The organism is Limisphaera sp. 4302-co (genome assembly GCF_049537155.1).
In the GTDB taxonomy this organism is placed as follows: Bacteria; Verrucomicrobiota; Verrucomicrobiia; order Limisphaerales; family Limisphaeraceae; genus Limisphaera.
The window spans coordinates 230,687-634,329 of sequence record NZ_JBMVQZ010000001.1 but is presented as its reverse complement, the minus strand read 5'-3'; the positions used below and the strand labels follow the sequence as shown (position 1 = coordinate 634,329).

Sequence of the window (403,643 nt, the reverse complement as noted above, 5' to 3'; positions counted from 1 at the left end):
GGGAGCTGCTGATCCACGACTTGGACGGGAACCTTGTGCGGGACGGGAGGTGGATGTACTATTGGGATGCAGAGAACCGGCTGACGAGGGTCATGAGCTACGGTGCGACAGACCGGGGCAGTTGGCGACGGGTGGACTGGAAGTACGATGCTTTGGGTGGGCGGGTGCGGCAGACTTCGTACGTCTTGAGCAACGGGGTGTGGCAGGTGGTGGAGGATGTGAAGTTCGTGAGCGATCCTGAGCTGTTCGGCCGGCATGTGGCGGAGTTGAATGCCACGAACAACGCCCCGGTGCGTGCGTACATCTGGGGCCTGGACCTGTCCGAGACCCTCGGCGGCGCCGGTGGTGTGGGTGGTCTTCTCTGGGTTCGGGCCGCCACCGGCCCTGCCGCCGGCACGCATTTCGTCTGCTACGACGGCAACGGGAACGTGTGGAACTTGGTGTCGGCCACCACCGGCACTGAAACCGCCCGGTACGAATACGGTCCCTTTGGCGAGCCCCTCCGCCTGAGCGGCCCTGCGGTCAAGGCAAATCCCTTCGGTTTCAGTACCAAACGCACCGAAGATTTCACGGGGCTGGTGCTTTACGAATACCGGGCGTATAGTCCCAGCTTGGGCCGGTGGTTGAGCAGGGATCCGTTGGAAGAGGAGGCCTTCACTGTGATGGAAAACATGGTGCTCAAAGAGTGTCGCCGCTGGTGTAGTGGATACGTATTGACGTTGAACAATCCCGCACATGCTGTCGACCTTCTCGGCCTTCGATCCGTCTTTGTAGTCGTCCAGACAGAAATCAGAGGTCCGGATCCGGAACCCGGAAAAAAGACGTGGCACGCGGTTGAGCTGACGGACGCATGCACCATCGACTACCAGACGTGGTTTACTGGCATCACGGAAGAACCGTTTCCGACACAAGGAATTGGCCTGCTCAGAGCTTTTCCCAGCGGCTCACCGCCCATCTGCAGGCTTGGCTTCATAGGTCATGCTGCTTCCTTCTACATCCTGGCGGCAGAGATTGCTCTGGGCCTGCGTGTGCCGCAAACGTGGCTGCACATTGATTACGCGCTTGTCGTGGGGTTGAACTGGTGTACGCGGACAGGCTGGGTAATGGGAGTCCATGACGGCTATCCCTCATACACGGTACAGGTGAACGGTAGGACGGTGTACGACCACCACCAGTCGACGATACCTTCAGTCGGGGGATTGAACCTGGGCATTTTGAAGCTGCTTCCTCCGATGGATGTGAGGGCACTGAGGCGCTTCACATGGTGACGTCTATAGCCAGCGCAACCACGAAAAGGATTGCCTTGATGTGGCGCATCGGTGTGTGGATTTGCTTTCTCGCCATGTGTGGGTGGATCTACTTTGTGGTGATGGCCCTCCTTGGTGGGCTTGGATGGTGGCCCCAAAAAGTGGTCTGCTCGGGTGCCCGCGAGGTTGCGACGGTTCCCATCAAAGGTCACCTGGTGAGACTTGACGGCTCCGTTGTCGGTGATCCGAACGAAAGGGGAAACGAGGGTGCTTTGCTCTACCTGTTGATTCTATGCCCTGACGCGGATGACTGCTCATTTACGGAATTCGCGTGGGGATGGAGATACACAACATGGGCTGTGTACGTCAAAGCAGCCACAAATTGGATGAAGGTGGCTATCGACCTCGACCGGTGGCGGGACGCCGTGCGTATCCGGGGTCGACATTATTCGCGTGCAGCAGGTGAAGCTTTTCTGGTTGTTGTGCGCCGCAGTGGCGGGACTGAGGTTGTGCAGATGCGTGGGCCGGGTCCTCATGCCAGTGCGGCCATGGTTTTGGAGCATATCAGAACAATTGCGAACACGAACGCCATCGTAGCCAACCTGCGTGTGAGCAGCATGTGGTGAGAGAGTAGCGGGACAGTGTCGGCATGCAACATACAAGCTCGTATGACACCGGCTCCAGTGTGCAATGGGCGAAAAGGTTGGCCAAGCGAGTACCCAACCTAGGGCCTGTAGTGCAAAAGGTCTGCATAGATAAGCGCTCTTAGGTAAGCCGGAATACAACCTATCGCGAAACATATTCACCAAGCTGCCTGAGTGTCTATGACGACATTGGAATTACCGCGGTCATGCGTGATCCGATAGGTTTTGTACCGGCCATCCCGAGTCTGCCAAGAGATGTGGGACTGGTTCGAAGGAGAACTGACCAAGGCGGAAACGCTGCGGCTTGTTCCGGCTTTTGGCCACCGGCGCCGATAGGAAGGTCGTGCCGCGAGCGTAGGGTTCGAAGAGGCGGCTCAGCAGTGGGCCCAGCGATCATTGCAGGTGGACATCTGGGGGAGCAGCGGCGGCTGCGGGTTTGGGATGGTTTCCTTGATGCGGCGATGTGGGCAGTGCGGAGCAGCGTGGTTGAGAAGGGAGGCGGAAGCGGACACGTTCACCTGGGCGGACGGGGGCCGTCATCACCAACCTAGGGATGGTGCGGAGCCAGCCGGACCGGGTGCAGTCGGAGACGCGGTCGGCCTTCGTCGCGCAGACACCCGAACTGCTGATCCACGACCTGGACGGGAACCTTGTGCGGGACGGGAGGTGGATGTACAGTTGGGACGCAGAGAACCGGCTGACGAGGGTGATGAGCTACGGAGCGACAGACCGGGGCAGTTGGCGACGGGTGGACTGGAAGTACGACACTTTGGGTCGGCGGGTGCGGCAGACTTCGTACGTCTTGAGCAACGGGGTGTGGCAGGTGGTGGAGGACTTGAAGTTCGTCAGTGATCCCGTCCTCTTCGGCCGTCACATCGCCGAACTGAATGCGACGAACAACGCCCCGGTGCGCGCGTACACCTGGGGCTTGGACCTGTCCGAAACCCTTGACGGCGCGGGTGGTGTGGGTGGGCTGTTGTGGGTTCGGATGGCCACCGGCCCTGCCGCAGGCACCCACTTCGTCACCTACGACGGCAACGGGAACGTATGGAACCTGGTGTCGGCCACCACCGGCACTGAAACCGCCCGGTACGAATACGGTCCCTTTGGGGAACCACTCCGCCTGAGCGGTCCTGCGGTCAAGGCAAATCCCTTCGGTTTCAGTACCAAACGCACTGAAGGCTTTACCGGGCTGGTGCTCTACGAATACCGGCCCTACAGCCCCACCTCCGGCCGCTGGTTGAGTAGAGATCCGATCGAGGAGGTGGGAGGGCTTGGTCTGTTTGTCTTTATCGTCAACGCTCCCGTGAGGAGCGCGGATAGTCTCGGCTTGCAAATGGCCCCGCCCGGTTGGCCGTGGCCTACCGATCCTAGCCGACCATTCCCTCGACCGATGCCTGAGCTTCCAAAGCCGCCCCAATATCCTAGGGGTTTTGCGATTTGCCAGCGGGATATTGCGGTAGATGGTATCTGTGATTATCCCGGAATACTTGGCAACATGGCTGGTGGAGAACACTGCTACGTGCAGTATGTGGACAGCGAAGGGAACAAGTGGGGCTGGGGGTTTGGGGGAAAGGGGACCATTGAAGAAATGCATTTTCGGCCAAACAGTTGCGTGACGTGTGAAAAAGCCAACACGCCTTTAAAACACGGAAAGGGAAAGGATAAGGTTGGCACCACCGCCACCGATGCTGAGGTGCAGGATTGCATAAAGAATTACCCCCCACGCAAGCCCTACAAAGCGTGGGGCAAGGGACGCTACAACTGCAAAGACTGGGCATGGGAGGCTGCCACTAGCTGCGGGCTGACATGTAACTGATACTTACCATCATGCGCGTCATCAGAGGTCTGTTCATTGTCATCCTAATCGCATCTGTGGCGGGCTGGTCGGTGATTGCGACCATGCTACGGCTCAGGCGACACCGGTTTTGCGCAAAGTGGTGGGTAGCTGCTGGCCTCCTGACCGTGTTGGGGGCTATAGGTGGAATCTGGACTACCATGTATTTGGAATATGAGGTGTGCACGCGCGCCAGAGCCGTTGGATGGCCTGTGCCGGTGGTAGTTTTTGTGCGTGAGGGCAATCAGTGGACCGATTTTGTACCGCCAACGATTGTACAGTATGGCGCGGTTGCCGCCGATACAGTGTTCGGGATCGCCGTTGCCTTGCTGCCGATTACGATATGGTCGTGGATTCTCACGCGACGAGCGGGAAGGTAGGGACCAAAGTTGCATGGAGGGGGCGCCTGTAGAGGTCGTGGCAAGCGAAGGAGCCGTCGAGGAAGCATGCACGGGCCGATGTGCGTATGATGAGCGATGGACCAGGTTGCGGAAAAGGAATCAACCGCAGGTGCCAATGGCGTGGCAGTTGCCAGCAGTGCTGAAATGATCCGTGAGCCTTTGCGCTTCGACCGGCACGTGGCGGAGTTGAATGCCACGAACCACAACCTCCTGCGTGGGTACATCTGGGGCTTGGACTTGTCGGAAACTCTCGACGGCGCCGGTGGTGTGGCTGGGCTGTTGTGTGTTCGGATGGCCACCGGCCCTGCGGCGGGCACGCATTTTGTGTGCTACGACGGCAACGGGAACGTGTGGAACTTGGTGTCTGGCTCCACCGGCACCGAAACCGCCCGGTACGAATACGGTCCTTTTGGCGAGGCCCTCCGCCTGAGCGGTCCTGCGGCCAAGGCAAATCCCTTCCGCTTCAGCACCAAACGCACCGAAGACTTCAGCGGTCTGGTCGTGTACGAATACCGCGCATACAGTCCAACCTTGGGCCGTTGGTTGAGCAGGGATCCTGTCGGGGACCTGGGCGGGGAAAACCTCTACGTGTATGTTGCAAACGATGGAGTAAGCGCATCCGATTCGGTTGGGCTTTGCGCTGCTTGGTTCAGAGCCGCATCGGCGGTGGCTTTGCCCGGCCTCAAGAATCCACTGCCGGACATTGACAAGGACCTTTGCGCCTGGCTTGAGGGGAAGATTCGAAGCTTCTTGAGTAGCAGCGAGGACATTCGAGCTTGGAATAGATTCGTCAGTGGCACAGGCATTGACATTGAACTGACCGAGTCTGAGATGGGGTCGGCGCTGGTAGCAGCGCCAGCTTTTCAAGCTGAACTTAAGAAGCAAGCTGAAGACTGCAAGGCGAACCCGTTTTATTGGTTTAACCGAACAACACAACTCGCAGATACCATTGGGCCTCATTGGTCTGCATCGCTTGGACGGGTGACCATCACATTGACGACATCCTGCGCATGTCGAACCCTGACGTGGGAAGCATGCATCTTTGACAAATACGACTTCGATCCAACTTGGTTTTTGGGCGGCAGGGAAGTCACAGCAGAGATAAAAACGATTTTGGTCTGGGTTGCAGACAAGGTTAGTCAATGTGGATGGAAGGCATGTCATCACAAAGGGTGCAAAAGTGGATTTGTTGCGAACTAATGTCGCGACGGCCGTGTATGCGCTTGGCCTCGCAGGGCCGGGTCTCCTTGTGGCTGGGCTGACTCTTCTTGAACGTGCGGGGCTCCATCTCGGCATGGGTGCTGGCCTCATTGTGGTACTGAGCGTCGGAGCATGTGTCACTGGTGCTGTCCTCCAGCCGACCACGACCTGGAAAAAGTGGGTGCTTGTTCTCATGGCCCTTGTAGCCATCCCTCTTGAGATACTTGCATTGGGGGCTGTCTTCCTTCTGCGCGATGGATTAGCGGGAACTCAATGACAGAGTCGTAGTGTCACGCATACTATGTGGAAACGATGTAAGCGCACTCAGGACGCGCGGAGGGAAGGACAGGTACCCACGTCTGCCTTGCATCCTCGGACGCTTTGTCTTCCCTACGAAGCGCTGTTAGTCTTGATTGAGCCAGCCCTTGGTGCGATGTGCGTCGACTGGTCGCCAATCACGCACGTTGCCACACTCGGCGCCTGCCGGACTCTTAGACGCAAGCCTTTCGCGCAGGGGTCGGAGAGAATGGTGTGGAATCAGCTGTAATGCCGACGACATGATGCAGGGTCCGCCGGTTGTTGGGGCGAGGACGAACTCGGCCAGAGCCTGCGCTGGAGCACCAACACGGTCAACCGGCTGAACCGGTACACGAGTCGGACGGTGCCGGGGTACGTGGGGGTGTCGGGCGAGGTGGCCGAGGTGGCGACGGTCGATTGTGAGACTCGGGTGGGGGAGGCGGTGGTGGTGGTCCATTGAGGAATATCAGTGGTAGCAGTGAGAGATGCAGGGGAAATGACTCAAAGAACACCACCGAGGCACGGAGAACACAGAGGTGTCACAGAGGTGGGGACAGGCTGGGAGCCTGTGAAGGCGCGGGTACGGCTTTTTCTGCCCTGTGCTTGCCGGAGGGGGTGGCAGAGCCTTGCGGGCCACTGACGGTGGCTGTATAGTTAGGATGCTGACAAGCGGCTGACCAAGGTGATGAGGTACGGTGCGACGGACCGGGGGAGCTGGCGACGGGTGGAATGGAAGTACGACGCTTTGGGTCGGCGGGTGCGGCAGACATCGTACGTCTTGACCAACGGAGTCTGGCAGGTGGTGGAGGACCTGAAATTGGCGAGCGATCCTGAGTTGTTCGGCCGTCACATCGCCGAACTGAATGCGACGAACAACGCACTGGTGCGCGCCTACGTGTGGGGCCTGGATCTGTCGGAGACCCTCGACGGCGCCGGTGGTGTGGGTGGGCTGTTGTGGGTTCGGATGAACACCGGCCCAGCCACGGGCACGCATTTTGTGTGCTACGACGGCAACGGGAATGTGTGGAACCTGGTCTCGGCGTCCACCGGCACTGAAACCGCCCGGTACGAGTACGGTCCCTTCGGTGAGCCCCTCCGCCTAAGCGGCGTTGCCGCCCGAACCAATCCCTTCCGCTTCAGCACCAAACGCGCCGAAGACTTCGCCGGGCTGGTGCCTTACGAATACCGTGCGTACAGGCCCACCTCCGGCCGCTGGTTCAGCCGGGATCCCATCGGGGAACTCGGTGCTGAGGCGCTGTTACAACGTAAAGCCAGTTCTGCGCGGATGGCTCGTCGTGGCTTTGCCGAACTTCTGCCAGAAGGGCCGAATCTTTTCGGCTTCGTCCACAACAACCCGGTCTCGCTGGTGGACGCTGACGGCCGCGCTATTCCTCCTGCTGTTGTAGCGGCGCTGGCCGTTCTGGCAGCAACGGAAGCCTCTGTTTGGCCGCAATACAAGGCAGCGTTCAACAGGTATCCAGACTCAGGAGACAAGTTCAAACACTGCTGGGTGTCGTGCCGAATCTCGAAAACTTGCGGCGGGTCGATTGCCGAACTTGCCGGCCTTGGGAAGGAGGTGCGTGACCGTGCGGTCGCGGTTTATTGTGACTACTTCCCGAACAGTGAAATCTGCCAAGGGGCTCACGGAGATTTTTGGGACTCCATCCAGGACTTGCAGGCAAATCAGCAGTGCATCGGTTGGGAATCTATAGTTGCCGGGCCAGTTGGCGGATGGATCGGTGCGCTGTGCCGGCGAAGCTGTGAAGACTGCTGCAAAGCGAAAGTTGGCTACCACACGGGTGAGCCATGACTAAGAAAATCGTCACGGTCGCGGCACTGCTTGTCTGCTTGCTTGCAGTGTGGATGTATGCGGAGAAGAAAAGCGCAACGGCCGTTTGCCCACCTGCTGGCGGAACAAACCTCGTCGCGTTCTTAGAGATTGGGCCACAGCCGAATCAAATCCGCAGCTTCGTTCACAACGGGAAAGTGCATGTTGCAGTAATTGGCAAGCCCAGCGGATCGCCATTGAGTCCGCCTTCCGGTTCGCCAGCTTACATTTTCGACGAGACCGGTGCTTTCTTGGATTGGTGTCGCGACATCGGCGACAATCCGTATTTCGTTAAGAAGTGGGGCGGCTTCAGCAATGCGACTCCGATCAGTGTTGAGCAGGCGAAGCAACTGGTCAAAACGAAAGGGCGCTGACGGAGGGAACCCAACCGCCTGCCCGAGCGCTCGCAGCCCCGCGCCGTCATGCCGGCTGCGAATTTGAAAGCCAGCCGTCCTGCCATCACGGGCGTGCTCGCTCCCGCAACGTCAGTCTGCCCGTAGCGTCGTTCGTCGCGCTATCCGGGAGAGGCGCGACAAGTAAAGGCTGAAGGCCTCTTCCGCAGTGTGCTGGCCTCCACCGCCTACGCCTACGAGGCCACCGGGAGGCTGGCCGGCTTCTCCGACGGCGCCCATGGCGGCCGCTACGAATATCTTGAAAACTCGGGGATGGTGGACAAGATTGTGTTCGAGCAAAACGGGGTGACGCGGATGACGACTGGCAAGCGCTATGACGCGCTCAACCGGCTGACGAGGATTAGGAACGAACCGGTCGGCTCATCGGGTGTCGGCTATCGCTACGTGGACAAACCGGGGAACCAAAGAAGCACCGTGACCAACGTGGACGGCTCACGCTTGGTTTATGCCTATGACGGCCTCGGGCAGGTGATCTCGGTCAAGAAATACTGGAGCGACGGGATGGCAGTGGCTGGGCAACAGTTCGAGTGTGCCTTTGACGACATTGGGAATCGGCGGACCAACGGGTTTGGGGGCAAAGGGGTAGGGCTTTCTATCCGGGAGTGCCTTCAGACGGTGAACAGCTTCAACCAATACGCCGGCGGGACGGTGCCTGGATATGTGGGGGTGTCCGGGGAGGCTGCCGAGGCGGCGACGGTGACGTTGTGGTGGGGGAGCAACGAATGGGCGCGGGCGATCGAGCAGGGGCGGTACTGGTACGGGGAAGCCCAGGTGAACAACGCGACGGGCTCGGTCTGGGTGGTGATCACGAACCTGGGCGTGGTGCGGGGCGAGCCGGACCGGGTGCAGTCGGAGACCCGTTCGGCCTTTGTGCCGCAGACACCGGAGCTGCTGATCCACGATCTGGACGGGAACCTTGTCCGGGACGGGAGGTGGATGTACTATTGGGACGGAGAGAACCGGCTGACGAGGGTCATGAGCTACGGAGCGACAGACCGGGGCAGTTGGCGACGGGTGGACTGGAAGTACGACGCTTTGGGTCGGCGCGTGCGGCAGACGTCGTACGTCTTGAGCAACGGGGTGTGGCAGGTGGTGGAGGATGTGAAGTTCGTGAGCGATCCTGAGCTGTTCGGCCGGCATGTGGCGGAGTTGAGCGCCACCAACAACAGCTTGGTGCGTGCGTACATCTGGGGCTTGGACCTGTCCGAAACCCTCGGCGGCGCCGGTGGTGTGGGTGGTTTGCTGTGGGTTCGGCTGGCCACCGGCCCTGCTGCGGGCAACCACTTCGTCCGCTACGACGGCAATGGCAACGTGTGGAACCTGGTCTCGGCGTCCACCGGCTCTGAAACCGCCCGGTACGAATACGGTCCCTTTGGGGAACCACTCCGCCTGAGCGGCCCTGCGGCGCGGTACAATCCCTTGCGCTTCGGCACCAAACGCACCGAAGACTTCAGCGGTCTGGTCCTGTACGAATACCGCGCATACAGTCCAACCTTGGGCCGTTGGTTGAGCCGGGATCCGATTGGGCAAGAGATGGACTGCTTGCATGCAGATCCTTGCGACGTAGTTGATGCGTTAGGAATGTATGTGCTCGGGTGCGCGGACTGGAACATGCATAAGGCCCGTCTCAAGCAATTGCTGCATGATCCAGATACGCGAATTCTGACAGGAGACAGCATTGGATGTGTCCTGCATTTGGAATCGTACTGGACAGGTGAAGTAGATAACTCAAGATCCATGGGGGATACGTTAGGACTCCTTGATGGCGTCGGAACAGCGTATCCATTTGTTGGAAATCAGCCTGCCAATGGAGTGGACCTGCTCGGACTGCGCGGAGTTCCACCGGGCCAAGGAATTAATATCCCACCTACCATCCCTCAGACGGACGAGTTTAAGAGGGCTGTTGAAAGGTATTATCGGGCGTGCAGATGTGGAGACAGTCCATCTACGTTCGACTGTCACACAATATGCGATGTGCTTTACGGCAACGTAAGCGTTCATCTCGTGACGAGCTGCATACTTAGTTGTGGGGACTGCGAGCTGGGAAAGTTTACCTGGAGGCATCCACCAGGTAAACGGAGCAGCAAATCCTCGGAAAAGAAGAAGGACAATCGGAACCACATCCCATGAATGTACGCGCATTTATTCTGTGTGCCTGTATGGTTGGGCTGTCGACCGGACACAGTGACGAAGCCGGTGGCCTAGAGGTGAGGGAGTCATACTACCCGGAAAGGAACCTGAAGATCAGAAGCACATATCGGGGAAAGCAGCGGATACTTTATGAGCTGGAGTACGAACGCGGAAAAAGCAGGGCGTACATGTTGAACGGACGGATCGTGGCTACGGAGATTGATGAAGACAAGGATGACTTTTATGAGGGATTTGCGATTTGGTCTGACGATGGCGAAAAGTTCGAAATGTTCTTGCGGAGCACTAATGGAACGGTGCGTCCCGTTTCCACGGAGAAGATAGAGGAAATCAAGGCGAAGAAGGAAGCGGCAGACAAAGTGCTGGTAGAAGCGCTGAGACAACTGGCTGCGAAGGAAGGCGATAGGGAGACAAATAGCGTGGAGCAACCGCAAAAAGAGGCTCGCCGGGTGGATCAAGGCTCGCGGCGTGGAGGCAAGCGTGACGGTAGGTAGGGTACAAACCACTGAGTACGGCCACTATGCTTCAACGCAGGCTGGCGTTGACCCTGTCGGCTAGGCACAGGTCTTTGTGGGAACCAGTAGAGCGATGTTGGGTGGGTGTTATACCATTCACCGGGCAGTGGTGCGGGTGCATGCGTTGAGGACCGCGAAAAAGCGCCTTCGACAGCGAAGGAGAACGTTGTAGCAGAGGGTCGCCGGATGTAAATCTGTGACGCAGAGAACCGGCTGACGAGGGTGATCACCGTGGCGGGCCCATCGTCCAGCTTTCGTCGGGTGGACTGGAAGTACGACGCCCGGGGTCGGCGGACAAGGCAGACGTCGTACGTGTACACGAGCGGAGTCTGGCAGGTGGTGGAGGACCTCAAGCTCGTCAGTGATCCTTTGCCTTTCGGCCGTCACATCGCCGAACTGAACGCGACGAACAACGCACCGGTGCGTGCGTACGTGTGGGGCTTGGATCTGTCGGAGACCCTCGAGGGCGCCGGTGGTGTGGGTGGGCTGTTGTGGGTTCGGATGAACACCGGCCCAGCCACGGGCACGCATTTTGTGTGCTACGACGGCAACGGGAACGTGTGGAACCTGGTTTCGGCGTCCACGGGCTCTGAAACCGCCCGGTACGAATACGGTCCCTTTGGGGAACCACTCCGCCTGAGCTGCCCTGCGGCGCGGTACAATCCCTTGCGCTTCGGCACCAAACGCACCGAAGACTTCAGCGGTCTGGTCCTGTACGAATACCGCGCATACAGTCCAACCTTGGGCCGCTGGCTGAGCAGGGATCCGTTGGACGAGGCGGGTGGAAGCAATCTCTCTGCCTTTGTGTTCAACGCCGCCACTTCGCGGGTCGATGTCAAGGGGCTTTGGATACCCGGGCCAGATGGTCGTTGGCACCCTCCATCACGGCCACGAGCGAACGAAAATCGCCTGACCTCCATCGAGCTGTGCAACCGGAAAATCGAGAATGCGTGCAACGATTTTATTATCGGCTGTGCGAACCTCAGAGGCCACGACTTGTATCGGTGGCCTGATGGGCGCGGCGGCTGGGAATCTGTAGGTTTTCTTGATGCAAACGCGAAAGATGGAGCGTTACCAGAGCCGGACAAGCCGGAACGGGCGAGGTATTGCTGTAAATGCTACGGGACAAGCGAACGCCTCCAGCACGGTCCGGGGAAGGGTAAAAAAGGCCTGGATGCAACGGAGGAGGAAATAACACAGTGCCTCAAGAACAGGCCCATCAAAGGGGATTATGACGGGCTTTTTAACAACTGCAACCGAAGGGCGGTGGGAGCCGGCAAAGAGTGCGGACCCGATTGCGGGTACGAGTGGCGGCGTGTAAAGGCAGACAGACTTATCCCGGGAGGGTACGAATGAAAGCGGGGATGCGCACGGCATGCAGGGTTCTCGCGTACGGCGCTGTGGTCGCCGCGCTTTTTGTGGCCGCGCTGCGCTACGTGGAGTACAGGCTTCGCAAGGCATTCATTGTCGGCAGCTATCGGATATACCTGCCTCAACACGACAGGAATGCACCGAATGTGGCTGATGTATTGAATGGCATGTGGATGGCACTGGACCATTACGGCATGAAGACCGGGGAATGGCGCATGGTAAATGAAGAGGTGATCCTCCCTCGCATAGACAAGCTACTGATGCAGGTGCGAGATGAAGGCGCATCGTCCTATAACACGAATACTGTTCCGCCTCAGATGCCCACACTGAATGTATGGCTTACAAACACAGCGACCGGATACAGGCTCATAGTAGAGATAAGTTACCACAGCGCGGAGGACGAGGTTGCCTTCACGCTGGTGCGTCCCAAGTGATGGGGCGGGGGCGGGCATTAGCTGCGTGTCAGTGCGATCGGATTGTTGACAAGGTGGCTCCGGCGCGTGCAGGCGATGTCAACAGATGAAGGCGTGAACGTACTGCTGGAGCCTATCTGTAAACCTGTGTTGGAGGGTGTTTCAGGGTGCGGTGGGAACGGGTTGGCTCCCGATGAGAAGGCGCGCACGAGACTCTGGAGACCGTTGCAGCGGAGAGAGAACAGCTCTTGGCGCCAGCAATTACTGCGGGAGCGAAAGGGGCCGCCGTGAGACGGTTGCAGGCAAGGGGAGGGCTCGATCGATGGAAGTGTGGAAAGGCGGCATTTCAGGCTCTGCCCGACCCCTGCCTGAAGGGCAGGAATGCGCAATTGATGCGCGGGTACGCCTCAAACGCCCGGCTCGACTTGTCTGACCGGATGCACTGCCGCCGGAGATGGGACAGGCAGGGCGCCGCGCGCTGCAGCACGGAGCGTCGATGATATGGCCGGAGTGTGCGACCGGCCTGCTGGCGATTGTGCCACGGGCGACTGCGTGGATGCGGGGAGATCGGCCTCACGTGCAGATCGGTGGTGAGCGGATGCGGCAATTGAGTGGCAGGGGCCTGGCCTTGGAGCATTGGCTGGGCATCTTGGTGTGGCGGTGAGGGATCGAACGGTCCCCTTATGGGGGCGGTGGCGGCGTGTGGTGGTGACGAGCACCGGTTAGGGTGGGCGGGCTTCGTGGGGTGGGGCTGGGAGGATGAGGAGAGAAGGGCGGGACGGTTGGCGGACGCGCTGGGTTGGGAGGAGGGAAACGGCTGATCATTCTTGTGCGTAATGTCGGGGTGGCGATGGGCCTGAGGACCTTCGGTTTGGCTTGCGGGGGGTGGGGGTTTGGCGACCATGCGTGGCATGGAAGCGAGTTGGTGGAACCGATGGAGTTCGGGGATGAGAGTGGGAGTGGCGGCTTGGGGCGGGTGCGGATCGGGGGTGTTGCCCATGGGAGGCGGGCGGTCCATTCAGCCGGGGATGCGCGTGTGTGGGCTGCGGAGCAGTTGGTGGGTCATTTGGGGCATTGTGGTCGCCTGGGTGTGTGGAACAGGCGCGGAGCCGGCGGTGAGTCAGTACAACGTGATGTGGGAGAGTCCGAGCACGAACCATCACGGGTCCATGCCGTTGGGAAACGGGGAGGTGGCGCTGAATGCGTGGATGACGGCGGACGGGCAGTTGCAGTGTTACGTGGCGCGGTCGGATGCATGGGATGAGTACGGCCGGCTGGTGAAGGTGGGCAAGATCCGGTGGGTGATCGAGCCGAATCCGGTGCGGGAGGGGGAGCCTTTTCGGCAGGAACTGCGGTTGGAAGCGGGCTCGATGGAGGTTCGGTCGGGCCGTGGATCGGGTTCTGTGCGGCTGGAGTTGTGGGTGGACGCGTATTTGCCGGTGGTGCATTTGACGGTGGAATCGGAGCGACCGGTCACGGTGACGGCCGTGGGGGAGTTGTGGCGGACGAACCGGCAGGTGAGGCGTGAGCTGGAGTTGAGTGACGTGCTTTGGGGGCATCCGGATGGGGAGGGCGGCGAGGGGGCGATGGTGTTGGAGCCGGACCGGTGGCTGACGGGGTTGGAGGGGAGGGTGGGGTGGTATCATTTCAACGAAAAGTCGGTGGGTCCGGCGATGATGGCGCGGATCCAGGGTTTGTCGGGTTTTCGGCAGGAGGATCCGCTGTTGCATCGGGTGTTCGGGGTGTTGATGGAGGCGGATGGCGGGGAGCGGTTGGATGACCGGCGGCTGCGGTCGGGTCCGGCGCGGCGGCATTATTTTCGTGTGGCGGTGACGTCCTTGCATCCGGGGACGCCTGAGGAGTGGCGGGCCCGGTCGGAATCGCTTCTGGCGCGGGTGCGGTCGGAAGGGGTGGAGCGACGGCGCTGGTTGCAGGAGTCATGGTGGCTGGCGTTTTGGGATCGGAGCTGGATTCGGGCGGTGCGGGGTGCGGGTGCGGTGCCCGTGACGCCGCCGCTGGTGCCGCCGAATCGGCATCCGGTGCGGGTGGGGATGGACCGTGACGGGGGCAACCGATGGGCGGGTGAGATTGGGCGTCTGACGATCTGGAACCGGCCGTTGGACGAGGAGACGGTGGGCCGTTTATTCCGGACACCGTCAGGCAAGTGGGTGGAGGGTGTGCCGGCGCCGTTGGTGTCGCTGCGGGATGTGAAGGTGCAGGTGTTGACCGGTTCGGAGGACTGGGGCTTCTCCAAGGGGCTGACGGTGGAGGCGTGGATTCGGCCGGAGAAGTTTGGAGTGGGGGGTGCGCGGATCGTGGACGAGGTGACGCCCGGTGTGGATGACGGGTTTTTGCTGGACACGTGGCCGGGGAACAGTCTGCGGTTCATTTGTGGGACGCACACGTTGCGGGTGCCGCGGGGGGCGCCTGCGGGGGAGTGGACGCACGTGGCGGCGGTGGCGGATCCGGAGTCGGGGCGGTGCCGTCTGTATGTGAACGGGCGTGTGGAGGCGGAGACCCAGGGGATACCGACGGCGGATTACGATGAGGCGGCGCGGGTGAGCCAGATGTACCATTTGCAACGGTTCGTGACGGCGGCGGCGGGCCGGGGTCGGTATCCGATCAAGTTCAACGGTTCGTTGTTCACGGTGCCGCCCGGGCCGACGGAGGCGGATCCGGATTATCGGCGGTGGGGGCCGGGCTACTGGTGGCAGAACACACGGCTGCCGTATTACGCGATGTGTGCGGCGGGGGATTATGATCTGATGGAGCCGCTGTTCCGGATGTACGTGGACGAATTGTTGCCGCTGTGTCGGCATCGGACCCGGGTTTACATGGGGCATGAGGGTGCGTTTTATCCGGAGTGCATGATGTTTTGGGGGGCGATCTTCAGCGAAACCTATGGTTGGACGCCGTTCGATCAGCGCGAGGACAAACTGCAGCAGAGTCGCTGGCACAAGTACGAATGGGTGAGCGGGTTGGAGCTGGCGTGGCTGGCGCTGGAGTATTATGAGCACACGGGCGACCGCGGATTTCTGGAGCGGCGGGTTCTGCCGGTGACGCGCGAGGTCCTGCGGTTTTTCGAGGTGCATTATCCGACGAATGCCGGGGGGCAACTGGTGTTTTACCCTTCGCAGGCGCTGGAGACGTGGTGGGTTTGTACGAACGCGACGCCGGAGGTGGCCGGTTGCCGTGCGGTGGCGCAGCGGTTGTTGTCATTGCCTGCGGAGGTCGTGCCGGCCCGGGATCGCGAGCTTGCGGCGCGGTTGTTGGGGAAACTGCCGCCGGTGCCGGTGCACACGGTGGAGGGGAAAACGGCGCTGGCGCCTGCGGCGGTCTTTGGGGAGAAGCGGAACAGTGAGAATCCGGAGTTGTATCCGGTGTTTCCGTTTCGGCTGTTTGCTTTCAACCGGCCGCATGCGGAGTGGGCGCTGGCGGCGTTGGAGCACCGGCTGGATCGCGGGCACTTCGGCTGGCGACAGGACGATCTGTTCATGGCGTATTTGGGCCTGACCCGGGATGTGCAGCGTGCTGTGGTGGAGCGGTCCTGGCGGCGGGATCCGAATGAACGGTTTCCGGCCTTTTGGGGGCCCAACTTTGACTGGACGCCGGACCAGTGTCACGGCGGGGTGTTCATGCGGACGTTGCAGGCGATGGTGATGCAGACCGACGGGCGGGCCATCTACCTGTTTCCGGCGTGGCCGCGCGACTGGGACGTGAGTTTCAGGCTGCATGCGCCCTTTCGAACGACGGTGGAGGGTGAACTGCGGGAGGGACGGTTGGTGCGTTTGAAGGTCGAGCCACCTGAACGGGCGCGTGACGTGGTGGTGTTGCCGCTGCGTTGAGGAGGTGATGATCGGGGCGGTCGGTATGCGGCCGTGCTGCAGCGGGCCACGAAGGTGGCGTGATTTCTCCAGCCCCGCGGGCTTTTCGGATGGTTGGTGATGGCGGGGATCGAGGGGCGATCCGGGGGTGGAGCGCTCCTGCTGCGCGGGTGGCGGGGTGGTCAGTCGGAGTCGAAGAAGGCGAGTTTCAGGCCGAGGATGTATTTGGAGCAGCGTGCGATGCGAAAGGGAAAGGCGTTGGTGATGCGGTCGGCGTCGGGTGCGGCGGCGGGAGGGAACTTGAGCTCGAGGATGACGGGGATGGGAGAGGGGATCAGGCCGGCATGGTTGGATCTGCGCGTCACGGTGTCGAATTTCAGGTCGGTATCCATGGTGAGTCGGAAGCGGCGATCGCTGCTGATGAAGTAGCGGCGGAGGTATCTGGTCAGCAGCACCGGCTGCCGCAACCGGACGGCCGGCCGGATGGGCTCCGGCAGATGGGCTTGCCCGATGTAGGTGCGGATGGAAGTAGCCCACCCGGGTCCGTTGATGGTGAGTGGCGGGACGGGGTGAGACTCTTTCCATGCGACGTGGCCGGCTTTTTGTTTGCGTTCGAGCGAGGGTGTGGGTATGGCCGCGAGCAGCGGGCCGTACCATCGGATGCGGGTCTTGCTGCGGCGGGGGAGGCCGGCGACGTGGTCGTGGAAATCGCCGAGGGCGGGGGTGTCGAGATAGACGCTGTTGACGTAGCGGGGCGGGTAGGCCTCGCGGAAGCCGGCTGGGTGCTGTTGGATGAGGACGAGGACCTGATCGGGAGGGATCCCGAGCGGCAGGAGCTTTCTTTCGTAGCGAACGGATTCCTGTGGCGGGGACATGGTTGGTTGGGTTGGCGGGTTCAGATGGCCAGGGCCCGGTCGTCCACGCAAGTGACGCGAGCGTCGGGTGCGAGGGTGCGGAGCTTTTGAGTGAATTGCTCGAGGGTTTGGGGCGTGGGGAAATCCACGTGGAATGCGGCTTCGAGACGGTCGGCGGCGAGGTCGTAGCGTTTGAGGGCGGCGACGGCGCCGGTTTCCGCGAAGAGTTGAAGGAGCTGTTGGAGGTTGAGTCCCGTGGATGCCGGGGCGTCCACGGTGAGGTAGAGGTTGCCCTGCGGAGGTGGCCGGCGGGTGAGGCCCCTGATGACAATGAGGCCGAGGATGATGATGAGGGCGACGAGGGTGACGAGGGCCTGACCGGCGCCGAGACCCAAGCCGATTCCGATGGCCAGGAAAAGATAAGCGAGCTCCTCGGGTTCCTTGATCGGTGTGCGGAAGCGCACGATGGAAAGTGCGCCGACGAGGCCGAGGGAAAGGGCGAGCGAGGATTTGACGATGCTGATGACGAGCGTGGTGGTGACGACGAGCAGGAGGAAGTTGCGAGCGAAGAGTCGGCGGTTGGACAGTGACTGGCCGAAGCGAATGTAGACCTGGCCGAGGATGACGCCGAGCATGGCGGCGAGGGCCAGACTGAGGACGACGTCCGGCAGGGCGGCCCGCATTTCGGGGTTCCAGAAGAGGTTACGGAGCGATTCTTCGATGTGCATGGTGTTCATGACAGGTCAATTTTGGGTTGAGTTGTGAGATGCACGGGTTTTGGAGAGTGCGATTCCTGGCGTGGAAGTTCTCGGGAAAGGGGCTGAGTGCAGTTCATGGAGGAGGTTCCGGCCGAGCATGGCGCGGTCGGGCGCGCGATCCGGTTGGCGAGGATCGGGGTCATGGGCGGGGTGGCGTGTCGGACTGTGGCGGGTCTGGGCGTGACGGGCTGTTTTGGGGCGGAGGTGGAGAATCGGGCGTGGGCGAGGCGCCCGGAGGGGACGCGGGCGGGTTGCGTCGTGAAGCCGGGGGCGGGCCGCCGAAGGGAGCAAAGCGGGGAGGTTCGGGTTGTAGGTCTGTTTGGATGCCGGCATAGAGTTCGAGGAAACGGAGGCGATCGTCGCGGTTGGTGTCCCAATGATGGAAGAGGTTTGCCATGCCGGAGACGAATTCCTGTGCAGTGAGTTGCTGGTTGGCATCCTGGTCGCAGCGGCTGAACAGGGGCTCCGCGAAGCTGCCGAGGCCGGAACCGCGGCGGCGGCCGGGTGGACCGAAGGAGAACCCCTCGCCGGGCTGGAGTCCCGGGGAGAGTCCGGCCAATTGTTTGCGGATGGATTCGGTTCGGTCGCGTACAAAAGGTTTGATGGGCTTGAGAGGTTCGCGGTTGAAGGGGCCGAAGGAGGGCCGCGGGATGAGTTCACCGGCGACGATGCGGTCGAAGGTGGCCAGTTTTTGCTCCGATTCCTCGCGGACGGCGGGTCGGATGGCAGCGGCGATTTCGTCCACCTGTGCCGCGATGCGGTCGGGGTTGCAGAGGGTTTGGGAGAGGCGGTCGAGTTCCCGGAGGTAGAGCTGTTTGAATTTCTGGACGCGGAACATGCGTTCGAGGAAGGGGTTTCGGCCCTGCCAGGGCTGATGGATGCTGAGTTCGTCGCGTTGTTGTTGGGAAGCGCGATCGAACTGGCCCCAGGAGCGGTCCTGGTCCCATGGGATGAACTGGAACAGTTGGGATTTGGGGTGGAGGTGGAGATAGAAGTTCTGGCCCGGGCCGAGGAGGCCGTCTATGTCGGAGAGATAGACCATGACGGCGAGGAAGCGGGCGAATTGGGGCAGGTCGATGTAGTGATGGATGCGGGCGGCGAGGGTGGGGTCGTCTGCGTGGGTGACGAGGTGACAGAGTTGGATGAGGCGCCTTTTTTGTTCGGGGAAGAGGGGGGGTTTGGGATCGTAGATCTGGCGGTAGGCGTCCCAGTCGGCGCCGAGGTCGGCGAAGAGTGAAGAGGTGACGGGTTTGAAGAGGGCGCCTCGTTTGGTGGCGAAGTGGCGGAGGAGGAAATGTTGGTCCACGGCTTCGGTGAGGGTGTAGAGGCCGAGGAAGGTGTGGTTGAAGCGGCCGGGGACGGTGAGGTGGACCCGGGCGTAGGTGGTGCGCGGGGCGGGCACGCCGGCGTCGCGGTAGAGGCGGTAAGCCAGCACTTCGTTCATGTAGCTGGCGTCGGTGATCTGGTTTTGGAGGTTGAGTGTTTCGACATCGCGCAGTCGCCGGGAGGGGACGAAGTGGTCGAGCTGGATCTTGAAGGACTTCTTGGGTGAATCGCGGGCCTCGAGGAAGGTGCCGTTACCCTTGTAGCGGAGGCCGACGTTGGGGAAGCGGTGGCCGTTGATTTCGAGGTCGGCGTGGACGTATGCGAATTCGAGGCCGAAGGTGGTGCCGATGCCGTTGGGTTTGCCTTCGGGTCCGATGAGCAGGGCGGTGATGCCTTCGGCGACGGGGTTCGGGATGGCGTCCAGTGCTTCGCGGATGCGGTCCGCGTCGAGCGTGGTGGCGGCGTGGGTGCGCCAGAGGTCGAAGGTGGCGCGTGCGTAGGTTGTCCATTCGGATAGGGTTAGGGATCCATCGCGGTTGGCATCGGCTTCGCGCATCCAGATGGAGGCGAGGGCGCGTTCGTTCACGCCATTGCCGGGTCGGCCGGGAGGGCGCGGGCCGGGTCCGAATGGATTGTCGCGTCCGGGTGGCTGCATGGCCTCCCATTGGTCGGGTGCGACGTGCAGGTGCAGGTTCCAGATCCGGGTGGTTTGATAGAGGTGATCGGCGTCGAGCGGCGCGGTGTCGGGCCCGGCCTGGGTGAGCCGGCTGAGTGCTGCTGTGGCGAGCCAGATGGCGAAGAGGAAGATCGCGCCCGTGAGGGCTGGCAGGAGAAAGCCGTCCGGGCGAGGGTGTGGTGATGTGGTTTCAAACGGTCGGGGCATGGGGGAGGGCGGCGTGGGTTGGGGTGCGGAAAGGCGCGAGGGGGGTGCCGGTCCGGAGGATGGCGGTGACCTTACCGAGGATCTGGTTGCGGTGGACGACGAGGTGAACCGGGAGCATGTCCGACACGGTGCGGTTGTCGCCGAGGAGCGCGTAGTGGTCGGGGCGGAGGTTGCCTTTGCCGAGTTGGAGCGGGCCGGGCTGGAGCGGGTGAGGTTCGGGTACGTGTCTGCCGTTGACGAAGAGTTGTCCGTCTCGAATCTCGACGGTTTCGCCGGGCAGGCCGACGATACGTTTGATGAGGCGTTCGGATCCGATTTGTGCGACGACGATGTCGCCCCGGCGTGGGGGTGTGTGGGTGTAGGCATGATGGTCGAGCAGGACAAGGTCGCCGGGTGCGAGGGTGGGTTCCATGCTGTGTCCTGCGACGAGGCAGGGGGTCCAGTGGAGGCGCAGGAGTGCCAGGATGAGGCAGGTGACGGCCGCCGGAAGGATCCAGAGGCTTCTGCGGCTGCTGCGGATGGTGAGGTTGTTTGGTTCAGGGATGGGGCTCATGGTCCGCGGTGTGGTTTGGGGTGGTATGTGCGCAGAGGGGCGGGGCCGCGTCCTCGGAGGTGAGCGCGGCGGACAGGAGTGGTGACAGGTTGGGCGGGAGTGTGAGAGCGGCGATCCATTCGGATTCTCTGCCGGTTTTACGGGCCAGGGTTTGGGCGTCGCGGAAAAAGTCGGTGACGATGGGATCGGTGGGGTAGCGTCGCAGAGCGTCGAGGTAGAGATCCAGCCAGCGGTCGTAATGGCCCTCGTGTTTGAGGGCGAAGAGGAGAGGTCTGAGGATTTCGGACTCGAGACCGGTTCCGCGGAACTCGTCGAGGGCGTCTTCGAGGAGGTGGATGACAGGTTGGAGGGAGTGCTGGCGGGGGCCGGTCTCGGGCGTGGTGCGGGATGGTTCCTGCCGGAGGGTTTGGGCGATTCTTTGCTGGGCTTCGCGCACGTACTCTTCGGCGTACATGCGGAGGGCTGCGCGGGCGAGTTGGACCTCGGAGAAGGAGCGCCATTGGAGGCGGGGATCGAGCATGAGGTGGCTGAGCGGGTCCGGGCGGTGTGCGCGGACGTCTCGCAGGCTGCCGAGGGCAAAGCCGAGGCAGGCTGCCAGCAGTGCTGCGGCCGGGCATCGGAGGTCGCGGCGGCTGGTGGCGGGCCCGCGATTTTTCCGGCCCGGAACGGAAAGCCTGTTTCTGGACATGGTTGGGTCCATTTTTTCTCTGCCCTGTCATGCGCAGGTTGCGGAAGAAAACCGCCACTTGTTACAGGGAGGGGCAGGTTTCTTGACGGCTTGTTCGGGTGGGAGCATGTTGCGGTCCGTGGGCCGGGTGACGGAGCTTCTGGAGGCGGTGCAGCGTGGGGATCCTCGTGCCGGGGAGGAGTTGCTGGCGGCGGTGTACGAGGAGCTGCGGCGGATGGCGGCGGGCATGATGATGCGGGAGGCCCCGGGGCACACGTTGCAACCGACCGCGCTGGTGCACGAGGCCTGGCTGCGCCTGACCTCGCGGGGTCAGGAAGGCTGGGCGGGCCGGGCGCATTTTTTTGCGGCTGCGGCGGAGGCGATGCGGCGGATCCTGGTGGAGTCGGCGCGGCGGCGGAGGGCACAAAAGCGCGGTGGCGGGGCGGAGCGTGTGGAGCTGCGGGAGGATCTGGTCGTGGAGGCGGGTCCATCGGATGAGGTGCTGGCGGTTCACGAGGCGTTGGAGGAGCTGGCACGGGAGGATGCGTCGGCGGCGGAGCTGGTCAAGTTGCGTTATTTTGGCGGGCTGACGATGGAAGAGGCGGCTGCGGTGTTGGGTTTGCCGTTGCGGACCGCGGAGCGGCGGTGGGCTTATGCGCGGGCGTGGCTGCGCCGTCGGATTCGGCCCGGTGCGTGAGGGAGGTGGGCGTGCGGGCGGGGGAGGGTTAGCGGGGTGTGGTTTCGATGCGGGCGATTTCCTCGAAAGATGGTGCGCGCCAGAGGTGGAGTTCGCCCCGGCTGCTGCAGGAGGCCAGGACGTTGCCGTCCGGCGAGAAGGCCGTGGCGTGGAACATGGACCCGCGTCCGGGGAGGGTGAGCAGTTCCTGGAGGCTTTCGGTGTCCCAGAGTTTGACCGCCTCGGTTCCGTTGCTACCGATGGCGATGCGGCGTCCGTCTGGTGAGAACGTCACGGAATGGGCGCCTTGGAGGAAGCCGTGGAAGGACGATCCGGGGGCGTGTTGGTGTCGGTCCCAGAGCAGGCCCGTGCCTTGGAGGGTGACGGCGGCGAGCCAGCGCGCGTCCGGGGAGAGGGCTGCGGCGGTGATCTGGCGGATGGGCAGCGGGATGGTTTCCGTCCGGCGGGAGGGGATGTGGAGGAGCCTGATTTCATCGCTTGGCGCGGGGGCGACGAGCCAGGAGCCGTCCGGAGCCAGGGCGGGCTTTGCTGGTGGCAGGAGGGGTGCGGCATCCCATTCCCAGACGGGTCGGCTGGTGGGGAGGTCCCAACAGCGGAGGGTGTCGGTGCGCGGGTCGTAGGTAAGGAGTCGCAGTGTGCCTGGGAGGAAACCGACCAATCGGAGGCGACCGGATGAGCCGGGCAGGTTGAAGTCGTTGCCGGGTTGTGTGAGGGAGCGGACGTACAGATCGCCGGTGCGGGTGACGAAGGCGATCCACTGTCCGTCCGGTGAGAAGCAGGCGTCCATCAGGTCGTTGGAGGGGAGCTGGAGGATGGGTGTGGCCAGTTCGAAGTCGGGGCCGGTCCAGCGTGTGACCTGTGCCTGGTGATCGAGTGTGAGGAGGTCGGAGTTGTTGGTGAGTAAGGTCCAGGAGCGGACGCGGACGGGGAGGATCTGGAGCGCCTGGTGGGGATGGGTGCGGGCGGTATCCCACGCGCAGACCTGACCGTCCTTGGCTCCGCTGAGGAGGGTGGTTTGGTCGGGGCAGAGTGCCAGGCTCCAGACTTCGAGGCGGTGTCCGCGGAGGGTGCGGATGGGATGGATTACGGTGGGCGCCTGCGGGATGGTTGGGTTTTCCGGGTCGTGTTCCGGTGCCGGCGTGGGGGCGTCGGTCTGGGAAGGGTGCTGTTGGTTGGTTCGGAGGGAGGCGAGGTTCCAGAGGTGGATGGTTTGGTCGCCGCTGGCGGAAGCCAGGGTGCGGCTGTCGGGCCAGAAGAGGAGGTCGCGGCAGTACGTGCGGTGTCCTTCGAGGCGAGCCACGGGCCGGCCGGAGCGGGCGTTCCAGATGCGCACGGTGGGTTCGACGAAGCCGCCTGCGGTGGCGAGGAAGTGGCCATCGGGGGAGAGGGCGAGTGCGATGACGTTTTCCTCGGCGACGCGGTCGGACCAGAGGAGACGTTGTTGTTCGAGGTCCAGGACGCGAACTCTGCCGTTGCCGAGGGCTTGGGCGGCGAGGCGGAGGTCCGGTGTGAAGGTGGTGCGGCTGCCGAGGATGGCGCGGCCGGCGTCTTCGGGCCAGGGGAAGGAAATGGAGCCCAGGGGCGTGGCGTTGGGGAGACTCCAGAGGGTGAAGAGGGTGTCACCCACGGTGACGAGGAGCCGTTGGCCGTCGCCGGAGAATGCCAGGGCGGAGATCCGGTCGGGGAAGGGGATCCGGGCTTGGAAAGACCGGGTTTCCCAGTTCCAGATGCAGACGCGTTCGGTTGGTGTTTGGGTGCCGGGTGGTGTGGCGGAGTCGGGAGGTTCGTGGTCGGGTTTGTCTGGCGCTTTTTCTCCGGCGAGGAAGGCCAGGAGCGGACCTGCCGGGGAGAATGCGAACGGCGGGCGGGCGAGGTCGGGTGGGAGTCGGAGGTGTTCGGAGCGGGAACGGAGGTCCCAGATGGTGAGACCGTGGTTGCCGGGTTGTGCGATGGCGACGAGTCGGCCGTCGTGGGAGACGGCGAGGTGTTGGATTTCGTGGGGGAGCTGGCAGAGGGTGAAGAGGGCATCGCTTTGGCAGAGGCGCCAGAGGTACCGCCATTCCCAGCCACGGAGGTCGGGTGTGGGGGAGGGTGCGGGGGAGTCGGGGCTGGTTGGTGTCGGGCCGGGAGAGGGCTGGCCGGGTCGGTGTCGGTCGAGCAATTCGCGTGCGCGGCCGAGGTTGTTGGCGGCCAGGGCCTGCTGGACGAGGTTCATGTCGGCCGCGTAGGCACGGAGTCTGGCGAGGTGGGCGCGTTGTTCGGCGAGGCGGCGTGCGGTTTCGGCCTCCTGGCGGAGGCGGGCTTGTTCGCGTTCGGCGCGGAGGGCGCGTTGGTAGGCGTGACTTTTCTCGGTGTATTGCCAGGTGGCGAGGGCGAGGCCGGAGAGGAGGGCGACCAGGGCGATGGCTGAGGTGAGGGAAGCGACGCGGTGACGGCGTACGAGTTTTCCGAGGCGGTACAGGGTGCCGGGCGGGCGTGCCAAGACAGGTTCGTTGTCGAGGTGGCGTTCGATGTCGCATGCGAGGTCGTGGGCGGTGGCGTAGCGGCGGGCGCGATCTTTTTCGAGGGCCTTGAGGGTGATCCAGTCGAGGTCGCCCTGGAGGAGATGGGCGAGGCGGGAGGGGTCGGTGCGGCGGCGTGCGGCGATCCCGGTCTGGGTTTCGGGAGGGAGGTTGCGAAAGCGGCGGGAAGGGGGGAGCGGATCTTGTTCACGAAGGATGCGGCGGAGGCTGTCCAGGCCTGCGCGTGTGAGTTCTTTTTCGTCGAAGGGTGTGTGGCCGATGAGAAGTTCGTAGAGGAGGACGCCGAGGCTGTAGATGTCTGTGCGGGTGTCGAGGTCGGCGGTGCCGAGGTCGGCCTGTTCCGGGCTCATGTAGGCCGGTGTGCCGAGGAAGGAGCGGAGTTCGGTGTGGAGGGTTTTGTCGGTGAGCGGGTGATCGAGGGCCTTGGCGATGCCGAAGTCGATGACCTTGGCGCGTGGGGCGCCCTCGTGAAGGGTGACGAGGACGTTGGAGGGTTTGATGTCGCGGTGGATGATGCCTTTTTGGTGGGCGTGTTGGACGGCGTGGCAGACTTGGAGGAAGAGTCGGAGACGTTCGGGCACGGTGAGACGGTTGCGGTCGCAGTATTCGGTGATGCGCAGGCCGGCGACCAGCTCCATGACGAAGAAGGGCCGGCCGGTGGGGGTGGTGCCGGCGTCGAGGACGCGGGCGATGTGCGGGTGGTCCATGAGGGCCAGCGCCTGGCGCTCGGACTCGAATCGAGCGATGACGGCCCGGCTGTCCATGCCGGGTTTGAGGATTTTGAGAGCGACGCGGCGGCGGATGGGGGTGAGTTGCTCGGCCAAGAAGACGATGCCGACGCCGCCCTCGCCGATTTTTTCGAGCAACTTGTAGGGGCCGATGCGGTCGCCGGGTTTTTCGACCGGGGGGAGCGGGGGCTCGGGCCCTGGTGTGGCGGGGGAGAAATCGGAGTTCAGGAGTTGGAGGGCCGGGGTTTCGAGGAAGGCATCGTCGCGGTGGTGTTGGAGGAGGGTTTCGACGGCGGCACGGAGGGCGGGATTGAGCGAGCCGATGCGTTCCAGGTAGGCGGCTCGGGCCTCCGGCGTGGGCTGATGCAGCGCTTCGAGAAAGGCGTCCCGTTCGGTCATAGGTACGGTTGGGCCGGTGGCAACACCGGTTCCCTCAAGCATTCGTGCGCATGTGGGGCAGGTTTCCCGCCATGGATGGAGGATACGTGACGGACCGGGCGGCGTCCATGTGGGGGCGGCTTTCCGGGTGGGTTCGGACAGGGCTGCGCTTGGCGGGGTGGCGGAAATGGGCTTTTGGGTGGGGTGGACCTGGATTAGGCTGCGGGTTCGATGAGAACGGTGCCGAGGGTGGACGCGACGGGTTCGGGCGCGAAGGTGCCCCGGGTTTGGCGGCAGGATGTGGAGCGGGTGCTGATTCCGGCGGACCGGTTGGCGCGTCGGGTTCGGGCGATGGCGCGGCAGATACAGGAGGACCATCGGGGGCGTGAACTTGTTCTGGTGGCGCTGTTGAACGGGACGCTGGTCTTTCTGGCGGATTTGATCCGGCATCTGACGCTGCCGCTGCGTTTGGATTTCATCGGGGTGTCGAGCTACGGTCAGGGGACGCGGCCGGGGCGGCTGGTATTTACGAAGGAGCTGGGGTTGGACGTGCGGGGCCGGGAGGTGTTGGTGGTGGACGACATCCTGGACACGGGCCGCACGTTGTCGCGGGTGTTGGAGCGGCTGCGCAGGCTGGGTCCGCGGAGTTTGCGTGTTTGCGTGCTGTTGGAGAAGAAGGCGAGGCGGGAGGAACCGGTGCGGGCGGATTACGTGGGTTTCGAGATTCCGGATGTTTTCGTGGTAGGGTACGGCCTGGACTACGCGGAGCGGTACCGGCACCTGCCGTTTGTGGGGGTGTTGCGGTCGGAGAGGATCGGTGCCGGTGGCGAGGCGGGGCGGGTTTCGCGAGCTGTGAAGAGCAGCCGGGGTGGCCCGGTCGGCGGGACCGGGACGCGGGGTTCGGAGCGGCGGTCATCCCCGGTGCGGGGCGGGTCCCGGGTTTGTCGGGCAACGGGCGCCGGAGGGTGACCGGATGTCCGGCTGGGAGGTGAGGGAAGGGTCGGGGATGGAGAGTCCGGAGAGGGTTTCGCATGGTCAGGGTCGAGCTCATACACACGGGTACGGAGTTGCTGACGGGCGCGCGTTTGAACGTCCACGCGCAGTGGCTGAGTGAGCGATTGAGCCTGCTGGGGTACGAGGTGTCGCGGCAGGTGGCGGTGGCGGACGAGGCGGGGGCGATCCGGGCGGCAGTGGCGGAGGCGTTGGGCCGGGTGCGTTTGGTGTTGGTGACGGGCGGGTTGGGCCCGACATCGGATGACCGGACGCGCGAGGAGATTGCCGGGTTGCTGGGGTTGGGGTTGAAGCTGGATGAGCGCGTTTTGAAGCGGTTGGAGTCGTTTTATGCTGCGCGGGGCCGGCCGATGCCGGAACGGGCGCGGGTACAGGCGCTGGTGCCGGCTGGCGCCGTGGTTTTGGAGAACCGGTGGGGGACGGCCCCTGGGTTGGCGATTGAGGTGAGTGAAGAGCTTCGGTCGGCATGGGGGCGGGGGAAGGCCGGTACGTTTTCGGAGGGGAGCGGCTGGTTGATCATGTTGCCGGGGCCGGCGCGGGAGCTTCATCCGATGTTTGAAGAAGAGGTGATGCCGCTGTTGGCCCGGCTGATGCCGGTGGAAGAGGAATGGGCGAGTGTGACGCTTCGCACGGTGGGGTTGCCGGAGTCGCAGGTGGAACGGGAGGTAGCGGGCGTGTTGGAAGGGGTGGCGCCCGCGGTCGAGCTGGGCACGTGTGTGCATTTCGGGCAGGTGGACGTGCGTTTGAGCGCGCGGGGGCCTGGTGCACATGCGCGGATTCGGAAGGCGGAGGCAGCAGTTTTGGCGTTGCTGGGCGGGGCGGTGTTCGGGCGGGGCGGGGAGCTGCTCGAGGCGGTGGTGTTGCGATTGTTGAGGGAGCGCGGTGCGACGCTGGCGGTGGCGGAGTCGTGCACGGGCGGCTGTTTGGCGCATCGGCTGACGAACGTGCCGGGTGCCTCGGAAGTGTTTTGGGGTGGCTGGATCACGTACAGCAACGAGGCGAAGGTGAAGAGCCTCGGTGTGGACGCGTCGGATTTGGCGGCGCACGGGGCGGTGAGCGAACCGGTGGCCCGGCAGATGGCCGAGGGCGCCCGGCGGGCGGCGGGCAGCACGTACGCGCTGGCGATCACGGGGATTGCGGGTCCCACCGGAGGTACGGCGGAGAAACCGGTGGGGACGGTATTTGTGGCGTGTGCGGGGCCGGAGGGGACGGATGTGGTTCGCCGGTTTCATCCGGGCGATCGCCTGACGTTCAAGGAGGTGACGGCGACGTTTGCGTTGGACCTCTTGCGGCGGGTGCTGATGGATCGGGGAAGGCGGTGAGCTGAGGGGGAAGCCGGTGACCTGAGCGGGCGGGGACACCCGGCGGGCATTCCGGTAAATAAAAACCCCGCGGTGAGGTCAGGGACAACCCGCCGCGGGGTGGGGGAAAGGCGAAGCGGTCAAGGTTGATCGCCGTCGTCGCCGATGGCTTCCACGGGGCAGCCTTCCTTGGCCTCTTTGCATTGGGCCTCTTCCTCCGGTGTGGATGGTTGTTTGTAGACGTAGGAATAGCCGCCCTCATCGTTGCGGCGGAAATTGTTGGGTGCGGTTTCGCGACAGAGGTCGCAGTCGATGCACTGATTGTCCACGTAGTATTTGCCCGGGACGTTGTCAGGATACTTGTTTGCTTTGTCTGCCATAGCGGTTCGCCTTTCTTTCCGGTTGGTCCATGTATAGAGGAAGCGGGGCCGGATGGCAAACCCCAAAGGGCGTCGGGCGCGGTGGCGTTGCGTGGCTGGCGTTGCTCGGTGGCGTTGGAGGCCCTAAGGTTGGGGGTGTTATGAGGACTGTTCGGTGGCTGCTCATGGCGGTGATGGCGGCGGGTGCGGGGTTGGCGCTGGAGGCGGCGCACAGGGGCTCCACGGACGTGCTGGAGCTGCGCGGTGGCGGCGAAATCCGGGGTCGTGTACTGGCGGAGAAGACGGATTCGCTGGTGGTGGATCTGGGGTACACGGTTTTGGTGGTGCCCCGCCGGGAGGTGCGGGCGTGGCAGCGGGGCGGTGGTGAAGGGGAGGAGAGGCCGGAGGTGGTGCCGTCCGAGGGTGAGTCGGGGGCGAGTGTGCGAGGGGGCGGGTCGGTGCCGGAGGTTCGGGAGGGTGGGAAGAGCGGGGGTGAAGGGTTTTATGTGGAGGGGCCGGATGGTTTGCCGGTTCGGAACGTGCGGGAGCTGGCGGAGGAGGTGGGTGAGTCGGTGGTGCAGGTTCGGACTCCTTCGGGGCTGGGGTCGGGGTTCGTGCTGAACGAGGAAGGTTATCTGCTGACGAACTTTCACGTGATCGAGGGGGAAAACGACATTCGGGTGGAGGTGTTTCGCAGGAGCGGGGGTCAGTTGGAACGGACGACTTATCGGTCGGTGCGGATTGTGGCATTGAACAAGTTTTTCGACCTGGCTTTGTTGAAGATCGAGGATGCTGGGGCGGGTCCGTTTCGGCATGTGCGGCTGGGCAGTTCGCGGCGGTTGGCTGTGGGGGAGCGGGTTTTTGCGGTGGGGAGTCCCTTGGGTTTGGAACGGACGGTGACGGAGGGGATTGTGAGCACGAAGACGCGGGAACTGCAGGGTGTACTGTATTTGCAGACGACGGCGCCGATCAACCCCGGGAACAGCGGGGGACCTTTGTTCGACATGCGCGGTTTGGTGGTGGGGGTGACCAACATGAAGATCACATTCGGTGAGGGGCTGGGATTTGCGATTCCGGTGGAGCGGGTGAAGGAGTTTTTGGAGAATCGGGAGGCGTTTGCCTACGACAACAGCAATCCCAACAGTCCCTACCGGTACCTGCCTCCACCGCGGCGCGGGGCCGGGTCTGTTGCGGAGACGGCCGAGTGAGGGGTGGACCTGGGTGGCGGGGATGAGGCCGGGAGAGAGGAGGCATGCGGGGCGGTACGCGGAGCCGGTCGGGGCCGGTTCAAGACGCTGTTGCCATGGGTGGCCGGGCCGGTTGACGGGCTGGCGGGCGTGTGTTTGGGCTTGTATTTTGCTGGGGTTCGGGGGGTTCGCGTTCGCCGGTTTGCCGCCAGCGCCTGTCTGGCTTCCGGAGGAGACGGTTGCGTGGGCAAGCGTGCCGGATTGCCGGAAGTTTCGGTCGGACTGGGAACGGCTCGGCGTGGTGCGGTTGTGGCGGGATCCTGTGATGGCTCCTTTGCGACGTCAGGCTGAGGCGGCGTGGGAGGAACGGGTCCAGCGACCGGCCCGGGAGCGATGGGCGGTGTCGTGGGGCGAGGTGGCGGGGTGGTTGCAGGGGCAGTGGACGTGGGCGGTGGTGGAGCAGTCCGGCCTGGATGGGAAGGGTCGGACCTTGGCGGCGCTCATGGTGATGGAGTTGGGCGACCGGGTGGAGCAGGTACGGACGCAGATGACGCGGTTGCAGGAGCGTTGGGTGACGGCGGGGCGGTCGGTCCGGTCGGAACAGGTCCGTGGGGTTCCGGTCCTGGTGTTGAGCGTACCCGGCGGGGGATGGTTCGAGACGATTGTGCAAGCGCTGCGGGCGCGTGGGGAGCCTGGTCCGGATGCGGGTTCGGCGGACGTTTCGGTGTTGGGTGGGGATGGGGCAGGTCAGGATTCCTTCCGGCTGGTGCTGTGCGTGCACCGGGGGGCGATGTGGTTGAGCGATTCGCCGGAGTTGCTGGAGCGGGTATTTGCCGGGTTGGATGGCGGGCCGGGGTTGGCTCTGGGGGAGAGTCAGCGGGTGGATCCGGGCGAGTGGGCGGGGTTGTCGGATTCGATGGTGTTTGCGTGGGCCGCGCCGGTGCGTTGGTTGGGGGCGGCCGGCCGGGCGAGTGCACCGGAGGGCGATGGGAGGGAGGATGTTTCGGCGCAGCTTTGGAGGCTGGCGTGGGCGGTCGGGCTTTCGGAGGTGCGATCGGTGACGTTCCGTTGGGATCTGGTGGAAGAGGGTTCGCGATGGGAGTGCGTAGTGAGGGTGCCGGAGGAGGGGCGCCGTCGGTTGATGGCGTTGCTGGACTTTGATGACTTGGATGCGATGCCGCCGGAGTGGGTCCCGGGGGGTGTAACGCGGTTTTATCGGTTCCGGTTTTCCGGTCGGCGGGCGTGGTCGGAGTTAGAACAGGCGCTGGCGGGCATGGGACCGGTTTGGCAACGGGTTTGGAGGTTTTTGGTGGAGACGGCGCAGCAGGCCGGGCGGCAGCGCCGGGACGATTTCGATCTGTACCGGGACGTGGTGAACCGGTTGGGGAACGACTGGTTGTACTGGCAGGGTGTGCCGCGGGGGTCTGGTTGGGAGGCGTGGGAGGGGGCGGCCGGCATTTGGTTGGTGGGGTCGGGGGAAGCGGCGCAGTTGGCACGGTCGGTTGCGGAGATGCTGGCCGGGGCGGCCCTGAGGCCGGACGCATGGGAGGAACGGGATTTCCTGGGGCGGACGGTGTACTCGGTGCCGATTCCTTTGGCGGGACCGCCGGGGGAGCCCGGTGGAGAGGTGGGGCGGCTGCACATGGCGGCTTCGGAGCGGCACGTGGGGTTTGCGTTGGATCCGGCGGTCTTGGAGAACTGGCTGCGGTCGTTGCAGGGGTTGGGGGCCGACTCATTGGGCAGTCGTCCCGGTTGGCGGGCGCAGGTGGCGGGGATGGGTGGTGGCAGGGGCTGGGTGGGGTATGAAGATTACGCGGCGATGTTGCGGGGCTTGTTGGCGGCTGTGAAGAGTGATCCGGAGCATCTTGGCCAGGCGCGGTTGCCGGGGCCTCTGGGTTTCCGGCTTCAGTTGCAGATGGCGCCGGAGCAGTGGCGGCCGTGGTTGGAGCCGGCGTTGTTGCCTTCCTGGGAGGCGTGGGCGCCGTACGTGGGGGGTGGTTGGTACGCTTTTGAGAGGGACACCGAGGCGCTTCGGTTTCGGTTTGTGGTGACGGGTGGGAAGGGCGGCGGGGGAAGGAGCGGGACCCTGTCGGGGCCTCAATCAGCCGAGGGGGGCCGCTGAATGCCGAGGCGGTTCATGAGTTCGTAGAGGGTGGGCCGGCTGACCCCGAGTTCTTCGGCTGCGGGTGCGATGCGCCACTGATGGCGGCGGAGGGCGCTGAGGATGGCGGAGCGCTCGGCGGCGTCGCGGATTTCCCGCAGGGTGCGCGGCATGGCGCCCTCGCCGGGGTCCACCAGTTCGAGGTCCGTGGGACTGATGGTTTTGCCCTCGGCCATGATGACGGCGCGCCGGATGCGGTTCTCGAGTTCCCGGACGTTGCCGGGCCAGTCGTGGCGTTGCAGGGCGCGGAGTGCGGCGGCGCTGAAGTGGGGCATGGGCGAGCGGCGCGCTTCGGTGGCGAATCGGCGGAGGAAGGTGCGTGCCAGGAGGACGACGTCGTCCCCGCGATCGCGCAGGGGCGGCAGTTGGATGACCACGACGGCGACGCGGTAATAGAGGTCCTCGCGGAAGCGACCGGTCTGGAGGGCCTGTTTGAGGTCGGTGTTGGTGGCGGCGATGATGCGGGTGTTGACGGGGATGAGCTCGCGGCCGCCGACGCGCTCGATGGTTTGTTCCTGCAGAAAGCGCAGGAGCTTCACTTGGAGGGGGAGCGGCAGCTCGCCGAGTTCGTCCAGGAACAGCGTGCCTCCCTCGGCCATTTCGAACCGCCCCTTGCGCTGGGTGACGGCGCCGGTGAAGGCGCCGCGTTCGTGGCCGAACAGCTCGCTTTCCAGGAGGTTTTCGGGTATGGCGCCGCAGTTGATGGCGACGAAGGGGCCGTCCCGGCGCGGGCTGCGCCGGTGGATGGCCCGGGCGACCATTTCCTTGCCGGTGCCGCTTTCGCCGAGGATGAGGACGGGCGCGTCCGACGGGGCCACGCGCCGGATGGTTTGGAAGACGGCCTGCATGGCGGGGCAGTCACCGACCATGCCTTCGAAACCGTCGCCGCCCCACAGTTCCTGGAGCTGGCGCAATTCGCGCTCCAGCTCGGCGAGGTAGAAGGCGCGGCGGAGGATGACGCGGAGTTCGTCCGGGTCCACCGGTTTGGTGAGGAAATCGTAGGCGCCTTCGGCCACGGCGCGGAGTGCGTTGGCCTTTTCGCCCTGACCGGAGACGATGATGACCTTGACGTGGCGGTCCTGTTCCAGGAGGGCGGTGAGTGTGGCGAGGCCTTCGTCGGGATCGGCGGGGCGGGGCGGCAGGCCCAGGTCCAGGATGACCACCGGGAAATGGTGTTGATGCCAGAGTTCGAGTGCCAGCAGACGGTCCCCGGCGGAGAAGACGTTGTAATGATCCGCCAGCGCCCAGCGGAGCTGGGAACGGATCTCCTCGTCATCGTCCACGATGAGCAGATTCGGCTTCATGCGCTACAGGATCGGCCACGGTCATCGGCAGCCAGACGGTGAATACAGTGCCCTGACCGGGTTGACTTTGCACTTCCAAACGTCCGCCGTGCAACTCCACGAGGGTGCGGACCTGAAACATACCGATGCCGAGCCCGTTTTTTTTGGTGGTCTGGAAGGGGCGAAAGAGTTTTTGGGCGATGAATTCCGGGGTCATGCCGCAGCCGGTGTCGGCCACGCGCAGGCAGAGCCAGCCTCCGTGGACGGAGACGTCCAGGGTGATGCGCCCCGGTGGCGTGATGGCGTCGCGGGCGTTCAGGAGGAGGTTGGTGAGCACGCTCCGGACGGCTGCGGGGTCCAGCAGCAGCGGTGGCAGTTCGGGGCAGTGCGTCTCGATTTCGATGCCTTCGGGCTTGCCCAGCGTCTCGAGGGCGGCGTGCAACACCTGGTCGAGCCGCACGGGTTTTTTCTGGATCTGAGGTTTGTGCCGGAGGGTGGTGAGGCGTTCGATCAGTTCGTTGATGTGGCGGGCGCAGCGGCCGAGGCCGCGGATGGCGTCTTCACGGAACTCGGGTTTGTCGAAGTGCAGCGGCAGGTTGCGGAGCATCAGGCCGAGGGTGGAGGCGGTGTTTTTGAGGTCGTGCACGAGGAAGGCCGACATGGTTTGGAAGGCCTCCCATTCTCGTGCCTGGACCAGCTGTTCGGACAGCAGCAGGGTGCGGAGTGCGCTGGCCAGTTGTTCGGCCAGGCAGGTGAGCAGTTCGAGGTCCTCCGGCAGATAGGCCATGCCGGCCACGCGGTCGCCCACGACGAGGAAGCCGACCAGTTCCTGGCCGGCCACGAGCGGGATGCCCCATCGCGAACCGCCCTCCTGGAAGAAGGCCGGGTTGACCTGTCGCAACAGTTCGCACCAGCCGGCGCGGGAACGTTCCAGCTCCACCGGCTGGGGTTTTTCGGTGGCCAGGCGGGAGAGTTCCGGCAGCAGATGATTGACGTCCACGGCGCGGGTTTCGCCGGCGGGCAGGGAGGTGGATGCAGCCAGGACGAGCCGGCTGCGGCTCAGTTCCAGGAGCCAGATGCTGACGGACAGCGCCTCGAAGGTTTCGGAGATCAGGCGGGCGACCTCGCGGCAGAGTTCGTGACGGTCCAGACGCGCTGATGTGCGTTCCGTGAAGCGGGACCAGACCAGCCGGTAATCGTGGAAGGGCCGGCGAAAGTGGCGGCTGACGAAGAGCCGCAGCCGTTGCCGGACGCGGTCGGACATCCACAGGACACTCAGGCCCACCGCACCCACGAGGAGGACGAAGGCCACCAGTGGGAATGCCGATTCCCCTCCGACACGGGTGACCCAGGTGGCCAGGAGACCCACCACTACGAGGTACAAGCCGGATAACAGAATGGTCAGGGACCGGTGGATGGCGATTGCGGAGGGATAGAGGTCCAGGACGATCAGGCGCGAACGGTACAGCGCCAGTCCGATCAGTCCGCAGGCCAGCAGGAGGGCGGCGGCATTGATGAGCGCCAGTTGGAAGTTGGGCCCGGCGTAGAGCAGCGCCTGGCTGGCGGTGTAGATCCGGGTGCCGAACAGCAGGGCCAGCCCCACCACGGCATATTTGATGCGCCAGCGGCCGGTGCCCACGGCGGCCCGGTAGGTGGATTCCAGTTGGGTGAGGACCAGAACGGCTCCGACCACGACGCCCGTGTACAACACGCGGACCACCGGGTGCCCGCGAAAGTACCAATTGCCCGGTGGGGGCAGCGGACCTGTATCCACGATCAGCACCGGATAGAAGGCCAGGACCAGTGCCGGGAGCCCGAGCCCCAGGCCCAGCAGGATCCACCGCCATCGGTACAGGAACCGGCCCGGATCGCCCCGCGCAAAGGTCAGGCTGAATGCCAGCCACACGGCCGGGTTGAGCGCATTCAAGAGAAACGCGGCCCGTTGCCACGCCAGCATGGCCTCGCGCGTGTCGGTTCGGAAGCTGGCCCACTCACAGAGGGTTTCCAGCGCCAGGAGCACGAGTCCGCCGGCCAGCCAGCCCTGGGCGGGGTGTCGGGGCCGCACCCACCACGCCCCGACCGCCAGGGCCAGCGCTGCGGCTGCAGCCGCAATGTGAATGGGAGCAAACCAGCTCATCCGGACTTGCAGCTCCGCTCGGACGTTTCGGGCGACCGCAGCCAGACTGCCCCAACCCGGGGAGTCTGGCAACCCCGCCCTCGAGGTGGGGCTACGGCCCCAGAGACCTCTTGCAGGGAAGGGATGACGGGTCGGGGCAAGGAGGGAGAGCAACAACCTGCTGGTAGAGATCCCACTTGCGACCACCCGGTTTCGGGGCCAGATTGGGCCCTGCAAACCAGAGAAACCTCGACCTCCAAATTCGACCTGCCGATGAAACGTCGTGATTTTCTGAGGACCTTGGGCGGTGCGGCCGGATGGCTTGCCCTGGCCGGACCACACCGCGCTTTGCAGGCTGCCGAGACCGTTGACGGACTGCCCCGCCGGCCTCTGGGCCGTGCCGGGGTGAACCTCTCGGTGGTGGGTTTTCCCGGACTGGCCCTGGTTCACCATGACCAGGAACGATGCACCGCCGGCGTGCGCAACGCTTGGGAACGGGGCGTGAACTACTTCGACGTGGCGCCCGCCTACGGAAACGGCGAGTGCGAGCGCAAATTGGGGATCGCACTCCAAGGGATCCCGCGCAACGGATACTTTCTGGCGTGCAAAACCAAGAAACGGGATGCAGCCGGCGCACGCGAGGAACTGGAGAATTCGCTGCGCGCTTTGAAGACGGACCATTTCGACCTGTACCAGCTCCATCACCTGGTGCGGACGGAGGAGGTGAAACAGGCCCTGGGGCCCGGTGGTGCCATGGAAACGATCCTGAAGGCACGGGAGGAGGGGAAGGTTCGGTGGATCGGCTTTTCGGCGCACACGACCCGTGCGGCGGTGGAGGCGCTGCGTGGTTTTGCTTTCGACACGGTGATGTTCCCGATCAATTTCGTGGAGTTCTACACGCGCGGGTTCGGGCGCGAGGTGCTGGCGCTGGCTGCCGAGCGCGGAGCGGCGGTGCTGGCCATCAAGGCGCTTTCTCACGGGGCCTGGCCGGCCGGGATGGAACGCTCGCGCCGGTGGTGGTATCGGTCCGTGGAAACGCCGGAAGACATCGAGCTGGCCCTGCGGTTTGCCTTGTCGCAACCCGGTGTGGTGGCCGCGTTTCCGCCCGCATTTCTCGATCTTCTGGACCGTTCCATCGAGGCTGCACGACGGTTCCGACCGTTGGACGAGCCGGGCGAAAAACGGCTCAAGGAGATGGCTGCCGGATGCGGGAGCATCTTTCTACGGGAGGAACAGCAGGCGGCACAGCAGGCCGCGCTGCGGCCGGCTGAGCCGCACTGGCCGGGCTGTCCGTACGGCGTGGCCTGAGGGCGGGCTCGCGGGCCGGTGGGCCGTCGGTTCACATGCCCTTGTGTGCGGGTACGAGGCGGACGGGATCGCCGGGTGCGAGGCCGAAACGGCGGGCGGCGGAGTCGCCATGCAGGGCCAGTTCCCAGAAGCCACTGGACCCCGGCACGGCGATGGGTTTGCCGCGCGGGACTTCGGCGTAGAACCGCCCGGCAGGAAACCGGACCGTCGTTTTTCCGCGGACGAGGAACAGGAACGGTCTGTTCCAGCCCGGCAAGGAGTGGGGCAGGTTGGTGAGGGCGTTGCCGAAGCGGTCCACATAGAGGATTTCGCCGCGCCAGGTATTGTCGTGCTGGATGGGTTCCGGCCATGGAATCTGCTGCCATTCGCGCACGACGGGGCCGAGTTTTTCGGCGTGGCCCCCTCCGGCCAGGTATGCGGCCACGGGTGCGAAGACATCGCGGCCGTGGAAGGTCTGGCTGACGGGGTGCAGGAAGAGGGCTTTGTTCTCGATCCGGCGGATGGTCCAGAGCTTTTGCCCGCGCAGGGCCCAACTCAGCACGCCGTTGTCCGGGCCCACGTACCACGCGCGCGCGGTGCGCACCGCCAGTGCGGGGCGGGGGCTGCCCACCCCGGGGTCCACCACCACCACGTGGACGGTTCCGGGCGGAAACCAGCGGTGGGCATTGAAGAGGACGAAGGCGGCCGACCGGATGTCGCCGGGTTCGATTTCGTGGGTCAGGTCCACCACCTGACAGTGCGGGGCTCGCGACCAGAGGATCCCTTTCATCACGCCGACGAACCCGTCCCGTGAGCCGAAATCGGTGAGCAACGTGACGATGCGCATGGCCGTAGCGTACGGGTGGGGACGCCAGCGTTCCAATCTCAAGGCGGGGGGCGCGAGGGCGTGTGCAGGCGGCGGAACGGGCCGGCAAAAGCGGCCGTCCGGGGAGAGCAGACGCCGGTGTGAACCGGGCACACCGTCTTCAGCGCAGCGGTTGGACACTTTCCGCGCGGGCGATGCGCCAGCGCCCGTCGTCTTTTTGAAAGAGGAGTTTGAACTCCTGAACGCCCAGGTCCGGTTCGCCCCCCACCTGCGCCTGCACGGTGACATAGACCACTGCCGATGTGCGGTCCGGCCCGACGAGCACCCTGATGTCGGGAAACTCCACCCGTGCGCCGTTGACGCGTTGTCGCCAGGCCAGAAGGCCCTGGCGGACTTCTTCGCGGCCGTGCACGGTTCGGCGTCCCAGGCCGGGCGCGTCGAGGTGGATCTCGACGTCCGGGGTGAGACGAAGGCAGATCTGGTTCACTTCGCTCCATGCGTTGAGCGGGGGTTCGTTGGGCGGGTAGGTGAAGGCATCCGCGAGGGCGGACAACTCCCTGCGGATGGCCTTTTCGGGTGAGGGCCACGCCCACCAGACCATCGCACCGGCCAAGGCCACCAGAACACCCCACACGGGCCACGAGATCCTCATTGGATCAACCTTCCCACGATGCGCCACCGCTCCGCGATGCCGTGAACGTGGTCCTCGCGCGGCATGGCGCGGTTGTCGCCCACCACGTAGTACTCGTCCGGGCCGAGGAGTCGCTCGGGCTCCTCCCAGTCACAGGGAGACCGGACATACGGCTCGTCCAACGGCCGGCCGTTGACATGGAGTCGGCCGCCATGGAACGAGACCGTCTCTCCCGGCAGTCCGACCACACGTTTCAGCAGCATGACATGTTCGCCGGCGGTGAACCGCACGGCCACGATGTCGCCGCGGCGGGGTTCGGAAAAGACGTACGCCAGGCGATAGACCCAAGCCCACTGGCCATCCCGGCAGGTGGGCCACATGCTGATCCCCTGCACCCGCACCGGCGTGACGACGTACCGCAACGTCAGGAAGGCCAGTGCGGCCAGCAACACCGCCCGGAACAGTGTCCGGCGCGGGTTCCTGCCCAGCAACAGCCGGTGCCACAGCGGCGGGGCCTGCCGCGGTGCGGGCGCGGCCCATGGACCTTGTTCGACCTGCACGGCGCCCTGCAGTGTCCCGCCTGTCCGGCGTTCTGACAAGTGTGGGTGGTTCGTTCGGAGAGGTGCAGGTTCGTTTGCGGGTGGGGATCCGAGTGCGGAACGACCTGCAGGACCGGGCTTGGCTGATCCGGGGCGCGGTGCGGGCCTGCCGAGAAGGGCGGAAGGCCGATTGCGCCAGTGTGAGGGTTGCCGGGGATCCCGGCCGCCGGGTTGGGTTCAACGACCGAGGGCGGCCTGGGGATCGCGGTATTTGTAGAAGGAGGCCACCACGCTGAAGAGGATGGCGACCAGGAAGGTGAGGCCTGCGTAGAACAGGAACATTTGCGGGGTGACGGCCACTTCATGATTGGCGCCGCCCTGGCCCAGGACCTTGCCGGCGAGGGCGGTGACGACAGTGACGAAGAGATTCCCGACGGCGACGGTAAGGGTCCAGAAGCCCATGATGATGCTCTTCATGGAGGGCGCGGCTTCGCGGAAGGCGAACTCGAGCCCCGTGGTGGAGAACAGCACCTCGGCGATGGTCAGGACGGTGTAGGGCAGCAGTTGCCAGAGGATGCTGAGTTCCTCGCCGCTGTCGATTCGCTTTTGGAGCCAGGCCACGATGACGAACGACCCGGCGGCCAGGAACATGCCCATGGACATGCGCCGCAGGGGTGTGGCCAGCCGCCCCAGCAACGGGTACACACCGAGGGTCATGATCGGGACCAGAATCATGACCAGGATCGGATTTGCGGAGAGCATTTCTTCGGGGCCGATTCGGTAGGCCTTGACGAGGGACTCCGGGAACGACTCTTCCAAGAGCAGGCGGTTGAGGTGCGGGATGTCCCCGGGTTCGTTCGCGTGCCGGAGTGCCAGGCGCAGTTCCGCACTGAACCGGTTGGAATCGAAGATCCCCGGATCGTATAGCGCCGGACCGGCCACCAGGAGGTTGAGGGCCTGGCTGAGGAGGGTCTTGATCTCCGGGGAAGAGGGGTTGGCCCGGGCGAGCTCGTCCCGGGTTTCATGCGGGAGCTTCTGCCAGAGCCATTGTCCCACCCGGTTGGTTGGGTTGCGGAGGTCCGAGAGGAGCCGGATCGGATCGGATACGCCTGCCGGATGAAAACCCGGCTTGGACAAGTGGACCGGCCGCATCTGTTCGCCTTGAAGGACCCAGGTGGAGAAGGTTTGATCGAACAACGCCCAGAAGATCGGCGCCAGTGCGAAGATCATGAGGATGGGCCCGACCGAGGCGGCGGCGTCCACCTCCTCCGGCTTGAACCGTTTCAGGGCCGGTGCCCAGAAGCCTTCCCCGGGACGCCGTTCGCGCCGGTGCATGAAGGCATGGAAAAAGACGCGGAAGAACCCGGCGGACTTCGTTTCACGGGCCGGGGGAACCATGACGTAGTATTTGGTGCCGAGCCAGAACACGAAGGTGGCCACGGCCATGGCGATGCCCGGGATGCCGAACGCCCAGCTGTAGCCCCATTCTTTGCGGACGTAGGGAATGGTAAGAAACGCCGCTGTCGAACCGAGATTGATGGACCAGTAGAAGGCGGCGTAGGCGCGGGGCAGGAGGTGGCGTTGTTCGGGTTTGAACTGGTCCCCCATGAAGGCCGACACGCACGGTTTGATTCCGCCGGAACCGAAGGCAATCAGCGCCAGCCCTGCATACAGGCAGAGTGTTTTGGCGTCCACGCTCTCGAACGCGTCGCTGAGGGCCAGGATGCCGTGGCCGAGGCAGTAAAAGAGCGAGATGTACAGGATGGTTTTGTACCGGCCCCACCAGCGGTCCGAGACGTAGGCGCCGAGCACGGGCATGAAGTAGTTGACGAAACTGAAGATGTGGATGATCTGGGTGGCCTCGTCCCTGGACATCAACAGCACGTTGGTGATGTACAGGGCGAGGATGCCCTTCATGCCGTAGTAGCTGTAGCGTTCCGCGGCCTCGTTGCCCAGGATGTACCGGGCCTGTCGCGGAAAACGGTTCGCCTCGGGGTTGAGGTTGGTGTGCGGTTCCGCCACGGCCCCACGGTTTAATGGAAGCGGCCCGGTCGCGCCAAGTGGATTCGACCGGGCGTGAAAGGGCCCGTCGCACTGCGCGGGGGCCGGGCATGGGAGTTGGCAATTGTCGGTGGGCGTTTGCAGCCGTCGGCCACCAGGTCGGGGATGCCATGAGGCCGGGCCCCACGAAGGCGTCCGATTATCCGACAGCGTCGGGTCAACGCGTCAGGCACCGGGGCGGCTACTGCGAGAAGCAGAAGAGAGGGGCATTCACCAGGGAGGTGGCGGATGAAGGACGACGCCCTGGGAGCCGTTTGTGGGGGCGTCATCCTGGGGCGCACGCGTGGGGTTTGGGCTGTGCAGTCTTGGGGTGTCTTTCCGACAGCGCTTGAGATCGGAGATTGTTCGATGTTTTCGACGTCCCCGGCGGAGGGTTCGTGAAGGTGCCAGAGGCGGCATTTCGAGCCTGCCCGGACCGGCCAACAGGGCCTTTGACGGAACCGGGCGGTCGGGGCGGTGGGCCGATTCCTGCGCAGTCTGCGCGGGCATGGAAGGTGCTTGGGCAGGGTGCGGACGTATGGGGTGCGGGAGTTTGCCTCGACCTTGGACAGGCCGATGCCCGGTTTTTGGATGGATGGGTGTCGGTCTGGCATCGGTGTGGTGGCTCTGCATGGGGGTGGTCCGTGGAGAAGCCGCCGTCCTGCGTGTGCCGGCGGATTATGCCACGGTTCGGTCGGCGATGAACGCGGCGCAGCCGGGGGACGTGGTGTTGTTGTCGGCGGGGGTGTATGACGAATCGGTGGCGACGGTGCGGGGTGGGGAGCCGGATCGGCGGATTGTGCTGGACGGGCAGGGTGTGGCCACGCTGCGGCAGTTCATCTTCCGGCATCCTTGGGTGACGGTGCAGAACCTGCGGTTTACCGGCGTGACACAGGCTTACTCGCGTTTGGTGTACTTTGGGCACGGGGGGCATTACGGGGTGTTGTCGAACTGTGTGCTGGACGTGGCGGGTGCGCCGAAGGTGTACGGGATCGAATGGCAGGCGCCGCGAGTCAAGCCGTTTGGAACGGGTGAGGTGGCGAGTGCCTGCGTGGTCATCAGCAACGAGATCCGCAACGTCATCGGCATTACCATGGCCTCGGTCATGGGAAATTCCAATCAGGTGGTGGGCAATTTTCTGCGGGATGGGGGTGCAGTGGACTTTTTCCGTCTGTTTGGGCGGGACAATTACATTGGATACAACGTGTGTTCGAACAACTACGTGGTGGAGGGGGTGGGGAATCATCCGGATTTCATTCAGACGTTTGGGAACAACGGGGACGGGAGTCTGGGTCAGGTGATCGAGGGCAACCGGGTGGTGGGGGTGTGGGGCGGGCAGCTGACGCAGTTGGAGGGGAATCTGGTGCCGGAGATTCGGGACTGGACGTTTCGGAACAATGTTTTTGTGGACATTGCGTTGCAGGCCAGTTGCACGATTCCGGAGGTGAAGTATTTCAACAACGTGTTTTACCGGTGCAACAAGACCAACGGGGGGCACGCGTTGTATTTTGGGTCGCGGTATTACAGCAGCACGTATGGTGGACGGTCGGGGACGAACCATGCGCACGGGTGTCAGGTCATCAACAACATCTTCCTCGATTGTGGAGACTCCAGGAACACGGTGGGGTGGTACGGGTTTGGGCAGGAGCTGACGAACGTGGTGGCGGACCACAACTACGTGGGCAAGGCGGGTTACGGGCCGGTGGAGGAGGATCCGCTGCGGCGGCCGGTGGGGAATCCGGGTGGTTGGGCGACGTGGGGCAAGTGGTGGGAGCCGCACGGGATCAACGGCGGGGATCCGGGTTTTGTGGATGTGGAGAAGTTGGATTTTCGGTTGCGGGAGGGTAGCCCGCTCATCGGGCGGGGGTTGAATCTGGGGACGCTGTTTGGGACGGACATCCTGGGAACCTCCAGGACGGGCGCATGGGACATCGGGGCTTACGCTTACCGGGTCGGGCGCGGGGGCCGGCTGGTGGTCCCGCCGCGGGTGCGGTACGTGGGGCCGGTGTCGGGTGCCGGCCTGTGAACGGGAGCGTGGATGTCGGGTGCGTGACGGGTGAGCACCGCTGGGTGGCGGTTGAAGGTTTCTCAGCCTGATTGCGAATGGGCGGTCGTTTGGCGTGGCGATGCGGGACGGCCGCGGTTGCGGCAGGGAAAGAGCGGCTGGAGGAGCCGGTCAGGCCGGGGCTCAGCCCGGTGCGCTGCCGGTGGGCTGTGGATCGGTCACCGGACCGATCCAGACCTGGGTGGAGCCGCCCGGGCCGGAGAGGGTGAGGGCCCCGGAGCGCAGGTGGAGATCGCGTTGGGGGAAGGGGATTTCGATGCCTTCCTCGCGAAGGGCGCGGGCGAGGGCGAAGTTCAGGTCGCTGCGAAACCGGCGCGGCGCCGTGACCATCTCCGCGCTCCAGACGGCCAGCTCGAAGTTTGGCGCGCTGTCGCCGAAACTGTCGAAGAAGACCTGGGGCGCGGGATCGCGCAGTACGGCCGGGTGCCCGGCGGCCACCCGCAGAAGAACGCGCCTGACATGATCCGGATCGCTGCCGTAGGCCACGCCGACCGGGATGCGGATGCGCACCTCGGGATCACCGTGGCTCCAGTTGATGACCTTGCCGCTGATGAAGGCCGAGTTGGGCACGATGATGGAGATGTTGTCGTTGCTGACCGCGGTGGTGCTGCGCAGGTTGATTTCGCTGACGCGTCCGGCCACGCCCTCCACTTCCATGCGGTCACCGATGGCGATGGGGCGCTCGGCGAGGCTGATCAGACCGCTCACGAAGTTGTGGATGATGTTTTGGAGGCCGAAGCCGATCCCCACGCTGACGGCCCCGGCCACCAAGGCGAGGGAGCTGAGGTCAATCCCGACCATTTTCAGGGAGATGTACAGGCCCAGGGCGACGATGTCGTAGCCGGTGAATCGTGCCACGGCGTACTGGAGCGACGGGGAGATGCGTGCGGGAGAGGATCCGCCGGATCAATTGCCGGCGCAGGAGGGCCTCGGCGGCAAAGACCAGCAGGATGAGGAGGATCAGAAACAGGACACGGCCCACGGTCAGCGATTGCTCACCGGTTTGGATCAGGGGAAACGGACAACCTTCTCGAGATGGATCCAGAATTGTTAGATGTAGGTGCGCATGGCGGCCATGGTAGCGGGTCGGTGGACGCGCTGCCATCCGGAGAAGTGTCATGTATGGGTGAGGTGGGTTCGGGCACCTTTCGGTCTGGAATCGCCCGGCGGAGGCGCCGGGCTTGACGCTGTCGGTGGGGGCGGGATGAATGGGGATGTGAAAAGCTTGCTGATGCGGACGGGGATCGTGGGATGGGTCGGTTGGCTGTGCGCCGGGTTGGTGACGGGCCTGTTCGGCGCGGGAGGAGCGCGTGCCGGCGAGGCGCTGCTTTTTACTTCGTTTCGGGGGAACGGCGAGGACGGTCTGCACCTTCTGTGGAGCACCAACGGTTATCATTGGGCGGCGTTGCGGGGCGACCGTTCGTTTCTGCGCCCGGAGGTGGGCGGATACCGATTGATGCGGGATCCGTGCATTGCGCAGGGGCCGGACGGGACGTTTCACATGGTCTGGACGACGGCATGGACGACGGATCGCGGGGCGGAAATCGGGTATGCTTGTTCGCGGGATTTGGTTCACTGGTCGCCGCAGCGGGCGTTGCCTCTGATGGCGCACGAGCCGGCGACGCGGAATTTGTGGGCGCCGGAACTGTTCTACGACCGGCGCCGGGGCCGGTGGCTGGTGTTTTGGTCGAGCACCATCCCCGGGCGTTTTCCGGAGACGGACGGCACGGGGGACGACGGGTACAATCATCGTATTTATTACGCGACAACGCGGGATTTTGTGCGGTTCAGTCCGACGCGGTTGTTTTTCGATCCCGGTTTCAATGTGATTGATGCGACGCTGCTGGAGGTGCCGGGCGGATACGTGTTGGTGTTCAAGGACGAGCGGTTGCGTCCGTTGCAGAAGCGGTTGCGCGTGGCGTTTTCGACCGATCCAGAAGGGCCCTTCGGCCCGGTGTCGGATCCCATTTCAGTTGATTGGGCGGAGGGTCCGTCGGCGATCCGGTTGGGTTCGGAGTATCTGATTTACTACGACCGGTATTCGCGCCGGCGGTATTACGGTGCATTACGGTCGCGTGATTTGCGCCGGTGGGAGGATGTTTCGGGGGAAATGCGGTTTCCTCCGGGGCACAAACACGGGACGGTGTTCCGTGTTCCGGAGCGGTTGTTGCGGGTGCTCTTTTCGCTTGAATAAAGGGCCGGCTGCGCGGTCGCGCGCGTCGCTGTCGGGCGGGCAGGTTTGCAGCGTGGCCGGTGCCGGACGGTTGCCGGCGCGGAGTCTGCGTGTGAAGGCAGGGCCAGGGGCCCGGCACGTCCGGCTCAGGCTGTGGCCGGGGCGGGGCTGCCGAGTCCGGGCAGGGTGGGGCTGGCCGGTTTGGGCGGGATTTCGGGCACCGGTGTGCCGGCGGGGGCCCCCATGGGTGGCTCGCCCTTGGGGGTGGGTGGCCGGACGGTGAGGCGGCCGGTCCGGACGATTTCCTCCACCTGACTGGCGTCCAGGGTCTCGTATTCGAGCAAGGCGTTGGCGAGGGCTTCGAGTTTGTCGCGGTTGGCTTCCAGGAGCTGCTTGGCCACCTGGTATTGTTCGTCGATGATGCGCTTGACTTCCGCGTCGATTTCCTCGGCGGTGCGCTCGCTGTAGGGGCGGTGACTGGCGATTTCGCGGCCGAGGAAGACGTATTCGTCGTCGCGGCCGTAGTGGATCATGCCGATGCGTTCGCTCATGCCCCACTGGGTGACCATGGCCCGGACGATGTTGGTGGCCTGCTGGATGTCTCCGGCGGCGCCGGTGGAGATGTCCCCGGAGACCATTTCCTCGGCGATCCGGCCTGCCATCATGACGGCCACAGTATCGAGCATTTCCTTGCGGCGGCGGTTGAGGACGTCGCCGCGCGGGAGCGACATGGTGGCACCGAGGGCCTGGCCGCGCGGGATGATGGTGACCTTGTGAAGGGGCTGGGCGTTGGGGAGGAGCACGTTGACCAATGCGTGGCCGGCCTCGTGCCAGGCGGTGCAGCGTTTTTCCTCCGGGGTCATGGCCAGGCTGCGACGTTCGCGGCCCCAGCGGACCTTGTCGCGTGCTTCTTCGAGTTCTTGCATGCCGACGGCCTTCTTGCCGGCGCGGGCGGCCAGGAGGGCGGCTTCGTTGAGCAGGTTGGCCAGTTCGGCGCCGGAGAAGCCCGGGGTGCTGCGGGCGATGACGGACAGGTCCACATCCGGCGCGAGTTTGATGTTGCGCGCGTGGACCTTGAGGATGGCCTCCCGGCCGCGGACATCGGGGAGGTTGACGACCACCTGGCGATCGAACCGGCCCGGGCGGAGCAGGGCGGGGTCGAGCACGTCGGGCCGGTTGGTGGCGGCGATGATGATGATGCCCTCGGTGGTGTCGAAACCGTCCATCTCGACGAGGAGCGCGTTGAGGGTTTGCTCGCGTTCGTCGTTGCCGCCGCCGAGGCCGTGGCCGCGGCTGCGGCCCACGGCGTCGATTTCGTCAATGAAGATCAGGCACGGGGTGTGTTTGCGTGCTTGTTCGAACATGTCGCGGACGCGGCTGGCGCCGACGCCGACGAACATTTCGACGAAGTCCGAACCGCTGATGCTGAAGAACGCGGCGTCGGCCTCGCCGGCGATGGCCTTGGCCAGCAGGGTCTTGCCCGTGCCTGGCGGGCCGACCATCAGCACGCCCTTGGGGATGCGACCGCCGAGGCGCTGGAATTTTTTCGGGTCGCGGAGGAATTCGACCAGCTCGGCCACCTCTTCGATGGCCTCGTCGATGCCGGCGACGTCTTTGAAGGTGGTTTTGTTGCGTTCCTTGGTGAGGAGGCGGGCCCGGCTTTTGCCGAAGGAGAGGGCGCCTTTGCCGGCCATTTTGATCTGGCGGATGAAGAAGAACCAGATGAGGGCGGCGATGAGCAGGATGGGCAGGATGCTGAGCAGGACGTTCATCAGCACCATGTTTTGTTCCTGGGGCTCGAAATTGGGCAGGCGCAGCAGCCGGTCTTCCATGGCCTCGGTGAGGCGGGCCCGGGCGCGGAACGGCACCTCCTTGTCGTGGCCGTTCTCCTGGATTCGGCGGCCGGAGGCGTCCGTGGCGTAATAGGTGCCGATGATCTCGGTCAGGAACGGGGATTGGGCACTGTAAATGATGCGCGCCTTGGCGATGAGATTGGATTCGACCAGTTGGAGGAAACGCGCCTGGGAGATCTGGACGGCTTCCTGTTGGGTGCGGTTGCGCAGGGACATCAGGACGATGACCCCGGCGACGATCATCACCCATACGACCCAGGTGCGGGGTTGCATGCGAAACTCCGGCGGCCGGTGAGATCCGCCGGGATTGCTGCGATTTGGATTGGATTCAGCCATGCTCGAAATCGTTAATTCCGTGCGAAGCTAACACGGCTGGTGCGGTGTCGCAACCTGGGTTTGCCCGCCGGCATTCCCAGCGGAGGCGTCGTCGGGTTTCCGGCGTGAGCTTGAAGAGTTCACCCGGCTGGAGGCCTTCGACCCAGAAGATGGTGCCGGAGGAGGTTTCTGCGACGAGGCGCAGCCGTCGCTCGGGCGCGGGGACGCCGGCGGCGGTGAAAAGGTCCTGGAGCTTGGCGGGGCGGGTGAAGCCGAGGGGCTGGAAACGGTCGCCGGGCTGCCAGAAGCGGAGTCGGACCGAGGGACCGACCTTGTCAGCGTCGAAGAACTCCACGCCGGGCCGGGGCGTGCCGATCCGGGGACCGCGGGTGGGGGTGATGCGCCAGGAGAGTTCCGCACCGCCGAAGGCGGTCCGGCCGGGCTGTTGGAGGTCGAGCGTGTGCTGTGCTGTGCGAAAGTTCAGGTCGGCAGGCGGGGCAACGTGGACTTGACCCGATTTGTCCCGGATGAACCAAAGGTTGGGTCCGGCGTGGATGCGGCGGCCGGGTCGGAGGCGGAGTTGTTCGACCAGGGTGAAGGAGGGTTCGCGACCGAGCCGGCGCAATTGGAGGCGGATGACGGCTCGTTGGACGGCCTCGGGCAATTGATGGAAGGGTGGGGAGGGCGATGCGCACCACTGTTGGGCCCAGAGTCGGACCGCGGCGGCTTCGGCGCCCACGATTTCCATGACTCGCGGGATGGTCTGGCGGAGCCCGGGCTGGTAGGCGGATTCGAGGAGGGGGAGCAGTTCGTTGCGGATACGGTTGCGGAGGATGTCGGGTGCGAGGTTGGAACGGTCCTCGCGGAAGGGCAGCTTTCGCCATGCGGCGTAAGCGCGGAGCGTGGCCTTGGGCAGGTTCAACAAGGGTCGGATCAACGCCGGGACTGTTTCGGTGGAGCGGCGAGGGTCTCGTCCGGCTGGGGCGGGGGATTTCCAGTGCATGCCTTCGAGGCCTTCCCCGCCGGCTCCGCGGAGGATGCGCAGGAAGAAGAGCTCCACCTGATCGTCTGCATGATGTCCGAGGGCGATGGTCGGGCTGCCCCATTCACTGGCGGTGCGGATCAGAAAGTCCAGGCGCAGGGTGCGTGCGGCCATTTCGAGCGACCATCCGTGCTGCCGGGCCAGGGCCCGGACGTCGCCGCGTCCGGCGAAGAAGGGGAGGCCCAACCGGGCGGCGTGATCACGGACGAAGGCTTCGTCGGCATCGGCTTCCGGGCCGCGGAGCTGGTGATTAAAGTGGGCGACGCCCAGGATCCAGTGGTGGCGCGGGGTCAGCCGGTGGAGGAGGTCGAGCAGGACCATGGAATCGCAGCCGCCGGAGACGGCCACGAGGACCTTCTGTTCCGGCTGCAAGAGGTTGTGGGACCGGACGTTGGCCGCCACCTGGCGGAGGAGGGCGCGTTCAGCGGCGTGGGTGAAATCAGCGTCGGCCGTCATACCAGACGAAACAGGCCTCGCGGCTGGTGACGGTTTGCCGGTGGCGCCAGGCTGCGCGGGCCCAGAAATGGATGAGTTCGGAAGGGCGGTAGAGGTATAACTTGCGTGCGGAGGTGAGGAGGGGGTGTCGGTGGAGGATGACGATTTTTTGCCTTCGGGCGCGCGCGAGGGCGCGGAGCCGGCAGGTGAGATCGATTTCCTCGGCGGCGTAGAGGGTCTCGTTGAATCCTCCGACAGTTCGAAAGGCTTCCGTGCGGACGAAGATGAAAGCGCCGGCCAGCCATTTGCCGCAGCGGCTGGCCAGGTTCCAGGCGGTGATGGCGAAACGTCCGAGCCAGTGGGGGGCGTCCATGCGCAGGGTGGAGCCGCCGGCCAGAACGCGGGGGTTGCTCATCTGCCGGGCCATGTCTTCGAACAACGCCGGGCAAGGGTGGCTGTCGGCGTCGAGGAAGAGGATCCAGTTGCCTGTGGCGAGCCGTGCACCGCAGTTTCGGGCGCGAGCGATCTGGCGGACGGGCTCGAAGACCACCGTGGCGCCTGCAGCAGCGGCGATGCGGGGGGTGGCGTCGGTGGAATGGTTGTCGCAGACGATGCATTCGACCTCCCAGGCGCGTCGGGTCAGGGCGCGGGAAGCTTGCCGGACGGCCTCCAAGGTGCTGCCCAGCCACTGTTCTTCGTTGTACGCGGGGATGACGATGGAGATCCGCACCGGTATTCAATGTGACCGGCGTGGAGCCCGGCGGCAACCGGAAAAGAGGATGGGCGGCTGCGGGATGGCGGGCCCGGCCGGGCGAAGAGGCCGAAAGGGTTTGTCGAAAAACCCTGTTACACTTGTGGGGAGCCGTTTATGATGCGCCGGGTCCGGTCGGGGCGTCCGCCGGCCGGGGTGGGGCAACTCCGGCTGGTGCGGGCTGACCGCACGCCAGGCCGGGTTGGCAAGAGGCATGGTGAAGGTGTCTGGAGAGGGTCGAGCATGAACGAGGCAGTTGGTGGCGTGTGGGGGACGTTGGTGCTGTATGCCGGGGTGGTGCTTTTGGCCTCGTTGGCCGGGGGTGCGGTACCGTGTTATTTGGCGCTGACGCACACGCGATTGCAGGTGGCGGTGAGTCTGGTGGCGGGTCTGATGTTTGGGCTGGCGCTGTTGCAGTTGTTTCCTCATTCGGTGGAGGCGGTGGGCTCGGCCCACGGTGCGGCCCTGTGGATGGTGGCTGGGTTTGTGGGGATGTTTGTGCTGCAGCGGTTTTTGCCGTTTCACGAGCACGACGTGGTGGAGGGGCAGCCGAAGTCGGCTTGCGGGCATGCGCATGCGCCGGCGTTGCTGCGGAGCGGTCCGTTGGGGTGGGTGGGTGTGGCGCTGGGCCTGTCTCTGCATTCGGTGCTGGACGGGCTGGCGCTGGCATCGGCCGTGGCGGCCGTGGATCACGGGCACGGGCACGGGCTGGGGCTGGGCACCTCACTGGCGGTGATCCTGCACAAGCCGTTTTGCGCCCTGTCGGTTACGACGTTGATGGTGGCTTCCGGGACGGCGCGGCGTTGGTATTTTCCGGTGAACCTGGCTTTTGCGCTGGTGACGCCGCTGGCGGCGGTGGCGTGTTTCTGGGCGGGACGTCCCCTGTGGGAGGCTCATCCGGTGTGGCTGGGGTATGCGCTGGCGTTTTGTGCAGGGACGTTTCTCTGCATTGCATGCGCGGATTTGCTGCCGGAGCTGCAGTTCCATGCGCATGATCGGGTGAAGCTTTCGCTGTCGCTGGTGGTGGGGGTGATGTTGGCGGTGTGGATCGGCGGGCATGCCCACGGGCCGGGTCACGTGCACCCGGATCGGCACGGGGACGGAGCGGGCGGGGCGACGGCGCCTGTTCCGGAGGCTCACCCTTCCCCGGAGGTGCCTGCGGACAAGGGGCCGTGAGGTCGGGAGAGGCGCCGGGGGTTGTCGGGGCGATGCAGCGGGGCGGCGGGGTTGGACTCAGACGATGCGGGTTTGACCGCGGCCGCGCACGACCTCGCCGATGATCCAGGCCGGATGCCGCCGGTGGCGGAGGAACCGGACCACGGCGTCGGCCTGTCCGGCCTCCACGATGGCGACCATGCCGATGCCCATGTTGAACACGTGGAACATCTCGGTTTCCTCGATCCGGCCGCGGGTTTGGAGATAGGTGAAGATGGGTGGGATTTCCCAGGACCCTTTTTGGATGACCACGTCGCACCGTGGGGGCAGGACGCGGGGGATGTTGTCGAGGAACCCGCCGCCGGTGATGTGGGCGAGGGCGTGGATGGGCCCGGAGGAACGGCGGGCCGGTCCGTTTGTGCGGCTGAGGGGCTGAAAGTGCTGCAACAGGGCGCGGAGGACGGGCCCGTAGCTGCGGTGCACCTTCAGGAGTTCCTCTCCGATGGTGGTGCCGAGCTCGGGCACGCGCGTGGAGGGTTTGAGTTTGAGCTGCTCGAACAGGATGCGCCGGGCCAGGGAATATCCGTTGGTGTGGAGTCCACTGGAGGCCAGTCCGATGACGGCATCGCCTGCGCGGACCTGCCGGGGGCCGTCCAGGATCGCTTCCCGTTCGACCACGCCGACGATGGAGCCGCAGAGGTCGTACTCGCCGGGGGCATAGAAGCCGGGCATCTGGGCGGTTTCACCTCCGATGAGGGCGCAGTGGTTTTCGGCGCAGGCTTGGGCGAGGCCGCGGACGAGTTGTTCAAACACGCGGGGTTCGAGCCGGCTGGTGCCGATGTAGTCGAGAAAGAAGAGCGGTTCGGCGCCGAGCACGGCGATGTCGTTCACACAATGGTTGACGAGGTCCTGGCCGACGGTGTCGTGGCGGTCCATGGCGAAGGCGACCTTGAGCTTGGTGCCCACGCCGTCAATGGAAGAGACCAGCACGGGCCGGCGGTATTTGCGGATGTCGAGTGCGAACAGGCCGCCGAAGCTGCCGATCTTTCCAAGGACCTCGGGTCGCTGCGCCCGGGCCAGCCAGCGGGGCAGGCGGGCCTTGAGTCGGTTGCCCAGGTCAATGTCCACGCCCGCACGTGCGTATGCGCTCCGTTTCATGGAGCGGCACATTAAAACGACACGAGGCGCGGGTGGCGAGAGCAAAAACCGGGGGTGGAAAGACCGGGCCGGTCGGTCGCCGTGTGCGGCTGTGTGCGGTCCAGGTGCCGGCCTTCTACGATTCGGCGGGGCGGACCGGGAGGGCCAGCTTGCCGGAGGGAATCAGGTCTTCGGCGTCGGGGCCTTTCTGGATCTTCTCGTTCAGCAGGTAGAGGAAAACTGCAAAGAGCAGGAGGTAAATGACCGTGAAAAGGATCAGGGAGGCCAGCACGGTTTCGGCTTTCAGGGTGGGGGAGACGCCCTCGGCGGTGCGCATCAGACCGTAAACGATCCAAGGCTGGCGGCCGGTTTCAGCGGCGAACCAGCCGGCCTGATTGGCGATCTGGGGGCCGAGGACCGAGAGCACGAGCAACCACAACAGCCACCGCCGCTGCGGGAGTGTGCCCCGCCAGGCGTGCCAGGCGCCGAGCACGGCCAGGGCAATCATGGCGAAGCCGACGGCGACCATGAGGTGGTAGAACTGGAACGAGCGATTGACTGGCGGCCAATCCTCCTGCGGAAACTGGTCCAGGCCGGTGACCGGCTGATCCACATCGCCGTGCACCAGCCAGCTCAGCAGCCCGGGAATGGCCAGTCCGTGCACCTTCCTTTCATTCTCGTTGACCCAGCCGAACAGGTAGAGGGGTGCGCGCGGCCGGGTTTCGAAAAGTCCTTCGAAGGCGGCGAGTTTGGCGGGTTGATTCCGGGCGACGCCTTCTGCGCTGATGTGGCCGGTCACCACCTGCAGGAGGGAGGCTGCCAGGCCGACGGCCAGCCCGGCCTTCACACAGGCGCGTGCGAAGTCGAGGTGGACCCGCTTCAGCAGGTACCAGGCACCGACACTGACGACCAGAAACGCGCCGGCCTGCCAGCAGCCGCAGATGACGTGTGACAAACGGTGAACCGAGGAGGGATTGAAGACCATGGCCCAAAAATCCGTGATTTCCGCCCTGGGCCCCATGGGCGTCTCCACGATGTGGAATCCCGCTGGTGTTTGCATCCAGGAATTGGCCACGACGATCCAGATGGCGCTGAAATGGGCGCCGAGGCAGACCATGCAGGTGGCGAAAAAGTGGGTGGTTCGTTTGACCTTGTCCCATCCGAACAACAGCACGGCCAGGAACCCGGACTCCAGGAAGAAGGCGAAGATCCCCTCGGCGGCCAGGGCACTGCCGAAGACATCACCGACGAATCGGGAGTAGTTGGCCCAGTTGGTGCCGAACTCGAACTCCATGACGATGCCGGTGGCGACGCCGAGGGCGAAGGTCAGGGCGAAGATGCGGGTCCAAAACCGGGCCAACTGGTGGTACAGGGGGTTGTTCGTGCGCAGCCAGAGCGACTCAAAAAGCACCAGCATGACGCCCAGCCCGATGCTCAGTGGCGGATAGAGGTAATGAAAGGCCACCGTGGCGGCGAACTGGATGCGCGAGAGTGTGACCACGTCCCATTCCATAAGCACTGTTCAGTGTTCTACCTTGGTTGCATGGTCGCAAGTGAATCCGGTCCGGGACGCGCACGCCCTGCCGGGATGGCGGGGGAGCAACCGGGTGAACGTGCCCGGGGCAACGGAATGGTGCCCAGATGCTGGACGAATGAGCTGCTTGAGCCGGGATGGATCAGGGGCAGGGGGTGGCGGACCGGCTGGTGAAGGGCGCACGGAATGCCTCGGGAGCGGGGTTCCGATTGTGCAAAGGTCGGGTTTCGTTTTGCAGCGGGGCGATGCCGCTTGCTTCGCGCGGGCCCATGGACAGCCGGTCGGCCATCGCGTTAGGATCGCGCATGCTTTTTGGGGCGCATTGTTCGACGGCAGGTGGCGTGGCCTCGGCACTGGAGCGGGCGGTGCGGATCGGGGCGGATTGTTGCCAGTTGTTTGTGAAGAACAACATGCAATGGTTCGCCCGGCCCTTTCGTGAAGAGGAGCTCCAAGCATTTCACGAGGTGCGGCAGAGGGCGGGGCTCGCGTGTGTGTTCGGGCATGCCGGATACCTGATCAACCTGGCGGCGCCGCCCTCGTCGAATCGCGACAAGTCCGTGCGTTCGCTGGTGGAGGAAATCGGGCGGGCGGCCCAGTTGGAACTGCCGTTTCTGGTGGTGCATCCCGGGGCCCATCTCGGGGCGGGAGTGGAGGCGGGTCTGCGCCGGGTAAGCGAGGCCATCGAGGAAGTGGTGACCGCCACGCGCGGGCTGGGTGTACGCATCGCGCTGGAGAACACGGCGGGTCAGGGGACGTGTCTGGGGGGCGAGCTGTGGCACCTGGCAGAGGTGTACCAACGGGTGGGCTGCGCGGACCGGCTGGCGATCTGCCTGGACACGGCGCATTTGTGGGGCGCCGGGTACGACATTCGCGTGCCGGCGGGGTGGGATCGCGTCTGGGAAGAGCTCGAGCGATGGGTGGGGCTGGACCAGGTGGTGGCGTTTCACTTGAACGACTCGAAAGCTGCGTTGGGGTCGCGCCGGGACCGACACGAGCACATTGGTCGGGGCCGGCTTGGCCGGGAGGCGTTTCGACTGCTGGTTTCGGATCCGCGGTTCGACCGGCTGCCGGGCTGTCTGGAAACGCCGAAATCGGAGGATTTGCACGAGGACCGCGAGAATCTGGCCGTGTTGCGGTCGCTGTGCGCAACCGGGGGCGGGCGCCGTCTCGCGAAGCAAGGTGCGTGGGCAGGCGGCCGACGCAGTCGGGCGAAAGTGAAATGGCGGAGAGAGGGGGATTCGAACCCCCGATACGGGTTTTAGCCCGTATAACGGTTTAGCAAACCGTCGCCTTCAGCCACTCGGCCATCTCTCCGCAAGCGACACTTTGCGTCGGCAACCGGCCGGCCCCGCGGATGGTGAAGACCGGGGTCGGATCGTCCGACCACCGCTCACCATACGGGCACTGGTCGTGCGCAGCAAGAGCAAAGCTGGAACCGATGGAGAGACTCGAGGCGGCGGCCGCTCGTCCAGGGCAGTGGGCTCAGGGCGTGGGCGGCGGAGCTTCCCCGGGGCCTTCGCGGGATTCGGCACGCGTTCGTCTGCCGGATTGGTCAGTGCGGGATGGGGTTTGGATGACCTACCGGTTCTCGGCGGAGGCATTCTTCGAGGCCCCCTGTTTCGGCGGTTTGCCGGCCGCGCCCGGTCTGGGTCCGATTCGTACCGAGAGGGCAACGTAGCGGCCGTCTTCGCTGGGCACGTAGCTGATGCCCACCTCTTCTCCGGGCCTGGCATCGGCCAGGACAGCGGGTTTGCCGTCCTTGGTGATGCGGGTTTCCGAAGTGATGTACACGACGGTTTTGCCGACCTTCAGGGTTTTGTGGACCTGATCCACCTCGGTGATGCGTCCGGCAAGGGGCCGGTGCCTTGCGCCGGGCTTGGGCTTGGGAACGGGCGCGGGGTCGGACGGGCTGCCTGCCACCGGCTTGTCCGGCTCGGCGGCTGGCGCGGTGGGCCGGGTGAGCAGACCGATGAGTGCTGCCAGGATGAGGGTTGCGATGGCGCGTTTCATGAGTTTCTCGGGCGGTGTAGCGGTTGCGGGTTCTATCCGCGAGCGGGGCCATCTGGGGGCCCTGCTCTTCAAGGCCCCTTCCTAGTCCGTGGCCCGGTCCAGTCAAGGCGGAAATCTGGATCGTGGTTCTTTCAGTGGAATCTGAAGACCGCTGATGCCGCGGGCAGGCTGGGGCAGGGCTGCCGACGCGGGTGCAGTCGGAATACATCATGCGCTGCCCGGGAGAGAGTTGTGGCGGTAAAAAGGGCGGGCGGGATTGACAGTACCGGCCAGTTGCACAAATGTTGGGTCCATCGAAGGAACCTGAAGGAATCCAATCACTTCATTTCGAGAGGAGAAACGAGATATGGCATTGCCCGTTGGAAGCAAGGCACCGGATTTCACGTTGAAGACCAAGACCCCGTCCGGGTTGCAGGACGTGACGCTGAGCAACAACTTCGGCAAACGCAACACGGTCCTGCTGTTCTTCCCGCTGGCCTTCACCGGCGTCTGCACAAAGGAGATGTGCGACGTGACGGCGGGGTTGAACGCTTACCGGGAGCTGAACGCGGATGTGATCGCCATCAGCGTGGACAGTCCGTTTGCGCAGGAGGCTTGGGCGCAGAAGGAGAAGATCGGCATCACGCTCGCCAGCGATCTGAACAAGACCGTGGCCAGGGCGTACGATGTGTTGCTGGATGACCTGCTGGGCTTGGGGTCGGTCAGTGCCCGGGCGGCGTTCGTGATCGACAAGGAGGGGATCATCCGGTACAGCGAGCAGACGCCCACTCCGAAAGAGTTGCCCAATTTCGAAGCCATCAAGCAGGTGCTGGCCCGGCTGAGCTGAAGCGGGCCGGGTTGCGAGTTGCGCGGCCGGGTCGCTCCGCGACCGGCCGCGCCCGGCGTGGCGGCGGGGTCGGCGGTCCCTGGTTTCATTCCCGGGTGCTTTCCGTGGGCAGTGGGATTCTGCTGGCAGGAACCCACCGAGGCGGCTTCTGCCTGGCCGGCTGACCGGGGACCCCCTGCAAGCCGGGCGGGTAAGGTCGTTTGTTCGAATTCGCATTTTGCATGCGCGCAGTTTGTGCCAGCATGGGGCCGACGGCTGAGCGGCTCGACACGGTGAAAAAGACCCATACAGCCAGGCGCCGGATCCTCGTCGTGGACGACGAACCTCTGGTGTGTGAAGCGATGGCCATGATGCTGTCGTTCGACGGACATCAGGTTCAGATGGCCCAAAACGGGGCGGAGGCCCTGGCTTTGTTGGAGAAGCAGCCGTTCGACCTGGTGATCACGGATTATGCCATGCCGGAGATGCGGGGCGACGAGCTGGTGCAGCACGTCTCCGCCCGGTGGCCGACCCTGCCCATTCTGATGGTCACCGCCCACGCCGAGGTTCTGGCGGCCAATCGGGTGCCGTTGCCCGGGGTGGCGATGGTGTTGAGCAAGCCTTTCATGCTGGACACGCTGCGCCGGGCCATCGAGAAAGTCTGTCCCATGCCGACGCCGTCCTCGCAGGCGTAGGCTTCCTGCCTCATCCGCTTCGTCCGGCCCGCGATTGGTCTTTCGACCCTTTGGTGCAAAGGCCGGTTTCGGGCCTTGCCGGTCCCTGCCCTGCGGTGCTGCGGCGCCATGTGGGGGCGGTTCTCCGTCCTTGAGCTTCCGATGGGATTGGTCCAGCGTGGCTGGCATGCGCGAGGGGATCGGTTTGTCACGGCGCCGGTTCCTGGTGGTGACGGCACTTGTGGCGTCATGGGCCGGGGTGGCAGTCCGGAGCCGGCTGTTCGGCGGGAGATCGGAAAAGGCCCCGGTGTACCTGTTCGACAAGGTCTGTGTACAGGCCGGGCTGAGCCTCGACGAAACCGCTGCCCTGGTGGAGGCCACGGGTCTGGACGGCGTGGATTGTGCGGTTCGACCCGGTGATCGGATCGAGCCGGCCCGCGTGCGTGAGGACCTGGTGCGGTATGACCGGTTGTTGCGCGATCGTGGCGCGCGGGTGGGCCTGGTGACCACGGCGATTCTGGACACGGACAGCCCGCATGCGCGGGCGATCCTGGAAACAGTACGCGAGCTTGGGGTGAGATTCTATCGGGTGGGCTTCTTGCGGGTGGGGCCGGATGCGGCGGTGGACGAGCAGCTCCGGCGCGTCCGTGAATCCCTGGCCCGGCTGGCCGAGTGGAATCGGGAGCTGGGGCTGTGTGCGCTGGTGCAGAATCATTCACCGACCGGGCGGACCCGGTACCTCGGAGGGGACCTGGGTGAGCTGGCGGCGTTGGTGGAGGGGTTCTCACCAACCGAGGTGGCGGTGGCGTTCGACCCCGGGCACGCGCTGCTGGTGCACGGGGAGGGCTGGTTGGAGGGGTTCGAGCGGGTTCGCGAGCATCTGGGCGTGGTGTACGTGAAGGACACGGACCGCCGGCGCCGCTTCGTTCCCTTCGGCGAGGGTGAGCTGGGTCGGATGGGGTTTTTCGATCGCCTGCGACGGCTGGGCTACGGCGGCCCGTTCTCGTTGCACATCGAATATGACTGGGGTCGCGAGGGCAGGCGGACGCGATCGGAATTGGAAACCGCCGTGCGACGGAGCCTGGACGTGCTGCGCGGGTGGTGGGAGGGGGCACGGACCTCCTGACCCTTGGCGGTGGCGAAGGTCCTTCGTTCTGGCCGGCAGGCCGGTTTGCCGCCGCCCGTCAGGGTTGTTGTCCGGGCGGGCGGTCCGGCGAGACCAGACCCCTGGCGACGGCGTACCGCGTGAGGCCGGCCACGGTGTGGATGCCGAGCTTCTGCATCAGATGTTCGCGATGCGTTTCGACGGTGCGGATGCTGACGCCGAGGCGGTCGGCGATTTCCTTGTTGGTCAGGCCTTCGGCGATCCCGATGAGGACCTGACGTTCGCGGGGGGTGAGTTCGGGTGTCTGGGGTGAGGGCGCCTGTTCGGCCAGGACGAGTTGGTTGAGGACCACGCGGGCCACGTCTGCGCTGAAGAAGGACTCGCCGCGGGAGACGGCTTCCACCGCTTGAACGAGCATGCCTGGATCGGCCTCTTTTGAGACGTAGCCTTGGGCGCCCGCCTGGAGGATGCGGAGGATGTAGTCGGTATTGGCGTGCATGGAGAGGATGAGGACCTTGACGTCAGGTAGCTCCCGCCGAATGGCCTCGGTCAGGGCCAGTCCATCCATGCGCGGCATGTCGAGGTCGGTCAGCACGACATCCGGGTGAAGGGTCCGGCAGAGGTCGAGAGCCTCAATGCCGTCGGCGGCTTCTCCGACCACCTCGATGGAGGGGTTCCTCTGCAACCAAGCCCGGATCCCCCGGCGGACCACGGGGTGGTCATCCACCAACAGCACGCGTATGGGGGCGGGCGTCATGAGCGGGGAAGTGGGTTGAGCCGATTCTGTGTGCGGGCGGTCTGCTGACAGCGTTCCGGTTGCCGGCGGGTGATCCCGCGGGTGTGGGCGTTCGCAGGTGGGGAAAGACGCGTCATGCTTGGTTGCCTTTGCAAGGAGATTGCTGGCGAGGCTCGTCATTGTGTGGTGGAGGGTGGGGTCCTGCCGGTTTTTGGACCGGGATGGGCGCGGCCAGTTCGCTTTCAACCGGCTTTTGCCGCCTTGGCCTGTTGGCTACTGGATTGGCGATGTACGGTTGCATGGTGCGGTCCCGCCCGGTTGGCTCGGAAGCTGGGAACCACGCTACCGGAATTGCGGGAACAGACAATCCGGGGGGCGCCTAGTTGTGATCCCGGAGAATATCTGGGGCACTTCCGTATTTCGCCCGACAAGCCGTCCCGGGTCCATCCCGGGTGGGGCGGGTGTCGCATGGGCAAGGGGGTGGTTGGTGGAGGATCGGACCTGAGGAAAACGGAGCGCCCACCCGGTCGAGGATGGGCGGGAACCGGGTGGGCGCTTTTGTGTGGGTGGTGTTGCGGTGTTGTGCGGGTCAAACGGTATAGGAGCCGCTGGCCACGCGGCCGCCGTGGCCGGTCCAGTTGGTGTGGAAGAACTGGCCGCGGGGCCGGTCCACCCGCTCGTAGGTGTGGGCGCCGAAGTAATCGCGCTGGGCCTGGATGAGGTTGGCCGGGAGTCGTTCACTGCGGATGCCGTCGAAGAAGGCCAGGGCGGTGGCGAAGGCGGGCACGGGGATGCCGTGCCGGGCGGCGTGGGCCACGACGCGCCGCCAGGAGGGTGTGGCCTCGCGGATGGCGTTGGCGAAGAACGGGTCCAGCAGGAGGTTTTCGAGATTGGGATTTTTGTCGAAGGCCTTTTTGATTTCGCCGAGGAAGACGCTGCGGATGATGCAGCCCCCGCGCCAGAGCAGGGCGATGCTGCCATAGTTCAGGTTCCAGCCGTATTGTTGGGCGGCGGCGCGCATGAGCATGAAGCCCTGGGCGTAGCTGACGATTTTGGAGGCATAGAGGGCGCGGCGGAGGTCCTGGAGCCACTGGTTACGGTCGCCTTCGAACCGGGGTTCGGGCACGGGGAAGACCTTCGCGGCCTCGACGCGCTGTTCCTTGAAGGCGGAGACGCAGCGGGCATAGACGGCCTCGGCGATGAGGGTGACGGGGATGCCGAGTTCGGCCGAGGAGATGACCGTCCATTTGCCGGTGCCCTTCTGGCCGGCGGTGTCGAGGATTTTGTCGACCAGGGGCTGGCCGTCTTCGTCCTTGAAGGCGAGGATGTCGCGGGTGATTTCGATGAGGTAGGATTTGAGTTCAGCCTCGTTCCATTCGCCGAAGACGCGGCTCATTTCGTCCGGGGTCATGCCCAGGGCGTCTTTCATGATGTGGTAGGTCTCGGCGATGAGCTGCATGTCGCCGTATTCGATGCCGTTGTGGACCATCTTGACGTAGTGGCCGGCGCCGTTTTCTCCCACCCACTCGCAGCAGGGCTCGGTGCGACCGGTGGTGGGGTCGGTGACCTTGGCGGCGATGGCTTGGAAGATGGGTTTGACGTGGGGCCAGGCGGCTGGGCTGCCGCCGGGCATGATGGAGGGGCCGTGGCGGGCGCCCTCCTCGCCGCCGCTGACGCCGGTGCCGATGTAGAGGAGGCCCTTGCTTTCCACGTATTTGGTGCGGCGGATGGTGTCTTCGAAGTTCGAGTTGCCCCCGTCAATGATGATGTCGCCGGGCTCGAGCACGGTCAGGAGCTGTTCGATGAACTCGTCCACGGGCGGGCCGGCCTTGACCATGAGCATGACGCGGCGCGGTTTCTTGAGGAGGGCGGCCATTTCCTGGAGGGAGTGGGCGCCGATGACGCGCGTGCCCCTGGCTTCGTTGGCGAGGAACTCGTCCACCTTGGAGGTGGTGCGGTTGTAGGCCACGACGGTGAAGCCGTGGTCGTTCATGTTGAGGATGAGGTTCTGGCCCATGACGGCCAGACCGATGACGGCGATGTCAGCTTTCGGTTCCATGGGAAGGCAACAGGGGTTTGCGTGGGTTGGGTTGTCCGGTCGAGGGTCTCAACGTTGGATGCGTGCGGAGCCTCCGCGTGCGAAGGCTTCGACCTGTTCGACGGTGACCATGGTGGTGTCGCCGGGCGTGGTGGTGAGCAGGGCGCCGTGGGCCCAACCGAGCCGGACACAGTCCTCGGGCGACCGGCCGGTCAACATGCCGTAGAACAGGCCGGCGGCGAATCCGTCGCCGCCTCCGACGCGATCGTAGACGTCCAGTTCGCATGTGGGCGCCTGGTGGACCTGGCCGTTGATCCAGGCGACGGCGCTCCAGCGATGGCGGTTGGTGGAGAGGACCTCGCGGAGGGTGGTGGCGACGACCCGGATTTGCGGGTAGGTCTTGACCACGGTGTCCATCATGCCGACGAAGGCGGCCGGGTCGAGTTTGGAGGTGGCGTGGACGTCGGGTCCTTTCAGGCCGAGACCTTTTTGGAGGTCTTCCTCGTTGCCGACGAGCACGTCCACGTGTTGGACGATCTGGCGCATGACGGTGACGGCGCGGTCCTGACCGCCCCAGACGTCCCAGAGTTTCTGGCGGAAGTTCAGGTCGAACGAGGTTACGGCGCCGGCGGCCTTGGCGGCCTGCATGGCCTCAATGATGAGGGGGCCGGTGGTTTCGGAGAGCGCGGCGAAGATGCCGCCGCTGTGGAACCAGCGGACGCCCTGGCTGAAGATGGCCTTCCAGTCGAAGTCGCCCGGTTTGAGCAGGGCGCCGGCTTCGTTGCTGCGGTTGTAGAAGACGACGGGTGGGCGTACGCCGAAGCCGCGGTCGCTGTAGACGATGGCGTGGTTGGGCCCGCGGACGCCGTCGTGTTTGAAACGTTTGTAGAATGGTTTGACGCCCATGGCGCGGACCCGCTCGGCGATCAGATCGCCGATGGGGTACTCGACCAGGGCGGTGGCGATACCGGTCTGGAGGCGGAAGCAGTCGGCGAGGTTGGCAGCGACGTTGTATTCCCCGCCGCTGACGTGGATGCGGCATTCCGTGGCCTTGCGGAAGGGGACCACGCCGGGGTCCAGTCGGTGGACCAGCGCGCCCAGGGCCAGGAAGTCCAGTGAACCTTGCGAGGGAATGTTCAGTCCGTAGTTGCTCATAAAGTCGGGTTCAGAGGTTGCCGTTGCCCAGGAAAACGGGCCGGAGATGGCGTTCGTACAGGTTGTTTGTCACGAGGCGGGCGATGATGTCGTGGGCCTGTTCGAGCAGGCCCAGGAATTCCGCTCCGCGTCGAGCGGCCAGTTTGTAGGCCACGTGGAAAAGCTGGCGGAGGTGGGGGTTGAAGTCGGGGCAGGCGGGATCGTGCCGGAGGGCGGCGGCGAATCGTTCGGGACTCCAGCGGTGGACCTCGTCGGGCGAGGGCAGTCGGCGACGGTCAATGTCGATGACCGTGGCGTAGGGGGCGCACAGTTCGTCCATGTGTTCGAGGGCCTCGGTGTAGAGGTTTTGGGCGAACTGGAGGCCGGCTCCGCCGGATTCGATCAGTCCGAGGAGTTCTTCCAGCCAGGTGGTCCCGGCGGTTTTGATGTGAAGTCCCTCGCCGGTCCGACGCAGGGTGCGGTGGAGGATGGGGTAAAGCGAGAACTTGTCGCTGCCCGAGTGGACGCTGAGTTTGAGGTTGGCGGGCAGACCGTATTGCTGCCGGGCAAAGCGAAGGACGGTCAGGAAGTCGAGCAGCTGTCGTTCGAAAGCCTCCGGGTCTCCGACGTAGTCCACGCCCTTGTTGAACCGGCCGACGAACCGGGGTGCGATGGTTTGGACGGGCACGCCCGCATCGGCCAGTGCGGCCAGGATGACCAGCAGTTCCAAGGGCGACTGGGGGTGGTCGGTCTCGTCCATGGAAACCTCGGTGATGAAGGTGCCGGGTTTCCTGGCGGCAGCGATGGTCTGGTAGGCTGCGGCGGCCTCGTCCACGGCTTTGAGGTAGTGACCGGCCGCGCGGCTGAGCGTGGCGTGGTCGGTTTGAATTGGCTCGGTGAGGTCGGGCAGGTCGAGACGGCCGAGGAGTTCCGGGTGTTTTTGGAGAAAGGCCTCCACCCGGGCGGGTGGTGCGGGTTGGCCGATGGCTTCGGCGACGTCGAGGGTGAAATAGTCGCAGCAGGAGAGGTAGGGTCCGAGGATGTCACGCCGGACGTGGTCGGCATCCACGTGCCAGGGGAGGGCCCAACCCGCGGCACGCACGGCGGCCTCGGCGGCGGTGCGGACGCTTTCGGGTGAGGACCCGATGATCTGATGTTCACGATGGGATTTGTTCCAGACAGGGATGACCTCCCGGCCTGCCCGGAGGAGTTTCTGGCAGGCAGCCAGTTGGGCACCGGCTTCGTGGGCGAAGCGATCGCCCACACCGACCGAGTACTTGGCAAGTTGCAGAGTGTTTTGCATTCGTTTGTGACGTCCGTACCTCCCGCCGTGCCTCTCCGACCCGGCACGGCACGAGACTACCGGATTCGACCCGTGCCCGGGCGTGCGAATTTGTGCATGGCAGTCTGAGAAAATTGCACGGCCCGAGGGTATCGGGTGCGATGCCAAAAATTCAAAGCGAATTGCAGAAGCGCGGAGGCGCGGTCCGGGGTGGGTCGTGCTAGGTTGGGGCGCAGATTGGCTCCGGCCCTCCCGGTTTTTGCGGCCGGCATGCTGCCGGCAGGGCGCCGGGGGATGGGGTGGCCGGTGAACGAGACCCAGGCAAGGAACAATCCGGAAGGCAACATGTCGAAACGATTGGTTGCAGCGGCGGTCCGACTGGTGGTCGGGCTGGGCTGGGTGTGTGTGTGGAGCGGCTGCCAGCGGCCGCTGGCGGTGCCGGCTGTCGGGGAGGCGGCGGGACCGTGGCGGGAGGCTGCGGCGATTGTGGAGCGGGTGCGGCCGCCGCGGTTTCCGGATCGGACGTTTGACATTACGGACTACGGGGCGGTGGCTGACGGGCGGTCGGATGCGACGGAGGCGATCCGCCGGGCGGTGGAAGCCTGTGCGGCGGCGGGCGGCGGTCGGGTGCTGGTTCCGGCGGGCGAGTACCTGACCGGGCCGATTCATCTGCGGAGCGGGGTGAACCTGCATGTGGCGGAGGGGGCGGTTTTGCGCTTCAAAACGGATCCGGATGCCTATCTGCCGCCGGTGCTGACGCGGTTTGAGGGCATGGAGTGCTACAACTATTCGCCCCTGATTTATGCGGTGGATCAGCAGAACGTCGCGGTGACGGGGCGGGGTGTGCTGGACGGGCAGGCCGGTGATGACAATTGGTGGGCTTGGAAGGGCGGGCGCAACCAGCCGGTGGGGGGGCCGAACCAGGTGGCGGCGCGCAATCGGTTGGTGGCGCAGGTGGCGGCCGGGGTGCCGGTGGGGGAGAGACGCTACGGATCCGGCGGTTACCTGCGGCCAAGCTTCATCCAGTTCTATCGCTGCCGGAACGTGTGGATCCAGGGGGTTCGGATCCGGCGATCTCCGATGTGGAACATTCATCCGGTGCTGTGCACCAACGTGCTGGTGCAGGGGGTGGAGGTGATCTCGCACGGTCCCAACAATGACGGGTGCAATCCGGAGTCGTGCACGGACGTGGTGATCGAGGACTGCGTCTTCGACACGGGGGATGATTGCATTGCGATCAAGTCGGGCCGGAACGATGACGGGCGCCGGATTGGCGTGCCGTCGGCCAACATCGTGGTGCGCCGTTGTGTGATGCGGGACGGGCACGGCGGCGTGGTGATGGGGAGCGAGATTTCCGGGGGATGCCGGAACGTGTTCGTGGAGGATTGTCAGATGGACAGTCCGAATCTGGACCGCGTGCTGCGGTTCAAGTCCAACGCCGTCCGGGGCGGTCACATCGAGAATGTCCGGATGCGGAACGTGAAGGTGGGGCGGGTGGCGGATGCGGTTTTGCAGATTGATTTTCTGTACGAGGAAGGTGCCAACGGGCCGCACCGGCCGGTGTTGCGGCACGTGCGCATGGAGAATGTGGAGGTGGCGCAGGCACGGCGGGTGCTCGATATCCGGACCTTTGAGGGGGCCGAGATTACGGACGTGCGGTTGATCCGGTGTCGGGTTCGCGGGGTGACGCAGCCGGATCGGGTGGACGGCGGGGATGTCCGCTTGGTGGACTGCGAGGTGGAACGTGCTCCGTAGGAGGACCGGCGGACGCCGGGGGGCCGGCAGTCGTCGTTGAACCTTTCGGGCCCGGCGAACGTTCGGGGCAACCGGTGCCGGTTGCCCCGCGGCTTTTGTGTCCCGTGCAGGCAGGGCGGGGCCGGGTGCGGGTACAACTGCGGGACCGGTGGCTGGGAGCGGCCCGACGGGGGGGAGACGCCCCGCCGGTCGGGATCGAAGCCCGGGACGCGTTCCTGCGGGGGGGGAAGGGGCGGGCGGCGGGGGTTGCGGCCGGTCAGATTTGTGTTTGAGCCGGCGGTTGGGATGGGGTATCGGATGGATCCTGCTGCGGAGCCCATGAACGAAGTCAAACAGCTCGGGATCCTGGAAGAGTTCCGGCTCGAGTTCCAGGCGATCTGGCCGCGGGTGCCGAACAAGGGGATGTTGTTCGCGCTGTGCGCGCTCTGGTTGATGTTGTTTCATTTCCTGGGGAATTCGACCTTCGGCTACGTCAAGACCGCCTCGCTGCTGGAATGGATGGTCAATGCCTACCGGGCCAACGACTGGGATGAGGGACACGGGCTGGTGGTGCCGCTGATCGTGGCGGGGCTGATGTGGTGGAAGCGGAAGGAGCTGTGGGGCGGGCCGCTGGAGCTTTGGCCGCCGGCTCTGGCGATTGTGGGGGTGGCGGCGGGATTGCACCTGCTGGGTTATCTGATTCAGCAGCCGCGGATCTCGATTGTGGCGATGTTTCTGGGCCTTTACGGCCTGATGGGGCTGGCGTGGGGGCCGCGGTTTTTGCGTGCCTGTTGGTTTCCGTATGTGCTGCTGGTGTTTTGCATCCCGCTGGGTTCGCTGGCGGAGATCGTGACGTTCCCCTTGCGGATGGTGGTGACGTACATCTCGGTGGGCATTGCGCAGGCGCTGGGGTTCGACGTGTTGCGGGAGGGCTCGCTCATTTACGATGCGCAACGGACCTACCGGTATGACGTGGCCCCGGCCTGCAGCGGGATCCGCAGCCTGATGAGCCTGCTGGCGCTGACGGTGATTTTCGGCATGACGGCTTTTCGGACGGCGTGGCGCCGGTGGGTGATGGTGCTGGCGGCGGTGCCGCTGGCGGTGTTGGGCAACGTGGCGCGGATCACCTTCACGATTCTGGTGACGGAGGTGTTCGGGCAGTCGTACGGCGTGAGCGTGGAACAGCGGTTCGGTTTCGTGACGTTCGCGGTGGCGATCGGTTGTCTGTTGTTGTTGGAACAGTGGTTGCGCGAGCCGGAGGCGGTTCGGTCGGCTCCGGCGCGGGCGGGGACGGAGGCATGAACCGGAGGGTTTGGATCTGGTCGGTCGTGACGGCCCTGCTGATGGCGGGCACGGCCTTTTTGTTGGCGGAGTTGAGGGGACGCCAGCGATTGGGTGAGTCCGGGGTTCGGACACGGCCGATTCCCGGGGAAACCCTTCGTGTGGAGGTGGAACTGCCGGAGGTGGTGCCGGGGTACCGATCCGAGCCGGTGGCGGTGCAGCAGGAGGTGGTGGAGGCGTTGCCAGCGGACACCAGTTTCGGTCAGCGGATCTACCGTGGGGAGGACGGTTTTGAACTTTTGTTGAACGTGGTTTTGATGGGCACGGACCGGACCAGCATTCACAAGCCGCAGTTTTGCCTGGTGGGGGCGGGCTGGCGCATTGACGAGACGGTGACGGATCGGATACGGATTCCGCGGCCGCATCCGTATGATCTGCCGGTGGTGAAGCTGTTGACGAGCCGGGAGATGACGGTTCAGGGCCGGGCGGTGCCGGTGCGCGGGGTGTATGTGTACTGGTTTGTGTGCGGGGACGGGCTGAGCGGGGAACCGACCGGCTGGGAGCGGATGTGGTGGATGGCGCGGGAATTGGTGACGCGCGGGGTGTTGCAGCGATGGGCTTATGTGACCTGTTTTGCGGTTTGTGCGCCGGGGCGCGAGGAAGCGACCTACGAACGGATGAAGGCCTTTCTGGCGGAGGCGGTGCCCGAGTTCCAGACGGTGCCGGGCCCGCCTGCGCCGGTTGCGGCGGGGAATCAGGAAGGGGCGCAATGAAGCGCCGGGGCATGGACAATCGGATCGGTTGCCGGGCCGGGGGCGGTCCGGTGAGGGTTTGAGCGCATGGCGACGCGCGAGCGACAGATCCGGTTGCTGTTGAACCAGTGGGTGGACGCGTGCCTCTTCGGCTTGGCTTTCTGGCTGGCCTACGCGCTCCGGACCCATCCGCGGGTGTGCGACTGGCTGGATCTGCCGCCTTTCCCGGTTCCGTTCGATGCCTATCTGTGGGTTTACCTGCTGTTGATTCCGGCGGGGCCGCTGACGCTGGAGGCGAGCGGGTTTTACCGGCGGCCGGTGCTGGGCCCGCGCTGGCAGAGCACCCTTTGTTTGCTGCGGGGCGTGGTGCTGCTGTGCATGGGGCTGACGCTGCTGCTGTTTTTCACGCAGTTGGTGACGCCCCGCTGGATGGTGGTGTGGTTCGGCGCGCTGGCCTTTGGTCTGGTGTATGCTCGGCAGGAGGTGCTGCGCTGGATGTACCGGCGGCGGCTGACCCAGCCGCAGTTCCGGCGCCGGGTGGTGCTGGTCGGGGTCCCCTCCGAGTTGGAACGGCTGCGCCGCCAGGTGGAGTCGCATCCGGACGAGGGGATGGACGTGGTGGCGGAGCTGGATCTGACGCGGGAAGACCCGGGCCGGATCACCGACCTGCTGCACGAGCACTCGGTCAACGGGGTGTTGATCAGTGCCGAGCACACGCACTTTGGTCACGTGCAACGGGTGATCCGGGCGTGTGAAACCGAGGGGGTGGAGGCCTGGCTGATGGCGGAGTTCTTCCGCACGGAGATTTCGCGCACGACGCTGGACGATTTTTACGGCCGGCCGGTGCTGGTGTTCCGAGCCACGCCGGACAAGCCGATTCAGTTGATGATCAAGCGCGCGGTGGACGTGGTGGGTTCGGTGGTGTTGCTGGTCGTGCTGGCGATTCCGATGCTGGTGGTGGCGCTGTTGATCCGGTTGACCTCGCCGGGCCCGGTGCTGTTCCGCCAGCAGCGGGCGGGTCTGAACGGCCGGCCGTTCACCATGTACAAATTCCGCACGATGGTGACCAACGCCGAGCAGCTCAAACACGAGCTGGAGCAGCTCAACGAGATGTCCGGTCCGGTTTTCAAGTTGAGCAATGACCCGCGGGTGACGCCGATCGGCCGGTTTCTGCGCCGCTACAGCATTGACGAGCTGCCGCAACTGATCAACGTGCTGCGCGGCGAGATGAGTCTGGTGGGGCCGCGGCCGCTGCCGGTGGACGAGGTGGCGCGGTTCGACGATGTGGCGCATCGGCGCCGGCTGAGTGTCAAACCGGGGCTGACCTGTCTGTGGCAGATCAGCGGGCGGAGCGAACTGCGCGATTTCAAGGAGTGGGTCCGGCTCGACCTGGAATACATCGACCACTGGTCGCTCTGGCTGGATTTCAAGATCCTCCTGCGCACGATTCCGGTGGTTCTTACGGCCAAGGGGGCCAAATGACGGATCCGTGGCGGGCACGAAGCGAAGGCGACCAGTGGAACTGCATTTTGGCAGACCGCGGACATGAAGAAGGGTGAAACGGAAACGATACGCGCCGGCCGGGGGGCCGCCTCCGCCCGTGGGAAGCGTCGGGCCGGCAGGGAACCTGTGTCGGTGGTGACCGGTGCGGCGGGTTTTCTGGGGTCGCATCTGACGGATTATCTGCTGGCCCGGGGTCACCGGGTGATCGGGATTGACAACCTCATCACCGGCAACGTGGCCAACATCGAGCATCTGGCGGGCGAGCCGCGTTTTCGGTTCATCCGGCAGGACGTCACGGAGTATCTCTTCCTGGACGGGCCGGTGGATTACGTCTGGCACTTCGCGTCGCCCGCCAGTCCGGCCGACTACTTGAACTATCCGATCCAGACGTTGAAGGTGGGCTCGCTGGGCACGCACAAGGCCCTGGGCCTGGCGCGACACAAAGGGGCGCGCTTCTTGCTGGCGTCCACCTCGGAGGTGTACGGCGATCCGGAGGTCCATCCGCAGTCGGAAGATTACTGGGGACACGTCAATCCGATCGGCCCCCGCGGTTGTTATGACGAGTCCAAGCGGTTTGCGGAGGCCCTGACGATGGCCTACCAGCGCGAACACGGTCTGGAGACACGCATCGTGCGGATCTTCAACACCTACGGGCCGCGCATGCGGCTCAACGACGGTCGGGTGGTGCCCAATTTCATCGCCCAGGCACTGAAAGGCCGGCCGTTGACGGTGTATGGGGACGGATCCCAGACCCGCAGTTTCTGCTATGTATCGGATCTCATCGAGGGTGTGTACCGCCTGATGATGAGCGATTACGGGTTGCCGGTGAACATTGGCAATCCCACCGAACTGACGGTTCTCGAGTTCGCGCGGGAGATTCTGCGTCTGACGGGCTCCAGGAGCCGCATCGTTTTCAAGCCCTTGCCGCAGGACGATCCGCGACAGCGCCGGCCCGACATCACCCGGGCGCGGGAGTTGCTGGGCTGGAGCCCGCAGGTTCCACTGGAGGAGGGGCTCAGGCGGACCATTGCGGACTTTCGCCGCCGGTTGTGAGGCGGGGCCCGTTTTGCCGGCGGGCGGGGTGCCGGGGAGGGGCTCGCGGGGCATGGGCGGCGGGCAGGTGGCGGTGAGGTTGCAGTTGCGAAACATCCGAGCATCGGGCATTGCGCGGTGGATGGAGGGGGCTTATGGTGCCGGCGGTGCCATGCAGAACGGGCCCGCCAGACCGGTAGAGCTGCGACCGCCGGACGATACCCCGGCCGGCCGGTTGCGCCACCAACTGGCCGAGGCACGGGCGGTGCGCATGCTGGCGGAGGCCACCGGGGATGAGCAGGCGTGGCTGGAGAAGTTGCGCACGGAATTTCCGCGCATCGTTGCGTACCTGCGGAAGCACCGGGGAGTGGAGTTTCGCGGCCGGGTCTTGGAGATCGGCGCGGGTGCGTGCGCGTTCAGCGCGGAACTGTCGAAGCTGCCGCAGGTGGTGGAAGTGGTGGCCACGGATGTGTCCCGCCGCTTGTTGGAGGAGTTGGCGCCGCGCGTCTTTGCCGGGCTGGGCGCCCGGGCGGACAAGATCGTGCGTGTGCCTGCCGACTATCACCGGCTCGGGTTCCCCGATGAATCGTTCGATTTCGTCGTATGCTCCGCCGCGCTGCACGAGGCGGTGGACGTGGTCGGCGTGTTGCGCGAGGTACGGCGGGTCCTCAAACCCGGCGGGCGGCTGGTGGCGGTGCGCGAGCCGCGTCCGGGCCGGTGGTCCCGTGAAAGGGTGGACCGGTCTTCATCCGGTGGTGTGGCACGCCGGTTGAGACCCTATACTCGTGCGGAGTACGAGGCGTTTTTCCGTGCCGCAGGGCTTCGTTTGCTGGGGACACCTTCCTGGAGCGGGGGTGCATGGCGGGCCTATGTCAACGGCCTGTGGGAGGGGATCACGCGGGATGCGTTTGTATTCGTGGCGGAGCGGCCGCCGGTGCGGATGGGCATCAGGCGCAGCCCCGCTCCAGGCCGGCGCGGATAGGCGGAGCGGTTGTGTAGAGCCGGCTGCCGGGACGGGGCGGATCCGCGGCTGCCCTGTGCGGAGCTCTGGGACAAGCCCTCCCGCGTGAAACGGGGAGGTTCGGGGAGGCGGAGTGGCTACGGTTTGGCGGGTCCGGGCTCGCCCATGACGGTCACGACGACACGGCGCTCGCGTGGTTTGATGTCGCATTCCAGGTGGAAGATTTGCTGCCAGGTGCCCAGGAGGGGCCGGCCGTTGCGGACCGGCACCGTGAGGGCCGGTCCGAGCAACGTGGCTTGCAGGTGTGAATGGGCGTTGCCGTCGTGCCAGGTCTGTTCGTGGTCGTAGTGGCGGCCGGGTGGCAGCAGGCGGTTGAGTTCACGTGGCAGGTCGGCCTGCAGGCCGGGTTCGAATTCGATGGTGCCGACGGCCGCGGTGCTGCCGACGTTGAAGATGTGGACGAGGCCGGTTTGGACTCCGGACCGGGCAACGATACCGGCCACCTGATCCGTCAAATCGTGCATTTGTCCGGCGCGGGTGGTGTGCAGGCGGATTTCCTCCTGATGAACCATGGCGACAGGATACGCATGCCTCACGCGCGTGGCCAGACGCCGAAAGCGGTGGCCCTGTTGCAGAGCGCCCGGACGGCCTGTTGGAGCGGAACCACTCAGTTGGCCGCGAGGAGGAGTTGGTAGGCTTCGAAGAACCTCCGTGCCATGGTGGCCGGTGCGAGATATTCCCGCATGCGGCGGAGCGTGTCCGGGTCAACCTCGCCCTTGGAGAAGAGGGGGTGGGCCAGTGCCTGATGCAACGCGCGCACCAGGTCCTCCAGGTCACCCGGCTCGAACAAGACCCCGTTTTGGCCGGGTAGGACGTAATCTGGTATGCCGCCGACCCGGGCGCCCACCACGGGCACACCGGCCACCACGGCTTCTTTGACCGAGTTGGGGCTGACGTCCACGCGTGTGGGGCAGATCAGCAGGGTGGCTTGCGCAAGTTCGGCCGCCACTTCCTGCAGGTCGAGGTGGGAAAGGAACCTGACCCGTTGCCAGAAGCGGTGCGGGAACCTTGCCCGGAGCTGGTCGGCCCAGGGACCGGCGGGGGCGCCAATATGGATGAGTTCCCATGGGAATTCCGCCGGGAGCCGGTTGAGCGCCTGAAACAGGAGGTCGGTGCCCTTGGCGTAGTGGAAGCGACCGTTGACCACGAACCGCACGGAGTGTGCGGGCGGGCGCCGGTCCAAGCGGTGGAAGAGCGGGTTGGGTGCGTGCTCGATCTGCACGACCCTGCGCGGGGCGAAGTGGCGCCGGACGAACTCGACGGCGAACCGGGACTCGGTGGTGACGAGCGGTGCGCGCGGGAGGCTGTGCCGTTCGAGCCGGGCGGCGACGCGATTGTAAAGTGGCGGCCGCGGCACCACCTGGCAGTACCATGTCATGAGGCCCTGGACGGTGACCAGATACGGGTACGGCAGGCGACCGGCCACCAGAGCAGCTCCGTTTTCGGTTCCCCAAGCGTGGACCAGATCGGGCCGGATCTGGCGGAGGCGTTTCCGGATCAGCCAAGTGTCGTACCAGAAGAGCGAGGGGGCACGGAGGCCGCCCCAGGTTCGGACGCAGTGGAGAGTGGTGGAACCGATCCGGAACGAGCAGGTGCGGGGAAACTGTTTGCGGAGGGCGACGATGTGGAGTTCGAGCCCCGGATTCTGTTCCTGCCAGGCACGGAACAGCACGCGTTGCCACGAGGCCGGGTGATGCCGGGGCATGCTTTGGAAGTCCGGCGGTGCTTCCGGCAACCATTCCACCGGGAAGTAGGTGATCCAGGCGACTTTCAGCGGGCGCGCGGGCATGGGGAGGACGAGAGGCGCAACCCGGGACGATCAGTCGTGCCGGTGGCCGGGTGGATGGGCAGCGTTTTCCTTGCCGGGGTTGGGTCTGTGGAATAGAAGGTCCACATGATACTGGCCGGCAAGAAAAACCCGGTGCGGCTGCTGGGTCAAGCGCTGCGATGCTGGTGGTCGCTGCGGGATACCGGCGCTTTTTCCCCGGGGGACGCCTGGATGAACTGGCGCCACTGGTTGTGGCCCGGCCGATGGATGATGCGGCACGCTGCCCGTGAACTGCCGGCGTGGGCCCGGGCGGAGGAGTTGGAGGAGGGCGTGCACCGCGTGCGGGTGGAACCGTTGGGTGTGACGGTTTACTGGCCGGGGCAATGGAACGCGAATGTGTACCATGCGCTGGCGCAGGAGTGTGATCCGGCTCATCCGCATCATTACACCACGCCGCCGATCGAGCTCGACGGCCGGAGTGTGGTGGTGGACGTGGGGGCGTGCGAGGGGCTGTTTGCGTGTCGGGTGTTGAAGCAGGGGCTGGCGGCGCGGGTGATTGCGTTTGAACCTTCGGCCCGTACGGCGGCCTGTTTGCGGCGGGCGGCGGAGGAGAACGGCCTGGCGGGGCGGCTGACGGTGGAAGTGAAGGCGGTGACCGCCCGTCCGGGCCCGGTTCCCTGGGTGGAGGGCGAGGCGCCGGAGGCGAACCGCATCGGCGCGGTTTCCGGGGACGTGGCGGCTTCCATGGTGGAGGGGGTGAGTCTGGACGCCTACTGTGAGGAGCGGGGGGTTCGGTTGGGTCCGTGGGATCTGATCAAGATTGATGCGGAGGGGGCGGATCTGGATGTGTTGAGGGGAGCGGAACGGCTTCTGCAGGAGGGCGCCCCGCAGGTGGCGGTGACGACCTATCACGTGGAGAGCCACGCGCGCGAGATTTGGGCGTACCTGCGCCGGGTGCAACCGGCTTACCGGTTTCGGATCAAGGGCCTGTGGTTGTTTGGTCCGGTTCGGTTCTGGGGCGGGGCGCGGTTGCGTCCGGTGCTGTTGCAGGCGGCGGTGCCGGTGGAGCAGCGCGCGCGGTGGGAGGCGAATGAGCCTCGTCCGTCCGGCCGCGGCGTTGGTGGCGGTTCAGGTGTGGCTGAACAGGTCCAGCTGGGCTGAGGGAGCGAGCTGGCGAAGTTTGTCCCGTTCGCGGTGCGGTCGGGTGCTGGTTTTTGGAGTGCCGTCGGGATTGAGTTCGGCTTCTTCCAAGTTGGCGAGGATGACGCGCGCGCGTTCGATGACCGGTCCGGGCACACCGGCCAGTCGGGCGACGTGGATGCCGTAGCTTTTGTCGGTGGCGCCCTCGACGATTTTGTGGAGGAAAACGATCTGGTCACGCCACTCGCGGACGGCGACGTTGTAGTTCTTCAGGCGTGGCAGCCGGGCGGCCAGTTCGGTCAGCTCATGATAGTGGGTGGCGAAGAGCGTCTTGGCGCCGATCTGGTTGTGGATGTACTCGACGATGCTCCAGGCCAGGCTGAGTCCGTCGAAGGTGCTGGTGCCGCGGCCGACCTCGTCCAGCACGATCAGGCTGCGGGCGGTGGCGTGGTGGAGGATGTGCGCCGTTTCGGTCATCTCGACCATGAAGGTGCTCTGGCCGCGGGCGAGGTCGTCGGAGGCGCCGATGCGGGTGAAGAGCCGGTCCACCAGATCGATGCGGGCAGCACGGGCCGGGACGAAGGACCCCACATGGGCCAGGAGGACCAGCAGGGCCACCTGCCGGATGTAGGTGCTTTTGCCGGCCATGTTGGGGCCGGTGATGAGGGCGATTTGCGGGGGGCGTGGATGCGGGTCGGCGGAGGTTTCGGGTCCGGCTTCGGACGTTGCTGCGCTGGGGCCGCTGGCCAGCCAGGCGTCGTTGGGGACGAACCGGTCCTCCAAGAGGGTTTGTTCGAGGACCGGGTGCCGGCCGTCGCGGATCTCCAGAAGGCCTTCGTCGCGGACGACGGGGCGGCAGTACTGGAAGAGCCGGGCGGTTTCGGCCAGTGCCGCCAGGGCATCGGCCTGGGCCAGCGCGGCGGCGGCCCGCTGCAGGGGAGCCAACCGGGCCAGGACCTGCTCGCGGATCTGTTGGAAGATTTCGTACTCGAGTTTGAGGCTTCGTTCCTCGGCGCCGAGGATCCTGGTTTCGATCTCCTTGAGTTCGGGCGTGATGAAGCGTTCGCCGTTGGCGATGGTTTGCTTGCGCTGGTAGTGGGCCGGGACGCGATCGAGGTTGGCGCGTGTGACCTCGATGTAGTAACCGAAGACGGAATTGTAGCGGACCTTCAGTGAGGCAATGCCGGTGCGCTGGATTTCGTCGGCCTGGTAGCGGGCGATCCAATCCTTGCCCTCGCGCATGGCCCGGCGGAGTTCGTCGAGGGTGGGATCGTATCCGTCGCGGATGAGACCGCCTTCTTTGACGGAGAGGGGCGGATCGTCCACGATGGCGCGTTGGATGAGCTCCGCCAGGTCGGGGAACGGTTCCAGGTGGGCCGCCAGGTCCTGAAGCAGGACGGCGCGGGGGGCGGACGTTTCCTCGAACGCGGGGAGGGTGGAGTTGCTGCGCGGGCCGGTGGCGATCTGCTCCAGGAGAGCGCGCAGCGCGGGCAGTTGTTCCAGGGCCAGTCGGAGGGCGAGCAGGTCGCGCGCGTTGGCGCTGCCGGAGCTGAGCCGGCCGAGGGTGCGTTCCAGGTCGCGTACCTCGGCGAGTTGTTGCCGGAACCGTTCCAGCAGGGATGGCTGGTCCACGAAGGCCTGGATGGCGTCCTGTCTGCGGTGGATGGGGTCCAGCGTGGCCAGCGGTTGGGAAAGCCAGTCGCGCAGGCGCCGTGCGCCCATGGGCGTGACGGTGCGGTTGAGGGCACCGTAGAGACAGGCGTTGCGGGGTGCGTCCCTGTGCAGCGGTTCGAGGACCTCCAGATGCCGCAGCGTGGTGGCGTCCAGGGCGAGGTAATCTCCCCGCTGGTAGAAGGAGAGGTGGGTGAGGTTCCGCAGGTCGCGTCGCAGATGGTGGGTGAGGTAGTGAATCACGGCGCCGGCGGCGCCCGTGGCCAGGGGGCGGCCTTTGAGGCCGAACCCGTCCAGGGTGGCCACCCGGAAGTGTTCGCGCAGGGTGTATTGGGCGGTGTCGGGGCTGAATGCCCAGTCTTCGAATGGATTGACCACCCAGCCGAAGCGGGCCGAACGGCGTGGGAGGATCTCCGCCGGTGTGGGGTGGGGCGGGGGGACAGGTCCGGCCGGGGCGGCTGCCGGTCCGTCAGCCAGCTGCGCGTGCAGGGTGACGGCCTCGGTCGGGTGGATGATCTCGGCGGGGCGAAGCCGTTCGAGTTCGCATTGCAGGGCCGGCAGGTCCTCCAGCTCGGTTGCGCGGAACTCGCCGGTGCTGAGGTCCACGACGGCCAGGCCGTAACCCTGGGTGCCCGGATGGACGGCGGCCAGGAAGTTGTTTTGTTCCTGGGGCAGCAGGCGTTCGTCCCAGTGGGTGCCGGGCGTGAGGATGGCGGTGACCTCGCGTTTGACGAGTTTGCCGGGTTTGGCCTCCTCGAGTTGATCGCAGAGGGCGACCTTGTATCCGGCGCGGAGGAGGCGTCCGACGTAGCTGGAAGCGGCGTGGTAGGGCAGGCCGCACATGGGAACGCCGTTGCGGCGGGTGAGCGCCAGGCCGAGGATCCGTGCGCCCACCTTGGCGTCCTCGAAGAACATTTCGTAGAAATCGCCCAGTCGGAACAGCAACAGGGCATCCCGTGGCAGCTCGCCTTTGATCCGGCGATACTGCGCCATCATGGGAGTCAGACCTTTGCTGTCCGCCATGGCAGGGGATTGTTGAGAAGGATCGGCCCGCGGGGCAAGCGTTTGGCCGGGGCCGGCGGGGGCGGCGGGGCACCCGGGGACTGGGCCCGTGGGACCGGCTTGTGAAATTGTGTGCGGGCACAGGGGCCGGAAAGTGCCCGGCGGGAGGACCGGGCGGAGGGTGTGCCGGGGCCCTGTGGTGTCAACGGTTTTCGGTCCGGGAGCCGGCGGATGTTTCCGGTTCCCACGGCACCACCCACTTGTAGATGGTGTGGGACCCGTAGACGAACCGGCTTTCGCGGTCGTTGATCTCCTTGCCGGTGGGCGGGTCAATGTTCATGCGATAGACCAGAACCGGCTTGGCGCCGCGCATGTCGAAGTCGTGCGAGACGATTCGCGAGCCCGGCTTCATCCTGGCCAGTTGGGGCATGAGGCGGACGTTGAGTTCGGGCAGCAGATAGAGGGTGACCACGGTGGCCTCGCTGAGGTCGAGTGTGAAAATGTCCGCCTGTTTGATGGTGACGAGATGCTCGACCTTGTTGGAGCGGACGTTTTCACGGGCCTCGCGGACCCGCTGGGGATCGATGTCGAATCCGACGGCCTTCACGCCGTACTTCTTGGCGGCGGTGACCACGATGCGGCCGTCGCCGCAGCCCAGATCGTACACGACGTCGCCGGGCTTGATCTCGGCCAGTTCGAGCATTTTTTCCACGACCGGCATGGGCGTGGGCACGTAGATGACGTCCGGCTCGCGCGGCGGATCGGTTAGATCGTTGGTCTGGGCCCGCAGGACCGGTGCGACGAGGGAGAGGCTCAGCACCACGAGTCCGAGCGGCAGCAGCCTCCGGGAAATCGTTCTCATACGGCTCCTGTCCTAGCCGGGTCCGGCGAGATTGGCAACTTCGAAAGAACTGTTTCGATGGTTTGCCCGCGGGGTTGCCCGCCCGGCAGGGTTCTCCGAGAATGAGGGCGCCGTTCCCGATCCCGGGACGCTCCGGAGCGCCGGCCGGCTGCAGCAAGGTTTTCGAATGTGGAGGAACGACGCCATGGGTGGCAGGTGGACGAGGTGGTTGTGGGTGCTGGGCTGGTGGGCAGCTGGTGCGTGGGGTCAGATCATCACGGGCTTCGCACCGACGCACGGGCAGCCGGGGACCTGGGTGACCATCCAAGGGAGCGGCTTTCATTACAGTGGCGCGGTGGTGGATCCGGTGGTGGCGGTGCAGTTCGGCAGCCGGCCGGCCAACTTCCAGGTGACGGCGGACAATCAGTTGGTGGCGGTGGTGCCCGAGGGGGCTTCGACGGATTTCATTCGCGTGGCCAAGGCGGGTCGGGACTGGGTCTACAGTCCGCAGGTCTTCACGGTGATCGGGCCCGGTCCCTACATCCTGGGCTTTTCACCCACGCACGGCAGTGCGGGAACTCCGGTCCGGATTGAGGGTCTGCAGTTTGTCGGTGTGACGGGTGTGTGGTTCGGCGGGGTGCCGGCTCCTGGGTTTTTCGTGGAAAGCGAAACGAGCATCCGGGTCAACGTGCCGACCGGTGCGGTGACCGGTCCGATCCGGGTCGAACGGGCCGGGGTGGGCGCCCATGAGAGTGCCGATTGGTTTTATCTGCCGCCGGTGGTCGAAAGTGTGGGGCCCACCAACGGCCGGCCGGGCACGTTGGTGACCCTGCGGGGGCGGAACTTTCTCGGGGCGACGGGCGTGGAATTCGGCGGGGTGCCGGCTGCGTTCGAGCCGCCGCAGAGCAACCAGGTCTTGCGGGCCCTGGTCCCCACGGGGGCGGTAACGGGGCCGCTTCGGGTGACCACCCCCGGTGGCACGTTTGTCACAGCCTGGCAGTTCGTCGTGCCACCCACGTTGACGGATTTCGAGCCGGCGAGTGGACCGCCGGGCACGGAGGTGGTGTTGCGCGGGGCCAACTTGAACGCCGCCCCGGTAGACGTGTGGTTGGGCGGGGTTCCGGTCGCGGTTCGATCGGTGGCATTCGACCGGCTGGTGGTGGAAGTGCCGTCCGGGGCGGTGACCGCTCCGTTTGTCGTGGTCACGCGGGACGGGACCGACGCCGGTGCCGCTCTGTTTCATCTGCCGCCCGAGGTGACCGGGATCTTTCCGCAGTCGGGTCCGCCGGGGACGATGGTGACGGTGGCAGGGCGGAATCTGCTTGGCGCCACTGCGGTGAGTTTCGGAGGGGTGCCGGCCATGTTCGTGCCGGCCGAATCGAACACCAACCTGGTGGCTTTCGTGCCGGAGGACGTGCTCACGGGGCCGTTGGAGGTGACCACGCCGGGCGGTTCGGCGAACAGCGGGGCGCTTTGGTTTTACGGGCCGCCGCGGATCGAATCGGTGACGCCTGGCCGAGGGGCGGCCGGGACGGAAGTGGTCCTCACGGGACGGAACTTTCTGGGCGTCACCGAAGTTCGGTTCCAGGGAGCGGCGGCCGCCTTTGAGAGTCCCTCCAACCACGCCTTGCTGCGGGTCACGGTGCGGGCCGGGGCCGGGACGGGACCGATTGAGGTCGTCACGCCAGGGGGCGTGGCCGTGTGGGAGGGACCCTTCGTGGTTGAACGGTCGAGTGATCTGAAGTTGGAGGGGCCATCCGGGGAACTGCTGACGTACGAGGGCCGGCTCATCACGGTGCCGTTGAGGTTGTCGAACCCGGGTCCGCATCCGGCGACGAACGTGGTGATGGCGGTGACCTGGTCGGAGGAGGTGTTGCAGCTCGAGAGCGCGGATGTGGGTGGGGGCACGGTCGAGAAGGAGGCGGGTCGGGCCACGGTACGGTGGCCGGTACTGGCGCCCGGGACGAGTGCGGAGTCTGCGTGGGTGTGGTCAGCCCGGGGGGCAGGGCGTTCCACCAACCGGGTGGAGGTGATCAGCCCACACGGCGATCCCACGCCCGGGGATGCCCGGTTGTCGTGGAGCGTGGCCGTGGAGGCGCTGCCGCGACTCGGGATCGAAATTCTGCCCGACGGGAGACTCCGGCTTTCGTGGGCGGGTGCGTTTGCAAACTATCGGCTGGAACATCGGCCGCTGGAACCCGGTCAGGCGCCCTGGGCGGAGCACCCGATCCAGCCGGAGTTGAAGCAGGGACGTTGGGAGGTGGTGACGCCCCTGGAGGCCGGAGGTGAATGGTTCCGGCTGGTTCGAAACGGGTCTTGACCGGCTTCCGAGCGGGGTGTGGGCCCGGCTCCGCGCGAGCCGGGCGCCGGCGAAACGGGTTGACGCTGTGCGTCCGGGCTTTCCAGCATGGGTCATGCAGTTGGTCCTGAGCATGAACGGTCGAGAGGTCCGCCGTTTCCGTCCTCGCTTCCGCGCGGGTCATGCCGCGTGGCTTTTGCTGGGTGGTTTCGGTCTGGCCTGGGGCCTGGCGGGTGGGGGGTTGTGCCCATCGGGCCGGGCTGCGCAGCGCGACTCCGGACGGATCGAAGCGCGTGTGGACGCGCTGCTCCGACAGATGACGCTGGAGGAGAAACTGGGTCAGATGACCCAGGTGGATCTGGGTGCGCTGAAGGATCGGGACGATTTGTGGCGGCTCGGGCTGGGCTCGGTGTTGTGCGGGGGGAACACGGATCCGGAGGACAACCGGCCGGCGACCTGGCGGCGCACGGTGCTGGACTGCCAGCGTCTGACGCTGCAGAACCGGTTGCAGATCCCCCTACTGTTCGGCGTGGATGCCGTGCACGGCCACAACAACGTGCTGGGCGCGGTGATTTTTCCACACAACATCGGATTGGGCGCCACGCGGAACGCGCATCTGGTGGAGTCGGCCGCGCGTGTGACGGCCGACGAGATGCTGGCCACGGGCATCCACTGGGCGTTTGCGCCGTGTCTGGCCGTGGCCCGGGATCCGCGCTGGGGTCGGACGTATGAGAGCTACAGCGACGATCCGGCGCTGGTGGCCGAGCTGGGCGCGGCGGCGGTGCGCGGACTCCAGGGGAACGCAGGTCGGGACCGGTACGGTGCGTTGGCGTGTGCCAAACACTATGCCGGTGATGGCGGCACCACATGGGGGGTGGACCAGGGCAACACCGAATGCGACGAAGCCACGTTCCGGGGGATCCATCTGGCCCCCTATCGCGCGGCCATTCGCGCGGGCGTGGGTTCGGTCATGGCCTCCTACAGTAGTTGGAACGGTGTGAAACTGCACGGACACCGGTACCTGCTGACGGAGGTTCTGAAGGGCGAGCTGGGTTTCGACGGGTTTGTGGTGTCTGATTGGGCGGCGATTGATCAGTTGCATCCGAACTACAAGGAGGCGATCGCCCGCGCGATCAACGCCGGGGTGGACATGGCCATGATCCCGAACGGGCCGGGCCAAGCCAACTCTTATCGGGATTACCTGCGGTACCTGGCTGAACTGGTGCGGGAAGGGCGGGTGCCCGGGTCGCGGATTGACGATGCGGTCCGGCGCATCCTGCGCGTGAAGATGAGGTTGGGCTTGTTCGACAAACCGTACACGGATGAAACCCTGCTGGCGCGTCTGGGCAGCGCCGAGCACCGGGCGGTGGCGCGCCGTTGTGTGCGCGAATCGCTGGTGCTGCTGAAGAACGAGGGACGCGTGTTGCCCCTGTCTTCCAAGGTTCGACGCCTGCATGTGGTGGGCCCGGCGGCCGACGACCTGGGGATGCAATGCGGCGGATGGACGATCTCCTGGCAGGGCGGCACCGGCACGGTCACGCCGGGCGGAACCACGCTCCTGGCGGCGTTGCGCAAGGCCGTGCCGGCCGGGACCGAGGTGACGTACAGTGCCGACGGTACCGATGAAGCGGCTGCCGCTGCCGCGGATGTGATCCTGGTGGTGGTGGCGGAAAAGCCGTACGCCGAGATGATGGGCGATCGAAAGGAGCTGAACGTGCCGGAAGAGGACCGGGCCCGCGTACGCCGGGCCCGCGCCTCGGGCAAACCGGTGGTCACGGTGTTGTACTCGGGCCGGCCCCTGATTCTCGGGTCGGTGCTGGAGGACAGCCACGCGCTGGTGGCGGCGTGGCTGCCCGGCACCGAGGGCGACGGCATGGCAGACGTGTTGCTGGGCAGGGCCGAACCGGTGGGTCGGCTGCCCCGGGTCTGGCCGCGTGACAACCAGCACTTGAGCACATCAGAGGCCGAGGCGGATCCCTTGTTCCCGCGGGGTTTTGGACTCGGATATGCACGTGCGTCGCGCTGAAGGACGGGCTTTTCGGGCCACGGCCTGCCTCCCGGGCTTGCCTTGCGACCGACGCAAGGGGCAGACTTCCGGTCCATGCGGAGGCTGAGTTCGAGGGTGTGGACGCTGGCTTGCGTGGTGGGGCTGGGCGTCGCGACGGCGCTCGCACGGGCGGCGGAATCGGCCGCACTGCCGCTGGGCGAAACCAACCAACCGGTCCGGCCGCCAAAGGTCCGGAGGCCGAACATCCTGCTGATCGTGGCCGATGATCTGGGCTACGGGGACCTCGGCTGCTACGGATCCACCAAGATCCGGACGCCGAACCTGGATCGTCTCGCATCGGAGGGCATCCGGTTCACGCAGTTCTATGCGGGCAGCACGGTTTGCGCGCCGGCGCGCGCGGCGTTGATGCTGGGAAAACACACCGGGCATCTCCGCATTCGGGGCAATCGCCGCGGCCTGACCCTGCGGGCGGAGGAGCTCACCGTGGCGGAGTGGCTGCGTGCAGCCGGGTATCACACCGGCCTGATCGGCAAATGGGGGCTGGCGGTCGAAAACTCCCCCGGAGTACCCTGGCGGAAGGGATTCGACGAGTTCGTGGGGTATTTGGACAACCGTCATGCCCACGATTATTATCCGACCTACCTGTGGCGCTACGATCCCAGGAGCGGTTACGAGGGGAAAGTGACGTTGATCGAGAACTTCGCAGGGGCGCGCCGGCTCTATGTTCCGGATCTTTGCACCCGCGCGGCCACGAATTTCATCCGCATCAACAAGCCGGAGTGGTACAACGGGCACCGGCCGTTTTTCCTGATGCTCTGCTACACCATCCCGCACGCCAACAACGAGGAGGGCGCCCGTACGGGCAACGGCATGCAGGTGCCCTCGGACGCGCCCTATTCCGATCGTGCCTGGCCCCAGCCGGAGAAAAACAAGGCGGCCATGATCACCCGCATGGACGCTGACATCGGCCGGATCCTGGACCTGCTGAAAGCCACCGGCCAGGAGGAAAACACGATCGTGATTTTCACCAGCGACAACGGCCCGCACCGCGAAGGCGGGGTGGATCCCGCCTTCCTGGGCAGCTCGGGTCCCTTCCGCGGGATCAAACGGGACCTTTACGAGGGCGGGATCCGCGTGCCGATGATCGTGCGCTGGCCGCTTCAGATCCGGCCGGGACAGGTCAGCGACTTCGTCTGGGCGCACTGGGATTTGTTCCCCACACTGGCCGAGGCGGCCGGCACGAATGCGCCGGCGGGTCTGGACGGCATCTCCGTTTTCCCGTTGTGGGTTGGCCGGGAGCAGACCAACCGGCATGAGTATCTCTATTGGGAGTTTCATGAGCGGGGATTCCAGCAGGCGCTGCGTTGCCAAGACTGGAAGGCGGTGCGACCCGGTTACGGCGAGCCGTTGGAGCTCTACAACCTGAGCACCGACCCCGCCGAAAGGCACAATGTGGCCGGGCAACATCCCGACGTGGTCAAAGAGATCGAAAAGCTTCTGGCCGAGGCGCGGGTGGACTCGCCGGAGTGGCCCGTACAGACGTCCGCACCTCCGGCGCGTGCGACGTCGCCCCAAGCGCAGCCATCCGTTCCGCAGCCCGCACCCGGTAACTAGGACGGCCACCTGGAGGGTGGCCCACGCAGACATGCAACCTCACGCTTTTGACCGCCGAGTTCGCCCCCGGATGCGCCCGGGTTGTCGCGTGAAGAGATGCTGCCGATGGGCGTGCAGTTTGCTCCTGGGCTTGGCGGCGGCCCTGCGGGCCCAGGTGCTCGTTCCATTGGAAGTGAACGGCCCGGTGACCAACCGCGTGAACATGGTTGTGCTGGCCGAAGGGTACACCGCGGCACAGCAGGGGCAGTTTCTGCGGGACGCCACCAATCTGATGGCCAACTTTTTCGCCGCGGAGCCGTACTCGGCCTATCGGGGACATTTCAACGCCTACGCGCTGTTCGTGGCCTCCGCCGAATCGGGGTCGGACCATCCCACCACCGGCGGCCCTTATCGGAACACCTACTTCAACAGCGCGTACGAGTTCTACGACTATGTGATCACCATTCCGCCCAACGGCCTGGATCCGGACCCTGCACACGGGGTGGGCAAGGTGGAGCAATTGGTGGAGCAGTGGTTGCCGGAAGCGGACATCGTGGTGCTGCTCGTCAACGACATTCAGCCGGGTGGATCTTCGGGTGTGGGCGGGCCGACCGGCCGGAGCAACCGCCTACCGATCATCACGGCCCTCAATCCATTCCCGCCATACTCCGACATCGTGGTCCACGAATCGGGTCATTTCTTCGCCGGTTTGGTTGACGAGTACACCAACGCCTATCCGGGGTACGTCCCCGTGGAGGCACCCAACGCCACCCGGCAAACCCAGCGGGACCGGATCCCGTGGAACGCCTGGATCGAACCGGACACGCCGGTGCCGACGCCGAATGATTGGCAGTGGGCGGACGTGGTGGGGTTGTTCGAGGGCGCACAATACCAGGCAACGGGCTGGTACAGGCCCAGGTTCGATTGCAAAATGCGCACGCTGGGCATGCCCTTTTGCGAGGTGTGCCGCGAACAGATCGTGCGGGCGATCTATGACAAGGTGAGGCCGTGGGACGACGTGCGTCCTGCCGGGGAGCTGTTGCACGCGAACGCGGGGCAGACCCTGAGGTTCGAGGTGGATCTGGTCGAGCCGGTGTCCGGTGCACTCGCGGTGACGTGGCTGACCAACGGGGTGCCGGTGGCGGGAAGCAGCGGCCCGGTGCTGGTGCTCGACCCGGCGTCCCTGGGGGCCGGTCGGCACCAGGTGGAGCTGCGCGTGGCCGATCCTACTCCCTGGGTGCGCACGGATCCGGAGCAGCGGCTCCGGGCGACGTGGACCTGGGAGGTGCTGGTTGGTGGACCGGTGCTGCGGTGGACTGCCGTGGGCGGGGCCGCCGGCGGCCGACCGTGGTTCACCCTGGAGGGGCCCGCCGGCGGAAGCGTGGTGCTGGAGCGATCGGCCGATTTGTCGGCCTGGCAGCCGTTCCTGACCAACACCGCGTGGTCGGGACGCTGGGACTACACGAACGATCTGCCCGAGCAGGGAGGGATGGAGTTCTTCCGGGCGGTGTGGCAGCCCTGATCGGTTCCCGGCCCCGGGTTGCTCAGAACTCGTAGGGCGGATTGAACCTGCCGCAATCCGGGCAACGCGAGAGGTCCACGTCCGGGTCGTCCGTGTACACGCGTTTGCAAGCGCTGCACCGGAAGATCCGGTCCTGGGCGGCGGGCGGTTCGAACCTGCGACGGCGCATTTCGGTGAACACCGTGAGCAGTGCCAGCGCGCCCAACAAAAGCAGGACATAGCCGAGGATCAGTTCCTGTGCGGGCATGGCGGACAAAAGCTCAGCCGGGTCCGGTTGCCTGTGGTTGGGGCGGCAGGGTTTGCCACTGGAAAATGAGCACGCCACGGACGAGCTCTCCGGCGTCTCCCGGAGTCGGGCCGGCGGAGCCGGGGAACTCGAATTCCAACTGGCGTGCCAAGGACAGGGCCTGGCGATCGGCCGGTTCCCACCCGCTGGACACCAGCACGACCGCCGACACCACCCGGCCGGTTGGTTCCACCAAGACCCGCACGACCGTGTTGGTGAGCAGGTCCGGAGCTGACCAGCCCGGAAGGGCAGGAGGCAGCGTGCGGAGTCGGACCGGCCGACTCCATTCGCCAAGCTCGAGACGGGAAGGCCGGTCGGTCAACGGCGATCGCGGCACGAGGCTCCGGGTGTACAGCAGGGGCTCGACGCGCAGGGCCAACGGCGAGGGGGCCCAGCCACGCGGGGTCCAGGCGTTCTGAAAGGACCGGACCATGCGCGCGGCCGTGGGGACGAGGAAACGCGGAGGTTCCAAGGGAATCGAAGGCTGGTACGCAACGACCGGCGGCTCCATCCAGGCGGGACCGGAAAAGCTGTTGGAATGTCCGTGCACGAACAGCGTGGGATCGAGGACCGGCCAAAGCCGGGCTGCAGCCGGGCCCGCCAAGATCCAATGCGGGACCCGTTCGGGCGCACGGGCCGGCGAGGGTTCGCGTGCGCCGAACCACCACAAGCCCGCGAAGTGCAGCACCAGCAGCGCCCCCACGAGCATGGCCCAACGCCGGGCCGGCCATTCGGTTCGAACCGGAGCGGATTGGTTCATGACCCGTCGGACGGGGGCTGTGCGGGGGTGGAGCCTGCACCTGGCAGGGGTTGGGTGACCAGGAGTGCGCGGGTTAACCCTGCCTGCCGTGCCAGGATGGACAGCCGGATGAGCGTTTCGTACGGGGTGCGCCGATCGGCATGGACCAGCAGAGCCGGCGGCGAACGGAAACGGCCGGCTTCCTCCTTCAGGCGCTGCAACAGAGCCGCCTCATCCACCACCTGATGGTGAAAGTAAAACCGGCTGTCCCGATCCACTGCGACCGCCAGTGCCGGCTCATCGAGTCCCGGCAGGTCGGCGGCTGCGGGCAGTTCAAGCCGTACACCCGGTGTGGGGACCAGCGGCAGAAGCAGAATGAACAGCATCACCACCATCAGCGTGCCGGTCCAGGCCGCCACGTCCCACTGTCCGGTGAAGGGTTTGACGGTGACCGGGAATCTCATGATGGCCGGGGCTCGCCGTTGCCGTCGGCGACGATGTGCACGATCTCCGCCGCGGCGCGTTCCATGTCCACCACCAGCGCATGCACGCGGCTGACCAGGTAGTTGTAGGCCGCATATGCGGGGATGGAGATCCCCACGCCGAGGGCCATGTTGACCAGCGCCCGCCAGACCCCGCCGGAGACCTGCGTCACATGGGCGTAGAGCCCCTGTCGTTCCAGCTCGGCAAACACATCCATCAAGCCCAGCACCGTTCCCAGCAAACCCAGCAACGGCGCCAGGTGACACAGTGTGGCCAGCAGGTTGAGCCGGCGTTCCAGCGGGGGAACCTCTGCCAGGCCGGCCTCCTCCACGGCCTCCCGCACACGGTCCCGGCCCTGGTCGCGGGTCAGGATGGCGGCCTTGACCACACGCGGCACGGGCCCGGGAGTGGCGTCACAGATGGCAATGGCCTCCATGACGCTGGCCTTTTTGAGGACGGTGCGGATCCCGTTCAGGAACTCGGCCACGTTGATCTGGGCCCGGTGCAGGTGCAGGGCCCGCTCGAGAAAGACGGCCAGGGCCACCACCGCCAGCACCGCCAGCAGGATCGCCACCGGCCCGCCTTGCTTCAGGATGATCGGTACCACGGCGTCCTTATACGGCGCACTTCCGCGGCTTCAAAGTCCAAACTCCGGATGCCCCGGGGACGTTTTGCCGCACGAATCGAGCCGGGCTGAGGGGACCGGCCCACTTGGCGGGAACGGCCTTTGCCTCGGGCCGGCCCGCGGCTACATTCGGGGTGTGACCGAGGTGATCCCGTTGGACGATGTCATGCAGAAGGTCTGGGACGGCGGCCGGATCACGCCCGGGGAGGCACGCCTGCTCTACGACCTGCCGCTGCACGAGCTGGGTGCGCTGGCGGACCGGCGCCGTCAACTGGCCAAGGCCGCCGCTTACGGCGGACGCGGCGCCCGGATCGTCACCTACATCGTGGACCGCAACATCAATTACACGAACGTCTGCAATGTGTACTGCAAGTTTTGCGCCTTCTACCGGACGGAGAGGGCCCCGGACGCCTATGTCCTTTCCTTCGAAGAGCTGGATCGGAAGATCGAGGAGACCGTGGCGTTGGGCGGGACACAGATCCTCCTGCAGGGCGGGCACCATCCCGGGCTGCCCAAGCAGTGGTATCTCGACATGCTCCACCACATCCACAGCCGGTTTCCCCAGGTGAACATTCACGGGTTCAGCCCGCCGGAATTCATTCATTTTCAGAAGGTCTTCGACGAGCCGGTGGAACAGATCCTCCGGGAGTTCCGCGCAGCCGGTCTGGGTTCGATTCCCGGTGGCGGTGCCGAGATCCTGGTGGACCGCGTTCGGAAACAGATCGCCCCTTTGAAGGCCACCACGGATGAGTGGTTGCACGTGATGGAGACGGCCCATCGCCTGGGGTTGTGTTCCACGGCCACGATGATGTTCGGCCACGTGGAAACGGTGAAGGACCGGATCGAACACTGGGAACGGCTCCGCCAGTTGCAGGATCGGTCCCTGGCCCGGGCGGGCGCACAGCGCGCGGATGGCCCCGGAGCCACAAGCGGCGGTTACTTCACAGCGTTCATCGGCTGGACCTTCCAGCCCGACAACACCCGGCTGCGCCTTCCGCGCGCCGGAGGGACCGAATACCTCCGCACGCAGGCGCTGGCCCGCATTTACCTGGACAACTTCGAGAACGTTCAGAGCTCGTGGGTGACCCAGGGGCCGGAGATCGGGCAGCTGGCGCTGCAGTTCGGTGCAAACGACCTGGGCAGCATCATGATCGAGGAAAACGTGGTCCGGCAGGCTGGTGCCGCCTTCCGCATGACGGTGGCGGAGATGCACCGGTTGATCCGCGACCTGGGGTACGAGCCGCACCAGCGGGACAACTGGTACCGCCTCCTGAACTGAGAACCGCGCCGGCAACCGGGTGCGCGCTCCGGCGCTGGCGGGCCCGGCCGGGTGCATGCCATCGCCATGGACACGCTGGACTATCCGGATCGTCACCGGCTGGTGGCCGCGTTGGGATGGATGGAACTGGGCCGGCCGGAGGAAGCAGAACAGGAACTGACGCCCCTGCTCCGGCGGCCGCGACCGCATCCCGACGTGCTGGAGCTGCAGTGGGCTGTGCTGGCGGCCCAGCAACGTTGGACGGAGGCGGTGGAAGTGGCCGAGGCATTGATCCAGGCCGTGCCCGACCGGCCCAGTGGCTGGTTGCACCGGGCCTACGCGCTGCGCCGGGCACCGCATGGCGGCCTGGAACGGGCCTGGGCGGCCCTGCTGCCCGCGGCGGCGCATTTCCCCCGGGAGTTGCTGGTGGCCTACAACCTTTCCTGTTACGCCTGCCAGATGGGACGACTGGACGAGGCCCGGCACTGGTTGCGGCAGGCCCTGGAGCTCGGCGATCGGGAGCAGGTCAGGCAGATGGCCCTTCAGGACCCGGATCTCGAGCCGCTTCATCCGGAGCTGAAGGACTGGTAGCGGCCGGCGTGCGGTGGGTGGCAAGCGCGTATCCCGCGTGAAAGGCGCACACGGTCGTGACGGCAAAAGGCGCCAGCAACAATGCCCAGGTGGCCTCGTCAGCCCGGCCGAAAGACCCCAGCAACAGCACACCGTTCCAAGCCACCCAGCCCAGAAAGGCCCGCAGGGGCGGCAGACGCGGGTGCGGGTGTTTGTCCAGCAACGCCGGGAGCGCCGCAGCGAGGGCGAGCCCGTGGCCGATCCACCATCCCGGCAACGGATCGAGCACCAGACCCTGCACCTGCCAGCGTGGATCCGCCCAGGTGTACCATCCGAACCGATGCCGCATGCACAGATCTGCGCCGAGCTGGGGGATCAGGGAAAGGGCCGCCGTGAGGAGCAGGCGGCGGATCCCCGGCGCCCGGCCCGGTCGCCCGGGTGCCAGCCACCACAGGGCCGCCGCTCGTGCACTCAACAGGCTCAGCGCCCACACGAGACCCGTGGAGGCGAGCCACACACCGCCGCCCGGGGCATGGTCCGGAAACATCTTGCGACCCAGGGGCCAGCCCAGTTGCCGGTTCCACTCTTCCAGCACCATGCCGACCACCGCCGTCGTGGCCCCCGCCAACAAAAGGTTCGGCCACGGCAGCCAGGGCCGCCGGTGCGACGTCTCAGGCGGAGGCGCAACCTTGGGTTCCGGCATGTGCGTCTCGATTGACCTGTGAGCGCGGGGATCACGGCCACCGGTCGGCCAGCGGGTCCACGCGCGCAGACCCACTGCGACCGAGGTTGTCTCGGTCGCGGGCCGAGGACTACACTGCCTGCTGTGATCCGCAACATCATTTTCGACTGGTCCGGAACGCTCGTGGACGACCTGCCCGCAGTCTGGCGCGCCACCAATCACGTTCTGGAACAGGCCGGTCGGCCGCCCCTGAGCCTGGACCGGTTCCGCGAAGAGTTCTGCCTCCCGTTTCTCCGGTTCTACGAACGGCACGTGCCGGACGTTCCGCTGCCGACTCTGGAGCGTTGGTTTCACGAGCACTTTGCGGCTGCCCAGGATTCGGTGGCGGCGCTGCCCCACGCACGGGCCTTTTTGGAATTCTGCCGGGAACACGGCCTGCGCACCTTCGTCCTGAGCACGGTCAGGCGCGATTACTACCAGCGGCAGGCGGACCGGACCGGGCTGGCGCCGCTGCTGGGGCCGGCCTATGTGGAGGCGTGGGACAAGCGCGAATGGATCGGCCGGCTGCTGCGGGAAAACGGGTTGGTGCCGGGGGAGACAATCTTCGTGGGCGACATGCAACACGACATCGAAACGGCGCGGCACGGCGGCGTGGGATCCTGCGCCGTGCTGACCGGCTACAACACACTCCCGCAACTTCGGCAGGCCGGGCCGGACCTGATCGTGGAACACCTGGGCGAGCTGCAGGCGCGCCTGGCAGCTGCGCGTTTCAAGTGGCCGCCGGAGCCGGACGCTGTTGCGGGGCCGGTGGTCACGGTGGGCGCGCTCATTCTGAACGAGCGCAACGAGGTCCTGCTGGTGCGGACACCCAAATGGTCGCATCGCTGGGGCATGCCCGGCGGCAAGGTGCGGCAGGGCGAGACCTGCGAGGCTGCGCTACGGCGGGAACTGCGGGAAGAAACCGGCCTCGAGGTGGTCGTGGTGCGGCAGGTCGGGATGCAGGAGTGGGTGAACCCGCCCGAATTCTATCGGCCGGCTCATTTTGTTTTGATGACGTATCTCTGCCGGGTGAAGGGCCGCGTGGAGGTCCGGCTCAACGAGGAGGGTTGCGGCTGGCGGTGGATACCGCTGGCGGCGGCGCTCGGCGAGGATCTCAACGTGCCCACCCGCCGGCTGATCGAGCAGGTGCTGCAGGATGGCGCCGCCGGGGCGGGGATGCTTTCTGCCGCCGGGGCTGTCACGGTTCAGGGTTGAAAGGGGGAGCCATGTTGACGATTTCGATCGTGGACCAGGAGGTGTTCTACCGCGTGGGGGTGACCGAGGCTGAACGGGCCCATCCGCAGCGGTTGCTGTTGAGTGTGGAGATGGAACCGGCCGATCTGCGGGCCACGGTCACCGACGATCTGGCCCACACCGTGGACTACCATGCCGTTTCCCGGGAGTTGGCCGGCTTCGGCGAGGGCCGGAGCTGGTCGTTGTTGGAAAAACTGGCTTCCGACCTGGCCGGGCAACTGTTGCAGCGGTACCGGCCGGCGGCGGTCACGGTGGAGATCAAAAAGTTCGTACTGCCGGACGCGCGCTATGTGGCGGTGCGGCTGCGGCGGACGCTCCCGCAGGCGGCGTCTCAGGAGGGATAACCGCCCGTGATGTAGCTCTCCAGCTGCTTGATGGTCTGGCTCTGCTGGTTGATGACCCAGTTGACCAGGTCACCGATGGAGACGATCCCCACCACCTTGTGATTCTCCACCACGGGCAGGTGCCGGATGCGGTGTTCGGTCATCAGCCGCAGGCCGTCCTCCACGGAATGCTGCGGGGTGGCGCAGATCACCCGTTCGGAGAGAATCTCCCGAACCTTGGTTTCCTTCGAAGACCGGCCGCGCAGGGCGACCTTGCGCGTGTAATCCCGCTCGGAAAAGATCCCCACCAACCGGTCACCGTCCATGACCAGGAGCGCGCCCACGTTCTTCTCGGCCAGTTTCTGGATCGCTTCGAAGACGGTGACATCCGGAGAGACGCTCCATACCTGGTGGCCCTTGTGCTTCAGGACATCGGCGATGGTGCCCGTGGACTGGATCATGGTCGTTACTCCCGAGTATGCACGATGCTTGATGTCTGACCGGGCCGACCCGGTTCGCCGGGGGGCCGCGTGAACAATGTAGGACCGGCGAAGCGTGGCGCCCAGAGAAAAATTTCCTCCGTCGGGGGGCACCCCACCGCCGACTGGTGCGGCGGCCCGGCCCCGCACGGGGCCGCCGCAGCCCGGATGGAACCGTCTGCTCAGGTGTTCTGGGGCGGCTTGATATGGGCCAGTTCCTCGTTGGTCAGCGCGTTGAAGACGCGGAACTCCTCGATGTGGAGGGAGGGATCGGCGCGGAAGGTCAGTTTGCCGAAGTAACGCTTTTCCAACTCGATGAGGAGTTTTTCATCCTCGGTGCGCAGGCGCTCGAGCACCTGCGGATGGACCAGGACCCGCAACTGAAAGTCGGACTCGTCGCGCGGGCGCCGCCGGAGGATTTCGGTGAGCTTGCGCTGGATTTCCACGCTCATGCTGAGGGCGCTCTTGACCTTGCCGCGGCCGCGGCAGTAGGGGCAGTCGTCGTAGATGGCCGCCTGGACGCTCTCGGTGTGGCGCTGGCGGGTCATTTCCATCAGACCGAGCTGGGAGATGGGCAGGACGTGGGTCTTGGCACGGTCGCGTTTCAACCCCTCCTTGATGCGCTGGTAGACGGCCTGTTGATCGCGCCGGGATTTCATGTCGATGAAATCCAGCACGATGATGCCGCCCATGTTACGCAGGCGGAGCTGGCGCACGATTTCGTCGGCGGCCTCCAGGTTGGTGCGGAGGATGGTGGATTCCTGGTCCTTGCCGCCCAGTTTGTGGCGGCCGGTGTTGACGTCGATGGCCACCAGCGCCTCCGTTTCGTCCACCACGATGTACCCGCCGCTCTTGAGGTGGACCACCCGGGCGAAGGCGCTCTCCAACTGTTTGGTGATGCCGAACCGGTCGAAGATGGGGACCGGATCGGTGTACAATTTGACCTTGCTGACCGAGCGCCGGGAGATGCGGCCGATCAATTCGCGGATGCGTTGTTCGGCCCTGGGATCGTCCACCACGATGCGCTCGACGTCGTCGGTGAGGAAATCGCGGACGGTGCGCTCGATCAGATCGGGTTCCTGAAAGACGCAAGCGGGGGTGGGCAGGGTGCGGCAGCGCTCCTCGATCTGCCGCCACTCCTCGAGCAACCAGGCCAGGTCGCGGACAAAGTAGCGTTTCTGCTGGCCCTCGCCGGCCGTCCGCATGATGACGCCCATGCCCTCCGGGATGTTGAGTTCGCGCAGGATCTTCTTCAGGCGCTGCCGTTCCTGCGGGTTTTCGATCTTGCGCGAGATGCCGCACTGGTCGGCGTAGGGCAGCAGCACCAGGAAACGCCCCGGCAGGACGAGGTTGGTGGTCACGCGCGGTCCCTTGTTGCCGATGGGGCCCTTGGTGACCTGCACGATGATCTCGCTGCCGGGCGGGTAGAGCCGGGGCACGTCCTTCTGCGTGATCCGGGGGCGTTCGCGTTTGCGACCGCCGCGTTCCACGATTTCCACCCCGCTGTCGAACGGATTGGGGATGATGTCCCAGTAATGCAGGAAGGCATTCTTTTCGAATCCGATGTCCACGAACGCGGCCTTCAGACCATCCTCGAGGTTGCGCACCCGGCCCTTGAAGATGCTGCCGACCAGCCGGTCCTGGGTGTTGCGTTCGATGTTGAATTCCTCGAGTTGACCGTTCTCGAGGAGGGCGACGCGTGTCTCCAGGGCCTCCACGTTGATGATGATTTCCTTGTGAACCTTGGGGGCGGGTTTGAGCAGGCGCTGGACCTTCTGCACGATCTTGCCGGCCATGGCCCGGAGGGATTCCACAAACCCCTGCGGCGGGGCTTCCACCGGGATGGGCTCGTACTCGGTTTCCTCCACCCGCTCGGGCACCTCGGGATGGGGTTCGCGGAAATCCCCCTTGGCGGGAACGGGCGGCTCCGCGGTTTCCCCCTCCGGCGGCAGCCCGTAGGCAACGTTTTGGGCCCGTTCGATCTCCTGTTCGTGGCGTTTGTCGAAGACGCGCTCCGGTTCCGCCGCAGGAGTGGTGGCGGCCTCCCGGGCCTCCCGGGCTTCCGCCTGTGCCTTGGGACTCACGGCTCCCAGACCTCCGGCCGGCCGGAATCGCAGGCTCCGGCGCCGACGCGAAAAGCTACGCTCGCTCATGGTGGATATCCTCTGCCGTGTGTGGAGACGTTTTGCATCAGGCCCGCCGCGATCAACGAAGCGACCACCGACGATCCGCCGTACGACAACAGCGGCAGTGGCACGCCCGTCACGGGCATGAGGCGAATGTTCATGCCGATATTGATGAAGACCTGGCTGAACAGGAGCGTGACCACGCCCACAACGATCAGCCGACCCAGGCGATCGCGTGCCTGGCGGGCGATCTGCAGACCGCGAAGCAGAATCGCCCCGTACAGCGTGAGAACCGTCACGCTGCCCACGAAACCCTTCTCCTCGGCAATGACGGAGAAGATGAAATCATTGTGTGCCGCCGTGCGCGGCAGAAAACCCAGCGCGATCTGGGTGCCCTGTCCCCAGCCCTTGCCCCACAGCCCGCCCGATCCCACGGCAATCAATGCCTGGCGCACCTGATAGGAGCGGGCCTCCTGCAGGGCACGCGCCCGTTGTCGTTCCTCCGGCGATGCGTCCGGCGGCGCGAAATCGCGGCCGAAGTACACCAGCAGCCGCTGGCGCTGATACTCTTCCAGGGGGATCTGCCACCGTGGCGGGGCAAACAGCAGATTGGCCACCAGCAAGGCGCCGCCAAGGGCGCAACCCACCACCAGCCGACGCAGGTAGGTTTCCGGCACTTCGGCGGCCCACAACATGGCCAGTGCCGCGGGCCACAAAAGCAGCGCCGTACCGAGGTCGGGCTCCTTCAGGATCAAGACGAAGGGCAGGGCGGTCAGGCCCAGTGCCTGCCAGAAGGTGAGCGGCCGCCGCAGTTCCTCGCGCGGCCGGCTGAGGAAATGCGCCAACATGAGGATCAGGGCCAGCTTGGCGAATTCAGAGGGCTGGATCTGGACCGGGCCCAGGTCAATCCACCGCCGGGCACCGAACCGGACCGCCCCGATACCCGGAATCAGGATCAGCGCCAGCACGATGGCCGTGCCGACGTATGCCACGGGCGCCCAACGGGCCAGGATTCGATAGTCCACCATGCACACCGCCGCCGCCGCCGCACCGCCGATCAGGTACCAGATTCCCTGGCGGACCCAGCTCTGCTGCCAGAACGGCACCCGGTTCATCTCCTCGGCTGACAGGGTGGAACTGGCCACGAACGCCAGGCCCAGGGCGACCAGACCCGCCACGGCAATCCACAGGGTCAGGTCCGCCCGGGGCGTTTTTGGTTGGAGACCGGTGTCGGTCATCGTGCCAGGTGCCATGCCAGTTCGTGGTCCGGACGCGTTCCGTACCGTTGGAGGGCGCGGAAGACCTCGCGGGCCACCGGCGCGCAGGTGGCCCCGCCGCTGCCCCCGTCTTCCACCATGACCGCAACAGCGTACCGCGGCTGCTCGTACGGGGCGAAGCCGACGAACCAGGTGGTGTAACCGCGGAGCCGACCGCGTGCGTCCATGACCTGGGCCGTGCCGGTCTTGCCGCATACACGGAAGCCGGGCACCGCGGCCGCGCGGCCGGTGCCTTCCGGGTCTTCGGTGTCGGCCAGCATGGCCTCGTGCAGTGCCCGGAGGTGTTCCTGCCGGAAGGGCACGGTTCGCCGCACGCGGCCGTCGGGGAATCGGCGTGCCAGTCGCGGCATTGGGCCGTCCTGCCTCTCCAGGCGATCCACGAGCCGCGGCTCCAACAACCGCCCCCCGTTGGCCAGGGCGGCGAACGCCAGGGCCATCTGCATGGGGGTGACGGCCACCGGCCCCTGTCCGATGCAGAGGTTGGCTGTGTCACCATCGCGCCAGGCGGGTGAGTGCACCTCTTCGAGTGTCGGGAAAACCCCCGGCGCCTCCTGTCGGGTGGGCAGGCCGACTCGTTCTCCCAACCCGAGCTGGTTGCCCAGCAGGACCAGTCGTTGCAGCACCCCCGGTTGCAGTCCCCAGTGCACGAAATAACTGTTGCTGGACCGCAGCAGGGCACGCCGCAGATCGTACGCCCCCGGCGGTGCGGTGTCCCGGATCTTTCGCCGTCCCACGTAGATGCAGCCGCGGTCGGGACGCGCCGGATCCGGTTGCACGGTGAAGGGTGCCCGGGGATCGAGCCCGCTCTGGAGCGCGGCCAGGGCGACGAACGGTTTGAGGATGGAGCCCGGCGCGTAGTGTTCCTGAGTGGCCCGGTTGATCTGCGGGCGCAGGTCCTGGTCCATCATGCGCTCGTATTCACCCGGCGGGAAGCCGAGGACGAAGTGGTTGGGATTGTAAGCGGGCAGGGAGACCAGTGCCAGGACATCGCCGGTAACGACGTCCAGCGCGACCACCGCCCCGCGGACGTTGGCGCCCACGCGCAGCAGGGCCTGCTCGGCCGCCAGTTGCACGCGGAGGTCCAGAGTCAGGACCACGTCCCAACCGGGCACGGCCGGGTTCCAGACCTGTTCGGCCTGTTTGTAGCCGAGGTGATTGACCAGGACCGACTTGGCACCGGCGCGGCCGCGGAGTTCGCGGTCGAAACCCGCCTCGATTCCCACGGCGCCGCGGTAATCGGGCAGCCGATAGGAGTAATAGGCTTCTTCGCCCTCGACCGAGCGGTCATCACGAACCAGGTAACCGAGCAGGTGACTGGCCGTTGCGTGTTGCGGATAGACGCGGAGCGGCAGCACTTCCAAATCTGCGCCCGGCGGCAGATCGGCTGCCTCGGCCAACCGGGCCACGTGCTCCGGCCGGAGGTTGACCGCCACGGGGAAGGGCAGGGCGAGCTGTTCCAGGTAATGCCGCCGGAACCGTTCGGGATCGAAGGGCAGGGGATGATCCAGCACCTCGCTGAGTTGACGGATCGCGTTGCTGACCACCCGCGTGCGCGCGGTCCACTGGAGCTGATCCAATTGGGCCCGGGTCAGGCGAACCGCCTGGGTGACGACGAGTGAACCGCGCAGAAAGCGGCCCAGACCGGAGCGCGGCACCACCCGGACCGGGCGGATCCGGCTGTATTCGGCCCGGAATTCGGGGCTTAGTTCCTCGAGGTAGAGTCCCAGGTTGAAGGACGGCCGGCTGTCGGCCAGCACGGCCCCCGTACGGTCCAGAATCCGGCCGCGCACTGCCGGGATCCGCACGGTTCGCACCGCCTGGATTTCCAGCTGGTTTTGGTAGGTGCGCCGGGAGGCCACCTGAATCCACCACAGCGCAGTCAGCAGCACCGCCAGTCCGGCCCACACCGCCCGGGTCAGGCCCCGCAGGGCCGGCGCGTCGTGTTGAGCAGGATCCAGCAATCGGATGGCCATCAGTAGCGTCCTCTGCGGATTTCACGGTCCGGCCGGAAAGCCAGCGGACCTCTGCGCCGGTAGGTGAACCATCCCTCCGCGCGGACAAACAGCCGGAACAACAGCGGGGTGAGCAAACCGCTGCTCAGTGCCAGCCACGCCCATGGGACCAGCGTTCCCCAGCCGAGCAACGGCTGGCGGCCCAGGGTCAAAAGCAGCACCGCTGTCATGGCCGGCACCGCCGCGCCTGCCAGCAAGCCCAGCATGAACTGGGCGAACGGTTGCTCCCGCAACAGCAAATCCCGCCGGAGATGCAACAGCAACCCCACCGTGAGCAGGGGCATGCAACTCACGCCCAAAGGGTTTGCCGACACGGTGTCCAGAGCCAGGCCGCCCCAGAGGGCCAACAGGAACACGTTCGGCAACGGCGTGCGCAACGCCGAGTGGACCATCAGGGCGGGCAAAACATCGGGTTGTGCCCCCAGCCACGCGCGTGTGCCCGGCAGGGCCGCTTCCAGGAAAACGGCCAGCCACGCCAGCGCCAAGGTGGCCAGTATTTGGAACGGACCTACCATGGTGTCTCCTCACGGCATCCCGGCGGTTGTGCGGGCCGTTCCGGCCGACGCCGGACCGCCGCGGCCCGACCGGCCGGGCTCTGCCAGATTGAGCCAAACGGGGTCAGGGCCATAGGATCCAAACCTCTTGAACGGCGTGGATGGGTGCGGCCAGCCGGACGCGGGCCTCCTGGTAAAGTCCGTTTTCGACGGGGCGTACGTCCACCACGGTTCCCACCGGGATGCCTGGAGGGAAGAGCCCGCCCAGTCCGCTGGTGACCACGGTGTGGCCGGGCAGGACACGCGCGGCACGGGGCAGGTAGCTGAGCAGGACCAGGTCCCGCTGGACGGGATCGGCAGGTTGGATGATGCCCACGTCGCCCGTTTCGTTGAGGACACGCGCGGAGACCTTGCAGTCGGGGTCGCCCAGCACCACCACACGGGCGTGGAGGGGGCCGACCTCGCGGGTGCAGCCGACCAATCCTTCAGGGATGAGCACCGGCAGACCGGCACGGAGACCCTGGCGACTGCCCAGGTCCACCTGAAGGGTTCGCCACCACGGTGTCGGATCCCGCAACGTCACCCGCGCCAAGCGGAGCCGATCCCGCCAGGGCGAACTCTCCTGCCAGCCGAGGTGGCGCCGGAGCCGGGCGTTTTCCCGGGCCCACTCGGCCGCCTGCATGGCCTCGATGCGCAGGCGCTGGTTTTCGCGGCGCAACTGCTCGATCTGACGGAGCAGCTCGCGGCGGGACAACAGGGTGTCGGAGGCATGATTCCACGCCTGCTGGGATGCCCCTGCGAGGCCCAGCAGCGGCAGATACATCGTGCTGAGTGCCAGTTTGACCCGGGTGGCCACCTCATCGGGCAGGCTCAGCAACAGCAGGCTGATGCCGGCCAACAGACCCAGGGCGACCGAATGCGATCGCTTCCACATGCCGTTCCTTCATCGCGCGGTTTGATTACCGAGCGCGAGGAACTAACCGGAGTGGGTCACGCGTTTGAGGAATTCCAAATGCTGCAGCACCCGGCCGGTACCTTCGGCCACGGCGCTGAGGGGATCCTCGGCGATGTGCACCGGCAGGCCGGTTTCCTCGGCCACCAGACGGTCAATCCCCCGGATCAACGATCCGCCCCCGGCCATCACGATGCCCCGGTCCACCAGGTCGCCCGCCAATTCCGGCGGACAGCGTTCCAGGGTCAACCGAATGGATTCGAGAATAGCCGACAACGGCTCGCGCAGGGCTTCGCGGATTTCCTCCGAACGGATCGTCAGTGTCTTGGGCAAACCGGTGCTCAGATCGCGCCCCTTTACTTCCATGGTCAGTTCCTGCTCCAGCGGATAGGCCGAGCCGATCCGGATCTTGATCTCTTCCGCTGTGCGCTCGCCGATCAACAGGTTGTAGGCGCGTTTCATGTGCGCAATGATGGCCTCGTCCATTTCGTCGCCGCCGACCCGGAGGCTCCGGCTGAAGACGATGCCGGCCAACGAGATGATGGCGATCTCGCAGGTGCCGCCGCCGATGTCCACGATCATGTTGCCGGCCGGCTCGTCCACCGGCAGGCCCACCCCGATGGCCGAGGCCATGGGTTGTTCGATCAGGTACACCTCGCGGGCCCCGGCGTGCATGGCCGAGTCCTTCACCGCCCGTTTCTCCACTTCGGTGATCCCCGAGGGCACTGCCACCACCACCCGCGGCGCAATCAGTTTCCGGTGATGCACCTGCTGGATGAAATGCCGCAACATGGCCTCGGTGATTTCAAAATCGGCAATCACCCCATCCTTCATGGGGCGAATGGCCACGATGTTGCCAGGGGTGCGACCCAGCATCCGCTTGGCCTTTTCACCCACGGCCAGCACGTTGGTCGTCCCGGCCTCGATGGCCACCACCGAAGGCTCGCGCAACACGATGCCACGATCCCGTACGTACACGAGGGAGTTGGCAGTGCCCAGGTCGATCCCGATGTCGTTGGAGAACAGACTTTTCAGTTGCGCAAACATGAAATGTTGCCTGTCGTCGCTCAACGTAGGGATCCCATTTGGCCCCGGTCAAGAGCATTAACGTTCAATTGACCGTGCTGGCCGGGCTCGGTCTCCACGGCTGGTCCGCCTCATGCTCTCCGGGCTCGCGACGGCCCGCCGTTTCCTCTTCGTTTCCGATCCTGCAAACGCCAGCCGGATGCCGCCGGGATCCGCGGGGGCCCCGCCCGTGGGTCCCGCCGTTGGGTGGCTGGGACAAGAGGGTCAGACGGCGCAGCCGGACCGGGTCTTTTGCACGGGCAGGCGGACGGCACCAGAAAACCGTCCCCGCACAGTTCACGCTTTTCCCGCGCGCTGCTTCGCTTACAGTGGCGGGTCGTATGTGGGGTGACATTCGATCGGTTCACTTCGTGGGTATTTGTGGCACAGCCATGGCCTCCACGGCCGTCGCGCTGAAAAAGCGCGGATTCATGGTGACCGGTTCGGATTTGAATCCCTATCCGCCCATGTCCACCTTCCTGGCCGAGCACGGGATCGAGGTGCTGCCCGGATACAGCGAGGATCACCTGGCTCATCGGCCCGATCTGGTGGTCATCGGCAACGCCATCTCCCGCGGGAATCCCGAGGCCGAATACTGCCTGGAACAAAAACTCCGGTACTGTTCCCTGCCCGAGCTGGTCCGGGAAACGTTTCTGCGTGGCAAACGCTGCATTGTGGTCACCGGCACGCACGGCAAGACCACCACGGCCGCGCTGCTGGCCTGGGTCTTCGAACACAACGGATTGCGCCCCGGATTCCTCATCGGCGGCCTGCCGCTGAACTTCGAGGGAGGCGCGCGGTTCACCGACAGTGAATGGTTCATCATCGAGGGTGACGAGTACGACACGGCCTTCTTCGACAAGCGCAGCAAGTTCGTGCACTACCTGCCCGAGTGCGTCATCCTCAACAACCTCGAGTTCGATCACGCCGACATTTTTCCCGACCTGGCGGCCATCCAGCGGTCTTTCGAACAGCTCATCCGGCTCATCCCGCGAAACGGTCTGCTCCTGGCCAACGGCGACGATCCGCATGTGCGGCCGCTGCTGGACGTCCGGTTCTGTCCGGTCCGCGAGTTCGGGTTCGGCGACCACAATGCCGTGCGGGCGTTCAATCTCCAGCTGGGAGCCGGCGCCAGCCAGTTCGAAATCCCCAGCTACAGGTTTCACATCAACCTGCCCGGCGAGTTCAACGTCCGGAACGCCCTGGCGGTGGTGGCCTGCGCCAAGCATTACGGGTTGTCCAACCGCCAGATCCAATGCGCCTTCGACACGTTCCTGGGTGTCCGGCGCCGTCTGGAGGTGCGCGGCGTGGTCGACGGGGTGACCGTGATTGATGATTTCGCGCATCACCCCACCGCCATCCGGGTTACACTGGAAGCGCTGCGCCTGAAATATCCGCGACAGCGGCTCTGGGCGGTGTTCGAACCCCGCAGCAACACCACCCGGCGGCGGGTCTTCCAAAACGATCTTCCGGCGGCCTTCGGCGCGGCCGATTGCGTGTTGATCGCCCAGGTGGCCCGGCTCGAACAGTTGCCGGCCGAGGAACGGCTGGACCCTGAAAAGCTGGTGACCGACCTGCGGGCGGCCGGCAAGCAGGCGCTCCATCTGCCCGAAGTCGAATCCATCGTTGCCCATCTGGCCCGAGAGACCGAGGGCGGCGACGTGGTCGTCATTCTCAGCAACGGCGGTTTCGGCGGCATTCATGAGAAACTGCTTGATCGCCTCCAGCGCCGGGCACGGGTGGGAGCCGCGAGTGCCGGCGCGCGTGTGTGACCGGCGGTGGTGCGACGTGTCCCCCGGTGGGTCACCCGGTGCCCCCAGCAACCGCACGGCTTCGGTGCGCGCCCCGCGCACGGCAGGTAGCGGTGCGGTTTGCGGTTCGAATGACACGGTTCCGGGGCGACAGCCGGATCCCGCCGGCTGACCGGATACACAGAACGGCTGCGGTGGACCGAAATCCGTCCCGGGATTTGTAAGTGCTGCCCTGGAAGAAAGCCGTTGCAATTGATGGGGGACCTTTCAAGCTGGGGATGTGACGAAGCCTCGTCTGCTTTTGTATTACGAGCGGCTTTTACCGGGTACGCAGCTGGTCAACCGGCTGCAGGACCTGGGTTACGAGGTGCGCACCGTCGGGGTGGTCCAGGACCTGCCGGCGGTGGCGGCCGCGTGGACGCCCCTGATCATCGTGGCGGATCTGGAGGGTACCAGGGGAGATGTGCTCGAGGCGGTGCGCCGGGTCCGGGCTGATCCGGCCACGGCGCATGTGCCGGTCCTGGGTTTTCACGGCACTTCGGCGGCTGACCTGGCCGAACGCGCGCAGCAGTCCGGGGTGACGTTGGTCGTGCAGGATGCCGCAATGACGCACCACCTGGCGCAGTGCCTGGCCCGGGCGCTGGAGGTGGACTGAGGCGCCTGTTGCCGGGCGGTCGGTTTTCACAGCTCGAGGCCCCGGGGTAGAACCGGCCTGTGCAAAGAGGCTTACTCCGCGCCGGAATGCTTCGTCCGACCCCTGGCGGCACATTGCTGACAGCTTTTTGGGGCGAAAAGAAGACCGGGCCCGTGGGATGGTGGGCCCGGTCTTGGGGTGGTTGGTGCGGTATTTTGGGCGGAGGAAGCCCGTCAGTCTTCCCAGATCATGTCGGCCACGGTGCGGCCGGCCGGGATGAACGGCAGCACGTGCTCGGTGTAGGGGACCACCACGTCGAGCACGTAGGGTTCATCGGCGTCCAGCATGCGCTGGAGCGCGGCGCGGAGGTCACGTTTGTACATGACCCGCTCGCACTTGACGTTGAAACTGGCGCACATGCGGACGTAATCGGGATAGATCTGGTGCCGGTTCTCGGGGTCACCAAGGTAGGTGTGCCCGCGGTTGCCACCGTAGAACTTGTCTTCCCACTGCACGACCATGCCGAGGTGCTGATTGTTCAGGATGATGGCCTTGGCGGCGATGTGATCAATGTGTGCCAGGGCCAGTTCCTGGACGTTCATGAGGAAGGAGCCGTCACCGTCAATGTCAATGACCTGGCGATCGGGCCGGGCCACCTTGATGCCGATGGCTGCCGGCCAGCCGAAGCCCATGGCACCCAGCCCGCCACTGGTGATGAACTGGCGCGGTTCCCTGTACTTGTAGAACTGCGCGGCCCACATCTGGTGCTGGCCGACGCCGGTGGTGATGATGGCCTCGCCGCGGGTCAGCTCGTAGAGCATCTCGATGACCATCTGCGGGAGGATGACCTCGCTTTCCATGCCGCGGAGATGCTCGCGCATGTGCTGGGATTTGAGCACCTCCTCGGTGATCCGGTAGCGGAACGGTGCCCGCTGTTTCCACTCGGCGATCTGGGCGTGCCAGGCGTCGAATCGTTTCTGGAGGGGCCGTTCCCGCAGCATGGCATTGAGCCGCCGCAGCGCGTAGCCGACGTCGCTGTGCACCGGCAGATGGGCGCGTTTGTTCTTGTTGTGCTCGGAGGCATCAATGTCGATGTGAACGATGGTTCCGTTTTTGCAGAACTCATCGAATTTGCCGGTCACGCGGTCGTCGAAACGCACGCCGAAGGCGAGCAACAGGTCCGCGCCATCCTTGACCTTGACCATGGGATCGTTGGGGTTCTTGCGTGGGAGGTATTCGCCGTTGACGGCCCAGTTGGCGTAGGCGGCGCCGTGCATGCCCAGCCAGCGGAGCGACAGCGGATGATCCTCCGGGAACGCGCCGATGCCCATCAACGTGGTGGTGACGGGGATGCCCGTGAGCTCCACAAACTCCCGCAGTTCGGCCGCGGCGTTGGCGCTGATGATACCGCCGCCGACGTACAACACCGGCCGGTTGGACTGCTCGATCAGGCCGATGATCTCGTTCAGTTCCAGATCCGACGCCCTGGGGCAGGGGTTGTAGCCGCGGAACCTGACCTCCGCCGGGAAGAACGGTTGGGTCCGGGCCTGTTGCACGTTCTTGGGCAGGTCAATGACCACCGGTCCGGGCCGGCCGGTCTGGGCCAGATAAAAGGCCTCCTTGACCACCCGGGCGATGTCGTTCACGTCGGTCACCAGGTAGCTGTGTTTCACGATCGGCAGGGTGATCCCGAAGATGTCAGTCTCTTGAAAGGCGCTGCGGCCGATCATGGTGGTGGGCACCTGCCCGGTGATGGCCACCAATGGCACGGAATCCATGTAGGCGTCCGCGATGGCGGTGACCAGGTTGGTGGCCCCCGGGCCACTGGTGGCCATGACCACGCCGGCGCGGCCGGTTGCCCGTGCGTAACCTTCGGCGGCGAAACCGCCTCCCTGTTCGTGCCGCGGCAGATAGACCCGGATCTTCTTGGATCGCGTCAGGGCCTGGTGCACCTCCATGCTGGCCCCGCCGGGGTAGGCGAAAATGGTGTCCACGCCCTCCCGTTCCAGGGCCGCCACGAGAATCTCACTGCCGGTCATCATGGGGCCGAGTTCGCCCCGTTTGGTCTGCACCGTTTGCGATTCGATCGACTGACTGCTCATACAGGTTGTTTTCAGGTTGCCGGCCGGCGTCGTGGGACAAACAAAAAACCCACGACCGTTGCCAGCCGTGGGTTCTTGTCCAAACTCGCGCTCACGTTCGACAAGAGCCTACGGCGGCGCCGTCGCCCAGGACGACGACCACCAGACCTACGACCACTTGTCGAACCAGCCGCACCATCTTGGTGCCGGACTTTACCTCCGGGCCCTGCCAACGTCAAGCCCGGCCGCGGAAACTTTTGAATCGTTTTCCTCACCGGCGGCTGCCGGCGGTTTGGCCTCTGCGCGCGGTTCAATGCCCCGCCACCGATTTGGCGCCCGTGCCGGGCCCGGACGGGGGAACTTCCGACTGCCCGGCCCGGGGGCCGGCAAAACCTCCGGGTTGCCGTTCGATTTCCCAACCCCCACCCAGAGCCTTGTACACGGCAATGTGGGCGGTCAGCAACCGGGTTTCAGCCTCGGCCAACTGGCGTTCCAGGTCCAGGACGCTCCGCTGGGCGTCCAGCACGGCCTGGTACTCGGTGACACCCGCCTGATAGCGTTGCTCGGCCAGAGCGGCCGCCGCACGTGCCGAGGCCGCGGCCGAACGGAGATGCGCCGCCTGGGTGCGGACCTTGCCGAGATTCAGCAGCGCGTTTTCCGTCTCTTCCAGCGCCTGCAACACGGTTTGTTCGTAACGGGCCAGCTCGGCCTCGGCCCTGGCGCGGGCGGCCGCGATTCGGTCACGGACGCGGACCAGATCCAGCGCGGCCCACTGAATACGCGGGCCCATGGACCACGTGTCGGAGCCGGCGGCCCCGAGCCCCGGGAGCGTCGTGGCCTGCCAACCCAGCGTGCCGAGGAAAGTGACCCGCGGGAACAGATCCGCAGTGGCGATCCCGATCCGTGCCGTGGCGGCCGCCAGGGCACGTTCCGAGACCTGGACGTCCGGGCGCCGGCGCAGCAGGTCGGCGGGGTTTCCCACCGGGATTCGGTCGGGCAGGCGCGGCAAAGGTGCCGGCTCCTGAAGCAGAGGAGTCAGACTGGTGGGCTGCTGGCCAGTCAGGACACTCAGGCGGTGGATTGTTTGCTGAACCGCGCCTTCCAGCGCGGGGATCAGTGCCAGGGTGCTCTCGTACTGGGCACGCGCGCGGGCCACGTCCAGCTCGGTGGCCCTGCCTCCGCGCAGTTTGGCCTCCACGATGTGGAGGGTTTCTTCCTGGACTCGTGCGTGGGTTCGGGCGATGGCCAGTTGTTCCTGCAAACCGCGGAGCTCGCAGTAGCTGCGTGCCACCTCGGCCAGGAGACTGACCCACACGCCCCGACGTTGGGCCTCCGCAATCTCTGCTTCCGCCCGCGCCGCTTCGACCGAGCGCCGCACCCGGCCGAACAGGTCCAGTTCCCAAACTGCGTCGAATCCCGTTTCGAACCACTGTCTCTCCCGCGCGTCCCGGGAGGCCCCGGGAAGAGTGCCGGCCGGGTAGGCCGTGCGCGTGAAGCCGCCTTGTGCCTGGATGCTCGGCGTGCCCTCGAGCGCCTGCAGGTGACGCAGGGCCCGGGCCTCCTGCAGGCGGGCCGTGGCGATTCGTAGATCATGATTTCCGGCCAGGGCTCGCCCGAGCAGATCCTCCAGCACGGGATCCTGCAACTGCCGCCACCAGCGCACATCCACGCCGTCCGGTGAAAACAGCCGCCGGTCCGCGTGGGCGAAGGCCGCGGGTACCGACAATTCGGGACGTGCATAGTCGGGTCCCACGGTGCATCCGGTCAGGCCCGCCGCGATGAGCAGTGCCCCGGCGAGGAGCAAGGGAGCAGCCCCCGCACCGCCGCCGGTTGGGGCGGGGCCGGGATTCGGTCGGTCCACGCGGGATTTTTCGCCCGCCCATCGGCGCAACACGACGTAGAACACGGGCGTCAGGAACACGCCGAAGGCGGTCACCCCGAGCATCCCCCAGAAGGTGGCCGTTCCGATGGCTTGGCGCAGTTCGCTCCCCGCGCCTGTGGCGACCATGAGCGGGAACACGCCGGCAGTGAAGGCCAGCGAGGTCATGAGGATGGGCCGCAGCCGGAGCCGCGCCGCTTCCAACACGGCCTCGAAGCGGTTCATGCCCCGCTCCTGCAGTTGGCGGGCAAACTCCACGACCAGCACGGCGTTTTTGCAGGCCAGGCCGATGAGCACCACGAAACCGATCTGGGTGAAGAGGTTGTTGTCCATTCCGCGGGCCCAGATGCCGAGCAGGGCAAACAGTAGGCTCATCGGGGTGATGAGGATGATGGCCAGCGGCAGCAACCAGCTCTCGTACTGCGCAGCCAACACCAGGAAGACCATCAGCACGCACAAAAGGAAGATCCAGACTCCCGATCGTCCCGCCTGCTGCTCCAACAGCGTGAGTTCCGTCCATTCGAAACCCATGCCCGGCGGCAGGAGCTGCCGGGCCAACTCTTCCACGATGCGCACCGCCTGTCCGGAACTGATACCGGGAGCGGGCACACCGCTCAGGTCGGCGCTGGGGTAGAGGTTGTAATGGTACACCGTGGTGGGCCCGGTGACGTCCCGGATGCGGACCAGCGTGCCCAAGGGTACCATCTCACCGGCGGCGTTGCGGGTCCGAAGGTTCAACGCGTCCCGGGGCCGCGCGCGGAACGGGGCATCGGCCTGGGCGACGACCTGGAAGGGGCGGCCGAACAGGTTGAAATCGTTCACGTAGAGTCCGCCCAGGTAAACCGCGAGGGTCTCCCAAACGCCGCTCAGAGGCACCCCCATCCGCTTGGCCTTTTCCCGGTCCACATCCAGCAGGACCTGCGGCACGTTGCCGCGGTAGGTGGTGATGACGTTCTGAAGGCGCGGGTCCCGGTTGGCTGCGGCCATGAGAGAGAAAGCCGTCGTCTGCAGGACCTGCGGTCCGAGGTTGCCCCGATCCTGCAGCTGCAGTTTGAATCCGCCAATCGAACCGAGCCCGTCCACGGCAGGGAGATTGAACCCGACGACCACTCCCTCCGTGACGGAGGCGAACTTGGGCTGGAGCATGCCCAGGACCCGCGTGCTGGTGAGTCCGGTCCTGCGGCGCTTTTCGAACGGTTCCAGCCGCACGATGAGGGTTGAAGCGTTGGGCTGACTGCCGAACGAAAGGATGGAGAACCCGTCCAGCTTCAGCACGGTTTCGACTCCCGGAGTCTCCCGGATCATCTCGTACACGCGGGTGCTCACTTCGGCGGTGCGACTCAGCGAGGCGCCGTCGGGCAACTGCAGATAACAGAAGAGCGTGCCCTTGTCCTGGACGGGGATGAATCCTCTCGGAACGGTCAGGAACCCCAGCGCGGTGAGGCCCAGAAGACCTCCATAGAGGATCATCACGATCACGCCGTGCCGGATCACCAGGCGCAGCGCTTTGAGATAGCCGGAGCGCCCCGCCTCGAACCCGCGGTTGAACCCTTGGAACAGGCGTCCGACGGTGCCATGGATCAGACGGCTGATGAGATCATGCTTTTCGCCGTGCGGGCGCAGGAGCAACGCGCACAGGGCGGGACTGAGCGTCAGGGCCACGAAAGCCGAGATGAGGGTCGAGACCGAGATGGTCAGGGCAAACTGTTGATAGAATTTTCCCTGGATCCCCGGCAGAAAGGCCGTGGGCAGAAAGACCGAACTGAGCACGAGGGCGATGGCCACGACGGCCCCGCCGATTTCGTCCATGGCCTGGCGGGTGGCTTCGACGGGCGTCTTCCCTTCGGCCAGGTGCCGTTCCACGTTTTCCACCACCACGATGGCGTCGTCCACCACGATACCGATGGCCAGGACCAGGCCGAACAGGGTGAGATTGTTGATCGAGAACCCGAAAGCGGCCATGGCGGCGAAGGTGCCGATGAGGGAGACCGGGACGGCGATCAGGGGGATGACGGACGCGCGCCAGGTCTGCAGGAACAGGATCACCACTCCCGTCACCAGCACCATGGCCTCCAACAGGGTCTTGACCACCTCCCGTATGGAGGCGCGGATGTAGAGCGAATCGTCCCGGACAATCCGGTAGTCCAGCCCGGCGGGGAATCGCCGACGCAACTCTTCCATGGCCCGGCGCACGGCGTCGGCCGTTTCGATCGTGTTGGAGCCGGGCTGCTGGAAGATGCCGATGGCGATGGCCGGCCTGCCGTCCAACCAGGCATTGACGCTGTAGTCGCGTGCGCCCAGCTCGACGCGTGCAACGTCGCGCAATCGCGTCAATTGCCCCTCCGGTCCGGTGCGGAGCACGATGTTGCCGAATTCCTCCTCGGTCGCGAGCCGGCCCCTGACGAGCGCGACCAACTGCAACTGTGTGTCGGAGGGGGCGGGTGGCTGCCCGAACACGCCCCCGGCCACCTCCACGTTCTGCTCGCGCACGGCCGCCACCACGTCGCCCACGGTCAGCCCCCGGGCGGAGAGTTTGTCAGGATCCAGCCAGAGCCGCATCGAGTAGTCGCGGGCGGCAAACACCAGCACGTCTCCCACACCCGGCAGCCGCGCCAACACGTCCTTGACCTGTAGATAGGCGTAGTTGCTGATGAAGAGGTCATCCAGGGAGCCGTCGGGCGAGAACAGGGTGACCACGGCGGTGAGACTGGGGGAACGCTTGCGCACCTCGATGCCCAGACGGCGGACCTCCTCCGGCAGGCGGGGCAGGGCCAGGGCGACCCGGTTCTGCACGTGTACCTGCGCCAGATCGATGTCGGTCCCGACCTTGAACGTCACCTGAATGACCAGGGAGCCGTCGGCGGCCGAGGCGGACGACATGTAGAGCATGTTCTCCACGCCGTTGATTTCCTGCTCGAGCGGCGTGGCCACCGTGGCGGCCACGGTTTCCGGACTGGCACCGGGAAAGCGCGCGCGCACAAAAACCGTCGGTGGCGCGATCTCGGGAAAGGAGGCCACCGGCAGCTCCAGCAGGGCCAGCAGGCCCACCAAAGTCAGGAACAGGGAAAGCACCGCCGCGAAGATGGGACGGCGAATGAAGAAGTGGGAAAACCTCATGGTTGCACTCTCCGAACGGGACGCGACCCCATGGTTCAGGACCGGCCCGGCGGGGCGCCGGAGCCGGGCTCGACCACCTGCACCTTCACCCCCGGCCGCAACATCAGCAGACCGTTGACCACCACGGCGTCGTCGGGGCGCAGGCCGGACCGGACGATTCGTTGCCTCCCGTGGGGGCGGCCAAGTTCCACCGGGCGGGGCTCGACCACACTGTCGGCGTTCACGACGTAGACAAACTTCCGCGTCTGTTCCGACAGAATGGCGGCTTCAGGGATGAGCAGCGCATTCTCCAGCCGTTCCACCGGAAGTCGGATCCGTGCAAACATGCCCGGCAACAGGGTGCGGTCGGGGTTGGGGAAAACGGCCCTGAGCCGGACGGTGCCCGTGCGAGGATCGGCCTGGTTGTCCACGAAATCGACCCGACCCCGGTGAGGGTATCGTTCCTCCGCGGCCAGCCCCAGTTCGCAGGGCACAGGTCCTGCCTCCCGGCCTGTCAGACCGGGCAGCACCGCCCGGTAGCGCTGGAAGGTTTCCTCGGGAACTTCGAAATAAGCATAAATGGGATCCTGGGTAACCAGCGTGGCCAGCAATGTGCCCGGCATCATGGTGCTGCCCTGGATCATGTTGCCGACGGCCACCAGGCGGCGACCGATCCGGCCATCCAAGGGCGCAGTGATCCGGGTGTAAGCGAGGTTCAGTTCGGCTGCAGTCTCGGCCGCGCGTGCGGCGGCTAGGGCGTCTTCGGCCGTGCGCACCGCCTTGGCACGTGCGTCGAACTCCTCGTCGGCAATCGCCCGTGACTCGCGCAGCCGTTGTGCACGTTCGAAATCGTTGCGGGCCAGTTCGAGCTGCGTTTCGGCCCTGCGGCGCTCCGCGCGGGCGCGCTCCAACTCGGCCTCGTAGGGCTTGGGATCGATCACGAAAAGCAGCTGCCCCGCCCGGACCTCCGAACCGTCCCGGAAATGGATGGATTCCAAATAACCGGCGACCCGGGACCGGATTTCCACCGTGTCCACGGCCTCCAGATGGGCCGGGTATTCGTCCCAGTTGGTGATCGTGGCCACGACCGGATGCGTGACGGTCACCTGGGGGACGCGCGGCGGAGGCGCCGGCGGCTGGCGGGTGCAGGAAACGCACACCCCCAAGCCCATCAGGACCGCCAGGAACCGTCCTCCGCCGCGGGACCGGTCCCGTCGGTTTGCAACCGCGGTCACACTCGGCGATCCCTCCCGGTGATCCGGGTGGTGCGATGGGCGGTGGCGTTTCTTTGGCGACAGCAGTGGTTCGTGGGCATGCATGGCTGGAATCATTGGCTTTTGCGGGTGCGGGCGGACGCCCGGGCGACGCCCGGAAGCGGCGCTTCCAACCCCGCGACACAGAAAGCCAGAAAATGCGGGAGCAACACCTCCGTTTCGAGCGGGTCGCAGAGACCGTCCGTCTTGCGGAGGATGCGCACGGGGTTGCACAACAGCAGGGCCAGGGCGCCCCAGATGAATTCGTGACGCCAGTGGAGTGTCGCGGGTGACAGATGCGGCAGGCACCGACTCAACAGATCCAGAAAACCCCGGCGAACCTCTCCGAAGACCTCCTGGAAGATGTCCTGCTGGGGTGCGGCCGAATCGGTGATGACCCGGCCGATGAGGCGCATGACCACGGAGCCTTTGCGTGCGTCGTTGCGGGCCAGTTCCAGGGCCGGCCGGATCATGGCCTCGAGGACGAGCGGCAGCGGGGGGGTGCGCGGCGGGGGGTACTCCGCGGCAAACCGTGCGAGCGTGGCCTCGTGAAGCTGGCGGAGCGGTTCGAGCCGGCGGAGCAGAACCGCCCGGATCAATCCGTTCTTCGAACCGAAGTGGTAGTAGAGCACCGGCAGGGTCACCCGGGCGCGTGCGGCGATGGTGCGGATGGAGGCGGGTTCGAACCCCTGGTCGGCGAAGGTTCGTTCCGCCGCATCGAGGATGCGTTGCCGGGTAACCTCTGCGGATGCTCGGGCCATGACGATGTTCGCACAAACCTAACGATCGTTAGATATATTAAGGAGCCGGTCGGCCGTGTCAAGCGGCCTCCCCGCCGCCGGCGCAGGGGCGACGGGCACCGGCGCCGGCGGGCGCTGCCGGTGGCCCGGCGGACGGGTGACAGGCGTGCCCGGGTGAAGCACCCGTGCTTCGCGGTGGTAGGGATCCGGGGTGTTGTGCTATGGATGGAGCATGGAACAGAAGGAAACGGGGAACGGGACCAAGGTCACGGCCCCCGACCGGCCGGAGTGCCTGGCACGGTCGCTGTTGCGGGTGTTCGGCGAGGAACCGACCCTCGAAGCGGTGTCGGTGGATCCCCGGCGGAACCTGGTGGAGGTGGCCACGTTGGGGCGGGCGGACGTGACCCGGCTCCGGGATCGCGTGGAGGCGACGCTGCGGAGGGTGTCGGGTTTGCAGGCCCGGGCGGAGTGCGGGTTGATCAGTGGCCGCCGGGACTGTCGAACCTGCGGCATCCCCCTGCCGGAGGAGGAGCTGCGCCGGTTCCGGTTCCGTCATGAGAACGGCGTCACGATGGTGAGCCGCCTGACCTGTCCCACCGCGCCCACGCTGTGGCGGTGGCGCCGCTGGCCGCTGCCGCGGTTCGTCCAGCGGGACGTGGATGTCGAGGAAATGGAGGCCCACGAGGGGGAATGGCGCTGGCAACTGGCGGCCTCGATGCTTTGCGGGTTGTTTACGTTGGCGGGGGTGATCGGCGGGCTGCAGGGTTGGGCGCCCCTCGGGGTGCGGTTGTTTCAGGCCCTGGCGTACGTGGCGGGCGCGTGGTTTGCGGTGGAGGAGGCCTGGGAGCGGTTGCGGCGTTATCGCGGACTGGACGTGCACTTCCTGATGCTGGCGGTGGCAGCGGGAAGCGCCGCGGTGGGGCAGTGGACGGAGGGCGCGGTGCTGCTGTTTCTCTTTTCGCTGGCGGGGGCGCTGGAGCATTACGCCCTGGAACGGACCCAGCGGGAGGTGCGGTCGCTTTTCCGCAGTGCGCCCAAGACGGCCACGTTGCTGGACGAGCAGGGCAATGAACGGGAGGTGCCGGTGGAACAGATCCGGGAGGGGATGCAGTTGTTGGTGCGGCCGGGCGCGCAGTTTCCGGTGGACGGCGAGGTGGTGCGCGGCCAGAGCGCGGCGGACGAGTCCAATCTGACGGGCGAAGCCGTGCCGGTGGACAAGCGGGAGGGCGACCTGGTGCTGGCGGGGACGCTGAACCTGTGGGGGGCGCTGGAGGTGCGGGCCCTGCGGCCGGCTTCCGAAAGTGCCCTGCAGAAGATCATCCGACTGATCCGGGAGGCCCAGCGGCAGAAGGCACCCTCCCAGCGGTTCACGGAGCGGTTCAGTGCGGTTTACACTTACGCGGTCCTGGGGTTGACGGCCGTGATGTATTTCGTCTGGTGGTGGGGCCTTGGGCTGGCGCCGTTCCGATCGCCCGATCCTACCGATCCGGGGTTGAGTGCTTTTTATCGGACCATGACGCTACTGGTGGTGTCGTCGCCTTGTGCCCTGGTGCTTTCGATCCCGTCGGCGGTTCTGGCTGCGATCGCATGGGGCGCGCGACATGGCATCCTGTTTCGCGGGGGCGCAGCTGTGGAGAAGTTGGCGGAGGTCACCCTGGTGGCGTTGGACAAGACCGGCACGCTGACGACCGGCGAGCTGCGGGTCGAGCGCGTGGAGAGTCATCCGCCCGGCCGGGAACGCGAGGTGGCGGCGCTGGCCTGTGCGGTGGAGCGCTGGTCGAACCATCCGCTGGCACGGGCACTGAACCGTTACGGGAAACAGCACGGACTGGAGCTGCCGGAGGTGAAGCGGTTCGAGTCGGTGACCGGCCAGGGCGTGAAGGCGTGGGTGAACGGGGCCCCTGTTTGGGTGGGACGGCGCGAATGGATCGAGGCCGAACCCGGTCTTCGGCCGGCCCCACCTGCGGAGTGGGATGCATCCGGTCAGCCGGGCGAGGTGTGGGTGTGGTTTTACCGGGAAGGTCTCTGGGGCCGGATGCTGTTGCGTGACGAGTTGCGGCCGGAGGCGGCCGAGCTGGTGAGCCGGCTGAAGCGGGCGGGGTTGCGCCCGGTGGTGTTGACGGGCGACCGCCGCAGTGCGGCCGAACATCTGCAGCGTCAGCTGGGCCTGGAGGAGATTCGTGCGGAATTGAAGCCGGAGGACAAGGTGACGGCGATTCGTTCCTGGAGCGAGGCGGGCGAACGGGTGGCCATGGTGGGCGACGGCGTGAATGATGCCCCCAGTCTGGCAGCAGCCCACGTGGGCGTGGCCATGGGGGCGCGCGGTGCGGACGCTGCGTTGGAACAGGCCGACGTGGTCCTGATGCACGATCGGATCGAAAATTTCCTGGCCGCTTACGAACTGAGTCGGCGGGCGCGCCGGATCATCCGTCAAAACCTCGCGGTCTCGCTCGGGACGGTGGTGGTCCTGGTGTGCTTTGCGCTGCTGGGCAAGATCCCGCTGCCGGTGGGTGTGGTGGGGCACGAGGGCAGCACCGTTGTGGTGGTGATGAACAGCTTGAGGTTGTTGGTGGGCGGGCGCGGGGAAACCTCGGGCCGGTCCTGAGCCTTGCGAAGGGCCGGCCGGCACCGTTGATCCGCGGCCGATCCGCGGCATTGGCCCTCGGCAAGGGGGTGAAGAAAAACTGGAATAGGAACCCGGGCAACGTCCCATGGGACGCCTCCTGCCTGCCGGTTTCTTCTGGCCGAACTTCTATAAGGGCGCTGGGGGTCGGAGGGCCGGCCGCGGGGAGGTCGGTCCGGAACCTTCAGGTTCTCCGGGCTTTGGAAACGGGGATGAGAATGGGAACGCCCCTCCGTGGGTGGACCCGCAGAGGGGCGTTACCGACCATGCCTCAACCAACCTCAACCCTGACGAATCCGGCGCACTTGCCAGAGCGCCAGAAACCCGAAGCCGATGAGGACCGCTGTGGTGGGCTCGGGCACAACCACCGAGGCCCACGTGGTGCCGATGCGCAGGTCGTCCAGTGCGTAGTCTCCTCCGCCGTTGTACTGAGTGCTGGACCGCACCGTGAAATGGAAGGCGAAAATCCCGGTGTCATCGGGGCCGGTGGTGGTGACCACGGTGGGGGTGGGTACGGCATCCTCCGAGGCGCCGAAGGAAGTGGCGGGCGGATTCACCCACAACGCCAGCTCGTCGTTGCCCGAGCCGTCCACGTACTTGTAGCGCCACACCAGCAGGTAGGTCTCGGCGGGGTTGAGCGGGTCGGAGGTCCACGCGATGTCGCTGTCGGCCTGTTTGGCGATGCCGAGCTTGAGGTCGGTGCCGACGAAGATCCCTCCGGAAGGAGTGAACCCGCCGCCGGTGCCGGTGCTGTCGCGATAGGCGCTCAGGAGGCGGGGCGTGCCGGAGGGGCCATTGTCCACGCGGAGGAGATACGAGACGTAGAGCGATCCGAGGTCGGTCCAGTTGGCCAGACTGGTGGTGTCCGGTGCAATCAGCACACCCCGGTCGCGATTCGACGAGGGAACACCGGAGGACAAGACGCCCAACCCTCCCAGCGAGGGCAGCCCCGGGTAGGTGAGGGCGGCGCTGCTGCTGATGGTGGCCGAACCGCTACCGGTGCTGTTTCCGACCGACCATGTGTCGCCGCTGCTGCCGGTCGTGCCGAGTCTTTCACCCTCGGGGTAATTGAAGCCGTCCGCAAAGGGCAGGGGAACGCCCCGGACGGTGGGGCTTGCCGCCGCCAACGCCAACCCAGCGGTGGCTAGGAGCAAAGAGGCTCGCGGATTCATGGTTGCCGGTTCTTTGGTTTGTGTTTCTTTCGAGCCCATTTTAGGGGACCGGCGCGGTTCGTCATTGTCGAAGATTTGCATCGAACCTTGAAAAAACGGCACCGCGGGGAAGTGGGTCCGGTTCAGGGCAGACCCGTGCCAGTGGCGTCGCGGACGACCAGCGGGTTGCCGCGTTTGGGCCGGATCACCACGTTCTCCAGATGCGCGTTGCGGACGTGGCGAAGTTCCAGCCCGGTTCGCTCGGCGGTGATTTCCAGGTTTTGAAGGTGGACGTTCTCGATGGGTGCCTCGGGCAGGCCGACGATCACTCCCGCGTTCTCGTAGCAGGTGGCGGTGAGGTTTCGGACCACAATGTTTCGGTACCGCGGCGTTTCAGGCGTGAGGGGCCGCGGTTCGTCCTCGGCCGGGATGCGCGGGTAGTAAGCCGTGAAGGTGATGGCGCGTTCCACGTTGTTCATGCGGATGTCTTCGTAGACCAGGTCCTGAACGATACCGCCGCGACCGCGATGGGACTTGATGCGGATGCCGTTTTCGGTGCCTTCGAAAACGCAGCCCCGCACGCGCAGGCCACGGACGCCGCCCACGGTCTCACTGCCGATGGACAGGCCGTGGCCGTGGAAGAACCGGCAATGGACCACCGTGAGGTCCTCGCAGGCGAAGGGGTGGTCGGGCACGAGGCTGCCGGACTTGATGGCGATGTTGTCGTCGCCCACGTCGAACACGCAGTTGGTGATGACCACGCGACGGCTGCGGCTGGGGTCAATGCCGTCGGTGTTGGCCGCGTGATCGGGTGCCAGCACCTTGACGTTCTCGATCCAGACGTCCTCGCAGTCGGTGGGCACGAAATGGAAGGTCGGCGAATTGCGGAGGGTGACGCCGGAGAGGCGCACGTTGCTGCAGCGGGAGAGGATGATCATGCGCGGGCGCGGCAGGGTGTAACCGGGCCTTTTCCGGCGGGCTTCCTCCGCGGCCGGCCACCAGACTTCGCCTGCGCCGTCAATGACGCCGGCGCCGGTGATGGTGACGTTGGTGAGGCGGTTGCCGGAGAGGAGGGGAAGGAAATCGCCGCTACTGCGGGCCTGGAGCCAGTCGCCCGGTTCTTTCATGAAGTCGCGGGGTTCGCGCGTGGCCTGAAGAACGGCGCCTTCTTCCAGCAGGAGGGTCAGGTTGCTGTGGAGCCGCAGCGGCTGGGTGAGGTAGGTGCCGGGCGGGATTCGAACGGTTCCTCCGCCGGCCCGGCCACAGGCGTCCAGGGCTTCCTGGATGGCCCGGGTATCCAATGTCCGGCCGTCTCCCTTGGCGCCGAAGTCGCGCACGTTCCATTCCCGCTGGTTGTCGCCGGCAAGGGCGGCACAAGCCAGTGTCAGGGCCACCAAGAGCACCGGCCACGGGGCGAGGGGCCGGAAGTGTGGTGCAGTGGTGCGGAGGGATGGGGGCAAGGGTCCGGGTTTCATGTTCAGGGACGGGGGATGGATGGAGACCATTACGTTGTGAGGATTACCTGGCCAGGCTTTCACGGAACTGCCTGGGTGACATGCCGACGGCATGCTTGAAGGCGACGCAGAAGCTGTTGGTGCTCTGATAGCCGCAGGCGCGGGCGATGACATCCAGCTTGTCATCGGTTTCGGCCAAGAGCTTCCGCGCCCGCTCGATGCGGACGCGGTGGAGTTCCTGTCCCGGTGTGCGTCCGAGCTGTTCGACGAATGCCTTGTGCAGGGCGCGGCGGGACATGGCGGCCACGCCGACGAGGTCTTTTACGGAAATGGGTTCGTGGCAGTGTTCCCAGATGAAGCGAAGGCTGCGGGCCACGCCGGGATGGGGCACGGCCAGCAAATCGCTGCTCTTGCGGACCACGACGCCGGCGGCCGGGATGCGGATGGGTCTGGCGGGCGGTTTCCGGCCGTTCATGAGCTGGTCGAGCAGCTCGGCCCCGCGATAACCGAGCAGTTCGAGGTTGGTGTCGACGCTGGAGATGGGCGTCTGCATGGCATCGGGGGCCAGCAGGTAGTTCTCGGCGCCGCAGATGGCGACTTCGTCAGGCACCTTCAGGCCGGCGAACTCGCAGGCTTCCAGGACATCCAGGGCGTGTTGATCGTTGGCGGCGAAGACGGCCACGGGCTTGGGGGCGCGCCGGAGTTTGGTGGCCAGCCAGAGGCGTTTGCGGGACCATTGTTCGCGATCCTGGCGGAACCAGGACGACTCGTACCATTTGAGCCAGAGGCAGGAGTGGCCGGCTTCGGCCAACGCGGCTTGGAAGCCCTGTCCGCGTTCCTCGTAGGACCAGTTGGGCGAGTCGCTGTAGAAGATGAAGTTCTTGAACCCGCGCGAGAGGAAATGTTCGGCGACCAGACGGGCGGCGTGGGCGTGATCTTCGAGGACGCGCGGGAACTGCAGGTGCGGCCGGCGGTAGCTGAAATCCACGGTGGGCTTGTTCTGGCGTTCGACGAACTCGGCCAGTTCGTCCCAGGCACCGAGCCAGGCCAGGATGCCGTCGCCTTCCCATCCCCAGGGCAGGACCTTTTCACGGGCGAGGTTGGCGGAAAGGGACCAACCGTGCTCCTCGGCATAGCGTTCGATGCCCCGGTGGAGTCGGTAGTCGTACCAGCCGAGAGCGACCAGGACGCGCCGCGATTTTTTCTCTCGTTTGCTCCCTCTGTTCATGGCTGCTGACGGGGCCGCAGGCGACACGCCCAACGGATCCCGGGAGCGGCCGGGCCCGGTTCGGGGAGCAGGAGGCCCCCGGCGCCCGCCCGGGGCCGATTCCGCTCGTGCGGTAATGTGCGCGTGCCGGGTGACCACGGCAAGGCCCGGCCTTGGCCGGCTCAGACCCCGCTGAAGGCGGCGAAACCGCCGTCCACGGGCACCACCACGCCGGTGACGAACCCGGCCGCCTCATCGCTGACCAGCCACAGGAGGGTGCCGACCAGATCGGAGGGTTCCCCGAACCGTCCCATGGGGGTGTGAGCCAGGATGGTCTGGGCGCGGGGCGTCCAGGAGCCGTCGGGCTTGAGCAGCAGCGACCGGTTCTGTTCGGTCACGAAGAAGCCCGGGGCGATGGCGTTGACGCGGATGCCGACCTTGGAGAAGTGAACCGCCAACCATTGAGTGAAGTTGCTCACGGCGGCCTTCGCGGCACTGTAGGCGGGTATCTTGGTCAATGGACGGAAGGCGTTCATGGAGGAGATGTTGATGACCACGCCCCGTCCCTTGGCGGCCATTTCCCGCGTGAAAGCCTGGGTGGGCAGCAGGGTGCCCAGAAAATTGAGGTTGAACACGAATTCGATGCCCTTCGGGTCCAGGTCGTAAAAGGTGACCACCTCCTTCTGGGCGGCCTGGAGGTCTTCCGGCCGGAGGTGTTCATGGGTCGTGGTGCCCTTGGGGTGGTTGCCACCTGCGCCATTGACCAGGATGTCCACCGGACCGAGCTCGCGTTTGACGGTTTCATTGGCCGCGGCGAGGCTGTCACGCTGCAGGACGTCGCAGGCCACGGCCAGGGCTGTGCCCCCTTCCTCGCGGATGACCTTGGCGACGGCGTCCGCGGCTTCCTGTTTGAGGTCGGCCACGGCCACACGCGCGCCGCAGGCGGCCAGTGCCCGCGCCATCACGCTGCACAGCACGCCGCCGCCGCCGGTGACCAGAGCCACCCGGCCTTCCAGATTGACCCGAAACGGGAGTTGCATCGTTGCCATAATCCGTTCAGACGAAGCGCCCGCGCCAGGCCCACAGGCCCAGGGCGGGATTCGAGATGAAGAAAACCTGTTCCCCATCCGGCAGTGTGTTCCAGCCGTCGCGGAGCCGGTCGGGTGGATACCGCCGGAGCATGGTCGCCAGATCGGCGTATTCGAATCCGACCCCTTCGATCTCCTCGCGCGTGAGGTGGCCGGGGCAGTAGATGATGCGGAAGCGACCTTCCGAACTGCCGTGGATGAGATGGGCGGCGGCGCTGAGGTTGGCCTGCAATTCGGGTTGTTCCCGCACGGCCTGCAGGGTGGCGGGTGTGCCGCGGTAGCCGTATTTGCGGATGAGCCGGTCAATCTCCGGGTCCTCACCGAACTCCCGCAGCCCCGGTGCCAGGACGATCAGTTCGCCTCCGTCGGCCATGGCCATGCGGGTGCGGTAGATGCTCTTGTTGCCGAGCCAGGTGCTCTTGAACTCGCCCGGGTCGAGGTACACGACCACCTTGCTCAGCGGCTCGTCGACCATCTCGAAGTTCACCTGCAACGAGAGGGCGGCGGCCTTTTCGAAGCCGGACCGGTCGTCGCTGATGAACAGGCCCCGGACATGCAGCCGCCCGTCCTCGCCACGGCTGACGACGGTGTGGATGTAGACCACGGGCAGGTTTTTGAGGAAGCGGTCGGATGCGTAGTCGAGGATGCGCCGCACCGGTGTGTCGGCGCGCCCCATCATCCGTTCCATGCCGTAGGCTGCGCCGATGAAGTGGCTCTTGTTGATTCCTTCGGCGCCGCCGGTGCCCACGAAGAGGTTCTTGTTGTAACTGGCCATGCCGATGACCTCGTGGGGCACCACCTGACCGATGGAGAGCACCAGGTCGTGGTTGCCTTCCCAGATCAGCCGTGCCAGTTGGGCGGGCCAGGGGAAGTCCACCGCGCCCTCGGACACTTCACGGACGAATTCGGCAGGGACCTCGCCCACCGTGACCACGCCGGTGCGCCAGTTGTGCACGCGGAACAGCCCGGGGGGCACGCCGGCGTACATCTCGGCTATCTGTCCGGGCGTCATGGGGCTGTGGGTCCCCAGTGCCGGGAGGACGTCAACCAGCCGGGAACCGTAGTACTCGTACACCAGCCGGGTCAGCAGACCGGCCTGGGAATGAAACCGCGTGAAATCCGGCGGCACCACCAGCACCCGTTGCCGCGGGCCGAGCCGGTCCAAAGCGGCAAACAATGCCCTGCGGAGATCGTTCTCCGTGAGTTGCGCCGTGGCGGAACCTGTTTCGCAGTACAGCATCTCGGTATTTCCCTGTGTCGAACGCCCGGCAGGATAGTCCGGGGGCGTGAATGAAAAAATCACGATTTTGTGCGCGGCACCCGCGGTTTTTTGCACGGGTGGCAGCCGGCGCGAACGTGGGATGATGGTGCCTTTTGCAATCGGATGGGGTTGGAGGCGGCGTTCAGGGTGTGCCCCCGGTCCAGGGCCGGCCGTTGACGATGATCTGGAGCCCTGCGTGGGACGGGTTCGGCTCGAAGCGGGCCTTTACGCCTGGCGGGACGCTGCAGGTAACGTGGAGCACCTGGCCCTCGCGGCGCCAGGAGACCTCCACGGGGCCGCGCACCGTGGCCGTGCGGCCCCGGGCCCAGCCCAGGTCGAACAGGCGCGGGCTGATGCGGACCTCCGCCGCTCCGGGTGCGGTCGGGACGATGCCGAGGACGATGCGGTTCAGGTAGTACACCGGGGCCGAAGACCATGCGTGGCAGTGGCTGCGGGTGGGGAACTGCCCTCCGCCGGTGGTGCCAGTGGGGAAACTCTCCCAGACGGTGGTGGCGCCGGCCTCGAGCATCGGCAGGTAGTGCCGGTAAATCTCGCCCACGATTCGTTCTTCCAGTCCGTATTTTTCCAGCGCTTCGTAGAGGTAGAGGGCCGCAAACGGGGAGCCCACCTGTACCATGTCGGGAGGTGGATTGGTGAGATTGCGCAGGGCTGCTGCCCGGTGTTCCCCGGGTACCACGTCGAACAGCAGTGCCAGAAAACTGGTGTGCTGGCTGATCACAGGGCTGAGCGAACCGTCTTCTCGGACGGCGTCGGCGTAGGCGCCCCGGTCCGGGAGCCAGAGCTGCTGCACGCCGCGTGTGAGGCGTTCGCGAAGACGGCGCAGGTCCGGTGTGTGCCGGTTGTCTCCGAGGACCTCGCCTGCGCGGAGGGCGGCGTCGATGGCCCCGATCAGGAGCAAGGAGTTGTGCAGGACGGTTTGCCGGCCCTGGTCGAGGTTGACCCAGTCGAAGAAGTTCCAGAACGGCGCGGAGAAGAGGTCGCGTTCGTTGATGTAGCGGGCGGCACCTTCCAGGTTGCGGATCATGGCCGGGTAAACCTCTCGCAGCCAGTCGCGGTCTCCCGTTTCCCAGTAATGGTCCCAGATGGAGATCCCCCAGAGGAAGCTCCAGGCCGGGATGAGCACGTCCCAGGAGGAGGGCGTCTGACAACCGGCGATGGGGAAGCGGTCCAGCGACTCTGCCGTGAGGCGGATGCAACGGCGGGCGAGGTCGTGAGCACCGAACAGGCCGTAGGCGAACAGGGCTTCGTTCCGGGCGTCGCCCACCCAGTGGGTTTGTTCGTAAAGCGGGCAGTCGGTGAAGGTGTCTTCCATGCACAGCTTCAGGGTGCGCGCGGAGATGTTCCAGATCTCGGTCAGGCGCTGGTCGCTGCAGCGGAAGGCCCCCTGGTACTCGACCGGGTAGGTGGCCTCGATGACGCCGACATGTCGGATTCGGACGGGTGTGCGGAAGTTGCGCAGGGTGAGAAAGACGTAGCGTCCGGAGCGTCGTTGGACGGAGACGTAGGTGTTGCGTCCGGCGCGGGTGATGTAGCGCATGGCGTTGCGGTTGACCCACGGCCACTGGATGCGGCCGTCGGGTGCGATGTATTCCACGGCGGCCATGTCCACGAGCGTGTCCGCGTCGGCTTCCAAGTCGAAGGTCCAGTAGCCGACGCGTTGTTCACCCAGGTCGAGCAACAGCTCGGCGTCGCCCCGGGGTGGCGGATGGACCACTGTGACTTCGGCATTGTCGTGGAGCATGCCGGCCGGGTTGTCCACTCGCACCGGCGTGTTCTCGAGCACCTGGCGGTGGGTGAAGCGCCAGAAGACGTCCTCGACGAACATCTTTTCCGCAGGCAGCGCCACGCAGCGGGGTCCGAGTGTCTCTTGCAGAAGCGTCAGGTTGGTGACGGAGCGCAGCCAGGCGTCGGTCTGTTCTTCATAAGCGCGGGCCAGTTGTCCCAGGCGCGGGTCCAGGTCCCGAAACTGCACCCAAACCAGGTCGTTGGTCGCGACGGCGAACTCGGGCAGCGAGATAAAGATCCAGGGATTCTCTGCATCCGGATGGAGAGGGTTGACCAGGCGGTATCCCTGCGGTTCGAGAAATCGGACGGCCTTTTCCTTGTCATGGCCGAACAAGCGGCTGGAGAAACCCAGCAGGAGATGCCGGCCGGGGGAAAGCTCCATCTCGCGTTGCACCGGTTGTCCGTTCAGGGCCAGCTTCATGCCGTCGTTGCGGATGTGCAGTCGGGTGCGCGCAGACACCTCCACGACGGTGGCCATGCCGAAGCCGCAACTGGCGTGATGGTTTGCCTCGATGAGACCGGGATTGACCAGCCGCGCCGCCGGCACGCAGAAGTTCCATCCTTCAGCCCGGACCGCCCTTGCGTGGAGCAGGGACTGGAACGAGGCCGGCGCACGGGTCAGGAGCGCCACATCGCGCGGGCGCAGATCCTGCCAGGGGCCCTTTTCGGCGGGGAAGAGGACCCGGGCCGGGCGGAAGCGGAGGGCGTCGGCCGCGCGTGCGTCGAACCATTCGCAGGGTCCCATCTGGATGCTGATCTTGGGCGTGCGCGAAAGGAGTGCCGGGTAGGCGGCCACCTCCCATGAACGGTCGGTGGCCACGGTGAGGAAGCGCCCCGATGGCGTCTCGATGTCCAACTGGGCCAGCAGGCCGGCTTGTTGGGGGATGTGATGGAAATCGCCCGCGCCAAAGTAGCGCGCCAGTACTCGCAGTTCGTTGCGCCCGGGCCGGAGGTAGGGCGTCACGTCGAGCGCGTCGTATTGAAAATGAGTCGGCCAGCTTCGGCACGGGCCGTCGTTGACCCAGGTCCCGTTGATCCAGAGTCGGTACCAGGTGTCGGCGGTGATGCGAAGGGTGGCCCGGCGACATTCGTCCATCCGGAACGACTTCCGCGCCAGGACTGCCTGGTTGTAACCGTGCACGTCGCTGTCCTGGCCCCAGATCCATTGGGCCTGCCAGGGCCGGAGGGAGGGCAGAGCATCGCGCGGGGTTGGGGAGGCGGCGAGGTCTGCGGCGGCCAGGCACCAGCAGGCTGCTGGAATCGGGCTGAGGAGTCGGAAGAATCGGGTCCCACCGTGTTGCATGGGCCCATGAAGGCCCGGGTTGACGGGTGCGGTCAAGCCTGGCCGGCCCTGCGGTGAGCGTGGTGTGACCGGGGCTCGGCCGGGCATGGGATCGGCCGGGCCGGGGCAGCCTGAGCCATCCGGAGCGCGGGGCCTCCGACGGTCGGGTGCAGCCGTGGCTTGTGTGGCAGGCTCATCCGGCATAGGCTGCGCGCGCGTGGGCCCGGGTCCCTCGGGCCCCGGGGAACACTCAACCGACAATGCCATGAAAGCGTCACGGTCGTTTCTTTTGCTGTGCACTCCGGGCCTCGTACTGCTGAGTGGTCTGGTAACGATTCATGCAGGGTTTCCCCCGTCTGAACCGGATCCGCGTTGGATTCCGCATGATCGGACGCGTCCGCGCCCGTCGGTGATCGTGCCGCCGGCGCCCAGTACCCAGGCCGAGCCCGGCCGGCCGCCGTCGGATGCCGTGGTTCTGTTCGATGGCAGGGATTTGTCCGCCTGGTGTGCCATGGACGGTTCACCCTCCAAATGGGTGGTGCGCGATGGCATCATGGAATGCACGCCCGGCAGCGGGTACATCCGGACCCGACGTTGTTTCGGAGATGTCCAGCTTCACCTTGAATGGGCGGCGCCGGCCAAACCCGAGGGATCCGGCCAGGGCCGGGGCAACAGCGGGCTCTTTTTCGGCCTGGACCGGTACGAGGTGCAGATCCTCGATTCGTACGAGAACGAGACCTATGCGGATGGCCAGGCCGCGGCGGTATATGGACAGTATCCCCCTTTGGTAAACGCGTCGCGGCCGCCGGGTCAGTGGCAAACCTATGACGTGGTGTACCTGGCCCCGCGATTCGATGCGGAAGGACGCCTGGTGGAACCGGCGCGGCTGACCGTGTTTCACAATGGCGTGTTGGTGCAGTATCACGTGCCCCTGACGGGCCCGACGCAGTGGATCAATCGCCCGCCGTACCGGGCACATCCGCAGAAGCTGCCCATCAGTCTGCAGGACCATGGCAATCCGGTACGATTCCGCAACATCTGGGTGCGCGAACTGGGGCCTCCCACGAAGCCGGAGTATCTGCTACCGCGAAGCCTCCTGGACCGGTACACGGGTCGCTACGACCAGATCACCATCACGCGGGACGGCGATTATTTGGTGGCCCGGATCGGGGGTGAAAGCGTGACCCTGTACGCGGAGTCCGAGACGAAGTTTTTCGGTAAATCCACCGACCTGCAGATCGAGTTCAAACCCGGGCCGGACGGCGAGGTGGACGAAATCATTTGGTCGGTGGGAGAGGGCGCCAACCGGGCCACGCGCCGGCGCTGAATCCCGGGCCGTACGGGGATCGAGAGCGGGTGCGGCCGCCGGCGTGCGCAACTTCGGCGGATCGCGTGGACAGCCGGTCGCGCGAACCCTTTGTGGCCCAGGGACTTGGGCGCGCGGCCGTGTATCCGGTTCGAATCCACCGTGCCCGGCAGGATGCCGGCCGGGTTGGGGAAAGGTCGGGTTCGGCCGGGTTGCGCGGCGAGTGCCATCCGGATGCGGACGGCTGGTGAGGCGGCACGGGCCCGGCGGGCTCAGACGGTGGCGGTTTCGGCTCGGGCTGTGGGAGCGTCCGGCGGGGGTGGTGCGTCCAGACAGGCTCGAACGGCGGTGGCCAGTTTGGTGGGCGTGTAAGGCTTCGGCAGGAAGGTGCCGGGCAGTTGGTTCAGATCCGCTCCAAACAATTCCTGGCTGTACCCGCTGGAGAGAATCACGCGCAGACGAGGACGGTCCGCGCGCAGCCGGTTGACCAGGTCGGTGCCGTTCATGCCGCCGGGCATGACCATGTCCGTGATGACCAGGTCAATCTGGTCGCGGTGTTTTTCCCATATTTGAAGCGCTTCCTGGCCGTTGGCGGCGGCGAACACCTGGTAGCCGAGACGGCGCAGCCCGTTGGCCAGCATCAGACGGAGGGCCGGCTCGTCCTCCACGGCCAGGATGGTTTCCTTGCCGCGTGGTGCGCGGCCGGCCGGGTCTCCCAATGTGGCGGCCATGCGGGCCGGGGCCTTCAGAGCGGGGAAATAAACGCGGAAGCTGCTGCCCTGGCCGGGCTGGCTTTCCACTTCGATCCAGCCGTTGTGTTGTTTAACGATGCCGTAGACGGTGCTCAGGCCCAGGCCCGAACCTTTCCCGAACGGTTTGGTGGTGAAAAACGGTTCGAAGATGTGTTGCAGCGTCTCGGCGTCCATACCGATGCCGGTGTCGGTGACGGTGAGCCGGACGTGCCGTCCGGGGATGGCGTCGGGCCAGCGTTCCATCTGCTCTCGGGTCACTTCGACGGTCTCGGTACGGACGGTCAGGGTGCCGCCGTCGGGCATGGCGTCGCGGGCGTTGACCGCCAGGTTGACGATCACCTGTTCGAGCATGGCCACATCGGCGTGGATGGGCGAGAGCGAGGGATCGAGCTGGAGGACCAGCTCGATGTGTTCGCTGACCAGACGGCGCAGCATTTTGGCCAGGTCACTGACCACCTCGTTGAGGTTGGTCGGCTGGGCTTTCATCACTTGTTTGCGACTGAAGGCCAGCAGTTGGCGGGTGAGATTTGCGGCACGCGCGGCGGCGTCCTGGATTTCCTTGATCGAGTCGCGGAACTGCGTCGGCAGGGTTTCCTCGTGCAACAACATGCCGGTATGGCCGAGGATCACGGTGAGGATGTTGTTGTAATCGTGCGCGACGCCGGCGGCCAGTTGTCCCACCGACTCCAGCCGCTGCATCTGGCGGAGCTGGACCTCGAGCTGGCGCCGTTCGGAGAGGTCGCGCCCGATGCATTCCAAGCCGATGAGCTGCCCGTCGCGTTTGACGGGTTGGAGGTGCAGCTCCAGCACGGGTTCCTTCCGGTTCCGCGGGAGCAGACGGGTTTCGAACGGCGCGCAGGAGCCACCCTCTCGAATCGTTTTGAGGGCCTCCAGCGCCTTCGGGCGGTCTTCGGGGTGCAGGAGGTCGGTCAACAGCCGGCCACGCAGTTGATCCCTGGCTGCTCCCAGCACATTCTCGGCGGCCCGGTTGACGGCACTGAGGCGGCCTTCCGGATCCAGGAAGAGGACCGCGTCTGCGGCGTTTTCGAAGAGGTCTTCGTAACGCTGTTTCAGGTCGAGTTCCCGCTTGAACTGTTCCTCCAGCAAACGCCTCTGGGCTTGAACTTTCCGCCGGAGGGTGAAGCTCCAAAGCAGGGCCAACAGGGCGGCCAGACCCGTGCCCGCGCCGATCCATGCCAGGTGCCGTCGCGTGATGACGGGTGGACCGGCCAGCAGACGCAGGTCGGCGGGCGAGGTGGTCAGGAGTCGCACGGCACGGAGTCGTCCCCACTCATCCGCTTGGAGCTGGCAGGTGCCGGTCACTGCCACCCGACTGCCCGGCTTCCAATGGCGCACGCGTCGGGCTGAGTCATCCGCAGGGAGATAGACGTGAAGCAGACTGCCGCTGTCATCCAGCAACAGGTAGGGCCGCGTCAGGTCGGCCTGGTTTTCCACCAGGGTTCCTTCCACCTGGACACGCCGGCCTTCCAGCTCCGGTGCAAAGAGGGCGGCAGCCGTGGCGCGAACAGGCGGGGGCAGCGGCATGCGGCCGACGACGCAAACGACCGCGTGTTCCAAGGTGGGGAAGGCGCCGCGGGTGGTGGCAAACCCCAGGATCTCAACCTCCTGCCCGGGCTCGAGACCCGAATCCGGCAGGTGCAGCCAGAGGCCGCCCGTGGCGTCTTCCACGGCGGTCCAGCCATTGGTTTGGACGTGGGTGACGACCGCCCGGATCTTTGTCCGGGGCAGATCCTGGGCGGTCGTGCGGGAGGTGAGCAGATCCCGGATGGGCGTCACCGGCCGGTCCCACGGATCGTCCGGGACCGGCTCGAGGAATTCGAGGAACGACTCCCCCGGGATGTGCAAGGTCACGCCCGTGAACTGGCGCAAGGCGTTGAACCGGGAACCCACGACGCCGCGGGCGCGGACCGGCAGTCCGATCCATCCTTCCGGCACCTGGCGGTCGCCCCAGCCCTGGAGCCACGCCTGAATGCCGCCCCGGAGCGTGTGGAGTTCCAGTTCCAGATTGGGCCCAACCTTCCGGGCGGCATGAACCCGGGCGCGCAACTCCGCCCAGACGGAATCCAACAACCCTGAGAACAGAACCGATTCCCGAGCGGTCACCGGATGCAGCGGTTCACCATGATGGAGCAGGGTGACCTTTGCCTGCTCGATGATCGGTGCGTAGCCACCGGGTCCGGTGACACCTTCGACACGAACCCGGTCTCCCGGGCGCAAGGGTGGAGGCGGCTGCACACACTGCACATAAATGCCACTGTCCCCTTGCTGAACGAACAGGACGCCCCAGTTGGGGTCGTGGTAGGTGACGACGGCCTGCAGGGAGACCGGACTGCGCGCGGCGGCTTGCTCGGGTGTCAGGGCGCGGATATTCGGGACGGAATCGAACAACCGATTGGTCACGGCTGCATCCGCGGCCCATCCGGGTACGGTGTAACGAAATACCGCCTCATCGAGCACCAGACGATTGGTCCCCACCCGGGTGGGGAATCCGGCAACCTCGACCGGACTGCCGTTGGTCAGCACCAGGGTCTGGGGACTGTATACCTCGATCCGGCCGGTACCATCGTCCAGCATGAAAGACCGCCCCACCACGTGATCGTGCGCCCGGCCGCGGATCCTGTGGAGGGAGAGGGGCGGCTGGACATTCGCACCCGCCTGCAGGTTGGCGACGGTGGTCAGCGGGGCTTGGAACGGGTCGTCCGGGGTTGCCCGGAGGAGCTGCACGTCCTCGAGGTCCTTTGCCAGCAACTCCACGGGTAACCGTTCCGGACTTGTCTGGCGAGCGGGCACGCGCAATCCGACCACGCGAACGACATCGTAGAGGAGCGGGCGGAGCTGTTCGGGTGCGGCGCGGCGCACGAAAACCTGCAGCCGCCCGGCGCCGATGTCGAGGATCAGACGGGCGCGGTTTCCCTCGAGAGGCTCGACCGCGCGAACCACGCCCAGGAGTGACACGCGTAGAGCTTGCGGACTGGCATTGGTGAACTCATGTAGGGGCAGGGTGGGGGCGGCACCCAGGCTGGCGGTTCCCAGCACCTCCACCTGCATACCGGTGATCCGGCGGTCTGTGCCCACCAGGGCCGTGGTGCCTCTGATCCGGACGCGGTCGCCTGCCTTGCATCCGCCCAAGTCGTCCGGAGGCGTGAAGTAGGAGACACCTGTGTCGTCCTGGAAGAAAAAGAGATGCCACTCCGGATCTTCGTACAACACCACGCCTTCCAATTGCACCGGCAGGCCCCGGGCAAAGTCGGTTGTCGGGGCCGACCAAAACTGCGCCACCGAGGTAATGGGCACGTCCGACGGTGCGCTCCAAAGGGAAAGGCAGAGGAAAGACCGGCCCAGCCAGGTGCTGAGGGCCAGCGCCAGAAGGCTCCACCAGCGTCTTTTCATCGGCGCATCCGTGCTTGCCCGTATTCCATGCGAGGTCCCGGTGCCTTGATTATCGGAGAGACCTCTCAGCCACTTAAGTTCTTTTCACGGAGTTGGCGGGACGGCCGGGGGACGGTGCGGCTCCGCAGGGATGGGATGGGCCGTGGGGTCAGCTTCCCCGGCCATCAATTGCCACGGTTTGGAAAAAGCTTGGCAGTGACCGGTGACGGCGGTTTACTCTGCCGGCGGCGTACGGGGTCGGACTTGGCACCGGCCCGTGACCGCCCGAACCCAAACCAATCACGAGCGCAAAGAACCAGCAGCCTATGTCCAAAAGACCTCTCAATGTCGGCCTGGTCGGCGGTGGACGCGGCGCGTTCATCGTCCATCCCCATCAACGAGCGATCAACATGGACGGCACCCGGCGGGTGACCGCGGGCGCGTTGTATCCGGACCCCAAAATCGCGCTGGAAGAGGCGGCCAACTGGGCGTATCCCATCCGGGGGTACGGTTCCTATGACGAGATGATCGCCGCCAACGCGACACTGCCCGAGGAGGAAAGGCTGGACTACATCCTCATTGTCACGCCCAATCATGTGCACTTCGATCCGGCGATGAAGGCCCTCAAGGCCGGGATTCCAGTCTTTTGCGAGAAGCCTCTCTGCCTGAACCTGAAGGAGGCCAACGCGCTGGTTCGGGAGGTGCGAAAGCAGAACATTCCGTTCGGCGTGGCGCACACGTACCTGGGTCATTGGACCAGTCGGCTGTCCCGGTACATTGTGCGCAGCGGGTTAATTGGTGAAGTCCGGTGGGTGGACAGCTACTATCTGCAGGGCTGGTTGGCGACCAAGCTGGAGGCCACCGGCCAGCAGCAGGCCGCGTGGCGGGTGGACCCGAAACGGGCGGGTCTCTCGGGTTGCGGGGGCGACATCGGCACCCACGCCCTGATGCAATTGCGTTATGTCACCGGTCTGGAGGTGACGCACGTGAGCGCGCATCTGGAGACCTTCGTGGAAGGCCGGCCGCTGGACGACCATTTCACCATCTACTGCCGACTCAACAACGGCGGCAAGGCCCTCGTCCGCGCCTCTCAGATCTGCATCGGCCACAAGAATGACCTGGGGATCGTCATTGCCGGCACCAAGGGTACCCTGGAATGGCGACAGGAAGAGCCGGAGAAGGTTGTGGTCTACCTGAACGGGCAGCCGGATCGGGTTTACTGGCGCGGCGCGGTGACGCCCGGCGACGGGTTCCTGCCGAAGGACATGCCGGCCGACCTGTTGGCCGAGGTCACCATCCCCAGCGGTCATCCGGAGGGGTTCCACGATGCCTTTGCCCGCCTGCACCGCTGCTTCGAGGCAGATGTGCGGGCCTGGAAAGAGGGCAAACCGTTCCAATGCGACGGCTCGAAGTACGCGAACGTCGAGGACGGTTGGATGGGCATCGCCTTCATCGAGACCTGCGTGAAGAGCAGCAAGAACAAGGGCGCTTGGACGGCCCTGCCCAAGAAGATCTGAGGGTTGGCGGGGCATCTACTGACCAGGCCCGCGGTCCGAATGGCTCGCGGGCCTGTTGCTTGCCGGGGGGCAGGGCCGACCCGGCATCCCCGAGCACAGCGGCTGTGGCGAGAAAAACCGTTTGACCGCAGAACCGCGTGCGGACTACGTTGGGTGCGTCATGAACGGTCGGCTAAACCTGCTGCTGTTGTCGGGAGCGCTGCGTGGGCGCGGCGCGGCGGCAGGGTTTTAAGTGTTCGTGATGTTGAATTTTGGTTGAAACCCCGCTGCCGCCCGGCAGCGGGGTTTCCGTTTCCCGTCGTGCCGGCCGGCAGCCGAACAACAGGCGAGGATTATGTTGAAAGAACCTTGGACGAAGTATCGGCCGTTTCCTCCGGTGCAGCTGCCGGATCGCCAGTGGCCCAACCGCGTGCTCACGCGCGCCCCGATCTGGTGCAGTGTGGACCTGCGCGACGGCAATCAGGCGCTGGCCATCCCCATGAACGTCAGTCAGAAACTGGAGATGTTCCAGACCCTGGTGAAGTGCGGGTTCAAGGAGATCGAGGTCGGCTTTCCTTCGGCTTCCAACACCGAGTTCACCTTCAACCGGCGCCTGATCGAGGAGGGCCGGATCCCACCGGACGTCTGGATCCAAGTGCTGGTCCAGGCACGCGAGGACCTCATCGAACGGACCATCGAGTCCCTGGTGGGGGCGCGCCGGGTGATCATCCACATGTACAACTCCACCTCTCCGGCCCAGCGGCGGGTGGTGTTCAACATGACCAGGGAGCAGATCATCCAGGTGGCGGTGCGTGGGGCACAAATGATCAAGGACCGCCTGCCGCGGCTCCGGGGCACGGAAGTGCGCCTGCAGTACTCGCCGGAGAGCTTTTCGGCGACCGAGGTGGAGTTTGCCAAGGAAGTGGCCGAGGCGGTGATGGAGGTCTGGCAGCCGACACCCGAGAACAAGATGATCCTGAACCTGCCGGACACGGTGGAGGTGGCGATGCCCAACGTGTACGCGGACCAGGTGGAATGGATCTGCCGCAACATCCGCAACCGCGATTCCCTGATCATCAGCGTGCACACGCACAATGACCGGGGGACGGGCACGGCCAAGACCGAACTGGCGCTCTTGGCCGGCGCGGAGCGGGTGGAGGGCACGCTCTTCGGCAACGGGGAACGGACCGGCAACCTCGACATCGTCACCGTGGCACTGAACCTGTACATGCACGGGATTGATCCGGGGCTGGACTTCAGCGACATCAACCGGTTGCGGGAGGTGTACGAACGTTGCACGGGCATGACGGTACCGCCGCGGCATCCATACGCGGGCGAGCTGGTTTTCACCGCATTCAGCGGGTCGCACCAGGACGCCATCCGGAAGGGACTGCGGGAGTGGAACGAGGGCAAACGGCAGTACTGGGATGTGCCCTACCTGCCCATTGATCCTCGCGACATCGGGCGGCAATACCGGGAGGTCATCCGGGTCAACAGCCAGTCCGGCAAGGGTGGTGTCGCCTACCTGCTCGAGAACGAATACGGCATCGAGCTGCCGAAGGAACTGCAGCGCGAGTTCGGTCCGATTGCCAATGACGAGGTGGATCGGTTGGGGCGCGAGGTCAGCGGCGCGGAACTGAAGGCCATGTTCTGGCGCGAATACGTGGAACGCACCCGACCGTGGGAGCTGGTGGGCTTCGAAACACGGAGTCGGGATGGACGGGTCGAGTGCGTGGCCCGTCTGAAACGCAACGGCGAGCCGGTGGAAGTGCGCGGCGAGGGCAACGGCCCGCTGGCCGCGCTGGTCCATGCCCTGGTGGGACACGGTGTACCAAAGTTCGAGATTGTCCATTACAGCGAACACGCCCTCAGCGCCGGCGAGGAAGCCAGCGCCATCGCCTACATCCAGGTTCGGTTCCATGACGGCCGGACCCGTTGGGGGGCGGGTGTGGACACCAACATCGAACTGGCCGGTGTGCGTGCGGTGCTCAGTGCGGTGAACCGTGCGATGGGCTGAGACCCGGTTCGCCGCGGCCCGGCGGCGCTCGGGGCGGCGGGATGGGCCGCCGAGGGGGTCCGTTCTGCGGGCCCCGGCGGCGGTCAGAAAAGCTCCGGTTGGGCGGATCCGCCGCCGTAACGTTGGCCGGTTGTCTGGGCGGAGTCCTTCAGAACGCCGGCCTCCACCAGCAGCTTCCGGAAGGCCGCTTCGTCCAGCACGGGCACGCCCAGGGCGCGGGCCTTGTCGAGTTTCGAACCCGGACTTTCCCCCGCCACGACGTAGTCGGTGTTTTTGCTGACGGATCCGGCCACGTGTCCGCCGGCTTGGCGGATCAGCTCCGATGCCTCCTCGCGCGTCCAGCTCGAGAGGGTCCCTGTGAGGACGAGCGTCTTTCCTGCGAGCGGCCCGCCGGAAACGGCCGTCCGGGCACCGCGCGGGTGAATCTTCAGTGTCTTGAGTCGCTGCAATACGCGTTTGCCCGCCGGCGAGGCGAAAAACTCCAGCACACTGCGGGCAGCGACCGGGCCGACCTTGGTCACACAGGCCGGGAATCCGCCCTCGCCGCTGCGGGCGGCAGGCCGGGCGAAACCGGCCTCGATCAGCTCCCGCCCGATGCGTTCGGCCTCCTGCCGGAGGGCTTCGTACTGTTCGGTGCGCCGCCGACGTTCGGCCTCCGTCCGGGGCGGGTTCTTGCGCGAGTGGGGATTGACGGCCTCGGCCTCCCGGGCGAGCTCCTCCAGGCGGACCACACCCTGCAGGAGGGGCGACCGGGCCACGCTTTCGAGATCCTCGTGAAAGGAGGCGATGTCGTGGGCGGTGACCTCGCCCACGTTGGGAATGCCGAGGGCAAACAGCCAGCGGCCCAGGGGGAGCGTGCGGGCCCGTTCCAAGGCCTCGCGCACCTTGCGGGCGTTTTTCTCGCCGAACACGCGCGGGGCTTCCTCGGTCCCCAGGTTCAGGCGCGCCAGATCCTCGGTTTTCAGCTCAAAAAGGTCGAGCGGCTCGTCCACCAGACCGCTTTCGATGAGCTTCTCTGCCACGATGCCTCCGATGCCCTCGATGTCCAGCGCCTTGCGCTGGGTGAAGAACTCAAGGCGCCGGACCTTCTGCGCGGGGCATCCGGCCACGTTCTGGCATCGCCAGGCGACCTCCTGGCCCTCGCCGGTGGAGACGGGTTCCCTGGCAATGGGCCCACCGCAGGCCGGGCAACGTCCGCCCACGTGTTCGAACAGGTCGAATGGTCGCGTGCCGGCAGGGCGTTTGCTTTTGACCACTTCCACCACCTCGGGGATCACCATGCCCGCCTTGCGGATGACCACCGTGTCGCCGATGCGGATGTCTTTGCGCCGGATTTCGTCCTCGTTGTGGAGCGTCGCGCGGGAGATGGTGGAGCCCTGGACGAACACCGGTTCGAGTTCGGCCACCGGGGTGAGCACGCCCGTCCGGCCCACTTGGACGGTGATGGCCTTCAGGACGGTTTCGGCCGGTTCGATCCAGTGGATCGGTTTGTGCACGATGGCGTACCCCGGGGCACGTGCCTTGGCCGGAATGCGGGGCCAGAGCGTCATGTCGTTGACCTTGATGACGACGCCGTCAATCTCGTAGGGCAGGCGGGCGCGCAGGTCTTTTTCTTCCCGATAATCGGCGACCACTTCGCGACGGTAGATCTCCAGCAGGTGGTCCATGTCCCGGCACAGCCACCATTCCGGCTGGGTCGGCAGACCGAAGCGCCGCAGAGACTGCAACACCTCGGCATGCGTACGAAACTCGATCCCCTCGCAGTGGCCGATTCCGTAGAAGACGGCGCGGAGCGGTCGTTGCGCCACCAGGCGCGGGTCCAGCAACTTCAGTGTGCCGGCCGTGGCGTTGCGGGCGTTGGGGAACGGTTCCTCACCGGCGCTTTCGAGCTGCCGGTTGAGGGCTTCGAAATCTTTCAGCGCCATATAGGCCTCGCCGCGGACCTCCAGATGGGCCGGTGGATCCTGGATTTGCAGGGCCAGAGGGATGGAGCGGATGGTGCGGAGGTTGGCGGTGATGTCGTCGCCGGTGGTGCCGTCGCCGCGGGTCACCCCCAGAACGAATCTCCCCTTTTCATAATGCACGCTGATGGAGACGCCGTCCACCTTGGGTTCCATCACGTACTCCAGTCGGTCGAGCCGCAGTTGCTTGCGCAGGTTCAGATCCCAGGAGCGGAGCTCGTTCAGCGTGTTTTGGTCCTGGCGCTGTTTGCGGAGGGCGTCGTCCGGTTCTTCGGCCCTGGTGGGATGATCGGCCGGCCGCACTTTTTCCAGCGAGAGCATGGGAACGCGGTGACGGATCCGGCGGAACCCCTCCAGCGGTTGACCGCCCACCCGCTGGGAGGGCGAGTCCGGTGTGACCAACTCCGGGAACTGCCGTTCCAGGTCGAGCAGCTCTTGGAAAAGCCGGTCATATTCCCGATCGCTGATCTTCGGACGCGCCTCCACGTAGTACGCGTGGTCATGCATCCGGATCTCGCGGACCAGCTCGGCGTGACGTTTGCGTGCTTGGTCGAGAGTCATGGCGGTTGGACAGGGACTGGTGGGATGACCGGGCCGGCGGGCGGTGTCTCACCGGGCCGGCGGCAGGGGAACGGTTGCGGTCTCAGGGTGGGGAGGGCTTGTTCGCATGGGGTTCCGTCCCGGTCTTTTCCGTTCGGGTCGGGACCTGTTGGGCCACCTTGAGCACGTCAGCCGCCGGCAGGATGACGGCCGCCTGGGTGTCCGCCTGCACGCTCATGATGGAGAGGGCACCCGGAGCACCGGCGGCGGTCCGCATCACGCACAGGCCCAGCACGCGGCCGTCCATGGCAAAGGCGGGCGAGCCGAGCGTCGTGGTCGTGATGGTGTCGTCCGGCACATAGAACAGTCGGGGCCGGCGCACGACGGCGGCGATCCGCTCGAAGGATGCTGCGTGTGCGCGCCCGGCCGCCTGGCCGAGCCGGGTGATGGTGACCACCGGATCCAGCACGTCTGCCGTGGCGGCCTTTTCGAGGTCCACGCAGGGCATGGGTTGCGACGGCGGATCCTTCGGGCGGAGAAAGAGCAGGTCCAGGTCGCGGTCCCGCAAGACGATCTCGGCCGGCAGGTCGGTTCCGTCCGGGAGCAGGATCTTCAGATCGGTGATCTCCGATTCCATGCGGAACCGTTCGCCTGCATCGCCCATCAACGAGGAGAACCGGTTGAACATGACCGAGGGATCCACCGAGGAGAGCGAGGTGACGGTCAGGCCGTCGGGCCGGATGACCGTGGCGGTGGCCTCGGAACGGTTCTCACTGCCCGATTCCCCCCGGCCGCCGAAGGAGAGCTGGGTTTTCATGGCGAGCTGCACGGTGACCACGGCGGCATGGTGTTGTTCAAAGACGGCCCGGCCCCGGCTGGCCAGATCGTCCGCCCGGGCGGAGCCGGGAGCGAGGCACAGCAAGCCCGTCAGGGCACAGGCCTGCATCTTCAGGGAGTTGAGTGCGGTTTTCATGGCGATCGAGTGGAATCGTTCCATCGCGGTTCGAGCTCGAGGTAACGGGTGTGGATGCCCCGGAGCACCTTGAAGATGACCGGGCTCTTTTGCTCGGCGGCCACGCGGTCCATCAGCCGGCGCAGGCTGTCCACGTCTGTCACGGGCTGGCCGTCCACCTCCAGGATCACGTCGCCTGCCAAAAGCATTCCCAGGTCCGCCCAACCGCCCTGGCGCACTTCGGTGACGCGTGCGCCCTGGAGGTCTTCCGGCCACTGTTCCTCGGCACGGTCAAAGAACGAGAGGTCGCGGGTAGTGAACTCGAACGCCTCGTTCCGATAGGTCTTCATCTCGCGCGGCAGGCGCGGCGAGGGGGCGAGTTCGACGGGGATCTGAAGGGTTTTACCGTTTCGGCGGACGGTCAGGGTGACGGTGGCGCCGATGTCGTACTGTCGGATGCGGGCGTTCAGCTCGTCGGCGTGCTCGGCGCTGGTGGCGGTCAATGGCTCGCCGTCCAGGGCCACGATCAGGTCGCCCACCTGCAGACCTGCGCGCTCGGCCGGCGTGCGCGGGTAAACACGGGTGATGTAGAAACCGCGCAGGTCGGGTTGACCGAGCCCGTGCGCGAGTGGTCGGGTGATGACTTGTAGTTCCACGGGCAGCCAGGCCTTGGTCACTTCCCGGCCCGGATCTTCGAATTCGCGGGTGCCGATGCGCACGAGCGTCATGAGCCGCTTGTCGGCCCGTTCGAACGTGGCGAGGACCGGCACCGGCTCGTTCTTACCGCTGGTGAGCTTGTGGGTGATCCGCTCCAGGTCGGCCAGGCATCGCACGGGTTGTTCGTTGACGGCCACGAGCACATCGCCGGCGCTCAGCGGGGGGCGCGCCTCTCCTGCGGGTCCGCCCGCCCGGACGGAAGTCACGACGACGCCGTTGGTATCCGGCCGTTTCATTTCCAAGGCGGACAGCGGGGTCAGATTTCGTGCGGTCATGCCCCAGGGCCGGACCTCCCTGGGCCGGGCCAGGAAATCGCCGCGTTCCACGGGCACAAGAGTCACGTGGATTTCGCGGCCTTCGCGCTCGACCGTGCAGGGGACGGGCTGGCCAATGGGGAGGGCGGTGGCCAGGCGCATGAATTCGGGCACTTGCTCGTCAAACCGCACGTCCACGGCCGTGCCATTGAGCGAGATGAGCAGATCGCCCGGTTGCAAACCCGCCCGGGCGGCCGGCGATCCCGGGAGAACGCCGGAGATGAGGATCCCGCGACCGCGGTCGCCGCCTTTGAACCGGGGCTGTACATCCAGCCCGAGCCAACTCCGGCGCACGCGGCCCTCGGCGATCAGGGCCTCGGCCACGCGACGGGCCAGGTTGATGGGAATGGCACCGCTGAGGCCGAATCGGATCTCGTTGATCCCCACCACTTCGCCGCGGAGGTTGACCAGCGGACCACCGGAGTTGCCTCCGAAGATGGGGGCATCGTGTCCGATCCATTTGACGAGGGAACCGACGTTTTCTCCGTCCAAACGCAACTGGGCCGAGGGGCCCATGAAACGGGGCATGATCATGTTGGTGTTGCTGACGATGCCCAGGGTGACGGACTGGGAGAGGGCCATGGGACTGCCCATGGCCAGGACCGGATCGCCCACGCTCAGCCGGGACGAATCGCCCAGACGGGCCGGGACGAACCGCATCGGCCGATCCGGTTTCAGCTTCACCACGGCAATGTCCGTCAGGGCGTCGGTGCCGACCAGTTCGCCTTCCACCTCCTCGAGGTTCCACAGCGTGCAAAAAATCCGGGTGGCCCACCCGGCGACGTGATGGTTGGTGATCAGGTAGCCGTCCTCGGTGATGATGACCCCGCTGCCCACGGACTGGCTCTTGACCTCGCGCCCGTCGTAGTAATCGGTGCTGACGACGCGGAGGCGCACCAGGGAGGGCCGGACCTGTTCGGCCACTCGGTTCAACTGGGTCTGGCTGAGGGTGATCTGGCTGCGCGGACCGACGCATCCGATGGGTGTGCAGGCAAGCAGGAAAAGCGCCATCACGAGTGTCCGGGTTCCGCGCACCCTTGCGGGCCAGAGCCGCGAGCTGTTCATACGCTCCTTTTACCGGTGGGGCGTTCCATTGCAAGGCGGAAGCGCGTGTGGGAGAAAAGCGGCCGGTGGACAGGGTGGGGGTGGTGCCGAACCCCGCCAAGGGTGGCCAGAGGGCCTTGACGGGACCGGCAACGCGCAGCATGGTAGAGGCAGTCAGTCTCCGTGGGGGCGATCCGGTTTCGACCTGGCCCGGACGCCAGAGGCGGCATGCCGAGGATGATGCGTGGGCCTCGTTAATCATCGCATCAAAAGAAAACTGCTAACGAAGAGTTGGCTCTCGCGGCCTGATGCGCCGCGACGTTCGCCGGCTGACGCCTGCTAGGCCGGACGAACGCCACAGCAGGCTGGGGTCGGGTCCGGGGACGGCGCGGGCCTGCCCGAGAAAATCCCATGCCGTCAGGGCGGTCGGATTCGCGTCCGCAGGTGATCCGGTCGCCGTCATCCTCTGCGGACTAAGCATGTAGGCGCCGCTGGCTACCGCGGTCAGGGACGGGGGTTCGACTCCCCCCGCCTCCACCATTTTTCATTTCCGACACTGCGTGCATGTCCGGGCCGGTCAAAAGACCGGTGCCGTTCCCGCTTGTGCCAGGGTCGTGACTTGGAGTGGGGGGTCATCGTGCCTTGAGACGGGTCCACGCCTCGTCGAACCAGCGCGACGCAGGGCCCACGTCTTTCAGGTATTCCAGCCGCGAAAGGGTTTCCTCGTCGGGATAGATGGCGGGGTGGCTTGCTTCCCGGGGGTCGAGTTGGGACCGGGCCTCGCGGTTGCAGGTGGCAAACCGGGTATAGCGGGCGATGCGGGCGGCGTTGGGGGGTGCCAGGACGAAGTTGATAAAACGTTCGGCAAGCTCGCGGTGCGGAGCCCGGGCGGGGATGGCCAGGTTGTCCACCCAGAGGATGGTCCCTTCTCGCGGCAGGAGATAGACGAGGTTGGTGTCGGCGCGAATGGCACGGGCGGCCTCGCCGCTGTACACAATCGCCGCGCGTGCCGCGCCGGAGAGGACCTTGTTCATTCCGCCCACGCTGCCGTCGAACCCGAGGGCCCTCTGCCGGGCTGCGGCCAGGAGGTCCAGTGCCCGGCGGAGGTCGGCCAGGTTGGTGGTGTTGACACTTCGGCCCAGGAAGCGAAAGGCGGCGGCGAAAAGGTCGCGAGGCGAGTCGATGAGCACAAACGGGCCCGGTTGCCGTGCCGGGTCGAACAGCAGGCCCCAGGTGGCCTCGGGAGAGGTGCCCCGCGGCGGCCGAAGCAGGATGCCCATGGTTCCCCACTGATAGGGGACGCTGTAACGGTGTCCGCGGTCATAATCGGGATTGCGGAACCGCTCGTCCAGGTGACGCAGATTGGTCAGGGTCTCGTGCCGCAAAGGCGCCAGCAAACCGCGCCGGATGAGAACCGGCACCATGTTGTCGCTGGGCACCACCACGTCGTAGAGGGCATCCCCGCCGTTGGCCAGGCGGGCCAGCATGCTTTCGCTGTCCTCATAGAGGTCCACGGTCACCCGGCAGTTGTGGGCCTTTTCGAAGTCGGCCACCACCTCCGGGTCGATGTACTCCGACCAAATGAAAAGGTTCAGTCGGGCTTCCGCGGCGGCGGCGAGCGATGCCGGTCCCAAGCACAGGGCAAGCACCCATGACAGAAGGCGGGCCTGGCTTCGGAGGCCGAGACAGGGGATCAACCGGGTGTCCATGGTTTCCTTTGTACGAGGTTGAGGGAAACAGTGAGGATGAGCGAGGCCAGGATCAGCAGCGTGGACAGGGCGTGAACCTCCGGGGAGAGCCCGCGTTTGGCCGAGGCGTAGATCCAGATCGGCAAGGTGGTGGCGCCCGGGCCGGTTGTGAAGAAGCTCACGATGAAATCGTCGAGACTGAGGGTGAAGGCCAGCAGCGCGCCTGCCAGGATGCCCGGCCGGAGCAGCGGCAGGGTGACATGATAAAAGAGCTGCCAGCCGGAGGCGCCCAGATCACGGGCAGCCTCTTCCAAGGCGGGGTCGAGCCGGGCCAGCCGGGCACGGACCACAAGAGCGACGAACGGGAGTTGGAACGTCACGTGCGCTGCGATCATCGCGGGCAGCCCGGGGCGCACCCATGAGCACCAGCTCTGTACCACCGCCATCGCCAGCAGCAGAGCGGCCGCCAAAAGGATGTCGGGCAGAAAGACCGAGAGCGATATTGCCCGTTGGAGAGCCTGGCTGCAGGGGAAGCGACCCCGGCTGAGTCCGCAGGCGAGCGTGGTGCCCAGCACCGTGGCCAGTGTGGTGCTCGTCAGGGCCAGCACCAGGGTGTTCCGGCTGGCTTCCCAGGCTGTCTGATTGTGTGGGAGGGCGCGGTACCATGCGGTGGTGAATCCCTCCCAACGGGTGCCGAACCGGCCGGCGTTGAAAGATTGCACCGTCACCAAGACCAACGGCGCGTAGAGGAACAGGTACACGAATGCTGCCAGGCCGTGCATCCAACGGCCGGATTGGCGGAGGGAAGCATGCGTTCCGGTGCTCATGTGAAAGGTCCGCGTGCGGATGCCCGCCTTTCCCACGCCCAGAGGCCCAGTGCGACCAACACCAGCGCCATGGTGGCCACCGCCGCACCGAAAGGCCAGTCACGGCTGACGCCGAATTGCTGCTGGAGGAGGTTGCCCAGGAACATGAGTCGGGCCCCACCCAGAAGATCGGGGACCACGAACTGTCCGAGCGCAGGCAGGAACACCAGGACCGCGCCGGCGCCTGCTCCGGGGCGGATCTGCGGCCAGATGGCGTGACGAAAGGTCTGCCATCGCCCCGCTCCAAGGTCTTGAGCGGCTTCGACCAGACGCCAATCCATTCGCTCGGCGCAGGCGTAAACGGGCAGCACCATGAACGGGAGGAAATCACAGACCGTGCCGATCCAGACCGCGCCCCAACCCGGGTACAATCCCTGATCCGGCGCCAGCAAACCTGTGGCTTGGAGGAGTCGCGACAGTGCGCTGTCCGGGTCCAGCAACATTTGCCAGGCGTATGTCCGGACCAACAGGTTTGTCCAGAAGGGGACCACCACCAGGGTCAGGGCGACGTTACGCCACCGTTCGGGCAGCCGGATCAGCCACAGCGCAAAGGGGAGGGCCAGCAACAGACAAAGCGCGGTGGTCCCCGCACCCAGCAGAAGGCTCCGGAGCAGCACCCGTGGATAGACCGGATCGAATCCGAATACGCCAAAGCCGAGGAGTCGGCGGTAGTTCTCCAGTGTGATGGGTCCGGTGATCTCGCCATCCGGTCCGCGGCTGAGGAACCCCACTGCCAGCAGGCCCAGCAAGGGCAGCAGGCAGAACAGCACCATCCAGAGTACGGCGGGGCCGCACAGCAACCACGCCGTCCATGAAGGGCAGCGGGGGTGGGTCTGCCGGGCGTGCGCCGCCGGACGGGAGGCGTGTCCCAGGTCGGCATGCAGCCAGGACTCATTCATGGAGGACGTTCAGGGCTTCGGGAGGGAAATGACAGAAGACGGCTTGGCCGGCCGCCGGCGCCGGATGGCCGACGTCGTTCGGGGATGGTATCGCCCAGAGACGTTCCGGGCCGCACTGGATGCGGCATTCGAGTGCCGCCCCGCGAAAGATCACCTCCTCGACCCGGCCGCGCCAGCCGTTGGCATCGGGCGGCGGCCGCGTCGCCGGATACAACCTCACCCGTTCCGGCCGAATGGCCAGAGTCACGTGCTGTCCGTTCGGAGGTGAGCCGAGATGGCGTGGCGAGGCCACGCGCAACGGGCCCACGGCAGTCGTCATGCGCATCCACGGGCCGTCGGCGCCTTCCGCACGGCCTTCGATGAGGTTGCAGAGTCCAAGGAACTGCGCCACGAAACGCGTGCGCGGGCGGTCGTAAACCTCCCGGGGCCGGCCCACCTGTTCGATTCGGCCGCGGTTCATCACGGCGATCCGGTCGCTGAGGGCCAGGGCTTCTTCCTGATCATGGGTAACGTGGAGAAAGGTCAGGCCGAGTCGGCGCTGCATCTGACGCAACTCGGTCTGGAGCTGGCGCCGGAGCTGAAGGTCCAGCGCTCCCAGGGGTTCGTCCAGGAGCAGGACCTCGGGCTCGTTCACCAAGGCGCGGGCCAGGGCCACGCGTTGTTGCTGGCCGCCGGAAAGCTGGGCGGGCCGACGGGGAGCGAGCTCTTCGATTTGCGTGAGCGTGAGGATCTCCGCCACCTTGCGCGCGATGACGGATTCCGGGACCCTTTTCATGCGCAGGCCGAAAGCCACGTTGTCGCGCACGTTCAGGTGGGGGAAAAGCGCGTAGGATTGAAAGACCATGTTCAGCGGCCGTTGCTGGGGCGGCAACCGCGTCATGTCCCGGCCCGAAAGACGAACCGTACCGGCGTCCGGTTGATCCAACCCGGCCAGGATTCGGAGCAAGGTGGTCTTGCCGCAGCCGGAAGGTCCGAGCAAGGAAAAGAACTCGCCCCGGGCCACCTCGAGCGAAACCCCGTCCAGTGCGGTGACGCCGTCGAAACGCCGGACGAGCCCGCGGCATTCGACCGCCCAGGGTCGCGGAGGTTCCGGGTCCGACTCCACACCCGGTTCTCCCCACCTGGCCAGGCTGCCTGTACTGTGCACGGCCTCATTTGTACCACAGCGTCTTTGCTTGCCAATCCCCGCTCGGCCTTGGGACGGGCGGTGCCACGTCCGGTGACTCGAACGCCCAGCTGAGCAAAAAAGCAAATCGAGGGCTGGAAAGCGGCCGCGTGGCGCGGTAATCTCGACCCCGACATTTGCCTGCAAACGGCTGACTCATGAGCGATCCGCGACAAGTCGTACGCTCGGCGCTGGTTTACACCATCTGCCTGCCACTGGCGGTGGTCCTGGGCTATTTCCTGGCCACGCCCCTGGACTACAGCTCGTTTCTTGTGCTGGGGGTGGTGTTCCTGGTGCTGATGATTCCCATCCTGCTGAACTGGCATCATCCGCTGCTGATCCTTTCGTGGCACACCCTGGCGGTGGTGCCGTTTTTGCCGGGCCGACCGCCGCTGCGACTGGTGCTGACCGGCGTCAGCATCGTCATCATCCTCTTGATGTATGCTTTGGACCGGCGCCAGAAACCGATCTTGGTCCCCTCGGTGACCTGGCCCTTGGTTTACCTCAGTGGTGTCCTGGCCGTGACCTTTGCCCTTACGGGTGGTGCGGGATTCGGTTTCACGGGGTCGGAGATTGGCGGGGGCAGCCGATACGTCTCGCTGGCGGGTGCCATTCTGGGTTACTTCGCCCTCAGCGCACGGCCCATCCCGCCGGAGAAGGCGGTTCGGTACACCGGTCTGTTCTTCCTGGGCGGGCTGACGCTGGCGCTGAGCAGCGTGGTTCAGTGGGTGCCCGAGTGGCTCCGATACATCTACTATTTCTTCCCGGTGGAACGGACCGCCTTGTACATGCCGTCACCCACGGGGCTCAGCGTGGGACGCATGTACGGCGTGGCGACCGCCTCGTTGTGCGGTCTCTGGTACATGACCGCCCGCTACGGGTTGCGCGGCATCTTCGACATGCGCCGGCCGTGGCGGCTGGCGATCGTCCTCCTGTTCAGCATCGGTATTGCCTACGGTGGGTACCGCAGCTTCGTCGTGCTGGCCGCGCTGATCCTGACCTTCCAGTTCTATCTCGAGGGCTATCTCAAGGTTCGATACCTGCCGTTGTGGGTGGCCATTTTTGGGTTGTTCGTTTCCCTGCTGCCCATTTCCCACCGGCTGCCCTACCAGGTGCAGCGCTCGCTTTCCTGGATTCCCTGGCTGGGGATCGAGCAGGTGCGGGAAGACGCACGACTCTCCACGCAGTGGCGGCTGGACTTGTGGCAGCGGGTGGTCGTGGACGTCCCGAAGTACTTCTGGCTGGGGAAGGGCTATGCCATCAACACGCGGGACCTGGAGATGGCCCAGTTCCGGCGTTATGACCGCCTGCGCGGACAGGGTGAATTGACTCCGGGCGAGTTGGCCGAGCTGGCCGGCGACTATCACAACGGCCCGCTGTCGGTCATCGTTCCCCTGGGAGTGTGGGGGGCGATCGGTGTGCTGTGGTTCTGGTACGCGGCCTGGCGCGTATTGGTGCGGAACTACCGGTACGGCCCGCCCGAGCTCAAGACACTCAATACCTTTCTGCTGGCGCTGTTCTGCGCGCGGGTGATCCACTTCTTGGTCGTGTTCGGGGCATTCTACGCGGAGTTTTACTACTTCACGGGGTTGGTCGGCTTCAGCATCGCGCTCAACCGGGGTGTGGCGGTGCCCGCCCCGGCCGCCGAGCCTGTGCAGGCGGAGGCCGTACCTGAAACTGCGCCTTCTCTGCCTCCGGTACCGGTCCCGCCGGTTCCGATCCGAACCTAGAGGGATCCGGAACGGGTCCGATCGTCCGGAAACACCGTCGCGGCCGATCGCGATGGGTTCGCCATTCCCGGGACTTACCTGCAGTGAGCGTTACAACCACGGGACGGCCCGTGGATTGCCCTGTGCTTTGGTCCCCTCGGGGCGGAACTTCCCGGCCCGTAACCATTCGTGAATTTGTGCCTGGCGAAGAACCTCCAAGGCCTGCCGCCTGGATTGCTCGGAGCCGGCGAATGGCGGTGGCGTCGGTTGGCGCTCCCGGGCACTGCTGGCGGAGCCCCGCAGCGCGGCAATCGGTCCCATCCAAGTGGTGTGGAAACGTCGGCCCGGGCAAGGTGCGCTCCCTTGTGCAGGGAACCTGTACGCAGCCGATGCGGCATGCGCGGATCGAATCTCCCCGGCTTTGCGGGGTTTACCCTGTCCGGGATCGGCCCGGGTTCAGTTCCCCGGCAACGGTGGGACGGTGGGCGTGGGTGGATTGGGCGTCGGGACCGGTGGCGTGGGAGTGAGCTCCGTCGGCGGCAGTGGCGGCAGCTCGCCCCGCATGACCTTGTCCTGCGTGGCCTGTCGCTGCAGTTCGATCAACACGATCTGTTCTTCCAGAGAGAGCGGCGGCTGCTGGGGTTGCGGGACCTGTGCGGTTGACGGGACGGTATTTGCCGGGAGCGTCCGAACCGGGCGCGAGGGGAAACCTGGGTTCGGTTGATTTGCAACCGGGGTGGGCGTCGCGGTCGTTCCAATCGTGGAACCGACGGGAGTACCGGGTTGAGGGAGATTGACAGTGGGCGGAGGTACGGGACGGGAGGTACCGGGCGCGGCAGGTTTGACGACCCCGGGGGCGGGTGTGGGAGTGGGCGCCACCGGCGTCTTCACGATGAAATCGGTCAGCTTCAAGGTCACCGGATTGCCCGAGTCACGAAACTCCACCTCGCGCGCCACCGGATCGATCCGGACCACTTCGATGGGGCCGTGGCGTTCGCCCTCGCCCAGGATCAGGGAGCGTTCCTGCGGGGGTTGCCCCGGCGCAGGCGATTCCGGGATCTTCAGGAGGACTTCCTTGCGTCCAAACAAGACCGTGATGCCCTGCAAGGTGATCTTGGTGGGAGGCGGGGGAGGGGGCGCGGGCACGGTCTCTTCGGGCCGAGGCATCGGTTTCAGGTCGAACATATTGCGTTCGACCACCACCAGGTAGGGATTCTCAGCCGGACCGGCGGGTGCAGCGGCAAGCCGCCCGGCGCCTGCCGCAAGCAGACCTGCGGCGATGCACCACCGAGCCGTTTGGGACCGGGCTTTCGTTTGCATGGCGGACTCAATCTAGCCGTCCACAAGCAAAACACCAGTTGCGGCGAGGAGTTGCGGTGAGGCCGGCTCGCGTCGGTCGTTCTCCCGTGCGCTCGCGAAGCGACGGGCTGTGCAATCGAGATTGCAGTTGCTTTTTGTTGGTCTCCGCCCGCTTGATGGTGCGGATGTCAATGGCAACGGGAGATGCGTTTGAACATGGACCTGCACCGGTGAGCCAGGGTGGTGGCGAGCGAGCCGACTGGCCGTCTCGCGGACGGCGCCGGGGCGGGCGCGGCCGGGGCGGCCGGCGCCGGCATGGCGGCGGGGGTGAGGCCCGACAGGACGATGCCGCCCCGGAATCCAGTCCGGACACCCGGTCCCGCTCCGACACGGGTTCGGAAGAGGTCCGGACAGCGTCCCGACCGGCAGAGGCCGTGGAGGACACCAGTTCGTCAGCAACGCCGGAACCGGCCGGCGCCCCTGAAGCGCCGCCCCTGCCGGGGAAGCCGCCCGGGACAAGCGCCACCGTGACGTCTGTGGCGGGATCGGCGAACACTTCTCCGCGTACGCGCCCCCGCGCCATCGAAGAAGCCCTGCAACGGATGCACGAGGTGCTCACCGGGCTGAAAGAGGTGTTGGAGGAGCTTGAAGAAGCGGCCGAGCTCCTGGACATGGCGGCCGAGCAAAAGGAGGAGATGAGCCGGGAACTGGACCGGCTGAATCAAATGCTCAACCAACTCCAGCGCCCCAGGGAGGGGCACCGGGTTGGGGGTCGGTGATGAGCCGGCCCGGGAACGGCCCCGCAGTCGGTCACGCCTGTGGGAGGGTGGCCGGGCTGTGCCTCGAGGCGTGTCCATGCCCGAGACGGGCATCGCTTTTCCAAAAGCCGACAGGGATGAACCCGGCAGCAACGGGCCTTGCGCGGTGCAAGGTTTCGGTCTAACGAGGCGTCATGTTCGTCAGGAGGCGTGCGAAGTCCGGTAATGAATCGGCCGGCAGACCGGGATGGGGAACCCTTCGCCCGGGAGGCGGCGTGTTCGCGGGTGGAGTCCCTCGCAGTGTGGCGGGTTCGTTGAGCACCGTGGGGGTGGGACTGGTTCTGCTGGGCCTCACATTGGCGGTTTTGCTGGCATTGGCGTTGGTGGCCGTGAGGAGGAATCCGGAACCGCCCCTGCCGGTGCTGGGCACTGTGCCCGATTTCGTCCTGACCAATCAGAGCGGCATCGCCGTCACCCGGGCGGATCTGCGGGGACATCCCTGGGTGGCCGACATCATCTTCACCCGCTGTGCCGGGCCGTGTCCGATCCTGACCCGGCGCATGAAGATGCTGCAGGATGCATTGCCTGCGGACCGTCCCGTGCGGTTGGTCACCCTCACCACCGATCCAGCCTACGACACGCCTGAAGTTCTGCGGCGTTACGGGGAAAAGTTCGGCGCCGACTTCCGGCGGTGGTGGTTTCTGACCGGTGCGCCGGAGCAGATCGCCCGGCTGGCCGTGGACGGCCTCAAACTCACCGCACTGGAGATTCCGGAGGAGCAACGTTCCCATCCGGCTGAGCTCTTCATCCACAGTACCACGTTCGTGCTGGTGGACGGGCAGGGACGGCTGCGGGCCAGTTTCGAGACCGTGGGCGAGGATGTGGACTTCCAGACGGTGCAGCGGCGGATTTTGCGGGCGATCCGTCGCCTGGAACGGGAGCCGGCGGGATCCCAATCGTGACGCCCGGAGGACCGAGGCGCATGGAGCTTCAGGATCTTCCCTGGATCAACGCCCTGTTGAACGGTGCCAGTGCCACGCTGGTGACCGTGGGCCTTGTTCAAATCCGCCGCGGCCGGCGGGAGGCGCACCGGTGGTGCATGTTGGGCGCCGTGGTGCTCTCGGCCCTGTTCCTGGTGAGCTACCTCTATTACCACGCCCACGCCGGGCGCACGGTTTTTCGCGAGCCGGAGTGGTTCCGGCCCATTTACCTCCTGATTCTCATGACGCACACCGTGCTGGCCGGCGTCATTGTCCCCATGGTGTTGACCACGGTGACTCTCGCCCTGCGGCAACGGTGGGAAGCCCACCGGCGTTGGGCGCGCTGGACCTGGCCGGTCTGGTTGTACGTTTCGGTGACCGGTGTCCTGATCTACCTGCTGCTTTACCAGATCTTCCCTCAGCTGCCGTCGGCCGGAGCGGCTGCCGGGGAGGTGTCCTCCGTGGTCGAACGCCAGATGTAGCGGGCCAACAGCACCCGAAGCACCGCCGCCATCGGGATGGCCAGAATCCCACCCAGCAGACCGCCCAGCAGTGTGGTGCCGGTCATGATGGCGACGATAATCACCATCGGATGCAGCCCCACGCGCGATCCCAGGATCCGTGGTTGCAGCACGTAACCTTCGATGGCCTGGACAGCCGCCACGACCACCAGCACCAGGAGCGGATGCTGCCAGTCTCCGAAAGTCACCACGGCGATGATCAACGCCGTCACACAGGTGACGATGGCCCCCAGAAAGGGAATGATCGTCAGGACCATCGCCAAGGCGCCGATCACCGCCGCGTAGGGCAGGCCGATCAGGGCGAAACCGATTCCGTACAGCACGCCGTCGCACATGGCCACGAGCACCTGACCGCGGAAGAACGCGATCAGATGGTCGTTCACCGAGCGGAGCACGAAGACCAGTTCCTCTTTCAGACGTGAATCCCGCAGCGGCAGGTAACGTGTCCAGGAGTCGGTGATGGCCCGCTTTTCCACCAAGAGATAGAAAAGGTAGATGGGGATAAGCGCCAGGCCGGCGACCACGCCGAAAAGTCCCGTGACCTTGGACAATTGATCGGCCAACCAGTTGCCGGCAGTGCGCAGGGCCCGGCCCGACCAGGCGGCCACCTTCTGCACCGTGTCCGGATCGAGCTGGTCCAGCCAACCCGGACCGTGGGGTGCTCCGGGTTGGGGGGCTGCGGCGGGGCCGGTCGTGGACCCGGGCTCCGGCGGCGTTGCGGGGGAGTTGGTCTCCGCAGGGGTGCGCAGCCAGGGCAGGCCGAGCCGTCGCAACGTCTGGTCGAGCAGGGCCGGCGGGTGAGTGGCCCAACGTTCCACCCGCGCTTCCAGCCGGGCCACGAACGTCGGGATGTTTTCAACCAACTGGCGCGTTTGCACGACCAGTTTTGGGACCACGCTGGCGACCAATCCGGTCACGATCAGGATCGCCAGCAGGAACACCAGCAACACGGCCCGCACGCGGGCCACTCCCCGCTGCTCGAGCCGGTCCACCAGCGGGTCCAGCAGGTACGCCAGCACACCCGCGACCGCCAGCGGCCAGAGCACCGGCGAGAGCACGTCCAGCACACGCCCCAGCGCCCAAACCAGGGCCCCCACCAAGAAAGCCAGCGTGGCCACGGCCAAGCCCGTCAGCGCTGCCCAGATCAGCCTGGCCTGTCCCTTTGTGGGCGGTGGAAAACTCATCGCCTTTCCTCGGATCAGCCTTGAGCTCGCTGCGTCAACCTTGACCCAGGCGGGCGGCCTTCTCAGCCGCTCGGCGCACGGCGCTCATCACGACGCCGTGGAAAGCCCCATCCGCCAGTGCGTGCAACCCTTCGATGGTGGTGCCGCCGGGGCTGGTCACCATTTCCCGGAGCATTGCCGGGTGAAGCTCCCGTTCCTTCAGCAACCTCGCGGTGCCCAGCAGGGTCTGCAGCGCCAGCTGATGCGCCGTGGACCGCGGCAGGCCGCATGCCACGCCGCCGTCCACCAGGGCTTCCAGGAACGCACAGACGTAGGCAGGGCCGCTGCCGCTCAGCCCCGTCACGGCGTCCAGCAGGGCTTCCTTGATCGGCAGGGCCAAACCCACTGCGGAGAAAAGCCTTTGCACCAGGGCGGTGTCCGCCCGGGTGGCGTGTTGGCCCGGGGCAAAGGCCGTGGCGGAGGCACCCACCAGCGCGGCCGTGTTGGGCATCACCCGGATCACCCGGGCACCTGCGGGCAGACCGGATTCCAGCCGGCGCAGCGGAACCCCGGCGGCGATGGAGATCAACAGATGGGCGGCGGTGAAGCCCGGATGCAGTTCTGCCAGGACCTCGTCCACCTGGGCAGGTTTGGTGGCCAATACGATCACGCCGGCCTGTCGGAGGAGCTCCAGGTTCCGTGTCACGGTTTTGGCGCCGGTCTCCCGGGTGAACCGTGCCCGTGCCGCCGGGTCGGGGTCGCTGCCGACCACCTGCCGGGCGGCCACGCGTTTGGCCTGGATGAAACCGCGTGCCAGTGCGGTGGCCATTTGTCCGGTGCCGATGAATCCCAAGGTCAATCCTGCCGGCATGCCGCTCTTGTAGCAACCGGGCCCGGCGCATGAAAGGGGAAAAGCGCCGTTCCGGAGGGGAAAAGGAACCGCTTCCGCGAGTGGTTTGTCTCGGGAGACGCATGCTTTCGGGGGTTGGCCTGCGGGGCGTGGGGAACAACCAGATGCCGGTTGTTCAGCGGCGAGCGATATCCGGCCTTGGGGCTTGACGGGCGCGTGAGGTCCTGACTGACTCAGGTCGTTCGTCGGGTTTCCGCGGCGGCCGGGGCTTCGAACGGCAAACCGTTCGCGGGTGCCAGCGGGGATCCGGTGGGATCGCAGAGAAGGGTGCGCTGCTGATGGGCAAGTTGCTGTTCGGATTCGACCCGGACCGTTCCTGGGAGTACGAGAACGGATACCACGTGACCAGCCATCCCAGTCGCCTGGGGAAGGTCCTGGCCCACTACGAGCTGTACAAAACGATCCTCCACCTGCCGGGGCACGTGGTGGAGTGCGGCGTGTACAAGGCGGCATCCCTGATCCGGTTTGCCACGTTCCGGCACCTGCTGGAGAGCCCATGGTCGCGAAAGATCGTCGCATTCGATGCGTTCGGTGCGTTTCCGCCACAGCCTGACGCCGACGACCAGCGTTTTATCGAACAATTCGAGCGGGAAGGCGGACCGGGCATGTCCGTGGCCGACGTGGAGGCGGTCCTGAATTACAAGTCCTTCCCGAACTGTGAACTGGTCGAGGGTGACATCTGCGAGACGGTCCCGCGGTACCTTGCGGAACATCCGGCCTTCAAGATCGCACTGCTGCACATCGACGTGGACGTGTACCGGCCCACGGCGGTCATCCTCGGTCTGGCCGGCGAAACGCGGGCCATTGACGAGTTCTTCCTTGGTCAGGATGTGGTGATCGAGAAGCTGCCGATCGCCCACACGCCCTCCTTCGTGCGGAAGAGATGAGCGGATGTGGCCGGGTGGCCGCGGGGGCGCGGCACCGCGATCGAATCCGATGGCAGTGCCGCCGCGGCTTCAAGCGGACTTTTCAAGGCCCGGGGGCCGGGTTGGAGGTGGCGGCTGCGGGATTGCCCGTGGGCGGAGGCGCGAGGTCTTCTGCTGCGGGCGGCCCGAGGACCTCTTCGAAGATCGGCCGGAGTGCACCCGCCCAGATCTCGTAGGCGGGCAGTTCGAGATGGAGGCCGTCGGCGGACATCCCGGGCCGCAAACCGCCGGACTCGTCGGCGAGCTGGTCGTTGATGTCAATCCAGCGGATGCGTTGCCCGTCGGCCAGCAGGGCGAGCTGCCGATTGATGGCCTCGATGGCCGGTTGGAGCTCGGGATTTTGCGAGCGGGGAAACATGGCTGTCAACACGATGACCGCGGCGGGGGCGCGTTGTTGGAACTCGGCAATGAGCGCGCGAATGCCGTTGACCACGTCCCGGATGTGTGTCTCGCCGGCGGGGCCGTGCCAGGGCAGATTGTTGGCGCCGGCCTGCAGCACGATGATCTTGGGTGACAGGCCCTCGAACTCGCCGTTGCGGATCCGCCACAGGATGTTGTGGGTGGTGTCGCCGCCCCAGCCGAAGTTGGCCGCGTGCCAGCCGTGAAAGCTTTTGCGCCAGTGCTCCAGCAGGTGGGGATAATCGGTCGCGCCCCAGCGACGGGTGATCGAGTCGCCCACGAAGTAGACGTCGATCCGGCCCTGGCGCGTCTTTGCGACGAGCTGCTGATGGGCCAGGCGGGAGTTGGGATCGGTGCGTTCCACGGCTTCATGAGCCGGGGCGGGGCCCTGGAGCAGCCGGTAGACGGCGTCGAAGGCCGGTTTGGGCCGGCGCTGGCGATCGAACAAGAGGGGGTGGTTGGTCCGCCGCCAGGGAAAGTAATTGAGCCAGCTCTGGCCGTCGTGAAGGTTCCAGAACGAGACCCGCAGAATCCTGTCGCGGTGGTCCTCGAAAAGTTGGAACACATCGAGCCACCGGCGCAGTGCCTTCTGTTCCACCTCCAGTGGCAGCCCGTGGCGGTAGGGGTCCCAACGGGAAAGTTCCTCGCGGTATTTGCCACCCTCGGCCCACCAGCGGCTCCGGTTGACGATGTCCAGGTCCAGTTCCGATACCACCACCTTGAGACCCAGTTTCCGCAGCTCTTCGAGCATTTCGCGCAGCTGGGGCAGGGCATGGTCCTCCAGTTCGAGGTGGCCCTGCATGCCGTAGGCATCCACCGGCGCACCGCGGGCCTTCAACTCGCGCAAGAGTGCCAGGATCCTGCGACGTTTGTCCGGCAGGTGACAGTTGTAGTCGTTGTAGATGAGGATGGCATCGGGGTCGGCTGCCCGCGCGGCTCGAAACGCGGTGACCAGGAAGTCCAGGCCGGTGGTGCGCGAATAGACCGAATCGCGCAGGATTTCCTCTCCGGTGTCGGCGACGGCCTCGTTCACCACGTCCCACATGGTGACCACGTCGGCATAGCGCTGCACCACGGTGCGGACGTGCGTTTCGATCCGGCGCAGGAGGGTCTCACGCGTCACGGGACGCCCGTCGGGTTCTTCCATCATCCAGCGGTCGGTGCGATCGTCCTTGGCCCACACCAGGCAGTGACCGACCAGCTCGAGGCCGTTGGACCGGGCGAAGTTGGCGTAGGCATCGGCCTGTTCGAACCGCCAGACGTTTTCGGCCGGATGCAGGGCCTGTGGCTTCATGCAGTTCTCGGGCGTGAGGATCTGGAAATGCCGGAGGATCAGGGCGGCATCCCGCGGGTCGTGAAGGACGTCGAGGTCCACCCCCACGCCGATCTTGTACCGGTTGTTGACCACGGCCTTGAGGGAGCGCAGATCGCGTCGCTCCCGCGCCGCCCACTGCGCCTTTCGCTGCCATTGCTCCTCGGCCCATCGGACGAAAGGTTCGACGTTGGGTTCGTCGGTATGACCGCCGTCGTGCTGGCGCCAGGCCAGCGCGCCGTGCAGCAGACCCTCGAGCACGGCGGGCGGACGTTCGCTGATGTAATCATCGCTGCAGCCGAGGTCCCGCTCGCCGAGCAGGCGCCAGACCTTCTGGGCGGCGACGGCCGCCATGAAACTGCCGCGGTGGTCCAGCCAGAGGGCGTCGCCTTTCTCGGGGACACCGTGGCTGATGAACACCAGTCGCGGCGCGCAGAGCGCCAGCGTCATGTGGGCGTCCACGGGCAGGTCGGCGGCGGTGAGCCGGCCGAAGCGCGACTCCTCGGCGGCGTATTTCATGAAATTGCCTGCCATCCAGTGGTAGGCGGCCGGCCCGGCCAGGTTTTCGAGACTCTCGCCGAAGTTGCGGCGAAAGAGTGCGGTGCCGCCCCTGCCCGAGGAGGCGATCAACCCCGCGGCGAATCGTTGGTCGAAAGCCATCGCCACAAGGGCCGCCTTGCCGAACCGGGAAACCCCGGCGATGGCCACGTGGCGCGCGTCCACCTCCGGCACGGTTTCCAGGTAATCCAGTGCCCGCGACGCCCCCCAGGCCCAGGCGCGCAGCGCCCCCCACTGATCCGGCTTTCGCGGTTGGCCGCGGTTGACCAAGCCGATGATGCCACGGGTCAGCCCGGCCCCGGTCGGTTCGGCGCGGGCGGACTCGGAACCGCCCGACCGGCGCGGGCGCCAGCCGCCGGCGTCGTCCTGAATCGTCATCGGATTGAGCATCGCGCATCCCCAACCGGCGGCGATGAGTTTTGCCCGTTTGTCAGGTTGACGCGGACCATCCGCCTCGCGGTCGGGGCGTTTGCGAAACTCTTCCAACTGTCGTGGGGTAAACCCGAAACTCAGCATGACCGGCACCGGCCGTTGCGCCTCCCGGGGCAGGGTCAGCGACAGGGAGATGCGGACCTCGATCTCCGGGCAGATGGAGTTGTCCACGATGCCGACCAGTTCCCGTTCAATGGCGGGTTTGCCGGCCAGTTCGATCTCGCGCGTGTCGGTCACCTCCCAGCGGACGGGAGGGACGCCGGCGGGGATCCGCCCGTAAACCTCGCGCTCGAGCAGCTCCAGGATCTCGGGCCGCCGCTTGAGCCACCAGAGCTCGGGCGTGCAGATGGCCGTGCCGTCGGGACTGCGTAGGAGCTGGGGCAGCTCCGGGTACGGATTTGCTCTTGCCTCGTCGTAGTTGGCGGCGTTCGGTGCATCCGCACCCGGGCTTCGCCCCGGTCGCAGCCGGGTGATGCCCAACTGTTCCATCATGTTCCGGTGATCCTGTTCGGTGCTGAAAACCACCGGAGGGGGCGCCCCCGGGCTTGCGGAAGCCGGGAGGAGCGGCGCTGCGCCGATCCACACGGCCAGCCCGATGAAGCGAATGCCAGGTGTTCTCATGGCAACCTCGCGCACGTCGGCCCACAGAATGCGGGTCCGGCCTGATGAGGTCGAGCTCCAACACCACGGCCCTTTGACGACCCCGGACCGTTGTTGCGCGAGGCAGGTGACCGTTCAAACGATGCAGGGCATACACGCTTGCTCCGGGCAGCGGCAGGTTGCCGGAAGGTCAATTCCGCAACGGGCCGGCAACAGTCCCGGGCGGATTGGCAAAAGACGAATCATCGGACTCGAAAAAGGACATGCGACTGCACGACGCTCGAACGACGGGCCCGCGCGCTCCAGGGCTTGACAACTTTTTTTTTATGCTTTTCTGTCGGCATGAAAACAAAGCCATGCAATCCGGTGCTCGCTTCGTGGATCTCCTCTCTTCGCTCGTCGCCGACTGCCATGGTTCTGGCGATTGTCACCTGGACCACTGCTGCCGTGGCGTGTTGGTTCCCGACAGAGCGAGAGTGCCTGAGAGTCGTTTACCCGGGCGGCGGTCCGTGCCGTCTGGTCGAGGACGGCCAACGGTATTCATGGGTGGCACCGCCTCCCCCAAACAGCCAGGGATGGACAACCGTTTGGACAGACGGCAACCCCAGATGCCTTTACGTGTGCGACCAGGAGCCGTTTGTGAGGAAATCCTTCGTGCAGGCTTTTGTGGGTGAAGATCGTTGTTGGTCGACTCCATGATGATGCCGGGACGATGGCGAGCAATGAGCGTGGCGGGCGCAGCGTCGGGTGGCATTCAAAGGGCACCCATCACCCGGGCGTGACGGCGTTCAGGACGGCCGGGAGAAAGGGCAGCTCTCGGCGGGGGAAGCTCCCCGCCGACTGGTAAAAACGGGTCGCCAGGGCCGCCAGGTTCTGATGGACAGGAGAAAAGATATGACCGCGTGCAATCGAGCAAGCCTGCCGGCTGGTCCGGCCGACAACGGATGTTTGGGTCCGCCGGCGGCCCGCCGGGCGTGCTGGAGAGCGTGGGTCTGCCTCGTGCTCGGGATTGCCGTCGTCGGCGCAAGCGGCCAACAGTTGCCCGAGAAACACGAGGAGTTTCCCCTCGACCGGGAACCGGCCGTGCTCTTCAGGGAGTACCTGGCCCGGACCCCGTGGATCCGGTACATGGCCTACCGGCGGGCGCTCTCGCGCCTCATAATGTCCGTGGCGGAATCTCCGGGTGCCTCGGAGAGGCTGGTCCCGCGTCGCCCGCTCATGTCGCTTCTTGAGCGATTCGAAGCGGGCTGGCAGCCCCAAGGGTGGTATCAACGTGCTTTGGGCACCGAGAAGGGCGAGGTGCTGTTCAAGACGGACGGCACCCCCACTTTTCACCCGATCCCCAGAGGCTTGGAGCGCGTCGCGGGGAGCAACCGGTACTATTATTGGACGCTGTATCCCGGCCACATGAGCCTGGGAGTGACCTTTCGAACCAACACGGCGGGTGGCAAAGGAGAATTCCATGCATCCCGAGCCATGCGCGATGCCATGTTGAAGTGTGATTTGCGGCTGGGACTCGATGAATTGGGCCCCGGAGAGCTGCGCTGGATCAGCGATGCCGTGTTCGAAGTGGCACCCATCACTGTGGTGCGGCCTTATCCCGGCGGACGGGGCGAGATTGTTCGGTACGACGCCCAGGGCCGGCCTGCAGAGATCGTTTATGAAACCCATGCACAGGACAAGCCGGGGCGTTCTTATCGCGTGATTTACACGTATCTGCCGGAGCGTCCCTTTCCGCCGTGGCAGTACATCGTGGAGGAGATGGATCCACGGGAAGGCCTGCTGCGACACACGAATTATCTGGACGATATCGAGTTCGGCGTGGATCCCGCTGCCGCCGATGGGTACTTCCCTGAAATGTTTCGGCGGGTGAACGAACCCCTGACCACGTTCACCGTCATTTCGAACGAGGTGTCCTATCAGGTGGGCATCGGGGGGCAATGGCGGCCTGTGGAGGAGCCGCCGCAGAACACATTCGCCGAACTTGTGAAGCTGACGGGACAGTCGCAGGTCTACCGCAGCGTGCTCGTGGCCGGGCTCCTCGCCGGGGTTTTGCTTTGGGGATGGGTCTGGTGGTACCGGCGCCGTGCTCGCATCCATTAGATTGTCGCGGTCAAAAGCCACCTGCGGGCCTCTTCGCACTCTTGCAATCCATGCTCAGAAGCAGTCGTTGGACCCAACGATGGACCGGCGTCGGTGCTCTTGTCCTGCTGGCCGGATGCCTGTTGACGGGGCTGGGCCTGGCCAAACTGGCAACGGTCGTGCATGGCGAGTCCGGAGCGCCGGGGGTGACCGGTGCGCAGGCGGGTCAATTGCAGAACCGGGTCCTGGTGCAGGGGATTGGTGAAACGATCGTGGGGCTGGCAATCGTCCTCCTGCCCGCGCCCTGGAACAGTGTGACCCTGACGATTGCAGGGGCGGGCTTTCTCGTCGGCCAGATCCTGTGGCCCTCATCGTTGGGACCATGCCCCTGTCTGGCAGGTGTCGAAACGTGGGCGGCGTGGATACGCGATTACAAGGCCGAATGGCGCATGACTCTGGCCACTTGGTTCTTTCTGGTGGGCGCACTGAGTTGGCGCTCGGCATGGAGAAAGGAGGGATGACCGGCGTGGGCAAGCGGAGTGAATGGTGGGGGTGGCTGGTGGTCGTCCTCTGCCTGGCGGCCGGGTACCTGACGACGCGGAATCTGCCGAGCGTGGGCCCTGATGACTGTTGGGAACTTCTCAAGATTCACTTTGCGGTTCGTCATGCCGACCAACTGCCACGGGTGTGGAACGACCAACCATGGCTGCACACGCTCTTGAACGCACGGCTTTGTCAGTGGTTCGGAGAAGGGCCGCACATGCCGCGACTGTTCACGGTTGTATCCATGGCGGCGATGTGGGCGGCCATTGCATGGATGGGCCGGGGAACCCTCGGTGCCGTGGGACTCGTCGGTGCGGCGTTGCTGATGGCGTCCGTGCCCAGGGATCTGCTGCTGATCTTCAGCATCATGTTGGAGCCGGCGGCCTGGGCGTGGGCCGTGGTGGCGGCAGGTCTGCTGAGCGGGGCCGGCCCACGGCTTCGCCCCTGGCAGCCGTTTCTTTCCGGCGCGGTGATGGGGGCGGCAATGCACCTAAAGCTCACGGCAGTCATCACGGCGCCGGGTTTGGTGCTGTACAGTTGGCGGAGGTGGGGATTTCGCGAATCGCTGCGGCTGTTGTTGCCATGGTTGGCCGGTTGGGTCGCAAGTTTCGGTCTCTGGGCAAGGCTGTCGCCGAACTTCCGGTGGGATTGGCTGCTCGGATCCCACTGGATGGCAAACCAACACGCTTCCGCGGATCCCGCGACGATGGAGTACGTCAGGGGCTTTTTGGGCCCGAACGTTTTGGTGGTTGTGGTTGCCGGCGGATTCGGGCTTCTGACGTTGCGGGCATTGCAGTGGCCGGCAGTGGGCATGTTTGCCGTGGGAACGCTGTTGGGGGCTCTGGCATTCAAAGCCATCGCCACCCTGTGGTGGTGGTATTATGAATACCAATTCGTTCTGCCTCTTTCCATCCTCGGGGGCCTGGCTTTGGTTCATGCCGTACGGGTGTTGCAGGCCCACTGGTCGGACGCGACAAAAGGGCCGGCGCCGGACCGAGCAGACCAGACACCACCATCGCCGAAGGCGGTGGCGTCTGCCGTGCTGACGTTGTCCACGGTGGCGGCGCTTTGGGCCGGCTTTGGTGCCGGCAGGCTGGTGGGCAACGTGAACATGCTCCTCACCCGGGGCGGACCGGACCCGATCGTGCTGGAGCACATGCGGGCCACGGCCCGCTCGAATCTATGGTGCTATGCCCCGGTGGATTACTATGTGGAGATGTGCCACGCAGGGGTTTTTCCGCCGCCAGAGTTGTTGGTCCTGCCCAGGAAGCGATTCCTGAGTGGACAGATTTCCTGGCAGGACGTCGTGGTTTGTTTAGAGAGCAATCAAGTTGACCTGCTGGTGATCCGCAGGGAGGCGGAGAAGGCGGATCCGACGTTTTCGAGCTGGCTGATGCAGCATTGCGTTCCATTGGAAGTCACGGAGCGTATGGAGATCTGGCGGCGGCGCGCTCCGGGTGAACCACCCTGGGATGGAAAAGATACCCGGCTGGGCAGATGAGCATCGAATCGGTGGCGGGAGGGCAGGTGGCGTTGAAAAGAGGAGACCTTTGGCCGGTGGCCGGTCAAGGTCGCGACGTTGGTTGCGAGGGAGAGCCTGGCACGGAGGGATTCACCCGGTCGCGGCGCGCCCGGTTGAAGCACCGGCGCAGCAGGCTTTTCCGAGGCTTTTTTTCGAGTAAACGAGATGCCGCTCTGGCGGTGTTTCCCGACACTCTGGCGTGTAACGTGCCAATTGGAGGTTGGAGGAGTCCGACCGAATTGCCCTGGCGACCTGGAGGGAAAAGGCGCGGAGCTTGGACGGGTCCCGCCGTGTCACGACGCCTTTCGCACGCTGCGGCTGCGGATCGAGGCAACCAGGTACCCCATGCCACTGCCCAGCTCGGCGAACCATGAACTGAAGGCGGCAACCAGAACGTCCACGATAAACTTGAGGCCGAGCAGGGCTGCCATTGCCGCGATGACCAGGCTCGCAACCATCATCCAGGTGGAGGACGGCAACAACTTGTTCATGGTCCAAGCCGGGAGACCAAGCGCGACAATGATCGAGACCTGGCGAGCCGCCCAGAGGCAGGGCCCGTGGTACGGTGACAAGGGGCTTTTCACGATTGCAAAGCGTGGGATTTGTAGATGACAGGAGCCATGATCCACGGCGCGCCATGCCTCGGGGCCACGTAGTGCGGAAACCAGCCCCGTGACAGGCACCGGTTCGCTCGAGAGACCATACACGAACCAAGCACGTTGCTGCTCAAGCGTGAATGGTGCGGTTTGTCAACCGGTGGCGCAGGGAGTTGTATTCAGGGATGTCGCCGGCCTGTCCAAGTGGGTCGGTCGAACGCCCGGCTTGGGCAGTCGGCGCGTGGTATGGTTTGCGGGTCTGGAGATCTCCATGGGGCTGGCGGGGATGTGGACCGGGACACGAGACCCGGAACGGCTTCGGGTGATTCCGTGGCGTGCGTTTCCGTCCCCGCCGGGTGTTGTGGTGTGCTTCCCGGGCTGCGGGCGCCGGTGCCGTGGGCGAGGTGGCAAGGAGGAACCGTTTCCGGGCAAGGTGTCCTTCCGGGCGGTCGAGCGGGTCTGATACACGCCCCAGGATGGGTCTGTTGCCGGTCCGGCGGGATGATGAGCCGGGAGAGGCTGGTCGGATCCGCCGCAGACCGGTGATCCCATGCGGGCAGCAGGAATGTGCCGGTGCCGGGGTGGGCGGGGGGTGGGACGGGCCGTTTCGGGCGTGCCGGATCCGGGTGGGCCGGTGGAGCGGGGGACGAATCGAATCGGGCCTGGCGGGCTGTGAGAGAGGGCCCATCTGTGGCAAATGAAGAAGCGAAAGGACGCCGCATGAGGAAACCACGGTGATTGACTGTGCCGCGACGGAGGCGTAGGTGTGTAGTGCGGGCTCGAGGGGCGCTGCAGCCGGCAGGCGGCGGCGACGGGACCTCGGGGCGCCCAACTCATGAAACGACCATGAAACCGGTTCGACGCGACGGGTCGGGTTCCGCCTTTACATTGATCGAGCTTCTGGTGGTCATTGCCATCATTGCCATTCTGGCGGCGATGTTGTTGCCGGCGCTTTCGGCGGCGAAAGAGAAGGGCAAGCGCGCCTCCTGCCTGAACAACCTGCGGCAGCTGGCGGTGGGGGTGAACATTTATGCGGTGGACAACAATGACCGGGTTTTGCAGGCGCGGTGGGCTGGCGGTTATTTCGTTCAGAACTGTCTGAACCCGCCGGAGGCGTCGGCCGCCGCCATGGTGGGGCTGGCCGTGGTTTCGAACACGGTGTCGGTTTGGACGTGTCCGAACCGGCCCGGTCTGCCCGTTTACGAGCCGCAGTATCCGCAGTGGGTGCTGGGGTACCAGTATTTCGGGGGGCTCACCAACTGGCTGAATCCGGCGGGCAACTTCCCCTCGCGCAGTCCGGTGAAGCTCAGTCTGGCCAAGGGCACGTGGACCCTGGCGGCGGACGCAGTGGGCAAGATCAACGGCCGTTGGGGCGGGCAGGAGCCGGGACGGGAGTTCGTGTACGCGAACATGCCCCAGCATCGCTCGGCCAAATCGGCCGTCCCGGTCGGTGGCAACCAGGTCTTTGCCGATGGATCGGCCCGTTGGATCAAGTTCGAGCAGATGTATTTCCTGACGACTTGGAACGTGTCGTCCCGGGTGTACTACTTCTGGCAGGATCCGAACGATTTCGATCCGGTATTGAAGGCGCGGCTGCCCACGCTGACCGCCCGCCCGTGAGGATGGGAGAGGTGCCCGCGGGCAGACAGCGGGCGCCCTGTCTCCAAAGCCGGGGCCGCGGCTGCCGGTCATGGACCTTGCGGGGCCGCCGCCCGGACGCGCGAAGTGAAAGGGGCCTTCAGCTATCGTGTCCGAGGCAGCGGCTCGTGAGCAGTCAAACCGGTCGCTTTACCACCCCAGGACGTAGGCGAAGATCAGCGGGGCCACGATGGTGGCGTCGCTTTCGATCATAAACTTCGGGGTTTCTTTCGCCAGTTTGCCCCAGGTGATCTTCTCGTTGGGGACCGCGCCGGAGTAACCGCCGTAGCTGGTGGTGGAGTCGCTGATCTGGCAGAAGTAACCCCAGAGGGGGACGTTTTCGCGGCGGAGATCCTGGTGCAGCATGGGCACGACGCAGATGGGGAAATCGCCTGCGATGCCGCCACCGATCTGGAAGAAGCCGATGCTTCCCAGCCCGTTGGCGAGGGTCCGGGCCTGTGCGGTGTACCATTCAGCCAGGCGGATCATGTACTCGATGCCGCTGCGGACGGTTCCCGGGTTGCGGACGTCGCCGCGGATGACGGCTGCCGCGTACATGTTGCCCAGGGTCGAGTCTTCCCATCCCGGGACGAACAGGGGCAGATCCTTTTCGGCGGCGGCGATCAGCCAGGAATCGCGGGGGTCGATCTCGTAGCTGTCTTTGAGCCGGCCGGAACGCAGCAGACGGTAGAAGAATTCGTGGGGGAAAAGACGTTCGCCGCGCTGGTCACAGTCCCGCCAAAGCTGGAGCATGGCCTCCTCGATCCGGCGCATGGCTTCCATCTCGGGGATGCAGGTGTCGGTGACCCGGTTGAGGTGGCGCTGGAGCAGGGCTTCCTCGTCTGCGGCGCTGAGCTCCCGGTAATGAGGGACGCGAACGTAGTGCTTGTGGGCCACGAGGTTGAAGACGTCCTCCTCGAGGTTGGCGCCGGTGCAGCAGATGGCGTGAACCTTGTCGGCCCGGATCATTTCGGCCAGGGAGATTCCGAGCTCGGCGGTGCTCATGGCGCCGGCCAGTGTGAGGAACATCTGGCCGCCGGCCTCGAGGTGGGCACGGTAGGCCCGCGCGGCGTCGCGCAGCGCCGCGGCGTTGAAGTGTCGGTAATGCCTTTCGATGAAGGCGGAAATGGGACCTTGTGTGTTGTTCATCGGAACAATCGTTTGCTGATTGCCATTGCCCCGGCCGCCATGGGTCCGCCGCCGGCCCCGGCAGGTTTGCCGTGGCTGTGCGGACCGGTTTTCGTTCCGGTTGAGCTTTCGGCCGCCGGGCGCGACGCCCCAAGGATTGGGAAGGCCTTTTGTGCGTCAAGCATGGGTTTCGGGTTCGAAGCGCGCGGGTTGCGCGGATTCGGTTGTGTTGAGTGGAGCCCGACTCGTGCGGGAGGGACCGGAGCAGCAGGCGCGCCGGGCGGGCCGTCCGGGTGGGTGCGAGGGCCGGTGCTCAACCGTAGCGGCCTTCGATGTAGTCGGCTGTGCGTGGATCGGCGGGTTTGAGGAACAGGTCTTCGGTGCGGGCGTGTTCGATGACGCGGCCCATGAGCATGAAGATGCATTCGTCGCTGATGCGCCGGGCCTGGGACATGTTGTGGGTGACGATGAGGAAGGTGTACCGGCCGCGCAGGCTGAGCATGAGTTCCTCGATGGCGCGTGTGCCGTCCACGTCGAGGGCCGAGCACGGCTCGTCCAGGAGGATCACCTCGGGTTTGAGCGGCAGGAGCCGGGCCAGACAAAGTTTCTGTTGCTGCTCGAGCTGGAGGTCGGTGGCGGGCCGGTGCAGGCGGTCCTTGAGCTGGTCCCAAAGACCGACCTCGCGGAGGGCGGATTCGACCGCCTCGTCGAGGATGGACCGGTTCAGTTCTGCTCGTGGCGTGTGGATGCGGAGGCCGAAGACGATGTTCTCGTAAACCGAGAGGGGCAGGGGATTGGGGCGTTGGAAGACCATGCCCACGTGGCGGCGCAGTTCGATGAGGGAGACGTCGGGGTCGTAGATGTTGCGGCCTTGGACGCGGATTTCGCCGCTGATGGTGACGTCGCCGTACCGTTCGTTGATGCGGTTGAAACAGCGCAAAAGGGTGGTTTTGCCGCAACCTGACGGCCCGATGAGGGCGGTGATGAGGCCGTGGCGGATCCGGACGCTGACCTCGGTGAGGGCCTGGAACCGGCCGTACCAGAGGTTCAGGTTGCGGGTTTCGAGACTGTACAGGATGTTGTTCATCCGAACAGGCCGCGAACGTATTCGTAGGTTCGCCGGTCGCGCGGGTGCTCGGAAAAGATCACCTCGTTCCGGTCCAGCTCGACCAGTTCACCTTTCCAGAGGAAAAGGGTGCGATCTGCCAGGCGCCGTGCCTGCTGGGTGAGGTTGGTGACCAGGATGATGGTCATGCGGGTGCGGAGCTGGCGGAGGACCTCCTCGATGCGCATGGTGGTGACGGGGTCGATGGCGATGGAGAACTCGTCCAGGCAGAGGATTTCGGGCCGGTGAGAGAGCGCGCGGGCGATGGTCAGGCGTTGTTGCTGGCCGCCGGAGAGTTTGGTGCCGAGCATGTGGAGGCGGTCCTTGACTTCGTCCCAGAGGGCGGCCTGCCGGAGGCACTCCTCCACGCGAGCGTCCAGTTCCCTGCGGTCGCGGATGCCGGCGCAGCGGGGTGCGAAGGCCACGTTGTCGTAGATGCTCATGGGCAGGCCGACGGGCAGGGGTGTGACCATGCCGATGCGTCGGCGCAGGGCGTGGACGTCGCGGATCTGGCGGATGTCCTGGCCGTCGATGCGGATGGCCCCTTCGACGCGGGCGCCCGGGACCAGCTCGATGGTCCGGTTGAGGCACTTCAGCAGCGAGCTCTTGCCGGATTGTGCCGGGCCGATGACGGCCAGGATTTCACCCGGATGGACATCGAAGGTCAGTCCGTGCAGGACGGGCTGGGTGCCGTACCACAACCGCAGGTTTTCCACCTCGATCTTGGGTCGTGTGGCCATGGCGCAACGGTCGTTCCGGTTCACCAGCGTTTGCGGTTGCGCATCCAGACGCGGATGGCGATGGCGGCGGCGTTGACCAGCAGGACCGTCAGCAACAGGACCACCGCCGTGGCGTAGGTCATGGATTCGGGGACGTTGGGCACCTGGGTGGCCAGGGTGTAGAGGTGCATGGCCAGGGCCATGCACTGTTCCTTGAGGTGGTAGGGAAACAGGTCGCCGCGCTGGACGGCCTTGTAGAAGACGGCTCCGGTGAACATGATGGGGGCCGTCTCACCCGCGGCGCGGCTGACCTGCAGGATCACCCCGGTGAGGATGCCGCTGAGCGCGTTGGGCAGGACGACGGCACGAATGGTCTGCCAGCGGGTGGCCCCCACGTTCCAGCAGGCTTCGCGGAAGGCCATGGGCACTGCTGCCAGGGCTTCTCGCGTGCTGGCGATGATCACGGGCAGGGTCATGATGGCCAGGGTCAACGAAGCCGCCAGGACGGAGTAGCCGAGTCGGGCACCGTAGACGAACGCCCCCAGGCCAAAGAGCGCGTGGACGATGCTGGGCACGCCGGCCAGGTTGATCACCGCCAGTTGAACCAGGCGGTTGAACCAGTTGTCCCGTGCGTACTCGTTGAGGTACACGGCCGCCAGCACACCGATGGGCGCGGCCACGGCCAGCGAGATCCCCACCAGATACAGAGTCCCCACGAACGCGGGCCAGATGCCGCCGGCCCGCATGTGGTCGCGGGGAACGTCCAGGAGGAACTCCAGGTTGAGAGAGGGCCAGGCATGGATGAACAGATGCAGCACGATGGCCAGCAGAGGCGTCACCATGCACAGGGCCATGAGCCCCAGCACGGTGCGTGCGAGCCGTTCGAACGCCTCCTTGCGCGCCCCGTAGGGCGTGCGGGCGAAACGTCCGGGAGCCGTGGCGGTCTGGGATGTGGGATTCATCGTTTCCGGATGCCGCGGACCACGAGGTCCGCCGCCAGGTTGACCACGAAGGTGATGAGGAACAGCAGGACACCCATCAGGAACAGCACCCGGTAATGATCGGAGCCGACGGGTGCCTCGCCCAGCTCGGCGGCAATGTTGGCCGTGAGCGTGCGGACGGAGTCGAGCAACCCGTGCGGGATCTGCACGGCATGCCCGGTGGCCATGAGTACCGCCATGGTTTCCCCGATGGCCCGTCCCACGCCGAGGAGCACCGCTGCGAGCAGGCCGTTTCGGGCGGCCGGCAGGAGGACCCGCCAGACGACCTGCCATCGGGTGGCGCCCAGTGCGAGGGCGGCTTCGCGATAGGAATCCGGCACGGCCTTCAGCGCGTCCTCGCCGATGGAGACGATGATCGGCACGCTCATCAGTGCCAGAATGAGGCCGCCATTGAGCAGGTTGACGCCGATCGGGGCACCGGCGTGGCGGACCAACAACGGGCTGATCACCGTCATCCCGACGAATCCCCAGACGACGCTCGGGATGGCCGCGAGCAACTCGATGACGATTTTCAGGGTTTCACGGATCCTGGGCCCGCAGAACTCGGAGACGAACACTGCCGCGCCCAGGCCGAACGGCACGGCCAGTGCCATGGCCACCAGTGTGACGCTGATGCTGCCCACGATCAAAGCCAGGGCGCCATATCGCACCTTGACCGCCGAGGTGGGGTACCACTCGATGCTGCCGAGGAACTCCGCCAGGTTCACCTTGCCGCTCCACACCACGGGGGCCGCCTCCCGGAACACGAAGAGGAAGATGGCCAGGACGAACACCACGGCGCTGACCCCGCACAAGCGGATGAGGAGCTCGATCAGCTTTTCGACCGCTCGAGCCCAGAGCGGCCGGCCTTCGGCCGGTTGACCCATGGAGGTTTGAGATCCGGAGCCCTGGGGATGCATGGTCTTAGGGCACAAGTGCGACTGTTTCGGGCCGGGTCCGTTCCGTGGGTGGGATGGGTACGAAACCGTTGTCCTCTACCAGTTGCTGCCCGGCGTCGCTTCGCACCCAGTCCAGATAGGCTTTGATCTCTCCTTCGGGTTCACCCAGGACACACATCAGCAGGCTGCGGGCGATGGGGTAGCGTCGTGTGACGGTGTTTTCCATGGTGGGCGCGTAGGCGGGTTCGCCCTTTTTCCGGGCCACGCGGAGCATTTTCACGCGCGGCGTGGCATAGCCCATGCCGCTGTAGCCGATGGCACCCGGCGTGGTGGCCACCAGTTCCACCACCTCCTTGGAGCCGTTCATGTCGTTGGAGCCCAGTTTGAAATCCCGGTTGCGCAGGGCGTGTTCGCGGAAGAACTCATAGGTGCCGGAGCTGGACTGCCGGCTGATGCGGATGATCCGGTCGAACCGCGGTTCGGGCATCTGGACGCCAAGATCGCTCCAGCGGGTGATCCGGCCGCCTTCGGCGTAGATCTCCTCCAGTTGTTCGAGGGTGATTTCCTCGAGGGGATTGGAGGGATGCACGTACACCGCAAGGGCATCGAACCCGACGATGTACCAGTGGACCTCCTTACCTGTGGCGGCGCGTGCTTCCTCGAGCTCGCGTGGCTTGAGGTCCCGGCTGCTGTTGGCGATGTCCACGGCCCCGCGCATCAGGGCGGCGATCCCCACGCCCGAGCCTCCGCCGGACACTTCCACGCTCACGTCCGGACGGACCTTTCGGTAGGCTTCCGCCCACGCCTGGGCAAGGTTGACCATCGTGTCCGAGCCCTTGTTTTGGATGACCTTCGCGGGTGTCCCGGCTGGTGTCTGCTGGCGGGGACCGCAGCCGGCGGTCAGCCCGCCCAGGACCAGCGCGGCCGCCATCGAAGGGAGCAGGGCCTTCAACCGTGGGCGCGGTCGCATGGTCGGTCCTCTTGCGATCAATCGCCGGCCAGGGCTTGGGCGAGGTCCTGCACCTGCAGCCGGAGGGTTTGGAAGAGCTGTTCGGCGGCGGCCTCGGGTGGAAGCCCCTGGCCGAGCAACCGTTCCGGCTCCGGCACGGTCCATTCCATGGCCACGGTGGGTGTGGGTGGGGCGGGGAAAACGGCCCTGGCGACCGGCTCCAGTGCCACCACGACAGCGATGGCTTCCTGCTGAAGAAGCTCGGTGGCCGATCGGGGCGGGCAACCGGCTTCTGCCATGCCGCGGGCGTCCATCCACGAGTGCCAGGGTTCGGCCAGCGGCCTGGGCTGCAGGCCGGCGCTGAGGAAGTGCAGGCCCTCGGCCTCCAGATTCCGGCCGATGGCCGCCGCCATGCGACTTCGAACGCCGTGGTCGGCGTCCACGAACAGGATGCGTACGACCCCCCCGGCGCCCTGATGTTTCCAGTACTCACCGGTGCACAGGTAGAGCGTTTCCTCGCAAATGTTCTTGGCCTGATCGGACACGCGCTCGTAGCGGCGGGCGATCGTGAGCATGGGGGTCAGGGCCGGCAGCGGGAGCCGGCCCTCGCGTTCGGCGCCGAGCAGGACGGCGTTCAACTCGCTGCGCAACCGATCCACATGGTCTTCGATGATCATGGTGCGCCGGGCCCGTTCCGCGTCCTGTTCCAGGAAGGCGTCCAGGGCCGTCCGGAGCATGGAGATGGCCACCTGCCCGATCTCGCGGAACTTTTCCGGGGCCGGAAGCTCCGCCTGATCGGCCACCTTCAGGACCTGCCGCGCGATGCTTTCGGCGTAGTCACCGATGCGTTCCAACTCCGCATTGATCTTGATGGTGGCATACGCGAAGCGGAGATGCCGGCCGGCCGGCTGCTGCCGCACCAGGAATTCCAAGCAAAGGTGGTCAATCTCCTTTTCCAACCGGTCAATGCGCTGATCTCGAACGATGACCGAGTAAGCCTTGGGACGACTGCGCTCCAGAACCGCTTCCAGGCTGGTTTTCAGGGCGCGTTCGACCTGATCGCCCATGGCCCGGACGCGGGACTGGATTTCCTCGATGTCCTGTTGCAGTCGCGCGTCCCAGAACCGGCGCGACGGCTGGTTCTCTGAACCTGTCGAGCTGTCGTGCATGGTTGCGACCCTCCCGTGGGGGACGGCTTTGGAAACCGTCATTTGGGCAATACCCGATTTGCAGGGCCCCTGTCCATTCCAAATCCGTCACCCAACCGTCACTTGCGCGTTGGCTGTTCGTCACGCCGGGGGGCCATGGTGGGTGTGGATGAAGACGACAACCCAGAAGGACCGGAGCATGTGCCCGACCGACGATACTCAGACAGGGAACCCGGTCGGGGAACGCACCCTCGGGGGATGGGTGGATTTGCGGGCACTTTACGGAGACCGCTGGTTGGAACGGCAGACGTGGCAGGCCGTGCGTCAGGTGGTCGCGGTGGTTCCGCGCCTTCGCGCGGTTGCGCCGGATGAACCGGCGCCGGCACGTGGACTGGCGCTGCTGACCTTTTGCTACGCCACCGGTGTGTACGCGAGCGAGGACGTCGAGTACGCCCTGCAGCGAGGTGGATTGCCGCGGAGCCTCGTGCCGCGCCAGCCCGTCTCCGTTGCCTGGCTGCAGGCCTTTCGACGGGCAAACCGTCCGTGGATCGAGCTTGCGCTGGCCGGCCTGCTGGCGCGTTTGCCGCTGTCCCTGGAGGTGTGCCGGGAGGAAGCGCACGCGGCCGGTGTGGACGCATCGCCGCACGAGCATCGGGAGCGCTGTCTGCGGCACGCGCGGCGGGCGGTGGAACTGGCCGTCCTGCTCGATACTGCGCTCTGCGATTGATCACTGTTCATTCCGGGGTGTGCCGGCTTACCGTCCGGTGAAAGGGGGCGGCTTCTCGCACGTCCCGCCTATCCCGCCCCGCCGCGGAGCCCCGCCAAATAGAACAGAAGCAGCCCTCCGAGCACGTACCCGGTGACGCTCACCTCCCGCGCGCGGCCGCTCAACAGCTTCAACACCGGATGGGTCACCAGACCCAGCGCCAGACCGTCGGCAATCGAAAAACAGAGCGGGATGCCCAGGACGATGAGGAAGGCCGGGATGGACTCGGTGGGATCGTCCCATGAGACGCGCGTGACCTGCCGGAGCATCAACGCTCCCACGTAAACCAGGGCCGGCGCGGTGATGGGTGGATAGCCGCCGATGGTGGCCACGACCGGTTCGAATACCAGAGCCGCCAGAAACAGGGCCGCCACCACGACCCCCACCAGACCGGTTCGACCGCCCTGGGCCACGCCGGCCGCGCTTTCGACGTAACTGGTCACGGTGCTGGTCCCCAGCAGCGCACCGGCCACGGTGCCGACGGCATCGGAGATCATGGCTTGGCGGGCGCGGGGGAGGCGATCTCCCTGCATCAGGCCAGCCTGTTCGCAGACGGCGATCAAGGTGCCGATGGCGTCGAAAACGAACATGAACAGCAGCACGGCGATCATGGGCACCATGGCCGGGGAAAGGGCTGCTTTCCAATCGAGCTGGAGAAAGGTGGGAGCCAACGAGGGAGGTGGTGCGACCCAGGCTGTTGGCGGGTGGAACCGCGTCACCAGCAGGGACTCGGCCACGGCCGGTGCCTCCTGCCATGAGGCGGGCAGCCAGGGAAGCAGAGCATGGATCCCCCAGGCCAGGGCAGTGGCACCACCCATGCCCCACAACACCGCGCCCGGCACACCCCGGGCAGTGAGAACAGCCGTCAGCCAGAACCCGGCCACGAACACCAGCACGTCCGGGGAAAGCAACCGGTGCGAGAGTTTCACCATCGTGCCGGGGTCCTTCACGATCAGGCCGGTGTTTTGCAGGCCGATGAAGGCAAGGAACAGGCCGATGCCCGCCGTCAGACCGTGTTTGAGACTCGGGCTGAGGGCGTTGAAGATCAGCTCGCGCAACCCCGCCAGCGACAACAGCAGGAACAACACGCCGGACCAGAAGACCGCCCCCAGCGCCACGCGCCACGGCTCGCCCAGCCCGGCTGCCGCGGCGACCGGCAGCACGCTGAAAACGAAGAACATGTTCTGTCCCATGCCCGGCGCCTGGGCGATCGGGTACCGCCCGTACAGGGCCATCAACAGGGTGGCAAGGGCCGAGGCCAGACAGGTCGCCGCCATGACCGCGCCGAAGTCCATGCCGGTTGACTGGCCGAACATGCGCCCCGACAACACCGCCGGTTGGACGACGATGATGTAGGCCATGGTCATGAAGGTGGTCAGGCCGGCCCAGACTTCGCGCCGGACGGTGGATCCGCGTGCACGGATTTCAAACCAGCGATCGAGTTGGTCTTTCATGGGGCCTGGGTTGCCGGTGCCGGCCGGTTTTCCTGCGCCCGGACCGGCGGCGGTCGTATCATGGGGAAAAGCCGGGCGGGAGGAAAAGCCGAACGGTGCCCGGCCGGGCGACGGAGGGCGCGACCGGGGCGGGATCCGGACCGGCGAAAAGAAGAAACCGGCGGCCGCGTCTCGCGGCGACCGCCGGTTGGCGTTCCGATCGGGAACTTACTTCTGCACCGAGAACCGGTAGATGATGGTGTTCCGGTATTCCTGGCCCGGTTTGAGCACCACCGAGGGGAATTGGGGCTTGTTCGGCGAGTCCGGGAAATGCTGCGGTTCCATGCAGAACCCGCTGCGGTGCTCGTACACCTGGCCGTACTTCCCTTTCAGGGTGCCGTCCAGGAAATTGCCCGAGTAGAACTGCAGGCCGGGCTCGGTGGAGAGGACCTCCAGGACGCGGCCGGTGGTGGGCTCCAGCACCCGGGCGTGCAGGGCCAGTTCACCCGGTTTCTTGTTGATGACCCAGTTGTGGTCATAGCCGCGGCCGTACCGGAGCTGTTCGTCGTCCTGCTGGATGCGTGCCCCGATGGCGGTGGGCCTGCGGAAGTCGAAGGGCGTTCCGTCCACGGGCCGGAGTTCACCGGTGGGGATGAGGGTGGCGTCCACGGGCGTGAACCGGTCGGCGTTCAAATAAACGATGTGCCCGAGAATGTCGCCGTGGCCGGCGAGGTTGAAGTAGGAGTGCTGGGTGAGATTGACGATGGTGTCCTTGTCGGTGGTGGCGCGGTAGTCCAGACGCAGCGCGTTGTCCCGGGTGAGGGTGTAGGTGGCGGTGACGTGGAGGTTTCCGGGGTACCCTTCCTCACCGTCCGGGCTGAGGTAGCTGAGTTCGAGCTGGGGGCCCCGGGGCGTGACCTCGGCCCGTTCGACCTTCCAGACGCGTTTGTCGAAGCCCTTGATCCCGCCGTGCAGGTGGTTGGGCCCGTCGTTGGTGGCGAGCTGGTAGGTGACCTCGTTGAGGGTGAACCGGCCCCCGGCAATCCGGTTGCCATAACGGCCGATGAGACATCCGAAGTAGGGGGATTTGGTCTCGTAGTCTGAGAGGGTGTCGAACCCGAGTACGACGTCGCCGAAGCGGCCGTCGCGATCCGGGACCTTCAACGAGAGGACCGTTCCGCCGTAATTGATGATGCGGGCCTCGACCCCGTTGGCGTTGCGCAGGGTGAAGACCTCCACCGGTTGACCGTCGCGGGTGACCCCGTAGGGCGCCCGGGTGATGGAAGCGCGTGTCGTGGGACCGGTCGCGCAACCGCTTCCGAGGTACAGGGCCAGGGCCAGGGCTGGGCCGACAATGATGACTTGCGTTTTCATGGTTTGCCAGGGTTTCGGATTTGATGGTTTCACGTTTTCCGGCGCCCGGGTTTCGCCGCCGCGCCGGGTGTTTGCTGACCGTAGTAAGCGTTTGGACCGTGTTTGCGCAGGAAATGTTTTTCCAGCAGGGGACGCGCCACCGGACGGACCCTGGGATTGATGCGCAAGGTTTCGGAGGCCAGCCGGGCGATGAATTCGAGCACAACCGCGTTGTGCACGGCCTCGTGCACGTCACGACCCCAGGTGAACGGGCCGTGACTGGCCACCAGCACGGCCGGGTGCTCCAGCGGATCCATGCCGCGGAAGGTTTCCACGATGACATGCCCGGTGTGAGCCTCGTAGTCCTGGCGGATTTCAGAGGGTTTCATCGCCCGGGTGCACGGGACCTCGCCGAACCAGTAATCGGCCTGGGTGGTGCCGTAGCAGGGGAGGGGACGGCATGCCTGGGCCCAGGCGGTGGCGTACAGACTGTGCGTGTGGACCACGCCGCCGATCTGCGGGAATGCTCGGTACAGGACCAGATGCGTGGGCGTGTCCGAGCTGGGCCGGAGCCGGCCTTCAACCGTCTCGCCCGTGTCCAGCCGGACCACCACCATGTGTTCGGGCTTCATGCGGTCGTAGGGGACGCCCGAGGGTTTGATCACGACCAGACCCTCTTGCCGGTCCACCGCACTGGCGTTGCCCCAGGTTTCGATCACCAGGCCTTCCCGGACCAGTCGCAGGTTGGCTTCCCAGACGGCTTGTTTGAGCGCTTTCAGACTCATGACAACCGGTGAACCTTGTCGGCTTAGTGAAGGGCCAGCACCACCACCGAGTGCGGCGGCAGGGTGACCTCGAATCCTTCCGCGGTGGGCTGGGCGCCGTTGAACGGCACCGGCCGGACGCAGTCGGGCCGGTCGAAGGTGTTGTGGGCTTGGACGCTGTCGGCGGTCAACAACCGGCCTTCGATACGTTGCACGCGGGCGCCTTGAAGTTCGGCCTGCAGGCGGGCCGGCTGGTCGGGATGCAGATTGCAGAGACTCACGTGAATCACCCCTTCACGATTGCGCGAGGCCGAGACACTGAGTCCCGGGATGCTGCGGTTGTCAAAGACGTAATCCGCGCATTCCAGGTCCGTGGGCAGCATCGTGGCGTCGTGGTGGACGGTGTACATCTCGAACACGTGATACGTGGGGGTGAGGATCATCTTTTCCTTGTCGGTCAGGATCATGGCCTGGAGGACATTGACGGTCTGGGCGATGTTGGCCATGCGGACGCGGTCACAGTGCCGGTTGAAGATGTTGAGGGTCAGACCGGCGATGAGGGCGTCGCGCATGGAGTTCTGCTGATAGAGGAAGCCTGGATTGGTGCCGGGTTCCACGTCGGTCCAGATCCCCCACTCATCCACGATGAGGCCCACGCGTTTGTCGGGGTCGTAACGGTCCATGATCTCGCTGTGGCGCCGGACCAGGGTTTCCATTTCGAGCGCGCGGTGGAGGGCACCGTGGTACTGGTCCTCACCAAACTGCGTGGCGGAACCTTTGCGGCCCCAGTTGCCGGTGGGGATGGTGTAGTGATGCAGGGAGATGCCATTCATGCGGCGGCCGACCCGCTGCATGACGACTTCGGTCCAGCGATAATCGCCGCCGTTGGCGCCGCAGGCGATGCGATAAATCCGGTTGCCGCTGAAGTTTTTCACAAACGTGCTGAATTGACGGTACAGGTCGCTGTAGTACTCGGGCGTCATGTTCCCGCCGCAGCCCCAGCTTTCGTTGCCGATGCCGACGTAGGGCAGCCGCCAGGGCGCCTGCCGGCCGTTCCTGCGCCGCCAGTTGGCCATGGCCGAATCGGAGTCGCTGGTGATGTACTCGATCCATTCCATCATCTCCTGCACCGTGCCGCTGCCGACGTTGACGGCGATGTAGGGTTCGGCGCCGAGCTGTTCGCAGAGATCGAAGAACTCGTGGGTGCCGAAGTGGTTGTTTTCAAGGACGCCGCCCCAGTGGGTGTTGATGCGGGCGGGGCGCTGGTCACGGGGGCCCACCCCGTCCTTCCAATGGTATTCGTCGGCGAAGCAACCACCCGGCCAGCGCAGCACCGGCACCTTGATCCGCCGCAGCGCCTCCACGACGTCCTTGCGGATGCCGCGGGTGTTGGGGATGGGACTGTCTTCGCCCACCCAGATGCCTTCATAGATGCAGCGTCCCAGGTGTTCGGCGAAGTGCCCGTAAATCATTCTGCTGATGGTGTGGCGGCCCTGGTCGGCATGGATGACCAGTCGGTTGGTGCTCTCCCGGGCAGGGGCCGGTGGGGGAATGAGCGCCGGCACGATCAGGGCCGTGGTCAGGAGGGCGAGAGTAGTCTTCATAAGTGTTTCCGTCGCTGGGTTTGATGGATTCTCCGGTTTTCCCGGCGCGTCTGAAGTCGCAACGTCAGTCGGTGACGCCGCGGGCGCGGTTGCGGATCTCCAGAAGGGTCTTCATCACGTCGTAGAGATTGCCGGTCCACTCCCTGGTGCCGAACGCATCGTGGAGGGTGCGATACAGTGGATAGAGCTGCCGGTAGACCTCGTGGGCTGCCGGGTTGGGCTTGAACACCCGGGGCTTGAGTCCCGTCATCGCCCTTTGAGCCGAGGCGTAGTCCTTGTGCACGCCGGCGACCACGGCACCGGCGATGGCGGCGCCCAGGGCGCAGGTCTGCGCCGAGCGGCTGATCTTCATGGGCCGGCCGGTGACGTCGGCGTAGATCTGCATCACCAACGGGTTCTTTTCGGCGATGCCCCCGCAGTTGACGATTTGCTCGACCTTGACGCCGTACTCTTCGAACCGGTTGATGATGGTCAGGGCGCCGAAGGCGGTGGCCTCGATCAGGGCGCGGTAAATCTCGCCCGGGGTGGTGTAGAGCGTCTGGCCCAGCAGGAGGCCCGTGAGCCGCTGGTCCACGAGGATGGTGCGGTTGCCGTTGTTCCAGTCCAGGGCCAGCAGCCCGGACTCACCCGGTTTCAACCGTGCGGCGGCCCGGGTCAGGGCCTCGTGCGAGCCGTTCTTCGGGCCGCCGGGTTGGATGTAGTTGACGAACCAGTTGAAGATGTCGCCCACGGCGGACTGACCGGCTTCCAGACCGTAGTAACCGGGGAGGATGGACTCGGGCACGATGCCGCAAAGCCCGGGGATGTCGGCCAGCGGTTGATCCAGCGGCCAGATCATCATGTCACAGGTGCTGGTGCCGATGATCTTGACCAGTGTGCCCGGGGTGATGCCGCTTCCGACGGCGCCCAGGTGCGCGTCGAATGCGCCCACGGCGACCGGGATGCCCGGGCGCAGACCCGTGCGTTTGGCCCATTGGGGGGTGAGTGTGCCCACGGGACGGTTGATCGTGTAGGCCCTGGGTCGGAGGCGCTTCCGGAGCTCGGCCAGGGCCGGGTCCAACCGCCCGAGAAACTCCTCATCCGGATAGCCGCCCCAGGCGTCGTTGTACATCGCCTTGTGTCCGGCGGCGCAAATGCCCACGGTCAGAAGGTCGGGATGTTCCGTTCCGGTGAGGGCGGCCGGGACGTAGTCGGCCAGCTCGACCCATGTGTGGGCGGCTTCAAACACATCCGGCGCCGTGCGGAGGCAGTGCAGGATTTTGCTGAAGAACCATTCGCTGGAGTAGGTCCCGCCGCATTTGGCCAGGTAATGGGGGCGGATTTCGCGTGCCAGCGCGGTGATCTCGGCCGCCTCGGCCACGCTGGTGTGGTCCTTCCACAACCAGGCCATGGCCGCCAGGTTGTTGGCGAACTTCTTCTTGAAGGCCAGGGGCTGGCCTTCGGCGTCCACGGGCAGGGGGGTGCTGCCGGTGGTGTCCACGCCGATGCCCACCACCTGATCGGGCTTGAACCCGCGCACGTTGCGTCTGGCCTGGGCCAGAGCCCGCCGGATGGTGACTTCGGCCCCCTTCAGGTAGTCGGCCGGATGTTGGCGGGCCAGGTTGGGGTCCTTGGAGAGGATGACGCCGTGGGTGCCGTGTTCATACTCCCAGACGGCGGTGCCGACTTCGCGGCCGTTGGCCGTGTTGACGATGAGGGCCCGGACGGAGTTGGTGCCGTAGTCGAGACCGATCGTGTAGGTCGCACTCATGGTCGCAACGGGGATCAGGGTTGCGGGTTCAGGCCAGGAAACCGTGTTTCAGGCCGTAAGCCACCTCGTTCCACTCGAGCTCGCGCCGGAACTCGCGCAAACGGGTGTGTTCGTCAATGACCACCAGTTCCACCCCGGCCATGGTGGCGAAGTCTTCCAGCATCTCGGTGGTGACTGCCTGGCTGAAGCCGGTGTGATGGGCGCCGCCGGCGTAGATCCAGGCCGCGGCGGCAACGGCCAGGCTGGGCTTGGGCTGCCAGAGGGCGCGGGCCACCGGGAGGCGGGGCAGGGGTTCAGGTGGTTCAATCACGTCCACCTCGTTGACCAGCAGGCGGAACCGGTTGCCGAGGTCGATCATCGAGGCGTTCAACCCGGGCCCGGCCGGCGTGTCGAAGACCAGCCGGACCGGATCGGCCTTGCCGCCGATGCTGAGTGGGTGGATCTCGCAGCGGGGCCGGCCCTTGGCGATGCTGGGGCAGATTTCCAGCATGTGCGCGCCGAGCACGGCCGGGCGGGCCGGGTCGAGGTGATAGGTGTAATCCTCCATGAACGAGGTGCCCCCCGGCAGGCCGGCGGACATGACCTTCATGGCGCGGACCAGGGCACAGGTCTTCCAGTCGCCCTCGGCCCCGAAACCGTAGCCTTCGGCCATGAGCCGTTGGACGGCGATACCCGGCAACTGCGCCAGGCCGTGGAGGTCTTCGAAGGTGTCGGTGAAACCCTTGAACTTCCCCTCGGTGAGAAAACGGCGGAGGCCGGCTTCGATCCGGGCCGCCTCGCGAAGGGAATCGTGTCGGGCTCCGCCCTTGCGCAGTTCGGGTGCGACGTCGTACTGGCGCTCGTAATCGGCCAGCAGTTCATCCACCTCTTTGTCGGAGGCGGCGCGCACGCGTGCGACCAGGTCGCCGACGCCGTAACCATTGACCGAGTAACCGAACTGCATCTGGGCGGCCACCTTGTCGCCCTCGGTGACGGCCACCTCGCGCATGTTGTCGCCGAAGCGGCAGAATCGGGCGCCCTGCCAGTCGTGCCAGGCGGCGGCGGCCCGGCACCAGGAGCCCAGGCGCTGTTGGACCTCCGGTTCCGACCAGTGGCCCACGACCACCTTCCGGTTCAGCCGCATCCGGCTCATGATGAAGCCGTGCTCGCGGTCGCCGTGGGCGGCCTGGTTGAGGTTCATGAAATCCATGTCAATGGTGGACCAGGGCAGGTCGCGGTTGAACTGCGTGTGCAGGTGGGCCACCGGCTTGCGCAACGCTTTCAGCCCGTTGATCCACATTTTGGAGGGCGAGAAGGTGTGGCACCAGGTGATCAGCCCGATGCAGCGGGCTTCCTGGTTGGCGGCCTGGCAGAGGGCCGTGGCTTCCTCGGGCGATTTGACCACGGGTTGGAAACGCACGCGCACCGGGATGGCCGGCGATTGATCCAGCGCCGCCACCACCTTTTGCGCGTTGGCCGCCACCTGTTCGAGGGCCGCCGGGCCGTACAGGTGCTGGCTGCCCGTCAGAAACCAGACTTCAAGTTCTTTCAAATCAATCATGGTGTCGTAGTGTTCAGGGGTCCTGGGTTGTTGAGTGAGCCGAGGCGGCCGGCCGGGTCATTCCCGGCACACCATCATGGAGTCGGTTGAGGACAAGCTTTTCGATGCCAGCTGCCACCAGGCCCGCGGCCCGGTGACGCGGCGCGGTCTGCACCTGCACCTCGCCAAAGCGCGCCCAGAGCGCGCCTTCGCGGATGCGGGCGGTCAAACGTTCGAGAACCACGGAGGGCAGTTGCGTCAGCAGGCCCGTGATCACCACGTGACGCAGCCCGATGACATTGAGCGCGCCGGCAATGGCCACCGCCGTGGCATCCAACGTAGCGGCCAGCCAGGGTTCGAGTCCCTGCCGGGCGACGTGTTGGCAGAGCGATTCCCATGAGGGTTGCGCCCGTGGCACGGCTTCGGCGAAACTTTCCAGCAGTCCGCGCAGGGAGACCAACGTTTCCAGGCAACCCACCGCCCCGCAGCCGCACTTCCGGCGGTTGCCCGGCACGGGAGTGTGCCCCAATTCCCCGGAAACAGGCAGGGGATTGGCCTGGAGACGCCCGTTGACCACCACCGCCCCGCCGACGCCCTCGCCAAAGTCCACCAATAGAAAACTCTCCGAACCGGGATGAACCTGGTAATGCCCCAACGCCAGGGCCTGTTCCTCCTGCATGAGCACCACGGGAGCCGGCCAGATCCGGCCCAGCAGTGCCTGAAGGTCCACCGTTTCGGTCCAATGCAGGTTGGGCGAGAAAAGGACCCGTCCCCGGGCCGAGTCCAGGAGCCCGGGCACGCTCACCAGCACGCCCCACAGCTCGCCGACCGGCAGGACGCGCGCGGCCTCGCCCACGTGACGCAACCACTGGGCGGCCGAACGTCCTGTGGGGACCTCCATTTCCCACGCGTCCGGCCCGGTGAAGCCCAGCGCCAGACGGGCCAGGCTGGTGCGACTGACATCGAGCTGGATCCCCAGAAAGCGCGGTCGGGAGCAGTCCAGACGGAGCAACACGCCGGGTCGGCCGAGCTTCCGTTTGGGCAGTTGTGGGAGCCAGGGCGTGGGGGCCGGCCGTGTGCGGCGCAGCTCTTCCAACACGCCGGAACGCAACAGTTCCTGCACGATCTTCCCGCAGGTGGGCTGGCTCAGTCCCAGAGACTTGGCCAACTCCGCGCGCGAGGCCGTGCCGAGCTGCCGCAGCCGGCGCAACAGGGCCAGCTTGTTCATGCGGCCCATATGGGACGGCACCACGATCATGGTCTGCTCAGCAGGATGGATCGCCGGGCTGGCGGCCCGTGCCGCCGTACAACTGACTGCGAACATTGCACGGCTGAACGGGTGCGCGGTCCGGGACTCCGGGGCCGTCGCTCCCCTGACATCCTTGCATCCGCCCACTTTCTTAACAAAGCCAAGTTTCTGCCGGCAAGCCCGAATGCCGGGTTTTCCAAGCTTTCGTTTCGGAAATGACAACCCGCGTCATTCCGAGCCAGAATGGTGCGCCCATGCAGTACTGGTTGGTGAAACAGGAGCCGGAAGAATATTCGTGGGACCGGTTGGTCGCCGAGGGCGGTACCGGGTGGACGGGCGTCCGCAATTACCAGGCGCGCAACCACCTGCGCGCCATGCGCCGCGGCGACGGCGTGCTCTTCTACCACAGTGGCCGGCAACGGGCGGTGGTGGGCATCGCGCGCGTCCGAAGAGAGGCATACCCCGATCCGACAGCGTCGGAGCCGGACTGGGTGGCGGTGGATCTCGAACCGGTCCGGGCCCTGGCCCGGCCCGTTCCGCTGGCAGAAATCAAGGGGGACCCGGACCTGCGACAAATGGCGCTGATCCGGCAGCCGCGGCTTTCGGTCATGCCGGTCAGCCCCTCCCAATGGAAACGCATCCTCGAACGGGGCCAGACCCGGCTCTGACGAACGAATGGACACCGGTGCGGTCATCTTCGACATGGACGGCGTCCTCGTGGACAGCGAGCCCCTGCACGAGCAGGCCTTCCGCGAGACGCTGGCCGAGCTCGGCTACGCCGGCGGGGCCGGACTGAATATCCGGGATTACGTGGGACGTTCGGACCATGAACTCTGGCAGGATTTTGTGCGACTGCATCGTCCCTCGATTTCGCTTGAGGAGCTGCTGGCACGCAAGCGGACGCGGGTGCTCCGGCTGCTGGAGCAGCGGCGTCCCTGGTTTCCGGGTGCCGTGCGGCTGGTCCGGGCCCTTTGCGGGCGGGTGCCACTGGGTCTGGCGTCGGGATCGGAACGACCGGTGATCGAAGCCGTGTTGGAGGGCACCGCCCTGCGCACATGCTTCCAGGCGGTCGTCAGCGGGGCGGAGGTGCCCCGCGGAAAGCCGGCGCCGGACATTTTCCTGAGAACGGCCGCGCTTCTACATGTACCGCCACAGGCGTGCTGGGTGATCGAAGATTCGCTGCCCGGCATCGCAGCCGCGCGGGCCGCGGGCATGCGGGTGGTGGCCGTGCCGCACACGCATCCGGCGGATGACCTGCGGGACGCCGACCACGTGATGGAGGATTTTGACGGCATTGCGCGGCTGCTGGGAGCGGCCGGGGCGATCTGAAAGCCGTTTGGTGGGCCCAGCAGGATTCGAACCTGCGACCAAGCGATTATGAGTCGCCTGCTCTAACCCCTGAGCTATGGGCCCCTTGTCGAGAGAATCTGTGTCCGGCCTGCGTCGCTCGACAAGCACGAAAGCAACCGGCGTCCACGCCTTCCCGGCCCGCCGCCTCAGTAGCTCATCCGATCCAGCCGCACCTTGCCCCGGAAGATCCAGTAGATGCTGACCGTGTAGGCCAGGACCACCGGAATGCCCAGGCCGGCAATCACCAGCATGATGCCCAGGGTCTTGGGCGACGAGGCCGAGTTGTAGATGGTGAGGCTGTTGGCCGGATCAGGCCGGCTCAGGACCAGGTGGGGATACATCTCCAGACCGAACAACGTCATCAGGGCCACCATCGCCGCACAGGAGGAGAGGAAAGCCCGAAAATCCCGGCCGTGATGGATCTCCCGGGGGATGTTCGCAATGGCCAGCATGTTCAAAAGCGCCACGCCGAACAACCACGGATGGGCCCGCACCCGGGCGGCCATGTGCGGCACGTACAGCAGGGTGGCCATGGTGGTGATGGCGTAGCACATGATGAAGAAGATGATGCAGCGCGGGACCCATTGGCGGAGCGTGTCATGAAACGGGCCGTCAATCTTCAGCAGGGCGTAAATGCACCCGTGCATCATGAAAAGCGCCACGGTGGTGACGCCGAGCAACAGCGCATAGGGATGGAACAGATTCCAAAAACCGCCGACGTAATGCCCCTGTTCGTCAAGCGGCAGCCCCCAGGCGATATTGCCCATGACCACCCCCAGCAGGAAGGCCGAACCGACACTTCCGGCGGCAAACCCCACGTCCCACATCTGGCGCCACCAGCGCATCGGCTGTTTGCTGCGGAACTCGATGGCCACGGCCCGAAAGATCAGCGCCACCAACAGCAGAATGAACGGCAGGTACAGCCCCGAAAACACACTGGCATAGACCTGGGGAAAGGCGGCAAAGAGGGCGCCACCGCCGGTGACCAGCCAGACCTCGTTGCCGTCCCAGACCGGCCCGATTGCATTCAACAGTAATCGTCGCTCCTCGTCCTTCCGGGCAAACAGGTGGATCCCACCGATGCCGAGATCGAATCCGTCCAACATGGCGTACCCGGTGAAGAGCACACCGATCAGCACGTACCAAACGGTCGGCAGATCCCAAGCAGGCTCGTTCATGGCCCCGGCAGCTTTTCCGTTCATCCGACCGGGCCCGCGCGGCCGGCCGTGTGGAGTCCGGCGAAGCAGACCCGGTCGGGCCTTCAAAGTCCTCCTCCGAGATGCCGGTGGCAAGCGAAACCGGAACGGGCGGCGCGGCAGGAGACGCGCCCGGGCGACTCCCGCAGGATGGACGTGGTTTCAGGGGTGCCCGATGCCGGAAAAGCGGCTGACCATCCCGGACGCCATGCGGCATCTTTTGTGCCGATAGAGACTGCATGAAACCCTTGGTTTTGATCCTTTGCACGGGCAATTCGTGTCGCAGTCAGATGGCCGAGGGCGTGTTGCGTGCGGCCGCGGGGGACCTTCTCGAGGTTGCCAGCGCCGGTTCCCAGCCCTCCAGGTAGGTCCATCCGATGGCCGCGGAGGTCATCCGAGAGATCCGCATCGACATCATCGCGCGCCGGTCCCAGTCGGTCAGGGAGTTTTTGAACCGGCCCGTCCAGACGGTGGTTACCCCGGGTGGCATGGCGGGCAGGCATGTCCGAGGAACGGAAACGTACCGAGCGGGACAACCTCGAGCTGCGACGGGGCCAGATCCGGCACCTGCCCGTGGCCGGGGCTGTGCCGCTCGAGGAAGTGGAGCAAATGGTCCGGGCTGCCGCGCTTGCCGACGTCCGGTTCATCCCCCGCACCGACTACGTGGGAGCGCTGGAGCAGTTCGAGGATCCGCTTTATCGCAAGGTGGCTGAGCATCAGCCGTCCGGGAACGGGATGACCGACTGCCTGGTCAGCCAGAGGATCACCGCCCGGAAATCCGCTCCCGCGGAGTGACGGTTCTTGTGGAAGCCCGCCTTTGGGCGGCGAATGGACGGTCATCAGCCGGCCTGATGTGGTCCGGTCAGCTCGGGGGGAACGGACCGGCCCACTCGGGGTGTTCGATGAACGCGTAACAGGCCAGGTGCAGAAACGTCATGTGGACGTCTTCAACCCTCCCGTAGTGGGTGTCCGGAACGGCCAGGACCAGTTCTGCCAGCTCGGCCATCCGGCAGGGCGCGCCTCCCACCAGGGCCACCGTTCGCAAGCCGTTGTTGCGTGCCCACTCCAGTGCACGCACGCAATTGGGTGAATTGCCGCTGACGCTGATGCCGATGGCCACGTCACCCGTGCGGGCCAGATTCTGCAAGGGACGCACGAACACCTCCTCGTAGCTGTAATCGTTCGCCAGCGCCGTCAGCCAGCTCAGGTTGTCCGTCAGGGCCCAAACACGGAAGCGCCGGGGAAGCCGATCCGACGCGCCCTTGCCCAGGTCCGTGGCGAAGTGGGCCGCGTTGGCGGCACTTCCGCCGTTGCCGAAGACGAAGATCTGCCGGTCCTCCCGGAGGGCGGCTTTCAAGAGCTCCACGAACCGGACGACCGTGTCGGCGGGCAGGGCGGCGTGAGCGGCAGCCTGCGCGGCCAGGTACTTCTCGATCCAGTCGGTCATGCGCGCGGCAGTGTAGCGCCGCGTCGGCGGGTCGGGAAGCGCGATGAAACCGTTCACGCGGCTCAAGGCCGGGTCCCGGGCCTTCCGGGTGGGCACTCGAAGGGCAGGGGATCCCGAGGCGATCGGTTCCCTGCCGTGCATGAAGGAAGCTCCGGTCCGGCTTTGCCCGGCGGATGGGATGGCCCGACCAAGGTCCCCCCGCCACGGCTGGATGCGCCGCATCCGCGGAGTCTGGCGGCCCGGTGCCGGCCAGGGTCGGAACCGTCCGTTTGCGTCAGCGCAGGAGCTGTTGCTCCAGGTAGTGGACCGTCTTCCGTACGTTCGGGTCCACGTCCATCCGGTCTTTGACCAGCCGACAGGCGTGCAGGACGGTGCCGTGATCGCGCCCGCCAAAGGCCTCGCCGATGGCACTGAGTGATTGATCGGTCAAACGGCGCGCCAGAAACATGGCGATCTGGCGCGGGAACGCGATGTTTTCCGGGCGACGCCGGCTGGTCATGTCGGAAAGCCGGATGTCGAAGTGCTCGGCCACTTTCTTCTGGATGGCCTCGATGGTCACCATGGAACGGCCCTCCTCGTGCAGGATTTCGCGCAGCAGGCCTTCCACGGTGGGGATGGTCAGCGGTTTCCCGGTCAGCGAGGCATAGGAGGCCACGCGGATGAGGGCGCCCTCCAGACGCCGGATGTTGCTGCGGATGTGCTTGGCCATGAACTCGAAGATCTCGTCGGGCAGCCGGGCGTTCATGAGCTCGGCCTTTTTGCGCAGGATGGCCAGGCGCATCTCGACGTCCGGGGGCTGCAAATCGGCCACCAAGCCCCATTCGAAACGGGAGACCAGGCGTTGTTCCAGTCCCTGAATCTCGTTGGCCGGCCGGTCACAACTGAGCACGATCTGCTTGCGTGCCTCGTGCAGCGTGTTGAAGGTGTGAAAGAATTCCTCCTGGATCCGTTCCTTGCCGGCCAGGAACTGGACGTCGTCAATCAGCAGGACGTCCGTCTGCCGGTAGCGCTTGCGAAACTGTACCAGGCTGCTGTTTTGCAGCGCGTCGATGAATTCGTTGGTGAACCGTTCGCACGAGAGGTACGCAACCCGCGCCCGTGGTTTGTGGGCCAACACGTACTGGCCAATGGCATGGAGCAGGTGCGTCTTGCCCAGTCCCACCCCGCCATAAAGGAAGAGCGGGTTGTAGGACTTTCCCGGCGCCTGGGCCACCGCCTGCGCGCTCGCGTAGGCGAAGTTGTTGTTGTTGCCCACGACGAAGGTCTCGAACGTGTATTTCGGGTTGAACTGCGGTTCCTGAGCAGGTTTGGCCGCGGCAGCCGTCGTTGCCGCTTTCTGGGGCATGGATGGCGCAGGGGGCTCGGTGTCCGGCGCTTCCCGGAGCTGCTCGGGCGCCTCGCCCGTCACCTCGAACAGGATTTCCATCCGGCGGCCCGAGGCCAGCGCCACCGCGTCCTCCAGGACCGACCGGTAGTTCTCCTGCAGCCAGAGTCCCGAAAAATCATTCGCCACGCCCAACACCAGCGTATTGTCGCTCTGCTGCAGGGGGCGCACCGGAGCAAACCAGAGACGGTAAATGTCGGGCGCCAACAGCGTCTGAAGATGCTTCCGCGCTGCCGACCAAATCCGTTGTGCTTCGGTTTCCCCGGGCCGCTGCCCCCGTTCGATCTGTTTTTGGGTGAGCATTTTATTCACGCCAGCCTTGCCTGCCGGGCCGGTCCGACTCCGCGTCGACCCGGCACTTATCACCAAATCCTCTCCGGGGCAACAGAAAGTTGCCGGGGCCCGTTTTTTGCAGGAAACCCCGGCCCCGACAAGCCAACCTGCTGCCTTTCAACAACTTGGGAAATCCCGCCCCGCGGCTTGCCCCTGGTGGAGTCCGCCCGTCCGGGCGACGCCACCCCAGCCACGCAAGCGACGCCCCTTCTAGCGCAGCGGGCGAACGGAGAAAAGCCGAAGATGTTAAGAGTTGTTCACGGGTTATTCACAGCATCCCTGCGGACGCAACCGGATCGTCGGAGAGGCTTGCCAAGCATGACGGGGGAAAGCACTTGGGAGCCGGTGGGACCATGATCGCCTGCCCGGACTTCGCGCCGTCGGGAGGCGGCACCGGAGCGCCTGGACCCGCCGGGCCGCACTTGGTGTGGGTGCCGGGTTCGGTGCCCTCCTGAAATCGGCAACCAACTGCGCGGTTCGGCAGTTCGCACTTTGAACCCGGCCGAGAGCTCTCCAGAATGCGCTCGTGGGTGTCAAACGCAGATTGTGGTGGCTGCCGGCGCTGTTCCTGGCCTTTTGCCCGGCGCTACCGGCCGCGCAGAACGAGGATGCAGACTACAATGCCGCGGCACGGGCCTTCGAAGACGAGCTGTGGGCACGGGCTGAGAAGGAGCTGGGTCGGTTCATTCAGAGCTACCCGGACTCGAACCGCCGCCCGCTGGCCGTGCTGCTGCGCGCCCAGGCGTTGCTGCAGTTGGGACGGGCAGGGGAGGCGGTGGAGCTGCTGGAAACCGAACAATCGCGCGCCGGCTCGATGGCCGACGCGTTCGTGTTCTGGCTGGGCGAGGCCGAACAACGGCGGGGCCGGCCCGAGGCAGCCGCCAAGCGGTTCCGGGAATTGTTGGAGCGCTTTCCCGATTCGTCCCTGCGTTTGGAGGCTTCGGTGAACGAGGCGGCGGCCCTGGCCGCACAGGGCCGCTGGGAGCGTGCGGCCGAACTTTTGGGCGACGAGAAGGGCGTGTTCCAAAAGCTCGCGCGGGAAAAACCGGACAGCGACGCCGCCGTGCGCGGTCATTTGCTCCGGGCCGAGGCCGTGTGGCGCACCGGTCAGGGTGAAGTGGCGCTGGCGATCCTGCAAGACGCCAGTCGCGTCCAATTGCCGGCGCCGCTGGCCTTTCGCCGGCTCTGGCTGGAGATCCAGGTCCTGCAGTCCTTGAACCGCGTGAGCGAAGCCCTGCCGCTGACGACCAACCTTGTCGGACTGGCCCGCTCCATGGGCGCGCCGATCTGGGAGGGACGGGCCCGGCTGACCCATGCCGCGGTCCTGGAGGCTGCGGGTGACGCGGCAGGGGCGCTTGCTTTGTACCGGCTCAACCTGGCCACCAACGTGCCACCGGAGGTGCAGTCGGAAAGCGCGGTCCGGCTCGGCCGGCTGGCGCTGGCGGCCGATCGGGCCGCCGAGGCGACCCCGGCCATGGAGACCTTTCTGCAGGTCCAGACCAACAGCCCGATCACCGATCTGGTGATGGTGCTGCTCGGCGAGCTGGAATTGGAGCAGTGCCTGCGCGCGGCCGAGGAAGGGCAGGGGGGCGTTGCCACCAATCTGCTGGCCCGGGCACGTGGGCGCTTCGAGAGCGTGCTCGACCGTTTCCCGGACAGTCCGTATCGCGCGAGGGTCGAACTGGACCGGGGCTGGTGCCTGTGGCTGGCCGGCGATTGGGCCGGTGCGGCCGCGGCCTTCGAAAAAGCCGCGGCGGGCCTGCCCGAAGGGCCCGCGCGTGCGGCCGCCCATTTCAAGTTGGGCGACGTGAAATTTCGACAGGGCCGGTACCAGGAGGCCATCCGGCATTATCGCGAGGTGACCGCGCTGGCGGAGAAAGATTCCCAGGTGCGGACCCAGTTGTGTGAACCGGCCCTTTACCAAATCGTCCGTTCAGCCGTGGAAGTGGGCGATCTGGCTGCTGCCGACCAGGCCGTCAGCCGCATCCTGAGCGAGTTTCCCGGCAGTTACCTCACCGAGACGGCCCTGACCCTGCAGGGCCAGGGCTTGGCCCGACACGGCAACCCGCGCGCCGCGCGCGAGATCTTCACCCGTGTGCTCGAGAAGTTTCCGGACACACCCAAAAAGGCGGATCTCCAGCTTGCCGTGGCCCGGACCTACGAGCTGGAAGGGAACTGGCAAGCGGCGGTGGAAGTCCATCGCCGTTGGCTGGAGCAGTTCCCCCGGCATGAACTCCGTCCTCAAGTCGAATTTGCGCTCGGATGGGCCCTGGCCCGATTGGGCGAGGATGCCGCGGCCCTTCAGGTTTTCACGAATTTTGTGGCCCTCTACACCAACCAGCCATTGGCCGCCCGCGCGCAGTGGTGGGTGGCCGATTACTACTACGCGCTCGGACCGGCGGCGTTTGTCGAGGCCGAGAGGCAATACCAGCTCCTGGCCACCGTCTGGAGCAATCACCCTCTGGCCTACGAAGCCCGCATGATGGCCGGTCGGGTGGCCATGGCCCGACAGGCCTGGTCGGACGCGATCGGCTATTTCACCAACCTCACCAGCGACCTGCGATGTCCGATCCCATTGAAGGTACAGGCCCTGTTTGCCTACGGCGACGCGGTGCGGCGCCTGCCTCCGGCAGACACCAACGCGCCCCTGGCCAACTTCGAGGAGGCGGCGCGGATCTTTGCCAAGGTGCTGGACTTCAACCCCACCAACACCGCCGCCGCACGCGCCTGGGGTGAAATCGGCGAGTGTTATCTTCAGCTGGCCACGCGCGATCCGGCCCACTACGCCACCGCCAGCAACGCGTTTCAACAGGCGCTCTCCCTGCCGGCATCCGATGTGCCGACGCGCTGTCAGGCCTGGGTGGGCCTGGGCCTGGTGAACGAGCGGCTGGCCGCGGTCACCTCCGATTCGGAGCGCGACACCCTCCTTCGTGCGGCGTTGGACCGGTACGTTGACGTGCTGTACGGGCGGCCCCTTCGCCCGGGCGAATCGCCCGACCCCTTCTGGACACGCCGGGCCGGACTCGAAGCCGCCCGGGTGGCCGAGCTCCTGGGAGAATGGCGCCAGGCCCTGCGGATCTACGAGCGCTTGCGCGACCTGCTGCCTCCCTTGCAGCCGGGCTTGGAAAAGCGCATGGAACGGGTGCGCGAACGCCTGGCTGCCGGCGATTCTTCAACCGGTTGAGCCGGTCCCACCCGGCGCCTGCACCGCTTTGCGGTTTGGGCTGCCCGCGGGCGCAGGTGGATTCCTCGCTTTTGTCCCCTTGACAAAGCCGCGTCTTGAGTCATCCTGATGCCTGCGTAATCACTGCAAGACCTCTTGCCGCAAACAGCAACCCGAACTCTTGCAGCAACACGCCGGCCCCGGTAACCGATGGCTCCCAAGATTGAACCCGGAGCATCAAACGTCGGTCCAATCGGGTAATCCGGAATGTCTGCGGGACTGGGGAGGAGGATTGCGCAGCGGCACTTGAAACACCTTTATGCCACGAGTCACGAGCAAACGATCCACCAGGCGTCAAACCGAAGAACACGAGTCCGGTCAGCTGCCTCTGGAAGGCCGGGAGGGGTCGGCCGGCGAATCACCCGGTTCCACGGGTTCGTCCGAGACGGAGCGCGGGGAGTGGACGCCCGGAGGTGCGGGCGACCACGAGCCGGAGGGTTCGTCCCGCCGCCGCGGGCGGCGCCGGCGTCAGAACCGCGAGGCTGCGCCCGCCCCTGCGGATGCGGCCCCGGCCGAGACGGTACCGGACGAGCCCGCCGGAGTCGCGCCCGAACCGGCCGAGACCGGCGTGGTCGAATGGTCGCCCTCCATGGAGACGCCCACGGCCGAGGCGGTGAAACAGGCTGCCGCTGAGGCGGCTGCGCGCGAACAGGCCGAAGAGGAGCGACAGCAGGCCCTGGCCGGCCGGCGCGCGGAATCCGAGTCTGCCACCGGCCGGCAGCGCGACCGCATCGCCGAGTCCATCAACATCGCCAAGCTCCAGGCCATGTCCATGAACGAACTCAATCAAATGGCCCGCGAGCTGGGGGTGGAGAACTACGGCACGATGCGGAAGCACGAGATCATCTTCCAGATCCTGCAGAAAAACGCCGAACGGGCCGGTGTGATGTTTTCGGAGGGCGTGCTCGAGATCCTGCCCGAAGGATTCGGTTTCCTCCGCTCCCAGAGCTTCAATTACCTGCCGTGTCCGGAGGACGTGTACGTCTCGCCTTCCCAGATCCGGCGTTTCAATCTCCAGACCGGCAATCGTGTGGCCGGCCAGATCCGGCCGCCCAAGGAAAAGGAACGGTTCTTTGCCCTGCTGAAGGTCGAGGCCATTGATGGCGAGGACCCGGAAAAGGCCAAGGAACGAACGCATTTCGACAATCTCACCCCGCTGTTCCCCACGCAGCGGTTCATTCTGGAAACCGAACCGGACGAGTTGAGCACGCGGGTGCTGGATCTCGTCTGCCCCATCGGCAAGGGGACACGCGGGCTGATTGTGGCCCCGCCGCGCACCGGGAAAACGGTGCTCATGCAGAAACTGGCCAACGCCATCCTCAAGAACAACCCGGAGGTCTATCTCTTCATCCTTCTGATTGACGAACGGCCCGAGGAGGTCACCGACATGGAACGAACCTGTCGGGGGGCCGAGGTCATCAGCTCCACCTTCGATGAGCCGCCGGAGCGGCACGTTCAGGTCGCTGAAATGGTGCTCGAGAAGGCCAAGCGCATGGTGGAGCGGAAAAAGGACGTGGTCATCCTGTTGGACTCGATCACGCGGCTGGCCCGCGCCTACAACACGATCCAGCCGCACTCCGGCAAGATCCTGTCCGGTGGTGTGGACGCCAACGCCCTCCACAAACCCAAGCGGTTTTTCGGTGCGGCGCGCAACATCGAGGAGGGCGGTTCGCTCACCATCATGGCCACCGCCCTGATTGACACCGGCAGCCGAATGGACGAGGTGATCTTCGAGGAGTTCAAGGGCACCGGCAACATGGAGGTTCATCTTGACCGCGCGTTGGTGGACCGGCGGATCTTCCCCTCCATCAACATCGAACGCTCCGGCACGCGGAAGGAAGAGCTCCTCTATCACCCGGACGAGTACGCGCGCATCGTCCTGCTGCGCCGGGCCCTCACCGGCGTGCCGCCCGTGGAGGCCATGGAGCTGTTGCTCAACAAGCTCAAGCAGTACAAGACCAACGTGGAGTTCCTGCTGAGCCTGGACGTGCGCTGATGCACCGGGTTGGTCATCCTGTCCGCGGCTCGTTTCGGCCGGGCGATCCGGGTTGGTTCGCCCGGCCTTTTTTGTCCTGGATCAAGAAAACTCAAAATGGGAACCGGCAGGTCTTGCCCGGTCCACAGTTCAGGTCTACTGATTCACGCGGTGCAATGAAGATGCATACCATGAACACGGTTGGAGCCGGCGGCCGGCGGCTCATCCCTTTCGCCTGGGTGGCTCTGGGATTGGGTGTGCTCCTGGGCGCCGGCTGCCGGCGCGAAGAGGTGAAGGTCTACGAGGTCGCCAAATCGCCCGAGAGTCCCGCTTCAGCGGTCACTTCACCACATGGAGGGACGGCTGCGGGCGCTGCCCCCGGCATGGCCGGACATCCGCACGGCGATCTGGCCGGTTCCAAGCCGCGGATTGAGTACACGGTGCCCGACGGTTGGACGGAGCAACCCGCCAGCGCCATGCGGGCGGCCAGCTTCATCGTCGGCGATCCTCATGCGGAACACGCCGATCTCGGCGTCATTCCGTTGCGCGGTCTGACCGGCCGGACGCTGGAGATGTGGAACCTCTGGCGCCAGCAGCTCGGTCTGCCCGAGGGGTCGGCCGAGGAAATGACCCGCGCCGCCACGCCCGTGACCGTGGACGGTCACGAGGGCCGTCTGTTCGAGCTGACGACGGCCGAGCCGCCCCCGGGGGAAAGCCGGAAGATCCGCATCCTGGGCGCCATGGTGGACGTCGGCGACGTGGCCTGGTTCTTCAAGATGACGGGACCGGACGAGTTCGTCGGCAGCCAGAAGAGGGCGTTCCTGAACTGGCTCGGATCGGTGAAGTTTGTGCCGGAAAGCGAGGCCGGAGCCGTTGCGGAAGGAGGGGCCGGCGGCGGGCTGCCCTCGTGGGAGGTCCCGTCGGGTTGGCAGCCTGCGCCGCCCGGCCAGTTCCTGGCGGCCAAATTCGTGGCCGGCGAGGGCGACCAACAGGTCGAGATCAACATCAGCCAGTCGGCCGGTGAAGGCGGCGGTTGGATCGCCAATGTCAACCGGTGGCGGCGGCAGCTCGGCCTTGGGGAGGCAGGCGCCGATGAGATTCGACAGCAGACGGTCTCCGTCCAACTGGCAGGCAGCCAGGGGATGCAGATCGAACTGGCAGGGACGGATGTTCGCAAGGGCGCACCCGCGCACGTCGTGGGTGTCATGGTCCCGCTGGGCGATCGAACGTGGTTTTACAAACTCACCGGGCCGCCGGAGGCTGTGAAGGCGCAGAGGGAGGCTTTCCTCGGGTTTGTCCGGTCGGCCCGTTACTGATCCCGGCCATGCCGCTTGAACGTCTTTTTCGGTTTTTCAGCTCGTTGCGGCTGACGGTGGCCCTGTTGATCCTGGCCATGGTGCTGGTGTTCATCGGCACCTTGGGCCAGGTTACGATGGGTCTGTACCGGGCGCAGCATGAGTTCTTCCGCAGTTTCTTCGTTTACTGGGGACCGCCGGGCGCGTCATGGCGCATTCCCGTGTTTCCGGGCGGCTACCTGCTGGGCAGTTTGATGTTGATCAACCTGGTGGCGGCCCACTGGCGCTATTTCCGTCCCGACTGGCGCAAAAGCGGGATCGTGCTCATCCACGCCGGACTGGTTCTGCTGTTGATCGGCCAGTTCGCCACCGACCTGCTGTCGGTCGAGAGCACGCTTCACCTCCGCGAGGGCGAGGCCAAGAACTATTCGGAAATGGACCGGCACGTGGAACTGGCCATCACCGAGGCCACCGATCCCGCCCGGGAACGCGTGGTGGCGATTCCCCACCGGGTGCTCCAGCGTCAGGGAGAGGTCGTCGTGCCCGACCTTCCGTTCCGGGTCCGCATCCTGCGTTTTCACCCGAACGCCATGATCGCGCAACGCACGGAGCGTTCGACCACCCCCCCGCCGGCCACCCGTGGCGTCGGTCCGCAAATCGAACTGAAGCCCCTGCCGCATGTCACGGAGATGAACAAACGCGACGTGCCGGCTGCGGTGATCGAGTTGCTCGGCGCGGAGGGGTCGCTCGGCACCTGGGTGGTCTCCGAGTACATCAGCCAGCCCCAGACGGTCAGCGTGGGCAATCGCACGTTCCACCTCACCATGCGGCTGCAACGGATCCACGTGCCGTGGACGATCCGGCTGCTGGACTTCCGGCACGATCGTTATCCGGGCACCGACATTCCGAAGAATTTTTCCAGTCGCATTCTCCTGACCGATCCACGCAACGGCACCGAACGGGAAATCCTCATCTATATGAACAACCCGTTGCGTTACGGCGGTTACACCTATTACCAGGCCAGTTACGACCCGGATGACCAGGGCACGGTCCTGCAGGTGGTCCGTAACCCGAGTTGGCTGACGCCCTACGTGGCCTGTACCCTGGTGAGCGTGGGGCTGCTGCTGCAGTTCAGCATCCACCTGTTCCGATTCTCGAAGCGTCTGTCCCGATGAAAGCCTGGCTGCTCAAGCTTCTGCCGTGGACGCTGTTGGCGGTCTTCGCCGCCGACATCGTGGCCATTCTGCTGCCCCGTCCCGAGGGCGAGTTCCACCTGCAGGCCTTCGGCCGATTGCCCGTGCTGGCCAACGGCCGGGTCCAGCCCTTCGATTCCCTGGGACGCAACTCCCTGATGCAGATCCGCGGCACAGCCGCCGTTCCCCTGGCCGAGAAAAAGAGTTACGAATTCTGGAAACACCCGCCCAAGCTGCGGGCCACCGAATGGCTCCTGGAGGTCATGACCCGGCCGGACGTGGCTGATTCCCGGCCCGTCTTTCTCATCCATCATCCGGAGTTGCTGGATGAGTACAACCTCCGCGGCAAAGGGGTTGAGAAGTCGGGCCTGCATTATTTTGCGTTCAACGATCTGGTGCCGGTCCTGGGCCGGATCGAAGCCGAGGGCCGGCAGGCCATGAACGTGGAGTCGCAGGCCCGCACGGCCTATCAGCGCCAGGTGGCCAAACTCTTCAACGCCGTGGCCCTGTATCAACGGCTCAAATTCACCCTCCAGCCGGTGGGCACGCAGGACTTTGCGGCCGAATTGCGGGCGTTTCAGGAAGCCGTGCGGCCCGGCCTGGCGGCGCTCCGGGCACGTCAGGCGGGCAAGGAATACGATCAGCAGGCGCTGGACCGGTACGTGGAATACCTGCGGCGGTTCGATCAGATGTCGCAACTGGCCTATCCGTGGGTGGTTCCACCGCCCGGGCCGGACGCCCCGCGCGACCAGTGGCGAAACCTCGGCCAGGTGCTCTTCGAAGCGGGTCTGACGGGCAGTGAACTGCCGCAACCGGTATGGTGGCTGGCAGAGATGGCTGCCGGCTACGCCCGGCAGGACGCCGCGCGGTTCAACCGTGCCGTCGCCGAGTATCGGGACTGGTTGGCCGCCAACGCCCCGGCCGAGGCCCGCAAGGGTCGGGCCGAGTTCTGGTACAACCAGCTCCAGGCCTTCCTGCATGCCATGATCATCTACCTGTGCGCCTTTCTGCTGGCCGCCGGGGCCATGCTGACGGTGCAGACCTGGCCGGCCGGGAGCGAGAGTCTGCGCAAGTCGGCGTTTTTGCTGGCGGTGCTTGCCGTGGCGGTTCACACGGCAGGATTGGCCTACCGCATCTGGCTGGAGCGGCGCCCGCCCGTGACCAATCTTTATTCCTCGGCGGTCTTCGTGGGTTGGGCGGTCACCCTGCTCGGGGTGGGCGTCGAACGCGCCTATCGGATGGGGCTCGGCGTGGCGGCCTCCTCCCTCGTGGGGTTCGTGACACTGTTGATCGCCCACAACCTGGCCCTGGGTGGCGACACCATGGAGATGATGCGGGCCGTGCTGGACAATAACTTCTGGCTCGCCACGCACGTCATCACCATCACGCTCGGTTACGCGGCCATGTTCTTCGCCGGATTCCTCGGCATCCTGTACGTGGTGCTGGGGGTGTTCACCCCCTTGCTGGCGCATCCGCTGCGGGTCGGCAGGGCGACGGAGGAACCCAATCAACGGCCGTTCGGTCCGGACGACAAGGCGGCGACCACCCTGGGTGCGGCCCTGGCGAAAATGATCTACGCCGTGATCTGCTTCGGCACCCTGTTCAGCTTCGCCGGCACGGTCCTGGGAGGAATCTGGGCCGACCAGTCCTGGGGCCGCTTTTGGGGATGGGATCCCAAGGAAAACGGCGCCCTGATGATCGTGTTGTGGTGTGCGGCCATGCTGCATGCGCGGTGGGGCGGACTGATTCGTGCACGGGGTCTGGCCAACATGGCCATCTTCGGCAATGTGGTAACGGCCTTCTCCTGGTTCGGCACCAACATGCTGGGCATCGGGCTTCATTCCTATGGATTCATGGACGCGGCGTTCCGCTGGTTGTTGCTGTTCTACGCCACCCAACTGGCGGTCATCGCCCTGGGCCTGTTGCCCCTGGAAAAGTGGCGGAGCTTCCGGATCCGGAGAGATGCGGTCGACCATCCCGTCGCAGCGCCCGAACCTGCGGCCGGTTCCTGAGTGGTCCGCGCCCTTCGGCGAACCTGGCGGGTCCCTGCGCGTGGCTGGGATCCATCTTTCGCTTGAAGCGGGGTCGTTCCTGGCGCAGAGTGAACGGCGCCAGGGCCCACGGAATGCGGACAAACGAACCCCGCCAGGGCCGGAAGGCAGCAACGGTAGTTTGCTCTGCATCTGCCGTGGTCACCCTGGCCTTTGGATTTCCAACGCCCGGCAGGTGCAAGACCCGTCGAGGCTGCGATTGGCATCCCGGTCATGTCCTATCAGGTCATTGCGCGCAAGTACCGCCCGCAGCGGTTCAGCGAGGTGGTGGGCCAGGAACATGTGACGCGCACCCTGGCCAACGCCATCGCTCAGAACCGGATTGCGCACGCCTACCTGTTCTGCGGACCGCGCGGCACCGGCAAGACCACCATCGCCCGCATCTTCGCCAAGTGTCTCAACGCCACCAACGGGCCCACGGTGGATTTCTTGGACGACGACCCCCGCTGCCGCGAGATCGCCGAGGGCCGTTCATTGGACGTGCTGGAGATCGATGCGGCCAGCAACCGGGGCATTGACGAGATCCGCAGCCTTCGCGAGACGGTCCACTACGCGCCGGCACAGTCCCGGTTCCGCATCTACATCATCGACGAGGTCCACATGCTGACCCGGGAGGCCTTCAACGCCCTGTTGAAGACCCTGGAAGAACCGCCGGACCACGTGAAGTTCATGTTCGCCACCACCGAACCGGAGAAGGTGCCGGCCACCATCCTGTCGCGGTGCCAGCGGTTCGATCTGCGTCGCATCCCCACGACCTTGATCGTGAAACACCTGGCCCACATCGCCCGGCTGGAAGGGGTGGAAATCGAGGAACCGGCACTTTATGCGATCGCCCGCGGGGCTGACGGCGGGCTCCGCGACGCGGAGTCCACGCTCGATCAGTTGATCAGTTTCTGCGGAAAGCGCATTCAGGAAAGCGACGTGCTTTCCATGTACGGTTTGACGGCCCGGGACCAGTTGCTGGCCATGAGCACGGCCATCTTGCGGGGCGACCGGGCCGAGGTCATCCGGATGCTGGACCGCCTCCTGGGGCAGGGGAAGGATCCTGGACGCCTGCTGGCCGACCTGGTTTCGCACTTCCGCAATCTGATGGTCTGGCACCTGGCCGGAGAAGATCCGGACCTGCTGGACCTCTCGGAGGCCGAGCGAACCGCTCTGAAAGAACAGGCGGCATGCGTCACCTGGGAGGGGGCCGCACGCATCGTGGAAGTGCTCGCCGATGCGGAAAACCGGCTCGCCGACGCCGTCTCGCGTCAGGTGGTCCTGGAAGTCGCCCTGCTCCGGGCCGTGGAAGCGCGGCAGGCGGTCAGCCTGGAGTACGTGCTGGAAGAGTTGCGATCCCTGCGCGATGCGTCGGAGACCGGCGAAAGCCCTTCCGGGTCCGCGGGCACCCGGCCGGCCGTGGAAGCCGCTTCGATCCAGGAAACCTCGCGCCCTGCTCCGGCGCACGCAGACTCCGTCGCATCAGGCCCTTCCAGTGCCTCCGGCACTGCGGCGGAATCGCCGGCCGGACCGCCTGCTGAAAAGGTTCCGGCGCCGCAGACGGGCGAGGCCCTCTGGCAACGCCTGCTGGAGAGTGTGGGGCGAGCCAATCCGTTCCTGCGCGGCATCCTGGACCACGCGCATCTCGTCCGGCGCGAGGATCACCGCGTGGTCATCGGGTTTCCGCGGGAGTGGGAGGGACAACGCGATCTGGCAGACGCGCCCCAGTTCCGTCAAATCCTCGAAACCAAATTGCGCGAACTGGGTGTGCCCGCCGCCCAGGTGGCGTTCGTCGTGGCGGATCCACCGGCGGGGAAATCGGCGTCGGCCCCGCCCGCTTCTCCTTCCCCAACGGCGGCCTCCTCCGGCGAATCGGCCCCGACCGAGACCGGGTCGGCCCAGCCCCGTCGGCGCGGCTCGGCTGCGCCGAAGGCCATCGAGCAGAGTCCGGCACCGCCCTTGAAACTGGACCCGGAAGCGTTCAAGGACGATCCTTTGATCCGGCAGGCTTTGGAAATGTTCAAGGCACGAATCGTCAAACAGGGTTGAACCAACCGGTCCCGGTGCAGCCCGCAAAAGCGCAGGCACCGGGCCGGGGTGAGCCATGGAGCAGCACGCATGTCGAGTCTCGGCAAAATGATCAAGCAGGCCGCCCGCCTGCAACAGCAGATCGAACAGATTCAGAGCCAACTGGCCCAGCGGACTGTGGAAGCCACCAGCGGCGGAGGGGCTGTCAAAGTGGTGGCCCGGTGCGACGGCAGCCTGGTCAGCCTCAAGATCGATCCCCAGGCCCTGGATCCCTCGGATGTGGGTCTGGTGGAGGACATGATCCTGAGCGCGGTCAACCAGGCGCTCAACCAGGCCAAGGAAATCGCCAATGCCGAAATGGCCAAGGTGACCTCGGGTTTCCAGCTGCCGGGGCTGATGTGACGGCCACGTTGCTGGTGTGGCTCCGGGGCGGGCTGATCCCGAAAGGTTTCATGAGCGGCTGGCCGGAGGCTCTCCATACCCTGATCACCGCACTGACGCGGTTGCCCGGAGTGGGCCGACGCTCGGCCGAGCGCATGGCCCTCTTCCTGGTGCAGAGCGATCCGCACCTGGCCGGGGAACTGGCCGAAGCCATCCGCCGTGCCCGCGCCACCGTTCATGGATGTAGCCGCTGCGGCGCGCTGACCGAGATTTCGCCCTGTCATTTCTGCACCGACCCCCGTCGGGACGATTCGCTGCTGTGCGTGGTGGAACGGCCCACAGACGTTTTGAGCATCGAACGTTCCGGCAGTTACCACGGACGGTACCACGTCCTCGGCGGGCGGATTTCGCCGCTCGAAGGAGTGGAACCCGAGGACCTCCGCATCGGGCCGCTGGAAGAGCGACTGCAAACGGAACCCGTCCGTGAACTGATCCTGGCGCTGGGCACCGACGTGGAGGGCGAAGCCACGAGCCATTACCTGGCCAAACGCCTGGCCCGGCCCGGACTACGCATCACGCGCATCGCACACGGATTGCCGGCCGGAACCGGCCTCGAGTATGCCGACGAACTCACCCTGGGCCACGCCTTGCAAGGCCGGCGGGAAATCACCTGAGGCCCGATCGTTCCCCTCTCGCATGCCATCCTCATGAACGCCATTCGTCCCGAAATCGTCGTCTTCGACCTCGGCAAAGTGTTGTTGGACTTCGACTACGGCATCGCCGCCCGGCGCATCGCCGAACGGAGCGAGGCCGACGAAGCCACGGTTCGAGCCGTCCTGGACTCCTCCGAATTGCTCATCCGCTACGAAACCGGTCTGCTTGCACGACACGAATTCTTCGAGGCTGTCCGCAGTCGGACCGGCTTCCGGGGCGACCTCGCCGAGTTCGGTCATTGTTTCGCCGACATTTTCTGGCCCATCGAACCGATGGTGGAGCTGCACCGGCAACTGCGCGCCCGGCGGATCCCCACGTGGCTGTTTTCCAACACCAACGACCTGGCCATGGAACACATCCGCCGTCATTTCCCCTTCGTCCATCACTTCGACGGCGCGGTGCTCTCCTACGAAGTGCGCTCCATGAAACCCGCGCCGGGCATGTATGAAACGCTGGAACGGCTGGCCGGGAAAACAGGCCCGCAGATTGCCTATCTGGATGATCGGCCTGAAAACGTCCAGGCCGGCCTGGACCGCGGCTGGCAGGCCTGGGTCCACACCGATCCGGAATCGAGCCGGCGGCGCTTGACCGGGCTGGGCTTGTTGTGACCTTGCCCGGAGGCTTGTTCCCTTGGCGGGCCGGCCCGCAGGACGGGGGGACGGGCCTCCCTGCCGCGGTGTGGCACACCGACGCTCCGCGCGCCGAACACCGGGAGCGCTTTTGCGGTTGCTGCCGCCACGGTTTTGACCTAGCTGTGGGGTAACCAAAACCGGAAGGAGAAGCATCGTGATGAACACGCTGACCGTCGTGGCGTTGGTCCTGGTTGTCCTGGTGGTGTTGGGCCTGTTCTGGCTCATCGGCGCCTACAACCGGTTGGTCACCCTGCGCAACCGGTTCAAGAACGCCTGGGCACAGATCGACGTCCAACTCAAACGCCGTTATGACCTGATCCCCAACCTGGTGGAGACGGCCAAGGGCTACCTGCAACACGAGCGGGGCACGTTGGAGGCCGTGATCGCGGCCCGCAATGCCGCGGTGCAGGCCAGCGGGCGGGTGGGCGCAAACCCGGCCGATCCCGAGGCCATGAAAGCCCTCATTGCCGCAGAGGGAACCCTGGCCGGCACGCTCGGACGGTTGTTCGCACTGGCGGAGGCGTATCCGGATCTGAAGGCCAACCAGACCATGGCGCAGCTGATGGAGGAGCTGACCTCCACGGAAAACAAGATCGCCTTCGCCCGACAGGCCTACAACGACGCTGTCATGGTCTACAACACGCAGCGCGAGAGTTTCCCCAGCAACCTTGTGGCAGGGATGTTCAACTTCGGCCCGGCGGAGTTGTTCCAGATCCAAAAACCCGAGGAACGCGAGGCTCCCAAGGTGTCGTTCGGTTGAGCCGGCAGGGGGTCCGGCAGGCCGGGAGGGAAACCCGCCAGCCGGCCGGCGGCCGGGACGGCGCCCGCCGCTGCCGGGTGGACGAGCCCTCCGGCCGGGGCAGTCCCTCTGGCGCCTGTCGGGCACGCCGATGCGGCTTTTGACGGATGGACTTCTTCACCGCACAGGAGCTGGCGCACAGACGCACCCGTTGGCTGGTGCTGTACTTCGCACTGGCCGTGCTCGGGATTGCACTGGCCGTGTACACGGCACTGGTGTGGTGGTGGCAGGGGAGCGCCGACCGCGCACGCGGCCGTCGGGAGGTGGCGCGCGCGTTCACGTGGTGGCATCCGCGGCTCTTTTTGTACACGGTCGGCGGCACGCTGGCCGTGGTGGGGTTGGGAAGCCTGTATCGGATTTCCACACTGCGCGCCGGCGGCCGGAGCGTTGCCGAAGGTCTCGGCGGGCGGTGGATCCGACCCGATACGCGGGATTTTCACGAACGCCGTCTGCTGAATGTGGTTGAGGAAATGGCGTTGGCCTCCGGTCTGCCGGTGCCTCCGGTTTACGTCCTGGACCACGAACCCGGCATCAACGCCTTCGCCGCCGGGTACACCCCTGCCGATGCGGTCATCGGCGTCACCCGCGGCTGCATGGAGCTCCTCAGCCGCGACGAGTTGCAGGGGGTCATCGCCCACGAATTCAGTCACATCCTCAACGGCGACATGCGACTCAACCTCCGGCTCATCGGCTGGGTGTTCGGCGTCTTTTGCCTGACCGAGGTGGGCCGGATCCTGGTCCGGACCCGTGGCCGGAACAATCCCCTGCCTCTGCTGGGTTTTTTGCTGATGGTGTTGGGCGCTCTGGGCGTTTTTTTCGGGCGCCTCATTCAGGCGGCGGTCAGCCGGCAACGTGAATACCTGGCGGATGCCTCGGCGGTGCAGTTTACCCGGAACCCCCACGGGCTGTCGGGCGCCCTCAAAAAGATAGGCGGCCTGATGCATGGCTCCAGGATTCGCCACCCGCGTGCCTCGGAGGCCGCGCATCTCTTTTTCAGTTCCGCCTTCGGCTCCCGGGCCATGCGGCTGTGGGCCACCCATCCACCATTGGAGGATCGGATCCGCCGCCTGGATCCCTCTTGGGACGGCAGATTCCCCGCGGTGGCACTGCCCGAAGCGCCCCGGGTGGATGAGGTTGGTGGAGGAGCCGGATTCGAGCCCGCAGCCGCCGCGGCCACCGGCGCGCTCTGGGGTGGTGGCAGGGTGCCGGCCGGGACGGTGGTCGCCCGGGTGGGCCGGCCCGGGCCCGCCCAGGTGCGCCTTGCCGAATCCCTGCGGGCGGCCCTGCCACGCGAAGTTTGGGACGCCGTGCACCATCCGGTGGACGCGCAGGCGGTGGTTTTGGGCGTGTTGCTGAGCCCGGACAGCGACCTGCGCCATCAACAGAAGATGGGCCTGCAAACGCGCGTGCCCGCCGCCGTCTTCAACCGCATGTGCGCGTTGGAGCCCGTGCTGGCGGGGATCCCGCCGGGGGCACGGCTGCCCCTGGTCCAGATGGCACTGCCCGCCCTGCGTTGGATGTCCGCCGATGATTTCCTGCAGTTCGACCGTGCCGTCCGCTGGCTGATGGAGAGCGACCGGCAGGTGGACCTGTTCGAATACACCCTGCAGCGCCTGATGCACCGGCACCTGGCCGCGCAGTTCCGGCCGGCCCGACCGCGACCGGCCCAGTACTACGCCCTGCGCCCGCTGGTGCCGGACATTCAGGTGGTGCTGTCGCTTCTGGCCCGCGCCGGGCATGCCGATCCGGACGGGGCCGCGCGAAGCTACCAGATCGGCTGGGCCACGTTGTTCGGTCGGGTTCAACCGCCTGCCCTGCTCGAGGGCGAGGCTTGCAACCTGGGCCGTCTGGACGCCGCCTTGGAACGCCTGGCGGAGGCCACCCCCGCGATCAAGCGACGGATCCTGGAGGCTTGCGCAGCCACGGTTTCCGCAGATGGCTGGCTGCGGGTGAAGGAAGCCGAGTTGCTGCGCGCAGTGGCTGATGCCCTGGACTGTCCCGTGCCACCGTTGGTCGGGGAAACCGAGCCGTCCGCTTCGTGACTCGCCGGGCAACCTCCACGCCGCGGCGCAAGCGCGCAGCGTCGGGCCCATCCTCACTTCGATCGGACGGAGCCGAACTCCACAGGAGACGGCTCAGCCGGGCCGATGTACCGCGTGGCCACCACCACATTGTCGAACTCGACGATGTTCGTCGGTTGCCGGGCCCATCGGTCGGTGACATACGATTCGAGCGTGAGCGCGTTGGCCTGCAGACCTTCCGTGCGGCGCCAGGCAATGCCGGTCCAGTGGCCCATGAGACGGCCGTCCACCCAAAAAGCCTGTTCGCCGTCGGATTCGCCCGGCGTGTTGTGCTGGAGCATGAATTCCACGCAGATCCACCGGTCGGGCGGGATGAGCGGGACCTCCGGCACCTCGAACGTGTTGCCCCAGTAACGGCCGTCGGGCGCGCGGCGCATCCGGTACCAGTAACTGTAAAAGTGCCATTTGCCCGGTGCAGGCCAGCGACGCCAGTCGGTCCACGGTTCCAGCGCGGTAGAAAAGCGCTCGTCGCCGGCCGGTTTTTCGCCGGCTCCGCCGAATCCGGACCATCGCTCGGCGCCCTTCAAGCCACGGTTGGCCCGCAAGGTCACGAAGTGATGGATGGTGTCACAGGGCGGGACGAACCGGGTGTAGAAACGGACGAAAATCCGGCGGGCCGACTCGAACCAGCGGGTCAGACCGCCGCCGGTGTCCCGGTCGAGGTGTGCCTCCACGCGCAGACAGCGCCGGCCCAGGAACGCCGGGCCATCGGGCCGGGCCCGGCCCAGGACCGCGCCGTTTGGATTGCGCACATCGTCCCACCGGGGTGCCAGCGGCCCGGACTCGAAATCGTCGGCGAATCGGACGGCCGGATGCGCAGCAATGCCCTGATCGCCCGGGAACGACGCAGCCAGACCCGGCCCCTGCGGCAACGGGCTGGATGCGACCCGGGTCGGCGTGTCCACCTCTTCTCCGACCGCCCCTGTTGCCAGGGTCATCATCAGCATCAGGGCCCCGACCGCGTTGCGAACCGCCGCAAAGCGCGACGGCGTATGAGACTCCGGTCGTGCCGTGCGGGGTGGCCGGTCCGCCAAGTTCGAACCGCGGGCAGACCCGCCGGCATGACCGGCATCACGCGGGGCGGGATTCCAGCGCGACCCTTCCATGCGGGCAGCATCTTCCGAACCGGCCACCGGCGCAAGAATGGCCGGCCGCTTCGGTGAGGGGCGGAATCGCACCCTCCGCGCGGGCAGGCGCCCCGGCTTGCATGGAGTGCGGCGAGCCCGGCCGATCAGTAGGGCAGGGGGAAACGCGAGGTCAGTTCGCGCACGCGTTGCCGGACCTTGGTGATGGCCTCGTGGTTGTTCAGGTCCATCAGGACCTCGCTGATCATGTCGGCTATCGCGGCCATCTCGGGCTCTTTCATGCCGCGCGTGGTGACCGCGGGCGTGCCGATGCGAATGCCGCTGGCTTGGAAGGGCGACCGGGTTTCGAACGGGATGGTGTTCTTGTTGACGGTGATCCCGGCCTCGTCGAGGGCCGCCTGGCAGTCCTTGCCCGTCAGGCCGCGGGCGCCCACGTCCACCAGCATGAGGTGATTGTCGGTGCCGCCGCTGACCAGCCGGAACCCGTTGCGCTTGAGCCCCTCGGCCAGCGCCCTGGCGTTCTTGAGGATCTGCTCCTGGTACGCCCGGAACGACGGTTGCATGGCCTCCTCGAAACAGACCGCCTTCGCAGCGATGACGTGTTCGAGCGGCCCGCCCTGGATGCCGGGAAACACCATCGCGTCGATTTCCTTGGCGTACTTTTCCTTGCACAGGATGAGACCGCCCCGGGGACCGCGCAGGGTTTTGTGCGTGGTGGTGGTGACGAAATCCGCGTAGGGCACCGGTGAGGGATGCAGACCTGCCGCCACCAGACCGGCGATGTGCGCGATGTCGGCCAGCAGGTAGGCGCCGACCTCCTGGGCGATCTGGGCCATGCGGGCGAAGTCAATGATCCTCGGATAGGCACTGGCGCCCACGGTGATCATGCGCGGCCGGTGCTCGCGGGCCAGACGCAGGAGCTCGTCGTAGTCAATCAGCTCGTCCTCCCGCCGCACGCCGTAATGCACGACCTCGAAGAACCTGCCCGAGAAGTTGGCGCGGTGTCCGTGGGTCAGGTGGCCGCCGTGGCTGAGATCCATGGTGAGGATCTTGTCGCCCGGCTTCAGGAAGGCGAAGTACACCGCCATGTTGGTGGCCGAGCCGCAGTGCGGCTGGACGTTGGCGTGCTCGGCGCCGAAGAGTTTTTTCGCCCGGTCAATGGCCAGTTGTTCAATCCGGTCCACGAACTCGCAACCCCCGTACCAGCGCCTGCGCGGATAACCCTCGGCATATTTGTTGGTGAGGACAGACCCCTGCGCCTCGAGCACCGCCGGGCTGGCGAAGTTCTCGCTCGCAATGAGCTCCAGGTTTTCCTGTTGCCGGAGGCGCTCCTGTTCGATGAGGCTGGCCACCGCAGGATCGACGTGCCGCAGGGTGGTGCGCCCGGTGCAGCAGCTTTCCAGCTTGTGGACCCGGCGTTCGTGACGGCCGCCTTCGAACCGGGCCTGCAGAAAGGCGTCAATCATGGCCAGTGCCTGTTCCGGCGAGGTGCGACGGCCGGAAAAACAGAGGACATTGGCGTCGTTGTGGCGTCGGGCCAGCGCGGCTTCCTCCACGTCGTGGACCAGGGCGGCCCGGACGCCCGGGACCTTGTTGGCGGCGATGCTCATGCCGATGCCGGTGCTGCAGCAGAGGATGCCCCAACGGGCGCGCCGATCGGCCACGGCCCGTGCGACGGCGTGGGCATAGTCCGGGTAGTCGGTGGAGTCCGGACTGTGCGTGCCGAGGTCCAGCACCTCCATGCCGCGTTCCTGCAAAGCCCGGACGATTGCCTGTTTGAGTTCGTAACCGGCGTGATCGGCCCCCACGGCCACGGGGCCCACCTGCCACGCAGAATGCTGGGCCTCCGCCAGATCACGTTCCAAAACCGGCACCAGCGTCTGGATGGCCTCCCGGATCTGGTCGCGACACCGAACGTAGACCTCGTAGGAACCTCCGATGGGATCGCTGATGTCCTTGTCGAAGCCCTCGACGGAGTCGTCGAATTCACGCAGAAGAAAGGTCTTTTCCGCGGCCTCGGGGTGGAGCAGCAGGAGGGCTTCCACGTGCCCGTGCGTCATGCCAAAGATGTAGTCGGCCTCGGCCACCAGCTCGGGCGTCAACATCCGGCTGCGATGGCCGGAGATGTCGATCCCCAGTTCCTTCAGGGCCTGGACCGCGTGGGTGCTGGCCGGCTGACCCTCCACGGCGCCCAGCCCGGCCGACAGCACGCGATAGTCGCCGCGGCCCTGCACGGCCTGGCGGAACAGACCTTCTGCCATGGGGCTGCGGCACACATTGCCGGTGCAAACAAACAAAATCGTCTTCATGCCACCCGTCGCAAACGGAGCGACCAGTTTGCCGCCCGTCGGTCGTTCGTCAACGGCGAACTATGACCTCGGCCGGCCGGAACGGCAAATCCGCATCCCGTCCCGCGCCGGCCGGCGGGTCGGTGCCTGGGCATTAAGAGGGTGGCCTGCCGGAGCAAAATTGGGTTGCAGTGGCACAAAAAAAGTGTTGGCCTGTTCCCCACCACGCGGGCAGTCTGCTAATAACTGATTTGTTTATGCGAAGGTTGAATCATATGCGGGCACTCACTACGGCGTTGATGCTTTTCGGGGGCGGTCTGGTCTCCGCGATGGCCAGTGAAGCGGAGCTGCGACTGCCCGGGTTGCGCGAGGTTCATTTCCCCGCCCTGGGCGGAGCCAGCGGGCACACCCTGATGCTCCTGGGCATCGTGGTGTGCGCGATCGGTGCGTTGTTCGGTTTGATACAGTATCTCCAGACCAAGGCCCTGCCCGTGCACGAGGTGATGCGGAACGTCTCCACGTTGATCTGGGAGACGTGCAAGAGCTACCTCATCCAGCAGGGCAAGTTCCTGGCGGTGCTGTGGGCACTGATCGGGATCTGCATCATCTACTACTTCGGTTCGCTGCGTCACATGCCGGCCGGCAGTGTGGTGGTGATCCTGCTTTCCTCGGTGCTGGGGATCCTGGGAAGCTACGGCGTGGCCTGGTTCGGCATGCGGATCAACACCCAGGCCAACAGCCGCTCGGCCTTCGCCGCGCTGAGAGGGCTGCCCTGGCCGCCGCTGGCCATCCCGATGCGCTCGGGCATGAGCGTGGGGTTGCTCCTGATCAGCGTGGAGCTGTTCTTCATGATCTGCATCCTGATTTTCCTCCCGCCGGAGCTGACCGGGCCCTGCTTCATCGGGTTTGCGATCGGGGAGTCTCTGGGTGCCTCGGCCCTGCGTATCTGCGGTGGCATCTTCACCAAGATCGCCGATATCGGGTCGGACCTGATGAAGATCGTCTTCAAGCTACCCGAGGACGATCCCAAGAACCCCGGCGTGATCGCCGACTGCACGGGTGACAACGCGGGCGACTCGGTGGGGCCGACGGCTGACGGGTTCGAGACCTACGGCGTCACGGGCGTGGCGTTGATCTCCTTCCTGGCGCTGACGCTCGGGGCCGAAGGCCTGACCGGCGCCATTTGCGCCAAACTCATCACCTGGATCTTCGTCATGCGGATCATGATGATCGTGACCTCGCTGGTGGCCTACGGGCTGAACCAGGCGGTCTTCAGCGCCAGGTACGGCACGGCCAAAGACTTCCATCCGGAAAAACCTTTGACCTGGCTGGTGTGGTTGACCTCCGCCATCTCGATTGCGCTGACCTTCCTGGTGAGCAGGTTGATGCTGGGCGATTTCACGGACGTCCACGGTCGGGCGCAGCCCGATCTGTGGTGGGTGTTGTCCGTGATCATTTCCTGCGGCACGGCCGCGGGTGCGTTGATTCCCGAGTTCACCAAGATCTTCACCAGCACCAACGCCAAGCACACCCAGGAGATTGTGACGGCCTCCCGGCAGGGCGGGGCCTCGTTGAACATCCTGTCCGGTTTCGTTGCGGGCAATTTCTCGGCCTTCTGGCAGGGGTTGCTGATGTTGTTCCTCATGTTGGTGGCGGCGCTGATGGCGGGACATCAGTCGCTGCAGTCCATCATGCCGGAGGGGATCGGCTTTGCCGCGCCGATCTTTGCCTTCGGCCTGGTGGCGTTTGGGTTCCTGGGAATGGGACCGGTCACCATTGCCGTGGACAGCTTCGGTCCGGTCTCCGACAACGCCCAGTCGGTGTATGAGCTGAGCCAGATCGAGTCCGTGCCCAACGTGGAGCAGGACATCCAGAGCAAGTTCGGGTTCAAACCCGACTTTCAGGCTGCGAAGCACAATCTGGAGAAGAACGACGGTGCGGGCAACACGTTCAAGGCCACGGCCAAGCCGGTTTTGATCGGCACGGCGGTGGTCGGGGCCACCACCATGATCTTCGGGATCATTCTGTTGCTGGACAAGGAGTTCGGCGACGTGATCAGCAAGCTGTCGCTGGTGCAGCCGGAGATCGTGCTGGGCTTCCTGATGGGTGGCGCGGTGATTTACTGGTTCACCGGCGCCTCCACCCAGGCGGTGGTGACCGGGGCCTACCGGGCCGTGGTATACATCAAGGAGAACCTGGACCTCAGCGCCAAGGCGGCGTCCATGGAGGACAGCAAGGAGGTTGTCCGGATCTGCACCGTGTACGCGCAGCGCGGCATGATCAACATTTTCGTGGCGATCTTCTGTCTGTCACTGGCGCTGGCGTTTTTCAACGCCTACTTCTTCATTGGCTACCTGATCTCGATCGCCTTCTTCGGATTGTTCCAAGCCGTGTTCATGGCCAACGCGGGCGGCGCGTGGGACAACGCCAAGAAGATCGTGGAGGTGGACCTGCGCCAGAAAGGCACCGACCTGCACGCCGCCACCGTGGTGGGCGACACCGTGGGCGATCCCTTCAAGGACACCAGCTCCGTGTCCATGAACCCCATCATCAAGTTCACCACGTTGTTCGGCCTGCTGGCGGTGGAAATCGCCGTGGCGATGCAGAAACAGGGTCAGACCGGGCTGAAAACCGGCATTGCCGTGGCGCTGCTCCTCATCGCCTTGATCTTCGTGTGGCGTTCGTTCTACGCGATGCGGATTCCCGAGGAGAAATAAACCTTCCCACCTGACCCACACACCCACACAGCAGCCGGGCGGGAGTTCAGCCGCCCGGCTGTTCTTTGCGCCGGCCTCGGGAAACGCCGGCGTGTTCGACCGCAGCGCGGGCCGGGCCGGCAGATCGGCCGTGGTTGCGGCATCGGACAAGGCGGACCTTCCGCTCTTGTGCGCTCGGCATTGCCCCGCCATCGGTGACCCGGTTGGGACCGGGTCAGGGTGCGTTCGACAATCGGCAGCCGGTCAGTTCGATGACCTGACCTTTCAATCCCCGGATCTTTCCCGTAAGGAGCACCTCCTGACCCAGGCGAAGGAAGGGGCGTCTCGAGCCGGAACGGTGAACCGCCATCAGTACCGTGCCGGCCTCGGCCGTGTAAACCCCCTTGAAATCCGCGGGCAGATCGGTGAGGCACCGGATCCGCACGTTGGACAGGCCGGTTTCCAGCAGCACATGGAACCGCTCGGTCAGCAACGGTTTCTCGAATCCCGCGATCCGGCCGCGAACCCGGATGCGGAGGCCTTCCACGGCCTGTGCAGCCCGGGCAGGCTCGGTGACGAAATGCCGGGCCAGGTCCGATGCGGCAACCAGCGCGTCCTCCCGGAGGCGGACGAGTGGTTGCGCCGGCCCATTCGACGTGGGGAGGGACGGGGAATTGGGTGACTCGGTTGCGCGGGAATCCGTTGGTGCCGGGCTGTTGGTTCGTTGCGCCGCCGGGACGGACAAACCGTCGGTGCCGGATCGGAGCCGTTCCCACTCGGCCTCCTTGCGGAGAAGCTCTTCGTAACGCCAGCGCGGCAGCGCGACCGTGTCACTGGGATCAGCAGCCCGTGCGGAAGGAACGGCTGCCGCCAGAATGACACCCAGTCTTACGGATGCAGCGTTTCGCATGGTCAACGCCCTCGCATAATCCCGCCGGACCCGGTTGTCAAACTCCCGTCTGAGTGAAGGGTCCGAAAGGCCTGTCAGAGGAACCCCGCGGCAGGCCGTCCGCGGCCGGCGCCCGGGTCGGCGCGGACGTGCTCAGGCGAAAAGGTCGTGCAAGGGATTCAGTTGAACCTCCTGCCGCGGATTGAGGACCTGGCGGAGATACTGGGCGGCGTCTGCGACGCTCCGCACGGAGCGGGGGAGGCTGGCGGCGGCGGCGTTGGGATGGCCGCCGCCCTGCAGGCGGTTGGCCACGGCCAGCGCCTGTCCGTTGCGGCTGCGCAGGCTGACGGCCAGGGCACCGTTGCCGCGGCGGACGACGGTCATCAGGACAGGGTAACGCACATCGGGATCGTCGAGCAGGGCGTGCACAATGAGATTGGGGTTGCCGACGACCGTCTCCACCAACCCCACCGAGGGAGTGATTTCGATGATGTTGTTGCGGCTCCAAGCCAGGCCGATCGGGTTTTCCACCTGCCTTTTGACGCGCATCACTTCGAGCAGGGGATGGTCCAACAATCGTTCCACCTGTTCCTCGACCAGGGTCATCAGGTTCCAGAACCCGTAGATCTTGACCAGGTTGGCGTAGTCGCTGGCCAGTTCGAAGTCGGGATCGTCGTCCAGGAAGAGGTCGGCCACATTGCTGAGATGCACGAGCCGGTCAAGTTGCGGCGAGCCCAACCCTGCCGCCCGGCAGAGCTCGTAGCAGAGCAGAGCGGCCGATTTGTTGGCATCGTGAATCAGGCGGGCATGCCGGGGTGGAGCATCGTAGGGGTGGTGATCAATGATCACCCAGTGGGGACGGTCCATGCGACTCTCCCAGCTCAGGTCGGCGACCCATGCGCAAGCCTCGTGCATCGGACGCTGACGCAGAGCCTGGTAGCTCCAGGCTTCCAATCGGGGGCGTTCGCCGAACTCGGCCTCGGCCAGCCGCCGCAGCAGCACGCCGGCCAGCAGACCGTCGAGATCGCTTTCGTGTGTGAGGATGACGTCCGGTTTGGGCAACGGCACCATGCACGCACCATAGGGGAGCAGCGGAAGATTGACCAGCAACGAATCACTTCCGGTTGGGAACAGGCGCTTTCGCCAAGCGCGACAGGGCCCGAATGCGGCCGACACCGGCTCAGTTGCGGTCATCCAGCCGGACGCTGAGACGATAGTAGCGGGGACTCCCGCCGTCCGCCGGGATGGTCCACGTCCGGATCGAATCATCCAGGTCCGTGGCTGCCGGAAGGTTTTTGTAAGGCCCTGCCGGCGTCGTGGCCTCCAGGATCGTGTAGAGGCGGGCCGGTTCCGGGTTCCAACGGAGGGTGAGCGTGTGCGTGAGCGGGTCATGCTCCACACGCAATTCGAGCCGGCTTTCCGGGTCGAGCGGATTCAGCCCCGCGATGTAGGACTGCCACAAGGCCAGTCCGTTGGCGCCCGGAGTCTCCACGACCGTTTCGAAATCGTTGGTGTAGCCGAGGGCAGCCAGCCACCACAACGGCGTGGGATGATTTGTGGTGGTCAGCTCGACGAATCGGGCCACCAGGGAGAGGTCCTGCGTCACGACCAGCGTCAGCGGATTGGTTGTCGCAATGACGTCACCCGTCCAGTTGGTGAACGCGAACCACATTCCCGGGACGGCGTGCAGGGTGAGGACGGATCCCCGCGGGTAGACTCCACCGGAAGGCTCAACGCGGCCCCATTCGGACGGCTCGGCGGCGACCTCCACTTTGTACCGGGGCACTTCCACCACTTCCAGAGTGACCGTCCGGATGATCGGACTCTGGTTGGCCGAAAGATTCTGGAAGGTCAGGAGGGCAGCGTACACGCCGGGGGAAAGGTTGGTCACGGCGTCGGTCCATTGCACCTGCAAGGGGAGGCCTTCCCCGACTGCGAGTTCGCCCTCGGCCGGCTCCGCGGCGGCCCATGGGACGTCCGCGCCCGCGACAAACCGCAGACTTCCGGGGCCGATGTTGGTGAGCAGGTAGGCAACTCCGGCGGGGACGAACGGGCCTCCCTCGGGTCCTGTCGCTTGCAAGGTCTCATCGGGGAGGACGACCAGCAGCCCCGGTTCGACCTCCTGGATGCGCACTTCGAAGGTGCCAAGCAAGGTCTCCGCATTCGCCTGGCCCCACACGTCCTCCACGGCACCCTCGACCAGAGTGACCGTGTAGAGGCCGTTGTGTTCGGGGCCCCAGGAACCGTCGGGAGGTGCGATGGAGTAGGTCGCGGTAATGACCGGCGCGTCCGTGGGTGCGTCGGCGTTGACGAACTCCGCCCAGGCGCCGAACCCGTTCGGACCGCTGATCCAGAGGTCGGCCGAATCGAGGCCGGCCAGGCGGACAGCCGTCTCGTCGGTGAAGCGAACCGTGCAGGCATGGGCGATGGTCCCGGCGAGGGTGACATCGGCGATGCTGAGGACGGCTTGGGGCGGCTGCCGGTCGAGCACGCCCTGGCCCAGCACCTGGACATCGTCAATGTACCAGCCCAGATCCGTGCGGGACGGATTGGAACCCAGGCCCCAGCGGAGTTGGAGCGTGGCGCTGCCCACCACCTGGGCGGGCAGGTCATGGCGAACCTCCCGCCAGCCGTCGTCGGACACCGATCCGGTGTTGCTCCAAACCACCAGCCAGTCGCTGCCGTTGGTGGAGACCTCGATTCGCGCGGTGTCGCCGCGCCGGACCCGCAACCAGCGTTGGAACCGTAGACTCAGGCTGCTGGCTCCCGCCGTCGAAAAGGGCGGGGTGGTCGCGTACCGCATCGGCAGGTTGTTCTCGTAGTCGCCGGAGAGATTGTAGGCGATGACGTGCGTGCCGGTGGCCCCGCCGACGGGTCCGCCGGTGCCGGGTACAGGGACACCGTATTCCCACAAGGGGTCCAGCGACCACCCGGGGTCTTCGTCCATGCGCGCCTCGTAGTAAATGACGGGTACCGCCACGGTGAAACGACCGAGCAACCCGGGGCTGGCCCAGCCACCCTCGGTGTCACCCACCTCGTTACCGGACAACCACACCTCGTACAGGCCGTTGTCGCGGGCGGACCAGGTCTGGCCATCGGGAGGCGCCACGCTGTAAACGGCGGTCACGGGCGTCGTGTTGGTGGCCGGGCTCACGTTCTCCAAGCGGGCCCATTGTTGATACCCATTGGGGCCGGTGACCCGGACGTCGCTGTCGCCGAGGGTCGACACTTGGATGGCCACATTGTCGGAGTACAGAACCGTGAACCGGTGGAGACCGACGCCGGGTTCGGTGACGTCGCCGGCGGTCAGTTCGGCCACGGGCGGAATCACCATCCCGGATGGATCCGTCACCCAACCCTCGATGAAGTACTGGCCCAGGCTTCCGTAGGCAGTGTAACCGGTGGGGGCAGGAGCAAAGGGATCGCCGGTGCCGCTGTTCCGAACCGCCAGGAAGTACATGCCGCCCGTCAGTTGGGCAGCGATCGTGGCGGACGTGGTCTCGGGCGGGTTGTTGGTGAGCAACAGGTTTCCGGCTGCGTCGTACAGTTCCACAACCACGTCCAGGTTCCCGCCGCGGGTTTCGGCGGACATTCGCCACGGTTGAACCGTCAATCGCACCGGCCCCGTCCCGGTGACAAAGGAAAACCAATCACTGTCCCCGGCTCGTTCGATCACCCCCTTGTTCGCCCGGTTGGTGCCTGCCGGGTCGGTTTCGGGAGTGGTGGCCACGATGTTGGTCCCGCCGGAGAGAACAAGGGCCGTGGCCGTGGCCGGTGTCTGACCATGATCGTCGGTCCGATAGGTGAGTTTGGAGGCAATGACCGCCAGGTCATCCTGGGTGTTGTTGGCCAGGTAGTAGTCCCCCTTGCTCCATTGGGTGACATTCCGATTGTAGCCGGCACCCATCAGCGGCGCCCAGGAGGTGTCTCCGCTCCCGTGCCCGGTGTAGTATTCCAGACCGTCCGTCCGGCCATCGTGGCTCAGCCCCAGATTGTGGCCGGCCTCGTGTGAAGCGGCCTCGGCTATGTAGGATCCGAAATACCCCAGGTTGTTGGCGTAGACCCAGCAGGGACGGTACCGCCCGTAGAACAGCGTGCCGAAAACGTTGACGTAGCTGACGCCTCCGGAGTCGCTGGACGGGTTGGGCAGCCCGTTGGCGTCGGTGTTCCGGGTGATGAGGACCACCGCGGTGCGGTTGTTGAGAGATGCCGGTCGTTCGGTGGTGACGTCCACGTCGAACGGCGCGTAGTCCTCGGCCACCCGCTGCCACACGGCGCGAATGACCGCCTGTTCACTTTCGCTGAACGTGCTGAAATCCGTGTCCATGCTGAAGGGCAGGGCGGGGATCTCGGCGCGGCCGAGGTCGGTGTTCCACTGGGTGTTGGTGACCGTTTCCCCACTGAAGTTCAGATAAATGACATTCGGAGCACCCGGCCGGCTGTGAAACTTCAAAGAGTCCGGGAACGGGGTCACCGGCAGGGGGGCGGCCCCGGTCGAGGACCCCGTTTCCGATCCCGCTGCAGCAATCTCGGGCACCGGCCAACGGCACCGGTAGAAAACCCCGCCCTCGGCGTCGATTTCCAACGACTCCAGGTCATCCCGGGTGAAATGGAAGCTCTTGAGCCAGGCAACCGCCCGTTCACGGGCCTGGGGGGCAAGACGCTCCAAGCTCCGCCGGAACCGACCGTCCGGGAGCTCCTCCCAGCTCTGCCAGCGGCCGGGGACGAATTCGCGCGAAGCCGCCGGTGGTGCTACTGCTGCTGCTTCTGCACGGACGTGTGCCCATACGCCGACCGACAGGCTCGCGAAAAGCCAGATTGCCCGGCTCACACGCGGCGCCCACGCGGGCAACTTTGCCCCCGCCCAAACAGTCCTTTTTCCGTACAACATCGTGTCCGCCAGAAACAGCTACCACATACCGGCTCACCTTACCATCGGCCCAGGACGTGCCGGGCTTGAGCACGCCCCTGTGCGGAGGCCGGTGATCTGCCGGTTTTGAAGAACCGGTTCCTGGTCGGCTCACCGGACGGTGGCAACTGCGGGCGGGAAAGGAAACCAAGCCAGGCACCTGACCGCCAGCTGTTGGATCGGGCCTGGTTGGCTTCATCATGCTGCCTGCTCCCCCGGGTTTGCTCGGGGCGCGTGCCTGGCGGGTCCGGGTGGCGCACTTTGGCGGGCGGACGTTGCAGCGGTGGGCCACGCAGGTCATCTCCTCAGCAGCACGTGCATGTTCCAAGCCGCAAGCGCCTCCTGAGGCATGGAGAACTCGAACCTCGGGCCAAGGGCACGGACCCGCCCCGGCGGCGGTGCTACAGGGACAAACGGTGCGCGCGTTACGGGGCAAGCCCTTGAGCGGCCTTTGATCTGCCGGAGGCACCCGGTCTGCGGGATGCCGCTCGTTCAGGTGACATTCCAAACGGCACTCTGCCGCCCGGACTCCGCGGCGGGAGATGGCAGGCCCCAGCGTTCCGGAATCCCCCAAGGGCTCACCCGGCGACCGGCGGTCCGGCCGGGGCTGATGGACCGGCACCGACGAACGGGGCTTCAGTTCACCGAACCGTAAACGGCCTCGATGACCCGGCGGAAGCGATTCTCTTCCGGCTTCACGATGCCGATCTCACGAGCGGCATTCTGGGGTGAATCGCTGGCGTGCGCCGCATTGACCATGACGTTGGAACCGAATTCCCGGCGAATCGAACCCGGCGGCGCCTTGGCCGGGTCGGTGGGACCGAGGACGTCCCGGATCTTGGCAATCGCGTTGACGCCCTCGTAGACCAAGGCGATGCACTTTTCGGTGCCCGGTTCGTTCCACTGTTCGCTGGGACACTCCGACGGAGCCCGACCCGACATGAACCGGACGATGTTTTCGAACTGATTCTCTCCGTACAGCGGCCCCAGCAGGTCGCCCAGGCCGGATTCCAGCTCCGGGGTCAGGGCGAATCCCAGTTCCTTTTCCAGCACCGCGCGAGCCCGGCCGCCCACCATGCCCTTCAGCTTGGTTCGCAACACCTCCCGTACCGGCCCGTAAAACTCCACCGCCTCCGCCACGCTCATGCGGTGGACCTTGATGGCCACGATGTAGAGCCCGGTGCGCGAGAAGAAATCAATGACATTGCCGGGGCGCCCGGCCGGGAACCGGAAGTTGTCGGGCTTCAGCAGCACCAGCGTCCGTTCAGGTACCTCGCCCGGGGCGTACTCGATCACATTTTCCAGCAGCCCGCCGTCCGTGTCCGAATAGCGCGCCCACAGTTTGAGATGCGCCTCGGCCTGTGCGGCATTGACAGGGATCAGGACCGCCGGTTCGAAATAACGGATCTCGCCCTGGTCATCGCAGACCAGATCGCCGTAGGTGTCCCGAATGGTCTGGCCGGCGTACCGGTTGCGCGCGAAGAACCCCACCACATCCCGGAGCTTGGCCACGGTGTTTTCACCCTGGAAAACCAGCATCATCGCCCGTTTGCGGCGGCCGGTTTTGGGGTCGGGCGCCATCCGCCGGCGAACGTAATCCTGCAGGAGTTGCTGGATGGCAGGCTCCTGGGGATCGTCCGGCGAGGGCAGTGCCGCCGCGTATTCCTCCAGCAGTTTTGACGAGGGCGCGAACATGCGCGCGGCGACGAAATCCAGACCCGTCCGGGCGATCAGCCGGCTCAGGATGCCACCGGTTCGGGATTTGAGCAGGGAATAGGGCGTGATCAGCGCGTAGGCCAGTTCTTGACTCATGGGCTTTGGTCGGATGACGAGCTGTCCAGAGGCGGAGGGGGAGGCGCATCCGGCTCAGCCGGCTTGCCCCGCAACATCTTGAACATCACCGTGCCGCAGGTCGGGCACTTGCCTTTGATGGCCTTGCGCCCGTTTTTGAGGGTCTCCTCCACGGCTTCGGCGATCTCCTTCTTGGTCTTGCACTTGACGCAATAACCCTCTGCCATGGGAAATGATGCGTTGATGCTGCGGCACCCCGTGGGTGCCGCCCAAGCCCCGCCAAGGTAGAAGCACTGGACGAAAATCGTCAACCTCAAAGGACGTCGCTGTCCGGCTGGCAATCCCCCAAGTTGTACCCCATCAACAGCTTGCGCGTGGCATCCGGAGGAATCAGGCAGACGGGACCCTTTTACCGCGCTCTCGTGAGCGCCCGCCTTTGGGACGCAGCCTCCGCTTCGGTGCCACAAGCCGGGCGTACGGACCAGGACCGGCCGCAAGCCGGCGCGGCACGCGGTCGGGCGCCAGGCGTGTGCAACAGTGGCCTGACACGGCAGCCGGAAGGGCGGCCCGCCGCCACCAGGCATCCCGTGCGCGTAAGAGGGCAGAATGTTTGACAGGCGCAAACCGGGGTGCTTAGTCTCTGTAGCCCTCGAAACGATCGGGCAGTCAAGGATGTCACGCCTGTGGCAGAGAAAGACGATTATCTGATTGATTTGCTGGTTGACCTGGGGTTCGTCACCAGCGAACAGGTGGAGCAAGCCCGCAAGGAGGCGCAGGCCGCCGGCGTCGGGGTGGTGGACTACATGGTGGCCAACGGCATGCTGCGCCCTGCGGATGTCACCCAGGCCAAGGCGGCCCATTTCGGCGCCGAGGTGGTCAACCTGGCGGGCATGCACATTGACGACGAGGTCATCGCCGCGGTGCCGCGTCACATCGCCAAGAAATACCGGGTCGTTCCGGTTTATCTTCACGACAACACCCTGACCGTGGCGATGTCGGATCCTTCCGACCTGGCCACCATTGACTCGCTCACCCATCTGCTGGGCAAGGAAATCGTGGTGATGGTGTCCTCGGAACCCGAGATCGAGGCCGCGCTGGCCAAGTACTACGGCGGCCAGCGGAGCGTCGTCGAGGACGAGAAATTCAAGGGCGTGATCGAGGAGCTGACCCGCGAACACGTGGAGGTCACCAGCGGGTTGGCGCAGGACGACGAAGCCGATGTGGACGCAGACGCGCCCATCATCCGGCTGGTCAACTCGATCATCACCGACGCCGTGAAGATGCGGGCCTCGGACATTCACCTGGAACCACTGGAGAAGCGGTTCCGGGTCCGCTACCGCATTGACGGCATCCTGCACGAGGTCAAGGGCCCGCCCAAGCGTCTCCAGGCGGCGATCATCAGCCGTCTGAAGATCATGTCCAACATGTCCATCTCGGAGCACCGGATCCCCCAGGACGGTCGCATCCAGACCAAGGTCGGCAACAAGGTCCTCGACCTCCGCGTCTCCTGCATCCCCACCACGCACGGCGAAAGCATCGTCATGCGTATTCTCGACAAGGAGGGGCTGCGGCTCGGTCTGCCCGAGCTCGGGTTCTTCACCGACGATCAGCAGACCTTCGAGCGACTGATCACCCTGCCGGACGGGATCCTGCTGGTGACCGGCCCCACCGGCTCCGGCAAGACCACCACCCTTTACGCGGTTCTTCACTTCATCAACCGGCCCGATCGGAAGATCATCACGGTGGAGGACCCTGTGGAGTACATCCTGGCCGGCATCAACCAGGTGCAGGTCAACGAGGCCGTGGGCCTGACCTTCGCCACGGCGCTGCGTTCCATTCTGCGCCAGGCTCCCAACATCATCATGGTGGGCGAGATCCGTGACCTGGAGACCGCCACCATCGCCATCAACGCCTCGCTCACCGGTCACCTGGTCTTCTCCACGTTGCACACCAACGACGCCCCCAGTGCCGTCACCCGTCTGATTGACATCGGGGTCAAACCCTTCCTGGTGGCCTCGTCCACCCGGGCCATCATGGCGCAGCGGCTGGTTCGGCGCATTTGCAAGAAATGCGCCGAGCCGCGGCAGCCCACCGAGGCCGAAATCCGGCAACTGAACCTCGACCCCGAACAACTGGCCACCGCCAAATTCATGGCCGGCCGGGGTTGTGCCGAGTGTTCCAACACGGGCTACCGGGGCCGGATGGGGATTTTCGAGATTTTCGTCGTGGACGACGAGGCGCGCAAACTCATCTACGAGAAGGTGCCCGCGTCCGTCCTGCGCAACCGGGCACGCGAAATGGGCATGCGCACGTTGCGCGAGGACGGCGTGCGCAAGGTGCTGGCCGGCCTGACCACACCGGAGGAGGTCATCCGGGCCACGGTGGGTGATGAAGCTTGAGGCAGGCAACAACCCGGCCCGGTCCATCGGCCGCCGCATGCGGGCCGGCCCGATCCTGCGCGCCCCGCTCACGACGGCAGGGAGGTGAGAATCAGCCATGTCATACTCGATGTCTGACCTGTTGCAGTTGGTCGTGTCGGAAGGCGCGTCCGACCTGCACATTCGCGTGGGCACACCACCCGTGATTCGCGTGCACGGCATCCTGCACCGTGTCGAGGGACCACCCTGCAAGCCCGAGGACACCGAGGAACTGATGCGCAGCATCACCTCCGAAGAACACATCCAGCACGTGCGCGAGCGCGGGGGGGCCGACTTCGGCTTTGCCTTCGGGGACCTGGCCCGCTTCCGCGTCAGCGTGTTCAAGGAGAAGGGGAATTTCGGCATGGTCCTGCGCCAGATCCCCAACAAGCTCCTCACCATGGAGCAGATCGGGATCCCGCCCTCGGTCAAGGAGCTGCTTTACAAACCGCGCGGCCTGATCCTGGTCACCGGCCCCACCGGATCCGGCAAGAGCACCACGCTGGCCTCGATGATCAATGTGATCAACGAGGAACGGGAAGAGGTCCACATCATCACCATTGAAGATCCGATCGAGTACTACCACACCCACAAAAAGGCCATCGTCACCCAGCGCGAGATCGGCGTGGACGTCCCGAACTTCGCCGAGGCCCTGCGGCGGGCCCTGCGCCAGGACCCCGACGTGATCCTCGTGGGCGAGATGCGCGACCTGGAGACCATTGACGCCGCCATCACCGCGGCAGAGACGGGGCACCTGGTCTTTGGCACCCTCCACACCACCGGCGCGGCCAAAACCATTGACCGCCTGGTCAACGCCTTCCCCACCAACCAGCAGGAACAGATCCGGATCCAGCTCTCCACCGTGCTTCAGGCGGTCATTTCCCAGCTGCTGATCCCGCGGATCGACAAGCCCGGCCGGGTGGCCGTCTTCGAGATCATGATCAACACGCCCTCCATCGCCGCCCTCATCCGCGACAACAAGACCTTCCGCATCCAGTCCGACATCCAGACCGGAGCGAAGTACGGAATGGTCACCCTCGACAGCTTCTTGCTGGAAAAGTACCAGCAGGGCATTATTGCACGGGAAGAAGTCATCACAAAGGCGATGGACCCCGTGACCGTGCAACAAAAACTGCAGGAACTCGACCTGGCCCGGGCCGTGGGCGAAAAGGGCCGGGTCAAGGGTGCCAAGACCTGAGCGCGCAGCCATGCCGGAGGAGTTTCACAGCCCGTTGTTGGCCCTGCTGAAGGAGCGCAATCTCATTGACGATCTCCAGTACGAGGAGGTCGTCAGCGAATGCAAGCGGACCGGCAACCCGGTCCTCCAGGTGCTGCAGGACTACGGCGTGATGGATTTGGAGACGATCCTCCAGGTCATCGCCGATCATCTGGGCACGGAGGTCGTCTCGCTGCGCGACCGGCAGATCCCCGCCGATCTGCTGGAACTCCTGCCGGCCGAGACCGCGCGCCTTTACCAGTGCATCCCCGTGGAGGACGACGGGACCACCCTCAAGGTGGCCTTTGCCGATCCGCTCAACCCGGCACAGATCGACGAGGTCAGCTTTGTCGTCAAACGGGACATCCAGCCCGTGGTGGCCGACCCGGCCGAGATCCAGAAACTCATCGAACGTTGCTACGGCGAGGAAGCGTCCAACGTTTCCGAGGTCCTCAAGGAACTGGGCGCCGATGCCGAGTTGGCGCGCGAGGCCGCCGAGGCCACCGAGGACATCTCTGTGGCCGAGGACCTGGCCAACCAGGCGCCCATCGTCAAGTTCGTCAACCTGGTGTTGCAGCAGGCCATCCAGGACCGCGCCAGCGACATCCACTTCGAGCCGTTCGAGGACGAATTCAAGATCCGCTATCGCGTGGACGGCGCCCTCTACGAGATGACCCCGCCGCCCAAGCACCTGGCGCTGCCGGTCATCTCCCGCATCAAGGTGATGGCCAACCTCAACATCTCCGAGCGCCGCCTGCCCCAGGACGGTCGCATCACCCACCGCATCGGCGGCCGGGTGGTGGACCTGCGCGTCTCCACCCTCCCCACCCAGTTCGGTGAATCGGTGGTGCTCCGCGTCCTGGACCGGTCGAGCGTCAACCTGGAACTCGAAAACCTCGGTTTTCCGAAGTTCGTCTACGACTACATGACCGAGGTCATCCAGCGGCCCAACGGGATCATCATCGTCACCGGCCCGACCGGCTGCGGAAAGACCACCACGCTTTATTCCTGCCTGCGCCGCATCAACACCATTGACTCCAAGCTCCTGACGGCCGAGGACCCGGTCGAATACGACATCGAGGGCATCATGCAGGTGCCCATCAACGAGTCGGTGGGCATGACCTTCGGGCGCGCCCTGCGCGCCTTCCTCCGCCAGGACCCCGACGTCATCATGATCGGGGAAATGCGCGACCTGGAGACCGCCCAGATCGCCATCCAATCCTCGCTCACCGGGCACCTGGTGCTCAGCACCCTCCACACCAACGATGCCCCGGGTGCCGTGACGCGGCTCATTGACATGGGGACCGAACCCTTCCTCATTTCCTCCACCCTGGTCTGCGTCCTGGCCCAACGACTGGTCCGAAAGATCTGTCGCGACTGCCGGACGCCATTCGAACCCACCGAAAGTCAGTTGGCCCTCCTGAACCTCTCCCCGCACGACCTGGGCGAAAAGGTGTTCTATTACGGACGCGGCTGCGCCAACTGCCACGACACCGGTTACAAGGGGCGCAAGGGCATCTTCGAGCTGCTGGTCATCACCGAACCCCTCCGGGCCCTCATCAACGAACGGGCCCCCACCGTGGTGCTCCGCCAAAAGGCAATCGAGCTCGGCATGACCACCTTGCGCGAAGACGGGTTGAGGAACATCTTTGAGGGGGAAACCACGATCGAGGAGGTCGTCAAGTACACGTAACGCTCCAGCCGCAAGCGCCAACCGGAGAAGGTCGCCATGCCCAAGTACAGTTACGTCGCCATGGACGCCCGGGGCAAGGAGGTCAAGGGCGTCATCGAGGTCGCCTCCCAAAACGAGGCCATTGGTCGGATCCGCGAGATGAACCTCTTCCCGACCAAGATCGTGGAGGTGGACGGCGCCAAGGAAGCCAGGAAGGCCGCCAAGGCGGCCCGGGCCGGACGCCCGGCCGGGGCACGTGGCAAGAAGCGGGGGGCGCTCGACCTCGAGATCAAGATCCCCGGCCTCAGCGGCCGGGTGAAACCGAAGATTTTGATGACCTTCACCCGGCAGCTGGCGACCCTGGTGGACGCAGGCTTGCCGTTGCTGCGCGGTCTGCGCGTGCTGGAGAAACAGGAGAAGAACGCCACCCTCCGCCGCATCATCGGCGAGCTGGCCCTCTCAGTTGAGGGAGGCAGCACCTTCTCCGAGGCCCTGGCCCAGCATCCCAAGGTCTTCAACCGGCTCTACGTCAACATGGTCCGCGCCGGCGAGATGGGCGGCGTGCTCGAGGTCGTGCTGAACCGCCTGGCGCAGTTCCAGGAAAAGGCCCAGAAGATCAAGGGCAAGGTGGTCGCGGCCATGTTCTACCCGATCGCCGTCCTGATCGTGGCCTGCGCCATCATCACCGTCCTCACCGTTTATGTCATTCCCAAGTTCGAGGAGGTGTTCCAAGGCCTGCTGGAGGGTGAAGCCCTGCCGGCATTTACCCGGCTGGTCCTGGACATCAGCCGTACCGTGCGGGAAAACCTGTTGACGACCTTCCTCTCCATCGTCGGATTCTTTATCCTGCTGAAACTCGCCACGAAAACCAAACTCGGCCGGTATGCATGGGACAAGTTCAAGCTCAAGATGCCGGCCATCGGCCAGTTGATCTCCAAGCTGGCCATCGCCCGGTTCACCCGGACGCTCGGTACCCTGGTCAGCAGCGGTGTGCCCATCCTCCAGGCCTTGAACATCGTCAAGGAGACCGCCGGCAACGTGGTCATCGCCAACGCCATCGCGGCCGTGCACGACAGTGTCAAGGAAGGGGAAACCATCACCGCGCCTCTCGAAGCCTCCGGCATCTTTCCGCCCATGGTCATCAGCATGGTGGACGTGGGCGAGCAAACGGGTGCCCTGCCCGAGATGCTCCTGAAGATCGCCGACAACTACGACGACGAGGTGGACAACGCCGTGGCGGCCATGACCTCGCTGCTCGAACCGATCATGATCGTCGGCCTGGCCCTCATCGTGGGCAGCATCGTCATCGCCATGTTCCTGCCTCTCATCAAGCTGATGGAGGGCGTGGGCGACGTGGGACGCAAGGGAGGCGAAGACTAAGCGGGCCGGAGGCGGCGCCCCAGCCGCTACAGGTCGCCCGCCCGTGCGCTGCAGGGGTTCGGACACCGGCTACGGGGTCCGGCACGTGCCACTCTCCAGGAGACCGGCTTCCGCACACAAACAGCGTCGAGCCGATCCCGAAGGGATGGCTCCGGCCGGCCGGACTCGAACTCGGATCGCAGGGGAGGGCGGCCGCGTCCGGCACGCCCTGCCAGTCTCGGGCGTGCCGCGGGGATGCCTCTTCGGTGGCACGCTTGCCGGACTTTTCAGGCCGGCCTTTCATAGAATGCAAGTGCACGGGCCGGGCTTGACGTGCCTTCCGTGAATGAATCTCATGGAGGGCGGGATCGTCCGATGGATGGGGCGTCGCCCTCGAAACGAAAGGCAAGCTTATGAAACATCGGTTTGGTTGGAACCAGTGGGTCCTGGCCTCGTGGATGGGCGTGTGTGGCCTGGGCTTTCTCGGCACGGTGACCGCCTCCGCCGAGCCCAAGAAGGTGCTGGTGGTGAGCGTGACGGAGGGTTTCCGCCACAGCAGCATCGAAATCGGCAACCAGGTGATCGCGCAACTGGCGCACGATTCCGGTGACTTCGTTGTGGAAGTGGCCAACATCAACCCCAATGCGCCCGAGTTTCGTGGCCCTGATGGCAAGCCGGACCGGGCCAAAGTGCACGAGGCGAACCGGCGCCTGTTGGCCGAGAAAATGAGCCCGGCTGCACTGGCCAGGTACGACCTGGTGATTTTCAACAGCACCACGGGTGACCTGCCCATACCCGACATGGACGCGTTCCTCGAGTGGATCCGCAGTGGCAAGGGGTTTGTGGGTGTTCACGCGGCCACGGACACCTTCCGCGGCCATCGGCCGTTTCACCCGTACGTTCGAATGATCGGTGGTGAATTCAAGACGCACGGTCCGCAGGTCCAGGTGGACGTGCTCAACCAGGACCCGAAACACCCGGCCTGTGCGCATCTGCCGGGTTCCTGGACCGTGTTCGACGAGATCTACATTCTGGACGGGTTCGAGCGCCCGGCCGTGCACGGCCTGCTGGGCTTGGACAAACATCCCAACGAAAAAACGCCCGGGGACTACCCCATTGCGTGGTGCAAGACCTATGGCAAAGGCAGGGTGTTCTACACCTCGCTCGGCCATCGCGAGGACGTGTGGGATCCCAACTGGACCGAGGGCAACGGCCAAAGGCGGAACCCGCCGTCGGTTGCGGTTGCCTTCCAGCGCCACTTGCTGGGTGGCATTCGCTGGGCGCTGGGACGGGAACAGTGACGGCAAACCGATGTCGCGCCAAACGGCCCGACGACGCCAACCGTCCGAACCGGTCCGCGGGCGGCGGTTTTCCCTGGGAGAACGGCAGGGAGGCCTTGAGAACCAGCGGGAGCAAAGGGTGCTGAGCGCGGCACCTCCGGAAGACAAAGGATTATGAGCGAGACCAAGCACGGGATGGAATGGAATCGGAGAGAATTCCTGAGGGGAAGTTCCCTGGCGGCGCTGGCCACGGTGCTGGGCGGGGTGCGGTTGGTCAAACCGGCGGCCCGGGCTGCTGAAACGCCCGCGCCCCCCTCGGGAGAGCGCGTCAAGGTGGGGCTGATCGGGCTCGGCCAGTGGGGTCGCGAATTGCTGGACCAGTTGCTGCGGCTGCCCGCCGCCGAGGTCGCCGCCATCTGCGACAATTACCCCCCCATGGTGCGCCGCAGCCAGAGGAAAGCGCCGGATGCGCTGGCCACCGAAAACTACCGCGAGGTGCTGGAGAACAAAGACATCACCGCGGTGGTGGTCGCCACCCCCACCCACCAGCACAAGGAGATCGTGCTGGCCGCACTGGAGGCGGGCAAACATGTGTATTGCGAGGTCCCGCTGGCGCATACGGTGGACGAGGCACGCGAAATCGCCCGCGCCGCGCTCAAGCACAACCGACAGGTGTTCCAGTCCGGGCTGCAACTCCGGTCGGATCCGCAGCGGCATTTCCTTCTGCCGTTCATCCGCTCGGGCGCGCTGGGGCGCATGGCCATGGCTCGTGCCCAATGGAACAAGAAAACCAGCTGGCGCCTTACCTCGCCGAATCCGGAACGGGAGGCCGAGATCAACTGGCGGTTGTCTCCGGAGATCTCCCCGGGTTTGATGGGCGAGGTCGGCATCCATCAGTTGGACCAGGTCAGTTGGTTCCTGAACCACTGGCCCACCGCGGTGCATGGATTCGGAACCGTCGCTTTCTGGCGGGACGGCCGAAAAGTGCCCGACACGGTCCAGGCCGTTGTGGAATATCCGGATGGCTTGCGCCTGCTGTACAGCGCCACGCTGGCCAACAGTTACGAGGCGGACGCGGAGATCTATTACGGGAGCGATGCCGCGGTGCTGATCCGCGGCAGCAGCGCTTGGATGTTCAAGGAGGCCGATGCCCCGCTGCTGGGATGGGAAGTGTATGCGCAGAAGGATGCCTTTTACCAGGCGACCGGCATTTCGCTCCGGGCCGACGCTTCCAAACTGAAGACCCGCGGCGCGCAGGCTGAAGCGCAAACGGAAGCCGCCGATCCGCCGGTCTACTTTGCCCTCGAAGCCTTCCTGCGCAACAGCCGGGAGGTGACCAGCGCCGTCCGCGACTTCACCTCGCTGTACGGCGACACCGATCCCCGGGCACTGGCCGATTATCTGGCCCAGGAGGTGCGGCGGCTACCGGCGGCCGACGCCCTCGACGGTTACCGGGCCACGGTGCTGGCCCTCAAGGCCAACGAAGCCGTGGTCCGCGGTCAACCTGTGGCCCTTGCACCGGAAATGTTTGAATTGAGCTGAACCCTCCGCGTCCAATCTTATGATGACACTGCTCGCTCCCATCAAAATGGCCGCCTCCCGTGCGCGAGGCGTGAGTGCTCGAACGACCGGCCGATCGTTGCGCATTGCGTCGGTTGGGCTGCTGGTGGCTGCCCTGAGCGCGGTGGCTGCCGAGGGCTGGACCCGCCTGGGGCCCAAGCCGGGCGGCCATTCCAAGGTCCGCATCGAGGGCACCTCCACCATCCATGACTGGCAGGTCGAAAGCCCTCTCATAGGAGGCTCTCTCGAACTGGGGCCCAACTTTCCCAAATCACCCGATGAGGCCAAACCGGGCAAACTCGACGTGCGGGCGCAGGTCTTCATCCCGGTCAGCTCCCTCAAGAGCATCAAGGATGACGGCACACCATACAGCACGGCGATGGACGACATCATGCACGGCAAGCTTCTCAAGACGGAGCACCCGCGCATCTTGTACACCCTGCAGGAGCTCACGCTCAAGGAGGGCGGCGCCAAAGAGTCGGGCCTGTACGAGGCCCAGGCCGTCGGTGATCTGGTCGTGGCCGGCGTGACCAACCGCGTGACCTTCCCCGTGAAGATCCAGCTTCACCCGGACAACCACGTCACGGTCAGCGGCGAGGTGGCGCTCAAAATGTCCGACTTCAAGATCGAGCCGCCCGCGCCGAAAATCGCCCTCGGCCTGATCAAGACGGGGGATGAGGTGAAAGTGAAATTCCAGTGGGAGGTCTTCCCGCGTTGATGTCGGTCGGGACCTTTCAGTGCCCGACAGACGATGTGTGCGCCGGCCCGGAGGATGCTCCGGGCCGGTCGTTTTTGCCTGGCCGGTCACCTGACAGGGGATTGGGCCGGGCCGGCAGAATCACACAGGGAACGGGGACGGGCCACCAGCGGCAATCCGTGCCGTGCGCGGAAAACCTTTCCCTTGGGCATGTCGCGTTTCCTGGGCGCACTGCTGAGCCGGATGCCGTCGGAACGGTCGTTCAGCCCATCTGCTTGACTTCTACTGAGATGGTTTTGACATAAGTCAAGTTACTCGCTGCGAGAACGTTGTCCGGCGGCGCGAGTCTGCTAAGGTAATGTCCGACATGCGCGTGCAGACATGGGCAGGGATCGCCGTGGGCGTGATGATCGGTGTGGCCCTGGGCACCGGGGCCTACACCTTCCTTTATGCCCGTGGGTACTCCTACCTCACGGACGATCCGGACGCCTGTGTGAATTGCCACATCATGCGGGAACAGCACGATGCGTGGCGTCACTCGAGCCATCACGCCGTGGCCACCTGCAACGATTGTCACACCCCCGAAGGGTTCGTTGCCAAGTGGTGGACGAAGGCCCAGAACGGCTTCTGGCACTCGTACTATTTCACCCTGGGCACGTATCCCGATCCCATCCGCATCACCGAACGCAACCTGCGGGTGACGGAGGAGGCGTGCCGGAAGTGTCATGGCGACATCGTGCACGCCATCGAGGCTCCCGCAGGACGCGCGTTTCCGGCCAGGGACAGGCTTTCATGTGTACACTGTCACCGGGACGTGGGTCACATGCACTGAACCAGCAAAGGAAGGAGAGGAGATTCTGACATGCGGCACCAGTGGATCAGCAGGATCGGCAGCCGGTTCGGCGGTCAGTTGTTGAAATACGGTGTGGTGACCGGGTTGGCGGCGCTGGTGACGGTGGGTGCGCTGGCGCTGTTGCTCAACATCCTGGAGCGGAAGAGGGAGGCCCAAAACCCGTTCTTCCGCGTGGTGGAACTGACCGACGAGACCACCGACCCGGCCGTGTGGGGAAAAAATTTCCCGATCCAGTACGACAGTTACAAACGCACGGTGGACCAGGTGCGGACGCGGTACGGAGGCAGTGAGGCCCTGCCGCGGACGCCGACGCAAGCCGATCCCCGTTCCGTCGTGGCGCAGTCCAAACTGGAGGAGGATCCGCGACTGAAGACCTTGTGGGCCGGATACGCCTTTGCCCTCGACACCCGGGAAGACCGCGGGCACGCCTACATGCTGGAGGACGCCACCTTCACGGGGCGACAGGCCAGGCCTCAACCCGGTGCCTGCCTGAACTGTCATTCGTCGGTTTACACCGCGTACAAGAAACTCGGCGACGGCGACATCATGAAGGGGTTCGAACGCTTCAATGCCCTGCCGTTTGCCGAGGCGCGCAAACTGGTGGAACACCCGGTGGCCTGCATTGATTGTCATGATCCGGAAACCATGCAGTTGCGCATCACGCGGCCGGCCTTCATCGAAGGGATCCGCCAGTTAAAGGCCCGCGAGGGCATCCCCGATTACGATGTCAATCGCATGGCCACGCGCCAGGAGATGCGGACCTACGTGTGCGCGCAGTGTCACGTGGAATACTACTTCAAGGGAGAGAGCAAACGTCTGACCTTCCCCTGGACGCACGGGATCAAGATCGAGGAGATCCTGGCCTACTACGACGAGCACGGCGTGAAGGATTGGAACCATGCCGAGACCGGCGCTCCGGTCCTCAAGGTGCAGCATCCGGAGTTCGAGTTGTGGAGCCAGGGTATCCATGCGCGTTCGGGGGTGTCCTGTGCGGATTGCCACATGCCGTACCAGAGGGTGGGGGCTTTCAAGGTGAGCGACCACCACGTCCGGAGCCCCATGCTGAACGTGCATCGGGCCTGCCAGACCTGCCATCCCTGGCCTGAAGACGAGCTCAAGGCCCGTGTCCATGCCATCCAGGACCGGACTCATCAACTGCGCGACCGGGCCCTGGACGCCCTCATGGACTTGATTGCCGACATCCGGGCCGCACGGGAAGCGGGCCTGGACGAACGCGGACTGCAGGAGGCCCTGGATTATCATCGCAAGGCGCAGTTCTACATAGACTTCATCGAGGCTGAGAACTCGACCGGTTTCCATGCCCCGGAGGAGGCGGCCCGGATATTGGCCGAGGCGATCGACTTCTGTCGCCGTGGACAGACGGCGTTGCGAAAACTGGCCACCAGCGGGGGACCGACCACCGCTGCGCTGGCACGGGACGAGGCAAACGACCTCTGAACATGGGCGTGGCGGGACGCATACCCGGCTCGCACCGCACCAGCCGTACCGCCAGGGGTCCTGTGCGTGCGGGACACGACTCTTCGTGCCGCAGACGGCCGGGCGCTGCATGCCGTCCGTGGACACTTCGAGCGTGAGCCAGGGGTGGCAGAGGGCGGGCCGGCCTTGTTCTTCAAGGCCAGGATCGGGTGAGCCGGCGGCCTCGGGCGCCATTTCCTTGACTGAACCGGGCGAAAACCCGCATTAAGCAGGGCCGTACAAAGGAGACCACCAGATGAGCTTGCTGCGCCGGAAACGAGTGGAAGATCTGCAGCGGGAGGCCCTGACCGACCAGAGCCTGCACCGTGCCCTCGGCCCATGGAATTTGGTGTTGCTGGGTATCGGGGCGATCATCGGGGCGGGCATCTTCGTTCTCACGGGCAAGGCCGCTGCCAATTACGCCGGACCCGCGATCGTCATCTCCTTCGTGCTGGCGGGACTGGCCTGTGCCTTTGCCGGATTGTGCTATGCCGAGTTCGCTTCCATGATCCCCATTTCCGGCTCTGCCTACACCTACAGCTACGCCACCATGGGGGAGCTCCTGGCCTGGATCATCGGGTGGGATCTGATTCTGGAATACCTCTTTGCGGCTTCCACGGTCGCGTCGGGTTGGTCGGAATACATGGTTTCGTTTCTGGCGGACTTCGGAATCGTGATTCCGCCGGAATGGGCCGCGGCACCCTGGGATCACAAGGTTCCGCCCGACGCGGGCTGGAATCTCTGGCGGGTGTTCACCGAGGGTTGGACCCGGACCGGGGCCATCCTGAACGTCCCTGCCATGTTGATTGTCGGGGTGATCACCGTGTTGCTGGTTCTGGGCATCCGCGAATCGGCCACGTTCAACAACATCATCGTGGCGGTGAAGGTGGGGGTCATCCTGATGTTCCTGGCCGTCGGGGTGGCGCATCTGAACCCGGAAAACTGGCAGCCGTTCATCCCGCCGTCGGAGGGTCCGGGCCGGTTCGGCTGGGAGGGCGTGCTGCGTGCAGCCGGTGTGATTTTCTTTGCCTACATCGGGTTTGACGCGGTTTCCACAGCCGCGCAGGAGGCCAGGAACCCGCAGCGAGACATGCCCATCGGCATTCTCGGTTCGCTGGCCATCTGCACCCTGTTGTACATCGCGGTGGCCGGCGTCCTCACCGGCATTGTGAAGTATGACCAACTCGACGTGGGCGCGCCCGTGGCGGTCGCGATCGACACGCTGGGGTCGGGCTTTTCCTGGTTGAAGACACTGATCAAGGTCGGTGCCCTTGCGGGACTTTCTTCCGTGATCCTGGTCATGATGATGGGTCAACCCCGGATCTTCTACGCCATGGCGCGCGACGGCCTTTTGCCGCCGCTGTTTGCCCGGGTGCATCCACGGTTTCGAACGCCCTACTGGGCGACCATCCTCACCGGGTGCTTTGCCATGTTGTTGGCGGGGTTGCTGCCCATCGGTCTGCTGGGTGAGCTGGTCTCCATTGGCACGCTGCTGGCCTTTGTGATCGTCTGCGGGGGGGTCTTTGCCCTCCGGTTCACCGATCCGCACATCCCGCGGCCTTTCCGGGTGCCGGTGTTTTGGCTCGTGTGTCCGCTGGGGGTGTTTTTCTGCGGCTGGTTGATGGTCGGGTTGCCGCCTGATACCTGGGCCCGGTTGCTGGTCTGGATGGCGCTGGGGTTGTGCGTGTATTTCTTGTATGGCCGGCGGCACAGCGTGTTGGCCCGGCAGGGCGCCGACCACCGTGAAGACACGCGATAGCGCGCCAGCTGCCCCAAGCGCCTGCAACGGGCGGACCGAACCCTGCGGCTCAACGGCGCCACGGAGGCTTCATGAGTTGCCAGCGGACCAGCCAGTCGTGCAGGATCGCACCGGCGAAAGTTCCCTCCGCCGCCAATTCCTCCGGAGGTTGCCCCCAGTAAAACGTCAGCCAACCCGCCACCTGGTCGGCGTGCTCCCGCATGAACCGGATGAGGTTTTCCGCCCGGATGTGAAGGGGGAAGATCTCTTCGACCACAAGCGGCCTGTCAGAGCGACAGGCATCCAGGACTTCCATCGCCTCGGACAACCGCCCTTCATCCGGGTAAAGGTGAACACTCAGGAAATCGAGTTCCCGGCTCATCATTTCGGGATCGAAACCGGAAAACGAGTCCGTGCGACGGCGCTCGGGGAGCAGACCCACCGTGACCAGGGCTTGTGGATCCTCGGCGCGGATGGATTGTTTGAGCAATCGAACCCAATCCCGCGCCACGATCGCCCGGGGCCGCCCCTGCGGATCCCGTGTCACGGCCTGGACGTAGCTGAACCCCCCGAACTCGCCGGCCAGCCAGTCCCCGGCCGGTCGGGGCTGTGCCGGCACGAAGGGCTCGTTCATAAGGTTGTAACAAAAGACCGCCGAACTGGAGCGGGCCGTGCGCGCCACAGCCCGCCAGAAGGTGGCCTGCGCGCGCCACCGATCGGACTCGGACAGCGCGTCGTACCATGCGGGCACGGTGGTCCTGCGGTAACACCCGAGCCCGGTCAGGTCCACGAAAAGTCCGTTGCGCTCCGCCAGCCGGAGCAACCGGCGAAGCCGGCGCAGTGCCGTTGCATCCGGTTCCCCGGGCCCTTTGAGGAACGCGGCCACCTGCAGATGGATGCGGACCGTGTTGGCTCCGAGCCGTTTCATCTCGGCAAAGTCGGCCGCCACTGTGTCCCATTCTCGTTCCCAATACTCCTCCAGGAGGCGGCCCCGATGGTCGCGATCGTAATTGAAACCCCAGGGATGAAAGGGTTGGCCCTCCGGACACAGAAAGATCGGGCCGGTTGGGCTGACCCGGATGCGCGGGGGAGTGCCCTCCGAGGGAAAGCCGGCGATTCCTGTCACGAGACAGACGGTCAACCCCAGCAGACCCGCGCGGGTCATGGACCGAACAGCTCGCGGATGGAGATTTCGAACGATGGCCACAGAGCCTCGGTGAGCAGCTCCGACCCGGCCAGGATGGTCTGCAGCGCCAGTCCGTAGGGCGTGGCGTGGTAAACCTCCACGTTGTCGTACCGGGGATCGATCATCCAGAGCCGGGCCGGCCGGATCTCCTCGTAGAGGGCCTTTTTGATCACGGTGTCGGTGTGGTGATCGGCCGGGTTGATCACCTCGGCAGCCAACCAGAGTTTTGCGTTTGCCGTGGTGAGGACCGCCAGGTCCGGGCGGATGGCCGTGTCCGGTGTGATTTGGATGCGTGCCCGGCACGCGAGCAATTGGGCGGCGGGAAAGGCCGCCAGAGATGCGGCCACGCGCGCGTGAAGGCGTTGGCAGATCCGCTCGTGACGTTCTCCGGGGGGAGCACGAAGGGTGGGCATCCCGTCGAGGATTTCTTCGTAACCTGCGCTCATGACCCTTGCTGCGCCACCTTACGGCGGGGACCCGCCGGACGCAAGCAGCCCTGCGAACGGCTCCGGCAGGCGCGGCTGTCCGGGAATCGCTTCAACGCAGGGCGGGCCGGAACGTTTCGCCGCGTTTCAGAGACCGTGCGAATTCGGCCAGCAGCTTCGGGATCGCCTCCAGGTCGCCCAAGTGAATGACCTCCACGGGCGAGTGCATGTAACGGTTGGGCAGGCTGACGAGGGCGCTGGGAATTCCTCCGCGGGTCCAGAAGATCGCGTCGGTGTCCGTACCGCTGGTGTTGGACATGGCCTCGTGCTGGATCGGGATTCGGGCCTTGCGGGCCAGGGCCTCGAGTCGCTCCACCAGCGCGGGATGGTTGCAACCGCCGTGGGTGAGGGTGGGACCTTTCCCCAGGCGGACATCGCCGTGTTTGGCCTTGTTGACTTGCGGATAGTCGGTGGCATGGGTGACGTCCACGACCAGCGCGAGATCCGGCTGCAGGCTGTAGGCGATCTGGCGTGCACCGAAGAGGCCGACCTCCTCCTGCACGTTGGCCACAGCGCAGACCTCTGCCTGGAGCCGGGCACCGGACTCCCGCAACAGCCGCAGGGTCTCGGCCACGGCGAAAGTGCCGATCCGATTGTCGAAGGCGCGGGCCACGGCGAAATCGCCGTGTAACAGTTCGAATTCATCGGCCAGGGTGACCGGGTCGCCAATGCGGACCCTGCGTTCGGCCTCACGCCGGCTGGTGGCCCCGATGTCGATGAACAGATCGTGGATCTTGGGAGGCTTGCGTTCCCCTTCGTCCTTCAGCAGGTGGGGGGGCAGGCTGCCGATCACTCCCCTGACCGGCCCGCGGCGGGTGTGGACGATCACCCGCTGCGCCACCGAAACCACCGGGTCTACTCCCCCCAGACGCCGCACATGGAGGTAGCCCTGGTCATCGATGTAATGCACGGCCAGTGCAATCTCGTCCGCATGCGCCGCCAACATCAGCCGGGGCGAGCCGCCTTTGTTCAAAACCGCCACACAGTTGCCGTAGGCATCCCAGAACGTCTCGTCCGCCCACCGCCGCACGTAGTCCAACCAAACCTGCAGCCCGCGAAGTTCATGCCCCACCGGACTGGGGGTGTTGACCAGTTGTTTGAGGAATTCCAGGGACGCCTCTCGCATACCGGCAGGGTAAGGAACGACAGAGGGGTTCGTCGAGGACCGGCTGAGTACCCACCCCCAGGCCGGGCTCGTCGAGCAGTCCCCCGGGATGGTGCCCGGCGCAACAAGGTAACCGCCTGGTCACAACCGGAACCGCGGGGCGAGCCGGACCGCCGCCGGCCGCTCAGGTTTTGCGGGGTTCAGACTCCCTGCCGGGACGGGAGGATGCGTTGTCAGGCGGCTGCGTATGTTCGACGCGGCTGAGGATTTTGCCCCGGTGCAGGCGCGTAAGGATGGGGCGGCCCGGTTGCACCTCGCCGGCACTCCGGATGAGCCGACCCGATTCGGCGTCGAAGGTCAGGGAGTAACCCCGGGCCAGGACCTGTTCCGGACCGAGGAGCGCCAGGCGGCTTCGCGCCGCCGACCAGCGCTGGTTGCGGTGCTGGAGCTGATGCCGGACCGCCTGACGGAGCCGGGCACAGGCAGTTTCGAGGAGCCGACGCTGGTGCTGAAGCCGTGCGAGCGGCCGCGCCTGGTGGAGACGATGCACCAGGTGCTGCCACCGCTGCAGCCGCAGGGTGTGCGTGGCGCATTGGGCGCGCTGCAATCGCGCAATCAATTCGTCCCAACGCTGCCACGCCTCTTCCAGACGCCGCCGGGGATGCACGCGCTGGAGCCGGGTCAACCAGGCGGACAACGTCTCCCGGGAGCGGTCCAGGTGCCGGAGCAGCCGGTCCTTCAACAGGCCGGGGACCTGGGCCAGGAAGTCGCGGCTGGCATGGACATTTTCGGTCAGGATTTCGGCGGCGGCACTTGGCGTGGCGGCGCGAACATCGGCCACGAAATCGCTAATGGTGAAGTCAATTTCATGCCCCACGGCGGAGACCACCGGAAGGGCCGAAGCCGCGATGGCCCGGGCGACCACCTCCTCGTTGAAGGCCCACAAATCCTCCAGGCTGCCGCCGCCCCGTGTGACCAGAATGACGTCGAGCCGCGGCGGGGGGACGCGAAGCAACCCCTGGGACGGAGGCGGCTCGGGCACGGGCGCAAACGCGAACTCGTTGAGCAGCCGGATGGCGGCGGCGATCTCGCCGGCTGCGCCATCGCCCTGAACGCGGCACGGGACCAGCACGAATTCCAGCATCGGATTCCGCCGCCGGGCCACGTGAAGGACATCCCGAATGGCGGCGCCCGTGGGTGAGGTGACCAGGCCGATGCGGCGGGGGTAGGGCGGCAGGGGACGCTTTCGTTCCCGGGCGAAGAGCCCCTCGGCGGCCAGCTTTTTTTTCAATTGCTCGAAGGCCAGTTGTAGGGCACCCAACCCTTGGAACTCAAGCGCCCGGATGACCAGCTGGTACTGGCCCCGCGGTTCGTAGACGGTCAGGTCACCGCAAACGACCACCTTTTGTCCATCGGCCAAGAGGTCCCGGCGCGTGATGTTTTCCCCCCGGAACAGCACGCAGGCGATCTGTGCGGCGGCGTCCTTGAGTGTGAAATAAATGTGGCCGGAGGATTGGATGCGGAGGTTGCTGATCTCCCCGCCGACCCAAACCTGCCCAATCTGCTGCTCGAGCAGTCGCCGGATTTGCAGGGTCAGTTCACTGACGGTCCAGACCCGGCGCATCTGCTCCGGCGCAAACAACTCGCCGAAGTCCCACTGATCTTTCACACCACGGCCCATGCGGCCTTCAGTCTGGGGGGTGAACGTGCCGAAGGCAACGCGCGCTGTCGCCCCCCCGGACGGTTCAGCTCCTTCCGTATGGGACCTGCGCCCGGACGCGCGCGACCAGGCCGTGGACGATCCCCTCCCACGCGGATCGGCCCTCCGTTGGCGGCCACTCCAGGTAGTGGAACAGCAGTCCGGCCGCCACCAACGGGAGGCGAACCGATTCGACATGCGCCGCGGCCAGGTGGTCGCGCAGCGGCGGTGCATCCACACTGGCTGCGAGGGCATCCAGGATTCGCGACGGCTTCCACCGATGCACGAGCACCCAGGTCTGGACCAACCCGTACACCCAATCCCACCCGGGCGGACCCAGCGGTTCGCCCCGCTCCCAGTCCAGGACCCACCAGCGGTTCGTGACGGAATCGTGGCGAAGGTTCCAGGGTGCGAAATCGCCGTGCAACACAGTCGGATGCACCTCCAGCCGGCCCAGCTCCTCCATCCAAGGACAGGAGAAGCCGGTCTGTGCCAGACGGGCCCGACACCGTTGCCATGGCGGCAGTTCGGCCAGACGCACCCGCCGTTGACGGTCCAGCCAGGTGCCGAGCAGGGTGCCGAGGCACTCGACCGGCAGTCCCCGCGGAGCCTGCCCGGGTACCCAGGGCTGGACCATGGCCAGGGCATGTTCCCCTTCCCAGACGGACTCCACGGGGGGCGCGTGGAGCCGATCGGCACCGATGGTCTGCAAAACGTTCACCTCGGCCTGGAGGCGCCTGACGGCGGCAGGACCGCTGCCGGCCTTGATGACCTGCTCAGGCCGCCCGTCCGGTGAAAAGCACAGAAACAGCAACCTGCGCCCGGCTGCATTCGGGTTCCCGCAAAAGAGGCCGAAGGGACGGACCCGGTGAGGGGCCGCAGGATCCCGCAACACCTGCAGGAACGGTGCATCGGCCCGGAACCGCAGTTCCCACCGCCTCAGGCCGGGTAACCGAAACCGGCCGACAGTCCGTGCCAGCAAGGCCCGAGCGCACCGTGCGGGAAAGGTCTGGGCTGGATAAAGGGACAGCACGGCCCGGGCCAGCTCGGTCCGGTTGGGCAACCACAACAGAGGTTCCCCTCTGCGCGTGACCAGCCAGCCGGACAATTCGATGGCCGCCTGCCCCGGAAGCGCCGGAAGCAACAGGTCGGACCATGGCATGGGAACGGGATCGCTCATGTCCATGGGGAGCGGGTTCGGCGACCGGCCAGGTGACCGAGGACAATACGGACGATTTGTTGCACCAGAAGAGGCGCCGGCTGGGTGGCATCCAGAACGTGCGCCTTGGGCAACCGGCAGGCCAGTTCTAAATAGGCCTGCCGCTGTCGTCGGGTCTCCTCTTCGGGCACCTCGGTTTTGCGTCGTCGCAGCACCTCCACCGGCGCATCCAGAACGAACACCAGATCAGGGTCCGAAACCATGCGGAACATGCGCAGGAACAGCAAAGGGGGCGGAGCCAGCCGATATCGCCTGGGGTCCACAAAGAAATCGTGGTGATACCGGTCCATGACCACCCAGCCGTTGCGAAAACGGACGGGCTGGATCACGCACCAGTGCGCCAGGCCGTACTCCAGAGCGTGCAGGAACAACACAATCAGCGAGAGCCACCGGCCACGTGAAGCGCGCCCGTGAGGTTGGGTCGTGGGCGGGCGTCCCCGCCGATGAGGCAGGGGCAGGACTTCCGGCTTCCAATGACCCAGGAGGCTTTTGTCAGGCTGGAAAGTGGGAGACAGAGCCGGGAAGAGCAGCCGGGCCACCGTGGACTTTCCGCAACCGTCAGGTCCCAGCAGAACCACGAGCAGGCCGGGCGGCCGCCGGGCCCGTGCCCACAACCGTTTCAGGTCGCTTGCCCACGCTCGCAGGACTCGCCCGGGTGCATGAAACAGGGCCCGGCAAACGACATTCCGGCGCCATCGGTGGGCGCGGGATTCGATGGCTTCCCAGTCTCCCCCGCGCGTCCATTCTGCAAGCGTCCTGGCTGCTTTGGTTCCGACGGCCTCGGCCAGGCGCGCGAAAAACGCTTCCGACCGTTCCCCGGCGACGGTGCGAATGGATTCCCGGTACTTCTCTCGCACGCGTCCCTGGTAAAGGAGCCGGATGAGGAGATTGAGCACGGCCTCGTCCACCGGATCCGGCACGGCAAACAGATCCCGTTGCACGGACCGGTCCAGCACGGACTCGGTATCCAGCAGCGGAACCCCCCGCCAGGCCAGGCGGTGGAACAGGTCGATCTGCACCTGGTGGAGTGTCTGCGGATGGTGGAAGAAGAGCGAGACGGGATCGAAACAGACGCGCTGATGCGGCCTGTACCCGGCCTGGGATGCGGCTGTGATCAACCGTCTTTCGGCTTCTGCGAGCGCACAAGGGGCAACCAGCACGTCCACGTCGTTGGAGGTGGAGTCGGGCAGTTGCTGGTAATTCCTCAGGACAACGAACCGGATGCCACTTTCCCGCCACGTGCGGAAAACCGCGGTGAGCAGCGGGCGCAAGGACGGTGCACCGGCGGGCGACCCGACAGGCGGAACGGCGGGGTTCATGCGAGTGAAATCCATCCACGCAAAAAGCCGGCCCTGGACCGTGCATGCCGATGCGGCACTCGCTCGACCGGCCATCCTTCTGCCTGATGAACGCGGGGGAAAGCCTGACACCGCCTCCGGCCCGGTGGAGGAAACGTGTGGTTTGGCGGGCCTGCGTGAATCGTCGGACCGGCAGGGTGACATCTGAGCCGGATTCGCATCGACACTGCGCGCGACATCCTCCGAAGGTTGGCGTGGTCCGCGGCTGCTGCCAATGGCAAAGCGTGGAGGGGCATCCAACGGCTGGTCGGAACCCGGGCTGTTGCCGGCGGAGCCGCTCGAACGGCGGCCGTCGCCGCGGCGCCTGTGGCGTTTGGCTCATGCAATGCGAGGTTTGATCCTTTACCGGCGCGACAAATGTGGTAGGATGAGAGTAATCTATGAGTGCGCGGAAAGCCGAGCGTCCCGACGGATCAACGCAGGTCACCGTGGAAGCTCGCGAGACGCAGCTGGCGTTGCCTCCGGAGGCTGTGGTGTTCCGCCGGAATGGCATCGAGTTTCTCAGTCCCACGGCCCTGCCTTGTTGGACAGAGATGACCCTGACGGTGAAGTCGCCGATGGACAAGGGCCGCGTGACCTGTACGGGCGTGGTTGTCAGTTGCACGGGCAACCGGCACACCGGCTACCACGTCTCGATGGTGTTCACAGGCATGTCGCGGCAGGCCCAGTCCAAGCTCTCAGCCTGGGCGACCTTCCCGCCTCAACCTCCTGCCTGATCTTCCGGAGCCGGCGGTTTCCGGGTCGCGACCCCGGGCAGGCTGCGCGAGGGTCCGTAATCGTCTTTTCCTGCTTCCGGTCAGGGGTTTTGCCGGACTGACGCGGAGTCCGGCAGGGACAGGGTTTGCAGGCTCGACGGGGCGGGGACTTCGTAGAGGGAGGGCGCCACATCTTGGAGGGCCCGTTCCACGCGGGCCGGGTCCTGCAGGATGCGCCGTCCCATCCAGAGCGCCAGCAGCCCGACCACGGCCGCCAACACGATCACCTGGGGCCAACTGACCCGGGCGACATGAAACAGGACGCGGTCGAGCAGGCCGGGTTCCTGCGGGCTGAGCGCTGGAGGGCCGGACAGGCGCTCGTCGCGCGCCAATTCCTGGTCCAGTTGGCGGAGCAGTGGCGCGGGGTCGAGTTTGAGGGCCAGTGCGTAGCTGCGAACCGAACCTTTCACGTAAACCGGGGCACTGAATCTTTCGTAACGACCCTCTTCCAAGGACTGTAGAAGGTCGGCACGAAGCTTGGTCACGGCCGCCATTTCCTGAAGGCTCAGTCCAGCGGCCTCGCGCCGTGCTCGGAGTTGTTCGCCCACTGTCGGCATCCCTGTGCCCATTTAGGGTCGTTACCGGCCATTTGGCAACGCCGGAAAGGCGCCCGGCCGGCATGGGTGCGGGCAGCGCCACCTGCGACCGACCCGCGGGCACAAAAACCGGCCAGGGAACCCTGTCCGGTTTGCTGTCCTGTGGCCGCTGATGCGCCCGATCCGGTTCTCTTCTGCCCGACTCCAAACGAACCGGCGGGCCGGGATTCAACCCGACCCGCCGGCGCGATTCAGTATTCAGCCGAACCCATCAGGGAACGCGCACCCGATAGAACTTCACCGGCACTTCAGTGGATGGGGTGATGGTGATGCTCCCCGAGATGGGGCCTTCGTCCACCCATTGGATCGGCGGAGTCAGGCTGGTGGTGGATTGCAGCGTGCCCGGTTGCGACGTCGTCAGCGTCAGGGTCCCGCCTGTGCCCACGGTCAGGGTCAGCGTGGGCGGTTCGGCACCCGGCACGATGCCCAACAGCTCGATCTCGGCGATCTGGACGCTGTTGGCCGCGCTGTTGTTTTTCACGTTGTAGAACTGGACACGGTAATAGGCGAACTCGGTCTCGTTGGCGAAGTACACCTCCTGATGGAAATGCACCAGTGGATCGATCATCTCCGTGGTCACCGTGTTCCGCCCGGAAGGCAGGGTCAGCGCATTGGAACTGATCAACGTCCAGCTGACACCGTCGTTGGAGCCCTCGATGACCACGTCCGCCGGGTCGCGTGCCTCGGCATCGTTGGCGGTATAGATGCGCACGCCGCGGACGATGGTGGGCCCGACCGAGGGCCGGACCACGAACCCTTGCGGGCCCACGTAAGGTGCGGCCGTGTCGAAGGCGTCAAAGTTCAGGTACTTTTGTACCAGGTTGTCGATCGCATGGTCCACCGTTTCCGCTCCGGGCGAACTGCCGTCCAGGATGTAGATGAAATCGCCCGGTTGGGTGACGTCCTGCATGGAGGATACCACCGTGAGCCGGGCGACGCCGCTGAGAGCGAATCCGACCGCGTTGGTGGCCGTCAGGCGGTACTCGCCGGTTTGCGCCAGTGCCGCCGAGTTCAGCACGAGCTGCGCCGTGTCGGCGCCGCTGATGCCACCGCTGTTGGCGAGGTCGGTCCACTCGCTCCCGCCCGGTGCCCGATACTGCCAACGGAGGCTGACCGGTTCGGTGCCGCCGACCAAGGGACAGGTGAACGTGACCGTGCCACCTTCGTACACACCCGCGCTGGCCGGCGTGATGTCTCCGAGGATGGGGGCGAAGTCGCCCAGCGTGCCGCTCACGGCCAGGATGACCATCCGGCCCGTCGTGGGATTCACTGCGCCGAGGAAGCGCACCACGATGTTGGTCACCGGGCTGGTGGTGTTTTGGAGGGCGAACTGGGCCTCGTAGAGCCGCGGGTTGGGCGTGGTGGTCCGGCCCGGATCGTTGTTGAGCGTGCGGGTGTTGAGGTTGACCCGGCCCCGGGTGCTGAAGGCGAACGGTTCGTTGTTGAACCAGTCACGCGAGACGAAGGTGTTCGTCTCGGAGGTGCCGTCGGCGTACTGGATCACCACCTCGTTGGTCACATTGTTGTTGGCCGTGGCACTCAGGAAGCTGAGGGCCGAGTACGGTTGCGGACGGGCCGGGATGAGATTGGCCTCGGGATGGGCATAATCCACGAAGACCGCGTTCGGTCCAGTGTAGCTGGCCGGCATCCGATAGTGATGATCCGGTTGGGCCTGACTGGTCACGAGCGACCCGGCAGCCGGCAACCCCGAGTCCGGGATCAGCGGGTAGTACCCCTGCTCATACCAGGTGTTACCGGTGTTGTTGGTGCCGCCGTCCATGGAGACAGTGGTGACGTTGGTCAGAGCAGCCGGGAATCGCGGGGCCGAGGCTTCGACCACGGCATCGCCGTTGTACCCGGTGACCTCCACGGGCAGGAACATGTCCGCTCCGGGGGCCAGCCCGGCCAGGGCAAACACGGCGGCGCGTCCCCCGCCGAGGTAGGTGAATTCCACTGCCGTGACGGGACTGGCAGTGTTGGCCAGCGCAATGTCATTCGTGTACAGCCGGGGATTGCCGCTGTTGACAGCGTCGATGCCCAGGGTGCTGGGGTTGAACCGGCCGTTCACAACATAGAAGGGATTCGGCTGGTTGAACCAGTCGGGCGAATCGATCTGGAAGGATTCGGTGGTGCTGTCGGCGTGATAGACCACGACGTTGAGCGTGACCGGCCCGTTGCCGGAGCAGTTCAACACCGAGAGAGCCTGGTAGGCCGCCGGATTCACGAGGTTGGCCCTGGCCGTCAGATAGCCCTCGTACGGTCCCACGAAGAAGACGTTGTTCTGACTGTAATCGGGCGCAAACGCGAACGCCCGGCCCGCGTTGGTGACCGTCGTCCCCGCGGCTGGCAAACCGGTGGAAGGCGCGTCGCGATTGAACCCGACTTCGTAAAATCCGTTGCCGGCGCTGTTGGTCGCGCCATTGCCACCGTCCAGGACGACCGTGGTGTAACCGCTGAGCACACCCGTCAACGGCGCGCCGGCCTCGATGATCACGTCATGGGTGAAGCCGGCCAGGGCGACGGGCGTCCACGTCACACCGTCTTGGGAACCGCTGATGGCGAAGATGGCCGTGCGCCCATTCCCGCTGGAGTAACGGAACTCCACCTCCTTGATCGGCTTGGTGTTGTTCACGATGGGGATGTCGGCGTAGAAGAGCTTGGGATTGCCACTGTAGAGGGCGCCCAACTGGCCGTTGTCGGTGTTCACCCGGCCGTTGGCGACCCAGGCAATCTCGAACGGGGTGTTGAACCAATCATAGATGTTGAGGGTTCCGGATTCGGTCGTATCGTCAGTGAACCGCACCGTGTAATCGAGCACGGCCGTCCCGCTTCCGGCCGCGCTGACGATGCTCAGAAGGGTGTAGGCTGTGGGCGTCTGGAACGTGAGCTTCCCCTGCGGAAGCGCGGAATAAACCAGCAGGGCATTGGGCTCGGCCGCGCTGGGTGCCAGCCGGTAGACCCGGTTCGGGTCGTTCGGCGTGCTGAAATCGGTGCCCGCAGGGGGCAGTCCGGTGTTGGGGCGGCTGGGATCGTATCCCTGCTCGTAAAAGGTCCAGGCGTTGTTGTTGGTCCCGCCGTCCATGGTGGCCGTGACGAACGCTGGCAAGGGCGGTGGGGCGGTCTTCTCCACAACCACGTCGGCGTTGAAACTTTGGGGGAGCAAGTCGATCGGTTGGAACTCGGCCCGGGAGGCCGCACTGGCGGCAACCAATCCGAGCAGCGTTACCGCACGGCTGCACGTTGTCAGAGCTGCGGGTTTGCGAGGTTTCATATTAGGACCAGGGTTTGGACTACCGGTGTTGGTTAAGCAAAAGGACGGGACCCGTGCCGAGCGTAGGAGCCGTTCTCAGCCGGGTGGGCGGGTGAGCCAACCTCCTCAGGTGATTCGCTTTGAAGAGGTTCGGTTTCCTCCGGACCAACCGGTCGGGCCGACCGCCCGGTGCACGCGCAGTCCCACCTTTCGCGCCCCCTTATGAACGGAGGCCGCACATGTGTCAAGCCATGGTTTTCCCACTCCAGCATGTTTTTTTCAACGATGCGCGGGGACGATAGGCCTGCGCTCCCGCGAAAGGACGGAAACCTGTTCGGGCTTGGCAAGCGCAACGGTCGCTCCTTAGGGTTGGGCCCGTGATCGGTTTGCTGCGATACGTCGGACTGGCCAACGCAGCCGTCTGGTTCGGCGCCACGGTCTTTTTCACCCTGGGCGCCGGGCCCGCAGCCTTTTCCGACGACATGCGCCGGCTGCTGGGCGAGGCCAATCACCCCTATTTCAGCGGGGCCATTGCCCAGGTGCTCATTTCCCGATTGATCCGGCTGCAGATCGTTTGCGCGGGTATCGCACTGGGGCACCTTTTCATCGAATGGGCCTGGCTCCGTAAACCCTTGCGCCGGATCGAAACCTACCTGGCAGTGGCGTTGACCGGGCTGACGTTGCTCGGCGCATTCGTCTGGCAACCGGAGATCCGGCGGCTGCACCGCATGAAGTATGCCGTGAACCTGCCGGCGCCCCAGAAAGAAGCGGCCGCCCAACAACTTCGGCACTGGCATGCGACGGCACAGGTGGCCAATCTGATAGGATTGATCGGTCTGGGATGCTATCTGGCGCGCATGGCACGATCATCCGACGGGCCCCGTTTCGTTCCCGCGTTCAAACTGCGGAGTTGACAAGCCGATGATGGCGGCTGAACTTGTGCGCAGCTAATAGCTGTGTGAAGGGAACCTTGGGGTTGGGGTTATGATTTCGAACGAACGGCCTTCGCCTTACCGGTCGCGTCCGGCCTATGACGGGCTTGCAAAGCCGGCGGCCTCCGCGGACGTGACGCTGCGGACCGAGCGACTGCAAGTGGAGCGTAAGACCTTCATTCTTTCGCTGAAGGAGAACCCGCGCGGTCGGTTTCTGCGGATTACGGAGGATGTGGGCGGACGGCGCGATGCCATTATCATTCCCGCACCCGGCCTGCGCGACCTGGCCCGTGTGCTGGAAGAGCTGGCCCGGGCGGCGGAGGAACCGCCCACGGGCTCCGGCAACGGCAGTCAACACTGATCGGATGACCCGGCCCGGCTGCCGCGGGCAGGCGGCCGGGGAAGACCCTTGCCTTTGGAGCGGCCGAAGGACGTTTCGTTTCAGGACCGGCCGGGGGCAGGCTCGTCAGGTCGCATCGTCCATAGGATGCATCCGCCTGCAACAAGGAGGCAGGTTATGGCAATTGTGTCGCTCCGGGGTGTCTGAGGGCCCCACTGCAACGCGAGGGCGCCAATCAGCGGGCCGCTCATGTTGCCGAGGCCGATGGCCGCCTCGTGGATGCCTCCGTGTTGGCCTCGGGTGGGGCCTGCATCCATGGAGTAGAAGAGCGAGGACGAGTAGATGAGTCCGAGGGCCAGGCCGAAGCCGATCTGGGCCAGGACGAGCACCAGCATGGAGGGGGCCAACAGGATCAGGGCGAAACAAGTGGTCAGCGTGGCGTAGCCGGCGGCGAGCCAGCCGAATCGGTAGTGCCAACCGGCCCACTGCCCCAACAGCGCAAACGCGCCCAACCGGGCAAAGCACCAGATCGAGGCACACATCCCGGCCCATGTCGTGGAGAGTCCCAGTCGCGTGGTCACTCCGGGCATGACGGCGATCAACGTCTGAATGGCCATGTAGGCGAGCGGATTGGCCAGCCAGGCCATGAGCAGGAAACGTCTGGCCTGTGGATGACCCGTTTCCCAGGAGGGAGGGGAGCCGGTCTGCGCCTCCGGTTGCGCCGGCCGGTGCGGAGGCTTTGCGAGCACGAGCAAAACCAGTCCGGAACAGACGATGGCCAGCGGCACCAGGTGGAGGGCCCGCATGCCGAGCCATTCGAGAACCGCCCCACCCGTGAAGTAGGCCAGGGCGCCCGTGCCGGCCCACACCAAATTGTAGACCCCCACGCTCCGATGCATGCCGGAGCGGTCCTGTCCCTCGGTCACCAATGCTGCCAAAGCGGGCCAGGTGCAGGACATGCCGAGGGTCGCCATAACCAGGAGCCCGATGTGCCAGACAGCGCCCTCGGCGCGGATGCCTGCGGTCCACGCGGCAGCCATGAGCGCCATACCGGCCATGAGGCCACGACGGTATCCCCAGCGCTCGGCTGCCCGGCCTCCCGTCCACGAACCGACGGCGTAAACCCCTCCTTGAAGCGCCGCCAGCCAAAGGTTGCGTGCATCGTCAAACCCGAATGCCTCGCGCGCGAAAAAGTAGAAGTAGTAGAAAAACAGGACCGTGGAGAAAGAGTTCAAGCCGGCCAACACAAAGTAGACCGCCGATCGGTGGGCAGCCATGGTGCGTTCCCTCCTCGGGATGACTACGAAGCCGTTGAGGCCGAAGTCCCGGCAACCGGGCCGGGGGAGATCCCTTCCACTTCCTCCAGTGCCTTTCGTGCATACCAGCGGATGGGCGGATCGAGCGGTGGTTGAAGGGTCTCCAGCTCTTCGGGCGTGCACCAGCGCAGCTCCTGGTGCTCTCCGGATGCCAGGGTGAGCCGGCCCCCGCGCGGCCGGGCCCAGTAGATGAGTCCGACGTGCTGGTGGGTTTCGTGGATGCGGTGGATGTCCATGAAACGCGGGGCAATGAGTGCGCGGGTGCCGGGGCCCGTTGTGGGAGGGCGCTCGCCCCACAGCTCGATTTCCAGGCCGCTTTCCTCGCGCACCTCACGAATGGCCGCCTGTTCGGGATCCTCGTCCAGCTCGACATGCCCGCCGAGGGGCAGCCACTTCCCCAGTTGCCGGTGCAGGCAAAGCAGCACCCGGCCGTGCTCGACCACGAACACGGCCACCGCAAAGTCAATCCGTTCATGAATGTGACCCACGCGGGAGTGTGCGGACAAACGCGGCCTCCGGTCAACGGCGCCCCGCCACCCCTGCGGATGCTGCCGCAGGACCTGGGCCCGGCACGAACCCGCTGCCCGGCCGGGGCCGCATCGGGTTGGGCTTGCATGGACGGCACGCCGTTTGGCGACCGCGAAAAACCGCTCAAGCTTTGCGCCGGCATGCCGATCCATGGGGCGTCGCAAGACAGGCGACCGGCGGGCCTGGAACCGCCGGTGGGGAAAACGGTGCGCGCCCCTGAGAATGTCGCACCCGCGGCACGGACGCCGCGCAAAATCCCACGCCCTCCCCGGGGCGACTCACGGACTGAGTTATGGTCATCAATACGAACATGTCGGCCCAGAGCAGCGCCCGGCTGCTCATGGAATCCTCCGCACTCCTGAACAAATCCCTCATGCGGTTGTCTTCCGGTTCGAAGATCGTTTCGCCGGAAGACGACGTGGCGGGTCAGGCCGTGGCGCTGCGGTTTGACGCCCAGATCAGCCGCATCAACGCAGCCAAGGGCAACATCGCCAACGCCATCTCGTTCAGCCAAACCCAGGACGGTTTTCTGAAGAAGGTGGCCAAGGCGTTGGACCGGATGAGCGAGCTCGCGATCCTGGCCCAGGACGTCACCAAGACGGATGACGATCGCGCGCTCTACAACCTCGAGTTCCAGACGCTGGTCGATTACATCAACGATGTTGCCACCAAGGACTACAACGGGGTCAGCCTCTTTGACGGGGCAACTCTCAACGTCACCATCGACAGTGACGGGAACACCTTCAACATGACGGGGGTGGACCTGGGCGCCACCGCCTACACCAACGTGCTGTCGGGCACGGACGTCACCACCACCACCAACGCGGTCACCGCCCTGACAAGGGTCAAGGCGGCCATCGTGCAGTTGTCCACCGACCGCGCCACCGTGGGCGCCAACATCGTCCGTCTGATGCACACGAGCGACCAGCTCGGCGTCCTGAAGGACAACCTCACCTCGGCCAACAGCCGGATCAAAGACGTGGATGTGGCCGAGGAAAGCACGCAATTTGCGCGTTACAACATCCTGGTACAGGCCGGCACGGCCATGCTGGCGCAGGCCAACGCGGTGCCGCAGATGGTCCTGCGGTTGCTGTCGTAAGCCACACCGCCCGGCCCGGTGGCGGCTCACCGGGCAGTGCGCGGTCCCAACCTCCGGGCCGGTTTGCCGGTCCCGGTCAACCAGGAAATCGAAATGAACCCGAATTTGACGCATCGCACGATCGGTGACGCGGAGGTTCCCGTCCGGGGGCGGGAGAGGACGTCAGGCGACCACGTCCGGTCCGCCCCACGCGGGAGAAATCATGCGGCGCCGACGACTCAGACCGCGATGCCGTCCCGGGGGAAGGAGTAAGCCGACAGGGGCGGGTCGGCCCGGCCGGCCCGCCCTCCTCCCCGCGTCGGGTTGCAGATTTCCGGCTCAAGTCTTCGGCGCGACCGCCGATACGAGAGCCGGACAGAGAAAGGGCGGCCGGCGGCCCCAGACAGCCGGTCGGGAAAACCGGGTGATCGCCCGAGCCCAGGATCACCCCACGGCAGGGATGCCGTGTGAACCAAATCCCCGCAAGGGGTGACTCAGGGAAGGAGTCAGCAACATGGTCATCAACACCAACGTATCCGCACAAAGCAGCGCACGGTTGCTCGCCGAATCGAGCGCCATGCTCAGCAAGTCGCTCGCTCGTCTGTCGTCCGGCTCGAAGATCGTTTCGCCGGAGGACGATGTGGCGGGATTGGCCGTTTCCATGCGGTTTGACGCCCAGATCAACCGGATCAATGCGGCGGCGACCAACGTGGCCAACGCCATCTCGTTCAGCCAGACCCAGGACGGATTCCTGCAGAAGGTCTCCAAGGCCCTGGACCGCATGAGCGAACTGGCCGTGCTGGCGCAGGACGTCACCAAGACCGACGACGATCGCGCGTTGTACCAGAAGGAGTTCGCCGCCCTGGGCGCCTACATTGACGACCTGGCGACGAAGGACTTCAACGGCGTGAGTCTGTTCAGCGGGAACACGCTGGCAGTGACCACCGACAGTGACGCGAACACGTTCAACATGAGCGGCGTGGATCTGACGGCCTCGGTCTACACCAATGCCACCAGCGCCGACATTTCCACGACCACCGGCGCCGTCTCCGCTCTGGCCAACGTCAAGGCGGCCATCGAGCAGTTGGCCACCGATCGCGCCACGATCGGCTCCAACATCGCCCGGCTCACGAAGTACAGCGAACAGCTGGGTGTCTTGCGTGACAACCTCACGGCCGCCAACAGCCGGATCAAGGACGTGGACGTGGCCGAAGAAAGCACCCGATTTGCCCGGTACAACATCCTCGTCCAGGCAGGCACGGCGATGTTGGCCCAGGCAAACGCCAATCCGCAGACCGCGCTTCGCTTGCTGGCCTGACGGCCGGCGGGAGCCGGAGTGGAACCGGTGAGCGGGTACGGGATCCGACCCGCTCACCCTGCGGACCGCGCGGGGTCACCGGGCCCCGCGCGGTCCCGTTGGATCCGGACCGAAAGGTGTCCGGGACGGTACAAGCAGAAAGGAACGACGACTTATGGACCTTGGTCTCTCCGGTTTGGCCAGCGGATTCGACTGGCGCAGCTTCATTGATCAGCTCATCGAAGTGGAGCGCGCACCGCAAAAGGCGCTTCGCAACGAACAAACGCGGATCCAGCAACGCAACAACGCCTACAGGAGCCTGGAAACCGAACTCAAGGTCCTCCAAAACCGCCTCGGCGACCTGCTCAAGCCGGATCTCTACACCTCGCGAAAAACCAGCGTGGCGGACACGAACGTGTTGACGGCCGAGGCGGCGAGTTCGGCCGCGCCGGGCACCTACACGATCGAAATCATCCAGCGCGCCACGGCCGCCCGCTGGCAGGGCACGGCCGACGTGGGAGCCGCCCTGAGTCCATCGGGCGACGTCAGCAGCCTCACCCTGGCCTCCGCACCCTTCGCCACCGCCGTCACCGCGGGTACCTTCACGGTCAACGGCAAACAGGTCAGCATCGAAACCACCGACACCCTGCAGGCGGTGTTTGACAAGATCGCCGCGGCCACCGGCGGACAGGTGACCGCCAGTTACGACGCCGCCACCGATCGCATCACGCTGTCCAGCGGCAGCGAGATCGTCCTGGGCAGCGCCAGTGACACCAGCAATTTCCTGCAGGTGGCCCGGCTCTACAACAACGGGACCGGCACCGTCACGAGCGCCGGTTCCCTGGGCGCCCTCCAAATTAACACCACACTGAGCAACGCCAACTTCGCCACTGCAGTGACCGACGGCGGCAGCGGCGCCGGCGAATTCCGCATCAACGGTGTCTCCATCACCTACAACGCCAGCACCGACACGCTGGCCGCGGTCCTGGACCGGATCAATCAATCGGCCGCGGGCGTGTATGCCACGTACGACGCCCTCAGCGACCGGATCGTCCTGACCAACAGGAGCACGGGCGACCTGGGGATCGCCCTGGAGGATGTCACGGGCAACTTCCTGGCCGCGGCCGGGCTGACCACCGGCACCCTCCAGCGGGGGCAGAATCTCCAGTTCAAGGTCAACGGTGGAGACACACTGGTGAGCACCTCCAACACCATCACCGAGGCCAGCTCCGGCATTGCCGGTCTGACCCTCACCGCGTTGACCGAGGGCACGACCACGGTCACGGTGGAGCAGGACACGGACAAGGTCAAACGCACCATCCAGTCTTTCTTGGAGGCATACAACAAAGTCCAATCCATGCTCGACGACTACACCTCGAGCACCACCGACTCGAAGGGCGTGGTCAGCGCCGGGGTGCTGGCCGGGGAAAGTGACGCAAACGAAATCGCCTCCCGACTCCGGGCCCTGGCCTACCAGCAGGTTTCAGGACTTTCGAGTGTGGCGGATCACCTCGCCGACCTGGGCATCACCACCAGCGGGGAGGACAACAAATTGACCCTGAGGGACGAGTCCGCCCTGGACGAGCTCCTGCGCACCAACCTGGCGGCTGTGCAACAGCTGTTCACCGGGGAGGGCGTCGGTCTGGCGGTCCGGCTCCATGACTACGTGGAACAACTGGTGGGCGAGGACGGAACGCTCATCCAGAAACAGGCCAACCTGGCGCGCCAGTCCAGTGACATAGACGAACAGATCGCCGAAATGGAACGGCTGCTGGAGCAGAACCGCCAGAGAATGATCGAGCAGTTCACGGCCATGGAGCAGGCCCAGGCACGGATCAACCAGCAGCTGCAATATCTCCTCCAGGCGTTCGGTCAGAGGGCGTGAGGTGGCGACATGAACGGCGCGACGGTCAGGACCGGAGTGGAACCAGGCGGCTTGCGGGGCTGGGCCGGGCTCCTGGCCGTGGCGTTGGTGCTTGCCGGGGCCGGGAGCGGTCGGGGTCAATGGCTGCCGGCGGGGCCGAAACCTGCCGTGCCAGCGAGGCTGAACGTGTATCGGGCCGCGCCCACTCTGCCGGCGGATCTGCGGCGGGTGGTGTTGTTGCCGTTGCACGTGGAACTCCCGGATTTGGGACCGGAAATGCAGCAGGGATTGTTGGACGCCCTGCAGACGGAGCTGTTGCGGAGTGGTTTTGCCGAGGTCGTGCTCCTTCCCGCCCGCCGACTGCAGAAGCTCACCGGGCGGCCCAGTTGGAGCCCCGAGCAGCCCCTGCCACCGGACTTCCTGCAAAAGGTGCGGGAGGCAAGCGACGCCGAGGCCGTCCTCTTTGCGGAGTTGACCACTTTTCGCCCCTACACGCCGGCCGTGGTGGGATGGCGATTGCGTTTGGTGGACCTGCGCTCCGGTTGCACCTGGTGGGCTGCGGACGAGGTGTTCGACACGGCCGACCCGGTTGTCATCCGGGCGGCACGCCGGTCGACCAGGACCGGCTGGTGGAATGCCGGGCAGGAGGACGCATGCTGGCGGAGCCTGCGGGCGCCGCGGGCCCTGGCCCGGCTGACGGTTTCCTGGTTGTTGGCCACCTTGCCGGGGCGCGAAAATTCCGGCTAAAGTTGCCGCGGACAACGCCGATAACCAAGCCGGATTGGCGTAGAGGAAACGAAAAAACGAGGCCTGCCACCATGTAGGCGCTTGCTTAGTATGGAAATCGAGTTCAATCCAGGCCGCTACGGTGAGCCGGGGGTGAGTCAGAACATCACCCGGAAAGTGGCGGCTGCGCCTGCGGCCGCCGACAAGCCCAGCTTCGAGCGGGCACGATCGGTCGGGCGCGCCCTGTCGGAAGCGCCCGAGGTCCGGCCCGAGAAGGTGGAGGAGGCCCGGGTCTACGCGGCGGATGTCAAGTATCCGCCCGACGAGGTCCTGGACCGCTTGTCGCACCTTTTGGCGCTGAAACTCAGGAACAGTGAGTAAGGCGCAACCCCGGCTCCCCAGCTTTCAGACCATGGTCCCTCGCAACCCTTGGGAATCGTACCGGCGCGTGGCCACCCAGACCGCCCCGCCCGGCCAACTGATCCTGATGCTCTACGATGGTGCCCTCCGGGCGTTGGACCAGGCCCTGCGGGGTTTTGCCAGTGACGATCCCGCCACGGCCAACGCCACCATTCACAACGGCACCCAAAAGGCCGTGGACATCATCCGGGAACTGAACTTTTCCCTCAACATGGAACGGGGCGGGCAATTCGCCGCCACGCTGCGCCGGCTCTACGATTATTTCGAGCGCCGGTTGTTCGAGAGCAACCTGCGCAAGGAAAGGTCGGGGATCGAGGAGGTTCAACGGCATTTGCAAACCTTGCGGGATGCGTGGGCGACCATGCTGGCGCAGCAGGGTGGTGCCCTCCCTGCCGAACCTCGTCCGGCCTTTGCTGCCGCACCTCCGGCTTAAGGCCATGGGCATCTTCGGGCAGGACCCCACGCTCGACTTCCTGCGGTCCTGGCTGGAAATGGCCGAGCGCGAAACCGAGGCCATCCAACGGGACGATTGGGAGTCCCTTCGATTCTGCCAAGATCGCATCCGCGATCTACAGGCGGAGTGGGAAGGAAGGGACCGGATGACGAGGGAGTTGCGACCCGGGAGCTCCGCCCGGGAAGAGATCCGCTCGCTGGTGAGTGCACTGATTGAGCGCGAGCGGTACAACCAGCGGCTCCTGGCGGAACGGCTGGGGAAACTCCGGCAGGAAATGGAGCATTGGAACGGCGTGGCCGCCCGGGTCCGGCGCTTTTCCCGCGGAATGAGCGCGCCCGCGCGCTCCGTTTGGTCGCGTTTTTCGTGAACCTCCCTGCTCCGCGCACCAACCGTTGCACGCGTCCGTGTGCCCTGTTCGAGGAGCGCGCATTTTTGACTTGAGCGGCGGGCGGTTCCGGCCGATAGGTAGGACGGTGAGCGGTGGTGAATCCACCGCGGCTCTTTGCCAGAGGCTGGAGACGGGCAGACTCGGATTTACCCTGCCTTGCGCGTGATCCGCAACAAAGTCCTTGAACCGTACTCACCATCGAGGGACCCAAGCCGCATCCAAGCTGTGGCCGGCAGGCCTTCCTGCGGGAAGGAAGCCGAAAGCAGCGCGGCCGTCCCAACATGTTGCAAAACATGTTCAGAGGAAGAGTTGCGGCACGGCAAAGGCGGGGTGTTTTTTTTTATCAGACCACCCTGGTGACGGTCTCTGTGTGGGGCAACCGCCGCTTCGAGGTGTGTGCTCCCTCGCCTTCGGAGGCGGGCGCGGAACCCGCGTGAAAAGCTCTTTGCGAATCTGTCCGCGGCCTCTGTTCCGGCGGTCCTACGGTGGTTCAAGGGCCTGCCAGTGGCCGAGCCTCGTGCCCTCTGTCCGGATTGTCCGAAGCGACCGCCGACCCGGCTCCCACGGTTGCCGGGTGTCCCGCTATCTGCTAACGGTTGGGTGAAGTCTGGCTCCTGGCTACGGATGAACCGGGCCGGTCCAGGTCTCCGCCTCAACCATGCGCACGAAAAACGAGCCACGCCGAAGGCGCGCCTCCGTTTCGGACGCGTTTACACTCATCGAGCTCCTGGTGGTCATTGCCATCATTGCCATCCTGGCGGGGATGCTTTTGCCCGCGCTCAGTCGAGCCAAGAGCAAGGCCCTGGGGATCGCCTGCCTGAACAACACCAAAACGCTGGCCACGGCCGTGCAGCTTTACCTGGCCGATCACAACGACCGGGTCCCCAACAACTACGGAGTGGCCGAGACAATTGAAGCCATCAACAACGGTCGGCTGGACAACTGGGTCAACAATGTCATGACCTGGGGCGCCTCGGGCAGCGTGGCGGACCGGAGCAACACCAATCTTCTGTGGCTCGCCAACGGGGTGCTGGGGCGATATACCGCCGGCGTACTGGGCGCCTATCGCTGTCCGGCGGACAATTACCTGAGCCCCGTGCAGCAGGCGAGAGGTTTTCCCTACCGGGTGCGGAGCTACTCCATGAACGCATTGTTCGGCCGCTTCAGCACGGCCAGCAATCCCGGCCTGGACCCGACCATCCAGGGCAAACACTGGGGAGACGCCAACTACCGACAGTACTTGAAAATGTCGGAAGTGCCGGCGCCGGCGCGGACCTGGCTGTTCATCGAGGAACACGCCGACTCGATCAATGACGGGTATTTCATCAACAGCCCGTCGGCGGCCAACTGGCAGGATCAACCCGCCAGCTATCACGCGGGCGCCTGTGGTTTCTCCTTTGCCGACGGGCACTCGGAGATCCACCGCTGGCTGAGTCGCACCTCCAGGCTGCCAGTGCGCTACGCCTACACGCCCGTGGGCTTCGATGCCGCAGGTCGCCAGGACTTTGCCTGGTACCTGGAGCGGACGGGCTACACCCTGTATGCCACGGGCCGGAGGATGTTCAACTACTGAACCTGCGTCCGGGCGGAAGGCGGAGACCGGTGAGATCCCGGGGGTTGTGGATGGCCGGCCCGAGCCCCGTTCCGGGGTGATTCCGGATTGGCCCGTGCCACCCCGGCGGGTTATCTTGCGCGGCGATGAAGGGCATTATCCTGGCTGGAGGAGCCGGCTCGCGCTTGTACCCGCTCACACTCGTGGCGAGCAAGCAACTGCAGCCGGTTTACGACAAGCCGATGGTTTACTACCCCCTGACCACGTTGATCGAGGGGGGCATTCGCGAAATCTGTCTCATCTCCACCCCCCAGGATCTGCCGCGTTTCCGGCAGTTGTTCGGCGACGGCACCCAGTGGGGTCTGAAGATGGAGTATCGCGAACAGCCCCGTCCGGAAGGGATTGCGCAGGCCTTCCTGATTGCCGAGAGCTTCATCGGATCCGATTCGGTGGCGTTGATCCTGGGCGACAACATCTTCTACGGTGCGGACAGTTTCCAGCGCGCCTTTGCAGAGTTCGAATCGGGGGCGGTCATTTTCGGGTATCACGTGCATGATCCCCGCCGGTACGGCGTGGTGGAGTTCGACGAAAACGGCCGGGCGATATCCATCGAGGAAAAGCCGCAGAACCCCCGCAGCAACTATGCGGTGCCCGGCCTGTACATCTACGACAACCAGGTGGTCGAGATCGCCCGCAAACTGAAGCCCTCGGCGCGCGGTGAGCTGGAGATCACGGATGTGAACGTGGAGTACCTGCGGCGGGGTCAACTGCGCGTGTACCGGTTGAGTCGGGGGTTTGCCTGGTTGGACGCCGGAACGAGCAGCAGCCTGCACGAGGCGTCGGCCTACGTGCAGACGATCGAAAAACGGCAGGGGATCAAGATCGGTTGTCCGGAGGAGGCGGCCTTCCGGCAGGGGTTCATCACCTTGGAGGAGCTGGAGGCACTGGTGTCGCGCATGCCACGCTGCGAGTATCGGTATTATCTGGAGCATGAGGTTATTGCAGAGGCACGTCGTGCCGCATGAAAGTTCTTCCGTGCGATCTGGAGGGGCTGTTGCTCATCGAGCCCAGGGTCTTCGGCGATGCCCGCGGGTTCTTTCTGGAAACCTGGAACGAGCGGCGTTACAGCGAGGCGGGCATCAGAGGTCCGTTTGTGCAGGACAACCTGTCGTTTTCGCGCCGTGGCGCCGTGCGTGGTCTGCATTTTCAGAACCCCTCCGCCCAGGGGAAACTGGTGTACGTGTTGCAGGGTGAGGTGTTCGACGTGGCGGTGGATCTGCGGCGGAGCTCGCCCACGTTCGGCCGCTGGTACGGCGTGACGCTGTCGGCGGACAACAAGCGGCAGCTCTACATCCCGCCCGGGTTTGCCCATGGATTTGCCGTGGTGAGCGAGACCGCCCTGTTCGCCTACAAATGCACGGCCTTCTACGCGCCGGAGCATGAGACGACCTTGTTGTGGAACGATCCCGACCTGGCCATTCCCTGGCCGGTGGAGGACCCGGTCCTGTCGGAGAAAGATCGGCAGGGGCTGCGCCTGCGGGATCTGCCGGAGGAAAAACTTTTCCCATGAACACGGGTTTGCCACGGCTGCCAAGGATTCTTCTGTTGGGCCATCGGGGGCAGGTCGGTTGGGAACTGCGGCGGGCCTTGGCCCCCTTGGGTGAGGTGCACGCGTGGGACCATCCGGAGCTGGACCTTGCAGACGGGGAGATGCTGGAAAGGGTCGTCCGGCAGGTGGCGCCGGCGATCATCGTGAACGCGGCGGCCTACACGGCCGTGGACCGCGCCGAGTCGGAACCGGAACGTGCCCGGCAGGTCAATGCCCTGGCTCCGGAACGGTTGGCCCGGCTGGCCAGGGACACGGGCACCTGGCTGGTGCACTATTCGACCGACTACGTGTACGATGGCAGGCAACAGCGGCCATACGTGGAGACGGATCCCACCGGTCCGCTGAACACTTATGGGCGGACGAAACTGGAGGGGGACCAGGCGGTGCAGGCGTCCGGTTGTGCCCATTTGATCTTCCGGCTCTGCTGGGTCTACGGGATGCGGGGGAACAATTTCCTGCTGACCATGTTGCGGCTGGCACGGGAACGGGAGACGCTCCGGGTGGTGGCCGACCAGATCGGAAGCCCGACCTGGTGCAGGTTGATTGCGGAGGCGACGGCCCTGGCTCTGCAACAGGTGCTGGTGCAGCCGGACCCGGAGCGGTGGAGCGGGGTGTACCACCTGCGCTGCGCCGGCGAGACCTCGTGGTACGAATTCGCGCGGCGCATTGTCGAAACGGTGCCCGCCGGGGAGCGCAAATGCCGCGAGGTGATTCCGATTCGGACGGAGGAATATCCCACGCCGGCCCGCCGCCCGGCCTGGTCGGTCCTGTCATGTGAGAAACTGGAACGCACGTTCGGGCTGGCGCTCCCGCACTGGGAAACGGCTTTGCGCCTGGCCCTGGGCGGCGAATAGCCAATCTGCAGGGAGGAGCGAATGGAGATGATGAATCTGTTGGTCACCGGTGGCGCGGGGTTCATCGGGTCGAACCTGATCCACCACATCATTGACCGGCCGGAGATCCGGGTGCTGGTGAATCTGGACTGTCTGACCTACGCCGGGCACCTGGAGAACCTCGAACGGGTGGCGGGCCATCCGAAGTACGTGTTCGAGAGGGTGGACCTGCGCGACAAGGCCGCCGTGTTCGACGTGGTCCGGCGACACCGGATCACCCACGTGATGCATCTGGCGGCCGAATCACACGTGGACCGGTCGATCACAGGTCCGGGGGATTTCATCCATACGAACATCGTGGGGACCTTCCATTTGCTGGAAGCCTGCCGGCTCTGCTGGCTGGAAGGCCAGGGCGGGGTGGAGCCGCCCCCGGGCGGATTCCGCTTCCATCACGTGAGCACGGACGAGGTGTACGGCTCGCTGGGTCCCACGGGCTATTTCACGGAAACGACCCCCTACGCGCCCAACTCGCCCTACTCGGCCAGCAAGGCGGCTTCCGACATGCTGGTTCGCGCGTATCATCACACGTACGGGTTGCCCACACTGATCACGAACTGCTCGAACAATTACGGGCCGTATCAGTTTCCGGAAAAACTGATCCCGGTGGTGATTCTGAGTGCGTTGCACCGGCGGCCGATCCCCGTTTACGGCGACGGGATGAACGTGCGCGATTGGCTCTACGTACTCGATCATGCCGAGGCATTGTGGCAGGTGCTGACCCGCGGTCGGGTGGGGGAGACGTACAACATCGGCGGCAACAACGAGTGGCCCAACCTGCGGATCGTGGAACGGATCTGCGATCTGATTGACGAGTTCCGACCCGACCTGGGTGGGAACTCGCGGAAACTCATCACGTTCGTGAAGGATCGGCCGGGACACGACCGCCGCTACGCGATCGACGCCAGCAAGATCCGGCGGGAGCTCGGCTGGACGCCGGCCCACAGCTTCGAGCAGGGCTTGCGCGAGACGGTGCGGTGGTACCTCGACCACCAGGACTGGGTGCAGAAGGTCCTGGCCAAATCCGCACGTCCGGGATCTTCGGGCGGATTGTGAGGCGGGGCGCGACCCGCAGGGGATACGCGCATCCGGTGAAGCGACGGCGGCCTGCCCCGTGACAGGCGGCGCCGGGTGCGGCGGAGCGAGGGATCGCCCGCCCTTACTGCCGGCAGATCCAGCCGCCGCCCACGACGAGGTCACCCTGATAACAGACCGCTGCCTGGCCGGGCGTGAGGGCCCGCTGCGGCACGTGCAGGTGGACCCGGGCGCGGTCTTTTTCCAATGGTTCCACACGAGCCGGGGTGCCGGGGTGATTGTAGCGGATTTTCACGGTGACCTCGATCGGCTCGGTCAGTTGGTCGAAGGGAATCCAGTTGCAGCGTTCGATGACGAACGTGTCGGCCAGCAGGTGGCTGTCCTCTCCCACGATGACGCGATTGTTCTCCGGGTCCAGGTCCACCACGTAGAGCGGCCGGCCGGCGGCCACGCGGAGGCCGCGCCGCTGGCCGATGGTGTAAAACGCCACTCCCTCGTGATGCCCCAGGACGCGGCCCTGCAGATCGACGATCTCACCCGGGCGCGGTTCCACGAGGTTGGACTCGCGCAGGAAGCGCCCGTAGTCATTGTCCGGGACGAAGCAGATCTCCTGGCTCTCGACCTTGTCGGCGGTCTTGAGCCGACAGCGGCGGGCGACCTGGCGCGTTTCCGACTTGGTGCGATCCCCCAGCGGGAACAGGGCCCGCGCCAGTTGTTCCTGGCGAAGGGAAAAGAGGAAATAGCTCTGATCTTTGCGCGGGTCACGGCCGCGATAGAGCAGGGTGCGTCCCTCGGGCGTGCGTTCCAGCCGGGCGTAATGACCGGTCGCCACGTAATGGGCCCCCAGACGCGAGGCACGCTCGAGCAGCCGGCCGAACTTGAGTTCCTGGTTGCAGATGACGCAAGGATTGGGTGTCCGCCCCCGCTTGTATTCCTCGGCGAAGTACCGGATGACGATCTGCTGGAACTCGGCCGACTCGTCGATGAGGTAGTAGGGGATGCCCAGGCGATCGCACACGGCGCGTGCATCCATGACGGCCTGCGGCCCGCAGCACTTGTCCTCGGCCCGGTAACGGCAGTCCTGCGGCCAGAGTTTCAGGGTGATGCCGATCACGTCGTAACCCTGTTCGAGCAACAGGGCGGCGGTGGCGGAGGAGTCCACCCCACCGCTCATGCCGACGACGACCCGGATGCGACCGTTCTGCGCCATGGGAGGCAGAATATACCCGTCGGAGTGCGACCGGCAAAGGGCCGGCCCGTCCTCCAGGCCGGGGTGCCGGTCGTGAAATCCGGAATGTCGCTCAGGGCACCAGGATGGTTCCCACCCCTTCGTCCGTGAAGATCTCGAGCAGCACGGCGTGGGGGACCCGCCCGTCCACAAAGGAGACCTTTTCGACACCGGCCTGGAGGGCGGCGACCGCGCTGTCCACCTTGGGGATCATGCCCCGGTCAATGATGCCGGCCCGTTTGAGTTCCTCGACCTCGGAAACGCGGAGGTAGGGGATGACCGAATCCGGATCGTCGGGGTTGCGGAGGATGCCTGGTACATCGCTCATGAAGACCAGCCGCCGCGCGCGGAGCGCGATGGCGGTTTGGGCGGCGGCCACATCGGCGTTGCAGTTGTAAACGTGGCCGTCCTCCCCCCGGGCGGTGGGGCTGATGACCGGGGTGATCCCCTGTTCGATACACTCCAGAATCGGGCCGGTGTTGACGTGCGTGACTTCGCCGACGTAACCGAGGTCGAGTTTCCGTCCCGGTTGCTGGCGGTCTTCCACCCAGAGTTTGCGGCAGCGGAAGATTTCCGGTCCCGGGAAACCCCGGGCCAGGCCGCCCAGGCTGTTGATGGCCTGCACGATCTCCGGGTTGATCCGGCGGGAGAGGACCTCGTCCACGATGGCCACGGTGGCTTCATCGGTCAGGCGCTGGCCCTGGACGAACCTTGGGGTGAGCCCGGCCTGTTCCATGGCGCGGTTGATGGCCTTGCCGCCGCCGTGCACCACAACCGGATTGATTTCGACCGCTTCGAGAAAAACGATGTCGCGCGCCACGCCGGTGCGCACGGCGGGATCGGGCGAGTCCATGAAGGAACCGCCGTATTTCACGACAAAAGTGGCACCGCTGTATTTCTGGATGTAGGGGAGGGCCTCCAGCAGAGTGGCCGCCTTGGCTATGAGATCCTGCATGGCTGGGGTTCCGGGCCGGTGGTTTCAGGAAAGACCGCATGCGCGCCGGGCGCGGTCGAGGACCTCCCGTGCCTTGGCCCGTGCCCGGGCCGCGCCCTCGCGCAGGACCTGCTCGACGTAGTCGAGGTTGGCCGCCAGTTCGGTCCGCCGCTGGCGCGCAGGCGCGAAGTATTCCCAATAGAAGCCGAACAGGGCGCGTTTGAGTTCGGCGTAGCCGAGACCGCCCGCGCGGAGGCGTTCTTCATAGCGTTGGGCCTCCTCCGGCGGCGCCACCAGCTTCATCAGTTGGATGGCGATGTTGCGATCGGCATCGGGCTTCGGCTCCTCCGGTGTGCGGCTGTCCATCTTGATGCTCATGATCTTTTTGCGCAGGACGTTTTCGTCGCCGAAGATCTCGATGGTATTGCCGTAGCTCTTGCTCATTTTCTCGCCGTCAATGCCCGGCACCTTGGCCACCTCCGACCGGATCAGGGGTTCCGGCATGACGAAGGTGGGGCCATAGGTGTCGTTGAACTTGCCGGCGATGTCGCGGGCGACCTCCACATGCTGCTTCTGGTCCTGGCCCACCGGCACCAGATTGGAATCGTAAATCAGGATGTCGGCGGCCATGAGGACCGGGTAGGCGAACAGGCCGAAGTTGGGCGAAATCCCCTTGGCGATCTTGTCCTTGTAGCTGTGACAACGTTCGAGCAGGCCCATGGGGGTGACGGTGCCCAGCAGCCAGGTCAACTCGCAGACCTCCGGCACGTCGGATTGACGGAAGAAGACCGCCTTTTGAGGATCGAGCCCGCAGGCCAGGAAATCGAGTGCCACCTCGAGGGTGTTGCGGCGGCGGGCCTGTGGATCGAACAGGGAGGTCATCGAGTGGTAGTCCGCGATGAAGTAATAGGCCTCCCCCTGCGATTGCAATTCGATCGCAGGCTTCATCATGCCGAAGTAGTTGCCCAGGTGCAGTGCGCCCGAGGGCTGGATACCGGACAGAATCCGCATGACCCTACCGTAGTGAGAGCACGGCCCGCTGCGCAAGCGGCGAGCGGCTCGGTCACGGGAGGCGGATCTCCGGGGAGGCGGCGCCGTGCCAGGGAGGCGCGGCCAGCGGAGGTGTTTCTTGCCCCGGAGGATCCGGGGCATTAGTGTCGTGAAGCCGCCTCGGGAGTCCGGCTGGGGCCGGGGCGCCGGAGGAGTCAGAAGCCTTGCCAGGACGATGAGCCGCATGAACAGGGAAGCGATGGGGCCTGCTTTTTCGATGGAGATTCCCGGGTTGTCTCTGGAATGGTGGAAGCCGTGGAGGTGGTGGATGGGTGTCTGCCTGGCCTTTGCGATGCTGGGGCCCGGCGTGCCCGCGGCTCCTGGGAATGTATTCGCCAGTCACATTCGATTGGAAAGGCTCCCCGAAGGGTCGGGTGGCGGGGTGGCGATCCGCTACATTTTGAACGAGCCGGCCACGGCCGGTGTCGTGATCGAGGTTTGGGACGGCTCGCAGGTGGTCCGGACCCTGGCCATGGCGGGGGGAGAGCCGGGGACGTTCCGGGGCGAGAACCAAGTGATGTGGGACGGCCGGGATGGGCAGGGCGTGCCGGTCTGCTGCGGGGTTTACCGCGTGCGGATCACCGCGGCGGCGCAGGGCTTTGCCGACTGGACGCAGATCAGTGACGATTTTGCCCCAGGCCAGTACGTGTATGCGCCCACCGGGATCGGGGTGGTTCGCGACCCGCTTTCGCCGTATTACGGCCGGGTCCTGGTGGCAAACGGCCGCCCGGGACCGAACGCGGAATTCCTCGACGGCGATCGGCCGGGTCTGCTGAAACTTCAGGCGGATGGTTCCGTGGCGGGGGAGGGCGGCTGGAGCGATGGGGGCCGCAGTTGGGCCGGTGAGGGTGACAGCCCGGGTGAGGTGGAGGTGTGGGGCGAGCGTGTGTATGTCTGGGACGCGGCGGAACACGAGCTGGTGATGCTGGACCCCGAGGCATCGCCGACGAGTTTGCGCGTGGCATGGGATCACACGAACCACCCGACATCCGGGACACGCATGACCGGATTTGCTGTCGGCACAGGGCCGGGGGGAAACTGGTTGTGGATGGCCCAGAACGAGGCGGCGTCCGGCCCGGGCGTTTACGGGTGGCCCTTGGAGGACGATGGCACGGTGGCTCCCGGGGACAGAGGTACTCTGGCGATCCGTGCCGGCGCCGGATTCGATCTCGGCACGGCGCCGTGGGACGTGGCCGTGGGACCGAACGGCGGGCTTTTTGTGATTCAGTCGCGCGCGGTCCCGGGTGACGGGCAGCCGCGGGTGCTGGCGTTTCCCGCCTGGACCAACCCGGCTGCACCATTGGAGAGTGCGATCTGGGTGGCGGGTGGCGGTCAGGACACCATGCGCGGGGCGACCGCGGTTGCGGTGGATCCGACGGGCAGCCGGGTGGCGGTCACGTTTCGCGGTGTGTTGTCCGGCGGCTTTTTCGTGGGCGGCCGCGTGATGATCTTCGATGCGGCCACGGGTGCGTGGGTGGTGACACTGCCCGGGGTGGATCAGGAGTACAGCGACGTGGACTGGGATGCGGTGGGGAACCTTTACGTGGCGAATCTGAGCGAGTCGGTGTGGCGGGTGTATTCCCCTCCCGGGTCGAACGCGGCCACGACCCTTTCCGTGGCAACGGTGGAGATCGGCGGGGGATCGGTCCGGCCGTTCCTGGAGGTGGTGCGTTTGGAGGGGTCCGGGCTGGTGTTGGCGCTGACGGCCCAGCCCGGCAGCAGCTACGTGATCGAGGCGTCGGCAGATCTGCTGCAGTGGACGCCCGTGGGGACGGTGGTCATGGGCGAGGCTGCGCGGCGGGAGACGACCGTACCTGCTGAAGGTCCACGCAGGTTTTACCGCGCGCGGTTGGGCCCGTAGGGCGGGGGCTCAAGCTTTCCGGGCTCCGGCACGGCGGGGAGAGTCTGGCTCCACCACTGCCAGGACATAGCGGTCCGGCCTGAGGTAGCGGGCGGCCGCGTCCCGGATCTGGTCCAGGGTGACGGCCTCGATTTGGGCGTCTTCCTCGTCGAAGTTCTGATACCCGAGGCCGTAGAGTTCATCCAAGGCGGCCTGTTGGGCCAGGCTGCCGAGCTCCTGTCGGGCGATTTTCTTTTGGCCCAGCAACTTGGCTTTGGCGCGTTGAAGCTCGTCCCTGGAGACGCCCCGCGTTTGGAGCAGGCGCGCCTCGGCGATGAATTCCTTTTCGACGCGGTTGACCTTGGAGGGTTCGGTGCCTGCGTAAAATGCGAAGTAGCCCGGGGCAAGGCCCATGAAATTCTGGGCGCCCACGTAGTAGGCCAGGCCCAGTTTCTCACGCACGCGCAGGAAAAGTCGGGACCCCAGGTCGCTGCACAGTTCCTGGATGAGTTCGAGGGCGAAACGATCGGGGCTGTCGAGTCGGACGCCGGGCCAGCCCATGACCAGGACGGCCTGCCGTTTGTCGTGGGTTTCGCGGACGTGTTGGGGTTTGTCGGGGACGCTTGGGATCGGCTCCGGCAGGGCGGGGGCACTTGGGGCGCCGTTCCAAGTGCCGAAGTACTTGTGAACGGCGGCGAGGGCGGTGCCGGCCTCGACATGGCCGAAGAGGGCCAGGACACAGTTTCGCGGCACGGCCCATTGTTGATGGAAGGAGCGGACCCGGGTGACATCGAGAGAGGGCAGGCTGGTTTCGTTGCCGAGGTTGTCCAAGCCGTAGCCCTGTCCGCCAAACAATGCGCGGCGCATGGCCAGGAACGCGCGGGCCAGCAGATCGTCCCTGCGGGCGCGGAGCCGGGCGAGAAGGACCTCGCGTTCGTGTTCAAGCGCGGCAGCGGGGAAGGCGGGCTGGCGCAGGACCTCGGCCAGCAGCTCCAGGCCGAGATCCAAATCGTCGTGCAGGACCTCGCCGCTGAGACCGAAGCTGTTGTTGCCTCCGTAGGTGTCGAGGTAACCGCCCACGGACTCGATGGTGCGGGCCACGCTTTCGGCGGAGCGGCGACGCGTGCCCTTGAGAAGGAGGCGTGCGGTGAGGGTGGTCAGGCCGTTGGTTTCCGGGTTTTCAGCCAGGACACCGCCGCGGAAAACGGCGCGCATTTCCACGAACGGCAGCCGGTGATCTTCCTTGATGAGCAGGCGCAGGCCGTTGGGGAGTTCGATCTTTTGAATCGGGCCGGATCGATGGACCGTGGTGGTGTGGGTGTTGCGCGGCAGGCGCCCGCGGGGCCACAGACCGTAGAGGGTGCGGTTTTCCGGCACCAGGTAGGTTCGGGCGACCTCGCGCAGTTGTTCCGGGGTGAGGTTGTGGATGGCCTCGAGGTAGCGCTGGGAGAAGGCGAGGTCATTGGCCAGGAGCCAGCATCCGCCCAGGTCCTGGGCCTGACCGGCCATGGTCTTGCGACTGCCGAGCAGTGCGGTGGTGCACTGTTTGATGGCCTTGCGGAGTTCCTCCCGGGTGACGAGTCGGTCCTGGAGGCGTTGGACCTCGTCCAGCAGGGCTTGCCGCGCTGCGTGGAGACGGTCCGGTTCCATGATCGCGCTGATGCCGAACAGGCCGGGCAGCCCCGTGGTATAGGTCCAGGCATCGACGCTGGTGACCAGGCGAAGTTTTTCCCGAACCTGTTGATACAGCCGGGAGCTGCGTCCCTGGCCGAGGATGGTGGCCAGCACCTCCAGGGCGGGCAGGTCCGGGTGGCGCGCATCCGGGATGTGCCAGGCGATGTGGAGATGGCCCAGCTCGGTTGTGGCTTCTTCGAACAACTCGCGCGGAGCCGTTTGCCGGGGTTCCTCGGGAAGGACCTCGGGTGGCAACGGCCGGGCGGGTGTCTTCGCGTAGGCGGTACGGATCTGTTCCTCCACGGCGCGTGGATCGAGGTCTCCCACCACCACGAAGAACACGTTGTTGGGTACGTACTTTTCCCGGTAGTACGCGAGGAGATCCCGACGGGTCACGGCGTTGAAGAGATCCGGATAGCCGATGATGTTGTAGCGGAGGGGACTGCGCGTGTAGGCGACCTCGAACAACCGCTGACTGGAGCGCCGGTGGGGATCGTCATGGCACATGTCCATCTCGCGCCGGATGACTTCCTGTTCCTTGGCCAGCTCGGCCGCAGGCAATGTGGCGTGCTGCATGATGTCGCAGAGGATGTCCACTGCGACGGGTGTTCCCGTTGAGGGGACATCGATGTAATAGACGGTCCGGTCGAAGGAGGTGTAGGCATTGATGTAGCCGCCCGCGGCCTGCACCTCCTGGTCGATCCGGGAGGCGGGCCGGGAGCGGGTGCCCTTGAAAAGCATGTGTTCCAACAGATGGGAGAGCCCGGCACCGAGCCAGCGTCCTTCGTGGACGCTGCCGGACATGCACCAAGCCTGGGCGGAGACGACCGGCGCGCTGGGGTCCTGGCGGAGAATGATGACCAGGCCGTTGTCAAGTTGGCTGAGGTGGACGTCCGGCGGCAGGGCGGGCAACTCCAGTCGGGGCTGCCGCTGGCCGGGTGACGATCGGGTGGTGAGGACGGACCGGTTTTGGGGGATACGTTTCACGGGTGGAATTGGTGCTGTTTGCAGTGGAGTGGGGACCGGCGGGTCGGGCCGGTGTCCTGGCCCGGGAGGCAGGCCTGGGGCAGGCGCGGCAGGGCCGCGGGTTTGCGGTGATCCGGGACAGTTGGTGAACAGCAGCGGGGCACGATCACCGGATCAAGGACCGGCCGAGGCCGTTTTGTTGCGGGCTCTTTCTCGCTCCCAGGCCGCCTGTTTGCTGGGCGGGAGGAAGGGTTTGCGAAAGGCCTCCTCGAAGTCGTAGCCCTTTTCGAAGTCGGCGCGGCTGTCCTGTTCGGTTTTGGCCAGGATGCCTGCGTCCACCATGTTGAAGACGACTTCGCCGAAGTCCCGGCAGGATCGGATGTTCCATTCCTCGAACACGGTCAGGGCCATGGGGCCGAACTGCTCGAGGGCGTAGTGGCGGATCCCTTCGAGGAGTTCCTGGCCGGTAACGTGGCGGAGCCGCCCGCGCTGGCCTTTGCTGACCATGCGTTGGGTGTACTCGAGTGCCTCGCGCACGAAATGGTAGGCGTCCCGCGGATAGCGCGGGTCGAGGGCCAGGATCCGATCCAGTGCCTGTTCGAGAGCCGGTTCGTGCATAGTTCTCAACGTGGGGCGACCTGCACCGCGACGGGTTCGGCCGGCTCCTGGCTGAGACGCCAGGTGCGGACGGCCCAACCGATCAACAACAGTCCAACGACCGCACAGAGAACTTGTTGCTCACGGCGGGTCAGGTACCCCATGCCCGGAACGATAACCGAGGAATCAGCCCACCGCAATGTTGACCAGCCTGCCCGGCACGACGATCACCTTCCGGATGGTCTTGCCGGCCAGGAAGGGCCGGACCTTTTCGGAAGCGAATGCCGCCTTTTCCAGGGCGTCGCGATCCAGGTCGCGCGGCAGCCGGAGCACGTCGCGCACCCGGCCGTTGACCTGGACGACGATTTGCAAGGTTTCTTCCTCCAGCAGTGCTGGATCCCAAGCGGGCCAGGGTTCGTAGGTGAGGCAGGGGACCGGGCGTTGATCCGGTGCGAAGGTCCGGTGCCAGAGAGCCCACAGCTCCTCCGCCAGGTGCGGGGCGAAAGGTGCCAGCAACTGCAGGAAGCTGCGGAGGAGCCGGGCGGGTCGGACCTCCCAGGAACCGGCCTGGTTGACGAAGATCATCATGGCGGAGATGGCGGTGTTAAATCGGAGCGCTTCCAGGTCTTCGGTGACCTTCTTGATGCAGGCGTGGAGGGCCTTGTTCTGCGACGGGTCCGGTTCGAGGTCCCGGATGGAGGGATGGAGCCGGAGCTGCTCCAGGAGCGGTTCCTGTTGATCGGGGGGCGTGACGGCGAGGTTCTGCTCAAACTCGGTTTCGCTCGATTCATCAATGAAAAGCCGCCATACACGGCCGAGGAACCGGTACACGCCTTCGACGCCGCGGGTGCTCCATGGTTTGGTGTCCTGCAGGGGGCCCATGAACATTTCATACAGCCGGAAGGCATCAGCGCCGTACTGGGCCAGGATGTCGTCCGGATTGACCACATTCCCGCGGGATTTGGACATTTTTTGCCCGTCCTCGCCCAGGATCAGGCCTTGGTTCACCAACTTGTGGAAGGGCTCCGGCGTGGAGACGTGTCCGAGGTCGTAGAGGACCTTGTGCCAGAAGCGGGCGTACAAGAGGTGAAGCACGGCGTGTTCGGTCCCGCCCACGTAGAGGTCCACGCCGGGTGTGCGCCCCTCGGCAGGGTCGGTTCCCATCCAGTAGCGTTCCGGGGCGGGGCCGACGAAGCGTTGGTCGTTTTTGGGGTCCAGGTACCGCAGGTAATACCAGCAACTGCCGGCCCATTGAGGCATGGTGTTGGTTTCGCGCCGGCTGCCGTCCGGGCGTTCGACCCAATCCCGGGCACGGGCCAGAGGCGGCTGGCCGTCGGGGGTGGGCTTGTAGTCGTCCAGCTCGGGTGGGAGCACGGGCAGTTCCGATTCCGGCACCGCCTCGTGATACCACTCGCCACGGGGATCGCGGCGCCAGACGATGGGAAACGGTTCGCCCCAGTATCTCTGCCGGCTGAAGAGCCAGTCGCGGAGTTTGTACTGAACGGTCCGGCGTCCCAGGCCGCGTGATTCCAGCCATTGAATGACCTTTTCCTTGGCCTGTGGGGTGGGCAGACCGTCGAGGGAAAGGTCCCGGCAGGAGGAGTTGACCGCGACGCCGTCGCCGGTAAACCCGCGCCACGGGATGCTGTCGTCCGGCGGCCGGACCACCTGGACAACGGGCAGGTGGAATTTCTCGGCGAATTCGAGGTCGCGGGTGTCATGGGCGGGCACGGCCATGATGGCACCGGTGCCGTAGCTCATGAGGACGTAATCGGCGATCCAGATGGGGATGCGCTGGCCGTTCACCGGGTTGATGGCGTGGGCGCCGGTGAACACGCCGGTTTTCTCCCGGGCCAGTTCGGTGCGTTCCAGGTCGGATTTGCGCTGGACCTCGGCCTGATAAGCCTCGACGGCGGCCCGACATTCCGGACGGGTGATCTTGGCAACCAGGGGATGTTCAGGCGCCAGCACCATGTAGGTGGCGCCGAAAAGTGTATCCGGGCGGGTGGTGAACACGCGCAGTTGCCGCTCTTGGGCGGACAGTTGCGGGTCGTCGATGATGAAGATGACCTCGGCCCCCTCGCTGCGGCCGATCCAGTTGCGCTGCATTTCCTTGAGCGAAGGGCTCCAGTCGATCAGGTCCAGATCCTCCAACAACCGATCTGCGTAGGCCGTGATCCGGAGCATCCACTGCCGCATCGGACGGCGCACCACGGGGTGGCCGCCGACCTCGCTGCGGCCGTTGACGACCTCTTCGTTTGCCAGGACGGTCCCGAGCGCCGGGCACCACCAGACGGGTGCCTCCGCCACGTAGGCCAACCGGTGGGCGTCCCGCCAGGCCCGACGCCGTGCCTCCAGCTCCGGATCCGGTTGGGTGCCGGGTGGCACCTCCAGTTCGGGCGGGTAGGGCAGGGTCTCGATGGGCTCGGCCTTGCGCGTCCGGGGGTTGAACCAGGAATGATAGAGCTGCAGGAAAATCCACTGGGTCCACCGGAAGTAGGCCGGATCGGTCGTGTCCACCTCACGGGTCCAATCGTAGCTGAACCCGAGGCTTTTGATCTGGCGCCGGAAGGTGGCGATGTTGCGTTCTGTGGTGATGCGGGGGTGCTGACCGGTCTTGATGGCGTATTGTTCGGCCGGCAGTCCGAAGGCGTCCCAGCCCATGGGGTGCAGCACGTGGAGGCCGCGCGCCCGCTGGTAGCGGGCCAGGATGTCCGTGGCGGTGTAGCCTTCGGGATGGCCGACATGCAGACCCGCCCCGGACGGGTAGGGGAACATGTCCAAGATGTAGTATTTGCGGGGCAATCGGGCGGCGTCAGCCCGGCCCGACAGGCCGTGCCGACGGGCAAAGGGATGGTCGGACGGAATCTCGTCCCCGGGATTGAAGGCGCGAAAGACGCCTGTCTCCTCCCAGATCCGTTGCCACTTGGGTTCAATGAGGTGGAACGGATACAGCTTGCGCACGTTACCCATACGGAGGCGCAAGTTTGAGCCAACCCCGCCCCGGGAAGCAACGGCGGATTTGCAAGGGCGAAGCGGTGAACGGTCCGAGTTGGCAAAACTCACCGGCCACCCTCCCGGCATCGGCAACGCTCGGGTTGTTCCCGGGCAGACCGGCTTTTCACGGCCTCGCGATGGGCGGGAGGGGCAACCTGTCCCGGCCATGGCTCCCCGGGGGCAATGTCACCACTTCATGCCACATGACAGGCCAGGTCGCGCAGGCTAAACAAGGCGCATACTGGCCGGGCTGGCCGGGACGGCGTTGCCGATGACGGAGCCCGGCTGTGGAAGACCCGGTTTGTGAAGCAGCGCGGGGTCAGCAGAGCGGCCTGATCGAGAGGAGCGTCCGGCCCAGCCCCCGGGCCGGACGCTCGCCCGGGCGAAGGCTTGGGGATAGCTCTGTAAAGCTGTTCTTTGCCACTGGATTTGTCCTCAACCAACCGAGTCGGGCGAGGTTCCCAGTGTCCCGAAGGGCATCGGCGCCGGCCGCTGCAAATCAAAACCAAACGGCCGCAAGCGAACGGCGGCTGGTCCGGTGAGGACACGGGGAAATTTGCTCGACGTCCCTGTGGGAACAGGGCGGCAGGCCGGAAAGCCCCATTCAGGCCTGCCGCCCTCGTTTTTCATCCTGGGCCGGCGGGTGGGAGTGGCGCTGCGGCGGGAGGAGCCGGGGGCAGCTACGGGGGCCGCTGCAAGACGGGCCTTGCGGACGCGTCTTCAGCGGGGCTGCTGCAATCGGCAGGGGTCGGTCAACGCGCGGGAGATGCCGTGTGGGTGAGTCTTTCGACCATCCACCGTTTGAAGGCCTCCAGGTCCTTCCACGCCGTCGCAGCCCGGACGGTGCGGGCGCCGGCGCGCACGCGGGTGAAACCGTCGGGGGTGACCTCCAGCGGGAGGGTTTCCATTTCACAAAAGTCGGTGGCGATCGCCAGGTAGATGGCCACGCAATCGAAGAGGGTGGAGGAGCGTTGTTCGATGTCCGGGGGTGCCAGTTCCGGGCGGTGCGCGGCCCAGACACGGTAATTTTCCCAAATGACCCGCGGCACGGCCCCGGGACTGGTACGGAAGCGCCGGAAGAGGGGGCCATCGAGTTGCACGAGGCCGCACGTATCGAGTGGAGTGAGGGTGATGGGCCAGGGGCCGGCGAGGACTTTTTGAAAGGCGGCAGGATCACAGCGGACGTTCCACTCGGCGTCCGGCTGGTCTTTCCCGCCGTAACCGCGACGGACACTGCCCTGCATGCCCACGAAACGTGCGCGGCGGGCGATCCGCGGCTCCTGTTCCAGGGCGGCGGCGAGATTCGGCACCGGCCCAATTGCGATAAGGGTCACCGGCTCGGGCGAGCCCAGGATGGTGTCGATCAATGCGCGGATGCCGTTGGTGTGGACCGGGCCGGGGTAGGAAGCAAGGTCATAATCCCCCAGCCAGGCTGCCTGGGATGCGACGCCACCCACTTGCGGGACCTCTATGCCGAGGCCGATGGGGACGTCGGCCCTTCGCATGGATTGAAGCAGCTTGGCGGCCAGCCGGCCGCGGTACGAAGGCCGGCCGTAGTCGGTCAACACGAGCTTTACGTCCAGCTCGGGACATTGGAGGAGCAGTCCCAGAGCCCAGGTGTCGTCAATGTCGTCGCCGATGTCGGTGTCCAGGATGACGGGGATCTTGTGGTTGGGCGTGGCCGGACGAGGTTCAGCCAGGGCTGAAGGGAGCCCGGTCGATCCGGAGCCGGGGACAGGGAGACCGGTGAGGGCGAGGGCGAGCACGGCAAACAACAGCGTTTTCATGGTCGAGACCCCGGTCCCGGCAGGGAAGCAGATTCGGGCTGACACGGCCAGTCAGAAAACTTTGGGTTGCGATGCCGTGGGAGATAAAAGGGCCGCCCGACAACGGACGTCGGTCGGGCGGCCGGGGAGACGACAATGGGGGCGCCGGGCGCGGCGCTCAGGCGGCCAGGGCACGTGATTCGAAGGTGAGCTCGCCGTTTTTGCAGTCCACGGTGACCAGGCTGTGGTCGGTGACCTCGCCTGCCAGGACCTTGCGCGCCAGCACGGTCTCGATGTGCCGCTGCAGATAGCGCTTGAGCGGGCGCGCGCCGTAGACGGGATCGTAACCGGCCCGGGCGATGTGTTCGCGGGCGGCTTCGGTGAGTTCGAGGCGGATGTGCCGCTCGGCCAGTCGCTGGCGGAGCAGCTCGAGCTGGAGTTCGACGATCCGCTTGATTTCGGACAGCGTCAGAGGTTTGAAGAGGACGATTTCGTCCACGCGGTTGAGGAATTCGGGACGGAAATGGGCGCGCAGTTCCGCCATGACCTTGCGGCGGACGCCCTCGGCGATTTCGCCGGTCTCACTGGCGTTTTCGATCAGGTACGGGCTGCCGATGTTGCTGGTCATGATGATGATGGTGTTTTTGAAGTCCACGGTTCGGCCGTGACTGTCTGTCAGGCGGCCGTCGTCGAGGATCTGGAGCAGCACGTTGAAGACGTCCGGGTGCGCCTTTTCGATCTCGTCGAAGAGGACCACGGAATACGGTTTGCGGCGGACGGCCTCGGTGAGCTGGCCGCCTTCCTCGTAGCCGACATAACCCGGCGGGGCACCGATGAGGCGGGCCACGGCGTGTTTTTCCATGTACTCGCTCATGTCAATGCGGATCATGTTGTCCTCGCTGTCGAACAGCGCCTCGGCCAGCGCACGGGCCAGCTCGGTCTTCCCGACGCCGGTGGGCCCGAGGAAGATGAACGAGCCGATGGGGCGTTTGGGATCCTTGAGGCCGCTGCGGGCCCGGATGACGGCATCCGCCACGGCTTGGACGGCCTCGTCCTGGCCGATGACCCGGCGGTGGAGGATCTGATCGAGCCGGAGGAGCTTCTCCTTTTCGCTTTCCAGCAGGCGGGCCACCGGGATGCCGGTCCAGCGTGAGACGACCTCGGCGATTTCATCCGGGGTGACCTCCTCGCGGAGGAGGCGCTGGCCGGATTTGCTGACGGCATCGGCCCTGGCCTCGAGTTCACGGAGCTGTTTTTCCAGGGCGGGGATTTTCCCGTACTGGTATTCGGCCACGCGGCCCAGGTCATGTTCGCGGCGCGCTTTTTCCATTTCGTTGCGCGCCAGTTCGAGGGCTTCGCGGAGTTTCTGGATGTCGTCCACCAGTTGCTTTTCCTTCTGCCACTGTGCGCGCAGTTCATCGCGTTGGGCCTGCAAGTTGGCCAGCTCCTTCTCGAGGTTTTGGAGTCGTTCCCGGCTGGCTTCATCCTTCTCCTTGCGGAGCGCCTCGCGCTCGATCTCGAGCTGGGTGATGCGCCGTTCGAGCTGTTCGAGCTCCTCGGGCATGGACTCCATCTCGGTGCGGAGCTTGGCGGCCGCCTCGTCCACCAGGTCAATGGCCTTGTCGGGTAAAAAGCGGTCGGTGATGTAGCGGTGCGAGAGGTGGGCGGCGGCGACGAGGGCGGCGTCCTGGATGCGGACCTTGTGATGGAGTTCGTAGCGTTCGCGCAGGCCGCGGAGGATGGAGATGGTGTCCTCCACGCTCGGTTCGTCCACCAGGACCGGTTGGAACCGGCGTTCGAGTGCGGCATCCTTCTCGATGTATTTGCGGTATTCGTCAAGGGTGGTGGCGCCGATGCAGTGCAACTCGCCCCGGGCGAGCATCGGTTTGAGCATGTTGCCGGCGTCCATGGCGCCCTCGGCCTTGCCTGCGCCCACCATGGTGTGGATCTCGTCGATGAAGAGGATGATCTGCCCCTGGGCCCGGGCGATCTCCTGGAGCACGGCCTTGAGTCGTTCCTCGAATTCGCCGCGGTATTTGGCGCCGGCGATCAGCGCCCCGAGGTCGAGGGCGATGATCCGCTTGTCGCGCAGGCTGTCGGGGACATCGCCGGAGACGATGCGCTGGGCCAGTCCCTCGACGATGGCGGTCTTGCCGACGCCGGGTTCACCGATCAGGACCGGGTTGTTCTTGGTCCGGCGGGAGAGGATCTGGATGCAGCGCCGGATCTCGGCGTCGCGGCCGATGACCGGGTCGAGCTTGTTCTGCGCGGCCAGCCGGGTGAGGTCGCGCCCGTACTTCTCGAGCGCCTCGTAGGTGGCTTCGGGATTGGCACTGGTGACGCGCTGGTTGCCGCGAACCTCGGTGAGGGCCTTGAGAAAATCCTCCCGGGTCAGGCCCAGGTTTTTGAAGATTTTGCCGATGCCGGTGCCGGCGGGCTCGTCGAACATGGCCAGGACGAGATGTTCCACCGAGACATACTCGTCCTTCATGCGGCGGGCGTGGTCGCGGGCGGTGACCAACAGGCGGTTCAAACGCTGCGTGATGTAGATGCCCTGCTGGGTCACATCGCTGCCGGAGACCCGCGGCAGGCGGGCCAGTTCCTCCTCGACCCTGGCCTTGATGAGCTCGGGATTGACGCGGGCTCGTTCGAAAAGCCGCGGGATCAGGCCGCCTTCCTGTTCCAGCAACGCCAGCAGCAGATGCTCGGCATCCACCGCCTGGTGCTGGTGTCGGACGGCAATGTTCTGGGCTTCCAGCAGTGCCTGCTGGGATTTTTCAGTGAATTGATTCAGGTCCATGGCACAAAGTCAGCGTTTCAGATGTTGAAGGGTCTGCGCCGGCACGGCGGCGGGTTGCGAAGCCGCCGACACGCGGCGCCGGGTCCGTTTTGCTCCGGGTTTGCGGGTGCGCCGGGCCGTTTGGAAGGCCAGCGCGACCACCTCGTCCACGGTTTCGATGGGATGAAATCGGATCTGGCGTCTGACCTCCGGGGGCAACTCCACGAGGTCTTTCTCGTTATGTTTGGGGATGATGACGGTGCGGATGCCGGCCCGGAGGGCGGCCAGGCTCTTTTCCTTGAGGCCGCCGATCGGCAGCACCACGCCCCGCAATGTGATTTCGCCGGTCATGGCGATGTCGGGTCGGACGGGCCGGCGGGTGAACAAGGAGGCGATGGCGCAAAACATCGCGATACCGGCCGAGGGTCCGTCCTTGGGAACCGCGCCGGCCGGCACATGGATGTGAAGGTCCATGTCCTTGAAGGCGTCTTCCGGGATGCCCAGCTCCCTGGCCCGGCTTTTGACCAGGCTGAGGGCGGCCTGTGCACTCTCGCGCATCACATCGCCGATCTGGCCGGTCAGCAGGATGTTGCCCTTGCCGGGGTAGGCGAGGGCCTCGATGTGCAGGATCTCGCCACCGGTGGGTGTCCAGGCCAGACCTGTGACCACGCCCGGCCGGCCGGTGGTCAGTCGGGTTTCGTGGATGTATCGCGGCGGGCCCAGGATGGCCTCGACCTCCCCGGGCGTGACGGTGAAACGTGTGATTTCCCCCCGTGCCACGCGTGCGGCCACGTGGCGGCAAACGGCTGCGATCTGGCGTTCGAGTTCGCGCACGCCGGCCTCGCGGGTGTAGTCGTGAATGATCCGGCGCAACGCCGCCTGGGTGAACCGGCACTGGCCGTTCTTGAGGCCGTGTTCCTGCAGCTGGCGTTTGACGAGGTACCGGCGGGCAATCTCGAGTTTTTCGCGGTCCGTGTAACCGTGCAGTTCGATGACCTCCATCCGATCCCGCAGCGGTGCCGGGACGGTGTCCATCACGTTGGCGGTGCAGATGAACATCACCTGGGAAAGGTCGAACGGCACGTCGAGGTAATGATCCACAAAGGCATGGTTTTGCCGGGGATCGAGCACCTCGAGCAGGGCGCTGGCGGGATCGCCGCGGAAATCGGTGCCCAGCTTGTCGATTTCGTCCAGCATGAGCACCGGATTGCGGGATCCGGCCCGGCGGATCTCCTGGATGATGCGACCGGGCATGGAACCGATGTAGGTGCGCCGGTGGCCGCGGATCTCGGCCTCGTCATGGACGCCGCCGAGGCTGACCCGGGCGAATTTTCGGCCCAGGGCATCGGCGATGGACTGGCCGAGGCTGGTCTTGCCCACTCCCGGCGGGCCGCAGAAGCACAGGATGGGGCCGTGCCCCCGGGGATTGAGTTTGCGGACCGCGAGGTACTCGATGAGGCGACGTTTCACCTTCTCGAGGTCGAAATGATCGCGGTCCAGGATCTTCTGCGCGCGGTCCAGGTCGAGATTGTCCTCCGTCAGTTTGTTCCACGGCAGTTCGGCCAGCGTCTCGAGGTAGGAGACGACGACGGCGTATTCGGGGCTGGCCGGGTGCAGGTGCTGCAGCCGCCGCAGTTCGCGTTCGGCCTGTTGCATGACGGCCTCCGGCGGGCCGGCCTGTTGGAGCCGCTGCCGGAGTTCCTCGATTTGCTGTTCGACGCCGCCGTCCTCCTCACCCAGCTCCTTCTGGATGGCGCGGACCTGTTCGCGCAGGAACGCCCGGCGCTGCTGATCGCTGATGGCGGAGGAGACATCCTTCTGGATTTTTTGCTGGATGCGCGCGATTTCGAGCTGTGCCGCCACGTGCTTGAGGACGGCACGCACGCGTTTGGCCACGTCGAGCTCCTCCAACAGGGGCTGCTTCTGCTCGACCGGGAGGTTCAGGCTGCCGGCCATGAAGTCGGCCAGTTGGCCCGGGTCCTTCAAGTTCCGGATGACCGAGGCGGCCTGGTCGGGCGGATCGAGCGTCAGTTCGACCAGTTTGAGCGCGGTCTCCCGCAGTTCCTCCACCGTGGCGGTGAACTCGAGGTCGTCGGAGGGTGGGGGAAGGGGTGTCAACACCCGCACCTCGGCACGCATGAACGGCGCGACAACCAGGGCGCGGACGAAGGCGACCCGTTCCAGTGCCTGCACGACGATGATCAGGGTGTCATCGGCCTGACGGAGCAGTTTGAGCACCCGGGCGGCCACGCCCACGTGGTGGATGTCGTCCGGTCCGGGTTCCTCCGTGGCCGCGTCTTTCTGGGCGAAGATGCCGATGATCTTGCTCTGCGGGAGGGATTCTTCCAGCAATTTGCGCGAGGAGGGCCGCCCGATGGTCAGCGGGGCCACCAAGCCCGGGAACAGCACCGTGTTGCGGACCGGCAGGATGGGCAGCGTGTCGGGGATGGCGATTTCCCCCTCACCGGATCCGGCCCTGCTTTCGGCACCCGCACCGCCCGGGCTGATCGGGCTGCCTGATTCTTCCAAACACAAAGGGTCGGGGATGAATTCCAGCAGTCCTTTCATGGTGTCAGCTCCACTGTGAGTCCGGGCGAGGCCGGACGGGCCAGGGGCAGTTCGATCCACAAAAGCCCTTCCCGGTACCGTGCGGTGACCTGGTCGGTTCGGATGGGCTCGGGCAGGCGCAGGATCCGTTCGAACGGGCCGTAGTCGATCTCCATGGCCAGGACCTGTGGGGCCGGGTCGCCCGAGGCGCAACGCGGCTCCGGCGAGGCGCGGTTCCCCTCGATGATCAGCCGTTGCGGCTCCACGCGGACGGCGATTTGCTCCTTCTGCATCCCGGCCAGTTCCACGCAGACGAGGTACCGGTCGGACAGGCGGAAGGCATTGATCGCCGGGTGCCAGACGCGGCGCGATTCCATGTGCACCACGCTGAGCTGGTAGAGATCGCCTGCGACCTGGTTCAATCTGACCTGCCATTGTTCGTGAGTGCTCATGGTGCAAATCCGGTTGTGGGTTGAGATTGCGGCGGCTGCACGGCCGGAGGCGCCGCGGCGGCAGCCGGGGCACGGGTCGCCGATTGGGAGGCCGACAGGGCCAAGGGGCCGGGCGGCGGCAGGGTGGGCACAGGTTCCTTGGCCTGCGGCCGGGATTTGCCGACCAGGCGGTAGAACTCGTCCCCTTCAAGGGTCTCCCGCGCCAACAGTTCGGCCGTGACGGCCTCGAGCTGGTCGCGATGCTCGTTCAAGATGCGGCGAGCCTCATCGTACGCGCGGTCGAGAATGGCCCGGACCTCTTCGTCAATCTCCCGGGCCGTTTGTTCGGAGCAATCCCGCTGGAATCCTCCGTCGGCCCCCTGCAGGAACAGCGGTGTGCGCTGGGCGCAATGGACAAGGCCGATGCGTTCGCTCATGCCGTAGACCGCCACCATGTGGCGTGCCAGTGCGGTGGCGCGTTCCAGATCGTTCTGTGCGCCGGTGGAAACCTCGCCGAACACGACCTCCTCGGCTGCCCGGCCGCCCAGCAAACATTTGATGCGGTCGAACAGCTCGCTGCGGGTCAGGAGATACTGATCTTCCTGGGGCAGCTGCAGCGTGTAGCCGAGGGCGGCCCGACCCCGCGGGACGATGCTGATCTTGTGGACCGGGTCGGCGTGCGCACAGTAGGCGGCCACCAGGGCGTGGCCCACTTCGTGGTAGGCGACGCGCTTCTTTTCCTCGGCTTGCAGACGCCTGGAGCGGCGCTCGGGCCCGGCCACGACCTTTTCAATGGCGGCTTCGACATCCGCCTGCGTGATCTCCCGGGCCTGGCGACGGGCCGCCAACAGCGCGGCTTCGTTCAGGACGTTGGCCAGGTCCGCCCCTGAAAAACCGGCCGTGGCGGCGGCCACACGACGAAGGTCCACATCGGCGGCCAGTTTTTTGTTGCGGGCGTGCACCTTCAGGATGGCCTCCCGTCCATCCAGATCCGGTGCATCCACCACCACCTGGCGATCGAAGCGGCCGGGTCGAAGCAATGCACGATCCAGGATCTCGGGCCGGTTGGTGGCGGCGAGAATGATCACGCCGGTGTTGGCTTCGAACCCGTCCATTTCGACCAGGAGGGCGTTGAGGGTCTGCTCGCGCTCGTCATTGGCCGGGCCCAGATGCACGCCGCGTTGCCGGCCAATGGCATCGATTTCGTCGATGAAGATGATGCAGGGGGCATGTTCTTTGGCCTGTTTGAACAGGTCGCGCACCCGCGCGGCGCCCACGCCGACGAACATCTCCACGAAGTCGGCGCCGCTGATGGAGAAGAACGGCACTCCGGCCTCACCGGCCACGGCCCGGGCCAGCAGGGTTTTGCCCGTGCCGGGCGGGCCCACCAGGAGCACGCCCTTGGGAATGCGCGCGCCCAGCTCTTGATACGCCGCGGGGTTCCTGAGGAAATCCACCACCTCCTTGAGTTCCTGCTTGGCCTCCTCACAACCGGCCACATCGGCAAAGGTGACGCCGGTGTTCTTGTCGAGGATGAGCCGCGCGCGGCTGCGGCCGATGCCAAGCACCTGTTCGCCCGCCGCACTCAGGCGCCGGTTCAGCAGGGAAAAGAGCAGGACCATCAACCCGATCGGCAGCAGCCATCCCCATACCAACTGACTCATCAGGCCGGGACGAACGCCCGTGAATTCCACACCCGCCGCCTCGAGTTCCTTCACCAGATCGGGATCTTCCACTCGCACCGAGCGGAAGAGGAACGGACGGGCCGGCTCCGCGGGCACCCCGGAGGCGGCGTTGGCCGCTGCGTCCTTGCTCCGGGAGGAGTCGGAGGGATCCGAGGATGCCTCGGCAGGCGCGGGGCCGGAAGGCACGATGCGCCCCATGATCTCTGTTTCGCGCACCTCGACCTCCCGCACCTCCCCGGCTCGGAGATGACGCTTGAACTGGCTGTACGGGATCGTGCGAACCGTCCAGTGGTCGAACCACTCCTGCCACCCCCACAGGACCAGCAGGGTGGCAATGAGGTAGAAGAGGATGAACCGCCCCTGCGGGCCGAACGAGCCTGGGAGTTTGATTTTGGACGGATCCTGCTTCATGCCTGTTGGGTTGTCCTGCGGCCCGGGGGCGGGCGCTTTGGAGCGCCCGCCCCGCACCTCAGGCGGGCCGACAGCGTCAGCTTCCTAGCGCCGGCGGTTTGCGTCAATGACGAGGTACCGACTGGCGCCGCCGCTCCAAACGCGCAGCAGTACCGTGGATTCGCGGATTCTTTCACTCTCGCGGACGGCCTCGTCCGCGTTGGTCACGCGACGCCGGTTGATCTCCAGGATGACATCACCGGGCTGCAGACCCTGTTGTGCCGCGGGTGATTCGGGATCCACCTCCACCACCAGGGCGCCGCGTACGTGCGGAGGGATGCCGAACATCTGGCGATTGCGGGGCGTCAGATCATCCACCACCACCCCGTCCAGCGGATCGGCTTGTGGACCCCGCCGCAGGCCGCCCCGGCCGGCGCGGGCCAGACCGCCTTCCTGCGGCATTTCACCCAGCTTCACCCGCAGGCTCATTTCGCGGCCATCGCGGAGGATGCGCAAACGGACCTCGGTGCTCGGTCGGGTCTGGGCCGCCATCAAGCGGAGGTGCCGGTCGTCCTGGACCTTGCGCCCGTCGAACTCGAGGATGACGTCGCCGGCCTTGAGCCCGGCATCCTCAGCGGGGGAGCCGTCGATCACGTCTGCCACGAGCGCACCGGAGGTGTCTTTCAGGTCGAACTGCCGGGCCAGTTCGGGCGTAATGGGCTGGATGTAAACGCCCAGATAGCCACGTGTGACCTTGCCGTCCTCGATGAGCCGTTCCATGACGTAGCGTGCGAGGTTGGAAGGGATGGCAAAGCCGATGCCGAGGTTTCCACCCGATCGGCTGATGATGGCCGTGTTGATCCCCACGAGCCGGCCTGCCACGTCCACCAAGGCGCCGCCGGAGTTGCCGGGATTGATGGGGGCGTCGGTCTGGATGAAGTCCTCGTAGTCCAGGCCCAGGCCGGAACGGGACTTCGCGCTGACAATTCCCATGGTCACCGTCTGGCCCACGCCGAAGGGGTTGCCGATTGCCAGGACCACGTCGCCCACGCGGAGTTTGTCACTGTCGGCGATGGTGATGGCAGGCAGATTGCGGGCCTCAACCTTGATGACCGCCACATCGGTGCGCGGGTCGGTGCCCACGATCCTGGCTTCGTACTCGGTCTTGCCGTCGGGCAAGGCCACCCGGATTTCATCCGCTCCCTCGACCACGTGGTTGGCGGTCAGGATATAACCGTCCTCGCTGACGATGACACCCGAGCCCAGGCTGCGCTCGCGCCTTTCACGGGGCAGGTCATCCGGAATGCCGAAGAACCGCCGAAAGAAGGGATCTTCCATGAACGGCCCCCAAATGGGGAGTTGGCGCACCGTTTTGGTGCTGTAGATGTTCACCACGCTGGGGGCCACCTTCTCGACGACCGGGTGGAAGGTGAAGTTGGGTTGGGCCGAGGCCGGCAGCGGGGAATCGTCCACCTTGAACTTGGGCAATTCCGCCGCCCGGACGGCTTCCACGGTCGCCATGCCGAAGAGGAACAGCCCGGCAAGGATCACCGGCAACAGCGTCCTCCGGCTACCTGGCCGCCCCTTGCCAGGAACGGTTGGGACCGAACCGAGTCGAGTGAAACTCGTGTGGACAAGCAGTGCCACCTTTCGTGCCGTCATTTTCATCGCTTCGTTCTCCGGTTTTGATGTTGATCCGTTACAAGCTTCGACAGACGCCCGGGGAAAACGTTCCGTGCGCCTCCGGCCTGCCGGTCCGACGCGGGACTGTGGCAACATGAACGAAACAAGACAAGAAAGCCGGTGCAATGAACGCCTGATGTCCGGGCGAAAAGAGGGGCGCCCTCGTGGCGGGGCGCCCCTTGCTTGCGCCCGTCCTGGGAGCGGAGGAGGTCAGCTGACCTTCACTTCGATCTGTTTGGGCCGGGCTTTCTCGCTCTTGGGCAGATGGACCTTCAGCACTCCATCCTTGAACTCGGCGCGGACGTTGTCGGGATCCGCGTCTTCAGGGATGGTGAAGCTCCGGACGAACCGCCCATAGAACCGCTCGACCCGGTGATATTTCCGGTTCTTTTCCTCCTTCTCGGCCTTCCGCTCGCCGGAGATGGTCAGCGTGTTGCCCTCCACGGTGACCTTCACGTCGTCCTTACTGACCTCCGGCAGTTCGACCTTCAGGAGGTACTCTTTGTCATCCTCGATGATATCCACCAAGGGCGCCCATTCGGGCACGGTGATGGTTTCTTCGTCCGTGGTCAGCGTGCTGCGGCGGAAGGGCGACCAATCCAGAAGGGCAGCCATCCGCCGTTGCATCTCCTCCAGCTCCCGGAAGGGATTCCAGCGAGTCAAAGCAGCCATAGGCACTCTCACTCCCCGCACAGGCGGACTCGGTTGCCGACGGATCGCCCTGGAACGACCGCCGCCTGTTACTTTGAAGGTCATTCCGGGCGGCTGGGTTGCCTTTCGTCTCACCGATGCTCACCCAAGCATCGGCGCCCAGCCAACTCGCCTCAAAGAAGGAAGCATGCCACTGCACGTCTAAAACGTAAGATGCTTGTTTTCAGCATGATGCATAGATTCCCGCACTTAGTCATCTGTATCCAAACGACACATATGCGCGGTCAAACTGTGACATGTGGCTTCTCTGGTGCCATAATGACACACATGTTGGGGCTGGGAGGAGTTAGAAAAGTGTTGAGTCGGCGGCTGGCCGATGGACGGAAATGAGGTGCTTGGGGGAGGGCCTTGTGCTAAAGGGGGTGCATGCTCAAGACGGGGATATTGAATCCGCACGTGCTTTCGTTGCTGGCACGGGTGCGGCACACGAACACCCTGGTGATTGCGGATCGTGGGTTTCCGTACTGGCCGCAGGTCGAGACGGTGGATTTATCGCTGGTGGACGACATTCCCACCGTGTTGGACGTGTTGCGGGCGATCCGGCCGAACTTTCAGATCGGTCAGGTGTGGATGGCCGAGGAATTCCGGCGCGAGAATGGTGCGGAGACACAGGCGCGGTTCGCCGCTGCGCTGGCCGGACTGCCGGTGACGTACGAGCCGCACGTGAAGTTCAAGCAGCGTGTTCCCTCGGCCATTGGCCTGATTCGGACGGGCGACACCGTGCAGTACGCCAACATGATTCTGGAGTCGGCGTGAGACTGGTTGCGTCGGTGCCGCCCGTGGCACTTGCGGGTCGCCTGGTGGCCGCCTGGTGGACGGGGCCCGTGGTTCAGGCCAGCAACACGGCGCGGTAGCGCACGGAGTTGTTTCGGACCCTGGCGAGGGCCTCGTTGACCTTGGCCATGGGGAAGGTCTCGACCTTGGGCAACACGCCGAAGAGCGCGGCGTTGTCGAGCATTTCGAAGATGGTGGCGCGGCTGCCGATGGGGCTGCCCATGATGCGGCGGCGTTTGACGAGCAGGGGCCAGAGGGGCACGGAGAGTGGCGCGGTGGGGGCGCCCACGTAGCAGAGCACGCCGTCGGAGCGGAGCAGGTCCAGATAGGGCTCCACCGGGGTCGGGACCGGTGCGGTGTTCAGGATAATGTGCAGGGGGCGGGCGGGTCGCTGTACCGGTTGACCCTCCCGGACGAGGATGGCCTCGTGTGCGCCGAGGTCGGCGGCTTCGCGGGCCTTGGCTTCGGTTGTGGTAAAGGCGGTTACGTGGTTGCCGAGCCGGCTGGCAAACTGGATGGCCATGTGGCCGAGCCCGCCCACGCCGATGATGCCGATGCGGAGGCCGGAGCCCATTCCGGCGGCGCGGAGGGCAGAGTAGACGGTGATGCCGCCGCAAAGCAGGGGGCCGGCGGCTTCCGTGGGCAGGGCAGGGGGGAGGGGAAAGCAGTAACGGCTGTCCACCGCCACGTGGGAAGCGAACCCGCCGTATCCGTGGGTGATCACCCCCTGGTTCTGGTCGCAGAGGTTGTCATTGCCGCTCAAGCAGTCCTCGCAATGGCCGCAGGCGGACCGTTGCCAACCGATGCCCACACGCATCCCCACACTGAGGTGGGTGACGCCCGGTGCCAACTCGACCACTTCACCCACGATTTCGTGACCCGGCACGAGGGGGTAACGTGCGATGCCCCAGTCATTGTCGATCATGTGCACGTCGCTGTGGCAGATGCCACAGGCCAGCACGCGCACCAGCACCTCCCCGGGCTGGAGTTGCTGCAGGTCGTACGACCATGGAACAAGATCCCGGCCGGGGGCCAGGGCTGCAAAGGCATTCACTTTCGTCATGGGGGTCAGGATGGTGGGATACCGGCGTTGATGCAACGGCGGATGGGTTCGACCTGCGGCGGCATGGGCGCTGTCCGGCAGTCGAACAGGCAGGGAGCCGGCCCCGGGGAAACCCCGGGTGGGCCCGTAGCGCCACGGACGAGCATCGTGCGGGTCTTCCCCGGATTGTGGGTGCCGGTTGCGGTGGGGCAAAGTGGGACTTGCCGGGGCCGGAGGATTGCGGCTGCCGGTGGAAGGCAATGCGAACCCAGGGGATGCTGGCGACACGAGCGGCTCGAGCGGGATCTGCAGCGTTGGCTGCCGGGAGGCACGGGCTCCGGCGGCTGCGGGGCGAAGTGTTGTCGGTGGTGCTTCAGGGGTTGATGGTGCTGGGGTTGCTGGGCGGCAGCTTCGCCCTTTGCCGGCAATACGTTTTGCAATCCATTTGTGTGGAGGGGGCGAGCATGGTGCCGACGTTGCGGGAGCGGCACTGGTATCTGGCCAGCCCGCTCTGGTTGCGCTGGCAGGGGATTCAACGCGGGGACATCGTGGTTTTGCGGGATCCCACGGATCAGACGCCGGTGGTGAAGCGGGTGATCGCGGTTGAGGGGGATACGGTGGAGCTGCGCGGGGGGCGGGTGTTTTTGAACGGACGCCTGCTCGAGGAGCCGTACCTGCCGGAGGGGACGCGAACGGATCCGATTCAGCGGCGATGGGCGCGCGTGACGTGCGGGCCGGGCGAGGTGTACGTGCTGGGTGACAATCGGGGGGTGAGCGCCGACAGCCGGGAGTACGGGCCGGTACGATCCGAGGCGGTGGTGGGGCGGGTGCTCTGGTGAGGGTGCTGTGGTGAAGGAACGGCGCGGCCGGGGAGGTCACTGTCCTGCGTAGTAGGCATCCACCTTGGCGGCGACGTCCCGGTAGCTGATGTCCACCTCGTAAATCTGTTTGAACGGTTCGATGGCCTCGTCCCGCCTGCCCATGGCTTCCAGGACGCATCCCAGTTGGTAGAGGAGATCCTTTTTTTCGTCGTCGAAGACGTTTTTCTCCTTCAGGGCGTTTTGAAGGGTGCGGGCGGCCAGGTCATACATTTTGCGTTGGGCGAAGCAGCGGGCCAGGTAGGCAAGGGCGGCGATGCGTTTGTGGGGGTTGTTCTGGGCCTTCTGGAATTCGGCGATGGCTTCGGTGATGCGCCCGGCTTCGAACAAGAGCTGGCCGTATTCGAACCGGATGGAAAGGTCGGTGGGATACTTTTCCACCCGCTTCTTGCACTCTTCGAGTCGGAAGGCCTGCTTGGCGGCCTCGATTTCGCGCGTGCGTTCGGCGTAGTCGGGTGCGGCGGGGTCGAGCCGGGCCAGTTGATGATCGAATTTTCGGACGACGGTGTCGGCGATGGCGCGGTCGAGGCTGGGATCCTGTCCGGCCTCGGTGGCCCGGATCCGTTCGTAGTATTGGAGGGCGCGGTCGTAGTCGTGTTTCTGTGTGTAGAGCTCTGCGAGGGAGCGGAGCAGGCGCACGTTTTGGGGCTCGTTTGCGAGGCGGGCCTCGTACTCGCGGATGAGCCGTTCGGTGGTGTCCTCCGATTTTTGGACTTTTTGTTCCTGTTCGAGGACCTTGGCTTCTTCAGCGTTGCGGAGGACGTCGCGGTACGATCCGGTACCGGTTTCGAGGGCGCCGTACCCCGCTTCCGTAAGGGTGCGGCGAGCCGAGAGATTTTTCAGTTCCTGGGCCAGGTCGGGATCGCCCGGGTACACCCGGACCAGTGCGGCCAGGACTTGTTCTCCTTTGGCGACCTGGCCGGCATCGGCCAGTGCGTGGGCGTACTGAACGGCCACCTCGCGGTCACGCGGGTCGTGGGCGAAAAGGACCTCGTAGGAGAGGAGGGCCATTCGCGGAAGGCCGGCGGCGACGGCTGCTTCAGCGAACAGCTTGTGGGCGGTCATGTTGTTGGGGTCGGCGTTCAGCGCCTCCTCGGCCAGTTGCATGGCCTCCAAGGGATTGCTGCGGAGGGCGAGGCGTGCGCGGGCCAGTTCCGGCGATGCGGCTGCCCCGCTGAGGATGCGTTTGAAAAAGCCCGTGCTTTTGGCAGCGGCCTTGCGTTGTTGGGCCTGGCGAAGGGCCTTGCGTGCGTCCAGAAAGGCCGGTTCCCGGTTCAGCACCTGGGTCAGGAGCATTTGGGCGTATTCGTGATTGTCCCGCCGCAGGGCTTCCAACCCGCGCTCGTAAAGTTCGCGCACTTCTCGAGAAACGTCCTGAAGAGACTTCTCGGACATGGTCCTCAGATTAGGACCGGCGAGATGGGCATGCTATTCAAAAGTGGCCGGGCGAACCGGCCGCGCGGCCCGGACGGGTTGAGCCGCCCCCGGGATCAGTCTTGGGTGATTTCGAGAAGGCGGCGTTGGAGCTCCCGGCGGAACTCTTCGCGTTCGGTTTCCGAGACCTGGCGCGGCACGTGCAGGGGCTTCCCGAGGATGACCTCCCAGCGGGCGAACGGCAGGGGGACGATGAACCCGTCCCATGATCGGAGCCGGAGAAACCGGCTGAGGCGGTAGGAGGCCGGGACGATGGGCAGACCGGTGACCTGGGCGAGGCTGATGACGCCGTCCTGGACGACGTAGCGGGGACCGCGCGGGCCGTCCGGGGTGATGGCCAGGTCATAGCCGCGCTCGGCCCAGGTGGTCAATTCCAGCAGTGCCTGCGGGCCGCGGCGACTGGAGGAGCCGCGGACGGGCCGGACACCGTAACATTCCAACACGGCCGCCAGGAAACCGCCGTCGCGACTCGCGCTGACCAGTGCTGCCAGGCCGCGTGCGGCCGAGCGGGGGCGCGCGTAGGTGCGATAGGCTTCGAGGCAGAGGGCCAGACGATTGTGCCAGACGGCGTAGATGGCCCGGGGAGGCAACGGGTCGTGGCAGCCGGTGCGGTCGACAAGGGAACGCCGCAACGTCAGGGCCACGGCACGAATCAGGAGGAAGACCAGCCGCGCCAGCAAACGCTGGAGCCGGGTGGGTTGATGCGGGACCACCACGCCGGCGCGGCGCCGGCGGGAGGTGCGGTCGGACGGGGCTGGCGTGCGGCCTGTCATGCGCTGGTGAGGCCCCGTTTGAGGGCGGCACGCACGAGGTCTTCGACAGTTGCCTGAGGCCCGAGCGCGGCGCCCACTTCACGCACCCGTTGTTGGGCCTCGGCTCCTTTGTATCCGAGGGCCATCAAGGCCAGTACGGCATCCTGCCATTTGGCGTCGGTCCCGGGTGGGGCAGCGGTCCCCGCCGCAGGCAGGGGGACGACCGTGCCGCCCAACTTGTCTTTGAGTTCCACCACGATGCGCTCGGCCGTTTTTCGCCCGACGCCGGAGATGCGTGCCAGGGCGCGGACGTCGCCTTGGGCGACTGCGGTTCGGAAGGCGGTGACGCTCAGTCCGCTCAGGACGTTGAGGGCGATTTTGGGGCCGATGCCGCTCACGGTGTGAATGAGGAGCCGGAAGGTGTCGCGCTCGGCCGCTGTCAGGAAACCGTAGAGTTTGTGGGCGTCTTCGCGAACGACAAACTCGGTCAGCAGGCGGACCGGCTGTCCCACGGGCGGGAGCTTCTCATACGTGGAAAGGGGGACGAAAACCTCGTAACCTACCCCGTGGACGTCCACCAGGACCTGGGTGGGCCAGGCTTCCACAAGGGTGCCGTGGAGGAAAGCGATCATGGGCTTTGGAAGCGGATTTCCTCGCCCGCCGGGCCGGCGGGAGGATGTGAGGGTGGACAATCGTGGGTAAACTGATACATGTCAGGTCAGATGCGTTTGCTGGCGCCCGCCCAGGGACGTGCGTGCGTTTGCCAGTGGGTCAGGGCCAGGGCCAGGGCGTCTGCTTCGTCGGAGTGCAGGCTCTGGTTCAGGTTGAGCAGCCGCCGGACCATGCGGGCCACGGCGGGTTTGTCGGCCCCGCCGTGACCGGTTACGGCCAGTTTCACGCGGCGCGGGGCGATCTCGTAAATCTCGATCCCGGCCTCGGCCAGGACACTCAGCGCGGCCCCACGGGCCTCGCCCATGATGAGGGCGGTCCGGACGTTTCGTGCGTGGAAGAGGCCTTCGAAAACTGCAACCGTGGGGTGATGGGTCTCGACCAACTGCCGCAACGTCCGGCTGATGGCCGCAAGGCATTCCGTCCGGGACCAGGTTCGCGGGCAACGCACGGTACCATAAGCCAAGACTTGGAGGTCTGAACCCTTCCTGGCCACCAAACCGTAACCGGTGCCGCGCAGAGAGGGGTCCACCCCGATCACCACGCCTTCGTGCCGCGTGGTTGTCGGGCCGGACCCGGTTTCCGTCTGGGTTGCGGGCTGACGCAGCCGCGCCTCCATCCGGGCATAGTCTCGCAGCGAGATACCCACCGGCGACAGTTTGCCAGCGTCGAGTGACGCCTCCAATGGAGAAATGGGGCCCCGCCTGACGGCGTTTGCCGGACCGGCCCGCGCTTCAAGAGAAGAGCCAGCGGCAGATCCAGACGGATGCGATCATGGCCACAGCATCCGTGATGAGTCCCGCCCAGAGAGCGTGCCGGATCCGGTGGACGCCCACGGCGCCGAAGTAGACGGCCAGGACATAAAACGTGGTTTCGGTACTGCCATACATGGTGGCGGCCGTGCGGGCCAGGAGGCTGTCCGGACCATGCACGCGGACCAGGTCGGCAAAGACACCCAGCGCAGCGCTGCCGCTCAAGGGACGGACCAGGGCCAGGGGCAACAGTTCGGTCGGGAAACCGATCCATCCCAACACAGGGCCCAGAACCCGGCCCAACCAGGCCACGCCCCCTGCCTCGCGGAAGGCGCCGATCGCCACCAGCATGGCCACCAGGTAGGGCATGATCCGGATGGCCACACGAAGCCCCTCGCGGGCACCGCGGATGAACTCCTCGTACACCCGCACCCCTCGAAGGGCGGCGTAGAGGGGAAACCCTGCCAGAAGGAAGGGAACCGCCCATTGCGAAACGGCCTGCGACAGGCGAACGACAACAGATCCCTCAGGCGCAGGAGAGGCATTCCCGGCCCCGAAGCCGCTTCCCACAATCAACGCCGTGAAGAAGAAGACATAGCCCAACAGCAGGAGGCGCCCCGCCAGACCAATGGGTCTGGTGGCATGGGGATTACGGAGGCCGGCATTCCTGGAGGGGGAACCTTGCGAGGTCGCGGGTGGCAAGCGGGGCTGTGCCGTTGTGCCGGAGGCGGGCGAGTCGGCGCGAAACCATCGGAGCCGCTCCAGAAGCCGAGCGGCTGTCACGGCGGTCAGTGCACTGCAGGCGGTGGCCAGGAGTGCACTGCCCACGATGGCGGCGGGTTGCGCGGCCTGATGCGCGGCCAGCACGGATATGGCCGTGGCGGGCAGGAGCTGGAGAGAGCCGGTGTTGATGGCCAGAAAGGTGCACATGGCGTTGGTGGCGGTACCGGGCTGCGGATTCAATCGGTTGAGTTCCTGCATGGCCCGTAGCCCGAGTGGCGTGGCGGCGTTGCCCAGCCCGAGCATGTTGGCGGCGATGTTGAGAAGCATGGCGCCCATGGCGGGGTGATCCGGTGGCACATCGGGAAAGAGACGGCGCAGGACGGGCCGGAGCGCGCCGGCCAGCAGCGTCACCAAGCCGGCCTGTTCCGCCAGTCGGATCAGCCCCAGCCACAGCGCCATCAACCCCGCAAGAGGCAGGGCCACATTCAGAATGGCCTCCTTGGCGGCGTTCAGGGCTGCAGAGGTGAGCGCGTCGGCCCGACCGGTGATCCCTGCGAGGATCACTGCGATCAGGAGCAGGGCGAGCCAGATGGAATTCAGCATGGGCGCAAAGCGATGCCGGACGTTTTTCCAAGCCGTCGGGAGGTTTTCATGGCATGGCGACCCCGATCCAGTCCAGCCCGAGCCGCAACCACAAGGGCATGGTGAGGAAACTGACCACCGAGGTGCTTAACACCACGCGCAGCGCGGTGGGCACGTCGCCCTGGTAATGTCGTGCCATGACGATGGGAAAAACCGCCGCCGGCATGGCGGATTCGAGCGCGAGCACCCGCTGGAGGTCGGCGCTCACGGGCAGCAGGCGGGCCATGGCCAGGAAGAGACCCGGCATCAAACCGAGCCGGATGAGCACGGCTGCGGCCATGATCCGCCAGCCCGCGGCGGATCGGACGGCCGGGAGTTCATCGGCCATGACCGCACCGATCAACAGCAGCGCCAGTGGCACGGCACATTGGCCGAGCCAGTGCATGCCCGTGCGCAGCGCGAGGGGGCACCAGGCATGCATGCCTGTTGCGTTGAGGGTCACACCCAGGAGAACCGCCAACAGCGGCGGGTTGAGGACCCGGCGCCATTCGATTCTGCCGCGGCCGCCCGACAGGCCCAGGACACCCAGGGTCCAGAGCGCGGCGTCCACCCCCACCATGTAGAGGAAAAGCACGCCTGCCGTGGCCTTGCCGAACCACAGGAGGCAGAGCGGCAAAGGGATGTACCCGTAGTTGTGGATGGCCGTCGCCACGGCGAATGTCCGGGCCACAGCGGAATCACCCAGCCCTAACCACGGCCGCGCGGCCGTGGCCACCAGCAACCCCAGCGCCACGCTCAGGTACCCGGTTGCCGGCGCCCACAGGAGGTTGTCCAGGCGGTTGAAGGCGGGGTTGCCGAGGGCGGAATCGAGGATCAGACAGGGAACAAAGGCGTAGAGCGTGAGCCGAAGCAGGCTGGCATCCGCTTCAGCCGTAAGCCACTCCATCCGGCGTAGGAGGAAGCCGCCTCCGATGAGGCCGAAAACGGGCAGAACGGCCTCCAAAATGGTGCGATAGGCGTTCATAGAGCCGCAGGACCACCTGCTGAACCTGCACGGTGGGAGGCCGCCGCACCGGTGAAGACCTCCAAAAGGGTTTCGAACTCCAACTTTTGGAGCTGCCGTGCCAGCCGCGTGCGCGACGGGTCCGTCTCCGGGAGAGACTCCACCAGATCCACGAATGCGAATGGATCCCAAATGCCACCCTGAATGAGACGGAACCGCCACTCCTGCGGACCGTGTTGGTCCAACCAGGGCCGGATTTGACGTCCCAGGACCTCGCAGGCGGCGTGGGCGCCGGCCCGGCGCCACCAGTACTTGGAATTCCAGAAGTCGGGTTCGCGCCGGTGCACGATGGCGTGAACGATGGCGGCCTCGCGAGATTCCTTCTCTTGAACCAGTTGGTGCGCCGGCTCCCAATGATCGTGCCAGAGAAGGACGAGTGCGCGGACGACCTCGGGATCGGCGGTTTTCGGAGGTTGCGCCTGCTCCGCCCGGGCACAGGCCTCCTCCAGTGCCTTCAGGGCAATCGAAGGGGCTGCACGTCGAACAAAAAGCTCCGGAAGCTCAGGCCTCTCGAGAAGTGCGTACCAGGGGTTTTCGCTCATGTGACGGGTGTCTCGCTCAAGGGGTTGCCGGATCCGGCGTCGGCGGAGGCTCGATACGGACGAGCCCGGCCCAGTTCGCATACGAGATCTTCGACCACCCAGGCACTGTGTCGGCGACTGAGCCGGTCAGCCGTGGCCCCGTGCTGCCAGACGGCATACCGGATCAGGAGGGCCTCGTCCTTTTGCAGTTCCGGCTGCGCACACCACCCGGCCAGGTAACCTGCGAGGACGTCGCCGCTGCCGCCCTGGGCAAGGTCCTGATTCCCGCTGGGGTTCACAAAGACGGGTCCCTGAGAACGTCCGACCAGGGTTTGAAACCCTTTCAAGACCACCCAGGCGCCGCCGAATTTTTCCGAAAGTGCCCGCAGCGTGGCTGGTCGGTTGGCCTGGCCCTGTGCAGGTGACGTGCCCAGGAGGCGCGCGGCCTCGCCCGGGTGCGGCGTGAGGATGCGCAGCGTGTTCTTGGGGACCGGACCGGCCGGCAGCCAGTCCAGGGCACTGGCGTCGGCCACGATGGGCACGGGCGCATGACGCCACAACCGCACAAACGTGTCGCGGATCTCCGGGGTAACATCGGCACCGGCCAGGCCGGGCCCGAACAACAGGGCGGTGTACTTGCCGGGAAGCGGATGCGCAGCCGACCAAGGGTGCACCATCACGGCCTGCAGCTGCGCCGCCGCCGCCAGGTACACCGACGCCGGGGTGATCAGTGTCACCAGCCCGGGCCGGGCGCGCTGGGCGGCCCGGGCTGCCAGCACGGCCGCGCCGTGGTAGCCTGTGCTACCGGCCACGATGGCCAGGTGCCCGAACGAACCCTTGTGTCCGGCGACGGGACGGGGCGGCGGCCAGAGGGCAAAATCGCCGGGCAAGGTCCACTGCAGCTCGGATTCGAGCGGGCAGGGGATCAGGCCGATGTCCGGGATCACTTCAAGCCGCCCGGTCCAAACTGTGGCGGAGGCGTTCAACAGCCCGCGCTTGGGTGCTCCGAGGGTCAGGGTGACGGCCGCGCGGACAGCGGCGCCCCAGGGTTCGCCCCGATCGGCGTCCAGTCCGGAGGGCACGTCCACGGCCACGATTCGGGCCGGTGAGGCGTTCAATCTCTCGATCAGCCGGCACCAGGGTTCCGCGAGCGGCCGATTGAGGCCGATGCCGAAGAGGCCGTCCAAGATCCAATCGGGTCGTTCATCCAACGCTCGTTCAAGCGCGGGCAGCGCAGCGTCCGGGTCACGGACCTCCACGAGGCGGACTGTCCGATCCTGAAGGTGGGGTAGCGCCGCCCGGGCATCGTCCCCGTTGTGACCCTTGCCGGCAACCACGAGGATGCGATCCCGCCGGCGCGCGTGCCTGCGCAGCCAGGCAGCCAGGCAGGCGCCCACGCGGGCGATGACAGCGGCCTCGCTTCGGCCCGCGTCCCAACTGGCCTGCTCCCACTGGCGCATTTGCGCCACGCTCAGAACGGGTAGGGGCATGGCTGACTCCCGAATGCATGTGCGCACGTGCCCGGACCGACAAACAACGGGCGGACATTCGTGCCCGTTCCAGCCGGCCGCGGTCCGGCGCGAAAACCTGCTTTCGTTCTGCCCGTCCGGCAATTCCGGCCCCGTTGCCGGTGGTGACGGGCGAACCCGGTTGGCCTTTGTAACCTGCCCGGCTGGAGGAAACAAGGCCGGGGAGTGGAAGCCCTGCCGAAGGGCACACGCATCGGGTTCCTTCGAGCGGCTCGCGCGGCGGGCGGCCGCCGAGGATTCGGGAGTCGCGCGGGAAAGGTCAGGCCCAAGCCCGGGCACCCACGCCGGCATCAGGTTGCGGGCAATGCTGACCGGCGGAGCAGCCGGGCTGCGATGCCAGGCATCGCTCGATCGCCTCAAACAATGCGCGGGGATGGTATGGCTTGGCCAGGAAGACCGTGTTGGGCTGCTGTTCGAGCGTTTCGCGGACCACGTCGGGACTGTAGCCGCTGGTGTAGATGACCTTGAGATCCGGGTTGAGGCACTGGAGGCTCAGGGCCAGGTCGTGGCCGTTCATGGTTCCGGGCATGACCACGTCCGTGAGCAGGAGGTCCGGCACGGCGCCGCAGGTTTCCCAGATCCGCATGGCTTCGTCGGCGTCTCTGGCCTTGAGGACGCGGAATCCCCGGCGTTTGAGGAGCTCGGCGGTCAGGTCGCGGACAGGGACCTCATCTTCCACGAGAAGGATGAGGGGCCCCCGGCCCGGGGGCGGGGGTGTGGGATGGGAGACGGGAGCAGCAGGCTGGAGGCTGAGGGTGGTCCCGTCCTCCGGGGCCGGTCCGGTGGGATTGCCGGTCTGGTTGGCGGTCGGGAGGTAAACACGGAACGAACTGCCGCGGCCGGGCTCGGTACGGACCTCCACCCAGCCCTCGTGTTGCTTGACGATGCCGTGGACTGTCGAAAGGCCGAGGCCGGTGGCGCGGCCCATGCCCTTGGTGGTGAAAAAGGGATCGAAAATCCGGGGCAACACGTCGGGGGCGATCCCGCAACCGTGGTCGGTGACCTCGAACCAGACGAACGATCCCGGGCGCGCCTCCGGGTTGTGCGCGGCGGCGGTCTCGTCCAGGTCGGCGCGTCCTGCGGTGACTTCGATGGTATCGCCATCGGGGGTGGCGTCCCGGGCGTTGAGCAACAGTTGGAGCAGGACCTGTTCGAGGCCCTTGGGATCGGCGAGCACGAGCGGCAGTTGCGTTGCCGTGCGGAGACGGACCGAGTGCCGGTCTCCCAGTCCCCCGGCAAGGATGGGCACGAGTCGTTGGAGGGTGTGTGCCAGGTCGAGGGGCCGGGGCTGCAGCCATTGTCGCCGGCTGAAGGCCAGCAACTGCTGGGTGAGCCGGGCAGCTCGTTGGGCGTACTCGGTGGTGCGTTCCAGCAGGGCCGCCTGCAGACCGGGGTTCACATCTCCGCTCTGAAGAAGAGAGACATTGCCGATGATGACCGTCAGGATGTTGTTGAACTCGTGGGCGATTCCGGCGGTGAGCTGGCCGACGGCCTCCAGCTTCTGGGTTTGCCGGAGCTGTTCTTCGAGGTGCACCTGGGCGGTGACATCCTCGGCCGCCACCAGCAGGCAGGTCTCCTGGTCCAGCTCGAAGGGTTGGGTGCTGAGCAACACGTGGCGTTCCTGCCCATCCGGGCGCCGGAGGCGGCAACTCTGCTGGCGGAGAGGCTTTTCCAAGTCCAGCGGCAGTGGCGACGGTTCACCACTTCCCTGTTTCAACCATTGAAGGGGAAACGGTTCGGCTGCCAGAAGATCGGCCTTGGACCATCCGGACAACTCTACGAAAGCCGGATTGGCATCCACGCAGCGGAGAGGGTTGACGCGCAGGAGGGCGAGGGGAACAGGGCTGAATTCGAAAGCGCGGCTGAACCGTGCCTGGCTTTCGCGGAGCGCGACCTCGATCTTGAGGCGTTGGGCGATTTCCTTCTGCAGCTCGGCGTTGGCCGCGACCAGTTCGGCCGTGCGCTGTTGGACCAGTCGGTCCAGGTCGGCAATGCAGAGGCGGGCCTGCCGGGCCAGTTCCCACTTGCGGGTCAGGGCATGCGCAAGTTGGAGGACTTCGATGGTTTCGAACGGCTTCTTGAGGATGAGCAGGCTGTCGGTCTGGCCCAGCCGGCGGACGAAGTCGTCCCAGGCGTAGTCGGAATGGGCGGTGCATATAACCGCCTGCAGTTCGGGAGCGACCTGCCAGAGTCGCTCCAAGGTTTCCACGCCGTCCCAGCCCGGGGGCATCCGGACATCCACGAAGGCCAGCTGATAAGGATCGCCCTCCTCCAAGGCGCGCCGGACCATTTCCAAGGCTTCCTGTCCCTGGTGGGCCGAGTCCACACGGAAACTGACCTGAAGCGTACTTTCCTCGGGCTCGCCGAACAGGGCAGCCTCGGCCGCGTCCAGCTCGGCATGCGCCCCCAAGCCCGCGCTGCCACAGAGGATCTTGCGGAAATCGGCGTGGATGGCCGGGTTGTCATCCACGACCAGGATCCGGGGTGCGGGGCTGGCTGATTTTTGCGTCATGCGGTGGCCGAGGAAGCTCTGTAGGGGATGCGGAGGGTGAACCGGGCGCCCTGACCGGGGCCGTCACTGTGGACCGTCAGGGTGCCGCCCATCGCTTTGGCAGCCAGGGCGCTGCTGTGGAGGCCGAAGCCGTGCCCGTTGGGCCGGGTGGTGAACCCGTGAGTGAAGATGCGCGTGAGATTCTCGGCCGGGATCCCGACGCCGTTGTCCTCGATCTCGAGGATCAACCATTCCTCGCCCTCCCGCCGAATGCGGGCGATGATCCGTTTGTCGGGCCGGCCGGAGTCGCTGACGGCGTATTTGGCGTTGCGGATGAGGTTGACGAGGATCTGCAGGACCTTGTGCCGGTCAACGAGGATGGGCGGCGCGGGATCGAACTCGCGGATGAGCGTGATGGTGTGCCGGGTGAGGGCGGCGGCGTTGATGCGGAGGGCGTCCTCCATGAGCTGCACCGGCTCGATCTGTTCCTCCACACCGGCCAAACGTGCGTAATTCTGCTGCATGGCCACGATTTGTTTGATGTGCTCCACATGGTCGCGCACCTGAGCCAGCTCGCTGAGGAGGAATTCCTGCTGTTCGGACAGCGCCTGACTGACCGCCTCGAGATACCCCGGCAGGTGTTTGCCACGCGGATCTTCGGTGAGGAAATGATCGAGCCGTCCGGCGTGTTCGCGGAGCAGTTGCGGCACCCTGGCCAGGTTGGCGAAACGATTCTGCCGAACCCGATCGAGCAGCATGGAGCAGGAGACGTTGATGCTGTTGAGAACGTTGCCGACGTTGTGGAGGACGTCGCTGGCCACTTCGGCCATGCCGGCCAGGCGGGAGGCATCCACCAGGCGGCGATGCACCACCTCCAGTTCCGCCTCGGCCTTCTTGAGCTCGGTGATGTCCTTCGAGATGCCAAAGGTGCCGATGATCTCGCCGTTGGCATTGCGCCAGGGCATTTTGGTTGTCAGGCACCAGGTTACCCGGCCGTCCTTGTGGGTTTCTTTTTCGACCTTGCCGATGATGGGTTCGCCGGTGGCGATGATCCGTTGCTCGTCCTCGTAGGCAGGCCGGGCGTGTTCCTCGGTGAAGATGTCGAAATCGGTCTTGCCGAGGAGGTCCTGGGCACGTTCCACCTGGGGCAGCTTTTGCAGGAGGGCGCGGCTGAACCGCACGAAGCGGGACTGGCGGTCCTTGAAGTAGATGGCATCCGGGATGTTGTCCAGGAGGGTCTGGAACAGCTCCCGTTCGTACTGGAGCTGGTCCTCGGCTTGTTTGAGTTCGGTGATATCCTTGGAGATGCCGAAGGTGCCGATGATCTCGCCGTTGGCGTTACGCCAGGGGACCTTGGTGGTCAGGGCCCAGGTGACGCGCCCATCGGCATGGGTTTCTTTCTCCAACTTGCCCACGATGGGCCGGCCGGTTCGCATGATCTCCTGCTCGTCCTCGTAGGCAGGCCGGGCGTGTTCCTCGGTGAAGATGTCGAAATCGGTCTTGCCGATGAGTGCGTTCGGATCGGTCAGTCCGTACCGCTCCACGAACGCCCGGCTGTAGTGTACAAACCGGGACTCCCGGTCCTTGAAATAGATCATGTCGGGGCAATGCTCCAGCATGGTCTGGAACAGACTGCTGGCATGTGCGAGCGCCTCCTGAGCCTGGCGAACAGCGGTGATGTCCTCGTACGTACCCAGTACACCGATGACCTCACCCCGGGCGTTTCGAATGGGGACCTTGCTGGTGCGCAGCCACGCGATCGAACCGTCCGGGCGGGTTTGGGGTTCTTCGTAGTTCAGTTTCGGCCGGCCGGTGGACATGACCTCCTGATCATCGGCGCGGTATCGTTCCGCGTCGGTTTGCCAGGACAGGTCGAAATCCGTCTTGCCCACGATGGCCTCCGGATCGGGCAGACCGCAATCCTCGGCAAAGGCACGATTGCATCCCAGGTAGACAGAGTTGCGGTCCTTCCAGAAGATCCGGTTGGGAGTGGCGTCCAGGATCATCCGGAGCATCTGGGTGGACCGGAACAGCTCTTCCTCCATTTGCTTCCGGCTCGTCATGTCCCGGCCGATGCATTGGACCACGGGCGTGCCCTCCGGTGTGGCGGTGCGCCGCAAAGAAAGGTCCACATGCAGGTCGCGACCCGTCCGGCCGCGGAACCGGGTTTCGATTCGCAGCGGCGCGTCGGATGCCTCCTCGGCTTCCAGCAGACGGCGGATGGTCTCGCAACACTCTGGCGACAGGACCTCCTCCAGCGGTACCTCCCCCAGCGTACCCTCGTCCACGCCCAAGGCCCGCTGCAGGGCGGGGTTGCCCGAGCGGAAATGTCCGGAGGTGTCCACGGTGAAAATCAGGTCATGCGTTTGCTCGAACAACTGCCGGTAGGACCGTTCCAGGGCTGCCTCGCGTTCCAGCCGCTCCTGCAAGGCCTGCGTGCGGGCGGCGACCTGGCGACGCAACCACAGCCCCCACAGTCCCATCCCCGCCGTCAAGGCGGACAAGAGGCTGACGAGGGCCGCCGATTGTTGGGCGGTCCAGCCGGCCGAAACCGACACCTGCCCCATGGCCCCGGCTCTGGCCGGTTCACTCCGGTTGACGACCGGCTCGGACCGGATTACGGCGGACGCCAGGGCACTCGACCCGGACAAAGGCACGTGTGTCAAGGCCAACAAGCCCGCGGCTGTGGCGGTGGCGCAGCCGAGAACCCACCAAAAACGGCCGGGCCGAACCATTCGGTCGCGGTCCGGATTGGGTGCTTGTTCCTTGAAGAACATGGTATGCAAGCCGCCTGCCGGGTTCCGGGTGGCCGCAGCCTCATGGCCGGCGTGGAGGAACCCTGCCGGTTTGCCGGTCATAGTACCGACCGGTCTTCTTTCGAGCTGCCCCGGTTCCCGACCCAGCGGCGGTCATACGTTCCATTCCTGCCGGCGGTCCGGTGCCGCGTGTGACCGGCGACCGGAACGCATATTCCGGCGGGGCCGAACCCATGTGCGGTTCACCCCAACTCCGCCGGTCCACCGGACCTGGCCGAACTTCCACGACGGTCAGCCCGGTTATCGGCCGGCGGGGAGGGAAACTTTAGGAACAACTTGGATCCAAAAGGCGCAGGGGCTCCTCGGAGGCGAGCACGCGCCCTGCCATGGGCAGCGGGGTCAGGGAAAGCGCGACCGCCGAAGGGGTACGACAGCGGGATCACCACTCTTGCAGGCCCACCGAACGCGCCCTTTCCACGGGCCGTCTGGCAGAAGCGTTCTGTCAGGCAAGCGCATTGGCAGTGGCCTGCAAGGAGGCAGTGTCTGCCACGTTGTAGACTTCCACGTCTTTTTGAATCCGCCTGAGGAAACCGCTCAGGACGGTTCCCGGCCCGAGTTCGACAAAGCGCGTGAACCCCTGGGCCAGCAGATGGCGCATGCTGGCTTCCCAAAGGACCGGGGCGGTGACCTGTTCAACCAACCGGTTGCGAATGCTTTCCGGGTCTTCATGGGGCCGGGCCGTGACGTTGGAAATCACCGGCACCCGGGGCGGGTGAACCTCGACCGAGGCAAGCGCCTCGCGCAGGCCCGGCTGTGCCGGGGCCATGAGGGGGGAGTGGTAGGCGCCTGCCACGTTGAGAAGCACCGCCCGCCTGGCTCCCCGGCCTTTGGCCAACTCCACGGCCTTTTCCAGCGCGCCTCGCGCACCGGAGATCACGATCTGGCCCGGGCAATTGAGATTGGCCATCGCCACACCGGCTTCTTCACAAACGGCGCGCGTGGCGGCTTCGTCCAGGCCGATGATGGCGGCCATGGCGCCGTCGGCCCTCTCGCACGCCGCCTGCATCAGTTGCCCGCGGATGCGAACGAGGCGGAGACCATCCTCGAAGCTCAACGCGCCCGCCGCGGCCAGGGCGGTGAATTCGCCCAGCGACAGCCCGGCCGTGGCTTGGAACTGGAACCGGGGGCACCGCGCTCGGAGGAGCTGCCACGCGATCCAACCCACGAGAAAAATGCCCGGCTGCGCGTGTTCGGTCCGGGTCAGCACGTCATCAGGCCCTTCAAAGCAGACGGTGGCCAGGTCGTACCCGAGCACCCGGTTGGCCCGTTCGAACCACTCCCGTGCCCCGGGGTCCGACTCCGCCAGGTCGCGTCCCATGCCCACGTACTGGGCGCCCTGGCCGGCGAACAACAAAGCGGTTTTCCCGTTCATTTCGGGCCCTACTCAACCGAAAAAACGCCTCGTGGAAAAGCCCGCAGTTGGAGCCCGCCCGCGCACGGCGAAGCGACCCGGATCACGGTGCGCATGGCCTTCCCATCCGGGCGCGGGATCCCGGCGTCCCGCTGTGAGACTGCAGGGGACGGCGCCGATACTCTTCCACGGACCATGCCCTGTCGGCTCGACAACCTCGGGCCGCGGCCGCAACCTATGCACGATGGCAAACGAGAGCAGCGAACGTTCACCTCTGGACCTTTTGTGGGAGGAGTACGGCGAGGTGTTTCGTGATTTCGACGACCTGACGCTGGCACGTTGGTTGGCCCAGACGCTGGGTCAACTGCAGGGACGGGCCTGGCGAATGTCGCACCCACTGGTGGCTGCCTACCGGCTGGCGGCCCAAGAAGCCCATCGCCGGGGCGTGTGGCTGAAACGGCTCGCCACGGCCCCGGCCGCCTACCTGGAATCGCCCTGCTGCCGGGCGCCCATGCTGCCGCTGTTGACCCGCGACGTCCGCGATGCCGGTCTGCTTTGCCAGCACTGCAACGACACGATGGTGCCGTTCGAGGAGTTGCCGGAGGACATTCGGCCCGACCTGGATCTCTGGGCTGCGCAGTACGCGCCGGTTCATGCCGTGGCGCACTGGGACGATCGCCAGCGCAAGGCCGTGGGCAACTACGACCGCGCCCTGGACCAGGCCGCCGAAGAGGCCGAGCGCCTGCTCGCGCGGGCGGGGACCGAACTGGCCCCGCGACTCCTCGATTTCTACCCGGCCGTCATCTGGGAGGACCAGGACGAATGCCTGGATGTTCGACCGGAGGACGTCATTCTGACTCGCGCGGAGGACCAGGAGTAAAGGGCCAACCTTGCGGAGCCGTTTCACGCCGGCCCGCCCCCCTCCCACAGATCGGCAGACCGGACCAACTGCTCCAGAAGTCGCGCGTCAGCCGGGGGAAACCGGTGCCGCCGGAGCCTCCGCCGATCCACCCACTTCAACGCCGCACAGCCCAGGGGCCGGGGTTCGCCCCCCGTCCACCGGCACAGATAGAACCGGATCGTCACATGGACCTCCGGATACGAATGTTCGACCGTTGACCACAGCCGCATCACGTTCACACGGATGCCGAGTTCCTCCTCGAGCTCCCGCACGAGACAGGCCTCGAAGGACTCGCCGGGCTCCCGTTTGCCGCCCGGGAATTCCCACAGCCCGGCCAGGTGCGAACCGGCCGGGCGCCGCGTGATCAGGAGGCGCCCCTGGTGAAAGATCAGTGCCGCCGCGACTTCAACCCGCCGGGGTGCAGGGGATTTCATGCAGGCTAACCAACCCGGCCACGCGCCGGAGGCGCATTCAACGACCGACGCTCTTGTAAATCCAACCGAGCCGTTCCATCTCACGCGGGTCGAAGAGGTTGCGTCCGTCAAACATGATGGGATGCGTCATGACCCGCCGGGCCCGTTCGAGATCGAGTTTTTTGAAGACTTCCCATTCGGTGGCGATCACCAGGGCGTCGCAACCCTCGGCCACCTCGTTCATGTCATCCACGTAGGTGGCTTCCGGCAGCACGGCCCGCGCCTTGCTCATGGCCTTGGGATCGTGCACCCGCAGTCGCGCACCCTCCCGGAGCAGGCGCCGGCAGAGCTCGATGGCAGGTGACATGCGCACGTCATCGGTGTTCTGTTTGAAAGCCAGTCCCAGCACGCCGATGGTCTTGTCCTTCAACACCCAGAGGGTGTCGGCGATCTTTTTGATGAACCGGTCCATCTGCTCCGCGTTGATGCGCTGGACCTCCTTGAGCAGGCGGAAATCGTAGCCGAGCTGCTCGGCAATCTTGATGAACGCGCTGAGGTCCTTGGGAAAACAACTGCCGCCAAACCCGATGCCGGCCTGGAGGAACTCGCGTCCGATCCGATGATCCATGCCCATGCCCAGGGCCACCTCCTGCACGTTGGCACCCGTGGCCTCGCACAACACCGAGATGGCGTTGATGTAGGAAATCTTCAGCGCCAGGAACGAGTTCGACGCATGCTTGATCAGCTCCGCGGAGTTCAGGTCCGTCACGATGATCGGGGCGTCGAACGGCTGATAGATCTCCCGCATGACGGGGACCGGCCGGGGGGACTGGACCCCGATGACGATCCGGTCCGGGTGCATCAGATCCTCCACCGCGTAGCCCTCACGCAGGAATTCCGGGTTGCTGACCACGTCGAAATCCACGCGAGCCCGGCAGTACCGCCGGATGGTCTCGGCCACCTTTTCGCCGGTGCGCACCGGGACGGTGCTCTTGTCCACCACCACCCGGTAGCTCGTCATGCAACCGGCGATTTCCCGGGCGACCTTCTCGATGAAGCTCAGGTCCACCGAGCCGTCGGGCAAGGGCGGTGTCGGAACGGCGATGAACACAACCAACGCCCGTTCCACACCCTCGGCAATGCTGGTCGTAAACCGCAGTCGGCCCGCCGCGACGTTTTTGTGGACCAGTTCTTCGAGGCCCGGCTCGTAAATGGGCATCCCGCCGGACTGCAGCAGCCGCACCTTGGCCTCGTCGTTGTCCACGCAGGTCACGTCGTGACCCACCTCGGCAAAACAGGCGCCGGTGGTCAGGCCCACGTAACCGGTCCCGATGATCGCGAGTTTCATGGCGCCAGCAGCACATCCGACCGGTTGCTCCGCCTCAGGGCGTCGCGCCGTTGGTGGCCGGCTGGGGCACGGCGGGCACCAACACGGCGGCGTTTGTCGTCCCGGCCGTTTCACCGGCGGAGGACTCCGCATTCGCCAGCTCCGGATGTGCCTCCAGCAGGCTCTGGAGCGCCAGCCGGGCCTCGCCGCCGATGGAGGTCATGGGGATCGCCCGAGCCACGCTCTCATAATAACGCCGCGCACGTTCCCATTCCCCGCGCGCTTCGCACAATCGGCCCAGCCGCAGGCGGGCCAGGAAGATCGTGGGATCGGTCTCCAACTGCCGTTCAGCCAGGGATTCATACCGTTCCATGGCCTCGTTGGTCCTCCCTTGGAGCTCCAGGGCCGTGGCCAGACCGAACACCGCCTGAGGCAGCAGCGGACTCCGGCGATGATCACGGAGAAACTGTTCGAACCGGCTTTGGGCCGCCGCGGCATCACCCTCCTGCAGCAGGGCTGATGCGCCCAACAAAAGCGCATAACCGGAGGCGCGTGTGCCGGCATATCGCTCGGCCACCTCGAGGTAGGCCGCCGAACGCATGGTGTCTGCCTGCCCCGTCACCAGGGCGGCCGCCGCCTCCGAAAGCGCGCGGGCCGCATCTTCCTCGCGTTGTCCCCGCCAGTAGATGTAGTAGGACAACACCAGGCCCGCCAGCGCCAGACCCACCAGCCCGTAAACCACCTGGCGTTTGTAGGTGTCCAGCCAGGCGTAGGCTTGGATCCACCATGCCGGTTCGCTCACCTGTGCTCCCATAATTAAGCGCGCAATCTCCGCACACAGTGGGCCGATGGCAAGCTTGAAAATCCAAACCGAAATCATCCCGCGGGCGGATCAGGAAAAGCCGGTGACCGGGGCACGTCGGCCAGGGCGGGCCGACCGCCATTGTTCGTCGCAGGGTCTTGCCCTTCGCGGTCCGGGCGGGAAATCCGCCTTGGAAAGGCTCACCGACGCGCAGGCGCCGGTTCCAAAACCTGTCCGTCGGCGGGCGACCACCTGCGCAGGCTCTCGTAAGGCAGGTCCTGCACGGCGCAGCCGGCCTCCACAGCCAACGCGGCAGCGGTGCCGGCCGACTGGCCCGGGATCATGAACACCGGTTCCATGCGGACGGAACCGTACGCCACATGAGACGCGCTCACGCAAACGGGCACCAGGAGATTGGCCGCCTGATCCCGGGGCGGCAGCAGCACGCCGTGATCAATGGGGTAGGGCGCGGGCAGGGGCACGCCGAGGTCTCCTTCGTTTTGCACCCAGCCTTCCGATGTGACATAGCGCTGCACGTTGTGCGAATCAATGGAGTAGGACCCCATGCCCACCGGAAGCGGCGTCGTTGCCCGACCGGTCAGGTGGTGTTCGGTCAGCACGAAAGGGCCGCGCATCCGCCGCGCCTCGCGTATGTAAAGCTGATGGGACCAGTGACCGTTGTCGGTGAATTCGTCACGGGCCGGGCCCCGGCGCTGCATTTCGGTTCGGACCTCCTCCGGCACACGCGGATCGTGCGTCAGGAAGTAGAACAGGCTCTTCTGGTAACGTTCGTGTTCGCGAACGATGGCTTCCCGCCGGGTGTAGGAAGCCTCCGGATACTCGTAGTTGGCGACGATGTGGTCGGTGCTCATCGGGCCGTGATTGTTCACGTTCGTCTTGCGATTGGGCAGGGGATCGAACGTTCGGAAGGTTTCCCGCCAACCGGCGGCAAAGATCCGAACAAGCAAAAGGAACTCGTCCGGGTCATGGTGCGCAGGTCGCGGGAAGGGAATCCGGTTTTCAGGGCATCCGTCAGACACAGGCGGTAACAGTAAGCCTGCACACGCCGGTCACCGGAGCCTTTCGAACCCGTGGCTCGCGGCTGACCTGGGGCAGCAAACCGCTGTCCGGATCGCCCGGCACCCGATAGGCGCTGATCGGCCGCCGAAGAAGTTTGAAATGGTGCCGGTGATGGAACACGCCGGTCTGCACGCCGGCCCAGATCTCACCATACTCGTCCCGTCCTTCACGCCCCACCACGTAATCCACGCCGGCGGCGGCCATCAGATCGCCCTCGTAGGTCGCATCCAGGAAGATGCGTGCCTCGAAGGTCCGGCCGCTGAGCATGCGGATGCGAACGATGCGGTTGCCTTCCTTGGGAACCCCGTGCCGGCGGTCGAGCCACTCGTTGCGAAAGACCGGGCTCTGGTGTTCCCGGGTCAGGTCCTCGAAGACCGCTTCCGCCACGTGGGGTTCGAACACCCACATGGTGCGGCGGTCACCGTCCATGGCCCGCGTGCCCTGACCACGGTTGCCGTATTCATCCCGCCGTTGCCATCGCCAGGCTTGGGGCTGTTGGTAATGCAGCCAGATGCGGTGGTAAAACTCCCTGGCCAGGCCACCGATCACCGCCTTGGTGCCGGTGTCGGTCCAGCCAGGGCCCCCGCTGGACATCCCGCCAAGGTGCCGGTCCGGCCCCACCAGGGCGACGGTCCATCCCGTTCGCGTTGCCTGGACGGCAGCCATGACGCCGGCCGAGGTGCCGCCGTAAACGACGATGTTGTATGAGGCTGCCAGGAGAGAAGATGCCGCACACAAGAGCGCCGCTGCGCCCGGCCTCCACGCAGGCCAAATCGGTGAGCGCCTCACGAACAGATGAAACGCGCCCCGCGGCGGCCGGTCAAGCCGGTGTCCAGGGAACGAACCGCGGTTCCAAATGGAACCGGGGGCCGCCAGACCTCAGAACCACCAGCGCACGTCGCGGTCCTGGGGATTGTAACGTTCCTTGATCAGTTTGAACGGCCGCCAGGCGGCATGCCCGTCCAGGAAGAACGCGGTGCCGCCACCGGGGAAGTTGCCCTTGCGATGGGGATTCTTGTGGCGGCCGTCGCTCGTGAGGCCGGAGGGCACGCCCACGAAATCGTTCGGCCCGCGCGACAACAGGGCGTCCACGATCAGTTCGGCCAGGGCCGGGTTCGTGTTGCCGGTGGTTCGGAGGTGGAATTCTTTGCCGGGGTACATGCGGCTGGCCATCTGCGGATCGGGCCGCCCACTGGAATCCAAGCGGGCCCCCAACCAGCCGTAGCCGATGATCCGGCGATTGCCGGGGCTGATCTCCCACCAGTTCACCTCCACGTCAAATTCTTTGACCGAGGCCCGCACACTGGGGCAGTAGAAGACCGACCGTGTGGCCCCGTAGTTTGTAATGGCGTTGGCCGTGTCCCAGGGAACGTCCCACAGCCAGAATCCGTTGCGAAGGTGCGCCGGGATGTAGTCGCGGTTTTCACTGGCATACATCATCACCGCCATGCCGAACTGCCGGATGTTGCTCATGCACCGTGCGCGGACCGCCTTTTCCTTGGCCTCCGACAGCGCGGGTAACAGCATGCCTGCCAGGATGGCAATAATGGCAATGACGACCAGAAGCTCGATCAAGGTGAAGGCGATGGCACGCCCGGGCTTCACTTTCCGCTGTATATGCTGCTTCATAGGGCTGCAACCTGGGCCCGGCAAACCCGCCGACCCGAACCGGCGAGGGACCGGGCTGGATTCCTTGTTATCACCTTAAAACATTCCACGTCGCGGCGACACCCTTCAACCTTGCACCGGGCATTGAAAAATTTGCACAAGCCGCCGTCCCCCGTCAGTCTTCCGGACGGTGGGCACTCCGCCTGTCACCCTTGAGGAGGAGCCCCCACCGGCCACTGGAGACAGGTTGTCGGGGTTCAACGGCTCCGGACTTGAAAAGGGACCATGGAGAAGGTGAGGCAGGGATGGGAATTGGAAAAGATCGTCTCCGGCGGGCAGACCGGAGTGGACCGCGCGGCCCTCGATGTCGCAATCAAGCTGGGCATCCCCCACGGAGGCTGGTGCCCGCGCGGACGTTGGGCTGAGGACGGTGTCATTCCGGAACTCTATAACCTGCGCGAAACGCCGGCCGCCGAACCGGAACAACGGACCGAATGGAACGTGCGCGATTCCGACGGCACCGTCATCTTCAGCGTGTCGGCCCACCTCACCGGGGGCTCCGCGTACACGCGCATCATGGCGGAGCGCTGGGGCAAGCCGTGCCTACACCTCGCACAGGAACTCTATCCGGTTGCCGAAGCAGCGGCACGACTGGAAAGGTTCCTCCATCAGCACCGCATCCGCGTGCTCAACGTTGCGGGACCGCGCCGGAGCGTCGAGCCGCGCGCAGCCCGTTACGCGGCCGCCGTCCTCGAAAAGGCCCTGGCACCTCGCAACCTGCCACCGCCTCCCGACGGGTCCGGAGAGGCCACCGGGTGCTGACCGGGCGCTGCTCCAACGGCCATGGCCGGATGCCTTCCCATGGGGCAGGTCGCCGGTCGGACAGGGCAGGGCCGCTCTCTCACCACGTCAGCACCAGTCCCACCACACCACCGACGGCAATGACCGCGCCCACGAGCGAACGGGCCGTGGGACGATCACCTTCCATCCACCAGGCCAACGGGATGATCGTCAGTGGCGTGAGGCTCGTAATGGCCAGAACGACCCCCGCAGGCAGCTGGGACAACGCCCACTGGTAGCAGCTTACCCCCAGCACCAGGCCAAACAGAGCGTTACCCAGCACCCAGGGAACCGCTTGCCGCCGGGAGACATGGCGTGCCGACTCTGTCCGTGCCCGGCCCCCTCCGATCCTGCGGCGGGCCCGCACGGCCATTCGCCAGGCCGCCCACACCACGCCGTAACCGCCCAACACCCGCAGGAAGGCAGCCGTGCCGCCGTCCGGACCGGGCCCGTGCCTTGCCGCCTCGGCGAAGGCCACCCGGTTCAACACCGCTCCCACGCCACCCAGCCAGGCAGATGCCACGGCCCAGAGCATCCCCGCGACCGTGTGCGGATGCGGTTCCTGCCCCCTTCGCGGCGCAAGCGCCAGCCCCACCCCCAACAAAGTGCAGCCGCCGAACGCCAGGGACAGCGGGCCGAGACGCGTGCCCAGAAACAGCCATTCGAGCAGGGCGGCAATCGGCGGGGTCAGACAGGCGATCAACAGGATCGTAAGACGAGAACCCAACCGGGGCAGGGCTTGGAACATCGCCGTGTCGCCAAGACCAATGCCCACGAACCCGCTCCAGACGAACCATGCCCAACCGTCGTTTATGAATGCACGCCCGGCCGTACCCGACCACAGGCCCAGCAGTACAAGCGCAACGGTCAGACGCCAGAAATTCGCCTCCGTCCCGCCCAAGAGCCGGGCCGACCGCACGGCAAACACCGCCGAGCAGGCCCAGAGGATCGTGGTGAGGCACGCCGCCCACATGGAAGCCGAGTCTGCGGAACGTATGCTCGATCCGCAACCGCGGGCTCCCGCGCCGCCGGAGAACCTTGACCCCCGGACACGCCAGTGCTCGGCCTGCCGAATGGATCCAATCGGAAACCCTTCCAATCCGAATCCACGTTGATCGGGTCTCCTGGAGAACCGGCAGAGGTCGAGCGTCCCGCAGAAACCAAGCCGATCCCGCGCATGTGGAAGGCCGATGATGTTCCGGGAGGCTCTGTATGTGCAGGCACGAGTGACCCCGGCGTGGCAGCCCGCCCGGCCGCCGCCCCCACCAAGTCGGCCCCCCTTGGGCGACACGGGCATCGTGACAGGTCTGCGACCGGTTCCCAGGATTCGTTTCAGGGAGCCGAGAGAGAATCTGTTGACGAGAGAGAGAGAGGGAGCCAAGATTGGCGTCGCAGTCAATGGCTGCGCGATTTGCCATCTTCAGAACCCCAGCCGACCCGTCGCCGACTCCTGATTCTTTGCATCATTCCGCCGGGATCCGGCTCGTGTGCGCGGACTCGCTCGCCACTGGTCATCGTGTGGTCACTGCCCGGTCCCGACTGTCGGTCCATCCGAACGAAGAGCTCGCTGATTCACCGCCGCTTTGCTGGATGCAACTGCGGGCAAATCCATGTTCGACGGTTCCCCAGCGCAAAATCCGTCACACAGACGTCGAGTGCCTGAACAGCCTTGGCAGAGGTGCGGTGTATCGAGAAGCGCATCTGCTAGGTCACCGCTTCAGGGAGTTTCACGGGCCGCCCGACGATGGAGGAATCGAACATGTACGATGAGAAGGCCACCGTCGGCATGCAGCTCCGGCCACGGGAGACCTCCTGGGGCGGGCAGGGGGATATGGTTCTCCTGCACAGAGTGGCTGCGGGACTGTTGGTGGCCACGGCTGTGACCAAGGTGGCTTCGATCGCGTTGAAGTTCAGAGCCCATCCTGACCTCTTCACGGTCCTCAATCCCGTCTTTCCGTTTATTCCTGCCGCAGCTTTCCTGTTGTTGGCTGCTGCGGTCGAGTTGTTACTGGCCAGCCTGCTGTGGAGAGGCAGAGGAAGGTCATGGGTGACGGGCCTGCTCGGCTGGTTCGTCAGTCTCGCCTGGTGGTATCGCTGGCTTTACTCGCTGGCCCTTCCGGGTGCCTCCTGTGGCTGCGGCGGCTATTGGTCCGCATCCATCCAGAAAGCAGCCGACCATGGATCAACGGTCGTTTTGGTCTTTCTCACGGCCACGGCCGTGGCGGGTTGGCTCGCTCGCATGGCTCAACGACGTGCGGATATCCGGCATCCCGCCGGGCCGGGCGGAACAAGAGCCGGTGCCAGCCCGATCCGGGGCATGGTGATGCTTGCATCCATGCTCGGTAGCGCCTCTCTGCACGGCCGCAGTGCAGAAGCCTACTACGAAGTGCGTCTGGAAGGCGGGAGCAGCTCCTACCGCAGCGCCCCCACCTCCCGGCAAGACGCTTCGTCCACGCTTCAAGGCAGGGCCAGAAAGCGTTCATGGACTGCTCGCGTCGTGTTTGGAGGCCGTTTTTGGTTGATCGAGAGCCGGTTCATCCCCAACGCGGTCCAGTACCATTACTGCGATGGCACCAATGTGTATGAATTGGTGGAGTTCTACCCGTTGCCAGCGGAACTGGCGGCGGTATATGGCCAGCGGTATGGAGCTCCTCCGCCCGGCCCGGCACCTGGCGAGGAGGTTCCCCAGTACCACGTGCGAGTCATTCCGGGAACGGTCCCGCTGGATCACAGCGGAGTGACACTGCTCTGGATGGCCTTTTGTTCGCCTTTCCATCCCCTGGACTGGGGGAGTGGAATCCCCTTGAGCGCGGATGCATTGGCGGACCCGGACGCGTTCGCCTACCGGACCGAGGTTCATCGGTTCGAAGATCGTGTGGGGCTCCCCGAATCTGTCCGGTTTTACAAGTCGAGTGCCCGCCTTCGTGTCTCGGCGAACCGGCCGGTGCGTATCCGCAGCTCCTGGTCTCGGAAGCACCTCACTTCGGTTTTGCTGCGGGAGTTCCGACTCGAAGACGGGTTCCTCGCCGCGCACTATTACGTGGTTGCCGCAACCAACCTGGACGGCATCCACATTCCCCTGGAGTTTGAAATGGGGTTTTATCGGAGGGTCGCCGGCGGGGCAGCCGAACTCAGGGGACTGGATCAAGGCCGCGTGACATTGCTGACATATTGCGCGGCGCCGCAATGGCCCGTGAAGGAGGTGGGCAGGGTGCAGGTGGATGATCATCGTTTCCGTCATCCCAGAAAGCTGGTGGATTACATCAGCTACTTCTCCGAGGAGGGCCGGATTCCGCCGGTCAGCGATCCACAGTTGCATCGGCTTTTCGAGCAACAGGCTGCCGCCGCCCCGTGGGATCCTGCACTGGTGCAGCGTTTGGGAAACATCGGGTTCTGGGGGTTGTTGGCAGCTCCACCGGCTGTAGCCGGGACACTCTGGTTGATTCGAAAATGCACGCACAGAACAGCAACGATGAAGCAGGGAGGAAGAACATGAAAACGACAAGGCGAGCCATCCTATACAGTGTCTTGATCTGCACGCTCGGAGCACTGTGGTCTGCGGGTCTTGTGGACCTCGGAGGTTTCAGGTGCCAGAACGCCGCGTATGACTCGTGGGGTTGTCCCTCCAACCATGCGCCACGCGCCGAATGCGAGAATGATACGGAATGCTACGTGGCCAGACGAAATTCATCTACATGGTGGATGTGTGTGGCTACTGGTAATCGTGCGGACCGCTGCGTCTATACCAATTACAGTTCGAAAGGAGTGGAAGTGCGGATCTATGTGAAAGAATGTCAGTGGAGCATGGACGGTTCTCTCAATACATACTGCCAGTGTGAGACTCCCGAGCCCAATGAAAAGCCGGCGGCATGGGGCCACGAGCACTGGCAGTGCCGGTAGCGGCCAGGAACAGGTTGGCAATCCGGGCTGCCCAGGAGCCGGCCCGAATGGCACGAACCAGCCGATGAATCAGGATGGCAGCCAATGCCAGGTGTTCGTGAATCCGGTGCTGGAGCATGGTGGTTGCTCGTGGCGGCCAAGCTCTGGTTCTTGATATGGGCGGCGATTGGGTGTCTGGCTCCTCTTCAACAGGAGACGTTCGCGGGCGCCCATGCACGATGGATGTCGGGTGACGAACCGACGCTGGCAACCCGGGTGGCGGCGTGGGATGCAGCCCATTACCTGAAGTTGGCCCGTGTGGGGTATGAAAGCGGGGACTTGAGCTGCGCGTTCTATCCGCTCTGGCCCATCGTGCTCCGGCCTTTCCTGGCATTGCCGGGAGACGGTCCGGTCTGGGCGGCATGGATCTTGGCAAATGCCCTCTCCGCCGCGGGCCTGTTTTCGGTGTACGAACTGTGGAGACGCCGGTTCGGACCGGCCGTGGCCCGGGACGCGTGGTTGCTGCTGTTGTTTTATCCAGGTGCACTGTTCTTTTCGGTTCCTTATTCCGAACCCCTGTTTTTTGCCCTGATCATGCTCTTTTTCTGGGGATGCGAGACGGACCGCTGGCGTTGGGTGGCCTTCTCTGCGTTTTTGCTGCCGCTGGCACGTCCGATTGGGATTCTGGTGCTCTTGCCGTTGGTCTGGGTCCTGTGGGAGCGGGGCTGGCCGGCTGTGCCGCGGATCCGCCGGGCCGTCGCCAACCGCGGCAACCGGCTCGCGATGCTCCGGCAGAGTCGGCGGATCGAACAACCGAGGGCAGGAACCGCAAGTGAGGGGCTCACCAAGGGGCCAGCTGCCGGGGATTCGGCTCCGCGTGTGACGAGACCGGAACCCTGCGTTGGTGTGGAGCCGGCTGCCGCGTTGGCGCAGGGGATCAAGAGGTCCTCGAAGGGCTTGAATGGCTGGTTGGCGTGGGGGCTTTTGGGTGCCCTGTTGGCGGGGTATGCATTCTATTTCGTGCTGATGTACCTGTGGACGGGCAACGCGCTGGAGGGTTTCGATATTCAGAAGGTGTTGCCCAATGAACCGTCCATCGGTCACATCTTCAAACTGACCGGCTTTTGGCAGGCGTTGACCTCGGTCCAGGATCTGGACGGTTATTCAGAGGGCTTGTTGGATCGGCTCTTCTTCGTGGCGGCGGTGCTGAGCCTGCCTTGGTTGTGGCGGTTGGACAGGCCTTGGTTCAGTTACGTCTTGGGGGCGGGCCTGGTACCGGCGTTGACGACGTGGTTTTGTTCGTACCGGCGATATGCGGTCGTGCTGTTTCCGGTGTTTCTGGTCTGGGCATTCTGGCTGCGACGCATCGGGCCCAGGTGGATGTACTGGTACTATGTGATCTTTCTGGCCGGCCTGCAGGCGTGGGCCACCTTCAGTTTTTTCACGTTCCATTTCGCCGGGTAGCCCGAAGTGCCCGTGTCGCGCAGGTGCGGATGGGCGAACCGGCCGGGCAAAGCCGCACTCGAACGCGCGTGGCATGCGAACGGCAGGGTCCTGAAGAGATCGGGCTGTCCTTGGGGAGAGCCGGGGGTGCCTGAGGCGATCGGAGGTTGGTTCGACAGGTGATTCGATCGACGGCGGAGCGGCAGGAGCTTGCGCAGCCGCGGGTGCGATCCCGTCATTGACAAGCGTTCCGGCCGGGCCTTTCGTTGTCGGGCATGAATCGCGTGCGTGATCCAAGGCGGCTGGCTGGTCCGGTCTGGGGCCTGTTGTTGATGATCTCGATGTTGTCGAGCGGTTGTGTGGCGTTGTTGGTGGGCGGTGCGGCTGCGGCCGGTGCCGGGACCGTCGCGTACGTACAGGGGGAGCTGCGCAGCACGGAGGACGCCCCGTTCGAGCGGGCTTGGACGGCCGCGCAACGGGCATTGCGGGATTTGGAAATGCCCGTGACGGCTCAGGAAAAGGACGGTTTGTCGGGTCGGATCATCGCGCGGGCGGCTGGGGATCGGAAGGTAACCGTTCGACTGCGAAAGGTCACGGGGACAACCACGGAGATTCGGATTCGTGTGGGCACGTGGGGCGACGAAGCCGCGTCACGCCAGATTCTGGAAAGTATCCAGCGGCGGCTCTGAGCAGGAGAGGTGCGGTCCGGGACCGTGGTCCGGAAAGGGAGTGGCTCCGAGAGCGGAAGCGGTTCAGAGCCGATCCGGTTGGGCAAGGAAGTCGGCCACGCGGGTGAGGAGGCGTCCTGCTGCCCCGCCGTCGAGGACGCGGTGGTCGAAGCTGAGGGTGAGGTTGGCCTCCCAGACGGGTACGAACTGTTGTTTGCTGTGGCTCCAATGGGGGACGCGCCGGCCGGCGCCCACACCGAGGACCAGGGTTTGTTCCGGCAGCGGGATGGGCGTGGCCCAGGTGAGGCCGAAGGTGCCGAAGTTGGTGACGGTGGCAATGCCGCCGCCGGAGGCTTCGGCAGGCAGGCGGCGCTGTCGGGCCAACTCCAGCAGATGTTCGTACTGGGCCAGCAGCTCCTGAAGCGGGCGTTGATCCACGTTACGCAGCACGGGCACCAGCACGCCGTCCTCGACCTCGACAGCCCAGCCAATGTCGATGGATTTTGGATGGACGATGCGGTTGCCGACCAGCCGGCCGGCCGGGGCGCTGTTTTCAGCCAGTGCAAGGGCCAGCGCGCGGATGGCGTAGAGGGTGGGACTGGCCTTGATGCCGCTGCGTTTGCGGTGGGCCAGGATGGGATCCAGTCGGAACGGCAGCCCGACAGTGGCCAGGGGCCGTGTCCAGCTCCGGCGCATGGCGTCGGCCACGCTGACGCGCATGGGCGAGGCCTGGGTCATGCGGTGTTGTTCCAGGCTGGCGAGGAACCGCTCGAAGTCCTGGATGGTCACGCGGCCGCCTGCGCCGCTGCCGGCCACGCCAGCCAGGTCGGCTGCGTGCAGGCCGAGCTCGGCCATGCGCGCCTTCATGCGCGGGGACATGTAGCTGGCGCCGGTGGCGTTGGCAGGCACGGGCAGGCCCCGCACGGTGGGCTGGACGCGGTCGGTGGCGGTGGGCGTGGCGGGCTGGGTAAGGACCGGCCCGGGGGCCTCCTGGGCCGGTGCGGGTTGGCCCGCCGGCTGCGGCCCGGCCGGATGCAGTCCGGCGCGGGCGGCGTCCTCGACGGTGGCCTCGATGTAGCCCAGGACCGCGCCCACGGGATAGCTTTCGCCCGGTTTGACGAGATAGCGCTGAATCCGGCCGCGGCAGGGCGCGGTGACGTTCATGGCGGCCTTGTTGGTTTCGACCTCGATGATGTCCTGATCCGCCTCCACGCGCTCGCCTTCGCGGACCAGGAAGTTGACGATCATGGCCTCGGCGATGGACTCGCCCAACTGGGGCATGATGATCGGGATTTCCGGCATGGTGCTCAGGCTACAGTTGCAGGAGTTGACGTGCCGCGGTGGCGATGGAACGGGCGGTGGGTCGGTGCGCGGTCCAAAGGTTCGGGTGATACGGAATCGGGGTGTCCTTGGCGTTGAGCCTCTGGGGAGGGGCGTCCAAGAGGGAAAGTCCCTCACTGGCCACGCGGGCGATGACCTCGGCCGTCACGCCGCCCCAGGGCCAGGCCTCGCCCACGCAAAGGAGGCGGCCGGTGCGGGCCACCGAGGCCATGACCGTGTCGGTGTCCAGCGGTTTGACGGTGCGGAGGTCCACCACCTCCAGTTCCCAGCCTTCCTCGCGGAGTTCCTCGGCGGCGGCCAGGGCTTCATGGACCATGGCGCTGTAGGCGACGACGGTCAGGTCGCGTCCCTCGCGCGCAATGCGGGCCTTGCCGAGAGGCAATGCCTCGGTGGGCAACCGTTCCGCCTTGAGATGGTAGTAAAGGAACTTGTGCTCGCAGAAGATGACCGGGTCGTCCACGGCCACGGATTCGAGCAGGAGACTGTAGGCGTCCTCCACGGTGGCGGGTGTGACGACGATCAGACCGGGAAAGTGTGCGTAGACGGCTTCCAAGGTCTGACTGTGAAAGGGCCCGCTGCCGGAGGTGCCGCCGCTGGGCAGGCGGATGACGATGGGGCAGGGGACACCGGTGCGCCAGAAGAGGGTGGCGGCCTGGTTGACGATCTGGTTGAAGGCGACGCTGGAGAAGTCGGCAAACTGCATCTCCACGATGGGGCGCAATCCTTCGATGGCGGCGCCGACGGCGAATCCGACGATGGCATCCTCGCTGATGGGTGCGTCAATCACCCGGCCGGGGAATTCGCGTGCGAGGCCCTTGGTGGCTTTGAACGCCCCTCCGAAGGCGCCCACGTCCTGCCCGTAGATGAACACCCGCGGGTCCTCGGCCAGGGCCCTGGCCTGGGCCTCGCGGATGGCTTCGAGGTAGGTGATGCTCATGCCGGCAGCGCGTCCCGCTGATGCAGGGGGAGGGATTCCCAACCGTGAGGGGCTTCCACCAGGTGCGCCGTGGCCAGGGCGCGCCAGTCTTCCAGGCGCGGATCCGGTGCAGGTTCCTGCTGGACCCGGGCCACGGTGGTATCCACCTCTTCCTGGACTTCCCTGCGCCATTGGGCCAGTTCCTCCGGGGTGGCATAGCCGCGCTCGAGGAGTTGCTGTTCCGCCACGGGCAGGCAATCCCGTCCGAAGGGCATCTCGCGCAGGCGCGGGTCCATGTAGGTTGCGTCGTCGTGTTCGCCGTGCCCGGCCAGTCGGAGCAACCGGGCCACAACCATCTGGGGGCCGCCGCCAGCGCGTGCGCGTCCGACGGCCTCTTGCAGGCATTCGAGGCACGCCATCAGGTCGGTGCCGTCCACCCGATGGGCCTCGATGCCGTAGCCGATGGCCCGGTCGGCGAGGTCTTTGCAGGCGAACTGGCGGCTGGTGGGTGTGGAATAGGCGTACTGGTTGTTGGCGATGACCAGGACCAGGGGCAGGCGCTCGACGGCCGCCTGGTTGACGGCCTCGTGAAACGCGCCCGTGGATGTGCCGCCCTCGCCCAGGCAGGCCAGGCCGACCATGCCGGTCCGGCCACGGTAGCGCTTGGCGAACAGGGCGCCGTTGACGACCGAGATCATGGCGCCCAGGTGACTGATCATGGCCAGGTAACCCTGGCGCGGGTAGCCGCGGTGCACGTTGCCGTCACGGCCGCGCATGGGGCCGAGGCGGGATCCGAGGTAGGTGCGGAACAGGTCCACCAACGGTTCGCCGAAGGCCAGTCGCCCGGCGGCGTCACGGATCAGGGGCGCGTAGACGTCGCCCTCCCGGAGGGCGAGGGCCCCGGCGACGCTGAGCGCCTCCTGGCCACGTCCGAGGAAGACGCCTCCATGGATTTTTCCCGCGCGGTAGAGGCTGGCCAGCTTGTCTTCCGCCACGCGGGCCAACAGCATGAACCGATACGCCCGGCGGCAAAGGTTCTGGAACGAGGTGTCTGCCAGCGCGTCCTTCGCGCTGCCCGTTTCCCGTAGCATGGGGCCATGCTAGCGGGCCCGGCCCGGCGCCGGCAATTCTTCTTTGGCTCGCAGCCTTGATCGGGCAGGCGAATGGCCGGCCGCACCGCTGGATTTGGCAGGAGACACGGGCCGATCTACTTTAGGGCCATGTCGGTCAAAACCAAGGGTCACCGGGATCCCCAACTCCTCCGGAGCTGTCCCGGGCGGGCGGCCGGGGAGGAGCCGGGCGAGTTGTGCGACAAGCAGAACGAGCGGGATCACCGCGAGTTGCGGATCGACAAGGTCGGCGTGCGCGGACTGCGCTTTCCCATCGAGGTGCGCGACAAGGCGCACGCGCGGCAGCACACCGTGGCCACGATCGGCATGTTCGTGGACCTGCCCAAGGAGTTCAAGGGCACGCACATGAGCCGGTTTTTGGAGGTGCTGAATGCCCACGGCAACGTGGTCCACGTGGACAACATCCCGGAGATTCTGTTTGCGATGCAGAAGAAGTTTCACGCGGCCACGTCGCACATCGAGATGGAGTTTCCGTACTTCATGACGAAGCACGCGCCGGTGTCGCGACTGCCGAGTTTGATGGATTACACGGCGCGATTCGACGCGGCGGCGTGCGGGCCGGAGATTGATTTCGTGCTGACGGTCCGTGCCAATGTCACGACGTTGTGTCCGTGTTCGAAGGCGATCAGCAGCCGCGGGGCACACAATCAGCGGGGAACGGTGACCGTGGCGGTGCGGTTCACCAGGCCGGTCTGGATCGAGGACCTGATCGCCATCATTGAAGGTTCGGCCAGCTCGGACCTCTACGCCCTGTTGAAGCGGCGGGACGAGAAATACGTCACCGAAAAGGCGTATGACAATCCGGTGTTCGTGGAGGATCTGGTGCGGAATGTGGCCCTGCGGCTGAACGCGCATCCGGACATCACCTGGTACCGCGTGGAGGCCGAAAACCACGAAAGCATCCACAACCACAACGCTTACGCCTGCCTGGAACGGCGCAAGGAATCGGCGCCCGCGACGGCGCTCCGCCCGGCCACCTGACGCGCAGGCCGCGGGTGGGTGGGGCAACCGGGGGTGCCCGGGCGACCGGGCCGGTTGCACCCGATGTCACCAGTGGGGCGTGCGAAGTTCCCAGGTTTCCACCAGTTGCGGCGGGATTTCGCGCAGGAACCGGGACGGTTCCTGCAGAGGGCCGGTCTGGGAACCGCGCGCCCGGTGGAGCAGGGGAAAGGTGAGGTACAACTCGTTGCGGGCGCGAGTGACGGCCACGTAAAAGAGACGCCGTTCCTCTTCCTCACCCTCCTCGTCTTCCAGGGATCGTGCCGAGGGGAACATCCCCTCGCACAGCATGATGACGAAGACGACGTCGAACTCGAGTCCCTTGGCCTGATGAACCGTCGAAAGCCGCAGCCGGTTCGGTTCCATGCCGCCGGGCTGGTCGTCCTCGGCCTCCACGTTGGTCAGAAGCGCCGTTTGGGCGAGGAACTCGTGCACGTCATCAAAGCCCTCCGCGTAGAGGGCCAGTTGCTCGAGATCCTCCCGGCGGGACCGGTAATTGGAGTAGTTGAGCTTGAGATGCTCCTCGTAACCGGCCTTCAACACGGTCCGGATCATTTCGGCCGGTTTGCGCAGCAGTTCGGGGCGCTCGAGTTGTCTCATCAACGCCACGAGGTCGTCCCAGGCCTGGACGGTTTTTCGGCCGACTTCCCTCGTGCAGGCTGCGAGGGCTGCGGAGATGGAGCCCTCCCCGGCCGCGGCCCCGTCGGCCTCCAGCCGCGCCGAGGCCGCGTGCAGGTGGGATCGGAAGGTCTCCCACAAGCGGGCGGCCCCCTTGGCGCCAATCCCCGGCAGCATCTGCACCACCCGCTGGAAGGCGACGCTGTCCAGCGGATTCACCACCAGACGCAGGTGTGCGTTGACGTCTTTCATGTGGGCCTGCTCCAGGAACCGTACCCCGCTGGTGATGCTGAAGGGAATGCCGCGCCGCGTCAGTTCCATCTGCAGTTCCAGGGCATGATGGTGAGCCCGGTAAAGGACGGCCATGCGATCCAGCGGGGTGCCTGCTTCGTGGAGCTCGGCCACCCGCTGGGCGACAAAGGCCGCCTGCTGCGAGGCGTCCGTGCAGGCCACCACGGCCGGGCGCGGGCCCGAGGGCCGGACCGCGGTGAGTTCCTTGTGGAACTGATGGCGGTTGCCGAGGATGACCGCGTTGGCCACCTCGAGGATCTCGGGCGTGCTGCGGTAGTTGGTTTCGATCTTGAACACCCGGGTGCCGGGGTAGCGGTTGGGAAACTCGAGGATGTTGCGCGCGTCGGCGCCCCGCCAGCCGTAAATGCTCTGGGCATCGTCCCCCACCACCATCAGGTTCCGATGCCGCGCGGCCAACAGGTCGACGATGGCGCTCTGGACGACGTTCGTGTCCTGGTACTCGTCCACCAGAATGAACAGGAACCTGCGCTGCCAATAGTCGCGGAGGTCGGCCTGTTGTTCGAGCACCTCCAGCCAGCGCACCAGCAGGTCGTCGAAATCCATCACCCGGGTGGCGCGTTTCCGTTCCTCGTAGAGGCGCTGGATCTGCGTGATCCGGTCCGCCAGGCCGAGGAAATAGTCGAAATACCGGTCGAGCACGTCCGGAATGGACAGCCGCAGGTTGGCGGCCAGGGAGTAGATTTCGGCCAGCACCTCGGCCCGCGGGAATTTCTTGCGCTCGTCTTCGGAGAGGGTGTCGCGGATGCAGGTGTTGAGCAAATGGCGGGCATCTTCGCGGTCGAGGATGCCGAAATTGGGCTCGTACCCGAGTCTGTCGGCATGCAGGCGCAGGACGCGGTGTCCGATGGCGTGGAAAGTGCCGCCCCAGAGGGCGCCGGGCAGGCGGCCCAGCAGGGATTCCACCCGCTGCAACATTTCCCGGGCGGCCTTGTTGGTGAAGGTGAGCAAAAGAATGCGGTCGGGCGGCACGCCCTGTTCGAGGAGAAAGGCCACCCGGTAGGTGAGCGTCCGGGTTTTGCCGCTGCCGGCCCCTGCGATCACCAGGGCGGGTCCGGGAGGAGAGGTGACCGCCTCGAGCTGTTGCGGATTGAGCTCCCGCTGGTAGTCGATCCGCAACTGCGCCGGTGCACCGAACGGTCGCAATACGTATTCTTGCGCCATCCCTCCCATTGAAGAGAGACCCCGTGCGCCGGGCCAAGGCAAAAGACCCGATGCGCCATCCGCATGGGGAAGGGCCGGACGGAGCAGGTCCAACCGTGCAGCGGCATGGTGGCGGGATCTCCGGTTCAGCGCGGGGCCTGACCCGGGGTGGGACAGGCTCTCCGGGTGGACAAGCCGGCCTTCCTGACGCAGGATGAGCTTGTGTTGCAGGACTGGTGGTTGGAACGGTGCCTGGGCTCGCGCTCGGTCATGACGCGCCAGCGGGCCGTCGAGCGGCTGGCGGGGCGTGCCGATCCGGCGGCGATGCGGCTGTTGCGCCTGGCGGCCCAGGATCCGGACGCCGCGGTTCGCCGCGCCGCCATGAGCGCGTTGGGACAGGCAGGCTCGGACGAAGCGGTGCAGTTGCTGGCGGCCGGGCTCCGCGACGGGGACGAGCAGGTGCAGGAAACGGCGGTGCTGGCCCTGCGGCGGGTGGGGGGGCCGAACGCGGTGCATGCACTGTCCCGGGCCCTGGGACAGGGGAGCAGCCGCGTGCAGTTTCGCGTGGCCCAGGCATTGGAAGCCCTCGGTTGGCGCCCGGCAGGACCGGAAGAAGAAGCGGCCTGGTCGGTGGCCCGTGGCGAGTACGAGCGTGCGGCGGAGCTGGGCGGGGTGGCGCTGCCCCTGTTGGCGCGCCGGCTCCGCGAAGGCGAGTACGCGGAGCGACTGTCGGTGGTTCGCTCACTGATCCGGTGTGAAGACGCGGGAGCGGGATCCCTTTTGATGGAGGCGTTGCGGGACCCCGACGCGGCGGTGCGCACGGCGGCTGCGGAGGGGTTGGGTCTGCGCATGCATGCGCCGGCCGTTCCGGCCCTGATCCGGCTGTTGAAGGACCCGATGCCACAGGTGCGCGCGGCGGCAGCGGCCGCGCTGGGACAGTTGCGCGACGGCGCGGCGGTGGAACCCTTGATCCGTGCCTTGGAAGATGCCCAGTGGGAGGTGCGGGCGGCGGCACTGGAGGCGCTGGGGCGCCTGGGGGATCGCCGCGCCTTTCCCTCGGTGGCGGCACGTTTGGAAGATTCCGAGCAGGAGGTGCGGGAACAGGCTGCCGAAACCCTGGGCGTCGTGGGGGATGAAAGCGTGGTGGAGAAGCTGGTCCTCACCCTGATGGATCCACACAGCGGGGTTCGACAGGCGGCTGCACGCGCGCTTCACCGGATTGACCCGGGTTGGCAGCGTTCTCCCCGGGTACAGAACCTGTTGCCCACGCTTCAATCGGCGCTGCATCACCGGGATCCGGGCGTGCAGCTGGCTGCGGCTGGGTTGATCCGCCAGATCACCGGTCTGAGCCCGGGCGAGTTGGAGCGGCAGGGCGGGGCCCTGTCGCCGGTTCATCGGCGGGAGGCCGCTGCGCGGGCGCTGGAACTGTTGGCCGGGGATTTCGACGCGGCGGTGCGGCTGGCCGCGGTACGTGCCCTGGGCCGACTGGGGCTGCGCCGGAGTATCCCGGCCCTGCAGGCCCGTTTGAACGATCCCCACCCCAGCGTGGCCGCCGGGGCACACGAAGCTCTCCAACGTTGCCATGCCGGCTGACGCTCCCCCAACAGGTTCCCCTGGTGCAGCCCGACGACGGGTGTTGTTTGTGGACGACGACGCGGCGTTCCTGGAGGTCGTGACCGGGCTGATGACCGAGCTGAGCCGGGGCAGCTGGGAGATCCTGACCGCCCGTAATGCCAGTGAGGCGTTTCAGATGCTTCAGCAACGGCCGGTGGATCTGGTCGTGCTGGACGTGGAGATGCAGGCCATTGACGGCGTGCAGGTGCTCTCTTTGCTGAACCGGAGCCATCCGCACCTGCAGAAGGCCGTGCTGACCGGCTACGCCACGGAGAATTACCGGGCCGCCTGCCTGGCCCAGGGAGCCGAACTTTTTTTGGAAAAACCGGCCACTCCGGACGGTTGGGCCAGCGTGCACGCCGCGCTGCACCAGTTGATGGAATTCCCGCCCGAACGGGGCTTCCGTGGTGTGCTGCGCCGGGTGGGATTGACCGAGATCCTGCAGATGGAGTGCCTGGGGCGCAGTTCCTCGTTGCTCGAAGTCACCGCCGGCTCCCTGACCGGGCGCATCTTCGTCGAGGACGGCCAGATCGTCCACGCGGAGTTGGGTGAATACACCGGCGAAGCGGCGTTCCAGCGCATTCTGGCGTTGCCGGGCGGCCAATTCGTCGTCCATCCGTTGCGGGAACCGCCCGCGCGAACGATTCAGAACTCCTGGGAATTCCTGCTGATGGAAGCGGCCCGGGTCCAGGACGAGCTGCGGGCCGAGATGGCCGGAACCAGCCCGGCAGGCGAGGGTGCGCCCGTGGAGGCGGCCGGACCGGCCGTGGTGGAGGAACCGACCGGGCCGGACCGGGTGGCCGACCTGGCGGTTCCGGCGCCACCCGCAGGAGCGTTTCCCGAACCGGAACCGTCCCCGCAGGCCATCGAAGCACCGCCTGCACCGGCCGCCTCCGGGGCATCCGCGGCGGCACCGGCCGGCCAGGCCCCACCTCCGGAGACGACGCTGCCGGAAGCGACGGCCCTGGTCATTTGCGACGATCACGGCGAGCTGCTTTACGAATGGAACTGCCCCGATCGGGCTGCATGGGTCAACATCCTGGAGTTCGTGACGCAGAAGGCGCGGCGCTTGGCGCCGGCGGACGAGTTCGGCGAGTTCGATCGCATGGAGGTCTTCGAGGAGTCGGGCCGGCGGTTGATCGTCCTGCGTCCGGGATTCGCCGTGGCGCTGGCCTTCGGCGAGGAACTCCCGGCCCGCCCTGCGCGCACGCCGGCTCCGGGCCGACTGCGTGAGAACCCGGCCGCGTGGGGACAATGGCTGCGGCGCCAGTCGCTGCAACCGGGCGTGGTCCTGCGGGCCATCCGATTTGCCGACCGCAGCGTGGTTTCCGACCTGGACGCACGGGATTTTTCCGCCGCCTGGCTGGACCATGCAGGCCGGACCGTGCTGGACACGTACGAGGTGTTGCAGGCCCACCGGGTGCGGCCACTCCGACTGCGCTGGCGGTACCAACAGGTGACGCTGGACTGTGCACGACGCGAGAGCGGTGCCGTGCTGTTGCTGTTCCGCCGCAGCGCGGATCCCGTGCCCGAAGAGTCCGTGACCGCCCTGCTCGACGCTTTTCGCAGCCTGCCGGCGCCGGAATGATCCGGAGCCTCAGGCAAACACCACCTCGGTGGTGGTCGCCTTCGGGTCCCAGCCGCGCGGGGGCTTCTCGCCCACGGCGGCGATGTCCTTGATGGAGAGCTGCCGGCCGCGCACCCGTGCGGACTTCACCTCCACCTTCGAGGGATCGCACGTTTGTTGGTGAATCTTCTGGTGCGGGGCGGGCTTGTACCGGATGTAGAGGCGCTCCGGCGTGTCCGGGCTGAAGAACAGAATGCGCCCCTTGTCCGGAAGCAGCGAGTACAGCTTGTTCAGGATCATGCCGCCAAAGGTAAAGCGCTTCAGATAGTTGGCCTTCCGATCGGCATACACACACGTGAACACGCGGTCCCGATCCGGAAGCCCGCACCACACCAGTTCCGACCCGACGAAGAGTTTCTCCGGCAGATCGATCATCTTGTAGGTGCCGTCGCGGAAGACCAGCAGGAGCCGGTCGTAGCGTGTGCATTCCAGCTTGAACTCGTCGCCGGAGACCTTGTAGCCCACGTAGCCGCTTCCCCGGTCGTAGCTGACCTTGAACGCCCGAAAGGCAACAGCCCGTGCGTCCACCTCCTCGTGCCGGGCGGACTTGGTGGTACGGCGGGGGAACCGGGGTCCGTATCGCTCCAACAGGCGTTCCAGGTGGGCTATGGCATGGGCGGTGAGGTTCTTGAGGTTCTTTTGCACCTCCTTGAGTTCACCCTGCAGTTTCTCCATCTCGTGGCGGTGCTGTTCGATGTCGAACAGGGAGATGCGGCGGATGCGGACCTGCAGGAGCTTTTCGATGTCCTCGTCGGTGAGCGGCCGGGCCAGTTCCTTGTGGAAGGGTTGGAAACCCTCGCGGACGGCGCGGTGCACCGCATCGGCCGTGCGGCATTGTTCGATGCGTTTGTAGATGCGTTCCTCGATGAAGATCCGTTCCAGCGTACGGAAGTGCAGTTCGTCCTGCAGGCGGCGCTGGCGCAGTTCGAGCTCGCGCCGCAGCAGATCCACCAGCTGGGCGGTGTTCTCCCGCAGGACCTCGCTGACGGTCATCTCCACCGGCCGATGGTCCTTGATGACGACAATCCGACTGTTGAGGGTGACCTCGCAATCGGTGAAGGCGTACAGGGCGTCCACGAGCTGTTCCGGCTCCACCCCCGGCGGGACCTTGATCTCGATGGCCACCGACTCGGACGTGTAGTCGTGGACGGAACGAACCTTCAACTTCCCCTTGCGGACGGCATCCTCGATGGAGGCGAGGATCGACTCGGTGGTGGTGCCGGGCGGGATCTCGGTGATCACCACCGTGTGCGGGTCCTTGATCTTGATCCGGGCCCGGACCTTCACGCTGCCACGGCCGTCCTGGTAATCGCGCGCGTCCATCAAACCGCCCGTGGGGAAATCCGGCAGCACCTTGAACGGTTCGCCTTTCAGAATGGCGATCTGGGCCTGGAGCAGCTCGGGAAAATTGTGCGGCAGGACCCGGGCGGAGAGTCCGACCGCGATCCCCTCGGTGCCCAGCATCAGCAACAGCGGCAGTTTGGAAGGCAGCGCCACCGGTTCCTGGTTCCTGCCGTCGTAGCTCGGGACCAGCTCGGTGAGATCGTCGTTGAACAGTTCCTCCCGCGCCAGATCCGTCAGACGGCATTCGATGTAGCGCGGCGCGGCCGGGGGGTCGCCGGTGAAGATGTTGCCGAAGTTGCCCTGGCCCTCGATCAGATAGCCCTTGTTGGCCAGGACCACCAAAGCCTCGTAAATGGAGGCGTCGCCGTGCGGGTGGAACTTCATGGTGTCCCCCACGACGTTCGCGACCTTGGTAAACCGGCCGTCATCGCCGAGGTGCATGGCCCAGAGGATGCGGCGCTGCACCGGCTTGAGACCGTCGGCCAGGCTGGGCAGCGCACGGTCCCGGATCACGTAGCTGGCATACTCCAGAAAGCTGCGGTCCACCCTCTGATGCAACGGCGTGACAGGCCGGCGCGGGTCAAAAGGCGGGCGGGAGACGGTGGCAACCGTCTCGGCCTGGACATGAGATTCGCCGTTGCCGTCGTCCCCGGGCGTGGCCGCAGGGCGTGCCCGGGCGGCGGGCTTGGCGGCGCCCCCGCCCTGGTCGGGCAACGGCAGGGCAGCCTGTTCCCCGGATGCCGGTTTGCGCTTCCGTCGTTGGCTCATCAAATCCCCAAGGTAGAAAGGCGGACGGGCTTGTCCAAGCCCGGCTTTCGATTCTGGTCATCCGGTTCGGGCGGCGCGAGGCAGGGAGCGGATGCCTCGCCCCTCCGCGCCTGCGCCGGCCGGATGCCGTGCGGGGCGACGCCGCCCGATCCCTCGCCAGTCGCCGGACAAAAGCCCGGGAGGCACCCGGCCGGGGCCGCTTTGCCCTTGCCGAGCGCCAGGCACGGCGGCAGGCTCCGGTCCCGGCCATTATGGCCTTCGGAGAACTGAGCCATGCAAAAGCGGGTAAGGGAACTGTTGGCATCGGAACATCCGTGCCCGGACGTGCGGGTCCAGGGCTGGATCCGAACGCGCCGGGACGCCAAGGGTTTTTCATTTCTCGAAGTAAACGACGGTTCGTGCCTGAAAAACCTGCAGGTGGTCGTGGACGCGCAGGTCCCGGGTGCCGACGCCCTGCCGCGCTGCACCACCGGCGCCTCGGTCTCGGTCTGGGGGGACCTGGTGGAATCGCCCGCGCCGGGTCAACGGTGGGAACTGCGGGCCACGCGGCTGGAACTCATCGGGCCGGCAGACCCCAGCTATCCTTTGCAGAAGAAGGGGCACTCACTGGAGTTTCTGCGCACCATTGCGCATCTGCGGGCGCGTTCCAACCTGTTCGGCGCGGTGTTCCGGACCCGAAGCCGGCTGGCCCGGGCCGTTCATGAATTCTTTCAGCAACGGGATTTTCTCTGGGTGCACACCCCGATCATCACCGCCAGCGACTGCGAGGGTGCAGGGGAACTCTTCCGAGTCACGACCCTCAAGGGGCGCCCCGGAGAACGGCCCGAGGACGATTTCTTCGGTCGGCCGACCTACCTGACGGTGAGCGGGCAGCTGGAGGCCGAGGCGCTGGCCTGCGCACTGGGCCGGGTGTACACGTTCGGCCCCACCTTCCGGGCGGAGAATTCCAACACCTCGCGTCATGCGGCGGAGTTCTGGATGATCGAACCCGAGGCCGCATTTTTCGATCTCACCGCGGACATGGACCTGGCCGAGGATTTCCTCAAGGCCATGGCCCGTCACATGCTCGAGGAGGGCGGAGACGACCTGGATCTCTTCGAGCGCTTCGTGGACAGGGAGGTTCGGCCCCGACTCCGGTTCGTCGCCGAGCGGCCGTTCGTACGCATCCCGTATGCCGAGGCGATGGAAATTCTGCAGAAGTCGGGCCGCTCCTTTGAGTTCCGGCCCGAACCCGGGCAGAACCTGCAGTCCGAACACGAACGCTTCCTGACCGAGGAACATTTCCGGGCGCCGGTGATCGTTTACGATTATCCCCGCGCCATCAAACCCTTCTACATGCGCCTCAACGACGACGGCGTCACGGTGCGCGCCATGGACGTGCTGGTGCCCGGGGTGGGAGAGGTGATCGGCGGTGCGCAACGCGAGGAACGGCTGGAGGTCTTGCGCGAAAACCTCCGCTTCCACGGATTGAAGGAAGAAGACTACCAGTGGTACCTGGACCTGCGCCGGTACGGCACCGTCCCGCACGCGGGGTTCGGCGTCGGTTTCGAGCGGTTGCTCATGTTTCTGACCGGGATGGGGAACATTCGTGACGTCATCCCGTTCCCCCGCACGCCCGGCCACGCCGAGTTTTAACCTTTGCCCGAGCCACAGGAAGGTGGCGGACTGCAGGGGCCGTCAGCTCCCAGCCTGGCGACCCGCACATCCCATTCGCACGCCCGGCACTCGGAACCCGGCCCAGGTCAGCTGCGGCAATGCGCGCCGGGGCAGGGCTCAGCGTGCAGTCGGTTCGCCCGGTTCGAGCCGGACGAAACCTGCATCAATGTACTGACCGCCGCCGGTCTGGCGGCAACTGATGGCCAGCAGATTCTTCCCCGGCCGGAGCGCGGCGCGGGCCCGCTCGTTGAGCGGGCGGTTGAAGTAACTGGTGACATAGCCGCGGAACCGCCCGATGAGCTCGCCGTTGAGATAGACCTCGGCGTCCTCGTCGTGGTGGATCCACAGTTGCAGATTGTCCAGACCCTCGGCAGGCAACTCGATTTCACGCCGCAACCAGATGTGTGGCGTGTTCCATTGGGTGCCGATGTGTGCGCCGGGCGTGCCGGGTGTGCCGAAGCCGCTGCGACCCTGCTTCCACCGGGAGTCGTCGAAATCGGGCCGGAACCAGTCCGGCCCGGGCCGGCTGGTGGTGTAACGCCAGATGGCCGGCTGGGTGTCGGCGGCCGGGACAACCGGCACGATCCTGGGCGGCACAGGCATGGGGGCCCAGTTGGTGGCGCGGGTTTGATCGCGGCCGGCCCATTTCTCCCAGAGGGCCGGATCATACAGCATCGCGGCAAAGAGCGCACCCACCACCGGCCGCGCTGTGAAGCCCACGCGGCGGGCGGTCCGGGTGTCGTACCAGTCGGTCATCGGCACGCGGTCCGGCGTCTCGTTGAGGAAATCCCACACGGGGGCGGTCAGCGCAATGAAGTCGGACTGCTTGCGGCTGAGGGTGGCGGACCAGAAGATCCAGTCCAGCTTGGTGTAATCGCGGCGGCTGTCGAGGGGCAGGCCGTAACGGTTCTGCACCTTGCGGTAGAACGCCACTTCCTTCTCGAAGACCTCCTCGGGGAAGAGGTTCAGTCCGAGGATTCGGTCCCAGATCAGATTGTATTTCTGGCTCCACGTACCCGGCCGGTCAAACGCCAGCCGGTAGTGGTCACCGTCGTCGGCCTCCTCCACCCAGCGGCGGGCGAAGCTCCGGGCCAGGTTGAGATACTCCTCGGCCTTGGCAGCGTCCCCGCGCAGGGCGCACAGCTTGCCGAAGGCGCCCAGCGCCACGATGGCCTTGGCGCTGAGGTTGACGTTGTGGGCCATGTGCCCGGCGAAATCGTCGGTGCAAAGCTGGTTTTCGGGGTCGTATCCCTTGTCCCGCAGATACTGCGCCCATTGCTCCAGCCTGGCCCAGTAGGGCGCGGCGAAGCGGGCGTCCCGATCCATCAGGGCCACCGCAGCAACCAGAATCAAAGCATTTCCGCACTCCTCGACCGGCATCTGGTTTTCCTCGGAATGTTCGCCTCCGCCGTACACCTGGCCGTTGGCGTGCGGATAAGTCCCCAGATCATGGGGCGCGAAGGGGAACCTCCATCGGTCGCTCGCTGCGTAGTTCAGGTACGGCACGAGAAACGACTTGGCCAGCGTCGAACCGAACAGCAGGAACTGGGGCGACATGGGGTAGAAGACATCGGCCGTGCCGATGCATCCGTTGGAATGGTTTTCCTTGCAGAATTGGAGCGGCTGTCCGTTGGCGTCCGCCACGAACTTGCCTGCGGCGAAACACTGCCGGTAGGCCAGTGCCGCCATGCGCGCGTAAGCGGTTCCGCCCACCCGCTCCAGATCGTGCATCAATTCGCGGTCGAACTCCTCGCACCGCTGCCGCAGACCCTCGTATTGGGCGGCCGCCGCCCGGAGAAGATCGCCGGCCTCCCAACCGTTGCGGCGCCAGTAGGGGCGCAGGTTGTGCCGCATGTACTGGACGGACCACAGATCGTCGTAGGCGACCATCAGCCAGGAACGAACCGGCTGGGAACCTACATTGCCGAGAGGCAGGTTCCAGGCCAGCACCAGGCGATCGGCCCGGACGGGTTCGTCGCTGCCGGGCACTTCCGTCGGCCACCGACCGCCCTGCAGGAAAAGCTCCTGTATCTCGTGCCGCGGTCCGGCCGCGGGAGCACCCGGTGTGTCTGCGGCACCCGCGAGGTAAAAGTACCCCCAGTCAATCCGAAGATCATCTCCGCGTTTTTCCAGGATCGGTTGTTCCACCGATCCCACACGCACGGCCCGGACACCGTCCCAACTTTCGCGTTTCCATGTGACGGTTTGCTCAGGTTCGTTCACCGCCAGTTCACCCGAGGCGTCGAGGTAAATGGCCGTTGTGTGGGACCGCCCGTCTGTGGAGACCAGCTCGAAGGTCACGTAGGTCACCGGACGGGAGAGGATGTCGACGTCCATGGGCAGCGCAGGTGTGAGGAAGGTGAGGCGCAGCCGGACCCCGCCGCCCTCGAACGTGTAGATGGTCCGGGTGGGCAGGACCTCCAGCCCCGTCTGGCGCAGCGCAGGAACCCGGGCCGGACTGGCGCCCAGGAAGCGCCACACGCGGTCGTCAATCCGGATCAGGCCGGTCAACCGGTGAGGACGTCCCGTCCAGTGGACCGTGTCGGCCTCGGTCAACTGATCGGCCGGGGACCAGATGCTGAAGTACGGGTCGTGCGCCACGAGTGGCGTGGCCGGCGGGATGAGTTCGGTGGGACGACTGAGCCGTTTGGGCGGTGGCGTGTACAACTTTCGCGCGGCGGCGGCGATGAGTTCCGGATCCATCTTCACAACCGCCCGGTCGTAGGTCATGAGTCCGTTGACCTCGATTTCCACGTCCGTGGTCTGCGTGTACACGGCCGCCGCCAGCCCCTGGTCGCCGGTCAGGGGGTGCAACCGGCGCAGCAGTTCGAGGTAGGCCTCGGTGAGCTCCTCGCGGGTGTTGTAGCTGCGGTAACCCCAGTTGCGTTCGTCCTGCCAGGTGTGACCGCGCAACGGCAGCCCCAAACCGCCGAATTCACCCAGCACCACCGCGCGTTGCTTTTCCACCGGGGCGGTTCCCGGTCCGGGATAAATGTGCACATCCCGCACGTCACCGCAGCCGCGGTCGGCCCAGCCGCTGGCGTTGTTGACCAGGCGCGTGGGATCCCATTGCTTGATCAGGTCCACGATCCGGCAGGTGTCGTACTGGCCCCAACCTTCGTTGAAGGGGACCCACATCACGATACAGGGGTGGTTGTAGAGGCCTTCCACCATGGCCTTTAGCTCACGCTCGAACTGTGCGGCCGATTCGGCGGAACGGCGGATGTCCGGGTCGTTCGGCCCGATGTATCGGTCGCCGCTGGGCATGTCCTGCCAGACCAACAGACCCAGGCGATCGCACCAGTAATACCACCGTGCGGGCTCGATCTTCACATGCTTGCGCGCCATGTTGAACCCGAGCTTTTTGGTCATCTCGATGTCGAACCGCAGGGCCTCGTCAGTCGGGGCGGTGTAAAGTCCGTCCGGCCAGAAACCCTGGTCCAGCGGCCCGAATTGAAAGAGCGGCTTGTTGTTCAGGAACAGCCGGGGGATGCCCAGGCCATCGCGTTGCACGGCGATCTTGCGCATCCCGAAATAGGAGGTCACACGGTCCGCCACCCGGTTTTCGCGGCGCAACCTGAGTTCCAGGTCGTACAGGAAGGGATCGTCCGGTGACCACGGGCGGGGCCGGGGAATGGGGATCTCCATCGTGGCGCGGGCGGCCTGGCCGTCGGGCTGGAGGGGAGCCGAGACTCGACCCACCGCGCGGCCCCGCTCGCGGACCTCGGCCTCCAGTTCCCATCCGTCGCCCGGGCCTTCACAAAAGGCCTCCAGTCGGAGCGTTTCCTTGTCTAAGTCGGGTGTGAGCCGGATGCGGCGGATGTGCGTTTCAGGCACCGGCTCGAGCCAAACCGTCTGCCAGATGCCGCTCGACGGCGTGTACCAGATGGCGTGCGGGTTGCGAACCTGTTTGCCGCGGGGTTGGGTCCCGGCGTCCGTGGGATCCCAGACCGCCACGACCACCTCCTGCTCGCCTTCACCTTTCAGAGCCTCGGTGATGTCGAACGAGAATGCGTCGTAGCCGCCCTGATGCCGGCCCACCTCGCGGCCGTTGACCCAGACCACGGCCTCCCAGTCCACCGCGCCGAAATGAAGCAGGACCCGCTGACCCGACCAGGAACGCGGAAGGGTGAACGTGCGCCGGTACCAGAGCCGGTTCGTCTCGTAAACGCGGCGCATCACGCCTGAAAGCGCCGACTCCACGGGGAAGGGGACCAGAATCCGCCCTTCCCACCCGGCAGGCTGGGGATCCTCGCGCAGCGTGATGGCATAATCCCACAGCCCGTTCAAATTCAGCCACTCCTTTCGGACCAACTGCGGCCGGGGATACTCGGGATGGACGTTGTCGGGCGAAACCTCCGAGGCCCACCGGGTCATCAAAGGACCGCGTGCCGGCTGCCAGTCCGAGCCGGTGCGATTCCTGCCGGCAGGGGCGCCTGAAGCAGGGAGGATCAACGAGCCCAGGGCAAGGGCGGCCGTGAGAACGGTTACGTGCGCTTTCATTCTTCGAGAATCTTCCATTCGAGGATGCCTGCGGAAACGTTGGATTGCAATTGAACGACCAATCGAAGGGCGGTGGTCTCCACCGGATCGAATTGCACCACGTTCCACCGGTCCCGGGCCACGCCCGGCTCGGTCCGGGTGCGAACCGGCCGCCATTGATCGCCCTCGCGATACTCCACGGTCCAGGAGGCCGGCACGCGACATTCGCCAACCCCGGTGTCATCGAACCAGTAAACCGCCACGCCCTTGATTTTTCGCGGACGTTCGAAATCGGCCCGGACCCACTCACGGGTGCCGCGATGCGGCCACCACGTGAAACGCGGAATGCTGTGGTCGTTCGAGTGCGTCGGTTCCAGCCCGTCCCCCAGGGCCTCCACCGTGTCATGCTCATAACAATGCGAGGCCGAGGGGCGCCAGTCCGGTTTGCGCGGCCGCGCGGGCGGAGTCCAGCGATGGGCGGACGAATCGGTACGAACGGTGGGAAACGCGGCAATCCGCAACCGCGCGGCTCCCATGGGGATGAGCGTCACCTCTTCCACCGGTTCCGTCGTGTAGGCCGGAGAAGGCTGCAAGGGCGCGACCATGTTCAGGCGGTCCAACTGCCATTCCGGGATCCGACGTGCCCGGGCGCGGACCCGCAGGGGCGTCGCCTCGGGTGTGAACGGTTGTTCGGGGATCCGGCCCGGGCGTCGGTCGAGCCGCAGGCCGGCGGCGGGTCGCGCAGGGTCCAGTTCCAGCCCGTAGTTCCACGGGGAGGCCGGGAACACCTCCCATTCGGGCCAGCCCGGCACGCGTTCGCCGTACTTTTCCCAACGTTCCTCGATCGCCAGGGAAAAGGCCAGCGGACCGTAGTGCACCGAGACCGCGTGATGATTGGTGGGCCAGGTCCGCACCGACAGCTCCATGGGGAGCTGCCACTCGATGCGGTCGCCATCCCGCCAGGTCCGTTCCCAGCGCACGTACGCACGCGGCCGAACACCCGTCAACGGCACGCGGCGCCCGTTCAGGGACAGGCGGGGTTCTTTGCACCAACCCGGCACGCGGAGGTACAGCGGAAAACGGACCGGCTTCGGTGTGATCAGCCGGATGCGGACGCTTTCCTCGAACGGGTAGCCGGTGCGCACCTGCAGGTGAACCGTGGTCCCGGACCCCACACGGGCGCGCACCTCGCACGGTGCGTACAGCGACGCCGCCAATCCATCATCCGGTGTGGCCAGCCAGAGTTCCTCGGCGTAGTAGGGCCAACCGTGTGACACGTTGTGCTGGCAACACCGGTACACCTCGTAGGGGCTGTAGGAGAACATCGTGCCGGAGTTCTGAATGCCGGGCGCCTTGTTGTGACGGTCCAACTGCACCTGGTTGGCGCAGGTGATGTAGTGCAGGGCACGCGCATCAGGCGTCAGCGCCGCCGGAAAAGAGTTGAAAGCGATCTCCTCGCAGCGATCGGCCCACACCGGGTCGCCGGTCAGCCGCACCAGCATCTCGTAGCTGTGCATGAACTCCACGATCCCGCAGGTCTCGATACCGCCGCGCGGGTCCACAAAGCCGGGCCGGACATTCTCGTCGCCCACGAAACCGCCGCCGGGGAACTGTCCGTACGTCTGCATGACCTTCTGCCAGTTCCGTTCGGCCGAGTCGCGGTGGGCCGGGTCGTGGGTGAAAAGCCAGGCAATGGTGCCCGCGCGGAAACCCTGGGCAATGTTGACATTGTGCCAGTTCACCACATCCCGGTGCCAGGCGGGCATGTTCTCGTGGATCTTCCGCGCCAGATCGAGCAGCCAGGATTCTCCGGTGCGATTGTAAAGCCACAGGACACTCTCGATGTTGTCCCCCGCACGCAAAGGTGGCCAGTAACCGACGCTGAACGCCCGGCCCGGCAACCGGTGTTGCCATTCGAAGTAACGCCGCATGACCTCCAGCACGCGGGGGTCTCCGGTGAATTCGTGATAACTCTGGAACACATTCAGCATCACCATGTGCGGCCAGAGGTCGGGCTTCCCGTCCAGACCGGTCAAAAGATCCCGCGGGCCAAACCACCCGTCCTGCCGCTGGGAAGCCATGGCGGCCTCGATCCAGCGTCGTGCCTCGGCGATCAGGCGCGGATCGTTCAACACGTAGCCCAGATCGCCGAATCCCTTGAGCCAGTAGGGCATTTCTTCCCAGCCGCGCTCGCCCCTGCCCTCCGGACTGGCCCACGCACTCCGTTCGAAGTCCAACCAGGGCGACACCTCGGCCAACCGCCCTACCATCCCGTCGCGCGCCAGTTCCAGTTGATGACGCAGCCAACCCTGCGGGACGATGCTGCCGATGGGCAGGCGAACAAACGCCGCGGGCTCCAGCGGCGGCCGGTGACCGCCATAGAACCGGTTCGGCCCCGCCACGGGTGGGCGCTCCACCACCGTCGGCGCCTCATCCCCCATGACCGGCCTCGAGACCAGGCCCAGACCAAGCGCCAGAGCGAACCAGACTGGGTGCTTTCTTGTCATAACGGTGCTTGTCAGTCTGTGACGGTCGCGGCAGGCACGGGATTGTCCCTGGTTCGGACCCGGTTCCTGGCCCGACAGCATGCCTCCTCGACTCCGCACGGGCAACGGAATTCGCCGGCGCCCGTTCTCCGCGTGTACAGGGCGCGCCTTCAACGCGCCGTCGAGATTGCGGGATCCCGGCTCCCGCGTCATGTGGCATGAAGTGGCTACAGACCGGCCTGTCCCGCCGCGCCCAGCCGGCGCCTGTGGAACCACCAGGCAACCAGACCGGTCACGGCTCCGCCCAGGTGAGCCAGTGCGGACACGTGCCCGTACCCACCGGCCTGCAGGATTGCCTGAATCGCTTGAAAAGCCATCCACAGGAACCAGGCCGTGCCCGCCGTCAGCGTGAGCACCCGCCAATAAATGAGCATGCCGAGACGGATGTTCGGAAACTGCAGGGCGTAGAACGTGATCAGGCCCGAGATTCCGCCACTGGCCCCCGCGCAGGGTAGATCACCGCGCGGGTCAAAGAGCACGTGCAGGACGTCCCCGGCCATGGCGGAACCAAACAGCAGGAGCAACCACCGTTTCCGGCCAAGGTAGTCCTCCACGTTGTCTCCAAAAAACAGGAGGAAATAGAAGTTGCCAAACAGGTGCAGGGCGTCGGCGTGAAGAAAGAAACTCGTCAGGAAGGTCAGCCCGCCCATGCGCGCCCATTCATCGGGAATCAACCCCCAACGGTCCATCACTGCTTCGGCGTCACCCGACCACCAAGCCAGGACGGAGACGGCCACCATCAGCAGACCGACGCACACGGTCGCCCAAGGGAATCGGGCAAGGGAGTTTTCCGTCACCTCCACCGGCATTCCCAACACCATCGGCAACCATTGCCAACCCTCCGGCCGGGCTTCGGCCTCGCTTTTGCTGGCCAATTCCTCCAGACGCATCCGGGCGATCCGTTCGCGCAGCATCAACTCCTGTGCGTGCTCGTTCAAAAGCGGGGCCTCGGGCAGGGCCTCCATCTCGAGGGCATCGAACCAAACCACGCCGCAGGGGCGGCAACCATCCAGCTCCAATGGTGGATCGGGCACATGAAACCGGCGCATGGGCCGGTTGCAGAACGGGCAGGGCGGCCCGTCAGCATCCGACTGGCGGAGCAGCAGCCGCAGGACCTGCTTGGCGCAATCGTCCCCGGCCATCCGCCGGATCTGCGGAACCGTGGCGGCGCGGCCCCCGCACCGGTCGCAGGCGTAGTAAAGCCCGCCCCGGTGCCGGACCGTCAGCAGGTGCCCTTTGCAAGCCGGACAGAACAGCATGCCTTGTCATTGTCGCCCGCCCAACGGGACGTCAGGCCGGACGATGCGCGGGAGCCGATCCCGCCGGCCCATCGAACCCCGCAGGGCGAGCTCAGGCCGGGTCGGTCCCGCGCGCGATCAGTTCATAACGCAGCGCGCCGCCGCGCCCCACGCGGCCCGTTCCGAGCCAGATGCACCCGGCCAGCAACAAAAGATTCTCCGCCAACTTGTGACAAAGCCGCACCTCGCCCGTGCCGCAACCACAGTCGAACCTCACCGCACACAAGGCCGTCTGACGCATCTGCGCCAGTTGCCATCCGTGAACGGCAACAAGGGCGGTGAAACCTGCCAGGAGCAACGCCAGCAACCAGGACGTTCCCCGCACCGCCACACCGGCCACCAGCAGCAAACCGCAGAACACCTCCAACCAGGGCAGCAGGATCGCAACCGCGTTCAGCAGCCAGGGCGTCTCCAACAGGCCATATTGCCGCACGGCCTTCAGGAAAGTGACCGGATCAAGCGCCTTGACCAGACCGAGGCCACCCAACCACAGACCCAGCGCCACCCGGAACAGTGTACCCAACCAGATTGCCATGCTTTTCGAACCGATCACGAACCCGATTCCTTCCCGCCTGACCCGCCGGCCTGCGGGGGTTCGACCGGTTGTCCCCGCGCCAGCCACTCGTTGAAACCACCGACGTAAATCACCAGACGTTCGCGCGGCACACCGGCCTGTTCGAGCAGCGACGCTGCCAGCTCGGCGTCTTCGCAGCGCCCGCCGCTGCAGTACACGATGACGCGGTCGGCTTGCAGACAGGCAGCCAGCACTTCCAAAAGGTTTTGCTCCGGACGGTACGGGTCCAGCTGGCGCGCGCCGGGGATGTGCCCGCGCCGATAGGGGATTTCGGCCCGGGCGTCCACCCATACCACGCGGCCGGTCAGCCGGCCCGGGTCGGCAAACGCCTCCGCAGCCCTGTCGAATGTCCAGGCCGTGTACCCGCGGGCGGTGATCCTCGCAATGGCTTCAGCTTCCTCGGACACAGCCGGGCTCTCCGATGAAGCAGCTGCGGCAGGGGAAGGCGAATCCCTCACAGCCGGCAGGGGGAAATAATTGCGCGTCCACTGAAGCCCCAGGGGCGAGATTGCGTTGGCCAGACAACCAAACAGAATGCCGGCTGCCAGGACCAGACCCATCTCCATTAGCGTCCTCCTGAGACACAGCCCGGCGTCGGGCCGGGACTTGTCCGGCCTTGAGAAGCCCATCCAGGTCGAAGACCCCATGGCCATCCCTCCTGGAAACGTTGGGCGTCAGGCCCCCGGCAGGGGCGGCGGCTCCGCCGGCGGCCGGTTCGTGCGTGGCACCCTCTGCGGAGGCGGCGAAGGCAGGGCCGGCGCAGGCGGCCTGGGTCCGGCCACGGCCGGCGTGCCGGCCTGCCGCACCTGCGCAGCAGTCGGTGGGATCGCCGGCGGGGGTGCCACCGGCCCGCGCGATTGCACGATCGGCACCCGAAGCTCGCGATGGTTCGGATGCGAAGTCCGCGCCGTCAACGCAACCACCTGGCCGGCCTCCAATTGGAAGCCCGCCGGGAAGTGGAGCTTCACATCGAAATACCGTCCGGGATTCGTTTCCCGGACCTCCACGGTGACGTTGGTGTGGTTCACCGAGACCTCGGACAACTGAAGTGCGTTGGTCCCGTTGTTCACGATCGCCACCGCCAGCGTCTGTGGCGTGGGCAACGGCCCCGGAGCCAGTTGGATAAAGGGGGGAGCCACCGTCACGACCGGTTGCATCAGCAACAGAGCCGTCACGCTGAGCCTGGGCAGGTTTGTGGATGAAGTCTCCATGGAGATGACGCCCTGAACGTTGCCGGCCGGGGCCTGCCCGGTGGCGGTGATCACCAGGTCGAATTCCCGGCCCGGTTGACGTTCCACCAGTTCGGCCATCAGGTGCGGGCTGCTGCTTTGCGGCGGCTCCAGTCGCAGGGGAGGCTCTTCTCGATTGACGATGTGGACGATCGCCTTCGCCTCGCCGAGCCGCTCGGGATTGGCGTGCAACACGGCGTAACGGGGAGTCAGTTCGATCGGGTTCCAAATCTGCGCTCTCAACTGAAGGGCCACGGTGGGCTGGCGAGGATCGTTGCAGCTGACGGTGATGTGCTTGAGAACCTGGCCCTGGAACCCCGCGGTGTTGAGCTGGATCGGGATCACTCCCGTCTGACCGGGTTCGACCCGCCGGGTAAACTCGCCGGCGGTGGTGCAGCCGCACGAGGCGTGGACGTTGCTGATCTCCAGCACGCCCAACCCGGTGTTGGTAAAGTAGAAATCATGACGCAAAACGGCCCCGCTCACCACACGCCCGAAGTCGTGGATGGGTGCGGCAAACCGGATCTCCGGAGCAGCGGAGGCTTCAGAAAGCGGCGCAGGTACGGCGGGCAACCCTTGCGGAGGCAGCTGGGCCCGGACCAGAAACACGCCGGAGCCCGCCAACCAGGCCATCAGCCCGATGAATGTGGAGTTCCGCCAGTTCCCTGATGTGTTCATGACAAGAGCTATCTAACTCCAAGTCGTGTTTCGTTGCAAACCCCCGCGGCGGTCCCATCGGCAGTCTCCCCGGGCCCGCGCCGGGCAGACCCACCTGCCCGTGCCACACCCGGATTGGGGACCGGCTTGCGCGGTCTTCGCACCGGACCTGTGTTCTCAATACGTCACGACGGACCGAACCGGGTAGCCGGAGAGCCGGGCGCGGCCCTGCAAGTGGCTGAGCTCGATCAAAAAGGCAATTTCCAGGATCTGCCCGCCGAGCTTGCGCACCAGCTCGGCTGCGGCAGCTGCCGTACCTCCGGTGGCCAGCAGATCATCCATCAGCAGCACTCGTGCACCGGGACGAATCGCGTCCACGTGAATCGCAATGGTGTTCGTGCCGTACTCCAGGTTGTACGTCTGCTCGTGGGTGAGGTAGGGAAGTTTGCCCTTTTTCCGAACCGGAACGAAGCCGGCGTGCAGCCGGTAGGCCGCCGCGGCGGCGAAGATGAAACCGCGCGCGTCAATGCCCACAACCGTATCCACCTGGCCGGGCTCAAAACCCGCCGTCAACAGTTCGATGCTGCCGGCGAACAACCGAGCGTCACCCAGCAGCGGGGTGATGTCCTTGAACTGGATCCCGGGTTGCGGAAAGTCCGGCACGTTCCGAATCGCCTGTTGAATCTCGGCGGGTGTGACGTCAGGCATGGCTCCAGATTCCGGTGGATCAGTCCTTGACCTTTTCCAGCTTCTCGATCATCCGGCGCAACTTGCGCAAGGCGATGTTCTGAATCTGGCGGACACGCTCCCGCGTGACGCCGAACTGTTCGCCCACCTCCTCCAGGGTCTGCGGCGGGTTGCCGTCCAGCCCGAACCGCCGCGTGAGGATCTTGGCCTCGCGCTCGTCCAGTCGCGCGAGCAACTCGCGCAACATGGCCGTGACGGTCTTTTCCTCCAGCTCCTCGTAGGGAGTGTGGGCAGATTCATCCTGGACAATCTCCCCGAAGCTGTTGGAGTCCTCGTCATCGGACAGGGGCGCGTCCAGTGACGCGGGGCGGATGGCCGCCGTGCGCATCTGGGCGACCCGGGCGGCGGTGGTGCCCAGCTCGGCCGCCAGCTCTTCATCGGTCGGTTCCCGTCCCAGTTCCTCCTGCAGTTCCATGGCCACCCGCCGCATGCGCGCGATCTTGTCCACCAGATGGACCGGCAGCCGGATGGTCTTGGACTGGTTGGCCAGCGCGCGTTTGATGGCCTGTTTGATCCACCAGGCCGCGTAGGTGGAAAGCTTGCCACCCTTCTTGGGATCGAACCGTTCCACGGCCTTCATCAGGCCGATGTTCCCCTCGCTGATCAGGTCCAACAGCGGCAGCCCCAGCCCCTCGTAGTCGCGCGCAATTTTCACCACCAACCGCAGGTTGGCCTTGATCATGTGCTCGCGGGCCTTCTTGTCCCCCGCCTTGATCCGGGCGGCCAGTTCGATCTCCTCCTCCGGAGTGAGCAGCTTGACCTGGCCGATCTCCCGCAAATAGAGCCGGAAGGCCGTGTCACTGTCCCGGTCCAGCGGCTCGCGTTCCTCGACCACCTCCGGCTCGCGTTCAACGGCGACCGGCTCGGCTGTCGCCGCACTCCCGGCAGGCACGGGAATCCCCTGGGTCTCCTCGGGAGCCGGCTGCTCCGGCGCCACCTGCGCGGGCGCCGGACCGGTCCCGGCAGCCGCGGGCACGGCGGAGGTCTCGGCAGAAGCCGAAACAGCCTTGCGAGTCGTACGCCGGACCTTCTTTTGCGCGGTTCGGGTTCGGCGTGCGACAGTCTTCCGTTTGGCTCGCTTCTGCTTGGATTTGGCAGCGCCCATAATTCATTGGCAGCATTCGAACCGCCCCACCGGGGCGCAAGCAGAAACGACCTCCTCCAACGACTCCGGCCCCGGCCCGGGCGGCGGATCAGCCCTTGGCACACCCGGACCCGCCGGCCGCAGCGCCCGCGTCCCAAGCCTCCTGGTAAATCCGGTTCATGACCTCGGCCTTGCGCGGCCAGACGTAGAAACGAATCACCCGTTCGCGGGCCGCCTCGCTCATGCGCTGGCGGCGCCCGGGGTCGCGCGCCAGTGTCACCAGCGCCCCGGCCAGATCGTTCGCAGCGGACTCCGGATCGCGTGGTGCCACCCGGATCGCGGTCTCGTCGGTCGCGATCTCCGCCTGCCCGTGATGGAGGAGCGTAACCGCCGGCAGGCCCGCAGCCATGGCCTCGAGGAGCGCATTGCCGGAAGTGTCCCGGAGACTGGTGAAGAGGAACACGTCGTGGCTCTGAAACAGGAAGGGGAGCTGGTCGCGCGGTACGCGGCCGTGCCATTCGATGGCGCTGGCCACTCCGAGGCGTACCGCGGCGGCCTTGACCGCGCCGGCGTCGGGACCGTCGCCCACCATGCTGAGACGCAGTCGCGGTTCGCTCCGCCGGGCACGCGCAAAGGCGGCCACCGCCAATGTCCCTCCCTTGATCTTCTCCATGCGACTGACCCAGAGAACCCGAACCGGTCCGTCCCGCCTCACGGGCCGCAGCGGCAGGACCTGTTCGGGTGTCACACCCGTTTCCAGGAGTGTGCGGACCTTGGACCGGTACCGGGCCGGGATGCGTCGAGCCGTGTCCGCGTTGGCCACCAGGATCACCGCGGCCGATCGGAAGCTGAAATGAAGCTGCGGCCACCAAGGGGCACTCAACACCGTCAGCGAACGGAACAACTCGGGGATCAGACGGGACCTGAACCCGGGGAGAAACGCCCACGGACAGATCTGACCGCCCCCCAGTGGACCCAAGACCACGGGCGGCTGCCGCTGCCACCAATACCCCGGCTGGCGAAAGGAATTGAAGGTCACGTGGTGAACCAGGTCGAACCCACCCAGCATCGGCGCGACCTTCCGTCGAACACCCCATTGCCAGAGTGCGTAAAAGACGCTCACCGGCACTCCCCGGCCTTTCCACCGCACCCATGGCGCCGGCGGATCGTAGTAGAGAAACCCGGGGTGGGGCGGGGGCATCGACGCCAGGGCGGCCTCGATCACCGACCGGTTGTTGGCGCGGGTGACCACCGTCACGTCGTGGTATCGCGCCATCTCCGTGGCCCAGCGCCAGCCCACCTCGGGCTCGGAACCGCGTCCCGGCTCACAGGCGTAGGCCGACATCAACACCTTGCGTCGTTCACCCATTCAAGGCCGACCAACCTAGGCAAGGGCGCCACGAGCGGGCAAGTTTCCGCCCCCACGGCAGCTGCGTGCCTGCCTTCGAGTCTCGAAACGCTGACCGGGGCAAAACGCCCCGGCCCCCTTGTAGCCCGATTCGGACGGTGACGCGCCGGCGCTTGAAAAAACCCCGCACGAGGGTAGGGTGGATGGGAAGCCCCAGGACCACAACCTTCCGAGTACAGAAAGGAGCCCACCATGCCGGTGCGCAAACTCAAGGAGTTCCTCGACGCCCAGGGCGTCAAGTACGTCAGCATCGTGCACTCGCCGGCCTACACGGCGCAGGAAGTGGCCGCCTCGGCCCACATCCCGGGCCGTATCATGGCGAAGGTGGTCATCGTGGATCTGGATGGTGAGCTGGCCATGGCGGTCCTGCCCGCCACACGCCGCGTCGTACTCCAGGATCTGCGGGAACTGACCGGTTGCGAGCGCGCACGGTTCGCCTCCGAGGAGGCCTTTCAGGCTCGTTTCCCCGATTGCGAGATCGGGGCCATGCCGCCGTTCGGAAACCTGTATGGCATGGAGGTCTACGCGGCCGAGTCCCTGCGGGAGAACGACGAGATCGCCTTCAACGCCGGGTCGCACACGGAGGTCATCAAAATGGCCTGGCGCGACTTCGAGCGGTTGGTCCGACCCAGAATGGCCTCGTTCACCACCTGAAGCGTCCCCTGGGACAATCGGGTCGGCGCCTTGCGCCGGCCGGGTCGCTGTGCAAGTGGACAGGCGGCGGCCGATGTGCTTGAGTGGGTCCGATGGCGGAAGACCCTCCGCTGCAGACCACACCGCTGGTGGAACCGGCCACCTGGGGCGCGGAAGCCGACCCGGGATTGGACTGGTACTGTGTGCGCTGCCTGCGCGGCGTGGCACGAGAGTACGATCGGGTGTACCGGGACGGCCGAAGCGAATTCGAGTTCGAAAACCCGGAGGGACGCCGCTTTCACATCCTGCTGTTTGCGGACTGTCCCGGCGGCCGGGCGGTGGGCACGCCCACCGAGCTGCACACCTGGTTCCCCGGACATGCCTGGTGCTACTGCATCTGCAGGGGCTGCGGCCTGCAACTGGGGTGGTGGTACGCGGGCGAGTGCCATTTCGTGGGACTCATCCGCAGCCGGATCGTCTCGGCCCGGCAATGGCGCAACTGACCCGGCTGCCGGCCGGGTGGCCGGTCCCAAACCGTGACTCCTTCCGGCTCGCCACAGGCGAGGGGCAGCCTCCCTGCGCACCCGTCCCGTTTCGGCGGGCCAGCCGGACCAATCCCACCGGCCGGGCCGGCTTGCGGCGGCCCTGAAGGAGCCCAGCCCGGACCTGCATGCCGGTCTTGAAAAGCACAGCCGGTTCACCAGAACCGGCTGCACTTTGTTTCGGACAGAATTTGCCGCCGGACGCTGCGCGCGGTCGAGACCGGCGTCGGAACCCGGCTAGGTCAGTACCGGTAATGCTCCGGTTTGTAAGGCCCGTCAATGGGCACGCCGATGTAGGCGGCCTGTTTGGGCGTCAGCCGGGTCAGTTTCACCCCGAGGCGATCCAGATGCAGCCGCGCCACCTCTTCGTCCAGCTTCTTCGGCAGGCGGTAAACCCCCACCTTGTACGTGTCCCGGTTTTCCCAAAGGTCCATCTGGGCCAGGCACTGGTTGGTGAAACTGTTGCTCATGACGAAGCTCGGATGACCCTCGGCGCAACCCAGGTTGACCAACCGGCCTTCGGCCAGCAGGTAGATGCTCCGGCCGTTGGGCAGGTCGTAGCGGTCCACCTGCGGTTTGATGTTGACCTTGCGCACGCCGGGCAGGGCGTTGAGCCGGTCCACCTGGATCTCGTTGTCGAAGTGACCAATGTTGCAGACGATGGCCTGATCCTTCATCTGCAGCATGTGCTCCAGTGTAATGACGTCGCAGTTGCCGGTCGCCGTTACATAAATGTCGGCAATGCCCAGGGTATCCTCCACCGTGGTCACCTGGTACCCCTCCATGGCCGCTTGCAGGGCGTTGATGGGATCGATCTCCGTCACGATCACCCGCGCACCGAAGCCGCGCAGGCTCTGGGCGCTGCCCTTGCCGACGTCGCCATACCCACAAACGACCGCCGTCTTGCCCGCAATCATGACGCCGAGGGCGCGTTTCAGACCGTCGGCCAGCGACTCGCGGCAACCGTAAAGATTGTCGAACTTCGACTTCGTCACCGAGTCGTTCACGTTGATCGCCGGCACCAGTAACCGTCCCTGCTGCAACATCTGGTAGAGCCGGTGCACGCCGGTGGTGGTCTCCTCGCTGACGCCCTTCCATTCCTTGACCACCTCGGTGAACCAGCCGGGACGTTCCTTGGCACAACGTTTCAGCAGGTTCTTGATGACCTGTTCCTCCCGGGACGAAGCCGGCTGATGGACCCAATCGTCGCCCTGTTCCATCTCGTAACCCTTGTGAAGGAGCAGGGTGGCATCGCCACCGTCGTCCACGACCAGCTGGGGGCCCTTCATCCCCGGATGCGTCAGCGCTCGAAGGGTGAATTCCCAGTAATCTTCCAGGGTCTCCCCCTTGTACGCAAACACGCTGATGCCGGCCTTGGCGATGGCGGCAGCGGCATGGTCCTGGGTGGAAAAGATGTTGCAACTGGCCCAGCGGACACTGGCCCCCAGCTCCACCAGGGTCTCGATCAGCACCGCCGTTTCCACCGTCATGTGCAGCGAGCCCGAAATGCGCACCCCTTTCAGAGGCTTGCGCGGGCCGTACTTGGAGCGGATGGCCATCAGCCCGGGCATCTCATGCTCGGCCACCTCGATCTCTTTGCGGCCCAGGTCCGCCAGGGTCAGATCCTTGACGACAAAGTCGGGCCCGCTCCTGCGGCGGGTGCGGGCTCGCGGTGTCCGCGTCGGCTTGCGGGATTGTGAGGATGGGGTTTTCAGCATCGTGGCCATGATCGTTGTCCGGTTGCTTGCCTGAATCAAACAGCGCGTTTGAGTTCCTCCACCTTGTCGGTGCGTTCCCAGGTCAGGTCGGGATCGTCCTTCCCGAAATGACCGTAGTTGGTCGTTTTCTTGTAGATGGGCCGGCGCAGGTCGAGCTGACGAATGATCTCGGCCGGCTCGAAATTGAAAACCTTTTGAACCGCCCGGAGGATGCGTTCCTCCGGCACGGTGGCGGTGCCGAACGTCTCCAGGCTGACGCTCAGCGGCTTGTGATAGCCGATGGCATAGGCGAACTGGATCTCGCAACGTCTGGCCAGGCCGGCGGCCACCACGTTCTTGGCAACCCAGCGGGCCATGTAGGCGGCGCTCCGATCCACCTTGGTGGGGTCCTTGCCCGAAAACGCACCGCCGCCGTGCCGGCCCATGCCACCGTACGTGTCCACGATGATCTTCCGCCCTGTCAGACCGGTGTCCCCGTGTGGCCCGCCGACGACAAACCGGCCGGTTGGATTGATCAGGTACTGTGTCTTGGGCGTAAGCAGATTCCGAGGGAGCACCTTCTGAATCACCTGCCGAATGCAGAAGTCCTCCACCTCCTTGTGATCCACGTCGGCCGTGTGCTGGGTGGACATGACCACGCTGGTGATGGCCACGGGCCGACCGTTTTCATAGGCCACCGAAACCTGGGTCTTGGAGTCCGGACGCAGCCAGTCCACCTTGCCGGTCTTGCGGATCCGATTCAGTTCACGCCCCAACCGGTGGGCGAACATGATGGGCGCCGGCATGAGTTCCGGCGTTTCGTCACAGGCATAGCCGAACATCATGCCCTGGTCGCCCGCCCCCTGTTTGGCCGTCTTCTTCCCCTTTGCCTTGCGCGGATCCACACCCTGCGCAATGTCGGGCGACTGCCCCGTCACCAGCAGATGAATGAAAATCCGGTCGGCATGGAAAAGGTCGTCCGGGTGCGTGTACCCGATCTCCCGCACGGCCTGGCGCGCGATCTGGACGAAATCCAGCACTTCGCTTGGATGCCGCTGGCCGATCGAGGGGATGGTGATCTCCCCGCCCACAATCAGCACGTTGGACTTGGCATAACATTCACACGCCACACGGCTCTGGGGATCCACCTGCAGGCAGGCGTCCAGGATGTAATCCGAGACGGTGTCGCAGACCTTGTCGGGATGTCCCTCTCCGACCGACTCCGAGGAAAAAATGAAACTCGAGCTCATGACCGGCCTTGGCTGTTGTTTTCCGAAATTCTCATTGACAAATCAGGATGGGAAGATATTTCAACCAAAGCCATCGTCAACATCAAACGGAGACGCCACCGCAGCGGTCAACCAGGCGCGGTCGCATCGCAGGATCCGGCTGCCGGTGCCGCGTGCCGGCGCAGCAGGGCGGCGACAAGGACCATGAGCGTGACCTTGACAATCTTACGGGCGTTGGCAGACCCGACACGTCTGCGGCTGCTGGCCCTGCTCGAGCGGGAGGAGCTGTCGGTTCACGAGCTTCAGGAGATCACCCGTCTGGGGCAGTCCCGCATCTCCACGCATCTGGCCCAACTGGCCGCCGCGGGGCTGGTGCGCTCGCGACGGGAAGGCCGGCGCACCTTTTACCGGCTGGCCGGTGACCTCAACGGGGAGGCCGGCACCCTGGTGCGCTCCGCCCTGGCCGGAGCTGCCGACCTGCCGCAGGCGGCCGACGACGCCACCAATCTGCGGCGGGTGTTGCAATGGCGCCGTGACCAGGCACAACTCTCCTTCCACCAGGTGGCCGGCCGTTTCGACCGCGTCTATGGTCCCGGACGATCGTGGCAGGCCCTGGGACAGTTCCTCCTGCGCATCGTGCCGCCGCTGGTCGTGGCCGACCTGGGATCGGGCGAGGGCCTGGTGAGCGAGCTGCTGGCACGGCGCTGCCGCAAGGTGATCGCGGTCGACAACTCGGAACGCATCGTGGCCTACGGGCGGGCCCGCGCCCGAAAGATCGGCTTGCGCAACCTCGAGTTCCGGCTGGGCGACCTCCAGGATCCGCCCATCGAGGAGGCCAGCGTGGACCTGGTCCTCCTGAGCCAGGCGCTGCACCATGCCGAGGATCCGGCCCGCGCTCTGCACAGTGCCTGGCGCATTCTGAAACGCGGCGGACAGGTGTGGATCCTCGATCTGCTGCAGCACAATTTCGAAAAGGCCCGGGAGCTGTACGGGGACCGGTGGCTGGGTTTCACCGAGGGGCAGTTGCAACGTTGGCTCGAAGAGGCCGGCTTCCGAAACGTGGAGGTGTGCGTCGTGGCCAGGGAAGAAACGCCGCCCCACTTCCAGACCGTGCTGGCCGGGGGAACAAAGCCCGAACAAGGCCGCGGCCGTTCCCGCACCCGTCAGCCGTGAACCCGGCCGCGTCCGGCCCGGGGTCAGCCCCGTGGCTCCACCGGTCCGACGTGAATGGCAACCGCCCAGCCGGATTCGACCCATTGCAGGCAAGGCACGAACCGGACCACCCGCCGCAGGCCGGCGGCGTCCAGGCAGCACAGGCGCGCACACCGCCTGCCGCGCCTGATCCTGAGACGCCGCCGCGCGCCGTCAACCGCACCCGGTTGGATCCTTCGCCGAGACACAGGTCGTGATGGGAAGCAGGGCCGGACCATGGTGCTTTCTGCCATCCATTCTAAGGGATGGACAGAAAGCGGGGAGTGTGCGTTTGCGTGCACAGGGGCCACGCCATTGCGGGTCGGGCCGCCGTTTCGTAGGGTTCGATTGTACCGGGCGAAAGATGCACATGAGCCGCGGCATCGCCAACCCACGACTCTGGATCGCAGCCCTCCTGTGGTGGATGCCCGTGGTGTCCCTTACGGCCGCGAGTTGGTGGAGAGCTTACAAGGCCCTGGACGGCATGGCCGAAGCCGCATGCGCGGGAGTGACGGTCACCTCCCGTGGCGACGTGGTGGCACGGCACAAGCGGACCAACGCCATTACCCGGTTGGACGGTTACTCCCTTGATGTGTTCGGGCTGCCACAACGCGCAGGAGCCCGCGTCTGGGAATGGCAGACGGGCCAGCTCTGGGTTGCGGCCGCCGGAGGCGTGTTTCTTCACAGTGGAACCAACTGGACCTGGGTGCGGATCAACCAAGGGCCGGTCACCCCCACGACGCCGATCCGGCCGGTTCGGACCGGCAAACTCCTCGTGCTGTTGCCCGATCAGCTCCTGGTGGTACAGGTGGGCCGTCAGGGTGAAGTCCGGGAGGAAACCGCTCAGACCGCGGAGGCGTTGGGCCTGGGTCGGCTGTTGGACCTCTGGGTCACCCGGGACGGCACTCTCTGGGTGAGCGCCGAGCGCGGGCTGGCCCGGGCGGAAGCTCCGGCCCGAAGTGTCGGCTCGGAAACCACATGGCGACGGTTTGACATCCCCGCCGGGTGGACCGTGCGGCAGCCCCGTGCGCTGGTGGAAGATCCCCTCGGGCATCTGGTGATGCTGGCCATCCGGGACGAAGGGACGCCGGTGGCCCTGGAATTCGACGGCACCCGCTGGTGGCTGGGACCGGAGCTGCCCGAGGGCTGTTCCCGCGTCTGGTACGGCCCCGGGCACCGGTTGTGGTCCATGAGCCAAACGCGTCTGTGGCGCTTCAGCCCCTCGGATGGTCTGTGGATACCCGAGGAGAGTTGTCCGGCCCGGGAGTTCTACGACATGTCTCCCGCACCGGACGGCACCTTTTGGTTGGCCACTCTGGACGGTCTGATAAAGTACAGCCCGCCATTGTGGCAGCCGGCGGAAGCGGACCTCGGAGAGGCTCCGGTCCTGGCCATCGCCGAGGACCCTGCCGGACGGCTCTGGCTGCTGCGCCCGGATCGGCTGGACGGTTGGGACGGTGAGCGCGCTGTCACGAAGCCGCTGCCGGAAACCTTACGCCCCGGGGAAGGGGGAACGGCGCGCCTGTGGGTCGCAGGCGACGGGTTCCTGTGGCTGCAGCACGGGACCCGCCTTTGGACCGGCCACCTGAACCACCCCGACTGGCAGGAGGTGCGCGGACCAAACGGCCAGCGCGTGGGGGTCCTCGGCCGGCGCCACGACGGTACCCTGGTGATGCAGACCCACCCGGGGACCCAAGATGATGGAGACGCACCGGAACTTTTGACCTGGCAGTCCGGGCAATGGAAGTTGCTGGAACCTCGAAAGGCGTTGCCCGCCGGCGCCGATCGGTGGACCGCCTACCTTCACGCACGCAACGGGGACGAATGGCTCGCCAGCCGGACGGCAGCCATCCGGGTCCGCATGGGCCGCGAACAGAGCTTCCGCATCGGCGACCTCACCGAGCCGGAAACGGTTGAATTCCTTGCCGAAGGTATTGACGGCCGGATCTACGCCGCCGCCCGGGAACAGGTCTGGTGTTGGGACGACCGCGAATGGACGCTGGTCTGGAACCGCAGCGGGCCGGTGCTCGGACTGGGCTGCACCCGTGATGGCAGCCTGTGGGTGGTCAGCCCGGAGGGCCTGCATCGCCTCACCAGTCAGGGTTGGATCGGTTACGGGCCGGACGAGGGCCTGCCAGCCGCCGCCGTGTACGATCTCTGGGAAGACCGCCGGGGCCGTTTCTGGCTGGCCACCGGCCGCGGACTGTTCGGCTGGCATCCGGAGGTGGACCGGGACCCACCGCGCACCGCGTTCGATCTGCCGGAACGGATCGAGGTCCCGGAAGGAACCGTCGTCACCCTCGGCTTTCGCGGTCAGGACCGGTGGAAGTTCACCCCGGTCTCACGGCTGCTGTACCTCTACCGGCTGGACGAGGGTGAATGGAGTGTCGCCCAGGAAAGCACCATGGTCATGTGGAACGACCTGCCGGCCGGTCGCCACGTCCTCCAAGTGCGGGCGGTGGACAGAAACGGCAATGTGGAACCCCGGTCCGCACAACGCGAGTTCTTCGTCCGATCGCCCTGGTACCGGGAGCCACGCCTGATGGGCGTGGTCATGGTGGCCGGCGCCGGCGTGCTCTTTTTTGCCGCACTCGCCTGGAACCGCCACCGGCGCCTGCGCCGCAGCTACGCAGAGGTGGAGAGACAGGTGGCCGAACGCACGCGCCAGCTCGAGAATGCCTACCAGGAACTGCTCCAGAGCCAGAAAATGCGCGCCCTGGGTACACTGGCCGCCGGCGTGGCCCATGACTTCAACAACCTGCTGTCCATCATCAAAGGCTCGGTGCAAGTGATCGAAGACCACATGGACGACCCCGCCAAGGTCCGGCGCCGCCTCGACCGCATCAAGGCCATGGTGGAGCAGGGCACACGCGTCGTTCAGGCCATGCTCGGCTTCAGCCGCGCCTCAGCAGAGCGGTTCGAACCGGCGTCTTTGAACCAGGTGGTCCAGGACACGCTCGCGCTGCTGGGGGAGCGCTGGAACCGCGACTGCCACGTGGAGTTCGAACCGGCCGAAAACCTGCCGCCGGTGCCCGTGATCCGCGATCTGGTCCAGCAAATCCTGCTGAACCTCCTCTTCAACGCTGCCGAGGCAGTGCCGCCGGGGGGACGGGTCGTCGTCCGCACCTCACGCAGAACCTCCTTGCCCGACAGCCTGGTGCTGCGACCGGCTGAAGCCGCGGAATACGTGGAAGTGGCCGTGCAGGATTTCGGTTCCGGTATCTCCCCGGAAAACCTGCCCCGGATCTTCGAGCCTTTCTTCACCACCAAGGGCCTCTCGAGTCGCCGCGGGACCGGCCTGGGCCTGACCATGGTATACGAAATGGCCAAACGCCTGGAAGGCGGCCTGGCCGTGGAATCCCATCCGGGCAAGGGAAGCACGTTCCGCCTCATCCTGCCGGTCCGGACAGTCGAAGGAGTCCCGACCGGTGCCGGGAGGCTCGCGGTTGCCGAAAGCCGCGCGCGGAGCTAAAAAAGGAACGTCTCGATGGGGAGGCGCGGCAAGTGAACCCTCCCGCCTCCCTCGGGGGCAACCCGTGGTCATGAACACCAGAGCGCCCACGGTCCTGGTCATCGAAGACGACGATGACCAGTACGAGTTGTACGAGGAAACGCTCGCACCGTACAACCTGGTCCGGACACGCACCGGATCCGATGCCCTGGCCTGTCTGCGCCGGATCCAACCCGACGTCGTCATCCTCGATCACGTGCTCGAAGAAGGGGAACGCGGTCTGGATTTCCTGCCCGAATTCCGTGAACTGTTGCCGCACGTGCCGGTCATCATCGTATCCGGCGTGCTGGATATCGAGGAGCAGTTGCAGGCACTCCAGGGTCCCCGGCGTGCCCACTATTGCCTGCCCAAACCGGTGGATCTCCGTCAGCTGCGCCGGACGGTCGAGGAGGCCCTCCGGGAATGCGGCCCCAGCGAAGTCGTGCGCCAGTTCGAAGCCCTGGAACGTTCCCGGCGCATTGACGCACAGGAACTCTTGAGCCGGTCCACCGACCGCTTGAGCCGGCAAAATCGGATCCTGTCGCGCCTGCGGGGACAAAACCAACGCGCCAACATCTCCGCCCTCGCGCGGGAATTCCGCGTGTCGCGCCGCACCATCATGCGGGACCTGCAGGAACTGATCCGGCGCGGTCAGTTGCCGGAGGCGGTGTACCCGGAGTGGCGCCGGTCCATCGAAGAGTCCGAGGCCGGGCCGCCCGAGGCAGGATCGGCCGGCGCCTCCTGAGGATACACCAACACCCGGTCGTGAACGACCAGGATCAGATCATTCCGGCCATCGCCCGTGACGTCGGCAATCAGCGCCTCGCGCGGTTCCATGCGCATACCCGCGGAGCGCTGGTACGACCGCTCCTCGAACACCGGCCACCGATCCCCGGGCAGCAAACGATCCCCCGCCCATCGCACGATGTCCACATAGTGTCGTGCCGTCTCCAGAAACATCCATTCCTTCCGGCCGTCGTGATCAAGATCCCCCGCCAGCACGTCCCGCAGATAACCGTTCCGAACCGGCGTCTCGTACTGGTCCAGCTCACGCAACGACCATACCGGACCTTCCCATCGGAGGATCGCTCCGGCCTGCAGCCCGTGCAAGGCCAGTCGGGGAACCCCGCCTTCACCGGCCGGCAGCGGTTGCATGGAGGTGAAATCCGTGCGCGGCAGAACCAACGCTTCAGCGAATTGCCACAGCCCGTTGGTCTCACGGCGCGCCAACTGCAGTGTGCGGGTGCCGGCATCCAACAGGCCGAGCAGGGGCGGACCCCCCGTGCCCGGCACGACGGTGGCAGCGACCAACCGCGACTCGCGTGATGGTGCGTTGATCTGCTCCAGGACCTGGAACGACCAGGCCGATTCTCCCGCCGCAATCCCGGAAGCAGACTGTAAACGCACGGCGCGAACCAGGTTCTTCTGACCCAGCAGAAGTTCAGGCCGGCCGTCACCCGTCAGATCGGCCACCGCCAGCCACGGGTTTTCCAGCACACCGCCCGGCGGCGGCACGTCCAGTTCCTCGAATTCATCCGGCGCACGCCGGCGGAGCACCTTGATCCGCTCGTAGGAAGCCAGAAGCAGGAGATCCGTCATTCCATCCGCATCCGCGTCCTGCCAGACAACCGCGGTCAACTGTCCTTTGAACCCTTCGGCCAGGGGCAGCGATCGCGGCGCCCGGCCGGCTTGGAAGAACCGGACGAATCGTCTCCCTTCCACTTCGGTCACCACAGCCAACTCCGGAGGCCGGCCCTCGGCCGGTCGGCCCAACGCCATTCCCAGCGGCCGGCCTTGCAGCGGCATCAGTGCGGGGAAGGGCACCTGAGCCCGCGTCTCCGCATGCGTGATCCCCAGCGCCTTCTCATCCGGACTCAACAGGAACAACTCGGGCCGCCCGTCCCCGTCCCAGTCGCCCACCACCACATCGGCCACGCCCATGAGCGAGGGGAAACGGCGCGGCGCGGCCAGCCCGCCATCTTGGCCGGCCCACCAGATCAGCAGATGCCCTTGTTCAGGATCCGCGGCCAACAAATCCCATCGACCGTCCCCGTCCGCGTCCGCCCACACCACACCGCGGCGCACCTTCTCCGTGCGCGGCAGTGCAAAGACCTCCATCCACCCCTGCCGCAACGGCCCCGTGGAACGCGGCGCCGCCAGCTCGAACCGGGCCAGCAATGCTCGCCCCGATGCCTGGCCGATGCCCACCAGGTAGGCAGGCCCTTCGGTGCCGGCCCGATCCGCCCAGTACGCCCGGATGGCCGGGAATCGAAAATACACTTCCGGCCCCAACGTCCCGTCCGCTCGCTGGAACAACACACGGATCGGATCGGCACTCTCCCAGTTCACCAGCAGCAGGTCCCGCCGGCCGTCCCCGTCCACTTCCAGCACCTGGAGACTGTACGCCGGCTCACCCAGCGCAATGGGATCGGCGCGCTGCAGACCGCCCTCCGCACTCTGCCGGAACCAGTGAATCTGATACTCGCCCAACACAAAAACATCCGGGCGGCCGTCCCCCTGCAGATCCACTACGGCCAATACGTTGGGTGAAAACGGCACGTCCCGCAGCGGCCACGATACCGGTGCGCTCCAGCGACGATCACCCTCGTTGTATTGCACCACCAGCTCCTGCGGATCACCGAAGTAGACCAAATCCGGACGCCCGTCCTGATTCAGGTCCCCCACCTCCAATGCGCTGATCCGTTTTTCCGATGCGATGGACCGGATTTCGAACCGTGCATCCGGCGGCAGTTCGTTCGGTTCGCGCGACCCTTCATCGGCCGGCTCCTCCCGTGCCGCCACCGCCGGCCGGCCGGTCCGGTTGTACAACAGGGCAATGCGCGCCCGCGTGTTGTTCGCCAGCACCAGATCCTGCAGCCCGTCTCCGTCCAGATCCGCCACGCGCAGAAGGCCGATGCCCTGGTCAATGGGAAAAAGCTCGGGACCGCTGAAGCTGAACCCGCCCGCTCCACACACCGCCGTCCATCCCAGGAGCGCCCAGGCCCCGAGCGCCCTCCATCCACACGCCCGGCCGCCCCCGGTGCTGTCCTCCGACCCCCGAACCGGTTGTCCAACACCCCCCGATCCGCCTTCACATCCGGACCGTCTCCTCCCAAACAAATTCTTCATCCCGGGCGAGGGTAACCGCTCGCCGGACCAGTGCAAGAGGCCCCTCGGCAAAACCGCACACCAACCAGGCACGGATTTTCATCGGGGTCGAACGTTGTCACCGCTGCCCGACCTGCCTACAGTCAGTCCCGACGCGCCCTTCACCGGGCACCGACAGGCGTTCCCCCTGCGCGTCAGCTGGACCCGGACTTCTCCGGGATCGGGCACGCAGGGCGGGCCGGACGTGGCAGCCCTTCGCTCTGCCGGAGTGCAACCGGGCGCCTCACAGGCGAGCCGTACCGGTGAGCGGGCGCAATGGCGCAAGCAACAATCGAAAAGGCGCAAGCATGTCTCGGCATACTGAGGGTCATCCGGGCGCGGACACCATGGTTCCCGCGCGCCAGGCACGGATCGTACCATCTCATGGAGAGCAGGAGGGCGACTTCCTGGAAGTCTCCATGGGCCCCCAACACCCCTCCACACACGGCGTCTTTCGCATGGACGTCGTCCTGGACGGCGAACGAGTGGTCAAACTCAAGCCCGTCTTCGGTTACCTGCACCGCAACCACGAAAAAATCGCCGAGCAGATCAGTTACCTCGGCTCCATGCCCTACACCGATCGGCTCGACTACTTCTGCTCCCTCACCAACAACTGGGCTTACGCCCTGGCCGTCGAGCGCCTGTGCGGCATCACCGTTCCCGAACGCGCCGAGTACATCCGGGTCATCCTCGCCGAATTGACCCGTCTCCAGAATCACGCATGCTTGGCAGGCTTCCTCCTGCAGGACATGGGCGCCACCGGCACCCCTCTTATGTATGCCTTCCGCGAGCGTGAAAAAATCCTGGACCTCTTCGAGTCTCTCACCGGCGCCCGCATGATGTGCAATTACATGCGCTTCGGCGGCGTGCGTTGCGACCTGCCACCCGGGTGGGTGGACCAGGCCTGGCGCGTGGTCCGCGAATTTCCACGCTTCCTGGACGAGTTCGAAGCCCTCCTCACCGAAAACGAAATCCTCATGGCCCGCACCCAGGGCGTGGGAGTCCTGCCCGCGGAGCTCGCCGTCAACGCCGGTGTCAGCGGGCCGGTCCTCCGCGCCAGCGGCGTGAATTACGACGTCCGCAAGGTGGACCCGTACGGCATCTACGATCGTTTCCAGTTCCGCATCCCCCTCGGTGAACACGGCGACGTCTACGACCGTTACATGGTGCGCGTCCTGGAAATGCGCGAATCCCTCCGCATCCTCGAACAGGCCCTGCGCGACCTCCCGGAAGGTCCGATCCAGAATCCCCAGGTCAAACAGCGCGCCCTGCGCCCCAAACCCGGCGAGGCCTACGCGCGCATCGAAGCGCCCAAGGGCGAACTGGGCTTCTACCTCATCAGCGACGGCAGCCCGAAACCTTACCGCTACCGCGTCCGGCCGCCGAGTTTCATCAACCTCACCGTCCTCGAGGACATGTGCCGCGGTCATCTGGTTGCCGACGTCGTCATCATCCTCGGCAGCATTGACATCGTGCTCGGCGAGGTGGATCGGTGAGCCCCGCAACCCAACTGCGGCCCCAAGGCCGCCCGACCAACCGCACCAACCCATGAACCGCTCGGGACAATTGAACTTCGCCCTCATCGGCTGCGGCGCCATTGCCCTGCAAAATCACTTCCCCGGCCTGGCACTCTGTCCCGAAACACGGCTCCTCGCAGTTTGCGACACCGACCCCGCCCGGCTCGAAGCCGCCCGGCGGTGCACCGGAGCCACCGTGGCCTCCACCCGTTTCGAGGACGTGGTAACCCGCGACGACGTGCACGCCGTCATCATCGCCACCCCCAACGTCACCCACGCCCCGGTGGCGCTCACAGCCATCCAACACGGCAAACACGTCCTCTGCGAAAAGCCGCTTGCCATGAACGCCGGGGAAGCCTGGAGCATGGCCCGCGCCGCCGAACAGGCCGGCGTCCGGCACATGACCGCCTTCACCTACCGCTTCGTCCCGGCCATGCGCTACCTCGTCCACCGCGTCCGACAGGGCGACCTCGGCCAGCCCTACCACTTCCGCGCCTGCCGCCTCCAGGACTGGGGCACAAGACCCCTCGGCTGGCGACAGCGCCGCGACCTCGCCGGCACAGGCGAACTCGGCGACATGCTCAGTCACCGACTCGACTTCGGCCACCTCCTCATGGGCCCGGTCCGAAGGCTCACCGCCCACTGGCGGCGCTGGCACGAGTTCCGGGGCAACCAACCCAACGAACTCGACGAGTGGGTGGGCGTCCTGGGCGACTTCGCCAACGGGGCAACCGGCGTCTGGGAAAGCAGCAAACTCGCAACCGGCCGAAACGATAGCTGGCGCTCACCCGACACGGTCGAGCTCAACGGCAGCCACGCCACCTTCCTCTACGAAACCCGCGAGTGGAACCGGCTCTGGATCGGCCGCCCCGGCGGACAACAACTCGAATGCTTGGAAGTGCCCCGCGAGTTCTGGACCTGGCCGGGCTCGCCCCGGGACCCGGCCCAGGGCGATCCACTGGTGACGTTCCGTTACGACCAAATCTGGGAATTCGTGCAGGCCATCCGCGAGCAACGGCCCTGCGCGGTCACCTTCCACGACGGCGCGAGAGTCCAGCAGGTGATGGACGCCATCGTCCGGTCTGCCGAAACACATCAGTGGGTGGACCTCCCGGCTTGGAACCACACCTCATGAGCCAACCTTCCAACCAACCCGAAGCGGATCGCCCCCGGAACGCACCAGCACGTTACGCCGTGGTCACCGGCGGCGGTAGCGGAGTAGGGCGGGCGACCGCACTCGCACTCGCGCAACAGGGATGGTATGTGGCCATCGTCGGCCGGCGCACCGATGCACTGGCCGAAACCGTCCGCCTCGCCGGGCCACGCGGCGCACAGATGCGCACCGCCCGCTGCGATATCAGCGACCCCTCCGCCGTCAGGCGCATGGCGGCCGAACTCCTTGCGGCCTGGCCCGCCGTGGACCTGCTCGTCAACGCCGCCGGCACCAACGTCCCTCGCCGCTCGCTGGCCGAGCTCTCACTCGAGGACTACCGCGCCATCGTCGGCGCCAACCTCGACGGCGCCTTCCACTGTGTCCATGCCTTCCTCCCCGCCATGCGCCGCCAAAAACGCGGCACCATCGTCAACATCGTCTCCGACGCCGGAAAATGGGCCTCCGCCAAGGCCGGCCCCGCCTACGTGGTCAGCAAATTCGGCCTGGCCGGACTCACCCAGAGCATCAATGCCGAAGAACGTTCCAACGGCATCCGCGCATGTGCCATCTTCCCCGGCGACATCGACACGCCCTTGCTCGACAAGCGCCCCGAACCACCCCCACCCGAGACCCGCTTGCGGATGCTCCGCCCCGAAGACGTCGCCGCGTGCGTCCTCTTCTGCGTGAACCTTCCCGATCACGCCGTCGTGGAGGAACTTTTGATCCGTCCCCGATAACCCCGTCCCGAGCCCGTCGGAACCATGCCCTCCGCGACACGGCGGCTCTCAAACCGCCGGGTACACCCCGGCAAGCACCAAAGTCAGAATCAGTCCGGCCAGTGACATGCTGAAGGCCAGGACCGTCCACGTGGACAACGTCTCCCGTTCCGTCAAACCGCTGAGCCGCCCGATGACCCAGAACCCGCTGTCGTTCATCCAGGAAATCCCCAGCGCACCGAACCCAATCGCCAAAAACACGTACATCGGGTGATAGGGCAGCTGGCCCTCCTGAGCCATCGTGCCCATGATCCCCGCAGTCGTGAGCATCGAAACCGTGGCCGATCCCTGGGCAAACTTCATCAGCACCGCCATCCCCCAGGCCAGCACCAGAAGATTCACCTGCCGCCCGGCCGTCAGTGCCTGAACCGCCTCACCCACACCGGCGTGCGTCAGCATCACCCCAAACGCACCCCCGGCCGCCGTGATCAGAACCACCACGCCCGCCGTCTCCAGACCCTGCCCGGTCAGACGCGCCAGCCGCGACCAATCCCGCCCTGTGTACCGGTACGCCAGCCCCATCGCCCAGAGCGTCCCCAACAGCAGCGCCACATTCCGGTTCCCCAGAAAATCCAGCACCGGTGCTGCATCTCCCAGCCACTCTGCAGGTACAAAAGCCGTGCGAAACGACGCGGCGGCAATCAGAGCCAACGGCAGCAAAATGGGCAGCAGCGCCCCAAAAAACGTCGGCAGCTCTTCCTCTGCACGACGCGCAACCGCTTCCAACTCCGCCAGACTCATCCCCGGTGTCTCCCGCAACGGTAGATCGTGCTTGCGATTCAACCAGCGCGCCACCTGCCACCCAAACGCCACCACCAGCGCCGAACACAGCGTCCCCACGATCACTGACATGCCCAGGTCCACCCTCAGGATCTCCACCATCGCCAGCGGACCCGGGTGCGGCACCACCAGGGAATGCGTCACCGCACCCGCACAACAAATCGCCAGCACGTACAACGTGTAATCCCGCCCGGTCCGCAATCGCAGGGCCCGCGCCAGCGGAATCAACAACATGAAAAACGTGTCGAAGAAAATCGGCAGGCTCATCAGAAAACCGCCGCTCACCAGCGCCAGACCCGCCCGGCGCTCACCCGTCCACGCCAGAAACCGCCGCACCACCTTGTCCGCCGCTCCACTCTCCAGCACACACACCCCGAGAATCGAAGCCAGCGCAATCACGATCCCCACCAGGCCACACAACCGGCCCAGCTCCGTGGCCGCAACCTCCACCACCCGCAATGCGTGCGGCTGATCCGGCGCCGTCCCCAATCGCTCCAGCCTCTCGGGCGGCGCCGCCCAACCGGCCAGCAACGCCGCACCCAACAGGGCCAAAAACGGATGCACCCGCCAACGCCCGATCAGCACCACCAAAAAGACCACACAAAGCCCCAGAACAACCAAGGGCCGTCCAATGGCGATGCTTGCCGCGACCGGGACATCCATGGTTCGACGCCTCTGGCTCCGCAGCTTACGGGCTGCATCGCGGCCGGGCAAACCCGGACTCTGTCCAGCCGACCCCCTCACGAAGGCCCGCCGCCACCTGCCCCGGCTGATAGGGCACGCTCCGTTCCGTCCGTCCCTTGTCTCCTTTCGGGCACCACGCTTCACCGTTGGGCGGTCCACCGCGGCCCCAGGCCCTCCTCCCGGCAAGAACCTGCCCGGCAGCCCAACGCCTCCAAGACATCCCGTTCCAAGCCCGTCTCCATCAGGGACGACGCGGAGTGGAGCCTCGTCCCGCGCTCCGCATACCGTCGCGATCCATGAGGCGCGCACCAAAACCCGCGCCCCGGGAGCGACACACGCGGTCATCCCCGTCGAACCTGCCTGCCTTCCTTTGCCGAAAAGGGGCGCCCACGGCGACGGCCCTCCGAATTGGCCGCCCTTATCAATCGCTTGCGCCCCGGCGCGTGCGTCCACGACGCGCCCAAGCCCGCAACCGCTCGGTTGTGGGCGATGACCCAACGGTGTTCAGGGACACCGAGGAGGGTAAGCACACGCGCGCAGGTGCGGCCGAACCACGCAACGGAATCGGTGTGGGTCGTGGTGGCGAATCTGGGCGTGGTGCGAATCCAGCGGGGCCGGGGTCGATCGCACAGCCAGCCGGCTTTCATCGTGCAGACACCAGGGATGCTGATCCACGGTTTGAACGCCAATCTTGCCAGTGGCGGCCGATACCATCGGCGTGGAAGGAACAAGCCGCTCAGGGTGATGAGCCGCGGAGCCAGGGATCGGCGTGGGTGACGTCGAGTCCATGGCGAGCACGGGGCCTTCGAGCGCCATGCAGCGGGTTTGGCAGTGGCTAATCGGGGCGAGGTGCGGGGGGCAGTGCGCCGAATGCCGGTGAGGAGAGCTGCGGGTGGGATTTGGGCTTTTCGGTTGGGATCAAGGTTTCGGTGGCCAGGTGACGCCTGCCAGTTCCCCGGGCAACTGGGTCGGGTCCACCGGATAGAACAGGGAGAGGTCCGTTCCCGTGGACTTCGATCCCTGCAGGAATTCCGGTTCTTCAGGTGCACCCACGATGAGCCAGAGCACGTCGCTGTCGGTGTCGTTGAAGACCTGGCGCAGGAGTTCGGGCGCGACGAGGACGCCACCGTACCGGGGAACCGTCAGCGTGACATCGCCGATGCGGATGCGGCCTGTGCCCTCGAGGACGAAGTAGAATTCTTCCTGGCGGACGTGCTTGTGGAGCGTGTTGGCGGAGCGGGGTGGCAGGCGCCAGAGTCGCGCGGCCAGGTTGTGGCTGCCGGTGCGTTCGAGGTAATCCGCATTGGGGATCTTCATGAGGTTTGAGGGACGCCAGTGAAGATCATCCGGTGTAATGAGGCAATAGCCATGGAACGCGTTCATGAGCGGTGGAGTGTTCGATTGTCGTGTCGGTGTTTCGACAGGGCATGCGGTCGGCCGGGGTTGTCCGGCCGCTGTCCCGGAGCGGCAACATGGTCGAGCCTGCTGGAAAGTCAACTGCCGGACTGCCGCCGCGCGCGGGACACGGGCCTTGACTTGGCCGGCCGCGTTGACCGTAATTGCGGGCTCTCATGAAGATCTGTGCACTGGGGATTCCGGGTTTGGTGGTCGGGCGCCACAACGTGAAGGATCCACGGCTGGACCTGGTGGATCAGCTGGTGGAGGCCAAGAAAAAGACCTACGTCCAGGTGGACGTGGTGGGAGAGGAGGGACTGGCCTCGGCGGACGTCTTTGCCGTGGCGCCGGAGCGGCGCGCCGATCTGTTGCTGCACGATCTGGAGTTCGTGGAAAACCGACTGGGACGTGGCCCGGGCGAACCGGAGCGGTCGGCCCTGACAAAGTTGAAGTCCGCCCTGGAGGAGGATCGGACGGCTGCGGAGGCCGAGCTGACGGGCCCGGAACGGGAGGCCCTGGCGGTGCATTCCGGACTGGTGACCCTGAAACCGATGGTCGTGGCGTCGGCGGAGGAATTGGAGCGCCCGGAGTTGTTGGTGCTGCGGGCGTATGCGGCGGCCGGTTACATCAGTTTTCTGACGGTGGGAGGAAAGGAAAACCGTGCGTGGACGATCCGGCGGGGTGCCACGGCGTGGGAGGCGGCTGGGGCGATCCACTCGGATATCCAGCGGGGTTTCATTCGAGCGGAAGTGATCAGCTTTGAGGATCTGGTGGCGCACGGCGGGGAGACCGGTGCGAAGCGCGCGGGCAGGCTGCGGTTGGAAACACGGGATTACGTGGTGCAGGACTATGACGTGATGCACTTCCGGTTCAACCGGTGAGGCGCCGGGCCTGAGGTGGGGGACCTTCCGGGGGCGTGAATCGCACAGTTGCCCGTGCCCGGAACGGGCGCAGGGATGTGCTCTCGACTCGGGTACAGGCCGGGAGCGGTTCAACGGCCGGTGGAGGTCAATGCGCACGTCCAGGACAGGATGGTAAGGGCGGCTGCGGCGAGGCCCGCTGCCAGGTTCCACGCCCCAGAACGTGGAAAGCGGGGCCAGGTCAGGGCCAATCTGCCCGTGCACAGGCCGCAGAGCCAGCCCCCCAAGTGTGCGAGGAGGTCGGACCCTTCGCCGGCACCCAACAGGAGGAACAGCATCAGCCCGGCGGCAAGCGCGGCGAGGGCCCAGCGCCGATCGCTTTGAACGTGTAGGTACCACCAGAGGCCACGGATGGTGAGCAGGCCGAGTGCGCCCATGACCACGCCGGACGCGCCCAGGCTGCGGTGGTCTGCTCCGTGGACGGCCAGGGCGAGGGCGTTGCCACCGACGCCGGACAAGAGGGCGGCCAGAAAGCCCGGGCCGGCGCCGTAGGCGCCCATGGTGAGTCCGAGCAGCGGCAGACCGCACATGAGGTTCAAGGTCAGGTGCGTGGCATTTGCGTGCAACCAGGTGGCCGTGACCAGGCGCCACCATTCGCCGTTGAGGACGGCCCGGCCGTCCATCAGGCCCTGTTTCTCGTAAACGGGCGAGTACTGCTGCAGGAGGTAAAAGACCACGACCAACCCGGCCCAGGCGAGGCTGCTCCAATCGAAGAGCAGCCCTGTGGAAGGCAGTTGACTGCGCCAGGAACGGGGCCGGTTTTCGACCTCGTAGAGGGCGATGCAGGTCCGGGCCTGGGGATACTGGTCGGGGGCCACCCGGAGCTGCCAGCCCTCCGGCGTGGCTTCGATGGTGCATTCGATGCCCTGGCTGAGGAGTGCCAGGCTCCAATCCATGGCCTGCCGGGGAGACTCGGCCCGGAGGACCGGATCCCCACGAGGTTCGAACGGTGGTTGAGAGGGGGTGAGTACGGGCGGGTTCATGGGGGCAGGAGTGCGGGCGAGGGCGGGGGCGTGGCGCCGGAGGACCGGCGACCCGGCTGCTGCCTCCCTGGGGCTACAAGTTCTCGAGCAATCGTTGCAGCTCGGCGTCCGTGTTGTAGAAGTGCGGCGAGACGCGGATGTACTTCCGGCCGGACCGGTCCGTGCGCAGGGAGGTGACGATGCCGCGGTCGAGCAGTCGTTGGTGCAGGGTGGCCATATCGGTTTCCGGACGGTAGAAGGAGAGGATCCCGCCGGCGCGTTCCTGGGGTGCATCGGCGTGCAGGACGGTGTAACCCTTCTCGCGCAGGGCGGACACGAGCCAGGCGCGTTTGCGGAGGAGTTCGCGAGCGATGTTTTCGACCCCCAGCTCGAGCAGCAGTTCCATGGCGGCCTTGAGTCCCACCAGACCGAGCAGGTTGTAGGTGCCGGCTTCGAAGCGGGCCGGGCCCGATCGGAATTGGATCTCTTCCTGGGCGACGAAGTTGGGGCAGCGCACGTTGTTCCATCCGTACCAGGCGGGCTGGAGCCGTTCCTGCAGGTCGCGCCGGACGTAGAGGAGGCCGGCGGCACAAGGGCCGAGCAACCATTTGTGGGCGTCAGCGGCCAGAAAGTCGACATGCTGCAGGGGCGTGGGAAAGGCTCCCACGGTCTGGATGCCATCCACGCAGAAGAGAATCCCGCGTTCGTGAAGTTGGCGGCCGATGGTTTCGACGTCGATCCGGTACCCGCTGACGAAATGGCAACTGGCCAGTGCGACCATGCGGGTTTGTTCGTCCACCTGGCCGAGGACGTCCACGGGCCGGATGTAGCCGAGTTCCTTGGTGTTGAGGAGGCGCACCTTCACGCCGCGTTCAGCGAGGGCCATCCAGGGGTAGACGTTGGAAGGGTAGTCGTCGAAATAGATGACCAGGTTGTCCTGTCGGCGCCAGGGCCATCCTGCGGCCACGAGGCTGAGGGCGAGGGAGGTGGGGCCCACGAAGGCCACTTCGTCGGCGCTGCAACCCAGGAGGCGGGAGGCGATCTGGCGGGTCTCGCTCAGGATTTCCGGATAAACGATCCGTTCCTGATCGTACTCGGTGCCGGCCCGGGCGTACTGCGCCACGGCTTCGGCTACGCGGCGGGGCAGGGGGCAGACACCGGCGTGTGCGAGAAACACGCACTTGGCGGTGACGGGAAACTCGTGCTGCCGCAGTTCCTCATTGTGCAGGATCTCCTCGATCGTCATGCCGGGAAGGTAGCGAAGGGGCTGCGGGGTGGAAAGGGTCGGGGAGGTGGAGGCGCAGTTGGACCGCGCGGCGCCGGATTCTCAGTGCCGGCGAAGGACGAGCCGATGATCCACGCGCCGGGTTTGGTGCGGTTCGAGGGGTGGGAGGTCGGTGAGCGTGGGGGACTGGGTTTCGTTGAGGACGGTACGGGCCCGTTCCTGCAGGGCCGTCCAGCGCGGCCAGGGCAGGGGTGGGGCATGACTGATCTGGCGGAGGAGACTCCGCCACTCGATGAGCATGCGGTCGATGTCGCCGAGGCCGAGGGTTTCGGTGACCCATCCGTATTTGCTGCGTGGATCGCGGTGGACGCTGGCGGCGATTTCCGCCGCGCCCGCGCCGTAGCGGGGCGGGACGCCGTTTTCCAGGTAGCCCGGAATGGTGCGCAGGCCGTAGAGGGCATGACAGGCTGCGGCCAGTCGGCCACCCCAGCGATTGTCATCGCCGGCGAACCGGTGTCCGGCGTCCAGGTTGGCGAGGTCGTAGATCAGTTCGTCGAGAGGGTAGGACTCGTCCTCGAGCGCGGCGGCGATGGCGAGTCCGTGTCCCTGGGAAAAGAAGCTGACCAGGCGTCCGCGGAGGGTCGGATGGCCGCGGGCATCGATCAGCCCCAGTCGCCGCCAGAGGCTGACGGTGGCGGTGGCGGTGGGAAGGGCGCGGCAGGCGGCTTGCAGGGTGCATCGTGCGCATTCGCGCGGTTGGATCTCCCGAATCAGCGGCCGCCAGATGGGCACGCCGTGGCGGTCCACGGGGACGCGCAGGGTCAGGTCGGCCAGGCTGACACAGGCGATGTAGCGGTGATCCCGGCAGGTAATGTGGAGCAACGGCGTCCGGCGCTCGAGCAGGCGATCCTTGAGCCGCGGCAGGACCTGTTGTTCCCAGACCTCGCGTGAGAGTTGCCTGCCGTGCCAACCGACGAGGCGCCGCACCCACTTTTGCAGGACCACGCGGCCGTCGCGAAGTTGGTCGGCCACGGTGAGGGCGCGTCCGTAGACGGGGGGATCCCCGTGCTCTTCCAGCCGCACCAGGGTGCCCGTGCCGAGCTTTTCGAGTGCGGCGGGCACGGTGAGGGCGGGGACGAGCTCGGGCGGTGGGCCGTTCCATCCGGCTTCGGGGAGCGGTTTGGCGGGTGGCAGTTCCCGGGGCATGCCCGGCATGCGGGGCACTTTCACTTCGCGGACCGGCACTTCCCGGGCTGCGGGCAGGGGTTCCCATTCGCCGCGGCTGTTGAGCATTTCGCGGACTCGGCGTCGGACGTGGCGGGCCCGTTCGGTATCGGTTTGCAAGCCGCAGGGGACGTCACGGTGGCGGAGCGAGAATTCGACGCCCAGGGTGATCGGGTGGGAGGTGAACAGGCGTTCCTGGAGGCGCACGGCCTCTTCCAGCGGGTCCCGGCCGGTGTCTGCGGCGGCGCTCATCACGCCGAGCAGTGCCGACCAGTCCACCAGGCCGCAACGGTGGAGATGGACCGGAGCGGCGTCGCGCAGCCGGAGTTGATTGTGCGTGATCAGGATGAACCCGGCCTCGTCCAGGCCGCGTCGGCCGGCCCGACCGAACATCTGGAGGATCTCGTCCGGGCGGAGCGGGGTTTCGATGAGGTCGCGTCGATAGGAATCTGCTGCCAGGGCGACGCTGCGCAGGGAGAAGTTGATCCCGGCGGCCAGGCCCATGGTGGCGACGACCACGCGGAGTTGGCCGGCCTTGGCGAGTGGTTCCACCACGCCGGCGCGGGCGGCGTAGCTCAGGCCGCTGTGGTGATAGGCGATGCGGCATTTGAGGAGGCGGGCCAGGTGATCGCCGACCAGTTGTTTTTGGGCGGCGCTGAGGGCGAGCGGGTTGGGATTGGGCAGTTGTCGGGCCAGTTCTGTGGCCATGGCTTCGGCGGCCTGGCGGCGGGGTGCGAAGATGAGGATGGGTCCCAAACCCTCGGCGAGTGCCTTGGCCACCAGCCGCGGCCAGTAACCGGAGATCTGGGGCGGGACGTGGTAACTGAGCTGTTGGGGATCCACTTCTTCCAAGGGGACCGGCCGCTCGTCGTGCCGGATGAGCACGGGGTGGCGGCCCAGGCGTTCGAGCCAACGGACCACGTGATGGGGGTTGGCCACACTGCCGCTCAGGAGGAGCAGTCGTGTGTGGGGTGGCGCCATGGCAAGGGCCAGCTCGTAGTTCAGGCCACGGTCCGGGTCGGCCAACATCTGGTACTCATCCACGACCAGCAGGTCGGGCCCTTCACCCCGGAGCAACCGGGCCTTCTGGGTTTCCAGGGTGGCGACCAGGACGGGCGCATCCAGGTTGTCGGACAGGTCGCCGGTGGTGATGCCGACGTCCCATCCGCGGGCGCGCCATTCGGCCAGTTTGTCGTTGGCCAGCGCGCGGGTGGGCACGGTGTAGATGGCCTGGCCGCGGCAACGCCCCTGGTTGGACCACAACTCGAAGATGAGGGTTTTGCCGGCTCCGGTGGGAGCCTGCACCACCACGTCGTGTCCCGCGCGGAGGGCGGCCACAGCCTGTTGCTGCCACAGGTCGGGCACCACCATCCGTTGCCAGGTGGCCGCGTCCCCGGGCCACATGCTCTCGGCCAACGACTGCACGTGGTCAACATAGGCCGGGCGCGAGGTCGGGCCAGCCAGTTTTTGCTTCCCAAGGTCCCGGCCGGCGGCAACCTTGGTGGATCCGATGATGGACGCTTTTACACCGTTTGACGGTGCCCTGTTGGTGGACAAACCGAAAGGCCCCACTTCGCACGACGTGGTGGCGGCCGTGCGGCGTCGGTTCAACCTGAAGAAGGTGGGGCATTGCGGCACGCTGGATCCCAATGCCACGGGCCTGCTCGTGCTCGTCCTGGGCAAGGGAACGAAGCTGGCCGAGAAGCTGATGGCGGATGACAAGGTGTACGAGGGCGAGATCCGGTTCGGTGTGACCACCGACAGTTACGACGCCGACGGCAAGGTGACGGCCACCGCGCCGGTTCCGCCGCTGACGCTGGAGCAGCTGAATCAGTGGGCGGCGACGTTTGTGGGCGACCTCATGCAGGTGCCGCCGATGGTTTCGGCGGTCAAGAAGGGGGGGGTGCCGCTGTACAAGCTGGCGCGCAAGGGGGTGGAGGTGGAACGCGAGCCGCGTCTGGTGCACATCTACCGGTTTCGGTTCACCGACTATCAGGAACCGGTCGGGCGGTTCGAACTGGCCTGCACGAAGGGCACGTACGTACGCAGCATCGCGCACGAGATCGGTCAAAAGGCCGGATGCGGGGCACATCTGGCGAGTCTGCGCCGGATCCAGTCCGGGGCGTTCCATGTCAAGGATGCTGCGCCGATGGAGGAGATCCTCAAATGGAGTCCCGAAGAACTGGAACGTCACGTGATTCCTCTGCTCGATCTGGCCCGTGCAGCCGGGTTGCTACCCTCGAAGTGACGGGCATGCCCGCCGCCCACCCGTTCCGCGCGCCCGCCCCGGCCCGTTGGGGACCCCATGAACAACTGTCGCATTGTCGAACGCCCTGAGGAGCTGCCGGCCTGCGGCAAGCGAGCGGCCTGCGCAGCCCTTGGGTTCTTTGACGGGGTGCACCTGGGCCATCAACAGGTCATCCGGCAGATGCTGGCGGAGGCACGGTCACACGACGCGTTGGCGGTGGTGGTGACGTTCGACCGGCACCCCGCCACGGTGGTGGCTCCCCAGCGTGTGCCACCGTTGATCCAGACGCAGGCCCAACGGTTGCGGACGCTGGCGGAGTTGGGGCCGGACGCCATCTGGGTGTTGCGGTTCGATGCCGCGCTGAGCCGGATGCGTCCCGAGGAATTCGTCGGCCTCCTGCTGTCCGGTCTGGGCCGGCTGCGAAGCATCTGCGTGGGCGCCAATTTCCGGTTCGGCCATCGCCGGGCCGGCGATGTCCGGTTCCTGGAGGAAAGCGGCCGGCGGCACGGTTTTGCCGTCCATGCGTTTTCCGTTGTCGCGCTGGACGGCAACGTGATCAGCAGCACGCGGATTCGGCAGGCAATCGCCACCGGTCACCTGGAGGTGGCCGCTGAGATGTTGGGGCGGCCGTGGGCCCTGGCGGGTCGGGTGGTGGCGGGCGACGGCCTGGGGCGCAGGCTGGGATTTCCCACGGCGAACCTGGACGTGCAGGGTTTGGTGCTCCCTCCACGGGGCGTTTACTCGGGCCGTTGTGCCGTGGAGGGCCGGGTGTACCGGGCGGCTTTGAACGTCGGATGGCGTCCCACGGTGGCCGGCGAAAACCCCGTTCTCCGGGTGGAGGTTCATCTCTTGGATTTCGATGGTGACCTGTACGGGCGCGAGCTGGAGGTGGCGGTGCTGGAAAAGCTCCGGGACGAACAACGGTTCGAATCGCTGGAAGCGCTCCGGAGGCAGATCCGCGCCGATCTGGAGCGGATCCGGCGGGACTAGCACCAGAGATACGGGTCAGAGGCACAACAAGGGCGGGCTCTGCGGCAGCCGCACGACCACCGTGCCGACCAGTTTATCGTGCCAGCTTTGGCGATCGGGGTCCCACGCAATCCACAGGAATCCGAGGAACAGCGCGGCTGTGGACACCACGGCGCCCAGGGCGCGGACCAGGGCCACCTCCAGTCGCAGGGGTCGGCCGTCCAACCGGACCACGCGGAGTTTGAAGACGACGCCCCCAACCGTGGTGCCGCGCCAGGTCCAGAACCCTGCAAAATACAGCAGGGCAAGGAACCAACCGACGGGCGGACCACCAACCAACGCAAACAGCAGCGCCACCACCACCGCGTCCAGCAGCGCCGCGCCGAGGCGTTCGCCGAACCCGGCCCGCGGCAGGGCCCATTCGCCCCGGGGCGGCACTCGCGGCTGAGCCGGGGCAGGATCGGCCGGTGCGGACGCCGGTTCGGGCAAGGGCGATGCGGTCGGGCTTTCGATCGGCGGCGGCGTCGCTCCGGGCGGGTGCGGACCTGCCCCGGACACGGAGGGCCCGGCCCCCGGCAGTATCGTGCCGCTGCCGGGCCCCGGAGGCGCTGGAGACAATGGCGCGGCCGGCGGCGCGCCTGCGGGACCGGTCATTGCCGGTGGCGGCGCGCCGCCTCCGGATGCGGGGTTGATCTCCTGACGCAGCCCGGACCACAGAGCCACCACCGCCGCGCCCAAACCCCACAGGCCGGTGATGACAAGCGTGAGCAAACCCACAAACGGCACCAGATAAAGCGCCGTCAGCAGCAGCAGCCCCAGCACGAAGGCCCCGAGCACGGGCGCCGTTTTCAGGCCGCCGCGCAACATATGCCGGCCCAGATAGACCAGGAACCCGGCCTTGCCCACCAGGCCCGCCAGCACGACAGCCAGCAGGAGCACCGGCACCAGCAACACGCCAAAACCGGTGAGTACCAGCACGAAGCCCACGATCGGCACGAGCAACTTCGTCAGCAGGCCGAGCAGCAGCGTGCTGGCCGGCCTTTCCTCCACCGCCACGGCACACGCCTGAATCGCCCGCGGAAACAGCAGAACCAGCAGAAGGTAGAAAAACGCCAGGATGGCGTAGCCGAGCCAGACCCATCCCACGGCTAGGGACAACGGGCGCATCTTCAGCACACATTCACGGATCCACGTGGCCAGGCCGCCCAGTCCCCAATGCCCCAACTGGATTTCCTGCACCTGGCCACGGAGCTCGGCCGCCGGATCCACCGTGACACGACCGCCCACGCTGACGACCTCCCCTTGGACGCGGGCGCCCGATAGCAACGCCACGGAGCCTCCCACAGCCACCACGTCACCGTCCACGGGGCCGTCCACCTCCACGTCCCCGGCCACGGCCACCACGGTATCCGTCACATGGCCGCGGACCTTTGCGTTGCCAAAGATGGCCACGACCACCTCGGCCGCGGCTCCCGGCTCCAAAACAACGTCCTTCCCCATTCCCAACAACACTTCGTGCCGGGTGCGCCCCGGCTCCGCCGCGCCCGGGGCATCCCAGCGTACCAGGGCGGCGTGCATGGGCTCCTGGGCCCGGGCCAGCGCGTACATCAGCAGCAAAAGCCAGGCAAGCATCCCGCACACGGTTCCGAGCCGGCGCGTCCGTCTCCGCCTGCCGCCCGTGCTTCCGGGGACGTCGGGCGTGTCGGATGGATACGAATCGCTCAATGTTGTTTCGACCGGTTGCGCCCGGCTCGCTTTCGCGGACGGACGGCAAAAGCCGGGGTGCAGAAACAAGGGAGCGGTTTGAAAGGGCGGAGTTTTCATGAGTGATACTCTCCGGGGCGGATCTGAGCGGAAACCAGTTGCAACAGCCGGACGTAACCGGCGGCCAGCAAGGCCGCCGCGGTTCCGGCCAAAAACAGGACGCACATCAGCAGAAATCGGGGGGCGGCAGTCGTGGGCAGCCATTGTTCAGCCAGACCTTGCGCGACCGCACCCGCCGCCCGCCAGAGGGCCCACACCGGTTTGCCTGCGGCTGCAAGAGCCTCTCCGGCGGGTTCCCACAGGCAAACCGTGCCGAGCCAGCCGCTCAGCCCGGCCAAGGCCGCCAAGGCCAGGAAAACCGCGGCGCGTACTGTCCACGGCCACGCACTCCAGCCGCGGACCGAGTGCGGATCGGCCTGGGGCAGCGCCGACAGGATCCGGGGCAACAGCGTGGGCGGCGCGGGCACGGGCTCCAGCTCGTTCAGGAGCCGGTGCAGGGTGGCTTCCCATTCTTTCTCCTCGTATCGTTTCATTTCGTCAGATCGTCAATCTCGGCTCCGAGCCGGACCCGGAGTTTGCGGCCCAATGCCAGGCGTGCCCGGTGGATGTCGGTTTTGACCTTGCCCAGGGAGATCCCCAGTTCGCGCGCGATCTCCTCGTAGCTCATGCCTTCCATATGGTACAGCACCAGCGGGATTCGCTGGTGATCGGGCAGGGACATCAAGGCCTGGTGTACCCAGGTGCGGCGGTCGCCGGGCTCTCCCGGAGGCGAGGCGGCAGCCGGATCGGGAAAGTCCGGCGGTCCCGGGTTCTCCTCGTCTGCCTCCTCGGCTCCGGTCATCTCTGAAAAGAACAGCCACCGGTTGCGGTACCGGGTCAGATGGGTCAGGGCAAGGCGCGTGGTCACGGTCCGCAACCAGCCGCGGGCGGTGTTGCTGTGGGCGAGGTCGCCAAACCGTTGCCAGGCGCGGATGAAAACCTCCTGGGCGACGTCCTCCGCCGCGCCGGCGTCGCCCAACAACCGCAGGGCGGTCGAGTACACCAGGTCCTGATGCTCCCGCACGAAGGCTTCGAATCGATGAGGCGGGTTCATGGCGCGGACCGACGGGGACGAGCTTGCGGCCGGGCCGGGCCGGGTCGCAATCCCGGAATGCCGGGTGGAAATTGGTTCGTGAACATGGCATGACGGTCACAGACCTCCCAAATGACGAACCCAGGTCTCGAAGGCGGGCCAGTTCCGCAAGCCGAGCCAGATCGTGCCAAACGCCCACAGCACCGAACCGACACCGGCCAACGCCAACGCGGCCATGCACCAGTGCTCGGCCGGGTGCGCGCCGCGGGCGGCGGTCCATACCCCGGGCAAAGGTGATGAGCAAGGTCCGCCCACCCGTGCCGGTGGGTTCTCCCGGGCGCACCCGTGAGTGCGCGGTGCCCGGTGGCAGCGGGCAGGGACCGTGCACCTCGGGGCGACGGACCGGGGGACCGTTCCCTTGGCTGGTGCATGGTAACGGCCCCCACGCGAACTTCGGCCGGACTGCCACATGATGTTCATGCCCCTTTCACGCGCGTGGCGTGCGGAAAGTTTCATTTTTCTTCTGAGGCCGCACGATCCGGGCGCGCGTTCGGGGCGCGACCGAATCGGGTCCAACCAGCCTGTGCTTTTGCCCGGTCCAAAACAGCGTTGCTTTCCCGGCGGTCGGCACGGCACCTTGTCCGGCATGACAAGTGTGGTGACAGGACCGGTTTACGTCGTGGGCGACAACATTGACACCGACCAGATCATCCCAGCGCAGTACCTGAATCTGGTGCCCACGATCCCGGAGGAGTACGAAAAGCTGGGCAGCTACGCGCTGTGCGGGTTGCCCGAGGACCTTTACCCGGTGCGGTACGTCAAACCGGGGGCCCTGGACAGTGAGTATCCGATCGTGGTGGCCGGACGCAATTTCGGTTGCGGCAGTTCGCGCGAGCACGCGCCGATCGCGTTGGGGTCGGCCGGTTGCCGCATCGTGCTGGCGGAGAGCTTTGCACGGATTTTTTTCCGGAACTGCGTGGCCACGGGCGAACTGTATCCCTGCGAGCTGGAGGAACGGCTTTGCGACAAGCTGCGGACCGGTGACGTCGTGACCGTGAACCTGGACGATCTGACCGTGACCGTGCAGGCCACGGGCAAGGTGCACCGGATCAAGCCCCTGGGGGACGTGCGTCCGGTGATTGATGCGGGTGGACTGTTCAACTACGCGCGAAAGACCGGGATGATTCAAACCCGTGCCGGGTCCTGAACGGAAGGCCGTGTGGCCCTCCGGGCAGCTCCTCCCCTCCTGAGAACAGTGGAATGACCATGGCTGACGCTCGACAGAGTTCGCCACCGCCTGTTTCAGACCGGAAAACGCCGCAGGAGCGCTCTCAGATGTCGGATCTGGATCGTCTGCGGCACTCATGTGCCCATGTGATGGCCACGGCCATTCTGCGTTTGTGGCCGGATACACAACTCGCCTACGGTCCACCCGTGGAGCAGGGCTTTTATTACGACCTGGAATGCTCGCATCGGATCACGCCGGAAGATTTTCCGCGGATCGAAGAGGAGATGCGCAAGGAGATTGAAGCCAATCATCCCTTCGAACGCATCGAGGTGACGCGGGAACAGGCCGTCCAGGATGCGCTGAAGGGCCGCCTGGGCGCCCTGAGCGAGAGACCGGGTCGGCCGAGTCGTTACAAACTGGACCTGATCCAGCAGATTCCGGAGGGCGAACCCATCACCTACTACCGGAACGGAGATTTCGTGGATCTCTGTGCCGGGCCGCACGTGGCCTCCACGGGCGAGATCGGCGCCTTCAAACTCACCAGCGTGGCCAGTGCATATTACAAGGGCGACGCGCGCAATCCGCAGCTTCAGCGGGTCTACGGCACGGCGTTCCGGACACGGGAGGAACTGGACCAATACTTCGCCATGTTGGAGGAGGCCAAGAAGCGCGATCACCGCAAGCTGGGGCAGGAGTTGGGGTTGTTCGCGATGGACCCCGAATATGTAGGGCCGGGACTGCCGCTGTGGCTGCCGCGCGGGGCCGTGCTCTGTGAGGAACTGGAAAAACTGGCCAAGGAAACGGAGTTCCGGGCCGGCTATCTCCGGGTCAAGACCCCCCACGTGGCACGGGAGAAGATGTACGTGACCTCCGGGCACCTGCCGTATTACACGGACAGCATGTTTCCGCCGATGGAACTCGGCGAGGAGGAAGGGGAGGCCGGCGGCGAGGCGCCGCGGGTGCGCTATTACCTGAAGGCCATGAACTGCCCGCATCATCATCGCATCTTTGCCGCCGAGCCGCGCAGTTACCGGGACCTGCCGTTGCGCCTGGCCGAGTACGGCACCTGTTACCGGTATGAGCAGAGCGGGGAACTCTTCGGCCTGATGCGGGTGCGCTGTCTGAACATGAACGATGCCCACATCTACTGCACGCCCGAGCAGTTCGCCGAGGAGTTCAACGCGGTCAATCAGATGTACCTGGAGTATTTCCGGATCTTCGGAATCGAACGCTACGTCATGCGGTTCAGCACCCATGATCCGGCCCGGCTCGGCGAGAAGTACGTCAACGAACCGGAGTTGTGGCGGCAGACCGAGGACATGGTGCGGCAGGTCCTCAAGGACTCGGGCATTCCCTATGTTGAAGTGCCCAACGAAGCCGCCTTTTACGGGCCCAAGATTGACGTGCAGGTCTGGAGCGTCATCGGACGCGAGTTCACCCTGGCGACCAACCAGGTGGACTTTGCGGTTCCCCAGCGCTTCGGACTGGTCTATCGCGACCGGGACAACACCGACAAGACGCCGCTCTGCATCCATCGTGCGCCGCTGGGAACGCACGAACGTTTCATCGGTTTCCTGATCGAGCACTACGCCGGCAACTTCCCGCTGTGGCTGTCGCCGGAGCAGGTCCGGGTCCTGACCGTCAGTGACGACGCGGCGCTGCGGGAATACGGCGAGAGCCTGGTGCGCGAGTTGCGCGACCATTTCGTGCGTGTGAACGCCGATTACGAGCCCGTCCCCATCCGGGCCAAGATCGCCGCCGCCGAAGCCGCCCACGTTCACACCATGCTCGTGGTGGGGCCGCGCGACCGCGCGGCCGGACAGGTGAGTGTGCGCGTGCACGGCAAGGGCAACCTGGGCGCCAAACCGCGGGCGGAGGTCATCGCCGACATCCTCGCCGCCATCCGCGAACGCCGGCCCTGAACGGCGGGCCGGACGTCACGGGCAGCAATCTCATCGAGGCGATTGAAAAAGGGCCGCGGTCTCACCCGGACCGCGGCCCCGTTTCCGTTCTCCTCCTCCAACCAGCGCCAGGCTGCAAAAGCGCCTCAGGGATCCAGAATCGCTTCCTGGGCGGGGTTGACCACCCAGTAACCGATCTCCAGGTGCGGATCGTTGTCGTTGTTCCACCGGGCGCGCCAGTAGTTGTTGCGCGGGTTGATGACGTCGCCACGGCGGGGACTTTCGGCGTGTCCGTCCGCGAAGAGAAGAACGGTCCGGCGGTTGTGCCGGTTCGACGGCCACTCCAACGGGTTCTTGGGATCGATGTTCCCGTCGAAACTGCCGTCGGGTTTGCTGTCTCCGAGCATGATCATGTCCGCCGGTTTCTTGACGGCACTCTCCTTGACCTCGCCGACGACGTTGACGTCGCCGCCCAGGCCCAGCTGGCGCCCGCCGCCGCTGTCGCCGGGATCCCGCAGTCCCCAGTCGTTGTAGCCGAGGGAGAAGCGGCTGCGGGAGCTGATTCCCCACGGATCCCAGCCTCCGGTGGGCATCTGCGCACCCAGGGTGGGGTTGGCGTTGGTGTCCCAGGCGCTGTTGGGGTTGGCAGCCGGGCAATAGAACACGGCGCGGTTGGTCCCCAACTGGGTGAAAAGGCGCACCGGCCAAACGTAGTAGAAGGTGGAGTTCAACCACAGACAGCCGGGGTACTTTTGGTACTCCTGCAGGTACATGAGCGTGGCGATGCCGACCTGGCGCATGTTGTTGAGGCAGCCGGTCTGTTTGGCTCGGGCCTTCGCCTTGGCCAGTGCCGGCAACAACATCCCGGCCAGGATGGCGATGATGGCGATCACCACCAGCAGTTCGATGAGCGTAAAGGCCGCTGTCCGTCCCGGTTCTCTTTTCGTTGATTCGAGCAATCGTGTTCTCATGCGGTAAACCAGACTGTCCCGACCGGCCGCTGCGGCAGCCGCATCGGGTTTGCCGGCCAGCCGGTCGGCCCGGCTGGCCGGCCCCGAACCCGACGTTACGGTACCACCAGTCGGAAGAACTTGCGCGGATTGGCCGACAACGAGATTTCGTAGGGCGAACCGGCATCCGGAACGTCCGTCCATGGGCCGGTGACCTCGTCCGCCCATTGCAGCCGGCCCTGCGACCAGATCAGTCGCAGCGTGTCGCCGTCGCGCTCGAAGCCCAGGCGCACGCCTTCGACCGCGCCCCGGGCGGCCAGATAATGCAGCCGGGCCTGGGCCTCGACAAAGGCGTTGGTGTAGACCACGAACTCGTCGAGGAACCCGATGTACTGCACGTTGTCCAGCTCGCCGGACTGGGTCAGGCCGAGGTAACGCAGACCGGCGTCGAGGTCCTGGCCACTGGGCGCGCCGGGGGGCGTGGTGGCGTAGATGGTGATGCCACCGGCTTCGGCCCCGCCGTCCATGAACAGGCGACTCTCACACGGCCGATCGTTGTACCAGATCTTGGTCATGACCACGTGATGCCAACGGCCGTCGGTGGCGTAGTTGTTGGTCACGTGGATGTCGTGCAGGTCGGACGTGCTGAAGATGAAGTCGCCTGCAGCGTTGAAGTTGCCCCAGTAAATGTCTCCGTCGAAGGGGCTTTCATGGGCCAGGATGGACGGGTTTTGCCAGGTGTTGTTTCCGTGTGTACCCACGTGGGTGGTCCGGAACCAGTACTCCACCGTGGCGGCCTTCCCCTGTTCGAGCTCCTTCGGTTGGTTGAGCTCGTCGACGCGGAGGTTGATCAGCTCCGGGATTTCCGCGCCGAAATCCACGTATTTCAGGGTGGAATTGGGGGCAGGTGGTCCCGTGAACTGGATGGCGCGGCCCAGGCCGGGGAAGGCGCCGGGTTTGCCGAGGTCGTCCGGCGTGATGCCGGGGCCGAACGTCACGGTGTAGACGCCGGCGTGCGAGCCGAGGTTTTGCAGGGGTTGGCCTGTGGTGGTTTCCTCGAACCGCAGCCAGTGGATCGGTTGATCGGCGGCCACGGCCTCAACCCACGAGGCTGGCTGCGCCGGCTTGGAAGCGGCGTGGTTCGGGTCGAAGCCGAGGGCCGCCTCGTCATGATCGTTGAAGGTGTCGCCGTCGGTATCGCGGACCAAGGGATTGGAACCCGTGTCACTCGGGCTCACGTAGGTGCCCGTGTTGGACTCCACGCCGTCGTGCAGACGGTCGCCATCCGTGTCCGGATTGAGCGGGTTGGTACCGCAGTCGGAGGCGCTGACCCAGACGCCCGTACCGGTCTCCACACCGTCCAGCAGGCCGTCGCCGTCGGTGTCCGGATTGGTCGGGTCGGTCTTGCGGAAGTATTCCCCGCGATTGTTGAGCCCGTCATTGTCCGGGTCCTGCGCGGCGTCGTCCTGCAACGGGTCCAGACCGTAACTGACCTCCCACAGGTCGGGCATGCCGTCACCGTCGGTGTCACCCAGATAGACGGACCGGTAATGGAGGCGAACCTCGGTCGGCGTCAATTCGCGGTCGTAGATGGCCACCTCATCGAGCATGCCGATGAACTGGACGTTGTCCAATTCGCCGTTGTCGGTCAGGCCGATGCGGCGGATGCCGGCGTCAATGTCCTGGTAGCTTGGATTGCCGGGCGGCGTGGTGGCGGTCAGGGTGATCCCGCCTTCTTCAGCACCGCCGTCCACGTAGAGGATGGAAACGCATGGCTGGTCGAGGTACCACTTTTTGACCATCACCACGTGGTGCCAGACGCCGTCGGTCACCGTGTAGTTGGCGTCCCGGATTGTGTGGAGGTCGTGCAGATCCGACGTGCTGAAGATGAAGTCACCGTTGGCGTTGATGTTGCCCCAGTACATGTCACCGTCGCCGGGGCTTTCTCGTGCCATGATGGATGGGTTTTGCCAGGTATTGTTCCCGTGGGTGCCGCGCTGGGTGGTCTTGATCCAGTACTCCACGGTGGTGACCTTTTCCTGCGAGGGCGGCCGAAAGTTCACCAGCTCGGGAATCTCCTGCAGGATTTCCACGTATTTGAGGGTCGAATTGGGTGCGGCAGGCCCGGTGAATTCAAGGGCCTTGCCTGCCGGGGAGATGATGACCGAGGGCACGAAGTTGTCCGCCGTGATGCCGGCGCCGTAGAGGCCGTTGAACGCGCTGCCCGCCGAGCCCGAGTTCACCACGGGCTGCGTGGGGTCGCCCTCTTCGAAGCGGTACCAGTATTTGGGACGGGAACGGGTGACTTCCTGCACCCAGTTGCCGGGGAGCGGTTCGCTTTCGGCAGAGTTGGGATCGGAACCGGCCCGGACCTCACCGCCATCCTCCCAGCCGTCGCCGTCCGTGTCGGGGTTGAGCGGGTCGGTGCCGGTGTTGGTGGGGCTGGCGTACACACCGGTGTGTGTTTCGACGCCGTCGGCGAGTGTGTCGCCGTCCGTGTCGGGGTTGAGCGGATCGGTGCCGGTGTCGGTGCTGCTGACCCACGTGCCGGTACCGGTTTCCACGCCGTCGGGCAGGCCGTCTCCGTCGGTGTCCGGGTTGGACGGGTTGGTGCCGCGCTGGTACTCGTCGAGGTTGCTCGAGCCGTCATTGTCGGGATCGGCCGAGGCGTCGTTCACCCCCGTGTTGAGACCGTAGCGGCGTTCCCACCAGTCGGGCAAACCGTCTTCGTCCACGTCGGACAAGCCGAATTGTGTGCGTTCGGCCTCGAAGTGGGCCTGGATCTGGTCGGCCGGCAGGGCCACGTCGTAGACGCGGATGATGGCAATGACGTTGGTACCGATGCCGGAGTTGCTGGGATTGCCGTTGGCATCGGTTTGCCGGGCCACGCGGAAAGGGATGGGAAAGCCGCTGGCGTCCACGGCCCAGGTGTTCAATGGATTGGTGTAGACCTCCTGGCTGCTGAGCTGGCCGTTGTAATAGGCACGGGCGGTGCGGGTGGCGCCGTCGTAGGTGTAAACGATGTGGACCCAACGTTGGAACGTCAGGGTGTTGCTGTAGCCGAGGTCGGCCCAGCCCCAACCGCCGAGGCAACCCCAGACCGGATGCACGCCGTGGCCGAAGGTGCAGTTGGAACCGTCCGGGCCGCCGCGGTGTCCCCAGGAAAACACGGTTTTCTCGTCCTGCGGGGCCGGATCCCAAATCCACGCTTCGATCGTACGGGATGCATTGCCGGTCATGCTTTCGGGCGCATTGGGCCCGTAATAGGAGGTGCCTTCCATGCCTGTGGTGCCTCCTCGAAAGGCCACACCGCGGACGCCATCCACGGTGATGACCTCCGGGACCTCCATCCAGGCGAAGAAATCGCCGGTGATGGTGCCGGTGTTCGGCCAGGCGGCCAAGGGCCCCAGAGGCAGGCCGGTGGCGTCCAGATGAATCACCGGCGGCGGGGTGGGCGTGCTCCCGGGGTTGGTGGGATCGGATCCGGACCGGACCTCGGCCCCATCGTCCCAGCCGTCGTTGTCCGTGTCGATGTCGAGCGGGTTGGTGCCGGTGTTGGTTTCGCTGACGAAAGATCCGGTGTGGGTCTCGACGCCGTCGGGCAGGCCGTCGCCGTCGGTGTCAGGGTTCAGCGGATCGGTTCCGGTGTCGTTGGCGCTGACCCAGGTGCCGGTCCCGGTCTCCACGTTGTCGGCCAGGCCGTCGTTGTCGGTGTCGGCGCTGGAGGGATTGGTTCCTTTCTGGTACTCGGCCTCGTTGGTCAGGCCATCGCCGTCACGGTCGGTCTGAGCGTCTGGCACGCCCACGTTCAGCCCGTACCGTCGTTCCCACCAGTCGGGCAGGCCGTCACTGTCCACGTCGGATAGCCCGAACTGGGCACGCTCGGCTTCGAACTGGGCTTGGACCTGCTGCGGGGTCAGGGCGACGTCATGAACCCGTATTTTGGCGATGACGTTGGTACCCACGCCGGCATTGCTGGGATTGCCGTTGGCATCGGTTTGCCGGGCCACACGGAAAGGGATGGGAAAGCCGCTGGCGTCCACGGCCCAGGTGTTCAATGGATTGGTGTAGACCTCCTGGCTGCTGAGCTGGCCGTTGTAATAGGCACGGGCGGTGCGGGTGGCGCCGTCGTAGGTGTAAACGATGTAGGCCCACCGCTGGAAGGTCAGCGTGTTGCTGTAACCGAGATCGGCCCAGCCCCAGCCGCCGAGGCAACCCCAGACGGGATGCACGCCATGGCCGAAGGTGCAGTTGGAACCGTCCGGACCGCCGCGGTGTCCCCAGGAGAACACGGTTTTCTCGTCCTGTGGGGCCGGGTCCCAAACCCAGGCCTCGATGGTCCGCGAGGCATTTCCGGCCATGGCTTCGGGTGCGTTGGGTCCGTAGTACGACGTGCCCTGCAGGCCGGTTGTGCCCCCTCGGAAGGCCACACCCCTTACACCGTCCACCTCGATCACCTCGGGAATGTCCGCCCACGGGACGAAATCCCCGCTGATCGTGCCCGTATTAGGCCAGACCGAAAGCGGGCCCAAGGGTTGTGACGTGGCGTCCAGGTTGATGACGGTCGCGGCTTGAACCGTTCCAGCTGCCAACGCCAGGCCGAGAAGGGCCAGGGTAAGAGCCGGGGAAAAGCTCGCCTGCAGCATGCGGTCGATGCGGACCGCCTCGCGCCAGACGGGAAAGGAACGTTGGGGTATGCGGGAAGGGTTCATGGTCTCCGAGAGTTCAGGGTTGATCGGTTCCCGGGCGGAAACTGTGCGACCCCACGCCGGGCCATGGCATTCACAGGTTGCCAGGGTCCTGTAGAGCAACAGGCGGTCGCGCTGCCAAACCCGGGTTCCAAAACTCACGCTGCCAGAGTTCCACATTGGGGGAAAGTCGTCATGTGGCATGAAATGGCCACAAGGGGGTGAGCGTGGAAAGGCGGCCGGGCGGGAGTGCGCTGGAGAGGCGGGTAGCGAAACGCTGGGGCCGGTGTGGTCGCACACCCGAATCCGCGCCGCGGATCGCGGGGCCGGTCCGGACGGTTCGTGTGGCCTTGAGACGCGAACGCCGCACCGCTGGTCAGGGCGCGGCGGTCGAGATGGCGGAGGCGCCGGAGGCCCGGGCAGGTTCGGCCACCCAACGAATGGCCTGTTCCAGCAGCCGGCGGTAGGCGGGGTGTTCCCATGCATGGCGGTCGTGGCCCCCTTGAAGGTAGACCCAGCGGGAAAGTCCGTTGGTCTTGGCCCAGCCGACCACCGGGCCGCTGCCCGGTTCGTCCGTCACCAAGAGGGGCTTCACGTCGGGTGCCACCCAAAAATCCTTGTACGTCTCGTCGAGGATCTCGAACTCCGTGACGCCCTGCGTGACCGGGTGATCAGGATCCGCCACGCGGACGCGGAACCGGACATCGTGACGATAACTCGAAGCCGGATACTCGCGGCCGTCCCGTTTCACAGGGTTGAAGAGGTACCTTCCGCCCAGTAACTCGGCGTAATCGTCCCAATCGGGGTAGGCTGCCAGGGCGTGATGCAGGGCCACGACGCCCTTGCCGGAAGTGGTCACCTGCACGAAACGGGCCCGGTCGGCCGGCGCGATCTCGCGCCACATGTCATAGAGCACCACCACGTCGTACTCCGGGGCGCGCTCCGGGCGAAGCCATTGGTGGGCCTGCGGATGTTCCACGATACGAAAGACCATGTTGGTCAGCCCGGCGAACAGGGCGTGGAACGGCAACCGGTCGAATCCATGGCCACCGGCGACCACAAGCAGTCGCAGCGTGCCCGGTGGGGCCGAGCGCCGGGCCTGGAGGCGGCGTTCCCAAAACGTATCGCGTGGCGACTGCGCGTGGGCGGTCAGCCAGAGATCGGCCAGCATTTGCGCGGCCCGAAGCACCTGGGACTCGAGGAACACGCGCCCTTCCTGGCCTTCCGGCCCGACTCCGCTCAGTTTTCCTTCCTTGTGGAGTCTGTAGAGCGGCTCGACCTGCCGGTGCTGGTCCTCCAGCCAACGCACCAGAAGGCGGAAGGTGCTCTCCGGATCGGCGGCTTCATCCAGCAGGCGCGCCGGTCGCATCTCTTTGCGCAGGGTTTCAACCGGCACGCCGCCGGTGCGTTCGAAGTATCCGCCATCGATCCAGGAATGGATGCCCCGGTCGGTGGTGTATCCTGCAGGGTTTTGACCCACCCAGCCGTGGTGGTGGCGGGTGGTGTGAAGCGGTTGGGTGGCATCGCCCACGAAATGGCTCAGAACGCCCATCGCGTGGAGGACATTCTCGCGGGCGTTTTGTATCTCCTCCGGGTATCCGCCAGCCGTCTCGCAGGCCCGGAGGTATGCGAAGGCGGACTTCAGGCGGGCGAATCCCTCGGCCAGCGTCCACGGAAGGAATCCGGGGAACGCGCGCGTGCGGTCACGATCTCGCGCCGGATCCACAGGCTCGAACCGTTCCGGATGGCGCGCACGCATGTTCAGGACGTGAGCCGCGAATTCGTAGCGGAAGAGGGGCAGTTGATCGGGGCGCAGTCCCAGCGGCTCCAGGTCCTCGAAGTCGAGGTAATGATCCGCCGCGGTGGCGTGGCTGAAGGTGACCTCGGCGGACACGTTGCGCCACCGATCCGGCTCGCCCGAGAGGTACAGGATCCGTTCGCGTGCGGCCGGTTCGGTTACGAAGGCGGGAAAGTTTGTGGGCAACGCACCGAGGGCCAGATCGGCGATGGCGCGGTGGACCTCGTAATCCCAGGCGCACACGGGTGAAACCAGCATTCGAACGCCCAGGAGGAGCGGGATCGTGCGGCAGACGCGTTTCATATTTGCCGCGCCATCCTAGCCGGGAAGGACCGCGGATGCAAAGGCACCGTGGGCCTCTTCGCCCGGCCGGCCGCGCGCCCGGGCGTTCGAGGGCCGGTCGGGTGCGGCCCCCTGCCGGCTCGGTGTGCCCACCCGCCCGGCTGGCCGATGGGACCGCCCGAACCTGGGCCCACCCTTCACGGAGAGGGCCGGTTCCGCTGGGGGGCTGGACGGTGGCGCGAAGTTGCCCTATGCTCCGAAAAACGTATGGCCAAGTCGTCCCAGTCAGAAACCCCGGCGGTGCCCGAGGACCTGTCGTTCGAAGCGGCGCTCGAACGGCTCGAAGCCATCGTGGAGGCGATGGAGAGCGGCCAGATGCCGTTGGAGCAGATGCTGGCGGAGTACGAGCAGGGGATGAAACTGGCCGCCGTGTGTGCGCGGAAACTGGCCGAGGCGGAGCTGAAGGTGCAGCAATTGGAAAAGAGTGCAGACGGCCAGTTCCGCCTCCGTCCGTTTGGCACGGAGGAATCGTCCGGGGAATCCGGCCCGGCGGAGGGCTGAGACCGGCCGTCCGGACGATCGAAATGTACCAACCGTTTTTTGAACCCATGAGCCGATACCTCGACATGGTGGACAGCCCCCAGCACGTGAAGAACCTGACCCTGGAACAACTGACCGTGCTGGCGCAGGAAATCCGCGAGGAGTTGATTCGTGTCCTCTCGGTCAACGGGGGACACGTCGGTCCCAACCTCGGTGTGGTGGAGCTCACCCTGGCCCTGCACCGTGTGTTCGAGACCCCGAAAGACAAGTTTGTCTGGGACGTCAGCCACCAGTGCTACGTCCATAAAATGTTGACCGGCCGAAAGAGCCGGTTCCACACGATCCGGACCACCGACGGTCTGAGCGGTTTTGCCAGTCGCAGTGAAAGTCCGCACGACTGCTACGGCGCCGGTCACGCCGGGACGGCCCTCTCGGCGGCCCTGGGCATGTGCGCGGCGCGGGACCGGCTGGGCACGGACGAACACGTGGTCTGCATCTTCGGGGATGCGGCGCTGACCAACGGCATCTCGTACGAGGCCCTCAACAACATCGCCCAGACCACGCGGCGGTTCATCGGCATTCTCAATGACAACGCCTACAGCATCGCCCGTAACGTGGGCGCCATTGCCAGCTACCTGAACCGCCTCATCACGCATCCGCGTTACAACGCCTTCTCACGCGAGTTCCAGAAGTTCCTTCTTCGACTGCCCAAGGGTGAACTGGCGCTGAAACTGGCGCACAAGGCGGAGGAAGGGTTCAAGGGCGCCATCGCCGGGGTGGGACTGCGCCCGGCCGGCAGGGAGGGCGAAAGCACGCCCGGCACCGACGGACGGGGCGGATACGGCAACCCGGTCCTGTTCGAAGAAATGGGGCTGCGTTACCTCGGTCCCATTGACGGGCACGATCTGGAGATGCTGATCACCACGCTCGAATTTGCCAAGACCTGCCAGGAACCAGTGGTGATCCACGTGCTCACGCAGAAGGGACGCGGCTTCGAGGCGGCACTGAAAAACCCGGAGAAGTTTCACGGCTCCGGCCCGTACGACATTCGCACCGGCGACTCTCCACCGGCGAAGCCGGGCACACCGCCCAACTGGCAGGATGTGTTCGGCCAGGTGCTGGTCAAGTTGTGCAGGCAGAACAACTACCTGGTGGGGATCACGGCGGCCATGCCCAGCGGAACGGGTTTGAAGTACCTGGAAAAGGCGTTCCCGGACCGGTATTTCGATGTCGGCATCGCCGAGGAACACGCGGTGATCTTTGCCGCCGGGATGGCGACCATGGGCATGCGCCCGGTCTGCGCCATTTACTCGACGTTCCTCCAGCGGGCGTATGACTGCATCCATCATGACGTATGCCTGCAGGATCTGCCGGTGATCTTCTGCATGGACCGCGCCGGCCTGTCAGCCAACGACGGCCCCACGCATCACGGGTTGTTCGACATCGCCTACCTGCGCTGCCTGCCCAACGTGATCGGGATGGCGCCCAGGAACGAGGACGAATTGCAGGACATGCTCTTCACGGCCACGCTGGAGAAGCACCCCTGCTTCATACGGTACCCGCGCGGGCCGGCCGAAGGCGTCCCCCTGAAGGAACAGCCCCAGCCCATCCCGATCGGGCAGGCCGAGGTGGTGGAGCCGTTCTCGGGCAAAGGCCATCCGCGCGCAGCGCTGTTTGCGCTGGGCAACATGCACTCGGTGGCCCGTCGCTCCGCGGAGCTCCTGCGGGCCCAGGGTTGGGACGTGGCGATCATCAACCCGCGGTTTTTCAAACCCCTGGACACCGGCACGCACGAGTTCTTTGGTCGGACGGCCGACGTCGTCGCCACCCTTGAGGATCATGTCCTCATGGGCGGATACGGCTCCGCCGTGCTGGAGCTGTACAGCGACCGCGGGATCACCACGCCGGTGGTGCGGCTGGGCTGGCCGGACCAGTTCATCGAACATGCCAGCAGCGTGGAACATCTGCGCCGGAAGTACGGCCTGACGCCCGAACGGCTGGTGGAACAGATCCGGGCTGCGTACGAGCGGGTGCGGGGTTTGACAGAACAGGTGGATCCGGCAGTGGCGCTGCCCGGGGTGGTTCAGGCCGGTTGAGTCGTTCATCCGGCTCACCCCTTGCTTTTCCCCCAACACGCCCGGCGCCGGCCGGCCGGATGCCGGCCTATTCTTCCCGGACGCCAAAGGCCGCCAGGTAGACCTCGCGGATGGCCGTGCGCCATTCGGCCACAGCCCGCCGGAAGGCATCGGGTGAATCGAACCCGCAACGGATGGAGACCCTCCGATAGGGGGCCGGATCGGCCGGCAGCACGGATTCGCCCTCGTAACTCCACCGCCGCAGCACGCCCTCGACCCGGCGGAGCCGCCGGTAATTCTCGATCAACCGAGGGCCATCCGGCAGGAGCCCGGCGCTTGTGGCCCGTTGCAGCGCCCGCAGGGTGTTGGGTTCATGCCAGCCTTCCTGCAGGCAGAACATTTGCGCCACAAATTCCGCGTCCATCAGACCGCCGCGCCCGGTCTTGATGGCCAGCTCGTCCTGACCGGGCGGGGTGCGTTCCTTCTGGATGCGCATGCGCATCTTGTGGATGCGCATCTTCCATTCCGGCTCCCATGCGGCCAGCCCGGCTGGCGCTGCCGCCCGGTTTCGCCGTCCGGCAGGGCGCGGCGTTTTCCAGGGAAACCCTGCGGCCACGTGTTCGGGCCGGAAATCGGTGAGCACCCGGGCCAGCGACTCGAACGAACTGCCGGTGTCCCGGTCGCCGGCCACGGCCCGGGCGCGGCTGAGGGCTTGGATCTCCCACAACTGCGCGCGGCGGCGGTAATACTCCTCGTGGGCCGGCATGGTGTTGACGAGCAGGCCCTTCTCGCCGTCGGGCCGGAGACGGGTGTCGACAACGAAGACCATTCCCAGCTCCGTGCGCCGGCTGAGGAGGTCCACCCATTCGACCGCCCATCGCTGGCAACGGTCGAGTGCACCGGCTTTCACACCCGTGACCAGCAGGATGTCCAGGTCGGATCCGTAATCGATCTCGCCGCCGCCCAACTTCCCCAGTCCGATGACGGCGAAGGGCGGCCGGCGCAGGCGGTGCTGGCGCATCACGACCTCCAGCGCATACTGCAGGCACGCCTCTGCGAGGGCCGTCAACTCCTCCAGGTACTGTTCCGGATCCGCCAGTCCCAGGATGTCGCGCAGGCCGATCCGCATCTGTTCGGCCTGGTGATATCTCCGGAGCCAGGCGGCCTGGTCCGGCTCATCCCTTCCCAGGCGCAGGTCGGCCAGGATCTCTGCGGCGGTCCGGCGGCGGCGCAAGCGCCCGCTGAGCATCTGATCCTCCACCAGGTCCGGCGTCCGAATGGCCGCCTCGGCGAGGAACTCCGACCGATCAAACAACAACAGCAGGAGTTCGAACAATGCGGGGTTGCCGTGCCAGGTCTCGAACAGTGTCGCCCGCGCGCCGTACGCCTGGATGTAGGTGTCCAGACGGGTCAACACGCGGTCGGGATCCGACAACACGCGCGCCCGGGGCAGGAGATCGTCGGGCCGGTCCTGTGCCGGTGCCGGGCGGTCCGACCCCGGGCACAGGGCAAAGAACCTTTCGAGCAGGCGCCAGGCGAGTCCGCTCGTCCGGGACGAGGTATGTCCAAAGGCCGGCCCCTCCACGAATTCGCGGATGCGCCGCACGCCCTGGTCCGGGTCACGAAACCCCATGCGGGCGAGCACCTCCTTCCACTCGGTTTCCCGGCCGGCAAAGCGGTCCGGGAAAGGGCGGGACGTTCGCGCCGGGCCCGGCCGTGCGGGCAGGACGTTTTCGTACACGGCACGCACGCGGCCGGTGTGCTGCCGCAGGGCATCGAGAAACGCCTCGGCATCCGGGTACCCCATGAGAGCCGCCAGCCTTCGCAGGTCGGAGGCGGCCGCGGGCAGCCGATGGGTCTGCTGGTGGGCCTCCATCTGCAGGCGGTGTTCGACCCGCCGCAAAAAGCGGTACGCACCGGCCAGGTCGCGGGCCGCGTCAGGCGGCAACAGCTCGTACTGGGCGAGCTTCTCCAGTGCCGGGAGCGTCTGCGGGATTTGCAGGAATGGGTGGCGGCCCGCGTGCAACAGTTGAAGCGCCTGCACGACGAACTCGATCTCCCGGATCCCCCCGCGACCCAGTTTGACGTTGGTGTCCAGTTCGTCCGCGCGGAGGACTTCTTTTTCGATCCGCTCCTTGACGGCCACCACGTCTTCCAGCACGGAAGGGCTGATGGACCGGGGATACCGGAAGGGCTGGATCATCTCGGCGAACTCGGCGGCCACTTCGGCGTCACCGGCGACGCCGCGCGCTTTCATGAGCATCATCCGTTCCCAGGTCTGTCCCCACTGGGCGTAATAGGTCTCGTAACTGCCGACTGATCGGGCCAGCGGCCCGGTGTCGCCTTCCGGTCGCAGGCGCATGTCCACGCGATACAGGTCGCCGTCGGGTGTGAGCCGGGTCACCTCGCCGATGAACCGCTCGGCCAAACGTTGGAAGAACTGGTGGGCGGTCCAGGCGGCCGGGGCGGGACGCCGTCCGCGGGGCGGTTCCGTCCAAACCCAGCCCTCCTCGCTGTAGACAAAGAGCAGGTCGACGTCCGAACAGTAGTTCAGCTCCTGGCCGCCCAGTTTGCCCATGCCCAGCACGCAGGCACGGACGGGACTCCACCGGCCGTCCGGTCCCTGTTGCCAGGGTGTGCCGTGGCGACGCAGCATCTCGCCGCAGCACAGGTTCCACACGGCCGCCAGACAGACATCCGCCAGGTCCGAAAGTTCCCGGATCACCTCCTCCAACGGCGCGAATCCCGCCAGGTCACGTGCCGCGATGCGCAGCAACTCCCGTTTTTTGAACTGCCGGATCAGCGAGGCGGTCCGTTCCGGCTCTGCCGGGGAGATGCCGGTCAACAGCCGGTGCAATTCACGCTCGAACCCTTGCGACCGGCGCGGATGCCGAAGCCGCTCCGGGACCAGGTCCGCGAGCCACTCCGTGTGTTGAGCCAACCATGAGCCCAGCACTTGGGAACCGGCCAGCACGGTCGCCACCGCGCGGGCGTGTTCTTCATCGGCATCTGCCAACAGGTTCCGACCCGGCCCGTTCCAGAGCATCTCCCAGTGTCGCCGGGCCCGGTCGGGGTCTGCGGACCCGTCCAGCGCCGCCTGCCAGATGGACAAGGTTCTCATGTGCCCACCTCCGCGCCACGAAAGGGAATGATCTCGATGGTGACCTCCTGCGCCGTGCGGGCCTCCGGGGGGTGTAACGATGTGAAGCAACCCCGCCAGAATCCGGCGCCGTACAACACGTGCGCCGTCACCACCAGGCAGGCGGCCCGCCAGACCCGCCGCCAAGGGTGATGCCGTTTCATTTGCAGGGTTTGGAGGGCGAGCAGGCCGGCGTAGAGGATCAGCGGCGCCAGGCAGGCCCGGCCCGCCCGGGTTGCGGTCCAAATGCCCCACGGGGCTGCCACTACCAAGGCTGCCAGGTAAAGGACAAACAGCGGCGGCGCGAAATTGAGAGCCGACCCGAAGGTGGGCAGGCGCCGGAACTGCTCCGCGCGGCCGCGACCGTAGGTGAGCAGCATGCGCGCAAACCGTCTGAAATCCGGCCGGGGCCGCCGATACACGATGAACTCGGGATCGTACCACAGCCGCCCGCCACGGCGCTGGATGGCGTCCAGCAGCGCGTTTTCCTCGTTGGGGTAAAGGGTTTCATCGAATCCACCCAACTCCAGGAGGGTCTGCCGGCGTGCCACCAGGTTGCAGAGGATGAGCGTCTTTTCCGTCGTGGCACGCGCCGGACCAATGGGGACGTAGCGCGCACGGCTGGGCCCGAAAGCCAACCAGCTGCCCAGGACCAGCGCAAAGACCTGTTCCTGTTCAGGTGCGTCGGCCGGGCAGAGGTTGGGGCCGCCCAACGCCTGCAGGCGGGGGTCCCGTGCGAATGCGGCCGCCGCCTTCCGCAGATTCCCGGGCGCCGGTTCGGAATCGTCATCCAGGAAGTAAACCAGTTCCCCCCGCGCCCTGCGCAGGGCGGCATTCCGCTGAACGGACGGTTGGCGGCCCCGCGTCACCAGGATTTCCAACCGGTCGTGCGGGTAATCCAATCTTTGAGCCGCCCGTACAGCCCGAACCTCTGTTTCCTCCGGACGCGCGGCAATGATGACGGAGACACTCGGCCACGTCGTGTTCACGACGGTTTCAGCCTAGGGTCGCCGCGAACCGGCGCAAAGCGCAATTCATCCCCGCGGCTGTCCCGCCCGGCCGGACCGCATCTGCCCCGGGAACGAGGTCTCTCGGGCACCAGGACGTTCCCACGCGCCCGCCGGGAAAGAAAAAGCCGGACACCGGCGTGAGCAGGTGCCCGGCCAGGAATCCGCCCGAGGCACTGTCAGGCGACCGCAGCGGCGTAACGGCGTTCGACCTCACGCCAGTTGACCACGTTCCACCATGCCTTGAGGTAATCCCCGCGGCGGTTCTGGTACTTCAGGTAGTAGGCGTGCTCCCAGACGTCCACGCCCAGAATGGGCACACCTTCGCAACCGGCGATGGCCCGGCCCATCAGCGGATTGTCCTGGTTGGCCGTGGAGACGATCTCCAGCTTCCCGTTGTTGACCACCAGCCATGCCCAGCCGCTGCCGAACCTGCCCAGCCCGGCCGCCTCGAACCTGGCCTTGAACTCGTCGAAGCTGCCGAAGGTCTTTTGAATGGCTTCGCCGAGGCCCCCCGAGGGCGCGCCGCCGGCGTTCGGGGCCATGATCTGCCAGAAGAACGTGTGGTTCCAGTGCCCCCCGCCGTTGTTGCGGACGGCGGTGCGGATCTCCTCCGGCACCGATGCAAGGTCTTTCAACAGGGCGTCCAGCGGTTTGGACTCCAGCTCGGGCCGGCCCGACAGGGCCTTGTTCAAATTGTCCACGTAGGCCTTGTGATGCCGGCCGTGGTGGATCTCCATCGTCTGCCGGTCAATGTGGGGTTCCAACGCATCTGCCGGATAGGGCAGGGGAGGAAGTTCGTGTGCCATAGTGCCTGTTTTTCTCTCCTCGTGTTTTTCGTTCGGTTTGTTTGGTCTCCCACCCTTGCCGCCGGCGCGAGGTCGCCACGCTCCGCGCGCCACCCAACCGCAAGGGTCCTTCAAAGAAAGCACAGAAGCCCGCCCGGTCAAGGCAGCCGGCCCGGCCCCTCAGTCGCCCGCCAGATCCACGAAGTTCCGCAGCAGGCGCAGGCCCACGCGCTGGCTTTTCTCCGGGTGAAACTGGGTGGCGAAGACGTTTTCCGACCAGATGGACGAGGCAAACGGTTCGCCGTACACGGTGCGCGTGGCCACGATGGATTCGGACTCGGGCCTCGGAAAGTAACTGTGCACGAAATACACGTAACAGCCGGACGGAATCCCACGATAGAGGGGACAATCCGGCCGGAGAATCTCGATCTGGTTCCAACCCATCTGGGGGATCTTCAGCCCGGGCTGGTCCCGGAACCGCACGACCCGGCCGCGGAACAGCGCCAGTCCCAGCGCGCAACTGTTGAACTCCTCGCTCCGCTCGAAGAGCGCCTGGTACCCGACGCAGATGCCCAGAAACGGCCGCCCGCTTTGGATGAACCTCTTCAGGCCCTCCAGCAGTTCCTGCCGTTCCAGGGCCCGGATGCAGTCGTCAAATGCGCCCACGCCGGGCAGGACCGCCGCACGAGCGGATTCGAGCTCCTCCGGCCGTTGCACGATGCGCACGTCCGCACCCACGTGGCGCAGCGCCTTGTACACGCTGCGCAGGTTGCCGCTGCCGTAATCCACCAATGCAATCACGACCGGGCAGCCTAGGAACGCCGGCCCGCCGGGCCAAGCGCGGATTTCCGCAACGGGATTCCCGGATTTTTCTGCACGCGGGTTTGATTGGACAAGGACCGGTCTTTCGTCCATGTTCCGGCCATGTCGTTTGCAAAACTGGGGCTGGAACCAGCCCTCTTGAGGGCGGTCGAGGCCCTGGGTTACTCCGAGCCCACGCCCATTCAACATCGTGCCATTCCCGTCGTTCTGGCCGGACGCGACCTGCTGGGCAGTGCCCAGACCGGCACCGGCAAAACCGCCGCTTTCGGACTGCCGTTGCTCCAACGGTTGGGTCGTCCGGCACCCGGTCCGCGGGCCCTCGTGCTCGAACCCACGCGCGAACTCGCGGGGCAGGTGGAGTCGGCCCTCCGCGCGCTGGCCCGGTTCACCGGCCTGCGCACCGGACTGGTCCACGGCGGCGTGGGCTACGGGCGGCAGAACGAAACACTGCGGCGGGGAGTGGACGTGCTCGTGGCCACGCCCGGCCGGCTGTTGGATCACATGGAACGGGGCACCTGCAGGCTGGACCGCCTCACCCACGTGGTCCTGGACGAAGCGGATCGCATGCTGGACATGGGCTTCCTGCCCGACGTCAAGGCCATCCTGCAACAGTGCCCGCAACCCCGGCAGACGCTTCTTTTCTCGGCCACGCTTCCGCCGGCCATCGTCCGGCTCATCCGCTGGGCCATGCATGAACCTCAAACCGTGCAGATCGGTCATCACCGGACGCCCGCGGAGACGGTGACCCACCGGCTCTACCCGGTGGCGGAGGCGCAGAAAGAGGCGCTGCTGCTGGCCCTGCTGGAACGGCTCGATCACGATTCGGCCATCGTGTTCTGCCGCACCAAACAGGGGGCCGACCGCCTCGCAGCCCTGCTGCGAGCCCACGCCCATGCCGTGGCCGTGCTGCACGCCGACCGCTCACAGGTGGAGCGGGAACGCGCACTGGCCGGCTTTCGTTCCGGCCGCTACGACGTGTTGGTCGCCACCGACATCGCCAGTCGCGGCCTGGACATCCCGGAGGTCAGTCACGTCATCAATTTCGACGTCCCGCTGCATCCGGAGGACTACGTGCACCGGATCGGCCGGACCGGCCGTGCCTCCAACCGGGGCGACGCCCTCACCCTGATGACCGCCGGCGACGTGCGACACGTCCGCGCCATCGAGGGCTTCATCAAACAATCCATCCCGATCTCCCGACTCGAAGGTTTCGACTACCGTTACACGGCGCTTTTCGAGGCGGTGGCCCAGCCTCAACGGGGTCGGACCCGATGGAACCGCGGCGCCCGGGGCGGCCGGATCCGTGGCGGATACAGTTACGCACCCGGTCGCCGTTGAGCATCGTGCCGGTTGGCGCGGGACGGTGCCGGGCAGGGGAACAGAGGCCCTGCCCGTCACCCCGAGGGGCAGGACGCTCTGTTCCCGGCCGGCACGCGTCGCCACCAAACGGAGCGGCATTCCCGTGCGCAGAGATTCCTTTTGCCCACCCGCGCGCCGCCCGTTCATCATGAGCGCATGAAGGCAGTCATCCTGGCCGCCGGCCGTGGCACCCGGATGCGGGAACTGACGCGGTCCCTCCCCAAACCGATGCTCCGTGTCCAGGGCCGGCCGATCCTGGAGCACATTGTCGAGGGACTGGTCGGCGCCGGCATCACCGACCTGTTCATCGTGACGGGGTTCCAGGCCGAGGTCATCGAAGATCATTTCGCCGATGGCGCCCGCTGGGGTGCGCGGATTGTTTTCGGGCGGCAGACCGTGCAGAACGGTACGGGCAGGGCGGCCGAGCCCGCCCGATCCTTCCTGGGCGACTCACCCTTCCTTCTGACCTATGGCGACATACTCGTGCAGCCGGAGACCTATCGCGACGTGCGGGCACGGTTCGAGGGCGAGCCCTGTGACGGCGTGGTCACGGTCACCCGCGGGGAAGACGTCCGCCAGGGTGGGTTGGCCCTGTTCGATTCCGCCTTCCGCCTCCACCGCATCGTGGAAAAGCCTTCCGCCGAGCAACTGGCCGCGTTGCAACGCGAAGGCTGGCTGGGAATGGAAGGTCCCTTCTGGTACAACGCCGGGATCTACGTGTTCCGGCCCGCGTTGTTCGAATTCACCGCGCGTCTCCAGCTATCGCCCAGGGGCGAATACGAGCTGACCGACGCCGTCAACGCCATGGCCGCTGCCGGGCTGCGCCTGCTCGGTCTGCCCATCGCCGGCCGTTGGGTGGACGTGCGCGACCCGGAGGTGTTGCAACGACTGGAAGCGGAATCCGCCGCGTCCTGAGGATCTCCAGGCCTGCAACCCGGCCGCAGGGTGAGGCCCACATGGCGTGGCGAGACCCCGGCCCGCAAGGTCAGGCACCTCCGGCCACGGTTCACCACACGTACCGGGGCGGGTGAACGGGACCGAGCCCGTGCTTTTCCATCAACTCCATGAACCGGGCGATGCCGCGTTTCTCGTCGTCACCAAGGTGGTAGTGTATGTGCCAGCCGAGATAATCGCGGCGAAAATCCGCCGTGTATTCCGTCCGCTCCCGCACGATGTGATCGAGTGTCTCCATGCCGAAATCCCGGGTCTCACGCAGGATCCGGCGCAGCGGCGCGTGATCCACGGCGCGTCGAAGGGCCCAGACGGCGTATACGAAGGGCAGCCGCGTCAGTTCGTACCAGGCATAGCCAAGGTCGAAAATCTGGTGATCGTGCGGCGCGAAGAGAAAGTCCAGGGCCGCATCGCCGATCAACATCACGTTGTCCAGTTCGGCGGCAGCAGTCAGGTCCTCCAGGGCTTGGAACCGCGGTTGCAAGCCGCGCTCGGCCAACAGGACGCGCAACAGCGTGACGCTGGTGAGCGATCCCGGATCGTAATACACGGTCTCGATCTCTTCCAACGGCCGGCGATGCGCCAGAAACACGCTCTTCACCTCCCCCAGGCTGGCCACTGCCACACCGTCCAGAATGTCGTAGTCATCGTGCCACAAGGGTTCGACCACGCTCACCAGGGCCGCGTCCAGCTCGCCCTGTTGAAGCATCCGGGCCAGTTCGGCCGGAGCGGCGAAGACGAGGTCATTCTCGATGCCGCGGCACAGGGGTGCGGTGTTGAGTGCACGCACACAGCCCACCCGGAAGGGATGCAGGCCACCGCCGGTCTCCACCGGACTGGTTCCCGGGCCGCGAATCTGGCGCCGAACAGCCGGGCGGTCCGACCCGGCCCCTCGGCTGCCATCACCGTTGTCGGGGCGGGGTTCCATTGGTTCGTGGTTGCGGTCTTCCATTGCCGATCTTCCCGAGTCCGCTTCAGCGGTCGCTCCACCCGGGCTCTGGTGCATTCCGGACCCCGGACAGCACATCCGCCGGGAGGCGGGCAGTCACGCTCCTTGTGGTCCAACATCGGCAGGAATTCAAAGGGGAGCAAGCCCGGGCCGTTCTTTCGGGCCGGCGAGAGAATTTCTCAGCGGTGCGGACCGCGCGGCCCGTCACTCCTCAAAAGCCTCCAACTCCGCGCAGGAACTGAATGCCTGTGCCGGGTTGTCCCCGCAGGCTGGTCGGCCCGCCACCCGGACCGCCACCACTTCCACAGGGCCGGCCAGTCGGAGTTCGAACGCCTCGCCCCCGCGCAGGCCTGCAGCGTCCGTGGCCGAGGTCGCCGGGTAGTCATCCAACACACCCACGGTTTCCCAGGGACCGTCCACCGTCCGCCGCACCTGAACCCGGGGTTTGCCCTGGCTGGTATCGAACCAGCCGCCGTCATGGAAGGTGCGCCCATGCCGGAAGATCACCCGCCGGATCCGCACCGGCCCGGGAAGGGAAACGGCAAACCAGTCCTCGACCGACCAGCGGCCGTCGTAGGTCACCACGACGCTCCCGGGGTCGCCGTCGAGGATGGAACCGGACTGGTTGCCGGGCCGCGATCTGCTTTCGCTCCCTTCGGCCAATGCCGAGACGCGCTGTTGCCACCCGGGGTCCGGTCCCCACAACCACACCCGGTACGGCGCGCCTTCAGAGCCCGCGTCGGCAAACGTGACCAGATCCGTCTCCAACGGCTTTCCTCCGCGCGTGGCCAGGGAGCGCGTGTGAACCAGCAGACGCCCGCCGTTTTGCCAACGCGCGGAGCCCCGGACCGGAGGTTTCCAACCCACGGCGAACGGGGAGGGGAGGGCGGCGTCTGCCGGGGATTCACAGGCCAGGACGAACGGGCCCCAGCTCAGCGCCGCCCGCCCCTGGTTGCCGTGTTTACCGGGCAAAAGCACCGCTTCCAGTCTGAACCGCATTTCCAGCGTGTCGCCGTCCTTCCAGAACCGGGCCGGCACCTCGGTCCAACCATCCCGACTCCCGGCCGAGAGCGGCCGACCACCGAAGTAAAGTCGGACCGGCCCGGCCCAATCCGGCGAGTGAACGCGGAGTCCGAACCGGGTGGGCTTTTCGAGTCGGAAGGTCAACCGGGAGACGCCCCGCGTGGGAAAACCGCTTTGCTGCACCACCGTGACCCCGCCGCCCGACCAGGCGAGGTGAGCGCGCGAGGTTTCAAACGTCATGACCGCCACTTCGGGGGCGTCGGAGTCCTGCCCCACCACGCCATATGTGCTCAGCGGTGCGAGGGCCAGGCCCCTTGGACCGCTGGAGACACAGCAGTTGATCCCCGGCCCGTACGTCTTGCGGCCTTCCAACGGGGTGAAATAACACCACGTTCGGCCGGACGGGTGCTGGGCCGCCGTCAGGTGATTATAGAGCGTGCGCTCCACTTCCCGCGCGTATTGCGCCCGGCCCGTCAGCCGGAGCAACTGAAGGTTGAGCTGCAACCAGGTCACCGTGACGCAGGTTTCGGCCACGTGCGCCGCCTCATGGTTGGGCAGTTCGTGATCTTCCCGAAAGTACTCCCCCTGGCTGGCGCCGCCGGTCACGTACAACCTGCGCAGAACCACGTCCTCCCACGCAGCCTCCACCGCGCGCAGGTAATCCGACTCGCCGGTGACGCGGTACAGCTCGCACAACCCCGCGAGATTGGACAACAACTCGTAGGCCTTGGCATTGGCCGTCCGATGGACACGGCCGTGGGTCAAAAGGGCGCCCAGGATGCGCGGCCCGTCCGGCTCCTCCCACGCGCGCACGATGTAGCGTGCGAAAGCGAGGTATCGTTCCTCGCCTGTCCGGCGGTACAAAAGGACGATGGGCTCCAGCACGCTCGTGGCCGCCATGCCCATGTGCGTGCCCGCGGCCAGGATGCTTTTCCGGCGGGGAAAGGTGTCCAGCAACAGGTCGGCCATCCGCCGGCACGCCTCCAGGGCCGGCCCGTGCCCGGTGTACTCGTGGTAGGTCAGCAATCCGATGAGATTGTACTTGTGCGACCAGACATCCCAGTCGGCCCCCGGATAAAGGCCGAAGCGGTGTTCCGGCGTGTAAGTGCCGAGATAGCCATCGGGCTCCTGTGTCCGTAGAAGGTCGGTCACCGCCTGGTCCAGTCTGGCCCGCAACGCCGGCTCCCCGCTGTAGGCCCACGCGAGCGTCGCGGCGTGCAGCCACTTGCCGATGTGCTCGCCGATCCACGGATGGTTGCCCGGCCGGTGGCGATGGCCGGCCAGCAGGGGATCCAGATCCACCTGAAGCAGCCTTTGCGTCAGGTTGCTGTGGATGCGGCAGCCGAGCCAACCCTCGACGTGCACGGCATCGGGTTGGACCAGTGTGAGCGCGTCGCAGACCCGGGGTTGCAGCACGTGGGGCCCGGGAGATCGCGCCTCGGCGCCGCAGGTCCACGGCACGGCAACAAGGGCAGCCAGCGCCAGCAAGGGACACCCGGTCGAGAACTGCATCACGGGCAGGATGGATCAACCGGGCGCGGACTGGCAATCCCTCCGCGAAGCGCCCGCCCAGGGCGGTCTTGTGGGAGGGGATCGGCGGTTGGCTCTCCGGTTCCGGGATTGCGGCCGGGTGCGCGTTTCGGATAGCGTCATGCGCCATTGCCCCGGCCGTGACGGGGCGAGGCAGGGTTCGAAATGGTTCACGCCATGAGTGTCCTGATTGTTGGTTCGACGGCTCTCGATTCGATTCGCACGCCGCATGGTGCCCGGGACCGGCTGTTGGGCGGATCGGCCAGCTACGCGGCCGTGGCGGCCAGCTTTTTCGCTCCGGCGTTGATGGTGGGCGTGGTGGGTGGAGATTTTCCGACGCGTTACCTGAGCCTCTTCCGGCGCCACGGGATCGATCTGGAAGGTTTGCAACGGCGCCCGGGCAGGACCTTTCATTGGGCGGGCGAGTACGAGTCCAACATGAACCGGCGGCGCACCCTGCTGACCGACCTGGGTGTGTTTGCAGAGTTTCGGCCCGACCTGCCCGAGCGATACCGGCGATCCCCCTTCGTGCTGCTGGGCAACATTGCGCCGGCCCTGCAGCTTCACGTGTTGCGGCAACTGGAAAAGCCGCGGTTCGTCGCCGCTGACACGATGGATTTGTGGATCGAGACCGCCCGGTCGGAATTGCTGGAGCTGCTCCGGCGGGTGGACCTGTTCATCCTGAATGACACCGAGGCAGCCCAATTGACCGGAGAATCCAACGTCGTGACCGCCCTGCGGCGGTTGCACGCGCTCGGACCGCGTTTCGTCATCGTCAAGAAGGGCGAACACGGGGCCATCCTGTCGTCCCGGAGCGGAATGTTCGTTGCACCCGCGTTCCCGTTGGCCCGTGTGGTGGATCCCACAGGCGCGGGAGACAGCTTCGCCGGAGCACTGATGGGCCGGCTGGCACGGGGTCGTGGCCCATGGGAATCGCGCCTCCGACGCGCCATCTTCTACGGGAGCGTCGTCGCCAGCTTCTGTTGCGAAGGATTCGGGCTGACCCGGTTGGACCGCATCCAACTCCGTGACATCGAAGCGCGTGCCGCCCTGCTGAGGCGGTACACCCGGATCTAAGGCAGGCCCGGCTGTCCGGGCCTGTTCCGGGTTCCCCAAGCCCGCGTGTCGCCTCTGGCTGCCGGGCCGGTCTTCCAACGGAACGAACGCCGCACCGCCTTTCTCGGGAGGACAGGGCTTGGCCCATCCGGACGGTGCGCCCCGCCCGAGTCGGGCCGGGTGCCCTATCAAACTTTACACCCGGGCGCCTGCGGGTCAGGGTTCCAGCGGCGGGACCTCCACCCAGGCACGGCGCTGCCACGATTCCAGGCCTTTCTCGGCCAGTTGCACACCCTTGGCGCCTTCCAACAGGTTCCAGCGAAACGGCTCGTCCCAAACGACGTGCCGGAGAAAGAGCTCCCACTGGACCTTGAAGGCGTTGTCATAGTTTTCGTAGTCGGGCACGCGCAGCCAGTTTTCGTAGAAGTTGATCGGGTTGGGCAGGTCCGGATTCCAGACCGGGCGCGGAGTGGCATGCGCCGGTTGGACCCAACAGTCGCGCAGCCCTGCCACGGCCGAACCCTTCGTGCCGTCCACCTGAATCGTCAGCAGATCGTCCCGCCGGACACGGACGCACCAGGAAGAGTTGAAATGGGCGATCACGCCGTTTTCGAGTTCGAAGGTGGCATAGGCGGCGTCATCAGCCGTGCAGCGATACGGCCGGCCTTGCTCGTCCCAACGCTGTTTGATGTGTGTGGCGCCCAGGCAGGAGACGGCCTTGACCGGCGCGAAAAGATTGTCGAGCACATACCGCCAGTGGCACAGCATGTCCACGATGATCCCGCCGTCGTCTTCCTTGCGATAATTCCAGGAGGGCCGCTGCGCCGGGACATGCTCGCCGTCGAACACCCAGTAGCCGAACTCGCCCCGGACGGAAAGGATCTCCCCGAAGAACCCTGAGCGCACCAGCATCTGGAGCTTGCGCAAACCGGGCAGCCAGAGTTTGTCCTGGACCACGCCGTGTTTCACTCCGGCCTGCTTGGCCTTTTGATAGAGTTCGTACGCCGTGGCGGTACTCGTGGCCGTGGGTTTCTCACAATAGATGTGTTTGCCCGCGGCCAGGGCCTTCAGCACGGCCGCGGCTCGCAGGCCGGTGGTCTGGGCGTCGAAATAGATTTGGTTCTCCTTGTCGGAAAGGGCTGCGTCCAGATCGGTGGTCCATCGGACGTTCTCGCCCATGGCAGCCAGTTTCTCAAGCTTCGCCGGGTTCCGGCCCACCAGCAAAGGGCGGGGCAGAATGACCTCGGAATCCCCCCGGCGAACGCCGCCCTGTTTCATGATGGCCAGGATCGACCGGATGTAATGCTGATTGGTGCCCATCCGGCCGGTCACCCCGTTCATGATGATGCCGACAGTGTAGGTCTTCATGGCTGAAAAAGGTCAAAGTCTTCGGTGCAAACCGGCCTGGCGAGGGCCGAAATTCGGGATTCTTCTCTCAGGCCGGCTTGTCCGTGCACTGCGGCCATGCGCCCGGGGGCAGGGGAGGGGCTTCGACCCCGGCCCGGGGCAGGGTGCCCTCCAGTTCCTGCCTCCAATGCGCCACGTCACCGGCCGGGCCGTAAACATAGATCATCCGCAGCGGCGTCTCCCCGATGTTGGTCAGCTGATGATAGACACGCGGCGGGATGTACACGGCCTGGCCGCCGGTCACCGTCCGGCGTTCCTCACCCAGGCACATCTCACCGGTGCCCTCCAGGATGAAATAAACCTCTTCCTGCTCCTGGTTGTGCCACGGAACCTGACCGCCCTTGGGATCGAGCGTGACATAACCCATGCAGAAATTCTGGCACTGGATGGGCGCCACACCCCCCACGAGGTTCTGCGTGCGGCGCCGCGCCGGATAGCGCCGGCCTTCGATCTCGCGCAGGTCGGAGATGATCATGACGCGCTAGGCTTAAGGATCCGGCCGAAATCGGTCAAGCTCAACAGGCTTGCACGGGCGTCACCCACCGCACCCGGAGGATGGAGCGGACGGGCCGGGGGCCGGGCCGCCTTGCCGGACAGGGGAGGGCCCTTGCCGCCACCGGCAGCCCCCGGACCGGTTCGCCGGGGCTCACTCAGCTGAAGAATGGCCGAAGCACCTGACCCGCCACGCAAACCGCACGCTTCCGGCCCTCCAGGGTCTGTCCAAAGGTGTCGTCCTCCACCTCCACGCACACCGGCCCGCTGTAACCGATCTCGTAGAGCCGGGCCATGAACCGTGCCCAATCGATCTCCCCGAATCCGGGGATGCGCGGGGTGTGCCAGAGTTTCGGATACGCAAAGATCCCCACTTGGTTCAGCTTTTCGGGGTGAATCTGCACGTCTTTCGCGTGGATGTGGAACAGGCGATCGCGGAACTCGGCCAGCGGCAGCAACGGGTCCATCCGCTGAAGCACCAGGTGCGACGGATCATAGTTCAGCCCGAAATGATCCGAGGGGATCTCCTCGAACATCCTGCGCCAGATGGCGGGTGTGGTGGCCAGGTTTTTGCCGCCGGGCCATTCGTCCCGTGTGAACAGCATGGGACAGTTTTCGATCCCGATCCGTACATTCTGATCCTCCGCGAAGGCCACCAACGCCTTCCATGTCTTCAGAAACCGGGGCCAGTTCTCCTCGACGGAGCGTTTCCAGTCCCGGCCCACGAAGGTGTTGACCTGCCGGACACCCAGCAGACTGGCGGCCCGGATCACCCGCTTGAGATGTTCCACCGCTGCGCGGGCCACGCTCGGGTTGGGATCCAGCGGGTTGGGGTAGTAACCGAGACCGCTGATGTTCACGCCGTGCTGGACGCACAGTGCGTTGATGTCGTCGGCCCGGGCCTGCGTGAACCCGATGACATCCACGTGGGTCACGCCGGCAAAACGCCGCTCCGCCCGGCCGGGAGGCCAGCACATCACCTCCACACAATCAAATCCCTCCGCGGCGGCGAATGCCAGGACCTCGTTGAGCGTGAGCTCGGGCAGGATGGCAGAGACAAACCCCAGTTTCATGACCGTCCCTTTGGCTTGCTTGGTCTTCGTCTTGACACGCGGCACCGCACGGCCGGGCCCGCCCCGGCCCGCCTCTTCTTCTCTACCTTGCATCCGTGCCGGCTGGCAACGCCAATCGGTCAACAACCGTTTCAGCCGCCGGCCCGGCACGCGGGCTCGGGCGAGGATCGGTGCGTGTTCCCGCAGGCCCTCGCCCCCATGGGCCGGTTCAACCGGCCCGGCCACAGCCGCAAGGGCAGGGGGGGCAAACGAAACCGACGGGCACCCTCTCAAAGGCCCCAAGGTTTGCTCTTTTCTTCGCCAAGCCCGGAGTTAACTTGAAGGTTCAACGGACGGAATGCACACAGAACGTCGATGGAGCCGAGCCTGATTCGAAACTTTTGCATCATTGCCCATGTGGATCATGGGAAGACGACCCTTTCGGATCGTCTGCTGCATCGGACCGGCACAATTTCGGACCGGGAGATGCAGGAGCAGCTGCTGGACTCCATGGACATCGAACGGGAGCGCGGCATCACCATCAAGGCGCACCCGGTGACCATGTACTACACCGCCCGGAACGGTCAGCGGTACGAGCTGAACCTGATCGACACCCCGGGACATGTGGACTTTTCCTACGAGGTTTCCCGCAGTCTGCGGGCCTGTGAGGGGGCGCTGCTGGTTATTGATGCCGCGCAGGGCGTGGAGGCTCAGACGGTGGCCAATGTCCACCTGGCCATGAAACAGAACCTGGCCATCATCCCGGTCATCAACAAAATCGATCTGCCCCACGCCAACATCGCCATGGTTCGCCAGCAACTGGAAGACATCCTGGCCATCCCGGCTGAAACGGCCATCCTGGCCTCGGCCAAGGAGGGGATCGGAACCGACGAGATCCTCGAGGCCATCGTGGAGCGGATCCCACCTCCGCAACCGACCGGTGCACCCAGCCTGCAGGCGCTGGCCTTCGACTCCTACTACGACACCTACAAGGGCGTCGTCGTTTACGTGCGGGTCTTCAATGGCGAGCTGCGTCCGGGCATGCAGATCCGCCTGCTCCACTCGGGCCGGACCTACGAGGTCAAGGAGGTCGGAAGCTTCAATCCGAAGCCCTACACACGGGAACGGCTGGGGGTGGGGGAGACCGGCTACCTCACGGCCAACATCAAGAGCCCGTCGGAAGTCAAACTCGGGGACACCATCACCGATGCCCGTGTGCCCTCGCCGGCCCTGCCCGGATTCCAAGAGGTCCGGCCGATGGTCTTCAGCGGGATCTACCCGATCAACACCGCCGACTACGAGCACCTGAAGGCCAGCATGGCCAAGCTGCAGCTCAACGACCCCGCCTTCGTGTACCAGCCGGAGACCAGCGTGGCACTCGGCTTCGGCTTCCGTTGCGGTTTCCTGGGGCTGTTGCACATGGAGATCGTGCAGGAACGCCTCCGGCGCGAGTACAACCTGGACATCATCGCCACCTACCCGAGCGTGGTCTACCGCGTCCGGCTTACCAACGGGACCGTCAAGGAGGTGGACAACCCCGCCCACATGCCCGATCCGAACTACATCGAGCAAATCGAGGAGCCCATCATCCGGGCCTACATCCTGTGCCCGAACGAGTACATTGGCGACCTGCTGCTCCTCATCACCGAGAAACGGGGCGTGGTGGAAAACACCGAGACGCTGGACCCGCGCCGGGTCATGCTCACGGCCCGACTGCCGCTCAACGAGATCCTCATTGACTTCCACGACCGCATCAAAAGCGTCACCCACGGCTACGGCTCGCTCGACTACGAACACGCCGGCTACATGCCGTCCGACATGGTCAAGCTGGACATGCTGGTCAACGGCGAGCCAGTGGACGCCTTCTCCTGTATCGTGCATCGGGACAAGGCCGAGAGCCGCGGCCGGATGCTGGCCGCCAAACTGAAGGAGGTCATCCCGCGACAGCAATTCCAAGTGGCCATCCAGGCCGCCATCGGCGGCCGGATCATCGCCCGGGAGACCGTCAGCGCCCTGCGCAAGGATGTCACCGCCAAATGTTACGGCGGTGACATCACCCGCAAGCGGAAGCTGCTCGAACGACAAAAGGAAGGGAAAAAGCGCATGAAAGCCATCGGCTCGGTTCACATACCCCAGGAGGCCTTCATCGAGGTGCTCAAAACGGGCTGACCGGCCATCCAACCGCACACGATCCACCTGGAGGGCCTCCTCACATGCTCTGGTTGCGCTGGCTCTTTTCCCGGACCGTTCGTGATGCGCTCAACCTCTGCCGGCACGTCGAACGCCTCGCGCATGCGCAGGCAGACCTGTTGTCGCCCGCCGCACGCGAGGGCCTGCAGAACGCCACGAGCGAACTTCGCCGGGTGTTGCGCGAAGGGGCCAACCCCATCGCCGTGCGCGAGCAGATGGACGCCGTGGAAGACGCCGCCCGCCAGTGGTTGCTCCGGTACCCGCACCCCCGGTTGCGGGAGAATTTCGAGGTCATGCTGGTGGCACTGGCCGTGGCCATGGGGATCCGGACCTTCTTCCTGCAGCCCTTCAAAATCCCCACCGGCTCCATGCAGCCGACACTCTTCGGCGTAACGTCGGTCAACCTCCTGCAGTACCCGGACTTTCAACCGCCAAAAGGCTGGCAACGCATCCGGGAATGGTTTGCCGGGGTCTCATACGTCAAGGTGGTGGCCAAGACCGACGGTCCCATCCAGCGCGTGGACCCGCCGGTGCGCCTGCTCTTTTTCAACCTGAAACAGACCCTGTGGATCGGCGGCGTGCCGCATACCATCTGGTTTCCGCCGGACACCGGCCAGTACGACATCGCCGTCCGCGGCGGACTCCGGCCGGGCCAGTACTTCCGCAAGGGCGACACCGTGCTCCACGTGCGCGTTCACAGCGGAGACCACCTGTTCGTGGATCGCATGACCTACAACTTCCGCCCGCCCCGCCGCGGCGAGATCATCGTCTTCGAAACCGCCGGAATCCGCGGCCTCCCGCAGGATCAGTACTACATCAAACGACTCGTCGCCCTGGGCAGCGAACGTGTCCAGATCGGCCCCGACCGGCACGTGATCATCAACGGCCGCCGGCTGACCCACCTCGATCCCGGGTTCGAGCTGGTCTACAGCTTCGATCCCGACCAGCCGCCACGCGACAGTCAGTACTCCGGCCACGTGGACGGCCAGCGGCTCGCCCCGCTGTTTTACGAGCATCCCGAAGGTGTGGTCGTGCCGCCCGGTCACTACATGGTCATGGGCGACAATACGCTCAACAGTCTGGATTCCCGGGCTTGGGGCCCCCTACCGGCCCGCAACGTCATCGGCCGCTTCTGGTTCGTTTACTGGCCCATCACCGAGCGGTTCGGTTGGGCTCCACACTGAACCGTGCCCACGGCAGAGCGGCCGGGAGCCCGCCACGAGGGCAGGTCCCAAATCGGAAGCCGATCAACGGCCGGCTGCGGCTCAACCGCGCGAAAAGCCGGGCCCCGAGGCCTTGCGGATCCCGGCCGTCCACACAATCCAACCCGTCCGACAGACAGGATCGCACCACGAAACTGGCAGGGCCCGTCATCTTCGCACTTCGCGCCACAAGCGCCGCGAACGTTTGTCCCGCCGGCGCGACATCGCCGGCCTGCCCAAGCCCTGCAAGGCCACCATCGCACGAAGGCCACGGCCTCTTGTAGCGTTGAACCTTTCCACTCCGGCTCGACTCTGACGCCGATTGGACGCTCTCGGAGGAAGCTCGCGGGCCGCCATCGGGGAACGGGGCGGCTCGGACGCGCCGGGCAGGCTGTTCGGCCATGGGCAAGACGCCGGCGCTCATGCGTGCAGAAGCGGTCAGGGGCGTTGGAGCGTGCGGGACAGATGACCCTCGAGGCCGACGAGGCGCCGTGCCGCGGTCTGATATAATTCGGCACAATGTATGTTCTATTGCATGTATACCGGGCGCATCGGTCGCCAATTCATCGGGCTTCAGGCGGGACCCAAAAACCGCCGCCGCAAGGGCCGTCGCCCGGTTCAACAACCGGCCCCTCTGCTCCGTGGCCCGGTGCCTGGTGCCTCTCGGCGGCGCACGTCGCACCTGTGGGACAACCGGCGCAGGCCGAAACGGAAGGCGCGGGCCTGACCGCTCAGAAATGCGGTGCGGACCAGCAGCACGGAAGGAATCCGCGGTGGTTGCGGCGCGCCACAGGGGCCGTTTCCAGCCAGCCGGAACCGGCCGCGACTGGCACCGGGCAGGCTCGCTGTGGCGAAGGCGGGTTCCGGAGCTGGTCGAGACGCCACACACGCGGCAACCGCCCTCATGGAAGCTGGTCCCGGCTTAGGGCATGTCATGCCGGGCGTCACGCGCGCCCGTCGCCCGGGCAGCTTCTGCGCCCGGCGGCCGGCAGGACGGCCGGGCGGTCAACGCCTGAGAAATTTGGCGACGGCCTCCGTCCGGGTGCGTACCTGGAGTTTTTCGTAGATCCTGCGGATGTGGGTGTGGACGGTCTCGTAGGTGACGCCGAGTTTCTCGGCGATTTCCTTGTAGAGGAAGCCCTGGGCCAGGAGATCCAGGACCTCGTGTTCCCGAGGTGAAAGCTCGAAATCCTGACGCGGCTGCGGCGGCAGGGGCTTTTGGAAAGACTGGACGACCTTGCGCGCGATGTGCGTGGTCATGGGCGAACCGCCTTTCATGACGTCCCGAATGGCCTGCAGCAGCTCGGCCTTGCTGGAGCGCTTGAGCAGGTACCCCGTGGCGCCGGCGGCCAGCGCGTTGAAGATGTTGTCGGTGTCTTCATAGACGGTGAGCATGATGAACTGGGTGTCCGGACACTGTTCCTTGAGCCGGCGGACACATTCCACGCCGTTAATGCCGGGCAGGTTGATGTCCATGAGCACGACATCCGGCTTGAGAGCGGGGACCTGTTCGAGGGCCTCCTCGGCTGTGGCAAAGCGTCCTGCGCACGCAAATCCCTCCGTGCGGTCCAGGACGCGGCCGAGCGTGTCCCGGAGCTTTTCGTTGTCTTCGACGATGGCGACCTTGATGGGCATGGTTTCAGGGACGGGGCAAAGGCCCGGTTCGGGAAACGAAGTGGCGGAGAAGGCCCGGTTCGTCCGGCCCGGGTCCGGTCCGGGCGCGAACGCCGGGGAAACCCTCGCAGGGATGAAGAGGGAACCGCGGGTTCATGATGCCGAAAGACCAGTGGGAAAGATGAGGCGCACGCGCGTCCCCTGCCCTGGCCCGGATTCGATCTGGCATTTTCCTCCGACCTCCTGCATACGCCTCTGCATGTTGCCCAGGCCGTGGCGGCCGCGCTGGACGGCGTCGGGCGGCAGACCACAGCCGTCGTCCTGAATCTCCAGCACGGCGTGACCGTTGTCGAGTCGCACCCGCAGGTGGAGGCTTTGGGCGCGTGCATGTTTCACGACGTTGTGGATGGCCTCCTTGGCGGCGAGGTAGACATTGTGGCGGACCTCCGGCGCCAGGGGCCGTTCCGGCAATGGCGGGACCTCCAAACGATATTTGATCCCGGCGATGGCCAGGTATTCCTGGGCGTACTTGCAGATGTAATTGACGAGACCTTCCAGGGAATCGTGGGCCGGGTTGGTGGCCCAGACGATTTCGTCCAGTGCCCGCGTGGTTTCGCGCGCGGTTTCGGTGATCTGGCGGGCTTGGGCCTGGACTTCGCCGGGGTCATCCTTGTCCGTCTCCAGCATTTCACCCAGCAGGGCCACCTGCACCAGGTTGGCTCCGAGCTGGTCGTGCAGATCGCGCGCGATTCGTGCCCGTTCACGTTCGAGCGCCTGCTGGAGCCGCAACTGCCGGCGAAGCCGGGCGGTGGAAAACCAGTGCACGGCCCCGGCAATCCCACCGAGCAAAGCCAGGGTGGCCGCGGTGAGAAACCACGGCGTCTGCCAGAAGGGCGGTCGCACGGTGATGGTCAGGCGCGCCGGGGTGACACTCCAAACGCCGTCCTCGTTGGCGGCGCGGACCTCGAAGAGATACCGGCCCGGCGGCAATCGGGGGTAGCGCACCAACCGGGTCCCGTTGGCGGAGGTCCATTTGTCGTCGTAACCTTCGAGGCGGTACTCGAAGCGGGCCCGTTCCGGTGCGGACAGGTTGAGGCTGGTGAAATGGATCTCGATCCTGTGCGGTCCCGGGGGAACGATCAACGGCGGGAGGGCTTCGGCGGTCAACCCCCGCAGGCGGACCGGTTGGTTGTCCATCCAGACCGATTCGATCAACACCGGGGGCGGGATGCGGTTGGGAGCCAGCGCGTCCGGGTGAACCGAGACCACACCCTGGACGGTGGCAAACCAGAGTCGGCCATCCGGAGAGGACGTGGCGGCCGGTTGGGATCCCTGGGTGCATTCCCCTGTGGGCAGGCCGTCGGCCCGGCCGTAGACGCGTCCGTTCAGCCTGTCGGTCTGCCCTGATCGAACTTCTGCCAGTACTTCAGGAGGAACGCGCATGAGCCCGGCATTGGACCCGATCCACAGCGGTCCGCCGGGTTCGGGGAACAGGTAGCAGACGCTGTTGCCGGGGAGACCGTTCTGCGTGGTAAACCGGGCCCAGCGATCGCCGTGGAAGACAGCCAGGCCGTGTCCGGAGGTGCCCACCCAGAGTGTCCCTTCCGGGTCGGCCCACAAGCAGGAGACCTCTTCGCTCGGCAATCCACTGGCGGACTTTTTCCAGCAGGTCCATTTCCCATCCCGGCGGCAGTAGAGGCCCGCGCCCGCCGTTCCGATCCAGAGGTTCCCCTGCCCGTCTTCCGCGATGGCCCGGACGGGCGACGGGTCCGGCCCATCCGGGGCCCGCCACCAATGCCATCGATCGCCCGACCGGCTCAGCAACCCGGCCTGGGTGCCGACCCACAGATCCCCCCGGCTGTCCTCGTAGATGGCAAGCACCGCCGTCAACAATGCCGGCGAGCCGGAGACCCGCTCGAATCGGGTCCCGGTCCACTGGAACAGGCCCCCTCCCGTACCCACCCACACGCGGTCTTCGCGATCCACCCACACCGCCGAGACGTTCTGCTCGTACGGATTGGCCAGTCCGTGTACCGGCCCGAATGCCACGAGCTCCCCGCTCCGTTGGAGGGCCACTCCGCGCGTGAACCCCATCCAAACGTTGCCCTCCTGATCGCTGCAGACGGTTTGTGCCACGACGGCGTTGGCCAGGACGTGACGGCGGAAACGCTTGCGCTGGACGCGATGCAATCCACCTCCGTCCGTGCCCACCCAGAGGTTTCCTTCCCGATCCACTAGGACCGCCAAAATGCCTTCCGCCGCCAGACCATCGGCCCGGCCGATCCGCGTGGCGCGGCCGGAGGCGTCGAACCAGTAGACGCCGTCGCCGCTCGTCTCGTCGAGGGTGCCCACGACGAGATTGCCGTCCAGATCTTCACACGCCGCGGACGGCCTGGCATTGGGCCGCCACGGATAGGGCCCCAGATCCTTCACCAGCTCGTTGCCGCGACACAGCAAGATGCGGCCGTTCAGAAACCGCCAGTGTCCGCCGGACCGACTGGGCACGAGCAGATCCAGCCGCGGCACCGGCAGGATCAGGTGTACCGGCAGTTTCGGAGGTTCGACGGCCTCCCAGGGACCGAAGGCGGTCAATTGCTGGTCGGTTCCCACCCAGAGATAATCCTCTTCCGCCGCCAGCGCCCGGCAAAACCCCGGAATGTCCGCCCGCAGCCGCCATACGCTCATCTGACCTTCACGGTACCGCCCGAGCTGACCGTCTTCGGTGTAGAACCAGACCGCGCCCTGCCGGTCTTCGACCACGGCCCGCAACCGGCCTTCACGGGCGCGCCTGCCGATGTCCACCGGTCGCAAACCATCCGGGCGGGCCAGAAAAACCCCCGCCGTCTCGGTTCCGATCCAGAGCCTTCCCTCGCGGTCCTCGTACACCAAAACGATGCGGCTGCTTTCCAGCCCCGGGGTGTTGACCGCATCGAAGAGCGTGAACCGAAGTCCGTCAAACCGCACCAGGCCGTTCAGGGTGCCGGCCCACAAGTACCCGTGACGGTCTTGCATCAATGTGAGCACGGAACTCTGGGGCAGTCCCTCGGCCGTGCTCCAATTCTCGACCAGAAAGGGTGAGTCGGGCGGGGACGTGACCGCTCCGGGACCCGGCACGCAGGCCGCGGCCCACACCAGCCAGGTGCAAGCCCTGCGAATCACGGACGCCAGCAAACGGTGCATGCGCACCGGTACATTCTTGCGGTGGCCTGCTCACAAGTAAAGCAGGCGGCCGGGGCGGCGCCGTTCCGTGCCTCTCCTGATCCGGTCCGCACCGGGCGCCTTCCGCCGCAGAGGGAACGCCGAGGTTCGGTTATTCCATTCCGAGGCGGGCCGGTTCCAGCCGGGGCACGAGCAGATGAATGATCAGCAGCGACACCAGGTAGGTGCAACCCGCCATGATGAACACGGGAATGTAACTCTGCGTCGCCTGGAGGACCGCACCCACGAGCATGGCGATGAACATTCCGCCGACGGCTCCGGCCGTCCCGCCGATGCCCACCACCGATCCGACCGCCTTGCGCGGGAACATGTCGGAAGTCAGCGTAAAGAGGTTGGCCGACCAACCCTGGTGGGCCGCCGCGGCAAGCGAGATCAATCCCACCGCAAGCCAGAAACTCTTCACATTGGCAGCGAACGCTACCGGCACGACGCAAAGCGCACAGATCAACATCGCGGTCTTGCGCGCCCGGTTGGGAGTCCAGCCGCGCTTCATCAGCCAGCCGGAGATCCAGCCGCCCCCCACGCTGCCCACGTCCGCCACCAGATAGATCACGACCAGGGGCAGACCGATGCTCTTGAGGTCCAATCCGTGGTTGCGGTGGAAAAAGTCGGGGATCCAGAACAGGTACAACCACCAGATGGGGTCGGTCATGAACTTGCCAATGGCAAATGCCCACGTCTGCCGGTGGGGCAGCAGCATGCGCCAAGGGATGCGAACGGGCGGGTCCGGCGGGTCGCTCCGGATGTAGGCCAGCTCTGCCGGCTTGAGCCGCGGGTGGCGTTCCGGCTCGTGATACAAGACCAGCCAGACTGCCACCCAGCAGAAGCCCACCAAACCGGTTAGGATGAAGGCCCACTGCCATCCGAGATGCAGCGTGATCCACGGGACCACCAGTGGCGTGACCAGGGCTCCGACGTTCGTTCCCGCGTTGAAAATCCCGGTGGCCAGTGCACGTTCGCGTTTGGGGAACCACTCGGCCACCGTCTTGATCGAGGCCGGGAAGGCGCCCGACTCACCCAAGCCGAGCGCGAACCGCGCCAACGCCAGGCCCACCGCCCCACCGGTCAGGGTCACCCACGCGAAGCCGGTTTCCGCGTCCAAATTCAACATCGGCAACCGCAGGCTGTCGGGGAAAAGACCCGCCAATCCGTGCGCCGCCGCCGCCAAACTCCAGAGAGAAACCGATGTGGCAAATCCCACACGCACCCCCACCGCGTCCATGAACCGTCCCGCGATCATGAACCCCACCGCGTAAGCCAACTGGAAGGCGAACACAATGGACGAGTAGATTCGTTCGTCCGACCAGTGGAAGACGTCCGTCAGTGTGGGCTTGAGGATACCGATCACCTGCCGGTCCACGTAATTGATGATCGCCGCGAACAGGAGCAAGACACAGATGGTCCAGCGGAAATAACCGCCACAGGCGGGCGATCCCGGCGTGGATGACGTGTGCACGGGTTCGGTCATATGCCGTGCTTCTTAAGAACTGCGGTCCGGTTTGTCAAAACCTCCCACCCCGGAAATTGTGCAAATCGCCCCTTCGGTTTTGCCCGGCGGACGCCGCCTGCGGCGGCGCGCTTGCCCCGGGGATCGGCTCCGCCTAGTCTGGCCCTCCCGGGAACGGCGTCTTTCGACCGGCTTTTCCGGTCCACCCTTCGACAGGATGCCGAACCGGTCCTGAGGCATGAGAATCACACTGAACTGGTTGCGACAGTACGTGGACGTGGAGGAAACGCCCGAGGCACTGGCGGAGCGCCTGACCATGCTCGGCCTGGAGGTCGAGGGCATGGAGCGGATCGCCGGTGAATTCGAGGGGGTGGTGGTGGCGCAGATCCGCACGCGCGATCCGGTGCCCGGGTCCGACAAGTTGACGGTTTGTCGCGTGTTCGACGGGCAACAGGAACGCACGATCATCTGCGGTGCGCGCAATCACAAGCCGGGCGACAAGGTGGCGTTGATCCTGCCCGGGCATGCCCTGCCGCCCCGCCCGGGCGAAAAGGAACCTTTTGTCATTCGGGAGCGGAAGGTCTTCGGCATCCTGAGCCAGGGCATGATGTGCTCCCCCCGCGAACTGGGGCTTTCGGAGGATGGCGAGGGTTTGCTGATCCTGCCGGAGGACGCCCCGGTGGGCCGGCCGCTGGCCGAGTATCTGGGCCGCTCCTCCGGCGACGTGGTTTACGATCTGGAGCTTACACCCAATCGGCCGGACCTGGCGGGCGTGATCGGGATCGCCCGCGAACTGGCCGCCGCCACCGGACGGCCCCTCCGCCTGCCCGAGCCCGGGGACCTGTCCCCGCACGAGCAGGACCCTCCAGCGGCCGAGCAGGTGGATTTGCGCGTAGAGGAGCCGGAACTCTGCCCGCGGTATGTGGCCCGGCTCATCCGTGACGTACGGATCGGCCCCAGCCCGGACTGGCTGCGCCAGATCCTGGAACGGGTCGGCATGCGCAGCATCAACAACGTGGTCGATGTCACCAACTTCGTGATGCTGGAGTGCGGGCAACCCTTGCACGCGTTCGATGCGGACCGGCTGGCCCGGGACGACGGCGGCCGGGTCACCCTCCGCGTCCGCCGTGCCGCGCCGGGAGAAAGCTTCGTCACCCTCGATGGTCAGGAACATCGCCTGCAACCGGACATGCTGCTGATCGCCGATGCCGAGAAGGCGGTGGCCCTGGCGGGCATCATGGGCGGACAGAATTCCGAGGTGGGCCCCGAAACCCGTCAGATCCTGCTGGAGAGTGCCTGGTTCCAGCCCACCAACATTCGCCGCACGAGCAAGGCGCTCGGCCTGCGCAGTGAATCGAGTTATCGCTTCGAGCGCGGAGCCGATCCGGGCATCACCGAGTGGGCCAGCCGCCGGGCCGCGCAGCTCATCCTCCAGCTGGCCGGCGGGCGCCTCGCGCGTGGCCTGGTGGAGTTTCATCCCTCCCCTGCCCCGCCCCGCCGTGTTCGCCTGCGTTTCCAGCGGACGAATCAGATCCTCGGCGTGACGATTCCGCCCGCGGAACAGCAGCGCCACCTGGAAGCCCTGCAGTTGAAGACGGTCGCCCGTGACGATGACTCCGCCACGTTCGAAATCCCGACCTGGCGCCACGATCTCAAACGCGAAATTGACCTGATCGAGGAGATCGAGCGTCTCCACGGTGTGGACCGCGTGCCGGCCACACCCCCCCGTGGCGCGCTGGGTTCGCACCCCGCCGACGAGGAATTCGATCTGCTGTCGCGCATCCGGCGTCTGTGCTGTGGACTCGGGCTGGACGAAGCCCAGGGGCAAACGCTCGTTTCGGAGGCGGCGGCGCGGCTGGTTTGCGAGGCATCCTCCCTGGTCAAGCTGGCCAATCCGCTCAGCAGCGACATGGACACGCTGCGGCCGAGTCTGCTGCCCGGCCTGCTCGATTCGTTGCGCCACAACGTGACGCGGAAGAACCTGGACGTGGCGCTGTTCGAGGTCGGCCGCGTCTTCCGGCGCGAAAACGGGAAGATCCGGGAGGAACGGCGCCTGGGCCTGGCCCTGACGGGCAGGCGCCATCCCGTCTTCTGGACGGGCGAAGGCCGCGACGCCAGGTTCGACCTCTCGGACGCTCGCGGGTTCCTGGACGAGCTGTTCGAACATCTGGGTGTGCGGGGAATCGGCTTCCAACGGAGGCCCGATCTGACGCCGTTGTTTGTCGAATCAGCCACGCTCCAACTGGGCCGCCAGGGGCTGGGTGAACTGGGACTGGTCTCGCCCCTGGTTGCGCGGGAGTACGACCTCCGTGATCCGGTGGTTCTGGCGGAGGTGAACCTGGATTTCCTGCTGAGCCGCCGCGGCGGCGCGCACACGTTCCGTCCGCTGCCGGTTTATCCGGCCGTCCGGCGTGACGTGGCGATGGTCGTGCCCGAGTCGGTCACGCATGCCGACGTCCTGCGGGTCGTGCACCAGGCACGGGTCGAGCACCTGGAGAGCGTCCAGGTGTTTGACGTCTTCCGGGGCGGCTCCATTCCGGCCGGTTCCAAGAGTCTGGCCTATGCGTTCACGTACCGGGCTCCGGATCGGACGCTCACCGACGCGGAAGTCCACGCGTTGCACGCCCGCGTGGTCGAGGCGCTCCGGCGCGGGTTGCAGGCTGTCATTCGCGAAGGTTGACCGCGGCCCAGCGGATGGACCGGGCGTTCCGTGCGGGTTCCCGGACCGCCGGCGCGCACGAGCCAGACCAGCCCGGCCCGGCGTCCGCAGCCGGGAGCGGCCGGGCTTTCTTGCCTTCCACAGGCTTGTCGTTACATTCTGGCGCCCATGAAATTCTGGCTGGCATGGCTTGCCTATGCGGTGTTCGGAGTGCTGCTTGCGGCGGGCATGATCCTGGCGCACGCGGGCAACTTCTGGCTGTTGTTGTTCGCCGTGGCGCTGTACGGGGTGATGCTCTGGCGCTTCGGTTGCACGCAGGGATCCGCCCATTGAACGCGACCGATCCCTTGGAGGGCGCCGTCGCCACCCATGCGTGCCGTCGTGCAACGTGTCCGCGAAGCCGCCGTTCACATCGGCGAGCGGGAGCACAGC

The 403,643-nt window shown here is 65.7% G+C and carries 303 protein-coding genes, 2 tRNA genes, 3 other RNA genes and 1 pseudogene (1 of these 309 cut by a window edge); 137 read left to right on the top strand and 172 right to left on the bottom strand.

Going from position 1 to position 403,643, the window contains the following annotated elements; genetic code table 11:
• The 11 genes from ACPDIX_RS02385 to ACPDIX_RS02335 form a co-directional block, all read left to right on the top strand.
• Window positions 1-1,268 (top strand): RHS repeat-associated core domain-containing protein (locus ACPDIX_RS02385; RefSeq protein ID WP_423430163.1); only part of this gene is annotated, 1,268 nt, incomplete at its 5' end.
• 38 nt (window positions 1,269-1,306) lie between these two features.
• A complete protein-coding gene (locus ACPDIX_RS02380; protein WP_423430162.1) occupies window positions 1,307-1,873 on the top strand; it encodes a hypothetical protein in 567 nt (188 codons plus the stop codon).
• A gap of 571 nt (window positions 1,874-2,444) precedes the next feature.
• Window positions 2,445-3,710: an RHS repeat domain-containing protein gene (locus ACPDIX_RS02375; RefSeq protein ID WP_423430161.1), complete on the top strand. Its 1,266-nt coding sequence runs from the start codon at window positions 2,445-2,447 to the stop codon at window positions 3,708-3,710.
• 494 nt (window positions 3,711-4,204) lie between these two features.
• Complete coding sequence (locus ACPDIX_RS02370) at window positions 4,205-5,329, top strand: RHS repeat-associated core domain-containing protein (protein WP_423430160.1); 1,125 nt, start codon at window positions 4,205-4,207, stop codon at window positions 5,327-5,329.
• Between the two features lie 1,021 nt (window positions 5,330-6,350).
• Window positions 6,351-7,436, top strand: a complete 1,086-nt coding sequence (locus ACPDIX_RS02365) for an RHS repeat domain-containing protein (RefSeq protein ID WP_423430159.1) — start codon at window positions 6,351-6,353, stop codon at window positions 7,434-7,436.
• Window positions 7,433-7,828, top strand: coding sequence for a hypothetical protein (locus ACPDIX_RS02360; protein WP_423430158.1), 396 nt, complete (start codon window positions 7,433-7,435; stop codon window positions 7,826-7,828). The genes ACPDIX_RS02365 and ACPDIX_RS02360 overlap by 4 nt, the downstream gene beginning before the upstream one ends.
• A gap of 189 nt (window positions 7,829-8,017) precedes the next feature.
• Window positions 8,018-9,997, top strand: coding sequence for an RHS repeat-associated core domain-containing protein (locus ACPDIX_RS02355; RefSeq protein ID WP_423430157.1), 1,980 nt, complete (start codon window positions 8,018-8,020; stop codon window positions 9,995-9,997).
• The gene (locus ACPDIX_RS02350) at window positions 9,994-10,509 is read left to right on the top strand and encodes a hypothetical protein (protein ID WP_423430156.1); all 516 of its coding nucleotides are present in this window, start codon (window positions 9,994-9,996) and stop codon (window positions 10,507-10,509) included. The genes ACPDIX_RS02355 and ACPDIX_RS02350 overlap by 4 nt, the downstream gene beginning before the upstream one ends.
• A 252-nt stretch (window positions 10,510-10,761) precedes the next feature.
• A complete protein-coding gene (locus ACPDIX_RS02345) occupies window positions 10,762-11,886 on the top strand; it encodes an RHS repeat domain-containing protein (RefSeq protein WP_423430155.1) in 1,125 nt (374 codons plus the stop codon).
• On the top strand, window positions 11,883-12,335 hold the full coding sequence (locus tag ACPDIX_RS02340) for a hypothetical protein (RefSeq protein ID WP_423430154.1): 453 nt from the start codon (window positions 11,883-11,885) through the stop codon (window positions 12,333-12,335). Before ACPDIX_RS02345 ends, ACPDIX_RS02340 begins: the two co-directional genes overlap by 4 nt.
• A gap of 926 nt (window positions 12,336-13,261) precedes the next feature.
• Complete coding sequence (locus tag ACPDIX_RS02335; RefSeq protein WP_423430153.1) at window positions 13,262-16,159, top strand: DUF5703 domain-containing protein; 2,898 nt, start codon at window positions 13,262-13,264, stop codon at window positions 16,157-16,159.
• 161 nt (window positions 16,160-16,320) lie between these two features.
• Here ACPDIX_RS02335 and ACPDIX_RS02330 read toward each other — a convergent pair whose 3' ends face one another.
• The 5 genes from ACPDIX_RS02330 to ACPDIX_RS02310 all read right to left on the bottom strand — a co-directional run bounded on the left by ACPDIX_RS02330 (window position 16,321) and on the right by ACPDIX_RS02310 (window position 21,200).
• Window positions 16,321-17,013 carry a VTC domain-containing protein gene (locus ACPDIX_RS02330; protein WP_423430152.1) on the bottom strand — a complete coding sequence of 231 codons (693 nt, stop codon included), beginning with the start codon at window positions 17,011-17,013 and terminating at the stop codon, window positions 16,321-16,323.
• Between the two features lie 20 nt (window positions 17,014-17,033).
• The gene (locus ACPDIX_RS02325) at window positions 17,034-17,729 is read right to left on the bottom strand and encodes a DUF4956 domain-containing protein (RefSeq protein WP_423430151.1); all 696 of its coding nucleotides are present in this window, start codon (window positions 17,727-17,729) and stop codon (window positions 17,034-17,036) included.
• Window positions 17,730-17,889: 160 nt separating this feature from the next.
• Window positions 17,890-19,959 (bottom strand): CotH kinase family protein, encoded by a 2,070-nt coding sequence (locus tag ACPDIX_RS02320; RefSeq protein ID WP_423430150.1) that lies wholly within the window; start codon window positions 19,957-19,959, stop codon window positions 17,890-17,892.
• Entirely contained in the window at window positions 19,943-20,512 is a 570-nt protein-coding gene (lepB, locus tag ACPDIX_RS02315) for a signal peptidase I (protein ID WP_423430149.1), read from the bottom strand. Before lepB (ACPDIX_RS02315) ends, ACPDIX_RS02320 begins: the two co-directional genes overlap by 17 nt.
• Window positions 20,496-21,200, bottom strand: a complete 705-nt coding sequence (locus ACPDIX_RS02310) for a hypothetical protein (protein ID WP_423430148.1) — start codon at window positions 21,198-21,200, stop codon at window positions 20,496-20,498. Before ACPDIX_RS02310 ends, lepB (ACPDIX_RS02315) begins: the two co-directional genes overlap by 17 nt.
• 106 nt (window positions 21,201-21,306) lie before the next feature.
• On the opposite strand from ACPDIX_RS02310, the gene ACPDIX_RS02305 reads away from it, so the two are divergent.
• A complete protein-coding gene (locus ACPDIX_RS02305) occupies window positions 21,307-21,876 on the top strand; it encodes an ECF-type sigma factor (protein WP_423430147.1) in 570 nt (189 codons plus the stop codon).
• 28 nt (window positions 21,877-21,904) lie between these two features.
• Here the strand turns inward: ACPDIX_RS02305 and ACPDIX_RS02300 are convergent, their stop codons facing one another.
• Entirely contained in the window at window positions 21,905-25,525 is a 3,621-nt protein-coding gene (locus ACPDIX_RS02300; RefSeq protein ID WP_423430146.1) for a protein kinase domain-containing protein, read from the bottom strand.
• A 210-nt stretch (window positions 25,526-25,735) separates the two neighbouring features.
• Between ACPDIX_RS02300 and hpt the strand changes: the two genes are divergently transcribed.
• A complete protein-coding gene (hpt, locus tag ACPDIX_RS02295; RefSeq protein WP_423430145.1) occupies window positions 25,736-26,473 on the top strand; it encodes a hypoxanthine phosphoribosyltransferase in 738 nt (245 codons plus the stop codon).
• A 62-nt stretch (window positions 26,474-26,535) separates the two neighbouring features.
• Window positions 26,536-27,837, top strand: a complete 1,302-nt coding sequence (locus tag ACPDIX_RS02290) for a competence/damage-inducible protein A (protein ID WP_423430144.1) — start codon at window positions 26,536-26,538, stop codon at window positions 27,835-27,837.
• A 119-nt stretch (window positions 27,838-27,956) separates the two neighbouring features.
• Here ACPDIX_RS02290 and ACPDIX_RS02285 read toward each other — a convergent pair whose 3' ends face one another.
• Window positions 27,957-28,196: a ferredoxin gene (locus ACPDIX_RS02285; protein WP_423430143.1), complete on the bottom strand. Its 240-nt coding sequence runs from the start codon at window positions 28,194-28,196 to the stop codon at window positions 27,957-27,959.
• A 140-nt stretch (window positions 28,197-28,336) separates the two neighbouring features.
• Here ACPDIX_RS02285 and ACPDIX_RS02280 point away from each other — a divergent pair, with 140 nt between their 5' ends.
• On the top strand, window positions 28,337-29,383 hold the full coding sequence (locus ACPDIX_RS02280) for a S1C family serine protease (protein WP_423430142.1): 1,047 nt from the start codon (window positions 28,337-28,339) through the stop codon (window positions 29,381-29,383).
• 313 nt (window positions 29,384-29,696) lie between these two features.
• On the top strand, window positions 29,697-31,484 hold the full coding sequence (locus ACPDIX_RS02275; protein ID WP_423430141.1) for a hypothetical protein: 1,788 nt from the start codon (window positions 29,697-29,699) through the stop codon (window positions 31,482-31,484).
• Here the strand turns inward: ACPDIX_RS02275 and prsR are convergent.
• Together prsR and prsK are read right to left on the bottom strand one after the other, a co-directional pair.
• Complete coding sequence (gene prsR, locus ACPDIX_RS02270; RefSeq protein WP_423430140.1) at window positions 31,460-32,827, bottom strand: PEP-CTERM-box response regulator transcription factor; 1,368 nt, start codon at window positions 32,825-32,827, stop codon at window positions 31,460-31,462. The two genes, ACPDIX_RS02275 and prsR, sit on opposite strands and share 25 nt — an antisense overlap.
• Complete coding sequence (prsK, locus tag ACPDIX_RS02265) at window positions 32,796-34,943, bottom strand: XrtA/PEP-CTERM system histidine kinase PrsK (RefSeq protein WP_423430139.1); 2,148 nt, start codon at window positions 34,941-34,943, stop codon at window positions 32,796-32,798. Before prsK ends, prsR begins: the two co-directional genes overlap by 32 nt.
• Before the next feature lie 252 nt (window positions 34,944-35,195).
• Between prsK and ACPDIX_RS02260 the strand changes: the two genes are divergently transcribed.
• Window positions 35,196-36,230, top strand: a complete 1,035-nt coding sequence (locus tag ACPDIX_RS02260; RefSeq protein WP_423430138.1) for an aldo/keto reductase — start codon at window positions 35,196-35,198, stop codon at window positions 36,228-36,230.
• 31 nt (window positions 36,231-36,261) lie between these two features.
• Here ACPDIX_RS02260 and ACPDIX_RS02255 read toward each other — a convergent pair whose 3' ends face one another.
• The 4 genes from ACPDIX_RS02255 to ACPDIX_RS02240 form a co-directional block, all read right to left on the bottom strand.
• Complete coding sequence (locus ACPDIX_RS02255) at window positions 36,262-37,056, bottom strand: SAM hydrolase/SAM-dependent halogenase family protein (RefSeq protein WP_423430137.1); 795 nt, start codon at window positions 37,054-37,056, stop codon at window positions 36,262-36,264.
• A gap of 139 nt (window positions 37,057-37,195) precedes the next feature.
• Window positions 37,196-37,687 (bottom strand): hypothetical protein, encoded by a 492-nt coding sequence (locus ACPDIX_RS02250; protein WP_423430136.1) that lies wholly within the window; start codon window positions 37,685-37,687, stop codon window positions 37,196-37,198.
• Window positions 37,684-38,226: a signal peptidase I gene (lepB, locus tag ACPDIX_RS02245; RefSeq protein ID WP_423430135.1), complete on the bottom strand. Its 543-nt coding sequence runs from the start codon at window positions 38,224-38,226 to the stop codon at window positions 37,684-37,686. Before lepB (ACPDIX_RS02245) ends, ACPDIX_RS02250 begins: the two co-directional genes overlap by 4 nt.
• Before the next feature lie 216 nt (window positions 38,227-38,442).
• Window positions 38,443-40,227, bottom strand: a complete 1,785-nt coding sequence (locus tag ACPDIX_RS02240) for an MFS transporter (RefSeq protein WP_423430134.1) — start codon at window positions 40,225-40,227, stop codon at window positions 38,443-38,445.
• Between the two features lie 613 nt (window positions 40,228-40,840).
• On the opposite strand from ACPDIX_RS02240, the gene ACPDIX_RS02235 reads away from it, so the two are divergent.
• Window positions 40,841-42,271, top strand: a complete 1,431-nt coding sequence (locus ACPDIX_RS02235) for a choice-of-anchor Q domain-containing protein (protein WP_423430133.1) — start codon at window positions 40,841-40,843, stop codon at window positions 42,269-42,271.
• A 162-nt stretch (window positions 42,272-42,433) separates the two neighbouring features.
• Here ACPDIX_RS02235 and ACPDIX_RS02230 read toward each other — a convergent pair whose 3' ends face one another.
• Entirely contained in the window at window positions 42,434-43,168 is a 735-nt protein-coding gene (locus ACPDIX_RS02230; protein ID WP_423430132.1) for a mechanosensitive ion channel family protein, read from the bottom strand.
• A 22-nt stretch (window positions 43,169-43,190) separates the two neighbouring features.
• Here ACPDIX_RS02230 and ACPDIX_RS02225 point away from each other — a divergent pair, with 22 nt between their 5' ends.
• Window positions 43,191-43,364 carry a hypothetical protein gene (locus ACPDIX_RS02225; RefSeq protein ID WP_423430131.1) on the top strand — a complete coding sequence of 58 codons (174 nt, stop codon included), beginning with the start codon at window positions 43,191-43,193 and terminating at the stop codon, window positions 43,362-43,364.
• A gap of 162 nt (window positions 43,365-43,526) precedes the next feature.
• A complete protein-coding gene (locus tag ACPDIX_RS02220; RefSeq protein ID WP_423430130.1) occupies window positions 43,527-44,504 on the top strand; it encodes a glycoside hydrolase family 43 protein in 978 nt (325 codons plus the stop codon).
• 125 nt (window positions 44,505-44,629) lie between these two features.
• Here the strand turns inward: ACPDIX_RS02220 and ftsH (ACPDIX_RS02215) are convergent, their stop codons facing one another.
• Genes ftsH (ACPDIX_RS02215) through ACPDIX_RS02205 form a run of 3 tightly spaced genes read right to left on the bottom strand, consistent with a single transcriptional unit; the run spans window position 44,630 to window position 48,858 of the window.
• Entirely contained in the window at window positions 44,630-46,609 is a 1,980-nt protein-coding gene (ftsH, locus tag ACPDIX_RS02215; RefSeq protein WP_423430179.1) for an ATP-dependent zinc metalloprotease FtsH, read from the bottom strand.
• Between the two features lie 55 nt (window positions 46,610-46,664).
• Entirely contained in the window at window positions 46,665-48,149 is a 1,485-nt protein-coding gene (gene tilS / locus ACPDIX_RS02210) for a tRNA lysidine(34) synthetase TilS (protein ID WP_423430129.1), read from the bottom strand.
• Window positions 48,133-48,858: a glycosyltransferase gene (locus tag ACPDIX_RS02205; RefSeq protein ID WP_423430128.1), complete on the bottom strand. Its 726-nt coding sequence runs from the start codon at window positions 48,856-48,858 to the stop codon at window positions 48,133-48,135. Before ACPDIX_RS02205 ends, tilS begins: the two co-directional genes overlap by 17 nt.
• Before the next feature lie 264 nt (window positions 48,859-49,122).
• On the opposite strand from ACPDIX_RS02205, the gene ACPDIX_RS02200 reads away from it, so the two are divergent.
• On the top strand, window positions 49,123-50,055 hold the full coding sequence (locus ACPDIX_RS02200) for a ZIP family metal transporter (RefSeq protein WP_423430127.1): 933 nt from the start codon (window positions 49,123-49,125) through the stop codon (window positions 50,053-50,055).
• Window positions 50,056-50,112: 57 nt separating this feature from the next.
• On the opposite strand, the gene purM is transcribed toward ACPDIX_RS02200, so the two are convergent.
• Both purM and ACPDIX_RS02190 read right to left on the bottom strand, forming a co-directional pair.
• Complete coding sequence (gene purM, locus ACPDIX_RS02195) at window positions 50,113-51,192, bottom strand: phosphoribosylformylglycinamidine cyclo-ligase (protein ID WP_423430126.1); 1,080 nt, start codon at window positions 51,190-51,192, stop codon at window positions 50,113-50,115.
• A 115-nt stretch (window positions 51,193-51,307) separates the two neighbouring features.
• Entirely contained in the window at window positions 51,308-52,684 is a 1,377-nt protein-coding gene (locus ACPDIX_RS02190) for a cytochrome ubiquinol oxidase subunit I (RefSeq protein WP_423430125.1), read from the bottom strand.
• 326 nt (window positions 52,685-53,010) lie between these two features.
• Between ACPDIX_RS02190 and ACPDIX_RS02185 the strand changes: the two genes are divergently transcribed.
• Complete coding sequence (locus tag ACPDIX_RS02185) at window positions 53,011-53,967, top strand: deoxyribonuclease IV (protein WP_423430124.1); 957 nt, start codon at window positions 53,011-53,013, stop codon at window positions 53,965-53,967.
• On the opposite strand, the gene ACPDIX_RS02180 is transcribed toward ACPDIX_RS02185, so the two are convergent.
• Window positions 53,926-54,019: transfer RNA gene (locus ACPDIX_RS02180), tRNA-Ser, on the bottom strand. The two genes, ACPDIX_RS02185 and ACPDIX_RS02180, sit on opposite strands and share 42 nt — an antisense overlap.
• 264 nt (window positions 54,020-54,283) lie before the next feature.
• Window positions 54,284-54,715, bottom strand: coding sequence for a DUF5666 domain-containing protein (locus ACPDIX_RS02175; protein ID WP_423430123.1), 432 nt, complete (start codon window positions 54,713-54,715; stop codon window positions 54,284-54,286).
• Between the two features lie 346 nt (window positions 54,716-55,061).
• Here ACPDIX_RS02175 and ACPDIX_RS02170 point away from each other — a divergent pair, with 346 nt between their 5' ends.
• From ACPDIX_RS02170 to ACPDIX_RS02160, 3 genes are all read left to right on the top strand, one after another.
• Window positions 55,062-55,541 (top strand): redoxin domain-containing protein, encoded by a 480-nt coding sequence (locus tag ACPDIX_RS02170; protein WP_423430122.1) that lies wholly within the window; start codon window positions 55,062-55,064, stop codon window positions 55,539-55,541.
• A gap of 242 nt (window positions 55,542-55,783) precedes the next feature.
• Entirely contained in the window at window positions 55,784-56,215 is a 432-nt protein-coding gene (locus ACPDIX_RS02165; protein WP_423430121.1) for a response regulator, read from the top strand.
• Between the two features lie 166 nt (window positions 56,216-56,381).
• A complete protein-coding gene (locus ACPDIX_RS02160) occupies window positions 56,382-57,320 on the top strand; it encodes a sugar phosphate isomerase/epimerase family protein (protein ID WP_423430120.1) in 939 nt (312 codons plus the stop codon).
• A gap of 58 nt (window positions 57,321-57,378) precedes the next feature.
• Here the strand turns inward: ACPDIX_RS02160 and ACPDIX_RS02155 are convergent, their stop codons facing one another.
• The 4 genes from ACPDIX_RS02155 to ACPDIX_RS02140 all read right to left on the bottom strand — a co-directional run bounded on the left by ACPDIX_RS02155 (window position 57,379) and on the right by ACPDIX_RS02140 (window position 62,510).
• On the bottom strand, window positions 57,379-58,056 hold the full coding sequence (locus ACPDIX_RS02155; protein WP_423430119.1) for a response regulator: 678 nt from the start codon (window positions 58,054-58,056) through the stop codon (window positions 57,379-57,381).
• A 568-nt stretch (window positions 58,057-58,624) separates the two neighbouring features.
• A complete protein-coding gene (gene gnd / locus ACPDIX_RS02150) occupies window positions 58,625-60,094 on the bottom strand; it encodes a decarboxylating NADP(+)-dependent phosphogluconate dehydrogenase (RefSeq protein WP_423430118.1) in 1,470 nt (489 codons plus the stop codon).
• 48 nt (window positions 60,095-60,142) lie between these two features.
• On the bottom strand, window positions 60,143-61,228 hold the full coding sequence (locus ACPDIX_RS02145) for a sugar kinase (protein WP_423430117.1): 1,086 nt from the start codon (window positions 61,226-61,228) through the stop codon (window positions 60,143-60,145).
• Between the two features lie 10 nt (window positions 61,229-61,238).
• Window positions 61,239-62,510: a tagaturonate epimerase family protein gene (locus tag ACPDIX_RS02140; protein WP_423430116.1), complete on the bottom strand. Its 1,272-nt coding sequence runs from the start codon at window positions 62,508-62,510 to the stop codon at window positions 61,239-61,241.
• A gap of 324 nt (window positions 62,511-62,834) precedes the next feature.
• Here ACPDIX_RS02140 and ACPDIX_RS02135 point away from each other — a divergent pair, with 324 nt between their 5' ends.
• The 6 genes from ACPDIX_RS02135 (at window position 62,835) to ACPDIX_RS02110 (ending at window position 69,773) form a co-directional block, all read left to right on the top strand.
• The gene (locus tag ACPDIX_RS02135; protein ID WP_423430115.1) at window positions 62,835-64,244 is read left to right on the top strand and encodes a glycoside hydrolase family 28 protein; all 1,410 of its coding nucleotides are present in this window, start codon (window positions 62,835-62,837) and stop codon (window positions 64,242-64,244) included.
• Window positions 64,245-64,562: 318 nt separating this feature from the next.
• Window positions 64,563-65,525: an exosortase/archaeosortase family protein gene (locus ACPDIX_RS02130; protein ID WP_423430114.1), complete on the top strand. Its 963-nt coding sequence runs from the start codon at window positions 64,563-64,565 to the stop codon at window positions 65,523-65,525.
• Entirely contained in the window at window positions 65,522-66,277 is a 756-nt protein-coding gene (locus ACPDIX_RS02125; protein WP_423430113.1) for an exosortase-associated EpsI family protein, read from the top strand. The genes ACPDIX_RS02130 and ACPDIX_RS02125 overlap by 4 nt, the downstream gene beginning before the upstream one ends.
• Window positions 66,278-66,343: 66 nt before the next feature.
• On the top strand, window positions 66,344-67,738 hold the full coding sequence (locus ACPDIX_RS02120; RefSeq protein WP_423430112.1) for a sugar transferase: 1,395 nt from the start codon (window positions 66,344-66,346) through the stop codon (window positions 67,736-67,738).
• A 63-nt stretch (window positions 67,739-67,801) separates the two neighbouring features.
• On the top strand, window positions 67,802-68,812 hold the full coding sequence (locus ACPDIX_RS02115) for a UDP-glucuronic acid decarboxylase family protein (RefSeq protein WP_423430111.1): 1,011 nt from the start codon (window positions 67,802-67,804) through the stop codon (window positions 68,810-68,812).
• A 151-nt stretch (window positions 68,813-68,963) separates the two neighbouring features.
• Window positions 68,964-69,773 (top strand): methyltransferase domain-containing protein, encoded by an 810-nt coding sequence (locus ACPDIX_RS02110; RefSeq protein ID WP_423430110.1) that lies wholly within the window; start codon window positions 68,964-68,966, stop codon window positions 69,771-69,773.
• Window positions 69,774-69,889: 116 nt separating this feature from the next.
• On the opposite strand, the gene ACPDIX_RS02105 is transcribed toward ACPDIX_RS02110, so the two are convergent.
• Both ACPDIX_RS02105 and ACPDIX_RS02100 read right to left on the bottom strand, forming a co-directional pair.
• Complete coding sequence (locus ACPDIX_RS02105) at window positions 69,890-70,324, bottom strand: secondary thiamine-phosphate synthase enzyme YjbQ (protein WP_423430109.1); 435 nt, start codon at window positions 70,322-70,324, stop codon at window positions 69,890-69,892.
• A 95-nt stretch (window positions 70,325-70,419) separates the two neighbouring features.
• On the bottom strand, window positions 70,420-71,601 hold the full coding sequence (locus ACPDIX_RS02100) for a glycosyltransferase family 4 protein (RefSeq protein WP_423430108.1): 1,182 nt from the start codon (window positions 71,599-71,601) through the stop codon (window positions 70,420-70,422).
• 105 nt (window positions 71,602-71,706) lie between these two features.
• Here ACPDIX_RS02100 and ACPDIX_RS02095 point away from each other — a divergent pair, with 105 nt between their 5' ends.
• Complete coding sequence (locus ACPDIX_RS02095) at window positions 71,707-72,741, top strand: FkbM family methyltransferase (protein WP_423430107.1); 1,035 nt, start codon at window positions 71,707-71,709, stop codon at window positions 72,739-72,741.
• Here the strand turns inward: ACPDIX_RS02095 and mutS are convergent.
• Window positions 72,709-75,414, bottom strand: coding sequence for a DNA mismatch repair protein MutS (gene mutS, locus ACPDIX_RS02090; RefSeq protein ID WP_423430106.1), 2,706 nt, complete (start codon window positions 75,412-75,414; stop codon window positions 72,709-72,711). The genes ACPDIX_RS02095 and mutS overlap by 33 nt on opposite strands.
• Window positions 75,415-75,595: 181 nt before the next feature.
• Window positions 75,596-76,255 (bottom strand): SAM-dependent methyltransferase, encoded by a 660-nt coding sequence (locus ACPDIX_RS02085; RefSeq protein ID WP_423430105.1) that lies wholly within the window; start codon window positions 76,253-76,255, stop codon window positions 75,596-75,598.
• 166 nt (window positions 76,256-76,421) lie between these two features.
• Between ACPDIX_RS02085 and ACPDIX_RS02080 the strand changes: the two genes are divergently transcribed.
• From ACPDIX_RS02080 to ACPDIX_RS02065, 4 genes are all read left to right on the top strand, one after another.
• Entirely contained in the window at window positions 76,422-78,554 is a 2,133-nt protein-coding gene (locus tag ACPDIX_RS02080) for an IPT/TIG domain-containing protein (protein ID WP_423430104.1), read from the top strand.
• 112 nt (window positions 78,555-78,666) lie between these two features.
• Window positions 78,667-80,559, top strand: a complete 1,893-nt coding sequence (locus ACPDIX_RS02075; protein ID WP_423430103.1) for a glycoside hydrolase family 3 protein — start codon at window positions 78,667-78,669, stop codon at window positions 80,557-80,559.
• Window positions 80,560-80,634: 75 nt separating this feature from the next.
• Window positions 80,635-82,155 carry an arylsulfatase gene (locus tag ACPDIX_RS02070; RefSeq protein WP_423430102.1) on the top strand — a complete coding sequence of 507 codons (1,521 nt, stop codon included), beginning with the start codon at window positions 80,635-80,637 and terminating at the stop codon, window positions 82,153-82,155.
• Window positions 82,156-82,285: 130 nt separating this feature from the next.
• Window positions 82,286-83,656 (top strand): M64 family metallopeptidase, encoded by a 1,371-nt coding sequence (locus tag ACPDIX_RS02065; RefSeq protein ID WP_423430101.1) that lies wholly within the window; start codon window positions 82,286-82,288, stop codon window positions 83,654-83,656.
• Window positions 83,657-83,678: 22 nt separating this feature from the next.
• Here the strand turns inward: ACPDIX_RS02065 and ACPDIX_RS02060 are convergent, their stop codons facing one another.
• From ACPDIX_RS02060 to ACPDIX_RS02045, 4 genes are read right to left on the bottom strand one after another with little or no spacing between them, the layout of a single operon-like run.
• On the bottom strand, window positions 83,679-83,903 hold the full coding sequence (locus tag ACPDIX_RS02060) for a hypothetical protein (protein WP_423430100.1): 225 nt from the start codon (window positions 83,901-83,903) through the stop codon (window positions 83,679-83,681).
• A gap of 13 nt (window positions 83,904-83,916) precedes the next feature.
• Window positions 83,917-84,702, bottom strand: a complete 786-nt coding sequence (locus tag ACPDIX_RS02055; protein ID WP_423430099.1) for a TonB family protein — start codon at window positions 84,700-84,702, stop codon at window positions 83,917-83,919.
• A complete protein-coding gene (locus ACPDIX_RS02050; protein ID WP_423430098.1) occupies window positions 84,699-85,145 on the bottom strand; it encodes an ExbD/TolR family protein in 447 nt (148 codons plus the stop codon). The genes ACPDIX_RS02055 and ACPDIX_RS02050 overlap by 4 nt, the downstream gene beginning before the upstream one ends.
• A complete protein-coding gene (locus tag ACPDIX_RS02045; protein WP_423430097.1) occupies window positions 85,142-85,771 on the bottom strand; it encodes a MotA/TolQ/ExbB proton channel family protein in 630 nt (209 codons plus the stop codon). Before ACPDIX_RS02045 ends, ACPDIX_RS02050 begins: the two co-directional genes overlap by 4 nt.
• A 154-nt stretch (window positions 85,772-85,925) precedes the next feature.
• On the opposite strand from ACPDIX_RS02045, the gene mqnC reads away from it, so the two are divergent.
• Window positions 85,926-87,068, top strand: a complete 1,143-nt coding sequence (mqnC, locus tag ACPDIX_RS02040) for a cyclic dehypoxanthinyl futalosine synthase (RefSeq protein WP_423430096.1) — start codon at window positions 85,926-85,928, stop codon at window positions 87,066-87,068.
• Window positions 87,069-87,134: 66 nt separating this feature from the next.
• Window positions 87,135-87,638 (top strand): TPR end-of-group domain-containing protein, encoded by a 504-nt coding sequence (locus ACPDIX_RS02035; RefSeq protein ID WP_423430095.1) that lies wholly within the window; start codon window positions 87,135-87,137, stop codon window positions 87,636-87,638.
• On the opposite strand, the gene ACPDIX_RS02030 is transcribed toward ACPDIX_RS02035, so the two are convergent.
• A complete protein-coding gene (locus ACPDIX_RS02030) occupies window positions 87,574-88,320 on the bottom strand; it encodes a hypothetical protein (protein WP_423430094.1) in 747 nt (248 codons plus the stop codon). The genes ACPDIX_RS02035 and ACPDIX_RS02030 overlap by 65 nt on opposite strands.
• A 123-nt stretch (window positions 88,321-88,443) precedes the next feature.
• Here ACPDIX_RS02030 and ACPDIX_RS02025 point away from each other — a divergent pair, with 123 nt between their 5' ends.
• Entirely contained in the window at window positions 88,444-89,553 is a 1,110-nt protein-coding gene (locus tag ACPDIX_RS02025) for an NUDIX domain-containing protein (RefSeq protein WP_423430093.1), read from the top strand.
• A gap of 11 nt (window positions 89,554-89,564) precedes the next feature.
• Window positions 89,565-89,936: a dihydroneopterin aldolase gene (locus ACPDIX_RS02020; protein ID WP_423430092.1), complete on the top strand. Its 372-nt coding sequence runs from the start codon at window positions 89,565-89,567 to the stop codon at window positions 89,934-89,936.
• Here the strand turns inward: ACPDIX_RS02020 and ACPDIX_RS02015 are convergent.
• The 7 genes from ACPDIX_RS02015 to ACPDIX_RS01985 all read right to left on the bottom strand — a co-directional run bounded on the left by ACPDIX_RS02015 (window position 89,924) and on the right by ACPDIX_RS01985 (window position 98,302).
• The gene (locus tag ACPDIX_RS02015; protein WP_423430091.1) at window positions 89,924-90,376 is read right to left on the bottom strand and encodes a CBS domain-containing protein; all 453 of its coding nucleotides are present in this window, start codon (window positions 90,374-90,376) and stop codon (window positions 89,924-89,926) included. The two genes, ACPDIX_RS02020 and ACPDIX_RS02015, sit on opposite strands and share 13 nt — an antisense overlap.
• 200 nt (window positions 90,377-90,576) lie before the next feature.
• Window positions 90,577-92,547, bottom strand: a complete 1,971-nt coding sequence (locus ACPDIX_RS02010; RefSeq protein WP_423430090.1) for an Rne/Rng family ribonuclease — start codon at window positions 92,545-92,547, stop codon at window positions 90,577-90,579.
• Window positions 92,544-93,773, bottom strand: coding sequence for a rod shape-determining protein RodA (gene rodA / locus ACPDIX_RS02005; RefSeq protein ID WP_423430089.1), 1,230 nt, complete (start codon window positions 93,771-93,773; stop codon window positions 92,544-92,546). The genes ACPDIX_RS02010 and rodA overlap by 4 nt, the downstream gene beginning before the upstream one ends.
• Entirely contained in the window at window positions 93,755-95,770 is a 2,016-nt protein-coding gene (locus tag ACPDIX_RS02000; RefSeq protein ID WP_423430088.1) for a penicillin-binding transpeptidase domain-containing protein, read from the bottom strand. The genes rodA and ACPDIX_RS02000 overlap by 19 nt, the downstream gene beginning before the upstream one ends.
• Window positions 95,770-96,324, bottom strand: coding sequence for a hypothetical protein (locus ACPDIX_RS01995; protein WP_423430087.1), 555 nt, complete (start codon window positions 96,322-96,324; stop codon window positions 95,770-95,772). The genes ACPDIX_RS02000 and ACPDIX_RS01995 overlap by 1 nt, the downstream gene beginning before the upstream one ends.
• A 103-nt stretch (window positions 96,325-96,427) precedes the next feature.
• Window positions 96,428-97,237, bottom strand: coding sequence for a rod shape-determining protein MreC (mreC, locus tag ACPDIX_RS01990; RefSeq protein WP_423430086.1), 810 nt, complete (start codon window positions 97,235-97,237; stop codon window positions 96,428-96,430).
• A gap of 42 nt (window positions 97,238-97,279) precedes the next feature.
• Window positions 97,280-98,302, bottom strand: a complete 1,023-nt coding sequence (locus ACPDIX_RS01985) for a rod shape-determining protein (RefSeq protein ID WP_423430178.1) — start codon at window positions 98,300-98,302, stop codon at window positions 97,280-97,282.
• A 359-nt stretch (window positions 98,303-98,661) separates the two neighbouring features.
• Between ACPDIX_RS01985 and mpl the strand changes: the two genes are divergently transcribed.
• Window positions 98,662-100,092: a UDP-N-acetylmuramate:L-alanyl-gamma-D-glutamyl-meso-diaminopimelate ligase gene (gene mpl / locus ACPDIX_RS01980; protein ID WP_423430085.1), complete on the top strand. Its 1,431-nt coding sequence runs from the start codon at window positions 98,662-98,664 to the stop codon at window positions 100,090-100,092.
• Between the two features lie 259 nt (window positions 100,093-100,351).
• Complete coding sequence (locus ACPDIX_RS01975) at window positions 100,352-100,726, top strand: hypothetical protein (protein WP_423430084.1); 375 nt, start codon at window positions 100,352-100,354, stop codon at window positions 100,724-100,726.
• A gap of 212 nt (window positions 100,727-100,938) precedes the next feature.
• Here the strand turns inward: ACPDIX_RS01975 and ilvB are convergent, their stop codons facing one another.
• The 5 genes and pseudogenes from ilvB to ACPDIX_RS01950 form a co-directional block, all read right to left on the bottom strand.
• The gene (ilvB, locus tag ACPDIX_RS01970) at window positions 100,939-102,807 is read right to left on the bottom strand and encodes a biosynthetic-type acetolactate synthase large subunit (RefSeq protein ID WP_423430083.1); all 1,869 of its coding nucleotides are present in this window, start codon (window positions 102,805-102,807) and stop codon (window positions 100,939-100,941) included.
• A gap of 289 nt (window positions 102,808-103,096) precedes the next feature.
• On the bottom strand, window positions 103,097-104,647 hold the full coding sequence (locus ACPDIX_RS01965; RefSeq protein WP_423430177.1) for an efflux transporter outer membrane subunit: 1,551 nt from the start codon (window positions 104,645-104,647) through the stop codon (window positions 103,097-103,099).
• Window positions 104,627-107,782, bottom strand: a pseudogene (locus tag ACPDIX_RS01960) (efflux RND transporter permease subunit); the annotation flags it as partial. The gene ACPDIX_RS01965 and the pseudogene ACPDIX_RS01960, both read right to left, overlap by 21 nt.
• Window positions 107,783-107,817: 35 nt before the next feature.
• Window positions 107,818-108,996: an efflux RND transporter periplasmic adaptor subunit gene (locus tag ACPDIX_RS01955; protein WP_423430082.1), complete on the bottom strand. Its 1,179-nt coding sequence runs from the start codon at window positions 108,994-108,996 to the stop codon at window positions 107,818-107,820.
• 92 nt (window positions 108,997-109,088) lie between these two features.
• Window positions 109,089-109,775 carry a TetR/AcrR family transcriptional regulator gene (locus tag ACPDIX_RS01950; RefSeq protein ID WP_423430081.1) on the bottom strand — a complete coding sequence of 229 codons (687 nt, stop codon included), beginning with the start codon at window positions 109,773-109,775 and terminating at the stop codon, window positions 109,089-109,091.
• 211 nt (window positions 109,776-109,986) lie between these two features.
• On the opposite strand from ACPDIX_RS01950, the gene ACPDIX_RS01945 reads away from it, so the two are divergent.
• Window positions 109,987-112,359 carry a heavy metal translocating P-type ATPase gene (locus tag ACPDIX_RS01945; RefSeq protein ID WP_423430080.1) on the top strand — a complete coding sequence of 791 codons (2,373 nt, stop codon included), beginning with the start codon at window positions 109,987-109,989 and terminating at the stop codon, window positions 112,357-112,359.
• A 299-nt stretch (window positions 112,360-112,658) separates the two neighbouring features.
• Here the strand turns inward: ACPDIX_RS01945 and ACPDIX_RS01940 are convergent, their stop codons facing one another.
• The 6 genes from ACPDIX_RS01940 to ACPDIX_RS01915 all read right to left on the bottom strand — a co-directional run bounded on the left by ACPDIX_RS01940 (window position 112,659) and on the right by ACPDIX_RS01915 (window position 121,647).
• Window positions 112,659-113,549 carry a hypothetical protein gene (locus ACPDIX_RS01940; protein ID WP_423430079.1) on the bottom strand — a complete coding sequence of 297 codons (891 nt, stop codon included), beginning with the start codon at window positions 113,547-113,549 and terminating at the stop codon, window positions 112,659-112,661.
• A gap of 122 nt (window positions 113,550-113,671) precedes the next feature.
• Window positions 113,672-115,003, bottom strand: a complete 1,332-nt coding sequence (locus ACPDIX_RS01935) for a glycoside hydrolase family 28 protein (RefSeq protein ID WP_423430078.1) — start codon at window positions 115,001-115,003, stop codon at window positions 113,672-113,674.
• A 43-nt stretch (window positions 115,004-115,046) separates the two neighbouring features.
• Window positions 115,047-116,210, bottom strand: a complete 1,164-nt coding sequence (locus ACPDIX_RS01930; protein WP_423430077.1) for a substrate-binding domain-containing protein — start codon at window positions 116,208-116,210, stop codon at window positions 115,047-115,049.
• A gap of 161 nt (window positions 116,211-116,371) precedes the next feature.
• On the bottom strand, window positions 116,372-117,229 hold the full coding sequence (locus ACPDIX_RS01925) for an SDR family oxidoreductase (RefSeq protein ID WP_423430076.1): 858 nt from the start codon (window positions 117,227-117,229) through the stop codon (window positions 116,372-116,374).
• A 16-nt stretch (window positions 117,230-117,245) separates the two neighbouring features.
• The gene (locus ACPDIX_RS01920; RefSeq protein WP_423430075.1) at window positions 117,246-118,517 is read right to left on the bottom strand and encodes a lactate racemase domain-containing protein; all 1,272 of its coding nucleotides are present in this window, start codon (window positions 118,515-118,517) and stop codon (window positions 117,246-117,248) included.
• Window positions 118,518-118,680: 163 nt separating this feature from the next.
• Window positions 118,681-121,647 carry an MGH1-like glycoside hydrolase domain-containing protein gene (locus tag ACPDIX_RS01915; RefSeq protein ID WP_423430074.1) on the bottom strand — a complete coding sequence of 989 codons (2,967 nt, stop codon included), beginning with the start codon at window positions 121,645-121,647 and terminating at the stop codon, window positions 118,681-118,683.
• A gap of 244 nt (window positions 121,648-121,891) precedes the next feature.
• On the opposite strand from ACPDIX_RS01915, the gene ACPDIX_RS01910 reads away from it, so the two are divergent.
• Window positions 121,892-122,953 carry a family 16 glycoside hydrolase gene (locus tag ACPDIX_RS01910; protein WP_423430073.1) on the top strand — a complete coding sequence of 354 codons (1,062 nt, stop codon included), beginning with the start codon at window positions 121,892-121,894 and terminating at the stop codon, window positions 122,951-122,953.
• Between the two features lie 251 nt (window positions 122,954-123,204).
• Here the strand turns inward: ACPDIX_RS01910 and ACPDIX_RS01905 are convergent, their stop codons facing one another.
• Entirely contained in the window at window positions 123,205-127,095 is a 3,891-nt protein-coding gene (locus ACPDIX_RS01905; RefSeq protein WP_423430072.1) for a hybrid sensor histidine kinase/response regulator, read from the bottom strand.
• 305 nt (window positions 127,096-127,400) lie between these two features.
• Here ACPDIX_RS01905 and ACPDIX_RS01900 point away from each other — a divergent pair, with 305 nt between their 5' ends.
• Together ACPDIX_RS01900 and leuA are read left to right on the top strand one after the other, a co-directional pair.
• Window positions 127,401-128,591 carry a Gfo/Idh/MocA family protein gene (locus tag ACPDIX_RS01900; protein ID WP_423430071.1) on the top strand — a complete coding sequence of 397 codons (1,191 nt, stop codon included), beginning with the start codon at window positions 127,401-127,403 and terminating at the stop codon, window positions 128,589-128,591.
• A 334-nt stretch (window positions 128,592-128,925) separates the two neighbouring features.
• Window positions 128,926-130,587 carry a 2-isopropylmalate synthase gene (gene leuA, locus ACPDIX_RS01895; RefSeq protein ID WP_423430070.1) on the top strand — a complete coding sequence of 554 codons (1,662 nt, stop codon included), beginning with the start codon at window positions 128,926-128,928 and terminating at the stop codon, window positions 130,585-130,587.
• A gap of 83 nt (window positions 130,588-130,670) precedes the next feature.
• On the opposite strand, the gene ligA is transcribed toward leuA, so the two are convergent.
• The 3 genes from ligA to ACPDIX_RS01880 form a co-directional block, all read right to left on the bottom strand.
• Complete coding sequence (gene ligA, locus ACPDIX_RS01890; protein ID WP_423430069.1) at window positions 130,671-133,109, bottom strand: NAD-dependent DNA ligase LigA; 2,439 nt, start codon at window positions 133,107-133,109, stop codon at window positions 130,671-130,673.
• Between the two features lie 82 nt (window positions 133,110-133,191).
• On the bottom strand, window positions 133,192-134,061 hold the full coding sequence (locus ACPDIX_RS01885; RefSeq protein ID WP_423430068.1) for a S1 family peptidase: 870 nt from the start codon (window positions 134,059-134,061) through the stop codon (window positions 133,192-133,194).
• The gene (locus tag ACPDIX_RS01880; RefSeq protein ID WP_423430067.1) at window positions 134,058-136,136 is read right to left on the bottom strand and encodes a PDZ domain-containing protein; all 2,079 of its coding nucleotides are present in this window, start codon (window positions 136,134-136,136) and stop codon (window positions 134,058-134,060) included. The genes ACPDIX_RS01885 and ACPDIX_RS01880 overlap by 4 nt, the downstream gene beginning before the upstream one ends.
• Window positions 136,137-136,300: 164 nt before the next feature.
• Between ACPDIX_RS01880 and ssrA the strand changes: the two genes are divergently transcribed.
• Window positions 136,301-136,655, top strand: a transfer-messenger RNA (tmRNA) gene (ssrA, locus tag ACPDIX_RS01875).
• Window positions 136,656-136,747: 92 nt separating this feature from the next.
• Here ssrA and ACPDIX_RS01870 read toward each other — a convergent pair.
• The 4 genes from ACPDIX_RS01870 to ACPDIX_RS01855 are packed head-to-tail and all read right to left on the bottom strand — an operon-like array spanning window position 136,748 to window position 140,673.
• Complete coding sequence (locus ACPDIX_RS01870) at window positions 136,748-137,824, bottom strand: polyamine ABC transporter substrate-binding protein (RefSeq protein WP_423430066.1); 1,077 nt, start codon at window positions 137,822-137,824, stop codon at window positions 136,748-136,750.
• Window positions 137,809-138,630, bottom strand: coding sequence for an ABC transporter permease (locus tag ACPDIX_RS01865; RefSeq protein ID WP_423430065.1), 822 nt, complete (start codon window positions 138,628-138,630; stop codon window positions 137,809-137,811). Before ACPDIX_RS01865 ends, ACPDIX_RS01870 begins: the two co-directional genes overlap by 16 nt.
• Window positions 138,627-139,568: an ABC transporter permease gene (locus tag ACPDIX_RS01860; protein WP_423430064.1), complete on the bottom strand. Its 942-nt coding sequence runs from the start codon at window positions 139,566-139,568 to the stop codon at window positions 138,627-138,629. Before ACPDIX_RS01860 ends, ACPDIX_RS01865 begins: the two co-directional genes overlap by 4 nt.
• Window positions 139,561-140,673 carry an ABC transporter ATP-binding protein gene (locus ACPDIX_RS01855; RefSeq protein ID WP_423430176.1) on the bottom strand — a complete coding sequence of 371 codons (1,113 nt, stop codon included), beginning with the start codon at window positions 140,671-140,673 and terminating at the stop codon, window positions 139,561-139,563. Before ACPDIX_RS01855 ends, ACPDIX_RS01860 begins: the two co-directional genes overlap by 8 nt.
• A gap of 218 nt (window positions 140,674-140,891) precedes the next feature.
• Here ACPDIX_RS01855 and ACPDIX_RS01850 point away from each other — a divergent pair, with 218 nt between their 5' ends.
• Window positions 140,892-142,463: a hypothetical protein gene (locus ACPDIX_RS01850; protein ID WP_423430063.1), complete on the top strand. Its 1,572-nt coding sequence runs from the start codon at window positions 140,892-140,894 to the stop codon at window positions 142,461-142,463.
• 435 nt (window positions 142,464-142,898) lie between these two features.
• Here ACPDIX_RS01850 and ACPDIX_RS01845 read toward each other — a convergent pair whose 3' ends face one another.
• Window positions 142,899-143,762, bottom strand: coding sequence for a hypothetical protein (locus ACPDIX_RS01845; RefSeq protein ID WP_423430062.1), 864 nt, complete (start codon window positions 143,760-143,762; stop codon window positions 142,899-142,901).
• Between the two features lie 515 nt (window positions 143,763-144,277).
• Between ACPDIX_RS01845 and ACPDIX_RS01840 the strand changes: the two genes are divergently transcribed.
• From ACPDIX_RS01840 to ACPDIX_RS01830, 3 genes are all read left to right on the top strand, one after another.
• The gene (locus ACPDIX_RS01840) at window positions 144,278-144,520 is read left to right on the top strand and encodes a hypothetical protein (RefSeq protein ID WP_423430061.1); all 243 of its coding nucleotides are present in this window, start codon (window positions 144,278-144,280) and stop codon (window positions 144,518-144,520) included.
• Between the two features lie 173 nt (window positions 144,521-144,693).
• Window positions 144,694-145,461 (top strand): SCO family protein, encoded by a 768-nt coding sequence (locus tag ACPDIX_RS01835; protein WP_423430060.1) that lies wholly within the window; start codon window positions 144,694-144,696, stop codon window positions 145,459-145,461.
• A gap of 20 nt (window positions 145,462-145,481) precedes the next feature.
• Window positions 145,482-145,961, top strand: coding sequence for a DUF420 domain-containing protein (locus ACPDIX_RS01830; RefSeq protein ID WP_423430059.1), 480 nt, complete (start codon window positions 145,482-145,484; stop codon window positions 145,959-145,961).
• Here the strand turns inward: ACPDIX_RS01830 and ACPDIX_RS01825 are convergent.
• Both ACPDIX_RS01825 and proC read right to left on the bottom strand, forming a co-directional pair.
• Window positions 145,898-147,184, bottom strand: coding sequence for an AI-2E family transporter (locus tag ACPDIX_RS01825; protein ID WP_423430058.1), 1,287 nt, complete (start codon window positions 147,182-147,184; stop codon window positions 145,898-145,900). The two genes, ACPDIX_RS01830 and ACPDIX_RS01825, sit on opposite strands and share 64 nt — an antisense overlap.
• Before the next feature lie 34 nt (window positions 147,185-147,218).
• Window positions 147,219-148,034: a pyrroline-5-carboxylate reductase gene (gene proC / locus ACPDIX_RS01820; RefSeq protein WP_423430057.1), complete on the bottom strand. Its 816-nt coding sequence runs from the start codon at window positions 148,032-148,034 to the stop codon at window positions 147,219-147,221.
• Between the two features lie 317 nt (window positions 148,035-148,351).
• Here proC and ACPDIX_RS01815 point away from each other — a divergent pair, with 317 nt between their 5' ends.
• Window positions 148,352-148,960, top strand: coding sequence for a dTDP-6-deoxy-L-hexose 3-O-methyltransferase (locus tag ACPDIX_RS01815; RefSeq protein WP_423430056.1), 609 nt, complete (start codon window positions 148,352-148,354; stop codon window positions 148,958-148,960).
• A gap of 82 nt (window positions 148,961-149,042) precedes the next feature.
• Here ACPDIX_RS01815 and ACPDIX_RS01810 read toward each other — a convergent pair whose 3' ends face one another.
• Entirely contained in the window at window positions 149,043-152,321 is a 3,279-nt protein-coding gene (locus ACPDIX_RS01810) for an endo-1,4-beta-xylanase (protein WP_423430055.1), read from the bottom strand.
• Between the two features lie 978 nt (window positions 152,322-153,299).
• Here ACPDIX_RS01810 and ACPDIX_RS01805 point away from each other — a divergent pair.
• The 3 genes from ACPDIX_RS01805 to ACPDIX_RS01795 are packed head-to-tail and all read left to right on the top strand — an operon-like array spanning window position 153,300 to window position 156,426.
• A complete protein-coding gene (locus ACPDIX_RS01805) occupies window positions 153,300-154,403 on the top strand; it encodes a hypothetical protein (RefSeq protein WP_423430054.1) in 1,104 nt (367 codons plus the stop codon).
• 50 nt (window positions 154,404-154,453) lie between these two features.
• Complete coding sequence (locus ACPDIX_RS01800; protein ID WP_423430053.1) at window positions 154,454-154,903, top strand: hypothetical protein; 450 nt, start codon at window positions 154,454-154,456, stop codon at window positions 154,901-154,903.
• Window positions 154,885-156,426, top strand: coding sequence for a hypothetical protein (locus tag ACPDIX_RS01795; protein WP_423430052.1), 1,542 nt, complete (start codon window positions 154,885-154,887; stop codon window positions 156,424-156,426). The genes ACPDIX_RS01800 and ACPDIX_RS01795 overlap by 19 nt, the downstream gene beginning before the upstream one ends.
• A gap of 314 nt (window positions 156,427-156,740) precedes the next feature.
• Here the strand turns inward: ACPDIX_RS01795 and ACPDIX_RS01790 are convergent, their stop codons facing one another.
• A complete protein-coding gene (locus tag ACPDIX_RS01790) occupies window positions 156,741-156,938 on the bottom strand; it encodes a hypothetical protein (RefSeq protein ID WP_423430051.1) in 198 nt (65 codons plus the stop codon).
• Window positions 156,939-157,889: 951 nt separating this feature from the next.
• Between ACPDIX_RS01790 and ACPDIX_RS01785 the strand changes: the two genes are divergently transcribed.
• Window positions 157,890-158,663 carry a prepilin-type N-terminal cleavage/methylation domain-containing protein gene (locus ACPDIX_RS01785; RefSeq protein ID WP_423430050.1) on the top strand — a complete coding sequence of 258 codons (774 nt, stop codon included), beginning with the start codon at window positions 157,890-157,892 and terminating at the stop codon, window positions 158,661-158,663.
• 168 nt (window positions 158,664-158,831) lie between these two features.
• Here the strand turns inward: ACPDIX_RS01785 and ACPDIX_RS01780 are convergent, their stop codons facing one another.
• From ACPDIX_RS01780 to phoU, 7 genes are all read right to left on the bottom strand, one after another.
• Entirely contained in the window at window positions 158,832-159,830 is a 999-nt protein-coding gene (locus ACPDIX_RS01780; RefSeq protein ID WP_423430049.1) for a deoxyhypusine synthase family protein, read from the bottom strand.
• 292 nt (window positions 159,831-160,122) lie between these two features.
• Window positions 160,123-160,896, bottom strand: coding sequence for a phosphate ABC transporter ATP-binding protein (locus ACPDIX_RS01775; RefSeq protein ID WP_423430048.1), 774 nt, complete (start codon window positions 160,894-160,896; stop codon window positions 160,123-160,125).
• Window positions 160,893-161,654: a phosphate ABC transporter ATP-binding protein gene (locus ACPDIX_RS01770; protein ID WP_423430047.1), complete on the bottom strand. Its 762-nt coding sequence runs from the start codon at window positions 161,652-161,654 to the stop codon at window positions 160,893-160,895. The genes ACPDIX_RS01775 and ACPDIX_RS01770 overlap by 4 nt, the downstream gene beginning before the upstream one ends.
• Before the next feature lie 20 nt (window positions 161,655-161,674).
• Window positions 161,675-162,595, bottom strand: a complete 921-nt coding sequence (gene pstA / locus ACPDIX_RS01765) for a phosphate ABC transporter permease PstA (RefSeq protein ID WP_423430046.1) — start codon at window positions 162,593-162,595, stop codon at window positions 161,675-161,677.
• The gene (gene pstC / locus ACPDIX_RS01760) at window positions 162,592-163,500 is read right to left on the bottom strand and encodes a phosphate ABC transporter permease subunit PstC (RefSeq protein ID WP_423430045.1); all 909 of its coding nucleotides are present in this window, start codon (window positions 163,498-163,500) and stop codon (window positions 162,592-162,594) included. Before pstC ends, pstA begins: the two co-directional genes overlap by 4 nt.
• 37 nt (window positions 163,501-163,537) lie before the next feature.
• Window positions 163,538-164,482, bottom strand: coding sequence for a phosphate ABC transporter substrate-binding protein (locus ACPDIX_RS01755; RefSeq protein WP_423430044.1), 945 nt, complete (start codon window positions 164,480-164,482; stop codon window positions 163,538-163,540).
• Between the two features lie 17 nt (window positions 164,483-164,499).
• The gene (phoU, locus tag ACPDIX_RS01750) at window positions 164,500-165,630 is read right to left on the bottom strand and encodes a phosphate signaling complex protein PhoU (protein ID WP_423430043.1); all 1,131 of its coding nucleotides are present in this window, start codon (window positions 165,628-165,630) and stop codon (window positions 164,500-164,502) included.
• Between the two features lie 148 nt (window positions 165,631-165,778).
• Between phoU and ACPDIX_RS01745 the strand changes: the two genes are divergently transcribed.
• Window positions 165,779-166,336, top strand: a complete 558-nt coding sequence (locus ACPDIX_RS01745; protein WP_423430042.1) for a hypothetical protein — start codon at window positions 165,779-165,781, stop codon at window positions 166,334-166,336.
• Between the two features lie 68 nt (window positions 166,337-166,404).
• Here the strand turns inward: ACPDIX_RS01745 and ACPDIX_RS01740 are convergent, their stop codons facing one another.
• From ACPDIX_RS01740 to ACPDIX_RS01710, 7 genes are all read right to left on the bottom strand, one after another.
• Window positions 166,405-167,829 (bottom strand): NCS2 family permease, encoded by a 1,425-nt coding sequence (locus tag ACPDIX_RS01740; protein ID WP_423430041.1) that lies wholly within the window; start codon window positions 167,827-167,829, stop codon window positions 166,405-166,407.
• 207 nt (window positions 167,830-168,036) lie between these two features.
• Window positions 168,037-169,182, bottom strand: a complete 1,146-nt coding sequence (locus tag ACPDIX_RS01735) for an aldose epimerase family protein (protein WP_423430040.1) — start codon at window positions 169,180-169,182, stop codon at window positions 168,037-168,039.
• A gap of 29 nt (window positions 169,183-169,211) precedes the next feature.
• Entirely contained in the window at window positions 169,212-169,946 is a 735-nt protein-coding gene (locus ACPDIX_RS01730; protein WP_423430039.1) for an L-ribulose-5-phosphate 4-epimerase, read from the bottom strand.
• Window positions 169,947-169,969: 23 nt separating this feature from the next.
• Window positions 169,970-171,397 (bottom strand): alpha-N-arabinofuranosidase, encoded by a 1,428-nt coding sequence (locus ACPDIX_RS01725; RefSeq protein ID WP_423430175.1) that lies wholly within the window; start codon window positions 171,395-171,397, stop codon window positions 169,970-169,972.
• Between the two features lie 196 nt (window positions 171,398-171,593).
• On the bottom strand, window positions 171,594-173,279 hold the full coding sequence (locus ACPDIX_RS01720; RefSeq protein ID WP_423430038.1) for a ribulokinase: 1,686 nt from the start codon (window positions 173,277-173,279) through the stop codon (window positions 171,594-171,596).
• A gap of 28 nt (window positions 173,280-173,307) precedes the next feature.
• Window positions 173,308-174,819, bottom strand: coding sequence for an L-arabinose isomerase (gene araA / locus ACPDIX_RS01715; protein WP_423430037.1), 1,512 nt, complete (start codon window positions 174,817-174,819; stop codon window positions 173,308-173,310).
• A 13-nt stretch (window positions 174,820-174,832) separates the two neighbouring features.
• Window positions 174,833-176,056, bottom strand: coding sequence for an ROK family protein (locus tag ACPDIX_RS01710; protein WP_423430036.1), 1,224 nt, complete (start codon window positions 176,054-176,056; stop codon window positions 174,833-174,835).
• Window positions 176,057-176,301: 245 nt separating this feature from the next.
• On the opposite strand from ACPDIX_RS01710, the gene ACPDIX_RS01705 reads away from it, so the two are divergent.
• Both ACPDIX_RS01705 and ACPDIX_RS01700 read left to right on the top strand, forming a co-directional pair.
• The gene (locus tag ACPDIX_RS01705; RefSeq protein WP_423430035.1) at window positions 176,302-176,715 is read left to right on the top strand and encodes an EVE domain-containing protein; all 414 of its coding nucleotides are present in this window, start codon (window positions 176,302-176,304) and stop codon (window positions 176,713-176,715) included.
• Window positions 176,716-176,722: 7 nt separating this feature from the next.
• Window positions 176,723-177,376 (top strand): HAD family hydrolase, encoded by a 654-nt coding sequence (locus tag ACPDIX_RS01700; protein ID WP_423430034.1) that lies wholly within the window; start codon window positions 176,723-176,725, stop codon window positions 177,374-177,376.
• A gap of 8 nt (window positions 177,377-177,384) precedes the next feature.
• On the opposite strand, the gene ACPDIX_RS01695 is transcribed toward ACPDIX_RS01700, so the two are convergent.
• Window positions 177,385-177,460, bottom strand: a tRNA-Ile gene (locus tag ACPDIX_RS01695).
• Between the two features lie 83 nt (window positions 177,461-177,543).
• Window positions 177,544-178,575: a cytochrome d ubiquinol oxidase subunit II gene (gene cydB / locus ACPDIX_RS01690; protein ID WP_423430033.1), complete on the bottom strand. Its 1,032-nt coding sequence runs from the start codon at window positions 178,573-178,575 to the stop codon at window positions 177,544-177,546.
• Window positions 178,576-178,832: 257 nt separating this feature from the next.
• Between cydB and ACPDIX_RS01685 the strand changes: the two genes are divergently transcribed.
• A complete protein-coding gene (locus tag ACPDIX_RS01685) occupies window positions 178,833-178,961 on the top strand; it encodes a hypothetical protein (RefSeq protein ID WP_423430032.1) in 129 nt (42 codons plus the stop codon).
• Window positions 178,962-179,094: 133 nt separating this feature from the next.
• On the top strand, window positions 179,095-179,388 hold the full coding sequence (locus ACPDIX_RS01680) for a hypothetical protein (protein ID WP_423430031.1): 294 nt from the start codon (window positions 179,095-179,097) through the stop codon (window positions 179,386-179,388).
• A 67-nt stretch (window positions 179,389-179,455) separates the two neighbouring features.
• Here ACPDIX_RS01680 and ACPDIX_RS01675 read toward each other — a convergent pair whose 3' ends face one another.
• Window positions 179,456-180,097, bottom strand: a complete 642-nt coding sequence (locus ACPDIX_RS01675) for a D-sedoheptulose-7-phosphate isomerase (RefSeq protein ID WP_423430030.1) — start codon at window positions 180,095-180,097, stop codon at window positions 179,456-179,458.
• A gap of 217 nt (window positions 180,098-180,314) precedes the next feature.
• On the bottom strand, window positions 180,315-181,727 hold the full coding sequence (dnaA, locus tag ACPDIX_RS01670; RefSeq protein WP_423430174.1) for a chromosomal replication initiator protein DnaA: 1,413 nt from the start codon (window positions 181,725-181,727) through the stop codon (window positions 180,315-180,317).
• A 556-nt stretch (window positions 181,728-182,283) separates the two neighbouring features.
• On the opposite strand from dnaA, the gene ACPDIX_RS01665 reads away from it, so the two are divergent.
• The 12 genes from ACPDIX_RS01665 (at window position 182,284) to ACPDIX_RS01610 (ending at window position 198,072) form a co-directional block, all read left to right on the top strand.
• Window positions 182,284-184,941, top strand: a complete 2,658-nt coding sequence (locus ACPDIX_RS01665; protein ID WP_423430029.1) for a tetratricopeptide repeat protein — start codon at window positions 182,284-182,286, stop codon at window positions 184,939-184,941.
• 628 nt (window positions 184,942-185,569) lie between these two features.
• Entirely contained in the window at window positions 185,570-186,976 is a 1,407-nt protein-coding gene (rho, locus tag ACPDIX_RS01660; RefSeq protein WP_423430173.1) for a transcription termination factor Rho, read from the top strand.
• Between the two features lie 170 nt (window positions 186,977-187,146).
• Window positions 187,147-188,271, top strand: a complete 1,125-nt coding sequence (locus ACPDIX_RS01655) for a hypothetical protein (protein ID WP_423430028.1) — start codon at window positions 187,147-187,149, stop codon at window positions 188,269-188,271.
• A gap of 8 nt (window positions 188,272-188,279) precedes the next feature.
• Window positions 188,280-189,425, top strand: coding sequence for a cytochrome c biogenesis protein ResB (locus ACPDIX_RS01650; protein WP_423430027.1), 1,146 nt, complete (start codon window positions 188,280-188,282; stop codon window positions 189,423-189,425).
• Window positions 189,422-191,455: a cytochrome c biogenesis protein gene (locus ACPDIX_RS01645; protein WP_423430026.1), complete on the top strand. Its 2,034-nt coding sequence runs from the start codon at window positions 189,422-189,424 to the stop codon at window positions 191,453-191,455. Before ACPDIX_RS01650 ends, ACPDIX_RS01645 begins: the two co-directional genes overlap by 4 nt.
• A 97-nt stretch (window positions 191,456-191,552) precedes the next feature.
• Window positions 191,553-191,649, top strand: an RNA gene (ffs, locus tag ACPDIX_RS01640) — signal recognition particle sRNA small type.
• Window positions 191,650-191,707: 58 nt separating this feature from the next.
• Window positions 191,708-193,525, top strand: a complete 1,818-nt coding sequence (gene dnaX / locus ACPDIX_RS01635) for a DNA polymerase III subunit gamma/tau (RefSeq protein ID WP_423430025.1) — start codon at window positions 191,708-191,710, stop codon at window positions 193,523-193,525.
• 69 nt (window positions 193,526-193,594) lie between these two features.
• Window positions 193,595-193,906 carry a YbaB/EbfC family nucleoid-associated protein gene (locus ACPDIX_RS01630; RefSeq protein ID WP_423430024.1) on the top strand — a complete coding sequence of 104 codons (312 nt, stop codon included), beginning with the start codon at window positions 193,595-193,597 and terminating at the stop codon, window positions 193,904-193,906.
• A 50-nt stretch (window positions 193,907-193,956) separates the two neighbouring features.
• Window positions 193,957-194,559, top strand: coding sequence for a recombination mediator RecR (gene recR, locus ACPDIX_RS01625; protein ID WP_423430172.1), 603 nt, complete (start codon window positions 193,957-193,959; stop codon window positions 194,557-194,559).
• Window positions 194,560-194,592: 33 nt separating this feature from the next.
• Entirely contained in the window at window positions 194,593-195,207 is a 615-nt protein-coding gene (locus ACPDIX_RS01620; protein ID WP_423430023.1) for an HAD family hydrolase, read from the top strand.
• A 181-nt stretch (window positions 195,208-195,388) separates the two neighbouring features.
• Window positions 195,389-195,991 (top strand): LemA family protein, encoded by a 603-nt coding sequence (locus tag ACPDIX_RS01615; RefSeq protein ID WP_423430022.1) that lies wholly within the window; start codon window positions 195,389-195,391, stop codon window positions 195,989-195,991.
• A 146-nt stretch (window positions 195,992-196,137) separates the two neighbouring features.
• Complete coding sequence (locus ACPDIX_RS01610; protein ID WP_423430021.1) at window positions 196,138-198,072, top strand: M48 family metallopeptidase; 1,935 nt, start codon at window positions 196,138-196,140, stop codon at window positions 198,070-198,072.
• A gap of 53 nt (window positions 198,073-198,125) precedes the next feature.
• On the opposite strand, the gene ACPDIX_RS01605 is transcribed toward ACPDIX_RS01610, so the two are convergent.
• The gene (locus tag ACPDIX_RS01605) at window positions 198,126-199,049 is read right to left on the bottom strand and encodes a hypothetical protein (protein WP_423430020.1); all 924 of its coding nucleotides are present in this window, start codon (window positions 199,047-199,049) and stop codon (window positions 198,126-198,128) included.
• 293 nt (window positions 199,050-199,342) lie between these two features.
• Window positions 199,343-201,505: a ribose 5-phosphate isomerase B gene (gene rpiB, locus ACPDIX_RS01600; RefSeq protein ID WP_423430019.1), complete on the bottom strand. Its 2,163-nt coding sequence runs from the start codon at window positions 201,503-201,505 to the stop codon at window positions 199,343-199,345.
• Window positions 201,506-201,759: 254 nt separating this feature from the next.
• On the opposite strand from rpiB, the gene ACPDIX_RS01595 reads away from it, so the two are divergent.
• Complete coding sequence (locus tag ACPDIX_RS01595; RefSeq protein ID WP_423430018.1) at window positions 201,760-204,201, top strand: sodium-translocating pyrophosphatase; 2,442 nt, start codon at window positions 201,760-201,762, stop codon at window positions 204,199-204,201.
• A gap of 214 nt (window positions 204,202-204,415) precedes the next feature.
• Here ACPDIX_RS01595 and ACPDIX_RS01590 read toward each other — a convergent pair whose 3' ends face one another.
• The 5 genes from ACPDIX_RS01590 to ACPDIX_RS01570 all read right to left on the bottom strand — a co-directional run bounded on the left by ACPDIX_RS01590 (window position 204,416) and on the right by ACPDIX_RS01570 (window position 211,996).
• A complete protein-coding gene (locus tag ACPDIX_RS01590) occupies window positions 204,416-205,090 on the bottom strand; it encodes a hypothetical protein (protein WP_423430017.1) in 675 nt (224 codons plus the stop codon).
• Window positions 205,091-205,222: 132 nt separating this feature from the next.
• Window positions 205,223-206,179 carry a DHH family phosphoesterase gene (locus ACPDIX_RS01585; protein WP_423430016.1) on the bottom strand — a complete coding sequence of 319 codons (957 nt, stop codon included), beginning with the start codon at window positions 206,177-206,179 and terminating at the stop codon, window positions 205,223-205,225.
• Between the two features lie 70 nt (window positions 206,180-206,249).
• Window positions 206,250-209,738, bottom strand: a complete 3,489-nt coding sequence (locus ACPDIX_RS01580) for an InlB B-repeat-containing protein (protein ID WP_423430015.1) — start codon at window positions 209,736-209,738, stop codon at window positions 206,250-206,252.
• 876 nt (window positions 209,739-210,614) lie between these two features.
• A complete protein-coding gene (locus ACPDIX_RS01575; protein WP_423430014.1) occupies window positions 210,615-211,790 on the bottom strand; it encodes a nucleoside-diphosphate kinase in 1,176 nt (391 codons plus the stop codon).
• Window positions 211,787-211,996, bottom strand: a complete 210-nt coding sequence (locus ACPDIX_RS01570) for a DUF5679 domain-containing protein (RefSeq protein WP_423430013.1) — start codon at window positions 211,994-211,996, stop codon at window positions 211,787-211,789. Before ACPDIX_RS01570 ends, ACPDIX_RS01575 begins: the two co-directional genes overlap by 4 nt.
• A gap of 456 nt (window positions 211,997-212,452) precedes the next feature.
• Here ACPDIX_RS01570 and gspE (ACPDIX_RS01565) point away from each other — a divergent pair, with 456 nt between their 5' ends.
• The 10 genes from gspE (ACPDIX_RS01565) (at window position 212,453) to ACPDIX_RS01520 (ending at window position 226,058) form a co-directional block, all read left to right on the top strand.
• Window positions 212,453-214,168 carry a type II secretion system ATPase GspE gene (gene gspE / locus ACPDIX_RS01565; RefSeq protein WP_423430012.1) on the top strand — a complete coding sequence of 572 codons (1,716 nt, stop codon included), beginning with the start codon at window positions 212,453-212,455 and terminating at the stop codon, window positions 214,166-214,168.
• A 97-nt stretch (window positions 214,169-214,265) separates the two neighbouring features.
• Window positions 214,266-215,384: a type IV pilus twitching motility protein PilT gene (locus ACPDIX_RS01560; protein WP_423430011.1), complete on the top strand. Its 1,119-nt coding sequence runs from the start codon at window positions 214,266-214,268 to the stop codon at window positions 215,382-215,384.
• Between the two features lie 10 nt (window positions 215,385-215,394).
• Window positions 215,395-217,095 (top strand): type II secretion system ATPase GspE, encoded by a 1,701-nt coding sequence (gspE, locus tag ACPDIX_RS01555; protein ID WP_423430010.1) that lies wholly within the window; start codon window positions 215,395-215,397, stop codon window positions 217,093-217,095.
• A 36-nt stretch (window positions 217,096-217,131) separates the two neighbouring features.
• The gene (locus ACPDIX_RS01550) at window positions 217,132-218,454 is read left to right on the top strand and encodes a type II secretion system F family protein (RefSeq protein WP_423430009.1); all 1,323 of its coding nucleotides are present in this window, start codon (window positions 217,132-217,134) and stop codon (window positions 218,452-218,454) included.
• A gap of 392 nt (window positions 218,455-218,846) precedes the next feature.
• Complete coding sequence (locus ACPDIX_RS01545; RefSeq protein ID WP_423430008.1) at window positions 218,847-219,734, top strand: ThuA domain-containing protein; 888 nt, start codon at window positions 218,847-218,849, stop codon at window positions 219,732-219,734.
• 153 nt (window positions 219,735-219,887) lie between these two features.
• The gene (locus ACPDIX_RS01540; RefSeq protein ID WP_423430007.1) at window positions 219,888-221,255 is read left to right on the top strand and encodes a Gfo/Idh/MocA family protein; all 1,368 of its coding nucleotides are present in this window, start codon (window positions 219,888-219,890) and stop codon (window positions 221,253-221,255) included.
• Window positions 221,256-221,325: 70 nt separating this feature from the next.
• Window positions 221,326-221,991, top strand: coding sequence for a YceI family protein (locus ACPDIX_RS01535; RefSeq protein WP_423430006.1), 666 nt, complete (start codon window positions 221,326-221,328; stop codon window positions 221,989-221,991).
• 346 nt (window positions 221,992-222,337) lie between these two features.
• Window positions 222,338-222,802 (top strand): cytochrome c nitrite reductase small subunit, encoded by a 465-nt coding sequence (gene nrfH, locus ACPDIX_RS01530; protein WP_423430005.1) that lies wholly within the window; start codon window positions 222,338-222,340, stop codon window positions 222,800-222,802.
• A 30-nt stretch (window positions 222,803-222,832) separates the two neighbouring features.
• Window positions 222,833-224,281, top strand: coding sequence for an ammonia-forming cytochrome c nitrite reductase subunit c552 (locus ACPDIX_RS01525; RefSeq protein ID WP_423430004.1), 1,449 nt, complete (start codon window positions 222,833-222,835; stop codon window positions 224,279-224,281).
• A 274-nt stretch (window positions 224,282-224,555) separates the two neighbouring features.
• A complete protein-coding gene (locus tag ACPDIX_RS01520; protein WP_423430003.1) occupies window positions 224,556-226,058 on the top strand; it encodes an amino acid permease in 1,503 nt (500 codons plus the stop codon).
• A gap of 49 nt (window positions 226,059-226,107) precedes the next feature.
• Here ACPDIX_RS01520 and ACPDIX_RS01515 read toward each other — a convergent pair whose 3' ends face one another.
• From ACPDIX_RS01515 to ACPDIX_RS01490, 6 genes are all read right to left on the bottom strand, one after another.
• On the bottom strand, window positions 226,108-227,202 hold the full coding sequence (locus tag ACPDIX_RS01515) for a cellulase family glycosylhydrolase (RefSeq protein ID WP_423430002.1): 1,095 nt from the start codon (window positions 227,200-227,202) through the stop codon (window positions 226,108-226,110).
• Entirely contained in the window at window positions 227,199-227,669 is a 471-nt protein-coding gene (locus ACPDIX_RS01510) for a Uma2 family endonuclease (RefSeq protein ID WP_423430001.1), read from the bottom strand. The genes ACPDIX_RS01515 and ACPDIX_RS01510 overlap by 4 nt, the downstream gene beginning before the upstream one ends.
• 91 nt (window positions 227,670-227,760) lie before the next feature.
• Window positions 227,761-228,834, bottom strand: a complete 1,074-nt coding sequence (locus ACPDIX_RS01505; RefSeq protein ID WP_423430000.1) for a M42 family metallopeptidase — start codon at window positions 228,832-228,834, stop codon at window positions 227,761-227,763.
• Between the two features lie 163 nt (window positions 228,835-228,997).
• Complete coding sequence (gene xseA / locus ACPDIX_RS01500) at window positions 228,998-230,494, bottom strand: exodeoxyribonuclease VII large subunit (protein WP_423429999.1); 1,497 nt, start codon at window positions 230,492-230,494, stop codon at window positions 228,998-229,000.
• A gap of 64 nt (window positions 230,495-230,558) precedes the next feature.
• Window positions 230,559-231,674 (bottom strand): hypothetical protein, encoded by a 1,116-nt coding sequence (locus tag ACPDIX_RS01495; RefSeq protein WP_423429998.1) that lies wholly within the window; start codon window positions 231,672-231,674, stop codon window positions 230,559-230,561.
• Between the two features lie 14 nt (window positions 231,675-231,688).
• Window positions 231,689-233,050, bottom strand: coding sequence for a hypothetical protein (locus ACPDIX_RS01490; protein ID WP_423429997.1), 1,362 nt, complete (start codon window positions 233,048-233,050; stop codon window positions 231,689-231,691).
• On the opposite strand from ACPDIX_RS01490, the gene ACPDIX_RS01485 reads away from it, so the two are divergent.
• Window positions 233,049-233,237, top strand: coding sequence for a hypothetical protein (locus tag ACPDIX_RS01485; RefSeq protein WP_423429996.1), 189 nt, complete (start codon window positions 233,049-233,051; stop codon window positions 233,235-233,237). The genes ACPDIX_RS01490 and ACPDIX_RS01485 overlap by 2 nt on opposite strands.
• Window positions 233,238-233,469: 232 nt before the next feature.
• The gene (locus ACPDIX_RS01480) at window positions 233,470-233,805 is read left to right on the top strand and encodes a PilZ domain-containing protein (RefSeq protein WP_423429995.1); all 336 of its coding nucleotides are present in this window, start codon (window positions 233,470-233,472) and stop codon (window positions 233,803-233,805) included.
• Between the two features lie 80 nt (window positions 233,806-233,885).
• Here the strand turns inward: ACPDIX_RS01480 and ACPDIX_RS01475 are convergent, their stop codons facing one another.
• A complete protein-coding gene (locus ACPDIX_RS01475; protein ID WP_423429994.1) occupies window positions 233,886-234,401 on the bottom strand; it encodes a helix-turn-helix domain-containing protein in 516 nt (171 codons plus the stop codon).
• 250 nt (window positions 234,402-234,651) lie between these two features.
• Entirely contained in the window at window positions 234,652-237,711 is a 3,060-nt protein-coding gene (locus ACPDIX_RS01470; protein ID WP_423429993.1) for a hypothetical protein, read from the bottom strand.
• 356 nt (window positions 237,712-238,067) lie between these two features.
• Between ACPDIX_RS01470 and ACPDIX_RS01465 the strand changes: the two genes are divergently transcribed.
• Entirely contained in the window at window positions 238,068-238,604 is a 537-nt protein-coding gene (locus ACPDIX_RS01465) for a DUF4149 domain-containing protein (RefSeq protein WP_423429992.1), read from the top strand.
• Between the two features lie 70 nt (window positions 238,605-238,674).
• On the top strand, window positions 238,675-238,983 hold the full coding sequence (locus tag ACPDIX_RS01460; RefSeq protein WP_423429991.1) for an RNA-binding protein: 309 nt from the start codon (window positions 238,675-238,677) through the stop codon (window positions 238,981-238,983).
• Window positions 238,984-239,063: 80 nt separating this feature from the next.
• On the opposite strand, the gene ACPDIX_RS01455 is transcribed toward ACPDIX_RS01460, so the two are convergent.
• Window positions 239,064-240,239 carry an MFS transporter gene (locus tag ACPDIX_RS01455; RefSeq protein WP_423429990.1) on the bottom strand — a complete coding sequence of 392 codons (1,176 nt, stop codon included), beginning with the start codon at window positions 240,237-240,239 and terminating at the stop codon, window positions 239,064-239,066.
• 23 nt (window positions 240,240-240,262) lie between these two features.
• Window positions 240,263-240,766, bottom strand: a complete 504-nt coding sequence (locus ACPDIX_RS01450) for an NUDIX hydrolase (protein WP_423429989.1) — start codon at window positions 240,764-240,766, stop codon at window positions 240,263-240,265.
• Window positions 240,767-241,098: 332 nt separating this feature from the next.
• Here ACPDIX_RS01450 and ACPDIX_RS01445 point away from each other — a divergent pair, with 332 nt between their 5' ends.
• The 13 genes from ACPDIX_RS01445 to rfbB all read left to right on the top strand — a co-directional run bounded on the left by ACPDIX_RS01445 (window position 241,099) and on the right by rfbB (window position 252,140).
• Window positions 241,099-241,905, top strand: a complete 807-nt coding sequence (locus ACPDIX_RS01445; protein WP_423429988.1) for a flagellin — start codon at window positions 241,099-241,101, stop codon at window positions 241,903-241,905.
• A 493-nt stretch (window positions 241,906-242,398) separates the two neighbouring features.
• The gene (locus ACPDIX_RS01440) at window positions 242,399-243,202 is read left to right on the top strand and encodes a flagellin (protein WP_423429987.1); all 804 of its coding nucleotides are present in this window, start codon (window positions 242,399-242,401) and stop codon (window positions 243,200-243,202) included.
• Between the two features lie 154 nt (window positions 243,203-243,356).
• Window positions 243,357-245,066 (top strand): flagellar filament capping protein FliD, encoded by a 1,710-nt coding sequence (gene fliD / locus ACPDIX_RS01435; protein ID WP_423429986.1) that lies wholly within the window; start codon window positions 243,357-243,359, stop codon window positions 245,064-245,066.
• Window positions 245,067-245,075: 9 nt separating this feature from the next.
• Window positions 245,076-245,792 (top strand): hypothetical protein, encoded by a 717-nt coding sequence (locus tag ACPDIX_RS01430; RefSeq protein ID WP_423429985.1) that lies wholly within the window; start codon window positions 245,076-245,078, stop codon window positions 245,790-245,792.
• A 90-nt stretch (window positions 245,793-245,882) separates the two neighbouring features.
• Entirely contained in the window at window positions 245,883-246,152 is a 270-nt protein-coding gene (locus ACPDIX_RS01425; RefSeq protein WP_423429984.1) for a hypothetical protein, read from the top strand.
• A gap of 31 nt (window positions 246,153-246,183) precedes the next feature.
• Window positions 246,184-246,624 carry a flagellar export chaperone FliS gene (fliS, locus tag ACPDIX_RS01420; protein WP_423429983.1) on the top strand — a complete coding sequence of 147 codons (441 nt, stop codon included), beginning with the start codon at window positions 246,184-246,186 and terminating at the stop codon, window positions 246,622-246,624.
• Between the two features lie 4 nt (window positions 246,625-246,628).
• Complete coding sequence (locus ACPDIX_RS01415; RefSeq protein ID WP_423429982.1) at window positions 246,629-247,012, top strand: hypothetical protein; 384 nt, start codon at window positions 246,629-246,631, stop codon at window positions 247,010-247,012.
• Between the two features lie 166 nt (window positions 247,013-247,178).
• Window positions 247,179-247,369, top strand: a non-coding RNA gene (gene ssrS / locus ACPDIX_RS01410) — 6S RNA.
• A gap of 322 nt (window positions 247,370-247,691) precedes the next feature.
• Window positions 247,692-248,606, top strand: a complete 915-nt coding sequence (locus ACPDIX_RS01405) for a type II secretion system protein (RefSeq protein ID WP_423429981.1) — start codon at window positions 247,692-247,694, stop codon at window positions 248,604-248,606.
• Between the two features lie 125 nt (window positions 248,607-248,731).
• Window positions 248,732-249,610 carry a glucose-1-phosphate thymidylyltransferase RfbA gene (gene rfbA / locus ACPDIX_RS01400; RefSeq protein ID WP_423429980.1) on the top strand — a complete coding sequence of 293 codons (879 nt, stop codon included), beginning with the start codon at window positions 248,732-248,734 and terminating at the stop codon, window positions 249,608-249,610.
• Window positions 249,607-250,155, top strand: a complete 549-nt coding sequence (gene rfbC / locus ACPDIX_RS01395; RefSeq protein WP_423429979.1) for a dTDP-4-dehydrorhamnose 3,5-epimerase — start codon at window positions 249,607-249,609, stop codon at window positions 250,153-250,155. Before rfbA ends, rfbC begins: the two co-directional genes overlap by 4 nt.
• The gene (rfbD, locus tag ACPDIX_RS01390) at window positions 250,152-251,048 is read left to right on the top strand and encodes a dTDP-4-dehydrorhamnose reductase (protein ID WP_423429978.1); all 897 of its coding nucleotides are present in this window, start codon (window positions 250,152-250,154) and stop codon (window positions 251,046-251,048) included. The genes rfbC and rfbD overlap by 4 nt, the downstream gene beginning before the upstream one ends.
• A 30-nt stretch (window positions 251,049-251,078) precedes the next feature.
• Window positions 251,079-252,140 carry a dTDP-glucose 4,6-dehydratase gene (gene rfbB / locus ACPDIX_RS01385; protein ID WP_423430171.1) on the top strand — a complete coding sequence of 354 codons (1,062 nt, stop codon included), beginning with the start codon at window positions 251,079-251,081 and terminating at the stop codon, window positions 252,138-252,140.
• Window positions 252,141-252,243: 103 nt separating this feature from the next.
• Here the strand turns inward: rfbB and mnmA are convergent, their stop codons facing one another.
• The 3 genes from mnmA to trpS all read right to left on the bottom strand — a co-directional run bounded on the left by mnmA (window position 252,244) and on the right by trpS (window position 255,292).
• Window positions 252,244-253,329, bottom strand: coding sequence for a tRNA 2-thiouridine(34) synthase MnmA (mnmA, locus tag ACPDIX_RS01380; RefSeq protein WP_423429977.1), 1,086 nt, complete (start codon window positions 253,327-253,329; stop codon window positions 252,244-252,246).
• Between the two features lie 91 nt (window positions 253,330-253,420).
• Window positions 253,421-254,302: an acetylglutamate kinase gene (gene argB, locus ACPDIX_RS01375; protein WP_423429976.1), complete on the bottom strand. Its 882-nt coding sequence runs from the start codon at window positions 254,300-254,302 to the stop codon at window positions 253,421-253,423.
• Between the two features lie 24 nt (window positions 254,303-254,326).
• Window positions 254,327-255,292, bottom strand: coding sequence for a tryptophan--tRNA ligase (trpS, locus tag ACPDIX_RS01370; RefSeq protein WP_423429975.1), 966 nt, complete (start codon window positions 255,290-255,292; stop codon window positions 254,327-254,329).
• Between the two features lie 223 nt (window positions 255,293-255,515).
• Between trpS and ACPDIX_RS01365 the strand changes: the two genes are divergently transcribed.
• Window positions 255,516-257,192 (top strand): hypothetical protein, encoded by a 1,677-nt coding sequence (locus ACPDIX_RS01365; protein ID WP_423429974.1) that lies wholly within the window; start codon window positions 255,516-255,518, stop codon window positions 257,190-257,192.
• A gap of 9 nt (window positions 257,193-257,201) precedes the next feature.
• Here ACPDIX_RS01365 and ACPDIX_RS01360 read toward each other — a convergent pair whose 3' ends face one another.
• On the bottom strand, window positions 257,202-259,832 hold the full coding sequence (locus ACPDIX_RS01360) for a M16 family metallopeptidase (RefSeq protein ID WP_423429973.1): 2,631 nt from the start codon (window positions 259,830-259,832) through the stop codon (window positions 257,202-257,204).
• 2 nt (window positions 259,833-259,834) lie between these two features.
• Here ACPDIX_RS01360 and ACPDIX_RS01355 point away from each other — a divergent pair, with 2 nt between their 5' ends.
• Window positions 259,835-259,960, top strand: a complete 126-nt coding sequence (locus ACPDIX_RS01355; RefSeq protein WP_423429972.1) for a hypothetical protein — start codon at window positions 259,835-259,837, stop codon at window positions 259,958-259,960.
• A 25-nt stretch (window positions 259,961-259,985) separates the two neighbouring features.
• On the opposite strand, the gene ACPDIX_RS01350 is transcribed toward ACPDIX_RS01355, so the two are convergent.
• The 9 genes from ACPDIX_RS01350 to ACPDIX_RS01310 form a co-directional block, all read right to left on the bottom strand.
• On the bottom strand, window positions 259,986-260,429 hold the full coding sequence (locus tag ACPDIX_RS01350; RefSeq protein ID WP_423429971.1) for a Minf_1886 family protein: 444 nt from the start codon (window positions 260,427-260,429) through the stop codon (window positions 259,986-259,988).
• 165 nt (window positions 260,430-260,594) lie between these two features.
• The gene (gene leuS / locus ACPDIX_RS01345; protein ID WP_423429970.1) at window positions 260,595-263,381 is read right to left on the bottom strand and encodes a leucine--tRNA ligase; all 2,787 of its coding nucleotides are present in this window, start codon (window positions 263,379-263,381) and stop codon (window positions 260,595-260,597) included.
• Between the two features lie 776 nt (window positions 263,382-264,157).
• A complete protein-coding gene (locus ACPDIX_RS01340) occupies window positions 264,158-265,192 on the bottom strand; it encodes a nucleoside hydrolase (protein WP_423429969.1) in 1,035 nt (344 codons plus the stop codon).
• Between the two features lie 157 nt (window positions 265,193-265,349).
• A complete protein-coding gene (gene clpB, locus ACPDIX_RS01335; RefSeq protein WP_423429968.1) occupies window positions 265,350-267,971 on the bottom strand; it encodes an ATP-dependent chaperone ClpB in 2,622 nt (873 codons plus the stop codon).
• A gap of 9 nt (window positions 267,972-267,980) precedes the next feature.
• The gene (gene lon, locus ACPDIX_RS01330; RefSeq protein WP_423429967.1) at window positions 267,981-270,518 is read right to left on the bottom strand and encodes an endopeptidase La; all 2,538 of its coding nucleotides are present in this window, start codon (window positions 270,516-270,518) and stop codon (window positions 267,981-267,983) included.
• Window positions 270,515-270,949 carry an Hsp20/alpha crystallin family protein gene (locus tag ACPDIX_RS01325; protein WP_423429966.1) on the bottom strand — a complete coding sequence of 145 codons (435 nt, stop codon included), beginning with the start codon at window positions 270,947-270,949 and terminating at the stop codon, window positions 270,515-270,517. Before ACPDIX_RS01325 ends, lon begins: the two co-directional genes overlap by 4 nt.
• Window positions 270,946-273,024, bottom strand: coding sequence for an ATP-dependent zinc metalloprotease FtsH (ftsH, locus tag ACPDIX_RS01320; protein ID WP_423429965.1), 2,079 nt, complete (start codon window positions 273,022-273,024; stop codon window positions 270,946-270,948). The genes ACPDIX_RS01325 and ftsH (ACPDIX_RS01320) overlap by 4 nt, the downstream gene beginning before the upstream one ends.
• Before the next feature lie 84 nt (window positions 273,025-273,108).
• On the bottom strand, window positions 273,109-274,554 hold the full coding sequence (locus tag ACPDIX_RS01315) for a DegQ family serine endoprotease (protein WP_423430170.1): 1,446 nt from the start codon (window positions 274,552-274,554) through the stop codon (window positions 273,109-273,111).
• Window positions 274,555-274,896: 342 nt separating this feature from the next.
• The gene (locus tag ACPDIX_RS01310) at window positions 274,897-275,358 is read right to left on the bottom strand and encodes an Hsp20/alpha crystallin family protein (RefSeq protein ID WP_423429964.1); all 462 of its coding nucleotides are present in this window, start codon (window positions 275,356-275,358) and stop codon (window positions 274,897-274,899) included.
• Window positions 275,359-275,763: 405 nt separating this feature from the next.
• On the opposite strand from ACPDIX_RS01310, the gene ACPDIX_RS01305 reads away from it, so the two are divergent.
• Window positions 275,764-276,153 carry an RbsD/FucU domain-containing protein gene (locus ACPDIX_RS01305; protein WP_423429963.1) on the top strand — a complete coding sequence of 130 codons (390 nt, stop codon included), beginning with the start codon at window positions 275,764-275,766 and terminating at the stop codon, window positions 276,151-276,153.
• A 73-nt stretch (window positions 276,154-276,226) separates the two neighbouring features.
• Here the strand turns inward: ACPDIX_RS01305 and ACPDIX_RS01300 are convergent, their stop codons facing one another.
• A complete protein-coding gene (locus tag ACPDIX_RS01300; protein WP_423429962.1) occupies window positions 276,227-277,234 on the bottom strand; it encodes an NAD(P)-dependent alcohol dehydrogenase in 1,008 nt (335 codons plus the stop codon).
• 254 nt (window positions 277,235-277,488) lie between these two features.
• On the opposite strand from ACPDIX_RS01300, the gene lepB (ACPDIX_RS01295) reads away from it, so the two are divergent.
• Entirely contained in the window at window positions 277,489-278,052 is a 564-nt protein-coding gene (gene lepB, locus ACPDIX_RS01295; RefSeq protein ID WP_423429961.1) for a signal peptidase I, read from the top strand.
• Window positions 278,053-278,088: 36 nt separating this feature from the next.
• Here the strand turns inward: lepB (ACPDIX_RS01295) and ACPDIX_RS01290 are convergent, their stop codons facing one another.
• The 11 genes from ACPDIX_RS01290 to fabD form a co-directional block, all read right to left on the bottom strand.
• Complete coding sequence (locus ACPDIX_RS01290) at window positions 278,089-279,486, bottom strand: tetratricopeptide repeat protein (RefSeq protein WP_423429960.1); 1,398 nt, start codon at window positions 279,484-279,486, stop codon at window positions 278,089-278,091.
• A 95-nt stretch (window positions 279,487-279,581) separates the two neighbouring features.
• Window positions 279,582-280,298 carry a lysophospholipid acyltransferase family protein gene (locus tag ACPDIX_RS01285; protein ID WP_423429959.1) on the bottom strand — a complete coding sequence of 239 codons (717 nt, stop codon included), beginning with the start codon at window positions 280,296-280,298 and terminating at the stop codon, window positions 279,582-279,584.
• Entirely contained in the window at window positions 280,295-280,909 is a 615-nt protein-coding gene (ruvA, locus tag ACPDIX_RS01280; protein WP_423429958.1) for a Holliday junction branch migration protein RuvA, read from the bottom strand. Before ruvA ends, ACPDIX_RS01285 begins: the two co-directional genes overlap by 4 nt.
• An 86-nt stretch (window positions 280,910-280,995) precedes the next feature.
• Window positions 280,996-281,595 (bottom strand): crossover junction endodeoxyribonuclease RuvC, encoded by a 600-nt coding sequence (gene ruvC, locus ACPDIX_RS01275; RefSeq protein ID WP_423429957.1) that lies wholly within the window; start codon window positions 281,593-281,595, stop codon window positions 280,996-280,998.
• 85 nt (window positions 281,596-281,680) lie between these two features.
• Entirely contained in the window at window positions 281,681-283,024 is a 1,344-nt protein-coding gene (locus ACPDIX_RS01270; protein WP_423429956.1) for a nucleoside recognition domain-containing protein, read from the bottom strand.
• A 46-nt stretch (window positions 283,025-283,070) separates the two neighbouring features.
• Window positions 283,071-284,027, bottom strand: a complete 957-nt coding sequence (locus tag ACPDIX_RS01265; protein WP_423429955.1) for an AEC family transporter — start codon at window positions 284,025-284,027, stop codon at window positions 283,071-283,073.
• Window positions 284,024-284,608, bottom strand: coding sequence for a hypothetical protein (locus tag ACPDIX_RS01260; protein WP_423429954.1), 585 nt, complete (start codon window positions 284,606-284,608; stop codon window positions 284,024-284,026). The genes ACPDIX_RS01265 and ACPDIX_RS01260 overlap by 4 nt, the downstream gene beginning before the upstream one ends.
• The gene (locus tag ACPDIX_RS01255) at window positions 284,605-286,077 is read right to left on the bottom strand and encodes an NAD(P)H-hydrate dehydratase (RefSeq protein ID WP_423429953.1); all 1,473 of its coding nucleotides are present in this window, start codon (window positions 286,075-286,077) and stop codon (window positions 284,605-284,607) included. The genes ACPDIX_RS01260 and ACPDIX_RS01255 overlap by 4 nt, the downstream gene beginning before the upstream one ends.
• A 298-nt stretch (window positions 286,078-286,375) precedes the next feature.
• Window positions 286,376-288,628: a response regulator gene (locus tag ACPDIX_RS01250; protein ID WP_423429952.1), complete on the bottom strand. Its 2,253-nt coding sequence runs from the start codon at window positions 288,626-288,628 to the stop codon at window positions 286,376-286,378.
• The gene (locus ACPDIX_RS01245; protein ID WP_423429951.1) at window positions 288,625-291,174 is read right to left on the bottom strand and encodes a PAS domain S-box protein; all 2,550 of its coding nucleotides are present in this window, start codon (window positions 291,172-291,174) and stop codon (window positions 288,625-288,627) included. Before ACPDIX_RS01245 ends, ACPDIX_RS01250 begins: the two co-directional genes overlap by 4 nt.
• A gap of 691 nt (window positions 291,175-291,865) precedes the next feature.
• On the bottom strand, window positions 291,866-292,795 hold the full coding sequence (fabD, locus tag ACPDIX_RS01240) for an ACP S-malonyltransferase (protein ID WP_423429950.1): 930 nt from the start codon (window positions 292,793-292,795) through the stop codon (window positions 291,866-291,868).
• Between the two features lie 223 nt (window positions 292,796-293,018).
• Here fabD and ACPDIX_RS01235 point away from each other — a divergent pair, with 223 nt between their 5' ends.
• Window positions 293,019-293,654, top strand: coding sequence for a hypothetical protein (locus ACPDIX_RS01235; RefSeq protein ID WP_423429949.1), 636 nt, complete (start codon window positions 293,019-293,021; stop codon window positions 293,652-293,654).
• 23 nt (window positions 293,655-293,677) lie between these two features.
• On the opposite strand, the gene mutT is transcribed toward ACPDIX_RS01235, so the two are convergent.
• The 6 genes from mutT to ACPDIX_RS01205 form a co-directional block, all read right to left on the bottom strand.
• Complete coding sequence (gene mutT / locus ACPDIX_RS01230; RefSeq protein WP_423429948.1) at window positions 293,678-294,109, bottom strand: 8-oxo-dGTP diphosphatase MutT; 432 nt, start codon at window positions 294,107-294,109, stop codon at window positions 293,678-293,680.
• Between the two features lie 37 nt (window positions 294,110-294,146).
• Window positions 294,147-295,436, bottom strand: coding sequence for a UDP-glucose dehydrogenase family protein (locus ACPDIX_RS01225; protein WP_423429947.1), 1,290 nt, complete (start codon window positions 295,434-295,436; stop codon window positions 294,147-294,149).
• A 34-nt stretch (window positions 295,437-295,470) separates the two neighbouring features.
• The gene (locus ACPDIX_RS01220) at window positions 295,471-296,217 is read right to left on the bottom strand and encodes a tetratricopeptide repeat protein (protein WP_423429946.1); all 747 of its coding nucleotides are present in this window, start codon (window positions 296,215-296,217) and stop codon (window positions 295,471-295,473) included.
• Between the two features lie 200 nt (window positions 296,218-296,417).
• Entirely contained in the window at window positions 296,418-297,185 is a 768-nt protein-coding gene (locus ACPDIX_RS01215; protein WP_423429945.1) for an FAD-dependent oxidoreductase, read from the bottom strand.
• A 64-nt stretch (window positions 297,186-297,249) separates the two neighbouring features.
• Entirely contained in the window at window positions 297,250-298,035 is a 786-nt protein-coding gene (locus tag ACPDIX_RS01210) for an FAD-dependent oxidoreductase (protein WP_423429944.1), read from the bottom strand.
• A gap of 141 nt (window positions 298,036-298,176) precedes the next feature.
• Window positions 298,177-298,926 carry a type II secretion system protein gene (locus ACPDIX_RS01205; protein ID WP_423429943.1) on the bottom strand — a complete coding sequence of 250 codons (750 nt, stop codon included), beginning with the start codon at window positions 298,924-298,926 and terminating at the stop codon, window positions 298,177-298,179.
• A gap of 264 nt (window positions 298,927-299,190) precedes the next feature.
• Between ACPDIX_RS01205 and ACPDIX_RS01200 the strand changes: the two genes are divergently transcribed.
• A complete protein-coding gene (locus tag ACPDIX_RS01200; RefSeq protein WP_423429942.1) occupies window positions 299,191-299,727 on the top strand; it encodes a putative molybdenum carrier protein in 537 nt (178 codons plus the stop codon).
• 79 nt (window positions 299,728-299,806) lie between these two features.
• Here the strand turns inward: ACPDIX_RS01200 and ACPDIX_RS01195 are convergent, their stop codons facing one another.
• A complete protein-coding gene (locus ACPDIX_RS01195; protein ID WP_423429941.1) occupies window positions 299,807-300,718 on the bottom strand; it encodes a DMT family transporter in 912 nt (303 codons plus the stop codon).
• Window positions 300,719-301,489: 771 nt separating this feature from the next.
• Between ACPDIX_RS01195 and ACPDIX_RS01190 the strand changes: the two genes are divergently transcribed.
• The 3 genes from ACPDIX_RS01190 (at window position 301,490) to ACPDIX_RS01180 (ending at window position 305,756) form a co-directional block, all read left to right on the top strand.
• On the top strand, window positions 301,490-303,241 hold the full coding sequence (locus tag ACPDIX_RS01190; protein WP_423429940.1) for a hypothetical protein: 1,752 nt from the start codon (window positions 301,490-301,492) through the stop codon (window positions 303,239-303,241).
• A gap of 533 nt (window positions 303,242-303,774) precedes the next feature.
• Complete coding sequence (locus ACPDIX_RS01185; protein WP_423429939.1) at window positions 303,775-305,088, top strand: hypothetical protein; 1,314 nt, start codon at window positions 303,775-303,777, stop codon at window positions 305,086-305,088.
• 254 nt (window positions 305,089-305,342) lie between these two features.
• Window positions 305,343-305,756 (top strand): DUF3568 family protein, encoded by a 414-nt coding sequence (locus ACPDIX_RS01180; protein ID WP_423429938.1) that lies wholly within the window; start codon window positions 305,343-305,345, stop codon window positions 305,754-305,756.
• A gap of 63 nt (window positions 305,757-305,819) precedes the next feature.
• Here the strand turns inward: ACPDIX_RS01180 and ACPDIX_RS01175 are convergent, their stop codons facing one another.
• The 3 genes from ACPDIX_RS01175 to ACPDIX_RS01165 are packed head-to-tail and all read right to left on the bottom strand — an operon-like array spanning window position 305,820 to window position 309,083.
• Window positions 305,820-307,037: a 2-oxo acid dehydrogenase subunit E2 gene (locus ACPDIX_RS01175; RefSeq protein WP_423429937.1), complete on the bottom strand. Its 1,218-nt coding sequence runs from the start codon at window positions 307,035-307,037 to the stop codon at window positions 305,820-305,822.
• A gap of 10 nt (window positions 307,038-307,047) precedes the next feature.
• The gene (locus ACPDIX_RS01170; RefSeq protein ID WP_423429936.1) at window positions 307,048-308,013 is read right to left on the bottom strand and encodes an alpha-ketoacid dehydrogenase subunit beta; all 966 of its coding nucleotides are present in this window, start codon (window positions 308,011-308,013) and stop codon (window positions 307,048-307,050) included.
• On the bottom strand, window positions 308,010-309,083 hold the full coding sequence (locus ACPDIX_RS01165; protein WP_423429935.1) for a thiamine pyrophosphate-dependent dehydrogenase E1 component subunit alpha: 1,074 nt from the start codon (window positions 309,081-309,083) through the stop codon (window positions 308,010-308,012). The genes ACPDIX_RS01170 and ACPDIX_RS01165 overlap by 4 nt, the downstream gene beginning before the upstream one ends.
• A 129-nt stretch (window positions 309,084-309,212) precedes the next feature.
• On the opposite strand from ACPDIX_RS01165, the gene folE2 reads away from it, so the two are divergent.
• Entirely contained in the window at window positions 309,213-310,103 is an 891-nt protein-coding gene (gene folE2 / locus ACPDIX_RS01160) for a GTP cyclohydrolase FolE2 (protein WP_423429934.1), read from the top strand.
• Between the two features lie 66 nt (window positions 310,104-310,169).
• On the opposite strand, the gene ACPDIX_RS01155 is transcribed toward folE2, so the two are convergent.
• Window positions 310,170-312,212 carry an ATP-dependent helicase gene (locus ACPDIX_RS01155; RefSeq protein ID WP_423429933.1) on the bottom strand — a complete coding sequence of 681 codons (2,043 nt, stop codon included), beginning with the start codon at window positions 312,210-312,212 and terminating at the stop codon, window positions 310,170-310,172.
• A gap of 147 nt (window positions 312,213-312,359) precedes the next feature.
• On the opposite strand from ACPDIX_RS01155, the gene ACPDIX_RS01150 reads away from it, so the two are divergent.
• Window positions 312,360-313,784 carry a HEAT repeat domain-containing protein gene (locus tag ACPDIX_RS01150; protein ID WP_423429932.1) on the top strand — a complete coding sequence of 475 codons (1,425 nt, stop codon included), beginning with the start codon at window positions 312,360-312,362 and terminating at the stop codon, window positions 313,782-313,784.
• A complete protein-coding gene (locus ACPDIX_RS01145; protein WP_423429931.1) occupies window positions 313,774-315,393 on the top strand; it encodes a response regulator in 1,620 nt (539 codons plus the stop codon). The genes ACPDIX_RS01150 and ACPDIX_RS01145 overlap by 11 nt, the downstream gene beginning before the upstream one ends.
• A gap of 9 nt (window positions 315,394-315,402) precedes the next feature.
• Here the strand turns inward: ACPDIX_RS01145 and ACPDIX_RS01140 are convergent, their stop codons facing one another.
• Entirely contained in the window at window positions 315,403-317,544 is a 2,142-nt protein-coding gene (locus ACPDIX_RS01140) for a DNA topoisomerase IV subunit A (RefSeq protein WP_423429930.1), read from the bottom strand.
• 273 nt (window positions 317,545-317,817) lie between these two features.
• On the opposite strand from ACPDIX_RS01140, the gene asnS reads away from it, so the two are divergent.
• Complete coding sequence (gene asnS, locus ACPDIX_RS01135) at window positions 317,818-319,179, top strand: asparagine--tRNA ligase (RefSeq protein WP_423429929.1); 1,362 nt, start codon at window positions 317,818-317,820, stop codon at window positions 319,177-319,179.
• Window positions 319,180-319,317: 138 nt separating this feature from the next.
• Here the strand turns inward: asnS and ACPDIX_RS01130 are convergent, their stop codons facing one another.
• From ACPDIX_RS01130 to ACPDIX_RS01090, 9 genes are all read right to left on the bottom strand, one after another.
• Complete coding sequence (locus ACPDIX_RS01130) at window positions 319,318-323,703, bottom strand: glutaminase domain-containing protein (RefSeq protein ID WP_423429928.1); 4,386 nt, start codon at window positions 323,701-323,703, stop codon at window positions 319,318-319,320.
• Window positions 323,700-326,189 carry a beta-L-arabinofuranosidase domain-containing protein gene (locus ACPDIX_RS01125; protein WP_423429927.1) on the bottom strand — a complete coding sequence of 830 codons (2,490 nt, stop codon included), beginning with the start codon at window positions 326,187-326,189 and terminating at the stop codon, window positions 323,700-323,702. Before ACPDIX_RS01125 ends, ACPDIX_RS01130 begins: the two co-directional genes overlap by 4 nt.
• A 206-nt stretch (window positions 326,190-326,395) precedes the next feature.
• Window positions 326,396-327,487, bottom strand: a complete 1,092-nt coding sequence (locus ACPDIX_RS01120; protein ID WP_423429926.1) for a rhomboid family intramembrane serine protease — start codon at window positions 327,485-327,487, stop codon at window positions 326,396-326,398.
• Between the two features lie 91 nt (window positions 327,488-327,578).
• Window positions 327,579-328,061: a MauE/DoxX family redox-associated membrane protein gene (locus ACPDIX_RS01115; RefSeq protein WP_423429925.1), complete on the bottom strand. Its 483-nt coding sequence runs from the start codon at window positions 328,059-328,061 to the stop codon at window positions 327,579-327,581.
• A gap of 14 nt (window positions 328,062-328,075) precedes the next feature.
• Complete coding sequence (locus ACPDIX_RS01110) at window positions 328,076-328,666, bottom strand: rhodanese-like domain-containing protein (protein ID WP_423429924.1); 591 nt, start codon at window positions 328,664-328,666, stop codon at window positions 328,076-328,078.
• 108 nt (window positions 328,667-328,774) lie between these two features.
• Window positions 328,775-330,007 (bottom strand): DUF1573 domain-containing protein, encoded by a 1,233-nt coding sequence (locus ACPDIX_RS01105; protein WP_423429923.1) that lies wholly within the window; start codon window positions 330,005-330,007, stop codon window positions 328,775-328,777.
• Window positions 330,008-330,163: 156 nt separating this feature from the next.
• Window positions 330,164-330,694: an adenine phosphoribosyltransferase gene (locus tag ACPDIX_RS01100; RefSeq protein WP_423429922.1), complete on the bottom strand. Its 531-nt coding sequence runs from the start codon at window positions 330,692-330,694 to the stop codon at window positions 330,164-330,166.
• Window positions 330,695-330,713: 19 nt separating this feature from the next.
• The gene (locus tag ACPDIX_RS01095; RefSeq protein WP_423430169.1) at window positions 330,714-331,568 is read right to left on the bottom strand and encodes a sigma-70 family RNA polymerase sigma factor; all 855 of its coding nucleotides are present in this window, start codon (window positions 331,566-331,568) and stop codon (window positions 330,714-330,716) included.
• A gap of 358 nt (window positions 331,569-331,926) precedes the next feature.
• On the bottom strand, window positions 331,927-333,186 hold the full coding sequence (locus ACPDIX_RS01090; RefSeq protein WP_423429921.1) for a glycosyltransferase family 4 protein: 1,260 nt from the start codon (window positions 333,184-333,186) through the stop codon (window positions 331,927-331,929).
• A gap of 231 nt (window positions 333,187-333,417) precedes the next feature.
• On the opposite strand from ACPDIX_RS01090, the gene ACPDIX_RS01085 reads away from it, so the two are divergent.
• Window positions 333,418-333,879 (top strand): aminoacyl-tRNA deacylase, encoded by a 462-nt coding sequence (locus ACPDIX_RS01085; protein ID WP_423429920.1) that lies wholly within the window; start codon window positions 333,418-333,420, stop codon window positions 333,877-333,879.
• A gap of 92 nt (window positions 333,880-333,971) precedes the next feature.
• Window positions 333,972-334,361, top strand: a complete 390-nt coding sequence (locus ACPDIX_RS01080; protein WP_423429919.1) for a cereblon family protein — start codon at window positions 333,972-333,974, stop codon at window positions 334,359-334,361.
• A 281-nt stretch (window positions 334,362-334,642) separates the two neighbouring features.
• Here ACPDIX_RS01080 and ahcY read toward each other — a convergent pair whose 3' ends face one another.
• Together ahcY and metK are read right to left on the bottom strand one after the other, a co-directional pair.
• On the bottom strand, window positions 334,643-336,127 hold the full coding sequence (ahcY, locus tag ACPDIX_RS01075; RefSeq protein WP_423429918.1) for an adenosylhomocysteinase: 1,485 nt from the start codon (window positions 336,125-336,127) through the stop codon (window positions 334,643-334,645).
• Between the two features lie 26 nt (window positions 336,128-336,153).
• A complete protein-coding gene (gene metK, locus ACPDIX_RS01070) occupies window positions 336,154-337,347 on the bottom strand; it encodes a methionine adenosyltransferase (protein ID WP_423429917.1) in 1,194 nt (397 codons plus the stop codon).
• A gap of 183 nt (window positions 337,348-337,530) precedes the next feature.
• Between metK and ACPDIX_RS01065 the strand changes: the two genes are divergently transcribed.
• The 3 genes from ACPDIX_RS01065 to ACPDIX_RS01055 all read left to right on the top strand — a co-directional run bounded on the left by ACPDIX_RS01065 (window position 337,531) and on the right by ACPDIX_RS01055 (window position 342,752).
• Complete coding sequence (locus ACPDIX_RS01065; protein WP_423429916.1) at window positions 337,531-338,499, top strand: ArsR/SmtB family transcription factor; 969 nt, start codon at window positions 337,531-337,533, stop codon at window positions 338,497-338,499.
• A gap of 388 nt (window positions 338,500-338,887) precedes the next feature.
• The gene (locus ACPDIX_RS01060) at window positions 338,888-341,989 is read left to right on the top strand and encodes an ATP-binding protein (protein WP_423429915.1); all 3,102 of its coding nucleotides are present in this window, start codon (window positions 338,888-338,890) and stop codon (window positions 341,987-341,989) included.
• 70 nt (window positions 341,990-342,059) lie between these two features.
• On the top strand, window positions 342,060-342,752 hold the full coding sequence (locus ACPDIX_RS01055; protein WP_423429914.1) for a response regulator: 693 nt from the start codon (window positions 342,060-342,062) through the stop codon (window positions 342,750-342,752).
• Here the strand turns inward: ACPDIX_RS01055 and ACPDIX_RS01050 are convergent.
• A complete protein-coding gene (locus ACPDIX_RS01050) occupies window positions 342,659-344,983 on the bottom strand; it encodes an FG-GAP repeat domain-containing protein (protein WP_423429913.1) in 2,325 nt (774 codons plus the stop codon). The genes ACPDIX_RS01055 and ACPDIX_RS01050 overlap by 94 nt on opposite strands.
• Window positions 344,984-345,501: 518 nt before the next feature.
• On the opposite strand from ACPDIX_RS01050, the gene ACPDIX_RS01045 reads away from it, so the two are divergent.
• From ACPDIX_RS01045 to ACPDIX_RS01035, 3 genes are read left to right on the top strand one after another with little or no spacing between them, the layout of a single operon-like run.
• Window positions 345,502-346,650 (top strand): NADH-quinone oxidoreductase subunit D, encoded by a 1,149-nt coding sequence (locus ACPDIX_RS01045; RefSeq protein WP_423430168.1) that lies wholly within the window; start codon window positions 345,502-345,504, stop codon window positions 346,648-346,650.
• 52 nt (window positions 346,651-346,702) lie between these two features.
• On the top strand, window positions 346,703-347,806 hold the full coding sequence (locus tag ACPDIX_RS01040; RefSeq protein WP_423429912.1) for a Gfo/Idh/MocA family protein: 1,104 nt from the start codon (window positions 346,703-346,705) through the stop codon (window positions 347,804-347,806).
• Window positions 347,803-348,561, top strand: coding sequence for an SDR family oxidoreductase (locus ACPDIX_RS01035; protein ID WP_423429911.1), 759 nt, complete (start codon window positions 347,803-347,805; stop codon window positions 348,559-348,561). The genes ACPDIX_RS01040 and ACPDIX_RS01035 overlap by 4 nt, the downstream gene beginning before the upstream one ends.
• Before the next feature lie 48 nt (window positions 348,562-348,609).
• Here ACPDIX_RS01035 and ACPDIX_RS01030 read toward each other — a convergent pair whose 3' ends face one another.
• Both ACPDIX_RS01030 and ACPDIX_RS01025 read right to left on the bottom strand, forming a co-directional pair.
• On the bottom strand, window positions 348,610-350,043 hold the full coding sequence (locus tag ACPDIX_RS01030; RefSeq protein WP_423429910.1) for a GntP family permease: 1,434 nt from the start codon (window positions 350,041-350,043) through the stop codon (window positions 348,610-348,612).
• A gap of 939 nt (window positions 350,044-350,982) precedes the next feature.
• Window positions 350,983-351,447: a cupin domain-containing protein gene (locus ACPDIX_RS01025; protein ID WP_423429909.1), complete on the bottom strand. Its 465-nt coding sequence runs from the start codon at window positions 351,445-351,447 to the stop codon at window positions 350,983-350,985.
• Window positions 351,448-351,635: 188 nt separating this feature from the next.
• Between ACPDIX_RS01025 and ACPDIX_RS01020 the strand changes: the two genes are divergently transcribed.
• Entirely contained in the window at window positions 351,636-352,340 is a 705-nt protein-coding gene (locus tag ACPDIX_RS01020) for a DUF933 domain-containing protein (protein ID WP_423429908.1), read from the top strand.
• A gap of 110 nt (window positions 352,341-352,450) precedes the next feature.
• Here ACPDIX_RS01020 and ACPDIX_RS01015 read toward each other — a convergent pair whose 3' ends face one another.
• From ACPDIX_RS01015 to ACPDIX_RS01005, 3 genes are all read right to left on the bottom strand, one after another.
• Window positions 352,451-353,362 carry a rhomboid family intramembrane serine protease gene (locus ACPDIX_RS01015; protein WP_423429907.1) on the bottom strand — a complete coding sequence of 304 codons (912 nt, stop codon included), beginning with the start codon at window positions 353,360-353,362 and terminating at the stop codon, window positions 352,451-352,453.
• A 73-nt stretch (window positions 353,363-353,435) separates the two neighbouring features.
• Window positions 353,436-354,587, bottom strand: coding sequence for an aminotransferase class V-fold PLP-dependent enzyme (locus ACPDIX_RS01010; RefSeq protein WP_423429906.1), 1,152 nt, complete (start codon window positions 354,585-354,587; stop codon window positions 353,436-353,438).
• Between the two features lie 81 nt (window positions 354,588-354,668).
• On the bottom strand, window positions 354,669-357,215 hold the full coding sequence (locus ACPDIX_RS01005; RefSeq protein ID WP_423429905.1) for a DEAD/DEAH box helicase: 2,547 nt from the start codon (window positions 357,213-357,215) through the stop codon (window positions 354,669-354,671).
• An 85-nt stretch (window positions 357,216-357,300) separates the two neighbouring features.
• On the opposite strand from ACPDIX_RS01005, the gene truB reads away from it, so the two are divergent.
• The gene (gene truB / locus ACPDIX_RS01000) at window positions 357,301-358,038 is read left to right on the top strand and encodes a tRNA pseudouridine(55) synthase TruB (RefSeq protein WP_423429904.1); all 738 of its coding nucleotides are present in this window, start codon (window positions 357,301-357,303) and stop codon (window positions 358,036-358,038) included.
• A 57-nt stretch (window positions 358,039-358,095) separates the two neighbouring features.
• Entirely contained in the window at window positions 358,096-359,028 is a 933-nt protein-coding gene (locus tag ACPDIX_RS00995; protein ID WP_423429903.1) for a bifunctional riboflavin kinase/FAD synthetase, read from the top strand.
• 15 nt (window positions 359,029-359,043) lie between these two features.
• Here the strand turns inward: ACPDIX_RS00995 and ACPDIX_RS00990 are convergent, their stop codons facing one another.
• The 3 genes from ACPDIX_RS00990 to ACPDIX_RS00980 all read right to left on the bottom strand — a co-directional run bounded on the left by ACPDIX_RS00990 (window position 359,044) and on the right by ACPDIX_RS00980 (window position 361,864).
• Window positions 359,044-360,639, bottom strand: coding sequence for an RDD family protein (locus tag ACPDIX_RS00990; RefSeq protein ID WP_423429902.1), 1,596 nt, complete (start codon window positions 360,637-360,639; stop codon window positions 359,044-359,046).
• 188 nt (window positions 360,640-360,827) lie between these two features.
• Window positions 360,828-361,304 carry a hypothetical protein gene (locus ACPDIX_RS00985; protein WP_423429901.1) on the bottom strand — a complete coding sequence of 159 codons (477 nt, stop codon included), beginning with the start codon at window positions 361,302-361,304 and terminating at the stop codon, window positions 360,828-360,830.
• Complete coding sequence (locus tag ACPDIX_RS00980; protein ID WP_423429900.1) at window positions 361,301-361,864, bottom strand: RNA polymerase sigma factor; 564 nt, start codon at window positions 361,862-361,864, stop codon at window positions 361,301-361,303. Before ACPDIX_RS00980 ends, ACPDIX_RS00985 begins: the two co-directional genes overlap by 4 nt.
• 625 nt (window positions 361,865-362,489) lie before the next feature.
• Between ACPDIX_RS00980 and ACPDIX_RS00975 the strand changes: the two genes are divergently transcribed.
• Both ACPDIX_RS00975 and thrS read left to right on the top strand, forming a co-directional pair.
• Window positions 362,490-363,050: a 3-isopropylmalate dehydratase gene (locus ACPDIX_RS00975; protein WP_423429899.1), complete on the top strand. Its 561-nt coding sequence runs from the start codon at window positions 362,490-362,492 to the stop codon at window positions 363,048-363,050.
• A 128-nt stretch (window positions 363,051-363,178) separates the two neighbouring features.
• On the top strand, window positions 363,179-364,993 hold the full coding sequence (thrS, locus tag ACPDIX_RS00970; protein WP_423429898.1) for a threonine--tRNA ligase: 1,815 nt from the start codon (window positions 363,179-363,181) through the stop codon (window positions 364,991-364,993).
• A 125-nt stretch (window positions 364,994-365,118) separates the two neighbouring features.
• Here thrS and ACPDIX_RS00965 read toward each other — a convergent pair whose 3' ends face one another.
• The 3 genes from ACPDIX_RS00965 to ACPDIX_RS00955 all read right to left on the bottom strand — a co-directional run bounded on the left by ACPDIX_RS00965 (window position 365,119) and on the right by ACPDIX_RS00955 (window position 372,711).
• Window positions 365,119-365,943 (bottom strand): type II secretion system protein, encoded by an 825-nt coding sequence (locus tag ACPDIX_RS00965; protein ID WP_423429897.1) that lies wholly within the window; start codon window positions 365,941-365,943, stop codon window positions 365,119-365,121.
• Window positions 365,944-366,038: 95 nt separating this feature from the next.
• Window positions 366,039-370,634: a LamG-like jellyroll fold domain-containing protein gene (locus tag ACPDIX_RS00960; protein ID WP_423429896.1), complete on the bottom strand. Its 4,596-nt coding sequence runs from the start codon at window positions 370,632-370,634 to the stop codon at window positions 366,039-366,041.
• Between the two features lie 352 nt (window positions 370,635-370,986).
• Entirely contained in the window at window positions 370,987-372,711 is a 1,725-nt protein-coding gene (locus ACPDIX_RS00955; protein WP_423429895.1) for a ThuA domain-containing protein, read from the bottom strand.
• A 246-nt stretch (window positions 372,712-372,957) separates the two neighbouring features.
• Here ACPDIX_RS00955 and xseB point away from each other — a divergent pair, with 246 nt between their 5' ends.
• Both xseB and ACPDIX_RS00945 read left to right on the top strand, forming a co-directional pair.
• On the top strand, window positions 372,958-373,251 hold the full coding sequence (gene xseB, locus ACPDIX_RS00950) for an exodeoxyribonuclease VII small subunit (protein WP_423429894.1): 294 nt from the start codon (window positions 372,958-372,960) through the stop codon (window positions 373,249-373,251).
• A gap of 47 nt (window positions 373,252-373,298) precedes the next feature.
• Window positions 373,299-375,326 (top strand): 1-deoxy-D-xylulose-5-phosphate synthase, encoded by a 2,028-nt coding sequence (locus ACPDIX_RS00945; RefSeq protein WP_423429893.1) that lies wholly within the window; start codon window positions 373,299-373,301, stop codon window positions 375,324-375,326.
• A 67-nt stretch (window positions 375,327-375,393) separates the two neighbouring features.
• Here ACPDIX_RS00945 and glnE read toward each other — a convergent pair whose 3' ends face one another.
• The 4 genes from glnE to hisH all read right to left on the bottom strand — a co-directional run bounded on the left by glnE (window position 375,394) and on the right by hisH (window position 381,040).
• Complete coding sequence (glnE, locus tag ACPDIX_RS00940) at window positions 375,394-378,426, bottom strand: bifunctional [glutamate--ammonia ligase]-adenylyl-L-tyrosine phosphorylase/[glutamate--ammonia-ligase] adenylyltransferase (RefSeq protein WP_423429892.1); 3,033 nt, start codon at window positions 378,424-378,426, stop codon at window positions 375,394-375,396.
• Window positions 378,423-379,433, bottom strand: coding sequence for a glycosyltransferase (locus tag ACPDIX_RS00935; protein WP_423429891.1), 1,011 nt, complete (start codon window positions 379,431-379,433; stop codon window positions 378,423-378,425). Before ACPDIX_RS00935 ends, glnE begins: the two co-directional genes overlap by 4 nt.
• A 197-nt stretch (window positions 379,434-379,630) precedes the next feature.
• The gene (locus ACPDIX_RS00930) at window positions 379,631-380,260 is read right to left on the bottom strand and encodes a superoxide dismutase (protein WP_423429890.1); all 630 of its coding nucleotides are present in this window, start codon (window positions 380,258-380,260) and stop codon (window positions 379,631-379,633) included.
• Between the two features lie 159 nt (window positions 380,261-380,419).
• Window positions 380,420-381,040: an imidazole glycerol phosphate synthase subunit HisH gene (gene hisH, locus ACPDIX_RS00925; RefSeq protein ID WP_423429889.1), complete on the bottom strand. Its 621-nt coding sequence runs from the start codon at window positions 381,038-381,040 to the stop codon at window positions 380,420-380,422.
• Between the two features lie 123 nt (window positions 381,041-381,163).
• On the opposite strand from hisH, the gene ACPDIX_RS00920 reads away from it, so the two are divergent.
• Together ACPDIX_RS00920 and ACPDIX_RS00915 are read left to right on the top strand one after the other, a co-directional pair.
• Window positions 381,164-382,399, top strand: coding sequence for a DEAD/DEAH box helicase (locus tag ACPDIX_RS00920; protein WP_423429888.1), 1,236 nt, complete (start codon window positions 381,164-381,166; stop codon window positions 382,397-382,399).
• Window positions 382,400-382,576: 177 nt separating this feature from the next.
• Window positions 382,577-383,335: a nucleotidyltransferase family protein gene (locus ACPDIX_RS00915; protein WP_423429887.1), complete on the top strand. Its 759-nt coding sequence runs from the start codon at window positions 382,577-382,579 to the stop codon at window positions 383,333-383,335.
• A gap of 91 nt (window positions 383,336-383,426) precedes the next feature.
• On the opposite strand, the gene ACPDIX_RS00910 is transcribed toward ACPDIX_RS00915, so the two are convergent.
• Both ACPDIX_RS00910 and ACPDIX_RS00905 read right to left on the bottom strand, forming a co-directional pair.
• Window positions 383,427-384,203, bottom strand: a complete 777-nt coding sequence (locus ACPDIX_RS00910) for a menaquinone biosynthetic enzyme MqnA/MqnD family protein (RefSeq protein WP_423429886.1) — start codon at window positions 384,201-384,203, stop codon at window positions 383,427-383,429.
• 321 nt (window positions 384,204-384,524) lie between these two features.
• The gene (locus ACPDIX_RS00905; RefSeq protein ID WP_423429885.1) at window positions 384,525-386,855 is read right to left on the bottom strand and encodes a glycoside hydrolase family 127 protein; all 2,331 of its coding nucleotides are present in this window, start codon (window positions 386,853-386,855) and stop codon (window positions 384,525-384,527) included.
• A 195-nt stretch (window positions 386,856-387,050) separates the two neighbouring features.
• Here ACPDIX_RS00905 and ACPDIX_RS00900 point away from each other — a divergent pair, with 195 nt between their 5' ends.
• The gene (locus tag ACPDIX_RS00900) at window positions 387,051-387,950 is read left to right on the top strand and encodes a PfkB family carbohydrate kinase (protein WP_423429884.1); all 900 of its coding nucleotides are present in this window, start codon (window positions 387,051-387,053) and stop codon (window positions 387,948-387,950) included.
• Window positions 387,951-388,145: 195 nt separating this feature from the next.
• On the opposite strand, the gene ACPDIX_RS00895 is transcribed toward ACPDIX_RS00900, so the two are convergent.
• The 3 genes from ACPDIX_RS00895 to ACPDIX_RS00885 form a co-directional block, all read right to left on the bottom strand.
• Window positions 388,146-389,297, bottom strand: a complete 1,152-nt coding sequence (locus ACPDIX_RS00895; RefSeq protein ID WP_423429883.1) for a Gfo/Idh/MocA family protein — start codon at window positions 389,295-389,297, stop codon at window positions 388,146-388,148.
• A 67-nt stretch (window positions 389,298-389,364) separates the two neighbouring features.
• Complete coding sequence (locus ACPDIX_RS00890; RefSeq protein ID WP_423429882.1) at window positions 389,365-389,811, bottom strand: cupin domain-containing protein; 447 nt, start codon at window positions 389,809-389,811, stop codon at window positions 389,365-389,367.
• Between the two features lie 175 nt (window positions 389,812-389,986).
• Window positions 389,987-390,901, bottom strand: a complete 915-nt coding sequence (locus tag ACPDIX_RS00885; protein ID WP_423429881.1) for a sugar phosphate isomerase/epimerase family protein — start codon at window positions 390,899-390,901, stop codon at window positions 389,987-389,989.
• A gap of 354 nt (window positions 390,902-391,255) precedes the next feature.
• On the opposite strand from ACPDIX_RS00885, the gene lepA reads away from it, so the two are divergent.
• Both lepA and lepB (ACPDIX_RS00875) read left to right on the top strand, forming a co-directional pair.
• Window positions 391,256-393,049, top strand: coding sequence for a translation elongation factor 4 (lepA, locus tag ACPDIX_RS00880; protein ID WP_423429880.1), 1,794 nt, complete (start codon window positions 391,256-391,258; stop codon window positions 393,047-393,049).
• A 44-nt stretch (window positions 393,050-393,093) separates the two neighbouring features.
• Window positions 393,094-394,254, top strand: coding sequence for a signal peptidase I (gene lepB / locus ACPDIX_RS00875; RefSeq protein ID WP_423429879.1), 1,161 nt, complete (start codon window positions 393,094-393,096; stop codon window positions 394,252-394,254).
• A 1,023-nt stretch (window positions 394,255-395,277) separates the two neighbouring features.
• On the opposite strand, the gene ACPDIX_RS00870 is transcribed toward lepB (ACPDIX_RS00875), so the two are convergent.
• The 3 genes from ACPDIX_RS00870 to ACPDIX_RS00860 all read right to left on the bottom strand — a co-directional run bounded on the left by ACPDIX_RS00870 (window position 395,278) and on the right by ACPDIX_RS00860 (window position 400,573).
• Window positions 395,278-395,907, bottom strand: a complete 630-nt coding sequence (locus ACPDIX_RS00870) for a response regulator (protein ID WP_423429878.1) — start codon at window positions 395,905-395,907, stop codon at window positions 395,278-395,280.
• 132 nt (window positions 395,908-396,039) lie between these two features.
• A complete protein-coding gene (locus tag ACPDIX_RS00865; RefSeq protein ID WP_423429877.1) occupies window positions 396,040-399,066 on the bottom strand; it encodes a sensor histidine kinase in 3,027 nt (1,008 codons plus the stop codon).
• A 130-nt stretch (window positions 399,067-399,196) separates the two neighbouring features.
• The gene (locus ACPDIX_RS00860; protein WP_423429876.1) at window positions 399,197-400,573 is read right to left on the bottom strand and encodes an MFS transporter; all 1,377 of its coding nucleotides are present in this window, start codon (window positions 400,571-400,573) and stop codon (window positions 399,197-399,199) included.
• Between the two features lie 217 nt (window positions 400,574-400,790).
• Between ACPDIX_RS00860 and pheT the strand changes: the two genes are divergently transcribed.
• The 3 genes from pheT to dtd form a co-directional block, all read left to right on the top strand.
• Window positions 400,791-403,232 carry a phenylalanine--tRNA ligase subunit beta gene (gene pheT / locus ACPDIX_RS00855; RefSeq protein ID WP_423429875.1) on the top strand — a complete coding sequence of 814 codons (2,442 nt, stop codon included), beginning with the start codon at window positions 400,791-400,793 and terminating at the stop codon, window positions 403,230-403,232.
• Between the two features lie 147 nt (window positions 403,233-403,379).
• On the top strand, window positions 403,380-403,544 hold the full coding sequence (locus ACPDIX_RS00850; protein ID WP_423429874.1) for a hypothetical protein: 165 nt from the start codon (window positions 403,380-403,382) through the stop codon (window positions 403,542-403,544).
• Between the two features lie 36 nt (window positions 403,545-403,580).
• On the top strand, window positions 403,581-403,643 hold the beginning of the coding sequence (gene dtd / locus ACPDIX_RS00845) for a D-aminoacyl-tRNA deacylase (RefSeq protein WP_423429873.1). Its footprint extends 390 nt past the window's final position; only the first 63 of its 453 coding nucleotides appear in the window; it begins with the start codon at window positions 403,581-403,583; its stop codon lies off the right edge, out of view.

What these genes read in the sequence shown, in the direction of transcription:
- ACPDIX_RS01860 (WP_423430064.1), bottom strand. Translation starts at nt 139,568, where the DNA reads ATGAATGAGTCCTGGCTGCATGCCGACCTGGGACACGCCTCCCGTCCG.
- ACPDIX_RS02030 (WP_423430094.1), bottom strand. Translation starts at nt 88,320, where the DNA reads ATGCCGGAACCCAAGGTTGCGCCTCCGCCTGAGACGTCGCACCGGCGG.
- ACPDIX_RS01735 (WP_423430040.1), bottom strand. Translation starts at nt 169,182, where the DNA reads ATGAAAACGCAAGTCATCATTGTCGGCCCAGCCCTGGCCCTGGCCCTG.
- ACPDIX_RS01545 (WP_423430008.1), top strand. Translation starts at nt 218,847, where the DNA reads ATGAAACATCGGTTTGGTTGGAACCAGTGGGTCCTGGCCTCGTGGATG.
- mutS (WP_423430106.1), bottom strand. Translation starts at nt 75,414, where the DNA reads ATGGCGGACAGCAAAGGTCTGACTCCCATGATGGCGCAGTATCGCCGG.
- ACPDIX_RS01235 (WP_423429949.1), top strand. Translation starts at nt 293,019, where the DNA reads ATGGCAAACGAGAGCAGCGAACGTTCACCTCTGGACCTTTTGTGGGAG.
- ACPDIX_RS00995 (WP_423429903.1), top strand. Translation starts at nt 358,096, where the DNA reads ATGAACAACTGTCGCATTGTCGAACGCCCTGAGGAGCTGCCGGCCTGC.
- ACPDIX_RS01265 (WP_423429955.1), bottom strand. Translation starts at nt 284,027, where the DNA reads ATGAACGCCTATCGCACCATTTTGGAGGCCGTTCTGCCCGTTTTCGGC.
- ACPDIX_RS00965 (WP_423429897.1), bottom strand. Translation starts at nt 365,943, where the DNA reads ATGAGAACACGATTGCTCGAATCAACGAAAAGAGAACCGGGACGGACA.
- ACPDIX_RS00870 (WP_423429878.1), bottom strand. Translation starts at nt 395,907, where the DNA reads ATGCCCATCAAGGTCGCCATCGTCGAAGACAACGAAAAGCTCCGGGAC.
- ACPDIX_RS01520 (WP_423430003.1), top strand. Translation starts at nt 224,556, where the DNA reads ATGAGCTTGCTGCGCCGGAAACGAGTGGAAGATCTGCAGCGGGAGGCC.
- dnaA (WP_423430174.1), bottom strand. Translation starts at nt 181,727, where the DNA reads ATGCTCACCCAAAAACAGATCGAACGGGGGCAGCGGCCCGGGGAAACC.
- ACPDIX_RS01845 (WP_423430062.1), bottom strand. Translation starts at nt 143,762, where the DNA reads ATGCAAACGAAAGCCCGGTCCCAAACGGCTCGGTGGTGCATCGCCGCA.
- ACPDIX_RS01100 (WP_423429922.1), bottom strand. Translation starts at nt 330,694, where the DNA reads ATGCCTGACGTCACACCCGCCGAGATTCAACAGGCGATTCGGAACGTG.
- ACPDIX_RS01495 (WP_423429998.1), bottom strand. Translation starts at nt 231,674, where the DNA reads ATGCCATGGTCCGACCTGTTGCTTCCGGCGCTTCCGGGGCAGGCGGCC.
- ACPDIX_RS01525 (WP_423430004.1), top strand. Translation starts at nt 222,833, where the DNA reads ATGCGGCACCAGTGGATCAGCAGGATCGGCAGCCGGTTCGGCGGTCAG.
- ACPDIX_RS01900 (WP_423430071.1), top strand. Translation starts at nt 127,401, where the DNA reads ATGTCCAAAAGACCTCTCAATGTCGGCCTGGTCGGCGGTGGACGCGGC.
- ahcY (WP_423429918.1), bottom strand. Translation starts at nt 336,127, where the DNA reads ATGGCCACGATGCTGAAAACCCCATCCTCACAATCCCGCAAGCCGACG.
- ACPDIX_RS01180 (WP_423429938.1), top strand. Translation starts at nt 305,343, where the DNA reads ATGAATCGCGTGCGTGATCCAAGGCGGCTGGCTGGTCCGGTCTGGGGC.
- ACPDIX_RS01310 (WP_423429964.1), bottom strand. Translation starts at nt 275,358, where the DNA reads ATGGCTGCTTTGACTCGCTGGAATCCCTTCCGGGAGCTGGAGGAGATG.
- ACPDIX_RS00860 (WP_423429876.1), bottom strand. Translation starts at nt 400,573, where the DNA reads ATGACCGAACCCGTGCACACGTCATCCACGCCGGGATCGCCCGCCTGT.
- ACPDIX_RS02325 (WP_423430151.1), bottom strand. Translation starts at nt 17,729, where the DNA reads ATGAACACCATGCACATCGAAGAATCGCTCCGTAACCTCTTCTGGAAC.
- ACPDIX_RS01850 (WP_423430063.1), top strand. Translation starts at nt 140,892, where the DNA reads ATGAGCGATCCGCGACAAGTCGTACGCTCGGCGCTGGTTTACACCATC.
- ACPDIX_RS00895 (WP_423429883.1), bottom strand. Translation starts at nt 389,297, where the DNA reads ATGAAGACCTACACTGTCGGCATCATCATGAACGGGGTGACCGGCCGG.
- nrfH (WP_423430005.1), top strand. Translation starts at nt 222,338, where the DNA reads ATGCGCGTGCAGACATGGGCAGGGATCGCCGTGGGCGTGATGATCGGT.
- ACPDIX_RS01720 (WP_423430038.1), bottom strand. Translation starts at nt 173,279, where the DNA reads ATGAGTGCGACCTACACGATCGGTCTCGACTACGGCACCAACTCCGTC.
- ACPDIX_RS01830 (WP_423430059.1), top strand. Translation starts at nt 145,482, where the DNA reads ATGGAGCTTCAGGATCTTCCCTGGATCAACGCCCTGTTGAACGGTGCC.
- ACPDIX_RS01920 (WP_423430075.1), bottom strand. Translation starts at nt 118,517, where the DNA reads ATGCTGTACTGCGAAACAGGTTCCGCCACGGCGCAACTCACGGAGAAC.
- ACPDIX_RS02300 (WP_423430146.1), bottom strand. Translation starts at nt 25,525, where the DNA reads ATGACCGAACGGGACGCCTTTCTCGAAGCGCTGCATCAGCCCACGCCG.
- lon (WP_423429967.1), bottom strand. Translation starts at nt 270,518, where the DNA reads ATGAAAGGACTGCTGGAATTCATCCCCGACCCTTTGTGTTTGGAAGAA.
- ACPDIX_RS01480 (WP_423429995.1), top strand. Translation starts at nt 233,470, where the DNA reads ATGAGTGCGCGGAAAGCCGAGCGTCCCGACGGATCAACGCAGGTCACC.
- ftsH (WP_423429965.1), bottom strand. Translation starts at nt 273,024, where the DNA reads ATGAAGCAGGATCCGTCCAAAATCAAACTCCCAGGCTCGTTCGGCCCG.
- ACPDIX_RS02055 (WP_423430099.1), bottom strand. Translation starts at nt 84,702, where the DNA reads ATGAACCAATCCGCTCCGGTTCGAACCGAATGGCCGGCCCGGCGTTGG.
- ACPDIX_RS01155 (WP_423429933.1), bottom strand. Translation starts at nt 312,212, where the DNA reads ATGGCGCAAGAATACGTATTGCGACCGTTCGGTGCACCGGCGCAGTTG.
- ACPDIX_RS02050 (WP_423430098.1), bottom strand. Translation starts at nt 85,145, where the DNA reads ATGAGATTCCCGGTCACCGTCAAACCCTTCACCGGACAGTGGGACGTG.
- ACPDIX_RS01445 (WP_423429988.1), top strand. Translation starts at nt 241,099, where the DNA reads ATGGTCATCAATACGAACATGTCGGCCCAGAGCAGCGCCCGGCTGCTC.
- ACPDIX_RS01865 (WP_423430065.1), bottom strand. Translation starts at nt 138,630, where the DNA reads ATGAGCACCGGAACGCATGCTTCCCTCCGCCAATCCGGCCGTTGGATG.
- ACPDIX_RS01285 (WP_423429959.1), bottom strand. Translation starts at nt 280,298, where the DNA reads ATGACAGGCCGCACGCCAGCCCCGTCCGACCGCACCTCCCGCCGGCGC.
- ACPDIX_RS01610 (WP_423430021.1), top strand. Translation starts at nt 196,138, where the DNA reads ATGGACTTCTTCACCGCACAGGAGCTGGCGCACAGACGCACCCGTTGG.
- ACPDIX_RS02070 (WP_423430102.1), top strand. Translation starts at nt 80,635, where the DNA reads ATGCGGAGGCTGAGTTCGAGGGTGTGGACGCTGGCTTGCGTGGTGGGG.
- ACPDIX_RS01910 (WP_423430073.1), top strand. Translation starts at nt 121,892, where the DNA reads ATGAAAGCGTCACGGTCGTTTCTTTTGCTGTGCACTCCGGGCCTCGTA.
- ACPDIX_RS01030 (WP_423429910.1), bottom strand. Translation starts at nt 350,043, where the DNA reads ATGGATGTCCCGGTCGCGGCAAGCATCGCCATTGGACGGCCCTTGGTT.
- ACPDIX_RS01985 (WP_423430178.1), bottom strand. Translation starts at nt 98,302, where the DNA reads ATGTTTGCGCAACTGAAAAGTCTGTTCTCCAACGACATCGGGATCGAC.
- ACPDIX_RS01870 (WP_423430066.1), bottom strand. Translation starts at nt 137,824, where the DNA reads ATGGACACCCGGTTGATCCCCTGTCTCGGCCTCCGAAGCCAGGCCCGC.
- gspE (WP_423430010.1), top strand. Translation starts at nt 215,395, where the DNA reads ATGCCGGAGGAGTTTCACAGCCCGTTGTTGGCCCTGCTGAAGGAGCGC.
- ACPDIX_RS01560 (WP_423430011.1), top strand. Translation starts at nt 214,266, where the DNA reads ATGTCATACTCGATGTCTGACCTGTTGCAGTTGGTCGTGTCGGAAGGC.
- ACPDIX_RS01880 (WP_423430067.1), bottom strand. Translation starts at nt 136,136, where the DNA reads ATGAACAGCTCGCGGCTCTGGCCCGCAAGGGTGCGCGGAACCCGGACA.
- dnaX (WP_423430025.1), top strand. Translation starts at nt 191,708, where the DNA reads ATGTCCTATCAGGTCATTGCGCGCAAGTACCGCCCGCAGCGGTTCAGC.
- metK (WP_423429917.1), bottom strand. Translation starts at nt 337,347, where the DNA reads ATGAGCTCGAGTTTCATTTTTTCCTCGGAGTCGGTCGGAGAGGGACAT.
- rfbC (WP_423429979.1), top strand. Translation starts at nt 249,607, where the DNA reads ATGAAAGTTCTTCCGTGCGATCTGGAGGGGCTGTTGCTCATCGAGCCC.
- ACPDIX_RS01365 (WP_423429974.1), top strand. Translation starts at nt 255,516, where the DNA reads ATGAACAGGGAAGCGATGGGGCCTGCTTTTTCGATGGAGATTCCCGGG.
- ACPDIX_RS01795 (WP_423430052.1), top strand. Translation starts at nt 154,885, where the DNA reads ATGGAGAAAGGAGGGATGACCGGCGTGGGCAAGCGGAGTGAATGGTGG.
- ACPDIX_RS01650 (WP_423430027.1), top strand. Translation starts at nt 188,280, where the DNA reads ATGCCGCTTGAACGTCTTTTTCGGTTTTTCAGCTCGTTGCGGCTGACG.
- ACPDIX_RS01785 (WP_423430050.1), top strand. Translation starts at nt 157,890, where the DNA reads ATGAAACCGGTTCGACGCGACGGGTCGGGTTCCGCCTTTACATTGATC.
- ACPDIX_RS00960 (WP_423429896.1), bottom strand. Translation starts at nt 370,634, where the DNA reads ATGAACCCTTCCCGCATACCCCAACGTTCCTTTCCCGTCTGGCGCGAG.
- fabD (WP_423429950.1), bottom strand. Translation starts at nt 292,795, where the DNA reads ATGAACGGGAAAACCGCTTTGTTGTTCGCCGGCCAGGGCGCCCAGTAC.
- ACPDIX_RS02095 (WP_423430107.1), top strand. Translation starts at nt 71,707, where the DNA reads ATGATACTGGCCGGCAAGAAAAACCCGGTGCGGCTGCTGGGTCAAGCG.
- ACPDIX_RS01125 (WP_423429927.1), bottom strand. Translation starts at nt 326,189, where the DNA reads ATGACAAGAAAGCACCCAGTCTGGTTCGCTCTGGCGCTTGGTCTGGGC.
- ACPDIX_RS02160 (WP_423430120.1), top strand. Translation starts at nt 56,382, where the DNA reads ATGCGCGAGGGGATCGGTTTGTCACGGCGCCGGTTCCTGGTGGTGACG.
- ACPDIX_RS01080 (WP_423429919.1), top strand. Translation starts at nt 333,972, where the DNA reads ATGGCGGAAGACCCTCCGCTGCAGACCACACCGCTGGTGGAACCGGCC.
- ACPDIX_RS02340 (WP_423430154.1), top strand. Translation starts at nt 11,883, where the DNA reads ATGAAAGCGGGGATGCGCACGGCATGCAGGGTTCTCGCGTACGGCGCT.
- ACPDIX_RS01045 (WP_423430168.1), top strand. Translation starts at nt 345,502, where the DNA reads ATGGTTCCCGCGCGCCAGGCACGGATCGTACCATCTCATGGAGAGCAG.
- ACPDIX_RS01645 (WP_423430026.1), top strand. Translation starts at nt 189,422, where the DNA reads ATGAAAGCCTGGCTGCTCAAGCTTCTGCCGTGGACGCTGTTGGCGGTC.
- ACPDIX_RS02125 (WP_423430113.1), top strand. Translation starts at nt 65,522, where the DNA reads ATGAACCGGAGGGTTTGGATCTGGTCGGTCGTGACGGCCCTGCTGATG.
- ACPDIX_RS00890 (WP_423429882.1), bottom strand. Translation starts at nt 389,811, where the DNA reads ATGATCATCTCCGACCTGCGCGAGATCGAAGGCCGGCGCTATCCGGCG.
- ACPDIX_RS01195 (WP_423429941.1), bottom strand. Translation starts at nt 300,718, where the DNA reads ATGTGGGCGGCGTGCCTCACCACGATCCTCTGGGCCTGCTCGGCGGTG.
- ACPDIX_RS01035 (WP_423429911.1), top strand. Translation starts at nt 347,803, where the DNA reads ATGAGCCAACCTTCCAACCAACCCGAAGCGGATCGCCCCCGGAACGCA.
- ACPDIX_RS01630 (WP_423430024.1), top strand. Translation starts at nt 193,595, where the DNA reads ATGTCGAGTCTCGGCAAAATGATCAAGCAGGCCGCCCGCCTGCAACAG.
- ACPDIX_RS02225 (WP_423430131.1), top strand. Translation starts at nt 43,191, where the DNA reads ATGCGTGCGGGAGAGGATCCGCCGGATCAATTGCCGGCGCAGGAGGGC.
- ACPDIX_RS01780 (WP_423430049.1), bottom strand. Translation starts at nt 159,830, where the DNA reads ATGAACAACACACAAGGTCCCATTTCCGCCTTCATCGAAAGGCATTAC.
- ACPDIX_RS02255 (WP_423430137.1), bottom strand. Translation starts at nt 37,056, where the DNA reads ATGCGCATCGTCACGTTGCTCACCGATTTCGGCTCACGGGACGGGTTC.
- ACPDIX_RS00930 (WP_423429890.1), bottom strand. Translation starts at nt 380,260, where the DNA reads ATGGCACACGAACTTCCTCCCCTGCCCTATCCGGCAGATGCGTTGGAA.
- ACPDIX_RS01105 (WP_423429923.1), bottom strand. Translation starts at nt 330,007, where the DNA reads ATGAACACATCAGGGAACTGGCGGAACTCCACATTCATCGGGCTGATG.
- ACPDIX_RS02350 (WP_423430156.1), top strand. Translation starts at nt 9,994, where the DNA reads ATGAATGTACGCGCATTTATTCTGTGTGCCTGTATGGTTGGGCTGTCG.
- ligA (WP_423430069.1), bottom strand. Translation starts at nt 133,109, where the DNA reads ATGACTCTCGACCAAGCACGCAAACGTCACGCCGAGCTGGTCCGCGAG.
- ACPDIX_RS01460 (WP_423429991.1), top strand. Translation starts at nt 238,675, where the DNA reads ATGATTTCGAACGAACGGCCTTCGCCTTACCGGTCGCGTCCGGCCTAT.
- ACPDIX_RS02165 (WP_423430121.1), top strand. Translation starts at nt 55,784, where the DNA reads ATGGGGCCGACGGCTGAGCGGCTCGACACGGTGAAAAAGACCCATACA.
- ACPDIX_RS01575 (WP_423430014.1), bottom strand. Translation starts at nt 211,790, where the DNA reads ATGAGTCAAGAACTGGCCTACGCGCTGATCACGCCCTATTCCCTGCTC.
- prsK (WP_423430139.1), bottom strand. Translation starts at nt 34,943, where the DNA reads ATGAGCTGGTTTGCTCCCATTCACATTGCGGCTGCAGCCGCAGCGCTG.
- ACPDIX_RS01405 (WP_423429981.1), top strand. Translation starts at nt 247,692, where the DNA reads ATGCGCACGAAAAACGAGCCACGCCGAAGGCGCGCCTCCGTTTCGGAC.
- ACPDIX_RS01835 (WP_423430060.1), top strand. Translation starts at nt 144,694, where the DNA reads ATGTTCGTCAGGAGGCGTGCGAAGTCCGGTAATGAATCGGCCGGCAGA.
- ACPDIX_RS02135 (WP_423430115.1), top strand. Translation starts at nt 62,835, where the DNA reads ATGTCGAAACGATTGGTTGCAGCGGCGGTCCGACTGGTGGTCGGGCTG.
- ACPDIX_RS01725 (WP_423430175.1), bottom strand. Translation starts at nt 171,397, where the DNA reads ATGATTTACGGGCACTTCGCCGAACACCTGGGACGCTGCATCTATGAA.
- ACPDIX_RS01505 (WP_423430000.1), bottom strand. Translation starts at nt 228,834, where the DNA reads ATGCGAGAGGCGTCCCTGGAATTCCTCAAACAACTGGTCAACACCCCC.
- ACPDIX_RS01945 (WP_423430080.1), top strand. Translation starts at nt 109,987, where the DNA reads ATGGAACAGAAGGAAACGGGGAACGGGACCAAGGTCACGGCCCCCGAC.
- leuS (WP_423429970.1), bottom strand. Translation starts at nt 263,381, where the DNA reads ATGGGTAACGTGCGCAAGCTGTATCCGTTCCACCTCATTGAACCCAAG.
- ACPDIX_RS02105 (WP_423430109.1), bottom strand. Translation starts at nt 70,324, where the DNA reads ATGGTTCATCAGGAGGAAATCCGCCTGCACACCACCCGCGCCGGACAA.
- ACPDIX_RS01015 (WP_423429907.1), bottom strand. Translation starts at nt 353,362, where the DNA reads ATGAACCCGCCCGTACTCACCCCCTCTCAACCACCGTTCGAACCTCGT.
- ACPDIX_RS02145 (WP_423430117.1), bottom strand. Translation starts at nt 61,228, where the DNA reads ATGAGCAACTACGGACTGAACATTCCCTCGCAAGGTTCACTGGACTTC.
- ACPDIX_RS02175 (WP_423430123.1), bottom strand. Translation starts at nt 54,715, where the DNA reads ATGAAACGCGCCATCGCAACCCTCATCCTGGCAGCACTCATCGGTCTG.
- ACPDIX_RS02155 (WP_423430119.1), bottom strand. Translation starts at nt 58,056, where the DNA reads ATGACGCCCGCCCCCATACGCGTGCTGTTGGTGGATGACCACCCCGTG.
- mpl (WP_423430085.1), top strand. Translation starts at nt 98,662, where the DNA reads ATGTGGGGTGACATTCGATCGGTTCACTTCGTGGGTATTTGTGGCACA.
- ACPDIX_RS02020 (WP_423430092.1), top strand. Translation starts at nt 89,565, where the DNA reads ATGTTGACGATTTCGATCGTGGACCAGGAGGTGTTCTACCGCGTGGGG.
- purM (WP_423430126.1), bottom strand. Translation starts at nt 51,192, where the DNA reads ATGAAACGGAGCGCATACGCACGTGCGGGCGTGGACATTGACCTGGGC.
- ACPDIX_RS00980 (WP_423429900.1), bottom strand. Translation starts at nt 361,864, where the DNA reads ATGAACCCGCCTCATCGATTCGAAGCCTTCGTGCGGGAGCATCAGGAC.
- ACPDIX_RS01085 (WP_423429920.1), top strand. Translation starts at nt 333,418, where the DNA reads ATGCCGGTGCGCAAACTCAAGGAGTTCCTCGACGCCCAGGGCGTCAAG.
- leuA (WP_423430070.1), top strand. Translation starts at nt 128,926, where the DNA reads ATGTTGAAAGAACCTTGGACGAAGTATCGGCCGTTTCCTCCGGTGCAG.
- ACPDIX_RS01340 (WP_423429969.1), bottom strand. Translation starts at nt 265,192, where the DNA reads ATGAAAACGCTGTTGTTTGCCGTGCTCGCCCTCGCCCTCACCGGTCTC.
- ACPDIX_RS02035 (WP_423430095.1), top strand. Translation starts at nt 87,135, where the DNA reads ATGGACACGCTGGACTATCCGGATCGTCACCGGCTGGTGGCCGCGTTG.
- ACPDIX_RS02335 (WP_423430153.1), top strand. Translation starts at nt 13,262, where the DNA reads ATGAGAGTGGGAGTGGCGGCTTGGGGCGGGTGCGGATCGGGGGTGTTG.
- glnE (WP_423429892.1), bottom strand. Translation starts at nt 378,426, where the DNA reads ATGAGAACCTTGTCCATCTGGCAGGCGGCGCTGGACGGGTCCGCAGAC.
- truB (WP_423429904.1), top strand. Translation starts at nt 357,301, where the DNA reads ATGATGGACGCTTTTACACCGTTTGACGGTGCCCTGTTGGTGGACAAA.
- ACPDIX_RS00885 (WP_423429881.1), bottom strand. Translation starts at nt 390,901, where the DNA reads ATGAAACTGGGGTTTGTCTCTGCCATCCTGCCCGAGCTCACGCTCAAC.
- ACPDIX_RS02360 (WP_423430158.1), top strand. Translation starts at nt 7,433, where the DNA reads ATGACTAAGAAAATCGTCACGGTCGCGGCACTGCTTGTCTGCTTGCTT.
- ACPDIX_RS02290 (WP_423430144.1), top strand. Translation starts at nt 26,536, where the DNA reads ATGGTCAGGGTCGAGCTCATACACACGGGTACGGAGTTGCTGACGGGC.
- ACPDIX_RS01925 (WP_423430076.1), bottom strand. Translation starts at nt 117,229, where the DNA reads ATGCAACTCCCGTTTCGGGTCAATCTGGAAGGCCGGGTGGCTCTGGTC.
- ACPDIX_RS01775 (WP_423430048.1), bottom strand. Translation starts at nt 160,896, where the DNA reads ATGAACAACATCCTGTACAGTCTCGAAACCCGCAACCTGAACCTCTGG.
- ACPDIX_RS01655 (WP_423430028.1), top strand. Translation starts at nt 187,147, where the DNA reads ATGAACACGGTTGGAGCCGGCGGCCGGCGGCTCATCCCTTTCGCCTGG.
- ACPDIX_RS01115 (WP_423429925.1), bottom strand. Translation starts at nt 328,061, where the DNA reads ATGGCAATCTGGTTGGGTACACTGTTCCGGGTGGCGCTGGGTCTGTGG.
- araA (WP_423430037.1), bottom strand. Translation starts at nt 174,819, where the DNA reads ATGATTGATTTGAAAGAACTTGAAGTCTGGTTTCTGACGGGCAGCCAG.
- pheT (WP_423429875.1), top strand. Translation starts at nt 400,791, where the DNA reads ATGAGAATCACACTGAACTGGTTGCGACAGTACGTGGACGTGGAGGAA.
- fliD (WP_423429986.1), top strand. Translation starts at nt 243,357, where the DNA reads ATGGACCTTGGTCTCTCCGGTTTGGCCAGCGGATTCGACTGGCGCAGC.
- ACPDIX_RS01935 (WP_423430078.1), bottom strand. Translation starts at nt 115,003, where the DNA reads ATGAAACCCGGACCCTTGCCCCCATCCCTCCGCACCACTGCACCACAC.
- ACPDIX_RS02375 (WP_423430161.1), top strand. Translation starts at nt 2,445, where the DNA reads ATGGTGCGGAGCCAGCCGGACCGGGTGCAGTCGGAGACGCGGTCGGCC.
- ACPDIX_RS01055 (WP_423429914.1), top strand. Translation starts at nt 342,060, where the DNA reads ATGAACACCAGAGCGCCCACGGTCCTGGTCATCGAAGACGACGATGAC.
- ACPDIX_RS01810 (WP_423430055.1), bottom strand. Translation starts at nt 152,321, where the DNA reads ATGAGAACACCTGGCATTCGCTTCATCGGGCTGGCCGTGTGGATCGGC.
- ACPDIX_RS01885 (WP_423430068.1), bottom strand. Translation starts at nt 134,061, where the DNA reads ATGAAAACCGCACTCAACTCCCTGAAGATGCAGGCCTGTGCCCTGACG.
- ACPDIX_RS02100 (WP_423430108.1), bottom strand. Translation starts at nt 71,601, where the DNA reads ATGCCCGCGCGCCCGCTGAAAGTCGCCTGGATCACCTACTTCCCGGTG.
- tilS (WP_423430129.1), bottom strand. Translation starts at nt 48,149, where the DNA reads ATGACGGCCGACGCTGATTTCACCCACGCCGCTGAACGCGCCCTCCTC.
- ACPDIX_RS01200 (WP_423429942.1), top strand. Translation starts at nt 299,191, where the DNA reads ATGGAGAAGGTGAGGCAGGGATGGGAATTGGAAAAGATCGTCTCCGGC.
- ACPDIX_RS02170 (WP_423430122.1), top strand. Translation starts at nt 55,062, where the DNA reads ATGGCATTGCCCGTTGGAAGCAAGGCACCGGATTTCACGTTGAAGACC.
- ACPDIX_RS00900 (WP_423429884.1), top strand. Translation starts at nt 387,051, where the DNA reads ATGAGTGTCCTGATTGTTGGTTCGACGGCTCTCGATTCGATTCGCACG.
- ACPDIX_RS01800 (WP_423430053.1), top strand. Translation starts at nt 154,454, where the DNA reads ATGCTCAGAAGCAGTCGTTGGACCCAACGATGGACCGGCGTCGGTGCT.
- rpiB (WP_423430019.1), bottom strand. Translation starts at nt 201,505, where the DNA reads ATGAAGACGATTTTGTTTGTTTGCACCGGCAATGTGTGCCGCAGCCCC.
- ACPDIX_RS00850 (WP_423429874.1), top strand. Translation starts at nt 403,380, where the DNA reads ATGAAATTCTGGCTGGCATGGCTTGCCTATGCGGTGTTCGGAGTGCTG.
- rho (WP_423430173.1), top strand. Translation starts at nt 185,570, where the DNA reads ATGGAGACGCCCACGGCCGAGGCGGTGAAACAGGCTGCCGCTGAGGCG.
- ftsH (WP_423430179.1), bottom strand. Translation starts at nt 46,609, where the DNA reads ATGCAACCCCGCACCTGGGTCGTATGGGTGATGATCGTCGCCGGGGTC.
- ACPDIX_RS01255 (WP_423429953.1), bottom strand. Translation starts at nt 286,077, where the DNA reads ATGCCCCTACCCGTTCTGAGCGTGGCGCAAATGCGCCAGTGGGAGCAG.
- ACPDIX_RS01605 (WP_423430020.1), bottom strand. Translation starts at nt 199,049, where the DNA reads ATGACCCTGGCAACAGGGGCGGTCGGAGAAGAGGTGGACACGCCGACC.
- rfbD (WP_423429978.1), top strand. Translation starts at nt 250,152, where the DNA reads ATGAACACGGGTTTGCCACGGCTGCCAAGGATTCTTCTGTTGGGCCAT.
- ACPDIX_RS01040 (WP_423429912.1), top strand. Translation starts at nt 346,703, where the DNA reads ATGAACCGCTCGGGACAATTGAACTTCGCCCTCATCGGCTGCGGCGCC.
- ACPDIX_RS01270 (WP_423429956.1), bottom strand. Translation starts at nt 283,024, where the DNA reads ATGCTGAATTCCATCTGGCTCGCCCTGCTCCTGATCGCAGTGATCCTC.
- ACPDIX_RS01705 (WP_423430035.1), top strand. Translation starts at nt 176,302, where the DNA reads ATGCAGTACTGGTTGGTGAAACAGGAGCCGGAAGAATATTCGTGGGAC.
- ACPDIX_RS00955 (WP_423429895.1), bottom strand. Translation starts at nt 372,711, where the DNA reads ATGAAACGCGTCTGCCGCACGATCCCGCTCCTCCTGGGCGTTCGAATG.
- ACPDIX_RS01730 (WP_423430039.1), bottom strand. Translation starts at nt 169,946, where the DNA reads ATGAGTCTGAAAGCGCTCAAACAAGCCGTCTGGGAAGCCAACCTGCGA.
- ACPDIX_RS01245 (WP_423429951.1), bottom strand. Translation starts at nt 291,174, where the DNA reads ATGGGGCAGGTGTCGGTTTCGGCCGGCTGGACCGCCCAACAATCGGCG.
- ACPDIX_RS01745 (WP_423430042.1), top strand. Translation starts at nt 165,779, where the DNA reads ATGAAGACGACAACCCAGAAGGACCGGAGCATGTGCCCGACCGACGAT.
- ACPDIX_RS01140 (WP_423429930.1), bottom strand. Translation starts at nt 317,544, where the DNA reads ATGAGCCAACGACGGAAGCGCAAACCGGCATCCGGGGAACAGGCTGCC.
- ruvA (WP_423429958.1), bottom strand. Translation starts at nt 280,909, where the DNA reads ATGATCGCTTTCCTCCACGGCACCCTTGTGGAAGCCTGGCCCACCCAG.
- ACPDIX_RS01485 (WP_423429996.1), top strand. Translation starts at nt 233,049, where the DNA reads ATGCGAGTGAAATCCATCCACGCAAAAAGCCGGCCCTGGACCGTGCAT.
- proC (WP_423430057.1), bottom strand. Translation starts at nt 148,034, where the DNA reads ATGCCGGCAGGATTGACCTTGGGATTCATCGGCACCGGACAAATGGCC.
- ACPDIX_RS02000 (WP_423430088.1), bottom strand. Translation starts at nt 95,770, where the DNA reads ATGGCCATCCGATTGCTGGATCCTGCTCAACACGACGCGCCGGCCCTG.
- ACPDIX_RS02330 (WP_423430152.1), bottom strand. Translation starts at nt 17,013, where the DNA reads ATGTCCCCGCCACAGGAATCCGTTCGCTACGAAAGAAAGCTCCTGCCG.
- ACPDIX_RS02190 (WP_423430125.1), bottom strand. Translation starts at nt 52,684, where the DNA reads ATGGAATGGGACGTGGTCACACTCTCGCGCATCCAGTTCGCCGCCACG.
- ACPDIX_RS02285 (WP_423430143.1), bottom strand. Translation starts at nt 28,196, where the DNA reads ATGGCAGACAAAGCAAACAAGTATCCTGACAACGTCCCGGGCAAATAC.
- thrS (WP_423429898.1), top strand. Translation starts at nt 363,179, where the DNA reads ATGTCGGATCTGGATCGTCTGCGGCACTCATGTGCCCATGTGATGGCC.
- ACPDIX_RS02015 (WP_423430091.1), bottom strand. Translation starts at nt 90,376, where the DNA reads ATGATCCAGTCCACGGGCACCATCGCCGATGTCCTGAAGCACAAGGGC.
- ACPDIX_RS02370 (WP_423430160.1), top strand. Translation starts at nt 4,205, where the DNA reads ATGGACCAGGTTGCGGAAAAGGAATCAACCGCAGGTGCCAATGGCGTG.
- ACPDIX_RS01550 (WP_423430009.1), top strand. Translation starts at nt 217,132, where the DNA reads ATGCCCAAGTACAGTTACGTCGCCATGGACGCCCGGGGCAAGGAGGTC.
- ACPDIX_RS01680 (WP_423430031.1), top strand. Translation starts at nt 179,095, where the DNA reads ATGTCCGAGGAACGGAAACGTACCGAGCGGGACAACCTCGAGCTGCGA.
- ACPDIX_RS02250 (WP_423430136.1), bottom strand. Translation starts at nt 37,687, where the DNA reads ATGAGGATCTCGTGGCCCGTGTGGGGTGTTCTGGTGGCCTTGGCCGGT.
- ACPDIX_RS01590 (WP_423430017.1), bottom strand. Translation starts at nt 205,090, where the DNA reads ATGCGAAACGCTGCATCCGTAAGACTGGGTGTCATTCTGGCGGCAGCC.
- ACPDIX_RS02235 (WP_423430133.1), top strand. Translation starts at nt 40,841, where the DNA reads ATGGGTGTCGGTCTGGCATCGGTGTGGTGGCTCTGCATGGGGGTGGTC.
- ACPDIX_RS00905 (WP_423429885.1), bottom strand. Translation starts at nt 386,855, where the DNA reads ATGCAGTTCTCGACCGGGTGTCCCTTGCTGGCGCTGGCTGCCCTTGTT.
- ACPDIX_RS02140 (WP_423430116.1), bottom strand. Translation starts at nt 62,510, where the DNA reads ATGCAAAACACTCTGCAACTTGCCAAGTACTCGGTCGGTGTGGGCGAT.
- ACPDIX_RS01060 (WP_423429915.1), top strand. Translation starts at nt 338,888, where the DNA reads ATGAGCCGCGGCATCGCCAACCCACGACTCTGGATCGCAGCCCTCCTG.
- ACPDIX_RS01740 (WP_423430041.1), bottom strand. Translation starts at nt 167,829, where the DNA reads ATGAAAGACCAACTCGATCGCTGGTTTGAAATCCGTGCACGCGGATCC.
- cydB (WP_423430033.1), bottom strand. Translation starts at nt 178,575, where the DNA reads ATGAACGAGCCTGCTTGGGATCTGCCGACCGTTTGGTACGTGCTGATC.
- ACPDIX_RS01700 (WP_423430034.1), top strand. Translation starts at nt 176,723, where the DNA reads ATGGACACCGGTGCGGTCATCTTCGACATGGACGGCGTCCTCGTGGAC.
- ACPDIX_RS01425 (WP_423429984.1), top strand. Translation starts at nt 245,883, where the DNA reads ATGGAAATCGAGTTCAATCCAGGCCGCTACGGTGAGCCGGGGGTGAGT.
- ACPDIX_RS01025 (WP_423429909.1), bottom strand. Translation starts at nt 351,447, where the DNA reads ATGAACGCGTTCCATGGCTATTGCCTCATTACACCGGATGATCTTCAC.
- prsR (WP_423430140.1), bottom strand. Translation starts at nt 32,827, where the DNA reads ATGAAGCCGAATCTGCTCATCGTGGACGATGACGAGGAGATCCGTTCC.
- ACPDIX_RS01470 (WP_423429993.1), bottom strand. Translation starts at nt 237,711, where the DNA reads ATGAAACCTCGCAAACCCGCAGCTCTGACAACGTGCAGCCGTGCGGTA.
- ACPDIX_RS01905 (WP_423430072.1), bottom strand. Translation starts at nt 127,095, where the DNA reads ATGAAAAGACGCTGGTGGAGCCTTCTGGCGCTGGCCCTCAGCACCTGG.
- pstA (WP_423430046.1), bottom strand. Translation starts at nt 162,595, where the DNA reads ATGAATCCCACATCCCAGACCGCCACGGCTCCCGGACGTTTCGCCCGC.
- ACPDIX_RS01755 (WP_423430044.1), bottom strand. Translation starts at nt 164,482, where the DNA reads ATGCGACCGCGCCCACGGTTGAAGGCCCTGCTCCCTTCGATGGCGGCC.
- folE2 (WP_423429934.1), top strand. Translation starts at nt 309,213, where the DNA reads ATGTCGGTCAAAACCAAGGGTCACCGGGATCCCCAACTCCTCCGGAGC.
- ACPDIX_RS01950 (WP_423430081.1), bottom strand. Translation starts at nt 109,775, where the DNA reads ATGGCCCGAGCATCCGCAGAGGTTACCCGGCAACGCATCCTCGATGCG.
- mreC (WP_423430086.1), bottom strand. Translation starts at nt 97,237, where the DNA reads ATGTGGAAGCGATCGCATTCGGTCGCCCTGGGTCTGTTGGCCGGCATC.
- ACPDIX_RS01490 (WP_423429997.1), bottom strand. Translation starts at nt 233,050, where the DNA reads ATGAACCCCGCCGTTCCGCCTGTCGGGTCGCCCGCCGGTGCACCGTCC.
- ACPDIX_RS01020 (WP_423429908.1), top strand. Translation starts at nt 351,636, where the DNA reads ATGAAGATCTGTGCACTGGGGATTCCGGGTTTGGTGGTCGGGCGCCAC.
- ACPDIX_RS01325 (WP_423429966.1), bottom strand. Translation starts at nt 270,949, where the DNA reads ATGAGCACTCACGAACAATGGCAGGTCAGATTGAACCAGGTCGCAGGC.
- ACPDIX_RS01440 (WP_423429987.1), top strand. Translation starts at nt 242,399, where the DNA reads ATGGTCATCAACACCAACGTATCCGCACAAAGCAGCGCACGGTTGCTC.
- asnS (WP_423429929.1), top strand. Translation starts at nt 317,818, where the DNA reads ATGCAAAAGCGGGTAAGGGAACTGTTGGCATCGGAACATCCGTGCCCG.
- fliS (WP_423429983.1), top strand. Translation starts at nt 246,184, where the DNA reads ATGGTCCCTCGCAACCCTTGGGAATCGTACCGGCGCGTGGCCACCCAG.
- rodA (WP_423430089.1), bottom strand. Translation starts at nt 93,773, where the DNA reads ATGGCACCTGGCACGATGACCGACACCGGTCTCCAACCAAAAACGCCC.
- ACPDIX_RS02185 (WP_423430124.1), top strand. Translation starts at nt 53,011, where the DNA reads ATGCTTTTTGGGGCGCATTGTTCGACGGCAGGTGGCGTGGCCTCGGCA.
- ACPDIX_RS01165 (WP_423429935.1), bottom strand. Translation starts at nt 309,083, where the DNA reads ATGCTACGGGAAACGGGCAGCGCGAAGGACGCGCTGGCAGACACCTCG.
- ACPDIX_RS00990 (WP_423429902.1), bottom strand. Translation starts at nt 360,639, where the DNA reads ATGCTTGCCTGGCTTTTGCTGCTGATGTACGCGCTGGCCCGGGCCCAG.
- ACPDIX_RS01815 (WP_423430056.1), top strand. Translation starts at nt 148,352, where the DNA reads ATGGGCAAGTTGCTGTTCGGATTCGACCCGGACCGTTCCTGGGAGTAC.
- ACPDIX_RS01540 (WP_423430007.1), top strand. Translation starts at nt 219,888, where the DNA reads ATGAGCGAGACCAAGCACGGGATGGAATGGAATCGGAGAGAATTCCTG.
- ACPDIX_RS00920 (WP_423429888.1), top strand. Translation starts at nt 381,164, where the DNA reads ATGTCGTTTGCAAAACTGGGGCTGGAACCAGCCCTCTTGAGGGCGGTC.
- ACPDIX_RS01225 (WP_423429947.1), bottom strand. Translation starts at nt 295,436, where the DNA reads ATGAAACTCGCGATCATCGGGACCGGTTACGTGGGCCTGACCACCGGC.
- ACPDIX_RS01065 (WP_423429916.1), top strand. Translation starts at nt 337,531, where the DNA reads ATGAGCGTGACCTTGACAATCTTACGGGCGTTGGCAGACCCGACACGT.
- ACPDIX_RS00985 (WP_423429901.1), bottom strand. Translation starts at nt 361,304, where the DNA reads ATGAAACGATACGAGGAGAAAGAATGGGAAGCCACCCTGCACCGGCTC.
- ACPDIX_RS01455 (WP_423429990.1), bottom strand. Translation starts at nt 240,239, where the DNA reads ATGGCTGCCCACCGATCGGCGGTCTACTTTGTGTTGGCCGGCTTGAAC.
- rfbB (WP_423430171.1), top strand. Translation starts at nt 251,079, where the DNA reads ATGAATCTGTTGGTCACCGGTGGCGCGGGGTTCATCGGGTCGAACCTG.
- ACPDIX_RS01110 (WP_423429924.1), bottom strand. Translation starts at nt 328,666, where the DNA reads ATGGAGATGGGTCTGGTCCTGGCAGCCGGCATTCTGTTTGGTTGTCTG.
- ACPDIX_RS01915 (WP_423430074.1), bottom strand. Translation starts at nt 121,647, where the DNA reads ATGCAACACGGTGGGACCCGATTCTTCCGACTCCTCAGCCCGATTCCA.
- lepA (WP_423429880.1), top strand. Translation starts at nt 391,256, where the DNA reads ATGGAGCCGAGCCTGATTCGAAACTTTTGCATCATTGCCCATGTGGAT.
- ACPDIX_RS02310 (WP_423430148.1), bottom strand. Translation starts at nt 21,200, where the DNA reads ATGTCCAGAAACAGGCTTTCCGTTCCGGGCCGGAAAAATCGCGGGCCC.
- ACPDIX_RS01710 (WP_423430036.1), bottom strand. Translation starts at nt 176,056, where the DNA reads ATGATCGTGGTGCCGTCCCATATGGGCCGCATGAACAAGCTGGCCCTG.
- xseA (WP_423429999.1), bottom strand. Translation starts at nt 230,494, where the DNA reads ATGGGCCGTGGTGTGAAAGATCAGTGGGACTTCGGCGAGTTGTTTGCG.
- ACPDIX_RS02060 (WP_423430100.1), bottom strand. Translation starts at nt 83,903, where the DNA reads ATGCCCGCACAGGAACTGATCCTCGGCTATGTCCTGCTTTTGTTGGGC.
- hpt (WP_423430145.1), top strand. Translation starts at nt 25,736, where the DNA reads ATGAGAACGGTGCCGAGGGTGGACGCGACGGGTTCGGGCGCGAAGGTG.
- ACPDIX_RS00945 (WP_423429893.1), top strand. Translation starts at nt 373,299, where the DNA reads ATGAGCCGATACCTCGACATGGTGGACAGCCCCCAGCACGTGAAGAAC.
- ACPDIX_RS02260 (WP_423430138.1), top strand. Translation starts at nt 35,196, where the DNA reads ATGAAACGTCGTGATTTTCTGAGGACCTTGGGCGGTGCGGCCGGATGG.
- ilvB (WP_423430083.1), bottom strand. Translation starts at nt 102,807, where the DNA reads ATGAGCAGTCAGTCGATCGAATCGCAAACGGTGCAGACCAAACGGGGC.
- pstC (WP_423430045.1), bottom strand. Translation starts at nt 163,500, where the DNA reads ATGGGTCAACCGGCCGAAGGCCGGCCGCTCTGGGCTCGAGCGGTCGAA.
- ACPDIX_RS01120 (WP_423429926.1), bottom strand. Translation starts at nt 327,487, where the DNA reads ATGCTGTTCTGTCCGGCTTGCAAAGGGCACCTGCTGACGGTCCGGCAC.
- lepB (WP_423429879.1), top strand. Translation starts at nt 393,094, where the DNA reads ATGCTCTGGTTGCGCTGGCTCTTTTCCCGGACCGTTCGTGATGCGCTC.
- ACPDIX_RS01175 (WP_423429937.1), bottom strand. Translation starts at nt 307,037, where the DNA reads ATGCCGGAAATCCCGATCATCATGCCCCAGTTGGGCGAGTCCATCGCC.
- ACPDIX_RS01205 (WP_423429943.1), bottom strand. Translation starts at nt 298,926, where the DNA reads ATGAAGCAGCATATACAGCGGAAAGTGAAGCCCGGGCGTGCCATCGCC.
- trpS (WP_423429975.1), bottom strand. Translation starts at nt 255,292, where the DNA reads ATGCGGATTCTGTCCGGTATCCAGCCCTCGGGCGCACTGCACCTGGGC.
- argB (WP_423429976.1), bottom strand. Translation starts at nt 254,302, where the DNA reads ATGCAGGATCTCATAGCCAAGGCGGCCACTCTGCTGGAGGCCCTCCCC.
- ACPDIX_RS01770 (WP_423430047.1), bottom strand. Translation starts at nt 161,654, where the DNA reads ATGGCCACACGACCCAAGATCGAGGTGGAAAACCTGCGGTTGTGGTAC.
- rfbA (WP_423429980.1), top strand. Translation starts at nt 248,732, where the DNA reads ATGAAGGGCATTATCCTGGCTGGAGGAGCCGGCTCGCGCTTGTACCCG.
- ACPDIX_RS01145 (WP_423429931.1), top strand. Translation starts at nt 313,774, where the DNA reads ATGCCGGCTGACGCTCCCCCAACAGGTTCCCCTGGTGCAGCCCGACGA.
- ACPDIX_RS01995 (WP_423430087.1), bottom strand. Translation starts at nt 96,324, where the DNA reads ATGGTAGGTCCGTTCCAAATACTGGCCACCTTGGCGCTGGCGTGGCTG.
- mnmA (WP_423429977.1), bottom strand. Translation starts at nt 253,329, where the DNA reads ATGGCGCAGAACGGTCGCATCCGGGTCGTCGTCGGCATGAGCGGTGGG.
- clpB (WP_423429968.1), bottom strand. Translation starts at nt 267,971, where the DNA reads ATGGACCTGAATCAATTCACTGAAAAATCCCAGCAGGCACTGCTGGAA.
- ACPDIX_RS01685 (WP_423430032.1), top strand. Translation starts at nt 178,833, where the DNA reads ATGAAACCCTTGGTTTTGATCCTTTGCACGGGCAATTCGTGTCGCAGT.
- ACPDIX_RS00865 (WP_423429877.1), bottom strand. Translation starts at nt 399,066, where the DNA reads ATGCACCGTTTGCTGGCGTCCGTGATTCGCAGGGCTTGCACCTGGCTG.
- ACPDIX_RS02085 (WP_423430105.1), bottom strand. Translation starts at nt 76,255, where the DNA reads ATGAGAACGATTTCCCGGAGGCTGCTGCCGCTCGGACTCGTGGTGCTG.
- ACPDIX_RS02075 (WP_423430103.1), top strand. Translation starts at nt 78,667, where the DNA reads ATGAACGGTCGAGAGGTCCGCCGTTTCCGTCCTCGCTTCCGCGCGGGT.
- ACPDIX_RS01790 (WP_423430051.1), bottom strand. Translation starts at nt 156,938, where the DNA reads ATGAACAAGTTGTTGCCGTCCTCCACCTGGATGATGGTTGCGAGCCTG.
- ACPDIX_RS01930 (WP_423430077.1), bottom strand. Translation starts at nt 116,210, where the DNA reads ATGAACAGAGGGAGCAAACGAGAGAAAAAATCGCGGCGCGTCCTGGTC.
- ACPDIX_RS01260 (WP_423429954.1), bottom strand. Translation starts at nt 284,608, where the DNA reads ATGAGCGAAAACCCCTGGTACGCACTTCTCGAGAGGCCTGAGCTTCCG.
- ACPDIX_RS02380 (WP_423430162.1), top strand. Translation starts at nt 1,307, where the DNA reads ATGTGGCGCATCGGTGTGTGGATTTGCTTTCTCGCCATGTGTGGGTGG.
- ACPDIX_RS01940 (WP_423430079.1), bottom strand. Translation starts at nt 113,549, where the DNA reads ATGAATCCGCGAGCCTCTTTGCTCCTAGCCACCGCTGGGTTGGCGTTG.
- ACPDIX_RS01130 (WP_423429928.1), bottom strand. Translation starts at nt 323,703, where the DNA reads ATGAAAGCGCACGTAACCGTTCTCACGGCCGCCCTTGCCCTGGGCTCG.
- recR (WP_423430172.1), top strand. Translation starts at nt 193,957, where the DNA reads ATGAGCGGCTGGCCGGAGGCTCTCCATACCCTGATCACCGCACTGACG.
- ACPDIX_RS01305 (WP_423429963.1), top strand. Translation starts at nt 275,764, where the DNA reads ATGCTCAAGACGGGGATATTGAATCCGCACGTGCTTTCGTTGCTGGCA.
- lepB (WP_423430149.1), bottom strand. Translation starts at nt 20,512, where the DNA reads ATGAGCCCCATCCCTGAACCAAACAACCTCACCATCCGCAGCAGCCGC.
- ACPDIX_RS01190 (WP_423429940.1), top strand. Translation starts at nt 301,490, where the DNA reads ATGGAGGAATCGAACATGTACGATGAGAAGGCCACCGTCGGCATGCAG.
- ACPDIX_RS01510 (WP_423430001.1), bottom strand. Translation starts at nt 227,669, where the DNA reads ATGAGCGCAGGTTACGAAGAAATCCTCGACGGGATGCCCACCCTTCGT.
- ACPDIX_RS02080 (WP_423430104.1), top strand. Translation starts at nt 76,422, where the DNA reads ATGTGGAGGAACGACGCCATGGGTGGCAGGTGGACGAGGTGGTTGTGG.
- ACPDIX_RS01415 (WP_423429982.1), top strand. Translation starts at nt 246,629, where the DNA reads ATGGGCATCTTCGGGCAGGACCCCACGCTCGACTTCCTGCGGTCCTGG.
- ACPDIX_RS02130 (WP_423430114.1), top strand. Translation starts at nt 64,563, where the DNA reads ATGAACGAAGTCAAACAGCTCGGGATCCTGGAAGAGTTCCGGCTCGAG.
- ACPDIX_RS01430 (WP_423429985.1), top strand. Translation starts at nt 245,076, where the DNA reads ATGAACGGCGCGACGGTCAGGACCGGAGTGGAACCAGGCGGCTTGCGG.
- ACPDIX_RS02305 (WP_423430147.1), top strand. Translation starts at nt 21,307, where the DNA reads ATGTTGCGGTCCGTGGGCCGGGTGACGGAGCTTCTGGAGGCGGTGCAG.
- ACPDIX_RS02110 (WP_423430110.1), top strand. Translation starts at nt 68,964, where the DNA reads ATGCAGAACGGGCCCGCCAGACCGGTAGAGCTGCGACCGCCGGACGAT.
- ACPDIX_RS02115 (WP_423430111.1), top strand. Translation starts at nt 67,802, where the DNA reads ATGAAGAAGGGTGAAACGGAAACGATACGCGCCGGCCGGGGGGCCGCC.
- ACPDIX_RS01475 (WP_423429994.1), bottom strand. Translation starts at nt 234,401, where the DNA reads ATGCCGACAGTGGGCGAACAACTCCGAGCACGGCGCGAGGCCGCTGGA.
- ACPDIX_RS01615 (WP_423430022.1), top strand. Translation starts at nt 195,389, where the DNA reads ATGAACACGCTGACCGTCGTGGCGTTGGTCCTGGTTGTCCTGGTGGTG.
- ACPDIX_RS01300 (WP_423429962.1), bottom strand. Translation starts at nt 277,234, where the DNA reads ATGACGAAAGTGAATGCCTTTGCAGCCCTGGCCCCCGGCCGGGATCTT.
- ACPDIX_RS01290 (WP_423429960.1), bottom strand. Translation starts at nt 279,486, where the DNA reads ATGTCCGAGAAGTCTCTTCAGGACGTTTCTCGAGAAGTGCGCGAACTT.
- ACPDIX_RS02280 (WP_423430142.1), top strand. Translation starts at nt 28,337, where the DNA reads ATGAGGACTGTTCGGTGGCTGCTCATGGCGGTGATGGCGGCGGGTGCG.
- ACPDIX_RS01170 (WP_423429936.1), bottom strand. Translation starts at nt 308,013, where the DNA reads ATGAGCATCACCTACCTCGAAGCCATCCGCGAGGCCCAGGCCAGGGCC.
- ACPDIX_RS02120 (WP_423430112.1), top strand. Translation starts at nt 66,344, where the DNA reads ATGGCGACGCGCGAGCGACAGATCCGGTTGCTGTTGAACCAGTGGGTG.
- ACPDIX_RS02010 (WP_423430090.1), bottom strand. Translation starts at nt 92,547, where the DNA reads ATGAGCGAGCGTAGCTTTTCGCGTCGGCGCCGGAGCCTGCGATTCCGG.
- gnd (WP_423430118.1), bottom strand. Translation starts at nt 60,094, where the DNA reads ATGGAACCGAAAGCTGACATCGCCGTCATCGGTCTGGCCGTCATGGGC.
- ACPDIX_RS01825 (WP_423430058.1), bottom strand. Translation starts at nt 147,184, where the DNA reads ATGAGTTTTCCACCGCCCACAAAGGGACAGGCCAGGCTGATCTGGGCA.
- ACPDIX_RS01570 (WP_423430013.1), bottom strand. Translation starts at nt 211,996, where the DNA reads ATGGCAGAGGGTTATTGCGTCAAGTGCAAGACCAAGAAGGAGATCGCC.
- ACPDIX_RS01090 (WP_423429921.1), bottom strand. Translation starts at nt 333,186, where the DNA reads ATGGGTGAACGACGCAAGGTGTTGATGTCGGCCTACGCCTGTGAGCCG.
- ACPDIX_RS01620 (WP_423430023.1), top strand. Translation starts at nt 194,593, where the DNA reads ATGAACGCCATTCGTCCCGAAATCGTCGTCTTCGACCTCGGCAAAGTG.
- lepB (WP_423429961.1), top strand. Translation starts at nt 277,489, where the DNA reads ATGCTGGCGACACGAGCGGCTCGAGCGGGATCTGCAGCGTTGGCTGCC.
- ACPDIX_RS00915 (WP_423429887.1), top strand. Translation starts at nt 382,577, where the DNA reads ATGAAGGCAGTCATCCTGGCCGCCGGCCGTGGCACCCGGATGCGGGAA.
- ACPDIX_RS00975 (WP_423429899.1), top strand. Translation starts at nt 362,490, where the DNA reads ATGACAAGTGTGGTGACAGGACCGGTTTACGTCGTGGGCGACAACATT.
- xseB (WP_423429894.1), top strand. Translation starts at nt 372,958, where the DNA reads ATGGCCAAGTCGTCCCAGTCAGAAACCCCGGCGGTGCCCGAGGACCTG.
- ACPDIX_RS01595 (WP_423430018.1), top strand. Translation starts at nt 201,760, where the DNA reads ATGCGGGCACTCACTACGGCGTTGATGCTTTTCGGGGGCGGTCTGGTC.
- ACPDIX_RS02200 (WP_423430127.1), top strand. Translation starts at nt 49,123, where the DNA reads ATGAACGAGGCAGTTGGTGGCGTGTGGGGGACGTTGGTGCTGTATGCC.
- ACPDIX_RS02320 (WP_423430150.1), bottom strand. Translation starts at nt 19,959, where the DNA reads ATGCCCCGACCGTTTGAAACCACATCACCACACCCTCGCCCGGACGGC.
- ACPDIX_RS01350 (WP_423429971.1), bottom strand. Translation starts at nt 260,429, where the DNA reads ATGCACGAACCGGCTCTCGAACAGGCACTGGATCGGATCCTGGCCCTC.
- ACPDIX_RS01010 (WP_423429906.1), bottom strand. Translation starts at nt 354,587, where the DNA reads ATGACGATCGAGGAGATCCTGCACAATGAGGAACTGCGGCAGCACGAG.
- phoU (WP_423430043.1), bottom strand. Translation starts at nt 165,630, where the DNA reads ATGCACGACAGCTCGACAGGTTCAGAGAACCAGCCGTCGCGCCGGTTC.
- mutT (WP_423429948.1), bottom strand. Translation starts at nt 294,109, where the DNA reads ATGAAATCCCCTGCACCCCGGCGGGTTGAAGTCGCGGCGGCACTGATC.
- ACPDIX_RS01515 (WP_423430002.1), bottom strand. Translation starts at nt 227,202, where the DNA reads ATGACCCGCGCGGGTCTGCTGGGGTTGACCGTCTGTCTCGTGACAGGA.
- ACPDIX_RS01250 (WP_423429952.1), bottom strand. Translation starts at nt 288,628, where the DNA reads ATGACGCAAAAATCAGCCAGCCCCGCACCCCGGATCCTGGTCGTGGAT.